This is a genomic window from Pseudomonas shirazica (genome assembly GCF_015168335.1).
Taxonomy (GTDB): Bacteria; Pseudomonadota; Gammaproteobacteria; order Pseudomonadales; family Pseudomonadaceae; genus Aquipseudomonas; species Aquipseudomonas asiatica.
On sequence record NZ_CP063456.1, the window covers coordinates 3823605 to 4279158 of the forward strand.

A 455554-nucleotide genomic window follows, 5' to 3' on the forward strand; every position below is an offset into this window, starting at 1 on the left:
AATCTTCGATCAAAGCACCGCCTTCGGATACGAGCCCAGCACCTTCAGCGCCACAGCCTCCTGGCTGATCTGCTCGAGCACCGCCTTGATCAGCGGGTCGCGGTGGTGGCCGACGAAGTCGATGAAGAACACGTAGGTCCACTTGCCGCTACGCGACGGGCGGGTCTCGATGCGAGTCAGGTCGATGCCGTTCTGGTGGAACGGTACCAGCAGCTCGTGCAAGGCACCCGGCTTGTTGCTCATCGAAACGATGATCGAGGTCTTGTCGTCGCCGGTCGGCGGCACTTCCTGGTTACCGATCATCAGGAAGCGCGTGGAGTTGTCCGGGCGGTCTTCGATCTTCTCGGCCAGGCGAGTCAACCCGTACAGGTTGGCCGCCATGTCGCCGGCGATCGCCGCCGAATTCCACTCGCCCTTGACCCGCTTGGCGGCCTCGGCATTGCTCGACACGGCCACGCGCTCCACGTTCGGGTAGTGCGCGTCCAGCCACTTGCGGCACTGGGCCAACGACTGGGCGTGGGAGTAGATGCGGGTGATGCTGTCGGTCTTGGTGTTCTCGCCCACCAGCAGGTGGTGGTGGATGCGCAGCTCGACCTCGCCGCAAATCACCATGTCGTGCTCGAGGAAGCTGTCCAGGGTGTGGCTGACCGCGCCTTCGGTGGAGTTTTCCACCGGCACCACGCCGAAGTTGACGGCACCGGCCGCCACTTCGCGGAACACTTCGTCGATGGCCGCCATCGGCCGGCTGATCACCGCGTGGCCGAAGTGCTTCATGGCCGCAGCCTGGGTGAAGGTGCCTTCAGGGCCGAGGTAGGCGATTTTCAGCGGCTCTTCCAGGGCCAGGCACGACGACATGATTTCGCGGAACAGCCGCGCCATCTCTTCGTTGTCCAGCGGCCCCTTGTTGCGCTCCATCACGCGCTTGAGCACGGCGGCTTCACGCTCGGGGCGGTAAAACACCGGTTTTTCGCCTTCCGCCAGCGAGGCGGTCTTGACCTTGGCCACTTCCTGGGCGCACCGGGCGCGCTCGCTGATCAGCTCGAGGATCTTCTCGTCGAGGCTGTCGATGCGAACGCGCAACGCCTTCAGTTCGTGCTCGGACATCAGCCGTGCTCCTTCTCGAATTCGGCCATGTAGGCCACCAGAGCTTCGACCGCTTCAAGGCCCAGGGCGTTGTAGATGGAGGCGCGCATGCCGCCTACCGAACGGTGGCCCTTGAGGTTGAGCAGGCCACGGGCATCGGCGCCGGCGAGGAAGGCCTTGTCCAGGCGCTCGTCAGCCAGGCGGAACGGCACGTTCATCCACGAACGGGCGTTGTGGCTGATCGGGTTGGTGTAGAACTCGCTGCTGTCGATGAAGCCGTACAGGCGGTCTTTCTTGGCGCGGTTGCGCTGTTCCATGGCATCGACACCACCCTGCTCTTTCAGCCACTCGAACACCAGGCCCGAGAGGTACCAGGAGTAGGTGGCCGGGGTGTTGTACATCGAGCCGTTGTCGGCCGATACCTTGTAGTCGAGCATGGTCGGGCAGCTGCTGCGGGCGCGGCCCAGCAGGTCTTCGCGCACGATCACCACCACCAGGCCGCTCGGGCCGATGTTCTTCTGCGCGCCGGCGTAGATCAGGCCGTACTGCGACACATCTATCGGGCGCGAGAGGATGTCGGACGACATGTCGACCACCAGTGGCACGTCACCGGTTTCCGGCACCCAGTCGAACTGCAGGCCACCAATGGTCTCGTTGGACGCATAGTGCACGTAGGCAGCGTTCTTGGTCAGCTTCCACTCGTTCTGGCCCGGAATGGCCAGGTAGTCGTAAGGCTTGGCGCTGGCGGCGACGTTGACGTTGCCGAAGCGGCGCCCTTCCTCGATGGCCTTTTTCGACCAGATGCCGGTCTCGATGTAGTCGGCGGTGCCGTTTTCCGGCAGCAGGTTCAGCGGGATTTCGGCGAACTGCTGGCTGGCGCCGCCCTGCAGGAACAGCACCTTGTAGTTGGAGGGGACGGACAGCAGGTCACGCAGGTCCTGCTCGGCCTTTTCGGCGATGGCCACGTAATCGTCGCTACGATGGCTCATTTCCATCACCGACAAGCCCTTGCCACGCCAATCCAGCATCTCGGCCTGGGCGCGCTGCAGAACAGCGTCAGGAAGCGCGGCAGGGCCTGCGCAGAAGTTAAAGGCTCGTTTGCTCACATCCACTCTCGCTCTGCCAAATGGTACAAATTCGTTTCTTGCAGGCCTCGCATCGCTCTTGTAGGAGCAGCCTGCCCCTTCAGGGCCTGCCATTGCCTGCTGTAATCAGTCAAACGGGGCGACCTTGGTCGCCCCGTTCGGGTTTTACGCTTGCTTACTCCTGCGGGGCCTCTTCGGCACCAGCAGCTTCTTCGTTGTCTGGCACTTCGGCCTCGACACCCTCTTCGTCCGCCTCGATCCCATCATCGAGTTCGTCCTCGGAAGGCTCCTGGATACGCTCCAGGCCCACCAGTGTCTCGTCGGCAGCCAGCTTGATCAAGGTCACGCCCTGAGTGTTGCGGCCCAGGCTGGACACCTCGCCAACGCGGGTACGCACCAGCGTGCCCTGGTCGGAGATCAGCATGATCTCCTCACCTTCCTGCACCTGGATGGCACCGATCAGCAGACCGTTGCGCCCCTTGGTGCCCATGGCGATCACACCCTGGCCACCACGGCCGCGACGCGGGAACTTGGACAGCGGAGTGCGCTTGCCGAAGCCACGCTCGGAGGCGGTGAGGATCTGCGCGCCGGATTCCGGGATCAGCATGGAAATGATCTGCTGGCCCTTGCCCAGCTTCATGCCGCGCACGCCACGGGCGTTACGGCCCATCTCGCGCACCACGCTTTCAGCGAAGCGGATCACCTTGCCGGCGTCGGAGAACATCATGACCTCCTTGGCACCATCGGTGATGGCCGCGGCGATCAGGGTGTCACCTTCCTTCAGCTTCAGGGCGATCAGGCCGTTGGAGCGCGGACGGGCGAACTGCACCAGCGGGGTCTTCTTCACGGTACCCGAAGCGGTGGCCATGAAGATGTAGGCGCCGGTCGGCTCGGCCACCCATTCAGGGGTGTCTCCGTCTTCCTCGTCCACTTCCTCGGCCTCGACCACTTCGCCTTCGAGCACGGTGTCTTCCGCGTCCTCCAGCTCTTCGTCGGCGTCAGCGTTCTGCTGCAGGGCCTCGAGGTCGATCTGCAGCATGGCGGTGATGCGCTCACCTTCCTCCAGCGGCAACAGGTTGACCAGCGGGCGGCCTCGGGCGGCGCGGGACGCTTCAGGGATGTCGTAGGTCTTCAGCCAGTACACCTTGCCCTTGCTGGAGAACAGCAGCAGGGTGGCATGGCTGTTGGCAACCAGCAGGTGCTCGACGTAGTCCTCGTCCTTCACCCCGGTAGCCGACTTGCCTTTGCCGCCACGGCGCTGGGCCTGGTAGGCGGACAGCGGCTGGGTCTTGGCGTAGCCGCCGTGGGAGATGGTCACCACACGCTCTTCTTCCGGGATCATGTCGCCGTAGTTGAGGTCGTGGCGCGCATCGAGGATTTCGGTACGACGGGCATCGCCATATTCGGCGCGGATGGCTTCCAGCTCTTCGCGGATCACTTCCATCAGGCGCTCGGCGCTGCTGAGGATGCGGATCAGTTCGCCGATCTGCTCGAGGATTTCCTGATACTCGGCCAGCAGCTTCTCGTGCTCCAGGCCGGTCAGGCGGTGCAGGCGCAGGTCGAGAATGGCCTGGGCCTGTTCCGGCGACAGGTAGTACTTGCCTTCACGCAGGCCGTACTGCTCCGGCAGGTCCTCGGGGCGGCAGGAATCGGCGCCGGCGCGCTCGACCATGACCTGCACGGCACTGGATTCCCAGGCAGTGGAGACCAGGGCTTCCTTGGCTTCGGACGGGGTCGGCGAGGCCTTGATCAGGGCGATGACCGGGTCGATGTTGGACAGCGCGACCGCCTGGCCTTCAAGGATATGGCCGCGTTCGCGGGCCTTGCGCAGCTCGAACACGGTACGACGGGTCACCACTTCACGACGGTGACGCACGAACGCTTCGAGCAGGTCCTTGAGGTTGAGCAGGCGCGGACGCCCGTCGACCAGGGCCACCACGTTGATGCCGAATACGCTCTGCAGCTGGGTTTGCTGGTAGAGGTTGTTGAGCACCACCTCCGGCACCTCGCCGCGACGCAGCTCGATGACGATGCGCATGCCGTCCTTGTCGGACTCGTCGCGCAGCTCGGTGATGCCTTCGATCTTCTTCTCTTTGACCAGCTCGGCGATCTTCTCGATCAGGCGAGCCTTGTTCAGCTGGTACGGCAGCTCGGTAACCACGATCTGCTGGCGGCCACCGACCTTGTCGATGTCTTCGATCTCGGAGCGGGCGCGCATGTAGATGCGACCACGGCCGGTACGATAGGCCTCGATGATGCCCTGGCGGCCGTTGATCAGGCCGGCAGTCGGGAAGTCCGGGCCAGGGATGTGCTGCATCAGCTCATCGATGGTGACTTCGGGGTTGTCGATGAGTGCCAGGCAGCCATCGATGACCTCGCCGAGGTTGTGCGGCGGGATGTTGGTCGCCATGCCCACGGCAATACCGCTGGAACCGTTGACCAGCAGGTTGGGAATACGGGTCGGCATGACCGCCGGGATCTGCTCGGTGCCGTCGTAGTTGGGCACCCAGTCGACGGTTTCCTTGTGCAGGTCGGCCAGCAGCTCGTGGGCCAGCTTGGCCATGCGCACTTCGGTGTATCGCATGGCTGCGGCGTTGTCGCCGTCCACCGAACCGAAGTTGCCCTGGCCGTCGACCAGCAGGTAGCGCAGCGAGAACGGCTGGGCCATACGCACGATGGTGTCGTAGACCGCGATGTCGCCGTGCGGGTGGTACTTACCGATCACGTCACCGACCACACGGGCGGATTTCTTGTACGGCTTGTTCCAGTCGTTGCCCAGTTCGCTCATCGCATAGAGAACGCGACGATGCACGGGCTTCAAGCCGTCACGCGCATCGGGCAGCGCTCGCCCGACAATCACGCTCATCGCGTAGTCGAGGTAAGACTGTCTCAGTTCGTCTTCGATATTGACCGGGAGGATTTCTTTGGCCAGTTCGCCCATGAGAAGCCTGATTCCTTTTTCTGGTGAAACTTCGCAGCTCCATCAAGGGCCGAACGAAGCTCGCCGCCGCAGCGCATAAGGGTGCGACGACTTACGACAAATCAATGAGTTGTGCCATGGATCTGCGCAATGAAGGCCGCCGTGGTGGGCGGTCTTGGAAACTGCCGGATGTTATCACAAAGGCAGGAGCGGTGGGGAGATGTGGCACAAGGGTGCCTGCCGTGAAATTTGTGGTGCCTGGGAGATCGAGCGCCGCCCGCGCGGCGCTTCGCGGGGCAAGTCGGATCGCCGCACCGCCGCTCCCACATTTGTTGCAACGTACCGAACCTGACAGGTCATGGTTGCCAGCCTTGGTGGGCTGGCTGGATTTCTGAGTTGGCATTGCTGCCGCATCACCTGTCTCAAGCCATGCACCTAGGCTGACAACGCCTCTCCCACAGGCATGGCCACGTTGAAACAAATGTGGGAGCGGCGGTGCGGCGATCCGACTTGCCCCGCGAAGCGCCGCGCGGGCGGCGCTCGATCTCACAGGCGCCACATCTCTACCGCCTTACACCCTCAGTGCAGCCGCTTGCGGCAGATCAATTGCGCCAGCTTGGTGGCATCCGGCCGCTCGACGATGCCGCGCTCGGTCACGATCACGTCGATCAGGTCGGCAGGGGTCACGTCGAATACCGGGTTGAACACCTCGACATCCGGCGCCACGCGGGTGCCGCCAATGTCCAGCAACTCGTCGGCAGCGCGCTCTTCCAGCGGGATGTCCTCGCCCGTGGCCAGGTTCAGGTCGATGCTGGTGCTCGGCGCCACCACCATGAAACGTACGCCGTGGTGCATGGCGCTGACCGCCAGCTGGTAGGTGCCGATCTTGCTGGCCACGTCGCCGTTGGCGGCGATGCAGTCCGCGCCCACCACCACCCAGGTGATGCCCTTGCTTTTCATCAGGTGGGCCAGCGCCGAGTCGGCGCACAGGGTCACCGGGATGCCTTCGTTGGCCAGCTCCCAGGCAGTCAGGCGCGAACCATGCAGCCAAGGGCGGGTCTCGCCGGCGTATACACGCTCGACCATGCCCTCCAGGTAACCGGCACGGATCACCCCCAGCGCGGTACCGAAACCACCACAGGCCAGAGCACCGGCGTTGCCATAGGTGAGCAGGATCTGGGCGTTGCCCTGGTGGCGGCGGATCAGCTCGATACCGTGCTGGGCCATGGTCAGGTTGGCCTCGCGATCGCTCTCGTGGATGGCCACCGCCTCGGCCTCCAGTGCCGCCAGCACGTCTTCCTCCGGACGCAGGCGCTGCAGGCGCTCACGCATGCGGTTCAGCGCCCAGAACAGGTTGGCGGCGGTAGGGCGCGCTTCAGCCAGGACAAGGAAGTCTTCCTCCAGGTCCATTTCCCAGTCGCCGCCCTCGGCCAGCCGCTCTTCCAGGGCCAGCACCAGGCCATAGGCCGCGGCAATGCCGATGGCCGAGGCGCCGCGCACGGCCATGTCGCGGATCGCCGCTGCTACCTGCGCGACATTGTCGCAGGCCAGCCAGCACTCTTCCGACGGCAGCAGGCGCTGGTCGAGCAGGTGCAGGACGCCGCCCTGCCAGCGGATCCCGGTCACCTTCTCCGCCGCCAAAAGTCGCTCGCGCATCGCCTCTCCCCGTCGTTCGGATATCAAAAGCCGGCGATTATAGCGACCCTCGGGGCCGAGCGCTCGGGTATACTCCGGCGCAATTTTGCGAAGTTTCAGAGGACTGTTCTAATGAGCAACGTCGACCGCGCCGAAATCGCCAAGTTCGAAGCGCTGGCCCACCGCTGGTGGGACCGCGAAAGCGAGTTCAAGCCGCTGCACGAAATCAACCCGCTGCGCGTCAACTGGATCGACGAGCGCGTCAGCCTCGCCGGCAAGAAGGTGCTGGACGTGGGTTGCGGCGGCGGCATCCTCAGCGAGGCGATGGCCCTGCGCGGCGCCACGGTCACCGGCATCGACATGGGCGAGGCGCCACTGGCGGTGGCCCAGTTGCACCAGCTGGAGTCGGGCGTGCAGGTGGAATACCGGCAGATCACCGCCGAAGCCCTGGCCGAGGAAATGCCCGAACAGTTCGACGTGGTCACCTGCCTGGAAATGCTCGAGCACGTGCCCGACCCGTCTTCGGTCATCCGCGCCTGCTACCGCATGGTCAAGCCTGGCGGCCAGGTGTTCTTCTCCACCATCAACCGCAACCCCAAGGCCTACCTGCTGGCCATCGTCGGCGCCGAGTACATCCTGAAGATGCTGCCGCGCGGCACCCACGACTTCAAGAAGTTCATCCGCCCGTCCGAGCTGGGCGCCTGGAGCCGCGTTGCCGGCCTGCAGGTGAAAGACATCATCGGCCTGACCTACAACCCACTGACCAAGCACTACAAGCTCAGCAGCGACGTCGACGTCAACTACATGGTCCAGACCCTGCGCGAGGAATAAACATGAGTTTGCGAGCAGTACTCTTCGACATGGACGGCACCTTGCTCGACACGGCGCCGGACTTCATCGCCATCTGCCAGGCCATGCTCGCCGAGCGCGGCCTGCCGGCCGTCGATGACAAGCTGATCCGCGACGTGATCTCCGGCGGCGCCCGGGCGATGGTCGCCGCAACCTTCGCCATCAGCCCGGAGGCCGAGGGCTTCGAAGCCCTGCGCCTTGAGTTCCTCGAGCGCTACCAGCGTGACTGCGCGGTGCACAGCAAGCTGTTCGACGGCATGGCCGAGCTGTTGGCCGACATCGAGAAAGGCAACCTGCTGTGGGGTGTGGTCACCAACAAGCCGGTGCGCTTCGCCGAGCCGATCATGCAGCAACTGGGCCTGGCCGAGCGTTCGGCGCTGCTCATCTGCCCGGACCACGTCAAGAACAGCAAGCCCGACCCCGAGCCGCTGATCCTCGCCTGCAAGACCCTCGGCCTGGACCCGGCCAGCGTACTGTTCGTCGGCGACGACCTGCGCGACATCGAGTCTGGCCGCGACGCCGGCACTCGCACGGCAGCGGTGCGCTACGGCTATATTCATCCAGAGGACAACCCCAACAACTGGGGCGCCGATGTGGTGGTGGACCACCCGCTGGAACTGCGCAAGGTGATCGACAGCGCGCTGTGCGGCTGCTGAACCCCGTCTAGACCGCGGCACAGCCCCTGTGGGAGCGGGTTCACCCGCTCCCACAGGGGCTGTGCCGCGCCAACGAACTCGAAGGACCTACCATGTTCGACTACACCGCCCGTCCCGACCTGCTGCAAGGCCGGGTCATCCTGGTTACCGGTGCCGGCCGCGGCATCGGCGCCGCTGCCGCCAAGGCCTACGCGGCGCTGGGCGCTACCGTGCTGCTGCTGGGCAAGACCGAGGCCAACCTCAACGAGGTCTACGACCAGATCGAAGCCGCCGGGCACCCGCAACCGGTGGTGATCCCGTTCAATCTGGAAACCGCCCTGCCCCACCAGTACGACGAACTGGCGGTAATGATCGAAGACCAGTTCGGCCGCCTCGACGGCCTGCTGAACAACGCTTCGATCATCGGCCCGCGTACGCCGCTGGAGCAGCTGTCGGGTGACAACTTCATGCGCGTGATGCACATCAACGTCAATGCCACCTTCATGCTCACCAGCACCCTGCTGCCGCTGCTGAAGCTGTCGGAAGACGCTTCGGTGGTGTTCACCAGCAGCAGCGTCGGGCGCAAGGGCCGGGCCTACTGGGGCGCCTATGGCGTGTCCAAGTTCGCCACCGAGGGCCTGATGCAAACCCTGGCCGATGAACTGGAAGGCGTGGCACCAGTGCGCTCCAACAGCATCAACCCCGGTGCCACGCGCACGGCGATGCGGGCACAAGCCTACCCTAGCGAAAACCCGCAGAACAACCCGCTGCCGGAAGAGATCATGCCGGTATACCTGTACCTGATGGGGCCGGACAGCAAAGGGGTGAATGGGCAGGCGTTCAACGCCCAGTAAGGCTTGGAATTGCCGGGGCTGCTTTGCAGCCCATCGCGGCACAAGGCCGCTCCTACATGGGTATGCGATCCCCTGTAGGAGCGGCCTTGTGTCGCGATGGGCCGCATGGCGGCCCCCGGGCCTACCCCGCTGCCAACACCGGGCGCATGCGCCCTTGCTGGCGCCCTTCCAGCTGCATGCACCGTTCCAGGAACAGGTACATGCAGTCGTAGCTCTTGCAAATCGCCTTGCGCAGTTCATTGCGCAGCCCCAGGGTCGGGTTCTCGCCAGCCAGCGTACAGATGATCTCCAGCGCCTCCCACGGGTGCGCGTCGTCATACTGGGCATGCATCTTCAGCCACTTCATCGCCCGCTTGCGCTGGTCCTCCGGGAAGCCCAGCGCATAGGTGTCGGTGGAGCACACCACCGCCGACCATTCACCGGTCGCACCTTCGATGGCGTAGTTGGTCGCCGCCATGGAAATGGCCAGGTTCTCGGTGGCGCACACGCGCCAGCACCAGTCGTTCAGGCCGTTCAGTTCAGGCGGCACTTCCTGGGCCTGCAGCTCGTGCAGGTGCACGCCATGCGCCTGGCACCAGTTCACCCAATAGTCGGCGTGGTTGAGCTCGACACGGATGTTGCGCATCAGCCAGCGCCGCGCCATGTCTTCGCCCTGGTGCCGGCCATAGCGGGTCTTGGTCAGGTTGTGGGCCATGTACAGCGAGAACTGCTCCACCACCGGCCAGCCACCGATCAGGTACTGGCGAATGGTCGATTGCTTCAACTGGCCATCGCGCAGGCGCGCGTAGAACTCATGCTCGACTACCCGGCGCTTGCTCTCGCGGCAGTCTTCAATCAGTTGCTGGGCCCATTGGGGGTAGCTGGCGGGATCCATCAAAGGCCCGATACGAACGAATGCGTCAATCACTTTCAGCTCCTTGATCCTTGTGATTTCTAGCTAGCGAAACGTGCCAGGTGCCCGCTGCAACAGAGGCCGGGCGGCGATCCGTTGGCGCTGCAGACTGTCACAGGTGAACACCTGAGGGCGTTCGATGAGGTAGCCCTGGGCATAATCCACGCCAATTTCCTGCAAGGCCTGCTCGATCAAGGGTGTTTCGACGAATTCGGCAATGGTGCGCTTGCCCATTACGTGACCGATGTGGTTGATGACCTCGACCATGGCCCGGTTGACCGGGTCGTCGAGCATGTCCTTGACGAAACTCCCGTCGATCTTCAGGTAATCCACGGGCAAATGCTTGAGATAGGCGAACGACGACATGCCGGCGCAGAAATCGTCGAGCGAGAAGCGACAACCCAGCCCCTTCAACTCGTTGATGAAACGGATGGCGCTGCCAAGGTTGGCTATGGCGCTGGTTTCGGTGATTTCGAAACAGATCATCCGTGGCGGAATGGCGTATTCGACGAACAGGCGTTGCAAGTATTCGAGGAACTTGTCATCGCCAATGCTCGACCCCGACAGGTTGATCGCGCAGATCGACAGCGGCCCCTCGCGCCCTTCGTCCAGGCACTGGCGGATGACCAGAAACACATTGCGCACCACCCAGCGGTCCAGCGCGGTCATCAGGCCGTAGCGCTCGGCCGCCGGGATGAAACTGCTGGGCAGGATGGTACGCCCGCTTTCGTCGTGCAGGCGCAGCAGGATCTCGATATGGCCGGGGCCTTCGAAGGTTTTCAGCGGGGCGATTTCCTGGGCGTACAGGCAGAAGCGGTTTTCTTCCAGGGCCACGTGCAAGCGCTGGATCCAGGCCATTTCACCAAAGCGCATGGACAGCTCGCTGTCGTCGGCATGGTACACCTGCACGCGGTTGCGGCCCTTTTCCTTGGCCATGTAGCAAGCCATGTCGGCGGCGCGCAGCGAGGTTTCGAGGGTGCCGGGGGACTGGGCCATGTGCACCAGGCCGACACTGACGGTGGTGACGAACGGCCGCCCTTTCCACACGAAATGCAGGCTCTGCACCAGCTGGCGCAGCTGCTCGGCAATGCGCTCGGCCTGGTCGGGCGGGCAGTTTTCCAGCAGCACGCCGAATTCGTCACCACCCAGCCGGGCCAGGGTATCGCCCTCGCGCAGGCCGGACTGCAGCACGGCGCAGATGTGCCGCAGAAGCTCGTCGCCGGCGGCATGCCCGCAGGTATCGTTGACCAGCTTGAACTGGTCGAGGTCCAGGAACATCAGCGAATGCCGCCCGGCCTGGCGCGCCAGGTCATTGAGCGCCTGCTCCAGGCGGTATTCGAACTCGCGGCGGTTGGCCAGGCCGGTCAGGGCGTCATGGGTCGCCTGCCAGGACAGGTTGGCGATGTACTGGCGCTCCTGGGTCATGTCGTGCAGCACCAGCACGATACCGCTGACCTGGCCGTCATTGACGATCGGCGAGCCGACCAGGTTGACCGACACAGTACTGCCGTCCAGGCGCTGGATCAGCCGGGCATGCTCGGCGCCACCCTTGAGGCTGCCGCTGAGCACCTGCTCGACCAGGCTGCGGCCGTCTTCCTCGGCCTGCTCGTCCACCAGGCTGAACAGCGCCGACAACGGCAGGCCCTGGGCTTGGCCGGCCTGCCAGTGGGTCAGTTGTTCGGCGGCCGGGTTCATGTAGCCGATACTGCCCTCCACATCAGTGGTAATCACCGCATCACCAATGGCCTGCAGGGTAATCTGCGCCCGCTCCTTTTCTTCTTGCAGGGCGCTGGCAAAGGCCTGACGCTGGGCCAGCAGCTTGCTGGAGCGGCGCCAGGCAATGGCAATCAGGAACATCGCGGTCAGCAGGTTGGTGATAAGCAGCACCCGCAGCAGCATGCGCGAGCCTTCGCCCAAGGCATCGCTGAACGCCTTGGCGGCCGGGGTTACCCCTTCGTTGATGGTGACGATGCGCGCCTTCCAGTCGCTTATTGTGCGGGCGTCGACCGAGCCAGCGGCGAAGCTGCTGCGCATTTCCACGGCCAGCATATCCAGCTTGCCCAGGTAGTCGTCGCCGATGTCCCAGTAGTCGATGGCCGTCTGCATGTAGCTTACGTTACGAAAGTTACGGTAGAACCAGATGATCCGCTCGACATCGTCGGGGTGGTTACCGCCTTGCAGCACGGCCTGGCGTGCGGCATCCAGGTCGGGGCTGGGCTGGTCCATCACTTCGCGCAGTTGGTGGTCGCCCTGGGGCACGGTGATGGCCTGGCGATAGCGCTGATAGGTGCTGTCGTCGCGGGTTTCGGCGTACAGGTTGAGGTAGTAGATGGCGTCTTTCTGCGCCTTGGACCACAGGCTTTCGCCCGCGACGTAGGCACGCACGGCCGAGAGCGTATAAAGGCTCAGGCTGCCCAAGGCTACCTGGAAGACCACAACGGCGATGAAGGGCCAGGTGATGCCGAGCAACTTTGGCGCTTCTAGAGTGCGATGTCCCTTCATGGAGTCCCTGTCACAGAGCAGATAAGGCGCAAATCAACCCAGACAAAGCACAGCGTAGGCCATTTGCCATCCTCGCGGTTGGGTTTTTTATGACAGGAAACCCGGGGGTTTTCGCACGGCCTTCCCGGCCCTATCGCCGGCAAGCCAGCTCCCACAGGTACCCCACAACGCTCAGGCCTGTGGTAATCCTGTGGGAGCTGGCTTGCCGGCGATAGGGCTCGCACAGGCAGCCACAAATTCAGCTCTGCTGCAGGTGCCCGTAAAGCTTGGCATACAACCCACCCTCGGCAATCAGCTGCTGGTGGTCGCCATCCTCGGCCACATGCCCGCCGTCGAACACCAGCACCCGGTCGGCCTGTTTCACCGCCGACAGGCGGTGGGCGATGATCAGTGTGGTGCGGCCGCTGAGGAAGCGCGCCAGGGCCTGGTGCAGGTTGTATTCGGTGGCGGCATCCAGGGCCGAGGTGGCTTCGTCGAGGATCACCACCTTGGGTTCGGCCAGCACCATGCGGGCAATGGCCAGGCGCTGGCGCTGGCCACCGGACAAGCGCACGCCAGAGCGCCCCACCACACTGTCCAGGCCCTGCGGCAAGGCGGCGATGGTGGCATCCAGCTGGGCGATGCGCAGTGCCTGCCAACAGGCCTCGTCGCTGCAGTCACGGCCCATGGTCAGGTTGGCGCGCACGGTGTCGTTGAACAACGACGGGTGCTGCAACACCACCGCGACGTTTTCACGCAGGGTTTCCAGGCCGATTTCCTGCAGGCTGGCACCGCCAAAGCGGATGGTGCCGGCCTGGGCGCTGTAAAGCCCCAGCAACAGCTGCACCAGGGTGCTCTTGCCGCCACCGCTGGCGCCGACGATCGCCACCTTCTCGCCCGGGGCGATGGACAGGTCGAGGTGCTCGAGCACCGGCTCGTCGGCATAGGCAAAGCGCAGGTCGCGTACTTCGATACCTACCGTCTCGCGGCCGGCGAACGGGTTGCTGGCCGCCGGGTACTGCGGCTCGTCGGCACGTGCCAGCAGCTCGTTGAGGCGGCTCAATGCGCCGCCGGCGGCGTAGTAGGCGTATTGCAGGTTGAGCAGTTGCTCCACCGGGCCGATCATGAACCACAGGTAGCTGAATACCGCCAGCATCTGGCCGATCGACAGGTCGGAGAACAGCACGGTGAGCATGGCCGCGGCGCGGAAGATATCGATGCCGAACTGGAACAGCAGGCCACTGGCGCGGCCGCTGGCATCGCTTTTCCACTGCGAGTCCACGGCGTAGTCCCGCACTTCGCGGGCGCGCAGGCCAAGGCGACCGAGGAAGTAGCCCTGGCGGTTACCGGCGCGGATTTCCTGAATGGCGTCGAGGGTTTCCGCCAGCGCCTGGGTAAAGCGTGCGGTGCTGTCGTTCTCGAGCTTTTTCAGGTGCTTGACGCGCTTGCCCAACTGCACGGTGAAATAGATCACCAGCGGGTTGAACAGCAATATCAGCATGGCCAGCTGCCAGTGCATCCAGATCAGGATGGCCGCCGTGCCGGTAAGGGTCAGCATGGCAACCAGGAAGCGGCTCAGGGTTTCGCCGACGAACTTGTCGAGGGTGTCCAGGTCGGTGACCAGGTGGGTGGTCACCGTGCCGCTGCCCAGGCTTTCGTACTCCTTCAGCGAGATGCGCTTGAGCCGCTCGATCAGGCGAATGCGTAGGCGGTAGACGATGTCCTTGGCCAGGCCGGCGAACAGCTTGGCCTGGATCACGTTGAACGCCAGGGCGGCCAGGCGCAGGCACAGGGTCAGCAGCAACATCAGGCCGATGTAGCCCGCCGCCACCTGCCAGCTGGACGGCAGCAGGTGGTTCATCCACTTCAACGCGGCATCGCCATGGCCCAGCAGCACTTCATCCACCAGCAGCGGCAACAGCAGCGGGATAGGCACGCTGCAGCAGGCCGCCAATACGGCGATTAGGTTGGCGGACCAGAGGTTTTTCTTGTGATGCAGGGCCAGGCGGCGGATTTCCGCCCAGCTCAATCTATCGGCCACAGTGTGAGGTTTGCCCGGTACCGGGTCGGGTGACCCAGGCACATCAAGCACAGGCGGCCTGCTGCAGCCAGCGGCCGAGCAAGGGTTGCAGGCGCTCCAGCGGCTGATAGCCGTTGGTCAGCAGGGCCAGTTGGCCATTGCGTTCGGCCAGCAAGGTCGGGAAACCGGCGATGCCCAGGTCCTGGGCCCAGCTGAAATCGGCTGCAGTGGCGGCGCGGGTGTCGGCACAGGCGAAGGCCTCGGCGAACACGGTGCGGTCGAAGCCTGCCTGTTCGGCCAGGTCGACCAGATGCGGTGCAATGGTGACGTCCACTCCCTGCTCGTAGAACGAACGCTGGATCAGCGCCAGCAGCGGCCAGACGCGTTCGGCGTCCAGCTCGCGGGCGGTGACCAGGGCACGGCAGGCCGGCTCGGTGTCGTAGACGAAGCCGTCGGGCATGGCCCCCTCGAAGCGGAACGGCTGGCCGGTGGCGTCGGCCACCGCCTGCCAGTGTTCAAGGATGTACTTGCGGGTAGAGCTGTCCAGGGCACTGCCGCCGGTACGCAGCCCGCCTGGCACCAGGCGGGTGGGCACGCCTGCGTCACGCGCCTGGGCGATCAGGGCCGCGGCCACGGGTGCGAAACCCCAGCACCAGGAGCACATCGGGTCCATCACATAGATCAGGCGTGCAGACATGCATCAAGCCTCGGCTTTGTAGTTGTAACCGATCGGGTGCGGCAGGTTGCGGGCCTTGGCCAGCTCGATCTGCTTCTGCCGGTCGATGGCGCTACGCCGGGTCTTCTCGCTCAGGGTGTCCCAGCAGTGCGGGCAGCTGACCCCTGGCGAATAGTGCTCGGACGCGCGCTCCTCTGCGTTGATCGGGTGGCGGCAGGCGTGGCACTGGTCGTACTCGCCTTCGCTCAGGTCATGGCGCACCGTGACGCGGTTGTCGAAGACGAAGCAGTCGCCGTCCCACAGGCTTTCTTCCTGAGGCACTTCCTCGAAGTATTTCAGGATGCCGCCCTTAAGATGATAGACCTCCTCGAAGCCTTCACCGAGCATGTAGCTGGAGGCTTTTTCGCAACGGATACCGCCGGTACAGAACATGGCAACCTTCTTGTGCTTGCTGGGGTCGAAGTTGGCCTTGATGTAGTCGGGGAACTCGCGGAAGGTTTCGGTCTTCGGGTCGATGGCGCCCTTGAAGGTGCCGATGGCCACTTCATAGTCGTTGCGGGTGTCGATCAGCAGTACTTCCGGGTCGCTGATCAGCGCGTTCCAGTCCTTGGGCTCGACGTAGGTGCCGACCGCCTGGTTCGGGTCCACGCCCGGTACGCCGAGGGTTACGATCTCTTTCTTGAGCTTGACCTTGGTGCGGTAGAACGGCTGTTCGTCGCAGTACGATTCCTTGTGGTCGACATCGGCCAGGCGTGGGTCGTTGCGCAGCCAGGCCAGCAGGCCGTCGATGCCTTCGCGGGTGGCCGACACGGTGCCGTTGATGCCCTCGTGGGCCAGCAGCAGGGTGCCCTTGACGTTGTTGTCGAGCATGGTCTTGAGCAGCGGCTCGCGCAGCTCGACGTAGTCTTCCAGGGTGACGAACTTGTACAGCGCCGCGACGACGATGGGTTGGGACATGAAGCAGGATCTCCAGTGGTTGCCCTCGTAAGGGGCGGACCGGGTTTGACAGTGTGACAAAAAAGCGGGGGCGCTTTACGCCCCATTCGCGGCACAAGGCCGCTCCTACAGGGGAATGCACCAGCCGACGGGCTGCGCTATCCCTGTAGGAGCGGCCTTGTGCCGCGAATGGGCCGCAAAGCGGCCCCCGGATTTTGCAGGATTCTACCAGAACAACAGCAAGGTTTCAGTGCCCGCCGCCCGCGCACACCGGCGAGGCCGGTGCAACGCCGACCTTGGCCCACTCTTCGGCGGTGTAGGTGTGGATGGCCAGGGCATGGATCTCGCCCATCAGCTCACCCATGGTGGCGTACACCTTCTGGTGGCGCTTGACGCTGTTCAACCCGGCAAACTGCTCACTGACGATCACTGCCTTGTAGTGGGTCTCCTGACCACGACTGTGCATGTGGCTTTCATTGAGCACTTGCAGGTGTTGCGGCGCCAGGGCGGCCAGCTGCTGTTCGATACGCTGTTGCATGGTCATCGCGGCGTACTCACTTCTTCGCCGGGGCGGCGGCCTTGCCAGCGTTCGGGTCCAGTTCCTTGGTCATGTCATCCAGCAGCTTGTTCACCACCGGCACCGCTGGCTCCAGGCTCTGCTGGGTCAGCTGAGCCGACTGCTGGGTGACCTTGGGCATTTCGCGCAGCACTTTCTTGCCCAGCGGCGATTCGTAGAACTTGACCAGGTCCTTGAGCTCCTGCTCGGTGAAGGTCTGGGTGTACAGGTCGACCATCTTCGGCTTCAGCTTGTTCCAGCCGATGGCGTTGTCCAGCGCGGCGTTGGCCTTGGCCTGGTAGCTTTCCAGCACCGGCTGCTTGGTGGCCGGGGCCTTGGTCTGGGCGAAACGTTGGGCGAACATCTGCTGGACCTGCATGTACACCGGGGTGCCCAGCTTGTCGGCGTTGGCCAGGGTCAGGAATTTCTCGGCAGCAGCGTTGTGGCTGGCGGTGGCAGCGAGTACCTGGCCGCTGGCGCAAGCCAGGGCAACGGCGGCACAAAGGACACGGAGACGGGTCATTGCATTTCCTTCAGAAGAGAGGGAGGCGGGTACCTCAGAGTAGAGCATTCTGCGCCGTGGTGGCGATGTGCTCAAGTGGCACGACGAGCGACTGAACCGCTCGGTCGAATCAGGGCCTAAACTGCGATTTCGAACTACAAGGGAGTGAGTACAGAATGAGCCGTATCGAGACAGACAGCCTGGGCCCGGTCGAAGTTCCTGAGGACGCCTACTGGGGTGCGCAGACCCAGCGTTCGCTGATCAACTTCGCCATTGGCAAGGAACGCATGCCCATCGCGGTGCTGCATGCCCTGGCGCTGATCAAGAAGGCCGCGGCACGCGTCAACGACCGTAACGGCGACTTGCCGGCCGACATCGCCCGGCTGATCGAACAGGCCGCCGACGAAGTGCTGGACGGCGAGCATGACGACCAGTTCCCGCTGGTGGTCTGGCAGACCGGCAGCGGCACCCAGAGCAACATGAACGTGAACGAAGTGATCGCCGGGCGGGCCAATGAGCTGGCCGGCAACGGCCGTGGCGGCAAGGCGCCCGTACACCCCAACGACCACGTCAACCGCTCGCAGAGCTCCAACGACTGCTTCCCCACCGCCATGCATATCGCTGCGGCGCAGGCGGTGCACGACAAGCTGCTGCCGGCCATTGCAGAGCTGTCCTCGGGGCTGGCCGAGCTGTCGGCACGCCACCACAAGCTGGTAAAGACCGGTCGCACGCACATGATGGACGCCACGCCGATCACCTTCGGCCAGGAGGTATCGGCCTTCGTCGCCCAACTCGACTACGCCCAGCGTGCCATCCGCGCCACCCTGCCGGCAGTGTGCGAGCTGGCTCAGGGCGGCACTGCCGTGGGCACCGGGCTCAACGCCCCGCACGGTTTTGCCGAAGCCATCGCCGCCGAGCTGGCGGCGCTGTCCGGCTTGCCGTTCGTCACTGCGCCGAACAAGTTCGCTGCCCTCGCCGGCCACGAGCCACTGACCAGCCTGGCCGGCGCCCTGAAGACCCTGGCCGTGGCCCTGATGAAAATCGCCAATGACCTGCGCCTGCTGGGTTCCGGCCCGCGCGCCGGGTTGGCCGAGGTACGCCTGCCGGCCAACGAGCCGGGCAGCTCGATCATGCCAGGCAAGGTCAACCCTACCCAGTGCGAGGCGCTGTCGATGCTGGCCTGTCAGGTGCTGGGCAACGACGCGGCGATCGGCTTTGCCGCCAGCCAGGGGCATTTGCAACTGAACGTGTTCAAGCCGGTGATCATCCACAACTTGCTGCAGTCGATCGAATTGCTGGCTGACGGCTGCCGCAACTTCCAGCAGCACTGCGTGGCGGGCATCGAGCCGGATGCCGAGCAGATGGCGGCGCACCTGGAACGGGGGCTGATGCTGGTGACGGCGTTGAACCCGCATATTGGCTATGACAAGGCAGCGGAAATTGCCAAGAAGGCCTATGGCGAAGGCAAGACCTTGCGCGAGGCGGCACTGGAATTGAAGTACCTGACCAATGAGCAGTTCGACCAGTGGGTGAGGCCGGAGAACATGCTGGCTCCGGGGGGCAAAGGCTGACAGCTCAGAGACCGCGCTCCCCTGTAGGAGCGGCCTTGTGTCGCGATGGGCTGCGCAGCAGCCCCAGAAATCTCGGCAGCAACATAGATTTCTGGGGCTGCTGCGCAGCCCATCGCGACACAAGGCCGCTCCTACACAGAGCGCGCAACCCTCTTGAACTTGCGGGCGCGCCACCCGGCCACCAGCGAAGGCCCCAGTGCCACCAGCGCCGAGCCCAGCACCACGGTCACCGCCCCCACATAGCCCAGGGCATTGATGTCCTCGGCGTGCACATAATCAGGCCAGACCAACGCCGCCAGTGCCACCGCGACAAAGGTCACCAGCGGGGTCAGCGCCAGCGTGGCACTCACCCGCGACGCCTCCCAGTGCGCCAGCGCCTCGGCGAACGCGCCATAGGCCACCAGGGTGTTCAGGCAACAGGCCAGCAACAGCCAGCCTTGCACCGGGGTCAGCTGCAACGCCTCCAACGGGTGGGCCCAGGGTGTCAGCAGCGCGGCGCAACTGAGGTAGATCACCATCATTACCTGCTGCGAATGCCACACCGTCAGCAACTGCTTCTGGCTGAGCGCATAGAACACCCAGACGCTGGTGGCCAACAGGATGGTCAGCACGCCGGTGGTATAGGTGCCGAGCGATGTCAGCAGCTCTTCCAGGCGCTGGTTGAAAAACAGCCCGAACCCCGCCAGCAGGATCAGCAGGCCCACGCCCTGCCCCAGGCTGAAGCGTTCGCGGAACACGAACACGCTGGCCACCAGCAACAGCACCGGGCCGATCTGCACGACCAGTTGCGCAGTGCCCGGGCTGAGCAGGTTCAGGCCAATCAGGTACAGCACGTAGTTGCCCATCAGGCCAAGCACGGCCACTACCACCAGGCCTTTGCGCTTGGGCGTCAGCTTGCTGAAGGAAGGCAGCCTGCGCTTGGCGGCCAGCCAGGCGAACAGCAGGCCGCCGGAGACCAGCAGGCGGTACCAGGTGACGGTGACCGGGTCGACCACTTGCAGCACCTGCTTGAGCTTGATCGGCAGGATGCCCCAGAGCAACGCCGTCAAAAGTGCCAGGAAAAGGCCATAGCCCCAGCGGCCGGTAATGGTGTGCATAAAATCCTCGATCGAGCCCGTGGTGGGGGTGGTTGAATTCTACGGGCTTGGAGGGCGGGGACGGTGGTGGGTGCCGGGAAAAGAATTCATCAGGCCATTCTTCTGCGGCATGGCTTGGCAGGTGTGCTGCCTGTTCTGGCCCTTTCGCGGGCACGCCCGCTCCCACTGGGACCCCACAAGATTCAGAGTGTGTGCAAATCCTGTGGGAGCGGGCGTGCCCGCGAAGAGGCCAGAACAGGCAACCAACAAGCCTGGCTATTTCTTGTCCCTGGCAAACGCCGCCTCAAGCGCCTGGTTGATGGTGCGCAACACCTTCACCCGCGCCCAGCGCTTGTCGTTGGCCTCCACCAGCGTCCACGGCGCAATCTCGGTGCTGGTGCGGTCGACCATGTCGCCCACCGCCTGGACATAGTCGTCCCACTTGTCGCGGTTGCGCCAGTCATCCTCGGTGATCTTGTAACGCTTGAACGGGATCTGCTCGCGCTCTTCGAAACGCTCCAGCTGGGTCTGCTGGTCGATCGCCAGCCAGAACTTGACCACCACCGTGCCGGCATTCACCAGCTGTTCCTCGAAATCGTTGATCTCGCTGTAGGCACGCATCCAGTCGGCCGGGCTGCAGAAGCCTTCCACACGTTCCACCAGCACCCGGCCATACCAGGAACGGTCGAAGATGGTGAACTTGCCACGCGCCGGAATGTGCCGCCAGAACCGCCACAGGTATGGCTGCGCGCGCTCTTCTTCAGTGGGCGCGGCAATGGGCACGATGCGGTACTGGCGCGGGTCCAGCGCTGCCGCCACGCGGCGGATGGCGCCCCCTTTGCCGGCAGCGTCGTTGCCTTCGAACACCGCCACCAAGGCATGCCGACGCATGTGCTTGTGGCGCAGCAGGCCGGCCAGGCGGGCCTGCTCGGTGACCAGTTGCTCCTGGTAGTCGGACTTGTCCAAGCGCAGGGTCATGTCCAGCGCGCCGAGCAGGCTGCGCTGGTCGATGCTGCGGCCCAGCGGGGCGACGTTGCCCTGGTGCTTGCCTTTGGGATTGTTGTCCAGTGCCGCCTGCAGGCTTTCCAGCAGGATGCGCCCTACCGCCAGGCTGCGGTAGTTCGGATCGACGCCCTCAATGACATGCCATGGCGCGTAGTCGCGGCTGGTGCGGCGCAGCACGCGCTCACCAAAGCGCACGAAACGGTCGTAGGTTTCCGACTGCTGCCAGTCCAGCGGGCTGATCTTCCAGCTGTGCAGCGGGTCGTCCTTGAGCGATTTCAGCCGCGCCTTCATCTGCTTCTTGGACAGGTGGAACCAGAACTTGATGATCAACGCACCTTCGTCGCACAGCATCTCTTCCAGGCGTTCGGCGCCGGTGATGGCCTGGTCGAGCACGGCATCCTTGAACACCCCGTGCACCCGCCCCTGCAGCATCTGGCTGTACCAGTTGCCGAAGAACACGCCCATCCGCCCCTTGGGTGGCAGGGCCCGCCAGTAGCGCCAGGCTGGCGGGCGGGCCAGCTCTTCGTCGGTCTGCTGGTCGAAGGTGAGCACATCGATCATGCGCGGGTCCATCCACTCGTTCAGCAGTTTGACCGTCTCGCCCTTGCCGGCGCCTTCGATACCGTTGATCAGCACGATCACCGGGAAGCGCGCCTGCTGCTTGAGTTCGTACTGGGCTTCGAGCAGGGCCTCGCGCAAAGCGGGTACCTCGGCGTCGTAAGCCTCCTTGTCGATGCTGTGGCCGATTTCTGCGGATTCGAACATGCACTGGCTCCTTCAATGGATAAGCAAGACTAGCGGATTTGAAGGCTTGTGCAGTACTTGTGGGAGCTGGCTTGCCGGCGATAGGGCCGGCACAGCCAGCGCAAAATCCTCAGATGGCATAAAATCCGCCCATCCGCTGCAACCGAGCCAACCATGTCCACCCTCCTCCAGCACGCCCAGATCGACTGGGACGACCAGGGCCGCCCCCATTCGCGGCAATACGACGACGTCTATTTCGCAGTCAACGAAGGCATCGAAGAAACCAGGCACGTGTTTCTCGGGCAAACCCGTCTGGCCGAGCGCTTTGCCAACCTCGCCCCGCACGCCTGCGTGGTGATCGGCGAAACCGGGTTCGGCACCGGCATGAATTTCTACTGCGCCTGGCAACTGTTCGAGCAGCACGCCCATGCCGAGGCCCGCCTGCATTTCGTCAGCGTCGAAAAATACCCCCTCGGCCGCGACGATCTGGCCCGCGCCATACGCCTGTGGCCGGAACTGGCGGCCTACAGCCAGCCCCTGCTGGAGCAGTACGTGGCAGTGCACCCTGGCTTCCAGCAGTTCACCTTCGACAACGGCCGGGTCACCCTCACCCTGCTGATAGGCGACGTACTGGAGCAGCTGCCGCAACTCGATGCGCAGATCGATGTGTGGTTCCTCGACGGCTTCGCGCCGGCCAAGAACCCCGACATGTGGACCCCGGAGCTGTTCGCGCAACTGGCACGGCTGTCACACACGGGCACGGTGCTAGGCACCTTCACCACCACCGGCTGGGTACGCCGCAGCCTGGTCGATGCCGGCTTCGCCATGAAGAAGGTGCCGGGCATCGGCAAGAAATGGGAAGTGATGAGCGGCGCCTATGTCGGCCCTGTGCCCAGCCCCGGTGCGCCATGGTATACGCGCCCGGCTGCCGTTGCGGGGCCGCGTGAAGCGCTGGTGATAGGCGCCGGGCTCGCCGGCAGCACCACCGCCGCCAGCCTGGCACGGCGTGGCTGGCAGGTTACCGTGCTGGAACGCCACGACACGCCGGCTCGGGAAGCTTCGGGTAACCCGCAAGGGGTGCTGTACCTCAAGCTGTCCGCCCATGGCACGGCGTTGTCGCAGATGATCCTCGCCGGTTTCGGCTATACCCGGCGCCAGCTGCAGCGCCTGCAACGTGGCCACGACTGGGATGCCTGCGGCGTGCTGCAACTGGCCTTCGACAACAAGGAAGCCGAACGCCAGGGCAAACTGGCTGGCGCCTTCGAACATGGCCTGCTGCACTCGCTGGAACGTGCAGAAGCCGAAGCCATCGCAGGTGTGGCCTTGCAGGCTGGCGGGCTGTTCTATCCCGAAGGTGGCTGGGTGCACCCGCCGGCGCTGTGCCAGCAGCAGTTGCAGCACCCGGGTATTCGCCTACTGACGCACCAGGAGGTGCTCGAGCTGCGCAAGGTCGACGGGCAGTGGCAAGCCTGGGCTGGCGAACGTTTGCTGGCCAGCGCGCCGGTGGTGGTGCTGGCCGGTGCCGCCGACATACTGCGCTTCGAACCATGCGCGCAGCTGCCGCTCAAGCGCATCCGCGGGCAGATCACCCGCCTGCCGGCCACCCCCAGCAGCCGCGCGCTGCGCACCGTGGTGTGTGCGGAAGGCTATGTAGCGCCGCCGCGCGGCGATGAACACACCTTGGGCGCGAGCTTCGACTTCCACAGCACAGACCTGGCGCCGACGGTAGCCGAGCACCAGGGCAACCTGGCATTGCTGGACGAGATTTCGGTCGACCTTGCCCAGCGCCTGGGCGCCGCCGAACTGGACCCCGGGCAGTTGGAAGGCCGTGCAGCGTTCCGTTGCACCAGCCCGGATTACCTGCCGATCGTCGGGCCGGTGGCGGATGCGCAGGCGTTCGCCCAGGCATATGCAGTGCTGGGCCGGGATGCGCGGCAGGTGCCGGATGTGGCCTGCCCCTGGCTGGATGGGTTGTATGTGAACAGCGGGCACGGCTCGCGCGGGTTGATCACGGCGCCGTTGAGCGGCGAACTGGTGGCGGCGTGGGTATGCGGGGAACCGCTGCCGTTGCCACGGGCGGTGGCGGAGGCGTGCCACCCGAATCGGTTTGCCTTGCGCAGGTTGATTCGTGGGAAGTGATCGGGCCGGGGGCTGCTGCGCAGCCCAATCGCCGGCAAGCCAGCTCCCACAGGGACCGCGTAAGGCCCCAGGCCTGTGGTGAACCTGTGCGGGCGAGCCCGCGAAGGGCTGCGCAGCAGCCCCATATAACAGATCGATCTAAAACTCTCGCAAACCACATGGGTCAGTTCCTTAAGGTGCCCTAATCCGGGGCACCCCCTCCCCAACGGAAAAACCGGTAAGGACCTATGTGCGGATTAGCAGGAGAGTTGCGTTTTACACCCATCGACCAAGCCCCTCGCCCAGCCGACCTGGCTGCGGTAGAGCGCATAACCCACCACCTGGCGCCCCGCGGCCCGGATGCCTGGGGCTTCCATAGCCAAGGCCCGATCGCCCTCGGCCACCGGCGCCTGAAAATCATGGACCTGTCCGACGGCTCTGCCCAGCCGATGGTGGACAACACCCTGGGCCTGTCGCTGGCCTTCAACGGCGCCATCTACAACTTCCCCGAACTGCGCCAGGAGCTGCAAGCCCTGGGCTACAGCTTCTGGTCCGACGGCGACACCGAGGTGTTGCTGAAGGGCTACCACGCCTGGGGCGCGGCCCTGCTGCCCAAGCTCAATGGCATGTTCGCCCTGGCCATCTGGGAACGCGACAACCAGCGCCTGTTCCTCGCCCGCGACCGCCTGGGCGTAAAGCCCTTGTACCTGTCGCGCAACGGCGAGCGCCTGCGCTTCGCCTCGACCCTGCCAGCGCTGCTCAAGGGTGGTGACATCGACCCGATGCTCGACCCGGTGGCACTCAACCACTACCTGAATTTCCACGCCGTGGTGCCGGCGCCACGCACCCTGCTGGCCAACGTGCAAAAGCTGGAACCCGGCACCTGGATGCGCATCGATCGTCATGGCGAAGTGGAACGCCAGACCTGGTGGCAGCTGCACTACGGCGCCAACCCCGATGAACGTGAGCTGGACCTGGAAGGCTGGACCACCCGCGTGCTCGACGCCACCCGCGACGCCGTGGCCATTCGCCAACGGGCAGCAGTGGACGTAGGTGTACTGCTGTCTGGCGGGGTCGATTCCAGCCTGCTGGTCGGCCTGCTGCGCGAAGTGGGCGTGGATGACCTGTCGACCTTCTCCATCGGTTTCGAGGATGCCGGTGGCGAACGCGGCGACGAGTTCCAGTACTCCGACCTGATCGCCAGGCACTACGGCACCCGTCACCACCAGCTGCGCATTGCCGAGCACGAAATCATCGACCAGTTGCCAGCCGCCTTCCGCGCCATGAGCGAACCCATGGTCAGCCATGACTGCATCGCCTTCTACCTGCTGTCGCGGGAAGTGGCCAGGCACTGCAAGGGCGTGCAAAGCGGCCAGGGCGCCGACGAGCTGTTCGCCGGCTACCACTGGTACCCGCAGGTGGACGGCGCAGAGGATGCCTTTACCGCCTACCGCGAAGCCTTCTTCGATCGCAGCCACGCCGAGTACCGCGACACCGTGCAGGCACCCTGGCTGCTGGAAAGCGACGCAGCGGGCGACTTTGTCCGTGAACACTTCGCCCGCCCTGGCGCCCCCGATGCGGTAGACAAGGCGCTACGCCTGGACAGCACGGTGATGCTGGTCGACGACCCGGTCAAACGGGTCGACAACATGACCATGGCCTGGGGCCTGGAGGCGCGCACGCCATTCCTCGACTACCGGCTGGTGGAGCTTTCGGCACGCATTCCGGCACGCTTCAAGCTGCCCGACGGCGGCAAGCAGGTGCTCAAGCAGGCGGCGCGGCGGGTGATCCCGCACGAGGTGATCGACCGCAAGAAGGGCTACTTCCCGGTGCCGGGCCTGAAGCATCTGGAAGGCGCCACCCTCGGCTGGGTACGTGAACTGCTGACCGACCCCAGCCAGGACCGCGGGCTGTTCAACCCGGCCATGCTCGACCGCCTGCTGAGCAACCCGCACGGCCAGCTGACACCGCTACGCGGCTCCAAGCTGTGGCAGCTGGCGGCGCTGAACCTGTGGCTGAGCGAACAAGGAATCTGACCGATGAAAGCCCATGAAATCGCTTACGGTCAGCGCCTGCTGCGCGGCCAGGCGCCGTCCTACGAGCGCCTGCAGGCGCGCCTGGCCGGCGACGGCAGCCAGCCCCACGACCAGCCGCGCGCCGTACATTGCGGCTGGGGCCGGCTGCTGATCGGCCACACCTACCCCAACCCGGCCGACCTGGCCGCCGACCTGCTGGAAGAACGCCCCGGCGAGCGCGATATCGCCCTGTACGTGGCCGCGCCGCAGCAGCTGCTGGCCCAGGCCCCGCAGCAACTGTTCCTCGACCCGTCCGACACCCTGCGCCTGTGGTTCACCGACTACCGCCCGGCGCAGCGGGTGTTCCGCGGCTTTCGCGTGCGCCGGGCGCAGAACCCGGGCGACTGGCAGGCGATCAACACCCTGTACCAGGCGCGCGGCATGTTGCCGGTGGACGCCGAGCTGCTTACGCCTCTGCACTTGGGCGGCCCGGCGTACTGGCTGGCCGAGGACGAAGACAGCGGCGCGGTGATCGGCAGTGTCATGGGCCTGAACCACGCCAAGGCGTTCGACGACCCCGAGCACGGCAGCAGCCTCTGGTGCCTGGCGGTAGACCCGCACTGCACCCGCCCCGGCGTGGGCGAGGTGCTGGTGCGCCATCTGATCGAACACTTCATGAGCCGCGGCCTGGCCTACCTGGACCTGTCGGTGCTGCACGACAACCGCCAGGCCAAGCGCCTTTACCAGAAGCTGGGTTTTCGCAACCTGCCGACCTTCGCGGTCAAGCGCAAGAACGGCATCAACGAACAGCTGTTTCTGGGGCCGGGGCCTCAAGCCGACCTCAACCCCTACGCACGCATCATCGTCGACGAAGCGCTGCGTCGAGGCATTGAGGTACAAGTGGACGATGCCGCTGGCGGCCTGTTCACCCTCAGCCTGGGCGGGCGCCGCATTCGCTGCCGTGAGTCGCTCAGCGACCTGACCAGCGCCGTGACCATGACCCTGTGTCAGGACAAGCGCCTTACCCAACATGCCTTGCACAATGCCGGGCTGCAGGTGCCGGCGCAGCAGCTGGCCGGCAATGCCGACGACAACCTGGCGTTTCTCGAAGAGCATGGCGCGGTGGTGGTCAAGCCGGTCGACGGCGAGCAAGGCCAGGGCGTGGCGGTGAACCTCACCTGCATCGACGACATCACCCAAGCCGTGGCGCATGCCCGCCAGTTCGACAGCCGCGTGTTGCTGGAGAGCTTCCATGCCGGGCATGACCTGCGCATCGTGGTGATCGGCTACGAAGTGGTGGCGGCAGCCATCCGTCACCCAGCGCAAGTGCTGGGCGATGGCAAGCACAGCATCCGCGAGCTGATCGATGCCCAGAGCCGTCGGCGCCAGGCCGCAACCGGTGGCGAAAGCCGCATTCCACTGGACGACGAAACCGAGCGCACCCTGCGCGCGGCGGGCTTTGGCTACGACGACGTGTTGCCCGCCGGCCAGCGCCTGGCCGTGCGACGCACCGCCAACCTGCACACCGGCGGCACCCTGGAAGACGTGACCGAACGCCTGCACCCGGTGCTGGCCGAAGCCGCCGTGCGCGCTGCACGGGCGCTGGAGATCCCGGTGGTGGGGCTGGACTTCATGGTGCGTGATGCCGGGCAACCGGAGTACGTGATCATCGAGGCCAACGAGCGTGCAGGGTTGGCCAACCATGAACCGCAACCGACCGCCGAGCGTTTTATCGATCTGCTGTTTCCGCATAGCCGGCCTTTGGCGTAAAGGCTGATGGCCTCTTCGCGGGCTCGCCCGCTCCCACAGGTCCAGCACAGCCCACGAGACTTGTGGGGTTCCTGTAGGAGCGGGCGTGCCCGCGAGGAGGCCGGCACAGGAGTAAAGGAGCCCCCCAACCATGTCCGACCGACATCCCGAACCCGATCTCGACTACCTCAAGCGCGTGCTGCTGGAGATGCTCGCCATCCCCAGCCCCACCGGCTTCACCGACACCATCGTGCGCTACGTGGCCGAGCGCCTGGACGAACTGGGCATCCCTTTCGAGCTGACCCGCCGCGGCACCATCCGCGCCACCCTCAAGGGCCGGCAAACCTCGCCCGACCGCGCCGTGTCCGCTCACCTGGACACCATCGGCGCCAGCGTGCGCCAGTTGCAGGACAACGGCCGCCTGGCCCTGGCGCCGGTCGGTTGCTGGTCCAGCCGCTTCGCCGAAGGCAGCCGGGTCAGCGTATTCACCGACACCGGCGTATACCGGGGCAGCGTGCTGCCGCTGATGGCCAGCGGGCATGCTTTCAACACCGCCATCGACCAGATGCCGGTCAGCTGGGAGCACGTTGAGGTACGCCTGGACGCCTACTGCGCCACCCGCGCCGACTGCGAGGCGCTGGGTGTAAGCATCGGTGATTTCGTTGCCTTCGACCCGCTGCCCGAATTCACCGAAAGCGGCCACATCAGCGCCCGCCACCTGGACGACAAGGCCGGCGTGGCAGCGCTGCTGGCGGCGCTGAAAGCCGTGGTGGAAAGCGGCCGCCAACCGTTGATCGACTGCCACCCGCTGTTCACCATCACCGAAGAGACCGGCTCGGGAGCGGCTGGCGCCCTGCCCTGGGACGTCAGCGAGTTTGTCGGCATCGACATCGCCCCGGTGGCGCCCGGGCAGGCCTCCAGCGAACATGCAGTGAGCGTGGCCATGCAGGACTCGTCGGGGCCTTACGACTACCACCTGTCCCGGCACCTGCTGAAACTGGCCGGCGACCACGACCTGCCGGTGCGGCGCGATCTGTTCCGCTACTACTTCAGCGATGCCCATTCGGCAGTGACGGCGGGGCACGATATTCGTACCGCGCTGGTAGCCTTTGGTTGCGATGCCACCCATGGCTACGAGCGAACACACATCGACAGCCTGGCGGCGTTGAGCCGCTTGTTGTCGGCGTACCTGCTGAGCCCGCCGGTGTTTGCCAGTGATTCGCAGCCGGCCAATGCGTCGTTGGAGCGCTTCAGCCACCAGCTGGAACATGATGCACAGATGGAGAGCGATACGCGGGTGCCGGCGGTGGATAGCCTGGTTGGCAACAAAGGCTGAGGGCCCTGGGGGCTGCTTTGCAGCCCAATCGCCGGCAAGCCAGCTCCCACAGGATAACCACAGGCCCAGGCTTTGTGCTGTCCCTGTGGGAGCTGGCTTGCCGGCGATTGGGCCGCAACGCGGCCCCAAAATCCCGAATATTTCGCGTAGCATGCCCCCACCAAGACCCTAGGCAACGCCACCATGCTGATCCCCTACGACCAACTGCAAGCCGAAACCCTGACCCGCCTGATCGAGGACTTCGTCACCCGCGACGGTACCGACAACGGCGACGACACCCCGCTGGAAACCCGCGTGCTGCGGGTGCGCCAGGCATTGGCCAAGGGCCAGGCGTTCATCCTTTTCGACCCGGAAAGCCAGCAGTGCCAGTTGCTGGCCAAGCATGATGTGCCCCGCGAGCTGCTCGACTAACAGATCTGACCTCTTCGCGGGCGTGCCCGCGAAGAGGCCGGCACAGGCAACATCAAACCCTGCGGGCCTTGGCCTGCTGCCCTTCCTTGATGCGCTTGTACACCTCGGCCCGATGCACCGGCACTTGCCGCGGTGCATCCACTCCAAAGCGCACCATCCCGTCCCGCGTTTCCACGACCATGATCCGAATGTCATCACCAATCACGATGATCTCTCCCACTTCGCGCCCTATTACCAGCATGCTCCGTTCCTCCAGCGAAAGGGAAAACCGGAGCCTGCCTTGGCGGCATAGGGCTACTCAATAGTTCTACCGTGATTCAGAAGCACCCTACATCTGCCGGTAACTTTCCTTACAGACGAATCATCGCGACTGAGCCTTGGCCCGCATTTTCACCGCCATCTCAGCCATCTCGTCATACAGCCGCTCAGGTGCCTGACGCTTCAGTTGCCAGGCCTGGCGCCCGGCCTCATGGGGCAGGATCAGGAACTCACCAGCGGCAACCTGCCGGTGGATGTATTCGGCGATGTCCGCCGCATTGATCGGCGAGCCTTCAAGCAGCTTGCCAACCTGGGCTTTCATCGCCGGGTTCGGCCCGCGGAACGAGTCCAGCAGGTTGGTCTGGAAGAAAGACGGGCACACCACGTGCACCGCCACTTCCAGTTCGCGTAGCTCGACCAGCAGGCTTTCCGACAGGGCCAGTACGCCGGCCTTGGCCACGTTGTAGTTGCTCATGCCCGGCCCCTGCATCAGCGCAGCCATCGAGGCGATGTTGATGATTCGCCCCTTGCTGCGCTCCAGCAGCGGCAGAAAGGCCTTGCAGCCCTTGACCACACCCATCAGGTTGACCGCGATCTGCCAGTCCCAGTCCTCCAGCGACAGTTCGGCGAAGAACCCGCCCGAAGCGACGCCGGCGTTGTTGACGATCACATCGATACCACCGAACTGCTCGGTGCAGGCCTGGGCCAGGGCGGTGAGCTGGCTGTAGTCGCGCACGTCGCAACGCTGGGCAAAGCCTTCGCCGCCAGCTGCGCGGGCCAGCTCCAGGGTTTCGCGCAGGCCGGCTTCGTTGACATCGGCCAGCGCCAGGCGCCAGCCCTCACGCGCCCAGCGCAGGGCGATCTCGCGACCGAGGCCGGACCCGGCGCCGGTAATCATGATGCGGTTTTGCATGGTGACTGGCCTTGTTCTGATGGGTTGTGCAACCAGTCTAATCAAGGCCTGGTGGGCAGGCAGGGTTCATCAGGGTAGTGAATGGACGGGCATGACTGTGTGGTTAGCCTGCACCGGCTGCTCCTGCAGGGACCGCACACACTTGTAGGAGCAGCCTTGTGCTGCGAAGAGGCCGGTACAAGCCCTACACAAATGGAATCTTTGACACTCACCACCAGTCCTTATTTACAAGAGGCCAGCAGTCCGAGGCCCTTGACCCTCAACCACGCAAGGACTCCGTCATGACAACGATTCTCATCATCATCCTGATCCTTCTGCTGATTGGTGGCTTACCGGTCTTCCCGCACTCGCGCAGCTGGGGCTATGGCCCGTCCGGCATCATCGGCGTGGTGCTGGTAGTTCTGCTGGTTTTGTTGCTGCTAGGCATGATCTAGCGGCGAAAACACAAAAAAACCGCGCCGAAGCGCGGTTTTTCATTGCCGGAAGGATCAGTGCGAAACAGCACCCGAAGCGCCCAGGCCAGTCTGCGAACGCACGAACTGCGGGAAGAACAGCGCACGTTCGTCTTCGGCAGCCTTGGACTTGTCGGTGACCGAGAAGAACCAGATACCGACGAAGGCGATCAGCATCGAGAACAGCGCCGGGTACTCGTACGGGTAGATCGGCTTCTCGTGGCCGAGGATCTGCACCCAGATGGTCGGGCCGAGGATCATCAGCGTCACCGCGCTCACCAGGCCCAGCCAGCCGCCGATCATCGCACCGCGGGTGGTCAGCTTCTTCCAGTACATCGAGAGCAGCAGTACCGGGAAGTTGCAGCTGGCCGCGATGGAGAACGCCAGGCCGACCATGAAGGCGATGTTCTGCTTCTCGAACAGGATACCCAGGCCGATCGCCAGTACGCCCAGGGCGACGGTGGTGATCTTCGACACGCGGATCTCGTCCTTGTCGTTGGCCTTGCCCTTGCGCCATACACTGGCGTACAGGTCGTGGGACACCGCCGAGGCACCGGCCAGGGTCAGGCCGGCGACCACCGCCAGGATGGTGGCGAAGGCAACAGCCGAGATGAAGCCGAGGAACACGCTGCCACCCACGGCGTTGGCCAGGTGCACCGCTGCCATGTTGTTGCCACCCAGCAGGGCGCCAGCGGCGTCCTTGAAGTCCGGGTTGGTGCTGACCAGCAGGATGGCGCCAAAGCCGATAATGAAGGTGAGGATGTAGAAGTAGCCGATGAAGCCGGTGGCGTACAGCACGCTCTTGCGCGCTTCCTTGGCGTCACTGACGGTGAAGAAGCGCATCAGGATGTGCGGCAGGCCGGCGGTACCGAACATCAACGCCAGGCCCAGCGAGAATGCCGAGATCGGGTCCTTGACCAGGCCGCCCGGGCTCATGATCGCCTCGCCCTTGGCGTGCACCTTGATTGCCTCGGAGAACAGGGTGTTGAAGTCGAAGCCAACGTGCTTCATCACCATCAGCGCCATGAAGCTGGCACCGGACAGCAGCAACACGGCCTTGATGATCTGTACCCAGGTAGTGGCCAGCATGCCGCCGAACAGTACATACAGGCACATCAGGATACCCACCAGGATCACCGCCACGTGGTAGTCCAGGCCGAACAGCAGCTCGATCAGCTTGCCGGCACCGACCATCTGCGCGATCAGGTAGAACGCCACCACCACCAGCGAACCGGAGGCCGACAGGGTGCGGATTTCCTTCTGCCCGAGGCGGTACGAGGCCACGTCGGCGAAGGTGTACTTGCCCAGGTTGCGCAGGCGTTCGGCGATCAGGAAGAGGATGATCGGCCAGCCGACCAGGAAGCCGATCGAATAGATCAAGCCATCGTAGCCAGAGGTGAACACAAGTGCAGAAATACCCAGGAACGAGGCGGCCGACATGTAGTCACCGGCAATCGCCAGGCCGTTCTGGAAGCCGGTGATCTTGCCACCGGCGGCGTAGTAGTCCGACGCCGACTTGTTGCGCTTGGAGGCCCAGTAGGTGATACCGAGGGTGAAGGCGACGAAGGCCACGAACATGGCGATCGCGGAGACGTTCAGCGGTTGCTTCTGCACCTCGCCGGTCAGGGCATCGGCGGCCCACACGGCGGGTGCGAAGGCTCCGCAGGCCAGTACGGCCAGGGCTTTGGCGTGGCGAATCATTGTTGCGCCTCCTTCAGGATGGCCTTGTTCAGCTCATCGAATTCGCCGTTGGCGCGGCGTACGTAGATGGCGGTCAGGACGAATGCCGAGACGATCAGGCCGACGCCCAGGGGGATGCCCCAGGTAATCGACGACTCAGGGCTGAGCTTGGTGCCCAGGATCTGAGGACCGTAGGCGATCAGGAGGATGAAGGCGCAGTACAGGCCGAGCATGATCGCCGAGAGAATCCAGGCGAACCGTTCGCGTTTGGTGACCAGCTCCTTGAAGCGGGGGCTGTTTTGTATCGAGAGGTAAATGCTGTCGTTCATTGTTTTTGTCCTAGCAGCACAGATAGGGGTGGAACCCACGACCCTTACTTTATGCGGCTATCGGACGCCAACCAGACGACCTTAGTCTTAGATGCAACGGTGTTTTACGGATCACGCAACAAAACAGCTTGCACATATCCCTGTAGGAGCAGCCTTGTGCTGCGAAGAGGCCGGTACAGGCTGCCCGAATCTTCGCAGCTTGCACCGGCCTCTTCGCAGCACAAGGCTGCTCCTACAACGGAACGGGTGTTACTTGCCCGTCCACTCCTTCACGCGATCAGGGTGCTTGGCCACCCAGTCCTTGGCCGCCGCTTCAGGCTTGGCGCCTTCCTGGATAGCCAGCATCACTTCGCCAATCTCGTCCTTCGACTGCCAGTTGAACTTCTTCAGGAACTCCGCCACTTCCGGGGCCTTGGTGGCCAGTTCCTTGCTGCCGATGCTGTTCACGGTTTCCGCGGCGCCATACACGCCTTTCGGGTCTTCGAGGAACTTCAGCTTCCACTTGGCGAACATCCAGTGCGGTACCCAGCCGGTCACCGCGATCGACTGCTGCTTGGCATAGGCACGGCCCAGTTCCGCAGTCATCGCCGCGCCGGAACTGGCCTGCAGCTTGTAACCGGTCAGGTCGTAGTCCTTGATGGCCTGGTCGGTCTTGAGCATTACGCCAGAGCCGGCGTCGATGCCGACGATCTTCTGCTTGAAGGTGTCATCGGTCTTGAGGTCGGCGATGCTCACCGCCTTGACGTACTCAGGGACGATCAGGCCAATCTTGGCGTCCTTGAAGTTCGGGCCGTAGTCGACCACGTTGTCCTTGTTCTTGGCCCAGTACTCGCCATGGGTTACCGGCAACCAGGCCGACAACATGGCATCGAGCTTGCCGGTGGCCACGCCCTGCCACATGATCCCGGTGGCAACGGCCTGCAACTTCACGTCGTAGCCGAGTTTCTGCTTGATTACTTCGGCAGCCACGTTGGTGGTCGCCACGCTGTCAGCCCAACCATCCACGTAACCAATGCTGACTTCTTTGGCCATTGCCTGTGCCGCGCCCATGGCCAGTACCATGGCAGTGCCCACACCCAGGAAACGTCGCATTTTTGTATTAGCAGCCATCAAAGCATCCCCTCGTCAGGTCTCGGAATTTGCATCATGGTCCTGCAACAATAGTCGACCTGCTCCAGCTACGACCTATATCCGCCCCATATGCGACAGCACTATGCCATTAGCGCCATCGGCCTATGCCGCCCTGCGCGATCCTTGCATGCCAAAAGTTTGGCGCCGGGCTACTATCTACCCTTTTGCGCCTGACGATGGACCGCCCGATGCCCAGTTCTACCCGCCTGCTGCTGCCGTTGTACCTGCTTGCCTGCCTGCTCGCCCTGCTCGGGCTCGGAGGGCTCTGGTACGGGCTTGGCAAGCCGGTGCAACTGCCGGACGCGGCCAGCCCGACGCACAAGCTGCAATGCGCCTCGTATACCCCGTTCGACAAGGACCAGTCGCCCTACGACCAGCCTTTGCGCCTGCGCCCGGCCCGCATGGATGCCGACCTGGCGTTGCTGGCCGAGCGTTTCCAGTGCATCCGTACCTATTCCCAGACCGGTCTTGAAGCAATCCCGGCGCTGGCACGCAAGCATGGCCTGAAAGTGATGCTGGGTGCCTGGGTCAACGCCCACCCGGCCGACACCGAGAAAGAAATCGAGCTACTGATCGCCGCCGCCAATGCCAACCCCGACGTGGTCAGTGCGGTGATCGTCGGCAACGAGACGCTGCTGCGCAAGGAGGTGACCGGCGCACACCTGGCCACGCTGATCGCACGGGTGAAAAGCCAGGTCAAGGTGCCGGTAACCTACGCCGATGTGTGGGAATTCTGGTTGCAGCACCCGCAGGTAGCGCCTGCGGTGGACTTCCTGACTATCCACTTGCTGCCTTACTGGGAAGACGACCCGCGGGGCATCGACGAAGCCCTGGCCCACGTCGCCGATGTGCGCCGGGTGTTCGGCACGCGCTTCGCGCCGAAGGACATTCTGATCGGCGAAACCGGCTGGCCCAGCGAAGGCCGCCAGCGCGAAACCGCACAGCCCAGCCGGGTCAACGAGGCGCGTTTCATTCGCGGGTTCGTGGCCATGGCCGAAAGCAACGGCTGGCACTACAACCTGATCGAGGCGTTCGACCAGCCATGGAAGCGCGCCAATGAAGGGGCGGTTGGTGGTTACTGGGGGCTTTACGATGCCGACCGGCAGGACAAGGGCATACTCGAAGGGCCGGTGAGCAACCTGCCTTACTGGCCGCAGTGGTTGCTGGCCAGTGCCGTGCTGACGGTGGTGATGCTGATGCTTGCCGGGCGCCCCGCCACCCCGGCGGCAACCATGCTGCTGCCGTTGCTGGCAGCGTTTGGGGCAGGCTGCCTGGGGCTCTGGGGCGAGCTGATGCGCACCCATGCGCGTTTTGCCGGGGAGTGGCTGTGGGCGGTGCTGCTGGCAGGACTGAACCTGCTGGTGCTGGCCCATGCCGTGCTGGCCCTGGCACGGCGCGCGGGCTGGCGCGAGCGCCTGTACGCCTGGTTGCAGGCGCGGGCCGGCTGGCTGTTGCTGGCGGCGGGTTTTGCCGCGGCGGTGAGCATGCTGGCGATGGTGTTCGACCCACGCTACCGCAGCTTCCCCAGCGCGGCGTTGGCGTTGCCGGCGCTGGTGTTTGCAGTGTGGCCGGTGCGGGCGCGGCGTGCGGAGGTGGCGTTACTGGCGTTCATCGTCGGTGCCGGGGTGGCGCCGCAGTTGTTTGTGGAAGGGTTGGAGAACCAACAGGCCTGGGGATGGGCAGTGGTCAGTGTGCTGATGACCGCGGCCTTGTGGCGGAGCTTGCGGCTGCGCCCGGCCTGATATCCTTGGGACCGCTTCGCGCTCCATCGCAGGCAAGCCAGCTCCCACAGGAGTTATGCTACCTATGGAATCGGCGCGGTCCCTGTGGGAGCTGGCTTGCCTGGGATGGGCCGCAAAGCGGCCCCTTTCAGCCTTGATCCGGCGACCTGACCAACCGCAACCCCGCCACCACCAGCGCGAACACGGCAATGCTGGCGGTATACAGCACCAGTGCCGGCACCGCGAACACCAACGCCAACACCGCCAGCCACCAGCCGCCACGGCCGGCAATGACCTGCGCCAGCAGCGCCAGCCCCAGTCCGCCCCAGGCCATCACCTGGTGATGAATGCCCAACCCCAGCAACGACCGCACCTCACACTGCCAGTACGCCGCCGGCGCCGTGCACAGCCCCACCCACTGCCCGTCCTCCATCAGTCCATAGCGCACACCATAACTGGCAGCAAGCCAGAGCCCCAGAAACAGCACAAGCAGCGCAGCCGGCAGCGAACGAGACATCCAGCTCTCCAATAGCGGTAATCGAAAGCATCCATGATCGCTTATGCCCAGTTGTAAGGCAAAATCACCTCCCTGCAGCTATGTTGCAGATAACAAGCACACCAGAGACCACCGCACCTGGCAACTTTGCCCGGCCCGTTGTGGTCCTAGCCTGCATACTGCTCGACCTTGCGTTCTTTTGGGGGATTACATGCTTCGATCTTTGCGCCTCGCTGCCTTGCTCGGTGGCCTGCTCATGGCTGTGGCCGCTTCGGCGCGGGATATCGACGCCGCGAGCTATGGTTTTCCCTTGACCAACCCGTTCGAGGCAACCATCGCCACCACGCCACCGGACCAGCGCCCCACCCTGCCCGAAGATGACGAAATCAACCAGTCCGACTACAGCCTCAACCTGCGCCCGGACCGTGAATTCACTCTGCCGGACAATTTCTGGGCGGTGAAAAAGCTCAAGTACCGCCTGGCCCGCCAGGACCGCGAGGCGCCGCTGATCTTCATCATCGCCGGCACCGGTGCGCCCTACACCAGCAGCATCAACGAATACCTGAAGAAGCTGTTCTACCAGGCCGGCTTCCACGTGGTGCAGCTGTCGTCGCCAACCAGTTACGACTTCATGAGCGCCGCCTCGCGCTTCGCCACCCCAGGCGTCAGCCAGGAGGATGCCGAAGACATGTACCGGGTGATGCAGGCCGTGCGCGCCCAGCACCCGCGCCTGCCAATCAGCGAGTTCTACCTCACCGGCTACAGCCTGGGCGCACTCGACGCTGCCTTTGTCAGCCACCTGGACGAAACCCGCCGCAGCTTCAACTTCAAGCGCGTACTGCTGCTGAACCCGCCGGTCAACCTGTACACCTCGATCAACAACCTGGACAAGCTGGTGCAGACCCAGGTCAAGGGCATCGACCGCAGCACCACCTTCTACGAGCTGATGTTGGCCAAGCTGACCCGCTACTTCCAGGAAAAGGGCTACATCGACCTCAATGAGGCCTTGCTGTACGACTTCCAGCAGTCGCGCCAGCACCTGTCCAACGAGCAGATGGCCATGCTGATCGGCACCTCGTTCCGCTTCTCGGCGGCCGACATTGCCTTTACCTCCGACCTGATCAACCGCCGCGGCCTGATCATTCCGCCGAAGTTCCCGATCACCGAGGGCAGCAGCCTCACGCCATTCTTCAAGCGTGCCCTGCAGTGCGACTTCGACTGCTACATGACCGAGCAGGTCATCCCCATGTGGCGCGCCCGTACCGACGGCAACAGCATCCTGCAACTGGTCAACCAGGTCAGCCTGTATGCACTTGAAGATTACCTGAGCAGCAGCGACAAGATCGCCGTGATGCACAACGCCGACGACGTCATCCTCGGCCCTGGCGACATCGGCTTCCTGCGCAAGGTGTTCGGTGAGCGTCTGACCCTTTACCCCCATGGCGGCCATTGCGGCAACCTCAATTACCGCGTCAACAGTGACGCCATGCTGGAGTTCTTCCGTGGTTAACAAACTCCTCTTCGCCACTGCCCTGTTCGCCGCCGGCCACGCCCTGGCTGCCGAAACCGCCCCCCGGGCCAGCGTGGTCGAGGCCGACCCGCAAGTCACCGAAGCGCCACTGGCGCCCGAGACCGATGGTTTCCTCGACCCGCTGCGTGAGCTGAAATTCAACCCGGGGCTGGACCAGCGCGAGTTCGAGCGCTCCACCCTGCAAGCGCTGAACGTGTACGACCCGCTGGAGTCGATCAACCGGCGCGTTTATCACTTCAACTACCGTCTGGACCAATGGGTGCTGCTGCCGATGGTAAGCGGCTACCAATACGTCACCCCGCGCTTCGTGCGCACCGGGGTGACCAACTTCTTCAACAACCTGGGCGACGTGCCGAACCTGTTCAACAGCGTGTTGCAGCTCAAGGCCAAGCGCTCGGCCGAGATCACCGCGCGGCTCATGTTCAACACCATCATCGGCGTGGGTGGGCTCTGGGACCCGGCAACCAAGATGGGCCTGCCGCGGCAAAGTGAAGACTTTGGCCAGACCTTGGGCTTCTATGGCGTACCGGACGGGCCGTACCTGATGCTGCCGGTGCTGGGGCCTTCGAACCTGCGCGATACCACCGGGCTGGTGGTGGACTATGCAGGCGAACAGGCGATCAACTACCTGAACGTGGCCGAAGCCAGCAGCGACCACCCGGAAATCTCCGTGCTACGCGTGGTGGACAAGCGCTACAGCACCAAATTCCGCTATGGCCAGCTCAACTCGCCGTTCGAGTACGAGAAGGTGCGGTACGTTTATACCCAGGCGCGCAAGTTGCAGATAGCCGAGTAGGCCGGCCAGGCCTCTTCGCAGCACAAGGCTGCTCCTACAAGGCGACGCGCTACTCGGTAGGAGCAGCCTTGTGCTGCGAAGAGGCCGACACAAGCAATATCAAATCCCCAGGAACTGACAAAGCTCCCGTTTCTTGGCCAAGGCATCCTTTCGCCCCAGCTCTATCAGCTCGCTGCAGTAACTGGCCTCGAACAGCAAATAGCTCAACACCCCCGCCCCGCTGGTACGCGTCGCCCCCGGCCCACGCAGGAACATGCGCAAAGCCGCCGGCAACTCGCGCCGATGTCGCGCGGCAATCTCGTCCAGCGGCTGGCTGGGCGCCACCACCAGCACGTCGATCGGCGCCAGGCCCAGGCGCCGGGCGTCCAGGTGCGCCGGCAACAGGTGGCTCAGGTGGTTGAGGCGCTGCAGCAGCTCGATGTCGTCTTCCAGGCTGTCAATGAACGTACTGTTGAGCATGTGCCCGCCGATCTGCGCCAGGCTCGGCTGCTGCCCGCTGAACACCCGCTGGGTCGGCAGCGGTGGCGCCGGCCGCTGCGGGTTGCCGCTGACCCCGACCACCAGTACCCGGCTGGCGCCCAGGTGCAGGGCCGGGCTGATCGGTGCCGACTGGCGCACCGCACCATCGCCGAAATATTCATCACCCAGCCGCACCGGGGCGAACAGCAACGGAATGGCCGCGCTGGCCAGCAGATGATCGATGGTCAATGGCGTGGGCATGCCGATACGGCGATGGCGCAACCAGGCTTCGATGGTGCCGCGGCCCTGGTAGAAGGTCACCGCCTGGCCGGACTCGTAGCCAAACGCGGTCACCGCGACGGCGCGCAGTTGCTCGGCGGCCAGGGAGTGGGCGATACCGTCCAGGTTCAGGTGCGCCTGCAGCAAGCCGCGCAATGGGCTGCTGTCCAGGAGCGCCACTGGCGCCGGGCCACCCACGCCCAGCAGGTTGTGGGCGACGAAGCGGCTGGCCTGGCGGACCACACCGGGCCAGTCGCTGCGGATGACCAGGTGGCTGCGGAAGTTCTGCCAGAAGGCGGTGAGCCGTTGTACGGCGTCGCTGAAATGGGTGGCGCCGCTGGCCAGGGTGACGGCGTTGATGGCCCCGGCGGAGGTGCCCACGATGACCGGGAACGGATTGTGCGCGCCGGCGGGCAGCAACTCGGCAATGCCGGCCAGCACGCCCACCTGGTAGGCGGCGCGGGCGCCGCCGCCAGAAAGGATAAGACCGGTTACCGGGGGTGGGGCCATAGGAGTCCTTCCTGGGGTTGATGTGCTGTCAGTGCCGGCCCTTTCGCGGGTGAACCCGCTCCCACAGGTTCTTCACCGGCCTTGAAGGCTGTGCAATACCTGTGGGAGCAGGTTCACCCGCGAAAGGGCCGGCACAGGCAAAACAAAATTCAGCGCTTTTTCTTGTCATACAGCCGCGGCTCCCCTTCGGGTCGCGACTTGAAACGGCGATGCGCCCACAGGTACTGCTCGGGGCATTCGCGCAACACGCTTTCCACCCACTGGTTGATTCGCAGGCAGTCAGCCTCTTCGCTCTCCCCGGGGAAATCCGCCAGCGGCGGGTGGATCACCAGGCGATAGCCGCTGCCATCCTCCAGGCGCTTCTGGGTGAACGGTATCACTTGCGCCTTGCCCAACCGGGCAAACTTGGTGGTAGCGGTCACCGTCGCCGCCGGGATGCCGAACAGCGGCACGAACAGGCTCTGCTTGGCGCCGTAGTCCTGGTCGGGTGCGTACCAGATCGCCCGGCCCGAACGCAGCAGCTTGAGCATGCCGCGCACGTCCTCGCGCTCCACCGCCAGCGAGTCGAGGTTATGCCGCTCGCGGCCGCTGCGCTGGATGAAGTCGAACAGCGGGTTGCCGTGCTCGCGGTACATGCCATCGATGGTGTGATGCTGGCCCAGCAGTGCGGCGCCGATCTCCAGGGTGGTGAAGTGCACCGCCATCAGAATGGCCCCCTGCCCCGCCTGCTGGGCGGCCTGCAGGTGCTCCAGCCCCTCGACATGGGCCAGGCGCGCCAGCCGGGCCTTGGGCCACCACCAGCTCATGGCCATTTCGAAGAAGGCGATACCGGTGGAGGCGAAGTTGGCCTTGAGCAGGCGCTGCCGTTCGTCGACCGACAGCTCCGGGAAGCACAGCTCCAGGTTGCGCGCGGCAATGCGCCGCCGCTCACCGGCAAAGCGGTACATCACCGCTCCCAGCACGGCACCGACTTTCAACAGGACCCGGTACGGCAACTGGACCACCAGCCACAGCAGGCCCAGGCCCAGCCACAGGCCCCAGAAACGTGGGTGAAGGAAATAGGGACGAAAACGCGGGCGTTCCATTGAAGCTTCCGGAAAGACAAAGGCCGCGCATTCTACAACGGATCAGCGCATGTTGCGGGCAACCGGTCTTATCGTTATAAGTCAGGGCACTTTTTTCGCAACAAGCCGTCTATGCAGACCATGAGCCCAAACCACACACCCGACACCGCCTCCGTGTTCCAGCTCAAGGGCAGCATGCTCGCCATTACAGTGCTGGAGCTGGCGCGCAATGACCTTGAAGCCCTCGACCGCCAACTGGCGGCCAAAGTCGCCCAGGCACCGAACTTCTTCAGCAACACGCCACTGGTGCTGGCGCTGGACAAGCTGCCGGCCGACGAGGGGGCAATCGACCTGCCCGGCTTGATGCGGATCTGCCGCCACCACGGCCTGCGTACCCTGGCCATCCGTGCCAACCGCATCGAGGACATCGCCGCCGCCATTGCCATCGACCTGCCGGTGCTACCGCCATCCGGCGCGCGCGAGCGGCCGCTGGAGCCCGAACCCGAGGTGAAGAAGCCAGAGCCAGCCCCTGTCCCGCCACCAATCCTCGAACCCGAGGTGCGCCCGACCCGCATCATCACTGCGCCAGTACGTGGCGGCCAGCAGATCTACGCCCAGGGCGGTGACCTGGTGGTGACCGCTTCGGTCAGCCCGGGGGCGGAACTTCTGGCCGATGGCAACATCCATGTGTACGGCGCCATGCGCGGCCGCGCCCTGGCCGGCATCAAAGGCAATACCAAGGCACGTATCTTCTGTCAGCAGATGACCGCCGAAATGGTCTCCATCGCCGGCCAGTACAAGGTCTGCGAGGACCTGCGCCGCGACCCGCTGTGGGGTACCGGCGTGCAAGTCAGCCTGTCTGGCGACGTGTTGAACATCACCCGTCTTTAACGGATACTTGCCAGCATTTTTAGTGCAACTTTTCTTACCGTTGCCATTTATTTGTATTTTTGCAGGGACGTGTGTCCCGATTATTTTAGGGGTGAAACACCTTGGCCAAGATTATCGTGGTTACTTCCGGCAAGGGGGGTGTGGGCAAGACCACTACCAGCGCCGCCATTGGTACCGGCCTCGCACTGCGTGGCCACAAGACCGTCATCGTCGACTTCGACGTGGGCCTGCGTAACCTCGACCTGATCATGGGCTGCGAACGCCGCGTGGTGTACGACTTCGTCAACGTGGTCAACGGCGAAGCCAACCTGCAACAGGCCCTGATCAAGGACAAGCGCCTCGAGAACCTGTACGTGCTGGCCGCCAGCCAGACCCGTGACAAGGACGCGCTGACCCAGGAAGGCGTGGAAAAGGTCCTGATGGAGCTGAAGAAAGACTTCGACTTCGTCATCTGCGACTCGCCGGCCGGTATCGAGAAAGGCGCCCACCTGGCCATGTACTTTGCCGACGAAGCCGTCGTGGTCACCAACCCCGAGGTATCCTCGGTACGAGACTCCGACCGCATGCTGGGCATCCTGTCGAGCAAGTCGCGCCGCTCCGAGAACGGCGAAGAGCCGATCAAGGAACACCTGCTGATCACCCGCTACCACCCGGAGCGCGTGGAAAAGGGCGAAATGCTGAGCATCGCCGACGTCGAAGAGATCCTGGCGATCAAGCTCAAGGGTGTGATCCCCGAGAGCCAGGCAGTGCTCAAGGCTTCCAACCAGGGTATCCCGGTCATCCTCGACGACCAGAGCGATGCCGGCCAGGCCTATAGCGATACCGTCGACCGTCTGCTGGGCAAAGAAAAGCCCCTGCGGTTCATCGAAGTGCCGAAGCAAGGATTCTTCGCGCGCCTGTTTGGAGGCAAGTAAACCATGAACCTTTTTGACTTCTTTCGTGGCAGACAGAAACAGACCAGCGCGTCGGTAGCGAAAGAGCGTCTACAGATCATCGTGGCGCACGAGCGCGGCCAACGCAGCGAACCGGACTACCTGCCAGCGCTGCAGAAAGAACTGCTGGAAGTGATCCGCAAATATGTGAACATCGGCAACGATGATGTGCATATCGAGCTGGAAAACCAGGGTAGCTGCTCGATTCTGGAGCTGAACATCACCTTGCCGGATCGCTGATTTCGCGACCAGGCCTGGATCATTGGGGCTGCTTTGCAGCCCATCGCCGGCAAGCCAGCTCCCACAGGGTTCGCGCTGTACCTGTGGGAGCTGGCTTGCCGGCGATGGGCCGCAAAGCGGCCCCAGTGTTTTCCCCGATATAACCGAGACCAAGCAATGCCGCTGTCCAACATCCAGATCCTGCACGAAGACGCCGCCATCCTGGTGATCAACAAACCGACCCTGCTGCTGTCGGTACCCGGCCGCGCCGAGGACAACAAGGACTGCCTGATCACTCGCCTGCAGGAAAACGGCTACCCCGACGCGCTGATCGTGCACCGCCTGGACTGGGAAACTTCCGGCATCATCCTGCTGGCCCGGGATGCCGACAGCCATCGTGAGCTGTCGCGCCAGTTCCACGACCGCGAAACCGAAAAGGCCTACACCGCGCTGTGCTGGGGCCAGCCGGCGCTGGACAGCGGCAGCATCGACCTGCCGCTGCGCTACGACCCGCCGACCAAGCCACGGCATGTGGTGGACCACGAGCAGGGCAAGCATGCGCTGACCTTCTGGCGCATCGTCGAGCGCTGCGGTGATTACTGCCGGGTAGAGCTGACACCGATTACCGGGCGTTCGCACCAGTTGCGCGTGCACATGCTGTCGATCGGGCACCCGCTGCTGGGCGACCGGCTGTATGCCAACCCCGAAGCACTGGCTGCCCATGAGCGGTTGTGCCTGCATGCCTCGATGCTGAGCTTTACCCACCCGGTGTCCGGGGAGCGGTTGAAGTTCGAGTGCCCTGCGCCTTTCTGATTTGTGAGTGGCTGTACCGGCCTCTTCGCGGCTGAAGCCGCTCCCACAGGGACCGCACAGCTGTCAAGTTTTTTGCGATCCCTGTGGGAGCGGGCGAGCCCGCGAAGAGGCAGACACAATTTGTCGACCTAATACGCTAAACTCGCGCCACTGCTGTCTGGAGTGAGCTATGCGCGACGCACTGAATTCTGGCCTTATCGACTTCCTCAAGGCCTCCCCCACGCCCTTCCATGCCACCGCCAGCCTGGCCCAGCGCCTGGAAGCTGCCGGCTACCAGCGCCTGGACGAGCGCGACAGCTGGGCCACGGTACCTGGCGGCCGCTACTACGTCACCCGTAACGACTCGTCGATCATCGCCATCAAGCTGGGCAAGCAGGCACCGTTGCTGAACGGTATCCGCATGGTCGGCGCCCACACCGACAGCCCGTGCCTGCGGGTCAAGCCGCAGCCCGAGCTGCAGCGCCAGGGCTTCCTGCAGCTGGGCGTCGAAGTGTATGGCGGCGCCCTGCTGGCGCCATGGTTCGACCGCGACCTGTCGCTGGCCGGCCGGGTCACATATCGCCGTGACGGCAAGGTCGAAAGCCAGCTGATCGACTTCAAGCTGCCGATCGCAGTCATCCCCAACCTGGCAATCCATCTCAACCGCACCGCCAACGAAGGCTGGACCATCAACGCGCAGAACGAGCTGCCGCCGATCCTGGCCCAGGTGGCGGGTGACGAGCGCATCGACTTCCGCGCCCTGCTCACCGAGCAACTGGCCCGCGAGCACGAGCTGATCGCCGACGTGGTGCTGGATTACGAGCTGAGCTTCTACGACACCCAAAACGCCGCGCTGGTCGGCCTGAACGGCGACTTCATCGCCGGCGCGCGCCTGGACAACCTGTTGTCGTGCTATGCCGGCCTGCAGGCACTGCTGGCCGCCGACAGCGACGAGACCTGCGTACTGGTGTGCAACGACCATGAAGAAGTCGGCAGCTGCTCGGCCTGTGGCGCCGACGGGCCGATGCTGGAGCAGACCCTGCAACGCCTGCTGCCGGATGGCGACGCCTACGTGCGCACCATCCAGCGCTCGCTGATGGTGTCGGCCGACAACGCCCACGGCGTGCACCCCAACTACGCCGACAAGCACGACGGCAACCACGGGCCCAAGCTCAACGCCGGGCCGGTAATCAAGGTGAACAACAACCAGCGCTACGCTACCAACAGCGAAACCGCCGGGTTCTTCCGTCACCTGTGCATGGCCGAGGAAGTGCCGGTGCAGAGCTTCGTGGTACGCAGCGACATGGGCTGTGGTTCGACCATCGGGCCGATTGCCGCCAGCCACCTGGGCGTGCGTACGGTGGATATCGGCTTGCCGACCTTTGCCATGCATTCGATTCGCGAACTGTGCGGCAGCCATGACCTGGCGCACCTGGTGAAGGTGCTGAGCGCGTTCTACCGTTGCCGCGAGTTGCCTTGATGCTTTGATGTAGCCAGGCCCGGCCTCTTCGCGGGCTCGCCCGCTCCCACAGGATCATCACAGCATTCAAGGACTGTGCAGTACCTGTGTGGGCATGCCCGCGAAGAGGCCGGGCCTGCTCAAGGTCAATCCCGCTTCGTCTACCACCCGCTATGCTTGTTACATGGCCCCACTGCAAAAGGATTGCTGTCCATGTCCCCGTTCCTGTCCCTGTTCGTGCCGGTGTTTCTGTTCCTGTTGCTGCTGACCATCGGTTTCAGCCTGCGCGAGCGCAATATCGGCGTTGTGATGATGTGGGTCGGCACACTGGGTATCTTCGGCCTCACCTGCTGGAAAATCCTGGAGCAACTGCCGTCGTGAACCTCTACACTCGGTCAATCGTTTGACCTGAGGTAGTTTTGCCAGTGCCTGCTCTCCTGCGTTGCCTGTTCCTGCTGCTGTTCCTGTTTGTCACCCCGTTACAGGCTGCGGGCCTGCCAGGCCTGCTGGGTGGCAGCGCGCCCGCGCAGCCAGAAGCCAGCGAACCGCTGGGCAAGTCGCTGGACGAGGTGATCAAGAACCTGGAAAACGACCAGCAGCGGGCCAAACTCCTGGCCGACCTGAAAAAGCTGCGCGACGCCACCAGGCAATCGCAACCCACCGTCGAACAGGGCGTGCTCGGCCTGATCGGCGGCGCCCTGCATGACTTCGAAAAGCAGTTCAGCGGCGATGCCAGCCCGTTCCATCGCTGGGCCGCGGAAATCGAACAGGCCCAGGCCGAACTGACCGAGTTGATGGTGCCGGTGCACCAGTGGCCGGCCATTCTGTTTGGCTTTGCCGCCGTCATCGCCGTCTGGAGCGTGCTGGCCTACGCCTTCAACTGGGTCGGGCATCGGGTACGCCTGCGTTTTGGCCTGAGCGAGGAACTGCCGCAGCACCCGCGCACCTGGGACCTGGTGCGCTTTGCCCTGCGCAAGCTGGGCCCGTGGCTGGTGGCGCTGGTGTTCACCGTTTACCTGAGCTTCGTGCTGCCGCCGTCGCTGGGCAAGTCACTGGCCATGGTGCTGGCCTACGCACTGGTGGTCGGCACCTGTTTCTCGGCCATCTGCGTGATTGCCTTCTCGCTGCTCGACGGCCCCCACCGCCACCGCGCCCTGTACATCCTGCGCCACCAGGCCTTCCGCCCGCTGTGGCTGATCGGCAGTTTCGCCGCGTTTGGCGAAGCGATGAGCGACCCGCGCCTGATGGTCGCCCTCGGTACCCACCTGGCCCACGCCCTGGCCACCCTGGCCAACGTGATCGCGGCGCTGTGCACCGGGCTGTTCATCCTGCGCTTCCGTCGCCCGATCGCCCACCTGATCCGCAACCAGCCGCTGTCACGGCGCCTGACCCGGCGCACCCTCAGTGACACCATCGAGATCCTCGGCAGCTTCTGGTTCGTGCCGGCACTGATCCTGGTGGCGATTTCGCTGTTCGCTACCTTTATCTCGGCCGGCGACACCAGCACCGCCCTGCGCCAGTCGCTGATGTGCACGGTGCTGGTGGTGGTGTGCATGGTGCTCAACGGCCTGGTGCGCCGCCACGCCGCCAACCCCAAGCGCGCCAGCAAGCGCCAGGCGGTGTACGCCGAACGCCTGCGCAACTTCGGCTACCTGCTGGTGCACCTGTTCATCTGGCTGGTGTTCATCGAACTGGGGCTGCGTGTGTGGGGCCTGTCGATGATCAGCTTCGCCGAAGGCGACGGTCACGACATAAGCGTGCGCCTGCTGGGCCTGGCCGGCACGCTGATCGTCGCCTGGCTGGTGTGGATCCTTGCCGACACCGCCGTGCACCACGCCCTGGTGCGTTCGCGCAGGGGCCTGGCCAACGCCCGTGCGCAAACCATGATGCCGTTGATCCGCAATGTGATGTTCGTGGTCATCTTCATCATCGCGGTGATTGTCGCCCTGGCCAACATGGGCATGAACGTCACCCCGCTGCTGGCGGGTGCCGGTGTGATCGGCCTGGCCATCGGCTTTGGTGCCCAGTCGCTGGTGGCCGACCTGATCACCGGGTTGTTCATCATCATCGAGGACTCGCTGGCCATCGACGACTACGTGGATGTGGGCGGCCACCTGGGCACGGTGGAGGGGCTGACCATCCGTACCGTGCGCCTGCGTGACATCGACGGCATCGTGCATACCATCCCGTTCAGCGAGATCAAGAGCATCAAGAACTACTCGCGCGAGTTCGGCTACGCGATCTTCCGCGTGGCGATCCCGCACAGCATGAACATCGACCAGGCCATCACGCTGATTCGCGAAGTGGGGCAGAAGCTGCGCAACGACCCGCTGATGCGCCGCAACATCTGGTCGCCGCTGGAGCTGCAGGGGGTGGAGAGCTTCGAGTCGGGGTCGGCGATCTTGCGGGCGCGGTTCAAGACTGCGCCTATCAAGCAGTGGGAGGTTTCGCGGGCGTTCAACCTGGCGTTGAAGCGGCAGTTGGATGAGGCGGGGCTGGACCTGGCGACGCCGCGATTGTCGGTGCAGGTGGTCACGGCGGCTGGTGGCACGATGGCAGATGGCAACGCCGTATCGAACTAGGGCCGCTTCGCGCCCCATCGCGACACAAGGCCGCTCCTACAGGAGTACGCGTTTCCCTGTAGGAGCGGCCTTGTGTCGCGATGGGCTGCAAAGCAGCCCCAAAAAACCATGGTCAACCCGCCTGGGCGCGGATGCGGATGGCATCATGCCGCCAATACTCCAGGTCGCAGTCGATCAGGTGCCCATGCTGGTCACTGTTGACCCGGGTGATATGCAACCCGGGGCTTCCCGCCGACACCTTCAAGGCACTGGCCGCCTCCACCGGCAACGCCGTCGGCAAGATCTCGAAGCACACCTGCCCATACTGGATACCGTACACCCGCCCATAAATCTCGGTCAGCGACTGGGCCAGGTCCTGTTCGAGAATCTCCGGGAAGTACCGGGGGTTGAGGTAGTGCTCGGCATACAGCACCGCCCGCCCATCGATCCGCCGCAACCGGCAGATACGTACCACGCTGGACAACGCCGGCAGTTGCAAGCGCGCACAGATGGCCGCCGACGCCGGCTGCAGCCGAGCCGACAAGAGTTCGGTACTGGGCACCCGCCCCTGGTCGCGGACCATGGCATGGAAGTGGCTGCGCTCGATCAGGTCGTAGGTCAGCCGCTCGGGCGCGACGAACCAGCCGCGACGCTCTTCGCGGTAGATCAGCCCCTGGGCTTCCAGCTGCACCAGCGCCTCACGCAGGGTAATGCGCGTGGTATCGAACACCTCGCTGAGCTTGCGCTCGGCCGGCAGCTTGCCGCCCGGCGCCAGCAGGCCGTGCTCTATCTGTTCCTGCAGGGCGTGACAGATGGCTGTTACCGCACGCGGTGGCATCGGCTGCATCAAAGGTTACCTATCTGGACTAGTCCAGCCCCAGAACAGGGCACTTGGAGAATAGTGCAAGCCTAGGCAGGGCTGATGAACATCCTGTGACAAGGCTTTGGCCAAACACTGCCAGAAACGCGCCAAGCCAGCAGAACCGGGGCGGTTCCGTGGTCTACGCTGTAGCTTCAGGGCCTTCACCGGCCCTTCCCTACATCAAACTGTCACGCAAGCAGCCTACCTTGGCTCAAGGTTTGCTGACCTAGACCAACGGTCACCAGACAACGGCTTCACTCATAACAACCATCGCTAAAGGCACCCACCAAGGAGCTTCGGATGAAAAAGTTGTTCATGGCGTCACTGCTCGGTTCGGCCATCGCCCTGTGTACCACGGCCATGGCCGCCGATACCGACCTCAAGGCCCTGGAAGACGCCGCCCGCAAGGAAGGCAACGTCAACAGCGTGGGCATGCCCGATGCCTGGGCCAACTGGAAAGGCACCTGGGAAGACCTGGCCAGCAAGTACGGCCTGAAGCACAGCGACACCGACATGAGCTCGGCCCAGGAAATCGCCAAGTTCGAAGCCGAGAAGGACAACGCCAGCGCCGACATCGGCGACGTGGGTGCCGCCTTCGGCCCGATCGCCGTGAGCAAGGGCGTGAGCCAGCCGTACAAGCCGAGCACCTGGGACCAGGTGCCGACGTGGGCCAAGGACAAGGACGGCCACTGGGCGCTGGCCTATACCGGCACCATCGCCTTCATCATCAACAAGGACCTGGTCAAGGAAGGCGAGCGGCCAACGACCTGGCACGACCTGGAAAAAGGCAAGTACAAGGTTGCCATCGGTGACGTCGGCACCGCAGCCCAGGCCGCCAACGGCGTGCTGGCAGCGGCTATCGCCTACAAGGGTGACGAGACCAACCTGGCACCGGGCCTGCAACTGTTCACCAAGCTGGCCCAGCAGAAGCGCCTGTCGCTGGCCAACCCGACCATCCAGACCCTGGAGAAGGGCGAGGTGGAAGTGGGCGTGGTGTGGGACTTCAACGGCCTGAGCTACCGTGAACAGATCGACCCCAAGCGTTTCGAAGTGCTGATCCCGTCGGATGGCTCGGTGATCTCCGGCTATACCACCATCATCAACAAGTACGCCAAGCACCCGAATGCGGCCAAGCTGACACGTGAATACATCTTCAGCGATGCCGGGCAGATCAACCTGGCCAAAGGGCATGCGCGGCCGATCCGTGCCGAGCACCTGAAGCTGCCGGACGATGTGCAGGCCAAGTTGCTGCCCAACGAACAGTACAGGGCTGCGCAGCCGATCAAGAATGCCGAGGCCTGGGAAGCGAGCTCGAAGAAACTGCCGCAGATGTGGCAGGAGCAGGTGATCATCGAGATGGAATAAGGGGCTATCTTCTGTAGCGCCTGGACTGGCCTCATCGCCGGCAAGCCAGCTCCCACAGGTACCCCACTGGGTTTGAATCCTGTGGTAGACCTGTGGGAGCTGGCTTGCCGGCGATGAAGGCAACGCGGTTTATGACTGGAGCCACCATGCAACACAACGTCATCCTGGTCCTGCTCGACGGCCTCAACTACCAGGTCGCGCATCACGCCATGGGCCACCTGCACGCCTACGTCGAGGCCGACCGTGCCGCGCTGTACCGCGTGGAATGCGAACTGCCGTCGCTGTCGCGGCCGCTGTACGAGTGCATCCTCACCGGTGTACCGCCGATCGACAGCGGCATCGTGCACAACAACGTCAACCGTCTGTCCAACCAGCGCAGCGTGTTCCACTACGCCCGCGAGGCCAACCTGGGCACTGCGGCTGCGGCCTATCACTGGATGAGCGAGCTGTACAACCGCTCGCCATTCGACCCGCAGCGCGACCGCCATACCCACGCACCGAAGCTGCCGATCCAGCACGGGCTGTTCTACTGGGACGACCGTTACCCCGATTCGCACCTGCTGGCCGATGGCGAATACCTGCGCCGCCGCCACGCCCCCAATTTCCTGCTGGTGCACCCGATGAGCATCGACGATGTCGGCCACCACCACGGTCTGGACAGCAGCCAGTACCGCAACGCCGCACGCAGCGCCGACATCCTGCTGGCAGACTACCTGCCAGGCTGGCTCGAAGAGGGCTACCAGGTACTGGTTACCGCCGACCACGGCATGAACAACGACCGCTCGCACAATGGCCTGCTGACCGAGGAGCGCGAAGTGCCGCTGTTCGTCTTCGGCGATGCCTTCAGCCTCGATCCTGCGGCCAAACCGCTGCAGACCGAGTTGTGCGGGACCATCTGCGAGCTGCTCGGCGCGCCGCATGACAAGACCGTCTGCCGGGAGCTGCTGAAGTGACCACACCCAAGAGCAGCAACACCCGTGGCCGCTACCTGGCCCTGCTCTGCCTGCTACCGTTCGCCGTGTTCTTCGTCATCTTTCAGATCGCCCCGCTGGCCTGGGTGGCGATCAACAGCCTGCAATCGGAAGCGGGTTGGGGCGTGGACAACTTCAGCAAGGTATTCGCCTCGAAGTTCTACCTGCAGGCCCTGCAACGCAGCCTGGAAATCAGCTTCTGGTCAAGCCTGTTCGGCATCGTCATCGCCACCCTGGGCGCCTACTCGCTGCGCCAGGTGGACTCGAAGCTGCGCGACTTCGTCAGCGCCTTCGCCAACATGACCAGCAACTTCGCCGGGGTGCCGCTGGCCTTCGCCTTCATCATCCTGCTCGGTTTCAACGGCGCGCTGACCCTGCTGCTGAAGCAGGTCGGCCTGCTGGAGGACTTCAGCATCTATTCCAAGAGCGGGCTGATCCTGGTGTACACCTACTTCCAGATCCCGCTTGGCGTGTTGCTGCTGTACCCCGCGTTCGACGCACTGCGCGAAGACTGGCGCGAGTCGGCCGCACTGCTGGGTGCCAGCCACTGGCAATTCTGGCGGCACATCGGCCTGCCGGTGCTGACCCCGGCACTGCTGGGCACTTTCGTCATCCTGTTGGCCAACGCCCTCGGTGCCTACGCCACCGTGTACGCGCTGACAACCGGCAACTTCAACGTACTGCCGATCCGCATCGCCGGCCTGGTGGCAGGTGACATCAGCCTCGATCCCAACCTGGCCAGCGCCCTGGCGATGGTACTGGTGGGGCTGATGACGCTGGTCACGGTGGTGCACCAATGGCTGCTGAAAAGGAGCTACCATGCGCGCTGACGCCCGTTCCGGCGGCTGGTACCACCGCGCCGTGGTCTACCTGCTGTTCCTCATCCTGCTGCTGCCGCTGGCCGGCACCCTGCTCTACTCGCTGGCCACTAGCTGGTCGGCCAGCCTGCTGCCCAGCGGCCTGACCTTCAAGTGGTACATCGCGCTGTGGAGCGAGCCGCGCTTCCTGGCCGCCTTCGGCCAGTCGCTGCTGGTGTGCGTGGGCGCGCTGCTGCTGTCGGTGGTACTGATCCTGCCGCTGCTGTTCGTGGTGCACTACCACTTCCCGAGGCTCGATGCGCTGATGAACATCCTCATCCTGCTGCCGTTCGCGGTGCCGCCGGTGGTGTCGTCGGTGGGGCTGCTGCAGCTGTATGGCAGCGGGCCCATGGCCATGGTCGGTACACCGTGGATCCTGATCGGCTGCTACTTCACCATCGCCTTGCCGTTCATGTACCGGGCCATTACCAACAACCTGCAGGCGATCAACCTGCGCGACCTGATGGACGCCGCCCAGCTGCTGGGCGCCAGCACCTGGCAGGCGGCGCTGCTGGTGGTGCTGCCGAACCTGCGCAAGGGCCTGATGGTGGCACTGCTACTGTCGTTCTCGTTCCTGTTCGGCGAGTTCGTGTTCGCCAACCTGCTGGTCGGCACCCGCTACGAGACCCTGCAGGTGTACCTGAACAACATGCGCAACAGCAGCGGCCACTTCAACAGCGCGCTGGTGATCTCGTACTTCGCCTTCGTGCTGGTACTGACCTGGGTCGCCAACCGCCTGAACAAGGACAAGACCTGACATGAGCTTCGTCAGCGTACAGAAACTGCAAAAAAGCTACGCCGGCAGCCCGGTGTTCGAGAACATCGACTGCCAAATCGAACGCGGTGAGTTCGTCACCCTGCTTGGCCCGTCCGGTTGCGGCAAGTCCACGCTGCTGCGCTGCATCGCCGGGCTGACCCCGGTGGACAGCGGGCAGATCCTGCTCGACGGCCATGACATCGTACCGCTGAGCCCGCAAAAGCGTGGCATCGGCATGGTGTTTCAAAGCTATGCGCTGTTCCCCAACATGACCGTGGAGCAGAACGTCGCCTTCGGCTTGCGCATGCAGAAGGTCAAGGCCGACGAAAGCCAGGCCCGGGTGCGCGAGGCGCTGGAACTGGTGGAACTGGGCAACTTCGCCGGGCGCTACCCGCACCAGTTGTCCGGCGGCCAGTGCCAGCGCGTTGCCCTGGCCCGCTCGCTGGTCACCCGCCCGCGCCTGCTGCTGCTCGACGAACCGTTGTCAGCGCTGGATGCGCGCATCCGCAAGCACCTGCGCGAGCAGATCCGCGCCATCCAGCGCGAGCTGGGGCTGACCACCATCTTCGTCACCCACGACCAGGAAGAGGCGCTGACCATGTCCGACCGCATCTTCCTGATGAACCAGGGGCGCATCGTCCAGAGCGGCGATGCCGAAACCCTGTACACCGCGCCGGTGGACCTGTTTGCCGCCGGCTTCATCGGCAACTACAACCTGCTCGACGCCGACAGCGCCAGCCGCCTGCTGCAGCGCCCGGTGACCAGCCGCCTGGCGATTCGCCCCGAGTCGATCACCCTGGACAACAACGGTGAACTGGACGCCGAAGTGCGCAGCCACAGCCTGCTGGGCAACGTGATCCGCTACCGGGTGCGGGTGCGCGAGGTGGAACTGGTGGTCGACGTACTCAACCGCTCACCGTCCGACCTGCACGCGGACGGGCAACGGGTAAGCTTGTCGATCGACCCCACGGCGCTACGGGAAGTGGCCTAAGGAGAATCAACACCATGGCACTGGCAATTTTCGATCTGGACGAAACCCTGATCCACGGCGACTGCGCCTCACTGTGGAGCGAGCAGATGGCCCGGCTGGGCTGGGTCGACGGCAAAGCCTTCCTGCGCCGCGACCATGAGTTGATGGAAGCCTATGGCAAGGGCCACCTGCGGATGGAGGACTACATGGCCTTCAGCCTGGAGCCGATTGCCGGGCGCACCCTGGAAGAGGTCGAGCACCTGGTAGCACCGTGGGTCGAAGAGGTGATCGAGCCAATCATCTACGGTGACGCCTGCCGCTGCATTGCCGAGCACCGCAAGCGCGGGGATCGCATCCTGATCATTTCGGCGTCGGGTACGCACCTGGTCGGGCCGATTGCGGCGCGGCTGGGGGTGGACGAATACCTGGCGATCGAACTGGAGGCGGTGAACGGGGTTTATACCGGCAAGACCCACGGGGTGCTGACCTATCGCGAAGGGAAGATCACGCGGTTGCTGGAATGGCTGGACCAGGAGCAGGAGAACCTGGAAGGGGCGACTTTCTATTCCGACTCGCGCAACGATTTGCCGCTGTTGCTGAAGGTGGATCATCCGCATGTGGTGAACCCGGATGCGGTGTTGCGGGAGCATGCCGAGATCAATGGCTGGCCGATTCTGAGCTGGACTTGAGGGCCATGGGGGCGCTTTGCGCCCCTTTCGCGACACAAGGCCGCTCCTACAGGAGATCGCTTTCCCTTGTAGGAGCGGCCTTGTGTCGCGATGGGCTGCAAAGCAGCCCCGGCAATCTCAAGCCAGGCCTGGGTCGATCACCATCACCAGCTTGCCCGACACCTGGTTGGTCTCAAGCTCGGCATACGCCGCCTGGGCAAACTCCACCGGGTAGGTGTCCACCAACTGCGGCGACAGGCGCCCTTCGGCAAACAGCGGCCACACCTGCTGCTGCAACTCGCGCAGCAGTTCGGCCTTGAAGCCGTCATCGCGGTTGCGCAGTGTGGAACCGGTAATCTCCAGGCGCTTGCCCAGTACCTGTGCCAGGTCCAGCTCGAACTTGCGCCCGCCCATCAGGCCGATGATCACCCAGCGCCCGTCACGCGCCAGCAACTTGAGGTTGAGCTCGCCGTAGCTGGCGCCCACCGGGTCGAGAATCACGTCGAACGGGCCGAAACCTTCCAGCGCTTCCAGGTTTTCGTTACGTACCACACCACCGGCGGCGCCCAGCGCCTCGCAGTAGGCCAGGCGGTCCTGGGAACCGACGCTGACCCATACCGGGCTGCCGAACGCCTTGCACAGCTGGATGGCGGCCGAGCCAACGCCACTGGCGCCAGCGTGCACCAGCACCTTCTCGCCAGCTTTCACGCCACCCAGCTGGAAGATGTTCAGCCAAGCAGTGGCATATACCTCCGGCAACGCCGCCGCTTCGTGCAGGCTCAGGCCTTCGGGCACCGGTAGCACGTGGCGGGCATCCACCACCACTTCCTCGGCCATGGCGCCGCTGGCCAGCAGCGCACACACCCGGTCACCCACCCGCCAGCCGGCACCGGCCCCCACTTCCTCGATCACCCCGGCGCACTCCAGGCCCATGTACGGGCTGGCGCCTGGCGGTGGTGGGTACAAACCTTTCATCTGCAGCAGATCGGCGCGGTTCAGCCCCGCAGCAGCCACGCGAATGCGCACTTGACCCGCGTCGCAGGCCGGGCGCTCGGCCTCAACCCAAGCCACATGTCCGTCAACGCCTTGCAATGCCTTCACAGTGCCTCCATAGTTGAATCATATGACCGAGCCTGGGAACGCCAAGTCCCCAGGCTTTTTGCAGTATGCATCCGGTTTTTTGCAACCGGTGAACAGAAAAGACGGCCTACTATGCGTGATCAATTGTCTCCACGTCGAATCAGCATGAAGCATTTCCTCCCAAGCACCGCCCTGGCGCTGATGATCGGCCTGGGCAGCCTCACGCTCGGCGGCAATGCGGCGGCCGCCAACAAATGGGACAGCCTGCAGCCGGACCGCGACGAGATCGTCGCCAGCCTCAACGTGGTGGAATTGCTCAAGCGCCACCACTACAGCAAGCCGCCGCTGGACGACGCCCGTTCGGTCATCATCTATGACAGCTACATCAAGCTGCTGGACCCGGCGCGCAGCTACTTCACCGCTGCCGACATCGCCGAATTCGACAAATGGAAAACGCAATTCGACGATTTCCTCAAGAGCGGCAATCTGGACCCGGGCTTCACCATCTACAAACGCTATCTGGACCGCGTCAAGCAACGTCTGGACTTTGCCCTGGCCGAGCTGAACAAGGGCGTGGACAAGATCGACTTCAACGCCAAGGAAACCTTGCTGATCGACCGCAAGGACGCCCCGTGGATGAAGGACCAGGCCGAGCTCGACGATTTGTGGCGCAAACGCGTCAAGGACGAAGTGCTGCGCCAGAAGATCGCCGGCAAGGAACCCAAGCAGATCCAGGAAACCCTGACCAAGCGCTACAAGAACCAACTGTCGCGCCTGGACCAGACCCGTGCCGAGGACATCTTCCAGGCCTACATCAATACCTTCGCCCAATCCTACGACCCGCACACCAACTACCTGTCGCCGGACAATGCGGAAAACTTCGATATCAACATGAGCCTGTCGCTGGAAGGCATCGGCGCAGTGCTGCAAAGCGACAACGACCAGGTCAAGATCGTGCGTCTGGTGCCGGCAGGCCCGGCGGCCAAGACCAAGCAGGTGGCACCGGCCGACAAGATCATCGGTGTGGCCCAGGGCAACAAGGAGATGGTCGACGTGGTCGGCTGGCGCCTGGACGAAGTGGTCAAGCTGATCCGCGGCCCGAAAGGCTCGGTGGTGCGCCTGGAGATCATTCCTGCCAGCAACGCGCCTAGCGACCAGACCAGCAAGATCGTGTCGATCACCCGCGAGGCGGTGAAGCTCGAGGAGCAGGCAGCGAAGAAGTCGGTGCTCAAGCTCAAGCAGGACGGGCGTGACTACAAGCTGGGCATCATCGAGATCCCGGCCTTCTACCTCGACTTCAAGGCCTATCGCGCCGGTGACCCGGAGTACAAGAGCACCACGCGTGACGTGAAGAAGCTGCTGACCGAGTTGCAGAAAGAAAAAGTCGACGGCGTGGTCATCGACCTGCGCAACAACGGCGGCGGCTCGCTGCAGGAAGCCACCGAGCTGACCAGCCTGTTCATCGAGAAAGGCCCAACCGTGCTGGTGCGCAACAGCGACGGCCGTGTCGACGTGCTGGAAGACGAAAACCCCGGTGCCTTCTACAAGGGCCCATTGGCACTGCTGGTCAACCGCCTGTCGGCCTCGGCTTCGGAGATCTTCGCCGGTGCCATGCAGGACTACCACCGTGCGCTGATCATCGGCGGCCAGACCTTCGGCAAAGGCACCGTGCAGACCATCCAGCCACTCAACCATGGCGAGCTGAAGCTTACCCTGGCCAAGTTCTACCGGGTTTCCGGGCAGAGCACCCAGCATCAGGGCGTGCTGCCGGACATCGACTACCCGTCGATCATCGATACCAAGGAGATCGGCGAGAGCGCCCTGCCCGAGGCCATGCCGTGGGACACCATTCGCCCGGTGGTCAAGCCGGCGGCCGACCCGTTCAAGCCGTTCCTGGCCCAACTCAAGGCACAGCATGAAGCGCGCAGCGACAAGGATGCAGAGTTCACCTACATCCGCGACCGCCTGGCCCTGACCCAGAAGCTGATGAACGAAAAGACCGTCAGCCTCAACGAGCAGGACCGTCGTGCACGCCACGATGCAATCGAGGCCAAGCAGCTGGCACTGGAGAACATCCGCCGCAAGGCCAAGGGTGAAGAGCCGCTGAAGGAGCTGAAGAAAGAGGACGAGGACGCGCTGCCGACCGAGGATGAAAACACCAAACCGGAAGACGATGCCTACCTGTCGGAAACCGGCCGCATCCTTATCGACTACCTGAGTGCAAGCACCAAGGTGGCCAAGAAGTAAGACTGTGGCAATGATGGCAAATTAGCTCTACTTGTCATCAAACAGTCATCGCGCTGTCGTGAAATAGAGGGGCCGGGCGTGGAATCGCCCGGCCCTTTCATTTTCAGGAATACGCCATGACCGTCGCCGAACAGCTCAGTGCCTTGAGTGCCATCCTGGCTCAACGCAGCATCCACAGTCTGTTCCAGCCGATCATGTGCCTGAGCGAGCAACGGGTTTTCGGACATGAGGCGTTAAGTCGCGGGCCGTCCAACAGCCCGCTGCACGCACCGCTGAACCTGTTTACCATCGCCCGCCAGGCCGGCCGCCTAACCGAACTGGAGGCTGCCTGCCGGGAAAGCGCCTGCCGGCGTTTCAGCGAACAGCAGTTGCAGGGCAAACTGTTTCTCAACATCTCGCCAGAATCGCTGCTCGAGCCGCACTACCCGTCCGGGCAGACCCTGAAACTGCTCGGACAGGTCGGCCTGCCGCCTAGCCGGGTGGTAATCGAGCTGACCGAACACACCCCGACTGACGACTTCCAGCTGCTGTCCAACGCCCTGCACCACTACCGGGACATGGGCTTCTCGATTGCCATCGACGATCTGGGAGCGGGTTATTCAAGCCTGCGCCTGTGGTCGGAGCTGCGCCCCGAATATGTGAAAATCGATCGCCACTTCATCGATGGCATCCACCGCGACCCGCTCAAGCGTGAATTTGTCGGTTCGATATTGCAGATTGCCCGAGCGTCGAAGGCGCAGGTAATTGCCGAAGGCATCGAGATGGCGGAGGAGCTGGCGGTGCTGGTAGAAATGGGGGTGGACCTGGTGCAGGGCTATCTGCTGGGGCGGCCGCAGGAGCTGGGGGTGCGCGAAAGCCGGCCACTACCGGCGCTGATGAACGTTCCGCAGGCCGGACAGCCGACGGTGCGGCTCAATGCGACGATTGGGCAGTTGCTGGAGTTGTTTGGCCGACACCGGCACCTGGAGGTATTGGAGGTGGTGGATGCCGATGGCAGGGCTTGCGGATTGATTCACAGGGATGCACTGCCTGTTCCGGCCCTATCGCCGGCAAGCCGGCTCCCACAGGCTCACCACACATCTTGAACCTTGTGCAGTACCTTGTAGGAGCGGGTTTACCCGCGAAGAGGCCGGGACAGGCAACGAATCAGGCCGTTTCGGGATAGCTGTACTCGAACACCCTGACCACCTCGGAGGCATGCCATGAGGCTGCTTCCATGCCGTCGACCGGCCCGGAAAATCGGCCCAACCGTTCAACGCACTCAAAAAACCCGGTACGCGGCAAACGGCTGGCACCCTGACTGATCACCAGCGAGCTGCGCAATGGCTGCTCGGCGCGGGCATCCAGCACCGCCAGATACTCCAGCGCGGCCGTCAGCGTCTGCATGGCCGGGCTGGGCAACTGCAAGCGCTCGATCAGCGCTCGATAGGTCAGCAAGTGACGTTGACGACGGGCCAGGTCAAGCTCGCCCAGCAGGTTATCCCAGTGCTGACGGCTGATCCTGACCTGGCTCATGATGGTTCGCTCCAGCCAGCCACCCCCAGATGCCAGGCCAGAGCACGGCGGATAGCAGCATCCGGCTGGCGTTCACCTGATTCGATCATGGCCAGGTATGCCGGGCTTACCCCGACATTGCGCGCCAACTGCTCAGGGGCAATGCCCTTTGCCTGGCGAATCTGTGCCACTTCGCTGAAGGCCGGCAATGGCGCACTGGCTACATCGCCCTGCGCTTCACTGGCAACTACCTCGGCTGGTGCCTGCCCAGCGGCCTTGAGCAGTGCCTGGTACTGTTCCCAGGGAACGACGGCGTACTCGGGTTGACCGTCCCGGCTGATGACCTGAATACCCATTACAAACCCCTTTAAAAAGGATTACAGCATGTAATCCGTAGGCATAACCCTTATGCCAATTATATTACCAACTCTGGGGTCTGTGCAGTTGCGCTGCGGTTGCGGCCAGTTTCACTGCGTGTTGCGTTCCAACCGCAGCGCTTCGGGGGTGGCCGGCAGCCGCTCGACCACGCGCAGCCGTTCGGGCGCCTGGCTGTCGCGCCAGGCCTTGAAGCGCGCCAGTTCGTCAGCCACGGTCTTCAGTACCCAGCCCAGCACCGCGATGTCATCAAGGAAACCCACGCCCAGCAGCCAGTCGGGGATGGCGTCGATGGGGCTGACGAAATACAGCAGCCCGGCGACGATGGTGACCAGCGCCTTGGGGCTGATGGCACGGTACTCGCCGCGCCACCAGGCCAGGCACAGCGACTGCAGCAGCTTCACGTCTTCACGCAGCTGGCCGATGCGCGGACCTTTGCGAGCTACCGCGAACAGCAAGGCGGGCAACCGGCCGCGGCTGAGCAGGCGCTCGGCCAACGGCAGGAAACGGGCAAAATTCCAGGGTGCGCTCATGGAGCCTCCAGAGGAAAAGGTTATCCACATTTATTGTGGATAACCTTGTGAACAGGGCGATGTTTCTGACCCCAGGTGCCTGCCAGGCAAGGGCCTCGGTCAGATCGGGCGTTTTTTACACAGTCGTTTCACACCGTGGGTGCGTACGCCGCAAACGATTTGCGTCAGAAGCATACTGCTTCTTCACGCTGCATTTCCTCGGACAGTATCAGCAGTTGCAGGTTCGTCCAACTACCCGGCACAAACGAAAACGCCCCGTCAGGACGGGGCGTTTTGCGTGAGCCAGCCAGTGTTACTTGGCAGGCGCTTCGGCCGGGGCTTCAGCAGGAGCTTCCGCTTCCGGCTCGGCGCCCTGCAACTGGGCCGGATCCTTGATGGCGATCAGTTCCAGGTCGAACACCAGAACCGAGTTGGCCGGAATCAGCGGGCTTGGGCTTTGTGCGCCGTAAGCCAGTTCAGCCGGGATGAACAGCTTGTACTTCTCGCCGACGTGCATCAGCTGCAGGCCTTCGACCCAACCCGGGATCACGCCGCTGACCGGCAGGTCGATCGGGCTGCCGCGCTCGACGGAGCTGTCGAACACCTTGCCATCGATCAGCTTGCCTTCGTAGTGGACGGTGACCACATCAGTCGCCTTGGGCTGCGGGCCATCGGCCTTCTTGACCACTTCGTACTGCAGGCCCGAGGCAGTGGTGACCACGCCTGGCTTCTTGGCGTTTTCCTCGAGGAATTTCTTGCCGGCGGAGGCGGCTTCTTCGCTGGCCTTGGCCAGGCGCTCTTCGGCACGCTTCTGCAGCGCAGTGAAGGCTTCTACCAGCTCTTCGTCCTTGATGCGCTGTTCCTTCTTGCCAACGGCGTCTTCGATGCCGAGGGCTACTGCTTTCGAATCAAGGTCTTCCATGCCTTCCTGAGCCAGGCTCTTGCCCATGTTCAGGCCGATACCGTAGGAGGCTTTCTGTGCCGGAGTCTTCAGCTCGGGGCTGCTGGTCTGTTGATCACAGCCAGCCAGTACCAGGCCTACCAGGGCAACCGCAGCCGCCAAACGATGCTGTTTCATGCTATTTCCTTGTTCATGCGCCAAAAGGGCAATCAGGGTAAAGCCGCGAGCTTAGCAGGCGGCCATGACCAATGGCTACCGGCATAGGAGCGGGTTTTGGTAAGGAAGTTCAGTAGTTAAACGCTTATTCATCAAAGGATGTGCAGCCACTGGCCAGTATTGACCTGAAAGCAGGTTTTTTCCTCCGTTACGTGCACGAGCCGCTTGAAGTACCTGTCATTTCTGCCAGTGGTGCCTCTCCACTGCACGGAGCCTAATCGAACCCCGGGCGAGATATGCCCATACGTCAAAACCAGTGAGGTTCGATGGACATGAACAGTGAACTCAAAACCAGAATGCCAATGCCAATGCCAATGCCACCTTCAGCAGCACGTATCACCGATGCATTGCAGCCGGCGCCTGTGGATGTGAGTTACGGAGAAGGCGGCTACAGCCACGTAGAGAGCCATGACCCCCTGCACGGTTCGGTTTGCGCCGACATTTGCGCGAGCCATATCAATTCGCGGCTTTACTATGCTGCCACATATAGATACCGGGCGGCTGACGACTACAATGGCAGCTTTATCCGGCAGCTGGACGAAAAAGGAATAGCCGAGTCCCCCTTCGCCAGCTTCAACGACTACCTCTCCAACCAGACTTTCACGCCAACGCAATTGGTCGAGGATCCAGACAACAAAAAGCTTCTTTGCCTTGGCAGGCTGTCCACCGGTAATAGCTTCACCATGCGCCTGTGGCGATTCGATGCTGATGGTAGCCTGGATCAGGGTTTTGCGAGCAAGGGCTACATTGACAGCGAAGAGTTGATGCTCGGTGCTGGCGCTATCTTGCAGTTGACCTCGCATGCGCACGGATACAAGTTGATTGCCACGAAGGACGGCAGGCCTTTCCTCATCGCGCTCGATGATAAGGGGGAGTTGAAACGTGGTTTTGGTAGCGACGGCTTTGTCGATCTCGACGCAGCGTTGAAGTATCCGCTTTCCACGGGAGCCGGATTCGCACTGGCCGCATTTGGCCAAAACGTCCTTGTAACCATAGTCGCGGTCGATTCTGAACACGACTTTTCCCTGCTGGCCAGCTTCAACGATGTCGGGGTACTCGACACCGGGTTCGCAGATCAAGGCGTCTTCAAAGCCCAGGACGGGACGTATCACTACGGTCTGTCCATCCATGAGCCGGCGATGGTAATCACCCTGCCCGGTGGCCATAGCGATGATTACGTAACAATGTACCCCGAGCTTCTGCGCCTGAGTGCCGATGGCAAGCCGCTGGCAGAATTCAACGGCGGCAAACCTGTACGGTTCGACACGCCGGGTGGCTGGCATTACATGCACGAGGTCAACGGTCGTCTCATGGGATACGGTAGTTTCTACAGCCACAACCGAGCGGTGTGCTACGCCCTTGAAGGTAACCTGGACACCCGATTCGTCTTTCCGGATGGCTTTGGAGAGCTGGGTGTAACCCCCTACATGGATGGTTTCCGCCCGACTATCGAGGCCTCTGTTGCCTTCGTGCCCGATAGCCAACGGTTGTTGGTCGCCGGACGAATATTCCGAGACAACCAGAAAGGTGCCAACGCTGTGATAGCAGCTATTTCCTACCAAGCCGGTCTTGGTGAACGCCCTCAGGGATAACTCCCCTGCCGATACTGCTCCGCCATCTCACGCAACACCTCGCATACCCACTGACCGGGCAGGCTCTGCGGCAAGGCAGCATTGCGACAGATGCCGACCGAGCCGCCCGGCTCGCGCACACCCAGGTCGAGCTCGACCAGCTCGCCCCGGCGCAGGTCGAGCAGCACCGCATCGCGCGGCGCCACCCACACTGCATCGCTGCCCAACAGGTAGCGCCGGCTCAGCGCCAGCGACAGGGTTTCCAGGCGCTGGGCGGGCATCTGGATGCCACATTGCACGAACAGGCTGTCGGCATGCTGGCGGATGGTGGTGCCGGCTGGCGGCAGCACCAGCGGGTAATGTCCAACCTCCCCGCGCTCTAATGGCTTGCTGGCCAGCAGCGGGTGGCCTGGCCGCACCACCAGGCTCATCGACTCGCTGTACAGGTGCTCGAACGACAGGCCCTGAATCTGCGGGCTGTCGGTCATGCGCCCGACCACCAGTTCCAGTTCGCCGAGGCGCAACTGGCCGAGCAGCTGCGCGCTGACCCCGGTGACCACACTGATCACCAGCGCCTCATGCCGCTGGTGCAGGCGGCACAGCACTTCGGGCATGAGCAGGCCTTCGACCGTGGACAGCACACCGATGCGCACCTGCGACGGCGCCCGCGCCTCGCCACGCAGGCTGCTGACGCCATCGCGCAGGGCCTGCACGCTGGGCCCGGCGTAGCGCATGAAACGCGTGCCGGCCGGGGTCAGCTCGACGCCCTGGCGGCTGCGCGCGAACAGGCGCGTTTCCAGCAGGTCTTCGAGTTCCTTAAGGGTCTTGGAGATGGCTGGCTGGCTGATTGCCAGGATGTCGGCAGCCCTGGCCAGGCTGCCCTGCCGGGCAATCTCCAGGAAGCACAGCAGGTGGCGGTACTTGATGCGGGTGTCGAGGTTCATGGGCTCAAGCTTACCGCATTGCTGGGTCTGGTTATGTATATTGCCTGTTCCGGCCTCTTCGCGGGCACGCCCGCTCCCACAGGGATCTCCACAGCTCTCCAGACCTGCGCAGTACCTGTGGGAGCGGGCGTGCCCGCGAAGAGGCCGGTGCAGGCGGCAGATGACTTTCAGGCCACAGCCAACTCCACCGCCTCCCCGTTCAACCGCACCGGCCACACCCGCAGGCGCTGCCCGCTATCCTCCAGGCACTCCCCGCTCTCCAGGCTGAAGTGCTGCTTGTACAACGGCGCCGCCACCACCAGCTCGCCCTGCACACTGCCCACCAGGCCGCGACCGATGATGTTGGCGCCGGACCTCGGGTCGCGGTTGTCCACCGCGTACAGCGGCTGCACCTGCCCCGGCAGGTAGAACAGCGCCACCTGGGCCCCGTCGAGCCAAACCACCACCCCGGAATCAGCCACCAGGTCATCCGCCTGGCACACCGCCTGCCAGTTCTCGTGGGTTTTCACAGCAGCATTGGACAAGTTCATCAGACAGCCTCCTCGACGGTTGGGATCAGGTGCAGTGGCGCAGCAGGCCGGCGCTGTTCGCGTTCGCGCACGAAGTGCACGTCCGGGTCGGCGCGGCGGTCGTTGACGAAAGTACGGAAGCGCTTGAGCTTCTCGGGGTCGTTGAGGGCGTTGGCCCATTCGCATTCATACTGGTCGACCACATGCTGCATCTGCGCCTCCAGCTCGCTGGCCAGGCCCAGGCTGTCGTCGATGATCACCTGCTTCAGGTAGTCCAGCCCACCTTCCAGGTTCTCGCGCCACACCGAGGTGCGCTGCAGTTTGTCAGCGGTGCGGATGTAGAACATCAGCACGCGGTCGATCAGGCGCACCAGGGTTTCGTCGTCGAGGTCGGTGGCGAACAGTTCGGCGTGCCGCGGGCGCATGCCGCCGTTGCCGCATACGTACAGGTTCCAGCCCTTGTCGGTAGCGATCACGCCGATGTCCTTGCTCTGTGCTTCGGCGCATTCGCGGGTGCAGCCGGACACCGCGAACTTGAGCTTGTGCGGGCTGCGCAGGCCTTTGTAGCGGTCTTCCAGGCGCAGGGCCATGCCGACGCTATCCTGCACGCCATAACGGCACCAGGTGCTGCCGACGCACGACTTTACCGTGCGGGTCGACTTGCCGTAGGCGTGGCCGGTTTCGAAGCCGGCCTCGATCAGCTCGCCCCAGATCAGCGGCAGCTCGTGCAACTGGGCGCCGAACAGGTCGATGCGCTGGCCGCCGGTGATCTTGGTGTACAGGTCGTACTTTTTCGCCACCTGGCCGATCACGATGAGCTTGTCGGGGGTGATTTCACCACCGGGGATGCGCGGCACCACCGAGTAGGTGCCATTCTTCTGCATGTTGGCCATGAAGGTGTCGTTGGTGTCCTGCAGCGGCACCAGCGCCGGGTCCATGATCGGCTGGTTCCAGCACGAGGCAAGGATGCTGCCCACCGCCGGCTTGCAGATATCGCAGCCGACATGGCCCTTGCCGTGGCGTTCGAGCAGTTCGTTGAAGGTGCGGATACCCTCTACCCGCACCAGCCCGTACAGCTCCTGACGGGGGTAGGCGAAGTGCTCGCACAGGCTCTTGTCCACCGCCACGCCACGGGCGGTCAGCTCGTGCTCGAACACCTGCTTGAGCAGTGCCGCGCAACCACCACAACCGGTGGCGGCCTTGGTGCAGCCCTTGACTGCGGCAAGGTCGCCGCAGCCGCTGTCTATGGCGGCGCAGACCGCGCCCTTGCTGACGTTGTGGCACGAGCAGATGGTCGCGCTATCGGGCAGCGCATCGGCGCCCAGGGCCGGTGCGCCGCCGCCTTGCGGCAGGATCAGTGCCGCGGGGTCGGCTGGCAGGGCGATGCCGTTCTGGGCGTATTGCAGAAGGGTGTCGTAGTAGCTGTTGTCGCCCACCAGCACCGCACCGAGCACGTGCTTGCCGCTGGCATCCACCACCAGCCGGCGGTAGGCGCTGTTGGCTTCGTCGATGAAGCGGTAGCTGCGTGCGCCCGGGGTGGCGCCATGGGCATCGCCGATGGAGCCGACATCCACGCCCAGCAACTTGAGCTTGGTCGACATGTCGGCACCGGTGAATTCGCCAGCGGCCTCACCCATCAGCAAAGCCGCCAGGTTGCGCGCCATGCTGTAGCCAGGGGCGACCAGGCCGAACACGCTGCCGTTCCACGAGGCGCACTCGCCGATGGCGAAGATGCGTGGGTCGCTGCTGCGGCAATGGTTGTCGATCACCACGCCGCCACGCGCGGCGATGTCCAGGCCACAGGCACGGCCCAGGGCATCCTGCGGGCGGATACCTGCGGAGAACACGATCAGGTCGGTTTCCAGGTGCTCGCCGCCATCGAAGTTCATGCGGTAGCGGTAGTCTTCACCCGCACTGATCGACTGGGTGGCCCGCGACAGATGCACGCCAACACCCAGCGCTTCGATCTGTGCCTTGAGCGCGGCACCGCCCTCGCCGTCCAGCTGCACCGGCATCAGCCGTGGGGCGAACTCCACCACGTGGGCTTCCAGGCCCAGCGACTTGAGGGCGTTGGCTGCTTCCAGGCCAAGCAGGCCACCGCCCACTACCACGCCACGTCGGGCACTGGCTGCGGCAGCGCGGATGGCGTCGAGGTCGTCGAGGGTGCGGTAGACCAGGCGGGCATTGCCGCTGGAACCTTCGATCGGTGGCACGAAGGGATAGGAACCCGTGGCCAGCACCAACTGGTCGTAGCCGTAGCGGCCCTCGGCGGTAACCACTTCGGCGTGCTCACGGTCGATTTCCAGCACCCCTTCACCGAGGTGCAGGTGCACACCGTTGGCGCCGTAGAAGTCCTGCCCGCACAGGGCCAGGGTTTCGGCACAGCTGCCGCCGAAGTACTCGGACAGGTGCACGCGGTCGTAGGCACGCTGGCGCTCTTCGCCGAACACATGCACTTCGAAGCGCTGCAAGCCGCCGCGGCTGACCAGTTGTTCGACGCAATGGTGGCCGACCATGCCGTTGCCGACGATGACCAGTCGCTCTCGTTGCCCGCTGCTCGCTGTTGCCTTCATAAGCCGATCCTCGATCAAAAAAAAAGCGCCTGGAGCCGAAGCTCCAGGCGCCTTTGCCTGTATTCATCACGGTAGGGGGCCCGGGTTGATCGCCGTTGATCAGTGGGCTTTGTTGTAACTGGGATAAAGCAGGGAGTGTGCCAACCCTGTTTCCTGTACCGGCCTCTTCGCGGGCACGCCCGCTCCTACAGGGTTCTCCACGTTTATTCAGACCTGTGCAGTACCTGTAGGAGCGGGCGTGCCCGCGAAGAGGCAAGTACAGCAAATGCACATTCCAAGTGCATCACTCCCCATCTTGGAGCACATCAATACACATCCCGCCGATACCGCTTGGCCCTGCCCAGCGCTTCGACATAAGCCGCAGCCGCCGCTGCATCCATGCTGCCATGCTCGGCGACGATGACCCGCAACGCCGCATCCACATCCTTGGCCATGCGCTGCGCATCGCCACACACATAGAAGTACGCGCCCGCCTCCAGCCACTGCCACAACTGCGCGCCGTGCTCGAGCATGCGCTGCTGCACGTAGACCTTCTCGGCCTGGTCGCGCGAGAACGCTGTGTCCAGGCGCAAGTGCCCTGCAGCCTGCCAGGCCTGTAGCTGCTCCTGGTAATAGAAATCGGTGGCCGCGTACTGCTCGCCAAAGAACAGCCAGTTAGCCCCTTTCGCCCCACGTGCCTCTCGTTCTTCGAGAAAGGCCCTGAACGGCGCAATGCCGGTGCCGGGGCCGACCATGATCACCGGCACGCTGTCGTCCTCGGGCAGGCGAAAGTGCTTCGACACCTGCGGGAAGATGGCAACCTTCAGCGCCTGCGCACGGTCGGCAAGGAAGCTTGAACACACCCCTTTGCGCGCGCCATAGCGCACCGTGGACACGGTCAGGTGCACCTGCTGCGGGTGCGCCAGCGGGCTGGAGCTGATCGAGTACAGGCGCGGCTGCAAGGGCTTGAGCAGCTCCAGCCAGCTGGCCAGCGGCAGTTGCTGGGGGAAGGCGCGCAGCACATCGACCAGTTGCCGCCCCCACAACCAGTCCTGCAGCTCGGCCTTGCACTCGGGCTGCAGCAGGCGATGCAGGTCCGGGGCATTGCCGGCGAAGGCCTGCAGCTGCTGCGTGGTGACCTTGGCGATTTCCAGGTGCGCTTGCAGGGCTTCGGTCAGCGGCATGGCGGGCTGGCCTTTCAGTTCGACCATGGTCTGGCCATCGAGCTGTATCAGCGCCAGCAGCTCGTCGACCAGGGCGGGACAGTTACGCGGCCACACGCCCAGGGCATCACCGGCGGCATAGGTGAAGCCGCTGCCGCTGAGGTCGAACACCAGTTGACGGGTTTCCTTGGTAGCACCCGGGCCGTTCAGCAGGCGGTTTTCCAGCAAGGTGGCAGCCCAGGGTTGCTGCTTGCCATAGGCCGCCACGGGCGCAGGCTCGGTGACCGGTTGCGGTGCAGCAGCGCTGCTTAGCGTGGGCAGCAGCGCATCCAGCCAGGCGGCGAAGGCGTCGTCGAAGTCCGGCTCGCAGTCCACCCGCTGCAGCAGGCGCCGCCCGCCCAGCTCGGCCAGGCGTTGGTCGAGTTTGCGGCCAAAGCCGCAGAACTGGTCGTAACTGGAGTCGCCCAGGGCCAGCACGGCAAAAGGCAGTTCGGCGCAGTGGGCGCCCTCCTCGCCCTGCAAGGCTTGCCAGAATGCCGCTGCGCTGTCGGGCGCGTCACCATCGCCAAAGGTGCTGGCGATCAGCACCACGCTGGCGGCGCCCTGCAGCTGGCGCGGGCTGACCGCTTCCATGCAGCTGAGCTGCACGTCGAGGCCGGCACCGCGCAGGCGCTCGGCACAGCGTTCGGCCAACAGCTCGCCGTTGCCGGTTTGCGAAGCCCACAGCACCTGGTGCCGTGGTGCCATCAACGCCGCATCGGGCAGCACCGCCGGCTGGGCGAACAGCCCGGCCAGCAAGCCATCGACGAACAACCGGCGGTTGGCGGCCAGCGGCGCACTGGCCGGCAGACAGGGCACGCCCTCGGCGCGAGCCTGGTCCAGGCCCAGCAGAAAGCCTTGCAGGTAATGGCGCTCTTCCTCGGCCAGCACCGGAGCTGGCAGGGTGTCCAGGCCAAGCAGACGGGACAGGGTGGCGGTCGGCATGCGGGCAGGCTCCGGATTGGCAGTGTTCAGATCAAGGGCTTCGATGCGCTCACCGGCAATCCGCTCCAGGGTCACGGCACAATGCTTGAACGCCGGCTGCAGCGACAGCGGGTCGACCGCATCGCAGGTCACGGCGTTGATCGCCAGTTGCTCGCCAATCAGGTCGTTCCAGTGGAACGGGGCGAAGCAGTTGCCCGGCATGACCCGGTCGCTGATTCGCGCGGGCAGCACGGCCTGCCCGCGGCGCGAGCGAATGGCCACCTGGTCCTTTTCGGCAATGCCCAGCCGGGCAGCATCGTCGCGGTGGATTTCCACGAAGGGGCCGGGCTCCAGCTTGTTCAGCGCCGCTACCTTGCCGGTCTTGGTCAGGGTGTGCCACTGGTGCTGCACGCGGCCGGTATTCAGCACCATGGGGTAATCGGCATCCGGCAGCTCCGCCGCCGGCAACCAGGGCCGGGCGAAGAAGCGGGCCTTGCCGCTGGCGGTCGGGAAGGCCAACACCGGGCACTCGCCCTGGGCATCGCGCAACAGCGTCTGGCTGCTGCCGTCGTTGCGATAGCGCAGCGGGCTGCGCGGGTTGTCGCGGCCCGGGGCGCAGGGCCACTGGTGCGGCTGCTCGCGCAGTTCGGCATAGCCGATGCCCCGCAGGTCGTAGCCGGTGGTTGGGTTGTGAAAGCGGCGGATCTCCTCGTACACCGCCTCGGCATCGGGGTAGTCAAAGGCGTCGGCATAGCCCATGGCGCAGGCGACCCGGGCGATGATCTGCCAGTCTGGCAGGCTCTGCCCGGGCGGTTCGACGGCACGTGGCATTAGGGTGAGGTTACGCTCGCTGTTGATCATCACGCCCTCGCCTTCGGCCCAAAGTGCAGCCGGTAGCAGGATGTCGGCGTAGCGGTTGGTCTCGGTGTCGAGGAAGGCATCCTGGGTAATTACCAGTTCGGCCTGGCGCAGGCCGTCGATCACCTGCTGGCGGTTGGCGACACTGGCCACCGGGTTGCTGCAGATGACCCAGCAGGCCTTTACCGCGCCGCTTTTCATCTGCTCGAACAGCGCCACCGTGCCCTCGCCGCCTTCGTTGCGCAGGCTGCCCGGGGCCAGTTGCCACTGCTGCTCGACGAAGGCTCGGTCTTGCGCTAGCAGCGCCGAACGCTGACCTGGCAGGCCGGGGCCCATGTAGCCCATCTCGCGGCCGCCCATGGCATTGGGTTGGCCGGTCAGCGAGAACGGACCGCTGCCCGGGCGGCAGATCGCGCCCGTGGCCAGGTGCAGGTTGCAGATCGCATTGGTGTGCCAGGTGCCGTGGATGCTCTGGTTCAGGCCCATGGTCCAGCAGCTCATCCAGTTGCTGGCGCTGCCGATCCATTCGGCGGCCTTGATGATGTCGGCCTCGGCCAGCCCCGTGACGGCTGCCACCCGGTCAGGGGTGTAGTCATCGAGAAAGGCCGGCAGTTCGTCCCAGCCTTCGGTGTGGCGGGCGATGAAGTCGGGGTCGGTGTGGCCGTTACGCAGCAGCAGGTGCAGCAGGCCGTTGAGCAAGGCCATGTCGCTGCCGGGACGCACCTGCAGGAACAGGTCGGCCTTGTCGGCGGTGGCGCTGCGCCGCGGATCGACGACGATCAGCTTGGCCCCCGCCTTGACCCGATCGAGCAGGCGCAGGAACAGGATCGGGTGACAATCGGCCATGTTGGCGCCGATCACCAGGAATACGTCGGCGTGCTCGAAGTCCTGGTAGCTGCCGGGCGGGCCATCGGCACCGAGCGACAGCTTGTAGCCGCTGCCGGCACTGGCCATGCACAGGCGCGAGTTGGACTCGATGTGGCGGGTGCGGATAAAGCCCTTGGCCAGCTTGTTGGCCAGGTACTGCGCCTCCAGCGACATCTGCCCGGACACGTACAGCGCCACGGCGTCGGGGCCGTGCTGGTCGATGATGCCGCGCAGGCGCGCAGCGGCGGCGGCGATGGCCTGGTCGATACCGGTACGCGCTGGCTGCTGGCTGCGCTGCTGGCGCACATAGGCATCCTCCATACGCCCGGCGGCGGTCAGCGGCAGGTGTGCGGTGAGGCCTTTGGTGCACAGGCGGCCGAAGTTGCTGGGGTGCTGCTTGTCGCCGCTGATCTTGCCGACCTTGCCATCGGCGACGCTCATGACGATGCCGCAACCGACGCCGCAGTAGGGGCAGACGCTGCGCACTTCGCTGTTGGCCATGGGCGGGCTCCTGTAGGGAACGCAAAAAGGCGCCGGCTGCCCCTGCTTGCTGGGCAAGCGGGGCAACACGGCGCCTTTGTCGTGAAGTTTTGTGGGCTGTCGACGTTGATAGCCCTGGATGGAGGTGAAACAGCAATTTATGGGCCAGCTGTGCCGCCCCTTTCGCGGGCATGCCCGCTCCCACAGGGATATCGCAAGGCCTGAGGGCGGTGCTGCACCGGTGGGAGCGGGCGTGCCCGCGAAGAGGCCGGTACAGGCTGTGCACCATGCGATGGCAACCCCGCACCCCATGGCGCTATGCTGGGGCACATTCCAGCATGAGCCACTGCCCTCCCCCCATGTCCCAGGTGATTATCAAGACCCCCGCCCAACTCGACCTGATGCGCCGCGCCGGCCAGCTGCTTGCCCAGGTGTTCGCCGACCTCGACAGCTTCATCCGCCCCGGCGTAACCACCATGCAGATCAACGACCGCGCCGAGGCGTTCATCGTCGGCACGCTCAAGGCCCGCCCGGCGAGCAAGGGCCAGTATGGTTTCCCCTATGCGCTCAACACCTCGGTGGACCATGTGGTGTGCCATGGCATGCCCAAGGTCGATGAAGTGCTGAAAGAAGGCTCGATCATCAACGTCGACATCACCCTGGAACAAGGCGGCTATATCGCCGACTCGTCGAAGATGTACAGCATCGGGCCGATCAGCGATGAGGCGCAGCGCCTGGTCGACACCACCTATGACGCGCTATGGAAAGGCATCGAACAGGTACGCCCCGGGGCTACGCTGGGTGATATCGGCCATGCCATCCAGACCCATGCCGAAGCGGCGGGCTACAGCGTCGTACGTGAGTATTGCGGGCATGGCATTGGCCAGCAGATGCATGAAGGGCCCGAGGTGCTGCACATTGGCCAGCGCGGGATGGGCCTGAAGTTGAAGCCGGGGATGGTGTTTACCATCGAACCGATGATCAACCAGGGCGGACGCGGGACGCGCACGCTGAAGGATGGCTGGACGGTGATTACCCGCGACCACAGCTTGTCAGCGCAGTGGGAGCATACCGTGGCGGTGAACGAGGATGGGGTCGAGGTGCTGACCTTACGGGAAGAAGAGCGTCGCCGCTGAGATTGCCGGGGCTGCTTTGCAGCCCATTCGCCGGCAAGCCAGCTCCCACAGGGATAGCGTATGGCTTGAGATCAATGCGGTCGAGGTGGGAGCTGGCTTGCCGGCGATGAGGCCCTGACAGGCAATACAAGATAGTTTTTTGCTCAATGCAGAAACAAAAAAAGCGACCCTAAGGTCGCTTTCTCTGTTACTTCCGGGTGTTCAGTAGGCCCTGGAAGTGGAATATGGCGCAGCGGACGGGACTCGAACCCGCGACCCCCGGCGTGACAGGCCGGTATTCTAACCGACTGAACTACCGCTGCGCTAAACATCGAGTGGTGGGTGATGACGGGATCGAACCGCCGACCCTCTGCTTGTAAGGCAGATGCTCTCCCGGCTGAGCTAATCACCCATGTCTCTCGGTGTGGCGCGCATTCTACGGGCGACTTGGCGCTCTGGCAAGCACTTATCAAACTTTTTGCAGATTTCGCGAAAACACCAAATCGCAGGCACAAAAAAAGCGACCCTGAGGTCGCTTTCTCTGTTACTTCAGGGTGTTCAGTAGGCCCTGGAAGTGAAATATGGCGCAGCGGACGGGACTCGAACCCGCGACCCCCGGCGTGACAGGCCGGTATTCTAACCGACTGAACTACCGCTGCGCTAAACATCGAGTGGTGGGTGATGACGGGATCGAACCGCCGACCCTCTGCTTGTAAGGCAGATGCTCTCCCGGCTGAGCTAATCACCCTTCGTCTCGGTGTGGCGCGCATTCTACGGACGACCCCGTACCCTGGCAAGCACTTTTTTAACTTTTTTCAAAAAAAACCTCAGACCTTTCAAAGACCTAGCGTTGCCACGTGCATCTTTACATTCAGCTACAGCTACTGGCACTCCGACAGGGTTGGCCTGAGAGCACCGCTCGGAGAATAATGCCCGCCTTATGCATTAAGAAGAGATTGCCCCTCATGTGGTTCAAGAACCTGCTGACCTACCGTCTGACCCAGGAAGTCCCGTTCGAGCCTGAAGCGCTGGAAGCGGCCCTGGCCAGCAAGCCGGCCCGCCCCTGCGCCAGCCAGGAGCTGACCACCTATGGTTTCGTCGCGCCATTCGGCAAGGGCGAAGACGCTCCCCTGGTGCATGTCAGCGGCGAGTACCTGCTGATTGCCGCGCGCAAGGAGGAACGCATCCTGCCCAGCAGCGTGGTCAACGACGCGGTGAAGGAAAAGGTCGAAGAGATCGAGACCGAGCAGATGCGCAAGGTCTATAAAAAGGAACGCGACCAGATCAAGGACGAGATAATCCAGGCCTTCCTGCCGCGCGCGTTCATCCGCCGCTCGATGATCTTCGCCGCCATCGCCCCGCGCCTGGGCGTGATCCTGGTCAACTCGGCCAGCGCCAAGCGTGCCGAAGACCTGCTGTCGACCTTGCGTGAAGTGATGGGCTCGCTGCCGGTGCGCCCGGCCACCGTGAAAATCGCCCCGGTTGCCACCATGACCGAGTGGGTCAAGTCGCAGGAAGCTGCCGAAGGCTTCTATGTGCTGGACGAGTGCGAACTGCGCGACACTGCCGAAGACGGCGGCATCGTGCGCTGCAAGCGCCAGGACCTGACCGGCGAGGAAATTCAGCTGCACCTGAGCACTGGCAAGGTGGTCACCCAGCTGGCCCTGGCCTGGCAGGACAAGCTGTCGTTCATTCTGGATGACAAGATGGTGATCAAGCGCCTGAAGTTCGAAGAGCTGCTGCAGGAGCAGGCCGAACAGGATGGTGGCGATGAGGCTGCGCAACAGTTCGATGCCAGCTTCCAGTTGATGATGATGACCTTTGCCGAATTCCTGCCGGTGCTGTTCGAGGCGCTGGGTGGAGAAGAGATTCCGCAAGGGGTCTGACTGGTTTTGAAATGCCGGTGCTGGCCTGGGAGATATCCTCAGACCGTACTGGCCCTTTCGCGGGCTTGCCCGCTCCCACAGGTACACCACAGCTTCTGAGTACTGTGGTGTACCTGTGGGAGCGGGCAAGCCCGCGAAGAGGCCAGTGAAATTCTTGAAGCGATAAAACAAAAAGGAATTGCCCCCCATGCGTGCCCTCGCCACCCTCAGCCGCTTCGTCGGCAATACCTTCGCCCTGTGGGTGCTGGTGTTCGCCGTAATGGCCTTCCTGCAACCGCAATGGTTCATCGCCCTGAAGGTGGCCATCGTGCCGCTGCTGGGCCTGGTGATGTTCGGCATGGGCCTCACCCTCAAGCTCGATGACTTCGCCGCCCTCGCCCGCCAGCCCTGGCGGGTGATGCTGGGGGTGGTCGCGCACTTCGTGATCATGCCGGGCATGGCCTGGCTGCTGTGCCAGCTGTTCCACCTGCCACCAGAAATCGCCGTGGGCGTGATCCTGGTTGGCTGCTGCCCGAGCGGCACGGCATCGAACGTGATGGTCTGGCTGTCACGCGGCGACCTGGCGCTGGCGGTGGCCATCGCTGCGGTCACCACCCTGCTCGCCCCGCTGCTGACCCCGGCGCTGATCTGGTTCCTGGCCTCGGCCTGGCTGCCTGTGTCCTTCATGGACATGTTCTGGTCGATCCTGCAGTTGGTGATGCTGCCGATCGTGCTCGGCGTACTGGCCCAGCGGCTGCTTGGCGCGCGGGTGCAGGCGGCGGTGCAGGTACTGCCGCTGGTGTCGGTGGTGAGTATCGTGATGATCGTGTGCGCGGTGGTGGCGGCCAGCCAGGCGAAGATCGCCGAATCAGGGCTGCTGATCATGGCGGTGGTGATATTGCACAACAGCTTCGGCTACTTGCTGGGGTACCTGACCGGCAGGCTGTGCAAGCTGCCACTGGCACAGCGCAAGTCGCTGGCGCTGGAGGTGGGCATGCAGAACTCCGGGCTGGGCGCAGCACTGGCAGCGGCGCATTTTTCGCCGCTGGCTGCGGTGCCGAGTGCGTTGTTCAGCGTTTGGCACAATATTTCCGGGGCGCTGCTGTCTACCTGGTTCCGGCGTATGGGGGACCCTGTGGCAGAAGCCGAAGGTGGGGAGCTGGCCAGGCATTGAAGTTGCCTGAACTGGCCCCTTCGCGGGTGCTCCCACAGGTACTGCACAGGTCTGAAAATTGTGGAGATCCCTGTAGGAGCGGGTTTACCCGCGAAGAGGCCGGTACAGGCTTGCCCCTAGGGCTGCAGGTGTGCACCATGTATCCACTGTGAGGACGACCTCACGACGCACAGCGTGACCATTCCGGGGACGGCCCCATCATTCACAACGATGGAGACGCACCATGTCCTGGATCATCCTGTTCTTCGCCGGCCTGTTCGAGGTCGGCTGGGCCGTCGGCCTGAAATACACCGACGGCTTCAGCAAACCACTGCCCACCGTCCTCACCGTCGCCGCCATGGCCATCAGCCTAGGCCTGCTGGGCCTGGCCATGAAAGAGTTGCCGCTGGGTACCGCCTATGCCATATGGACCGGCGTCGGCGCCGTCGGCACGGTGATCGCCGGCATCATCCTGTTCGGCGAGTCCATGGCCCTGGTACGCCTGGTTAGCGTGGCGCTGATCATTACCGGCCTGGTCGGCCTGAAAGTCAGCGCCAGCTGACGCCCTCCCCTAGCGCAGGTTGCCGCGCAGGCGGCTGACCTGCTCACGCAAGGCTTCTGGCTGCGCCGCCTCCACCGGGATGGCGGCGCCTGCCACGATGGTCACCCGCGACCACAGGCGCTTGAAAAAGCCCTTGGCCGGGTCACGACTGAAGAAGCTGCCCCACAGCCCCTGCAAGGCCAACGGAATGACCGGCACCGGGGTTTCCTCGAGGATGCGGTTGACGCCGCCCTTGAACACGTCGATTTCGCCATCCCCGGTCAGCTTGCCTTCAGGGAAGATGCATACCAGCTCGCCATCGGCCAGGTACTCGGCAATGCGCGCGAAAGCACGTTCGTAGATGGCCAGGTCTTCGTTGCGCCCGGCAATCGGGATGGCGCCTGCGGTGCGGAACACGAAGTTGAGTACCGGCAAGTTGTAGATCTTGTAGTACATGACGAAGCGGATCGGCCGGCGAATCGCCCCGCCCAGCAGCAGCGCATCGACGAACGACACGTGGTTGCAAACCAGCAGCGCCGCGCCTTCGTCGGGGATGCGTTCGAGGTCGCGGTGCTGCACGCGGTACATCGAATGGCTGAGCAGCCAGATCAGGAAGCGCATGGTGAACTCGGGCACGATCCTGAAGATATAGGCGTTGACCGCGATATTGAGCAGCGACACCACCAGGAACAGTTGCGGGATGGTCAGCTCGGCCAGGCCCAGCAGGATGATGGTGAGCACTGCCGACACCACCATGAACAAGGCATTGAGGATGTTGTTGGCCGCGATCACCCGGGCGCGCTGGTCTTCGGCGGTGCGGGCCTGGATCAGTGCATACAGCGGTACGATGTAGAAGCCGCCGAACACCCCAAGGCCGACGATCGACAGCAGGATCCACCAGGCCTGGCCCATGCCCAACAGCGCCAGCCAGTCGTGCGGGGCCGCCGCAGCCGGCACATCGCCGGAGTGCCACCACCAAAGCAGGCCGAACAGGCTCAGGCCGAACGAGCCGAACGGCACCAGGCCGATTTCCACCTTGCGCCCGCTCAGCCGCTCGCACAGCAGCGAACCCAGGGCGATCCCCACCGAGAACAGGGTCAGCACCAGTGTCACCACCGTGCCATCACCGTGCAGCCAGTCCTTGGCGTAGGCCGGGATCTGCGTGAGGTAGATGGCACCGACAAACCAGAACCACGAGTTGCCGACGATCGAGCGCGACACCGCCGGCGGCTGCCCCAGGCCCATGCGCAGGATCGCCCACGACTGCCTGAAGATGTTCCAGTCCAGCGGCATTTGCGGTGAAGCGGCAGCGGCCCGCGGGATCCAGCGGCTGGCCAGGTAACCGAGCACGGCGGTGCCGACCACGCCACCAGCCACCACGGTGGCATAGCTGTCGGCCGACATCATCACCCCGGCGCCGATCGTGCCGGCGAGGATGGCCAGGAAGGTACCGGTTTCCACCAGCCCGTTGCCGCCGACCAGTTCTTCCTCGCGCAGGGCCTGCGGCAGGATCGAGTACTTCACCGGGCCGAACAGCGCCGAGTGGGTCCCCATGCCGAATAGCGCCACCAGCATCAGCGCCAGGTGGTTGGTGATGAAACCGAGCGCGCCTACCGCCATGATCGCGATCTCGGCCAGCTTGATGGCCCGGATCAGCGCATCCTTGGCGAACTTCTCGCCAAACTGCCCGCCCAGCGCAGAGAACAGGAAGAACGGCAGGATGAACAGCAGGGCGCACAGGTTGACCCAGATCGAACGGTCGCCGTCGCCCAGGCTGAGCTTGAACAGGATCGCCAGGATCAGCGACTGCTTGAACAGGTTGTCGTTGAAGGCACCCAGCGACTGGGTGATGAAAAACGGCAGGAAACGCCGCTTGCCGAGCAAGGTGAATTGCGAGGAGTGACTCATCGTCCTTGGTCCTGAGGGCTTTTCAATTGGAGGCGCGCAGGGCGCGACAAGCCACAAATCTGCATGGGAAATGCACTGACTGGCAAGCGCGGTGATTCTGTAGCAAGCCTGTCCCGGCCTCATCGCCGGCAAGCCGGCTCCCACAGGTACCGCACATGGCTTGAGATCAATGCGGTCGAGGTGGGAGCTGGCTTGCCGGCGATGGGCTGCAGAGCAGCCCCCATTTGTCATATGCTCCGATTCGGCTATTCCACAACAAGGACGTGGCAATGCTCGCCGCCATCAAACGCTACCCGCACACCGTGCGCCTGCTGCTCGGCACTACCTTCACCCTCACCGTCGCCCGTGCCCTTACCCTGCCCTACCTGGTGGTGTACCTGGCTGACAACTTCCAGCTGCCGATCAGCCAGATCGGCCTGCTGATCGGTGGTGCGCTGATCATCGCCTCGCTGCTGAGCCTGTATGGCGGCCACCTTGTGGATACCTTGCGCAACCACACCCTGGTCAGCGCCAGCACCCTGCTGTTTGCCCTGGCTTTCGTCGGCGCGGTCGCCAGCAACTCGGCGCTGCTGTTCTTTATCTGCCTGGTGCTGATCAACCTGGCCCTGGCAGTGGTCGACATCGCTGCCAAGGCGGGCTTCTGCGCATTGCTACCGGTGGAGGCACGGGCCGAAGTGTTCGCCATCAAGTACACCCTCAGCAACGTCGGCTACGCCGCCGGCCCGCTGCTGGGCGTGGCCATGCTGGAGCTGAACGACCATATGCCGTTCATTGCCTCCGCCCTGCTCGGCCTGGGTATGTGCCTGACCTACTGGCGCCTGGGGGACCGCGGCCTGCAGGCCAGTGTGCCGGACAAACCCGGGGTCGGCTTTGGCCAGGTGGCGCTGGGTCTGGCCCGTGACCGACGGCTGATATGCTTCACCCTGGGCGGGGTGCTGAGCGCGGTAGTATTCGGCCAGTTCACTGCCTACCTGTCGCAATACCTGGTGGTAACCAGCAGCCCGGCCGAGGCGGCGCGCCTGATCGGTTACCTGGTGACCACCAACGCGGTGACGGTGATTGCCCTGCAGTACCTGATCGGCCGCCGCATCAGCCGCCAGCGCCTGATGCCCTGGCTGCTGGCCGGCATGGGCCTGTTCATCGCCGGGCTGCTGGGCTTCGCCCTGGCCGGTTCGGCGCTGGCGTGGTGCCTGGCGATGCTGGTGTTCACCCTGGGCGAGATCATCGTGATCCCGGCCGAGTACATGTTCATCGACCTGATCGCGCCGGAGCACTTGCGTGGGGTGTATTACGGCGCGCAGAACCTGTCCAACCTCGGTGCGGCGCTGGGGCCGGTGATGGTGGGGTTTGCCCTGGTACATCTGTGGCCGGGGGCGATCTTCTACCTGCTGGTGTTGTCGGTGATACTGGCGGGGGTGTTTTATTGGCTGGGTACCCGCAGTAACTGATGTTGGCTGTATCGGCCTCTTCGCGAGCAAGCTCGCTCCTACAACCATCGTCTGCGCTGACGAAGCGGCACCTGCGTGCCAGACTGATTGATCGGGACCGCGTTATCTTTTTGCTTCGGAGTCTTCATGTCGTTGTCCAGCGGGCTGATCGCCGTGGTCGCCCTGGCCTATATGGCCATCATGTTCGCCATCGCCTTCTACGGCGACCGCCGCAGCACGCCGTTGCCGCCGAAGCTGCGTGCCTGGGTGTACAGCCTGTCGCTGGCCGTGTACTGCACCAGCTGGACCTTCTTCGGCGCGGTCGGCCAGGCCGCCGAACAGCTCTGGGCATTCCTGCCGATTTACCTGGGCCCGGTGCTGCTGCTGATCTTCGCGCCCTGGGTGCTGCAGAAGATGGTGCTGATCAGCAAGCAACAGAACATCACCTCGATTGCCGACTTCATCGCCGCGCGCTATGGCAAGTCGCAGTCCCTGGCGGTGGTTGTGGCGCTCATCTGCCTGGTCGGCGTGCTGCCGTACATCGCCTTGCAACTCAAGGGCATCGTGCTGGGGGTGAACCTGCTGATCGGCGCCAACGCCGACGCCACCGGCACCCGCGTACAGGACACCGCACTGGTTGTATCCCTGGTGCTGGCACTGTTCGCCATCGTCTTCGGTACCCGCAGCCTGGACGTGACCGAACACCACCGTGGCATGGTCCTGGCGATTGCCTTCGAATCACTGATCAAGCTGCTGGCCTTCCTCGCCGTGGGCATCTTTGTCGTCTTCAACCTGTATGACGGCTTCGACGACCTGTTCAGCCAGGCCCGCCAGTCGATCCACCTTCAGGACTATTGGCAGGAGACCATCAATTGGCCGTCGATGGTGGTGCAGACCGCCGTGGCGATGATGGCGATCATCTGCCTGCCACGGCAATTCCACGTCACCGTGGTGGAGAACATCGAACCCCAGGACATGCGCCTGGCGCGCTGGGTATTCCCGATGTACCTGGCGCTCGCCGCATTGTTTGTGGTGCCGATCGCCCTGGCCGGGCAGATGCTGCTGCCGGGCACGGTGATCTCCGATTCGTTCGTCATCAGCCTTCCTCTGGCCGAGGCACACCCGAGCCTGGCCCTGCTGGCATTCATCGGTGGTGCATCGGCGGCCACGGGCATGGTCATCGTCGAGGCCGTGGCGCTGTCGACCATGGTCTCCAACGACATGCTGCTGCCCTGGCTGCTGCGCCGTACCAACGCCGAGCGGCCGTTCGAGGCATTCCGCCACTGGATGCTCTCTGTACGCCGGGTGACCATCGTGGTGATCCTGCTGCTGGCGTATGTCAGCTACCGCCTGCTGGGCTCCACCGCCAGCCTGGCGACCATCGGCCAGATCGCCTTCGCTGCCGTGACCCAACTGACACCGGCCATGCTTGGTGCGCTGTACTGGAAACAGGCCAACCGCCGCGGTGTGTTCGCCGGCCTGGCCGCAGGTATTTTCCTGTGGTTCTACACCCTGGTGCTGCCGATTGCCGCGCATAGCGTGGGCTGGTCGCTGCAGCTGTTCCCAGGGTTGGCGTGGCTGCACGGCAACCCGCTTGACCTGCCGATCAGCCCACTGACCCAGGGTGTCGTGCTGTCGCTGGCGGGCAACTTCACTCTGTTCGCCTGGGTCTCGGTGCTTTCGCGCACGCGGGTTTCCGAGCATTGGCAGGCCGGCCGCTTCATCGGCCAGCAGACCAGCGCCAGGCCCAGCAGCAAGCCGCTGCTGGCGGTGCAGATCGACGACCTGCTGACCCTGGCCTCGCGCTTCGTTGGTGAAGAACGCGCCCGGCAGAGCTTCATCCGCTTCGCCTACCGCCAGGGCAAGGGCTTCAACCCCAACCAGAACGCCGACGGCGACTGGATCGAACATACCGAACGCCTGCTGGCCGGCGTACTCGGCACCTCGTCGACCCGCGCCGTGGTCAAGGCCGCCATCGAAGGCCGCGACATGCAGCTGGAAGACGTGGTGCGTATCGCCGACGAAGCCAGCGAGGTGCTGCAGTTCAACCGCGCCCTGCTGCAAGGGGCAATCGAGAACATCAACCAGGGCATCAGCGTGGTCGACCAGAACCTGCACCTGGTGGCCTGGAACCGCCGTTACCTGGAACTGTTCAACTACCCCGACGGGCTGATCAGCGTGGGCCGGCCGATCGCCGACATCATCCGCTACAACGCCGAGCGTGGCCTGTGCGGACCGGGCGAGGCGCAGGTGCACGTGGCGCGTCGCCTGCACTGGATGCGTCAGGGCCGTGCGCACTCCTCCGAGCGCTTGTTCCCCAATGGCCGGGTGATCGAGCTGATCGGCAACCCGATGCCGGGCGGCGGTTTCGTCATGAGCTTCACCGACATCACCCCGTTCCGTGAGGCCGAGCAGGCCCTGCGCGATGCCAACGAACGCCTGGAGCAACGGGTGGCGGAACGCACCCAGGAGCTGTCGCAACTGAACCAGGCGTTGTCCGAAGCCAAGAGCCGTGCCGAAGCGGTGAGCCAGTCCAAGACCCGTTTCCTGGCTGCGGTCAGCCATGACCTGATGCAGCCGCTGAACGCGGCCCGGCTGTTCTCCGCCGCCTTGTCGCAACAGGCCGAGGGCATGAATGAAGAGGCCCGGCAGCTGGTGCAGCACATGGACAGTTCGCTGCGCTCGGCCGAAGAGCTGATCAGCGACCTGCTGGACATCTCACGCCTTGAAAACGGCAAGATTACCCCGGATGCCAAACCCTTTGCCCTCAACGAGCTGTTCGACACCCTGGGTGCCGAATTCAAGGTGCTGGCCGCCGAGAAGGGCCTGGAATTTCGCCTGCGCGGCAGCCGCCTGCGGGTGGACAGTGACATGAAGCTGCTGCGCCGGGTGCTGCAGAACTTCCTGACCAACGCCCTGCGCTACGGCAAGAGCCCGATCCTGCTGGGCGCACGGCGCCAGGGTGAACAGTTGTGGCTTGAAGTGTGGGACCGCGGCCCCGGCATCGCCGACGACAAGCTGCAGGTGATCTTCCAGGAGTTCAAGCGCCTGGACAGCCACCAGACCCGCGCCGAGAAGGGCCTGGGCCTGGGCCTGGCGATCGCCGACGGCCTGTGCCGGGTGCTGGGGCACAAGCTGGAAGTGCGCTCGTGGCCGGGCAAGGGCACGGTGTTCCGCGTCAGCGTACCAATTGCCCACCAGGCCGCGCCGGCGCCCGCCGCCCCGGTGGAACAGGGCGGCCAGCCACTGGCCGGGCTGCAGGTACTGTGCGTGGACAACGAAGACAGCATCCTGATTGGCATGAACAGCCTGCTCAGCCGCTGGGGTTGCCAGGTGTGGACCGCGCGCAACCGCGCCGAATGCGAAGCTCTGCTGGCCAAGGGCATGCGCCCGCACCTGGCGCTGGTCGACTACCACCTGGACGACGGCGAAACTGGTACCGGGCTGATGGGCTGGCTACGCGCGCGCCTTGGCGAGCCGGTGCCGGGCGTGGTGATCAGCGCTGACGGCAGCAAGGAAACCATCGCCATGGTGCATGCCTCTGGCCTGGACTACCTGGCCAAGCCGGTCAAGCCGGCGGCCCTGCGTGCCATGCTCAATCGCCATCTGAACCTGGTTCAGTAAGCGCTTCGTCCGGCAACGCCTCATCGGACAGCGCCCGCTCCAGCAGGTCGGCCGGCAGGCTCTTGCTGGCGCGGGCGCCCAGCAGCTTCAGCTGTTCGCTGCGGCTGACCAGGTTGCCGCGCCCTTCACACAGCTTGTTGCGCGCCGCGGCATAGGCCTTGTCCACCTGCTGCAGGCGGCTGCCCAACTCGTCCAGGTCCTGGATGAACAGCACGAACTTGTCGTACAGCCAGCCGGCGCGTTCGGCGATCTCGCGGGCGTTCTGGCCCTGGCGTTCCTGCTTCCACAGGCTGTCGATCACCCGCAAGGTGGCCAGCAAGGTGGTCGGGCTGACGATCACGATCTGCCGGTCGAAGGCTTCCTGGAACAGGTTCGGCTCGGCCTGCAGGGCTGCCGAGAAGGCGGCCTCGATCGGCACGAACAGCAGCACGAAATCCAGGCTGTGCAGGCCTTCGAGGCGGTTGTAGTCCTTGCTCGACAGGCCTTTGACGTGACTGCGCAGCGACTGCACATGCTGCTTGAGCGCAGCCTCGTCGTTGCCGGCGACGAACTGCTGGTAGGCGGTGAGGCTGACCTTGGCATCCACCACTACCTGCTTGTCGCCGGGCAGCATGATCAGAACGTCAGGCTGGAAGCGCTCGCCATCGGCGCTCTTCAAGCTGACCTGGGTCTGGTATTCGCGGCCCTTTTCCAGGCCGGCATGCTCCAACACCCGTTCGAGGATCAACTCACCCCAGTTGCCCTGGGTTTTCTGGCCCTTCAGCGCCTGGGTCAGGTTGGTGGCTTCGTCGGACAGGCGCAGGTTGAGTTGCTGCAGGCGCTCCAGCTCCTTGCCCAGCGAGAAGCGCTCGCGGGCTTCCTGCTGGTAGCTCTCTTCCACGCGTTTTTCGAAAGCCTGGATGCGCTCCTTGAGCGGGTCGAGCAACTGGCCGAGATGCTGCTGGCTGGTCTGGGCGAAGCGCTGCTCGCGCTCGTCGAAGATCTTGGTAGCCATGTCGGCGAACTGGGCGCGCAGGGTGTCGCGGGCTTCCTGCAGGTCTTCCAGGCGCTGCTGGTGGCTTTCCTGCTGCTCGCGCAGTTCGGCGTCCAGGCGTGCGGTCTGGGCCTCCAGGCGACGCAGTTCGGCTTCGCGGTTGGCACGTTCGAGGTTCCAGGCGTGAGCGGCATCACGGGCATTGTCACGGTCGATCTGCAGCAGTTCCAGCTCACGGCCCTGGGCGGCCAGCTGGGTCTGCTTGACGGTGTTGGCTTCGCTGAGATCGCTGATTTCATCGCGGCTGGCGTCCAGTTGCGCCTGCAAGCCGGCCAGGGCCAGCTGGGCAGCATTGAGGCGCTCTTCGAGCAAAGCCTGTTCGCCTTGCCGCGTGCCCTGGCGACGCTGCACCTGCATGACCCAACCCAGGCAAGGTAATGCACCTGCCACCAAGCCCAGCAGAATGCTGGCCAGATCCACTGTCATGCTTACCCCGAATGATCCTGGATGAATGCATCGCAGCTTATCAGCCTGAGCGGTGTGTTGCCTGTTCCGGCCTCTTCGCGGGTAAACCCGCGAAAAGGCCAGTGCTGGCAATACACCTCAGGCATGGAACCACTGCCGCAAAAGCCGCCGTGCTTCCTGCGACCCTTGCCCTGCCGCCAGCTCCAGCCAGTACCGCGCCTGCTCCGGCTCGTTGTGCTGGCACAGCCGTGCATACTCCAGTTGCGCGCGCCGATCACCGGCGCGGGCCGCCTGGCGCAGCAGTTCATGGCCAATACGCCGGTCACGGGCATTGCCGCAATCACGGCACAACATCTGTCCCAGGCGGCTTTGCGCCACTACCACACCCTGACGCGCCGGCTGTTTCAACAGGCGCCCGGCCAAGTGCTTGACCTGCGGCTTGTCACCCAGGCGCGGGTTGTCGAGCAGCCACAAGGCCACTTTGAGGGAGAAACGTTTGGGGGGAGGCGCAGGCGTCGATGCAGCAGGGCTGGCGAGGTGTTTACCGCGAAACTTCATGAGCAACAGGATTGGCAACTCGAAAGGCGCGCCACTCTACCCTTTTTTTTGCGACATGGCCTTCCGATTTCTGCAGGATTGAAAAAATTTTCAATGATCTTTTCTTGACGTTTTCAAGTGGATGACCAACTGGCCTCCTGAAGCATGTAGATTGTCGGACAGTTCACTGTATTGCTGGCACGCCCGTCCTAGAGCAAGCGCCAGGGACAATCCACAGTTCCTGTGGATAACTCGGTGGACAACCCCCTGGCATCCCCCGCAAACCCCTATGAATTGGGGCTTTCGCTCAAACTGACGATTTTTTCACCAGCTAAAAATAGTGTTTTTTTTCATTGACTTAACCGGCCAGTCAAGGCATTGGCGAGGCTGTCATCGCATGCTGCAAGGCAGTTGCAAGCGCTGCTCCAAATGTGAACAAGTGCACCAAAAACCTTCAATTGAATGCACGAAATCGGTACATCAGGCCGGATACGGGGCTTTTGCAGCCCCTTCCCATCAGGGAAAATACGCGCCATACTGCGCGGCTAACCTGTATTAACACAAAGTCCTTGCCAAGCACCTGTATTTTCGCTAAGGTGCGCATCGTTAGTACCAAGCTGAAAGTCAATTCTGGCCTTAAGCGTCCTTGCAGACACACTCCTCCCAAGGGTGACGCTGCTGAAACCAGGACCGGCCCATTCGATGATTCACTCGCCAGCCCTGCGCTGTTCAAGCACGAATCACGTGACAGATTGATCAGGATCCCACCCCGACGGCCTAGAACCTTGGCCCCGGCGTGCTGCCTGTCCTCTGAAGTACCTACCAGTCAGCCCACGCGCCCACCTTTGATTGCGCTCCCTCTGGCTGCCCTGTTCCAGTCAGGTTCGTTCGTCCCTTAATAAAGGCGTCACTGGAACGTTTCTATCATGCACGGATCATAACTCCCGTGTTTAAAGCAGGAACCTCCAACAATATGCAAACTCATCATCAGATTCAGGCTGCCATTGGCACCCTCTCCCAGGCCTTCTCGCCGTTGAAGTGCCTTATCGTTGCCCCTCGCAAAGGCAGCTTCAGCTTCACCCTGGTAGACGAACACGGCGTCGCCTGCCACACCGAACGCCTGTACCCTGAACAGTACAGCCGCAGTGAACCGCTGCAGGCGGTCATCGCTCGAACCCGCCAGTCGCTCACCGCGTGAGCGGCGAATGCTGCGGTATTCAAGCGCTGAATCATCCCATCGCAAGCCTGCCTGAACGTTCGTGGCGTAATTGCCTTAAGGCATATAGCCAAGTACGTCAGGCAGCAATCGATTTAAAAACAGCCCTTTACACCACGATTATCACACTACACTTCAACTCGAGCGGTGCTTGCCGCTTCCGGCGGGCCTGATCACTCACCAGCTGCCAAGCTCCAGCGCCCGTCCGGCCCTTAACTGCTCGAGGGCATCATGGGTATCGCGGCGAATGAATTGTGTCAGTATGTGATCCGACCCACCCTGGTCTACCTGAACCGTCACTGCGCCAGCGCCGAAGCCTTGTTGCTTGGCATCGCCGCCAGCCAGTCGGCCCTGGGGTCGGCCTTGCACGACCGTCGTGGGCACGGTCTGTACCGTATTGGCGAACACCGTCACCAGGCTATCTGGGACGACTATCTTGCCCGTGACCCCGACCTGGCCAGCCTGGTCCGCGGCCTGGCCAGCCAGCACGCCTTCCTCGGCGGCCCGCACCTGGAACTCACCGTCAACCTGCGTTATTCAACCGCGATTGCCTGGATGCTCATCGAAGAGCAGGCCACGCCACTGCCGGCCGCCGATGACCTTCTCGCACTTGCGCGAATCTGGCGACAGATTTTCAACCCCCAAGGTCGCCTGCGCGACTTCACACACGCCTGGCATACCTGCATAGATCAGAGATTGCCGCAGGCATCTTAAGACGCGTCCTACAACGCACCCGGAAAAAAGGGAATTTTGGTCGGATTGTCCTACAAAACCGCTCTATCTCCTGCGATTGAGGCTATAGCGCGGCGCGTGATTTGTTGGTAGCTTTTCGCCCCGGAGATCCCAAGGAGTTTTCTAATAATGAAAAAAGTAATGCTCAAAGCCTCCCTCGGCGTAGCCGTTGCACTTGCTTCCAGCCAACTGCTCGCCGCAGGTTTCGCGCTGAACGAACAAAGCATCAGCGGCATGGGAACCGGGTTTGCGGGACGTTCGTCTTCTGCCGAAGATGCCAGCACGGTGTATGGCAACCCTGCGGGCATGTCTCGCCTCAAGCGCGAACAGGTCACCGTGGGTGGCGCGGCTGTCATTGCCAAAACTGATATTTCGGGTCGTGGTAGCAATTTCGGGGGGGAAACCGATGGCGACATGGTCCCGGTCGTGGGTGTACCCATGGGCTATTACGTCAAACCGATCGATGATCACTGGAGCGTCGGTTTCGGCGTTTACGTGCCATACGGCCTGATCACGGACTACGGCAGCGACGACGCGGCACGCTACTGGGGCAAGAAGAGCAAGGTCGAGGTCGTCACCTTCCAGCCAACCATCAGCTATGCCTTCAACGACAAGGTGTCGATCGGTTTCGGTCCGACCATCAACCGTATCAAGGGTGAACTGGGCTCGAATCTGTCCAGCAAGGCGCTGCTGGGCCCGAACGGGCCGGATGGCGAAATCAAGATCAAGGGCGACGACACCGCGATCGGTTACAACATTGGCGTCCTCGTACAAGCTACAGACCGTACCCGCCTGGGCCTGACCTATCACTCGATGGTCGACTACAAGCTTGAAGGCGACACGCGAGTGTCGTACCCGATTGCAGCCCTCGGCCTGAACGGCAAATTCGACGCCAGCCTGAAAATAAAGACGCCAGAATCGGTGGACTTCTCGATCACCCATGAACTGGATGACCAGTGGACACTCTATGCGGGTAGCACCTGGACTCGCTGGAGCCGCCTGGAGAGCATCGTTGTCAAGAACGAAGCACCGGCGGGCTACCCACTGCAGACCATCACCGAAGAGCAAAACTGGCATGACACCTGGGCACACGCCATTGGTGCTGCCTACAAGGTGAACAAGGAGTGGACCCTGCGTGCAGGCTTCTCCGTCGACCAGTCGCCCACCAACAACCATGATCGCTCGCCACGCATTCCTACCGGCGACCGCAAGGCTGTCAGCTTTGGTGCCGGTTGGAGCCCGAACGACGACATGACCATCGATGTTGCCTACTCGTATCTGTGGGAAGAGGATACCAAGGTGAACAATGTGTCCGGCTCGCCGACACAACAGGCGCTGAAAGGCACCTATCAGGCCAAGTATGAGAACAGCGCTCACGGTATTGGTGCATCCCTTACCTACCGCTTCTGATTCATACGCGTGACATGAAAACCGCCCTCGTGGCGGTTTTTTTACATCTTCACCTGCCAGTCATCGCCCAGGCATTCGCGCAGGTAGTCCATGAACACCTGTACTTTTGCGGTCATGGCAAAGCGGTCGGCCAGGCACAGATAGATATCCATCGGTTCGGTCTGGGCATAGGCCTGGCCGCTATCGCTGTATTCGAACAACGGCACCAGCACCCCGTTATCCAGATGCGGCCTTACGATGAACTCGGCAAGGCGGGTGATGCCGCCATCGTGCAGCGCCATCTGGGTCAGGGCATCGATGTCGTCGCTGATCAGGACACTACCGAACTCTGCCTCGAACCGCAGCCCGTCGCGCATGAACCCCCAACGCAGGAAGCGTCCATCCACCGGGTAGCGGAACACCAGGCAGCGGTGCTCACGCAACGCCTCGGGCGTGGCCGGCACGCCGGCGCTTTGCAGGTAACCGGGCGAGGCACAGCATATGAACGGTATACGGGCGATATGCCGGGCCAGCAACTGGTCTTCGAGTTGCGGGGCAATGCGCAGGCTCACGTCCACATCCTCCCGCGCGTGGTTGACCCGGCGATCAGTCGTTACCAACTCTATCGAAAGCAGTGGGTAGCGGGCACTGAACGCAGGTATCAATGGTGCCAGGACATGGCGACCGAAGGCGGATGTCGAAGCAATGCAGAGCCGTCCTTGGAGTTCACTGTCGGGGGTGGTGACAGCCTGTTCGGCCATGGCCAGATCGCGCTCGATGTGCCTGACGCGTTCGTAATACTGGGTACCGGCGGGTGTCAGCGCCATGCTGCGGGTGGTGCGGCTGAGAAGGCGAACCTGTAAGTGACCTTCCAGGCGTGCCAGGTTCTGGCTGACCGCAGCCGGGCTCAGGCCCAGGTTGCGGGCACCGGCGGCGATACTGCCGGCCTCGACAACCTTGATGAAGCTGCGAATGGCGTTGAGCAGGTCCATGCTGAGCCCTTTGATTCGTAAGAATCTCTTTATAAAGAACTCAATACGACTGGTCTACAACTGTTGCCAGGTGCGTTGCTAACCTGCGTCTCTACTTACTTTTCAGGAGTTCACATGAGCAACTTGTCCCAGGCACGCAGCCGACGCAAATTGCATCCCGCCGCCACGCCTTACGTTTTTGCCTTTTACATGTCGTCGATCATGGCGCTATTGATGTGTTTCGTGATCACGGCAGCGAATGCGGGGGTCAACCCTGAGTACCTTGGCAACGTGCTGAAGGCTTACCAATTGGCAATGCCTGTGGCGTTCGTTTGTGTATTGATGGTCAGGCCGGTGGTGGTGCGGTTGGTGGCGATTACTGTGCATGCAAAGTGAAGTAACCCCAAAGCCCAGGCAAGCCCCCTGCTCTTGCTCTTGCTCTTGCTCTTGCTCTTGCTCTTGCTCTTGCTCTTGCTCTTGCTCTTGCTCTTGCTCTTGCTCTTGCTCTTGCTCTTGCTCTTGCTCTTGCTCTTGCTCTTGCTCTTGCTCTTGCTCTTGCTCTTGCTCTTGCTCTTGCTCTTGCTCTTGCTCTTGATCTTGATCTTGATCTTGATCTTGATCTTGATCTTGATCTTGATCTTGATCTTGATCTTGATCTTGATCTTGATCTTGATCTTGATCTTGATCTTGATCTTGATCTTGATCTTGATCTTGATCTTGATCTTGATCTTGATCTTGATCTTGATCTTGATCTTGATCTTGATCTTGATCTTGATCTTGATCTTGATCTTGATCTTGATCTTGATCTTGATCTTGATCTTGATCTTCGCGACTTCAGGAGGCCGAGCAGAGGTCTTGCGGAGGGAGGTGACGGGCATCCATGCCCGTCACCTCCCTCCGCAGTCCCTTCGCTCGGCCTCCTGAAGTCGCAATCTGCAGCGCCTGCACTATCGCGCACTTAGAAGCAAAAGCCAAAGCAAGAGCAAGAGCAAGAGCAAGAGCTGCTAGGTTATGGCTGGGAGGCAATGGCCTTTTCGATGGCTGCCCGGAATGCTGGATCATCCGGCTTGGTCAGGCTGGAAAAGTTATCAATCACCTTGCCCTTTCGGTCCACCACGTACTTGTAGAAATTCCACTTCGGCGCACTGCTCTGGCTTGCCAGCTCCGCGAACAGCGGTATCGCATCCGCCCCCCGCACCGACTGTGTCTTGGTCATGGTAAAGGTAACGCCATAGTTGGCATAACATACCTTGGCTGTCTTCTCGCTGTCGGCGTCCTCCTGCTTGAAGTCATTGGACGGCACGCCAAGCATTTCCAAGCCTTGCCCGTGATATTCCTTGTAGGTCGCTTCAAGCCCCTCGAACTGCGGCGCGAAACCGCAGTAACTGGCCGTATTCACCACCACCAGGGGCTTGCCGGCAAAGCGCTCGCACAGGTCCACCTGCCCCTTGCCCCGCAACTCTGGCAGGCTGCCCTGCAACAACGCCGGGCAATCAGCAGCCCAGCTCGATGCGCTGGCAAGCAGGGCCAGCACCGGCACCGTCAACCAATGTGCACGCATGACTCTTTTCTCCCGCAAGACAATCCTCGAACTTGCAGGGTAGCGCCTAACAAACACTCATGCCCAGTTGCATCAACGCCATCCCGCCCTTGTGCCAGCCCCACCACACCAGCGCCAGCAACGACAGGGCGGCGAGGGCCAGTAGCCCTCGAGCCAGGTAGCGGTTCATGCGGCCTGGGCCTGCAGGCGGGCAACCGGGCGTTCGCGCACGGGCCAATTGAGGGCGGCAGCCAGCAGGCTGAGCAGGATGGAAATCTGCCAGACCAGGTCGTAGCTGCCGGTGCGGTCATACACCACCCCGCCCAACCAACCGCCCAGGAAGGCACCCAGCTGGTGGAACAGGAAGACGATACCGCCAAGCATGGACAAGTTGCGCACGCCGAATACGGTGGCAACGGTACCGTTGGTCAACGGCACCGTGGACAACCACAGCAGGCCCATCGCGATGCCGAACAGATAAGCACTGAATTCGGTCACCGGCGCCCAGAGGAACAGCACGATCACTACCGCACGCAGCAGGTACAACCCGGTCAGCAGGCGCGGCTTGGACATGCGCCCACCCAGCCAGCCGGCAGTGAAGGTACCGACGATATTGAAAAGGCCTACCAGCGCCAGCACCGTGGTGCCGGTAGTCGCGGCCAGATGCTGGTCGACCAGGTAGGCCGGCAGATGCACGCCAATGAACACCACCTGGAAACCACAAACGAAAAAGCCCAGCGCCAGCAACCAGAAGCCTGAGTGCGAGCAAGCCTCGCGCAAAGCCTGGCTCAGGGTCTGTTCGGCTCCATGAGTGGGCAGAGGCCGGTCGCGCAGCAGGCCGACGAAGGGCACGATCAGCGCCACCATCAGGCCCAGTACCAGCAACGCTGCGGACCAGCCCAGCCACTGGATAAGGCCGAGAGTGCCCGGCAACATTGCGAACTGGCCGAAAGAACCGGCAGCGCTGGCAATGCCCATGGCCATGCTGCGCTTTTCCGCCGGCACGGCACGCCCGACCACGCCGAGGATGACCGAGAACGAGGTGCCGGACAGACCGATACCGATCAGCAAGCCGGCACTCAGCGACAACGACCAGGCCGAGTCGGCCATGCCCATCAACACCAACCCGGCAGCGTAGAGAATACCGCCAATGATCACCACCCGCGCCGCACCCATGCGGTCGGCCAGGGCGCCGGCGAACGGTTGCGCCAGCCCCCAGATCAGGTTCTGCAAGGCAATGGCGAAGGCAAACACCTCACGCCCCCAGCCGAAGTCCGCGCTCATAGGCGCCAGGAACAGGCCGAAGCCGTGCCGCACACCCAGGGATAGCGCCAGGATCAGCGCTGCCCCCACCAATACCCACCCGCTGGTTCGCCACACCGAAGTCATTGTCGTTATCTCCAGCACATCGCAAGGTTTTACGGGTATATACCCGCTTATAGTCGTATCAATTTCAAGCCAGCTGGTTCAGCAAACGGACCAGTTCATCCCGCTGCCCTGCCCCCAGCCGCTCCACCAACTCTGCCTGTGCCTGTTCCCAGGCCGGATGGGCCGCGTGCAGCAACTGGGTACCGGCCTCGGTCAGCAGCACCACGCGGTTGCGTTGGTCGTCACCATCGGCCAAGGCCACCAGCCCTTCAGCCTCCAGCACCCGTAGGTTGCGGCCCAGGGTACTGCGCTCCAGGCCCATGGCCTCCGCCAGGGTGGTGATACTGGGACGATCGAGCCGCTGCAGATGACGCAACAGGGAAAACTGGGCGACATTGACCCCAAAGCTGGCAAGGGCCTCGTCGTAATGCCGGCTCACCCCACGGGCGGCGCGACGCAGATGGGTGCAGATGCATTCACTGGTCAACATGGATACGTGTATATACCCGCATCATGTGTGTTGCAAGAGTTTTCACGACTGTCAGACACCTCAGCCTGGGTTCAGGCGCTTGCGAATCGGCTCGAACTCCACCGTGGCCTTGCGCGCCAGCGGGTCTGGAGCGCCCTGCTCGATTGCCTGCCAATAGCGCCACGGTACCCTGGTCGAGCCCAATTCGTAGTCCATGCCGTCCCAGTTATCTTCACGGAAGCTGTAGAAGGCCCAGTGCAACCGGTGGCGATCCAGCACGCTGAGCACGTCTTCCAGGTATTGCCGGCAGCCCGGCAGCCTGCGCATGCAGCCGAACTCACCCACCACCAGCCGCGAGCGGGGCACGTTCATGGCCGCGGCCCAATCCAGCGGCTGGCGCAGGTATTGCGCCACACGCTGGCCATCCCACTGCTGCGTCTGCCCCGCAAACGGTGCCGGGCCGGGATAGGCGATGGGTTGCTTGCGCGTCATGTTCGGTGCACTGGTCACCAGATAGGGCTCGTACATGTGCACGCTGTACAGCACCCGCTGGTCTTCCAGGGGAGCCGGCCAGTAACCGAAGGCATCAGCGGCGGCGAACCAGCCGGCATCGAGCATGACCGGCGTGTCCGCGTCCTCCTCGCGAATGGCCGCTATCAACTGCCGATACAGAGCCGGCAGATCACGCGCACTGCCCTGCTGCCCTGCATACCACTGCTGCATTTGCCCAGGGTCGGCATGCTCGGCCAGGCCACCGTGCTTCTCCGGGGCGGGCTCGTTGACCAGGTTGTAGGCGGCGATGGCCGGGTGACCTTTCAGCTCATGGGCCAGATCCCGCCAGAAGGCCGCAGCCTGCAACCAGTAGCGTTTGTCCTGCCAGAGGCGGTCGTCGAACTGGCCATGGTTGTTTTGCGACCAGCGCATGCCGGGTAGCGAGAGCGGTGCGATGACCACCTTGAGGCCGGCTTGGTGGGCGCGGTCGAGGGTGGCTCGCAGCGTTGCCAGGTCGGCGGCAGGCAGGCCTTGGTAGGCATCGGCATCGCCGAGGAGGAAATCGCGTTCCGCCGGCTGCCATTTGTCGTAGGACAGCCGCACCCAGGTCGCGCCATAACCGCTCAAGGCGTCGAAGTAGGCTTGGTCAGGTGGCAGCCGGTTGAAGCTGTTGCCACCGTGGCGGGGGGTGTTCCAGAAAGCCATGAGATCGGCTGCCACGGCGGCAGGCCCCATGGCCAACAAAAACGCAGCAAGAATGACATGACGCATGGTGCCGACACTCCTCGACAGTTTGCGGGAGGGGCAAGCATACGCCAGTGAAAAGATGCCGGTTCTTGCTGAGTTTTTCAGGAATTTACCGACACGTTAGGCTCAGAAACGCCCTACAGAAACATCCTGCTTGCGCGGTCACTTGTAGGAGCGGCCTTGTGTCGCGAAAGGGCTGCAAAGCAGCCCCATGACTTCAGCGTTAGTGCATAAATTGCCGGGGCTACTTTGCAGCCCATTCGCGACACAAGGCCGCTCCTACAGGGCCCAGAGCAAGGCTCAGAGGCCCAACGCCAACCCCAGCACCACGGCCAGTTCGAGCAACTCCAGCATTGCACCAGCGGTATCGCCGGTAGTCCCGCCCAGGCGCCGGCACATCAGGTGCCGCAACCAGGCAAACACCGCCAACGCCAGCACCACGATCCACCCGCCCAGGACCAGACAGAAAAGCACACAGCCCAGCAGCACCCAGCCGGCCGCATGCCGGGGCAGGTGCTCGGCCAGCGCCTGCCCCAAACCGCCCTGCCGTACATATGGCGTACTCAGGAACAGCCCGAGCATCGCCGCCCGCCCGATCAACGGTGCCAGTAGCAACTGTGCGCCAATGCCCTGCTCGACCAGCACCCACAAAGCGCAGAACTTCAGCAACAGCACCAGCACCAGGGTGACCACGGCAATCGGCCCGCTACGTGGGTCCTTCATGATCAGCAAGGTGCGTTCGCGGTCACCGAAACCGCCAAGCCAAGCGTCGGCGCTGTCCGCCAGGCCATCCAGGTGCAAGGCGCCACTGAGCAACACCCACAACGTGAGCAGCAGGGCCGCGTGCAGCGACGCAGGCGTGCCCTGCAGCAGGTAGCTGGCCAGCCACAGCAACAGGCCGAACAGCAACCCGACCAGCGGGTAGCAGAGCAGCGAGCGCCCCACCTCGCGCGGCGCCGGCATGCCCGGCAGACTCACCGGCAGGCTGCTGAGAAACTGCAAGGCAATCCACAACGGCAACATGTCAGCGCCCCTCGACCCACTGGCCGTCGTCACCCGGCACCAGTCGCATCAGCGCAGCGTGGCCGACTTCGACCTGCAGCAACTGCGCCCTTGGCAAACCACGGGCACGTGCCAGCAGCAGCCGCATCACACCGCCATGGGTGACCAGCAGCACGCGCTTGCCAGCATGCTGGCGCCCCAGGCGCTCGACAGCGGCCAGCACTCGCTCGGCGAACGCCTCGACTGGCTCGCCATTAGGTGGCGTAAACGCGTAAGGGTCCGCCCAGAAGCGCCCCAGCGCGTCCGCCTGGTCTTCCATGATCTGCGCGGCACTACGGCCCTCCCAGTCGCCAAAATGCAGCTCCTGCAATGCCGCTTCGCGCTGCACAGGCAGGTTCAGCCGCTCGCCCAGTTCCTCGGCAAAACGCGCACAGCGCTGCAGCGGCGAACTGACCAGCACCTCCCACGGGCCGGCTTCGGCCACGGCTTCACGCATCTGCGCCCAGCCCTTGTCGGTCAAGGCATCATCAAGGCTGCCACGCAGGCCGCCCTGTTCGGTTTCGCCATGGCGCAGCAGGTCGAGGATCATGCCGGGCGGTCCGCCACCGCAGCCTCGGCAAAGGTCGCCATCTGCCCGTGCAACGCACAGGCCAGGCGCAACAGCGGCACGGCCAGGGCAGCCCCACTGCCCTCGCCCAGGCGCAGGCCCAGGGCCAGCAACGGCTCGGCCTGCAAGGCGTCGAGCAAGGCTTTGTGCCCAGGCTCTGCGCCTTGGTGGGCAAACACCAGCCAGGCCCGACACTGCGGGTTGAGACGCACCGCCAGCAGCGCGGCGACACTGCAGATGAAGCCGTCCACCAGTACCGCGATACCCGCCTGCGCGCAGCCAATGTAGGCACCGGCCAAGGCCGCGATCTCGAAACCACCGACACAGCCCAGTGCCTGCAATGGATCGTTGGCGCTAAGGCCATGCAGGCTCAACGCACGCTCGATGACCTCGGCCTTGTGCCGCACCCCGGCGTGGTCCAGGCCGGTACCCGGGCCACTTAATTCAGCAGGCGGGCAACCGAGCAACACGCTGGCCAGGGCAGCGGCAGCCGTGGTGTTGCCAATACCCATCTCGCCCCCGATGAACAGCTGCGCGCCCTGTTCGGCGGCGCGCAGGGCACTATCGCGACCGGCCTGCAGGGCGGCCTGCAGCTGGCCCTCGGTCATCGCCGGCTGGCGGGCGAAGTTGGCGGTACCGGCGCCAAGGCGCAGGTGGCGCACGCCAGGCAGTTCCAGGTGGGGGTCGATGGTGCCCAGGTCGACCACTTCCAGACTCGCCTGCAGCTGGCGCGCCAGCACGCTGATTGCCGCGCCACCACCGACGAAGTTGCGCAGCATCTGCCCGGTCACCGCTTGCGGGTAGGCCGAGATGCCTTCCTCGACCACGCCGTGGTCACCGGCAAAAATGCTGATTGCGGCGTTATCCAAGGTCGGCCGTTCACACCCCTGCAGACCGGCCAGCTGAATGGCCAATCCTTCCAGTTGGCCTAGCGAACCGGCAGGTTTGGTCAGCTGTTGCTGACGAGCGCGGGCCTGGTCCATGGCGGCGTTGTCGAGAGGTTGGCAGGCGTCACGCCACCAGGCTTGGGTCATAGTGCAGGTCCTTTGAGCATTAGGGGCAGGCCGGCCACAGTCAGCACCACGCGCTGACAGCGTTCGGCCACGGCCTGGTGCAGCCAGCCGGCCAGGTCGACATAGCGACGAGTCAGCTCGCCCATGGGCACGACGCCCAGGCCGGTTTCGTTACTGACCAGGATGACCGTGCCCGGCAACTGTTCCACGCAGGCCAGCAGCGCATCACGCTCCTCGGCCAGGCGTTGGTCGTCTTCGAGCATCAGCAGGTTGGTCAGCCAGAGGGTCAGGCAATCCACCAGCAGGCAGCGCCCTTCGGCCGCTTCGGCGCGCAGTACCGCGGCCAGGGCCAGGGGTTCCTCGATCAACCCCCAGTCATCAGGGCGACGCTGGCGATGCAGCAGCACGCGTTCGTTCATTTCACCATCCAGCGGCTGGCTGGTGGCGATGTAGGTCACCGGCAGGCCACTGGCGCTGGCCAGCTGTTCGGCCAGGCGGCTCTTGCCCGAGCGGGCGCCGCCGAGGATCAGGTTGAGCATGTCAGGCTACCCCACAGAGCTGGCGCAGGCGCGCGGTGTCCAGGTGCTTTTCCACCAGGTCGGCCAGGCGCTCTATATCGCGTTCGCGCAGGGCCTGGTAATCGACGGCCTGCACATCATCCAGCCCAGCCCAGCGCAGCAGCGCCGCGCACGACTGGCTGCCTTCGAACAGGCCGTGCAGGTAGGTGGCAAGTATCTGGCCATCAGCGCTGACAGCGCCATCGCAACGGCCATCGGCAAGTTGCACGGCTGGCTGCTCCAGAGCAGGCCCCGTGGTGACGCCGGCATGAATTTCATAACCGGCAACCGGGACTGCTTCGAGGTTCAGCGTGCCGGCAACGTTGCGCAGTTGCTTCTCGGCTTCGAGCACCGTGGCGTAATCGAGCAGGCCAAGCCCCGGGCTGGAGCCGGCGACCCCTTCGAGACCAAGCGGGTCATGCACTTCGCGGCCCAGCATCTGCAGGCCGCCGCAGATCCCGATCAGCTTGCCGCCATAGCGCAGGTGCCGGTCGATGGCCTTGTCCCAACCGCGCTCACGCAGTTGCGCCAGGTCGCCGCGCACACTCTTGGAACCCGGCAGGATGATCAGGTCGGCGGCCGGGATCGGCTGGCCCGCGCCGATGAACTGCAGGTCCACCTGGGGGTGCAGGCGCAGCGGGTCAAAGTCGGTGTGGTTACTGATACGCGGCAGTGCCGGGACGATCACCTTGAGCACGCGCTCGGCCTTTGCCCCCTGGCGTGCGTCGATGCCGTCTTCGGCTTCCAGATGCAGATCGGTGACATACGGCAGCACGCCCAGCACCGGCTTGCCGGTGCGCTGCTCCAGCCAATCCAGCCCCGGCTGCAGCAAGGCGATGTCGCCGCGGAAGCGGTTGATGACAAAGCCCTTTACCCGCGCCTGCTCACTGGGCGACAGCAGTTCCAGCGTGCCGACCAGATGGGCGAACACACCACCACGATTGATGTCGGCAACCAGAATCACCGGGCAGTCCACCGCTTCGGCAAAGCCCATGTTGGCGATGTCACCGGCACGCAGGTTGATCTCCGCCGGCGAGCCCGCGCCTTCGACCATGACCACCGGCCAGGCAGCACTCAGACGCAGGTGCGAAGCCAGCACCGCCTGCATGGCGATGGCCTTGTAGTCGTGGTAGGCCACCGCGTTCATGCTGGTGACGGCACGGCCATGGATGATCACCTGGGCGCCGGTGTCGCTGTTGGGCTTGAGCAGCACCGGGTTCATGTCGGTGTGTGGTTGCAGCCGGCAGGCCTGGGCCTGCACCGCCTGGGCCCGGCCGATTTCACCGCCATCGGCGGTCACCGCGCTGTTCAGCGCCATGTTCTGCGGCTTGAACGGCACCACGCCGACGCCCTGGCGCAACAGCCAGCGGCACAGTGCGGTCACCAGCGTGCTCTTGCCGGCGTCGGAGGTGGTGCCTTGCACCATGAGGGTGGTCATGCCGTTTCCTTCTGATAGGCCGCCAGGGCCTGGGCCAGGCGCTGTTCGTCCGCCGCATGGGCAGGCAGCCCAAGGCGTACCGCCGACGGCTGCTCGAACAGCCGCACCAGGATGCCGCGGCGGGCAAGAAAGTCATGCAGTTGCGCAGCGTGCTCGCTGCGCACGTACTGGAACAGGTCGCAACCGCCGCTGGGCGCCAGGCCGGCGCTGCGCAACAGCATAGCCAGCCGCTGGCTGGCGGCAGCGCAGCGTTCGACCTGCACACGCTGGGCGGCGTGGTCGGCCAGGCTGGCCTGGGCCAGCACCCGGGTCGGGCCATTGACGGTCCACGGCCCAAGCAACTCGGCCAGGCGCAGCAGCAGGCTGCGTTCGGCGGCAACGAACCCCAGGCGCACGCCGGCCAGGCCGAAGAACTTGCCGAACGAGCGCAGCACAATCAGCCCCGGGCGCTCGGCACAATCGACCACGCTTTGCGCAGGGGTGTTGTCCATGAACGCTTCATCGACCAGCAGCCAACCACCGCGGGCGGCCAGGCGCGCATGCCAATCCAGCAGGCGTTCACGCGGCACCCGGCGGCCGGTGGGGTTGTTGGGGTTGACCAGCACCAGTACGTCGAGGCTGTCGAGCGTCGCCTCTACCTGCGCTTCGTCCAGCTCCAGCAACTGGTGCCCCGCCCGTTGCCAGGCGTATGGGTGCTCGGCATAGCAAGGCGTCAACACCCCCACCCGGCCGGCTGCGCGCAACAGCGGCAAGGCCTGGATCGCGGCCTGGGAACCGGCCACCGCCAGCAATAGGCGGGCGCCGTAATACGCACGCGCGGCGTCCTCCAGGCCGTCCTCGGTCTCCGGCAGGCGGGCCCAGGCCTCCATGGGGATCTGTGGAATCGGGAAAGGCCATGGCGCAATGCCGCTGGACAGGTCGAGCCACTGCTCGCGGGCGATGCCGTATTGCCGTACCGCCCGCAGCAGGCGGCCTCCGTGTTCAAGCATTGATATAGGCCCCCAGGCAGATCACCAGCAGCCATAGCCATACGCCGCGCTGCACCAGGCCCCAGCCGCGCTCGATGGCGTCGGCGTCGGCCATTGGCCCGTCACCCAGGCGTGGCCGCTCATGCAGCTCGCCGTGGTACACCGCCGGGCCACCGAGTTCCACCCCTAACGCACCAGCACCGGCGGCCATCACCGGCCCGGCATTGGGGCTGTCCCACAGCGGGCCCTGCTTGCGCCAGCAGGCCAGGGCCAGGCGGGTCTTGCCCAGCAGCGCGTAGGTCAACGCCACCAGCCTGGCGGGAATATAGTTGAGCACATCATCGACACGCGCCGCACACCAGCCGAAGCGTTCGAAGCGCTCGTTGCGGTAGCCCCACATGGCATCCAAGGTGTTGCTCAGGCGGTACAGCACCACGCCAGGCGCGCCGGCGACCACGAACCAGAACAGCGCGGCGAATACCGCATCGCTGCCATTTTCCAGCACCGATTCGGTGGCCGCCCGGGCCACCGCAGGCTCGTCAAGTTCGCGGGTTTCGCGGCTGACCAGGTAGCCCACACGGCGCCGCGCTTCTTGCAGGTCACCCTGGCGCAAGGCACTGGCCACTGGTAACACGTGTTCACCCAGGCTGCGCAGCCCGACGGCGCAGTAGAGCGCCAGCACGTCGACCAGCCAGCCGATGTACGGCAGCCAGGACAGAATCAGTGCCACCAGGGTAAGCGGCACCACAGCCAGGAACCATGCGCTCACCCCGTGACTGCGCCAGCCGCGCCCACCGGCATTGAGGCGGCGCTCCAGGTTACTGGCCATGTTGCCAAAGGCCACCAGCGGGTGGCGCCGCTGCGGCTCGCCTAGCAAGGCATCCAGGGCCACCCCGGCCACGGTCAGCAAGGCCACGCTCATTGGCGCTCTCCCCATTGGTTCTCAAAGAGCATTTCACTCAAGGGCCGTTCCTCGGCCCAGTTTTCCAGCACCAGCATTGGTGCCGGATAGAACTCGGTCACCGGCCCCAGGCACAGCACCGCGACCGGCTTGGCCCCACTCGGCATACCCAGCAGCGCCGCCAGCGCCTGCGGGTCGAACAGCGACACCCAACCCATGCCAAGGCCTTCGCCACGGGCTGCCAGCCAAAGGTTCTGGATGGCGCAGGCCAGCGAGGCCAGGTCCATTTCCGGCAGGGTGCGGCGGCCGAAGATGTGCGGCTCGCGGTTGTCCATCAGGGCGGCCACCAGCAGCTCGGCGCAGTCATTGATGCCTTCCACCTTCAGTTTCATGAAGGCATCGGAGCGTTCGCCCAAGGCTTCGGCGGTACGCACCCGCTCTGCTTCCACCAACGCCTGGATGCGCGCACGCAAATCGCGCCGGGTGATGCGGATGAAACGCCAGGGCTGCATCAGCCCGACGCTCGGCGCCTGATGCGCGGCGGCCAACAGGCGCCCCAGCAGTTCCGGGGCTACCTCGCCTCCGGCGAAATGGCGCATGTCACGGCGTTCACCGATGGCCCGATAGATCGCGGCGCGCTCGGCGTCGCTGTAGGCGTATTCGCTCATGGTCGCAACAGCGCCGCCGCCGCATCAGGGTTGGAGGGAAAGTAGAAGTGCACGTAGGAAGCCGTCAGCCGACCCAGACGGTACACCGCTTCGTTGCCGCGCCCGCCGTTGGGGCTCAGGCCACGTGCGATCGGCTCCAGTACGGTACTGGTCAACGAATGGTGATAGGTGTGACCGCGCAGGGTGCCTTCCGGCAGTTCCACCGCCTGCAGGGCCAAGGCAGCCAGGCGCTTCTGCATGGTCGCTTCGCCCGGCAGCAGGCCGAGCAGCTCGGCACGCTCGCCGGCCACGTCGGTCAGGGCATCGAGCAGGTACAGCATGCCGCCGCACTCTGCCAGCAACGGTTTGCCCTGGGCGTGATGGGCACGGATCGCCTCGCTCATTGGCGCGTTGGCAGCCAGGGCGTGGTGGTGCAGTTCGGGATAACCGCCCGGCAGATACAGGCTGTCCACTGCTGGTAGTTCGCGGTCATGCAGCGGCGAGAAAAACTCCAGCTGCGCGCCCAGGTTGCGCAGCAGGTCGAGGTTGGCGCCATAGGTGAAGGCAAAGGCCTCGTCCCGCGCCACGCCAATGCGCACACCGGTCAACGAGGCGACACTGGCTTGCGGCTCGGGTTCGGCAAAGGTCACTGGCGGCGGCAAGGCGGCATCGCAACTGGCGCCAAGCGCTTCGGCAGCGGCATCCAGACGAGCGTCCAGGTCGTTCAGCTCGCTGGCCTGGACCAGCCCCAGGTGGCGGCTGGGCAGCTCTATACCGCGCTCGCGGGACAAGCCGCCATACCAGCGCAGGCCTTCGGTCAGGCTACCTTCCAGCAGTTGCGCGTGGCGCAGGCTGCCCACCCGGTTGGCCAACACACCGGCAAACGGCAGGTCCGCCTGGTAGCGTGCCAGGCCCAGGGCCAAGGCGCCAAAGGTCTGGGCCATGGCCGTGCCGTCGATCACTGCCAGTACCGGCACGCCGAAGTGACGCGCCAGGTCGGCGCTGGACGGCGTGCCGTCGAACAGCCCCATCACCCCTTCGATCAGGATCAGGTCGGCCTCCCCGGCTGCCTCCCACAGAAGGCGGCGGCTTTCCTCGGCGCCGATCATCCACAGGTCGAGCTGGTACACCGGCGCGCCGCTGGCCCGCTCAAGGATCATCGGGTCGAGAAAGTCGGGGCCGCACTTGAACACCCGCACCTTGCGCCCAAGGTTGCGGTGCAGGCGGGCCAGGGCGGCGGTGACGGTGGTCTTGCCCTGACCAGAGGCCGGTGCCGCGATCAGTACCGCAGGGCAATGGCGCGACTGGCTCACAGTTCCACGCCCTTCTGTGCACGGATACCGGCCTGGAACGCGTGCTTGAGCATGCCCATTTCGGTCACGGTGTCGGCCAGCTCGATCATCTCGGGTTTCGCGGCACGGCCAGTGACGATCACATGCTGCATCGGTGGGCGAGCCTGGATGTCGGACAGCACCTGGTCAAGGTCGAGGTAGCCGTGCTTGAGGGCGATGTTCAGTTCATCGAGCACCACGAACTGCACGCTCGGGTCTTGCAGCAACTGGCGCGACACGGCCCAGGCGGCTTCGGCGGCGGCGATGTCGCGCTGGCGATCCTGGGTTTCCCAGGTAAAGCCCTCGCCCATCACGTGGTAGCGCACCTGCTCGGGGAAGCGGCGGAAGAACAGCTCTTCGCCGGTGCTGTTGCGGCCCTTGATGAACTGCACCACACCGCACTGCATGCCATGGCCCAGGGCGCGCGCGAGCATACCGAAGGCCGAGCTGCTCTTGCCCTTGCCGTTGCCGGTAAGCACCAGCAGCAGGCCGCATTCGTTGGGGGAATTGGCGATGCGTTCGTCGATGATCGCCTTCTTGCGCTGCATGCGCGCCAGGTGGCGTTCGTCGCGTTCGGTGGATTCGCTCATCAGGGTTCTCCGCTGGCTGGCGCCACGGCAACGCGCGGCGACAGGTAAAAGGCGGGCAGACGGAGAACGCGCAGGGGCCGTGGCCGTACGCCACGGTGCACCGCGCATCACCCTCCGTGATGCCGTTGGCAGTATCAGGCCGGTCTCCGGGCTTGTGAGCGGGCCTTGGCCCAGGCCTGCGCGCCTTCCCGGGTGCTTGCACCCAGTGGCCCTGCGCGGCCGCGACTCACCTACCGTTGCGGGGGCAGCGCCGGAATCGCGCCATGCTGGCACCCACCGGCTTCCCAGTTTCACCCTGCCCAGTCGGGGCTGGCAGGGCACCTGAAACACGCGCGAAGGTTAGAGGGTTGGACCGGGAGCGTCAATCGAAGCGGGCCGCTTTGCAGCCGAACAGGCACCGCCCGGGTAATGGCCAATTCACCTTGTTGTGCCACACTGAATACAGTGATATCACATAGCCATCACTTTCAGCTGAACGCGATCACAACTACAACAGGAGAGCGCAGCATGCGAGGCCAGATCATCAACAACCCGCGCCTGGAGTTTCTTGCTCCGGTGCTGGAGCGCTGGGGCGACTGTATTGACCGGTTCAACCAGTTTGCTGGCGATGCCGAAGCACCTTACTGGCATGGCGCCGCCGCCAATACGGGGCTGCTTGCCGCAGCGGCCTGGCAAGCCGAACTGGCGGCGCTGCAGCAGTTTGCCGGCAAGAAGCAACGCGACGAAGGTGAACACGAAGGGCGCTGCGACCTGTCGATCAGCAGTGCCGATGAAGCGCTGTACCTCAGTGTCAGTCAGCGCTGGCCAAGAATCGCTCGGCTGGACATGGCCGACGCCCTGCAGCAGACCACTGCCCTGGCGCGCCAGGTGGCCTACCCCAGCCAGTTGAAAGCTGGTGCGCTGTTCATCAGCCCGTGGAAGGCTGGCCAGCATGCCAGCCCCGAGGAACTGCAGGACCTGGTCGACGATCTGCAGAAACATACCGCCTGTGCCATCGCCTGGTACTTCCCGTATGCCTACCGCAAGTTGCACAACGAGCTGGGGCAGTATTTCCCGGGGGTGGCGTTGCTGCTCAAGCAGGCTTGAAGCAACTTCGGCTCGGGCCGGGGCCGGAACTCGTTTCGCAAGCGCGACGTCGCTTCTGTGGGAGCGGGCGTGCCCGCGAAGAATCCAACGCGGTGGCTGGCACCGGCTGCGCCGGTGTTCGCGGGCGCGCCCGCTCCCACAGAGCCCTATTTAAGTCTCCTGTCGTAGTGAAGCGAGCCACCGCAGGTGCCCCACGCCCAGCCTTCATGAGGAGCCAGTTCCGATTACTGGTATTACACGACTGCGGTTTCTGACGATTTTTGCTCTTGCTCTTGCTCTTGCTCTTGCTCTTGCTCTTGCTCTTGATCTTGATCTTGATCTTGATCTTGATCTTCGCGACTTCAGGAGGCCGAGCAGAGGGCTTGCGGAGGGAGGTGACGGGCATGGATGCCCGTCAAGCGCTGAGGCCCCATGGATGGGGCCTGCAGCGCGTACTCCCGGGAGCAAGACCGGCGCGAGGGAACCCCGTAGCGTAGCGGAGGGGCCGGATGATGGGAGCGCAGCGTTTTTTGGTTACTTTTTGTCGCGTTTGACAAAAAGTGACTCGCCGTAAGGGCGAAAAGGTGAGTCAGCGTCGCCATCGTAAATGGACTATCCGCGAGATCAAGACCGGTACTTTTCCGCTCTTCGCTCTTCGCTCTTCGCTCTTCGCTCTTCGCTCTTCGCTTTCAAGCGTGGGCATCAACAACAAGGTCAACATTCATTTTCGAAGGTGGCGCTTAATCACCTTTCCGCCCTTACGGCGGGTCACTTTTTGTCAAACGCGACAAAAAGTAACCAAAAAACGCTGGCTCCCATCATCCGGCCCCTACGCTCCGCTCCGGGGTCCCCTCGCTACGGGCCTGCTCCCGGGAGTACGCGCTGCAGGCCCCATCCATGGGGCCTCAGCGCTTGACGGGCATCCATGCCCGTCACCTCCCTCCGCAGTCCCTCCGCTCGGCCTCCTGAAGTCGCAATCGGCGGCGCCTGAACTATTGCGCGCTTAAAAGCAAAAGCAAAAGCAACGGCAACGGCAACGGCAACGGCAACGGCAACGGCAACGGCAACGGCAACGGCAACGGCAGTTGGATGGTTCCGGGAACCTGGCGAATGTCACCGACCTCTCAATTCATAGGCCCTGTTAGGAGGACGCCGCCCCATGAAACACCTGACGCCTTGGTTATTGGCCGCCAGCCTGACTGCCTGCGGCGAAACCGCCCTGCTGAATGTACTCGACGGCAGTGGCCCAACCCCCCAGCTGCCTGCTCCGGTCAAGACCACCCTCCCCACCGTGAATATCGCCCCGGCAGTGGGTTGGCCCAAGGACGCCAAGCCCGAGGCAGCACCAGGCACTCAGGTGAAAGCGTTCGCCAGCGGGCTCGACCACCCTCGCTGGCTATACCTGCTGCCCAACGGCGACGTCCTGGTGGCCGAAACCAATGCCCCGCCCAAGCCCGAAGATGGCAAGGGCCTGCGCGGCTGGGTCATGAAGAAGGTGATGAAGCGGGCAGGCGCAGGCGTACCCAGCGCAAACCGCATTACCCTGCTACGTGATGCCGACCACGACGGCGTGGCTGAAATCCGCACGACCTTCATCGAAGAGCTCAACTCACCGTTCGGCATGGCCCTGGTCGGCAAGGACCTCTACGTCGCCAACACCGACAGGCTGCTGCGCTTTCACTACGAGCCCGGTGCCATGCAAATTCGCAATGAAGGCCAGCCAGTGGTCGAGTTGCCAGGCGGGCCGCTCAACCACCATTGGACCAAGAACGTGATCGCCAGCCCTGATGGCAAGAAGCTTTTCGTGACGGTCGGCTCCAACAGCAACGTAGGCGAAAACGGTATGGACAAGGAACAGGGGCGCGCCGCGATCTGGGAAGTGGACCCCGCCAGCGGCCAGCACCGCCTGTTCGCCACCGGCCTGCGCAACCCTAACGGCCTGGCCTGGGAGCCACACAGCGGTACGTTGTGGACGGCAGTCAACGAGCGTGACGAGATCGGCAGCGATCTGGTACCGGACTACATCACTTCCGTGAAGGACGGCGGTTTCTATGGCTGGCCCTACAGCTACTACGGCCACCACGTGGACGAGCGCGTGCAACCGCCAGCGCCTGAAAAAGTAGCCCAGGCGCTGGTGCCCGACTACGCCGTAGGCCCACACACGGCATCGCTGGGGCTGGCATTCGCCGAACCGAACGGGCTACCACCGCCCTTCGAACAAGGGGCATTCGTGGGCCAGCACGGGTCGTGGAACCGCAAGCCACACAGTGGCTACAAGGTGATTTTCGTGCCGTTCGACCCATCAGGAAAGCCCTCGGGCAAGCCCGTAGACCTGCTTACCGGTTTTCTGGATGAGCATGGCAAGGCCCAAGGGCGCCCGGTCGGCGTAATCACCGACGGGCGTGGCGGCGTGCTGGTAGCCGATGATGTCGGCAACGTGGTCTGGCGGGTAAGCAAAGCCCCGCCTGTCCTCAGGGGTTCTGCGCCAGATGCCCTTGCGGAATGACGCGCTTGGCCTGCAGGTAAGCCTTGGCCCAGTAGCTGTTGGACAGGTAGTCCAGGCGCACCGTGCCGCCGCTGGAGGGTGCATGCACGAAGCGCCCTTCCCCCACATAAATGCCGGCATGGCTGACCTGCGAGCCGCCACTGGTGGCGAAGAACACCAGGTCGCCGGACTCCAGCGACTTGGCATCCACGGTTGGCGCGCGCATTACGATCATCTCACGCGTCGAACGCGGCAGGCTTATGCCGGCAGCATCACGATAGACGTACTTGATCAGGCCACTGCAATCGAAACCGGAGTCCGGCGTATTGCCACCCCAGCGATAAGGCGTGCCCACCAGGCCGATGGCACGCATCAGCACGTCATCGGCAATCGGCGACGGACTGGGCTGGCTATAGGTTACCTGCGGCTGTACCACAGGGGCCGGCGCAGGCGCACGGCTGGAGCAGGCAGCCAGCAAGGCTGCCAAGGAGAGAAATGCGAAGCGCGCCATCTTTACCATGGCCAGAACATCCTGTCTGAGTCCGCTGGGCCGCAGCCGAAAAGAGTTGAGAAATTAGATTAGACGCTTTCTATAAATGCGCACGGCGGCGAGCTTTTTTCAAAGCATCGCCGCCGCGGCAGGGTACATCATTTTGCTATCAGTTGCGCGCGATATTGGTGGTCGGCGCCATGGCCAAGGCACGCTTGGCTTCGATGAAGGTCTTGCTCCAGTAGCGGTCACCGAGGCTGTCGATGCGCACACCACCGCTGCGGCGGCTGCTGGAGTGAATGAACTGGTTGTCACCCAGGTAGATGCCAGCATGGCTGACGCGGCCGCGACCATTGGTGCTGAAGAACAGCAGGTCACCTGGCTTGAGCTTGTTGCGGGCCACTTTCGGGGCATCGACGTTGATCATTTCACGCGTGGAACGCGGCAGGGTCACACCCGCCTCTTCGCGGAACAGATAGCCGATGAAACCACTGCAGTCGAAGCCGGACTTCTCCGAGGTACCGCCGAAGCGATAGCGAGTGCCGATCAGCGACATGCCGCGCTCGAGAATGCTGTCAGCCAGAGCTGGCAACTGGTAAGGCTTGCTGCTGGAGAAGGTCTCCAGGTCATCTTCGGTAGCCAGCTCTTCCGGCTCGCCGAATACCGACGAGGAGGAGGCTTTGGCCTTGAAGGCCGATTGTGCGGCGATCGGGGAGTGATCCTGGGACTGCAGCTCTGAATGAGAAGCTGGGCCTTGGGCCGCGCAGCCAAAAAGCAGGGTCACGAGTGCGAGTGGCACGAGGGGTGCGAAGCGCTTCAGCATGGGCACGACCGTGTCTGTAATCCTTTAGAAGGGTGAAACTATGCCCTCTATCATGGCCATTTGCAAATTTTATCGAAAAAGATGTGACTTTTTCGTTTTGCCGCTCTGGCCCAGCGTTTTCGGGGTTACCAGCCCAGGGTTTCTTTGAGGAAAGGGATGGTGAGCTTGCGCTGTGCCTGCAACGAGGCCTGATCGAGGCGTTCCAGCAGGTCGAACAACGCGCTCATGCTGCGTGCGCCGCGGGTGAGGATGAAGTGGCCGACTTCGTCGGTAAGGTGCAGGCCACGGCGCGAAGCACGCAGTTGCAGGGCACGCAGCTTGTCTTCATCGGACAGGCCACGCATCTGGAACACCAGGGCCAGGGTCAGCCGCGACTTCAGGTCCGGCAGCTTGATCGGCAGTTCGCGCGGCGATGCCGAGGCGGCCAGCAGCAGGCGCCGGCCGCTGTCACGCAGGCGGTTGAACAGGTGGAACATGGCCTCTTCCCAGTCAGCCTTGCCGGCGATCACGTGCAGGTCGTCGATGCACACCAGTTCGTACTGGGCCAGGTAGTCAAGCAGTTCTACGCCACGATCGAGCAATTGCGCCAGCGGCAGGTAGACGGCTGGTTCGCCGCGTTGCTGAAAGCGGTGGGTGGCGGCCTGTAGCAGGTGGGTCCGGCCAACACCCTGCTTGCCCCACAGGTAGATAAGGCTCTCGGTCCAGCCGGCGTCGGCTTCGCATAGCCGCTCGACGTAGCCCAATGCCGCAGCATTGGCGCCCGGATAGTAGTTGATGAAGGTGGCGTCATCGCGCAGGCGCACACCCAGGGGCAACTGGATCGGTGGTTTCATGCTCGCGGGCGGTCGACAGGACCGCAGGGGGCCTTTGGTGAACAATGTGCAAAGTCTATACCCGCAGCGCGGGGCGCACAATCACGGCAGCAGATAGCACAAGTAAAATCAACGAGTTGCGCTTTTTTTGGCTGTTTTGGGGCTGCTTTGCAGCCCCAATATTCTTAACTGGCCGGCATTAAGGCGGCCCCGGGATCACAACTCCGGGTCGATATCCCCGGCATACATGTCCGATTCCTTGTACAAGTCATGCACATGCCGCAGCAGCACCATGATCACCGCCGCCACCGGCAGCGCCAGCAACACCCCGGTAAAGCCGAACAGCTCACCGCCGGCCAGGATCGCGAAAATCACCGCAACCGGGTGCAGGCCAATGCGGTCACCGACCAGCAGCGGAGTCAGCACCATGCCTTCCAGCGCCTGGCCGACCATGAACACTGCGACGATACCCAGCATCGGGTACAGGTCGCCGCCAAACTGGAACAGGCCAGCCACCAAGGCCGCGCCGATGCCGATGATGAAACCCATGTACGGCACGATGGCAGCCAACCCGGCGAGCATGCCGATCAATAACCCCAGTTCCAGCCCCACCAGCATCAGCCCGGCCGAATAGATGATGCCCAGGGCCACCATCACCATCAATTGCCCGCGCACGAACGCCCCCAGCACCTCATGGCATTCGCCTGCAAGGCCCATCACTTGCGGCTCACGCTGGCGCGGCAGCAGGCCGCGCAGCTTGGCCATCATCAGGTCCCAGTCGCGCAGCAGATAGAAACCCACCACCGGGATCAGCACCATGTTGGCCAGCCAGGCCATCAGCGCCAGGCTCGAGGCAGTGGCATGGGACAGCAGCACACCGACGATATCGGTGGTCTGGCCCATGTGCGTGCCGATGGCGGCCTTGATCTTGTCGAACTTCCAGAAGCCGTCAGCCAGGCCCAGCCGGCTCTGCACCCAGGGCAGCGCCACGTGCTCGAGCCAGTCGAGCATCTGCGGCGCCAGTTCGTACAGGCGCACCAGCTGTTTGGCCAGCAGCGGCACCAGAACCAGCAGCAAGGCCAGCAACAGCAAGGTGAACAGGCCGAACACCACCACCACGCCCCAGGTGCGCGACAGCCCCAGGCGCTCCAGGCGGTCGACCAGCGGGTCGGCCAGATAGGCCAGCAGCACGCCGACCAGGAACGGGGTAAGAATGTTGTGCAGGCTGTAAAGCAGCACGGCGACCAGCAGGGCAACGCCCAGCCAGATCCAACGACGTACGTCGGTCACGGTGTGCTCCCCTTACCAGCGAAAACGCAAACCGTCGAACGGCTTGGGTGCTGGCTGGGCCGGCACTGGTTGCCCGGCCCCGGCAGCGTCTGCCGGAGCTGGAGGGGGCTGCACAGCGGGCGCCTGCTCTACCGGTACTTCCTGCAGCTTGGCCAGGCCAAGCTGGGCACGCAACTGTTCGCGGTTGGCAGTCACGCCGTAGGTCAGGGTGCTGCCTTCGGCCATTTGCAGCCGCGGGCCGTAGGGTTCGAGCACGCGGGCCAGTTCGGCGTAGCGCTGCAGGTTCATCCCCTGCACTTGCACCTGCAACTGGCTGCTGGCCCCCGGGCGGGTGACGTAGCGCGGCGCCAGGCGGCTGCTGAGCGCCAGCATCACGGCGTCGGCCAGCGCTGCCGGGTCGGCACCTTCGGCAGTGCCTTGTTCACGCTGGTCGCCCAGCCAAAGCTGCCATTTGCCCTGCCATTTGCCATCGGCTTCCCGGGCATGCACCGCCAGCAAGGCATCGGCGCCGTAGCGCCCTGAGGCTTCGCGCAGCGCCGCAGGGTCACTGCCTTCGATCTGCTCGGCATTGGCCACCAGTTGCTCCTGCAGGTCGGCCAGCGGCAGGCGCAACGGCAGGCCACGGTGCTGGGCGGCACGACGCAGGGGTTGGGCGCTGGCCTGGCCGTCACCTACCAGGTTGCTGCCTTCGACACTGTCGTTCAGCCACCATCCGAGGATCGAGGGGCGGTTGCTGCCCCACAAGGCCAGGCCGGCCTTGCGCAAGGCCCGCTCGGTACTGCCAGGGTCGAACTCGACCAGCACCGATTCGGGTGGCCCGGCTTCGCTGGCGACCTGGTTGATGATTTGCTGCGGGTCCTTGCGCAAAGCGGCCAATGCCGGGCTTTGCGCCGCCTTGGGGTCGCCGGTCAGGCGCGTTACCAGGGTATCGAGAGCCTGGATGGTAGCCGCGGCACGGGCTTCGGCGCCCTGCCCTGTGACCGGCTCGCGCACCTGGTAAAGGCCGGTGACATTTTCAGCCTGGGCACTGGCCGAGATCAGGGCCAGACAACCGGCTGCCAGAATATTGAAGAGACGCATGGAGGATTCCTGTCCATTTACCGCAATGCCTATACCTTATACACGGGGGCGAAAGGTAACCAGTCGCGAGGATGAAAGATTGGTTGCGGAGATTGCCTGGGAAATGTGATGGGTCTGACAGGTGCTCGCCGCAACAGGTTCAGCGCCTGCGCGTGCATGGCGCGGCCCTTGTGGCGCCTGCGAGATCGAGCGCCGCCCGCGCGGCGCTTCGCGGGACAAGCCCGCTCCCACATCTGTTTCGGGCCAGTAACGCCTGTGCCATTGCACACGACCGCCTTGTTTGCCCGACGCAATATCGAGGTGGACGCCAAGGGGCCGCGCGCCTCTGCCTCAGAAATAATTGGCCCGAAACAAATGTGGGAGCGGGCTTGTCCCGCGAAGCGCCGCGCGGGCGGCGCTCGATCTCACAGGCTCCACACCTCTCGTGTCGTACACCCCCAACTTTTTACCTATTTTCATGCCCTGCCCGTCGGCCTGAGGATGGCCGCTGCCCGGCAACCCTGATAAAATCGCGCGCCTTCACAGACCACTGACGTTTCAGGCAGCCGCCGCTTACCAGCCGGCCTTGGCCGTCATGGTCGTTTTTAAGAATCCCTCCCTCCTAAAGGCCTGGATCAATGAGCAAGCAACCCTCCCTGAGCTACAAGGACGCCGGTGTAGACATCGACGCCGGCGAAGCACTGGTCGAACGCATCAAGGGCGTGGCAAAACGCACCGCACGCCCTGAAGTCATGGGTGGCCTGGGCGGCTTCGGCGCCCTCTGCGAGATCCCGGCCGGCTACAAGCAGCCGGTGCTGGTCTCCGGCACCGACGGCGTCGGCACCAAGCTGCGCCTGGCACTGAACCTGAACAAGCACGACAGCATCGGCCAGGACCTGGTCGCCATGTGCGTCAACGACCTGGTCGTGTGCGGCGCCGAGCCGCTGTTCTTCCTCGACTACTATGCCACCGGCAAACTGAACGTCGACGTGGCCGCCACCGTGGTCACCGGCATCGGTGCCGGTTGCGAACTGGCCGGCTGCTCGCTGGTCGGTGGTGAAACCGCCGAAATGCCTGGCATGTACGAAGGCGAAGACTACGACCTGGCCGGCTTCTGCGTCGGCGTGGTGGAAAAGGCCGAGATCATCGACGGCTCCAAGGTTGCCACCGGCGACGCACTGATCGCCCTGCCGTCCTCGGGCCCGCACTCCAACGGCTACTCGCTGATCCGCAAGATCCTCGAAGTGTCCGCCACCGACATCGAGAACACCCAGCTGGACGGCAAGCCGCTGACCGACCTGCTGATGGCGCCGACCCGCATCTACGTCAAGCCGCTGCTGCAACTGATCAAGAACACCGGCGCGGTCAAGGCCATGGCCCACATCACCGGTGGCGGCCTGCTGGACAACATCCCGCGCGTACTGCCGGCCAACGCCCAGGCGGTCATCGACGTGGCCAGCTGGCAGCGCCCGGCGGTGTTCGACTTCCTGCAGGAAAAAGGCAACGTCGACGAGCATGAAATGCACCGCGTGCTGAACTGCGGCGTCGGCATGGTCATCTGCGTGGCCCAGGACCAGGTAGAAGCAGCCCTGAACGAACTGCGCGCCGCTGGCGAGCAGCCATGGGTGATCGGCCACATCGCCGAAGCCGCCGAAGGCGCTGCCCAGGTCGAGCTGCAAAACCTCAAGGCACACTGATGCCAAGCAAGACCTGCAATGTAGTGGTACTGCTGTCGGGCTCCGGCAGCAACCTGCAAGCCCTGATCGACAGCTGCCAAGGCCAGGACAGCCCGGTGCGCATCCGTGCGGTGGTTTCCAACCGCGCCGATGCCTACGGCCTGCAACGCGCCGCGGCGGCCGGCATCGACAGCGTCGTGCTCGAGCACACCCAGTTCGACGGCCGTGAAGCCTTCGATGCCGCGCTCATGGCGCGCATCGACGGTTTCGCCCCGGACCTGGTGGTGCTGGCCGGTTTCATGCGCATCCTCAGTGGCGACTTCGTGCGCCACTACCAGGGCCGCCTGCTCAACATCCACCCGTCGCTGCTGCCCAAATACAAGGGCCTTCATACCCACCGTCGGGCGCTGGAGGCAGGCGACGCCGAGCACGGCTGCAGCGTACACTTCGTGACTGAGGAACTCGATGGCGGCCCACTGGTCGTACAGGCTGTGGTACCGGTGGCGCCTGACGACACCGTCGAAAGCCTGGCCCAGCGGGTACACCGCCAGGAACACCTGATTTACCCGCTGGCGGTGCGCTGGTTCGCCGAAGGGCGCTTGCGCCTTGGCGAACAGGGTGCATTACTGGATGGCCAGCCCCTGGCGGCCAGCGGTCACTTGATTCGATCCTAGGAGAATTTATGCGTCGCGCCCTGCTCTTGGCTCTCGCCGTGCTCGCCCTGCCCCTCCAGGCAGCTGATCTGAAGCCTTTCTCGGCCAGCTATACCGCAGACTGGAAGCAACTGCCCATGAGCGGCACCGCCGAGCGCAGCCTGGTCAAGAATGCCAACGGTACCTGGGACCTTAATTTCAAGGCTTCCATGATGATCGCCAGCCTGACCGAGCAAAGCACCCTGCGCATGGACAACGACACCCTGCTGCCACAGAAGTACCACTTCGAGCGTGGTGGCCTGGGCAAGGCCAAGAAGGTTGACCTGACTTTCGACTGGAACAGCAAAAAGGTCACCGGCAGCGACCGTGGCGATGCCATCAACCTGCCGCTGAACCGTGGCGTGCTGGACAAGTCGTCCTATCAGCTGGCCCTGCAACATGACGTGGCCGCCGGCAAGAACAGCATGACCTATCAGGTGGTTGACGGTGACGAGATCGACACCTACGACTTCCGCGTGCTGGGCACCGAAAAGGTCACTACCAAGACTGGCCAGGTCGATGCGGTGAAGGTCGAGCGCGTGCGCGACCCAAGCCAGAGCAAGCGCATCACCGAGCTGTGGTTCGCAAAGAACTGGGACTACCTGCTGGTGCAACTGCGCCAGGTCGAGACCGATGGCAAGGAATACGTGATCGTGCTGCAGGACGGCACGGTCGATGGCAAGCCGGTGAAGGGCAACTGAGCCAGCGCTGCCAGCAGCACCCGAAGCCCCGCCTTGTGCGGGGCTTTTTTCTGCCTGCCTTGCAGCGACGCCTGTAGGAGCGGCCTTGTGTCGCTCCTACAAAAGCGCACCTGCCGACCCAAACGCTGATCATGAAACTTGTTTCATGCCGGTTTTATTTACTTAGCCTGCTAACAAACTCTATAAAGAGGCTGTGCGACACAGTGTCGCAGCCAACTGAAGCAGTGGAGTTTAACGATGACAGTCCAAGTAACCGAACGCGACGAATCGAAAATATCCCACGAAGGCCTGGCCGCTGGTGTGCGGATCTGGGATGTGCACCAACAGGGCCAACTGGTGGGGATGTTCCACAACGAACACGAAGCACACCAGTACCGCGCAGAGCTGGAAACTTTGGAGAACCAGCGCGCCACGCAATGACCCATCTTCAAATGAAAAACCCCGCCAAGGCGGGGTTTTTCGTGGTTACCACATCAGATCATCAGGGATCTTGTAGGCCGCGTACGGGTCGTCCTCGTCCGCTTCCTCGACATGGGTGTTCAGCAGCAGGACACGGCCAGGATCGCGTTCCTGGATCTTCAATGCCGCCTCACGAGGGATCACCTCGTAGCCGCCGGCAAACGACACCACGGCCAGCGCACCATTGCTCAGCTTGGTCCGCATCAGGGCATTGACGGCAATGCGCTTGACCTTCTTGTCGTCGACGAAATTGTAGTAGTCCTCGGTGCTCAGCTTCGGCAGGCGAGTCGCTTCGATCAACTGCTTGATCTGCGCGGCGCGGGCCTTCTGCTCGGCTTTTTCCTGCTGCTGGCGGTTCAGTTCCTGGTCACGCTTGGCTTTCTCGGCCATGGCTTCCTTGGCCATGCGCTGCTGGCTGTCGTCCACCTCGACCTGGCCTTTGTGCTCCAGGCGTTTCTGTTTCTTCTCGGCTTTGTTGGCCTGGGAAACCTGTTTCTGGTTGACCAGACCGGCTTTGAGCAGTTGGTCGCGAAGGGAAAGGCTCATGAATGTTCACTCACTTATGCAACAGCTCAGCCGCAGCTGGGCAGGTTCTTTTCCTGACGTTTGGCTTCACCCCAAAGGGCATCCAGTTCATCAAGGTTACAATCTTCGATGGGGCGGCCACTGTCGCGCAATGCCTGTTCGATGAAGCGGAAACGCCGCTCGAACTTGCGATTGGCACGGCGCAGGGCGTGTTCCGGATCATGCTTGAGGTGGCGGGCCAGGTTGACGGCGGCAAACAACAGGTCGCCGATTTCATCCTCGAGCGCATCGGCATCGCCGTCGGCCATGGCCTGCAGTACTTCGTCCAGCTCTTCGCGCACCTTGTCCAGCACCGGCAATGCCGCAGGCCAGTCGAAACCGACCGTGGCCGCGCGCTTTTGCAGTTTGGCTGCCCGCGACAACGCCGGCAATGCCGCTGGTACGTCGTCGAGCAACGACAGCTGTTCAGGCTGGCTCTTTTCCGCGCGCTCTTCAGCCTTGATTTCTTCCCAGCGTGACTTGACCTGGGCCTCGTCCAGGCTGGGGGTGTCCACCGGCGCATACAGCTCGCCGGTGGGGAATACATGCGGGTGACGGCGAATGAGCTTGCGGGTGATGCTGTCGACCACGCCGTCGAACTCGAAACGCCCCTCCTCGCGGGCCAGCTGGCTGTAGTAGACCACCTGGAACAGCAAGTCGCCCAGCTCACCTTGCAGGTGCTCGAAGTCGCCGCGCTCGATGGTGTCGGCAACCTCGTAGGCCTCTTCGATGGTGTGCGGGACGATGCTCGCGTAGTTCTGCTTCAGGTCCCATGGGCAGCCGTACTGCGGGTCGCGCAGGCGGGCCATGAGGTGCAGCAGGTCTTCGAGGGTGTAGGTCATGGTCAGCTATTCCTCGGCGGGGGCTTTGCCCCCGATCGACGGCAAGCAAGCTCCCACCGGTATTGCACAGGACTTGAGGCCTGCGGAGTACCGGTGGGAGCTGGCTTGCCGGCGATGGGCCGCACAGCGGCCCCAATCCAGATTATCAAGGTGTACGATTACGCCGCGTCTCGATGATGTTGGGCAACTGCGAGATCCGCCCCAGCAGGCGCCCCAGCGCATCCAGGCCTGGAATCTCGATGGTCAGCGACATCAGCGCGGTGTTGTCTTCCTTGTTCGAGCGGGTGTTCACCGCCAGCACGTTGATCTTTTCGTTCAGCAGCACTTGCGACACATCGCGCAGCAAGCCCGGGCGGTCGTAGGCACGGATGACGATGTCGACCGGGTAGGTCTGCACCGGGATCGGCCCCCAGCTTACCTGGATCATGCGCTCCGGTTCCTTGCCCGCCAACTGCAGCACCGAAGCGCAGTCCTGGCGGTGGATGCTCACACCGCGGCCCTGAGTGATGTAGCCGACGATGGCGTCGCCCGGCAGCGGCTGGCAGCAGCCGGCCATCTGCGTCAGCAGGTTGCCGACACCCTGGATCTGGATGTCGCCACGCTTGCCGGTACGCGGCCCGGTAGGCTTGCGCGGTACCAGTTCGATCTGCTCGATGCGCTCGGGCTCAAGCAGCTGCTGGGCGGCGTTGACCAGGTGCGCCAGGCGCAGGTCGCCGGCACCGAGCGAGGCGAACATGTCCTCGGCGGTCTTGACGTTGGTCTTCTCGGCCAGGCGCTCGAAATCCACCTGCGGCAGGCCCAGGCGGCTGAGCTCGCGTTCGAGCAAGGTCTTGCCGGCAGCGACGTTCTGGTCGCGTGCCTGCAGCTTGAACCAGTGCACGATCTTGGCCCGCGCCCGCGAGGTAGTGACGTAGCCCAGGTTGGAGTTCAACCAGTCACGGCTAGGATTGCCGTGCTTGCTGGTAATGATCTCGACCTGCTCGCCGGTCTGCAGGCTGTAGTTGAGCGGCACGATGCGCCCGTTGATCTTGGCGCCGCGGCAGTTGTGGCCGATTTCGGTGTGCACGCGGTAGGCGAAGTCCAGCGGCGTGGCACCCTTTGGCAAGTCGATGGCGTGGCCGTCCGGGGTAAACACATAGACCCGGTCCGGCTCGATGTCGACCCGCAGCTGCTCGGCCAGGCCACCGATGTCGCCCAGCTCTTCGTGCCACTCCAGCACCTGGCGCAGCCAGGAGATCTTCTCTTCGTAATGGTTGGAACTGGACTTGACGTCGGTGCCCTTGTAGCGCCAGTGGGCACATACCCCAAGCTCGGCTTCCTCGTGCATGCCGTGGGTACGGATCTGCACTTCCAGCACCTTGCCCTCGGGGCCGATCACCGCGGTGTGCAGCGAGCGATAGCCGTTCTCCTTGGGGTTGGCGATGTAATCGTCGAACTCCTTGGGGATATGCCGCCACAGGGTATGCACGATGCCCAACGCGGTGTAGCAGTCGCGAATTTCCGGCACCAGCACGCGTACCGCGCGCACGTCGTAGATCTGGCTGAATTCCAGGCCTTTGCGCTGCATCTTGCGCCAGATCGAATAGATATGTTTCGCCCGGCCGCTGATGTCGGCCTTGACGCCAGTGGCCAGCAGCTCGTTCTGCAGCTGGTTCATAACCTCGCTGATGAACCGCTCGCGGTCCAACCGGCGCTCGTGCAGCAGCTTGGCGATCTGTTTGTACTGGTCGGGTTCGAGGTAGCGGAAGGAAAGGTCTTCCAACTCCCACTTGATGTGGCCGATACCCAGGCGGTGCGCCAGCGGCGCATAGATATCGAACACCTCGCGCGCGACACGCAGGCGTTTCTCGTCGTCGGCGGCCTTGACCGCACGGATCGCGCAGGTGCGCTCGGCCAGCTTGATGAGCGCCACGCGCACGTCGTCGACCATGGCCACGAGCATCTTGCGCAGGTTCTCGACCTGCGCCTGCGAGCCCAGCACCAGCGATTGGCGCGGGCTGAGGCTGGCGCTGATGGCGGCCATGCGCAGCACACCGTCGATCAGCTTGGACACTACCGGGCCAAAGCGCTGGCTGACCTCGGCCAGGGTCACTTTGCCCTCGCGTACCGAGCGGTAGATGACCGCCGCCACCAGGGAATCCTGGTCGAGCTTGAGGTCGGCTAGGATTTCCGCGATCTCAAGGCCCGCCTGGAAGCTGGACGTACCGTCCGCCCAGGAATGCTTGGCCGGGTTGCCCTTTTTCTCGACTTCATGGGCAAACTCGCAGGCCTCTTTCAGCGCTGCGCGATCCAGTGCCGAATCGACGCTTACCACATGGTCCAACCATGCTTCGAGATTGATACTGCCGTCGGTGTTGACCGGCTGGTGCACTCTCACCTGTACCATCTTTGTTTTACCTTTCCATACAGCACACCACACGGGTGCGCTGGCGATCACCGTGCGGCCACCATTCCATGAAAGCCGCACCAAGGGGCCAGTCAGCTAGCCCGCTTCGAATAACGCCATGGCCTCGACATGCGCCGTCTGAGGAAACATGTCGAGAATCCCGGCCCTTTTTAACCGGTACCCCTGGCCGACCAGCACCTGCGCGTCTCGCGCCAGCGTGGCCGGGTTGCACGATACATAGACCAGCCTTCTGGCCTTGAGGCGGGCGATGCCTTGCACCACCTCGAAAGCACCGTCGCGCGGTGGATCCAAGAGTACCGCAGAAAAGCCCTCGGCGGCCCATCCGGCACCCGCCAAAGGCTGCGATAAATCGGCCTGAAAAAACCGTGCGTTATGCACATTGTTGTTCCGGGCATTGGCCGCGGCCCGATCGACCATGGCCTGCACTCCTTCCACTGCCACTACCTCGCGCGCCTGCCGGGCCAGTGGCAGGGCGAAGTTGCCCAGGCCGCAGAACAGGTCCAGCACACGCTCGTCGGCCTGCGGTGCGAGCCAGGCCAGGGCCTGCTCTATCATCGCCGTGTTGACCTGGGCATTCACCTGCACGAAGTCACCTGGGCGCCAGGCCAGTTCCAGCTGCCAGGGCGCCAAGGCAAAGCCCAACTGCGCGGCCGGGTCCACTGGCGCCGGCTCCCCTTCGCCCTGCAGCCACAACTGGGCATTGGCCTGTTCGCAGAACGCCTGCAGCCTGGCCAGGTCTTCAGCGGGCAACGGCGCGACATGGCGCACCAGCAGCGCCTCGGCAGTACCGCTGAACAGTTCTACATGGCCCAGCGCCTGCGGCTTGCTCAGCGAGCGCAGCACGGTCGGTAAATGGCGCAGAATCGACTGCAAGGGCTGTACCAGCACCGCGCAATCGTCGATGGCAATGACGTCCTGGCTGGCTTCGGCGCGGAAGCCGACCTCCAGTTGCCGCGCCTTTATGTCCCAGCGCACGGCCACGCGGGCGCGACGCCGGTAGCCGAACTCCGGCCCGCTCAGCGGTGCGGCCCATTCCTCGGGCTGCACGCCGGCCACCCGCTGCAGCTGCTCTGCCAGGGTGCGCTGCTTGAGCGCCAACTGCGCTTCGTGCGGCAGGTGCTGCAGGTTGCAGCCTCCGCAACGCTCGTAATACCGGCACGGTGCCTGACGGCGTTCGGTGCTGGCCTGCAGCAGGCGCTCCAGGCGGGCCTCGACCACTTTGCCACGGGCATTGAGCACCCGCGCCTCAACGGCCTCACCGGCCAGGGCGCCGCTGACGAACCAGGTGCGCCCTTCGTGGAAGGCAATGCCCCGGCCGTCACCGGCCAGGCGCTCGATTTCCAGGCGCTGCTTCTTGCCCACCGGGACCTGGGGGCTGCGGTTGCCGCCGGCCGGCTGGAAGCGCAGGCCGCTGTTGCTTTTCTTCTTGGACATTTAGCTCGGGTCGAACAGGCCGGTGGACAGGTAACGGTCGCCGCGGTCGCAGATGATCGCGACCATCGTGGCATTCTCCACCTCGCGGGACAGGCGCAGCATGGCCGCGACTGCACCACCGGAAGACACGCCGCAGAAAATGCCCTCTTCACGGGCAAGGCGGCGGGTGGTTTCCTCTGCTTCCTGCTGCGACATGTCGACCACGCGGTCGACACGGCTGGCGTCGAAGATTTTCGGCAGGTATTCCTCGGGCCAGCGGCGGATGCCCGGAATTGCCGAGCCTTCCATTGGTTGCAGGCCGATGATCTGCACCGCCGGGTTTTGTTCCTTGAGGTACTGCGAGCAGCCCATGATGGTACCGGTGGTACCCATGGAGCTGATGAAATGAGTGATGGTGCCTTGGGTCTGCTGCCAGATCTCGGGGCCGGTGCTGTTGTAGTGGGCGATGGGGTTGTCGCCGTTGGCGAACTGGTCCAGCACCAGGCCGCGGCCTTCGGCCTGCAGCTTCTCGGCCAGGTCACGGGCGCCCTCCATGCCCTCTTCCTTGGTCACCAGGATCAGCTCGGCGCCGTAGGCGGTCATGGCGGCCTTGCGTTCGGCGGTGGAGTTGTCGGGCATGATCAGGATCATCTTGTAGCCCTTGATCGCCGCAGCCATCGCCAGGGCGATGCCGGTGTTGCCGGAGGTGGCTTCGATCAGGGTATCGCCGGGCTTGATCTGGCCGCGCAGTTCGGCGCGGGTGATCATCGACAGTGCCGGGCGGTCCTTCACCGAGCCGGCGGGATTGTTACCTTCGAGCTTGAGCAGGAGGGTGTTGCTGGTTTCGCCAGCAATACGCTGCAGGCGAACCAGGGGCGTATTGCCGACGCAATCGGCGATGGTTGGGTACTGCAAGGTCATGGCGTATTTCACAATCCGGACGGCAGGGGTGCCTATCATACCGGCAAACCCTTCCTGGCCATATCACGCAATCTGTGATGTATATAGCTACAAGCTATATATCGGCGTGTATTGCGATGGGGCGCGCAGCGGCCCCGGCAATATATGCGGCGAAGCTGAAACCTTGGGGCCGCTGCGCGCCCCATCGCGACACAAGGCCGCTCCTACAGGGACCGCGTTAAACTCAAGCGCTGTGGTGAGGCCGGCACATGTAATGGCAAGCGCATCCACAACCGCAGCCCATACTTGCCATTCTGCGCCCACAAGGTGCCACCCTGGCGCTGGATGGCACTGCGGGCGATGCTCAGCCCCAGGCCGAAACCACCATCCCCGGGCCGCGAACCGTCCAGCCGTGAGAACGGTGCAAAGATCCGCTCCAGGTCTTCTTCAGCCACGCCACCGCCTTCGTCTTCCAGCCACAACCGCCAATACCCGCCTTCACGCTGCCCACCGAGGCGCACCACACCCTCGGCCGGCGAGTGACGAATGGCATTGCGCAACATGTTCTCCAGCGCCTGGGCCAGGTAGTTCAGGTTGCCCTGCACCCAGCAGTCCGCCGGCACTTCGCAGCGCAGCCGCGCCGGGGCCCAGCCGCTTTCGTAACTGGCATTCTCGGCCAGCAGCTCCCACAGCGCCTGCACCTCGATCGGCTCAAGGTTCATCGGCGCACGGTCGGCGTCCTGCCAGGCCAGTTGCAGGGTATCCTCGACCAGCTGCTGCATGCAGTCCACCTCCCGTGCCAGGCGTTCACGCAGGCGCTGCAGGTCGGTTTCACCATCGCAGGCCACCCGCAGCCGGCTGAGTGGCGTACGCATTTCGTGAGACAGATCACGCAGCAACTGCTGCTGCATGGCTACCGTGCCCTGCAGCCGCTCGGCCATCTGGTCGAAGGCACGGGCCAGTTCACCCAGCTCGTCATGCCGGGCGATGGTGCGTGAGTCGAGGCGAGCCGACAACTGGTCGGCGCGCCAGGCATTGGCCTGCTCGCGCAATTGGTTCAACGGCACGATCAGCATGCGATAAAGGCCAACGCACAACAGCAGGGTGAACAGACCCGGGATGATGCCGTTGGTGATGATACGCCACAGCATCCGGTACTGGCCGGGGTTGAAGCGCTGCGGCAGTTCGATCACCAACATGCCCTGCTCCGGTGCCCCCGGGAACGGTATGCGCAACCACGGCTGGTCGACACTGCGCCGGCTCATCGGCCAGTCGACACCGCGCAGGCGGGTCAACCGCTGCATGATCTGCGGGTCGAGGCTGGCGCTGTCGAGCGGCCGCAGGTTCAGGTCGAGCACGCCGACCCAGCCGCGTTCGCGCTGGTGCATCGTCGCCACCCAGCGGTCCAGCCCTGCCCGCCCACCACTGCGCCATGCCTGCTCGGCCTCGGCGGCATAGCCACGCAAAGCCTGCCGCGCCGGCTCCGAAAGGAAGGCGTTCTGGGTCTCCATGTGCCGGCCCCAGGTGTAACTGAGGCCGATCATCAGCAGGCAGAAGCCCACCAGCAGGATCGCCAGCTTCCAGAACAGCGAATGGCGGTCGAGCATGGGTTACTCCGCCTCGCTGGCGCTGAGCACGTAGCCCTTGCCCCACACGGTACGGATCTGCCGTTCGTGATAGCCGATGCCCTTGAGCTTGCGGCGTATCTGGCTGACGTGCATGTCCAGGCTGCGGTCATGCCGCGAATAGCCTCGCTGCAGTACTTGCTGGTAAAGGAATGGCTTGCTCAGCACTTCGTCGAGGTTGCGGTTGAGAATGTCGAGCAGGCGGTATTCGCTGGGTGTCAGGCCGGCCAGGCGGCCATCCAGGCGCACGTCGCACAGCGCCTCGTCGTATTGCAACTCGCCACTGCCGTCCTGCACCTGCGGAGTTTGATGGCGCCGCTCGAGGGCCACACGGCGCAGGATAGCCTCGATGCGCACCCGCAGCTCTGCCATGCTGAACGGCTTGGGCAGGTAGTCGTCGGCACCACGCTGGAAGCCGCTGATGCGGTCGGCTTCGGCACCTAGCGCCGACATCAGGATCACCGGCGTGGCGCTGCGCTTGCGCAACTGCGCCAGGGCATCCAGGCCGTTTAGCCCGGGCAGCAGGATGTCCATGAGCACCACGTCGAAAGCATGGCGCCCCGCCGTTTCCAGGCCCTCCAGGCCATTGCGGCACCAGGTCACCTGGAAGCCGCCGCGCTGCAGCTCTTCGTGCAGATAGGCACCGAGGACCGGATCATCCTCGATGGCGAGGATATTGGAGTTGTGAATAGCTACAGGATTCATTGGCAACTGCCATGCATTCTCAATTGCGTGATTATTGAGTATCCAGCGCCTGCCAGGCAACCGCCCTGCGACCAATGCCGCTGCAAGGGCACAAAACACGTACTAAAGAGGTGCAATAGCACGGCAGGCGGAGTAACTTCCCGGCTTGGCCGTCATCGCTTGACGGTGTCCAGGCACATGACAGGAGGCAAGTGTGCTCGATCGCTTGGGAATTCGCAGCCGGGTCCTGCTGCTGGCCCTGCTGCCGGCCGGCCTGATGGCATTGGTGCTGGGTAGCTACTTCACCTGGCTGCAACAGAACGACCTGCGCACCCAGCTGCTGCAACGCGGCAAGATGATCGCCGAGCAACTGGCGCCGTTGGCCGCGCCCGCCATGGCCAAGCTGGCACCGGCACAACTTGAGCGCATTGCCGCACAAACACTGGAGCAGGCCGATGTGCGCGCAGTCGCCTTCCTGGCCCCGGACCGCACGCGCCTGGCCCATGCCGGCCCGAGCATGCTAAACCAGCCGCCCAGCGGCGGCACCGGCACCCAACTGCTGCAACGCAGCGGCAATGACGCCACCCGCTATCTGATGCCAGTGTTCGGCCACCACCGCGACCTGGCCACCGATGCCGTGCCGACCGAAGCCGAACGCCTGCTGGGCTGGGTCGAGATCGAGCTGTCCCACGACGGCACCCTGCTGCGCGGCTACCGCAACCTGTTCACCAGCCTGTTGCTGATTCTCGCCTGCCTGGTGCTCAGCGGCCTGCTGGCACTGCGCATGAGCCGCACCATCAACGACCCGATCAAGCGCATCAAGCATGCGGTCAACCAGCTCAAGGACGGCCACCTCGAGGAGCGCCTGCCGGCCATGGGCAGCCACGAGCTTGACGAGCTGGCGCGCGGCATCAACCGTATGGCCGAAACCTTGCACAACGCCCACGAAGAGCTGCAGCACAGCATCGACCAGGCCACCGAGGACGTACGCCAGAACCTGGAAACCATCGAGATCCAGAACATCGAGCTGGACATGGCGCGCAAGGAAGCCTTGGAGGCCAGCCGCATCAAGTCGGAATTCCTGGCCAACATGAGCCACGAAATCCGCACCCCGCTCAACGGCATCCTCGGTTTCACCCACCTGCTGCAAAAAAGCGAGCTGACACCGCGCCAGCTCGACTACCTGAGCACCATCGAGAAGTCTGCCGACAACCTGCTCGGGATCATCAACGAGATCCTCGACTTCTCCAAGATCGAGGCCGGCAAGCTGGTGCTCGACAGCATCCCCTTCAACCTGCGCGACCTGATCCAGGACACCCTGACCATCCTCGCCCCGGCCGCCCACGCCAAGCAGCTGGAACTGCTCAGCCTGATCTACCGCGATACCCCGTCGTCGCTGATCGGCGACCCGTTGCGGCTCAAGCAGATCCTTACCAACCTGGTCAGCAACGCAATCAAGTTCACCCGCGAGGGCACCATCGTCGTACGCGCCATGCTCGAAGATGAGCACGAGGACAGTGCGCAGCTGCGCATCAGCGTGCAGGACACCGGCATCGGCTTGTCGCCGCAGGATGTGCGTACGCTGTTCCAGGCCTTCAGCCAGGCCGACAACTCGCTGGCCCGCCAGCCTGGCGGCACCGGCCTGGGGCTGGTGATTTCCAAGCGCCTGATCGAACAGATGGGCGGCGAAATCGGCGTCGACAGCACCCCGGGCGAGGGCTCGCAGTTCTGGATCAGCCTCAACCTGCCCAAGGCCCACGATGGTGTCGAGGAGCTGCCGCTGCAACCGCTGCTGGGCCGCCGCGCAGCCATCGTCGATGGCCACGAACTGGCGCGCCAGGCGTTGGAGCACCAGCTGGAAGACTGCGGCCTCAGCGTCAGCCTGTTCGCCTCCTTCGACCAACTGCTGCAGGGCGTGCAAGCCGCCAGCCAGGCCGGCCTGCCGTTCGAGTTCGCCGTGCTCGGGGCCAACCTTGGCAACCTGTCGCCCGAGCAGTTGGGCCATTACCATCAGCAGCTCGAGCGCTACCATTGCCAGTGCGTGGTGCTGTGCCCGACCACCGAGCAGGCGCTGTACCACCCGTACCTGCCCAACGGCCATGGCCAGTTGCTGTCCAAGCCGACCTGCACGCGCAAACTGCGCCGCCTGTTGCTGGAACTGGTACAACCACGCCGCCCGCAGGGCGAGGTGAACAGCATCAACGGCCAGCGTCAGCCGAAGATCCTCTGCGTCGACGACAACCCCGCCAACCTGCTGCTGGTGCAGACCCTGCTCGAAGACCTGGGCGCCGAGGTGCTGGCCGTCGACAACGGCTATGCGGCAGTACAGGCGGTACAGGACGAACCGTTCGACCTGGTGCTGATGGACGTGCAGATGCCCGGCATGGACGGCCGCGCCTGTACCGAGCAGATCCGCCTGTGGGAAAACACCCAAAGTGGCAACCCGTTGCCGATCGTCGCCCTCACCGCCCACGCCATGGCCAACGAGAAACGCGCGTTGCTGCACGGAGGCATGGACGACTACCTGACCAAGCCGATCAGCGAACGGCAGCTGGCCCAGGTGGTAATGAAATGGACCGGCCTGAGCCTGGGTGCGCCAGAGCAGGAACGCCTGGCCGAGCAACTGGCCAACGGTGATGACCTGAAGGTGCTGGACCCTGAGGAAGGCCTGCGCCTGGCCGCCGGCAAAGCGGACCTGGCGGCCGATATGCTGAGCATGCTGCTGAGCTCGCTGGAAGCCGACCGCGAAGCCATACGTGCCGCCCGCGAGGCCGACGACCGCAACCGCCTGATCGAACAGGTGCACCGCCTGAACGGCGCCTCGCGTTATTGCGGCGTACCGCAGTTGCGGGCCGCGTGCCAGCGCAGCGAAACCTTGCTCAAGCAGGAAAACCCGCTGGCACAACTGGCACTGGACGAACTGGATGCGGCGATCAACCGCCTGGCGGCGCAGGCCAGATTGAGCGCCTGACCTCACCGGCCCTATCGCCGGCAAGCCAGCTCCCACAGGAAATCACTGCTCTTGAAGGCTGTGTTGTACCTGTGGGAGCTGGCTTGCCGGCGATAGAGCCGGTCCAGGTCAACACCCCTTTCAACCCGCTGGCTACAATCCCCAGACCACTGCAAAGGAAGCCCCACCATGCGCGCCCTGTTGTTCAGCAGCCAGCACTACGACCAGGAAAGCTTCACCCGTGCCGCCAGCGGCACCACCCTGGACCTGCACTTCCAGCCCGCCCGCCTGACCCTCGACACCGCTGCCCTGGCCGATGGCTACGAGGTGGTCTGCGCCTTCATCAATGACGAGCTCGACGCCCAGGTGCTGCAGCGCCTGGCCGCAGGCGGCACGCGCCTGGTCGCCCTGCGCTCGGCCGGCTACAACCATGTCGACCTGGCCGCCGCCCAGCGCCTGGGCCTGACCGTAGTGCGAGTGCCGGCCTACTCGCCGCACGCCGTGGCCGAACACGCCGTGGCGCTGATCCTGGCCCTGAACCGGCGCCTGCACCGGGCCTACAACCGCACCCGCGAGGGTGACTTCACCCTGCACGGGCTGACCGGCTTCGACCTGCACGGCAAGACCGTCGGCGTGGTCGGTACCGGCCAGATCGGCACAGCCTTTGCTCGCATCATGGCTGGTTTCGGCTGCCAGTTACTGGCTTATGACCCCTACCCCAACCCCGAGTTGCTGGCCTTGGGCGCGCGCTACCTGCCATTGCCCGAGTTGCTGCGCGAATCCCGCGTCATCAGCCTGCACTGCCCGTTGACCGAGCACACCCGGCACCTGATCAATGCACAAAGCCTGGCCCAGTTGCAGCCCGGCGCCATGTTGATCAACACCGGCCGCGGGGCGCTGGTCGACACCCCGGCGCTTATTGATGCGCTGAAGAGCGGCCAGCTCGGCTACCTCGGCCTGGACGTATACGAAGAAGAAGCCCAGCTGTTCTTCGAGGACCGCTCCGACCTGCCGCTGCAGGACGACGTGCTGGCCCGTCTGCTGACCTTCCCCAACGTGATCATCACTGCCCACCAGGCGTTCCTTACCCGCGAGGCACTGGATGCCATCGCCGCGACCACGCTGGACAACATCAACCGCTGGGCGGCAGGCAATCCACAGAATCTGGTGATGGGTTAGTGCTAGGATACGCGGCATTTCTGGAGGACCCATGGTCGAGCACGATTTCCGCTACACCCTTTTCAACCCGCAACATACCCTGATCGAGTGCCGCGCCCTGGTGCCGGGCCGCTACCAGGTCACCGGCAACGGCGGCTCGATGCACAAAGGCGACACCCTGCTGGTCACCCTCAAGGGCAGCAAGGACTTGTCCATGCGCCTGACAGTGGAGAGCGTGCGCCACCTGATCAACCCGCGCGGCCAGTGGGTTGCCGTGGCCAGCGGCCCGGTGTTCAACGAGCTGGAAATCCTCACCTGGCAGGTCGCGTGCGACAGCTGCGACGCCGTGCTGGACTTCGAGTTCGCGGTGGACGCCAAGCTGGGCAAGAAAGCCCGCCAGCCTGCCGCCAGCGCGCGCGTTGCCGAGCTGGGCTGGGCCAGCCGTGGCGAAAAACACTTGTGCCCGCGTTGCCAGGAGAGCGCCGAGTGAAAAATCTGCTGACCGGCGTGCTGATTGCCACCGGCCTGCTCGGCTGCGCCGCAGAACCTTCCAAGCTGCAGCAGGAGCGCAGCTATGTGCTGGAGTGGATTGGCGAACGGCCGCTGATCGACTACAGCCACCTGACCCTGACCTTGGCCAGCGATGGCCGTGCCTATGGCAATGGCGGCTGCAACCACTGGTTCGCGCCATACACACTGGACGGCGAGCACCTCAGCTTCGGCAAGGTCGGCAAGACCCGTAAGCTCTGTGCGCCGGCGTTGATGGAACAGGAAAAACGCTTCCTGCAGGCGCTGGAAACAGTGCAGCGCTGGGATGTGTCGCCTATCGAGCAGATGCGTTTCTGGCCGGCCGAAGGCAAGCCGCTGCGCTTCTGGCCTGAGGAAGGCTGAATATTGCCGGGGCCGCTTTGCGGCCCATCGCGGCACAAGGCCGCTCCTACATGGGATGCGATCTCCTGTAGGAGCGGCCTTGTGTCGCGATGGGCTGCAAAGCAGCCCCAAAATGCATCAGGCGCCCTTCAGCGCCTTGATCTTGGCCTGCAGCCCTTCCAGGGTCTGCTCGCCCATAAGTTGCTCCCGCACCTTGCCCTTGTCATCGATGATGTAGGTCACCGGCAATGCCTCGCTACGTGGCAGGTCATAGCGCTCGGCCGGGTCCTGCGCCAATACGGTGAAAGCGATCCCCAGGGTTTCGGCAGCCTGCTTCAGCTCCTGCCCTTGCAAGCCATCGAAGTTCACCCCCACCACCTTGATACCATCGGCCGCCCACTGCTTGGCTGCCGCGTTCAGTTCAGGGATTTCGGTACGGCACGGCCCGCACCATTCGGCCCAGTAGTTGAGCACCAGCCAGTGCCCGTCGATCTGTTCGGCCTTAACCGTATTACCGTGTTGGTCCACGCCATAATCGGCACCGCAACCACCGAGCAACAGGCTCGCGGTGATGGCCAGTACTGCTGCCAGACGCCTTGCCATGGGTCAATCCTTCTCGAGTTTTAAAGCAAATTGGTCAGTCGCTGCGGTTAGAATAGCCGCCACACCCTGCTGGATGCGACCCGACATGACCGACCTCACGCTCTATCATAACCCGCGCTGCTCGAAATCCCGCGGCGCCCTGGAACTGCTCGAAGCTCGCGGCTTGGCGCCGACCATCGTGCGCTACCTCGAGAACCCGCCCGACGCGGCCACCCTGACGGCTCTGCTCGGCAAGCTGGGCATCGCCCCGCGCCAGCTGCTTCGTACCGGCGAGGACGAGTACAAGGAGCTGAACCTGGCCGACCCGTCGCTTACCGACGCGCAACTGATCGACGCCATGGCCCGGCACCCCAAGCTGATCGAGCGGCCGATCTTCATCGCTGGCGACAAGGCCGTGGTCGGCCGACCACCCGAGAAAGTACTGGAGATCCTGCCGTGAGCGAGCCCTACATCCTGGTGCTGTATTACAGCCGCCATGGTTCGACCAGCGAGATGGCCCGGCACATCGCCCGCGGCATCGAGCTGGCCGGCATGGAAGCCCGCCTGCGCACGGTACCGGCGATTTCCACCGAGTGCGAAGCAGTGGCCCCGGACATCCCGGCCAACGGTGCGCTGTACGCCACCCTGGACGACCTGCGCCACTGCGCCGGCCTGGTACTGGGCAGCCCGACCCGCTTCGGCAACATGGCGGCGCCGCTCAAGTACTTCCTGGATGGCACCAGCAGCCTGTGGCTGGGCGGTGAACTGGTCGGCAAGCCGGCAGGCGTGTTCACCTCTACCGCCAGCCTGCACGGCGGGCAGGAAACCACTCTGCTGTCGATGATGCTGCCGCTGATGCACCACGGCATGCTGGTGATGGGCCTGCCGTACAGCGAATCGGCATTGCTCGAAACCCGTGGCGGCGGCACCCCGTATGGCGCCAGCCATCATGCTGGTGCCGATGGCAAGCGCGAGCTCGACCAGCACGAGATAGCCCTGTGCCGCGCCCTTGGCCAACGCCTGGCGACCACTGCAAAGGCCCTGGAGGCTGCACGTGGCTAAGAAGCCCAAGGTATTGCCGCCGCTTGAGTGGCTGGCGCCTCGCCTGCGCCTGACGCGGGCGCTGAGCCTGGCATTCTTCTTCGGCCTGATCGCCCTGCTGGTGGCGAACAACCTGTGGTTCGCCAACCTGCACGGGGCGCGGGTCGAGGTGATCCTGGCGATCGAACTGGTGCCGTTGCTGCTGTTGCTGCCGGGCATGCTGACAGGCAGCGCCCGGGCACATGCCTGGACCTGCTTCGTGGTGAATATCTATTTCATCAAGGGCGTGCTGGCGGCGTTCGACCCGGCGCGTGCGGTATTTGGCTGGGTTGAAGTACTGGTGAGCCTGGGGCTGTTCATTGCCGGGCTGCTGTATGTGCGCTGGAAGTTCCAGCACGAGCGGCGCATGGCAGGCGAAGGCAGTTGATATCCGGGGGCCGCTTTGCGGCCCAATCGCCGGCAAGCCAGCTCCCACAGGTACAGCGCAAGGCTTGAGACCTGTGCTGTACCTGTGGGAGCTGGCTTGCCGGCGATTGGGCTGCAAAGCAGCCCCAAAATCTCAATGGTTGACGGTATGCGCCAGCATCACCGACAACTGGCACAGCGGCCGCCCACTCTCGGCATGCCACTGGTTGAACGCCTGCTGCACCAAGGCCAGGTCCCGCTGGCTGGTCGGCGGCTTGTCGACCACCTTCTGCGCAATCAACGCCGCAACCATGTCATCGGTAGGGATGAACGTGTCCTTGCCGACCATGCGCAGGAAGCGCGGTGCCGACAACCCGCCCAGCTGGTTGCCGTGTTTGGCCAGGTATTTCCACAAACCGACGATGTCGGTCACCGGCCAGTCGGCGATGAAGGCGCCGAAACTGCCCTTCTCCTTGGCCACGTCAAGAACCATCTGCGCATTGCGCGGCACGCTCTTGAGCTTGCCCAGGTGGCGGATGATGCGCTCGTCGTGCATCAGCCGCTCGAGGTGCTCGGCGCCCATCAATACCACCTTCTCCGGGTCGAAGCCGAAGAACACCTGCTCGAACGCCGGCCACTTGGCATCCACCAGGCTGTGCTTGAGCCCGGCGCGGAACACGCGCAGGGCCAAGGTCGACAGGTAGCGGTCGTCACTGATATCACGCAGTTGTGCGGGTGTGCGCGGCTGCGGCAGGAAGGCCTCCAGGGCCTGGGCCGAGCCGAAGCGGTTCAGGCAGTACTCGTGCAACCACTGGTAATCGCGCATGGGCTCAGATGTTCAGCACGTCAAGGAAACGTGGGGTGGCGTTCTCGTCGATCTTCAGGCTGGTGAAGTCGAACAGGTTGCGGTCGGCCAACTGCGACGGTGCCACGTTCTGCAGGGCGCGGAAGATGCTCTCGGTACGCCCCGGGTGCTTGCGCTCCCACTCCACCAGCATGTCCTTGACCACCTGGCGCTGCAGGTTTTCCTGCGAACCGCACAGGTTGCACGGGATGATCGGGAATTCCTTCATGTCCGAGTAGGCCTGGATATCCTTCTCGCTGCAGTAGGCCAGCGGGCGGATCACCACGTTGCGGCCATCGTCGGCGCGCAGCTTCGGCGGCATGCCCTTGAGCGCACCGTTGAAGAACATGTTGAGGAAGAAGGTTTCGACGATATCGTCGCGGTGGTGCCCCAGCGCCATCTTGGTCGCGCCGATTTCGTCGGCAAAGGTGTACAGGGTGCCACGGCGCAGGCGCGAACACAGCGAGCAGGTGGTCTTGCCCTCGGGGACAAGCTCCTTGACCACCGAATAGGTGTCCTTCTCGACAATGTGGTACTCGACGCCCAGTTCCTTCAGGTAGGCCGGCAGCACATGCTCGGGGAACCCCGGCTGCTTCTGGTCCATGTTCACCGCGACGATCTCGAACTTGATCGGTGCCACCTTCTGCAGGTGCAACAGAACGTCGAGCATGGTGTAGCTGTCCTTGCCGCCGGACAGGCAGACCATGACCTTGTCGCCATCCTCGATCATGTTGTAGTCGGTGATGGCTTCGCCGGCGAGACGACGCAGGCGTTTTTGCAGTTTGTTCTGGTTGACCGAGAGGGTGCCCATAGCGCTTGGATCCGCGAGGTGTGACAAAAGCCGGCTATTTTACGCACAAACGCGGCGGCGCTGTAGGCATTCCGATAAAGACTTCATTGTAATCAACAGCGCGTCTTACAGCGCAATTTGCTCTAAAAAGCACGGTTTATGCGGGTAACGGCTTCCTATACTGCGACATAAGGCCACATTACCGCTTGCTTCGGTGTTCGGGCCTAGGGCCGCTTGCGCTCCATCTGGGGGGCGTTTGGCAACATTGAGAGGAGTGATCGGCATGATTCATCACGTTGTGGGGCTGTTTACCCATCCCGACCAGGAATGGCGGGAAATTCGTGGCGAAGAAGAAACCATCAGCCACATGTACCTGACGCACACCCTGATCCTGGCTGCGATCCCCGCCGTTTCGGCATTCATCGGTACAACCCAGGTCGGCTGGGTGATCGGCGACCGGCCAGCGGTGATGCTGACAATGGAAAGCGCCATCTGGATGAGCATCATGTCGTACCTGGCGATGCTTGCCGGGGTGGCGGTAATGGGGGCGTTCATCCACTGGATGGCCCGTACCTACGATGCCAACCCGTCCATGGCACAGTGCATCGCCTTTGCCACCTACACCGCCACACCGTTGTTCATCGGCGGCCTGGCGGCGCTGTACCCGCACCTGTGGCTGGGCATGCTGATCGGCACGGCCGCCATCTGCTACACGGTGTACCTGTTGTACGTCGGTTTGCCGACGTTCATGAACATACCGTCCGACGAAGGCTTCCTGTTCTCCAGCTCGGTGCTGGCGGTAGGCCTTGTGGTACTGGTGGCGATCATGGCCGCCACGGTGATCATCTGGGGACTGGGCGTGGGGCCCGTCTACACCAACTAGAACAGACTCGACCAACACTGGGGCATCAAACCTGGGGCCGCCGCAAGGCGGCCTCTGGCTGTGCGCTGACCGGTGGCTCGGCAGGTTGCCCGGGGTTGCGGCATAATGTCCGGTCAGGAGAACCACCCCGCCATGCCCGAGCTGCTCAGACAACGCGTCGAAACCTGTTACCAGCAAGCTGAAACCTTCTTCAAACGCCCCTTCCCACGCCCGGAAATCAGCTTCAAGCTGCGCGGGCAAAAAGCCGGCGTCGCCCACCTGCACGAGAACCTGCTGCGCTTCAACCTGCAGCTTTACCGCGAAAACCAGGAAGACTTCCTGCGCCAGACCGTGGCCCATGAGGTGGCGCACCTGGTGGCACACCATCTGTTCGGCGACCGCATCCAGGCCCATGGCGAAGAGTGGCAGCTGATCATGCGCGGGGTGTATGAACTGCCGCCCAACCGTTGCCACAACTACGAAGTGCAAAGGCGCGTGGTGACCCGCTACATCTACCGCTGCCCCTGCCCGCAGAGCGACTTCCCGTTTACCGCGCAGCGGCACAAGCTGGTGCGCCAAGGGCGGCGCTACCTGTGCAAGCGGTGTCGGGAGATATTGGTGTATAGCGGCGAGACGCGCGTGGAATAGATTGGGGTTTGCCTGCACTGGCCTCATCGCCGGCAAGCCAGCTCCCACAGGTTCGGCACAGGTTTCAAATGTTGTGGGACTCCTGTGGGAGCTGGCTTGCCGGCGATAGGGCCGGTACAGGCGATATATGAATCACAGGCACAAGAAAGGCGACCCGGGGGTCGCCTTCTTTTGCATCAGCCTGCGCCTTACTTCTCGACGAAGGCACGCTCGATCAGGTAGTCACCCGGCTCGCGCATGCGCGGGGAGATCTTCAGACCGAAGCTGTCCAGCACTTCGCTGGTTTCGTCGAGCATGCTCGGGCTGCCGCAGATCATCGCGCGGTCGTCCTGCGGGTTGATCGGTGGCAGGCCGATGTCGCTGAACAGCTTGCCGCTGCGCATCAGGTCGGTCAGGCGGCCCTGATTCTCGAACGGTTCACGGGTCACGGTCGGGTAGTAGATCAGCTTGTCGCGAACCGACTCACCGAAGAACTCGTTCTGCGGCAGGTGCTCGGTGATGAACTCGCGGTAGGCCACTTCGTTCACGTAGCGCACGCCGTGCACCAGGATCACTTTCTCGAAGCGCTCGTAGGTTTCCGGGTCCTGGATGACACTCATGAACGGTGCCAGGCCAGTGCCGGTGCTCAGCAGGTACAAGTGCTTGCCCGGGTTCAGGTCGTCGAGTACGAGGGTACCGGTAGGCTTCTTGCTGATGATGATCTCGTCGCCTTCCTTCAGGTGCTGCAGCTGCGAGGTCAGCGGACCGTCCGGCACCTTGATGCTGAAGAACTCCAGATGCTCTTCCCAGTTCGGCGAGGCGATGGAATAGGCGCGCATGAGCGGACGGCCGCTTTCTTGTTGCAGGCCGATCATCACGAACTGACCGTTCTCGAAGCGCAGGCCCGGGTCGCGGGTGCACTTGAAGCTGAACAGGGTGTCGTTCCAGTGGTGCACACTGAGGACACGTTCGTGGTTCATGTTGCTCATTTAATGGGGCTCCTGAAGAAAGACGCGGCGCGCGCAAGACGCGCAGTTGCGCGATAGTTTAGGGGCAGCGACAATATCTGTTAACTGGATTATCAAGATATGTGTTATCGGTTATATCGATATGCGATTTACACTTCGTCAACTGCAAGTCTTCGTTGCCGTGGCCCAGCACCAGAGCGTTTCGCGCGCCGCCAGTGTGCTGGCCTTGTCGCAGTCGGCCGCCAGCACCTCGATCACCGAGCTTGAGCGACAGTCCAGCTGCCAGCTGTTCGACCGCGCCGGCAAGCGCCTGAGCCTCAACGCCCTGGGCCAGCAACTGTTGCCGCAGGCAGTGGCCCTGCTCGACCAGGCCAAGGAAATCGAAGACCTGCTCAACGGCAAGTCCGGTTTCGGCTCGCTGGCAGTCGGCGCCACGCTGACCATCGGCAACTACCTGGCCACCCTGTTGATCGGCAGCTTCATGCAGGTGCACCCGGAAAGCCAGGTGAAGCTGCATGTGCAGAACACTGCGCATATCGTGCAACAGGTGGCGCATTACGAAATTGATCTGGGTCTGATCGAAGGCGATTGCAACCACCCGGACCTGGAAGTGCAGCCCTGGGTCGAGGACGAACTTGTGGTGTTCTGCGCGCCTCAGCATCCGCTGGCCAAACTGGGGCGCGCCGATGTACAGACCTTGTCCCAGGAGGCGTGGATCCTGCGCGAACAGGGCTCAGGCACGCGCCTGACCTTCGACCAGGCCATGCGCCACCACCGCACCAACCTCAACATCCGCCTGGAGCTGGAACACACCGAAGCCATCAAGCGCGCGGTGGAGTCGGGCCTGGGCATCGGCTGCATCTCGCGCCTTGCCCTGCGTGACGCCTTCCGCCGCGGCAGCCTGGTAGCGGTGGAAACCCCGGAGCTGGACCTGATGCGCCAGTTCTACTTCATCTGGCACAAACAGAAGTACCAGACCTCGGCCATGCGCGAATTTCTCGAACTGTGCCGCAACTTCACCGCGGGTTTCACACGCAGTGACGAGATCGTGTTGCCACCGATCGCTTAAAGCAGGATCACACCCCACACCAGCGCCACCATGGTCAGTGCCACCAGCTGCGCGGCGCTGCCCATGTCCTTGGCGTTTTTCGACAGCGGGTGGCGCTCCAGCGAAATGCGGTCGATGGCTGCTTCCACCGCCGAATTGAACAGTTCGACGATCAAGCCCAACAGGCACACGGCGATCATGATCGCCCGCTCCGCACGGCTGACCGGCAGCCAGAAGGCGATCGGGACCAACAGCACGTTGAGCAGCACCAGCTGGCGGAACGCGGCCTCGCCCTTGAAGGCGGCGCGCAGGCCGTCCAGCGAATAGCCGGCGGCGTTGAGGATACGTTTGAGGCCGGTCTGGCCCTTGAATGGCGATGTCATGTGAGTCACTTCACAACGGAAAGGCCAGCAGACTAGACCGGCACGGGTCAAAAAAGCGTGAAGCCACGCGCACTCAGCTGCTGGCAACCGATTCAAGTTGTTGCAGCAACAACGCCGCCTGGGTGCGGGTACGCACACCCAGCTTGCGGAAGATCGCGGTCACGTGGGCCTTGATGGTCGCTTCCGACACGTTCAGCTCATAGGCGATCTGCTTGTTCAGCAAGCCTTCGCAGACCATGGTCAGCACGCGGAACTGCTGCGGCGTGAGGCTGGCAAGGCCTTCGCTGGCGGCCTTGGCCTCGGCCGAGACATCGACCTTTTCGAACGCCTGCGGCGGCCACCAGACCTCGCCGTCGAGCACCTTGCGCACCGCATCCTGGATCACTTCCAGGGTGCTGGACTTGGGAATGAAGCCACTGGCGCCAAATTCGCGGGACTTGACCACCACTGCAGCCTCTTCCTGCGCCGATACCATCACCACGGGGATCTGCGGGTATTGCCCGCGCAGCAGCACCAGCCCGGAAAAACCGTAGGCACCCGGCATGTTCAAGTCCAGCAACACCAGGTCCCAGTTGTCTTTTTCGCTCAGACGGGTTTCCAGTTCGGCAATGCTGGCAACTTCTACCAGGCGTACATCCGGGCCCAGGCCGAGGGTAACGGCCTGGCGCAAGGCGCCACGGAACAGCGGGTGGTCATCGGCAATCAGGATTTCGTAAGTGGCCATCGATCTGGGGATCCTGTTCTGTGTCGGGCACTCGGGTAAGGGTCATTATGAACCAAAGCAGGGGTTGTGCCCCTTGGACTATAGGAAGGTATGCAAACGCTGGTGGGTGTCGTCCTGCTCGTCCAGCGGCAGGCGACGCTTGCCGCTCAGGTAATGCAGGCTGAACACATCCAGGTAGGCGTCCAGCGCCTGCGAGGCCTGGGTATCGCCGGCAAGGTCCAGGCACATGGCCGCGACTTCCGCGGTACAGAAGTGATCATCGCGCTTGGAGCGGCGCAAGCGGTAGCGGGACATCTGCTCGGCCTGCAGGCTCAACACCGGGAAGCGATCAAGGTACGGGCTTTTGCGGAACATCTTGCGCGCTTCGGTCCAGGTGGCATCCAGCAGGATGAACAGCGGACGCTTGCCGGGCTCGCGCACTACCTCGCTGACCACTCGCTCCTGGGCAACGAATTCGCCGGGGAAGACGATGTAGGGCTGCCAACGCGGGTCGTCCAGCAACGCCAGCAAGCGTTCGTCGACCGAAGTGCGCAGCCAGCCGAAAGCCGAGGTGTCCTCGATCAGGTCGGCGATCAGCCAGCCGGTATTGGTAGGCTTCAGTGGCTCGGTGTCATGCATCAGCAGGCACACGCCGGACTCGGCCTGCACCCGCGGCTTCCAGGCGCACAGGCAATGAGTGGCGATGACCCGGCAATCGGGGCAGCGTTCGGCACGTGAACCACGGGCGATAAAGGGCTTGTTGCTGCGAGCCAGGCGTTCGGCGCGCAGGCGCGCTACCGCATGGCTCATGCCGGCAGGCCTCTGGACAGGTTGGGAATGGACACAAGGATGACTCGGAGAAAACTAAGGGCGCCAGTCTACCAGAACAGGGGGCAATTGCTGTGCAGGTGGCGACGCGGTCCTTATAATCGCTGCTTTACCGTACCCCAGCGTCGCGCCTGCGCGATTTTCAGGGAACGCCGTCGACCCGCGCATGTCAAAGCGCCAGTCATCGAACCAGGAGAGATTCATGCTGCGCCGTATCGTCCCCGCCCTGAGCCTGTTGCTCGCCCTGCCCCTGGCAGCCCAGGCGGCTTCCAAGCAGGAATACGACCTGAACAACATGCTGCAGAAGGTTGCCAAAGAGAGCAGTGTCGGCACCCCGCGAGCCATCAACGAGGACATCCTCGACCAGGGTTACACGGTGGAAGGCAAGGCACTGGTCAACCACCTGAGCGTGCGCCAGGACCATGCCGCGCGCATGCAGGCCAACCCCGAACAGGTCCGCAGCCAGCTGGGTGATAGCGTCTGCCGCAACAGCGGTTTCCGTAACCTGATGTCCAAAGGCGCGGTGATGGTCTACCGCTTCACGGTATACAAGACCAACCAGCCGATCATGGACCAGGCGTTCGACAATGCCAGCTGCGTGGCCGGCAACAAGAAGAAGTAAACCAGCTCGGATCGCTACGCCTTCTCGTCTTCACGGGCGCACCAGCGCCCCTCAGCGGCATCAGCGCGCATCTCTGCCAGCAGCGCCTGCAGGTAGCGCGACTGGCATTCCAGCCCCGACAGCCTGCGCCGGCACTCGTTCTCCAGGCTCAGGTGATGCATCTGGGCCGCATTCTCCAGCTGCTGGTAAAGCTGCCGGTCAACTTCGATGATCAAGCGATGCATACCGCCACCTCCTGCATCGACACGTTTCGCTTTACCCAGTTAACCAAACCCGCATCCCCCGTGGCTGCATGCCGACGGGCGGCTGTGTCGAACACCCCCGGCAGGATTGAGCGCAAGGGTCTAGATTGAGGTCAGAGGTATAGGTGCAGAAGGAGACGTTGCATGCCTTACCAATCGAGTGAACTGCTGTTCAGCCATTTCCGCGACAACAACATCGACCTGAGCAACATCGACGCACAACTGCAACTGGTGGCACCGAACAGCCCCAACCTGGCGCTGTACCGCGACATGATGCTGACCATCCTGCGCATGGCCCATGACGACACCGACCGCTGGAGCGCCAAGATCACCCTGCAGGCCCTGCGCGAACTGGACCATTCGTTCCGCACCCTGGAACGCTACAAGGACCGCCGCAAGGTGACCGTGTTCGGCTCGGCGCGCACCCCGCTGGAACACCCGATGTACGCCCTGGCCCGCGAACTGGGCGCAACCCTGGCGCGCTCCGACCTGATGGTAATAACCGGTGCCGGCGGCGGCATCATGGCAGCCGCCCACGAAGGCGCCGGCAGCGACCACAGCCTGGGATTCAACATCACCCTACCCTTCGAACAACACGCCAACCCCACGGTAGATGGCACCGACAAGCTGCTGCCGTTCCATTTCTTCTTCATCCGCAAGCTGTTCTTCGTCAAGGAGGCCGATGGCCTGGTGCTGTGCCCGGGTGGTTTCGGCACTTTGGATGAAGCATTGGAGGTGCTGACCCTGATCCAGACCGGCAAGAGCCCGCTGGTACCGGTGGTGCTGCTGGACTCACCAGGTGGCAGCTTCTGGCGCGACTGCCTGGACTTCATCAGCCGCCAACTGGAGGAAAACCGCTACATCTTGCCCAGCGACCTGAAACTGCTGCGCCTGGTGCACAGCGCTGACGAGGCAGTGGAGGAAATCAACCAGTTCTACAGCAACTACCACTCCAGCCGCTGGCTGAAGAGCCAGTTCGTGATCCGCATGCATCACCCGCTCAGCGAAGCGGCGCTGTATGACATCCAGGAAGGCTTTGCCGATTTGCGTTTGAGTGGCAAGTACCACCAGCAACCTGACAGCAGCGCCGAGCACGAAGTGGGCAACTTCAACCACCTGACCCGCTTGTCATTTGCCTTCAATGGCCGGGATCAGGGCAGGCTGCGCGAGCTGGTGGATTTCATCAACCTGCCGGAGAACTGGGCCAAGCCGCAGCCCATGCATACGACGCAGCGGGCCAGGGAGGCGTTGAAGGTCAGTTGATCGTGACACAGGTCCGCTCCCGCAAAGGACTGCAAAACGGCCCCAGCCCTCAGTAATCGTCGCGATCACGCCCACTGAGCAGCCGGCCGATCATGTCCATGGGGAAACCCCTGTAAGCCAGAAACCGGGTCTGCTGGGCACGGCCGCGGGGATCTTGCGGGCGCTGCCCGGCAAACTTGCGCTGCCATACGTCACGCATGCGCTCGCCCCAGTCCACCTCGCTCTCGCGTAGCGCCTGCTCGATATCAGCACGCGCCAAACCGCGCTGGCCTAGCTCTTCGCGAATACGCGCAGGGCCATAGCCGGAGCTTGAACGGTACCGGATGAAACTTTCGAGGTAGCGGGCTTCGCTAAGCAACCCTTCTTCGGCGAGCCGATCGAGTTCAGGCCCAATCAACTCGTCCGAAGCGCCGCGCTGACGCAACTTGCGCGTCAGCTCGACGCGACCGTGCTCACGTCGCGCAAGCAGGTCCATGGCTGTCCGCCGGATGGCGACGGGGGTGTCGAGTACGGCGGACATGTTCGGCTATCTACCGCGCAATCAATAGCCGGCGTCAGCGTCGGCCATGTCATCGGCATCGGCTTCGGCAGCAGCAGCCTTACCAGCAGCCGCAACAGCACCAGAGGTCAGCAGCTTCTCGCGAATCTGCTTCTCGATCTCGGCACCAATAGCCGGGTTCTCAGCCAAGTACTTGGCAGCGTTTGCCTTGCCTTGACCGATCTTGTTGCCCTGGTAGGCGTACCAGGCACCGGACTTCTCGACCAGGCCTTGGGAAACACCCAGGTCAATGATCTCGCCGTTACGGTAGATACCTTTGCCGTAGAGGATCTGGAACTCGGCCTGACGGAAGGGCGGCGAAACCTTGTTCTTGACGATCTTGACGCGGGTTTCGCTACCGACCACCTCGTCGCCTTCCTTGACCGCACCGGTACGGCGAATATCCAGACGCACCGAGGCGTAGAACTTCAGGGCGTTACCACCAGTGGTGGTTTCCGGGCTGCCGAACATCACACCGATCTTCATACGGATCTGGTTGATGAAGATGACCAGGCAGTTGGCGTTCTTGATGTTACCGGTGATCTTGCGCAGCGCCTGGGACATCAGGCGCGCCTGCAGACCCACGTGCATGTCACCCATTTCGCCTTCGATCTCGGCCTTCGGTACCAGGGCAGCAACGGAGTCGACGATGATCACGTCAACAGCGTTGGAACGCACCAGCATGTCGGTGATTTCCAGGGCCTGTTCGCCGGTGTCCGGCTGCGAAACCAGCAGGTCGTCGACGTTGACGCCCAGCTTGCCGGCGTACTCGGGGTCGAGGGCGTGTTCGGCGTCGACGAAGGCGCAGGTGGCGCCGTTTTTCTGGGCTTCGGCGATGACCGACAGGGTCAGCGTGGTCTTACCCGACGATTCCGGGCCGTAGATCTCGACGATACGGCCTTTTGGCAGGCCGCCGATGCCCAGGGCGATGTCCAGACCCAGCGAGCCGGTGGAGATGGCAGGGATAGCCTGGCGCTCGTGGTCGCCCATGCGCATGACGGCGCCCTTGCCGAATTGGCGTTCGATCTGACCCAGGGCCGCAGCCAAGGCGCGCTTCTTGTTGTCGTCCATTGAAATCCTCACGTGTTCGACTTGGCCCTGACGGCCGGAATACCTGTATAAGTAGCCAGTATTATTCCACAGGCAGGCGCTCGCGCAAACCCCTGTCGTCGATTTACTCGGCACCAAGCTGTAACAAGCCGTCTAACGCGGCGATCACCGTCTGTCGGCGCACCGCCTCGCGGTCGCCGTCAAACTGGCGCCGCTCGCTGAACACATGGTTGCCGTCGCCCCAGGCCAGCCACACGGTGCCCACCGGTTTGCCCGGCGAACCACCGTCCGGCCCGGCCACGCCGCTCACCGCCACGGCAAAGCGCGCGCCGCTGGCGGCCTGGGCGCCGCGGACCATCGCTTCGACCACTTCCTGGCTGACCGCGCCAACCTGGCCGAACAACGCCGCGGGCACTCCCAGCTGACGGGTTTTCTGGGTGTTGGAATAGGTCACGTACCCAGCCTCGAACCAGGCCGAGCTGCCGGGCACGCGGGTGATGGCCTCGGCGATGCCGCCACCGGTGCAGGATTCGGCGGTGGTCACCTGCGCGTGGAAGCGGCGCAGGTGTTCACCCAGGCGGGTGGAAAGCGTGGTGATCGGGTCCATGTCGGGCTCCTTGAAGGCTGCCCTCTACCCTAGCATTTTGGGGATGGGGGTGGAGGATGAGCGTCTGGCGGCGTGCTGGGCACGAGCATGTTCGCCTCTGGATTTTTGGCGCCTGTAAGATCGAGCGCCGCGCGGGCGGCGCTCTATCTCGCAGGCGCCAAACCTCTCAAGGCATGCACCTCAAGCCCACACCAATCAGAAATTCAGCCGAAGCACGGTCCGCCAGATGTTCTTCATCGGTGAACGACGATGCTTGGTCCAGTTGCGCTCCCACCACTCGTCCTCATTGCGCACCACCTGTTCCAGGTCGCTACCGGCCACGGCGGCGGCGTGCTGGCGGAACATCATGGGGAACACGCAGTGCTGGCGGATCCGGTGTTTGACCACCACATCCACCGGGGTGCCATCGTAGGGCGTCTCTGCCAGGATCCGACAGCCCTCGCGCGACAGCACATAGGCATGCAGGGCCACCACCCGCCCGCGGGCGATGAACGGGAACCAGGTCAGCCAGGTTCGCCCCATGGAATAACCCAGGTGCAAGGCCTCGAAGGGCCGTTTCTGCATGAAGCGGTTTACCCAGCGCACCCGCGAAGGCTTGAACTCATACGCCTTGGCATCGTCTTCGAAGATCAGGATTCGATCTAGGCCATTGTCCAGCGCATGACGGGCCAGTTGCTGATGGGACTCGTAGCAACCGCGCTTGGGGTCGCTGTTTTTCTCGACGACATGAAAGTGCACTTCGTTGTCGAGCTGTCGCCCGATGGTTTCGCTGAACAGCGTGCGCCGGTCAGCGCGGGTGTCGAGGGAAATACAAAAAACCGCATCTACATCAAAACGAATTGCGCTCACTGCACTAATCAACCTGTTGCAATAACTTTTTACCGGGCCACGGGCCACCGCGAATGCGTCAGGCAAGCCATCCCTGATGGGCGAAGGCAGGCAATTCTCCATGGAGGCACCATGATGTCAACCTGCCTTCAGCGCATCCCTGTGCACTCGCCGGACTTGCAGGTACAGCCTGCCGGGTAGCCGTGTTAATCTATGCGGCTTGAAAATCCGGTGGGTCTCGGCGTCGTGCATGCAACACAGAACGCCCCAATTTGCCCCACAATATTGAGACCTACTTTCTAAGCCATTGATGAATAAAGCAATTTCCGACTTCTCCGCACACACCCCGATGATGCAGCAGTACTGGAAGCTGAAGAACCAGCACCCGGACCAGCTGATGTTCTACCGCATGGGCGACTTCTACGAGATCTTCTACGAAGATGCGAAAAAAGCCGCAAAACTGCTGGACATCACCCTGACCGCGCGCGGTCAGTCGGCCGGCCAGTCCATCCCCATGTGCGGGATTCCGTTCCATTCGCTGGAAGGCTACCTGGCCAAGCTGGTCAAGCTCGGCGAATCGGTGGTGATCTGCGAGCAGATTGGCGACCCTGCCACCAGCAAGGGCCCGGTGGAACGTCAGGTGGTGCGCATCATCACCCCGGGTACGGTCAGCGACGAGGCCCTGCTCGACGAGCGTCGCGACAACCTGATTGCCGCGCTGCTCGGGGACGAGCGCCTGTTCGGCCTGGCCGTACTGGACATCACCAGTGGCAACTTCAGCGTGCAGGAGATCAAGGGCTGGGAAAACCTGCTGGCCGAGCTCGAGCGCCTCAACCCGGTCGAGCTGTTGATCCCCGACGACTGGCCGCGCGACCTGCCTGCCGAGAAACGACCGGGCGCCCGTCGCCGTGCGCCATGGGACTTCGACCGCGACTCGGCGCGCAAGGCCCTGTGCCAGCAGTTCGCGACCAAGGACCTCAAGGGCTTTGGCTGCGACAAGCTGACCCTGGCCATCGGCGCCGCCGGTTGCCTGCTGATCTACGCCAAGGAAACCCAGCGCACCGCCCTGCCGCACCTGCGCAGCCTGCGCCACGAACGCCTGGACGATACGGTCATTCTCGACGGTGCCAGCCGCCGCAACCTGGAGCTGGACATCAACCTGGCCGGCGGCCGAGACAACACCCTGCAGTCGGTGGTCGACCGCTGCCAGACCGCCATGGCCAGCCGTTTGCTGAGCCGCTGGTTGAACCGCCCGTTGCGCGATCTCAAGGTGCTGCAGGCGCGCCAGGACTCGATCCGTTGCCTGCTCGATGGCTACCGCTTCGAGAAGCTGCAGCCGCAACTCAAGGAAATTGGCGATATCGAGCGGATTCTCGCCCGCATCGGCCTGCGCAACGCCCGCCCACGCGATCTGGCACGCCTGCGCGATGCCCTTGGGGCGCTACCCGAGTTGCAGAATGCCATGGCCGAGCTGGAGGCACCGCACCTGGCGCGCCTGGCCGCCATTACCGGCACCTATCCCGAACTGGCCAGCCTGCTGGAGCGGGCGATCATCGACAACCCGCCGGCGGTGATCCGCGATGGCGGCGTGCTCAAGGCCGGCTATGACAACGAACTGGACGAGCTGCTGGCGATCAGCGAGAACGCCGGCCAGTTCCTGATCGACCTGGAAGCCCGGGAAAAGGCCCGCACCGGCCTGGCCAACCTCAAGGTCGGCTACAACCGAGTGCATGGCTACTTCATCGAACTGCCGACCAAGCAGGCCGAGCAGGCCCCGGGGGACTACATCCGCCGTCAGACCCTAAAGGGCGCCGAGCGCTTCATCACCCCGGAGCTGAAGGCGTTCGAAGACAAGGCGCTGTCGGCCAAGAGCCGCGCCCTGGCCCGCGAAAAGATGCTCTACGATGCCCTGCTGGAAACCCTGATCAGCCACCTGGCACCGCTGCAGGACAGCGCCGCCGCCCTGGCCGAACTGGACGTGCTCAGCAACCTGGCCGAACGTGCACTGAACCTCGACCTGAACTGCCCACGCTTCGTAGACGAGCCGTGCCTGCGCATCGAGCAGGGCCGTCACCCAGTGGTGGAACAGGTACTGACCACACCGTTCGTGGCCAACGACCTGGGCCTGGACAACAGCACGCGCATGCTGATCATCACCGGCCCGAACATGGGCGGTAAGTCCACCTACATGCGCCAGACCGCCCTGATCGTGCTGCTGGCGCATATCGGCAGCTTCGTGCCTGCTGCCAGCTGCGAGCTGTCGCTGGTCGACCGCATCTTCACCCGCATTGGCTCCAGCGACGACCTGGCCGGCGGCCGCTCGACCTTCATGGTCGAGATGAGCGAAACCGCCAACATCTTGCACAATGCCACCGACCGCAGCCTGGTGCTGATGGATGAAGTGGGCCGCGGCACCAGTACTTTCGACGGCCTGTCGCTGGCCTGGGCTGCCGCAGAGCGCCTGGCCCAGCTGCGCGCCTACACGCTGTTCGCCACGCACTACTTCGAACTCACCGTGCTGCCGGAAAGCGAGCCACTGGTGGCCAACGTGCACCTGAACGCCACCGAACACAACGAACGCATCGTATTCCTGCACCACGTGCTGCCTGGTCCTGCCAGCCAGAGCTACGGCCTGGCCGTGGCGCAGCTGGCCGGCGTGCCGACGGCCGTCATCCAGCGTGCCCGTGAACACCTGGCGAGGCTGGAAACCACCAGCCTGCCGCATGAACAACCCCCGGCCCAAAAGGCCAAGGACGTGCCACAGGTCCCGCACCAGAGCGACCTGTTCGCCAGCCTGCCACACCCGGCCATCGAGAAGCTGGGCAAGCTGCAACTGGACGACATGACCCCGCGTCAAGCTATCGAAATGCTATATCAACTAAAGAACCTGTTATAACGGCGCCCACTACAAGCTGGTAGAATCCGCCGCGGTTTGCTGGTGCTGCAGGTTATTAGCCTGGCCTGCAGCCACATACCCGTAAACCGCGCGGCCCTGAGAGGAAGGGCCGCCGCCGTCGCCTGAGGAGAGAATTAGAAATGACCTTCGTCGTCACCGACAACTGCATCAAATGCAAATACACCGACTGCGTGGAAGTCTGTCCGGTGGACTGCTTCTACGAAGGCCCGAACTTCCTGGTCATCCATCCGGACGAGTGCATCGACTGCGCCTTGTGCGAGCCGGAATGCCCAGCGCAAGCCATCTTCTCGGAAGACGAAGTGCCTGCGGGCATGGAAAACTTCATCGAGCTGAACGCCGAACTGGCGGAAATCTGGCCGAACATCACCGAGCGTAAGGACGCCCTGCCGGACGCTGAGGAATGGGATGGCAAGACTGGCAAGATTGCAGATCTGGAGCGCTGATAGCGTCCGGACACTAAAAAGGCCCTTTGGGGCCTTTTTTGTTTTCTGCAGGCAAAAAAAAGGGGCGGTTTGACCCGCCCACATTTTTTCCGTAGTCCCTGCTTGTCCCAAACATCATCCTGATGAAATCGCGTCTTGCGATGTCCCTGGCTTTCCTCCTGAAAGCCTGTGCATGTCCCTGTGCACAGTTCGAATACTAGCGACTTGAGCCTGGCCGGCAACCGCGAAACCTCACAGGGTGTTGCAGGTGACACATTTCCTCACAGCTGAATAAGTCAGGATTTTCAAGAGGTTGGGAAAACGCAGGATCTGGATACGACAATGATTTACTGAAGCGTACATAGAAGGCTTACAGAACAAGTAAGCAAAGGCTTACACGCAATGTTATTGGGGTAGCGCGGTACATAATGTCTTGGGGCTGCTTTGCAGCCCTTTCGCGACACAAGGCCGCTCCCACAGGATAGCGGTACATTCAAAGGCGATGAAATACCTGTGGGAGCGGCCTTGTGTCGCGAAAGGGGCGCAAAGCGCCCCCGCAATTTTGAATGGGACACCTCTGATCGCCACAAACAAAAACGCCCCGAAATCATCGGGGCGCTTTGTGCTACAGGCTTCCGCTACTGGAACAAGGACTCACTGGACAGGCCGTTCTTCTCGAGAATCTCACGCAAACGCTTGAGCCCCTCGACCTGGATCTGCCGCACCCGTTCGCGGGTCAGGCCAATCTCCAGTCCGACATCTTCCAGGGTGCTGCTTTCATGCCCGCGCAAGCCAAAGCGGCGCACCACCACTTCACGCTGCTTGTCGGTCAACTCGCCCAGCCACTGGTCGATGCTCTGCGACAGGTCATCATCCTGCAGCAGTTCGCATGGGTCGGTCGGGCGGTCGTCGGTCAGGGTATCGAGCAGGGTCTTGTCCGAGTCCGGGCCGAGCGACACATCCACCGAAGACACCCGCTCGTTCAGGCCGAGCATGCGCTTGACCTCGGCGACCGGTTTCTCCAGCAGCGTGGCGATTTCTTCTGGCGAGGGTTCGTGGTCCAGTTTCTGGGTCAGCTCGCGCGCAGCGCGCAGGTAGACGTTCAGTTCCTTGACCACGTGGATCGGCAGGCGAATGGTGCGGGTCTGGTTCATGATCGCCCGCTCGATGGTCTGGCGAATCCACCAGGTCGCATAGGTCGAGAACCGGAAACCACGCTCCGGGTCGAACTTCTCGACCGCACGGATCAGCCCAAGGTTGCCCTCCTCGATCAGGTCGAGCAGCGACAGGCCGCGGTTCACGTAACGACGGGCAATTTTTACAACCAGGCGCAGGTTGCTTTCGATCATGCGCTTGCGGCCGGCAGGGTCGCCCTTTTGCGACAGACGCGCAAAGTGCACTTCCTCTTCCGGCGAAAGCAGAGGCGAGAATCCTATCTCGTTGAGATACAACTGGGTGGCATCGAGCGCCCGGCTGTAATCGATGTACTTGTGTTGCTTGAGCGAAGAGCCCGACTTGGCCCTCGTCCGAACCGAAGATACAGCAGGTTCGTCTGACACCACATCCGTTTCCAAAACGATTCCCGTCTCCATCAGAAGCAGGTCATCGTCGATGTCAAACTCCGGCACTTCTTTACTGAGAGCCATTGTTATAGTCCTTTGCTGAGTTCGAACTCAGACTCGAGCGGCACCTATCTCCCTGGCAGCGCTGGAGCCTGTCCCCTCTACATCACAGGAACAGGCCGGGTACAACGGTCAACGACGTGGCAGGAACTGGAGCGGATCGACGGGTTTGCCCTGGCGGCGAATCTCGAAATGCAGCTTCACCCGATCTGTGCCCGTGGACCCCATTTCAGCAATCGACTGCCCTGCCTTGACCTGCTGCCCCTCCCGAACCAACAGCCTGCGGTTATGGCCGTAGGCACTGACGTAGGTATCGCTGTGCTTGATGATGATCAGTTCGCCGTAGCCCCTCAAGCCACTCCCGGCGTACACCACTGCACCATCAGACGCAGCAAAAACAGGCTGTCCCAAATCACCGGCGATATCAATGCCTTTATTCAAACTACCGTTTGAAGCGAATTTTCCAATCAGCACGCCGTTGGCAGGCCAGGTCCAGCCACCTACCGCGCGCTCCGCGGCAGGCACCGTGGCGACCACCGGGGCGCTGCTGGAGGCTGCCGGCGTGGCCGGTTTGCTGGTGTTGCCAGTAGGTGTGCTGGTGCTTCCCACAGGCCGCCGGATGACCGTGGTCTTGCTCGACGACGACGGGCTGGACACCACCGTGGTGCTGCCGGTAGAGCCGCTGCTGAAACGAATCGCTTGCCCCGGGCGAATGGTGTAAGGCGCCGCGATACCGTTGCGCGCAGCCAGCTCCTTGTAGTCCCAGCCATAACGGAAGGCGATGGAGAACAGCGTATCGCCAGGTTTGACGATGTACTGCCCGGTGGTTACTGCCGGGCGCTTGGGCACGGTGTTGTTGCGGTCGACCACCCGCGCGCTGTTGCTGCTGGTGCTCGAGCAACCCACCAGTAGCGCGCCCATGGCCAGTGCAATCACCAGAAGCGTGAAACCCGACCCGTCCTTGCGCTGCCGAATGACTGTGTGACCCACCCGCGCTCCCCTCATGGTGCCGAAAACGATATGAAGACAAGAAATGCAATATTATTGCAATTATAACCAAGCCCGCCCGCATTGGCAGGGTTGGTGAAAGACTGCTGCAAAGCCTTGCAACACGCTGTGCGCTAGCGCTTCACCCCGCCAGATAGACAGGGCGTTGCAGCAAGAATTCGGTGCTGGCGCAAAAATATCGCGCGACTCGAACCAGCAGTGTTCAGGCCAGCGGGCCGTTGAGCAGCGGTACGAAGCGCACGGCCCCCAGCACGCGGCGGGAGAATCCATGCTCCTCGCGCACGATCAGCATCAGCTGCTGGGTTTCGCCGGCTGGCCCCACCGGGATCACCATACGGCCACCGGGCGCCAGCTGGTCGAGCAATGCCTGCGGCACTTCCGGCGCCACGGCGGTGACGATGATGCCGTTGTACGGCGCCAGCGCCGGCCAGCCTTCGCAACCATCCCCCCAGCGGAACACCACGTTGCGCAGGTTCAGTTCCACCAGGCGCTCCTTGGCCCGGTCCTGCAGCACCTTGATGCGTTCCACCGAGAACACCCGCTCGACCAACTGGGCCAGGATTGCCGTCTGGTAGCCCGAGCCGGTGCCGATCTCCAGCACCTTGTCCAGCGGCCCGGCCTCGAGCAGCAGTTCACTCATGTGGGCAACCATGAACGGCTGCGAGATCGTCTGGTTGTGGCCGATCGGCAGCGCGGTGTCTTCGTAGGCGCGATGCGCCAGCGCCTCGTCGACGAACAGGTGGCGCGGGGTACGACGGATGACGTCGAGCACCTTGGTGTTCGAAACGCCCTCCTCGCACAGGCGCTGGATCAGCCGCTCCCGGGTGCGCTGGGAGGTCATGCCGATGCCACGCCGCAGCATATCGTCCTCGCGCATCAGAGCAGGCCCTCCAGCCAACCGTCGAGCTGCTCGAAGGCATCACTGAAGGTGCGGTCGAGCTGCAGCGGAGTGATCGATACATAGCCTTGCATCACCGCATGGAAGTCGGTCCCCGGGCCACCGTCCTCGGCATCCCCGGCGACAGCGATCCAGTAGCCTTCCTTGCCGCGCGGGTTGACCACCTTGGTCGGCGCCGCCGCCCGCGCCCGGTGACCGAGGCGGGTGAGCTGGATACCACGAATGTGCTCCAGCGGCAGGTTGGGGATATTGACGTTGAGCACGGTACGCGGCGGCAAGGCCAGGCGCGACTGAGCCTCGACCAGGCGGCGGGCGATGTGGGCCGCGGTGGGCAGGTTGTCCGGCTGGCGCGACAACAGCGAAAACGCCAGCGAGGTACCGCCGAGGAAACGGCCTTCCAACGCGGCCGCGACCGTGCCCGAATAGAGCACGTCGTCACCCAGGTTGGCACCGAGGTTGATCCCCGACACAACCATGTCCGGCGCCTGTGGCAACAGCCCATTGAGCCCCAGATGCACGCAGTCGGTCGGCGTGCCGTTGAGGCTGATGAAGCCATTGGCCAAGGTCTGCGGGTGCAGTGGCCGGTCCAGCGTCAGCGAACTGCTGGCGCCGCTCTTGTCTTGATCCGGGGCAATAACCACGCACTCGGCGTAATCCACCAGCGCAGCATGCAGCGCGGCGATGCCGGGTGCGGTAACACCGTCGTCGTTCGAAATCAGAATACGCATGAGCTGTCCGTCTGCCCCGCCGACACCAGATCCACGATTTCGCGCACCACCACGGTGGCGAAACATCCGGCCGGAAGGACGAATTCCAGTTGCAGGATATCAGGCTCGGGATAATGCCACGTAAGACCGCCAATAGGGAGCCGCAGAATGCGTCGTTCGTGATCCATGCCCGCCAGGGCCAGCCACTGGCAAAGTGCCGGCTGCCGTGCGGCGATCGCATCCTCTTGTTGCGCAGTACTCCCCGTAGCCGGCGAATCGCCTGCCCCCCACAGCGGGCCGGTCGGATGCAGGTCAAGAATCGCCAGCCGAGGATCGGAACATTCCGACTCCCCAGCAGGAAAGAAGCTACGACTCGTGGTGAACGCCAACAGGTCGCCCACCTGCGCACGCGCCCAGCTGCCGTCGGCAACACGGGCTGCCAGCACCTGGTTGAACAGGTAGCTGCGCCCGGCCGAGAGCAACCGCGAACGCACGTTGCGCTGTTCGGGCAGGGCATTGCGTGCGGCCCAATCAAGAGCGTCGTGAACGTTGCCGCCACCGTGGCCGAAGCGCTGGGTGCCGAAATAATTCGGCACACCGTAATGCTTGAGCTGTTCCAGGCGCGCATCCACCGCTTGGTGATCGGCAGCCAGGGCAGTCAGGCGCAGCGTGAAGCCGTTGGCCGAATGCGCACCGCGCTGCAGCTTGCGCTGGTGGCGCACCTGCTTGAGCACACGCAGGCTGGCATCCTCGGCACGCGACAGGTCCGGGTCGGCCTTGCCGGGCAGGTGCAGGCTGAACCACTGGCGGGTCAGGGCCTGGCGGTCCTTGAGGCCGGCGTAGCTGATCGTGCGCACCGGCACCCCAGCGGCACGGGCCAGCCGGCGGGCCGCCTCCTCGGTGTTCAGGTCACGCTTTTCGACCCACAGCCACAAGTGCTCGCCCTGTCCCGACAGCGGGATGTCCAGCACTTCGTCGACCTGGAAATCTTCGGCCACTGCCTTGAGAACGGCGGTACCCAGTGGTTCGCCCGACGCACGCGGGCCCAACAGTTCCAGTTCGGTCATGCTGGCAGCAGCAGGGCTACCGAATGCACGGCGATGCCCTCCTCGCGGCCGGTGAAGCCGAGCTTCTCGGTGGTGGTAGCCTTGACGTTGACCTGGTCGAGTTCGACCTGCAGGTCTTCGGCGATCAGCTTGCGCATGGTCTCGATGTGCGGGGCCATCTTCGGCGCCTGGGCGACGATGGTGGCGTCGATGTTGCCGACCTTCCAGCCCTTGGCCTGGACGATGCCGACCACATGACGCAGCAGCACCCGGCTGTCGGCGCCCTTGAACTGCGGATCGGTGTCGGGGAAATGTTTGCCGATGTCACCCAGCGCCGCCGCGCCAAGCAAGGCATCGCTCAGGGCGTGCAGCAGCACGTCGCCATCGGAGTGGGCCAGGAGGCCGTATTTGTGGGGGATACGCACCCCGCCCAGGGTAATGAAATCACCGTCGCAGAAACGGTGCACATCGTAGCCGTGGCCAATACGCATAGAAAAACGCCCTGAATGAGTCAGGGCGTGATTCTACCTGCTTTAACCGGTATTGGGGCCGTCGTTGTAGGAGCAGCCTAGTGCTGCGAATGGGCCGCAAAGCGGCCCCGGCAATATCGGCGATAGCGTTAGACCCAGGGTCTGCTTCGCAGCCCATTCGCAGCACAAGGCTGCTCCTACAGGCGATCGCGCAGCTACGCCTCACACCCGCCCCAAGGCCACCGCATGATGACGCAGATGCTCCTCGATGAAGCTGGCGATGAAGTAGTAGCTGTGGTCATAGCCAGGCTGCAGGCGCAGGGTCAGTTCATGCCCCCCTTTGCGTGCCGCCTGCTCCAGCGCTTCAGGCTTGAGCTGCTTTTCGAGGAAGTCGTCACGGTCGCCCTGGTCCACCAGCAACGGCGGGCATTCGCCGGCCGGAGCCTCGGCCAGCAGCACGCTGGCATCCCACTCGCGCCAGCGCGCACGGTCTTCACCCAGGTAGCGGCTGAAGGCTTTCTCGCCCCACGGGCAATCCATCGGGTTGCTGATCGGCGAGAACGCCGACACCGAGCGGTAGCGCCCCGGGTTGCGCAAGGCGCACACCAGCGCGCCATGCCCACCCATGGAGTGGCCACTGATGCTGCGCTCGCCCGAAGCCGGGAAGTGCGCCTCGATCAACGCGGGCAACTCCTCCACCACATAGTCGTGCATGCGGTAGTGCTGGGCCCAGGGCTGCTGAGTGGCATTGAGGTAGAAGCCAGCACCCAGGCCGAAGTCCCAGGCACCGTCCGGGTCGCCCGGCACCTGCTCGCCACGCGGGCTGGTGTCGGGGGCGACGATGATCAACCCAAGCTCCGCGGCTAGGCGCTGGGCGCCGGCCTTCTGCATGAAGTTCTCGTCGGTGCAGGTTAGGCCGCTGAGCCAATACAGCACCGGCAGCTTTTCGCCCTGTTCGGCCTGCGGCGGCAGGTAGACGGCGAACACCATGTCGCAACCCAGCACCTTGGAGTGATGCCGGTAACGCTTGTGCCAGCCGCCGAAGCTCTTCTGGCAGGAGATGTTATCCAGGCTCATGGCAAACCTCAGAAGTGGATGACGCTGCGGATGCTCTTGCCTTCATGCATCAGGTCGAAGGCCTTGTTGATGTCTTCCAGGCCCATGGTGTGGGTGATGAAGGTATCCAGCGGGATCTCGCCCTTCTCGGACATTTCCACGTAGCTCGGCAGCTCGCTGCGACCACGCACGCCACCGAACGCCGAACCACGCCATACACGGCCGGTGACCAGCTGGAACGGACGAGTGGCGATTTCCTGGCCGGCGCCGGCCACGCCGATGATCACCGACTCGCCCCAGCCCTTGTGGCAGCATTCCAGCGCAGCACGCATCAGCTGCACGTTGCCGATGCACTCGAAGGAGAAGTCCACGCCGCCGTCGGTGAGGTCGACGATCACTTCCTGGATCGGGCGGTCGTAGTCTTTCGGGTTGATGCAGTCGGTGGCACCCAGCTGGCGGGCGATTTCGAATTTGGCCGGGTTGATGTCGATGGCAATGATGCGCGACGCCTTGGCCTTGACCGCACCGATCACTGCCGACAGGCCGATGCCGCCCAGGCCGAAGATGGCCACGGTGTCACCCGGCTTGACCTTGGCGGTGTTGAGCACCGCGCCGATACCGGTGGTGACGCCACAACCCAGCAGGCAGACCTTTTCCAGCGGCGCTTCTTTCTGGATCTTGGCCACGGAGATTTCCGGCAGCACGGTGTACTCGGAGAAGGTCGAGGTACCCATGTAGTGGAACAGTTGCTGGCCTTTGTAGGAGAAGCGCGTGGTGCCGTCCGGCATCAGGCCCTTGCCCTGGGTGGCGCGGATGGCCTGGCAAAGGTTGGTCTTGCCCGAGAGGCAGAACTTGCACTTGCCGCATTCCGGGGTGTACAGCGGAATGACGTGGTCACCGACGGCGACCGAGGTGACCCCCTCGCCTACCGCCTCGACGATCGCGCCACCTTCGTGACCGAGGATCGACGGGAAGATGCCCTCCGGGTCGGCGCCCGACAGGGTGTAGGCGTCGGTGTGGCAGACACCGCTGGCGACCACCCGCAGCAGCACTTCACCGGCCTTGGGCATGGCCACGTCGACTTCGACGATTTCCAGGGGTTTCTTGGCTTCGAAAGCTACGGCAGCACGGGACTTGATCATCAAAGGTCTCCAGACAGAGTGTCGATTCAGTCTGGCAGTGTAATTCACCGACTTTTGATGAATAATCAGGCCAGAGACAAAACATTATTGCCATACAGGGATAATCAATGAGCAGCCGCTGGGAAGGCATCGACGAGTTCGTCGCCGTGGCCGAGTCGGGCCAGTTCACCGCGGCCGCAGAGCGCCTGGGGGTTTCCTCGTCGCACATCAGCCGGCAGATCGCCCGGCTGGAGGAACGGCTGCAGACGCGCCTGCTGTACCGCAGCACCCGGCGGGTGACCCTGAGCGAGGCCGGGCAGACATTCCTGCAGCACTGCCAGCGCCTGCAGGATGGCCGCGAGGAAGCTCTACGCGCCATGGGCGATCTGGCCAGCGAGCCCAAGGGGCTGCTGCGCATGACCTGCGCGGTGGCCTACGGCGAGCGTTTCATCGTGCCGCTGGTGACGCGGTTCATGGCGCTTTACCCGCAGCTGCGGGTGGATGTGGAACTGAGCAACCATACCCTCGACCTGGTGCATGAAGGCATGGACCTGGCCATCCGCCTGGGCCGGCTGGCCGACTCACGACTGGTGGCAACCCGCCTGGCACCCCGGCGCATGTACCTGTGCGCTTCGCCGGCCTACCTGGAACGTTATGGTCGGCCGCACAGCCTGTCGGAACTGGCGCGGCACAACTGCCTGGTAGGCAGTTCGGATTTGTGGGCGCTGCAGCAGGACGGCCGCGAGATCAGCCAGCGAGTCCAGGGCAACTGGCGTTGCAACAGCGGGCAGGCGGTGCTGGACGCGGCGCTGCAGGGGATGGGGTTGTGCCAGTTGCCGGATTACTACGTGCTGGAGCACTTGAACAGTGGTGCGCTGGTGTCGTTGCTTGAGGCGCACCAGCCACCGAATACCGCGGTGTGGGCGCTGTATCCGCAGCAGCGGCACCTGTCGCCGAAGGTTCGGCGGCTGGTGGATTACCTGAAAGAAGGGTTGGCGGGGTTGCCGGAGTATCGCTTGAACTGAAACCTTGTGCTGGCTGGTCTGGCCTCTTCGCGGGTAAACCCGCTCCCACAGGTACAGCGCAAACCTGAAGGGATGTGCGATACCTGTGGGAGCGGGTTTACCCGCGAAGAGGCCGGCACAGGGCAAGAAATTCAGCGGCGCCCTGCCCAACGCTGGCGCAACCACTCCAAGTCTTCCGGCCGGGTCACCTTGATGTTGTCGCTGCGCCCTTCGACCAGCCGCGGCGCCTGGCCGGACCACTCGATGGCAGAGGACTCGTCGGTCACCAGCACATCCGACACAAGGCACTCGGCCAGTGCCCGATGCAACGCCCCCAGGCGGAACATCTGCGGCGTATAGGCCTGCCAGATGGTGCTGCGGTCGACGGTAGCGCCCACCCGACCATCGGCATCGGCCCGCTTGAGGGTATCGCGCGCCGGCACCGCCAGCAGGCCACCCACCGGGTCGCCTGCCAGCTCCGACAACAGCTTGTCCAGATCGCTGCGCGCCAGGTTTGGTCGCGCGGCATCATGCACAAGCACCCAGTCGCTGTCCGCCGCCCCTTGAGCATGCAGCATCAGCAATGCATTGAGCACCGAGTCGGCACGCTCGCGGCCACCCGCGGCGCGCTGGATGCGCGGGTCGCTGGCGCAGCGCAGGCGAGGCCAGTACGGGTCATCTTCGGCAATGCTGACCACCACGCCCTTGAGCATCGGGTGGCCAAGAAAACAGTCGAGGCTGTGCTCGAGAATGGTCTGCCCGGCCAGCTCCAGATACTGCTTAGGGCGGTCGGCAGCCATGCGGGCACCTACGCCCGCAGCAGGAATCACAGCCCAGAAGGCCGGTAAGGTTTCGATCATTTCTGTGGCAACTGGAAGAGGGTTTCGCCCTCTTTGACCATCCCCAATTCGTGGCGAGCCCGCTCTTCAACGGTCTCCATGCCTTTTTTCAGCTCCAGCACTTCGGCATCGAGCACGCGGTTGCGCTCGAGCAAGCGCTCGTTTTCGGCATGCTGCTCGGCAATCTGCTGCTTCAGCTCGGTCACTTGCGCCAGGCTGCCATTACCCACCCACAGGCGGTACTGCAGGCCACCCAGCAGCAGGAGCAGGACGAGGAACAACCAATAGGGACTGCGCATCACGTTATCCAGGTTAAAAAGGCTGCCGGGTACTTTTTACTTCGGGGCCTCGAATAGCACGAAGCCTGGCCGAGGCCAGGCTTCGTCGACAGAAACCCGTTGGAATGTAGGAAAGAACAGTACGAACGTTCCTACAACTCCGGCTGCTGTCTTTTTACCATCTCTTGCTTAGCCGCGAAACTCGGCACGACCGCGGTAAACCGCTTTGGCACCCAGTTGCTCTTCGATGCGCAGCAGCTGGTTGTACTTGGAAACGCGGTCGGAACGGCACAGCGAACCAGTCTTGATCTGGCCAGCAGCAGTACCCACGGCCAGGTCGGCAATGGTCGAGTCTTCGGTTTCACCGGAACGGTGCGAAATCACCGCGGTGTAGCCAGCAGCCTTGGCCATCTGGATGGCTTCCAGGGTTTCGGTCAGCGAGCCGATCTGGTTGAACTTGATCAGGATCGAGTTACCGATGCCCTTCTCGATGCCTTCCTTGAGGATCTTGGTGTTGGTCACGAACAGGTCGTCGCCAACCAGCTGCACCTTGGTGCCGATCTTGTCGGTGAGGATCTTCCAGCCAGCCCAGTCGGACTCGTCCAGGCCGTCTTCGATCGAGATGATCGGGAAGCGCTCGGTCAGGCCTTTCAGGTACTCGGCAAAGCCTTCGGCGTCGAACGACTTGCCTTCGCCGGACAGGTTGTACTTGCCGTCTTCGTAGAACTCGGAAGCCGCGCAGTCCAGGGCCAGGGTCACGTCGGTGCCCAGCTTGTAGCCGGCTTTCTCGACAGCTTCGGCGATGGCGCCCAGGGCGTCTTCGTTGGAAGCCAGGTTAGGGGCGAAACCACCTTCGTCACCAACGGCGGTGTTCAGACCACGGGCCTTGAGCACGGCTTTGAGGTGGTGGAAGATTTCGGTACCCATGCGCAGGCCGTCGGAGAAGGTCTTGGCGCCAACCGGCTGTACCATGAACTCCTGGATGTCGACGTTGTTGTCGGCGTGCTCGCCACCGTTGATGATGTTCATCATCGGTACCGGCATCGAGTACTGGCCAGGGGTGCCGTTCAGGTTGGCGATGTGCGCGTACAGCGGCAGGTCCTGGTCCTGGGCAGCGGCCTTGGCGGCAGCCAGGGAAACGGCCAGGATGGCGTTGGCGCCCAGCTTGGCCTTGTTCTCGGTACCGTCCAGCTCGATCATGGCGCGGTCCAGGGCCTTCTGGTCGGCAGGGTCCTTGCCCAGCAGCAGGTCACGGATCGGGCCGTTGATGTTGGCGACGGCCTTCAGCACGCCCTTGCCCAGGTAACGGCTCTTGTCGCCATCACGCAGCTCCAGCGCTTCGCGCGAGCCAGTGGAAGCACCGGACGGCGCGCAAGCGCTGCCGATGATGCCGTTGTCGAGCAGTACATCGGCTTCCACGGTGGGGTTGCCACGCGAATCGAGAACTTCACGACCTTTGATGTCGACGATTTTTGCCATTGTTGTAAGCACTCCAGAATTGACGAAAACAACTTAGCTTAGGAAATTCTTGCCGTTCACCGGGCGGACTTGCAGTGGGCAGGCCGGGTGAAGGGAACCCCTGACCGACTGGTCAGGGGTGGATCGGACGGTACTTTACCCGAGAATTGAGCTTTACGCGGTTTCTACCGTCGGAAAACTTTTCACCAGGTCGTCCAGTTGCTTGAGCTGGGCCAGGAATGGCTCCAGTTTGTCCAGGCGCAGGGCACATGGGCCATCGCACTTGGCGTTGTCCGGATCGGGGTGTGCTTCGAGGAACAGCCCTGCCAGGCCTTGGCTCATGCCGGCCTTGGCCAGGTCGGTGACCTGGGCGCGGCGACCACCGGCGGAATCGGCGCGACCACCCGGCATCTGCAGGGCGTGGGTCACGTCGAAGAACACCGGGTACTCGAACTGCTTCATGATGCCGAAGCCGAGCATGTCCACCACCAGGTTGTTGTAGCCGAAGCTCGAACCACGCTCGCAGAGAATCAACTGGTCGTTACCGGCTTCTTCGCACTTGGTCAGGATGTGTTTCATTTCCTGGGGCGCGAGGAACTGGGCCTTCTTGATGTTGATCACTGCGCCGGTCTTGGCCATGGCCACCACCAGGTCGGTCTGCCGCGACAGGAAGGCCGGCAGCTGGATGATGTCGCACACCTTGGCTACAGGCTCGGCCTGGTAAGGCTCGTGCACGTCGGTGATGACCGGCACGTTGAAGGTGCGCTTGATCTCTTCGAAGATCTTCAGCCCCTCTTCCATGCCCGGGCCACGGTACGAGGTCACCGACGAACGGTTGGCCTTGTCGAAGCTGGCCTTGAACACGTACGGGATACCGAGCTTCTCGGTCACCCGCACGTACTCTTCGCAGACCTTCATTGCCAGGTCACGGGACTCCAGGACGTTCATGCCGCCGAACAGGACGAACGGCTTGTCGTTGGCTATCTCGATGTTACCGACGCGAATGATCTTCTGGGTCATTGATCAGGCCTTGTTCTTCTGAGCCAGGGCTGCCTTGACGAAGCCGCTGAACAGCGGGTGGCCGTCACGCGGGGTCGAGGTGAATTCCGGGTGGAACTGGCAGGCGACGAACCATGGGTGGTCCTTGGACTCCACCACTTCCACCAGCGCGCCGTCTTCAGAGCGGCCGGAAACCACCAGGCCGGCATCGATCAGTTGCGGCAGCAGGTTGTTGTTCACTTCGTAGCGATGGCGGTGACGCTCGGTGATCACGTCCTTGCCGTAGCAATCGTGCACCTTGGAACCGGCCGCCAGCTGGCAGTCCTGTGCGCCCAGACGCATGGTACCGCCCAGGTCGGAGGCTTCGCTGCGGGTTTCGACGGCACCGGTGGCATCGGCCCACTCGGTGATCAGGCCGACTACCGGGTGGCCGCTGTTGCGGTCGAACTCGGTGGAGTTGGCGTCCTTCCAGCCCATCACGTTACGGGCGAATTCGATCACGGCCACCTGCATGCCCAGGCAGATACCCAGGTACGGCACCTTGTTCTCACGGGCGTATTGCACCGCGGTGATCTTGCCTTCCACGCCTCGCAGGCCGAAACCGCCCGGCACCAGGATGGCATCGGCGCCTTCGAGCAGGCTGGTGCCCTGGTTCTCGATGTCTTCCGAGTCGATGTAGCGCAGGTTGACCTTGGTGCGGTTGGTGATGCCGGCGTGGCTCATCGCTTCGATCAGCGACTTGTACGCATCCAGCAGTTCCATGTACTTGCCGACCATGGCGATGGTCACTTCGTGCTCAGGGTTGAGCTTGGCATCGACCACCTTGTCCCACTCGGACAGGTCGGCGCCATTGCACTGCAGGCCGAAACGCTCGACGACGAAATCGTCCAGGCCCTGTGCGTGCAGCACGCCCGGGATCTTGTAGATGGTGTCGACGTCTTCCAGCGAGATCACCGCACGCTCTTCAACGTTGGTGAACAGCGCGATCTTGCGACGCGACGAGGCATCGACCGGGTGGTCGGAGCGGCAGATCAGCACGTCAGGCTGCAGGCCGATGGAGCGCAGCTCCTTGACCGAGTGCTGGGTCGGCTTGGTCTTGGTCTCGCCAGCGGTGGCGATGTACGGGACCAGGGTCAGGTGCATCAGCATGGCGCGCTTGGAGCCCACTTCGACGCGCAGCTGGCGGATGGCTTCGAGGAACGGCTGCGACTCGATGTCACCCACGGTACCGCCGATTTCCACCAGGGCCACGTCGGCATCGCCGGCGCCCTTGATGATGCGACGCTTGATTTCGTCGGTAATGTGCGGGATGACCTGGATGGTCGCGCCCAGGTAGTCACCACGACGTTCCTTGCGCAGTACGTGCTCGTAGATGCGGCCGGTGGTGAAGTTGTTGTTCTGGGTCATGGTGGTGCGGATGAACCGCTCGTAGTGGCCCAGGTCGAGGTCGGTCTCGGCGCCATCGTGGGTGACGAACACTTCACCGTGCTGGAACGGGCTCATGGTGCCCGGATCGACGTTGATGTACGGATCCAGCTTGAGCATGGTGACCTTCAGGCCCCGCGCTTCCAGGATGGCCGCCAGGGAAGCCGAGGCAATGCCTTTCCCCAATGAAGAAACAACACCGCCCGTGACGAATATGTAGCGCGTCATGAAAAACCCTAGAAGTCTGCGTTAAGGCGGCCAGCGCCGCCGGAGAAAGCGAAGGAAGGCCGAAGCCCCCGATCACCTGCGTCAATCACAGTGCATCTCGAAAAACTGCCGCGTCTGTACAGACCAGGGGTATCCCCGGCATGGAGCTCGCTCGTCATTTCCAGAATCAGCCCAGCAAAAAACTGCTTGGTAATCGGCAACTCCTGTGTTTTCGCGGAACCCACAGAAGCTGTATCAAGAAGGGAGGGTAGTCTACCCGAATGTACCCTTCAGCTCAAACCTTGCGCGTTCGTCGGCAACTGCCAGGACAGCTGGCAATCAGCCTGCACCAGCCCGGGCAGGTTGGCCACCGCCAGCAAGCGTTCGCCCTGGTACAGCAGTGGCAGGCGCGGGCGCAGGAAAAGCGGCACCTGCAGTTCGTTTAACAGGCGCTTGAGGTCGCGTCGGCCGCGGCCGGGGACATCCAGCACTTCACCGCCCTGGCGGTAGGCAATACGCAAGCCGTCCAGCGGCGCTGCGCCAACAAGACGCACCCTGCCGTTACCCGGCAACAGCAAAGGCTTGGCGGGATCGGCCCAGGGCAGTTCGCCGACGGGCAGCTGCAGCCAGTCACCACTCAACCACCAGATGCGGCCATGACTGCGCAGCAACTGCCCATCGGCAAGTTGCCAGGCGGGCCGGGCATCGGCCGCGGCATCGCGCAGGTCCGCCCAGCCGGCCCAGTGTCGGGTGTCGGGCAGCCGGGTACGGTGGCTCAGCCAGTACTGCAGGGCATTGCGCTGACGGGCCGGCGACAGCGCCACCAGGGTAGCCAGGTCGAGGGAGTCCAGCCCCGGCCAAGCCAGCGGCGCGCCCTCCCCGGCGAGCGCCAGGTCGTCCTGGGCAAGCTCGTCCAGCAGGCCTTGGGCTTCGCCCAGGTGCTCGGCGGCGCGGGCCAGGTTCTGGCTGGCCTGCGGCCAACGTTGCTGAAGCAGCGGAAACACTTCGCTGCGCAGGTAATTGCGGGCAAATTGTGTGTCAGCGTTTGAGGGATCTTCGATCCAGGCCAGCCCATTGACCTGGGCGTGGTCCTGCAGTTGCTGGCGGGAACAGCCCAGCAATGGCCTGACCAGGCTGCCCTGCCCTAGAGCCCGCTGCCCCGGCATTGCAGCCATGCCACGCAGGCCTGCGCCGCGCAGCAGGCGGAACAGCAGGGTTTCGGCCTGGTCGTCGCGGTGCTGGCCGGTGAACAGGATGTCGCCTGGGCCGAGCGCTTGCCTGAAGGCAGCATAGCGGGCGTCGCGGGCGGCCTGTTCGAGGCTGGCGCCGGGGGTGACCTGGACATGGATGACCTGGAGTTCGATGCCGAGATTGTCGCAGACGGTTTGGCAGTGGGCGGGCCAGGCATCGGCGGCGGGTTGCAGGCCGTGGTGGACGTGGATGGCGCGCAATGGAGGGGATGCGTGATTGCGGGCGTAGTCGGCCAGCAGGTGCAGGAGGACGGTGGAATCGAGGCCGCCGGAGAAGGCGATGTACCAGGCTGGGGCGTTGAGCCAGGGGGTGAGGTTGATCATCGGGGCCTCACATGGCTTGAGATTGCCGGGGGTGCTTTGCACCCCTTTCGCGACACAAGGCCGCTCCTACAGGATTACGCGATCCCCTGTAGGAGCGGCCTTGTGTCGCGAAAGGGCCGCATAGCGGCCCCAGGGTGTCTCAGAGACCGTAGCTCATCAGGCGATCGTAACGGCGGGCCAGCAGCGCGTCATGGTCGAGCTTGCCGAGCATGTCCAGCTGCTGTACCAGGTCGGCACGGATGCTTTCCGACATCTTCGCCGGGTCACGGTGGGCGCCGCCCAGCGGCTCCTGGATGACCTTGTCGACGATGTTCAGGCTCTTCAGGCGCTCGGCGGTGATGCCCATGGCTTCGGCTGCGTCGGCTGCCTTGTCGGCAGTCTTCCACAGGATCGAGGCGCAGCCTTCCGGCGAGATCACCGAGTAGGTGGAGTACTGCAGCATGTTCAACTGGTCGCACACACCGATGGCCAGCGCACCGCCGGAACCACCCTCACCGATCACGGTGGCGATGATCGGGGTTTTCAGGCGCGCCATCACGCGCAGGTTCCAGGCGATGGCCTCGCTCTGGTTGCGCTCTTCGGCGTCGATGCCCGGGTAGGCGCCCGGGGTGTCGATGAAGGTCAGGATCGGCATCTTGAAGCGCTCGGCCATTTCCATCAGGCGGCAGGCCTTGCGGTAGCCTTCAGGGCGCGGCATGCCGAAGTTGCGGCGTACCTTCTCGCGCACTTCGCGGCCCTTCTGGTGACCGATGACCATGACCGGCTTGCCATCCAGGCGCGCGGTACCACCGACGATGGCAGCGTCGTCGGAGAAGTGGCGGTCGCCGTGCAGCTCTTCGAACTCGGTGAAGATGTGCTCCAGGTAGTCCAGGGTGTAAGGACGACGCGGATGACGAGCCAGGCGGGCGATCTGCCAGCTGGTCAGGTTGCCGAAGATGCTTTCGGTCAGGGTGTTGCTCTTGTCTTGCAGACGGGCAATTTCATCGCTGATGTTCAGCGAGTTGTCGTTGCCTACCAGGCGCAGGCCTTCGATCTTGGCTTGCAGGTCGGCAATCGGCTGTTCGAAATCGAGAAAATTCGGGTTCATAGTCATCCGTCTTGGGTCTACGGCCAGGCGGCCGGCCGGTTGATCCGTTTGGCGCCCTACCTTAAGGGATCAGGCGCATTCAGGTCGAGATTAAATTTTTGTCGGTTCAACGATATTGCAGGAAGACGTTCTCACGCCCGAACTGGTCACGCAGCGCCTGAATCAGCCCATCGGCCGGGTCGATAGCCCACTGCTCGCCGAACTGCAGCATGGCCTTGGCGTCGCTGCCGGTGTATTCGAGGGTGATCGGGCAAGCGCCGCGATGGCGGGTAATCAACTCGCCCAGCCACTTCAGCCGGTCGCCCTTGAGCGCTTCGTGTGCCACCTTCAGGCGCAGGCTCTCGGCCAGCTTGGTGCGCGCATCTTCCATGGTCATCACCTGCTTCACCCGCAGGCGCAGGCCACCGGAGAAATCGTCGTTGCTGACCTCGCCTTCGACAACCACCATGGCATCGGTCTGCAGCAAGGACTGTGCCGCCATGAAGGCATCGGCAAACAGCGACGCCTCGATGCGCCCGGAGCGGTCATCCAGGGTGACGAAGCCCATCTTGTCGCCCTTCTTGTTCTTCATCACCCGCAGGGCAATGATCATGCCGGCGATGGTCTGGGTATCGCGTGACGGCTTGAGGTCGATGATGCGCTGGCGGGCGAAGCGGCGGATCTCGGTCTCGTACTCGTCGATCGGGTGGCCGGTGAGGTACAGGCCAAGGGTGTCCTTTTCGCCCTTCAGGCGTTCCTTGAGGGTCAGTTCGCGCACCTTGCGGTGGTTGGCGTAGACGTCGGCATCCGCCTCTTCGAACATGCCGCCGAACAGGTCGACGTGGCCACTGTCAGCTGTGTGGGCGGCCTGCTCGGCAGCCTTGATGGCCTCGCCCAGCGCCGAGAGCAGGGTTGCACGGTTGATATCGATATTGGCGTGGTAGGCCTTGATCTCGTCATGGAAGTGCGGGCCCAGGCGGTCCAGCGCACCACTGCGGATCAGCGCGTCGAGGGTACGCTTGTTGACCCGTTTGAGGTCGATGCGCTCACAGAAGTCGAACAGGTCCTTGAACGGGCCACCCTGGGCGCGGGCCTCGACGATCGCCTCCACCGGGCCCTCGCCGACGCCCTTGATGGCGCCCAGGCCGTAGACGATGCGCCCGTCATTGTTGACGGTGAACTTGAAGTCGGAGAAGTTCACGTCGGGCGCGTCGAGGCGCAGCTTCATGCTGCGCACTTCCTCGACCAGCACCACCACCTTGTCGGTGTTGTGCATATCCGCCGACAACACCGCAGCCATGAACGGCGCCGGGTGGTGGGTTTTCAGCCATGCGGTCTGGTACGAAACCAGGCCATAGGCGGCGGAGTGGGATTTGTTGAAGCCGTAACCGGCGAACTTTTCCACCAGGTCGAAGATGTTACCAGCCAGGTCTGCATCGATATTGTTGTTGGCACAACCTTCAATGAAACCACCGCGCTGTTTGGCCATTTCCTCGGGCTTCTTCTTACCCATCGCACGGCGCAGCATGTCGGCGCCGCCGAGGGTATAGCCAGCCATCACCTGGGCGATCTGCATCACCTGTTCCTGGTACAGGATGATGCCGTAGGTCGGTGCCAGCACCGGCTTCAGGCCTTCGTACTGGTAGTCCGGATGGGGGTAGGCGAGCTCGGCGCGGCCGTGCTTGCGGTTGATGAAGTCGTCCACCATGCCCGACTGCAGCGGGCCTGGGCGGAACAGCGCCACCAGTGCGATAAGGTCTTCCAGGCAGTCGGGCTTGAGCTTCTTGATCAGCTCTTTCATGCCCCGCGATTCAAGCTGGAACACCGCCGTGGTTTCGGCCTTCTGCAACAGCTCGTAGGTCTTGCGGTCGTCCAGTGGGATGAAGTCGATGTTTACATCGGGCAGGTTCTTCTTGGCCTGCTCGCGGTTGATGATCTCCATCGCCCACTTGATGATGGTCAGGGTCCGCAGGCCGAGGAAGTCGAACTTCACCAGGCCGGCGGCCTCGACGTCATCCTTGTCGAACTGGGTTACCAGGCCGCCGCCCTCTTCATCACAGGCGATCGGCGAGAAGTCGGTGAGCTTGGTGGGGGCAATGACCACACCACCGGCGTGCTTGCCGGTACCGCGTGTCACGCCCTCGAGCTTCAGGGCCATGTCCCAGATTTCGCGGGCGTCTTCGTCACCCTTGAGGAAGTCGCGCAGGATCTCTTCCTGCTCGTAGGCCTTTTCCAGGGTCATGCCCACTTCGAACGGGATCATCTTCGACAGGCGGTCGGCCAGGCCGTAGGACTTGCCCTGTACCCGCGCCACGTCTCGCACCACCGCCTTCGCCGCCATGGTACCGAAGGTGATGATCTGGCTGACCGCGTTGCGGCCATAGGCTTCGGCCACATAGTCGATCACCCGGTCACGGCCATCCATGCAGAAGTCGACGTCGAAGTCGGGCATGGAAATACGTTCAGGGTTGAGGAAGCGCTCGAACAGCAGGTCGTAGGCCAGCGGGTCGAGGTCGGTGATCTTCAGTACGTAGGCCACCAGCGAGCCAGCACCCGACCCCCGGCCCGGGCCTACCGGCACACCGTTGTTCTTGGCCCACTTGATGAAGTCCATCACGATCAGGAAGTAACCGGGGAAGCCCATCTGGATGATGATGTCCAGTTCGAACTTCAGGCGGTCCAGGTAAACCTGGCGCTTCTCTTCGTAGTTGGGCGTGGTCTCTTTCGGCCACAGCACTGCCAGGCGCTCTTCCAGGCCTTCGTGGGACACATGCCGCAGGTAGTCATCGATGCCCATGCCATTGGGCGTGGGGAAGTCGGGCAGGAAGTATTTGCCCAGCTGCACCTGGATGTTGCAACGCTTGGCAATCTCGACGGTGTTGGCAATGGCGTCGGGCAGGTCGCTGAACAGTTCGGTCATTTCTTCGGCCGACTTCAGGTACTGCTGGTCGCTGTACATCCTTGGGCGGCGCGGGTCGTCAAGGGTCCAGCCCTCACCGATGCATACGCGGGTTTCGTGAGCATCGAAGTCCGATTGCTTGATGAAACGCACATCGTTGGTTGCCACCAGCGGAGCGCCGAACCTGTCGGCCAAGGCCACGGCGGCGTGCACATATTCCTCGTCGCGGGCGCGGTTGGTGCGCTGCACCTCGACATAGAAGCGCTCGGGGAACATCGCCATCCAGTCCTGCAGCAGGGCCTCGGCTTCATCTTGCCGCCCCGCCAGCAAGGCCATGCCGATGTCACCTTCCTTGCCTGCGGACAGGGCGATCAGGCCCTCGCTGGCCGGGGCGATCCATTCACGCTGAAGGATCACCAGGCCGTTGCGCTGGCCCTCGGTCCAGCCGCGCGAGATCAGCTCGGTGAGGTTGCGGTACCCCTTGGGGTTCATGGCCAGGAAGCAGATACGCGACAGCGGTGCTTCCGGGTCGGCAGCGGCCAGCCACAGGTCGGCGCCGCAGATCGGCTTGATGCCCGCGCCCATGGCAGTCTTGTAGAACTTTACCAGCGAGCACATGTTGCTCTGGTCGGTGATCGCCACTGCCGGCATGTTCATCCCGGCCAGCGCCTTGGCCAGCGGCTTGATCCGCACCAGGCCGTCGACCAGCGAGAATTCGGAGTGGACGCGCAGGTGAACGAAGGGAACCGACATGGAAGATCCTGTAGCAGTGCTGAACGACAAGGGCGGGATTGTAGCGTAAATGGGGATGTTTTTTGGGGCTGCTTCGCAGCCCTTCGCGGGCACGCCCGCTCCCAGAGGAATATCATCGCCCTCGGGAACGGCGCCATACCTGTGGGAGCGGGCGTGCCCGCGAAGGGCCGCAAGGCGGCCCCAGAGGTCAGATCAGGGAGTCGGTGACGCCTTCACGTGCGTCCCACGCAGCCCGCACCGGGGCAAAGGAGCGCCGATGAATGGGCGTAGGCCCCAACCGTGCCAGCGCCTCGAGGTGCACCGGGGTCGGGTACCCCTTGTGCCCACCAATGCCATAACCCGGGTAGATCAGCTCGAATGCGCTCATCTCCCGGTCACGGGTCACCTTGGCCAGGATCGACGCCGCCGCGATGGCCGGCACCTGGCTATCGCCCTTGACTACCGGCGACGCCGGTACGGCCAGTTTCGGGCAGCGGTTACCGTCGATCAGGGCCAGCTTCGGTGTAATGTGCAGGCCTTCCACCGCGCGCTGCATGGCCAGCATGGTCGCATGCAGGATGTTCAGGCGGTCGATTTCCTCGACCTCGGCACGCGCGATGCAGAAGCTCAAGGCCTTTTCGCAGATCTCGTCGAACAGCGCTTCGCGCTTGGCTTCGGTGAGTTTCTTCGAATCGTTCAGGCCGAGGATCGGGCGCGCCGGGTCGAGGATCACCGCCGCGGTCACGACTGCACCGCACAGCGGGCCACGGCCCACTTCGTCGACGCCCGCGACCAGGTCCTCGACCAGGTTGAAGTCCAGTCCAATTTGCATGTCAGCGGTCCTTGAGCAAGGCCAGTACCGCCTCAGCCGCCTGGTTGGAGGCGTCACGGCGAAGGGTGCGGTGAATTTCGTCGAAACTTTCGGTCTGCCGGCTGCCATCGGCTACCAGCGGAGCCAGGGTATTGGCCAGTGCTTCGCTGGTGGCGTCATCCTGCAGCAGCTCGGGTACCAGCGCACGCTGGGCCAGCAGGTTCGGCAATGAAACGTAGGGGCTCTTTACCAGGCGTTTGAGGATCCAGTAGGTCAGGGGCGCCAGGCGATAGGCCACAACCATCGGCCGCTTGTACAGCAGCGCTTCGAGGGTGGCAGTACCCGAGGCGATCAGCACCGCGTCACAGGCCGCCAAAGCCTGGTGCGACTGGCCATCGAGCAGGGTCAGCGGCAGCTTACGCCCTTCGAGCATCTGCTCGATCTGGGCACGCCGCGCGGCATTGGCACAGGGCAGTACGAAACGCACGCCCGGTACCTGCTGGCGCAGCCTTTGGGCAGCATCCAGGAACAGTGCCCCCAGGCGCCCTACTTCGCCGCCCCGGCTACCCGGCATCAACGCCACTACCGGCCCTTCGCCCAGGCCAAGCGCGGCACGCGCCGCAGGACGGTCGGCTTCTAGCGGGATGGTATCGGCCAACGGGTGGCCAACGAAGCGCACTGGCACGCCCTGCTCTTCATAGAACCGCGCCTCGAATGGCAACAGCGTCAGCATCAGGTCGCAGCCTTCGCGAATCTTCAGCACACGCTTCTGCCGCCAGGCCCATACCGACGGGCTGACGTAGTGCACGGTCTTGATCCCGGCCTGACGCAGTTTCAGTTCGATGTTGAGGGTGAAGTCGGGGGCATCGATGCCGATGAACACATCGGGCTTTTCGCCGATCAGGGTCTCGATCAGCAGCTTGCGCCGCTTGAGCAGCTCGCGCAGGCGCCCCAGCACTTCGACCAGGCCCATGACGGCCAGGCGCTCCATGGGGAAATAGGATTGCAGGCCTTCGGCTTCCATCAAGGGACCACCAACGCCGATGAACCGTACATCGGGGTGGCGTGCCTTGATGGCACGCATCAAGCCTGAACCGAGAATATCGCCGCTGGCCTCACCTGCGACCAAGGCTACGCAAAGCTGGGCCATGTCAGCGGGTGATGCCGCGGGCGGAGTTCACGATCGACTGGCGGAACAGATCGACCTCAGGGTGCTTCGCAGCCAGTTCGTCCAGCTCCTTGAGCGCGTCTTCGACGGTCAGGCCCTGGCGATAGACAATCTTGTAGCAACGGCGCAGCACATGGATCACCTCGTCGCTGAAACCCCGGCGGCGCATGCCTTCGAAGTTCATGCTGCGGGCTTCGGCCGGGCTGCCGAACACGGTGACGAAGGCTGGGACATCCTTGCCGATCGCCGTGCCCATGCCGGAAAACGCGTGGGCACCGATATGGCAGTACTGGTGCACCAGGGTGTAACCGGACAGGATCGCCCAATCCCCCACGTGCACATGGCCGGCCAAGGCCGTGTTGTTGACCAGGATGCAGTGGTTGCCGATAACGCTGTCGTGGCCGATGTGGGCATAGGCCATGATCAGGTTATGGTCACCGACGGTGGTTTCCGAACGGTCCTGGACGGTACCGCGGTGAATGGTCACCCCTTCGCGGATCACATTGTGGTCACCGATCACCAGGCGCGTCGGCTCACCCTTGTACTTGAGGTCCGGGGTGTCTTCGCCGATCGAGGAAAACTGAAAGATACGGTTGTGCTTGCCGATGCGGGTCGGCCCTTTGAGCACAACATGCGGGCCGATAACGGTGCCCTCCCCGATCTCCACATCAGGGCCAATGATCGACCAGGGGCCGACCTCGACACCATCGGCCAGCCTGGCCGAGGGGTCGATAATGGCCCGAGGATCAATCGAATTCATAGGGAGCGTTCCGCACAGGTGATTTCTGCCGAGCAAACCGGCTTGCCGTCGACCAGGGCGCGGCACTCGAATTTCCAGATCATGCTCTTGCGGCTGAGGAACTTCGCCTCCAGCACAAGCTGGTCACCCGGCAGTACCGGCTGACGGAAACGCAGCTTGTCGGAGCCGACGAAGTAGTACAGGGTGCCATCGGCCGGTTTGGCGTCGAGCATCTTGAAACCGAGGATACCCGCGGCCTGTGCCATGGCTTCGATGATCAGGACGCCCGGCATGATCGGGTGCGCCGGGAAATGGCCGTTGAAGAACGGCTCGTTGATGCTGACATTCTTGTAGGCACGAATGCTCTGGGCCTCGTAGTCCAGCTCCGTCACGCGGTCCACCAACAGGAACGGGTAACGGTGAGGCAGGTATTCGCGAATCTCGTTGATGTCCATCATTTCGGGGGGGAAGCCTGTAATAAGAATAGGGAGCGCAGGTGCTGACCACACGCTCCTTTTGCAGTCCAAAGAGGAGCCAGCTAGCGACTGTTCACTCTTGCTCAGGGAATGGTATCAGCCTTCTGATGTCGGCTGGCCACCTGAGGTCACGGTATCGACGCGTTTTTCCAGCTGCTGGAGACGCTTGGCCATGTCGTCCAGGTGGCGGATACGCGCGGCGCTCTTGCGCCATTCAGCCAGTGGCTGCATGGCAGTGCCGGAAGAATAGGCACCCGGTTCGGTGATCGAACGGGTCACCATGGTCATCCCGGACACGAAAACGTTATCACAGACATCGATATGACCCACCATGCCGACACCTCCGGCAATGGTGCAATGCTTGCCGATGCGCGTGCTGCCGGAAATCCCGACGCAGGCAGCCATGGCCGTGTGCTCACCGATCTGCACGTTGTGGGCGATCTGGATCTGGTTGTCGAGCTTGACCCCATCAGCGATGCGCGTATCCGACAGTGCCCCGCGATCGACCGCAGTGTTGACACCGATTTCCACGTCGTCGCCGATGGTAACACCACCGATCTGGGCAATTTTGCGCCACACGCCCTTCTCGTTGGCAAAACCGAAGCCTTCACCGCCAATCACGGCACCTGACTGGATGACCACACGCTTGCCGATGGTCACATCATGGTACAGGGTGACCCTCGGGGCCAGCCAGCCGCCCTCACCGATCACGCAACGGGCACCGACCACACAGTGTGCACCCACACTGACATTAGCCGCGATGCGCGCACCGCTTTCGATGACCGCGAACGGCCCGATGCTGGCACTGGCGTCCACCTGCGCGTCCTCGGCCACCACGGCGCTGGGATGAATACCCGCCACAGCCTTGGGTTTGGGGTCGAACAGGTGGGAGATGCGCGCATAGGCCAGATACGGGTCGGCGACGATCAGCGCATTGCCGGCAAAGCCTTCGGCGTCCGCCGCCTTCAGCAGCACCGCAGCCGCCTGGCTGCTATCCAGGAACTTGCGGTACTGCGGGTTGGCGAGGAAGCTCAACTGACCTGGGCCAGCCTCCTGCAAGGTGGCCAGCCCGGTAATCTGCAGCGCCTCGGGCCCCTTGAGAGTGGCGCCGAGGGCCTCGGCCAACTGGCCTAGCATCATGGTCACAGTCATATCAACGGGCTTGGTTCATGCGCTCGATGACCTGGCGGGTGATGTCGTACTGAGGCTTGACATCGATGACCGCGCCACGCTCGAGGACCAGGTCGTAACCACCCTTCTTGATCACTTCCTCGACAGCGCCATCCAGCTTCGGCTTCAGTTGCTTGAGCATGTCGCGGTCAGCAACGGCCTTGGCTTCGTTCAGTTCCTTGGACTGGAACTGGAAGTCACGGGCCTTCTGCTTGAACTCGAGTTCCAGGCGCTCGCGCTCCTGCTGCTGCATCTTGTCGCCGCCCTTGATCAGACGGTCCTGGATGCCCTTGGCGCTGCTTTCCAGGCTTTTCAGCTTGGTCAGTTGCGGGCCGAACTTCTTCTCGGCATCCACCGCGTATTTCTTGGCGGCGTCCGACTCCAGCAGGGCCATCTGATAGTTCAGGACGGCAACCTTCATTTCGGCGAAAGCCGGGGTGGCGACAAGCGCCGCGGCCACTACGGCCAGTTGGGTCAACTTACGCACGATGCACTCCTGGATAAACCGTTGTCATTAAGCGAGGGCCGACCTCAGAAGGTCTGGCCCAGAGAGAATTGGAACACCTGGGTGTCGGCATCGTCCGGCTTCTTGACCGGCATTGCCAGGCTGAAGCTCAGCGGGCCCAGTGCGGTGATCCAGGTCACGCCCAGGCCGACCGAGCTGGCCATACCCGAGAAACCGACCTTCTCGCAATCAGGCTGGTTGCCGCAATTGGTGTCGAACACGTTACCCACATCCCAGAACACGGACGTGCGCAGCGAACGCTGATCCTTGACGAATGGCAGCGGGAACAGCAGCTCCACACCACCTTGTACCAGCACGTTGCCACCAAACGGCAACGGATCCTGGTCCGGGTCGGCGATGGTGCCTGGCTTGCCACCGTTGGCCTCGCCGCGGCTTGGGGTACTGCGTGGGCCCAGGCTGCTGTCCTTGAAGCCACGGACGGAGTTGAAGCCACCCGCGAAATAGTTCTCGTAGAACGGCAGGCCGGAGGTGCTGCCGTAACCATCACCATAGCCCAGCTCGGTGTGCAGGCGCAGGGTGTAGTCGTTGGTAATCGGCTTGAACAGCTGGCCGCGATAGTCGAGCTTGAAGAACGACAGGTCGCTGCCCGGAATGGTGGATTCCAGGGTCAGGCTTTGCGAGTGACCACGGGTCGCCAGCACGCCTTTGTTCAGGGTCGACTCCGACCAGCCGATCGAGGCCTTGAAGTTCAGGAAGCTGTCGCCTTCCTCTTCGAGGAAATCGAAGATCTCGTCAACGGTGTACTTGCCGGTCTTGATCTTGTCCTGCTGCACGCTCAGGCCATAGGTCAGGCGCGAGGTCTCGCTGATCGGGTAGCCGAGGCTGACGCCTGCACCGTAGCTGTCCACCGCGTAGCTGGCCACGTCGACGTCGAGGTCGTCGTAGTCGGTGCTGCGGTAGAAGGCGTTGTAACCCAGGCTCACGCCATCGGCAGTGAAGTAGGGGTCAACGAAGCCGAAGTTGTAGCGGGTCTGGTATTCCGAACGGGTCAGGCCGATGGATACCTTGTTACCGGTACCGAGGAAGTTGCTCTGGCTGATCGAACCACCGAGGATCAGGCCGGCGCTCTGGGCGAAACCGACGCTGGCGGTGATCGAGCCGGAGGCCTGTTCCTCGACGCTGTAGTTGACGTCGACCTGGTCGTCGGTGCCCGGCACCGGCGGGGTCTCGACGTTCACTTCCTTGAAGAAGCCCAGGCGTTCCAGGCGGGTCTTGGACTGGTCGATCAGGTAGGTCGAGGCCCAGCCGCCTTCCATCTGGCGCATTTCGCGACGCAGCACTTCGTCTTCGGTCTTGGTGTTGCCGCGGTAGTTGATGCGGTTGACGTAGGCACGCTTGCCCGGGTCGACCACGAACATGATGTCGACGGTGTGGTCTTCATCGTTCGGCTGCGGCACACCGTTGACGTTGGCGAAGGTGTAGCCTTCGTTACCCAGGCGGCGGGTGATCAGCTCGGAGGTGCTGGTCATCACCTTGCGCGAGAACACCTGGCCAGGCTGCACCAGCAGCAGCGACTTGACCTGATCTTCCGGCACCTTCAGGTCACCGGACAGCTTCACGTCACGGACGGTGTACTTCTCGCCTTCGTTGATATTGACGGTGATGTAGACGTGTTTCTTGTCCGGCGTGATGGACACCTGGGTGGAGGCGATGTCCATGTTGATGTAGCCGCGGTCCAGGTAGTAGGAACGCAGGCGCTCCAGGTCACCGGAGAGCTTTTCGCGGGCGTACTTGTCGTCGTTCTTGAAGAACGACAGCCAGTTGGTGGTCTTCAGCTCGAACAGCTGCGCCAGGGTCTCGTCGTCGAACACGTTGTTGCCAACGATGTTGATGTGCTGAATGGCGGCGACGGTGCCTTCGTTGATCTTGATCTTCAGCGCCACGCGGTTGCGCGGCTGCGGCACCACCTCGGCGTCGACCTCGGCCGAATAGCGGCCCTGGGCCACGTATTGGCGCTGCAGTTCGTTACGCACACCTTCGAGGGTGGCACGCTGGAAGATCTCGCCTTCGGCCAGGCCGGATTGCTTCAGGCCTTTCATCAGGTCTTCGGTGCTGATTGCCTTGTTGCCTTCGATCTCGATGCTCGACACCGACGGGCGTTCGACCACGTTGATGATCAGGACATTGCCATCGCGGTTCAGCTGAATGTCCTGGAAGAAGCCGGTCTTGAACAGGGAACGGGTCGACTCCACCAGTCGGCGGTCATCGGCCTGGTCGCCGACGTTCAGCGGCAAGGCACCGAAGACACTGCCGGCGGAAACCCGCTGCAGGCCGTTGACGCGGATATCGGAGATGGTGAAGGACTCGGCGTGAACTTCAGCGATCATCAGTGCGGACATGACCGCAGTTAGCAGCAGACGTTTCATGAAGTCCTTTTATTCCAACTGGCAATAAACAGCCCGCCGCGACAAGACGGCAGGTTTCGCAATTGAGCGAAGCTTTATAGTCGACCCAGATCGTTGATCAGGGCGAGCAACATCACCCCTATGACCAAACTGATACCGATCTGGACCCCCCAACCTTGCACCCGATCCGACAGCGGACGACCGCGCACCCACTCGACCAGGTAAAACAGCAAATGCCCCCCATCCAGAACCGGGATGGGCAGCAGGTTAAGAACCCCCAGGCTTATGCTCAGGTAGGCCAGGAAATTCAGGAAATCCCCCACGCCGGACTGGGCTGAAGCGCCCGCCACTTTAGCAATGGTTATCGGTCCGCTCAAGTTTTTTACCGAGAGCTCCCCGAACAGCATTTTCTTCAGCGATTCAAGGGTCAGGACGCTCATGTTCCAGGTGCGTGACAAGCCCTCACTCACCGCATCCAGCGGGCCGTAGCTGACTTCGCGAAGCATGTTGGCAGGCCATTCGCCACCTTTTACCCCGGCGCCCAGATAGCCGCCGGCCGCCTTGCCCTCGCCCTTGCGCGCCAGGGTGACCGGGACGTCCAGCGCAGCACCATCGCGCTCGACACGCACAAGAACCTTGGCTTGCGGGCGGGCCCGCACGGCATCGACCACCTGCTGCCATTCGCTCACTGCCACGCCATCGAGGGCCAGCAGCTTGTCACCGGTTTTCAGGCCCGCAGCGGCAGCCGGCCCCTTCGGATCGATCTCGGCCAACACCGGCAAGATCGCCGGGCGCCAAGGGTGCAGCCCAAGGGACTGGATCGGGTCCGGCTCGTCGGCGCCCTTGAGCCAGCTGTCCAGCTTCACCTGCAGCTGGCGCTCGGCGCTGGTGCCCTCTTCACGCACGCCAATCTGCAAGGTGCCGCTCTCGCCCAGGCGGCGAACCAGTTGCAGGTTGACCGCAGACCAACCATTGGTCGGCTTGCCGTCGATGGAGACGATTTCCTGACCTGCGGTCAGGCCTGCCGATGCTGCCAGGCTGCCCGCATCGACCGCGCCGATCACCGGGCGGATCTGCTGGGTACCCAGCATCGCCAGCACCCAGAAGAACAGGATGGCCAGCAGGAAGTTGGCAACCGGGCCCGCCGCGACGATCGCGATGCGCTGGCGCACGGACTTGCGGTTGAACGACTGCTCGATCAGCGCCGGCGGCACGTCCCCCTCGCGCTCGTCGAGCATCTTGACGTAGCCACCCAGCGGGATCGCCGCGACCACAAACTCGGTGCCATGGCGGTCATGCCAGCGCAGCAGCGGCGTGCCGAAGCCCACCGAGAAGCGCAGCACCTTGACACCGCAGCGGCGTGCCACCCAGAAGTGGCCGAATTCATGGAAAGTGACCAGTACACCCAAGGCTACGAGGGTGCCGATAATCATGTAGAGCGCTGTCATATCCATCTCCGAATGATGTTCAGCGGGCTGGCATCATGCCCAGCCCCCTCGTGAACCGTGGCGGGCCTGCATCAGCGACCGTGACGCCTCAGCCACTCACGGGAAAGCTCCCGGGCACGCTGGTCGGCGGCGAACACCGCGTCCAGCGACGGCAGCGGTACGACGGGCTCCTGATCGAGCACCTGTTCGATCATACCCGCGATCTCCGGGAAGCGGATACGCCGCTGGAGAAATGCCTCGACTGCGACCTCGTTTGCCGCATTGAGCACGGCCGGTGCGCTGTTGCCGGCCTCGGCAGCCTGCCGCGCCAGGCGCAGGCAAGGGAAGCGCTGTTCGTCGGGCGCCTGGAAGTCCAGACGGGCGATGCCGAACAGGTCCAGCGGCGCCACCCCGGAATCGATCCGCTCGGGCCAGGCCAGGGCGTTGGCGATGGGTGTGCGCATGTCCGGGTTACCCAACTGCGCCAGCACCGAACCGTCCACATAATCCACCAGGGAGTGGATCACGCTCTGCGGGTGCACCACCACCTCGACCTTGGCCGGTGCAGCATCGAACAACCAGCAGGCTTCGATCAACTCCAGGCCCTTGTTCATCATGCTGGCCGAATCCACGGAAATCTTGCGCCCCATGGACCAGTTGGGGTGCGCGCAGGCCTGTTCCGGGGTGACGTCCAGCAACGCCTCGACGGGCGTCTCACGGAACGGGCCACCGGAGGCGGTGAGCAGGATCCGGCGCACGCCGACGGCACTCAGGCCGCGCGCGTAGTCGCCGGGCATGCACTGGAAGATCGCATTGTGCTCGCTGTCGATCGGCAACAGCACGGCACCACTGCGCCGCACCGCCTCCATGAACAGCGCGCCGGACATCACCAGCGCCTCCTTGTTGGCCAGCAACACCTTCTTGCCCGCCTCGACCGCCGCCAGGGTGGGGCGCAGGCCGGCGGCGCCGACGATGGACGCCATCACCGCGTCCACTTCCGACGCAGAAGCCACCTGGCACAACCCGGCCTCGCCTTCCAGCACCTCGGTGGCGCAACCTGCCGCAACCAGGCTTTCGCGCAGTCGCGCGGCCGCCTCGGCATTCGGTACCACGGCGAATGTCGGCCGATGGCGCACGCACAGCGCAAGCAATTCGTCGATACGCGAATAGCCACTCAGGGCGAACACCTGATAACGGTCGGGATGGCGCGCGATGACATCCAGCGTGCTCAGGCCGATGGAGCCGGTGGCCCCGAGCACGGTAATACGCTGCGGACGGCTCACATCACACCCCATTCGGCGGCCCATAGCAGCACGGCGAAAATCGGGATCGCCGCAGTCAGGCTGTCGATGCGATCGAGTACCCCACCATGGCCAGGCAACAGGTTGCTGCTGTCCTTGATGCCGGAACGGCGCTTGAACATGCTTTCGGTCAGGTCACCGACCACCGAAGACATGACCACCAGGGCTGCACTCAGCAGGCCCAGCAGAATCTGGCCGAAGCCCCAGTCGCGACTGATGCCGACCACCAGGGTAATCACCAGGCTGACCGCCAGGCCGCCATACACGCCTTCCCAGCTTTTGCCAGGGCTCACCTGAGGCGCCAGCTTGCGCTTGCCGAAGGCACGGCCGGAGAAGTACGCGCCAATATCGGCAGCCCACACCAGCACCATGACCGACAGGATCAGCCAGTTACCCAGCGGCCAGTGCTTGAGCAGCACCAGACCCTGCCAGGCCGGCAGCAAAACCAGCAGGCCGATCAGCAACCGGCAGGCTGCACTGGCCCACAGCTCGCTACTACGTGGATAGGTAAGCACCAGCCAGGTGGCCAACCCCCACCAGATCACCGCAGCGCCCAGCACCCAGGGCGCCAGCTCCGGAAGGATGTACAGCAGCATCAGCGCTCCGGCGACGACCACGGCATAGGCGATGCGCAGCGGCTGGGCCATGAGCCCGGCCAGACGCGCCCACTCCCAGGCGCCGAGGGTCACCACGAAGCCGATGAACAGGGCGAAGTCCCCACCGTTGAGCAGGAAGAAGCCACCCAGCGCGATCGGCAGCAGGATCAGCGCGGTAATGATGCGTTGTTTAAGCATTAAGCACGAGCTCCAGCCTCGACCTGCTCGCTGGTCTTACCGAAGCGGCGCTGGCGCGAAGCGAAATCGGCCAGGGCGGTGCGCATGGCCTCGTGTTTGAAGTCCGGCCAGTACAGGTCGGAGAAGTACAGCTCGGCGTAGGCCAGCTGCCACAACAGGAAGTTGCTGATGCGGTGCTCGCCACCGGTGCGGATGCACAGGTCCGGCAGCGGCAGCTCGCCGGTTGCCAGGCAGGTCTGCAGCAGGCCCGGGGTGATGTCTTCCGGGCGCAGGTGCCCGGCTTGCACTTCCCGCGCCAGCCGCTGGGCGGCCTGGGCGATATCCCACTGGCCACCGTAGTTGGCCGCGATCTGCAAGATAAAGCGATTGTTGCCGGCAGTCAGTGCCTCGGCCTCACGCATGGCGGCCTGCAGCTCGGGATGGAAGCGCGAACGGTCACCGATGATACGCAGACTGATGTTGTTCTCGTTGAGGCGTTTGGCCTCGCGGCGCAGGGCCGAGAAGAACAGTTCCATCAGCGCACCGACCTCTTCGGCGGGACGCTGCCAGTTCTCGCTGGAGAAGGCGAACAGGGTCAGCACCTCGACCCCGGATTCGGCACAGACTTCGATGACCGCGCGAACGGCGTCTACACCCGCCTTGTGCCCGGCAACGCCGGGCAACAGGCGCTTTTTCGCCCAGCGGTTGTTGCCATCCATGATGATCGCGACATGACGCGGCACCGAGGACGGCGCCGCTGGCTTGGTCTTTTCCATTAAAAAGCCCCGGCCTTAGACGGCCATCAGGTCCTTTTCCTTGGCTTTGAAGGCTGCATCGACTTCGGCAACGTACTTGTCGGTCAGCTTCTGGATCTCGTCAGCGGCGCGACGCTCTTCGTCTTCGCTGATTTCCTTGTCCTTGGTCAGCTTCTTCAGGTCGGCCAGAGCGTCACGGCGCACATTGCGCACGGCTACCTTGGCATCCTCGGCAACGCCGCTGGCCTGCTTGGTGTAGCCCTTGCGGGTTTCCTCGGTCAGGGCCGGCATCGGCACACGAATGGTGGTGCCGGCGCTGGACGGGTTCAGGCCCAGGTCGGAGGTGAGGATGGCCTTTTCGATGGCAGCACTGAGGTTCTTGTCGTGGGCGACGATCTTCAGGGTGCGGGCATCTTCGACGGTGATCGCGGCCACCTGGTTCAGTGGCATCTCGCTACCCCAGGCAGTGACCTTGACGCTGTCCAGGATGCTTGGGTGGGCGCGACCGGTGCGGATTGCCGCGAGGTTGCGAGCCAGGGCTTCGATAGACTTGCCCATGCGCTCCTGCGCGTCTTTCTTGATGTCGTTGATCATGCTTGGCCTTCCTCGATCAGAGTACCTTCAGCGCCACCCACCACGATGTTCAGCAGGGCGCCAGGCTTGTTCATGTTGAATACCCGCAATGGCATCTTGTGGTCACGGCACAGGCAGATTGCGGTCAGGTCCATCACACCCAGCTTGCGATCCAGGACCTCGTCGTAGGTCAGGTGATCGAACTTCTCGGCATGCGGGTCCTTGAATGGATCGGCAGTGTACACACCATCGACCTTGGTCGCCTTCAGCACCACGTCGGCATCGATTTCGATGGCGCGCAGGCAGGCGGCGGAGTCGGTGGTGAAGAACGGGTTGCCGGTACCGGCGGAGAAAATTACCACATCCCCGGAGTTGAGGTGGCGAATAGCTTTGCGACGATCGTAATGATCGGTGACACCGACCATGGAAATGGCCGACATGACCAGGGCCGGGATGTTCGAGCGCTCCAGCGCGTCGCGCATGGCCAGGCCGTTCATCACGGTAGCCAGCATGCCCATGTGGTCACCGGTGACGCGATCCATGCCGGCTGCGCTGAGCGCGGCGCCGCGGAACAAGTTGCCACCACCGATCACCAGGCCGACCTGGACACCGATCCCTACCAGCTGGCCAACTTCGAGGGCCATGCGATCCAGCACTTTCGGGTCGATCCCGAAGTCTTCCGAGCCCATCAGGGCCTCGCCGCTAAGTTTGAGCAAAATGCGTTTATAGCGAGGTTGGCGACCACTCACCTGCTGAGCCATTGCGAGTCTCTCCTGCGGCGTACTTTTAGAAAATTCGTGCGGGCTGTTTGCAGCCTGCTAACTGTAGCGTGGCACCGCTTCGGTGCCAGCGACGACGGGCCTTATAAACCCTTCGCCGTTTTGACAAAGAGGCTGCGCGCGTGAGCGGGCAGCCTCTTTGGGGCGACAGACGGGGCTGTCTTACTGCTTGGCAGCAGCGACCTGAGCGGCAACTTCAGCAGCGAAGTCGTCGACTGGCTTCTCGATGCCTTCGCCTACCTTGAAGTAGGTGAAGGAAACGATTTCAGCGCCGGCTTTCTTGGCCAGATCGCCAACCTTGACTTCCGGGTTCATGACGAAGGCTTGCTCGACCAGCGAGGCTTCGGCCAGGAACTTCGAGATACGACCTTTGATCATGTTCTCGACGATGTTTTCCGGCTTGCCGGCGATCTTGTCAGCGTTCAGCTGCAGGAAGACGCCCTTCTCGCGCTCGATGGCTTCGGCCGATACTTCCGACGGCAGCAGGAACTCAGGGTTCGAAGCTGCAACGTGCATGGCGATGTTCTTGGCCAGATCGACGTCGCCGCCTTTCAGGACAACGGCAGCGCCGATCTTGTTGCCGTGCAGGTAGGCACCGACAACGTCACCTTCAACGCGCACCAGGCGACGGATGTTGACGTTCTCGCCGCACTTGGCAACCAGGGCTTCACGAGCAGCTTCACGCGAAGCGATCAGCGGAGCAGCGTCGGTCAGCTTCTGGGCGAAGGCTTCTTCGATGCTGTCGGCAACGAAGTTCTTGAAGTCGTCTTGCAGGGCCAGGAAGTCGGTCTGCGAGTTCACTTCCAGCAGGACGGCGGATTTACCGTCGGTCTTGACGGCGATAGCGCCTTCAGCAGCGACGTTGCCAGCCTTTTTGGCGGCCTTGATGGCGCCCGAGGCACGCATGTCGTCAATGGCTTTTTCGATGTCGCCGCCGGCCTTTTCCAGGGCCTTCTTGCAATCCATCATGCCTTCGCCGGTACGCTCGCGCAGTTCTTTGACCAGCGCTGCAGTAATTGCTGCCATTTCAAAATCCTCTTGGAAAGTTTTTCAACCATTCCACCCGTTCGTCACGGGCGTTCAATTCTGCAAATCCACTGTGTTTATCTCAGCGGGCCCATGATGCGGGGCCGATGCTGACAGCAGGATTTCAAGGTGGCAAAAAGGGGGCAGAGCCCCCTTTTTGCGTGCCAAGTCGACGCTAGCGTCTAATTACTCGGCAGCAGGTGCAGCCGCTTCTTCAGCGTAAACTTCGGTGCCGCCGGCAACGTTGTTGCGGCCGCGGATGACTGCGTCAGCCATCGAAGTCATGTACAGCTCGATAGCGCGGATGGCGTCATCGTTACCTGGGATGATGTAGTCAACACCTTCCGGGCTGCTGTTGGTATCGACAACGCCGATTACCGGGATGCCCAGCTTGTTGGCTTCGGTGATCGCGATGCGCTCGTGATCAACGTCGATAACGAACAGAGCGTCTGGCAGACCACCCATGTCCTTGATGCCGCCCAGGCTGCGATCCAGTTTTTCCAGGTCGCGGGAGCGCATCAGGGCTTCTTTCTTGGTCAGCTTGGCGAAAGTGCCGTCTTCGGCCTGGGTTTCCAGGTCGCGCAGGCGCTTGATCGAAGCGCGGATGGTCTTGTAGTTGGTCAGCATGCCGCCCAACCAACGGTGGTCAACGTACGGCGAACCGCAACGAGCAGCTTGCTCGGCGACGATCTTGCCGGCGGAACGCTTGGTGCCGACGAACAGGATCTTGTTCTTGCCCTGGGCCAGGCGCTCTACGAACGACAGAGCGTCGTTGAACATTGGCAGGGTTTTTTCCAGGTTGACGATGTGGATCTTGTTACGCGCGCCGAAAATGTACTTGCCCATTTTCGGGTTCCAGTAACGGGTCTGGTGGCCGAAGTGCACACCGGCCTTCAGCATATCGCGCATGTTGACTTGGGACATGATAGTTCCTTGATAAGTCGGGTTGGGCCTCCACGTATCCCAATGACCAACCCGCGAATTCTGCAACTCGGGGCACCCAGGTCATCGTGTCGACACGTGTGTGGGTTAAGTGCTGACGGGGTCGTCCCCGAAAGCGGCGCATTTTATACCACAGACCGCGACCGAACGGAACCCGGATACCGTTGCGTCCGTCAGCGGTTTTTGCAGCACCCCGGCTTTCGCGCCAGAATGCCAGCTGTAGACAGCAGCATTGCCGCCTTTATCCCGACCGATCGGCGCCCTGCTCTGCTAGAATCCGGCCTTTCCCGTTTGTTCGCGCCGTGCACGGCGCTGTAGAGAGCCTGTAATGACCGTCACCATCAAGACCGCAGAAGACATCGAGAAGATGCGCATCGCCGGCCGTCTGGCCGCCGAGGTGCTGGAAATGATCGAGGAACACGTCAAGCCCGGTGTCACCACCGAAGAGCTGGACCGCCTGTGCCACGACTACATCGTCAACGTCCAGCAGGCCATCCCGGCACCGCTCAACTACAAGGGCTACCCGAAGTCGATCTGCACCTCGATCAACCATGTGGTCTGCCACGGCATCCCCAACGACAAGCCGCTCAAGGACGGTGACACGCTGAACATCGACGTCACCGTGATCAAGGACGGCTACCACGGCGATACCAGCCGCATGTTCCACGTCGGCACCGTGCCGGTATGGGCCGAGCGCCTGTCCAAGGTGACCCAGGAGTGCATGTACAAGGCCATCGAACTGGTCAAGCCGGGCTGCCGACTGGGCGACATCGGCGAAGTGATCCAGAAGCACGCTGAAAAGAACGGTTTCTCGGTGGTACGCGAGTTCTGTGGCCACGGCATCGGCAAGGTGTTCCACGAAGAGCCGCAGATCCTGCACTACGGCCGCGCCGGCACCGGCATGGAGCTGAAGGAAGGCATGACCTTCACCATCGAGCCGATGATCAACCAGGGCAAGGCCGACACCAAGGTGCTGGGCGACGGCTGGACCGCCATCACCAAGGACCGCAAACTCTCGGCCCAGTGGGAGCACACCCTGGTGGTGACCGCGACCGGCTACGAGATCTTCACCCTGCGCAAGGACGACACCATCCCGCGCACCTCGGCCTGACCGCACTCCCACAGGCCACCCTACGACAGGAACGTGACGCGATGCCCCAGGTGGACCCCGAACTGTTCGACCGCGGCCAGTTCCAGGCGGAACTGGCCCTCAAGGCGAGCCCCATCGCCGCCTTCAAGAAAGCCATCCGCCAGGCCGGCGAGGTGCTCGACAAGCGTTTCCGCAGTGGCAGCGAAATCCGCCCACTGATCGAGGCCCGCGCCTGGCTCGTCGACAACATCCTGCAACAGGCCTGGAACCAGTTCGACTGGGGTGACCAGAGCGGCATCGCCCTGGTCGCGGTGGGTGGCTACGGACGCGGCGAGCTGCACCCGCATTCGGACATCGACCTGCTGATCCTGCTGGGTGCTGCCGAACACGAGCAGTACCGCGACGCCATCGAGCGGTTTCTCACCCTGCTTTGGGACATCGGCCTGGAAGTGGGCCAGAGCGTGCGCACCGTCGACGAGTGCGCCGAGCAGGCCCGCGCCGACCTGACGGTCATCACCAACCTGATGGAAAGCCGCACCATCGCCGGCCCCGAGGCGCTGCGCCAACGCATGCTTGAGGTGACCAGCACTGCGCACATGTGGCCGAGCAAGGACTTCTTCCTGGCCAAGCGCGCCGAACTCAAGGCCCGCCATCACAAGTACAACGACACCGAGTACAACCTAGAACCCAACGTGAAAGGTTCACCCGGTGGCCTGCGCGATATCCAGACAGTGCTGTGGGTGGCCCGCCGCCAGTACGGCACCCTCAATCTGCACGCGCTGGCCGGCGAAGGCTTCCTGCTGGAAAGCGAGAACGAACTGCTGGCCTCGTCCCAGGACTTCCTGTGGAGGGTGCGCTACGCCTTGCACATGCTGGCCGGGCGCGCCGAGGATCGCCTGCTGTTCGACCATCAGCGCAGCATCGCAGCGCTGCTGGGCTACAGCGACGACAACCCCAAGCGGGCGATCGAGCAGTTCATGCAGCAGTACTACCGGGTGGTGATGAGCATCAGCCAGCTGTGCGACTTGATCATCCAGCACTTCGAGGAGGTCATCCTCGCCGATGACGACAGCGGCACCACCCAGCCGCTGAATGCGCGCTTCCGCCTGCATGATGGCTATATAGAGGCAGTCAGGCCGAACGTGTTCAGGCGCACACCGTTCGCAATGCTGGAAATCTTCGTGCTGATGGCTCAGCACCCCGAGATCAAGGGCGTACGCGCCGATACGGTGCGGCTGCTGCGCGAACACCGGCACCTGATCGACGACACTTTCCGCACCGATATCCGCAACACCAGCCTGTTCATCGAGCTGTTCAAGTGTGAAATCGGTATACACCGCAACCTGCGGCGGATGAACCGCTACGGCATCCTTGGCCGCTATCTGCCGGAGTTCGGCCTGATCGTCGGGCAGATGCAGCACGACCTGTTCCACATCTATACGGTCGATGCGCACACCCTCAACCTCATCAAGCACCTGCGCAAGCTGCAATACACCCCGGTGTCCGAGAAATTCCCGCTGGCCAGCAAGCTCATGGGCCGCCTGCCCAAGCCCGAGCTGATCTACCTGGCCGGCCTGTACCACGACATCGGCAAGGGCCGCCAGGGCGACCATTCCGAGCTGGGCGCGGTGGATGCGCAGAAGTTCTGCGAGCGCCACCAGTTGCCGGCCTGGGACAGCCGGCTGATCGTCTGGCTGGTGCTGAACCACCTGGTGATGTCGACCACCGCCCAACGCAAGGACCTGTCCGACCCTCAGGTAATCAACGATTTTGCCCTGCACGTGGGCGACGAGACACGCCTGGACTACCTGTACGTGCTGACCGTGGCCGATATCAACGCCACCAACCCCAGCCTGTGGAACTCGTGGCGGGCCAGCCTGCTGCGCCAGCTGTACACCGAGACCAAACGCGCCCTGCGCCGAGGCCTGGAAAACCCGCTGGACCGCGAAGAGCAGATTCGCCAGACCCAATCGGCGGCGCTGGATATCCTGGTGCGCGAAGGCACCGACCCGGACGATGTCGAGCAACTGTGGTCGCAGCTGGGGGATGACTACTTCCTCAAGCACACCGCTGCCGACGTGGCCTGGCACAGTGACGCGATCCTCCAGCAGCCAGCCGATGGCGGGCCGCTGGTGCTGATCAAGGAAACCACCCAGCGCGAGTTCGAGGGTGGCACGCAGATCTTCATCTATGCCCCCGACCAGCACGACTTCTTCGCCGTCACGGTGGCAGCCATGTCGCAGCTGAACCTGAACATTCATGACGCGCGAATCATCACCTCGAGCAGCCAGTTCACCCTCGACACCTACATCGTGCTGGACAACGACGGCGGCTCGATCGGCGACAACCCGCAGCGGGTCAAGCAGATTCGCGACGGCCTGACCGAAGCGCTGCGCAACCCCGAGGACTACCCGACCATCATCCAGCGCCGGGTACCGCGCCAGCTCAAGCACTTCGACTTCCCGCCACAGGTGACCATCCTCAACGATGCCCAGCGGCCGGTGACCATCCTCGAAATCACCGCGCCCGACCGCCCAGGCCTGCTGGCCCGGCTGGGGCGGATCTTCCTGGAGTTCGACCTGTCGCTGCAGAACGCCAAGATCGCCACCCTTGGCGAGCGGGTGGAAGACGTGTTCTTCATCACCGATGCCGACAACCAGCCGCTGTCCGACCCACAGCTGTGCAGCCGACTGCAGGAGGCCATCGTCCAGCAGTTGCAGGCCGGCCAGGCCAGCGATGCCAGCCCCACCCGCGTGACCTTTTAACGACTAGACGATTGACGAGACCTTGCGCCGATGAACCATGCCTTGACCCAGCTTCAGCCCTACCCGTTCGAGAAACTCCGCGCCCTGCTGGGCAGCGTGAAGCCTGCGGCGGACAAGCGCGCCATCGCGCTGTCGATCGGTGAGCCGAAGCACGAATCGCCGGTGTTCGTCGCCCAGGCCATGGCCGACAACCTCGACAAGCTGGCAGTGTACCCAAGCACCATCGGCCTGCCCGCCCTGCGCCAGGCCATTGGCCAGTGGTGCGAGCGGCGCTTCGGCGTACCGGCCGGCTGGCTGGATGCCGACCACCACATCCTGCCGGTCAACGGCACCCGTGAAGCGCTGTTCGCCTTCACCCAGGCCGTGGTCAACCGCGCCGATGACGGCCTGGTGGTCAGCCCCAACCCGTTCTACCAGATCTACGAAGGCGCAGCGCTGCTGGCCGGTGCCACCCCGCACTACCTGCCGTGCCTGGAAAGCAACGGTTTCAACCCCGACTTCGACGCCGTGCCGGCTGAAGTGTGGAAGCGTTGCCAGATCCTGTTCCTGTGCTCGCCGGGCAACCCCACCGGCGCACTGGTGCCGATGGACACCCTGAAGAAGCTGATTGCCCTGGCCGACGAGCACGACTTCGTGATTGCCGCCGACGAGTGCTACAGCGAGTTGTACTTCGACGAGGATGCCCCGCCACCAGGCCTGCTGACCGCCTGTGCGGAACTGGGCCGCAGCGACTTCAAGCGCTGCGTGGTATTCCACAGCCTGTCCAAGCGCTCCAACCTGCCGGGCCTGCGCTCGGGCTTCGTCGCCGGTGACGCCGAGATCATCAAGCCGTTCCTGCTGTACCGTACCTACCACGGCTGCGCCATGCCGGTACAAACCCAGCTGGCCAGTATCGCTGCCTGGCAGGACGAGGCGCATGTGCGTGAAAACCGCGACCAGTACCGCGCCAAGTACGACGCCGTGCTGGATATCCTGCAGCCGGTGCTGGATGTGCAGCGCCCGGATGGCAGCTTCTACCTGTGGGCCAAGGTGCCCGGCAGCGATGCCGAGTTCACCCGCGACCTGTTCGAGGCTCAGCATGTGACGGTGGTACCGGGGTCGTACCTGTCGCGTGAAGTGGATGGCGTGAACCCGGGCGCCGGGCGTGTGCGCATGGCACTGGTTGCACCGCTGGCCGAGTGCATCGAGGCGGCGGAGCGGATTCGCGAATTCCTGCAGAACCGCTGATTCGACAGGGGCCGTACAACTCTCGAGTGTTGTGCAGTACCTGTAGGAGCGGTTTTACCCGCGAACACCGGCACAGCCGGTGCCATGCACCGCGTCGCCTGATTCGCGGGTAAACCCGCTCCCACAGGGCCGCAAAGCGGCCCCTTGGGGTCTACCTGACTGACCCCAGGTTCGCTTCACTCATATCCAGCTCACCCAGCACCTGCCGCACCACTTCATCCCCCACCAGATGCTGGCGATGCAGTTCATACAGCTCCAGCCGCTGGGCCCGCAGCGCCCGCAGGCGCAAACGCCGCTCCAGCAGGTCCATCTGCTCGGCCAGGGCCTTGGCCTCGGCGCTGTTGTTGTAGCTGTCCAGCTCATCGCGGTATTCCGCCATCAAGCGCGCCTTCAACTCGGTCGCCAGGGTCGCCTGCGCGGCATCCTGCGGCGCATTGCTGTCGATCACTTCCTCTGCCTCCAGCGCATGGATCGCCGCCTCGGCCGTGCGTCGCCAGGCCTCCTGCACTTCCTGGTGCAAGCGCTCGTCCGGGCTCTTGGTCACCCCGCGCAGCAACAGCGGCAGCGCGATACAGGCGCTGATCAATGACAACAGGATCACACCGGCCGCAATGAAGATCAGCAGGTCACGCTCCGGGAAGGCCTTGCCTGCTCCCATCAGCAACGGGATCGACATCACGCCGGCCAGGGTGACCGCTCCGCGCACACCGCCCAGGGTCAGCAGCCAGCACGAGCGCGCCGTGGGCACCAGCACCAGCGCCGGCTTGCCGCGCCAGCGGCGTACCACATCGATCAAGCGCCAGATGCTCTGGACCCAGATGAACCGCAGCAAGATCAGCGCCACAAAGATCGCCACCACGTCCAGGCAGCGCCAGGCCAGGGTCGGCCAGACGGTGGGCTCATGGCTGACCACGGCCTTGATGATGTCCGGCAACTGCAGGCCCAGCAGCAGGAAGATCAGGCCGTTGAAAGCGAACTCCAGCAGCGACCATACGCTGCGGTTGAGCAGGCGCGTGCTGGTCTGCCGTGGCAGCAGGTCCAGCCAGCTCTGCATCATGCCGGCGGCCACCGCCGAAAGGATGCCCGATACGCCCAGGCGCTCGGCCAGCACGTAGGCAGCGAAGGGCAGCAGCAACATGAACACCACGTGGGTGGCCGGGTCATCCCAGCCGCGAGCGATCATCCAGGCACGCAGGCGGCCGATCAGCCAGCTCAGGCCCACGCCCACCGCCAGGCCGCCCAAGGCGACCAGCACAAAGCTGAAGCTTGCATCGGTCAGCGAGAACACCCCGGTGATCGCCGCCGCCAGGGCGAACTTGAAGGTCACCAGGCCCGAGGCATCGTTCATCAGGGCCTCGCCCTGGAGCATGTGCATCAGCGGGGTGGGCAGGCGGTCCTGGGTAATGGCCGAAACCGCCACGGCGTCGGTTGGCGACAACACTGCGGCCAGGGCGAAGGCCACGGGCAGCGGGATGCTCGGCAGCAGCCAGTGAATGAAGTAACCGGCCCCAACCACGGTAAACAGCACCAGGCCCACGGCCAGCGCCACCACCGGCCCACGAATGCGCCACAACTCACGCTTGGGAATGCGCCAGCCGTCGGCGAACAGCAACGGTGGCAGGAACAGGAACAGGAACAGCTCGGGGTCCAGTGCCACATGCAGGCCCAGTGTCGGCCAAGCGAGCAAGGCACCAGCGGCGATCTGTACCAGCGGCAAGGGCAGCGGAATCATGCGGCCGACCAGCTTCGACACGCTGACCAGCGTCAGCAGGATGAGGACGGTGTAGGCGGACTGCATCCGGGAAAGCTTCCTTTGTGAACCAGAAACGACAACAGGGCGAAACATCGCCATTGAAACAATATGTTAGCGGCGGTGGGCGATTCGGGGCCGCTGCACAATAGTCGCAAGGGAACCACGAATATGTAACACGATGCGTCTCAAGCGAAAAAATAGACCCGCCGAAGCGGGTCTGGGTAATTCCAAATGTTTACACCGCTTCAAGCCGCTCCAGCATATCCGGGTATTTTTCAACCAACTTGAGCAACATTGCCGCCTGAGGGTTCGGGCTGGCTTTATCCTGCTCCCAGTTCCGGAGCGTTGCTGCCTTCGTCCTGATGCACCTGGCAAATACCTCCTGCGACATACGCAGCCCCTCACGTATGGCGACAATCTCCTGCGGAGTAACCTTGGGTGCATCCAATGCCTTTACATGATGCTGGCGCAGGGTGATCTTCCCCTCGCGCTGCGCTTTCATCTCGTCGATGCCGCTCATCATTTCGGCAAACAAATCACGCTTTTTCATTCATTTGCTCCTCTGCTTGACCGATCGCTTCGTTTTTCGCGCCTCGACTTCCACAGTGATGGCCATAGAGAAAACGTACGCAAGTTGCACATACTTAACAATGGTGCAGGCTTGACCGGGTGTTGCCTTGGAACTGTATGCCTTGAAGTTGAGGTGATGCTGAGATCGAGCGCCGCCCGCGCGGCGCATCGCCGGCAAGCCAGCTCCCACATCTGTTTCGGGCCAGTCTCTTCTGTGAAATTACCGCTGCCCGCCCTGTTTGTTCCCTTCGATATTGAAGGTATCGCTTCTGCTTCTCACCAAAATTCAGTCATGCACTAAGGGTTCGCGCGGCTGAGGTGCAGGAATAACTGGCCCGAAACAGATGTGGGAGCTGGCTTGCCGGCGATGCGCCGCGCGGGCGGCGCTCGGTCTCCGACACACTGCAAGACCCAAGACATGCACACCCGTGGCGCTCACAGGATCGTTCCCGCATAATCCCGCGACTGAAATCGGAAAACGGAGAGATTGGGGCAGCCTGTTATCCCCAATGCACACAATGACCTACACGCTCTACGGCATCAAAGCCTGTGACACCATGAAAAAGGCACGTACCTGGCTCGAAGACCAGGCCATCGCCTACGAATTCCACGACTACAAGGCCCAAGGCATCGACCGTGACAGCCTGAACCGCTGGTGCGAGGAACACGGCTGGGAAGTCATCCTCAACCGTGCCGGCACCACCTTCCGCAAGCTGGACGACGCCAGCAAGGCCGACCTCGACCAGGCCAAGGCCGTCGAGCTGATGCTGGCCCAGCCGTCGATGATCAAGCGCCCGGTGCTCGACCTTGGCGCGCGTACCCTGGTCGGCTTCAAGCCCGACCTGTACGCCGCTGCCCTGGCCTGAGCCCCTACCCTATTTCGCACGAGGTAATCACATGTCCAATACCCTGTTCAGCCTGGCCTTCGGTGTCGGCTCCCAGAACCGCCAGGGCGCCTGGCTGGAAGTGTTCTACGCACAACCACTGCTCAACCCGAGCGCCGAACTGGTCGCTGCAGTAGCCCCTGTTCTCGGTTACCAAGGTGGCAACCAGGCCATCGCCTTCAGCAACGCCCAGGCCGCGCAACTGGCCGAAGCCGTGAAAGGTGTGGATGCCACCCAAGCCGCCCTGCTGACCCGCCTGGCCGAAAGCCACAAGCCGCTGGTCGCCACCCTGCTGGCCGAAGACGCCGCGCTGACCTCGACGCCAGAGGCCTACCTCAAGCTTCACCTGCTGTCGCACCGCCTGGTCAAGCCGCACGGCGTGAGCCTGGCTGGCATCTTCCCGCTGCTGCCGAACGTGGCCTGGACCAACCAGGGCGCGGTCGACCTGGCCGAACTCGCCGAACTGCAACTGGAAGCGCGCCTGAAGGGCGAGCTGCTGGAAGTGTTCTCGGTGGACAAGTTCCCGAAAATGACCGACTACGTGGTCCCGGCCGGCGTGCGTATCGCCGACACTGCCCGCGTGCGCCTGGGCGCCTACATCGGCGAAGGCACCACCATCATGCACGAAGGCTTCGTCAACTTTAACGCTGGCACCGAAGGCCCGGGCATGATCGAGGGCCGCGTTTCCGCTGGCGTATTCGTCGGCAAGGGCTCGGACCTGGGCGGCGGCTGCTCGACCATGGGCACCCTGTCCGGTGGCGGCAACATCGTCATCAAGGTTGGCGAAGGCTGCCTGATCGGCGCCAACGCCGGTATCGGCATTCCGCTGGGCGACCGCAACACCGTCGAAGCCGGCCTGTACATCACCGCCGGTACCAAGGTGAACCTGCTGGACGAGAACAACCAGCTGGTCAAAGTGGTCAAGGCCCGCGACCTGGCCGGCCAGACCGACCTGCTGTTCCGCCGCAACTCGCTGAACGGCGCGGTGGAGTGCAAGACCCACAAGTCGGCCATCGAGCTGAACGAGGCGCTGCACGCGCACAACTGAGAACCTTTCAACCGCTGCCGGAGCGAGCTTGCTCGCGAACAGCGGATTCTCAGCGTTTGAAATGTTAAGATCGGGTCTGGCACCACGCCAGACCCGATTTTCATTCCAGGCCCCGCGACCATGTTCCAGCCCTCCCCCTGGCGTGCCGATTTTCCCGCCATCGCCGCCCTGCAACGGCAGCACCAGACCTACCTGGACAGCGCCGCCACCACCCAGAAGCCGAAAGCCCTGCTCGATGCCCTGAGCCATTACTACGGCCATGGCGCGGCCAACGTGCACCGTGCCCAGCACCTGCCCGGCGCACTGGCGACCCAGGCCTTCGAAACCAGCCGCGACAAGGTTGCCGCCTGGCTCAATGCGCCAGACTCGCGGCAGATCATCTTCACCCACGGTGCCACTTCGGCACTGAACCTGCTGGCCTATGGCCTGGAACACCGCTTCGAGGCCGGTGACGAAATTGCCGTCAGCGCCCTGGAGCACCATGCCAACCTGCTGCCCTGGCAACAGCTGGCGCGTCGACGCAACCTGCGCCTGGTGGTGCTGCCGCTGGATGCCCATGGCCGCATCGACCTGGACCAAGCGCTGCAACTGATCGGCCCGCGCACCCGGGTGCTGGCGGTGAGCCAGCTGTCCAACGTGCTGGGTACCTGGCAGCCGCTGCCGGCGCTGCTGGCCCATGCCCGCTCCCAAGGCGCGCTGACCGTGGTCGACGGTGCCCAGGGCGTGGTGCATGGCCGCCATGATGTGCAGCAGCTTGGCTGCGACTTCTATGTGTTCTCCAGTCACAAGCTGTACGGCCCGGAAGGCGTGGGCGTGCTGTACGGCCGCAGCCAGGCGCTGGAGCTGCTGCACCATTGGCAGTTCGGCGGCGAGATGGTGCAACTGGCCGAGTACCACAACGCCAGCTTCCGCCCGGCGCCGCTGGGGTTCGAGGCTGGCACGCCACCGATCGCCGGGGTGATCGGCCTGGGTGCGACCCTGGACTACCTGGCCAGCTTCGATGCCCAGGCACTAGAAGCCCATGAAACCAGCCTGCACCAGCACCTGCTGCGCGGCCTGGCAGACCGCGATGGTGTGCGCATCCTGGGCACGCCACAGGCGGCCCTTGCCAGTTTCGTCATCGAAGGCGTGCACAACGCCGACATCGCCCACCTGCTGACCGAGCAAGGCATTGCCGTGCGTGCCGGGCACCACTGTGCCATGCCGCTGCTGCAGGGCCTGGGCCTGGAGGGCGCGATCCGCGTGTCATTGGGGCTGTATAACGACAGCGATGACTTGCAGCGTTTCTTCGAGGCGTTGGATCAAGGCCTGGAGCTGTTGCGATGACCTTGCCCGATCAGGCGCGCCAGGCGCTGGAAGCTTTCGAGCAGGGCAAGGGTTGGGAACAGCGTGCGCGGCTGCTGATGCAGTGGGGCGATCGGCTGGAACCGCTGGCTGATACTGAAAAGACCGAGGCCAACCGGGTGCATGGCTGCGAAAGCCTGGTATGGCTGGTGGCCGAGCAGGCCGAGGGTTTGTGGCGGTTCAAGGCCAGCAGCGATGCACGCCTGTTGCGCGGGCTGCTGGCGTTGTTGCTGGTGCGGGTGCAGGGGTTGGCCAGTGAAGAACTTGCCGGGCTCGATCTGCGTGAGTGGTTCACTCAGCTGGGCCTGGAGCGCCAGCTTTCGCCATCGCGCAGCAACGGGCTGCATGCGGTGTTGCAGCGGATGGCAGAGCTGGCGTCCAACCGTTGAATCGGTGCTGGCTTCTTCGCGGGCTCGCCCGCTCCCACAGGACTTTCACCTTTCTTGAGAGAGATGCAGTACCTGTGGGAGATTGCCCAGCCCTTTGGGCTGCGCTTTCGCGCAGAGAACCAATATCGCTCGTCTGACGCGTCCTTTGTAGGAGCAGCCTTGTGCTGCGAAGAGGCCGGTACAGCCAATAGACAGGCTTTGTCAGCCTGGCCTCTTCGCAGCACAAGGCTGCTCCTACAGAACCTCGCCGAACCAATGAGTCATGTGTTGTTCTATGAGAGCGGGCAAGCCCGCGAAGAAGCCCACGCGGTCTATTCAGGCTTGACCCGCTCCGAAGGCCGCCGCGCCCCCGCTACCAGTTTTTCCACCGCCTTGCTCGCCGCCACCATGCCAAAGGTCGCGGTCACCATCATCACCGCGCCAAAGCCACCCGCGCAGTCCAACCGCACGCCCTCGCCCACGAAGCTTTTCTGCAGGCAAACGCTGCCATCGCCCTTGGGGTAGCGCAGCTGTTCACTGGAGAACACGCATGGCACGCCATAGTTGCGGCTGACATTGCGCGAGAAGTTGTAGTCGCGGCGCAGGGTGGAACGCACCCGCGAGGCCAGCGGGTCGTTGAAGGTCTTGTTCAGGTCGGCGATCTGGATCTGTGTCGGGTCGATCTGCCCACCGGCGCCCCCCGTGGTGACGATGGCGATCTTGCGCCGCCGGCACCAGGCAATCAGCGCCGCCTTGGCCATGACGCTGTCGATGCAGTCGATCACACAGTCGAGGTTCTCGGTGATGTACTCGACCATGGTGTCGCGGGTGACGAAGTCAGCGACAGCATGCACCGTACACCCCGGGTTGATCGCCCGCAGGCGCTCGGCCATGACCTCGACCTTGGGCCGCCCCACCTGCCCTTCCAAGGCATGGGCCTGGCGGTTGGTGTTGCTGACGCACACATCGTCAAGGTCGAACAGGGTGATCTCGCCCACGCCACTGCGTGCCAGCGCTTCCGCCGCCCACGAGCCTACCCCGCCAATACCGACCACGGCCACATGGGCCTGGCCCAGACGGTGCAACCCCTGGTCGCCATACAGCCGGGCAACGCCGGCGAAGCGTGGATCTTCTGTGCTCATGTTCATACCCCAAAAAACCGGCGCGCATTATATGCCAGCGGGCCCATGGCCTGCATCGTTAGGAAAGAGACTACCAACCCTGCTTTAATGTCGTATCACTTCGACACATATGGACGACAATGTCTTCACGTAAATTCGGCCTGAACCTGGTCGTGGTCCTGGCCATCGCCGCGTTGTTCACCGGGTTCTGGGCCCTGATCAACCGCCCGGTCTCCGCCCCCGCCTGGCCAGAGCAGATCTCTGGCTTCTCGTATTCACCGTTCCGCCTGGGCGAAAGCCCGCAGAAGGGCCAGTACCCCAGTGACGACGAGATGCGCCAGGACCTGGAACAGTTGAGCAAACTGACCGACAGCATCCGGATCTACACCGTGGAGGGCACCCAGGCGGATATCCCGCGCCTGGCCGAGGAATTCGGCCTACGGGTGACGCTGGGCATCTGGATCAGCCCGGACCTGGAGCGCAACGAACGCGAAATCGCCACGGCCATCCAGCTGGCCAACACCTCACGCAGCGTGGTGCGGGTGGTGGTCGGCAACGAGGCGCTGTTCCGCGAAGAAGTCACCCCGGAAAACCTGATCAAGTACCTGGACCGGGTACGCGCAGCGGTCAAGGTGCCGGTGACCACCAGTGAGCAATGGCACATCTGGAAGGAAAACCCGCAGTTGGCCAAGCACGTCGACCTGATTGCCGCGCACATCCTGCCGTACTGGGAGTTCGTGCCAATGAAGGATTCGGTCGAGTTCGTGCTCGACCGTGCCCGCGAGCTGAAGCACCAGTTCCCGCGCAAACCCCTGCTGCTGTCGGAAGTCGGCTGGCCGAGCAACGGCCGCATGCGCGGCGGCGCCGATGCCACCCAGGCTGACCAGGCCATCTACCTGCGTACCCTGGTCAACACCCTCAACCGCCGTGGTTACAATTACTTCGTCATCGAAGCCTACGACCAGCCGTGGAAGGCCAGCGACGAAGGCTCGGTGGGCGCCTACTGGGGCGTGTACAACGCCGAACGCCAGCAAAAATTCAACTTTGACGGCCCGGTGGTGGCGATACCGCAATGGCGCGCCCTGGCGGTGGCCTCGGTAGTGCTGGCGATGATCGCCCTGATGGTACTTTTCATCGACGGTTCGGCCCTGCGCCAGCGCGGCCGCACCTTCCTGACCTTCATCACCTTCCTGTGCGGGTCGGTGCTGGTATGGATCGCCTACGACTACAGCCAGCAATACAGCACCTGGTTCAGCCTGACCGTAGGCGTGCTGCTTGCCCTCGGCGCGCTGGGCGTGTTCATCGTGCTGCTGACCGAGGCCCACGAACTGGCCGAGGCAGTATGGATACACAAGCGCCGGCGCGAATTCCTGCCGGTGCAGGCCGATAGCGCCTACCGGCCCAAGGTATCGGTGCATGTGCCGTGCTACAACGAGCCGCCGGAGATGGTCAAACAGACCCTCGATGCCCTGGCCGCGCTGGATTACCCAGACTACGAAGTGCTGGTGATCGACAACAACACCAAGGACCCGGCCGTGTGGGAGCCGCTCAAGGCCCATTGCGAGAAGCTCGGCGAGCGCTTCAGGTTCTTCCACGTCGCGCCCCTGGCCGGTTTCAAGGGCGGCGCGCTGAACTACCTGATCCCGCACACCGCCAAAGACGCCGAGGTGATCGCGGTGATCGACTCGGACTACTGCGTCGACCGCAACTGGCTCAAGCACATGGTGCCGCACTTCGCCGACCCGAAGATTGCCGTGGTGCAGTCGCCGCAGGACTACCGCGACCAGCACGAAAGCGCCTTCAAGAAGCTGTGCTACAGCGAGTACAAGGGCTTCTTCCACATCGGCATGGTCACCCGCAACGACCGTGACGCGATCATCCAGCACGGTACCATGACCATGACCCGCCGCAGCGTGCTGGAAGAGCTGGGCTGGGCCGAGTGGTGCATCTGCGAGGACGCCGAACTGGGCTTGCGGGTATTCGAGAAGGGCCTGTCGGCCGCCTATGCCCACAACAGCTACGGCAAGGGCCTGATGCCCGACACCTTCATCGACTTCAAGAAGCAACGCTTCCGCTGGGCCTACGGCGCCATCCAGATCATCAAGCACCACGCCAGCGCCCTGCTGCGCGGCAAGGGCAGCGAGCTGACCCGCGGCCAGCGCTACCACTTCCTGGCCGGCTGGCTGCCGTGGATCGCCGATGGCATGAACATCTTCTTCACCATCGGCGCGCTGCTGTGGTCGGCGGCGATGATCATCGTGCCGCACCGGGTCGACCCGCCGCTGATGATCTTTGCCATTCCGCCGCTGGCACTGTTCTTCTTCAAGGTCGGCAAGATCATCTTCCTCTACCGCCGCGCGGTAGGGGTGAACCTGAAAGATGCCTTTGCTGCGGCGCTGGCCGGGCTGGCACTGTCGCATACCATCGCCAAGGCGGTGCTGTACGGGTTCTTCACCAGCAGCATGCCGTTCTTCCGCACACCGAAAAACGCCGACAGCCACGGGCTGCTGGTGGCGATTTCCGAGGCTCGGGAAGAGCTGTTCATCATGTTGCTGCTGTGGGGCGCCGCGCTGGGCATCTACCTGGTACAGGGGCTGCCGAGTTCGGACATGCGCTTCTGGGTGGCGATGTTGCTGGTGCAATCGTTGCCTTATGTGGCGGCGCTGGTGATGGCGTTCCTGTCTTCGCTGCCCAAGCCTGGGGAAAAGGCCGCCGAGCCGCAGCAGGCCTGAGAATGCCGGGGGCGCTTTGCGCCCCTATCGCGACACAAGGCCGCTCCTACAGGGGATCGCATCCCGTCAGATATGGCGAGATCGCCTGTAGGAGCGGCCTTGTGTCGCGATGGGCCGCAAAGCGGCCCCATTGGCCTGACGGTTTGATATAAGATAACGCCCTCAGATTTCCCCGCCTTGCCTTGCCCCGGAGTTCCCCATGACGGCCCCTGCCGAGCTCTCGCCTACCCTTCAACTGGCCTGCGACCTGATCCGTCGCCCCTCGGTCACCCCCGTCGACGCCGACTGCCAGGCGCAGATGATGAACCGCTTGGGCGCCGTAGGCTTCCAGCTCGAGCCGATGCGCATCGAGGACGTCGACAATTTCTGGGCCACCCACGGCAGCCAGGATGGCCCGGTGCTGTGCTTCGCCGGCCACACCGACGTGGTACCCACCGGCCCGGTGCAGCAATGGCAGCATGAGCCGTTCGAAGCGCTGATCGACGCCGACGGCATGCTCTGCGGTCGTGGCGCCGCCGACATGAAAGGCAGCCTGGCCTCCATGGTGATTGCCAGCGAGCGCTTCGTGCAGGACTACCCGGACCACCGCGGCAAGGTCGCGTTCCTGATCACCAGCGACGAGGAAGGCCCGGCCCACCATGGCACCAAGGCCGTGGTCGAGCGCCTGAAAGCACGCAACGAGCGCCTGGACTGGTGCATCGTCGGCGAACCCTCCAGCACCACCCTGCTGGGTGACGTGGTCAAGAACGGCCGCCGTGGCTCGCTGGGCGCCAAGCTGACCGTGCGCGGCAAGCAGGGCCATGTGGCCTACCCGCACCTGGCGCGCAACCCGATCCACTTGGCCGCTCCGGCCCTGGCGGAACTGGCGGCCGAGCACTGGGACGAAGGCAATGCGTTCTTCCCGCCGACCAGTTTCCAGATCTCCAACCTCAATTCCGGCACCGGCGCCACCAACGTGGTCCCCGGCGAGCTGACCGCCCTGTTCAACTTCCGTTTCTCTACCGAGTCCACCGTCGAAGGCCTGCAGGCGCGGGTGTCGGCGATCCTCGACAAGCATGAGCTGGACTGGTCGATCGACTGGGCGCTGTCGGGCCTGCCGTTCCTTACCGAACCGGGCGAATTGCTGGACGCCGTCTCGGCCAGCATCAAGGGCGTCACCGGCCGCGACACCCAGCCGTCGACCAGCGGCGGTACCTCCGATGGGCGCTTCATCGCCACCATGGGCACCCAGGTGGTCGAGCTCGGCCCGGTCAACGCCACCATCCACCAGGTGGATGAGCGGATCCTGGCCAGCGATCTCGACCTGCTGACCGAAATCTATTACCAGACCCTGGTCCGGTTGCTCGCCTGATGCTCGCCTGCCCTCTTTGCCAGGCGCCGCTGAGCCGGCTCGACAACGGCGTGGTGTGCCCGGCCGGCCACCGCTTCGACCGGGCCCGCCAGGGTTACCTGAACCTGCTGCCGGTGCAGCACAAGAACAGCCGCGACCCGGGTGACAACCAGGCCATGGTCGAAGCCCGCCGCGATTTCCTCGACGCCGGCCACTACGCGCCGGTGGCGCGCCGCCTGGCCGAGCTGGCCGCCGAACGCCAGCCCGAGGCCTGGCTGGACATCGGCTGTGGCGAGGGTTACTACACTGCGCAAATCGCCCAGGCACTGCCGGCTGCCGACGGCTATGCCCTGGACATTTCCCGCGAGGCAGTCAAGCGTGCCTGCCGTCGCGCGCCCGAGGTTACCTGGATGGTCGCCAGCATGGCCCGCGTGCCGCTTGCCGACGCCAGCTGCCAGTTCATCGCCAGCGTATTCAGCCCGCTGGACTGGGACGAGGCCAAGCGCCTGCTCAGCCCGGGCGGCGGCCTGATGCGGGTCGGCCCCACCAGCGGCCACCTGATGGAACTGCGCGAAGTGCTCTACGATGAAGTACGCCCTTACGCCGACGACAAACACTTGGCCCTGGTCCCCGAAGGCATGGCCCATGCCCACAGCGAAACCCTGGAGTTCCGCCTGAGCCTGGCCGCGCCCAAGGCCCGCGCCGACCTGCTGGCCATGACCCCGCACGGCTGGCGTGCCAGTGCCGAAAAGCGTGCCCGGGTGATCGACCAGCCCGAGCCGTTCGAGGTCACGGTTTCCATGCGTTATGACTATTTCGTGCGCCAAGACTGAGCACACCCGGAGCCCTTATGCGCCAACCTGATATCGAGATCTACCTGAAGGACGCCGACGTCGACCACAAGCAGATTGCCGAGTGGCTCGCCCAGGCAATCGGCCCCTGCAGCGAATGGAAGCAGAAAGGCCATACCTTCAAATGCCAGGCCGGTAACATTCCGGTCACCTGGCTACCCAAGGCTGTAGGGAAATGGAACAGCCTGTACCTGGAAAGCGACCAGACGCCGTGGGCCGATGACGTTGCCTGCGCCCGCGCCGCATTTGCCGCACTGGGTGTGGAAGTGCGCTGCGCGCCAGGTGGCTGGGTGGAGGAAGATGGGGAAGAAGATGCCGACCGCTGGGTCCGCATCAGCGCCGACGGTGAAGAGGAAATCACCTGGCGCACCTGAATGCACTGCATTCTTTGTGGGAGCCCGGCTTGCCGGCGATGCAGGCAACACGGTGCCTGGCACCGGCTTCGCCGGTGATCGCCGGCAAGCCAGCTCCCACAGCAAGCCTTACCGCATGAGGCTCAGAGCCCTACTACGTCCTCGGCTTGCAGGCCTTTCTGGCCCTGCACGCAGGCGTACTCCACCCGCTGACCTTCGACCAGGGTACGATGCCCCTCACCGCGGATCGCCCGATAGTGGACGAATACATCCGCACCACCTTCGCGCTGAATGAAGCCATAACCCTTGGCATCGTTGAACCACTTTACATTCCCAGTCTCACGAGACGACATCTGAACTACTCCGGATTTTTATTGTGAAGATCGCCTTGCAGACACAGAGTCCCTCCCTGTGTCGACGCCGCTTGCGCAAATATCTTGCAAGTGGCAGGCCGAGTATATGACACAGAACAAAAAAATTTGATGACCGTCGCGCCGTTCGGCGATTTTTGCTGAACTTGCGCGGATACGGCAGACTAATTGGCTGGATACCCACCTGAAAACCACCCCCAGGGCACACACCCCATGACCCGTTCCCCCCTGCGCCGCCTGATCTTCGGCGCCCTGCGTCGCCTGTTGTACCTGTGGGTGCGCTCCGAGACCATCAACCAGTCTTCCCTCACCCTCAAGCTCGACCGCAGCCGGCCGGTGTTCTATGCCTTGCCCTCGCCCGCGCTCACCGACCTGGTCGTGCTCGACCATGAATGCACCAAGGCGGGCCTGCCGCGCCCGGTGCTGCCGGTGGCGGTTGGCCCGCTGCAGGAACCTGCGGCATTCTTCTACCTCACCCCGGACCCGGACTGGCTCGGCCGCCATGACAAGCGCGGTGCCCCACCCACCCTGGAGCGCCTGGTCGCCGCCGTCAGCCAGCATGCCGAAGAGGATGCGCAGATCATTCCGGTCAGTGTGTTCTGGGGGCAGACCCCGGCAAGTGAATCCAGCCCGTGGAAGTTGCTGTTCGCCGACAGCTGGGCGGTTACCGGGCGCCTGCGTCGGCTGCTGACCGTACTGATCCTCGGGCGCAAGACCCGGGTGCAGTTCTCCGCGCCCATTCACCTGCGCGAACTGGTACAGCACAACAAGGGCCACGAACGCACCGTACGCATGGCCCAGCGCCTGATGCGCGTGCACTTTCGCAACCTGAAGACCGCAGTCATCGGCCCGGACATCTCGCACCGGCGCAACCTGGTCAAAGGCCTGATCCACGCGCCCCAGGTGCGCCAGGCCATCGTCGAAGAGGCGCAGCGCGAAAACCTGCCGCTGGCCAAGGCCGAAGCCCAGGCCCTGCGCTATGGCAACGAGATTGCCTCGGACTACACCTACACCGCGATCCGCTTCCTCGAAGTGGTGCTGAGCTGGTTCTGGAACAAGATCTACGACGGCATCAAGGTCAACCACATCGAGCAGGTGCAAGGCATCGCACCCGGCCACGAAGTGATCTATGTGCCGTGCCACCGCAGCCACATCGACTACCTGCTGCTGTCGTACCTGCTGTTCCGCAACGGCCTGACGCCGCCGCACGTGGCCGCGGGCATCAACCTCAACATGCCGCTGGTGGGTAACCTGCTACGCCGTGGCGGCGCCTTCTTCATGCGCCGCACGTTCAAGGGCAACCCGCTGTACACCGCGGTGTTCAACGAGTACCTGCACACCCTGTACACCAAGGGCTTTCCGGTCGAGTACTTCGTCGAAGGCGGGCGCTCGCGCACCGGGCGCATGCTGCAGCCGCGCACCGGAATGCTGGCCATTACCCTGCGCAGCTTCCTGCGTTCGTCGCGTACGCCGATCGTTTTCGTGCCGGTTTACATCGGCTACGAGCGCGTGCTCGAAGGCCGCACCTACCTGGGCGAGCTGCGCGGTGCCAGCAAGAAGAAAGAGTCGATCTTCGATATCTTCAAGGTGTTCGGCGCGCTCAGGCAGCGCTTTGGCCAGGTGTACGTGAACTTTGGCGAGCCGATCCGCCTGGCCGGTTTCCTCGACCAGCAACAACCCGGCTGGCGTGAACAGGACCACGGCCCGCAGTACCGCCCGGCCTGGCTCAACGCCACCACCACCCGCCTGGGCGAAACCGTTGCCCGCCACCTCAACGAGGCGGCCGCTATCAACCCGGTCAACCTGGTGGCGCTGGCGCTGCTGTCCACCAGCCGCCTGGCCCTGGACGAGCGCGCCCTGACCCGCGTGCTCGACCTGTACCTGGCCTTGCTGCGCCAGGTACCCTACTCGCCGCACACCACCCTGCCCGACGGCGACGGCCAGGCGCTGATCGAGCACGTGCGCGGGATGAACCTGGTGGCCGAGCAGAAGGACGCCCTGGGCCGCATCCTGTACCTGGATGAAGGCAACGCGGTACTGATGACCTATTACCGCAACAACGTGCTGCACATCTTCGCCCTGCCGGCGCTGCTGGCCAGCTTCTTCCTCAGCAGCTCGCGCATGAGCCGCGAACTGCTGGGCCAGTATGTACACGCGCTGTATCCCTACCTGCAGGCCGAACTGTTCCTGCGCTGGACGCCGGAACAACTGGATGCGGTGATCGACCAGTGGCTGGCCGCACTGGTCGAGCAAGGGCTGCTGCGCCAGGACAACGCCATCTACATTCGCCCGGCGCCCAGCTCGCGGCAGTTCGTGGTGCTGACCCTGCTCGCCCGCACCATCACCCAGACCCTGCAGCGTTTCTATATGGCCACCTCGCTGTTGCTCAACAGCGGGCAGAACAGCCTCAGCGCCGAAGAGCTGGAAGACCTGTGCGTGATGATGGCCCAGCGCCTGTCGATCCTGCACGGCCTGAACGCCCCGGAGTTCTTCGACAAGACCCTGTTCCGCCACTTTATCCAGACCTTGGTCGAGCAAGGCGTGCTACATGCTGACGCCCAAGGCAAGCTCGGTTATCGCAACAAGCTCGGCGAGCTGGCCGAAGGCGTGGCCAAGCGCGTGCTGTCTGCGGAACTGCGCCTGTCGATCCGCCAGGTGGCATTGCACCGCGATGAGCCTGCGGAGGTTATACAGCGGTAGCTTTTCAGGCTGCTCTCAGCCCTTGGGAGGGATCAGGATCACGGTGCTCTTCAGCACATCCCTCTCAAGGAGCACCAACATGACTCAAATGAAGACGCTGGACGTTGAAATCGTTTCCTCTGGCGATAACACGCTCGCACCGTCCGGCCTGGTTGAATTGAAGCTGATCGATATTTCGAAGGCAGATGCGCGCTCCATCAGCCTTGCCGAGTTGCGTCTGCGCTGTGGCGGCCTGATGCCGATCAATCTGCCGCTGACGTTTGATACCAGCCTTATCGACCCACGCCGCAGCTATGCCCTCGCCGTGCGCATCGAGATAGACGGCCAACTGCGCTACATCACCACCAGCCGTCACTCGATAGAACCAGCCACGGTATCGGGTACACAACGGGTGACTGTCGACCAGATTGCCACCGAAAACGGTCGCCAGTTCAGCGACAACCTCGCTGAGTGACTGGCGCCTGTACCCATGACCGAACCGAGGAAAACCAACATGCTACCCGCCAACTTCATCGAGATCCGCGGGACCGTGCTTGTCCCGTCGTGCATCCATACAGCTGAAGGCGCACCGCACCTTGGCGTACGCGTACAGTTGGGCACGGATGAGAACAAGATCATCCTGGCCGCCTGGGGGTGCCAGACGCTTGGCGTCGCAATGCCTTTCAACTTGCTGCTGGACCGCAATAGCCTGCCGGAAGGTGCCGAACCAACGCTAGTGGCCAGTTATGGTGTTGGCGTCAATGAAGAGCCAAACGGCTTGAGCCTGTCGATGCCACTTGCAATCAACCAGCCTGAGCCAAACCCTCCCATGGTCCTGAGGATACCCGCCCAGCCTGGCGAGCAAAGTCAGCAGCCCCTGTCGCCCGCGATCATCGAGATGAAGAACATCATCGAGATTCCCGAAGAGTTGCTAAGGCCACAGGCGCTCATGACGTTCGGCCTGTATCGGACCCAGGAAGACGGTTACAGCAACAGAAGCTCCAGCTACATTGCCGGTGCCGCCCTGTGGCCGACACACGGACCTGTGACGCTTACCACGTACCTGGATGGCAACACAGTCAATGACGACGAACCCTTGCATCTGCGCGTGGCCTACTACGACCCACACACCATGACCCCGTACGCCGGGAGAACGCTGCGCGGCCTGACCCTTCCAAGCGTTACCGAACTGGAGGCAATCAGCCTGCGACCGCCGCGCCGTAGCTGAATATTGCGCTTCGCCTTGCTCTCCCCCTCTTTGTCTTTGTCGCATCTTCATCAAGGACCCACCAGAAGAAATCCGCTAAAGTCCCTGGGGTTGGCCACAAGCCAACGCCAAGGACTTCGGAGATACCATGAAAAAGCTCTTTATGCTGTGTTGCGCATCCTTGCTAGCAGCCTGTTCCAGCCACACCCCGTCCAACCAGGCCAGCCTGGATGGCGAAGTCTTCTACCTGCAACGCAGTGCCCTGCCACCGGCCGCCACCCTCAGCGTGGAGCTGCAGGACGTCTCGCTGATGGACGCCCCGGCGGTTACCCTGGCCCGCCAGGCTGGCCCGGTCAAAAGCAACGTACCGCTGCCATTCCACCTCATCTACGACCCGGCCCAGGTCAAGCCAGGCCACCGCTATGCGGTAAGCGCGCGCATCGAGCTGGACGGCAAGCTGCTGTTCATAAACACCGAGCACCACGGTGTCATGCTCGACGGCAGTGACCCTCAGCCCGTGCGGATCAAGGTCGATCCGGTCCGCTGAAACCCGTATTCATCTGTTTACAAGGAAAGCTTCATGATCCGCACTTCCCTGCGCTTCACCACCCTGTGTGCCGGCCTGCTGCTGTCGGCCAGTGCCCTGGCCCTGTCGCTTGGCGATCTGACCCAGAAAGACGCCACTGGCGGCCTGAAGGATGCACTGACCCAAGGCGCACAATTGGCCGTCAAGCAGCTGAGCACCCCGGGCGGCTTCAGCGACAACCCCGACGTGCGCATCGAACTGCCTGGCAACCTGGGCAAGGCCGCCAAGGCGATGAAGATGTTCGGCAAAGGTGAACAGGTCGAGGCCTTGGAAACCAGCATGAACAAGGCCGCCGAGGCTGCCGTGCCGCAGGCCCAGGCGATTCTGGTAGATGCCGTGAAGAACATGAGCGTGACCGATGCCAAGGGCATCCTCGCCGGCGGTGACGACTCGGCCACCCAGTACCTGAACAAGAGCAGCCGCGAGCAGATCCGCGCCAAGTTCCTGCCGATCGTCAAGCAGGCTACCGACAAGGTTGGCCTGGCTCAGCAGTACAACAACTTTGCCGGGCAGGCAGTGGCGTTGGGTGTGGTCGATGCCAAGAGCGCCAGCATCGAGAACTACGTGACTGAAAAGGCACTGGATGGCCTGTTCGAAATGATTGCCAAGCAGGAGCAGAGCATTCGCCAGAACCCGGCTGAAGCGGCTACCAGCCTGGCCAAGAAGGTCTTCGGCGCCCTCTGAATCCCGGTTGTCGCAAATCCTTGTAGGAGCAGCCTTGTGCTGCAAAGAGGCCGGGGCAGCACATGAAAATTCATGTTGCCGTGCCGGCCTCTTCGCAGCACAAGGCTGCTCCTACAGTGCGATGACAGCCGCTAGGCTTTCTTCACCCTGAACCAAGCCGCATACAACGCCGGCAGGAACAGCAGGGTAAGCACGGTGGCCACGATCAACCCGCCCATGATCGCCACCGCCATCGGCCCGTAAAACACACTGCGCGACAACGGGATCATCGCCAGCACCGCCGCCAAAGCAGTCAGCACGATCGGGCGGAAGCGCCTCACCGTGGCTTCGATGATCGCTTGCCAGCGATCCAGCCCCGCCGCGATGTCCTGCTCGATCTGGTCCACCAGGATCACCGAGTTGCGCATGATCATCCCCGCCAGGGCAATGGTGCCAAGCATGGCGACAAAGCCGAACGGCTGGCGGAATACCAGCAGGAACAAGGTCACGCCAATCAGCCCCAGCGGCGCAGTGAGGAACACCATCACCGTGCGCGAGAAGCTGCGCAGCTGGATCATCAGCAAGCTCAGCACCACCACCACGAACAGCGGCATGCCGGCATTCACCGACTTCTGCCCGCGCTCGGAGTCCTCGACCGTGCCGCCCACTTCCAGCAAATATCCATCCGGCAGCTTGGCACGAATGTCACGCAGGGTCGGTTCTATCTGTTTCACCAGCGTCGCCGGCTGCTCCTTGTCGTAGATATCGGCGCGCACGGTCACCGTCGGCAAGCGGTTACGGTGCCAGATGATGCCCTCCTCGAAGCCGTACTCCAGAGTCGCGACCTGCGACAACGCCACGCTCTGGCCATTGTCGGTCGGCAGTGCCAGGCTGCCGAGGTTGCCCAGCTCGCTGCGTTCCTGCCGGGTGCCGCGCAGCAGGATCTCGATCAACTCGTTGTCCTCGCGATACTGGCTGACCGTGGTGCCGGTCAGCGAGCTTTGCAGGAAGCTCGACAGGTGAGCGGTGCTCACGCCCAAGGCGCGGGCGCGGTCCTGGTCGATCTCGAGGAACACCGCCTTGCTCGGCTCTTCCCAGTCCAGGTGCACGTTCACCACATGCGGGTTCTGGCGCACCTTGTCGGCCACTTCACGGGCCAGCGCACGGGCCTTCTCGATGTGCTCGCCAGTCACCCGGAACTGCACCGGGTAACCCACGGGCGGGCCGTTTTCCAGGCGGGTGACCCGGGCACGCAGGTCGGGGAACTGCTGGTCCATGGTGCTGATCAGCCAGCTGCGCAGGCGCTCGCGGTCTTCCATCGACTTGGCCAGTACCACGAACTGGGCGAAGCTGGCCGCCGGCAGCTGCTGGTCCAGTGGCAGGTAGAAACGCGGCGAACCGGTGCCCACGTAGGCCACATAATTGTCGATACCTTCCTGCTGCTTGAGCAACGCCTCCAGTTGCTTGACCCGCTCGGCGGTGTTGGCCAGCGAGGCACCCTCGGCCAGTTTCAGGTCGACCATCAACTCCGGGCGCCCTGAGGCCGGGAAGAACTGCTGGGGCACGAAACGGAACAGCAGGATACTGCCGACAAAGGCGGCAATGGTCAGCAGGATCACCGTCTTGCGCCGCCGCACACACCACTCCACCACACGCCGTACACGCTGGTAGAACGGTGTGGCGTAAGGGTCTGGCGCGTGGCCGTCCTTGCCATGACGGGAGGCATGCAGCTTGGCCAGGTCCGGCAGCAGGCGCTCGCCCAGGTAAGGCACGAATACCACGGCGGCCACCCAGGAGGTCAGCAAGGCAATGGTCACCACCTGAAAAATCGAACGGGTGTACTCGCCCGTACTGGAGGCCGCCGTGGCAATGGGCAGGAAGCCCGCCGCCGTGATCAGGGTGCCGGTGAGCATCGGGAACGCGGTGCTGCTCCAGGCGTAGCTGGCCGCCTTGAGGCGGTCGTAGCCCTGCTCCATCTTGATCGCCATCATCTCCACGGCAATGATCGCATCATCGACCAACAAGCCCAAAGCCAGCACCAGCGCGCCGAGGGAGATCTTGTGCAGGCCGATACCGAAGTAGTGCATGGCGGCGAAGGTCATGGCCAGCACCAACGGGATGGCCAGCGCCACCACCAGCCCCGTGCGCAGGCCCAACGAGAAGAAACTCACCAGCAGCACGATGACCAACGCCTCGACCAGCACCTGGACAAACTCGCCCACGCCGGCCTTGACCGCCGCCGGCTGGTCCGAGACCTTGCGCAGTTCCATGCCGGCCGGCAGGCTGCGTGCCAGGCGCTCGAACTCGCTTTCCAATGCCTTGCCCAGCACCAGGATGTCGCCGCCGTCTTTCATCGAAACCGCCAGGCCAATGGCATCCTCGCCCATGAAGCGCATGCGCGGTGCGGGCGGGTCGTTGAAGCCGCGGTGCACCTCGGCCACATCGCCGATACGGAAGGTGCGTTCAGCTATGCGGATGGGGAACTGGCGGATCTGCTCGACGCTGTCGAAGCGCCCGCTCACCCGCAGTTGCAGGCGCTCGCTGGGCGTTTCGAAGAAACCGGCGGTGCTGACCGCATTCTGCTCCTGCAGGGCCTGCTGCACGGCCTCCAGCGGCACGCCGAGGGTGGCCAGCTTGACGTTGGATAGCTCGATCCAGATTTTCTCGTCCTGCAGCCCGATCAGCTCGACCTTGCCCACGTCCTTGACCCGCTGCAACTGGATCTGGATACGGTCGGCATAGTCCTTGAGCACCGCGTAGTCGAAGCCCTCACCGGTCAGTGCATAGATATTGCCGAAGGTGGTGCCGAACTCGTCATTGAAGAACGGGCCCTGGATCTCCGGCGGCAAGGTGTGGCGGATGTCCGCGACCTTCTTGCGGATCTGGTACCACAGCTCGGGGATGTCCTTGGAATGCAGCGAGTCGCGGGCCATGAAGGTGACCTGCGATTCGCCCGGGCGGGAGAACGAGACGATCCGCTCGTACTCGCCGGTTTCCATCAGCTTTTTTTCGATGCGCTCGGTGACCTGACGCGACACTTCCTCAGCAGTGGCACCGGGCCACAGGGTACGAATGACCATGGCCTTGAAGGTGAACGGCGGGTCCTCACTCTGGCCGAGCTTGGTGTAGGACATGGCGCCAATGGCCGCCAGCAGGATCATCAGGAACAGGACGATCTGGCGGTTGCGCAGCGCCCAGGCAGAAAGGTTGAAACCCATCGGGACTTACTCCTTGGCCGTCAGGTTCACTACGCGGTTGGTACGGTCCACGGGGCGTATCTCCTGGCCCTCGCGCAATACATGGCCACCCGCGGCGACAACCCAGTCGCCGGGGGCGAGGCCTTCGAGCACGGGTACGCTGTCGGCGCCATAGGGCCCCAGGCGCACCACTGCCCGCTCCAGGCGGCTGTCCTTGTTGACCCGCCAGACGTAGGCCTGGCCGTTTTCCGCTGTGACTGCCGACAGGGGCACCGCCAACGGGATCAGCCCTTCGTGGGCGATGAACACCCGGGCGCTCTGGCCCAGCTCCGCCGGGGTGGCGGCTGAGGTAAAGGCGATGCGGGCAGCGAAAGTGCGCGAACGTGGGTCGGCAGCCGGTGACAGCTCGCGGATACGCCCCTGGAAGCGCTCCTGCGGGTGCGACCATAGCTCCACGCTCACCGGCTGGCCCACGGCAAAGCGGGCGAACTGCTGCTCCGGCAGGCCGATGGCGACTTCCCGCTCGCCATCTGCAGCCAGGGTGAACACAGTCTGCCCTGCGCCGACCACCTGGCCCACTTCCACCTGGCGCTTGGCGATCACCCCGGCCTGCGGGGCGCGCAGCACAGCATATTCAGCCTGGTTGCCAGCCACGTCGAACTCGGCCTTGGCCTGTTTCAGCCGGGCCAGGCCGGCACGGTAGAGATTTTCGGCGTTATCGAACTGGGAATGGCTGACCATTTGCCGGTCCAGCAGCTTCTGGTAGCGATCGCGCTCGGCGCGCACCAGCGACAGGTTGGCCTCGGCGGCTGCCAGCTGGGCACGGTTGGCCTCCAGTTGCAGGCGCACATCCTGCGGGTCCAGTTCGGCCAGCGGCTGGTCGGCCTTTACCCGCTGCCCCTCCTCGACCAGGCGCTTGCTGACCTTGCCGCCTATGCGGAAAGCCAGTTCCGGCTCGAAGCGTGCACGCACTTCGCCGGGGTAACTGTCGGCAGCGGCTTCGGCCGGCTGCGGCTGCACCACCAGCGCCGGGCGCGGCGCAGCCGGTGGGGCGGCTTCCTGGCCGCACGCCGCCAGCAACAGCGCGGCAGCGGCAGACAGAGCAATGAACAAGGCATGGCGCAACATGATGAATCCTTTCGCGGAGGGCACATTCAATATTTGTACTGGAGAGTATATTAAGTCAGGCAACGGATGCCGGGAAGAGGTTGCAGCCGAATACGGCCGTGGCTTTTCACCTTCTCCAAGATTATTTTCATCCAGATTGGACTATCGCACCAAAAACGAGCATAGATTTTAGAATCTAAGTAGAAGCAAGATCTGGCGAGCACCCACGCCATGCTTCGTCATACGATTGCCCGACTCACTTACCGAAGCACCTCCGACCGCAACCCATGCCGTTTAGATGCTGCTCTCCGGGATCTTGATGTCTACGGACGCTAGCCAAATCTCACGAATAATCTGAACCGACATATGTGCTTTTCAGGCTATATAGCAATCAATGCAGAGCTCAGGCATATTGCCATCGCATAGCCGCAGCATTGCGAAGGGAATTGGGATGACGGCAGAAATCGCGATCATGAGTCGTACGGCGGTAGTGCTTGCTGCCGACAGCGCCACTACGGTGACCAGCTGGAAAAACGGTGAGCTTGAGAAACGCTATTTCAAAGGCGCCAACAAGCTTTACGAACTCTCCAGGCAAGCACCTGTTGGGCTCATGATTTTCGGCTCTGCGGGGCTACAAACTGTCCCTTGGGAGCTCTACATCAAGTCTTTCCGCGAGGACCTGGGCACCGAGCAATTCGACAAGCTGCAAACCTACTCGGACAGATTTTTCGAGTTCGTGCAGCACAACGACAAGCTTTTTTCGAAGGAAAGCAAGAAGGATGCACTGCTTCGGTTGCTTGGCGGAGCGTCTTACCGACTGCAGTTCATGATTGCTGCTCATCTAGGGCAGAGCGAAATTGAGCTTTTGGCAAAGGTGCCAACCAACGATATCGACGCCGCGCTCACACAAGCGGAAGAGGACGTGGAGAACCTCCGGCTACCTGACCTCCTCACTGAGGCGGACATCGCAAGCGCTACCTCCGAAACCGCAATGGATCTAGAAAACGTTGCGAAGGAAAGCATCGACATTTTCATGCAAGATCCAGGGCGCGCTCACCTTGTACCTCGATTTGTGAGTGCTCTCATCAAGCTGGCCATCAAGCAGTTCTTGGATTACGCATCACTGACCGGCGTCGTGATTGCAGGTTACGGTAAGGAGGAATATTTTCCTGTCCTTGAGGTTTACGACTGCTACGGATTCCTTGGCGAGCGACTCATCTTCAGGAAAAACGAGAACGACTCCAAAGCAATGGACTCTTCAACCCCGGCGGTCATCCAGCCCTTCGCCACGACCCACATGATTGACACCTTCCGCATGGGCGTGTCTCCTGATGTGTTTGAGGCTGTTTACCAATCCTCAAGCATGGCTCTGGAGGAGATGGGGCAAAAAGTTATGATCGCTTGCGGGGCTCAAAATCCCCTTACTCAACAAGAGCTTGAGAAAATTATCGAGCAGACTCGTGCATCTCACGCCGACCGATGGTACGAGCAAATCCGAAACCAGCATGTATTTCCGCTCTCAAATATTATAAATTCGCTTCCCCTTCCAGACATGGCTGGCTTGGCAAGGAGCTTGATTGAGCTAGAGTCACTGAAAGAGCGGGTCACACGCCCCAGCGAATCAGTGTCAGGGCCCATCGACGTAGCAGTGATTAGCAAGCACGATGGGTTCGTGTGGATCGATCGCAAGCATTACTTCAAGCCAGAGCTTAATCCCCGGTTTTTCAAACGAGCAGAATGATGGAGTCCGACATGAGCTTCTCAGCCCCCCGCCCTGTGGAACCAACCGCATCGGTTACCGCAAAAGATGCGTTGCGCCTTGAGAACCAGCAGATCCGTCCAGCGCGTCAAGCCGCAGATGCTAGTCGTTACGACTTGATGATCCGTCAGCTTGACAAGAAACCGAGCACTCGCGAAACGTTACTGGCCTTCACCAACTGCTAAAAAAGCCGCCCTCGGGGCGGTTTTTTTCTTCCTTGCCCTACCTACCTGAGCTAGCCCTTGCTCCCGGGATAAACTGACTACTCCAAGGGGAGCGTTCTAGAGCGCGCCTTGATAGTGGATTAATCTTTCAGCTGATGGACCACGTGAGTGGGCTCAAGATAGTTAGCTTCCTAGCTTTCGTGGCTGTAAGATCAAGGATCATCATCTTGGAGAATTGTATGTCTCGTCTCGCTGAATTCCGCCTGCTCGAACAACAGCTCGCAGCCCAACTGGCCGAGCTCGAAGCGCTGAAAAATGACTCCGCACTGAAGCAGGAAATGGAATTCGAAACAAAGCTACGCAGCTTGCTAAACGAGTACGGCTACGGCCTGCGCCAAGTAGTGCTGATCCTCGATCCGCAAGCGATGGTCTCCGCTGATGTCGCCCCCCAAAACACTCGAAAACCACGCGAAATGAAGGTCTACAAAAACCCTCACAGCGGTGAAGTTGTCGAAACGAAGGGAGGAAATCAAAAGACGCTCAAGGCTTGGAAAAACGAATATGGCGCTGAGGTTGTCGAATCCTGGCTGACCAAGTGATCCCTCCGCTGCCGATAGCAATTTCTCGCATGAACGATGTGCTACCCCTGAGTACTATCCTCTATCGTTCACTAGATGGTGCGAATGCAACAACTGTCAAAGCGGGCCGTCGCCGACCCGCTTGGCAGAAGATCCAATCCACATCTAGAAGTTAGAGGCCTGAGTAAGAGCTTATGGCCAAAGTCTTGCAAGGAGCCGTGAAGTCCAACGCTGATCGGTACGAGGATGTCTGGACACTCATCATCCCGAGCACGGTGTGGAACAGGTTGTCATGGCTCAGAGGTGAACTTGCCTGTGCCTTCAAACAGCTCATGTTGAGCTTTTCGCTTTTCACGAGGGAGTCAGACATCCAGAGCACCAGTGGCACTTTGGTTTGCTCGTCCGGAGCCATCGCATAAGGCAGCCCATGCAGGTAGAGGCCTCCCTCACCCAGTGACTCTCCGTGGTCCGAAACGTACATGAGCGCAGTGTCGAATTTATTGTTCACTGCCAGGATGTCGATTAGCCCAGCTGTAACGTAGTCGGTATAGAGGATTGAGTTGTCGTAGGCATTGACCACCTCCTGCTGCTTACATTTGTCGAGTTCATTGGTCTCGCATACCGGCGCGAATTTCTTGAATTGCGAGGGGTAGCGCTTGTAATAGGCCGGGCCGTGGCTGCCTTTGTAGTGGAGCACCAGGACAGCATCGCCCTCCTGACGCTTGATGAAGTCTTGCATCTCCGCGAGCAGCACCCCGTCCTTACACTCCTCGCTGGTGCAAAGTTGGGGATCCGCGTGAGAGGCAGCCTTGTGGTTGGGAACCCTGTCGCAGACCCCTTTGCACCCCGAGTTGTTGTCAGTCCACATGACACTAATGCCTGCGCGTTGAAGCACATCGAGCAGCCCTTCTCGGCTCTTGGCCAAGCCATCTTTGTACTCGGCCTTACCCACATCCAGGAACATGCATGGCAACGAAACTGCGGTGGCGGTGCCGCAGGAGCTGACGTTGGAGAAGCTGATGACGTTGCGTTTTTCCAGCTCCGGGTTCGTTTCACGGGTGTAGCCATTGAGGGAGAAGTTGGCGGAGCGCGCGGTCTCTCCTACAGCCAGTACCAGCAGCCTAGGTTTACGGGCCGCCCCCTGTCGATTAACTACCGCATCAGTTCCAATGGCCGTCAGCGTTTTAGGTGTGGCCAGCTGGCGCTTCAGGTAACCATGGCCAGCCGCAAACAAGTTGGTGGGTACCAGGATCAGTCGGATCTCCCGATTGTTGCGCAGCAAGGAGGCATATGACTGGTATTGACTCAGCACGATGCCAGACAAGGTCAACAGAGCGAGCGACAGAGCAATGACCCTGCTGACCAAAGCTCTGGCCCAAGGCTTGCGCCGGAGGGGAACCCGGGAGATCAGGTAGACGGGCAACACCCCAACCATTGCGACCCACAGACCGAGCTTCCAATTCAGCAGCTCGGTTGCCTCAGCGACGTCTGTCTCCACAACGTTGGTGAACATTGTGTAATCGATCACGATGCCATAGGCATTCATGAAGTAACTCGCAAAAGCCGCGCTGATCAGTACGAGGCATAGCAAAGGTTTGGTCAGCCGCGCCCATGACAGCAAGCTCAGAACGGTAAACACCCATGCGAATACTATGACTGGGAGGCTAGCCGCTAGCAGCCAGTTCACTTCATCGGTTTTGAATACCAGCTTCCAGAGCACGCTCCAGAGCTCAGCATTCGCGAATAGCAGCAACCAAAGAGTTACCAGCCCAATGAGCAGATTAGTGCTGATGCCTTCCTGTCGGGCAGTGCGAATAGCAAAGATCCATTTACTTAACAGGTTGTGAACAATGGATTTTGAAGGTGTCATTATCGAACTCTGAGAGGCTGCTTATCCATGCGTTAGCTGTGGAGTTAGCGGGAGCTGCTTGGCAAACCATCGACAGATGCTGAGCGATTGCGCAATGTGCGGAGCGCCAGAGGCCTTAGGCCCTAGGCGTTGGAGACGCTTAGAATGTGTGAGGCATAGGGACAAAAGAGAAATAAATCTCGCTGAGCGCATTATTTCCGGCCCCTGATAACGACACGATGACCTCGTGATTACAATGCTGACAGAAATGCAATAACTGCTGTTTTGATTGCCATCGATCAGGCTATGATCAAAATTAGGGCGACACCATCCATTAAGCGCAGAGCACCGCTCGGCTAGATAAATTTAATTTCACAAACAAAACGGTTTCGTTTTGACGTAGGCTAATTTTGAACTTTCACTTTAACTTACAAGTCTTTCTCGCGAGCAGAACATCCTTTTCAACTTTTGCTCGTTAATATGTCACCCATCAATGAGGGGCGAATACCATGAGCTTTTTCAAAAATATCCTGGGCGGGCACCATGGCCGTGGCAACCACGGCGGAGGCAAGCACCACAGCGGAGGACATGGGGCCGAGCAATATGACCGCCATGGCCGGCAGCAGGGCTGCGACGGCGGCAACCAGGTGTATGACGGCGGGCGTCCTGCCACTCCAGCCCCCATCAAAGACCTGCAGGGCTGCAGGCAGTGCCGGACAGCCAATGATCCATCAGCACGCTTTTGTCTAAACTGCGGGACACCACTATCGAGTGGATGCACCGCCTGCGGCTCGTTGCTGAGTGCAGGAGCAAAATTCTGCAGTCAGTGTGGCCAGGCGACGCTCTAACGATCGGCAGACAGAAAGGCCAACGAGACCACAACCCTGCGCAAGGAGAAATACGTGGGTTCAAATCATGACCATGGCAGCGCTGCAGTACGCGAGGGGCATCAGAAGAAGCTAATCATGGCGCTAGCCTTGACCGGCAGCTTCATGATTGCCGAAGTGATTGGTGCTTGGATTACCGGCAGCCTGGCGCTGCTGTCGGACGCATCTCACATGTTCACAGATACTGCCGCCCTAGCGATCTCACTGATTGCACTTCAGATAGCCAAGCGGCCGGCGGATCAGAAAAGAACCTTCGGCTATGCGCGCCTAGAGATTCTGGCTTCGACGTTCAACGCCGTGCTGCTCTTCCTGGTGGCAATGTACATCTTGTACGAGGCCTACCAGCGCTTCTTCATGCCGGCGGAGATCGCTACCGGAGCGATGATGTGGATCGCAATCGCCGGCTTGATCATCAACCTAATCTCGATGCGCCTTCTGGCATCTGCGAGCAACGAGAGCCTTAACGTCAAAGGCGCCTACCTCGAAGTTTGGAGCGACATGCTCGGATCGCTAGGCGTAATCATCGCGGCACTCATCATCCGATTCACCGGCTGGACCTGGGTCGACACGATTGTCGCTGTGGCAATCGGCCTTTGGGTTCTGCCGCGGACGTGGCAGTTGCTTCGCGAAAGCCTGGGGATCCTCATGGAGGGTGTGCCAAGGGGGCTCGACGTTACGGCAATCGAGGCCACCATCCGCGGTGTAGATGGGGTCACGGACGTTCATGACTTGCACGTCTGGGCCGTCAGCAGTGGTAGCAACGTGATGACGTCGCACGTAGTGGTACGGGATTCTGCAGATGGGGATGCTGTGCTGGCGGCCGTCGTGGATGCTGTCAGCGATGCATATGAAATCCATCACTGCACCATTCAGATCGAGCGAGCGACTTTTCATGAAACCGTCGCAGCGCCCACGCACTAGCTTAAACGTGTCACAAATCAGCGTGCCCTATCTACAATCAGTATGACGGCACGCTAGATTTACTTCTCCCAGGGTGCACTGAGATTATGAGCAGCAGCCCTTTCGCGAGCTGGCTGCTGGGGCGAATAGACCCTCTACGATGGTGCAATCGGAGGTTGCTGCACCCAAGCAAACGCTTTCGCAGTTGCTGGCCATCCTGAGCAAGTCCGACCGAATTTTTTGCAGTTTGGCGACTTTACTCTCCACCTCCGACAGATGCTTCCGAACGACCGTTAGGGCCTCTCCGCAGTGGCTATCAGGGTTTTCCGCTAGGGTCATCAGCTCACGAATATCTGCCAAAGAAAAACCCAGTTCTCGATTTTGCCGTATGAAGATTAGACGCGAGAGATGCATCTCACTGTAAATCCTGTGCCCTCCTGCAGACCTCACCGGGAGAGGAAGGAGGCCTACCTTTTCGTAATATCGAATGGTTTCTACGGGGCACCCGCTCGTTCGGGACAGCTCACCAATGCCTGACATGAAGGCTACCTCAATAATTGCTTGAATCTGTAGCAGCTACAGATATTACCCTGCCGCCGGAGAATTGATCCATCGTTGTAAGGACTAGGTGTGGACAGAGAAGCGCTCGAACACAAGCAAATCCCGATCTACTTTGCGGCCGTCGTGCTGGCCGCTATTTTTGGCCTCATGGCCCCAGACGCTGCTCAGGAGTTAAGCCCCCTGATCACGCCATCCATCGCCATTTTGATGTACGCCATGTTCTTGCAGATTCCATTCCTCGATCTGCACGCAGGCCTGAAGAACAAACGCTTCATGGGAGCGTTGCTCACTGCAAATTTCGTTGCCGTGCCTTTACTGGTCTGGGGACTAAGCCTAGGTTTACTGGACCACCCAGCGATAATGGCAGGCGCCCTATTGGTACTCCTCACGCCGTGTATCGACTATGTGGTGGTCTTTACACACATTGGTAAAGGGAATTCAAAACTAACCTTGGCAGCTACTCCAATCCTGCTCTTACTCCAGCTGGTGCTCCTGCCCCTGTACCTAGCCTTGATGTTCGCAGAAAGCTCTGGGGTGGTAATTTCTATCGGGCCCTTTGCTGAAGCATTTTTGCTCTTGATTGTCCTACCACTGGTACTGGCAGTGTTGACAGCTGCCGGCGCCAAAAGCTCACGAACCATTGAGCGGTGGAATAATGCCTGGGCCTGGATGCCCGTCCCTGCTATGACAGGTGTCCTGCTCGTTGTGATCGCCTCGCAGATCTCGCCTGTTGTGCAGGAGTTTGACAGGCTGCTGCCGGTCATACCGGTCTATCTCGCTTTCATGCTTCTCGCCCCGATCCTCGGCGCTTTTGTTGCAAGGACCTTTGGCCTTGATGCTCCTTCAGCGAGATCGGTGGTGTTCAGTAGTGCTACGCGAAATTCGCTGGTTGTATTGCCGCTCGCCTTAGCTCTTCCGGAGGACATTCGCAGCCTGGCAGCCGCAGCGGTTATCACACAGACCTTGATCGAGTTGGTATGTGAATTGATCTACATCAGGCTCATTCCGTTCTTTATTCGATCGAGACGGATGAGTGTCGGCGCCTGATACTGGAACGCGTCAACCGTTTTAAAGCTCGCGGATGGCACCTATTATAGAATAGGTGCCATCCAGCTGGGCGCTCGCCAACTTGTTTTGATGTGAAAACTGATGGTAACGCTAGAGCAGCTCCTAGCTGCAGAAGCGATTATTTATCGGCTATTGACACACTCGCCTTTTACCAAGTAACGAACCATGTGCAGTTCGCCTTTCGAGTCTTCGTAGGTCATCATACTTCTTACATTACCGCAGTACCGCACGCTGGGTGATACATACACCAACTTACCAACATCAAGGTCCATACCGTAGGCATAGTCTTCAAGTTGAGGCATGGGCTTTTTTACGCGCTGAGCATAATCCGCAGTAGCCTCTCTAGCAGAACGTTCAATGCTTTGGTTTATTTCCATGCCGCTTTGTGCATTGGCTGTTAGTGATGTGAAGAGCATAAACAAGGCGATCGCTGATACAGTAGTGTTCATAAGAAGTCCCTTAATAAAAAAGCGCCCGTAGGGGGCGCTAAAATTCACCTACCAAAGGAGCGTATGGTTTACAGGTGAATGCATTGACGAGAACAACTGCCCGCTGCTCTTGCCAAGCCGCTTTGAAATGAGACAATTTCCAAAGCAGCGATGCCTCTTCCGCTGGCCTTAAACTAGCAAAAGAGGCTAACACCAAGATGATCGCGCAATTACAATTTGGATATGTAATGGATTGTAAGGTAATTATTCGAGAGACTACTGAGCCGCCACGTGAACTAAATCGCAGAAAGACGTAGCAGTTTGTGGCTGTGCATGGGGACTGCCTGCGTGGCGCACTCGATCCAAGGCCAGTCCAGTCTCTGCAAGTTAACGACCGAAATACTGCCTGTCCTGGCCGATTCCACCTGTCAGGCGAAGCTGTCATACACCGTCGCAGGCCCCAGAATCCGCTAAGCTCAGAGGTGGAGCCTGCATGACTGTCAGAAATCTTGCGGCTACATTACAAATTTGTAGGATTTCGCCGCGGCCAGCTTCTTCGCGTTAAGATTCAAGCGTCCTCAGGTGACCCCGGCGTATGGACAGAGGTAGCGACTACCACATGCCATACCTTCAGCCGAACTTACGAACAGCCTGCAACCATAATCTTGGCGGATTAGGCCAACTCCTTCCTCACACCTTGAGATAAGTTATGCGCGTTCTAGTTGTGGAAGACGAAATAAAAACTGCCGAATATCTTCAGCAGGGCCTATCCGAAAGCGGGTATGTCGTAGATATCGTGCACAACGGTGTTGATGCCCTGCACTTGTTCAACACTAACGTCTACTCGCTGGTTCTACTAGACGTTAACCTCCCAGGCATCGATGGTTGGGACCTGCTGGAAACCATCAGAAAAACCAGCCGGGTTCGCATCATCATGCTGACCGCCCGCGGGCGCATCAATGACAAGCTCAAGGGCTTGGACGGCGGCGCGGATGACTACCTCGTGAAGCCCTTCGAATTTCCAGAGTTGCTTGCTCGCATCCGCTCGCTGCAGCGCCGTGGCGATGAATTAGTCGAGAAGAGCTCACTGAAAATTGCAGACCTGGAACTCGACTCGGTGCGCCACCGGGTCTTCCGCGGCGGCACTCGCATCGATCTCACTACCAAGGAGTTTGCGCTCCTGCACCTGCTCATGAGCAGAACGGGCGAAGCGCTGACTCGTTCCCAAATCATCTCGTTGGTGTGGGATATGAATTTCGACTGCGACACCAATGTCATCGATGTCGCCATCCGGCGCTTGCGCTCGAAAATCGATGACCCGTTTGAAACCAAGCTCATTCACACGCTTCGTGGCGTTGGGTACGTTTTTGAGGAGCGCGCATGAGGCCATTCAGCCTGGCTGCAAAGCTGGGGTTAAAAGTTGGGTTGATGAGCGCAGCGTTGCTGCTTCTGTTCGCCACCTTCGGCTATATGATGGTAGGCAAGGCTCTGGAAAGAAATGCCAGAGCGGACCTGGAAGTAAAGATGGCGGGGATGGCTCACAACCTGTCCACCATCCCGGACATCTCCGGCGTCAACGCGGATGCGCATCAGCTTGTCGACTTGGTCATGGGCCACAACAACCTGTATGTGAGCATATTCGATACCTCACAGAACCAGACTCCCCTGCTCTCGATTGGCTCGAAACAGGTCAACCTGGAGGTGCACAAGTTTCAGCCGGCGGCCCAGCCCAAAGAGCACGAATGGCGTGATACGCAGGACCGTCCTCTGCTGAGTGCTTCTCGGATCATGCGCTTGGGCGATGGAACAGAGGTCAGCGTCTATATGACCATGGACCAGTCATCCAGTGAGGCGCTACTCGATGCGTTGCTGACCTGGGCCTTGATGATGTCCCCTGTCATCCTCGCGCTGATCCTGGCCATTGGCTGGTGGACTGTGCGCAGAGGCCTGCTGCCTCTGACCAAATTCCTCAAGATCGCGTCGAAGATCTCAACCGAGAGCCTCGACCATCGTCTTCCGACTGATGGGATGCCGGCAGAACTCAAGAAGCTCGCCGACGGCATCAACATCATGCTGGCTCGCCTGGATGATGGAGTTCAGCAGCTCTCGCAGTTTTCTGACGACCTTGCTCACGAACTTCGAGCACCGCTTTCCAACCTGATGGGCAAGGCCCAGGTTGCCTTGACCAGAGAACGATCGCTTTCCGAGTACCGGGAGGTTCTGGAGTCGTGCACAGAAGAACTGGACCGCATGAGCCGCATGGTTTCCGACATGCTGTTCTTGGCCCAGGTCAGTCATCCAGCATCCATGGTGGAGTTCGAACCCGTCTCCTTGGTGGACGAGGTTCAGCGAGTGTGCGATCTCTTCAGCATTTCGGCAGAAGAAGGCGAGATCCAGCTGCAGATCTCTGGCAGTGATGACGTGGTGCGCGGGAACCGCCTGATGGTTCAACGTGCCGTCTCGAATCTGGTCTCGAACGCAATCCGTTACTGCCCTCGCGGCCGCACGGTCTACGTGAAGGTGCAGCATAGTGCGAGCGGTACGACGTTGAGTGTCGGCAACCCCGGCCGCGGTATTGCCAAGGAACACCACGCGCACTTGTTTGAGCGGTTCTACCGAGTGGACAAGAGCCGAGCACGGAGCGAAGGCGGTACGGGTCTTGGCTTGGCCATCGTTCAGTCGATCATGAGCCTGCACCAGGGATCGGCGAGCGTGGAGGTGACCGAAGAAAACTTCACCTGGTTCCACCTTCACTTTCCCGCAGCCCAGCTAATGCAGCCGGCAATGACCGCTGCTTAAACCGCGCAGACCTGAATAGGCCCGTCAATCGACGGGCCTTTTTGTTTGCCTTACTGCATCAGTGCCGGAGGACCACAGGATCCATGGGCGATCGCAGAATCACCGACTTGATGATCTTCTGCTCGTCAGGATTGGCATTCTTCCACAGGTGGGAGAAGTACTGAGCATTCACTTTCTCTTGAGCACTTACGCTGCCGGCGGCATCGATCAGGCGCATTGTCGAGTAGACACAGATCAGCGCCAGAATGAAGAACGCCGTGGCGACCACCATCACATAACGCTTGGCCAGCACCGGTGCACGCTTGAGCTCCTGGATAGAGGCGTCTGCGGCCTTTGTCGCTGCTGTAAGCTCCGAGATCAGTGGCTGGATGGCGGTGTCGACTCCGCGGCATGCCGCAGAATACGCTGATGCAGCGGCGCGCAACGCAACCTCTTCCGCGCTCGACCAAGCCTTCTCCGCCTTTCGCACCTCCTCCTGAATCTGCCGGCCGACAGCGTCCACCTGCTCCACCAGTTCGTTTGACTTCTCCAGAACAGCGCTGGAGGTGCGCGTCTGCGAGGTCAGCTCATCGAGCTGGACAGTGAGTTTTTCAGTGCAGCGGCGAAAGTCACCGATAGCAACTGCCCAGGGCTCTATGTCATTCATGGCTATCTCCTAGGGCGGCCAACAACGCCGCGCCGAATTAACGCGCTAGATATCAAAATTGTAATTTAAGAGAAAAATCTTAGTCGCCCTCGACAGTGCCGAGATAGACATGATCCTTCCAGATTTGAAGATTTAACGCACCCTGTCTGCTGCCAAAATTACGGAATTGTAATTATTGACTCACCTTGTCGTTAGCTTCGCGTTCCTAAACTACAAACCAACAAAGGCCGCTAATCAGGCAGGCCTAGTATGAACCGAGGTTAACAATGAAATTTGTCAAATCTATCGCTATTGGCAGCCTGCTGCTGGGTCTCATGGGTACCGCTTACGCTGAGGGCGGCTTCGAGCGAGCGAAACAGTTCAACGAGAACTTCCGAACCGAACAGGCTCGCCTATGGAGCGATGACTCTTCGGACCAGAACAAACAACAAGTCGCTCAAGAGCAAAAGAAAGAAAGCAAGGATGGTAAGGAACAAGCCGACAATTAATCGGCGGTTAAATAGGACTTCAAATGACGAAAGTAATCGACAAAAAAGCCAGGGTAAAACCTGGCTTTTTTGTGCATGGAATTTAGCCTTCGTTCTTGCGAGGCGTTCCCGCATTGCTTTCTCCGGCCAGACCCTCGGCACCTTGTACGGTACGTTTCCAATGGCACAGCAGGAGCTGGCTGGCGTTCGCTTCGGTGATCGCTGTACAGGCTAAATCAGCGGGCAGACCATCCTTGCTGTCTCGCAAGCGCCTGGACAGATAGAACGAGCCATCCTGCGGCCACTTGGCAGGATCCTTGATGTTCTCGGACTTTCCGCTGCTGTAAAACTCCGACGAGTATGAGCGGCGGCCAGGATAGATCAGGGGAGCGGAATGAGCAGACTGCACATTGAGCCAGGCTTGAACCACATCTCGCTGATTCTGAGGTCGCTCCTCAAGTACCCCGGCGTAAATGATGCCCGCACCGATGATTGGCAGCACCAATGCACTCGCCGCGGCAGCCCATGTAGTCTTCGGGCCAACATCGCTGATCCGTCCGGATAGCAGCAATGCCCAGGCTGGCAGCGCAGGTAGCAGGTAGGTCCACAGAATGTTGCCTGCAAATGTGAAGAAGACCGGTGTCGCCAAGGCCCACAGCCAGAGGTAAGCCTCGAAGCGCTGCATTGATTCACGCTTGCGGATCAGTAATGGTAAGAAAAAGGCCCATGGCAGTAGCGACAGTCCGAGCTGGATCCAGATGGTGCCATATGGCTTGGCATGAGCACTGCCGTATAGGTCGCCCGCCCAGTTACTGACGACATAGCGGCTCCAGTGCTCACCAACGAAGAAGTACTCCATGAAGCCGGGCGTTTTCATCTCGGCCGCGACATACCAAGGCACGGATATACCGAACATGAGTACAAGGCCGCTGATCCAGGGAAGCCTCAGTACCCGTCCCCATTCCTTGTAGATAACGAACCAGGCGAATGCCGGCGCCCCCATAAGCACTAGGGTCAGAGGGCCTTTGGCAAGCAAGCCCAGCCCGAGACCTGCGAACATCAGGTAGGCATCCGCCTTGCTGGCGCACTTCATCCAACGCCAGAAACCGTAGCTGGCCAGCAGAATCGAGAACGACAAAACAGGGTCGGTCAGCACGACACCGCTGGAGACCAGGCCAAGGGTGGTGCTGGAAAAGATAATGGCGGCCCAGATGCCGACGTTACGGGAAATCTGCTGCGTGCCGAGTTTGATGATGATGAAACAGCTTGCCAGGTGCAGCAGCCACGCCGGGAAACGCGCAGCGAACTCGTTAACGCCGAAGACCGTCATGCTCGCGGCCTGGGTCCAGAAGGACAACGGTGGCTTGCCCCAGAACGGTACCCCGTAGTCGAACATGGGCGTGATCCAGTCATTCAACTCGACCATCTTGCGAGCCATTTCAGCGTAGCGAGCCTCCGATGTGTCCATCAGTGGATAGATGCCCAGCCCCACCAAACGCAAGAGCAAAATCGAACCCAGGATCCACCACAGCGTCCGCTCGTTTTTCAGGCTCAGCATTTCTTACCCTCGATCGAAGCCATCGAAGGGTGGAGTGACACGGGATCCGCCTTGCTGCTGTGCTTCAGGAAATAGAGAGGCCGGCGCTTCACTTCCGCGAGTGTCACGCCCAGGTACTCCCCCACCATGGCGACACCGACGCACATGAATGAAGCCATTCCGACGATCAGGTGATGGATGTCGAAACTGCCTGCCACAAGCGACGCAAGCATGTAGCAGATGCTGGAGACGAAAAGACCGAAACTGATGAGGCTGAAAATGCGCAGCGGTTTGCGAGAGAAGCTGACGATGCTTTCGATGGCCAGATTGAACAGGCCAGCTGCATTCCACTTGGTGCTGCCGGCATGGCGAACGGTGCGATTGTAGGGCAGCTCGATGGTACGGAAGCCTACCCAGCCGATCATGCCTTTGAGAATCCTGGAGCGTTCGTCCAGCGCCCGTAGTGCTGCCAGCGGCGCAGGCCCAATCAATCGGAAATCGCTGACATCGGCCGGCATGTCCACCTTCTCCACCAGGCGCTGCATGACCCAGTAGTAAGCCCGGGCACTCATGCGCTTAAACCACGAATCACCGACTCTCAGGTTGCGTTGCATGTTCACCACGTCGTAACCGCGTTGCCAGTGGTCCACCATGGCCGAGATGAGCTCTGGTGGGTCCTGCAGGTCGACATCGATGAAGATCAGCGCACTGCCACGGGCATGGTCTATCCCGGCGCTGAGTGCAGCCTCTTTGCCGAAGTTGCGACTCAGGGACAGACAACGTACAGATGACCCATCCTGATAGTGGCGAAGAATGTCGGCCGTTCGGTCGTTACTGCCATCGTCGATATAGAGGATTTCGCAGGAGACGGGTAAGCGCTTCACGACGCGGGTGATGCGCTGGTGGAACTCGGGGATGGTTTCCTCTTCCTGGAAGCAAGGGACCACGATGGTTAACAAGGGATCAGGGCGCTCGGGAAAGCGATGTAATGTCTGCATGATTGAATGTCCAAAAACGATGTGCAATGAATCCAAGTGCAGTGAGGCTTAAGGTCACTACAAGTTGGGAAATGAGCGGTGACAGATTCGACATGATGAGGAACCACATACCCACGCCATTGCCGAAGTTTGTGGCTAACGCGACCAGTGCAAATCTGACAGGCTGAAACTTACGAGAGCCATCTGACACAAAGCAGAGTGCCCTATTTCCAATAAAGCTTGCGATAGCGCCAACCATGCCTCCACAGATACTGGCCAGCAAAGGAGTAGCTAATTCTGTCGTAACCAGCACTAGGAACACCGCATAATGGATTCCCGTTGCTATGAAGCCGACCCCCAGATAACGAATCAGTAAGCTAATAAGAGGTTGGGTTTTATTTTCCATGCCCGAAGCCTATGGAGGCAAAGGTGAAAAAAAAGTGAATCAAATGTAAATGCGCAATTGGCTAAGTTTAGATTTGCCAAGCAGTTAAGTTGGCGCACTAGGCTAGCACGCTACAATATCAACAGAATTGCTCGAAAATTACGCTTTCGAAATAAAAGCCTTCCGATAACGCATGCATGACCTGAGAATTACAATGTTGACACGATAAGGAAATGCTGGGTGGCATTGAGATAGATTCCCCTAATTAAGGGGGAACCAATGGTTACACAAAATGAAACATATACAAGCAGCGTTGTTCCTTACAGTCCTGACATATTGGATGATCTGCCAATTGATGATCAGCTGGCCGTAGAATTTTTCGCAACAGCACGTTGTGCCAGTTTCAAACAGGCTGCCCGAGGGCTCAATGTGCCAGTGGTAGGCCTTCGGAAACGCTTGGAGAAACTGGAAGAGCACATTGGTGCTCCCGTGTTTGTCTACAAACACAACAAGCTTGCTCTGACCCGCACAGGCGAGAGGGTTAGCCATTACCTGTGCCAGCTCTTCGGCCCAGACGGCCTCGGTAAGGCCGGTGAGAAGGAGGTTCCCAGGCTCACCCTCGCAATTACAGAGCCAGTGCTAAGCGACATCGTGAACCGCGATCTAGTCGCCTACGTGCGTGATCATGCCGAAATGCAGCTGGAAATCCACTCAGAGTGCACAACGCAGATGCTTTCTGAGTGTGAGGTAGATGTGGGTATCGCTTTGGTGAGCCCAGATGATGATGGCGCCTTTGATCGCCATCCTACGTATAGGTTTGAACGGCTTGGCCGGATTGGGCACGCGCTGTTCATTTCCAGCCGCTACTCAAGAAGTGTCACCCTTCCAGTGCAGAGTCTGGATTTGCACAACTTCATGCTCGTTGTCCCTTGGGATGAAGAGATTTTGGCGGGCTCACGAAAGTGGGCATCGATAATGGCTGAGCATCAGGGCGGCACCACTCGGGTAAAGAGCTATAACTTATCCCGTGGCCTTGTCGTAGGGGGCGCGTGTATCGGTGTGCTGCCCGACTACAGTCGAAAGATGGAGAGGAACATTCTGCCGGTGCCGGGCTTTTTGGACGACCTGGAGGAGAAAGATGTCTTTCTTGTTATCAAAACGAAGCTTGTCCGTAATCCGCACGTTCTGGAAATCCGAAGATTGATCAAGAAGAGCTTTTTTGATAAGAAGGACTGGCTTGTTCGGTAACAGTATTGTTAGGTTTCAAATTTTTCCGTTAACACTAGAGAAACACAACTGTCATATTCGCTTGCAATCTAGTCAGAGTGCTTAGAACAAAGGCATCTTGTTACAGCAGGTGACAACCGTGGCCTGCTCCCATCTGCAAGATAAATTTAGGCCGACGCAGGGCGAAATACACCGTCGGTAGCTAAGCACTTAACATACGAGAGGCAAGCAATGATCCGTTCTTCGAACATGCGGGAAAAGCTGTTGGCTGCCGCAATAGTAGGCACATTTTCCTCGCAAGCATTCTCCGGAACAGTAACCACTGACGGGGCTGATCTCGTTCTGAAGACCAAGGGCGGTCTTGAAGTATCGACTACTGACAAGGAATTCAGTTTCAAACTGGGCGGTCGGGTCCAGGCTGATTACGGCCGATTCGATGGCGTTTTCACTAAGAATGGCGATACCGCGGATGCGGCCTACTTCCGTCGAGCCTACATTGAGTTCGGCGGCACCCTGTACCGAGACTGGAAGTACCAGGTCAACTACGACCTCTCCCGCAACACGGGCAACGACTCCGACGGCTACTTCGACGAAGCCAGCTTGACCTACACAGGTTTCAAGCCGGTCCAACTGCGCTTCGGCCGTTTCTATACCGACTTCGGTCTTGAAAAAGCCACCAGTTCGAAGTGGACCACCGCCATGGAGCGGAACCTCTCGTACGACCTGGCGGACTGGATCAACGACAACGCCGGTATGGGTGTTCAAGCCACCAGCACCATCGCTGATATGGCTTATGTCTCCGGTAGTGTTTTCAGCGAAACCAACAACAACTCGGATGGCGACAGCACCAAGCGCTACAACGTACGTGGCGTGTTCGCACCGCTGCACAGTGATGGCAACGTCCTGCACGTCGGTGCTCAGTACGCTTACCGCGACCTCAAAAACAGCGCGGTCGACACCCGGATTCGTTCTCGTCTGGGCGTTCGCGGCGTAGATACCAATGGCGGCGGCGATGCCGGCACCAATGGCAATCGCATGCTGTTTGGCGGTGCTGCTGCACAAGATGGTCTGTGGAAGGACGATTCCGTCTGGGGTCTTGAAGGTGCCTGGGCCACCGGCCCGTTCTCGGTGCAAGCGGAGTACCTCCGCCGCAAGCTGAAAGCTGACCAGGCCAACAATGACCTGAAGGCTTCCGGTTACTACGCCCAGATGGCTTACACACTGACCGGCGAGCCACGTATCTACAAGCTCGACGGTGCGAAGTTCGACACTATCAAACCAGAGAACAAGGAACTGGGGGCCTGGGAAGTCTTCTACCGCTTTGACGATATCAAGGTAGAAGACGGCAACCTGGTTACTGCGGCGGACCAGTCGAACGAGCGCAAGGCCAAGAGCCACACGGTAGGTGTGAACTGGTACGTCAACGAGGCAGTGAAAGTCAGTGCCAACTACATCAACGTGCGTACCGACAATAACGAGAACACCGTGGGCGACGACAGCGGCAATGCCATCGTGACCCGCCTGCAATACGTCTTCTGATTCCTCTCATCAGTCTGACTTGAGAAAGCCGGAAGCGCTCAATGTGCTTCCGGCTTTCGTGTTTCTGACGTGATCAAGCATGGAGCGCCCTCCTCCTACCTCCATTCGCTTACGATGACCTCTCTTGCCAAAGCTCGGCGAATCTGGTGAGATTGCCGCGTCGGGATTTGCATGGTGGCCGTGCAAGCAAATCAAACCTGACTCCTACTCATGATTGAACCTGATTCGACGTCCAGCTTCGCGTCTAACGGCCCTACAAGCGCAGCTACCCCAACGTCGCTCATTAGGGGATAGTCATGTCTGCCAAAAAGCTGCTTCAACCTCTCGCTGCTCAGCTGCACGCCTCATTCTCGGCTTCCGGTCGCCCGTACCCTCACCAGCACATTCACCAGCTGCTCCACGCTGCCATTGGTTCCGTCGCCCCGGAAGTTGCCTCCAAAGACAAACTGCCAATCCAGGTGCGCCGTGATAGCGACAGGCAGTACAACCTCTACGAGACGATCGAGCGAGCGAGCGAAAAAGTGCTTGGGATTGACCGATCTTCAAGCAGTCGGCGTGGCTGAAGAAATCATCGAGGTGCTACGAGCTTCAGGGATCGGCGTGAACCAGGTTCGCCTGCTCCTCGACCCCTCCTTTACTTCGAAGACTCGTAAAAAGGCCTTCAAGGCCCTCTGCAAGAATCTGGATCTGAACGAGCTCGGCGATCGGTTCGTCCCGAAAACGGCGACGCTGGCCATAGCGGCGGGAATGGCACCGCCTCCGAAAAACACGTGGAAAGATCGCTTCGCCCTGGCTGCAGCTTTCCCTCTACGGGGACAGAGCCAACTCGTTGAAATGGTGACCCGAAGCGAGTGCTACTTATGGGTATTTCCGCCGACTGACCATCATGCCACGGCTCCCGCGACTCACGACCGTTTCTTCGGTGAGCAGACCTATCCGAGTGCTGAGATGGGCATGGGTTTCAGCATCATCGATTCCGGCTGGGCCCGTCCCAAGTACTCAATGCTCTCCAAGCAGCCGGAGGAGACCTTCATCCAGTATTCGCTTTCGGCGCCAATGTGGTCCTGGAGCGCACAAACTAACACCTGGCGGCTGGGAAATATCCTTCGCACCCAGATCCTTGACGGGGCTCCTTGGCGTAACGAGCCCTTGAGCGATGTGCTGCCAGGTGGTCTGAAGTCTCTGCCGCGGATTTATGGGTGCACCACCTGCCAGACGCTGTTCGTCGAGAAACACAGCGGCTATTCGGATGTACCCACTCAGTGCCAATGCGGTGATGCGAGCAGCACGGGTGACCAAAACGAGTCACCTGCTCTCAATAGCTGATTTTCCTTACGGTGGCGGGCTATGCCCCCCGTTAGGGATTGGCTATGGGAGCGGGATTCGCTCACCCCAAACCTGAAGGCGCCGCCATCTAACCGAGCGATATGAGCTGAATGCTCGCGGAGTAGATATGCAGAACAGTACCAACAAACAAGACACCCTGGCGGCGATCAATGCACTTGTGGAGATTGCGTATGATCAGGGATTTGCGAACGGACATGGGGTCGGCAATCAAGTCGGTTTCGTAGCCGGTGTCATGAGCCTCAAAGCTGCGTTGGCCTGCGGCTTACGGCACGGCTCACCTGAGTGTGGAAAGGCCCTTGAAAGCCTCAAGCGCATCGGGATCGACGAGTGAGAAAAAATACGGGTCGTGCGCTGATCGCGCACGACCCGTACTTCTACTTCAGGTCATTTCCCTGCTTAGCTTCATGATTGAAGCTCAGGGATCAGGTGCTTCTGCGGTAGGCCAACAACCGCAAGGCGTTGAAGACGACCAGTAGTGTGGAGCCCTCATGGATCGCAACAGCGGCACCAATGCTCAAGCCCATGATGGCAGATGGAACCAAGATGGCCACAATCCCCAGGCTGACGAACAGGTTCTGGCGGATGATCGATCGCGTGTGACGGCTCAGCCCCACCGCAAATGGTAGTTGCCTGATGTCGTCAGCCATAAGCGCGATATCAGCCGTTTCCAGGGCGACATCAGATCCGGCAGCCCCCATTGCGATGCCAACGCTCGAATTGGCCATGGCCGGAGCATCATTCACGCCGTCACCCACCATGGCGACCTTGGCGCTAAGGCGCAGGTTCTTGACGGCCTTGACCTTATCTTCCGGCATCAGGTCTCCCCACGCCTCATCTAAGCCAACTTGTTTGGCCACCGCCTCTGCAACGCGGTTGTGGTCTCCAGAAATCATGACCATGCGGTCGATGCCCATCTCTCTGAGTTTCTGGAGTGCCTCTTTGGCCCCCTCTCGGGGTGTGTCCAATAGCCCGATAGCGCCCAGATCCTTGTCAGCGCGACGTACCACCATGGTTGTGCGGCCCGACTGACGTAGACGCTCTGCTGCCTCCAGGGCAGCCTTGCTCAGTGCGGGAATACCATTGGTACCGAACATCTCGACCTTGCCAATCCAGACGAACTGCCCATCAAGCTCAGCACGCACGCCGCGGCCAATCATGTTGCTCATGTTCTTGGCTTGGATTCGGCGCCGTGTGCCAATCATCTCTTCACCGTCACGCACAATTGCCGCAGCCAGCGGATGGTCGCTCATCGACTCCACAGCAATGGCGACGTTTAGTAGATCCTCGATCTGCGTGCCGCCCACGGGTATTACATCGGTAATGCGTGGGCGCCCTTCGGTCAGGGTACCGGTCTTGTCGAATGCCATGGCATTCAAGGAGCCAAGCTCTTCAAGTGGCGCACCGCCCTTGATCAGCACGCCACCTCGGGCTGCCCTGGCGATGCCGGAGAGAATGGCGCTTGGTGTAGCGATCGCAAGAGCGCAGGGGCTGGCTGCAACCAGAACGGCCATCGCCCGGTAGAACGAGTCACGGAACGGCTCGTCAAGGAAAATGCCGGCAAATAGCAGCCCTACTACCAGCAGCAAAACCAACGGGACGAATATGCGTTGGAAGCGGTCCGTGAATCGCTGGGTCGGTGACTTCCTGACTTCGGCTTCACTGACCATCTTGATGACCCGCGCCAGGGTACTTTCCGTGGAGCGCCGTGTTACCTCAATCTCGATGAGAGTTTCGCCATTGATGGTGCCGGCGAAGACTTTCGAGCTTGCATCGACTGCATCTGGCTTACTACGTGCGAGCTCGGCATCAGCGACAGGTTGCTTGTCCACAGGGACGCTCTCACCGGTCACTGGCGCCTGGTTGATACTTGAGGAGCCCACGACAACAAAGCCATCGGCCGGCAGGCGGTCATTGGGGCGCACGATGACAACGTCACCGGGAACGAGAAGCTCCACCGGCATTTCCATCGTGCCATTTGCTCTGCGTACGATCGCGGTGGCCGGTGCGAGCTTGGACAGTGCCTCAATCGCTTTCTTGGCCCGCCCCATCGCGTAGCTTTCAAGGGAATGCCCCAGACTGAACAGGAACAGCAGCAAAGCCCCCTCCGCCCAGGCGCCAATGCTTGCGGCACCGGCTGCGGCGAGAAGCATCAGCGAGTCGATCTCGAAGCGTTTCTGGCGGATGTTGGTGACTGCTTCCTTAGTGGTGAACCATCCACCGAAGACGTAGGCCGACACGTACATAATCAGGGGCAGTCGATCAATCAGCCCAAGTTTTTCTGCGAGGGCTCCGGCACCCAGGAGAGCACCACAGATCAGCGCGAAAAACAGCTCGGTGTTCATGCCAAAAATGCCGCCATGCTCATGGCTATGACCTTCATGCTCGGCTTGGTCATCAGGGCGTTCAAGCAAACTCTTCATAACTCGTCCCTTCTGGGGTCAAGGCTTCCAATTGCCCTCTGCAGTTGGGAGCCGTCGCGGTTGGTTAGCTAAGACCTATTGCACGGTTTACCCCGGCCCAGGCGTTAACATTTCAAAGCTATGGGGCATCGGGCGTAATAAAAAATGCCAGGCACTGCCTGGCATTTATGAATTCTCTAATTGTTCTGTTCAAATCGGTTACTACTTGTTGTTGATGCATTGCGAATACATCGAGTAACGAACAGTCTTGAGCGTGCCCTGGGAGTCCTCGAAGGTCATCAACCGTGGGTAGACCTGGCAGGTACGGGGGTCCTGCGACTGACGTACGAACTTAGCAACGTCTATCTTCATGCCATATTTGTAATCCTGAATCTCTGGCATTGGCTTGCCATTCTTTTCCGCGTACTTGGCCACTGCGGCCTGGTGTTCCTTGGTGTATTGCAGCTGCTTGCTCTCGGAAAAAGTGTTGGCCTGCGAAGCCATCGAGAAAACAACAAGTGCAGCAGCAATAATTAGCTTTTTCATAAGAACCTCTCAATTTCAAATCTTCTCGGGCGTAACTTTAGCAATGCATAGGCATCACCGGCATGACGAGAAACTTACAATTTTGAAAGGTAAGTGCATCTACCTCATATAAAACAAAAAAGCCCACAACACGTGTTGTGGGCTTCTCATTAGCAGCAGCTATCAGCTAACCACTTCGGCCTCGTCGCCGTCTTCATCCTTGCGGTGTGCCCAGTGATACAGGGCAGGGAGTACCAACAAGGTCAGTGCGGTGGATGACAGGATCCCGCCAATCACCACCGTCGCCAGTGGCCGCTGTACTTCTGCACCGGTACCGGTGGCCAAAGCCATCGGGATGAAGCCCAGGGAAGCTACCAAGGCAGTCATCAGAACAGGTCGCAGACGGGTCAATGCGCCTTCATCGACTGCCTGCCTGAGCGTTCGCCCTTCCTCCCTTAGCCCGCGGATGAAGGCAATCATCACCAGGCCATTCAGTACTGCAACGCCGGACAGTGCAATGAAGCCGACACCTGCCGAGATCGACAAAGGAATGTCCCGCAGCCACAGCGCCACAACACCACCGGTGAGTGCGAATGGAATACCGGTGAAGACCAGCATGCCGTCCTTCAGGTTGTTGAACATCAGGAACAACAAGGTCATGACCAGCAGCAAAGCGACTGGAACAACGATCTGGAGGCGTTTGGCCGCCGACTGCAGCTGCTCGAACTGGCCACCCCAAGTCGTCCAGTAGCCCGCAGGGATTTGCACCTTCTGATCCAGTGAAGCGGTCGCCTCCTCAACGAAGGATCCCAGGTCACGGCCTCGAACGTTGGCGCTGACAATTACCAGACGTTTGCCGTTCTCCCGGCTGATTTGGTTCGGGCCCAGTTGCAGGTCCAGATTGGCGACCTGCGACAGCGGGATGAAACCGATCTGGTTGGCACCCTGAGCCGCATTGGCAGGCACCGGAATCAGCAAACTGGACATCCCCGCTACGTCGGTGCGAACGGTCTCAGGCAGGCGCACTACCATGTCAAACCGACGGTCGCCCTCATACAGCGTGCCGGCCTGGCGACCACCCACGGCGATAGCGATCGAGTTCTGAACATCCGCGATGTTCAGGCCGTAGCGTGCTGCTTTCTCGCGGTCGATGTTGATTGTCAGCACCGGCAGGCCGGATGTCTGCTCAACTTTCACTTCCGACGAGCCCGGTACCGCTTTGAGCGCTGCCGCGATCTTGTTGGCGGTGTTGTTGAGCACGTCCATGTCATCGCCGAAGACCTTCACAGCGACGTCACTACGCACGCCCGAAATCAGCTCGTTGAAACGCAGTTGGATTGGCTGCGACAACTCATAGTTGCTTCCTGGAACACCCGCTGCAGCCTTCTGCACCTCAGCAATCAGCTCATCGCGAGGCTTCTTGGGGTTAGGCCACTGATCCTGAGGCTTGAGCATGATGTAGGCGTCGGAGGCGTTCGGTGGCATCGGGTCAGATGCAATTTCCGCGGTACCCGAGCGTGCGAACATACGTTCGACTTCAGGCACCTGCGCTATTACCGCTTTCTCCAGACGCTGCTGCATTTCGACGGACTGAGTGAGGCTCGTTCCAGGCACGCGCATGGCCTGAAGCGCAAAGTCACCCTCACTCAGGCTTGGGATGAACTCGCTACCCATACGACTTGCCAGTACACCGCTCAGCACGACCAAGGCTACCGCGGCCGAGAAAGCGATGTTCCGATGTCCCAGCACCCATTGAAGAACCGGCTCATAGCGCAGTCGAGCTGTGCGCATGACCACGCCTTCCTCTTCCTTCACCTTGCCAGTGACGAACATGGCAATAGCTGCAGGAACAAAGGTAACGGACAAGACCATTGCACCCAGCAACGCCATCACAACGGTGAAGGCCATCGGGTGGAACATTTTGCCTTCGACGCCGGTGAGGGCGAAGATCGGCAGGTACACCACCATGATGATCAGCTGACCGAAGATCAGCGGCCGGCGAGCCTCTCGCGCCGCGGCAAAGACCTCGTGGAAGCGTTCGGTTTTGGTGAGCATGCGGCCATGCTTATGCTGCGCATGAGCCAGTCGACGGATCGCGTTTTCTACAATAACCACGGCACCGTCGACGATGATGCCGAAGTCGAGTGCCCCCAAACTCATTAAGTTGGCACTGACCTTGTTGTTGAACATGCCTGTGAAGGTGAAAAGCATGGACAGCGGAATCACCATCGCGGTGATCAGGGCAGCACGGATGTTGCCGAGGAACAGGAACAGAATGGCGATTACCAGGATCGCGCCTTCCACCAGGTTCTTCTTCACTGTCGCGATGGCTTTTTCAACCAGGTTGGTACGGTCGTAAACAGTCACAGCCACCACGCCCTTTGGCAGGGTGCGGTTGATGTCCGCCAGTTTGGCGGCGACAGCTTGAGACACGGTACGGCTGTTTTCACCAATCAGCATGAACACGGTACCGAGCACGACTTCGCGGCCGTTCTCAGTAGCAGCACCTGTGCGGAGCTCTTTACCGATGCTGACGTCAGCAACGCTGCTGATGCGAATCGGTGCACCATCCACACTGGTGATCACGATGTTGGCGATGTCTTCGATGTTGCCTACCTGGCCGGGCGCACGGATGAGCAACTGCTCACCATTACGTTCGATGTAGCCGGCGCCGACGTTGGCGTTGTTACTTTCCAACGCTGCGACCAGGTCATTGAGGGTCAGCTTGTAGGTAGCCAAGCGCTTTGGATCCGGCGCAACCAGGAACTGCTTGGCGTAGCCGCCGATGGTATTGATCTCGGCCACACCCGGAACGTTGCGCAATTGAGGCTTGATTATCCAGTCCTGGATCACGCGCAGGTCAGTCGGGGTGTACGGCGTACCGTCCTCTTTGACCGCGCCATCTTCGGCTTCAACGGTCCACAGGAAGATCTCGCCGAGGCCGGTAGATACCGGACCCATGACGGCCTCTACGCCTTCGGGCAGCTGTTCCTTCGCAACCTGCAGCCGCTCGTTGATCAACTGGCGGGCAAAGAAGATGTCAGTGCCATCCTTGAAGATCACGGTGACCTGAGACAGGCCAGAGCGAGACAGGGAACGGGTCTGCTGAAGGCCCGGGAGACCGGCCATGGCCGTTTCAACTGGAAACGTGATCCGTTGTTCGGTTTCCAAAGGCGAATAACCAGGCGCTGCAGTGTTGATCTGCACCTGGACGTTGGTGATATCGGGTACCGCATCGATGGGCAGCTTTTGATAGCTGTAGATACCGATACCCGCCATGATCAGAACAGCGATCATTACTACGATGCGCTGCTCGATGGCGAATCTGATGATACGTTCAAACATGAGAAATCATCCTGTCAGTTCGCATCAGTGACCGTGTTCGGCAGAAGCTTTGCCGAGCTCGGACTTGAGTGTGAAGCTGCCACTGGTTGCTACCTGGGCGCCGGCTTCAATACCGTCGATGACTTCCACGTACCCATTGTCGCGACGACCCAGTTTTACCGGGCGGGTGTCAAACCCATCTGGGGTGCGTACGAATACCGAAGGTTTGTCTTCAACGGTCTGCACTGCATGCTCAGGGACCGCTACGGCAACTCGATCGGTCTGGGAAGTGACCGCAATGTTCACGAACAGGCCTGGACGCCAGGCACCGTTGGGGTTGGTCAAGGTGACGCGGACAGTAGCTGCACGGTTTTGCTCGCCCAGCAGGCTCCCGACATAACCCACCTTCCCTTCGACCTCGACGTTCATGTCAGGCGAAGAGACTTTCACCGCACGACCAGTCGTGACCTTGCCCAGATCTGTAGGCGGGACGGCGAAGGTTGCCCAGACCTGATTCAGGTCGGAAAGGATGAAGGCGTTGGTCGCCTCGCTGACGACTTCGCCAACGGTCAGGTGTTTCTCCACCACCACGGCGTCGAAGGGAGCTCGGAGTTCGTAACGATTACCGCCAACGGAGTTAACCGAAGCACCGATCGCTCCGACCTTCTGCTTGGCGTTGGCCAAGGAGATCTCGGCTTCTTGCAGCGCCTGGCGTGCTTGGAGGTAGTCTTGCTCTGCGGAAATCTTGTCCTGCCACAGCTGCTTCTCACGCTCGAAGGTAACACGCGCCAGTTCGACGCGACGCTGTGCGGCCTGTTGTTCGCTGCGCAGGTCAGAGATCTGCTGGCTGGCGATCACCGCGAGGACCTGACCCTTTTTGACCGTCTCACCCAGGTCGGCTTGGACAGTCTCAACAACGCCAGGAACACGAGGAACCACGTGGGCAGTACGGTCTTCATCGAAGCGAATTTCGCCCGGGAAGCTCACGACTGTACCCAAGTCACGGGGCGCCGCAGCTTCGAGAGCAACGCCGGCTGCCTTGATCTGATCAGCGCTGAGCGTCAGCTTGCCCTCTTCCTCACCGCCCTCTTCGCTGTGGCCTTCTTCACCATGGCCCTCATCACCTTCCTCTTTGGGGGCAGATGCGGCTTTCTTTTCGTCGCCATGGCCATCGTTAGCGCCATGCTCGGCGGTACTGGCGGCCTGCTGTCCGGAACTGTTGTTCCAGGCAAGGCTGCCAAATCCGAGGGCTGCCACAGCGGCTACCGCGAGGGCGATCTTGCGTTTGTTATCCATTGCTACTCCTGCTGATCGTAGGCACCGGCTTGTTCAAGGCTGTGTGCCGAAGAAAATGTTTGGCCCGTTCAGCGAGCGCCGGCAGTTGAGCCGACTTCGCCATAAACCCTTTCCACCTGCGCACGCGCATTGGTCGCCGCTGCCAACGATTCGAGGTATTGGCCACGAGCGACGATCAAGGTGCGCTGGGCATCCAGCACTTCGATGAAGCCGAATTTGCCCATCTCGAAGCCGCGAGTTGCGGTCTCTACGGCTTGCTGGGCTGAGGGCAGAATGGTCTTGTCGTAGGACTCGACCTCCTGCATGGCGGTGGACCACTGGTTCAACGCGGTTTGGGTTTCGGTGCGCAGGCGCAGCTCCACAGCGTTACGCTGGTCTCGGGCCTGATCTGCGCGTCGAGAAGCGGAAAGGATGTTGCCCTGGTTGCGATCGAACAGCGGCAAAGGCATAGACAGGCCCACAGTGTTGACTCGCTCTCGCACAGAGCGGTCGTACTGGCTACCTACGCTGACAGTAAGGTTCGGGATACGCTGAGCTTTCTCTGAGCCGAGCGAGGCATCGCTCTTGTCGATCTGTACCACGGCCTGGCGCATTTCTGCGGTCTGGTCGAGCTTTGCCAGTAGATCTTCAGTACGAGGCGGCAAGCCCGGAGACAGGGTTGGCGATTCGAGTCGATCAAACACGGTGACTGAACTGCCCGTAATTTGAGCGAGCTGTTGGTAAGCGGTTGCTTTCTCCGTTTCGGCGCGTCGAACTTGCAGCTTGGCCTCGGCCAGTTGCACCTGGGCGCGGGTGGCCTCTACCGGGGAGGATTTACCTGCGCGAACACGGCCATCGACGATGCGAAGACCGCGCTCAGTCAGTTCGAGAGATTGCTTGGCCAGGTCGAGACCTGTCTGGGCTCGCAACGCGGCGTAAAAGGCTTGGACGACGTCTGCACGCAGGCCGTTCACGCGACGGTCTAACTCCAGCTGTGCGGCGGTCTGCCCGTATGTGGCGACGTCAACACGAGCCCCCCGCTTACCACCCAACTCCAGGGTCTGGCTGAGAGAGACAGTCGTCTGGCTGGTGTTACGACGGGTGTCTTCCACGTCATACGAAATTGTGGGGTTGGGGATAAGCCCAGCCTGCTTGCGAGCACCATCAGCGATGCCAATCTCTTGCCTGGCGGCAGCCAGGTCAGGGTTTGCATCCATGGCCGTCGAAAGCGCCTGGGGCAAGCTGATGCTTTGGGCAAAAGCTGCAGGTGCCATCAAACCGGAGATGACTGCACAGAGTGCAGCAATCTTCCAGGGCGAGACGGAGGTCTTGGATAAGACATTGCGGTTATACCGGGGCACTTTGATGGTCCTCGTGCACAAACTTCGATAAAGCTTGGCGAGAACGCCGAAACAGCTGCCAAGCCCCACTTGATTAGGTGATGGCACTCTAATGAGCGGTAGCTATCAGAGGGGTGGCTAGAAAATTACAATTTCGTAAGAAAACCCCGTAATGCCCGTAAATACTGGGAAATCCAACTCAGCACCAGGCTTTCGTTACAAACGACGGAGATGGCAAACACGCGGTGGGAAGAGGCGAAATAACGGACAGATGACGAAATTGTAATTGTCCTATCACCCTCCCGTTATCTTCGGCCTGCAAATATGAGCTCGCGCTACGCTAGGCGCGCCGCCGGGTCAGAACAATTAACGACACCCGCGTCGGTAAACATAATAAAAACTGCCGTGAATCAAAGGAGCATCGGATGAAAATCAAAGTACCACTGTATTTGGCGGCAGTTTCTGCGCTGTCTGGAAGCTATGCTATTTCGGCACAAGCTGAAGACAAGCCAGAAGGCTTCATTGAAGGCAGCAGCCTTACAGTGCTGAACCGTAACTTCTACTTCAACCGTGATAACCGCGACAGCACCGCTCCCACTTACAACAGTGGCAAGGGCAATACCAACGGCTACTCCGAAGCCTGGGCGCACGCGATCATCAGCAAATTCAACTCTGGGTTTACCCAGGGCACCGTTGGCTTCGGCGTTGATGCTTTTGCCATGATCGGCCTTAAGCTTGATACCGGTGACGGGCGCAACGGCGGCCGGAGCTCCTTCGACGTACTGCCCGTTGATAACAAGGGCGAAGCTCGCGACGAGTACACCAAGGTCGGTGGCGCAGCTAAAGTCCGCTTGTTCGATACCATCGTGAAAGTGGGTGATGTCTTCCCATCGACCCCAGTCGTTGCATCCGGTGACTCTCGCCTGCTGCCAGAAAGCTTCCGCGGCGTGACCGTTGAGAACACCAGCATCCAAGGTCTTACCCTGCAGGGCGGTCGACTGCACGCCATGAGCCAGCCAGTCTCCAGTAACCTGAACGACAACTTCGTGACCTTCTACGGCGGCCCGGTCAATTCGCCATGGATCGGATACGGTGGTGGTGACTACTCGATCAACGACAACTGGACCGTGAGCGTCTACGCGAGCCAGTTGAAAGACGTCTGGAACCAGTACTACGCCGGTACCAGCTTCGCCTACCCATTGAACGATGATCTGGCGCTGATCGGTGGCTTCAACTACTACAAAGCCGTAGATGAAGGTAAACGACGCTTGGGCGAATTCGACAACAACATCTGGAGTGCCAAGGTCGGCGTACGTTACGGTGCCCACACCCTGGCCCTGTCGCACCAGCGAAACAACGGAGACGACGACTTCGACTACCTGCGTCAGTCGGACTCGATCTTCGTCGATAACTCCATTCAGTACAGCGATTTCAACTCGCCGAAAGAGCGCTCCTGGATGCTGCGCTATGACCTGAACTTCACCAGCTACGGCATTCCGGGCCTGACGTTCATGACTCGCTACGCCCGGGGCTCGGGCGCAGATTACTCGAACGCTAACCAGTTCTACATGCGCACTGACGACAACGGCAACCCACTCACCAATCAGAAGCGTTGGGAGCGTGACGTCGAGGTCAAATACGTCGTGCAAACCGGGCCAGCAAAAGATCTGTCCTTCCGTTTGCGCCAGGCAACCACGCGTGCCACTGCATTTGAATCGGATCTGGATGAAACTCGCGTAATCATCGAGTACCCGCTTTCGATTCTGTAATTCGCTAAACGGACCAGTCTTTCGACGGCTGGTCCAATTAGTAAAACGAGCATTACGAATTCACCTTGAGTGGCTTAAGTGCTCCTTTGGTAAAAGGTGGATATTTGGCGCCCATTGGGCGCCTTTTTTTTGTCTAAAATTCAAGTAAGCGTTCGATTGTACGCACCACATGCCGGTGTAGTTCATGACTACACCAGTGACCAGTCTCCTCGATATGAGCAATCTCGCCGTCATCTGAACGGAATGAAGCCAACACAAAGAAGAAAATAACCCAATACTTCATAAGGTCAAATCACCTGCTGGAGAGACGGCCCGTAACTGTCAAACCCAAACCGCGACAAGATATACCGCCAGACTATCAACTGTATTACCTGGAAATTACAAATCCGTCATTTGAACCCCAAGGCGCTCATTTTGATTTACCATCCATTTCAATAATGCCGGCGCGCGTGCGCGGTTAATTGCTCAGTGATATCGAGACAAAATCCCATGCGAATTCTGGTAATCGAGGATGAAGTAAAAACTGCGGAGTATGTGCGTCAAGGCCTTACAGAATGTGGCTATGTCGTAGATTGCGTCCACACCGGGTCAGATGGATTATTCTTGGCCAAGCAGCATGAGTACGAGCTGATTATCCTAGATATAAACCTGCCAGAGATGGACGGTTGGCAGGTCCTTGAGTTGCTGCGCCGTAAAAATTGCCCTTCCCGTATCATGATGCTGACGGCGAGAAGCCGGCTGGCGGATAAGGTCCGGGGATTGGAGAACGGTGCAGATGACTACCTGATCAAACCATTTGAGTTCCCTGAGCTGCTAGCACGGGTTCGCGCCTTGATGCGTAGGTCTGATCACCCTGCATCCGTAGAGACCATTCGCGTGGCGGACCTAGAGCTTGACCAGAGCCGGCACAGAGCCTTCAGGGACGGCCAGCGCATTGATTTGACGACGAAAGAATTCGCGTTACTGCACTATCTGATGCGCAATACAGGTGTGGTATTGAGCCGCACGCAGATCATCTCCCAAGTGTGGGATATGAACTTTGACTGCGATACAAACGTCGTAGAAGTTTCGATTCGAAGACTTAGAGCCAAGATAGATGACCCATTTGAGACCAAGCTGATACATACGCTTCGAGGCGTAGGGTATGTGCTTGAGAAGCGTTAAACGCCGAACCGTCAAGCACTAAAATATAGATTCAACTTATCCGGAACGGACAAATTTTCTTCGTTGAATATTAGTAATTTCAATCCATCGCACAACCCCCTCACCAAACGTCATGAGGTCACCTTGGCATGAGGTATAGCATAGATTATCGGCAGATTTCAGAGGGCCAATCATACGCCAGAGCTGATTCGCGCTCAGCCGACATTATCTTCAACAGCGATCATGGCCTAGCCCTAATTCCGAGTGTCGGCGATGTCGTTAACATCCCCACTACATCTGTCAAACCGGGGGTCTGCGGCATAGTCAAATCGAGGGTCTTCAATTATCTGCGCGCATCAGAAGAGCTATACTGCCATATCAACATACTCGTTGAAGAGGCCGAAATGAATTTCAGCAACCTGATCACTGAATACATGCACAACCAAGCACGCGCTCAACCACCGTCAAGATAAAATAGAAGGCGACATTTAAGGCTTGCACAATTTAGCCCTGATGAACCATGCATAAAGCGATCACCTCTAATCATGAAGCATCGATTAGTGATAGATCCCAAACTCGATCTTTTGAAGATACTCCTCAACAGCCTGGAAACCCCACCAGTTACCAGCAATATCCAGTGGTACGTGGCCAGCAAGGTATCTGCAAGATTTTCCGAGCCATTGCTCAGCCATTTGCTGACTACCGAAAACTGCTGTTGCGTGCTCTAACACCTGGGCATATTGGAGAGCTGTTGCACTCTGCCGAGCATTGAGCAGAACACCGGGCCCGATTTGCCTACTGCGATTTGAGTGCCCGAGAATCCGATCCAGTACCGACGCAGTCCCGTACAACGGCGAAGATGCGACCATGGCTTTCACTTTAGACAGCGCAAAGCCTGTGCACACGAGTTGGTACAAGGCCAGCGAGCTCAGTGGCGTTGTCTGGAGCCCAATCAAATAGGCTGTGGGCCGACAGTTGGATTCGATCAAACCGACCCTACGAGTGTCAGGATTCATCATGGCTTTCTCACTAGCAGGCTACCCGATAACGTAATACCCCTCGACTCCTCCGCGGAATTCCCACCACCCGCTCAGCGGCGTAGGGTTCCGAACGGCGCATCCGCTTCCACATAGCGCAATGCTGATTGCGCATCTCGCCAACCCACATAGTCCATCAGCGCCTTCACGCTCCACTGATTGCCACTGGCCCAGGTGGCAAACCCTCGACGCAACGAATGGCCGCTGAAACCCACTGCCCCCAGCCCACTGCGCTGCAAAATCCGCCGGAGGATTCGGGACACGCTGTAACTGTGTAGCCCCTCACCCAACCGCCCCCAGCGGTCGACGTTGCGTAGCAATGGACCTTCACACAACCCACTACAACCCAGCCAGTCCTCGTAGGCTTGGACAGGGCAAAGATGATTGAGTGCAGGCACGCTGAGCTGCCGCCCCACGTTAGCGCGATCAGTCTTGCTGCTGGGCAGAAACAATGTCAGCCCCTTCGCCGGTTCGAGCCGGGTGAATTCGATGCGCAAGCGGCACAGCTCGTCGCTACGCAGCGCACGCCAAAAGCCCAGCAACAGTAACAGCCGATCGCGGCAAGCACGCAAACGCAAAGCAGGCTGCTCGCCCTCCTCCTCACTTTTCAGTACCTGGATGCAGGCTTCCAGTTCCTGCAGTTGCAGCGGTTCAGCCTGCTGGACCGGCCGGGTGTGCAATGCCTGGATGCCCCGCAGCACATCGCGCACGGCCAGTGCCTTGGTCGGGTCGACAAAACCATGCTCTTGATGCCAGCGGGCCAACGCCGCCAAGTGCGTACGCAGAGTACCCGGAGAGAAATGTTCGGCATGCGCCGCCAGGTAGCGCGCCACACTGGCGGGACTGGCCGGCAGCAGCCCACCCCATTCCCCTTCGAAATGTTCGATCACCCGCGCATAGCGGCGGCCAGTGCTTTCACGCCGACCCGCCTGGCGATAGCGCTCGGGATCGTTCATGGCCTGCCCTCCATACCGCCGGATACCTCACCGACCGCCCTTTTGACCCTTGGGGTTTGAGAATGCAGGCTTCTCACACCTCAGTATCCGGCCGGTTGAGCGTTCAGAACAGCTCGCTGTACACCTGTAATTTCGTACCGCTCAATCGGTACGAAATAATCGGCTGTAACACCGCGGGAACGGCTGTAACACGCCATCGGCGGCGGCCTTCGCCGAACCCGGACCGACACTCGGGGCGCTCTGGTCTGCGTGCGTTGGGCACAGCGCGAGGAGCGCATCCACTGTTCAGTGTAGTCAAACGTCGCGGCAGTCCCCCGGACAATGCCACCCGCCACACCTGTCCCCGCGCGACCGATGGCCGATTGCATAAGCCGCCGGCTTCTACGCTTAAAGGAACGCTGGCAAACGAGGCAGCCCCATGAAAATCCTAGGACGCGTGGAACAGCACGCCGTGATCGATGTGCGCTGCGATATCTGCGATGCGTCCACCCGGCTGACGAATGGCAACCTGCAGTACGGGACGCTGGAGGCGCAGTGGGGTTATGGGACGGCGCACGACGGCGAACGCTATGAAGTGCACCTGTGCGAGCGCTGCTTCTTTACCACCCTCGCCTACCTCAAACAGGAGCGACGGACCGTGCACCTGTTCGACAGCGACCCCAACTCCAGCGAAGCGGACCTGGGCCTGGTCAGCCGCAACGATTGGTTCCGCGACGGTGGCTGACAGGTGCCCCTAGACTCGCCAGACCACTCGCTTTGTGGGTCGGTATGACCGGCGAGCCCCGCTAAGTTGATCCAGGCCCTAGCGAAGGAGGCCAACTGTCGATGGACGTGCTCGCAGACGCCGCCACCGCCTTGCGGCAGGCGCGCCACGTCGTGGTGCTCAGCGGCGCGGGGATCTCCGCCGAAAGCGGGATTCCCACGTTTCGCGATCAACTGACGGGGCTGTGGGCGCGCCATGATCCGCAGCGCCTGGAAACGGCGAAGGCGTTTCGCGAGAACCCGGCGCTGGTGTGGGGCTGGTACCTGTGGCGACGCCAACAGATGCTGCAGGCCCAGCCGAACGCGGCGCACCGCGCCATCGCCCGCCTGGCCGGCAGCGGACGCCACCTCACGGTGATTACCCAGAACATCGACGACCTGCATGAGCGCGCTGGCAGCCAGGGCGTCGTACACCTGCATGGCAGCCTGATCACACCCAAGTGTTTCGCCTGCCACCGCCCCGCCGAGTCCACTGGCGCTGAGCAGTCCGTTTCCCAGGAAGGTGAACTGGTCGAACCGCCGCGCTGTAGCCACTGTAATGGCCGGCTGCGTCCGGGTGTGGTGTGGTTCGGCGAAGACCTGCCGGCAGGCGCCTGGAAAGCCGCCGCGCAGGCGGCGCGGCAGTGCGACGTGCTGCTGTCGATTGGCACCTCCGGCGTGGTCATGCCGGCCGCCAGTCTGCCGGACCTCGCCCTGGCGGCAGGCGCCTTGGTCATCCACATCAACCCGATCGACGTCAGCATGGACAAGCCCAAGGAACTGATGCTGATCGGAGAGGCAGGGCAAGTTCTGCCCTATCTCGTGGAAGTGGCGCTGGCATAAAAAACTGAATCAAGAATCGCCACGACGATGACAGCATTCACGATGAAGCCATATACAACTGGCACACCTCTTCTTCCTAGACGCCTCGACGGCTCAACGCTCTGGTCAGCACGCTGCAGGTTTGCTCAGCAGTTCCCGGTATGGAGGAGCACCAACAATTACGACCCGCTTCGTCGGTTGAGAGCATGACTCGGCATCCGTCGCGCATACTGGCTACACGACCGGCCTTGTCGGAGTCCAAAAATGGCTCGTACTGGGATAAACAAAGCCTTGGTTCAGCAGGCCCGCGATACCCTGCTCGCCCGCCAAGAGCGGCCGAGTATTGAAGCAATCCGTGCAGAGCTTGGCCACACTGGCTCTAAAAGTACGATTCAGCGCTACCTGAAGGAATTGGCTGAACAGCAACCGACCCCGCCGGCGATTAGCCTCAGCGACGAACTTCAAGCGTACATCGTCAGCCTTGCCCAGCGCCTTGCACTCGAAGCCCAGGAAAGCGTGACAGCTGACCGTGCGCGACTCCAGCGGCAACAGGCGGCTTATGAGCATCAACGTCAGGTGGATGCCGCACGTCAGGACGAACTCTCAAAGAATCATCAGCGACTATTAGAGCAGCATCAGGGCGTACAGGATCAAAACCTCCAACTCGCCGAGCGCTTACAGACCACTGAGGGAGAACGGCAGCGCTTGTTGGCAAGCACTCAATACCAGGAGACGTTACTGGACGAGCGTGCCCAGCATATTGAATCGCTGGAGGAGAAGCACCGGCATGCACGAGAGGCCCTGAGCCATTATCGCGAGAACGCCCAACGGCAGCGCGGAGAGGACACGCAACGATACGAAACGCAGCTTCAAGGATTGCAGCATGAACTACGCGAACGTCAGCAGCAGTTATCACTGAAGCAGGAAGAGTTGAGTCAAGTCTACCGAGAGCTGGAGCGACTCACTCTTGACCAGCAGCATCGCTTGAAAGAGGTCCGCAGCCAAGCTCAGGAGGTCGAACAGCTGCAGAGCGACTTACAGCAATCGCGAGCGCTCTTGGCAAAGCAGGAACACCAGCTTTCCATACTGCGCGAACGCGCCCGCCATTACTTGTTGGATCGACGTCAAGATCAGCGTAACTTGCGGCTGATGATGCATCAAATAACTCATTTACAGTCACTGCTGTCGAGCTTTTCGCAGAGTCAAAAGTCCACTGCCGGGTCTACTAGCGAAATCACCTTGAGTTGATTCAGCATGCCGACTGACATCCGCTCAGCTCCCCCGTGGACATCGGGAAGCGGGCATTCTATTCCATTCAAGCTCACCGGATTCTCCTCCCATACTGTCCACTTGCGCTGCCACTTTTTTTCAAACGCAACAGGCATCGGCACTGGCCATTCTTCGATATTCTTCCCCAAGCAATAATCCAGCGAAGAGCACTCCTTGTCGGACAAGTTCCACACGAGCATCGCCAAACAACCCGCATGGCCGCCCAGCCAACCCCAGCTGTTAAGTTCCTCAATTTGATACAAATAAAGCTGTTGAAAAACTTCCCAACCTGCCCAACCCCTCGGCCAAGGCCTCAAAGACTCCTGAAAATACAGGCTGAGCTGCTCATGTAACTGCGCTCTAATATGACCAAAAGGATATTGAACACCGCACCACGCATACATATAGGTAAAATTTTTAGTTAACAACGAGCGATAAATGCCATAACTGTAATGACCACTAAAAAGAAGAGCCAAGTGGATTGGAAGGCATGGCAGATCAACGCGATCCAGCAACAACTCGCTGAATGTCCCGATTTTACTGTCGAGTCGTTTGCCTCCTACTCTGACTGTGTCGAGGAGCTCATCGCAAGCCCGAGCTGTCATAAGGTTAGACACGGTGCGCCACAAGGGACTGTTATAAAGGTCAGACAGTTCAACACTGAGTCCACACAGATCTGCCAGGACCGACTCTTCAATGTTGGCACCCGCCCGTAAGCGTTCCATCTGCCATCGTTTTTCCCATGGGCACCCTGGATGCTGCTGGCGCCACCAGCTGGCGATGGCACCAGGCGAACGCCGACATCCGATGCATTCTGCGACGGCATGAGTGAAGGTCAACCCGCGAAGCCCGCGAGAGAACGTATCGAGATCTTCGATGCACACGATCTCTACCTCCTAATCCCGCCCCTCCGATGCGCGGTATGAACCAGCTAACAGGCCTTACTGAGACCATCGATTTAGAGCCTTGCGCGGAATGTAGTAAAACTCCAAATGTAAGCTGAAATCGCACACAGACTTGTGAAGCTGTACACACGATAATAGAGACATACGCAATTGTGAAGTCCGTAATAGTTTACATGGCCTAAAGCCATAGCGATTAGGCATGATAATTACTACCTGCTATAACGCCCTGTTCGAGATTTCGCAGTAATGGATTGGGGCGAGAAGATGGTGTACGGCGAGGGCATATAAATGAAGCAGAGAAATCCAATCGATGCGCGGGCCGCAATCCGCACCAAGCTCGACAACGATCATGCTCAGGCGAAAGATCTGCCCCGCCTAGTCACTGGCACCATCACGATCATTGTTGATGAAGGGTACGTGACGACCTGTGTGATGACCCCAGACGTCCCTGAGACGCTAGGCAAAATTGAGTGCATGCCGAACACGGATGATGAGCAAAACGCAGGAACATAAACCTCTTGATTCCAGGTTTATTCATCCGGTTCGCGACATTGCCAAGATGGTGACCTCAATGCAGAAATTGCCCCAGTTTACCGAACCAACCGCTGCGAGCCACTATGGCAAACATCTGGTGTTCTTCCCTTCGAGAAAAAATGGTCGGCAGTTCGCTTGCAACAGCGTTCTAGAAGCTGATTACTGCATTTTGCTGGAGGCAGACCACACGGTTGTGCGTTACATGACTGGCTTGCCTGCAATCAAGCTAGAGGGGCAAAACTCAATCATATCCTATGTACCGGACTTCCTTGTTGAAACCACTGAAGAGTTTTACTACACCGAAGTCAAGCTTGACTTTGACGTCATTTCTTCAGCTTGTAGAGAAAAGCTGTATATGGCGCAACGCAGACTTGAGCTTCTTGGGCACTCGCTGAGATTGGCGGATGCAAAATCAATTCGACAAGGATTCACGCTTCGTAACCTTAAGTTCCTTTACAACCATTCTTTCAATGTAACCAGTGACGAATATGGATTACTGCAAAATGAATTGCTCAACACTCGCTTCCCCACCTCCCTTGGAAGCTTATTGCTTTCGACCAAGGTTAGTTATCGCGCCTATTACAAAGCACTATTTGATCGGAAGCTATCATTCGATGGTTTTTCCCCTCTCACAATGACCAGTATCGTAGGTTTACCTGATTCAGACTAGCGAAGGACATACCCTTAGGGAGGTTATTCAAATGCTTATCGATGACTGCAAAACGGGCAAAATCGATGCTGATGCTGTGATCAAAAATTTTAAAAGGCAGGCGGTCAACTTATATAATCTTGTAAGTATTAGCCTGGTCCGTTCACCAGCAGAACACTCCGCTACAAAGGTTTACGTGGAGCGTTAATTTGTCTCAGCGAACACTGCCCTTAGCCATACTTCGCCCGGCCCGGACAAGAGCGTGGCAAATTAAGACTTCGAGCAAATTTTTGATACCCGAATTGAGACGAGCACTTTTCCTCGCTAATAGTTGGGGTAAGTCATGACAATCTCAGACCCAAAAATTGGGGCACAATACAAGCTGGATGGTCGGATTTACGAGATCATCTCCATTTGTGACGACGATATCGGACTTTGCTCGTTAGCTCACCGCCATCATCGTTATGTGAATCACACTGATTTCGCCAACATGGAAGTGCGAGGAGTGCTGCGGTTACACCAACCCGCCATGACTCACATCAGTCGTGAGGCTAGGTTTTTGTCCCTGTCGACTGATAAACAATTCTTCTGCCGCGAACAGATCCAAATTCTGGAAACCTGCCTAAAGAAATTTGGTGGCACATTGCCGCGGAAAGAAACTAAAAATCTTCTCCGAACACTGGCTGAGTCAGGAAACTTCAGCTCAGTACCTAGTTACTCAACGTTGGCCAAACGTAAAAAAATTTATCTTGCCAATGGCTGTGATCCTTATTCGCTTTTGCCGCAGTCTAGCAAACCACGCCGCAAACACTTCTCTTCGCCAACAGAGGATCATATCAAACACTACATTAACACTGTTTATCTGACTGAGGAGCGCCCGTCGCTAGCTCACACATACCTGCTGCTTAAAGGCCATATCAGGGCAGAAAACAAGCTCCGTCTTAAATCCGGTTCCTTGCCCTTTAGAATACCTTCTTATGCGACGCTCCGTCGCCGAGTGAACGCCCTGGATAAGTTTTTTGTTGCAAGCCGGCGCTATGGCCCTAAAGCAGCGCGCAAGCTGAATAAATTTGGAGGACATCTACATGTCCCAAGTGAATTAGGAGCGATGGTTCACTTCGATACACATCACATGGATGTCTTCGCAATTGATACTGAAGGAAATGTTTTGGGCCGGCCTACGCTATCTGCCCACTTGGAACTAGTGAGTCGAATGTGCGTCGGCTGGGACATCGGCATCGGTGCGCCATGTGCAGAGAAGATGATGCGAGCGACTATGCGTATGCTCGTGAACTACGGTAATCCTGGCACAATCAGCGCCGATCATGGCGTCGAGTGTTTCAACAATTGGGTGCAGAATTCATGCGACTTGCTCGGGATTACCTTGGACTATGTACCAGTAGGCGACTGCGATGCAAAGGCTTTTATGGAGCGTTTTTTTGGCACAGTAAGTAAGGGTTTTACCCATAACCTTCCTGGGACGTGCAAAAGTTCACCGACTGAACGTGGAGATTATCCTTCAGATCAACGAGCATGCCTTACGATTAGTGATCTGCGGGAGGCTTTTGCGATTTGGCTTGAAGCGTACCACGACACAAAGCATAGCGGCATTAATTGCACGCCTCAAAAAAAGTATGAGGAAATGCAGAAAAACTGCTTGCCACTTGAGCGCTTCGATGAACTGGAGCTGAAAAATATGCTCCTAGGAAGTTTGAGGCTTCGGTTGCAAGGTGGGAGAGTGAAGTGGAAAAAATTGCAATGGACCGGACCAGGGCTTCCGGAAATCGCACAACGTCTTAAGAAGCAGCAAAAGGCTATTATTCATTATAACCCCTGTGACTTGGGGCAGGTCTGGGTCGCACATCCGGACACTCCCATGGATTGGCAACCGGCTTACGCTACCCGACCATCTTACCAAGAAGGCCTGACGGTAAGTGAGCATTCTCTTTTGCTGGAGGACCTCAAAGCTCAAAATGCGGAGTTCGATGACACTACAGCCTGCGAGCGACTGTGTGAACTGAGCGAAAAAATCAACGAGAAGAAGAACTCTAATAAAGGGCATAAGCAGACTGAGGCGAAGTCAAAACCTCGTTCAACGCCAAAAAGTAAACTTCCGGCAAAAGCTTCTTCTGGTGATCTCGTTGGGCTCTTAAATGCCCCCGAGGTCAATTTCGAGACTTTCTCAGTCCATACTGGGGATAATCATGAACGTGGAATCGAAAACTAAGCTAGCCGAATTTTCAAAGTTCACCATCGGACACACGGGCTTTCAAAAAGCGATAGAAATTATCCATCAATCATTCGAAGCAACCCGCCTGCGTGGTGAACCCGCCTGTGCTATGTTGCTCGGTGAATCAGGGACTGGCAAAACAAGGATTTGCGATCATGTCATGTCCGAATTTAAACCCCAGAAGACTGTCCATGATGAAGCGGGCATTCAGACGATTCGCCCAGTCGTCTACTGCAGAATTCCAGACAAAGTAACAGTGAAGGGGGTGGTGGTAGCCCTACTTAACGCATTCGAGGCTCACCGATCGTACAGCTCATTCACCTCTTTGGATTACCGACTACAACGCTTACTCGAAACAAATAAGACCGAGTTTATCGTACTTGACGAGTGGCAGCATACTGCAAGAGTAGGCGCGGCGGCTACTCAGAAAAGCATTTGCGATTGGATGAAGGTTCTCTCCGATTTTTTCAAGGGCGGGATCATGTTGTCCGGTACGCCTGAGTTCGAGAAAATTATTGCTCTCCACCCGGGGCTCGATGGACGTTTTCCATATCGGGCTAGGCTGGAACCATTCTCGCTTGCCACGCCAGAAAAGCAAGGGGAATATTTGGGACTGCTATCAGCTTTTAACGCTGAGATTCAAAGCAAAATGGCGTTTTCTGACATGGGTGCCCTCACTGATGAAACGAATGCGCTGGCACTTTATGTCCTCACCAAAGGCAATCTCCGCGCTTTGCGTACCTGGCTGTTCGCAGCTCTTCGCGAGGCTCTAGAGCGTGCAGATGGCAATCTGACGCGTCGGGACTTTTCAATCGCAGCCCAGCTCATTCAGAAGGAGCAACGACTTACGATGGACGATCCGTTCAATCTAAACCTTGCCCACCTGAGAAAGCTGATCATGAGTAATAAACCGAAATGAACAAATTATCATTTATCCCCCTTCCTGGTGAAGATGAAAGCTCCATCAGCTTAATGTATAGGTGCTGCGAGAAAAATGGCTACCGCACACTACTAGACATTAACCGGCAGTTCCACTTAAGGATGCACACTCCAGGAACTTGCCTTTGGAAGGGATGTAGAAGTTACAAGCTGTTGACTGATCAAGATCAGGTCACAGCCGAAGAAGCCGATAAGATAGCCACCGCTTTTTTTGAAATCAAAAGCAATGGCAGAGATACATGTATAGTTTATAAAGGAATAAATTTTTCTGGACATTCGCTGCGTCAAAACCTGGCACTTTGCCTCTCATGCTGTCGATCGGGCATGCTCAATAATATGCACATGTTCAATTGGTCAGACACCTGCCCAATCCATCATGAGCGTTATATCACATCCTGCCCTGCCTGCCTGAAGCCTTTAAACTGGTTGGAACTGCGCGATTACCACTGCACCTGCGGCCACGATCTGCGTATGTCCTCATCAGTAGTGGAAGCAGCTGACCACCATGAACTGATAAGCCAAGCGCTTGCGAGTCATGACAGCCATTTTTTCAATCTTGCGGAAGACTGCATCGCTGCTTTCCAGCACTTCCGTACCACCAATAATAACAGTGTGATCACAAATAGTTGTTTCCAAATCGCCTCCGGTGGGCGGCAAAATTTCTTTGAAGCGATAGGGAAAATTCAGGAACTTTATCCTTCTCTGCATCGCCGTGCCATCCTCACGCCGCTGCTTTGTAGCAAGAATGAATACTTGCGCACGCACGCTATTCAATATTTATACCAAGCCCAGCAAAGTAAGCCTCAAAGTCATGACCCAAATTGTGATTGCTCGAAAATAAACTTCAGATTCGCAGATGCCATCACGCTGACTTGCAGCATTCATAACCGAGCGCAACTGATATCTGAAGGTTTGCTTGAAATCGACCCAACGGCACCGAAATATCGCTGCCTAACTCATAGCGGAAATCTTTGCGAGATGCTTTGGAACATATCAGATGTTCAGTGGGATACGATTGACTGCCTGCCCGATAGCAAACAAGAAGCCAATCTTATAACATTGAACGACGCTTCGTCGCTTCTTGAGATCCCTATTACCTACGTGGCAACCTTCGCTAAAGCCGGGTACTTTAAAAGCCTCAAGCTGCTCACTCACAAGCAGGCTTTAGTTTCAATGCAAGAGGTGCAGCAATTTGCAAACACCTACATCACGGCCGCCCAAATTGCAAAAACCTCTGGTTTAAGCTATCGGCACATCCACTCATTACTAGCATCAAGCCCATGCGAAGTAGTCATGCTACCATTCCGTCTTCAGATAAAAATTTATTACCGCGCCTCAATCCCGGAAAGTCTTACACAATATCTAGACAAGTCGAGTAACTCTTCACTAGAAGCATTAGCTGAATCTGTAATGACCTTCGCTGATGCAGCCGTGCAACTTGACCTTGACGTCAAAGATATGCGACTACTGGCGGACATGGGGATCATTGAAGCAAAATTTTATCGAGGCAAAAGCGACGCCCCAACTCGTAAGTACTGCGTGGGTTCTAGCTTACCCAGCGCGATCACCTGGAGAAGCAACTTTATTAAGCTGCATGATTTAGCCAAAAAAATGAAATGCTCAGCAAAAATGGCACTTAACCTATACATCAAGACCAACTTCGTACCCTACACACAACTCATATCATCCATCTTAGTAACGAAGTCCGACGCCGAGAAAGTTATCGAGCACCACGAAAAATACATTACGCTCCGTGAAGCACACATCTTACACAAGCTGTTTATCAGCGAGCTTGAAGACTTAATTAAACACAAGGTCTTGATACCACTTAGCCGGAGCGACAAGGATTATCTCAATGGACTAATCACCATCCCAAAACAGGAGCTTTTAGACTGGATGGCAACAAAATACACAACAGAGAAAGGTATCCAGAGGATTTGCCGGCAACGAAAAATCCAAACGGATATTTAGGTAAAATCCTCCCCAAACCCTTACCACCGTCCTCAGCCATTAATTCGCGCTTTATCCTACTTACCACATTCTTCTGATACCCTCCCCCACCGGAGGGCGATGCCATTCGGCTGTTTCGGATAAATGTTCACTATATTTAAAATCCTCAAATCTCTCCCCCCGTGCTCCAGTTTTCATGAAATCTCTGATTCGATGAACAAAGGGTCTCTGCCATACTGACCATCGCCCTCGTAAGCTCCTGTTTCGTAAGCATGACGATCCCATTGATCGTGAAAAGCCACGACGGCAGGCGTGCGTTGAACGGCATGTGACCGTGCGCCTTCGGGCTCCCGGCGCCAGGGCCATATAGTCCGATACTCCCAGTCCGCCTAGGAGTATCAGCCGATGCGCAGCTCATGGCGCTTCGCCATAGTGGAGGTCTATTACAGAGGCCTGTGGTCAGGCCTCGACAACCGGCAGTGGTGAGGGCCACGGCCTCGTTCACAGACAGCGCGCCGATCATCACCGCGACCGGTGTGAGCGTGACGCTGGACGAAACGACCTCGTTGCAGACAACAACATCGTGCTGGGCCGGGCTGGCGGGCCAACAGGCGCGATCATCTTCGCGGGCTATATCGAAGAAACCGGATCGCCCGTCAGCGGCGGCAAGATCTGGACGGTGGAATACCAACCGCTGAAGCATCCGGACACGAGCAACTCCGACGACGCGCTCAATCTGCTGAACAAGGTGTTCATCGGCACCAGTCAGGACCTGTTATTCAGCCTGGCCAACGCCCCCTCCGGCCAGAACCTGTTCCTGATGTTCACCACCGCGAACCCGACCGTCGTCAATGACGTAAGATCGAGTACACCACCACACAGGATCACAACCGCGTACTCGTCGAGAACGGGGCCGCCGTCGACCTCAAAGGCCAGACCGGTAGCCCCCAGGCCGTCGGCGCCGATCGTACTGTCCCAGAACCCATATTGCGGCAGGATACTTCCGGTTCCGATCAGGTTGCCGAAGGCATAGGACTCGGGGTACCCGACCCGACCGAAGCCTCGCTACAGATGCTGTCTGCGCCAGTGTTGTCGATCGACTGGACGACGGCGTTCGGATCACCATTGGGCACCAGCGTGTCTCGTTGCCCCGCGCCAGCATCGAACCCGCTGACCTGGTAGAGGAGCTGATCGGTCGACAGGTCGACGTTGAAGGCATCGCGCTGGCCAGTCGTGCCAACCAGGGTGAAGTCGAACGGTGCGTTGTCCGATTCGTTGGCGAACAGGTTGGCGTCGAACGTGCTACTCGCCGAGTCGCCATCTTTGTCCGTCAGCGTCGCACTGAACTGCAATTTGACGTCGTAGGCCAGGTTCTCGGTTTCCTTGATGAACTCGATCACCGGGATCTCCATTGCCGAATCCGGCGGGCAGACGACGACCATCACCCTGGTCGGGGTCGATATCTTCAACAGCGACATCTTCAACGGCAGCGCCTGAAACACTGCGTACGTGAAACCTGCGAGGGTGGCCTGGAAACCACCCTCGCAGCGCAATGCCAGTCAGTTAAGCGAAGTGGAGCCGCTTTGCGGCCCATCGCCGGCAAGCCGGCTCATATAACAAAACATGACTCATTGGTTCGGCGAGGTTCTGTAGGAGCAGCCTTGTGCTGCGAAGAGGCCGGTACTGACAAAGCCTCTCTATTGCTTGTACCGGCCTCTTCGCAGCACAAGGCTGCTCCTACTGTCTCCCATGAAAAACGTTCCATGTCCTCCCCTTGTAAGCCTTTTCCTACAGACCCTTCGGTGGAGTCTAGGCGAACCTTGCCTGCTGCCAGTCCCTCGCGCCGGCAGGCAGCACCTCAAGCCCCCTGTGGATGGGAGCCATGCTCACCCCGTCCCGCCCCTGAAAATCAATGTCTTGGGCTCATCGGGCGCCCCCATGAGGGCACTCCTGCATGCGACGAAAAGTCAACTAATCGACGAATGGCGCGAAGTTACACACGTTAAAATTATCTCGTCAATTTACCGCCACACAGGTTTTCCCCGCAGGCTTTAGCCGGATGGCGCCTGAACCGTTAAGATGGTGTTTCTCCAACCAGATGCAGACCACAATGTCCAACGACGCACCCATCGGCCCGGGCCGGCCCAAGGACCTGGCCAAACGCGAGGCAATTCTCGAAGCAGCCAAAGCCCTTTTCCTCAGCCTCGGTTACGCCAACACCAGCATGGATGCGGTCGCTGCGGCGGCAGGTGTTTCAAAGCTCACCGTATACAGCCACTTCACCGACAAGCAGACGCTTTTCGGCTCGGCGGTCATGGCAACCTGCCAGATCCAGTTGCCCGACCTGCTGTTCGAGTACCCCGACGGTGTGCCGGTAGAAGAGGTACTGCTGACCATTGCCCGTGGTTTCCAGGCGCTGATCAGCAGCGATGAAGCGGTCAAACTGAGCCGCCTGATCATGGCCCAGGGCAGCCTCGACCCGAGCTTTGGCGAGTACTTCTACGAAGCCGGGCCCAAGCGCGTGCTGGCGGGGATGGAAGCTTTGCTGCGCGGGGCGCATGAGCGCGGGCTGCTGCGCATCGAAAACCCGCTGCGAGCTGCCGAACACTTCTTCTGCCTGGTCAAGGGCGCGCCGGATTATCGGTTGCTGCTGGGGTGTGCCGGGCCGCTGGAAGGTGACGAGGCAGAAGCGCATGTGCGCGAGGTGGTGGGGGTATTCTTGCGAGCTTACCTACCCTGAAAGCACCTTCTGGCATACGCGGTCACTTTGTAGAACCCCGTATGCCAGTTACTGCGCCCCAACCGGCGCACTACCTGACATTTTTGCCAGTATCTGACCAGCCCCCCTCCTGACAGACTCTCATGTACTCGTCCGCAATAGAACGCGACCATGTCCATGCAAACACTCAAACTTTTTTACAAGGGCAGCAAACTCTCGACAGTGCACTCAGGCAGTGCTCATTTCACAGTCGTCAGCGCCAACCACCAGAATCTGTGCGAAACGACCAACCAAACCACGCCAACACAGCTTTTGGCCACCGATGCCCAAGCGTCGACAGTTACCGCCCATGCAGGAAGCCAAACGGCCATTGCCTACAGCCCTTATGGCAATGACAGTTTACCGGCCTCTTACCAGGTACTGTCCCGCTTTACCGGGCAAACCTGGCTACCCTCAGCCATCGGTTACCTGCTCGGTAATGGCCATCGCTTGTTCAACGTGGGACTGATGCGCTTTCACAGTGCAGATAGCTTGTCCCCATTCGAAAAAGGGGGAATCAATGCTTACGCTTACTGTACCAATGATCCCATTAACAGATCGGATCCTAGCGGTATGTTTTCGATACTAAAATTCGTGACCGGAGGATACCGCGCAAAAAACATCATTCTTCGCCTGTACGAGAACAACCCCAGTTTGACATCCCGAGAATACAAAATACTTACACGACACTTTGCAGCCCAAAAAGTTAAAGGGATGAAGGAGGCAATATCCCAATCCCCCGAAGTAAGAACAATAGGTAAAAATAGAATCCTCAACGCCACTTCCCAAGAATCCATTTTAACGAGCCTTACGCGTGACGAATTCAATGGCAGAACACGATACGTCGACGCGGCAAAAATCAGCCCTGAAGATGTAACAAAAGGTTTTGAAGAAGTAACAAAAAGATTTGAAGAATTTAAGGCCAAATACAGTAGCAACGGTGCCCCGACCACTTCTACCTTCTACAACAGGCCAGATCAGCCGTCGTCTACGTGGCCCAGAAGAAGGCCACGTTCGAAAAATCTCGATGATTTCACAGGTAATTACATCGACAAGGAAGTAGCAAAAATCCGCATGGACTAGCATTGAGGCCAGACTGACAAGATGATCTCGCAGTTGCGATCAGCCTCTCAACGCTTTCTTCGGATAAATGTCATACCGACTCGACTTGCCCTCCAGGCTATGGCTCGGCTTCGGCCCGTCGATGATCGGCGCCTTGCGCGGCCGCTTCACCACCACCCGGTGGCTGGCCAGCGCCAGGGCGGCTTCGAGCAGGGCCGGGGCATCCAGGTCATCACCGACCAGCGGGCGGAACACACGCATTTCCTTCTTCACCAGCGCACTCTTGTCCCGGTGCGGGAACATCGGGTCGAGGTAGATCACCTGTGGCGCCTCGCCTTCCCAGGCGCGCATGCGCTCGATGGCGTTGCCGGTCAGCAGGCGCATGCGCCCCACGATCGGCCCCACCTCTTCATCCGCACGGGCCCGCGCCAGGCCGTCCTCCAGCAGCGCGGCAATCAGCGGCTGGCGCTCGATCAGGGTCATCTGGCAGCCCAGGCTGGCCAGCACGAACGCGTCCTTGCCCAGCCCGGCAGTGGCATCCAGTACCTGCGGACGCACGCCTTGGGCAATGCCCACCGCCTTGGCGATCATCTGCCCGTTGCCACCACCGAACATGCGCCGGTGCGCGGCCTGGCCTTCGACAAAGTCCACCCGCACCGGCCCCGGGGCCTGCGGGCCCAATTGCTGGATCTGCAAGCCATCAACGCCCACCTGCACGGCGAACCCGGCAGCATCGTCCTGCAGCGGCAGCTCAAGGCGCTCGGCCCACGCAGCAGCTTGCGCCTCGAATTCAGCCGACAACGCCTCGACCCGGATACCTGTGCCCTGCTCTTCCATCATTCACACCTAGAAATTGAACCCAGCCGTTAATGTATCGGCTACTTCGGCCGATACAGGCAATATCCCGCTATTCTGCCAGAGCACAACGCGCGCGACTGCCATGTCAGATACTCTTCCCATCGGCTTGACCTACCTGTCGCCTGTCGGCAACTACAGTCAGCACAACACCCAGGCACTCGGGGGCGTCAGCCACCTGTGGCAGGATTTCTTTGCCCGGGCCATGGCCGAGCAGCAGGAAGAGCCGGTAGACAGCGTCAGCCAGTCGTTCGTGCAATACGACCAGAGCAGTGGCGAGCCGATCGGCGGCGCCCGGGCGCTAGCCCTGATCGACGCCCAGCGTGCCTGCCCGGTGCATGACACCATCGTGGCACCGCCCGAGCCACTGTTCCTGCCCAAGGCAGAACTCGAAGCCAACCTGCTGCCGCCCGCCCCCGAGCCGTTCAGCGCAGTCGAGCTGATCGAGCAGCAGCGCCAGCTCGATATCAGCAACAGCTGGCTACGCCCGGTGGTGATGAGCCAAGGTCACCCGATTGCCGAGCCCGGCCCCGGCCCTGCTCCGCGCTCGCTGTTCCTGCCGATCGCCGAGTTCGAGACCAACCTGCTGGACCCGGCGCCCGAACCGTTCGATGACGCCACCCTGGCCAAGCAACAGAACGACCTGGAGTTCGACATCCACTGGGCACGCCCGGTGGTGCTTAACAACGTGCGCGCCCACGCCTGAACGCGCCCACGCTCAGCGACAGATCTGCCAGCGGCCCATGTCCATATGAAAGTGGTTGTGGTGTGCAGCGTTGTAGTCCGGCCCCAGTACCGTGCTGAAGCTATCACAGGCCGCCCGCTGCACCTGACGAAGGAATTCCGCTTTCTGCCCGCCCGCCTGCCAGTCCCGCGCAAGGACGATGCGCTGGCCGTCCCGCAGGCGAAAGCCACTGATGTCCAGGGCATCGGCCGTGGCGTGCTGGCTCAGCCGGCCCTGCTTGCGGTGGTAGACATTGCGGCAGGCAAAACTGCCCAGGTGGTCGATCTGAACCACCGGCTGCCCCAACACCCGTTGCGCCACAGGCTGCAGCCCATGGTTTTCGAACAGTGCATACGCCACTGCCAACGGACAACTGGCCAGGAAGCTGCCGCCGAGCCGCGCCTGACCACCGTCGATACGCCATACGTTCCGCAATGGGCAGTTGGCAGTAGCCGAACTGTCGGCTTGTGCCCGGTAGCGCAGCTGGCTGGTTTGAAGTGCCAGGCGACACAGCGTCGGGTCATCGCGAAGGCGAGACAACTTGTACGGGGTCAGCAGGTTGGGGGGCTGACGCACGTCGAGCGGCGCCCACGGGTTCCACGCGGCGGGCAGCCGCCAACCCAGGTGCCAGGCCAGCCCCGCAAGCAGCGACAGGCTGGCCAGCAACGCCAGCACGGCCCTCATCAGCGGCGGAACAGGTCGTTGAGTTTGGCGAATGGCAGCGCCTGCTCCCCATAGCCGAAGGTGCCCTCATCGCGAATCTCCAGCGCGGCACGGTGGAAGGCCCCCAACGCGGCACGGGCAAGCGACGAGCCGACGCTGATGCGGCGTACACCCAGGTCCTGCAACTGGTTGACGCTCAGCGGCACGCCCGCCATGCCCATCAGCACATTCACCGGCCGCGGCGCGAGGGCCTGCACCACCGCGCGGATTTCCTCGACAGTCCGCAGCCCTGGCGCGTACAGCACATCAGCACCGGCCTCGGCATAGGCCTGCAGGCGCAGGATGGTGTCGTCCAGGTCCATGCGCCCGTGCAGCAGGTTCTCTGCCCGGGCGCACAGGGTGAACGGGAACGACAGGCTACGCGCTGCCTGCACAGCTGCACGAATGCGCTCCACGGCCAGCCCGGAGTCGTAGATGGGCGCTTCACTGCGGCCACTGGCATCTTCGATGGAACCGCCTACCAGGCCAGCCTCGGCAGCGCGCAGGATGGTCTGGGCACAATCTTCGGGCAGGTCACCAAAGCCGTTCTCCAAGTCGGCAGCCACCGGCAGCGGGGTGGCATCGACGATCTCCCCGGCATTATCAAGGGTATCGTCCAGGCTCAAGGCGCCTTCGGCGTCCGGACGGCCCAGGCTGAAAGCCAGGCCTGCACTGGTGGTGGCCAGCGCCTCGAAGCCCAGGCTGGCCAGCAACTTGGCCGAGCCGGCATCCCACGGGTTGGGGATGACGAAGGCGCTGTCACGCTCGTGCAGGGCCTTGAAGGCTTCGGCTCGCAGGGTTTGCACATCCATGGTTCAACCTCCGGCAGTCAGGGGAAGGTCAGAGTAGCCCCAATTGTTCGACCGCGGGGGTGCGCGGCAATTCCGGCAACGCGGCAAGGCCCGGCAGGCGCTGCATCAGGCGTTGATGAAAGCGCTGGGCCAATGCCGCGGCCAATCGGTTGTCCGAGGTGTGCAGGAAGATGTAGGGGTTGCGGCCTTCCTCGATCCAGGCGGCGACCTTGTCCACCCAGGGGGTAAGAAAGGCCTCGTTGGCCTCCAGCTGCGGGTGGCCGATGAAGCGCACCTGCGGGTGCTGGGTGAAGGCTGCCGGGCGAGGCGGTACTTTGGGCTTCTTCGCCTGCGCATGCAGCACGGCAGGTTCACGAGAGGTGCAGCTGAACAAGGCGCGCGGGTCCAGGCAGATACGCTCCACACCGCGCTCATGCAGCAGGCGGTTGAGCAACCGCTCTTCTTCACCCTTGGCGAAGAAAGCCTGGTTACGCACCTCCACGGCCACCGGCACTCCGACTTCGTCAAGGAAGTGGCAAAGCTCGCCCAGCCGTGCTGGGCTGAACTGGGCCGGCAACTGCAGCCAGTATGGCGCTACGCGCTGGCCCAACGGGGCCATCAGGCGGGTGAAGTCAGAGGCCGGTTCCAGCTGATCACGCAGGTCGCCTTCATGGCTGATGTCCCGGGGGAACTTGGCAGTGAAGCGAAAGTGTTCGGGCATGATCTGCGCCCAGCGCGCAATAGTGCCTGGTGCGGGGCGTGCGTAGAAAGTGGTATTGCCCTCGACGGCGTTGAACACCTGGCTGTAGTAGCCGAGCATTTCACCGCTGTTGGCGTCGGCGGGATACAGGTAGTCGCGCCAGGCGTTTTCGCTCCATGACGGGCAACCGAGAAAATAAGGCAGTGGTGATGGACTCATCCACTAAATGTACAGGTCGAGCCCCAGTACTTCCATGTCCCAGTCGGTAAAACCGGCAGTGCTCAGGTAGCTGGCCAATGCGGTAGCGGTGCGGCGGTCACGGGCGCGGGGGAAGATCATGTCCTGCTGGCGTGCTGGCAGGCCACCACTGCGGCGGCGAGCGGTGGTTTCCTGAGGGGCGGTCTCGACCTCCTCGATCACCTCGGCATCATCGATGGCCTCGTCACGCACAGCTGCCTTGCGCGGCGTGCGCTTGATCGGATAGGACTGTGATGAGAAACCGTCGATACGCATGGCATGAGCACTCAGAACCAATGATGGCAATCTAGCAGCATCAGGGTTCCATCGCTAATGCTCGAGTGATAACTGGACCACAGATCGCGCAAAAGGTTTTAGTGTCATCGGCGATAACCGACGAACAACACTCAGCGCTTCCTGGGTGTCGCTACATTATCGCGCAGGTAGACCGGTTGCGCCTGTTCGGCAACGATCGCCTCGCCGCGTGCCCAGGCAAAGCTGGCCAGGCTGAGGATGTCAAGGGCGTTGGGCAAGGCACTGGCATTGCTGGCGGCCACCTGCACCGCCAGGCGCTCGGCATAGCCCCAACCGGTACCGGCGCCGAACCACTCGCCAGCGCTGCCCACCGGCAGCGCCACCTGCTCGGGCGGCAGCACTGCCTCCTGGCCGACCAGGCGCATTTCACCTTCGGCGGCCTGGTAGCAGCCCCAATACACTTCATCCATGCGCGCATCAATGGCGGCCGCCACTTGCTGTACACCGTGTTCACGCAGCGCGCCCTGGGCCAGTGCGGCCAGGTTGGACACCGGCAAAACCGGGCGCTCCAGTGCGAAGGCCAGGCCCTGGACCACCCCGATGGCAATGCGCACGCCGGTGAAAGCGCCCGGGCCACGGCCAAAGGCGATGGCATCCAGCGCATTCAGCGCCACGCCGGATTCGGCCAGCAGCTGCTTGATCATCGGCAGCAGCTTCTGGGCATGCATGCGCGGGATCACCTCGTAATGGCTGGTTACCTTGCCGTCATGCAGCAGTGCGACGGAACAGGCTTCGGTAGCGGTATCCAGGGCCAGCAGGGTGGTCATCGAACGGGTATCCAGGTACTAGGGGGAAAAGAGCGGCAGTATAGAGCAGCCGCGGCGTTGTGTCCGCAAGGGGCCGCTGTGCGGCCATTGCCCGCTCGGCTGGCGCCGTCCCTGTAGGAGCGGCCTTGTGTCGCGATGGGCCGCAAAGCGGCCCCTGCAATTTTCGCGGCGAAGCTAAGTTTTTTGGGGCCGCTGCGCGCCCCATCGCGACACAAGGCCGCTCCTACAGGGATCGCATGTGGCAACAGGGCCAAAAACGACAACGGCCCGCAAGCGGGCCGTTGTCGAGGTGCGTCAGGCGCTGGATCAGCTCAGGGCTGCCAGGACCTTGGCGGTGATGGCTTCGACCGAGCCGACGCCTTCGATGTGGCTGTACTTCGGCTTGCCGGCATTGGCCGCCGACAGCTTCTGGTAGAAGTCCACCAGCGGCTTGGTCTGGCTGTGGTAAACCGACAGGCGATGGCGAACGGTCTCTTCCTTGTCGTCATCACGCTGGATCAGGTCTTCACCAGTCTCGTCGTCCTTGCCTTCCACTTTCGGCGGGTTGTACTGAATGTGGTAGGTGCGGCCCGAAGCCAGGTGCACGCGGCGGCCAGCCATGCGGCCGACGATTTCCTCGTCGTCCACGGCGATTTCGACCACGGCGTCGATGTCGACACCGGCAGCGACCATGGCTTCGGCTTGCGGGATGGTGCGTGGGAAGCCGTCGAACAGGCAGCCCTTGGCGCAATCAGGCTGGGCGATGCGCTCCTTGACCAGGCTGATGATCAACTCGTCGGAGACCAGCTGGCCGGCATCCATGACTTTCTTCAGTTCCAGGCCCAGCGGGGTACCGGCCTTGACGGCGGCACGCAGCATGTCACCGGTGGAGATCTGGGGGATACCGAACTTTTCGGTGATGAACTTTGCCTGAGTACCTTTACCGGCCCCGGGAGCTCCCAGCAGAATTACGCGCATCTCGTGCTCCTCAAATTTTGTTATGAAATTCAATGGATTCGGCGACCAGGGCCAAGTCCGGAAAATCGGGTATGACCATAAATCGGTCAGAAGGCTGCTCAAGATACACAGCGCCCGGCAGCCAGACAAGCGTCCCAAAGTTGCAGGATTGCGCCACCTACGGCTGGCCTGGCAGGCGGTTGCGCCCGGCGCAACCACCCTCTTCGCCCACTTGCATCCCCCGCACGGCACCTGCCCTGTGCGCCCCGGGCCTACCCTCAGCCGGTGTTGCGCAGGCCGGCTGCAATACCCGCCACAGTCACCAGCAAGGCCTGCTCCAACGGGCTGTCCAGAGCGGCTTCGCGGCTGCGCGAGCGGGCCAGCAACTCGGCCTGCAGGCGGTGCAACGGGTCCAGGTAGGTATTGCGCAGGCTGATGAATTCCAGCGTCTCGGGGCTGTGCGCCAGTAGCACCGGCTGCCCGGTAAGGCCCAGTACCACCTGGCACGACTGCGACAATAGGTCGCGCAGGTGCGCACCCAAAGGCAGCAGGTGCGGTTGCACTAGACGTTCGTCGTAGGCCTCGGCGATCTGCGCATCGGCCTTGGCCAGCACCATCTCGAGCATGTCGATGCGGGTGCGGAAGAACGGCCATTGCTCGCGCATCTGCGCCAGCAGTTCACCCTGGCCACGGGCCAGGGCATTGTTCAATGCCGTTTCCCAACCAAGCCAGGCTGGCAGCATCAGGCGGGTCTGGGTCCAGCCGAAGATCCACGGGATGGCCCGCAGGCTTTCGATGCCACCGGCGCGGCGCTTGGCCGGTCGGCTGCCCAGCGGCAGGCGCCCCAGTTCCTGCTCCGGGGTCGACTGGCGGAAGTACTCGACAAAATCGGGGTTCTCCCGCACCACGCCGCGGTAGGCCTTGACGCCATCGGCGGCAAGCTGGTCCATCACCTCGCGCCAGGCCGGCTGCGGTGGTGGCGGTGGCAACAAGGTGGCTTCCAGCACCGCAGCCAGGTACAGGTTCAGGTTCTGCTCGGCGATACCCGGCAAGCCGAACTTGAAGCGGATCATCTCGCCCTGCTCGGTGGTGCGGAAGCGCCCCGCCACCGAACCCGGTGGCTGCGACAGGATCGCCGCGTGGGCCGGGCCACCGCCGCGGCCCACCGTGCCGCCACGGCCGTGGAACAGCAGCAATTCGACCTGGTGCTCGGCGCAGATGCGCACCAGGTTTTCCTGGGCCCGGTACTGCGCCCAGGCTGCTGCCGTGGTACCAGCGTCCTTGGCCGAGTCGGAATAGCCGATCATCACTTCCTGCGGGCCGCGCAGGTTCGCTCGGTAGCCTGGCAGGCCAAGCAGGCGTTGCATCACCGGGCCAGCATTGTCGAGGTCGGCCAGGGTCTCGAACAGCGGCACCACGCGCATGGGCCGCGTCAGGCCGGCCTCCTTCAACAGCAGCTGCACCGCCAGCACATCCGAGGCGGCACCGGCCATGGAGATCACGTAAGAGCCCAGCGATGCGGCTGGCGCGGCGGCAATTTCCCGGCAGGTGGCAAGCACCTCGGCGGTCTCGGCCTGCGGCTTGAAGTGCGCGGGCAGCAGTGGCCGGCGGTTTTTCAGCTCGGCCTGTAGGAACTCAATGCGCTGCTCTTCATCCCAGTCGGCATAACGCCCCAAGCCCAGGTAGTCGGTAATCTCGCTCAACGCATCACGGTGGCGAGCGGCGTCCTGGCGCACGTCCAGGCGGCCCAGGAACAGGCCAAAGGTCACGGCGCGGCGCAGGCAGTCGAGCAACGGGCCTTCGGCGATCACACCCATGCCGCAGGCGTGCAGGGACTGGTAGCACAGCTCCAGCGGCGCGATCAGGTCGCGGTTGTCCACCAGCACCTCGGCGCTGGCCGGCTGGCTGCTGGTCAATGCCGAATGCGCCCACGCGCGCGTTGCTCGCAGGCGATCGCGCAGTTGCTTGAGCAGGGAGCGGTAGGGTTCGGGACTGTCGCCGACCTGCTCACGCAGCGCATCGTCGGCCTGCTGCATGGACAACTCGGAAGCCAGCGCATCGATGTCGCGCAGGAACAGGTCGGCAGCCATCCAGCGCGCCAGCAGCAGGACTTCGCGGGTGACCGCTGCGGTCACGTTGGGGTTGCCATCACGGTCACCGCCCATCCACGAGGCGAAGCGGATCGGCGCCGCTTCCAGCGGCAGGCGCAGGCCGGTAGCCTCCAGCAGGGCCTTGTCGACCTTGCGCAAGTGGCTGGGGATGGCGTGCCACAGCGAATGCTCGATTACCGCAAAGCCCCACTTGGCTTCGTCCACCGGCGTCGGTCGGGTGCGGCGGATTTCTTCGGTGTGCCAGGCCTCGGCGATCAGCCGGCGCAAGCGCTCGCGCACCTGCTGGCGTTCGCCCGGGGTCAGGTCGCGGTGGTCCTGGGCAGCCAGTTGGCCGGCGATGGCATCGTACTTCTGGATCAGGGTGCGGCGGGCCACTTCGGTGGGGTGCGCAGTGAGCACCAGCTGGATGTCGAGCTTGGCCAATTGCCGGGCCAGGGCATCATTGCTGTGCCCGGCCTGCTTCAGGCGCGCCAGCAGCTCGGGCAGCACCCGGGCCTCGAACGGCTCGGGCTGGTCGGCGTCGCGGCGGCGGATCAACTGGTACTGCTCGGCCATGTTGGCCAGGTTGAGGAACTGGTTGAAGGCCCTGGCCACGGGCAGCAAGTCTTCATCGGCCAGGTCCGCCAGGGTCGAGCTCAGTTGCTCGCCGGCGCTACGGCGGTCGGCCTTGGCACTGTGACGGATGTCCTCGATCTTCTGCAGGAACGCCTCGCCATGCTGCAGGCGAATGGTATCGCCAAGCAGTTCACCCAACACATGGACATCTTCACGCAAACGCACATCGATATCGGTCATTGGCCCTCTCTCCGGCGCGGCTCTGGCGCATTGCATCCCTTTTTCAGCCTTTACGCGATCCCCTGTGGGAGCGCGGTATTCGCTCCAAGAGTGCCCACAGCCAGGCGCCGATGGCAAGCCGTGATCGGCCAAAGCAAACTAAAGTGAAAGCACGACACTCCCATGCATTGCAGCCCTTTCAGGCGTCAACAGAGGTCAGCATGAAAATCCGTGAACTCGCCCAGCACTGGGAACAGAATGCCGCCGGCACCCTCAGCCCCACGGGCCATGTCCTGCATCTGGACCTTGAGTCCGAAGCGCGACTGGCCGCGCTGATCGACATGTACCCCAAGCGCACCGCCGAGGAACTGCTCGGAGAGCTGGTCGCGGCAGCCCTCGAGGAACTGGAGGCCAGCTTCCCCTATGTGCAAGGCCGCCAGGTCATTGCCACCGACGAGGAAGGCGACCCGCTGTACGAGGACATCGGCCCTACTCCGCGCTTTCTGTCACTGTCGCGACAGCATCTGCACGCCCTGAGCAACCCTGGGGCCGATAGCGAATAGCTAATGGGTAGGACGTGGGGTTTGCAGCGCCTGTGAGATCAAGCGCCGCCCGCGCGGCGCTTCGCAGCGCAAGGCTGCTCCTACATCTGCCTCGGGCCAGTCACGCCTGTGCCAGTGCACGCGACCGTCTTGTTCGTACAACGCGATATCGAGCCATGCGCCAAAGCGTTCGCGCACAAACCTCACAGGAATAATTGGCCCGAAACAGATGTAGGAGCAGCCTTGAGCTGCGAAGCGCCGCGGGGGCGGCGCTCGATCTCCCAGACGCCACAAACCCCAGACAGCATCAAATTTTTCTGAACTATCCGAAAAACGCGTCAGTCACAGCCGATAGCCATCACGCTAAAACCCTGCACACCTGCCGTTGTGCACCGTTGAGCTGAAGCGCGCGCACGTGTCAGGGAACGAGCGATGGACTGCTACGGACAATGTCGTAAACAGGAGTGATCCAATGGAACTGACCACCAAGAACACCCGCATCTACAAACCCTCATCCACTCATGTGCGCGGGTTCAAGCTGGCAGCGCTGGCCTTGGGCAGCAGCCTGGTCCTGGCTGGCTGTGCCGGCAACCCGCCCACCGAGCAGTATGCAGTCACCCAGTCCGCCGTGAACTCCGCCGTCAGCGCTGGCGGCACCGAGTTCGCCGCCGTGGAAATGAAAGCGGCCCAGGACAAGTTCAAGCAGGCCGAGATCGCCATGCATGACAAGAAGTACGACGACGCCAGGCGCCTGGCCGAACAGGCCGAGTGGGACGCCCGCCTCGCCGAACGCAAGGCCCAGGCGGCCAAGGCCCAGAAGGCCGTGCAGGATGCCCGCCAGGGCGTTCAGGACGTACGTGAGGAAGGCCTGCGCAGCGCTCAGTGAGCCCTGCCCTGCCCACCTCGGTCTTCGCACACGATCAAAGGATGAACACTATGCGCAACTACGTCATGATTCCCGCCCTGCTGGCCCTGAGCGTCGGCCTTGCCGCCTGCTCGCACGACCCTAACGCCAACCTCGAATCGGCCCGCACCAACTTCTCCTCGCTGCAGAGCGACCCGCAATCGAGCAAGGTTGCGGCGCTGGAGACCAAGGACGCCCAGGACTGGCTGAACAAGGCCGACAAGGCCTACATGGACCGTGAAGACGAGAAGAAGGTCGACCAATTGGCCTACCTGACCAACCAGCGCGTCGAAGTGGCCAAGCAGACCATCGCCCTGCGCACTGCCGAAAGCGAACTGAAGAACGCTTCGGCCCAGCGCGCCCAGGCCAAGCTTGACGCACGCGACGCACAGATCGCCAAGCTGCAGGACAGCCTCAACGCCAAGCAGACCGACCGCGGCACGCTGGTCACCTTCGGAGACGTGCTGTTCGACTTCAACAAGGCCGAACTCAAGAGCAACGCCTACCCGAACGTCACCAAGCTGGCGCAATTCCTCCAGGAAAACCCGGAACGCAAGGTGATCGTCGAGGGTTACACCGACAGCGTCGGCTCGGCCAACTACAACCAGGGCCTGTCGGAGCGCCGCGCCAACAGCGTACGCATGGCACTGGTACGTGCTGGCGTCGACCCAGCGCGCATCGTCGCCCAGGGCTATGGCAAGGAGTACCCGGTAGCGGACAACTCGAGCAATTCGGGGCGTGCGCAGAACCGCCGGGTGGAGGTGACCATCTCCAACGACAACCAGCCGGTGGCACCTCGCTCTGTGAGCCAGGTACAGCAGTAAGGCTGGCTAGCTGAACTGACAAGCCCCGCGATCGAAGCGGGGCTTTCTTTTGCCTGTGCTGGCCCTTTCGCGGCTGAAGCTGCTCCCACAGGGACTGGCGCGGTCCCTGTAGGAGCGGCTTCAGCCGCGAAAGGGCCAGCACAGGCAGCAGAGATAATGGCTCACTGCACCTGCTGCGGCGTTTCCTCGCCCATGCAACGCACAGCGCGCTTGCGGTTGTCCACCAGCACCCCTGTCAGGCCTTTCTGCTGGGTATCGAACAGCACCAACACGCCGTCGACGCACTGGGCCATTTGTGGTGCCGGGTCCAGCGAGACCTTGTAGTCCTCGCCGGGGATGGTCTTGAGCATGGTGAAGTCCTGCAGCAACAGGGCATCTTCGGGCTTGGCGAAATGCAGGTAACCGTAGTACCACAAGGCCCCCACCGTCACGATGATGCTGCCGACACCGGTCAGGATCAGCGGGATGGCGTTGCGTTCTTCACTCATTGCTTGTTCTTCTCGTCAGGGTAATTGGGCACTTCGGCCAGCCGCCGCAGGCCGTTGAAATGGCTGGGGTCGTCAAGAAAACGCAGCATGACCTGGCGCCAGGTCGGGTCGGCGAAGGTCTGCACGTGGCCACCACGGGTCAGTTGCAGCACCCGCGGCGCTGGCGCGTGCTGGTACAGGCGGATGCCGTTGTCCATCGGCACCAGGGTATCGTCGATACTGTGGAAGAACAGCTTGGGCGGGCTGCTCAGTTGTTCGATCGAGCGGATCGCGCTGTCGCCGTCCGGCACCAGCCACGACAGCGGCACCTGCAGCGGCCAGGTCATCCACGAGGTGCTGAGGGCAAAGCGCCCGACCGCACGGTAACTGGCCGGCACACCATCGAACACCAGGGCGTTGAAACGCTGGCGCTGCTCCGGATGGGCCGCCAGGTAGTGAATGGCCATGGCCCCGCCAAGGCTCTGCCCCAGCAGCACCAGCGGCTTGCCCTTGACCTCGGGCGCCTGCTCCAGCCAGGCCATGGCCGCGGCGATGTCCTGGTACACTTCGGGCAGGCTCGGCTCGCCCTGGGACAGGCCATAGCCGCGGTAATCGATCATCAACACCTGGTAGCCCTGCTCCGGCAGCCAGTAGCTGCCGCCCAGGTGCCCAGGCAGGTTGCCGCCATTGCCATGCAGGTGCAGCACCGTGCCCTTGACCTCGACCCCAGCCTTGGCCGGCAACCACCAGCCGTGCAGGCGGATGCCATCAGCAGTGATCAAGGTGACATCGCGGTACTCGAGCCTGGCCCGCTCGGGCGTGAACGGCTGGCCGCGCTCGGGATAGAACAGCAGGCTGCTGCAACCGCCCAGGCCCAGCAGGATCAAACCCAGGGCCAGCAGGCGGCAGCACTCAGAGAATGTTCGCGTAATCGGCTTCAATACGGTCCAGGCTCAGGTGGTTGAGGAAGTTGGAGAAGCACATCCAGGCCGACAGCGCATTGAGGTCGCGGAACTGCTCGGGCAGGTACTTGGGCGGCTCGACCAGGCCTTCCTCGACCAGCTGTCGCAGGGTACGCATGTCTTCCAGGGTGGTCTTGCCACAGAACAGCAACGGGATCTGTTCGAGCTTGCCCTTCTTCACGGCCAACTGAATGTAGTTGTAAACCATGATGAAGCCTTTGAGGTAGGACAAGTCCTTGGTAAATGGCAGGCCATTGGGCACCGACCCGCGGAACACCCGGCTGGCGTTGCTGTAGCTCTGCGCCATCTCGAACCCCTGCTCGCGGAAGAAGTTGTAGATCTGCATGAAATCGGCACCCTCCTCGACCATGTGGATGGCGCGGGTGCGGTTGGTGAGCTTGCGCAGGCGGCTGGGGTAGGAGGCGAAGGCGATCACCTCCATGAGGATGGCCAGGCCTTCCTGGGTCACCGTCGACGAGGGCGGGCCCTTGGCCAGGAAGGTACAGATCGGCTGGTTCAGGCCGTTGAGCGTGGTGCCGACATGCACCAGCCCTTCGTGCACCTCCAGGGCGCGCACGTCACGGGAGTTGAACATGGCGTCGGCACGCACCTTGATGTAGTCGGCCCCGGCCGCGGCATCGGCGACGATACCGTCGGACTCGAACACACGGATGGTCTCTTCGGCCTCGCCAAACACCTTGTTCAGCCGGTGCTGGAGGATTTCCACGGCCTCCTTGGCGGTGAGGTTCTTCGGTTCGTCCTTGAGGTCGCCACGGCCATCGATGTTGTTCAGGTAGTCCGACAGCATCAGGCCGAGGTCGGCCAAGGTCGGATCACCAGCGTGGAAGGCATCCGAGGCAGCGCCGTACAGTTCCTGGGAGATCAGCCCGAAATCCTCGGTGCCACGCGCTTCGAGCATGCGCACCACCATGCGGTATTCGCGGCACATGCGCTTCATGATCTGCCCGACCGGGTTGAACTGGCCGAGCTGGCGAATGATGTCGCGCTCGATGCCCTGAAACTCGGCCTTGACCGCGCTGGAATCGAACGCCAGCGGGCGCGACTGGTAGTAGGCACGGTCGACAGCCGGCGGCTCCTTGCCCTTGGCCTTGAGGAAACCCTGGCGGATGTTGTCGTCCCACTTCACCGCGTCCAGAACCCGGATCGGGGTCTGTGCCGCGACGATGCGGTCGGACAGGGCGCGGATGGTTTGCTGGTATTCGTCCACCGGGGACTCCTTATTGGAACAAAGTGCCAAGCCTTGCTTTGCCTGTACCGGCCTCGGTTCCTGTAGGAGCAGCCTTGTGCTGCGAAGAGGCCATTAGCGGCAACTGAAATGGTTTGCCCTACTGGCCTCTTCGCAGCACAAGGCTGTTCCTACAGGGGACCTGGGCCGGCACAGGTAATTACTTGCCGGAGCGCTGGAACCGCGCCACTTCAACGAACAGGTCGGAGTTGGCCGGGTCGTCCAGGTACGCCAGCACCCGCGCCGACGGGCTGTCGATCAGCACGCCGTCGCCGTTGTCTTCCGGCACTTCGGTGCTGCGCCCGGTCAGCTCCTTCTTGTCCACCGCCTGCTGCACCTGCTCGACATCCAGGTTGTAGACCACCAGTTCCTTGCCATCGACGATATCGAAACCGCCGATCAGGAAATTGCCACCCAGGCGCTTCGGCACGCCAGCCGACAGGTACCAGCGGTTGCCGTGGCGCGACACGGTGAACACGTATTCCTCAGGGGCCTTGCCTTTGGCCGTGGCCACCGCCTTGTAGGCATCACCGCCGCTACGGCTGATCACCAACTTCAGCGGCTCGCCCCAGGCGTCCTTGCTGCTCCACTTGCCGAGCAGGGCCTTGGGCGCCGCCTGGTTGCTAGGCAAGGGCTCGTGGAAGGTCACCAGACAACCGCCCAGCAGCAGGAATGACAGAGTCAACAACACCACACGCCAGGCTTTCATCAGGTTCTCCTTGAAAAGTCGGTCTCGGCTCAGGCCGATGCAAGCACCAGCTGCAGGTATCGGCTAAGCATAGCGAGCATCTGCCCATCGGCTTGCGCGTTCGCATCCTTGAGCAGGCCCTGATATTCCATCTGCTCGATAATCGCCGTCAACATTTGGGCGTCCTGTTCCGGTTGTTGCGAGCCCACCACCTGCAGCAATTGGCGGGTGCCATGCAGCAGGATCTGTTCATGGGCGCACACCAGTTGAGCCAGGCGCGGGCACAGTAGCGCCTCCTGGCGGAAGGCCTGCTCGGCCATCAGAAAATCACGGCGGTTCAGCAACTGTCGCTGCACGTAGTCGGCAGTCATGCGTGCTACCTCGTCAGCCAACCGCGCCCGCGCCTGCGGGCTGCCGTCACCCTGGGCCAGCAACTGGCGCAACACCACCTCGGTATTGGCCCACAGCTTGGCCATATAGGCGGCGCTGCGTTCGACGTACTGGGCAAAGGTATCGGTGAGCAGGTCCTCGATATCCTTGAAGTAGTAGGTGGTGGCCGACAATGGCACACCGGCCTCGGCGGCGACGGCGCGATGGCGCACACCGCGTACGCCATCGCGCACGACAATGCGCATGGCGGCATCGAGGATCAGTTGGCGACGCTGCTCGCTGCCCTGGCGGGCAGTCTTGCGGCCTTGGTATTGCACGCTTTCGGCGACGGCGGTGGCGATGCCGGCGGCGCCCTGGTGAGGCATTGCGGGTGTCACAGGGGGTACCTCATGGTTCAAGTCATCTGCAGCCTGTACCGGCCCTATCGCCGGCAAACCAGCTCCCACAGGTACTGCACAAGTCCTGAAGATTGTGGGAACCCTGTGGGAGCTGGCTTGCCGGCGATAGGGCCGGTACTGACAACATAAAGCTTCAGGCAAGAAAAAGCCGCCTCGAAAGGCGGCTCATTCAATTCACTCAGGCCTGCGGACGCATGTGCGGGAACAGGATCACGTCGCGGATCGACGGCGAGTTGGTCAACAGCATCACCAGGCGGTCGATACCGATACCTTCACCTGCAGTCGGCGGCATGCCGTACTCCAGTGCGCGAACGAAGTCGGCGTCGTAGTGCATGGCTTCGTCGTCACCGGCGTCCTTCTCGGCCACCTGGGCCAGGAAGCGCTCGGCCTGGTCTTCGGCATCGTTGAGCTCGGAGTAGGCGTTGGCGATCTCGCGGCCACCGATGAACAGTTCGAAACGGTCGGTAACAGCCGGGTTGTCGTCGTTGCGACGGGCCAGCGGCGATACTTCGAACGGGTACTCGGTGATGAAGTGCGGCTGCTCCAGCTTGTGCTCGACCAGCTCTTCGAAAATCATCACCTGCAGCTTGCCCAGGCCCTCGTGGCCCAGCACCTTGGCACCGGCCTTTTTGGCGATGTCGCGGGCGCGGTCGACGTCCTGCAGGTCGGCAGCGGTCAGCTCCGGGTTGTACTTGAGGATCGAGTCGAATACCGACAGGCGGGCGAACGGCTCGCCGAAGTGGAACACCTTGTCGCCGTACGGCACGTCGGTAGTGCCCAGTACCAGCTGCGCCAGCTCGCGGAACAGTTCCTCGGTGAGGTCCATGTTGTCGCGGTAGTCGGCGTAGGCCTGGTAGAACTCGAGCATGGTGAATTCAGGGTTGTGACGAGTCGAAACGCCTTCGTTACGGAAGTTGCGGTTGATCTCGAATACCTTCTCGAAGCCACCAACCACCAGGCGCTTGAGGTACAGCTCCGGCGCGATACGCAGGAACATGGCCATGTCCAGGGCGTTGTGGTGGGTTTCGAACGGCTTGGCCGCGGCACCGCCCGGGATGGTTTGCAGCATCGGCGTCTCGACTTCGAGGAAGTCGCGCTCGATGAGGAACTTGCGGATGTGCGAGATCACCTGCGAACGCACACGGAAGGTGTGACGGGTTTCTTCATTGACCATCAGGTCGACGTAACGCTGGCGGTAGCGCTGCTCGGTGTCGGTCAGGCCGTGGTGCTTGTCGGGCAGCGGGCGCAGCGACTTGGTCAGCAGGCGCACGTTGGTCATTTCGACGTACAGATCGCCCTTGCCGGAACGGGCCAGGGTACCTTCGGCGCTGATGATGTCGCCCAGGTCCCAGGTCTTGACCGCGGCCAGGGTTTCTTCCGGCAGGGTCTTGCGGTTGACGTAGACCTGGATACGGCCGGTCATGTCCTGAATGACCATGAACGAGCCGCGGTTGAGCATGATGCGGCCGGCAACCTTGACCGGAATCGCTGCAGCTTCCAGTTCTTCCTTGGTCTTGTCCGCATACTGCTTCTGCAGGTCGTTGCAGTAGCTGTCGCGACGGAAGTCATTGGGGAAGGCATTGCCCTTGGCGCGCTCGGCGGCAAGCTTTTCCTTGCGCAGGGCGATCAGGGCGTTTTCTTCCTGTTGCAGGTCTTGCGCTTCGGTCTTGAGGTCGCTCATTTCGTCATTCTTTCCATCAGGTGTTCGGTGCCCCTTTCGGGCAGGGCACGCGGTACCGGCCCAGGCCAGGTACCGCGGCGGTTGTGTGCGATTTACAGCCCTTGCTTGAGGCTCGCTTCCAGGTACTGGTCGAGGTCGCCGTCCAATACCTTCTGGCAGTCGCTGCGCTCGACACCGGTACGCAGGTCCTTGATACGCGAGTCATCCAGCACGTAGGAGCGGATCTGGTGGCCCCAGCCGATGTCCGACTTGCTGTCTTCCAGCGCCTGCGAGGCGGCGTTGCGCTTCTGCATTTCCAGCTCGTACAACTTGGCCCGCAGCATTTTCATGGCGGTGTCCTTGTTGGCGTGCTGGGAGCGTTCGTTCTGGCAGGCCACCACGGTGTTGGTCGGTACGTGGGTAATACGCACCGCCGAGTCGGTGGTGTTCACGTGCTGACCACCGGCACCGGAGGAACGGTAGGTGTCGATACGCAGGTCGGCCGGGTTGATCTCGATCTCGACCTTGTCGTCGATCTCGGGCGACACGAACACCGCCGAGAACGAGGTGTGGCGACGGGCACCGGAGTCGAACGGGCTCTTGCGCACCAGGCGGTGCACGCCGATCTCGGTGCGCAGCCAGCCGAAGGCGTACTCGCCCTTGATATGCACGGTGGCGCCCTTGATACCGGCGACTTCACCTTCGGAAAGCTCGATGATGGTAGCGTCGAAACCACGCTTGTCGGCCCAGCGCAGGTACATGCGCAGCAGGATGTTGGCCCAGTCCTGCGCCTCGGTACCGCCGGAGCCGGCCTGGATGTCCAGGTAGGCGTTGTTCATGTCCATCTCGCCGCTGAACATGCGACGGAACTCAAGCAGGGCCAGGGACTCTTCCAGGGCTTGCAGCTCGGTCTCGACGTCGCTTACGGCGCCTTCATCCTCTTCCTCGACGGCCATGTCGAGCAGGTCCTTGCAGTCGGACAGGCCATTGGACAGTTTGTCCAGGGTCTCGACGACCTGCGCCAGCATGGCACGCTCGCGGCCCAGGGCCTGGGCGTACTCGGGCTTGTTCCAGACGTTGGGGTCTTCCAGCTCGCGGTTGACTTCGATCAGGCGGTCATGCTTGTGATCGTAGTCAAAGATACCCCCGAATGGACTGGGAACGCTCGGTGAGGTCCTTGATGGTGTTCAGGATCGGTTGGATTTCCATGGGCTGGCTACTCGCACGAATTCGGTGAAAAGCCTGCGAGTATAACCGAGTCCGCCGCAGGGCGGCAGACCCGCCGGGCGCCGAATGGCTGCAATTACCGTGCAGGCCCTGTCAGGCGATGCCAACCTGGTTGCGCCCGCCATTCTTGGCCTGGTACAGGCCTTTGTCCGCAGCCGAGATCAGTTGCCGGCTATGGCTGCCGATGGACGGAGTCTGGGTGGCCAGGCCAATGCTCACGGTCAGATACGAGTCGGGCACCGGCGCGGTGTGCGGGATGCCCAGGCCGAGCACGGTCTGGCGCAGCTTCTCGGCCATCAGGCGTGCCCCACCCGGCGAGGTGTTGGGCAATACCAGGACGAATTCCTCGCCACCATAGCGCGCCGGCAGGTCGGTCGGCCGCGAGCACGAGCCGCGGATCGCTTCGGCCACCTGGCGCAAGGCCTCGTCACCGGCCAGGTGGCCAAAGCTGTCGTTGTAGGCCTTGAAGTAGTCCACGTCGATCATCAGCAGCGACAACTGCTGCTGCTCACGCATGGCCCGGCGCCATTCCAGTTCCAGGTACTCGTCGAAGTGGCGGCGGTTGGACAACCCGGTCAGGCCATCGGAGTTCATCAGCCGCTGCAGCATCAGGTTGGTATCGAGCAGTTGCTGCTGGCTGACACGCAAAGCGCGGTAGGCCTCGTCGCGCTGCAACAGGGTAAGGTAGGAACGCGAGTGATAGCGGATGCGCGCCACCAGCTCGATGGTGTCCGGCAGCTTGACCAGGTAATCGTTGGCCCCGGCAGCAAAGGCTGCGCTCTTGACCAGCGGGTCCTCCTTGGTCGACAGGACGATGATCGGGATATCCTGGGTAGCCGGGTTGTTGCGGTATTCACGCACCAGGGTCAGCCCGTCCAGGCCAGGCATGATCAGGTCCTGCAGGATCACCGTGGGCTTGATGCGCACGGCCTGGGCCACCGCCTGGTGCGGGTCGGCGCAGAAGTGGAAGTCGATGTTCTCTTCATGGGCCAGGCCACGCCGCACCGCCTCGCCGATCATGGCCTGGTCGTCGACCAGCAGCACCATCGCCGAGTTCTCGTTGGGGGTCGTGAAACCTTCGATCGGTAAATCATTCATACCTGTTCACCCGATCACTGCCGGCCTGGCGGCGTGATTCAATACACTTCGTCATTTTGCGAAAAATTCCATCAAGCGCCCGGCTATGCGTTCCAGCGGGCGGATTTCCACTGCGGCATCGATGGCCGCAGCGGCCTTGGGCATCCCGTACACCGCACTGCTGGCCTGGTCCTGGGCAATGGTCAGGAAACCCTGCTGGCGCATCAGCTTCAGGCCCTGGGCACCATCGCGACCCATGCCGGTAAGCAACACACCCACCGCATCGCCGGTCCAATAGCGCGCCACACTCTCGAAGAACACATCGATCGAGGGCCGGTAAATTTCATTGACAGGTTCGGCAGTGTAGGCCAGTTGGCCGTTCTGTAGCAGGCGGATGTGGTGATTGGTGCCGGCCAGCAATACCTGCCCCGGCTGTGGTGGCTCGCCCTCACGGGCCAGGCGCACCGGCAAGCCGGCGGCGCTGCTGAGCCATTCTGCCATGCCCGCGGCAAATACCTGGTCCACATGCTGGACCAGCACGATGGCCGCCGGAAACGCCGCCGGCAGGCCCTTGAGCAGTACTTCGAGGGCCGCCGGGCCGCCAGCGGACGAACCGATCGCAACCAGCCCGCGGTGCTGTGACGCCGCCCGCACGGGTGCGGCGACCGGGCGTGCGGCCGGTGCGCGCTGCTGACCAATCAACCAGCTTATGTTGAGGATCTTGCGCAGCAGTGGCGCTGCCGCTTCACGCGGATCGCCCGCCCCCAGCGCCGGCGTGTCGACCACGTCGAGGGCGCCGTGGCCCATGGCCTCGAATACCCGGTGCACGTTCTGCTTGCGATCGACCGTGACGATGACGATGGCGCAAGGGGTTTCGGCCATGATCCGCCGGGTGGCCTCGACGCCATCCATGACCGGCATGATCAGGTCCATGAGGATCAGGTCTGGCTGCTGCTCGGTGCAGCGCTGCACCGCCTCGGCGCCATTACTGGCCACCCACACCACCTGATGCGCCGGTTCGAGGGCAACCGCCCGGCGCAGCGCCTCGACGGCCATGGGCATGTCGTTGACGATGGCGATCTTCATCCCTGAGCACCTCCGATCAGCTCAACCACAGCATCCAGCAACGCATCGTCATGGAAACTGGCCTTTGCCAAATAGTAGTCGGCGCCGGCATCCAGGCCCCGCCGTCGGTCTTCCTCACGGTCCTTGTAGGACACCACCATCACCGGCAGCGATTGCAGGCGCTGGTCGCGGCGTACCAGGGTGACCAGCTCGATGCCGTCCATGCGCGGCATGTCGATATCAGTGATCAGCAGGTCGAAGTCCTCGCCACGCAAGGCGTTCCAGCCGTCCATGCCATCCACCGCAACGGCCACGTCGTAGCCACGGTTGCCGAGCAGCTTGCGCTGCAGTTCACGCACGGTCAGCGAATCATCGACCACCAGGATGCGCTGGCGCGCCACGCCACGGGTGCCGCTGCTGCCGCGGTCGATGCGTTCCAGGCTGCCGGTGCTGAGCAGCTTCTCCACCGAACGCAGCAGGTCCTCCACATCGACGATCAGCACCACCGAGCCATCGTCGAGCAGGGCGCCGGAAGAGATGTCCTGCACCTTGCCCAGCCGTGGGTCGAGCGGCATCACCACCAGCACCCGCTCGCCCACCAGTCGCTCCACGGCTACCCCGTACAACTGCTCGCGCTCGCGGATCACCACCACGCGCAGGTTGCTCTCCTGCGTTTGCCCGGCCGGGCGATTGAGCAGTTGGCTGGCCGCGACCAGGCCTATGTGCCGGCCTTCGTGCCAGAAATGCTGGCGCCCCTCGATCTGCACGATCTCTTCGGCACTTACTTCGAGCGTGCGTTCGATATGAGCGAGCGGGAAGGCATAGGCCTCGCCACCCACCTCGACCACCAGGCTGCGCACAACCGACAAGGTCAGTGGCACCTGCAAATGGAAACGGCAGCCCTGCCCGGCCAGCTGGGTCAGCTCTATCGAACCGCGCAGCTCCCGGATCATGTGCTGCACCGCATCCAGGCCGACACCGCGCCCGGACACCTCGGTGACTTTGTCGCGCAGGCTGAAACCGGGCAGGAACAGGAATGTCAGCAACTCTTCCTCGCTCATGCGCGCCACCGTGTCAGCGGGCGACAGGGCGCGCTCGACAATGCTGCTGCGCAGGCGTTCGAGGTCGATGCCGGCACCGTCGTCGATCAGTTCCAGGCTGAGCATACCGGCCTGGTGCGAGGCCCGCAGGCGGATCACGCCCTCCTCCGCCTTGCCCGCCAGCAGGCGCCGCTCGGGCAGCTCGATGCCGTGGTCGACCGCGTTGCGCAACAGGTGGGTCAACGGTGCCTCGAGCTTTTCCAGCACATCACGGTCGACCTGGGTCTTTTCCCCTTCCACCAACAGCCGCACCGGCTTGCCCAGCGAACGACCAAGGTCGCGCACCATGCGGCTCTGGCCGGTCAGCACATCGGCAAACGGCCGCATCCGGCAGGCCAGCGCGGTGTCGTAGAGCAGTTGTGCGCGCTGGCTGGCCTGCCAGCCGAACTCGTCCAGGTCGGCAGCCTGCTGCTGCAGGATCTGCTGGGTTTCCGCCAGCAGGCGCTGGGTCTGTGCCAGGGCTTCGAGCACCTCGCTGCTCTGGCCACTGTCCTCCAGTTGCAAGCGCAGGCCATCAAGCGCCTGCATGCCCTGGCCGTGCATGCGCTTGAGGCGCTGCAGGGTGGCCAGGTAAGGCTTGAGCCGCTGGGTTTCCACCAGCGACTTGCTGGACAGGTCGAGCAGGCTGTTGAGGCGGTCGGCGGTGACCCGCAGCACCCGCTCCGTACCTTCGCCGGTGCGCTTGCCGGCCTTGCGACGCGGGGCCAGCTCGGGCTCGGGCTCAGGCTCCAAGGGTTCGACGGGCAGCGGCAAAGGTTCGGCTTGCACGGTTTGCGCCGGCGCTTCCGGCAGCGCTGGCACGGCTGGCGGCGCGGGGGGCAAGGCTGCCGCCCCCGGGTCGAGCAGGTTGGCCATTTGCGCAAGGAACACCGGCAGGGTCGCCTGCGCCCCGGCATCGCCAGGCGTGGCGATGCGCATCAACAGGTCGGTGCCCTGCAACAGGGCATCGATATGCTCGGCGCTCAGCCGCAGGCGACCCTCCTGGGCGGCCACCAGGCAGTCCTCCATGACATGGGCGACGCTGACGCCAGCGTCCACTCCGACGATCCGCGCCGCGCCCTTCAGCGAGTGGGCCGCGCGCATGCAAGCCTCAAGCTGGTCGGCCTGCGTGGGATTACGCTCCAGCGCCATCAGGCCGGCACTGAGCACCTGGGTCTGCGCCTCGGCCTCCAGGCTGAACAGTTCGAGCAACGATGCGTCGCGCATTTGCTCTGGGGTCATGACAGGCTCCGCTGCACGGCAGACAGTAAATGTTGATCGTCCAGCACCCGCACGCTGCGGCCACGCCATTGCAGGACCGCTGCGGTGAAGTGGGAGGCGTCCTGCCCGCTGTTCAGCAGCAGCGGGTCGAGCCGGTGAATGCCGTCGATTTCCTCGACCGCCATCACCACCGGCCCGCCCTCCGCGGCCAGGATCAGCATGCGTGGCATCGCCCGGCCGCCACGTTGCTCGGCAGCGCTGGCCTGCACACCCAGCAAGTCAGCCAGTGACAGGCACGGCACCAGCGCACCACGTACGTTGGCCACCCCCTGCAGCACCCGCGAGCGCTGGTGCGGCAGCGAATGCACCGCCTGCAGCGGGGCAATTTCGGCCAGGCAGGCGGTGGGCAGCGCCAGCCATTCTTCGCCAAGGCGGAACAGCAGCATGGAGCGGCCAGTGTTTTCCTCCACCGGCGCAGCCACGGCGGCCTGGTGGTCCTGCATAAGTGCGTAGCGGTCGAGCAGGCGTGTGGCCGCTGCGGCATATACCTCGCAGTTGCGACAGTGAACATGACGCTCCAGCAATGGGCACTGCTTGTCGCCGTGCACGCCAATGCGGTTCCAGCAGTCATCGACGTGCGTGTCAGCCTCGGCGAGCAATTGCATCGCGGATTCCTTCATCGTTCAGACTCCCGGCCAACACGCGCGGCGCGCTCCTGCAGGCGCCGGGCACCGGCCAGGTCACCCTGGGCTGCCAGCAAGGCAGCCAGGTGTACCAGCGCCTCGGAGTGCTGCGGTTCCAGGTACAGGGCTTTGCGATAGTGGGTCAGAGCCTGCTGCGCATCGCCTTCGGTGTCGCTGAGCAGCCCCAGCCAGTAGTAAACCTGCGCCGAAGGCGCGAACTGGCCCAGGTAGCGCTGGCATTCGGCACGGGCCTGCTCGCTGGCACCGGCGTTGGCAAGCCGGGCAATGCTGGCCAGCAACTCAGTTGCATCCTCACGTTTGTGCTCGCGCGCCGGTGCTGGCTTGGCGGCAAAGGGGAGCACCCGCAATGGGCGCGGCAACGCTGCGCTCGGTAACGGAGAGCCTGGCTTGGCAGGTGCTGGCGACGTGCGACGCAAGGGCTGGACCGGGGGCGTAGCCAGCGCAGCGCTACCGCCCTCCTGGCGCACGTAGGCGAACGACTGGGCAATCCCCAGCGGGCGCATGCCCAACCGCGCCAGCAAGCTGCCTTCGGCGGGGCCGATGAACAGTACGCCCTGTGGATGCAGCAAGCGCTTGAGCACTTCGAACACCCGTTGCTGGGTCGGCACGTCGAAATAGATCAGCAGGTTGCGGCAGAACACGAAGTCGTACAGGCCATCGCGGCTGGCCAGGGCCGGGTCGAGTACGTTGCCCACCTGCAGGCTGACTTGGTCACGCACCCGCTCATGCAGGAGGTGGCCTTCGTCGAGCGCATCGAAGTAACGCTCGCGAAAGCCCAGGTTACTGCCACGGAAGGCATTGCGCCCGTACACGGCCTGCCCGGCCTTGGCCACGGAACTGGGGCTGATGTCCATGCCGTCGATCATGAACGCCCCCGGCGCGATACCGGCATCGAGCAAGGCCATGGCCAACGAATAGGGCTCCTCGCCGGTCGAGCAAGGCAGGCTGAGCAAGCGCAGCGGGCGCGCCCCGGCCAGCTCGGCCAGGCGCTTGTGCGCCAGGCTGGCCAAGGCGGTGAAGGATTCGGGGTAACGGAAGAACCAGGTTTCCGGAACGATGACCGCTTCGATCAACGCCTGTTGCTCATCCGTCGACTGCTGCAGGTGCAGCCAGTAATCATCCAGGTCCGCGGCGTCCACGGCCACGCAACGCTGGCGCAGCGCACGCTCGACCATGGGCGCGCCCACCGACTCCACGTCCAGGCCTATGCGCTCGCGCAAGTAGCGGAAGAAATGCTGTTCGTTCATGTCGGCATCCCTGTCGGATCACCCGCATACAGCAACTCGTGCACGGCATCGGGGAGCAGGTCGTTGACTTCGATGCGCTGCAACAAGCCCTGCTCATCCTGACGCACCGGGCCCAGGTACGGGGCCTCGCCGCTGTCCACGCCATACGGCTGGAACTCGTCGGGGTGGCAACGCAGGGTTTCGGTGGCCTGCTCCAGTATCAGGCCAAGCTGCAGGCCGACTCGGTAGTGCACCAGAACCAGGCGGGTACTGGTGCGCTGCGCTGCCGGCTGGCCGAAGCTCAATGCCGCCAGGTCGACCACCGGTACCAGCAGGCCTCGGTGCGCAAGGATGCCTGCGACCCAGGCAGGTGCCTTGGCGATCGGTTTCAGCGGCTGACGCGGCAGCACCTCGATCACCTCGTGCACGCTCAGGGCAAAGCGTTGCTCCCGAATGCGAAACTGCAGGTACAACGCCCCCTTGGCGTTGCCCGTCCGCGCGGCCCGCGATTGCAAGTCGTTCATCGCGGTCAGACTTTGAAGCGCGACACGCCGCCACGCAGGCCCGCGGCCACCTGGCTCAGCTCATCGATGGCGAAACTGGCCTGGCGCAGCGACTCGACTGTCTGGGTGCTGGCATCGCTGAGCTGGGCCAGCGCCTGGTTGATCTGCTCGGCACCGGTGGCCTGGGCCTGCATGCCTTCGTTGACCATCAGCACGCGCGGCGCCAGGGCCTGCACCTGGTGGATGATCTGGCTGAGCTGTTCGCCCACCTGCTGCACCTCGAACATGCCGCGGCGCACTTCTTCGGAAAACTTGTCCATGCCCATGACCCCGGCCGACACCGCCGACTGGATCTCGCGCACCATCTGCTCGATGTCGTAGGTGGCAACGGCGGTCTGGTCGGCCAGGCGGCGCACTTCGGTGGCCACCACGGCAAAGCCCCGGCCGTACTCGCCGGCCTTTTCCGCTTCGATGGCAGCGTTGAGCGACAGCAGGTTGGTCTGGTCGGCAACCTTGACAATGGTCACCACCATCTGGGTGATGTTGCTGGCCTTTTCGTTGAGGATGCCCAGCTTGGCGTTGACCAGGTCGGCGGCACCCATCACCTGGTGCATGGTTTCTTCCATGCGTGCCAGGCCCTGTTGGCCGGAGCCGGCCAGGCTGGAGGCCTGGTCGGCGGCCGAGGTAACTTCGGTCATGGTGCGCACCAGGTCACGCGAAGTGGCGGCGATTTCCCGCGAGGTGGCGCCGATTTCGGTGGTGGTGGCGGCCGTTTCGGTGGCGGTGGCCTGCTGTTGCTTGGAGGTTGCGGCAATTTCGGTCACCGAGGTGGTCACCTGCACCGACGAACGCTGGGCCTGGGCCACCAGGTTGGCCAGGGCCTCGGCCATTTCGTTGAAGCCGCTTTCGATGGCGCCGAACTCGTCCTTGCGGTCCAGGCTCAGGCGCATGCTCAGGTCGCCGGAGCGCAGTTTGTCGAGGGCATGGACAATGCGTTGCATGGGCGCGGTGATGGCGCGCATCAGCAACAGGCCGCAGATACCGGCGGCGATGATCGCCAGCAGCAGCGAAACCATCATGCTGCCCTTGGCGGTGCTCACGGCGCCGACGATCTCGTTGGTGTCGGTGTCGGCGGCGGCCCGGTTGTGCTCGATCACTTCGTTCAGAAGCTTGCGGCCTTCTACCCAGGCCGGGGTCAGCACATCGGTGATCAACCGCTGGGCTTCGGCATAGTCGTGCTTTCGATAGGCTTCCAGCACCTGCTCGATGATCTTGAGGTAGGCAACCTCCATCTGGATGAAGGCGTCGAACCGCGCCTGGTCGTCATCATCCTGAATGGTGCCCTGGTAGCTGGCCATGTGCTCTTTCAGGCGGTCCTGGAAGCTCTTGAACAGTTCCGCATCGGCCGAGGTGAATTCACGCTGGTTGGACAGGCCTACCAACTGCTGGCTAGCCACGTAACCGTCGACCCAGGCACTGCGGATCATCGAGCTGTAGTAGAGGCCGGGAATGCTGTCGGTCCCCACTGCCTGTTCGGCGGATGCGATGGTCACCAACCGCGAGTAGGCGGCCACGATCATCAGCAGCATGATGGCGATGATCACGGCGAAACTTGCCAGGATCCGTTGGCGCAAGGTCCAGTTCTTCACATTCAGCCCTCAGGAATTCACAACGAGCGGGAAAAATCGCCGAAGTATAGCCCAGGCGCCCAGTGCTCATGCGGCTGAAATGTGGGGTGACCAGGTAACCTTGCCGACAGACCGGTCATTTGTGCCCAACGCCATTGGGGCCGCTGTGCGGCCCATCGCCGGCAAGCCAGGCTCCCACCTCGACCGCATGACCTCAGGTCATGTGTGATCCCTGTGGGACCCGGCTTGCCGGCGATGGGCTGCAACGCAGCCCCCATCACTGGCCGGCGGCAAGCCTTGCCTGGCTTTCCAGCTCCTGGCGCAGGGCCGGGTCCAGGCGCAGCTGGCGGGCCAGTTCGTCCAGGTAGGCGCGCTCCATGAAGTTTTCCTGGTCGACCATCATCACGCTGGCCAGGTACATCTCGGCGGCCATTTCCGGCGTTTGCGCGGCACGGGCCACTTCGGCCGGGTCCAGCGGCTTGTTCAGCTCGGCATGCAGCCAGTGCTGCAACTCGCGGTCGTTGTCCAGGCGGGTGAATTCACCCTCGATCAGCGCACGCTCGCGTTCATCGATATGGCCATCTGACTTAGCCGCCGCCACCAGCGCCCGCAGCACCGCCTGGCTGTGCAGTTCGGCCTGGGCCGGCGGCAGGCGGTCGACGGTCTGCGGCTCGGCGGCGGCCACCTGCTGGCGCGCCTGCCAGTTGCCGTAGGCCTTGTAGGCCAGCACACCGAGCGCGGCCAGGCCGCCATAGGTAAGGGCCTTGCCGCCATACTTGCGGGCCTTCTTGTTGCCCAGCAGCAAGCCCATGGCGCCCGCCGCCAGGGCGCCGCCACCGGCACCGGAAAGCAGGCTGCCAAGGCCGCCGGCACTGGCGCCTGGCTTGCCAGAGCTGCCCTTGCCGGCCTGGCTGGCGAGCAAGTCCTGGCCGGACTTGAGCAACTGGTCGAGCAATCCCCGGGTGTTCATCAAACGGTCTCCACGTTGGCCAAGGGAGCCGTCAGGTTAAGCCCTGCCCGCCCGATCGCCATGGGGGGATTTGCTTCCGGATGTTGCATTGGCTGGCAAAAAGCCAACTAGACTCGATATCGCCAATACCGCGCGTAAACCGCACTACGCCTATAACGCTCGCTTCACGGCTTGCTTGATGACTGCCCCGACCAAAATCTCCAAGAAGAGGGAACACCATGTCAGTGCACAAGACCGCATTGCTCGGCGCAACCGCCTGCGCCGTGCTGGCCAGCGCCAGCCTGCAGGCTGCCGAACCGCCCAAGGCCCTGGGGCCCGGCGAGGGCCGCCTGGACATCGTCGCCTGGCCCGGCTACATCGAGCGCGGTGAAAGCGACAAGGCCTACGACTGGGTGACCGGCTTCGAGAAGGAAACCGGCTGCAAGGTCAGCGTCAAGACCGCCGCCACCTCGGACGAGATGGTCAGCCTGATGACCAAGGGCGGCTATGACCTGGTCACCGCCTCGGGCGATGCCTCGCTGCGGCTGATCGCGGGCAAGCGGGTACAGCCGATCAACACCGACTTGATCCCCAACTGGAAGAACATCGACCCACGGCTGCAGAACGGTGGCTGGTACGTGGTCGACAAGCGGGTCTACGGCACCCCGTACCAATGGGGCCCGAACGTGCTGCTGTACAACACCGACGTGTTCAAACAGGCGCCCACCACCTGGGGTGTGCTGTTCGAGCCGCAGAACCTGCCCGACGGCAAGCCGAACAAGGGCCGCGTGCAGGCCTACGATGGGCCGATCTACATCGCCGATGCGGCGTTGTACCTGAAGACGGCCAAACCGGAGCTGGGCATCCAGGACCCGTACGAGCTGAGCGAAGCGCAGTACAAGGCCGTGCTGGAACTGCTGCGCCAGCAGCAACCGCTGATCCACCGCTACTGGCATGACGCCACGGTGCAGATGAGCGACGTGAAAAACGAAGGCGTGGTTGCCTCCAGCTCCTGGGGCTACATGGTCAACGGCCTGAAGGCCGAGAAGCAGCCCGTGGCCTCGACCATTCCCAAAGAAGGCGCGACCGGCTGGGCCGACACCACCATGCTGCACAGCGAGGCCAAGCACCCCAACTGTGCCTACAAATGGATGGACTGGTCGCTGCAGCCGAAAGTACAAGGTGACGTGGCGGCCTGGTTCGGTTCGTTGCCGGCGGTGCCGGCGGCCTGCACCGGCAACGAGCTGCTGGGGGCCGAGGGCTGCAAGACCAACGGTTTCGACAACTTCGACAAGATCGCCTTCTGGAAAACCCCGCAGGCCCAGGGCGGCAAGTTCGTGCCGTATAGCCGCTGGACCCAGGATTACATTGCGATCATGGGCGGGCGCTGAGGGTTTCTTCACCTGTACCGGCCCTATCGCCGGCAAGCCGGCTCCCACAGGGCCCGCATAGGCCTTGAAGCCTGCACAGTACCTGTGGGAGCTGGCTTGCCGGCGATAGGGCCGGCACTGGCAATACAAGAACAACCGAGTACCGCCTATGCCCCTAGCCGTCCAGTTCACCCAGGTTTCCCGCACCTTCGGCGAGGTCAAGGCCGTCGACCAGGTCAGCATCGACATCATCGATGGCGAATTCTTCTCCATGCTCGGCCCCTCTGGCTCGGGCAAGACCACCTGCCTGCGCCTGATCGCAGGCTTCGAGCAACCCACCAGCGGTTCGATCCGCATCCACGGTGTCGAAGCTGCGGGCGTACCGCCCTACCAGCGCGACGTCAACACCGTATTCCAGGACTACGCCCTGTTCCCGCACATGAACGTACTGGACAACATCGCCTACGGCCTGAAGGTAAAAGGCGTGGCCAAGGCCGAACGCCACAGCCGCGCCGAAGAAGCCCTGGCGATGGTGGCCCTGGCCGGCTATGGCGCGCGAAAGCCGGCGCAGTTGTCCGGTGGCCAGCGCCAGCGCGTGGCCCTGGCCCGCGCGCTGGTCAATCGGCCACGGGTACTGCTGCTGGACGAGCCGCTTGGCGCGCTGGACCTGAAGTTGCGCGAACAGATGCAGGGCGAGCTGAAAAAGCTGCAACGCCAGTTGGGTATCACCTTCATCTTCGTCACCCACGATCAGACTGAGGCGCTGTCGATGTCCGATCGCGTCGCAGTATTCAACCGCGGCCGTATCGAGCAGGTCGACACCCCGCGCAACCTGTACATGCAGCCGGCCACCACCTTCGTCGCCGAATTCGTCGGCACCTCCAACGTTGTGCGCGGCGAACTGGCCACGTTGCTCAATGGCAGCCCGGCGCCCTTCTCCATCCGCCCCGAACACATCCGCCTCGGCGACCCGGCCACAGCCAGCCAGCACGTCCAGGTCAGCGGCCTGCTGCGCGATATCCAGTACCAGGGCAGTGCCACCCGCTACGAGCTGCAGCTGGACGGCGGCCAGCTGCTGGCGGTGAGCCAGGCCAACGACCGCTGGCAGGCGCAGGCACAGGCACAGGCATGGCAAACAGGGCAACGGGTACAGGCGCACTGGCCCCGTGAAGCCATGACAGTGCTGCAGGAAACGGAGGGCCGCTGACATGAGCACGCTGCGCGGCCTGTCCAACCTGCTGTACCGGCGCCCCAACCTGTACCTGGCCCTGCTGCTGATCCCACCGCTGACCTGGTTCGGCGCGATCTACCTGGGCTCGCTGCTGAACCTGCTGTGGCAAGGCTTCTATACCTTCGACGACTTCACCATGGCGGTGACCCCGGACCTGACCCTGGGCAATTTCGCCGCGCTGTTCAACCCGTCGAACTTCGACATCATCCTGCGCACCCTGGGAATGGCGCTGGCGGTGTCGCTGGCCAGCGCGGTGCTGGCCTTCCCCATCGCCTACTACATGGCGCGCTACACCAGCGGCAAGACCAAGGCATTTTTCTACATCGCAGTGATGATGCCGATGTGGGCCAGCTACATCGTCAAGACCTACGCCTGGACCCTGCTGCTGGCCAAGGGCGGCGTGGCCCAGTGGTTCGCCCAGCAACTGCACCTGGATGCCCTGCTGCAAATGGTGCTGACGGTGCCGGGCGTGGGCGGCAGCACGCTGTCGACTTCGCACCTGGGGCGCTTCATGGTGTTCGTGTACATCTGGCTGCCGTTCATGATCCTGCCGATCCAGGCCTCGCTGGAACGCTTGCCGCCGTCGCTGCTGCAAGCCTCGGCAGACCTGGGCGCCAGGCCCGGCCAAACCTTCGTGCAGGTGATCCTGCCGCTGTCGATCCCGGGCATCGCCGCCGGCTCGATCTTCACCTTCTCGCTGACCCTGGGCGACTTCATCGTGCCGCAGCTGATCGGCCCGCCCGGCTATTTCATCGGCAGCATGGTCTATGCCCAGCAAGGGGCGATCGGCAACATGCCGATGGCCGCCGCGTTCACCCTGGTGCCGATCGTGCTGATCGCGGTGTACCTGTCCATCGTCAAGCGACTGGGGGCCTTCGATGCACTCTGAAAAAGCCTCGACCGGGCTGCGCCTGGCGGCCTGGGGCGGATTGCTGTTCCTGCACTTCCCGATCCTGATCATCTTCCTGTACGCCTTCAACACCGAAGACGCGGCATTCAGCTTCCCGCCCAAGGGCTTAACCCTGAAGTGGTTCGCCGTGGCCTTTGCCCGGCCCGATGTGCTGGAAGCGATAAAGCTGTCGCTGCAGGTGGCCTGCCTGGCCACGCTGATCGCCCTGGTGCTCGGCACGCTGGCCTCGGCGGCGCTGTACAGGCGCAGCTTTTTCGGCAAGGAGAGCATTTCGCTGATGCTGATATTGCCTATTGCCCTGCCTGGCATCATTACCGGCATCGCCCTGCTCTCGGCGTTCAAGAGCCTGGGGATCGAGCCCGGCGTGTTCACCATCGTGGTCGGCCACGCCACGTTCTGCGTGGTGATCGTCTACAACAACGTGATCGCCCGCCTGCGGCGCACTTCGCAGAGCCTGATCGAAGCTTCGATGGACCTCGGTGCCGACGGTTGGCAAACCTTCCGCTACATCATCCTGCCCAACCTCGGTTCGGCGCTGCTGGCCGGTGGCATGCTGGCCTTTGCCCTGTCGTTCGACGAAATCATCGTCACCACATTCACTGCCGGCCACGAACGCACCCTGCCGATCTGGCTGCTCAACCAGCTCAGCCGCCCGCGCGACGTGCCGGTGACCAACGTGGTCGCCATGCTGGTGATGCTGGTGACCATGCTGCCGATACTTGGCGCCTATTACCTGACCCGTGGCGGCGAAAGCGTCGCGGGCAGCGGCAAATGACCCTGGAGGAGTCCCCGATGCAAACGCAGATGCTAATCAATGGCCAACTGGTCGCTGGCGAAGGCCCGGCCTGGACCGTGCTCAATCCGGCGCTGGGCAGTGCCCTGGCGCAGATCAACGAAGCCAGCGAGGCCCAGGTGGACAGCGCCGTGCGCGCCGCCGACCAGGCCTTCGACAGCTGGTCGCAAACCAGCCCCAAGGAACGCTCGCAAGCCTTGCTGGCACTGGCCGACGCTATCGAAGCCCATGGCGATGAACTGGCCCGACTGGAATCGCAGAACTGCGGCAAGCCGCTGAGCGCTGCGCTGAATGACGAGATCCCGGCAATTGCCGACGTGTTCCGCTACTTCGCCGGTGCGGCGCGCTGCCTGGGCGGCTCGGCAGCTGGCGAGTACCTGCCGGGCCATACTTCGATGATCCGCCGCGACCCGCTGGGCGTGGTGGCCTCGATCGCGCCGTGGAACTACCCGTTGATGATGCTGGCGTGGAAGATCGCCCCGGCCCTGGCTGCCGGCAACACGGTGGTGATCAAGCCCTCCGAGCTGACCCCGCTGACCGCCCTGCGCCTTGGCGAACTGACCCGGGACCTGCTGCCACCGGGGGTGCTGAACATCCTCTTCGGCCGTGGCCAGACGGTCGGCAACCCGCTGGTCAACCACCCCAAGGTGCGCATGGTGTCGCTGACCGGCTCGATCCCCACCGGTGCTCACATCATCAGCGCCACCGCCGACAGCGTGAAACGCATGCACATGGAACTGGGCGGCAAGGCCCCGGTGCTGGTGTTCGACGATGCCGACATTGATGCCGCCATCGACGGCATCCGTACCTTCGGCTTCTATAACGCCGGCCAGGACTGCACCGCCGCCTGTCGGCTGTACGTGCAGGATGGCATCTACGAGCGTTTCGTCGAACGCCTGGGGGCCGCGGTGGCCAGCCTCAAACCGGGCCTGCAGGAAGCCGAGGACACCGAACTGGGGCCACTGATCAGTGCCCAGCACCGCGACAAGGTCGCAGGGCTGGTGCAACGGGCCATCGCCCAACCGCACATTCGCCTGGTGACCGGTGGCAAGGCGATCGAGGGCGACGGTTTCTTCTTCGAACCGACCGTACTGGCCGACGCCCTGCAGGACGACGAAATCGTGCGTAATGAAGTGTTCGGCCCGGTAGTGTCGGTGACCCGCTTCAACGACGAAGCGCAGGCGCTGGAATGGGCCAACGACTCCAACTACGGCCTGGCCTCATCGGTATGGACCCGCGACACCGGCCGCGCCCACCGCCTGGCGGCGCGCCTGCAGTATGGCTGCACCTGGGTGAACACCCACTTCATGCTGGTCAGCGAAATGCCCCATGGCGGGCAGAAGCATTCGGGGTATGGCAAGGACATGTCGATGTATGGGCTGGAGGACTACACCTGTGTGCGGCATGTGATGATCAAACATTGAGGGTAATGCCTGGGCTGAGACCGGCACCTCAGTCCAGGAGCTTTCCTGCAAAGTAGCCAATAGAACAGGAGTAAGTATCAACGCCTGATTTTGCGCGACCTCTGTGGGAGCGGGTTCACCCGCGAACACCGGCAAAGCCGGTGCCATACACCGAGTCGCCTTCTTCGCGGGCATGCCCCACAGATGCCGCACCGCATTCAAAGGCAGTGCAATACCGTGTAGGAGCGGCCTTGTGTCGCGAAAGGGCCGCAAAGCGGCCCCGGCAATATCAGCGGCGGAGCTGGAAACCTGGGGCCGCTTCGCAGCCCTTTCGCGTTCAAGGCCGCTCCTACAACGACCGCGCAATGCTTGGGTCAGGTCAATCCCGCAGGTCCGACTCGTGAATCGGGTTGGCCCGGCTGGTGGCGCGCTGGTATTGCGCCGGCCAGGTAGCTTTGTTGCCGCCCAGGTCGTCGTCGGCGTGCAGCGGCCAGTACGGGTCGCGCAGCAGTTCGCGGGCGAGGAAGATGATGTCGGCCTGGCCAGTGCGCAGAATGTGCTCGGCCTGGGCCGGTTCGGTGATCATGCCCACGGTGCCGGTGGCGATTTCCGATTCCTTGCGCACACGCTCGGCGAAGCGCGTCTGGTAGCCCGGGCCGGTGGGGATTTCGGCGTTGACCGAGGTGCCGCCGGAGGACACGTCGATCAGGTCGACGCCCAAACCACGCAGGCGGCGGGCCAGTTCGACGGTTTCATCCGGGTTCCAGCCGTCCTCGACCCAGTCGGTCGCCGATACCCGCACGAACAGCGGTAACTCGGCAGGCCAGACCTTGCGCACGGCCTCGACCACCTCCAGGGTCAGGCGGATACGGTTTTCGAAGCAACTGCCGTACTCGTCGCGACGCTGGTTGCTCAGCGGCGACAGGAACTGGTGCAACAGGTAGCCATGGGCGGCGTGGATCTCGACCACCTTGAAACCGGCCTTCAGGGCGCGCTCGGTCGAGGCGACAAAGGCGGCGATCACAGCCTGAATCTCATTGTGGTTCAACTCATGCGGCGTCGTGTGTTGCGGGTCGAAGGCGATTTTCGACGGGCCCACCGGTTGCCAGCCGCCCTCCTCGAGCTTGACGCTGCCTTGCTTGCCCAGCCATGGGCGATAGGTGCTGGCCTTGCGCCCGGCGTGAGCCAGCTGGATGCCGGGCACGCTCCCCTGGGCGGTGATGAAACGGGTGATGCGTTGCAGCGGGGCGATCTGAGCGTCGTCCCACAGGCCGAGGTCTTCAGCGGTGATGCGACCATCCGCGGTCACCGCCACGGCTTCAGTGATTACCAGGCCAGCGCCACCCACGGCGCGGCTGCCTAAATGGACAAGGTGCCAATCATTGGCCAGGCCATCGACGGCGGAATACTGGCACATCGGCGAAACGGCGATGCGGTTGGGCAGGGTCAGCTGACGCAGGGTGTAAGGCTCGAGCAGCAGGCTCATGAGGGCACCTCCCAAGGACTCCAATGGTGATCCGGCCCGGACACTCAATTGCACGTCCCTGGCCCAGGTCCGGTCATAACTTCAGACTAGACCAGAATGGTTGGGGGGGAGGTTCCATGGGATTTGGTAGAGGTTGAACGGCTCTGCGTTACCAGCGCCATGTCTGATCAGAGTTTCAGATATCCCTTACGGCCCAGATCTGGTGAAGCCTAGGCTGAGGAAATAACCTACAAGTCCTGTCGACTCGCGTCTGATTGTTACTGGAATCCCGACTCTCTAGCCTTTGCTGGTCGCTGGCATTCAGCGGCCGGGGGTGGAATCCCGATCAATTACCGAGTAGCTGTCGTCATGGCAGTTGTGCGCGGAAGGCCGCAAAGCCTACCGGGTCTACTCGTAGCCTGGATTCCACACCGCGTACAACTGCCACCCTTCGTGTGGAATCGGAGAGGCGGTCAATCAGCCATTCGCCAGCCCACAGGTACAGCGCAAGCCTTGAGCCCGGCTCAGGCCATGTGGGAGCGGGCGTGCCCGCGAAGAAGGCGACTCGGTGGCTGGCACCGGCTCTGCCGGTGTTCGCGGGCATGCCCGCTCCTACAGGTACGGTGCAAGCCTCAAGCGCGGCGCTGACCCTGTGCGAGCGGGCGTGCCCGCGAAGAAGGCGACTCAGTGGATGGCACCGGCTTCGCCGGTGTTCGCGGGCATGCCCGCTCCCACAGGGATCTTCACCTGGCATCAAGGCCTTGTGCCATACCTACAGAGTTGCGGAAGCCGCAGTACTTGCAGTCAGCGCGGCTCCATGTGGGCAATCATCAACTGCACACTTTCGTTGCCACGGAACTCGTTCACATCCAGCTTGTACGCCAACTCGACCCAACGCACCGTCGGGTTCGGCCACACTTCGCGGTCAATGCCAAAGGCAATGCCGTCCAGCCGCACCGAGCCGCACTCGCTCTTGAGCACCACCTTCAGGTGCCGCTCGCCCACCACGCGTTGCTCCACTAGCTGGAACACGCCATGGAACAGCGGCTCGGGGAAGTGCTGCCCCCAGGGCCCGGCATGGCGCAGGGCCTTGGCCAGGTCGAGGTGGAACTCCTCCACCGCCAGGCTGCCGTCGGACAACAGCCGACCGGTCAGGTCCTCTTCGCGCAGCTGGCGTCGCACTTCTTCATCGAACGCCTCGGCAAATGCCGGGAAATTGGCCTCGGGCAAAGACAACCCCGCCGCCATCGCGTGGCCGCCGAACTTGCTGATCAGTTGCGGGTGGCGCGCCGCCACGGCATCCAGCGCATCGCGAATATGGAACCCCGGCACCGAACGCGCCGACCCTTTGAGCATGCCCTCGCCAGCGTCGGCGAAAGCGATGGTCGGCCGGTGGTAACGCTCCTTCAGGCGCGAAGCCAGAATACCGATTACCCCCTGGTGCCAGTCGGCATCGAACAGGCACAGGCCATATGGCATCGACTCGACAGGCAGGTCCTTGAGCTGGGCCAGGGCCTCGCGCTGCATGCCCTGTTCGATGGACTTGCGGTCCTGGTTCAGGTCGTCCAGCTGCTGGGCCATGTCCTGGGCCAGGGCCGCGTCTTCACACAGCAGGCATTCGATGCCCAGGCTCATGTCGTCCAGGCGCCCGGCAGCGTTCAGCCGCGGGCCGAGGATGAAGCCGAGGTCGGTCGAGGTGATACGCCGGTGATCGCGACGGGCCACTTCAAGAATGGCCTTCAGCCCCGGTCGGGCGCGGCCGGCACGAATGCGTTCGAGGCCCTGGTGCACCAGGATGCGGTTGTTGGCATCCAATGGCACCACGTCGGCGACGCTGCCCAGGGCAACCAGGTCGAGCAATTCGCCGATGTTCGGCTGCGGCTGCGTTTCGTAGCGCCCCAGGCTGCGCAGGCGCGCACGCAGGGCCATCAGCACGTAGAAGATCACCCCTACCCCAGCCAGCGCCTTGCTCGGGAAACTACAGCCCGGCTGGTTGGGGTTGATGATGGCGTCGGCGTCGGGCAACTCCGCGCCCGGCAGGTGGTGGTCGGTGACCAGCACCTTGAGCCCGGCGGCTTTGGCAGCAGCCACACCCTCGACGCTGGAAATGCCGTTGTCCACGGTGATCAGCAGCTGCGGCTGGCGTTGCAGCGCCACCTCGACGATTTCCGGGGTCAGGCCGTAGCCGTATTCGAAGCGGTTGGGCACAAGGTAGTCGACGTGGGCCGCGCCCAGCAGGCGCAGGCCCAGCACGCCGACAGTACTGGCAGTGGCGCCGTCGGCATCGAAGTCGCCGACGATGAGGATGCGCTGGCGCTGGTCGATAGCCTCGACCAGCAGATCCACGCCGGCCTCGATGCCCTTGAGCTGCTGGTACGGCAGCAGGCGCGCGAGGCTTTTGTCCAGCTCGGCCTCGCTCTGCACGCCGCGCGCGGCGTACAGGCGGGTCAGCAAGGGTGGCAGGTTACCCAGGAATGGCAGGGTCGGCGGCAGCGGGCGAGGTTCGATACGCATGGGGTGCTTCAGCCGCGCTCACCAAGCAGCCAGTCCAGCTGCACTTCGTGCTGGCCACGGTCGTCGGTGACGAACAAGGTGCCCTCACTGATCATCACGTCCCACTTGATGGTGCGGGGCATGTCGGTGGAGAGAGTTTCCAGCACCTCCTGCGGCACAGCGGCAATGCTCAGGTTCTTCAGCCCCTTGACCGCGTCTACAACCTTGTTCTGCCATACGCGCAGGCTGCCGTAGGCCAGCAGGCTGGTACGCTCGGTGCGGCGCGAGCACCAGGTCAGTCGGTCGGCGTCCGGCTGGCCTACTTCGATCCAGTGCAGGATGCGATCGTCCAGGCTCTTTTCCCACAGCGCCGCCTCGTCCACGTCGGACAGGCCACGGCCGAACGACAGGTTTTCGTTGTACCAGAGGGCGTAGGCCAGCAAGCGTACGGCCATGCGTTCTTCGGTTTCCGAAGGGTGGCGGGCAATGGTTTGACGGACGTTTTCGTACACGCCGCGGTCGAGGTCGGTCAGGTTCAGTTCGAATTTGTAGGTGGTGGACGGCTGGGCCATGGTCGACGGGCTTCTTGCGCAGAGAAAAAGTGACACAGTCTAACCGATACTGTCCTTCGTTGCCCCGCAGCAGTATCTGCCGCTTCGGACCTATGATAAAACCACGCATCTGCCCAGCTGCCACGGATGCCCCATGACTACGCCCAGCAAACCCCTCGCCGGTCTCAAGGTTGTCGAACTCGGCACCCTCATCGCTGGCCCGTTCGCCTCGCGTATCTGTGCCGAATTCGGCGCCGAGGTGATCAAGGTCGAATCGCCCGATGGCGGCGACCCGTTGCGCAAATGGCGCAAGCTGTACGAGGGCACTTCGCTGTGGTGGTTCGTGCAGGCCCGCAACAAGCAGTCGCTCACCCTCAACCTCAAGCACCCAGAGGGCCGCGAGATTCTAAAACGCCTGCTGGCCGACGCCGACATCCTGATCGAGAACTTCCGCCCGGGCGTGCTGGAAAAACTCGGCCTGGGTTGGGACGTGCTGCACGCGCTCAACCCGCGCCTGGTAATGGTGCGCCTGTCGGGCTTCGGCCAGACCGGGCCGATGAAGGACCAGCCGGGCTTCGGCGCCGTGGGCGAGTCGATGGGCGGCCTGCGCTACATCACCGGCTTCGACGACCGCCCACCGGTGCGCACGGGTATTTCCATCGGTGACTCGATTGCTGCCCTGTGGGGTGTGATCGGTGCACTGATGGCGCTGCGACACCGGGAAGTCAACGGCGGCCAGGGCCAGGTGGTGGACGTGGCCCTGTACGAAGCGATCTTCGCCATGATGGAAAGCATGGTCCCGGAGTTCGATGTGTTCGGCTTTATCCGCGAACGTACCGGCAACATCATGCCAGGCATCACGCCCTCCTCCATTCACACCAGCGCCGACGGCAAGCATGTACAGATCGGCGCCAACGGCGATGCGATCTTCAAGCGCTTCATGCAAGCCATTGGCCGCACCGACCTGGCCGACGACCCGACCCTGGCCACCAACGATGGCCGCGACCTGCGCCGTGACGAGCTGTACGGGGTAATCGACCGCTGGGCCAACAGCCTGCCGCTGGAGCAACTGATACAGGTGCTGAACGCCGCCGAAGTACCGGCCAGCCGCATCTATTCGGCCGAGGACATGTTCAATGACCCGCAGTACCTGGCACGCGAAATGTTCCTGCAGGCCAAGCTGCCGGACGGCAAGCCATTCCGCATGCCGGGGATCGTGCCCAAGCTGTCGGACACCCCCGGCTCTACCGAGTGGGTAGGCCCGGCGCTGGGCGAACACACCGAGGCACTGCTCGGCACCCTGGGCTACGACGCGGCGGCCATCGCCAGCCTGCGCGCAGCAGGCACGGTCTGACCCTGGCGCGGCCCTGGTCCATGCGCGCTGCCCGTTGCCTATGTCACCTGGTCCTGCTGTGCGGGCTGCTGCCTGCACTGCTGCAGCCAGCCAGCGCCAAGGAGCGCATCTTCTGGCTGGTGCGCGACCTGCCGCCGTTCACCATTCTGGAAGGGCCGGAAAAAGGCCAAGGGGTGATCGACCAGTTGCTGCCCCTGCTGATCAGGCAGATGCCCGAGTACGACCACAGCATCCTGCGGGTCAACCGCGCCCGCGGCATCCAGATGCTGCAGGACCCGAAAAGTTTCACCTGCGACCCGACCCTGCTGTGGACGCCGGAACGCGCCGAATATGTGAGGTTTTCCGTGCCTTCCCTGGGCGTGCTCAGTGGCGGCCTGGTGCTGCGCAAGGAAAGCGAGGCGCTGGTGGCGCCTTACCTCGACGGCCAGGAGGTAGACCTGCTCAACCTGCTGAGCAAGACCCCACTGAAGCTGGGTGTTGTCGCCGAGCGCAGCTATGGCACACAGATCGACGCCATCCTGCGCCAGTTGCCCGACACCGCGTTCAGCCGCCACTACGGCAACGACGCCACCGCCAACCTGCTGCAGATGCAACAGCTCGGGCGCCTGCGCATGGTGCTCGGCTACTGGCCCGAGGTGCGCTACCTGGTCGACCTGCAAGGCGGGGCGCTGGCTGACTACCAGTTTCACCCTGTGAAAGGGGTAAACCGCTACCAGTTTCTGCATGTGGGCTGTTCAAACAGCGAGCTGGGGCGTGAAGCCATTGCGCACATCGACCAGCTGCTGCCTGCCCTGCGTCGGGATGTGTTGCCGGGGTTGTATGCACGCTGGCTGGACCCGGCGTTGCAGGAAGACTACCTGGAAGAGAGCAAGCGCTTCTTCGAAGACCACTAGCTGCCCGATCGGCCCCTGTAGGAGCGGCCTTGTGTCGCGATGGGGCGCGTAGTGGCCCCACATTTTCAGCTTCGCCGCAAAGATTGCCGGGGCCGCTTTGCGGCCCATCGCGACACAAGGCCGCTCCTACAAGGACATGTGCCTGCCCCCCAAGAAAAGAAACCCCGGGCGCTGGGGAAACACGCCCGGGGCCAAGCGAAAGCCCTTGGGGGCTTCCCGTGACAGCCTTGCCAGCGCCGGAGCAAAGCACTGGCCAGGCTGCCCCTACAGTGTCTGATAAACCACTCAGGCAAAGGTTCCATGGGGTTGCTGACGCTGCTGCAATGCCGCGATCACACAGGGCTGCAAACGCCCTTCGGCGATCTGCAGGTCACGGTGAAGGCCATCCACCAGGTCGACCAACAGGCGTTGTTCCTGCAACTGGCGTTCGCTCACCGTGCGCCGCAAGGTGATGCCGGCGAGGCGGTCATGAACGGTCAGTTGGCGATTACCCTGGGCATCGGCGACGCCGAGGTGGGTCTGATAGGGGGTCAGGGCTTCGTTGAGCAGTCTGCAGATTCTTTCCATCCGGATCACTCGCTGCGTGGTGGGATATAGAGGAACTGACCAACAGACGCAGCGGAAAGTTCGTTACACCGCGGCTGCTTCAGTGAGCATGCGGGGCGGACGTGACAGTTTGAATACGCCGCCACGGGCGCACCTGCAGTGCCTGCAGAGCTCGCTGCAGGCATGGCATCGACAGTGGCCAGGACAGTTCCGCGAGCACCCACAGGCCCCGGTTTCTGGCCTCTTGGGCAAGGTTGCGGCGCTTGGGGGTAGCCTGGCCGACGAACAGCAAAGCACGAGTTCGGTGCTGCTGTTCGAGCAAGGCAAGGCCGGCCCGGGTTGGCATGGCGTGGTCAAGGATCAGCAGATCGGGGCGGTGATCGGCGTTCAGGCAGGCGTCGAGGTCTGCACTGGTTTCGCTGATGCGCACATGGAACATGCCCTGAGCGTTGAGGGCCTGGTGCAGGAGGATCTGATGGGATGGGCGAGCCTGGTGGATCAACACGTAGGGCTGGTGCATGAGCCGCTCCTGATGGGAGGACCGGCTAATTTAGGCGTTGCGCTGGGCGGCCTGAATAGGATGTTTCTGATGGAGCAGTGGGAAGATTCGGATAATTAGGGCTGCTCCGCAGCCCATCGCCGACAAGCCAGCTCCCACAGGGATTGCACATGACCTTGGGTCTATGCGGTCGGGGTGGGAGCTGGCTTGCCAGCGATGGGCCGTAGTGCGGCCCCGATGCTTACAAAGGCTTGCCGCGGTTACCATGCTGGCTGACAAAGCCCTGCACGGCCTTCAGGTCATTGGCCAGCACCGTGCAACGCTCTTCACGGCTGAACAGGTCGCTGAGGTGCGCTGGCAGCTCCAGCGCCTTGCCAACACCGGCCTTCTCCACCGCTTCCGGGAACTTGACCGGGTGCGCGGTGCCCAGCACCACCATCGGCGTGTCCAGGCTGCGGCGGCACTCGCGGGCGGCCTTGACGCCGATAGCGGTGTGCGGGTCGAGCACTTCGCCGGTAGCGGCGAACACTTCGGCGATGGTTTCGCAGGTCTGCTCGTCGCTCACTGCCAGCGAGTCGAACAGCTTGCGCGCTTCGGTCCAGCGGTCTTGCTCGACGCTGAAGCCGCCACCTTGCTTGAAGTTGGCCATCAGCTCGGCAATGGCGCCGCCGTTGCGGCCGTGCAGGTCGAACAGCAGGCGCTCGAAGTTGGACGAGACCATGATGTCCATCGACGGCGACAGGGTCGCGTGCAAAGTTTCCTTGACGTACTGGTTGCCGCTCATGAAGCGGTGCAGGATGTCGTTGCGGTTGGTGGCGACGATCAGCTGGCTGACCGGCAGGCCCATGTTACGTGCCAGGTAGCCGGCGAAGATGTCGCCGAAGTTGCCGGTCGGCACCGAGAACGCCACGGAACGCGCCGGGCCACCCAGCTGCAGGGCAGCGTGGAAGTAGTAGACGATCTGGGCCATGATCCGCGCCCAGTTGATCGAGTTGACCGCAACCAGGCGGGTGCCCTTGAGGAACGACTGGTCGGCGAAGCTGGCCTTGACCATTTCCTGGCAGTCGTCGAAGTTGCCTTCGATGGCGATGTTGTGGATGTTGTCGCCGAAGATGGTGGTCATTTGCCGGCGCTGCACTTCCGACACGCGCTGGTGCGGGTGCAGGATGAAGATGTCGACGTTGTCGCAACGGCGGCAACCTTCGATGGCGGCGGAACCGGTGTCACCACTGGTGGCGCCGATGATCACCACGCGCTCGTTGCGCTTGGCCAGCACGTGGTCCAGCAGGCGGCCGAGCAGTTGCAGGGCGAAGTCCTTGAACGCCAGGGTCGGGCCGTGGAACAGCTCCAGCACCCACTCGTTGCTGTTCAATTGACGCAGCGGGGCAACCGCGGCGTGGGCGAACTCGCCGTAGGTTTCCTCGAGGATCTTCTTGAAGTCGGCGTCGGCGATGCTGCCTTCGACGAACGGGCGCATCACCCGGAAAGCAAGTTCGTGGTACGGCAGGCCAGCCCACGAGGCGATTTCTTCCTGGGTGAAGCGTGGCAGGTTTTCCGGGACGTACAGGCCGCCGTCGCTGGCCAGGCCAGCCAGCAGGACGTCTTCGAAATTGAGGGCCGGAGCCTGGCCGCGGGTACTGATATAGCGCATGGGTGCAAACCTTCGATACTGGGGCCGGGGCCGCGCTGGCGGCCCCACGGCACTATTGTTAGTTGAGCTGCTCGACGCGAATGCGCACGACCTTGCCGATGACGTCCTGCAGGGCTTCCAGGGCGACGATAGCGTCGTTGATGCGCTGCTCGACCACGCGATGGGTCAGCAGGATCATCGGCACCAGGCCGTCCTGTTCCTCGGCTTCCTTCTGCATGATCGATTCGATGTTGATGCCACGCTCCGAGAGGATGCTGGCCACCTGGGCCAGTACGCCCGGGTGATCCTTGGCCTGGATGCGCAGGTAGTAGGCGCTTTCGCAGGCCTCGATCGGCAGGATCGGGTGGGCCGACAGCGAATCCGGCTGGAAGGCCAGGTGCGGCACGCGGTTTTCCGGGTCGGAGGTCATGGCACGGACCACATCGACCAGATCACCGACCACCGACGAAGCGGTAGGCTCCATGCCGGCACCGGCGCCGTAGTACAGGGTGGAGCCAGCGGCGTCGCCGTTGACCATGACGGCGTTCATCACGCCGTTGACGTTGGCGATCAGGCGGTCGGCCGGGATCAGCGTCGGGTGTACGCGCAGCTCGATACCTTCGGCAGTGCGGCGGGCCACACCCAGGTGCTTGATGCGGTAGCCCAGGGCCTCGGCATAGTTCACGTCAGCAGTGGTCAGCTGGGTGATGCCTTCGGTGTAGGCCTTGTCGAATTGCAGCGGGATGCCGAAAGCGATCGAGGCCAGGATGGTCAGCTTGTGCGCGGCATCGATGCCTTCAACGTCGAAGGTCGGGTCGGCTTCGGCGTAACCCAGCGCCTGGGCTTCGGCCAGCACGTCCGGGAAGGCGCGGCCCTTCTCACGCATTTCGGTGAGGATGAAGTTGCCGGTGCCGTTGATGATGCCGGCCAGCCAGTTGATGTGGTTGGCCGACAGGCCTTCGCGGATGGCCTTGATCACCGGGATGCCACCGGCCACAGCCGCTTCGAAGGCGACGATCACGCCCTTCTCGCGGGCCTTGGCGAAGATTTCGTTGCCGTGCACGGCAATCAGCGCCTTGTTGGCGGTGACCACGTGCTTGCCGTTTTCGATGGCCTTGAGCACCAGTTCGCGGGCCACGGTGTAGCCACCGATCAGCTCGATGACAATGTCGATCTCCGGGTTGCTCGCAACTTCGAACACATCAGCGGTAATGGGGGTACCGGTAATCTGGCAGTTCGGGTTCTGCGAGCGCATGGCAATCTGTGCCACTTCAATACCGCGCCCGGCACGGCGGGCGATCTCCTCGGCGTTGCGCTGAAGTACATTGAAGGTTCCGCCACCGACGGTCCCCAACCCACAGATGCCTACTTTGACCGGTTTCACTGTGAACTCCCCATTGAACGGCCGACACCTATGCCGACCGTGAAACATGCCGTCACCCCATGACGACGGCGTACTGAATTGGATTACTTGGCCAATGCCAGCTTGGCGACCTGCGGTGCCGGCTGGTAGCCCGGAATGACCTGGCCGCTTTCAAGGACGATCGCCGGCGTGCCGTTGACGCCGATCGACTGGCCCAGCTGGAACTGCTTGCTGACCGGGTTGGCGCACTTGGCGGCCTTGATTTCCTCACCCTCGACCATCTTGTCCATCGCCGCACGGCGGTCGCTGGAACACCAGACGGCCTGCAACTGCTGGTCACCCGACGAACCGAGGCCCTGACGCGGGAAGGCGACATAGCGCACTTCGATACCGCGGCGGTTGAGCTCGGGCACCTCGGCGTGCAGCTTGTGGCAGTACGGGCAGGTGGTGTCGGTGAACACGGTGATGTGCGACTTGGTCTCGCCTTTGGCAGGATAAACCACCATCTCGGCGGCTGGAATGCCGTTGATGAGCTTGGCAATGCCCAGGCGCTCGGTCTTCTCGGTGAGGTTGACCGGCTTACCGTCCTGGATCTGGAACAGGTAGCCCTGCATCACGAATTGGCCGTCGCCGCTGGCATACAGCACGCGGCCGCCCTGCAGCTTGACTTCATACAGGCCACTGACCGGGCTGCTGGCCACGCTTTCGACGGGCACTTCCAGCTCGAGGTTCTGCAATGACTTACGGATGGCCTGCTCGGCAGCGGTATTGCTGTCGGTTGCCGCGGCAACGGCAAAGGTACTGGCCAGCGCCAACGCGGCGGCGGCGAAAAACTGGGTCACGCGCATGGGAACTCCTGAAGGCGGACAGGGGCCGGAGGGCGCCACCTGCGGAAAATACGCGGTGACCGTGCGGCCCTTGGTGCAAACCGCTCAAGCCTACCACATCACACCGCCAGTGAAGGGCCTTGCAAGGACCAGTCGGCGGAACATGAAAAACATTCATCCACGCGGGTGGTGCTGGGCATGCAATTGCTGCAGGCGGGCCTTGGCGACATGGGTGTAGATCTGCGTGGTCGAAAGGTCACTATGGCCCAGCAGCATCTGCACCACGCGAAGGTCGGCACCATGGTTGAGCAGATGAGTAGCGAAGGCATGGCGCAGGGTATGCGGCGACAGCGGTTTGTCGATACCGGCGACCCGCGCATGATGCTTGATGCGATGCCAGAAGGTCTGGCGGGTCATCTGCTCGCCACGCTGGCTGGGGAACAAGACATCGCTGGGGCGGCCATTGAGCAGTTCGGCGCGGCCATCGCGCAGGTAGCGTTGCAACCAAAGCACCGCCTCTTCGCCCATGGGCACCAGGCGCTCCTTGCTGCCCTTGCCCATCACCCGCAGCACGCCCTGGCGCAGGTTGACCTGATCGAGGGCCAGGCTGACCAGTTCGGTGACCCGCAGGCCGCAGGCGTAGAGGACTTCGAGCATGGCGCGGTCACGCTGGCCAATGGCTTCGCTCAGGTCCGGGGCCTGCAGCAAGGCTTCGACGTCGGCTTCGGACAACGACTTGGGCAGCGGCTTGCCCAGTTGCGGCATGTCGACTTGCAGGGTCGGGTCGATGGCCACCAGCTTTTCCCGCAGCAGGTAGCGGAAGAAACCGCGCAGGCCGGACAGGAAGCGTGCCGTGGAGCGCGGCTTGTAGCCTTGGTCGAGGCGCCAGGCCAGGTGGTCGAGAATCAGGTCGCGACCGGCATCGGGCAAGCTGACGCCGTGTTCCTGCAACCAGCCGTTGAACAGGGCCAGGTCGCTGCGGTAGGACATGCGGGTGTTGTCGGACAGGCCCTTTTCAAGCCACAGGGCGTCGAGGAACTGGTCGATCAGGGGGTGGTCTAGGGCGGGCATTCGGGGCTGCTGGGTGTTGGAGGTGGGGCTAGTGTTTCACAGCAGCTGACAAGTTGTCGTGCCCAATCAGGGGCTTGGGCAGCTGACGCGGGCCTTGTAGGAGCGGCCTTGTGTCGCGATGGGCTGCACAGCAGCCCCAGGATTCCAAGGGCTGTACCATCTTGGGGCTGCTGTGCAGCCCATCGCGACACAAGGCCGCTCCTACAGGGGCCGCGTCAGGCCCAGGATGGGCTCAGGCCTGGGGCAAAACCGGCACCGGCCGCTTGTCCTCGTCGATGGCGACGAAGCTGAACACCCCGTGAATCGCTCGCTCGCGCCCATCCAGGTACATGTTCTCGACGAACACATCCACCTGCACCTGCAAGCTGGTATTACCCACCTTGATGACCGACCCCACCAACTCCACGATCGAGCCCGCCGGGATCGGGTGCTTGAAGTCGATGCGGTCAGTGGACACGGTCACCAGTGGCAGGCGGCAGAAGCGCGTGGCAGCAATGAACGACACTTCGTCCATCCAGGCCAGGGCGGTGCCGCCGAACAGGGTGTTGTGGTGGTTGGTGGTGTTGGGGAACACCGCCTTGGTCACGCGGGTCACCGACAGTTCGGTGCGGCGCAGGATTTCCTGCTCTCGGGTAGTCATGGCAATCACATCTTCGGGGGTCAAAACGCAAAAAAGCAGCCCGAAGGCTGCTTTTTTCTCGCTAGGCGGCCTCGGCCACCGGGCAAACTGCACTCAGGACAGTTTTTCCTTGATGCGAGCGGCTTTGCCGGACAGGTCGCGCAGGTAGTACAGCTTGGCTTTACGCACGTCACCACGACGTTTCACGGCCAGGCTGTCGATTTGCGGGCTGTAGGTCTGGAAGGTACGCTCTACGCCAACGCCGCTGGAGATCTTGCGCACGGTGAAGGCGCTGTTCAGACCGCGGTTACGCTTGGCGATAACGACGCCTTCGAACGCCTGCAGACGGGAACGCTCACCTTCCTTCACTTTAACCTGAACGACAACGGTGTCGCCTGGTGCGAAGGTCGGGATTTCCTTGCTCATCTGCTCGGCTTCGAGCTGCTGGATGATCTTGTTGGTCATGCTGTGCTCCTAAGATGGATACGTGATCCACCATCGATACGTTTAACTATCGTCCCGCTCGCGGAGATATTCCTCGAGCAGCTTCTTCTCTTCTCCAGAAAGCGAGCGACTTTCCAGAAGATCGGCGCGTCGTTCGAAGGTCCTACCAAGGGACTGCTTCATTCTCCAACGCCGGATGTGTGCATGGTTGCCACTTAGCAACACGTCGGGAACACGCTGATCCGCATACACCTCAGGTCGGGTGTAGTGCGGGCAATCGAGCAGACCGTCGGTGAAGGAATCTTCTTCCGCCGAGTCCACATGCCCTAAAGCTCCGGGCAGCAGCCGTGTAACCGCATCGATCAGTACCATGGCCGGCAGCTCGCCACCGGAAAGCACATAGTCGCCAATCGACCACTCCTCATCGACATGAGCCTCGATAAAGCGCTCGTCGATGCCTTCATAACGACCGGCGATCAGGATCAACGATTCCTGTTCGGCCAGGCCTTTGACCGCCTGCTGAGTCAGCTTGCGGCCTTGTGGCGAAAGGTAGATCACCCTCGCCGCTGCTCCGGTCGCTTGCCTGGCGCTAACCAGGGCATCTTCCAGAGGCTTGATTTTCATCACCATGCCCGGACCACCGCCAAACGGCCGATCATCCACCGTGTGGTGACGATCTGTGGTGTAGTCCCGCGGGTTCCAGCAAGTCACCTGAAGCAACCCCTGTTTCACCGCGCGGCTGGTAATGCCGTACTCCGTGATGGCCGAGAACATCTCGGGGAACAACGTGATGACGTCTACGCGAAGGTTACCCATCGTTTAGAAGTCCGCGTCCCATTCAACCCGCATCACGCCTGCTTCCAGGTCGATATCGAGCACGCATTGCGCCGTATAGGGCAACAGACGCTCGCGATCATCCAGGCTGCCTGCGCAGGGCTTGACCACCATTACATCGTTCGCACCGGTCTCCAACAGGTGATCGACCTTGCCGAACAGTTGTTCGTCCTGGTTGATGACCTTCAGGCCGACCAACTGGTACCAGTAGTACTCGTCAGCAGCCAGGTTGGGCAGAAGGCTCCGCGGAATGCAGATTTCGTAACCGCTCAGAAGACGGGCTTCATCGCGATCATCGAGGCCTTTCAGCTTCACGACCAGGCCCTTCTGGGAGCCACGACCGTTGACCAGCTCGACCTGCTTTACCTTGCCTTCGTGCCGAAGCGTCCAGCGCGGATAATCCAACAGGTTTTCAATCGGATCGGTAAAGGAATACACCTTCACCTCGCCGCGAACGCCGTGAACCGAAAAAATCTTGCCAACGACGATGAGGTCGTCAGCCTTTTCTGGCGTCGCGTTCATACTACTCAGGCAGCAGCCTTGGCAGCGTCCTTCAGCAGCTGAGCAACGCGCTCAGACGGCTGTGCACCCTGGCTCAGCCAGTAGTTGACGCGCTCTTGGTTGACCGACAGCTTGACTTCGGCGCCAGCAGCGATCGGGTTGAAGAAACCTACGCGCTCAACGAAACGGCCGTCACGGGCGTTACGCGAGTTGGTCACGGTCAGGTGGTAGAATGGGCGCTTTTTCGAGCCGCCACGGGCCAGACGAATGGTTACCATGTGAACATCGTTCCTATAGTCGGTGCTGCAGTTGATACAGCAGCTGGTACTGCAAATCTGAATGCCAAATAGGCACACGGGTGCCCAAAAGGCCGCATATTCTCGGGGAATACACGGACATTTGCAAATGACTTTTTCGGCAAGGCCCTGCCCTGCCGTCCAGATCTGCCGGTTGAGCCGCGAAATCCGCGGCCATTGCCCCGCCACGACGGGGGTTCTGGACGCCTGCCGGACAAACGGCAGGCCCCCGGAATAGGGGTTACAGCTTCGGCATGCCGCCGCCCGGCAGCATCCCGCCAAGGCCGCGCATCATCTTGGCCATGCCGCCCTTGGCGGAGAATTTCTTCATCATCTTCTGCATTTGCTTGTGCTGCTTGATCAGGCGGCCGACGTCCTGCACCTGGGTGCCGGAACCGATGGCAATGCGGCGCTTGCGCGAGCCGCTGATCAGCTCCGGATCACGGCGCTCGGCCGGGGTCATGGAGTTGATGATCGCTTCCATCTGCTTGAACTGCTTCTCGGCGGCGCCCTGGGCGTTGCCCATCTGCGACAGGTTGACCCCGCCGATGCTCGGCAGCTTGTCCATCAGGCCGCCGAGGCCGCCCATGTTCTTCATCTGCTGCAGCTGGTCACGGAAGTCTTCGAGATCGAAGCCCTTGCCCTTCTTCAGCTTCTTGGCCAGCTTGTCGGCCTTGGCCTTGTCGATGTTCTGCTCGGCCTGCTCGATCAGGCTGAGCACGTCACCCATGCCGAGGATGCGCGAGGCGACGCGGTCGGGGTGGAACGGTTCGAGGGCTTCGGTCTTCTCGCCCATACCGATGAACTTGATCGGCTTGCCGGTGATGGCACGCACCGACAGCGCGGCACCGCCACGGGCGTCACCGTCGACCTTGGTCAGCACCACGCCGGTCAGCGGCAGCGCCTCGCCAAAGGCCTTGGCGGTGTTGGCCGCGTCCTGGCCGGTCATGGCGTCGACCACGAACAGGGTCTCGATCGGCTTGACCGCGGCATGCAGAGCCTTGATCTCGTCCATCATGTCGGCGTCGATGTGCAGACGGCCGGCGGTGTCGACGATGACCACGTCGATGAACTTCAGCTTGGCTTCGCGGATGGCCGCTTCAGCGATGGCCACCGGCTTCTGGCTGATGTCGGACGGGAAGAAGGTGACGCCGATGTCGTTGGCCAGGGTTTCCAGCTGCTTGATCGCCGCCGGGCGGTAGACGTCGGCGGACACCACCATCACGCTCTTTTTCTTGCGCTCCTTGAGGAAGCGCGCCAGCTTGCCGGCGGTGGTGGTCTTACCGGCACCCTGCAAGCCGGCCATCAACACCACGGCTGGCGGAGCGGCGTTCAGTGCGAGGTCTTCGTTGGCCGCGCCCATCAGGCTTTCCAGCTCGGCCTGGACGATCTTCACGAACGCCTGGCCCGGGGTCAGGCTGCGCGACACTTCGGTGCCGACTGCACGGTCCTTGACGCTGTTGACGAAATCCTTGACCACCGGCAGGGCAACGTCGGCCTCGAGCAGGGCCATGCGCACTTCGCGCAGCGTGTCCTTGATGTTGTCTTCGGTCAGCTTGGCCTTGCCGGTGACATGGCGCAGCGTCTGTGACAGGCGGTCGGTCAGGTTTTCGAACATGGTGATCCTTTCAGGCCCAGTAAAAGCCGAGGTTTGTCAGGCGCCCAGGGGGGAATGCATACCCGCCGGGCACAGCAAGGCGGCGATTATAGCGAAGTGCGGCGGCGGCGCACACCTTGCTGGCGGCCGGGTAGATATTCGGTGGCTGTGCCGGCCTCTTCGCGGGTGAACCTGCTCCCACAGGAACATCACCATCCTGAAGAGCGGCGCGATCCCTGTGGGAGCGGGCGCGCCCGCGAATGCCGCACCGCAGTCTGCCAGTCTTCCTAGACCAGCGCGATCTATGCCAAACTCCGTCTCTTTAAGGCTCGCCAACCAGGACTTATGTTCTCCTCACCCAGCCTCATCCCCAACCTGATCGCCGCCGGCCTATATATAGCAGCGGCCATCTACCAGGGCTCTTACCTTGCCCAGAACCGCAAGGCCGACAAGCGCCTGCTTGCCCTGCTGGGTGCCTTCGCGGTACTCGCCCAGGCCGGTGCGCTGTTCTTCCAGCTGATCACCCCGCTGGGCCTGAGCCTGGACTTCTTCAGTGCCGCCAGCCTGATCGCCGTGGCCGTCATCGCCCTGACCCTGCTGGCCTGCTTGCGCATACCCGTGGAAAACCTGCTGGTGCTGCTGTTCCCGCTGGGCGCGGTGACCGCGCTGCTGGCCCAGTTCGCGCCCCCCGGCACGGTGCCGCTGGTCAACGAAGAGCCGGGCATCCTCGCGCATATCCTGCTGTCGATCCTGGCCTATGGGCTGTTCACCATTGCGGTGTTCCAGGCCCTGCTGTTGCTGCTGCAAGACCGCCAACTGAAGAACAAGCACCCATCCGGGCTGATCCGCAACTTCCCGCCGCTGCAAACCATGGAAAGCCTGCTGTTCGGCTTCCTCTGGGCTGGCTGGTGCCTGCTGTCGCTGTCGCTGATCTCCGGCTGGCTGTTCCTCGACAACCTGTTCGCCCAGCATCTGGTACACAAGACTCTGCTGGCCTGTATCGCCTGGGTGGTGTTCAGCGTGCTGCTGTGGGGCCGTACCCGCCTGGGCTGGCGTGGCCACAAGGCCATCCGCTGGACGCTGGCCGGTTTCTGCCTGCTGATGCTGGCCTATTTCGGCAGCAAGCTGGTTCGCGAATTCATCCTGCATATCTGACGGCCGCCCATGGATACCCTGCCGTACGCACCGCTATTCGGCACCCTGGCACTGGCGCTGTTGTGGTCGGCGCTATTCACCGCGGTGGATGCCGCCCGCCTGCAACTCAATGGCGCGCTGCGTGTCGGCGACGACGGCCAGCCCGTGCTGCCGGCCCAGGCCCTGGTGCTGTGCGCCAGCCTGGGCAAGCTGCTGGTGCTGGGCCTGGCCTGCCTGCTCGGCCAGCGCCATAGCGGCGAGCACGGCTTCTGGCTGGCCGGGTTGGCCGCCACCCTCGTCCTGCTGGTGTTTGCCGAATACCTGCCGCGGCGCCTGGCCCGGCGCAACCCGCAAGCGTTCGTCAGCCTCGGCACCAGCCTGCTGAAAGTACCCCTCGCCCTGCTGCAACCGCTGGCCTGCCTGCTGGATGGCATTGCCAAGCTGATCCTGCGTCCGTTCCGTGTACAACCCACGGCCGTGGCCCTGCACCCGCAGGAAGCCGACGAGTTCGACGAGGATGAGGAACACGAAGCACCGCGCCACGGCCTGCTCGACGGCCTGCAGTCACTGGACAAGATGACCGTCAACGACATCCTGGTACCGCGCAACGAAGTGGACGGCATCAGCCTCGACGAGCCGATCGAGCGCATCATCGAGCAACTGATCGTCAGCCGCCACACCCGCCTGCCGGTGTACCACAGCGACATCAACCAGGTTGAAGCAATCCTCAATACCAAGCTGATCAGCCACCTGCTGCCCAAGGCCGAGCTGACCCTGGAGATGCTGCTCGGCGCCTGCTACGAGCCCTATTTCGTGCCCGAGAGCACGCCCCTGCAAATGCAGCTGCTGAACTTCCACAAGCAGCAGCGCCGCCTGGGCGTGGTGGTGGACGAGTACGGCGAAGTGCTGGGCATCGTTACCCTGGAAGACATCCTCGAAGAGATCGTTGGCGAGTTCGAGGATGAACACAGCCTGGACAACCCCCACGTGCACCCGCAGCCCGATGGCACCTTCGTCATCGACGGCACCGCTTCGCTGCGCGAGATCAACCGCAGCCTGGGCTGGCACCTGCCCTGCGACGGCGGGCCGAAGACCCTCAACGGGCTGGTCACCGAAGCGCTGGAAAGCATCCCGGAAAGCGCCGTTTGCCTGAAGATCGGCCGCTATCGCCTGGAAATCCTCGAAACAGAGGACAATTGTGCCAGCAAGGTACTGGTGTGGACCGTGACCCGATAGCTATACTCGGGTCACGCTTACCCAGCCCCGCCGTCCCGCCTGCTACCCGCACCCGGCGCTCCACGGCCAGTCCGCTCCACTGACACGCCCCGCGGTCCTGCTTCAACACCCCGAACAGTGCCCGCCCCCGCCCCTATCCCCCTTGGGCTATCGTCAGTCGGGCGCACACAACAACAAAACGCTCCGGCGCCCGCGCCACCGTGCCTGCCCTTTTGCATTGCACGCCGCGGGGCTTATCCCAATGGAGCCGGACCAGACTGTCAGGGACCTATTCAATGACAACCAGCAGCACCTATGCCGAAGCGCCTGCCGCGCCGGTCAACTCGCCCGCGCGGGTAGCCACTGCCAGCTTCATCGGCACCGCCATCGAGTTCTACGATTTCTACGTCTACGCCACTGCCGCCGCCTTGGTGATCGGCCCGGTGTTCTTCCCGTCCGGGTCGGGCACCGCGCAGATGCTGGCGGCCTTCCTCACCTTCGGTATCGCCTTCCTGGCGCGCCCGCTGGGTTCGGCACTGTTCGGCCACTTTGGCGACCGTATCGGCCGCAAGTCGACCCTGGTCGCCTCGCTGCTGCTGATGGGCGTGTCCACCACGGCCATCGGCGTGCTGCCGGGCTACGACAGCATTGGTGTCTGGGCGCCGATCATCCTCTGCCTGCTGCGCTTTGGCCAAGGCCTGGGCCTGGGTGGCGAATGGGGTGGCGCGGCCTTGCTGGCCACCGAGAACGCGCCCGAAGGCAAGCGCGCCTGGTTCGGCATGTTCCCGCAGCTGGGCCCGTCGATCGGCTTTTTGGCCGCCAACGGCCTGTTCCTGACCCTGGCCCTGGTGCTCAGCGACGAGCAGTTCCGCGAGTGGGGCTGGCGCATTCCGTTCCTGCTCAGCGCCGCGCTGGTACTGGTGGGCCTGTATGTGCGCCTGAAGCTGGAAGAAAGCCCGGTGTTCGCCAAGGCCGTCGCCCGCCACGAGCGGGTGAAAATGCCGGTGGTCGACCTGTTTTCCAGATACTGGCTGCCGACCCTGCTGGGCGCAGCGGCGATGGTGGTGTGCTACGCGCTGTTCTACATCTCCACGGTGTTCTCGCTGAGTTATGGCGTGACCACGCTGGGCTACAGCCGCGAGACGTTCCTTGGCCTGCTGTGCTTCGCGGTGGTGTTCATGGCCCTGGCCACACCACTGTCGGCCTGGCTCAGCGACCGCTACGGGCGCAAACCAGTGCTGATCGTCGGCGGCCTGCTGGCGGTGGCCTCGGGCTTTACCATGGAGCCGCTGCTGACTTCGGGGTCGACCGCAGGCGTGGCGCTGTTCCTGGCCATCGAACTGTTCCTGATGGGCGTGACCTTTGCGCCGATGGGGGCACTGCTGCCTGAACTGTTCCCGACCCACGTGCGTTATACCGGCGCTTCGGCGGCCTATAACCTGGGCGGCATCGTCGGCGCCTCGGCGGCACCGTTCTTTGCCCAGAAGCTGGTGAGCATGGGTGGGTTGAGCTGGGTGGGGGGTTATGTTTCGGTGGCGGCGGTGATCAGCTTGATTGCCGTGCTGTGCCTGAAAGAGACCCGCAATACGCAGCTGTAAGTAAATGGGGCCGCGTTGCAGCCCCAATCGGATCAGAACTCGACCTTGACCGCCTGCGAAGCACGGGTCGCCTTGGCACGCGCCGCTTCGACCGATTCGTCACGCGCCAGACACACGCCCATGCGGCGGGTACCGTTGATTTCCGGCTTGCCGAACAGGCGAATGGCGGTATCCGGCTCGCTCAGCGCCGCACCCAGGTTGGCAAAGCTGGTCTGCTGCGACTGCCCCTCGGGCAAGATCACCGCCGAAGCCGAAGGGCCGAACTGGCGCACAACCGGAATTGGCAGGCCAAGAATGGCGCGGGCATGCAGGGCAAACTGCGACAGGTCCTGGGAAATCAGGGTCACCAGGCCGGTGTCATGCGGGCGCGGCGAGACTTCGCTGAACCACACCTGGTCGCCCTTCACGAACAGTTCCACGCCAAACAGGCCACGACCGCCCAGGGCATCGGTGACCGCCTTGGCCACCCGCTGCGACTCGGCCAGCGCCTTCGGGCTCATGGCCTGCGGCTGCCACGATTCCTGGTAGTCACCCTTCTCCTGGCGGTGGCCGACTGGCTCGAGGAAGGTGGTGCCACCGACGTGGCGCACGGTCAGCAGGGTGATTTCGTATTCGAAGTCGATGAAGCCCTCGACGATGACCCGGCCTTTGCCGGCGCGGCCGCCTTCCTGGGCGTACGCCCACGACTTCTGCAGGTCGGCATCGCTGCGCAGCAGGCTCTGGCCCTTGCCCGACGAGCTCATCACCGGCTTGACCACGCACGGGTAGCCGACATCGGCCACGGCCTTGGCGTAGTCTTCATAGGTGTCGGCGAAGTGGTACGGCGAGGTCGGCAGGTCCAGCTCTTCGGCGGCCAGGCGGCGGATGCCTTCACGGTTCATGGTGAGCTGGGTGGCGCGGGCGGTCGGCACCACGTTGAAACCTTCGTTTTCCAGCTCGACCAAGGTGGCGGTGGCGATGGCCTCGATTTCAGGGACGATGTAGTGCGGCTTCTCGGCCTCGATCACCGCGCGCAGGGCCACGCCATCGAGCATGTTGACCACGTGGCTGCGGTGCGCCACCTGCATCGCCGGGGCATTGGCGTAGCGGTCGACGGCGATCACTTCGACGCCCAGGCGCTGCAGCTCGATCACCACTTCCTTGCCCAGCTCGCCACAGCCGCAGAGCAGTACACGGGTCGCAGTGGGCGACAAGGGGGTTCCGATACGGGTCATTTCAGGTCCTCGAAGGCGTCCGGGGCCGCACCAGGCTTGGCGCCGCCCGCTGAAAAAGGACCGCTATTCTACACCATCAACCCGCCACGGCGGCCCGTCGGGCGCGAAATGCCATGGCCAGCCACACGGCGGTGACACCGGCGAATTTCGAGGCCATGGCGGTGCCGATCACGGCTGGGGTCAGGGCACCGATCATGCCGAAGAAGATGAAGGTGTCGACCGGGATGCTCAGCGCCGAGCTCAGCCACAGGCGGTCGCGCAGCGGTCGGCGGGTGATGCTGAACACCAGCCAGTCGATCAGTTCGGAAATGAAGAAGGCGGTGGCGCTGGCCAGGGCGATGGCCGGTTCCGAGGTGACGTAGGACAGCACCAGCGCCGCCAGCATGGCGACCAGGGCGCCATGGCCGAAGCGGGTTTGCACCATGTCGCGCAGGATGAACACCAGGCCGCCCCAGGCGGACCAGATGATGTCCAGGTGCGGCGCGCTGGAGAAGGCGTAGTTGATCAGCACTACGCTGCTGATGTAGGCAATCAGATAGAACATGGCGGGTAGTCTGTGGGCAAGCGGCACAGATTACCGCTGGCTGGTTCGCGGGTAAACCCGCTCCCACAGGGGCGGGCGAGCGAAGAGGCCATAACTACAAACGAACACCTTTTGCCTTGCTGGCCTCTTCGCAGCACAAGGCTGCTCCTACAGGGGGGCGCGTCAGCCTACAGGATGAGGCCAGCCTCCACGGCCCTTTCATGGCAACGCTTGAGCACAGCCCGGCGCTCGTCGTTGTCCATCCGCCCCCAGCGGCTGATTTCCGCCACGCTTCGCTGGCAACCGGTGCAGATATCCTGCTCGTCCAGTGCACAGATGCTCACGCACGGCGAGGCCACCGGCCGCTCCACTACATCACTCATCATCAACCACCAACTCCCGTGCATAACGCTGGGCATTGTGCACGTAATGCGCGGCACTGGCTTCAAGCATGCGTTTCTGCTGTTCGGTCAGCTCGCGCACCACCTTGCCCGGCGAACCCATCACCAGCGAACCGTCGGGGATCTCCTTGCCTTCTGCAATCAGCGCATTGGCGCCAATGATGCAATGCTTGCCGATACGCGCGCCATTGAGGATGACCGCGTTGATACCGACCAGGCTGTAGTCGCCCACCGTGCAACCATGCAGCATGGCGTTGTGGCCAACGGTCACGCCCTTGCCCAGGGTCAGCGGCGAGCCCATGTCAGTGTGCATCACCGTGCCATCCTGCACGTTGCTGCCTTCGCCAATGTCGATCAGCTCGTTGTCCCCGCGCAGCACCGCGCCAAACCACACGCTGGCATCGGCCTGCAGGCGCACCTTGCCAATCAGCGTGGCGTTGGGTGCGGCCCAACTGGTGGGGTGGCTCTCGACCCGCAGGTCGCCCAGGCGGTATTTCATGCTTGCTCCTCAGGCTGCAACGCAGACGACGGGGTTGGCCCCGCTCAGTTTTCGATGTAACGCTCCGGGGGCTGGTGCAGGCTGATGCCGGCATCGAACAGCAGGTTGACCAGTTCGACGATCATGATCGCCGACAACCCCCAGATCTTGTATTCGCCATAGCGATAGCTGGGCACATACCAGCTGCGCCCCTGGTAATCGATACGATGGGTATGGTCGCGCGGGTCCTGGCGGAAGAATTCCAGCGGCACGGTGAATACTGCCGCGATCTCGGCATCATTGGCACGGTATTCGACAAAATCGGGGATGAGCCCGACGAATGGCGTCACTTTCAGGCCGTGCAGCGAAATCAGCGGGCTGAGCGGGCCGATCACTTCCACCAGGCCTGGTGGCAGGCCGATTTCTTCTTCGGCTTCACGTAGCGCGGTGAACACCAGGTCCGGGTCTTCCGGGTCGCGGCGGCCACCGGGAAAAGCCACTTCGCCGCCGTGGGTGGACAGGCCCTTGGCGCGCAGGGTCAGGACCAGCTCGGGCGCTTCGCTGCGGGTAATGGGCAAGAGGACCGCCGCTTCGGGGAACCGCCGGTCGGTTTCCAGTGATGCGGGTTGGTGGTTGCTCATTCGGCGAAGTAGCTCGTCCAGCATTGCGCACGCTCATATCCAAGGCCTGCCTTGCATGATGCACCAAAGGCGCGAAGCACCCAAGCCCCGTGCGCTTGCGACGGCACGGCCGGCGCGCCAAGATAGCCCGGAGCAAAAGGAACGACACATGAAATTCTGCAGCGCGTGCGGCCAGCCGGTCACTCAGCGGATCCCCGAGGGCGACAGCCGCCTGCGGTATGTCTGCGAGGTTTGCCAGACCATCCACTACCAGAACCCCAACATCGTCGCCGGCGTTTTGCCGACCTGGGGCAGCCAGGTGTTGCTGTGCCGGCGCGCCATCGAGCCACGCCGCGGCTTCTGGACCCTGCCCGCCGGTTTCATGGAAAACGGCGAAACCCTGGACCAGGCCGCCCGTCGCGAAACCGTCGAGGAGGCCTGCGCCCGGGTCGGCAGCATGAGCCTGTACCAGCTGTTCGACCTGCCACACATCAACCAGGTGCACGTGTTCTTCCGCGCCGAGCTTGCGGACCTCGATTTCGCTGTCGGTGTCGAAAGCCTGGAGGTGCGGCTGTTCGAGGAACATGAGATTCCGTGGGGCGAGCTGGCTTTCCGCACCGTCACTCGCACACTAGAATGCTACTATCGCGATCGCATCAGGCAGCACTACCCCATAGGCCATGAATACCTGCCGCCGATGAACGTCTCGCCCACCACCTAGAAGCCTTCAGGGATACCGTTACATGCGCTGGTTGCTTGCCCTTTTCTGCCTTTGCGTTACCTCGGTGTCCCAGGCGGCCTTCACCGAGACCATCATCCGCAAGCCCCAGCCGGCAGTGCAAACCCCGTCGCCTTCGCAGCAGGCCATGCAACCGCTGATCGACAAGGTGCTGGTGATCAAGTCCGAGCGCCGTCTGCAACTGATCAGCCGTGGCGAACCGCTGAAAACCTACCGCATCTCGCTGGGCAAGCAGCCAAAAGGCGCCAAGGAGCGCGAAGGCGACAAGAAAACCCCCGAGGGCCTTTACTGGCTGGACTGGCGCAAGCAAAGCGACCGTTTCAACCTGGCCATACACATCAACTACCCGAACATCAACGATGCGGCCCGTGCCACTCGTGAAGGGGTGAGTGCCGGCAGCATGATCATGATCCATGGCACGCCGATCAACGACGAGTATCCGGAGTGGTACTTCCATACCCTGGACTGGACGGATGGGTGTATTGCCATGCGTAACCGCGACATGCAGGAAGTGTGGGACCTGGTGCGGGATGGCACGTTGATCGAAATTCGGCCCTGATAGCGGGCCTTTCAACTGATGCTGTAGGAAGCTTCCCACCATCAGGCAAGAACGCGCCCTACAAGCGCTTAGGCCGGGTACTGCATCCAGGCGAACCCCTTAATTTTTAGCATCCACGCAGACGAGTACGAAATCCGTACATCATTTGCGGGGTGCTTCAATGCCGTTCCACATTCATCGCGCCACCTGCTGGGCGCTCACCTGCTGCCTGTCAGGTTTGCTGGCCGCACCACAGGCGTTGGCCGACGACCCGGCCAGCCAGCAACTGCGCGATCAGCAGCGCGGGCTGCGACAGCTGGAACAGCAACAGCGGCTGGAACGCTGGCAGCGCCAACCCGCCCCTGCCGAAAGCCACGACGCCACCGCCCCCCTCCCCCAGGACCAGCGCTGCTGGGCCATCACTGGCGTACGCGTGGCCGGCAACCGCGAGCTTTCCGACTCGGCGCTAACGCCAACCCTCCGCAGGTTCATTACCCCGTGCATGGGCATCGCGGAAATCAACGGGCTGCTGAAAGCCATCACCCAGCGCTATGTGCAAGCCGGATACCCGACCAGCCGGCCCTACCTGCAGCAACCTCCACAAGACGGCGCACCGCTGAACCTGGTCATCGTCGAGGGGTTCGTCGAGTCCATCGAAATGGCCGGCCCCGAGTTGCCCCTGTCCCTCCCCGGCGCCTTTCCCGGCCTGCTCGGGCAGCCACTGTTCCTGCCAGCCCTGGAGCAAGGCCTCGACCAGCTCAACCGGCTGCGCGCTTATGACCTGTCCGCAGAGTTGCTGCCCGGCGAACTGCAGGGCGGCACCCGGGTTGTCGTGCAGCCGCGCAAGGTGGCCTCGCGCGGGCACCTGGACAGCCGCTTCGACAACCGCGGCAGCGACCTGACCGGGCGTCATCGCCTGAACCTCGGCTTCGGCCTGGACAGCCCACTGGGCCTCAATGATGACCTGCGCCTGTCACTGAACGGCACGGTGCTCGATGCGCCCGGGCAAAGCCAAGGCATCTCGCTGTACTACAGCATCCCCTACGGCGCCTGGACCTTCGCGCTCAGCGCCAGCGAGCTGCGCTACGAGGCGCCGCTCCCCCACAGCCGCCAGGTAGCCGACGGCAGCAGCAGCTACAAGGGCCTGAGCGTCGAGCGGGTGCTGTGGCGCAACCAGCAAGGCATGCTCAGCGCCAGCGCCCGGCTGGACCGCAAGCAGATGGTCAACCGCAGCGCGGGCGCGGTGATCGTCCAGCAGAGCCCCACCCTGGTCTCCTTGGAAGCGGGTATCAACCTGCTGTGGCTCCAGGGCGGCCTGTGGAATGGCTACCTCGGTGTCGCCCAGGGCATCGATGCCTTCGGCGCCGACCGCTCACCGCTGGGAGCGGAACGCCTGCGCCCGGATTTTCGCAAGTACCGAGCCAACCTGCTGCACCTGCGCCAAGGCCCGGCCAGCCACCCATGGCGCTGGCAGAGCGAACTGGCTCTGCAGTACAGCAGTGACCCGCTACCCGCCGTCGAGCAGTTGCTGGCCAGCGACGATTCGGCCGTGCGCGGGTTTCGCCTGCGTACCTACTCAGGTGCCAGCAGCGCCGTCTGGCGCAACACCGTCAGTCAGCCGCTGCCGGAGCGCTGGACGGCTCCCCTGCAGGTACGCCCCTACATCGGCCTGGACCTGGGCTGGACCCGCACTGCCGAAGGCAAGCCTTCACAGCGCCTCGCCGGGGCCACTGCCGGTGCCGAACTGAGCCTGCCCGGCAGCCACCTGCGCCTGGGCTACCAACGGGCGCTGTATGCCAGCGACCTGCCCCGCCCGCTGCTGGAACCCGGCTTCTGGGTAGTGGAACTGGCCCTGACCATCTGATTCACCCACAACAAAGAGAACGAGAACATGCAAACACTCTCGCAGTCACCGTATTCCCGCCCGGATATCTTGCGCTGGGCCATCTTCCTCGGACTGCTCGGGCCCGGCGCCGCACTGGCCCAGGGCGGCCTGGCAGCAACCAGCGGCCCCGGCGGTACACCGGTCATCAACGACGGCCACGGCGTCCCGGTCATCGATATTGTCGCGCCAAACGCCAACGGGCTGTCACACAACCAGTTCCTCGACTACAACGTCGACCGTTCAGGGCTGGTGCTGAACAATGCCACCCAGGCCGGGCAGTCGGAACTGGCCGGTGCCCTGGCGGCCAACCCGCAATTCCAGGGCCAGGCCGCCTCGACCATCCTCAACGAGGTGGTCAGCCGCAACGCCTCGCTGATCGAAGGGCCGCAGGAAATCTTCGGCCGCCCGGCCGACTACATACTGGCCAACCCCAATGGCATCACCCTCAACGGCGGCAGTTTCATCAACACCACACGCGCCGGCTTCGTGGTGGGTACCCCCGAGTTCGAGGGCCAGCAACTGAAGTACCTCGACACGCTCAACGCCAGCGGTACCCTGCAAGTGCTCGAGGGCGGCCAGCGAAACCCCAACGGCGCCCTCGAGCTGATTGCCCCGCGCGTGGACAGCAAAGGACTGCTGATGGCGCGCAACTCCATCGATATCACAGTGGGTCGCAACCGTATCGACAGCAGCAGCGGCGAAATTGTCGAGCACCTGCCCGGCACCCCTTCCAGCATCGATGCCAGCCTGTTCGGTGCCATGCGCGCCGGGCGCATTCGCGTGGTGAGCACCGCAGAAGGTGCTGGTGTGCGTGTGGGGGCATCGCAGCTGCTTGGCATCGACGGGGTCGACATCCAGTCGGCCGGCGCCCTGCAGGTCAGCGGCAAGGCCGACAGCCCCGTCGAACTGCACAGCGAACAGGGCGATCTGCGGCTGACCGCTGCCGATGACCTGACACTCGAAACCGTCGATGGGCAGGCTCGGCGAATCGAGGCCAAGGCGGGCAAGAAGCTCACGCTGGATGCCACAACCCGCGAGAACATCGAGCGCGACAGCGACAGCTGGAACAAGAAGTTCCTGTTCGTCACCCGCGAAACCTACAACCGCGAAACTACCACCACCCAGCAGCAGCAACAGGGCAGCCGCTTGCAAGGCAAGGACAGCGTGCTGCTGCAATCCGCTGACGACATGCGCCTGGTGGCTGCCAAGGTGGATGCTGGCAATGAGCTGACCCTCGACAGCGGCGCCAACCTGGCCATCGCTGCGGGCATCGACAGCCAACACACCGAAGAGCAGGTTCGCCACCGCAAGGACTTGTGGCGCGGTGACAGTGATACCGAACAGTACAAGGAAACCGCACAAGGCAGTGCGCTCCAGGCCCAGCGTATGACGCTCAAGGCCAAGAATACTGTCGATGTGAAGGGGAGCAGCCTGCACAGCCGCGGCGACATGGCGATCGAAGCCAAGGAGGCAAACATCGCTACCACCGCCCTGCAGCAGCGCGGTACCCGGCGCGACTATCGCGGCGACCTGGTATCCGGCACCTTCTTTGGCGACCGCAAGGGTAACGACAGCGAAGGCCAGGCCGTTGCCGGCAGCAGTGTCACGGCGGATGGCAAGCTTACCGTGACAGCTGACCAGGTAGCCATCAAGGGCAGTACCGTGTTCGGCAAGGAGGACTCGGTGCTCTACAGCACAAAAGGTGCACTGGCCATCGAAGCCGACCATGGTCGAACCACCTCTACCGACCGTACCAGCGACAGCAAGCTGTTCGGCCTGATTGGCAGCGACCGCGAGAACACCGAGCGTACGCAACAGGTGCTTACCAGCGACGTCAGCTCGGCCACCAATTTGCGCCTGGCCAGCGCCGAGGAAATGCGCATCCAGGGCGCCAAGGTCGTAGCGGGCGAGCACCTGCAGGTAGAGGCCAAGGGCGACCTGCTGATTACCAGCGCGCAAGCGGTTGACGAGCGCGAAACCCGTAACCAGCAACGTGGGTTCACTGCCAGCGCCAAGCAGACCCAGGAGGCCGAGGATGGCAAGCCCGAGTCCCGCCAGTATTCGGCCGGCATTGCCTATGACGTCGCCACCACCAGCAGCAGGCAACGCACCACCAGCCAGGTCGCCAGTGAGCTCGAGGGCGCCTCGGTGAGCCTTGGCAGCAGGGCCCACCTGCAAGTCAACGGTTCCACGGTGAAAGCCGCCGCAGGCGACCTCGATGTGCAGGCCCAAAAGGTGACCCTGGGGGCAACCCGCAATGACCACGACACCACCACCAGCACCACCCAGAGTGGCGGCGGCTTGACGGTGACCGGCGGCATCGACCGGCTGGGCAGCTTGTTCGAAGGCCATCACAACCGCCAGGTGCAGACTGAACGCGACAGCAAGGCGCAACGCAGCACATTGCAGGCCAGCGGCGACCTGAAGCTCAAAGGCGATGAACTGGTCACCGAGGCCGCACGCGTCAAGGCTGGCAACACTCTGCAGGTAACGGCCAAACGCATCGACAACCGCGCGGTGCAGGATATCGAGGAACGTGAACAAAGCCGTGACGACTGGTCGGGCAGCCTCGGCGCCAGTGTCGAGTATCGCGACCTTACCCGCCCCATCGAACGCCTGGTGCTGGGCGAAGAAGCCGCACGCTTCCAGCAAGCCTCCCCCGAAGACGCCATGGCGCCACCCAGCGTTGGCGCCGACATGACCGTGGAGCACATCAAGCGCCTGGAAAACCAGCGCCGCGGCTTTGCCCAGGTGAGCGAGTTGTCCGGGGCCGAGGTCGAAGTCAAGGCCGACAACATCACCGACCAGGGCACCGCCTGGCGCGCCAACGCCGGCAAGCTGCAGATCGAGGCCCGACAACACCAGATGCAGGCGGCCGAGAACACCCAGGAAAATACCGTGCAACGCCTGGCCTACGGCGGCGATGTTCGCCTGGACACCAGCACCGGCGAAGACCTGAATGTACGCGCTGCCGGCAAAGGCGGCTCGCTGGACAAAAAGGACAGCACCAGCAGCGCCGTACCCGGCAGCCTGTATGGGCAACAGGGCATCCAGGTGCAACTGGGCAGCTCAGGCCATTATGAAGGGACGCGCATCGATGGCGGTGAAGGCAGCGTGGTCATGAGCAGTGCCGGTTCGCTGACATTGCCCCAGGCAACCGACCAGGTCGAACAGCAGTCACGCCAGCTCGACGGCAATGCCTGGGCCAAGGTCGGCAACCGCCCGGGCAGCACCGGCGTCTATGGCCGGGGCTACCTCGACCACGGCCAGAGCCAGAGCACACAGCGCAAGGCCCAGGTGGCGCAGATCGACGCCAAGGGCCAGGTACATCTGAGCAGTGGCGGCGACCTGTTGCTCGAAGGCACCCGCATTGGCAGCCGTGAGGCCAAGACCGGCGACATTCAACTGCAAAGCGGCGGCCGGCTGCAGGTCAAGGCGGCCAGCGATACCCAGAACGCTACCGGCGCCAAGATGGGCGGCGGCGTGGAGCTGGCGGTCAAGGCTGGCGACACCAAGGGCGGTGCCATCGGAGGCCACTTCAGCCACGGCAAGCAGGATGAAGAGGCACGCCAGGCGGTGAATGCCCTGTTCGCAAGCAACGGCACAGTGACCCTGGGCAGCAGCGCCCGCGAGAATGTCGCCCTGCACCTTGAGGGCCTGCAGGCTTCGGCCGAACAAATAACCCTCGACGCATCGAATGGGGGCATGCTGGTGGAAGCGTCATCCAGCCAGGAGCGACGTGACAACCTCGACATCACCGCCGGGGCCGGCTTCGACATGGCCAAGGGCGCGCTCGATACTCGCGGCCTGCATGGCCGCGTCAAAGTGGAGCTCGACAAGCGCGACAACCTCACCTGGAATGCCAGCGACCTGCGCGCCGAGCGCATCGACTTGCAAAGCCGCGGCGATACCCGCCTCGAAGGCACCACCGTGGAAGCTGGGCATATCAAGGGAATGATCGATGGCGACCTGCGTATCGCCAGCCGCAAGGACAGCGTCGATACCCTGAGCGTGAAAGGTGATGCCCGCCTGAGCCAGGAGAAAAACCCGCGAGGCTACGTCAACGCGGCCACTTCGGTGGCAGGGCCACTGGGGAGCAAGGTGAATGAAAAAGCTGGCTCCGCCCTGAGCAAGGCAGACCCGGGGCTCTCGCCCACCTTCAGCCTCGACGTGTCGCACGCGCAGCGCGACAGCGTAGGCCAGCAGGCCACGCTCAAAGGTAGCGACGGCATCGACCTGCAGGTTGGTGGCAACGCTCACCTGGTGGGGGCACGCATGCAGTCGGCCAAAGGCGATGTGGTACTCGACGCCAACTCGGTTAGCCGGGAAACACTGAGCGGTAACGACTATCGCCGGGATGTGTCGATCGATGCGTCCAACTCACCGGTGGACCTGGGCACGGCGGTGGCCGAGCTGGCCAAGGGCAAGGGTGCGGCGGATGGGGAAAATGCACTGGACCTGGGGTTGTTGAGGACCAGTGGGCACAATCGCAGTGAGCAGTGGGCTTCGAGTGTGCAGGGCAAGAAAAACTGAGGCAGGCGCCGCGCTGGAGGGCACGGGCTTCGCCCGTGTTCGCGGGTAAACCCGCTCTCATGGAACTCATTGGTTCAGTGAGTTTTTGTAGGAGCAGCCTTGTGCTGCGAAGAGGTTGGTACTGACAAAGCCTGATTATTGCTCGTACCGGCCTCTTCGCAGCACAAGGCTGCTCCTACAAAGGACGGGTCGGAGTCGATTGGATAAGTTGTAGGAGCCGAGCCAGCTTGCCGGCGATAACACCTGTCTACCAGCGCAAATCCCGCTGCCCTGCCAGCGCCTGCGGCCCAAGCCACTGCACGCCACGCAGCAAAGGCGTCAGCGCCGCTTCTGGCTGCAACTCCACCACCACTTGCGCCCGTCGCGCTGGCAGGTCAGCATCCACGGCCAACAGATGCTGCCCCGGCTGCGCCAACTGCCCGCGCAGGTGCCAGCCGCTGCGGCAGTCCATTTCCAGCCAGCCCTGCCCCAGGCCCAGTGACCAGGGCTCGCTCAAGGCAAGGTCGGTTACCGCGATGCGGCCTTCGCTGGCACGGCATTGCCGCCCTGCTCCCTGCACCCGCAACGCGCCTTGCCACTGGCCGGCCAAGCGGAAATCCGTCGTCACCGTCGCCTGGGCCCCCATGGCCGTCGCCTCCAGCCGCCAACGCCATGGCCAGCCTTCGGCGCGCAACTGCCAGGCCTGGCCCTGGAAGCCGAGCTGCGCGTTCGCCTGCATGCGCCAGGGCTGCACCACCCAACGCAATGGCCCGACCGGCCCCAGTTGCTGCGCCTGGCCTTGCCACAGGCTGCCGCTGACCTCACGCGCTGGCAGGCCTATCCCGCGCACCACCCAGCTGGCCGGCAGTTCCACCAGCAATGTCACGGTGAATACCAACAGCACCCACGCCACACTTCTTCGGCTCATGGCCGCACCACCAGGTCGAAGCGCAATCTCTTTTCATGCTGTTCCAGCCCCCACTGCAATGGCTGTACGCCTTCTGCACGCAGGGTCTGCAACCAGCCTTGCAGCACTCGCTCGTCGGCCACCTGCCCACGCAGTTGCCAGGTCTTGCCCTGCGCATCGACCTCGGCCAGTTCGATCTGCCGCGCCTGGGCCGACTGGCGTAGCCGCTCCAGGCTCACCCCCGGGCCGCCTTGAAGGCTGGCGGCCTGTTCGGCCAGCCCGCGCCACTGGCTGAGCTCGAGCCATTGCGCAAGGCCTGCGCGCAGGGCCAGGAAAGCCAGCAAAACAGCAATCAGTAGCCAGGCGAACTTCAAACGGTGACGCTGTATCCAGTTCCGGTTCATGAGGCGGCTCCCAGGTCGAACATCACTTGGCCGTCCTGCACCTGAACGGAGGCCCCGGCAGCTGTCGCCATGTCGCTCCATGGCGGCGTACTGCCGTCACCCTCCAGCCGCAGGTGCCAACGCTGGCCGTCGAAACGTACCGCTTGCAAGTGCCAGCCGGGATGGTCACGCAGCCATGTCTGCAGCGCCGCCTGCAAGTCTTCAAGCTGTCGTGTACGCAGTTGCTGTTGTAGTTCACTTTCGCGCAGGCGCTTGAGGGCCTGCGCGGCGTGCCGGGGGCTGGCCTGCTCACCGGTCACGGCGATGACCTGGCTGCGCCAGAGTTGCGCCTGGGCCCACTGCTTGTTCAACCACAGCCCGCCCCAGACGGCAGCCAGTACCAGGCAGGCCGCGAGCAGCCGTTGCTGTGGCCGGGAAACCACCGGCAGCGAACGCACCTTGCGGGTACGCTCGAACAGGCCTGGCAATAAATCGAGCGGTGCCAGCGTACTGGGCCAGTCTCCGCTCAGCGAAACCTTTTGCAGCTCCGCCCACGGCTGCCGTGGCACCTCGCCCAGTGCATCCGGCCAGGCCAGCCAGTGCTCCTGCCTGTCTTCGGCCAGCCCTTTGTACAAATACATGCCGGGTGTGCGCTGCCATTGCCAGGCATGTCCCGCCTCGGGGGGCGGCAGCAGCTGTAGTTCTGCCCAGCAACGTGCCACCTGCAAGCCCCATTCGGCGCACTGCCCGCGCCAGTCCTCCAGTTGCTGACGAGCCACTACCAGTAACCGAAGATGGCCGGGCTCGCGGGCCAGGCAGGCGCATGTCACCTCGTCGACTGCCTGCAGCAAGCGGTCTTCGAGCAACAGCGGCCATTCTTCACGCTTGAGCCCCGGCGGTGCCGGCACGCGGAAGTAGCTGCAGGTCTCGGCAGGCAGGATCAACGCAACACGGGCTTGCAGGTTCGCCGGGGGCTCGCCCTGCCCATGGCGTTGCACAAGGCCGCCCTCGGCCAGCGCCCAGTGCCAGACAACGCCCGGTCGCAGCAACAGCCACGACTGGGCCGGGCTGCGCCGCCGCCATTCAAACTTCATGAGCGCCCCCACGGGAGGGCGAATGTGCAGACATAAGGTGCTCCGTCACGCTGCAGTTCCAGACGCACGCCACGGCCGGGGTGCGCAGGTTGGTCGGAAGGCCAGGCCAGCCAGCGGCCGCCCTGGTAATAAAGAACATTCATGGCGCTGACCCGGTCGAGCCGCTCGCGCTGGACCCAGCGTGGGGCGGCGGCGGCATAGAGATCGGCCGAGCTTTCCAGCAGCAGGCGCTGCTCACGCGCCTCGAAGCGCAGGCGCTGGCGCTGCAGGCGCGAGCCGCCTTCGGCTTCCGGCATGCCGGTGATGGCGACCCAGAGCAACTGGTTGCTTGCCGGTTGCCAGTCCAGCCAGCGGCTGGCCAAGGGCAGGCGCTGGTCGTAGACACGGCGCATTACCGGGCTGTCGAAGCGACGCTCCAGGGCCAGGCAGAAATCCAATACCGAGGTTTCCTGGTTGGTGACCTGCAGGCGTTCGCGAACCTTGAGCCAGCCGTTGACCAGGGCGGCGAGCATGATGCCGAGCACGGCGGTAAGTGCCAGGGCTACCATCAGCTCGATCAGGGTAAGGCCGGCCTGGCGGTGCCTCGTGGGTAGACATCTGCGCGGGGGGTTGAACTGAGCATCTGTGGGAGCGGGTTCACCCGCGAACACCGGCGAAGCCGGTGCCATGCACCGCGGTGCCTGCTTCGCGGGTAAACCCGCTCCTACAGGGACCGCGCACGCTTCACGATCTCTGTAACTCATGGCCGCTCCAGAAACACGGTGTACTGGCCTAGCGGCAGGCGCTGGTCGCGGTCGGCGAACAACAGCAGCTCGCCACGGCGCAGGTCGCGTACGCCGGTGCGGCGCAGTTGCAGTTGCCAGTGGCAGCGCTGGCCGCCCTGGCTCAGTTCACCGCCAACCTGGTTTTCAGTTGGCCAGTACTGCTCGACGGCAAAGCGGGTTTGCAGTTCTCGCGCGCATAGCAGGCCAAGGCGGTGTTGCTGCAGGTTGTCCTGCACCGCCAGGCGCTGGCGCAAAACCTGGCTGGTGATCACCGCCAGCACCGCGGCAATCGCCAGGGCCACGGTTACCTCCAGCAGGGTGAAGCCACGCTGATGCCGCTTCATGGGGCGACCACCACCTGCATGCGGCCATCGCGGCTCCAGGCCCATTGCTGGCTGCCATCGGCCCAACGCCAGCGCACCTTGCCTGGTTGCGCCCAGCCATGTGGGGTGAACAACAGGCGCGGCTGCGGGCTGGCCGGCCAGTCCGGGCGCAGCCCCTTGGGCCAGTCACCAAGGGCGACTGCCTCGACCACCCAGCCATTACCCTCGCGCCGGACGAACTCCGGACGCTGGCCATTCCAGCGCAGCCCGCGCAGCTGCCCGGCATGCCGGGCCAGCGCGGCCTGCGACCGGGCCTCGCTCGCCAGCCGTTGCAGCGCCTGGTCGACACTGGCCTGGCTGTTGCCGAACCCGGCCACCGCCAATCCGGTCATCAGCCCGGCGATGGCCAGCACCACCAGCAATTCGATCAGGCTGAAGCCCCGCTGACGACGCACCCGTTACAGTTCCCAGTTACCCAGGTCGGCATCCTGGCCTTCGCCGCCCGGCAGCCCGTCGGCACCCAGCGAGTACACGTCGACCCGGCCATGTTCGCCGGGCATGCGGTACTGGTAAGGGGTGCCCCATGGGTCTTCCGGCAGGCGGCGCACGTAGCCGTCGCTGCGCCAGGCCCGTGGCAGCGGCTCCTGGGCCGGCTTTTTCACCAGCGCGGCCAGGCCCTGCTCGCTACTGGGGAAGCGCAGGTTGTCCAGGCGGTACATGTCCAGCGCTTGCTCCAGGGTGGCCAGGTCGGCCATCACCTTCTGCTTCATGGCCTTGTCCTGGTTGCCCAGCACGCTGGGCGCGACCACGGCGATGAGCAGGCCGATGATGAAGATCACCACCATGATTTCCATGAGGGTGAAACCGCGCTGGCGGTTACGTCGATGCTGCATGGCAGTACTCCTTGTCGTCACAGTTGCAGGCCCTGGTTGAGTTGCATGATCGGCAACAGCACCGCCAGCACGATGAACAGCACCACGGCGCCCATCACCAGGATCATCAGGGGTTCGAACAGCGCCATGGCGGTATCGACCTGGCGGGCGAAGCCGCGCTCCTGGTCATCGGCCACGCGCTCGAGCATGTCGGCCAGGGTGCCGCTGGCCTCGCCGCTGCCGACCATGTTCACCAGCAGCGGCGGGAACTGCTGGCAGGCATCCAGCGCGCGATGCAGGCTGGTGCCGCCCTGAACTTGCTGGCGCACCTGCTCCATGGCCAGGCGGATACGGCGGTTGCCGACGGTTTCGGTGGCCACTTGCAGGGCTTCGAGCAGGGCCACGCCACTGCCGCTGAGGATTGCCAGGCTGCGTGCCAGGCGCGCGCTTTCCAGCACCTGCAGCAGGTTGCCTATATGTGGCAGGCGTAGCAGCAGCTGGTCACGGCGCAGGCACCAGTGCGGCTTGCGCAGCAACCAGCCGCCGAGCGCGCCAAGCAACAGGGCCAGCGCCAAAAGCCAGGGCCCGGCCTGCACCAGCCCTTGGCTCAGGCCGATCAGCAACGAGGTAATGAGCGGCAGGCTTTGCCCGGCATGGGCGAATTGTTCGGTGAGCTTGGGTACGACGAAGGTCATCAGGCCTACCACCACGGCAAGCGACACCCCCATCAACACGGTGGGGTAGATCAGCGCGGTACGTGCCTTGTGCTGCTGTCGTTGAACCTGCTCCAGGTGGTCAGCGAGGCGGGTCAGCACCTGGGCCAGGCGACCGGACCGCTCGCCGGCCTCGACCAGCGCGCAGTACAGGCCGGTAAACGGTGCCCCCTGACGTGCCAGGCTGCGAGCCAGCCCCAGGCCTTCGGCCAACGAGCCGCGCAAGGCCACCAGCACACTGTGCAAGGCGGGCTGGCGCAGTTGCCGTTCCAGGGTAGCCAGGGCGTCGACCAGAGGGATACCGGCACCGGTCAGGGTGGCCAGCTGACGAGTCAGTTCGCATAGCTGGACGCGGCTCAGGCGCTGGCGCCGGGGTTGCCGGGTGCCGGCTTCGTGACGCTGCAAGCGGCGGGCGAACAGGCCCTGCTCACGCAACAACTGGCGGGCATGACGTTCGCTGTCGGCCTGCAAGCTGGCCTTGTGGGTCTTGCCGGCGAGGTCGACGGCCTGGTAGCGATAGGTCGGCATGGCTCAGCCCTGCACCACGCGTAGTACTTCGGCCAGGCTGGTCTCGCCACGGGCCAGGCAGTCACTGGCCATCGCCACCAGGCTCTGCCGGCGCTCGGCCAGGTAGTCCTGCATGGCCAGTTCGCTGGCGCCGTCGTACAACAGGCCGATCAGCCCGGCATCCAGCTCGATGAACTCATACAGGCCCAGGCGCCCGACATACCCGCTGCCCTGGCACTGCTCGCAGCCCACCGCGTGGTAGCTGCTGCCCAGCGCCGCCAGCTCGGGCCACAGGTCGCGTTCCGCCGGCTGCAGCGGGTGCGCCACGGCGCAACTGCACAAGCGCCGCACCAGGCGCTGGGCCAGTACGCCGCGCAGGCACGAGGCAATCAGGAACGGTTCGATGCCCATGTCGCGCAGGCGGGTCACCGCGCCCACCGCACTGTTGGTGTGCAGCGTGGACAACACCAGGTGGCCGGTGAGGCTGGCCTGCACGGCGATCTGCGCGGTCTCCTGGTCACGGATTTCGCCGAGCATGATCACGTCCGGGTCCTGGCGCAGGATGGCGCGCAGGCCGCTGGCAAAGGTCAGCCCGGCACGCGGGTTGATGGCAGTCTGGCCGATGCCGGCGATAGCGTATTCCACCGGGTCCTCGACCGTGAGGATGTTGCGGCTGCCGTCGTTGAGGCTGTTGAGGCTGGCATACAGGGTCGTGGTCTTGCCCGAACCGGTCGGCCCCGTGGACAGCACTATGCCGTTGGGCCGTGCCAGGCAACTGCGCAGGCCCTGCAACACCGCCGCCGGCATGCCCAGGTTGCCCAGCGCCAGCAGGTTGGCCTGCTTGTCGAGCACGCGCATCACCACCCGTTCGCCGTGGATGCCGGGCAGGGTCGAGACCCGCACATCCACTTCGCGCCCCGCCGCACGCAGGGTGATACGGCCATCCTGGGGCTGGCGCTTTTCGGCGATGTCCAGACGGGCCATGACCTTGATCCGCGACACCAGCATGGCCGACAACGCACGCGGTGGGCGCAACACTTCGCGCAGGTGGCCATCGACACGCAAGCGCACCACCAGGCTCTGCTCGAAGGTTTCTATGTGAATGTCCGAGGCACGCAGGCGCAGGGCCTGGCCGAACAGGCCGTTGATCAGGCGGATTACCGGGGCTTCGTCGTCGCTTTCCAGCAGGTCCTCGATGCGCGGCATTTCGCTCATCAGGCTGTCCAGGTCGACCTGGTCGCCGATGCCTTCGATCAGCGCCTCGGTGGCGGCATCGCCGGCCTGGTACAGCTGGCCGAGGCGTTCGTCGAACAGTGCAGGCTCCAGGTATTCGAGCAGGCTGGGCTGGCCGTGCACGCGCAGCAGCTCTTGCAATTGGGCGCTGTCGGCGTCGTGCCGCAACCATAGCTGCCAGCCCTGCTCCGCAGGGGCCATGGCCACCCCGCTCTGCCGTGCCTGGCGATAAGGCAGCATCACCAGTCACCGCCTTCCAGCCGTGCGCGGCTGGAGGGGAACACCTGCAACAGCGGCGTAGCGTTTTGCGCATCCGCCAGGTCGGGCAACTGCAGCGGCGTGGTCTGCTGCAAGGTGCGGTACTTGTCTTCGCTGAGCCCGGCCAGGCTCGGCCCGTCACGCAGGATGCGCGGGCGGATGAACACCATCAGGTTCTGCTTGGTGTTCTTCGTGGCGTCGGAGCGGAACAGCCGGCCCAGGTAAGGGATATCGCCAAGCAGCGGCACACGCTGGTCGCTGGTGCTCAGTTCGTCGCTGATCAGGCCGCCGAGGATCACCAGGCCGTTGTCCTCGACCATGACCTTGGTCTTGATCTCGCGCTTGTTGGTGATCACGTCGCTGGCAGCCGTGGTGTCGGCAATCGACGACACTTCCTGGACGATGTCCAGGCGCACGCTGTTGTCGATGTTGATCTGCGGCTTGATGCGCAGCTTCACCCCGACTTCCTTGCGCTCGATGGTCTGGTACGGGTTGGCGTTGTTCTGCGTCACCGATCCGGTGACGAAGGGCACTTCCTGGCCGACCAGGATCGACGCCTCGGCGTTGTCCAGGGTCAGCAGGGTGGGCGTGGACAGCAGGTTGAAGCCGCTCTTGCCCTTCAGCGCGTTGACCAGCATGGCGAAGTTGAAGCCGCCGCCGAAATGGCCGATACCCGCCATGGCGCCGGTGGTGCTGGACAGCAAATCGCCAAGGGCCTCGTTGTCGCCGCTGGCAGCGGCCCCTGCGATGCTGGCGATGTTTACCCCGTTGCTACCGAAGTTGACGATGCCGGCACCGAACTTCTCGTCAGCGAACAGCCACTGCACGCCCAGCTCCTGGGCGCTGCTGTCGGACACCTCGGCGATGATCGCTTCCACCACTACCTGGGCACGGCGGATGTCCAGCTGCTCGACGATGGCGCGGTAAGCGGCCAGCTCGCTGTCGGGGCCGACCATGACCACGGCGTTGGTGCCTTCTTCGTATTCCAGGCGGATGCCCGCCCCCCCGGCGACAGGCACTACGGGCCTTTCCTTGCCCTCTGCTTCGCCCGCACCTTCAGAGGGCGCCATGCCTTCCTGGCTGAGCCCACGCAACACCTTGACCACTTCGCCAGCATTGGCATGGCGCAGGTAGATGACCTGGGTACTGCCACTGCCTGGTGCGTCCTGGGGGCGGTCAAGCTGGCGCAGCAAGCTGGCGATACGTTCCAGGTTGCTGCGCCAGTCGGTAACTACCAACTGGTGCGCCGCCGGATAAGGTGTGATCACACCGACCCGTGGGTCGATCAGGGGCTTGAGAATGCCCAGCACCTGCTCGCTGGCGGCGTTACGCACATTGAATACCCGCGTAGCCACACTGTCGCTGCCTTCCCCCTGCTGCCCTCCCGCCTCCACCGGCACAGGCTCCAGGCGAGCGGCCTGGTCGGGAACGATCTTCACGCTGCCATTGGGCAGGTCGACAGTGGCGTAGCCCTGGGCGCGCAGCTGGGCCAGAAAGATGTCGTAGATGGCATCGGCGTCGTGCAGGTCGACGGTGCGCACGGTGACCTTGCCCTTGACCCGGGGGTCGACGATGAAGGTGGTGCCGGTGATGCGCGACACGCTGTCGATGAACTCGCCCAGTTCGGTGTCGACGAAGTTCACCTCGTACATCGGCGTACCGTTGTCGTCGAACACCGGCTCTTCAGCACAGGCCATGGACAGGGCCAGGCTCAGTGCGGCCGCCACGCAATATCTAACAGGCATCGTTCATCCTTGCCGCTTGAAGCCGGTCACGGCGGGGCGTGGCGGCCAGGGCAGGCGTTCACGCCGCCCCTGGTTGTTGAAAATCAGGCCATCGCTGTCGATGTCCTGCAGCACGATCCCTGGCGCCAGGCGCTGGCCGCGGGCCAAGGTGCGCACCTGTTCGCCATAGCGCAGCACCACCACGCTGGAGGCCAGCGGCTGGGCCTTGAGGCCACCCAGGTATTGCAACGGCAGGCGGGTGATGGCGATGGCACCGTCGTTGACGGGTACCTGCCAATGGCCGACCATCAAGCCAGGCAGCGGCTTGTCGGGCGCGGCGGGCGCAGTGGCCGGTTGCGGCTGGCGGCCCAGTTGCAGCACGCACTGGGCCGCCAGCCAGCCGACCAGGGTCAGGCCAGCGCCAGTCAGCAGGCGCGAGGCGAGCATCACGAGGCCAGTTGCCTTGGGTGCCAGCCCGGGTGCCCCTGCACGTAGCGCACTTCGGGCAGTTGCAGCGGCGCCAGTTGCCAGTCGCTTGCCTGGCGGGCGAGCCAGGCTTCGACCCGTTGCCACAGCGGCTCGCCGGCCTGGTTTTCGAATTGCAGGCCAAAGGTGCGGCACAGGCCCTGCACCGGCTCCAGGCCACTGATGCGCTTGCCTTGCGGGCTGTAGCTGACACGCCAGGCCTGGCCCTGCCAGCGCGGCAGGTCCTGGCTGTTGTCCAGCAGCAGCGGGTCGCCGAACAGTTGCTCCGCGGCGTTTTCCAGCACTTGTTCGACCTGCCGGGCCGGAGCTTCGACCACCGGTGCCGGGTAGCCACCGGTGAGGCTGATCAGGTGTTCGCGGGTAATGGCCGCCCCGGCGGGCAGCGGATAGTCGTAACGCAGGCCCGGCAGCAACACCGGCATGCTGCTGTCGTCGGCCAGGGCCTGATGCAGCAGGCGGTCCCAGCTGCCGCCTCGGGTATCGCGGCGCCACAGCGCCTGGGGTGCGCGGGCCAGCGGTTGGTCGAGCCAGGCTGCGTGGCCGGCGCGCTGCTGGCGCAATTCTGCCTGCAATGCCCCGATACGCTGCTGCGCGGCGGGTGCCAGCTGGTGCTCAAAGGCTGGGAAGAAACGCCCGTCGAACTGCCACAGCCCGGCCACGCGCTGGCAGCGCAGGCGGAAGGCGCCGCTGCCCCGGCAACCGGCGAACAGCACCGGCACGCGGCGGCCACTGGCCTGGCTAACCTCGACCGGCGCCGGCCACAGGTCCTGGCCGCGGGCGCACAGCAACACGTCGATCTGCGGCACCCGCTCGGCCAGCCACAGGCCCGGCCCGGTACCGACATCGGCCATGGCTACCACCAGGTCAGCATCGCGCCGCGCCTGTTCGAACACCGGCTGCAATGATTGGTACCACTGTTTAAGAGAGGCTTTCTGGTCTTGGGCGTAGGGGTCGGTCACGCCGACCACAGCAATACGTGCACCGCCACGTTCGAAGACGCGCAAGGCTTCCAGGCCCAAAGCCCGGCGTTGTGTGTCTGCCAGCCCGGCGCCCAGGGTAACGGTGCCAGCCTGGCGATACAGCGCCGGGCTGCGCTGTGGCCACAGCACGCGCTCGTCACTGCTGACCCGCGCTTCGCTGCCCAGCAGCTGGCTGCCCTGCAGGCCGCTTTCGCCCTGGGTCAGGTAGGCCAGGCCACTGCCATTCCAGCCCTGGCCGTTTTCCAGGGTCAGGCTGTTGCCCGCCCCAGCCTCGCCGCGCAGTTGCTCGAGCAACGCCGCCAGCACCGCATAGCCGCCCAGCTGGGCAGATGCAGCCTGGCTGGCATCGAGCAATGGTGCCAGTTGCGGGTAGGCGATGCTGGCACTGCTGCCGGTCATCCATGGGGCGCGGCCCAGGTGGCTGACCGGCCCAAGGCGGGTGGCCGGCACCACGGCCTGGCCAGGCTGGCGGGCATCGAGGGTGTCGGCCACGTACAGCAGGTCGAAGCTGGCATTGCCGCCCTGCTGCCCAGGAAGGGCGGAGCAGGCGCCGAGCAACGGTGCCAAGGCACCGATACCCATCCAGCTGATCACTTCGCGCCTGTGCACACTGCTTGCCATCGAACCCGCCATCCTTATCCATGTTCATTCAGGGCCCCGGATGTTGCGGCGTTGGCATTACAGTTTGATGGCAGAAATCCGACAGCCATTCCAAATTGATCTGTAGAGCACGCTTCTAAGAGCGAGTTGTTTTAAAACCCCTTTAACATTTCTGCCAATGAATCATCATATTTGCGCACTAAAGTCGCGGTTCCTCCAACTCAGCCAACATAAGGACACCCTGATGAGTCGAGATACCGGCGACAACCTGGACCGGAACCAAAGCGGCAACCTGCCGATGGCCAGCGTTATGGACGCCTACCTGAGCCGCCGCAGCGTGATGCGTGGCAGCCTGGGCGCCGCCATCGCCATGATTGCCGGTACCGGCCTGACAGGCTGCTTCGACGGTGGTGGTTCCGATCACGATGATCCGGTCACCGAGCCACCCGTGACTGAGCCGGAAGTGCCGAAACTGGCACTGGGCTTCCAGTCCATTCCGGGCTCGCGCACCGACGCCTGCGTGGTAGCCGCCGGTTACAGCGCCTATGTGCTGGCGCCCTGGGGCACGCCGATCAACAGCAACGGCAACCCGTGGAAATCCGACGGCAGCAACACCTCGACCGACCAGGCCAACGCCATGGGCATGCACCATGACGGCATGCACTTCTTCCCCATCAACGGCAGCTCCGAAGACGGCCTGCTGGCGATCAACTTCGAGTACATCGACACCGCCGCCCTGCACCCGGCCGGCCCGACCACCGATGTGAACGGCAAGCGCCCGGTCGAGGAAGTGCGCAAGGAAATCAACGCCCATGGTGCCGGCGTGGTGCGCCTGCAGAAAATCGGCGGCCGCTGGCAGGTGGTCGACAACGACCCGCTCAACCGCCGTTTCACAACCGCCTCGCGCATGGAAATAACCGGCCCCCTGCGCGGCACTGATCACGTGAAGACCAAGTATTCGCCGGACGGCACCCACTGCCGCGGCACCAACAACAACTGCGGCAACGGCTACACCCCCTGGGGTACCTACTTGACCTGTGAAGAGAACTGGCCAGGCATCTTCGTCAACAAAGGTACCCGCCCTGAAGACCAGCGCCGCATTGGCGTGGGCACCTCCAGCGGCCAGTACAAGTGGGAAACCGCAGCCGGTGACAGCAGCGAAGTGGCCGACGAATTCGCTCGTTTCGACGTCACCGTCAAAGGCGCCAGCGCCACCGACGACTACCGCAACGAAGCCAGCACCTACGGCTACATCGTCGAGATCGATCCGTACAACAGCGCCACACTGGCCACCAAGCGCACCGCGCTGGGCCGTTTCCGCCACGAAGGTTGCTGCCCGGGCCTGGCGGTCGCGGGCAAACCGCTGGTGTGGTACATGGGCGACGATTCGAACAACGAGTACCTGTACAAGTGGGTGTCCACCGCTGTGTGGGACGCCGCCGACGCCAACCCCGCCGACCGCCTGGCCACCGGCGCCAAGTACCTCGACCAGGGCAAGCTGTACGTGGCACGCTTCAATGCCGACGGCACTGGCGTATGGCTGCTGCTGGACGTGGGCACTGCGACCACTGGCGGCAGCACCTTGGGTGCGCTGTATGGCGACCTGCCGGGCATCATCCTCAACACCCGTGGTGCTGGCGATGCGGTGGGCGCAACGCCGATGGACCGCCCGGAATGGACCACGGTCAACCCGCTGAACGGCGACGTGTACCTGACCCTGACCAACAACAGCGCGCGCACCCCGGAGAAGGTCGATGCAGCCAACCCGCGCGGCCCGAACCGTCACGGCCACATCATCCGCTGGCACGACAGCGACGACCAGCTGAGCTTCACCTGGGACATCTTCGTGTTCGGCGCCAACGCTGCCGGTACGGCCGACATCAACCGCTCCGGCCTGACCGAACTGAACCAGTTCGCCAGCCCGGACGGCATGAGTTTCGATAGCCGTGGCGTGTTGTGGTTCGAGACCGACAACGGCGAGAGCACCGTGACCGACTACACCAACGACCAGCTGCTGGCAGTGATCCCCACCAATCTGGTGGATGCCAGCGGCAAGCAGGTGCCGGTGAACGCGCAGAACCAGGTGGACCTGCGCCGCTTCTTCGTCGGGCCGAATGGCTGCGAGGTGACCGGCATTACCTTTACCCCGGACAACAAGACGCTGTTCGTCAACATCCAGCACCCGGAGAACTGGCCGTATACCGACAAGGCCACCGATGCCACCCCGGCAGGTGCCACGGTAAGGCCGCGGGCTGCGACCGTGGTGATCCAGCGTATCGATGGCGGAGAGATCGGCACCGCCTGATTGATCTGCGCACGGGGGCCGCTTTTGCGGCCCTATCGCGACACAAGGCCGCTCCTACAAGGGATCGCATTCCCCTGTAAGAGCGGCCTTGTGTCGCGATGGGCTGCAAAGCAGCCCCGGAAAAATCATCCGTTACATTTCTACTCGGGACCGCATGCCCAGTAGCAGTGTATTCAAACCACCTGATAAATCTGCCAGTAGACATCCGCAAGCTTGTGAAAAATACTTTTACCACTTGTAACCCTTTGGAACACACACATGCGTTCAGCAACGCCCCAATCAAAACGGAAAAAATTCTTTTCCCAAGATAACCAATTGACTTGTGAAGCAAGTGACAGCCCACGTCGCCTATTGTGGGCCAATGGCATTACACTAGCGGAACTAGACACCTCGAAAAAAGCCAGCCAAATTCTGCAATCCGACAATGCAAACACTGCTTTGCGCAGTATTCCAGAAGGTTTGCCACAAAACTATTCGCCCTATGGATTTCTCCAAACAACTCCATTCATCTTGTCGCATTCAGCGGGCAGCGACTCGATACAATGCTGCAATGTTATGCACTTGGCAATGGACGCCGATTCTATAGTCCCAGATCAAGACGATTTCTCCAGAGTGATAATCAATCTCCGTTCCGTAAAGGTGGACCTAATGGATACAGCTATTGCCAGAACGACCCCATCAATCGGCATGACCCAAATGGACAATGGTGGCAATGGTTGAAGCGGGGAGTAAATTGGCTGGCCGGTAAGCTTCCAACATATTCTGTAGATAGACCACAGTTACGCACCGGAAACCAAACCTTACAAAGCCCCAACGTTAATATAAGAATTCATACCACTGAACAAGCACCATCACCGGATTCATTTCACGTTTCACTAAATATCCGTGACATCGAGTTTGCCGCGAGAATAGGAAACAGAGTCATTAATAGTGCCACAGTACTAGAACCATTGTCTAATGCGGCCGTCAGACAGTTAAACCATGCAGCCGCTGGACTTGCAGTGGCCTATACTACCGACCGTGTAACGAATAGTATTTTTGGCGAACCCAATACGGCTCTCGCTGTAACCGCCGAGCTCGGAACTCTAGCTTATCTCGATAGACGCCTAATCAGTGATACTGCATCAGCCATTCGAAATGTATATTTCCGATAGCACCATAATGCTTCAACCGCCATTGAATTAGCTTTTGCAATCCAAGGGTGCTGTCGAGCAAATTGGAGCAGCGCCGTGGTCTTGTGACGCGCCTCTTCCAAGGATGTATTGCTCAGCGAAAAATAGTTCCGCGACATGGGCCACGGAAAGGCTTCAGGCTGTGACTGTGGTGATCCAGCGTACTGATGGCGGCGAGATTGGGACTGTCTGACCGTTCTGGGCATAGGGGCCGCTTTGCGGCCCTATCGCGACACAAGGCCGCTCCTACAAGGGATCGCATTCCCCTGTAGGAGCGGCCTTGTGTCGCGATGGGCTGCAAAGCAGCCCCGGCAATCTCAAGCCCTACCACACCATCGGCTCGCGGCTGCGCACCCGCACCTGCTGCGCCGGTACCCGGGCATGCCATTGCACCACCCCCAGCGCCTCCACCTGGAACTCACTGCGTATCACCCGCCCCTCCTCCGCGAACGACAGCTGCAACAGGAAATACCCGCTGTTCAGCAGCAGCCCTTCGCTCAAGCGCTCGAAGGTTTCGTCATCCACCGCCCCCAGGGCCTGGCGTAGCGCAGTTGCATCCACATACCCCGACGCCGGCCGGCCGCTGATGATGCGGCTGAGCAACGAGCGTGGATAACGCCCTTCATACAGCGCCTCCAGCAACGGCAGATGCTCCAGCCCCAGGGCATTGGCATTCAGCCGCCAGCCGGTGGTCTGCGGCAAGGCGCACAGCATCGGGTAACGGCCCTGGCGGCTGGCGTCCGGCTCCAGTAGCAGATTCAGCTCGCTGGTATCGAGCATCGGCTGGTTGGCAGCCAGGCGTGGTGGTTGCTGGCGCAGGTACTGGGCGCTCTCGGCGCCCTGCAGGCGGGCATCGCTGTCGGCATCCAGCCAGTCGGCCAGGGCATCGACCAGGCGCTCGGCAGCCATGTCGTCGCCCAGCAGGTAGCGCAACTGGCGCGCAGCACGCTCGCCGTCAGCACCGAGCAGCGCATTGACGTTGAAACAGGTGTGCTGGTCGCGCACCCGCAACTGCGCCTGGCCGGCGCCAAAATCGTAGTTCAACGGCTGCCCGCGCAAGGCCTGCCAGAACAGTGGGCTAAGCCGCCAGCTGGGGTCACGCAGGGCCTGCTCGGCATAGGCCAGGCCGGCCTGCTCCATCGCGCGCGCCTGCACCCGCTGGTGCAACAGACGCACATCATCGACCTGGCGTCGGCCATCTTCCACCAGCCAGGCCATGCCCGCCGCCAGCATCGCCAGCACAACCATCACCATCAGCAGGGCCGCGCCCTGCTGTTGCCTGCCACCCATCCTTGCCTGCCCCTGTCGCCGAATAAAGACGCCAGTCAACACGCCCGGTGTTGCAGGTAGATGGCAGTGACCGTTCGTCATGTGTACGTCATCTGCGCGAGGCAGGATTGTCTTTCCTTTTCATGACCTTACAGGAGTGGTCGCAATGGGTGGCATTGGAATCTGGCAACTGGTGATCGTACTGCTGATCGTATTCCTGCTGTTTGGTACCAAGCGCCTCAAGGGCCTGGGCAGCGATATGGGCGAGGCGATCCAGGGTTTTCGCAAGTCCATGGGCGGTGACACTGACGCCACTCCCCCAGCGCAAACGCAGGTGCAGCAACAGTGCCCGTTGACCGGTCAGGGTACGCAGCAACCGCAAGCAGACCGTCAGCCCTGATGTTCGAGGTAGGCTTCAGCGAGTTGCTGCTGGTCGGCATCGTCGCACTATTGGTTTTAGGCCCGGAGCGCCTGCCGGTGGCTGCACGCACCCTCGGGCGCGGCCTGGGCCAGGCGCGCAGGGCCATGCACGCCTTGCGCAGGCAGGTGGAGCGGGAGATCGAACTGCCCGCTGTCGAGCTACCCACTCTCGACAGTGCGCCTTTGCAGCGCCTGGAACAGGAGATCCGCCAAGGCATCAGCCTGAAAGCGGAGCCGGCCAATGATGCGGCCACGGTCGCTCCCCCCAAGGAAAACCTTTCATGAGCATTGCCATGGACCCGGCGGCGAGCATGCCGCTGACCGAACACCTGCGCGACCTGCGCAAACGCCTGATGCGTTGCCTGGCGCTGGTGGCGCTGGCGTTCGCCGGCCTGTTCCCCTTTGCCCAGACGCTGTATACGCTGATTTCCGAGCCGTTGCGGCGCTTCTTGCCGGAAGGCGCGAGCATGATCGCCACCAGCGTCACTTCGCCGTTCCTGACGCCGTTCAAGCTGACTGCGATGTGCGCAGTGTTTATCGCCATGCCACTACTGCTGCACCAGGCCTGGGGCTTTCTGGCGCCGGGGCTGTACCGCCGTGAACGGCGCATTGCCCTGCCGTTGCTGGTATCGAGCATCGTGCTGTTCTACGCCGGCATGGCCTTCGCCTTCTTCCTGGTGTTCCCGATGATGTTCGGCTTCTTTGCCAGCGTGACACCGGAGGGGGTGGCGATGATGACTGATATCAGCCAGTACCTGGACTTCATCCTTGCGCTGTTTCTGGCGTTCGGGCTGGCGTTCGAGATCCCGGTGGCGACGTTTATCGTGGTCTGGGTGGGGTTGGCCGATGTAGCTACATTGCGGCGCAGCAGGCCCTACGTGATCGTCGGCTGCTTTGTGGTGGGGATGATCCTGACGCCGCCGGATGTGTTTTCACAGACGATGCTGGCGGTGCCGATGTGGGTGCTGTTCGAGGTGGGGTTGCTGGCTTGTGGGTGGTTGAAGCGGCCTGGGCAGGGCAAGGAGATTGTGGCTGGATTGTAGGGCCCTATCGCCGGCAAGCCAGCTCCCACAGAGATATCACAGGTTCTGATGACTGCGATATTCCTGTAGGAGCGGGCTTGCCCGCGAATAGCCTTGATGCGGTCTAGAACTCGGCGAGCCGCCAGACTTCGTAGGCTGGCGTCTCGTACGGGTGGCTCTGCTTGAGTGCAGCGACGACCTGGGCAATCAGGTCGTCAGCCACCACCAGCTCCACCTTCCACTCTTCCACCACCTCGACCTGGCCGGTTTGCCCGAGGAACGGCTGGCTGCCGTCCAGCGGGCGGAACTGGCCCTGGCCCAGCGTCTGCCAGGCGCAGTGGTCATAGTCACCGATGCGCCCGCCACCAGCGGCGAACACAGCGGCCTTGACCACTTCGACGTGGCTGGCGGGGACAAAGAAGGCGAGCTTGTACACGCCTTAGTTCACCCACACCCGTGCGTTACGGAACATACGCATCAGCGCGGCATCTTCCTGCCACTCATCCGGGCGCCAGGAGTTCTGCACGGCACGGAACACACGCTCCGGGTGCGGCATCATGATGGTCACGCGGCCGTCGCGGCTGGTGAGGCCGGTGATACCACGCGGCGAGCCGTTCGGGTTGGCCGGGTAGGCTTCGGTGACCTTGCCATGGTTGTCAACGTAGCGCAGGGCCACGCAACCGGACAGGTCGGCTGCCAGTAGTGCTTCTTCGCTGGCGAACTCCGCATGGCCTTCACCGTGGGCGATGGCGATCGGCATGCGCGAACCGGCCATGCCCTGCAGGAAGATCGAGTTGGACTTCTGCACTTCGACCATGGCCACACGCGCCTCGAACTGCTCCGAGCGGTTGCGCACGAAGTGCGGCCAGTGCTCGGTGCCCGGGATCAGTTCGTGCAGGTTGGACATCATCTGGCAACCGTTGCACACGCCCAGGGCGAAGCTGTCGGTGCGCTCGAAGAAGGCCTGGAAGGCGTCACGGGCGCGGCTGTTGAACAGCGCCGACTTGGCCCAGCCTTCACCGGCACCCAGCACGTCACCGTAGGAGAAGCCACCGCAGGCGACCAGGCCCTTGAAGGCTTCGAAGTCGACACGGCCGGCGAGGATGTCGCTCATGTGCACGTCGATGGCGGCGAAGCCGGCGCGGTCGAAGGCGGCTGCCATCTCGACCTGGCCGTTGACGCCCTGCTCGCGCAGGATGGCCACTTGCGGACGCACGCCCTTCTTGATGTACGGCGCGGCGATGTCGTCGTTGACGTCGAAGCCCAGCTTGACCGACAGGCCCGGGTTGTCTTCCTCGAGCAGCAGGTCGAATTCCTGGTCGGCGCAGTCGGCGTTGTCGCGCAGGCGCTGGATCTGGTAGCTGGTCTCGGCCCACTGGCGCTGCAGCATGCGGCGGTCGTCGTCGAACAGCACTTCGCCGTTCAGGCTGATGGACACTTCACCGTTGTTGACCGGCTTGCCGATCACCGCGACGCAGCCTTCACCCAGGCCAGCGGCGCTGAACTGTGCAAGTACGTCCGGGGTGGCATCCTGGCGAACCTGGATGACCGCGCCCAGTTCTTCGTTGAAGAGGATAGCCGGCACGTCGCCTTTGCTGTCGGTCAGCGGGTCAAGGTGCAGGTCGAGGCCGCAGTGGCCGGCGAAGGCCATTTCCAGCACGGTGGTGACCAGGCCGCCGTCGGAACGGTCATGGTAGGCCAGCAGGTGACCATCTTCGTTCAGGCCCTGGATCACGGCGAAGAACGCCTTCAGGTCTTCGGCATCGTCGACGTCCGGTGCCTGGGCAGCGATCTTGCCGTAGGTCTGTGCCAGGATCGAAGCGCCCATGCGGTTCTTGCCGCGGCCCAGGTCGATCAGGATCAGGTCGGTCTCGCCCTTGTCCATGCGCAGTTGCGGGGTCAGGGTCTTGCGGATGTCGGTGACCGGGGCGAAGCCGGTGATGATCAGCGACATTGGCGAGGTAACGCTCTTCTCTACGCCCTCGTCGCTCCACTTGGTCTTCATCGACATCGAGTCTTTGCCGACCGGAATGGTAATGCCCAGCTCCGGGCACAGCTCCATGCCGACAGCCTTGACGGTGTCGTACAGGCGGGCGTCTTCACCTGGGTGGCCGGCGGCAGACATCCAGTTGGCCGACAGTTTGATGTCGGACAGCTTCTCGATGCGCGAGGCAGCCAGGTTGGTCAGTGTCTCGCCAATTGCCATGCGGCCGGACGCCGGGGCATCCAGCAGCGCCAGCGGGGTACGCTCGCCCATGGCCATGGCTTCACCGGTGTATACGTCGAAGCTGGTGGCGGTGACGGCGCAGTCGGCCACCGGTACCTGCCACGGGCCGACCATCTGGTCACGAGCTACCAGGCCGGTGATGGTGCGGTCGCCGATGGTGATCAGGAAGCTCTTGCTGGCCACGGCCGGGTGGCTGAGAACGCGCTGAACGGCGTTGTCCAGGTCCAGCTTGCTCGGGTCGAAGTCATCGCCCAGCTCGGCTTCGCGGGTAACCGAACGGTGCATGCGTGGCGGCTTGCCCAGCAGTACGTCGAGCGGCATGTCTACCGGCGTGTTGCCGAAATGGCTGTCGCTTACGGTCAGGTGCTTCTCTTCAGTCGCTTCACCCACTACGGCAAACGGGCAACGCTCACGCTCGCAGATTGCCTTGAAGCGCTCGAAGTCGACGGCGCTGACGGCCAGCACGTAACGCTCTTGCGATTCGTTGCTCCAGATTTCGTGCGGGGCCATGCCCGGCTCGTCGTTGGGCACGTTGCGCAGTTCGAAGCGGCCACCACGGCCACCGTCGTTGACCAGTTCTGGGAAGGCGTTGGAGATACCACCGGCGCCGACGTCGTGGATGAAGGCGATCGGGTTGTTGTCGCCCAGCTGCCAGCAGCGGTCGATGACCTCCTGGCAACGGCGCTCCATTTCCGGGTTTTCGCGCTGTACCGAAGCGAAGTCGAGGTCAGCCGAGCTGGCACCGGTCGCCACCGACGAAGCGGCGCCGCCGCCCAGACCGATCAGCATGGCCGGGCCGCCGAGCACGATCAGCTTGGCGCCGACAGTGATCTCGCCTTTCTGCACGTGGTCTTCACGGATGTTGCCCATGCCACCGGCCAGCATGATCGGCTTGTGGTAGCCGCGCACTTCTTCACCGTGCGGGGTGTTGATGGCCTGCTCGAAGGTACGGAAGTAGCCGGTCAGGGCCGGGCGACCGAATTCGTTGTTGAACGCAGCGCCACCCAGTGGGCCTTCGATCATGATGTCGAGGGCGTCGACGATGCGCTCAGGCTTGCCGTAGGCCTGCTCCCACGGCTGCTCGAAGCCCGGGATACGCAGGTTGGACACGGTGAAGCCGGTCAGGCCAGCCTTGGGCTTGGCGCCACGGCCGGTCGCGCCTTCGTCGCGGATTTCGCCGCCGGAGCCGGTGGAGGCGCCGGAGAACGGGGCGATGGCGGTCGGGTGGTTGTGCGTCTCGACCTTCATCAGGATGTGCACCGGCTCCTGCACCGCGCCGTACTGGCGGGTTTCAGGGTTCGGGAAGAAACGGCCGGCAACGTTGCCGACGATCACCGAGGCGTTGTCCTTGTACGCAGACAGCACACCTTCGTTGTGCATCTGGTAGGTGTTCTTGATCATGCCGAACAGGCTCTTTTCCTGAGCCTGGCCGTCGATGTCCCAACTGGCGTTGAAGATCTTGTGGCGGCAGTGCTCGGAGTTGGCCTGGGCGAACATCATCAGTTCGATGTCGTTCGGGTTGCGCTTGAGGCCCTGGAAGGCGTTGACCAGATAGTCGATCTCGTCTTCGGCCAGGGCCAGGCCCAGGTCGATGTTGGCCTTGGCCAGGGCATCACGGCCGCCGCCGAGGATGTCCACCGAGGTCATCGGCTTGGGCTGGGCATGGCTGAACAGGTCAGCGGCCTGCTCCAGCTGGCCGAGCACGCGCTGGGTCATGCGGTCGTGCAGCTCGGCCGCGATCAGTTCGGCGTCGGCTTCGCTCAGGTTGCCGGCAACGTAGTAGGCGATACCGCGCTCCAGGCGCTGGATCGACTGCAGGCCGCAGTTGTGAGCGATGTCGCTGGCCTTGCTGGCCCACGGCGAAATGGTGCCCAGGCGCGGCACGACCAGGAACAGGCGGCCGCTCGGCTCCTGTACCGGCACGCTCGGGCCGTACTTGAGCAGACGGCCCAGCACCTGCTGCTGGTCGGCGGTCAGCTCGCCGTCGACATCGGCGAAATGGGCAAATTCGGCATACAAACCAGTAACAGCGGGGACTTTCTGGCTCAGTTGCTCGAGTAATTTACCGTGGCGAAAGGCAGAAAGGGCAGGAGCGCCGCGCAGGATCAACATCGTCGGGACAGCCTCAGGAAGGGGTGTGCTTAGAGGCCGTGCATTCTAGCCTAATTCGAAGGGTTTCGGCACCCGCTCTAAGCCACGGCTGCCGGGCGGCGGAACCGGACTTGCGGGTCAGAATTCAGGGGGCCTACCTTTAGAGATTTAGCGCCTGTGAAATCGAGCGCCGCCCACGCGGCGCTTCGCAGCACAAGGCTGCTCCTACATCTGTTTCGGGCCAATTATTCCTGGGGGAGTGGCGCGCGGCCCCTTGGCGTCCACCTCGGCAGCGTGTCGGAAAATCAAGGCAGTCGCGCGCATTGGCGCAGGCGTTACTGGCCCGAAACAGATGTAGGAGCAGCCTTGTGCTGCGAAGCGCCGCGCGGGCGGCGCTCGACCTCCCAGGCGCTGAACCTCCAAAGGCAAGCCCCCAAAGCACAGAACCCGCTACCAGACAAGCTAACAGTTGTCGAGATATGGTTGGGCCAGTCCTTTGCGTATACTGCAACCTATGTTCGCCCACACTGCTTTGCGCCAGCGTTGCGCCAGATGGCTTTTCGCAACCGGACTCTTTCTGCTGCTCGGTGCCTGCGTTGAAAAACCCAGCACCCTCGAGCGCGTGAAGGAGGATGGCGTGCTGCGCGTGATCACCCGCAACAGCCCGGCCACCTACTTCCAGGACCGCAACGGCGAAACCGGCTTCGAATACGAGTTGGTCCAGCATTTCGCCGAAGATCTGGGCGTGAAGCTGCAGATCGAGACCGCCGACAACCTCGACGAGCTGTATGACAGCCTCGGCAAGCCCTCCGGCCCGGTGCTGGCAGCGGCCGGCCTGGTCACCAGCGAACGGCGCAAGGCCCAGGTCAGGTACTCCCACCCTTATCTGGAAGTGACCCCACAGGTCATCTACCGCAACGGTCGCACGCGCCCCACCAACGCCAAGGGCCTGGTCGGAAAGAAGATCATGGTGCTCAAGGGCAGCAGCCATGCCGACCAGCTGGCCGAGCTGAAAAAGCAGTACCCGGGCCTGGAATACGAGGAATCCGACGCCGTCGAGGTGGTCGACCTGCTGCGCATGGTCGATGAAGGCCAGATCGACCTGACCCTGGTCGACTCCAACGAGCTGGCGATGAACCAGGTGTACTTCCCCAACGTGCGGGTTGCCTTCGACCTGGGCGACACCCGCGACCAGCGCTGGGCGGTGGCGGCCGGTGAAGACAACAGCCTGCTCAACGAGGTCAACGAGTTCCTCGACAAGGCGCAGAAGAACGGCACCCTGCAACGCCTGAAGGACCGCTACTACGGCCATGTCGACGTCCTGGGCTATGTGGGTGCCTACACTTTCGCCCAGCACCTGCAGCAGCGCCTGCCCAAGTACGAGAAGCACTTCAAGAGCTACGCCAAGGTCGAGCAGGTGGACTGGCGCCTGCTGGCCGCCATCGGCTACCAGGAATCGATGTGGCAGCCCGAGGTCACCTCCAAGACCGGCGTGCGCGGCCTGATGATGCTGACCCAGCGCACCGCCCAGGCCATGGGCGTGTCCAACCGCCTGGACCCGAAGCAGAGCATCCAGGGCGGCGCCAAGTACTTCATGAAGATCAAGGAAGAGCTCGACGACAGCATCCAGGAACCGGACCGCACCTGGTTCGCCCTGGCTGCCTACAACGTCGGCAGCGGCCACCTGGAAGACGCCCGCACCCTGGCCAAGCGCGAAAAGCTCAACCCGAACAAGTGGCTGGACGTGAAGAAGATGCTGCCGCGGCTGTCGCAGAAGCAGTGGTATCGGCAGACCAAATACGGCTATGCACGTGGCGGCGAGCCGGTGCATTTCGTGGCCAACATCCGTCGCTACTACGACATCCTCACCTGGGTGACCCAGCCGCAGCTCGAAGGCCAGGTGGCCGAGGGCAGCCTGCATGTGCCCGGGGTGAACAAGGACAAGCCGGCGGAGCAGTCGCCGCCGATGTAGCCTGTCAGGGCCCTATCGCCGGCAAGCCAGCTCCCACAGGCTCACCACTGCCCCCAAGGCCTGCAGATATCCTGTGGGAGCTGGCTTGTCGGCGATAGGGCACTGACAGGTTACCCCTTGGCTCGGCGAGCCTTGAAGAAGTCACTGAGGATCTGCCCGCACTCCTCCGCCAGCACCCCCCCCTCCACCATCACCCGGTGGTTCAGGAAACCCTGCCCGAAGAACTGCCCCTGGCTCTGCACGATCCCCGCCTTGGGCTCCAGCGCGCCGAATACCACCCGCATCACCCGCGAATGCACGATCAACCCCGCACACATGCTGCACGGTTCCAGGGTCACATACAGGGTGCTGCCGGGTAGCCGGTAGTTACTGGCGGATTTCGCCGCCGCGCGAATGGCCACCATCTCGGCGTGCGCACTGGGGTCACTGTCGATGATCGGCCGGTTGAAGCCCTGCCCGATCACCTGCCCATGCTGCACCACTACCGCGCCCACCGGCACCTCGCCCATGGCCGCACCTTCGGCGGCCAGGGCCAGGGCCAGACGCATGAATTCCTGATCGCGACTGCGATCGATGATCTGCGGGCGCATCAGACCACCGCGATCGCGGCCATCAGGCCGGTTTCCATGTGGTCGATGACGTGGCAATGGAACATCCAGGTGCCCGGGTTATCCGCCACCAGCGCCACCTGGGCGCGCTCGTTCTTGCCCAGCAGGTAGGTATCGGTGAACCACGGCTCCTTGATGTCATGACGGTTGGAGCCGATCACCTTGAAGCTCATGCCGTGCAGGTGGATCGGGTGCTGGTACTGGGTCATGTTCTTCAGCTCGAAGATGTAGCTCTTGCCCTTCTGCAACGTGGCAATGGGGCGCTCGGCGCAGGTCTTGTCGGTGATGTCCCAGGCCTGGCCGTTGATCTGCCACATGCTCGACGGCTTATCCTGGTCCGTAGTGACCGAGACTTTCGCCGCCCACTCGAAATTGAAGTTGAGCTTTTCGGCATTCTCCAGGTCCGGCTCGGCGATCGGGTTGGGCGGTAGCGCCGGCGGCCAGTCACTTGGCGCGTCGTTGCTGGCAACCGAACGCAGGGTACCCAGGCGCACGAAACCGTCGCGCAGGGAGATCTCCTCCCCCGCCTCGGGAATACGGACAGCCAGGCAGATACGCATGCCTGGGCCGAGCCAGTAGTCATCGTCCAATGGGCGCGGGGTTACCGGATTGCCGTCCAGAGCATAGATTTTTGCCTCGCAGTTGCCCTTGAGGTTGATGCGGTAGGTCCAGGTGTTGTCCAGGTTAAGCAGACGCACCCGCACAACCTGGCCGGCTGGCAACTCGGTGACCGAATCGGCCTGGCCATTGATGGTGATCAGGCGCCCGGCGGTGCCGTTGCGCGCCGCCTCACGCGGGATGCTGAACGGCAACCAGGCGCCCTGCTCGTCCACGTGCCAGTTCTTCAGGCTGAGCGTGCGTTCATGCTGGAAGCCGGTCGGCTCGCGCTCCTCGACGATCAGCGGGCCGACCAGGCCACGGCCCAGCTCTTCGGAACTGCTGACATGCGGGTGGTACCAGTAGCTGCCGGCGTCCGGCACACGGAATTTGTAGTCGAAGTACTCGCCCGGCTTGACTGGCAGCTGCGACACATAGGGCACGCCGTCCATTTCCAGCGGCAGGCGGATACCGTGCCAGTGGATGGTGGTTTCGACCGGCAGGTGGTTGATGAAGCGCACCCGCAGCCAGGTGCCCTGGCGCACACGCAACTCGGTGCCTGGCGCCGAAGGGCCGAAGGCCCAGGCCTCGGTCTTGAAGCCCGTCACCAGCTCGACGTCCAGGGGAGCAGCGATCAGCTCGTAGTCATGCCCGGCGTTGTCGTCCTCGACCTTGCCCAGCCAGTAACGTGCCGCGCCACCGGCGCCCAGGCCAACCACAACCAGGCCGGTCAGGCCCTTGAGCATTTGTCGACGGGTGAAGGACATCGGTGCGGGTACCTCGCGTTCTGCGCAATCAAGCTGCCAGCACGGCTGGCGATGAAGGGCGAATACGATACACCTGCAAATGGGAAATATTAAGTGAAGTATCCAGCCATCGTTTGCTTTGGCCACCCTATTGGCCATTCGGCAGACTTAACGGAACTGACCGACAAGCATGAGATCAAATTGACACCATTGCCAGAGGCACCTCAGATGAGAAAATGCCTCGCAATGCAATCGGCAGCTCGATTGGCGACTGGCTTGACCGTCAGCGTGGTGCATGGGAAAGAATCGCCTGCCGCCCGCACACTCACCTGCCTTCTCTAAAGGAATGCAATGGTAAATGGACTTATCAACTCACGTCCCTAGCTGGGGCGACATCGAACGCAACCTGGACCAAAAATTCAGCGCCCTCAATCAAAGCGTCAGCAGCGGCTTGCGCAATGTCCATGACAGCTGGGACGGCTTCACCCGTCGCGTAAGCGATGGCGCCAGCCAGGCTTATGGCGCTGTAGGCGGACACCGGATAGACAATGTCCGGCAGGCGATGGCTTTGTCCTATCCCATGATGCAGTCAAATCTGTCGCGCAAATGGGCGTCCATCAATATCGACCAGATTTTGCCCGTACTGCTCAAGCTCGTGCAGGAAGTGGTGATGATTCTCGGCGGCAGCGTCGCGCTAGGCGGCGCTATCGGCGGCGCCGTGGGTTCTCTAGCCTTTGGCGTCGGTGCGGCACCTGGGGTGGTCGCAGGCAGCGGTATCGGCCTGCAGGTCGGCAACCTGATCCTGATGGCGCTGGGCCTGGCCGCCATCGCGGAGTATTTCTATCAAGGGCTTCCCGCGTGCCTGGCCTCCATGCAAGAGGGGCTTGCTACCGCGTGGACTGCCGAAGACGGCTTGAAACCCTCCGGTCTCGACCCTTCGGGCGGCTCGGCGGCGCTGGTTCAAGAGCGTACCGAACACGCTGCAAGGCAACTGGCCCGTGGGCAAGAGCAGCTGGTGATGCTTTTGCTGATGGCAATTGTGACCTACCTGACCCGCGGGCAGATGAAAGCCGGCGTGATGAGCAGCGTGGAAAGCATCGCCAGCCGTAGTGCCAAGCTTCAAGCCGAAATCTCCAACAAACAGTTGGCCACCTGGCTGGCGAAGAACGAAAGCAGGCTGCTGGCTGAACCTGAGTTGCAGATGAAGGCCGCGACACCGCTGCAGAAAGCAGAGCCAGAGCTGCCGCCAGCAAAGCAAGCCACTGAAAAAAGCATTGCAGCGGCGCCCAAGAAGCTCATGAGCCTGCGAGAGGCAGTGGGCAAGGACATGGCAGAGCGATGGATTGCCGAAGGCCGCGCCCGGGCAGATTTTCGGGCCCCGGAGCTTTCGAAACTGCTCAGCGACGATCAAATAGGCGCACTTTACGGTTACTCTACCAACGATGTGTACAAGGCGTATAACCTGGCGATGCGCCAAGGCACAGCCACGCCTGAAATCATGGCTTTTGCCGAGCATGCAACCGAAGGTCTGGCACGCTTGCCTCGCTACGTTGGCGCTGAAACCTACCGTGGAACGGATCTGCCACTGGATGTGCTCAATCGCATGCAAATGGGCGCAGTGGAGACCGACATGGCATTCTTCAGCTCATCCGCGACAACACCATTCGCGGGCAATACCCAGATGGTCGTACGCGGCGTATCCGGCAAGGACATCAGTTTCCTGACGCAAATTCCCGAGGCGGAAGTACTGTACCCGCCGGGTACTTCTTTCAGGGTACTGAACCGGATTGAGCAAGGCCCCACGACTCATCTCTTATTAGAAGAAGTTCTATGATCGACCTGCACAGCCCTACCCTTGAAGTTACCGAGTATGCCTACCGGTACAACCACTTGCTACCAGCGCCCACCCCACGCGAGTCCGCAGGCCGTGCCTACGTGCACCCGCAATGGCAAGAATCGCGCGTTTGCACATTAACCCCCGAACAATCGCTCGACCGAGCCAAAGGTGCGTTGCTGGGTTTGGCCATTGGCGATGCCGTAGGCACCACCCTGGAGTTCCTGCCTCGCGATAAAGCACACGTCGATGACATGGTCGGCGGCGGGCCGTTCAGGCTCAAGCCAGGTGAGTGGACCGATGATACGAGCATGGCGCTTTGCCTGGCGGACTCGTACCTGGCTTGCATGCGATTCGACCATGCAGATTATCTCGAGCGACTGTGCAGGTGGTACAAGCGAGGGGAAAACAGCGCAAACGGTGTCTGTTTCGACATCGGCAATGCTACACGCCTTGCCTTGGAAGGGTGGCTACGCCATGGCCTGGACTGGATAGGCAACACAGAGCCGAATACGGCCGGCAATGGCTCCATCATCCGGCTCGCCCCCACCGCCATATTCAGGCGCCACATGCTGCCATCCACGTGGCGCGAAGCCCAAAGCCAGAGTCGGGCCACCCATCGGGCGCCCGAAGCAGTGAGTGGCTGCGAACTGCTGGGCGCGCAGCTGCACCTCGCCCTGAACGGCGCCGACAAGGATGAAATGTGCCGCCCGATGGTCCGCCCGCTGCAGCCCCGCGCCACCATCATCAACGCTGGCGAATACAAGGAAAAAAGCCGCGACCAGATCCGCTCCTCAGGGTATGTCATCGACACCTTGGAAGCTGCGCTATGGGCGGTTTGGAATACCGACAATTTCAGAGACGCAGTGCTACTGGCGGCAAACCTGGCAGACGACGCCGACAGCGTGGCAGCCGTGGCTGGGCAGCTGGCCGGAGCGTTGTACGGGGTATCCGGCATGCCCGAGGAATGGGTAAAGACAGTGGCGTGGTCTGAACACATCCAGGACCTCGCCCAAGCGTTGCACGACCAGGCGCCTGAAAACGACCCGTTCTATTCGCTGTGATGATGCGCCCGTCGGGGCAGACAGCTGAATGATAAAGGCCCAGGCCTCGGTCTTGAACCTCGGCACCAGCTCGACGTCAAGCGGCGCGGCGATCAGTTCGTAGTCATGCCCGGCGTTATCGTCCTCGACCTTGCCCAGCCAGTAGCGGGCCGCGCCTCCGGCGCCCAGGCCAACCACAACCAGGCCGGTCGGGCCCTTGAGCATTTATCGACGGGTGAAGGACATCGGTGCGGGTACCTCGCGTTCTGCGCAATCAGTCTGCCAGCAGGGGCTGGCGATGAAGGGCGAATACGATACACCTGCATTTGCGAAAGATTAAGTGAAGTCTTGTCGCGCGACCGGTTATCTGCCCCGACACCTGTGGCAACCTGCTCCCCCCGGTACCCAACTAACGCCCAGAGGCTGACTTGCCCGATTCAGGGTGGGCTGCTTAAGTTCAACAGACGGGGTGCACAGGTGCTGGCCTTCTGCCCGCCTATCGCTTCAGACAAGACGCCTGCTCTGTGAATGCGAAGGTTTGACACCATGTGGCACAGGAATTCATTACTGTATTTTTCGCTGCTGCTCACTTCAGGCCTTCTTCTGGCACCGAAGATCATCCTGATCGAGTTTTTCTCCTATCGATGGGTGGAGACCGGTGTTCTCGATATTGCCCTGTACTTGCTTCAAGACGTGCTGCTGGTGGTCGCCTTCTTTGTGATTGCTACCACCACCATTACCAGAAACAAATTCAATTTTTATCTGTTAAGCATCGCCTCAGGCGCCTTGCTGCTGTTCCTGCTGGTGGATATGCGAGTTCGGGAGCTATGGCTGAAGCCACTGGACTGGCAACTGATACGCTACAGCCTGCAGAACGCAAGCAACCTGACCTCCGGAGCCGAGGTGTTCCTCACCCAAGCCGCCGGGTTCGGGCACACATTCAGGTTCATTGTCTTTGTGCTTTTTCTTGCCTACCTGGTGACCTGGTCTTTCGCTGGGCTGGCAACCTACATCGCTTATAAAGAACAGCGCACGGCCCCAATAAAGAAAAGACAACACCTCTGGGCGTCGCTGCTGGTGATAGGCGCCCTGCTCATCGGCTCCATCCATGCCAAAGACGCACGCTATTACCTGAACGAAAATATTGTCGTCAGCCCGCTGGTCACAACACTCAGAAGCACGACTCCCTTGAATGCAGCTCCGCATAGACCGCCGCTGCCATTCGAACAACCCGCCTACCCGCTAACCAGCGTCAACGACATCCGAAAACTTCAATCTCATGCCACACCAGACTTCAAGAACCTGGTCTTCATCATTCTGGAGTCGGTGCGCTGGAACAGCGTTTTTGCGCCCGACATCAAAACCGCCGAGAGGTATCCCACCTTCGATAAGCTCTCTCGGGAGGGCATGCTCTTCAAAACGTACGTATCAGTGCCTCACTCGTCCAAAGGCTACCACGCGATCCTGACGGGGCTGCACGCCTACCCAGATATTGAAATCAAAGAGGCCATGTACCTGCTACAACCCAGCGTCATCCATGAGCTGAAAAACAGGAAAGACATGGAAGCCGTCGCATTCAGCTCGCTGTACCTGCAATTCGAAAACATGGAGGGTTTCCTGAAGTCCATCGGCGTATCGAATGCCTATGCAGTTTCGGAGATCACCCATGCCGAAAATCGCTCACAACACGCCAGTAGCTTCGGAGAGAGTGATGAACAGCTGTTTTCATCCAGCATCTCTTACCTGGAGAAGATAAAAAAGAATGGCCAGGGTTTCATCGCACTCTACTTCCCAAGCGCAGCCCACTACCCCTACCAATGCAGCCAAGGGCCCCCATTACTGAGCGAGCTGGAAAAGTATGAAGACTGCATAGCCAGAACAGACAGCGTACTGGGTGAAATGCTGACATCATTCGACAAGCAAGGCCTTCTGGACTCGACATTATTCGTGCTCGTGGGTGACCACGGTGAGTCGTTTGGTGAGCACGGTCTCTTCATTCACAACGCTTCCATGCACGAAGAAGAAGTGACCGTACCCCTGATTTTCTGGGCCAAGGAAAAGTCACTGCCCAAACCCGCCACAACGACCAGTCACCAGATCGATGTTGCGCCCACGGTCGCCGACTTCTTTGGCGTGACCGAGTCGCCCCTGTCTGTCCAAGGCATCAGCTTGTTGAGGGAACATGGCAAACGCACATTCTTCATGTCCACGTTCTTTGACCAACTGGCGTCAGCCTTGGTGGAGCACCCTTACAAATACATATACGAATTCAGTTCGGACACCCTGACCAAATACAATATCGAGAATGACCCGCAGGAAAAGCACCCGCAGCGCGTGGAGGGCGATGAGTTCGTCGCGGTGAAGAGCAGGTTGCTTTCCTATAATGTCTACCAGAAAGCGCTATTTGCCAAAAAGCCAAAAGAATAAGCAAATCTGAATGAGCAAGAACCAGAAAGCCCGCAATTATGCAGGCTTTCTGGTGTATCCGTGCCTACGGGTACCAGCCTGAGCTGGCTACCCGATCATTCCCACTCTATTATCAATAGCAATGCAAAACTGAATAAAAAAGGCTCAAAGATCATGGTATTCACGAACGAAACCATTAAAAATACCATGATCGCACAGCCTACTTCCGAGGCTTTAAGCTGCTGGAACCTAAGTGCTTCAAGTCAACGTTTGTTGACAGCTGACGGAGCAGGACAGATAGCTCAGCCCTGTCGCCCCCCTTACAGACATCGACAAGTAATTCAATGACATACAACGGATCACGCTGATACAGCTCCGCCATAGCTTCATCGTGGCTGCGATCTTTCATCTCCTACCTCTGCGCTTGTGCTCGAGTCAGCCAATTGGCTCCTATGGTCCTCCCTGATCACCCAGCTATCAAGACCCGCAGGCGTCTCAGCATCTCACCCATCGCACGAAAAAACATGTCCTGCGTACAGATAGCCCAGCCTAACCGTGGTTTCCCATACCCGCCCCTAGATAGCCCTTCCGCCACACCCACCCTATGGAGATGCCGTAACCGGAAGGTCTGATGCCTCCTAGCTTCTTTAGTGGTGCCAAATTGATATGATCGAGCCCCTAACGGCCTCTTAGAGGAAGCGGCCGAAGAGATCCAAATGCAGACGACCTGAATTCTAGGGATAGGAGTCGCCCATGTTGAACCAAGAAGCAAAAAAGATAATCGATAAAGAAATAATCCCGAAAATGGAGACCGGGGACTTAACACTATTCTTGGGTGCAGATGTATTCGCTGGGACACCCTCCATTAATGGCAAAGGAATTCCGTCAAACGACGAACTCATAAAGAGAATCTTTGACGCAGCAGGATATCCTCCAGAAGAAGCGCTGCAAACCGATTTCCCTACTGCCTTCAGTGCCGGCCAAGATGACATCATCAATTTCGATAATTTTTTAAAATCAAACTATACGGCTAGCTCTGTACATACTTGGCAGGCGGACATCTTCAAGTTATGGTGGAAAACTATTTTCACCACAAGCATTGACAACATAGCAAATGAAGCCGTAGCTCAAAACAAGAAAGCATCACTGAGTTATCCCAACTACAAACTATACAATTACTCTGACAATGAACCTGTTCATGGATTACCCACCTCGCCCCCAATCGTTTACCTACACGGCACAATCACCGAAATCTCATCCGGCATATTGATTGACGGAATCAGCTACGGAGTCACCTCTTCTAAACAGAGCGAATGGCTGGCAAAATGCGCGCTCAATATTGAATATGGCAACTGCCTGTTTATTGGTTCGAAATTCAAAGGATCGGCTATCGATACGGCTATCCGTTCAAGAAATTCAACCGACAGTTTTAACAGCAAGGAGCCAAGCTGGGTAGTCGCAGAAAGTTTTACGAAAATCGAGCAAAACCACTACATCAAGAAGGGAATAACGCCAGTAGTAGCTGACGCTGACGAATTCTTTTCTTACTTGAAGTCTCAAACAACCCATTTATCGCCAGAAAAATTCTTAAAGCGTAAGGCCCCTTACTTAGTAGACAGCGGCAACCGCTCCAGCGGATGGTTTTCCGAAAACTTCGAGCACGTCTCTACAGAAATCACCCTAGCAGGCAAACAGAGCGGCCCATTTTCAAGATTTTACATGGGCGACTTACCAGGATGGTTCTATGTATCACACAATGTTCCAGCAATACTCCCGGCACACAAAGCAATTGTTTCCGAAGTTAACACCTTCTTAATAAGTGACTCAAAATGCCGACTTATCGCTGTTACCGGTCCATTAGGCTCAGGAAAAACCACTGCTTGTATGATGGCAGCAGCTGAGCTCTCCGCCAACCACCTTAACGTGCATTATTTTAACGGTTTGAATGGAATAGAAATCGAGCACCTCTGGAACACCATAAAAGACACCCGAGGGTTATTCTGCCTAGTAGTAGATGCTGCATATGAGCATTTTTACGCTATAAATGCAGTATTTGACAGAATCATGGACAGGCCGACTTCGTGCAGACTATGCGTCATTGTTGAGGAACGAACACGCCAATTCGAGAGAAACAAACATCATTTCATGTCCAGCCAACAGGACAACATTCGCCAAATCAAAGTAGAAAGCCTTAACCTAGCTAGCGCCACTAAACTTTACGACAAGTCATTCAAGCTAGGTATTCGATTCGAAAAACTAGCAGGAAAAACAAGAAGAGAGTCAATAAAGGAAATTATTGATTTTGACAAAGGATACAAGGGAGACCTACTTGCAACATTGTACGACCTCTCGTCTCGAAAGTCATACCGAGATAAGCTTGCAGAGGAATATCATGAAATTGACACCCAAGAAGCACGCGAAGTTTATCAAACAGTGGCACTAGTAACTGCTGCACGTCTTCCTCTGCCACTAAACTTCATTGCTGAGAGTCATAAGATATCCGTATCAAACCTAGACAGAATAATTTCAGATGGTTTAAGAGATAAAATCCATACTCATGGAGTAGCACGCGGTGTTTCTGCGCGGCATCATTCGATCGCGGAATACCACCTCTCTTACAACATCCCGCCGCAAGAGATCAAAACCAGGCTTATAGACTTGATGACCTGCCTGGCGCCTAAATTCACAATCGAAGACATCAAGCATCATCCCTTAAGCTACAAAATATATCGCTCTACGCTTTCCTTCCACTATTTAACCGAAACGCTATTTAGAGGCAGAAAGAACTACTCCCACATACACGAAATTTATTCAAACTGCCAAGATTTATTTGCAAGTGACGGCGTATTTTGGCTCCAATATGGGCGTTTCCTAGAGAAGGACGGTGATATAGATGGGGCAATCCACTGTTTTAGAAAAGGCTTGGGGCTATATGATTCATTCCAAGTCCGCCATGCTCTAGGGCAGACACTTTTGAAAAAATATATTAAGTCCAATTGTATAGAGCGGGATCTGTACGAAGAAGGGACCGACATACTCCTACGAGAGATCGAGACGCGCGGGCTCCACGATGTTTACCCATACACCTCACTCGGACAGTGCTTAATCCAGATTGTACAGATCGATTCTTCGGACTCGGAAGCATTGGGCATGTTAAAAACGGTAGTAAACAGAGGTTTAAAACACCATCAGGCCGACCACGTATTTATGAATATTGTGAAACGATACATAAAATTCGACTCACACACCAGTCAAAATTGAACGAATTACTCACGGGCAACCGCAAGCAATCAGTTGCCCCTTTAAAAAATTAAACATATTGGTCCTAGATTACACGACACGGATAGCACCATGATACTTATTCATATATTCATAGCAGAACATAAAGCTCTACATAGACTTAACGTTCCGCTCAATGGTAGCTTTCGTTGCAGCTACAATAATGACTTTTTGCACCTCAGCAAACCTGAAGACACCGCCAAGTACTACCATAATCGTTATTGCTCTGCTTTGATCGGCCCTAATGGAGTCGGAAAAAGTAGTATCCTTGATGTTCTGGAGACACTACACGGCGATAGTGACTCAAGCGCAATCATAATTTTTTTTGACAATAAAGCGCAAAAATATCACATATGCCCTATAAACATCTCAACTTCTGCCCTTAAAGAGATAGACTGCGACAAAGAATACAGCCTTGTAACTAACAATGCTAAATTTCTGTCAGAGAATAATATAAATTTCGTTAAAATTAACTCAGCCTCTTCAATTGGAGACACTTTGAATTTCAAAAAAACGAAGAGCCTTCCGAACATTCACAATCTCACCATATCCGAAAACATTAAAAATAACTCCAGCCAGCGTAAATATTTCGAGAAACTGCTAGAGTATTTCAGAGACTCTTTCGAAAGAGAGGAGTTTATGGAGGAGATTGCGTTTGAGTTCGTTTTCTCTAGCTCGCCCTCCAATATTGCTAAACGAGCTCTCGAGGCAGTAGGTTCAGATAAAAAATTTATAGAGAAGTGGTTCACTTATGAACATCAGTACGAGCTATTAGACAGTGAAATCTCCCATGGCTTAGTATTTCAGAAACTAATTGATCTAAACTTACTCTCCATATGCAGTGCTCTGGCTAAAGCTTCGACCGTCGAAGGATGGGCTCTCCCGGGACTGCTCTTTGAGCTTGACAAAACGTCTAATGAAAGCCCAATCGGGATGAGCACTTCTAACCGGCTAAAAAAAGCTATCAGTGACTTAGAAAATTCTGATTGGCCAGACTTCGTTCAAGTCTCGATAACCTCAGACAAAAGCGAAGAAACACTTTATAAGAATAAAATAAACTTTGGAAAACTCCAAATCTTACTCGAAAAGTATCTAGATACTTTTGATGAAATAGCAACAATTTTAGTTGACTATTGCTATGACGGCGAACGGCTGAACTTAAAAAGCGTCAAGACTGATTACTATGATGCAATACAGGATTTGACGACTGCGATTAATCGCCTGCCTTCGAATATTGCCAGCAATATCAACTGGGGGTGGCGAGGAATAAGTAGTGGCGAGTTAGCTAAAACCCACATTTTTTCCGAAAGCTACCACCATCTGAAATCAACGGATCCAGAATCAAATACCATTTTCGTGTTTGACGAAGCGGATCTATATTTACACCCAGAGTGGCAACGAACATTTATCCACGAAATGCTTTCACATTTGCGCTTAATAGAAGCTAGTCGCAATATTAAAACTTCACAGATAGTCATTTGCACGCATTCTCCAATAATTATAAGCGACTTCCTTCCTGAGGATATCGTTTCATTAACAAAAAATGAATGCGGCGAGATAGTAACAACAAGCTCATATGGATTTGGCAATAGCATCACAGATATATATCTAAAAGGGATGCACCTAACATCTACATTTGGCGAACACGCGCGTCGTAAAATCGAGTTTCTTCTGAGGAAAGCGGAACAGAGCGCGCTAAACGCAGATGATAAAGAGTTAATTTCCAGAATCCCAAACCCGAACACAAGAAACTTCTTCCTATATCATGATAAAGATCAATAAGACTTTCTCATCTCCTTTCAAAGAAAAATACATCCAGTATGCCTTGGATGTAGTTCTCTGGCCTAACATATCAAGGCTTATTGATACAGTTCCTGACACACATCGAATATTAGCCAAGAAAACATTCAACAAGCGTTATCTTGAGAGTTTGCTTAGAAGTCAGCCGTCGTCATTTGAGAGCATCATCCAAAGACTCTACACACTATTTCCATATATGGCGGAGCGGTATTGCTATTGCTACCTGTTAAAAGAAATTGATATCGCAACAAATGTTATCAGTATGACTACAGATTCCCCTGACGACAGAGTTGCGTTTGACAAGCTCGTAAACCGAACTATCCAAGAGCTCAAAAGATTGACCTCTAGGTACCGGCTATATCTAACGCCTTTCATAATTAGCGAACTTGAATCAAACATCCCTCGGCATAAGAAAAAAAAATATTTGTGCAGATTAGAAAATGCACGGCGCGGGCACTCTCAGCTAACTGAACGTGACCGACAGCTTTTCCCAGACTGGGTTAACAAATTTTCCAACTGCTTCGACTATGATACGGTTTCAAAAGAACTTGGCCAATCCCTCACAGAACAGCTAGAAATGACGGTTTGCCCCTACTGCGGCCTGGAGTCAATACAAACATATAGTTCAATATCAATTCGACCTGACCTTGATCATTTCTATCCAAGAACCCGATTTCCTTTCCTTGCCATCTCACTTTACAACTTAATCCCCGCCGGTTCCATCTGCAATCAAAAACATAAAAGAAACCACTCCATGCTTGGTCATATGCACCCGCATATCGAAGGACTGGACGACGACCCTATGTTTCAGTTTGGCTTCCTTCCGGATGGAGATATACGCAATACTTTTTGCCTTGACATTATCAAACAAAATAGCCACTCAAAAAATAAAAACTTAATGCTTTTTAAGATAAAAGGGATGTACAGCGATAACGAGGACCTTCGAGAATGGTACTGTAGCACTTACGAGCTTCGTGAGTTCCTCAAGGAAAAGGGAGAAGAATTAAGTAGCATTGATTTTAAATCACCACTATATAGAAGTGTGGTTGATATACGAAGACCAAATACAAAAGTGTCCGCGCAGAAATTCAAAATAGAAGCTTTAAATGAACTTTTTGAGCAACGTCTGCGCGTTATAAGTCAGCCAGCGCCATGAAGTACAAAGCCAGCCAAAATTAAGCAGTTTAATTAAACTAATTGATGGCAATTACGCGCATCAACCAACTTTCTCTCTGGTCACTTTCAATGCCAATCTGATACATTATGTATACCGTATCGGATTGGCGCGCTTCTCTTCGCGCTAGAGTTTTCAACAGCCTCGCGACCCGTCCGAAGTCACCATTGACCTTGGCCAGATCGACGACGGCGGTCGGGTCTACGACCTACCGTATTGGCGTATTCAATCCGACCGCGCTCAGGAGTGCCGATTGAGACCTGCCTGCTTGCGTGGCTCGCTCTATAAGCTTGGCGCGTTGGTGCTCGGTCACAAATACCTTGATGTACCGTGGCCGTGTGCCGTAGGTCGTCGATTTCTTCTCTGTGATGTGCCTATCACCCATGCCGCAGCAACAGTTAGGCGGCGCTGCTCCGCGCTTTTCCTTTGATGCCGCCTACAAATGCTTTTATCTAGTCGCGGCAGCGATGGTAAGCCTCGCAAGACGCCGTCGAACAGCAGGTGAGTAAGGGGGAGGTGTTGGGGGAACAAGCGCAGCTTGTGGACCCACAATACACATCTTGCCGTCCGAATAAACGCAGTTCAAAGAAATTTAAGACAACTTCGATTCCTTACAGCATTACACCGCCAAAAACCTTCTCAAACTCAAGCTTTTATACCTGAGTTGCCTTGAGTTGCGTTGAATTTCGCTAAATTGCACTAAATTGCCTTAATTAAACACTGTCACATGCAATTAAGAACGCAGACCAAGGGCGCCTCCCCTCCGTTGATTTCGGTACATTTTCGGGACTTTCCAAACGAGTGAAGGCGGATAGAAAGCTATCCGCATATTTATAACCTCTGCATATCAGTGAATAATCAAAACTCGAGCGTCACAGATGAGGAATTCGATATGGAGCTGGAACCAGGAAAACCCTTGACTTATGCTTCCCGAAAATCAGGTCGAAACGTAAGGCTTGCTATCGCGCTGGCAAGTACATTCGTCGGAGTGGGTATCTACACTGCCCCCTCCCCTGCTTACGCCATCTATTGCGCAAACTGCTCGACGTTTTATCAACAGATGTTTGAGTATGCCGAACAGGTCAACACAGCACTAAATACGGCAGAGCAACTTCAAACTCAGATACAGCAGTACCAAAACATGGTCACACAAGGCACTGGGCTACCCAACTCGATGTTTGGGAGCATCGCTGCCGACCTTAAAAGCGTGGTCAATATTTATCAACGTTCGCAGGCGCTGGGCCGTCAAATTGAAAACATGGATGCACAGTTCAATGCTGCGTTTCCAGGCTTCGAATCCTACCTTCAACAAGTGGCAAACTCGGCAGAAGCTCCGATACGGGATCGTTATAAAGAATGGTCGGAGCAAGGCCGCGACAACGCCAAAGCAGCAATGGAAGCTGCGAACCTCAACACCAGCACTTTCCAGTCGGAAGACGCCCTACTCAACCGCATGGTGGCACGCTCACAAAGCGCCGCAGGACGGATGCAAGCCATTCAGGCGGGTAACGAAATAGCCTCGCAGAACGTGCAGCAACTGCAAAAGCTACGCGATCTGGTAGCCACGCAAATCAATATGCAGGGCAATTACATAGCTCAGCAGGGCGACCGAAAAGCCGCTAGCGAAGCGGCCGAGCAGCAATTTGAATCGCGTGAAAGTAAACGCGGCGGTGTGAAGGGGTACTGAGGATGGTTATCTCGAAATGGCTAATGACCCTCATTTGCGCCGGGGTCGCGATATTGGGCTCAGTTGTCACTGTGGTCATTCAAAGCGATACCGACTGCGCTGTGGCGTCTGAGCAGCAGAGGAAGCAGCATGACACAGATGCTGCTTTTGAGGCACGTCCTAACTCTCGCGGCGGCGTTAAAGGGTACTGATTATGGAGCGTCGCCTGCTGTTGTTTATTGCCCTAGCAAGCATGCTCTTGGCCGGAAATACGATGGCTGCAACAGACCTGTCCCATGCCGACACCTCGGTTCAGGGCCTTCTAGATCTTGTTTTGCAGCAGTCTCACCAGTGGTCAGGAAAGCTGTACGACTACGCCATAAGATTATTTTGGCTGCTCGCCACCATCCAGTTCATCTGGACGTTTATGCCTCTGGTCATGAAACAAGCTGATTTGGGCGAGATAGTCGGAGAGCTGCTGCGCTTCATCATGGTGATCGGTTTCTTCCTGGCGGTAATGACCTACTCCGTGGAATGGTCGACAGCCATTGTTGACAGCTTCCGCGATGCGGCCGCATCGGCAAGTGGTCTTGGCCGAGCGTTAGAACCCGGCGATATGCTCGCGGTAGCCCTGGACTTCGGCCGCACTATGGTGAAGGGCATTTCAGTGTTCTCTCCGGGCAAAGGAGTTCTGATCGCAGTATGCGCGGTACTGGTCTTGGCGTGCTTCGCCTTTATCGCAGCGTTTATGTTTGTGACGCTCGTAGAGGCCTACATAATCATCAACGCGTCAGTGCTGTTCTACGGTTTTGGCGGCTCGCAATGGACACGCGATTTCGCGATTGCGCCCATGCGGTTCACCGTGGCAATCGGCGCGAAGTTGTTCGTCTTGACTCTGATCGTCGGGCTAATCGTACAGTCGGCCAAAGAATGGTTAGCTGCCTACACCAACGACGAAGCCTCATTGATGACAATGGTCGGTTTAGCCTTAGTGTGCTGCTACCTTACGAAGACGATTCCTGACCTAATCGGCGGCATGATTAGCGGCACATCAATGGGCGGCGGCTCGGCCATTGGTGGGATGGCAGTGGCTGGTGCTGCCGGGGCGGCAGCTGCTGCGGCCACTATCGCCACGGCTGGGGCTGCCGCTCCTGCAGCTGGTGCTCTCGGTGCTTCTGGGACTGGCGTTGCCGCCGGAGCCAGTGGGGCTGGCGGCGATCTGGCCACCTCGATCAACTCCAGCTTTGCCGGTGCGCCTGCGGCGAGCGCCTCCAGTGGCGGTGCAACCGCTGGCATCGGTGCGAACACGGGCGGACAAGCAGCAGCCAAAGGAGCAGCGGCGTCCGGTGCTCGAGTAGGCGGCAGCGCGACCCCACAACAAATGGCGAGCAGCGCTAAGCAGGCCACCGAGCAGGCTGGAAAAAACGCCCAGGGCAGCAATGACAGAGACCAACAAGCGACACAGCAAGGGAGCGTCGTCAGTTCCGGCAGCGCACTTTCCCAAGCAGCCAATGGCGGAGCGAAGGCACTCGGGGTGATGGCCTCAATGGCCGTGCCGGGCATGGAAAACGCGCACTCTTTTTCTCTTGGTGCCGGCTCTTCATCACCAGCTTCTGATGAGTCCAATACCACCGTTCAGCCCCAAAGCGGAGATGCTGCAGAAGCAGCGTCCAACCTTATCCGTCCGGCCTCTGAAAGCAATTCCACCCCCGGCCAACTGACATCGCTAAATGTGCCAGGAATGGCCTCAAGCAACGACCAACCGGAGAAACAACCATGATGGCAATTTTGAAGTTCGCAGGATTCGCCGTGTTCGCATCAACCTCCGCAATCGCCTTGTGGGCGCTCGGTAAGTGGCTACGGAGCAAAGGCCATGGACCATTGCTCGATAGGCTGGATCAACAATGGACTGCTTTGCAGCTTCGGTTAAGTCCATTTGCCATGTCAGCTTCCTATCGGATGTTTTGCGGAGCACAAGCCTTGAATCGCCTACCACTGCTAGGAAGTAAAAATAGTGTCGCGTTGAACCAGCAAGTTCTGACAGCTATACGAGTTGCGCAGGAGGCTCAGAGACGGGAGGATCACGGCAATCGCTGACCACACAGAACCCCGCTTGAATGCGGGGTTTCTTTTTTTCGACCTCCCCAATATGAAGGGGCTCCGATTCACCACCACCTAGTAATACGCACGGACCTGTCTCAGCGCGCCCTATCAACTGCTGCGAGCCATCAAACTGCCCTCGGCACTGGAGGCTTATGTAGCGCGAACACCTCGATCAGCGGGCATCGGATTCACAGAGATACAGAGCGCCCCCATACCAGCAGAGCAGGTACTGACGGCCCAGATCAAAAGCTCAGAGGCTTCGCCATTAGTAATACGGACGGATGTGGGACACCCGTCGAGGCTTTGCCATTAGTAATACGCACGGGTTCTACCCCACGGACTTGGTACACCCATCGTCGCCAACCTGAATCAGGGTGAACGGGTCGCCATCAAAGGCACGGAGGCTTCGCCATTAGTAATACGGACGGACATGGGACGCTTGGCTTAGCTCCCTAGATAACGACCTACGGCCGACTTGCTCACCCCCATCTGGGCAGCTATATCCCTAACGCTCAATCCCCTGGTTCTTAGCGCTTGGGCTTGAGCACGGCGCCCCTCTGCGGCTTTCAGGAAGGCTTCGCGGCTGACGGCACCGGCGGCTCGCCTACGTGCCTCCTGCCGCGCCCTATCACGCTCTAGCGTTATCTCAGAGCTGATGATGGTTTTAAGCTGCCGCTGCTCATCTGTGGATATCCCAAACAGGTTTATCAACGTGTCATTTTTGGGCGTATATAGCGGCGGGTAGTCCTTGCCCGCGAAGCTGACACGTTCGCCTGATTCAAAAGCCTTAGCCTTGCTGAACAGAGTCATGAGCTCCTTGGAACGGCTGTTCCACTGCGGATCGAGTTCGCGGGCCAGCGCTGCGGCTTCGTGGTACATCTGCTTGCTGTTGGTCGCCCCGGACAGCAGCAGGAAGTTGAGCCGCCAGAATAGGTGCTGCATCCGGCTGCCTTCTCCGACGCCGCCGCGCAGCTCGACCAGCTTGCGCAGGTCTTCGAGGCGATCCCAAGCAAGCTGTCGGCCTGAGAATCCGCGCAGATTGTCGGCTTTGTTTCCGGGCACCAAAAGGAAAGGCTTTTTCTTGGTGCGGGTCTCGGCCTGTTCCTGCCGTTGCTGCTCGATAGTCCAGCGGGCCGCCGGTAGCAGTGTCTCGGCCAGATACTCGAAGTTATAGCGGATTGGCTGGCCATCGGTTCCCGTCTGGACGTGAACCACGCGGCAGACCTCACCGCTCTTGCTGTTGACCGTCTCTACGGTACGCAGCACGCGGCTAGCGTCCTTGGCCATAGAGTCGGCGCCGACGTGGGCTAGGCGATCCACAAGGTAGCGTTGGCAGGCGTTCCAGCGGGGTAAGGCTTGGCGAGGTATCGTGCCCTCAAGCAGCCATTTGGCTTGTATACCTCGGCCGCTGTAGATCAGTATCGAAGGCGCTGGCAACCCTGTGTCGGAACAGAAGAACAGCACCGAGGCGGCCAGCTCGTCGGGCTTACGGCTGGCCAGCGCGGGCACGCGGTAGGTATCTAGGTCAGCGAACAGCAGCCCCAGCCGCAACAGATTGACGACACGCCGATTGGGCCGGATGAACTCAGCCTGCGAAATCCAAGTGTCAATCTTTTTGTCCAACAGATTGAGCACCTTTGGCATGTCGGCCAAGCGATGAGAGGACTGCCGCTTCCCACCACGAGAATCGATGAGCAATGAGAAAAATCCGCTCCTAGTACTATCGTGATACATCTGCGCCTCGTCCCCGGGACTGAACAGCGCAAGCTGCGGGATAGCACCCGGCACCGCTTAGACCGCCCTTCCCGGCCTACGAGCTGGGCCTCCCTCCTTGCATGTGTCTATCCACTGTTCAACCTCAGCTAAATCCCAGACGACCTTGCGGCTACTCAACGCAATTCGGCGCGGGAACTTGCCCTTCATCTCAAAGTTATAGATCGTGCGCTCACACAGCGGAATCATCGTCAGGAGCGTCTTTTTGTCGATGAGTTTTCTATTCAATGTATGCATTGCTAGGCCCTACCAGTCACTGCGAATGAGTGCCTGATCGTGCCTTTGGATGCCTATTGCTTCGACGGAATGATTGGCTAAAATGGTTGACATGAAGAAACAATCAACCATAGCCATTTGGGAAGGGTGTGACGCCACCGTTTCAGAGGCCATAGAACAGTTCGGTAACCGCTGGAGCGCCTACTCCACGGCCTCGAAACGTTATCCAATCGCGAGGCTGGTAGAGGAACTCATCGACCCGGCCGTCGCGGCGTACACCGAAGAAATTTCTGCGCGCTACCGAGGGCATATTCCCGGAGCCGGCACAGGTGTGGCGTTCAGTGCGATCATGAAACTGGTGGGGTTTCCCGCCATGATCCGCTTGCAGCGGCAACTGCTACGTGCCTTTGTATTGACCCACGATCAACAGTCGAAGAAAGATCGCTGCTTTATTGCGACGCTCGAGACGCTGATCGAATTGGTGATGGCATGTAAGCGCAAGAAACCGTCCTCTGAAGACGTAGGCGGCTTAAACAACCAGCGTTTGAAAGGCTTTTGTAGGTTCTGTGGCAGTCAAGCCGAGCTAGCATTCTTCGCTACTGGTGAGGGTCAGCGCGACCCCGACGAGCACCTACGTCTGAGCAATCTTTACTGCGCATCGCATCGTCCAAAGACGCATGATGGCAGCTGGAATCCTGCGTACAGGCAAGCAAAGAGGGCTATAGCGCAGTTTGATCTTGAACTGGCGAGATTGAGCAGACAGTGCGCTATACGAGCGAAGCCTCAGGCGAAATCAGGTGACGAGCTTGTCGATTCATATTTCTTCCAGTACATGCTCAGCCTTACGGTACAGGTAGCCGATGAACCTGAGCTCAGAAATATCGCTCGCCTCATGGTCGACACACGGTTCTCTGACCGAAAGAAGCAGATAGTTGTGCTCCAGAAACTCGGTTTCAACCAGTCAGAAATTGCGCGCAGGCTGCAGATCGAGCGCCAGGCCGTATCCAAGGCTCTCCGCTCAATTCCTGATTGTTTTCGACTTCCAAAAGCGTGAGTGCTGAATCGGCGCAAATTGCTTTCATGTACCAAGTGGTGAGGCATAGGCCTGTGTGAGCACTTCCTGGGAGCAAGGTGTTGACATCACCAATGTTGATGATAAATAATTTTTTGGCCTGGGGAGGCACCCTGCTGCGATGGGAAACAACCCTCAAGTCTCTATCTTGATTTTTCGCCTTTTCCGGCCAAGCAAGCAGCATGCAAATACCGAAGTATCGGTGTGGGCCAATGGAGAAAAATCATGTCTGCTGCAACCGACTGCTATAACGACCTCAAGCACCTGTCCTATCAATTTAAAGACGATGGCATGACCCATTGCCAACGACTAGATCATATTTGCCGCACGCTAGGGTTTAACAACCGCCATCATTTCGAACAGAAAATTGCCGAACTCCCTGACGCTCAGATCGGCAAGTTCTCAACGAAGCTAATGCGGCAGGCTTGCGCTAGGGTCCTACCCAAGCCCAACGTGGCCTACTATGAGTTCATCTCCCAGCATCGCCGCCGTATGCGCTTTTACAGCTCCTGGGCAGGCTGGGACAAGCGCGGTCAAGAGGTTCGCATTCCAAGGGGGCTGGATGGGTCCTACACAGTCCCACGACTACGTGAGCAGTTGGATGCGCCTGTATATGTGATCGAAACTGATCGCCAATTGGTAGCATGGAGAAATAACTGGTACGGCATGGCTTACGTGCCTAAGGCGCTTGCAAGGGAACATATGAAGGAAGCGTTTGCGCGTATTGAATCGGTGGTTAAAGGCCCTCGAAATGAAGCCTATGGGCTGGAAGAGGATTTCAGCGATAACTATGCGACGTGGTACCCGGTTGGTCGGTAACTAGGCTCTTGGGGCTGCGATGCAGCCCCATTTAGACCTAGGCCTAAATGACAAAAATCTAGCTGAACGAATTTGCCCAATTACGGAAGCCCGTCGTTAGTTTTCCTAGGTTTCTTAAGCGTCCATTCATCAATCATATCCGCCCAATCCTGCAACATCGCTCGACGCTGATCGCGGTACTCGGCCTTGTTGTAAACGGCGCGCACGCCTTTCTGCTCGTGCGCGAGGCACTTCTCGATCCAATCGGAGTTGTAGCCCGCCTCATGCAACAGCGTGCTAGCCGTGCGGCGTAGGTCGTGGGGACCGAATTTACCTAGAGGCACACCTTCCTTTTGAGCAAGACGATAGGTCAGCGTCAGTACCTGGTTGATCGTGGCTGCACTCATTGGCAAATCGGAGTCATAGCGTGACGGCAGAACGTACTCAGAACCTCCGGCCAAGGTTTTCAACGCGATGAAGAAATCCAAAGCTTGCCGGGACAGAAACACCAGATGGGGATTTCGGCGCTTCATCCGCTCTTTGGGGATTGTCCATAGCGCTTCACTGAAGTTGATCTCGCTCCATGTCGCGTTGGTCAGTTCGCTCTTGCGCACCATTGTCAGCAGTAGGAGTTTGGCCGCTGCGCGAACCGAAGTCGCAGTGCCGATTCTGTCCATGTACTGGTACATCAGCGCAATTTCATCGGGCGTCAACGCACGGTCGCGCGGCTCAAATTTCGCGATGCTGGCAGGCCGTACCAGATCGGCAGGGTTTTCAACCTTCTGGCCACGCTCAACGGCCCAACGGAAGACTTGCAGCACGATCTCCCGTGAATGGACGGCGGTTGCAGGCGCACCCCGCTCCACTATGGCGTCCGTCAGCGCTCGCAGATCCTCGTGAGTGATTTCAACCAGCTTCTGATTACCAAACTTCGGCTTCAGCTCGCGCTCGTAGACTGATCGACGCATGTCTCGCGTCGAGTCCGCCATCTGGTAACCGCGCAGCCATTTTTCAGCCCAAGCGTCAAAAGTCTCAGCACCCTTCGTGCGCGCCTTCGCACGCGCTTTTTCCTTAGCTGGAGACTTCCCTGCGGCGACCATCTTCTTCGCCTCCCCTAGCCGCTCGCGAGCCTCTGCCAGAGTGATCCCCCCTAAGCCATAACGACCGAAGGTAATCGTCTCCTGCCGGCCGTTGATGGAGTAGTTGTAGCGAAAGGAGATTGAGCCGGCTGGTGTGACGGCCACGTACAAACCATCACGGTCAATCACCTTGTAGAGCTTTTCCTGGGGCTTGAGATTTCGAAGCTTGGTATCGGTGAGCATGGCTTCCACTATTTCCATGAAAAAATACCATGCTCTGAAAAGCGCGGAAAAATGAGGTCCATCCCCAGTAAAACCGGGCCTTTAGGCCAACTCGATACCATGCCAACACTGAGGCAAAGGACATGGTATTGAGCGTCATGCATGGCATTAGATGCAGTCAATACCCCGTACCATGCCACACAAATACCGTGCTTGGCGATGCAGAACGCTACCCGAATTTGCCAGACCCAAAAAGCCAAAAGCCCGCAATTACGCGGGCTTCAGGGCATTTTTTGCTAGATCGTGCCGGGCTGTGCCGGACGCGGGATCATTCCCACTCGATAGTCGCTGGCGGCTTGCTCGACACGTCGTAGGTAACGCGCGAGATACCGTCGATTTCGTTGATGATACGGCCGCTGACGGTTTCCAGCAGCTCGTACGGCAGGTGCGCCCAGCGCGCGGTCATGAAGTCCACGGTCTCGACGGCACGCAGGGCCACGACCCAGGCGTAGCGACGGCCGTCGCCGACGACGCCTACCGACTTGACCGGCTGGAACACCACGAATGCCTGGCTGGTCTTGTGGTACCAGTCGGCCTTGCGCAGCTCTTCGATGAAGATGTGGTCGGCGCGACGCAGGATGTCGGCGTATTCCTTCTTCACTTCACCAAGGATACGCACGCCCAGGCCCGGGCCCGGGAACGGGTGGCGGTAGACCATGTCGTACGGCAGGCCCAGCTCCAGGCCGATCTTGCGCACTTCGTCCTTGAACAGTTCACGCAGCGGCTCGACCAGCTTGAGGTTCATTTCCTCCGGCAGGCCACCGACGTTGTGGTGCGACTTGATCACGTGGGCCTTGCCGCTCTTGGCGCCCGCCGACTCGATCACGTCCGGGTAGATGGTGCCTTGGGCGAGGAACTGGATGTTTTCCAGCTTGCTGGCTTCGGCATCGAACACGTCGATGAAGGTGCGGCCGATGATCTTGCGCTTCTTCTCCGGGTCGGCCTCGCCGGCCAGGTTGTCGAGGAACTGCTTTTCAGCGTCGGCGCGGATGACCTTGACGCCCATGTTCTCCTTGAACATGGCCATCACCTGGTCGCCTTCGTGCAGGCGCAGCAGGCCGTTGTCCACGAATACGCAGGTCAGCTGGTCGCCGATGGCGCGGTGCAGCAGTGCGGCAACGACGGAGCTGTCGACGCCGCCGGACAGGCCCAGCAGGACGTTGGCCGAACCGACCTGCTCACGCACCTGGGCAATGGCGTCTTCGACGATGTTGGACGGAGTCCACAGGGCTTCACAGCCGCAGATGTCCTGCACGAAGCGGGACAGGATGCGACCGCCCTGCTTGGTGTGGGTCACTTCCGGGTGGAACTGCACGCCGTAGTAGCCGCGCGCGTCGTCGAACATGCCAGCGATCGGGCAGCTCGGGGTGCTGGCCAGCACGTGGAAGTTGCCCGGCATCTGGGTGACCTTGTCGCCGTGGCTCATCCACACGTCCAGGCCCAGCAAGCCGTCGGCGTCGATGTGGTCTTCGATGCCGTCGAGCAGGCGGCTCTTGCCAACCACGTCCACGCGGGCATAACCGAATTCACGCAGGTCGGAACCTTCGACCTTGCCGCCCATCTGCTCGGCCATGGTCTGCATGCCGTAGCAGATGCCCAGCACTGGTACGTTCAGGTCGAACACCGCCTGCGGGGCGCGCGGGCTGTTGGCTTCGTGGACCGACTCGGGGCCGCCGGCGAGGATGATGCCGCGCGGGTTGAATTCGCGGATCGCTTCATCGTCCATGTCGAACGGATGCAGCTCGCAGTACACGCCGATTTCGCGCACGCGGCGGGCGATCAGCTGGGTGTACTGGGAACCGAAATCGAGGATCAGGATGCGGTGAGCGTGAATGTCGAGGGCCATGACTCAATCTCGTCAGTGGAAATCGGAAACGACGCGGGGCTGTCATGACAGCCCCGCTTTCTGTTGTAGCTGGAAGCCTCAGCCTACGCGGTAGTTAGGGGCTTCTTTGGTGATCTGCACGTCATGCACGTGGGACTCGGCCATGCCGGCACCGGTGATGCGCACGAATTCCGGCTTGGTGCGCATCTCTTCGATGGTTGCGCTGCCGGTGTAGCCCATGGACGAACGCAGGCCGCCCATCAGCTGGTGGATGATCGCGGCCAGCGCGCCCTTGTAGGGAACACGGCCTTCGATGCCTTCCGGTACCAGCTTCTCGGCGCCGGCCGAGGAGTCCTGGAAGTAGCGGTCGGACGAGCCTTGCGCCTGTGCCATGGCACCCAGCGAGCCCATGCCGCGGTAGGCCTTGTAGGAACGGCCCTGGAACAGCTCGACTTCACCCGGAGCCTCTTCGGTACCGGCGAACATCGAACCCATCATCACGCAGGAAGCGCCGGCAACGATGGCCTTGGACAGGTCACCCGAGAAGCGGATGCCGCCGTCGGCGATCAGTGGCACGCCAGTGCCTTCCAGTGCAGCGGCAACGTTGGCGATGGCGCTGATTTGCGGCACGCCTACGCCAGCAACGATACGGGTGGTGCAGATCGAGCCTGGGCCGATACCGACCTTGACCGCGTCAGCGCCAGCTTCGGCCAGAGCCTTGGCGGCAGCGCCGGTGGCGATGTTGCCGCCGATCACCTGCACTTGCGGGTAGGTTTCCTTGACCCAGCGAACGCGATCGATCACACCTTTGGAGTGACCGTGGGCGGTATCGACCACAACCACGTCAACGCCAGCAGCCACCAGGGCGGCAACACGCTCGCCGGTGTCCTTGCCGGTGCCGACCGCGGCGCCGACGCGCAGGCGACCCTGGTCGTCCTTGCTGGCCAGCGGGTAGGCCTTGGCCTTTTCGATGTCCTTGACGGTCATCATGCCCTTGAGGTTGAACTTGTCGTCAACGATCAGGACTTTTTCCAGGCGGTGCTTGTGCAGCAGCTCGCGGACTTCGTTCTTGTCGGCGCCTTCGCGGACGGTGACCAGACGCTCTTTCGGGGTCATCACGTCGCGGACCTTGGCGTCCAGGCGGCTTTCGAAGCGCACGTCACGGGAGGTGACGATGCCGACCAGGTCGCCGTTCGCCAGCACCGGAACGCCGGAGATGTTGTTCAGGCGGGTCAGGTCGAACAGGTCGCGCACGGTGGCGTCGGCGTCGATGGTGATCGGGTCCTTGACCACGCCAGCCTCGAACTTCTTGACCTTGCGGACTTCGCTGGCCTGCTGTTCGATGGTCATGTTCTTGTGGATGATGCCGATGCCGCCTTCCTGGGCCATGGCAATGGCCAGGCGCGCTTCGGTCACGGTATCCATGGCAGCGGATACCAGCGGAATGTTCAGCTCGATGCCACGGGTCAAACGGGTCTTGAGACTGACTTCATTAGGCAGTACCTCGGAATAGCCAGGTACAAGGAGGATATCGTCGAAGGTCAGGGCTTCTTGGCTGATACGCAGCATCGCGGGGGCTCCCGGGCGGGAAAAATGGAAGCGCGCCATTATACTCATGCACGGCGCGCCGCTCAATGCAAAATAAGGGCCTTCGGTCAGCCTTGTGGCAGTTTTACCTGTACCACGGCCACCGGCTGGTCGAGCCAGTCGGCGAAGCTGTCGAGGAAGGCCTGGGTGAACCCGGCCTCGCCCCAGTTGTTGAAGATGAACCCCAGGTTGGAAAAGGCACATGGCTGCAGGTAAATGAAGCCATTGATGTCATCTTCGAAGCCGCACAACGGGCAGGTGAAGTTGTCGCTAACTGCCGGCATCCATTCTTCCAGGCTTTCGAACAGCGGCTCACCCACCTCGCGCCGGCACTCGGGGCAACCGGCCTCTTCGAGGAAACCTTCGGTAGGGGTATAGATGCAGCGCTTGAGCATCACCTCCAGGCCGTTGACCTGTTCGCCGAAGGGCAGTTTTTCCGGATGCAGGGCCACTTTGCGGGCACCTTCGGCCAGGGCATGGCCCATGCGGTTGCCGGTGCGGCCACAGGTGGTCAGCTGTTCCTCGACGACTTTCTCGCGCACCAGCCAGCGCAGGATGGCGCGGGCACGGGCTTCGTGCACCGGGACGGTAGAAAGCTTGGGAACGATGATGCTCTGGGTGTTCATGAACGGGGCAAGCCTGAAAAACTGCGGTGATAGCGCAATTCTACCGCCTGCTCAGGCGCTCAGGTAGCGACCGATCAGCGCCAGGCCGCTGGCCAGCACCAGCCAGGTGACCAGGCGCACGAAGGCTTCGCGAGACAGCCGATGGGTAAGCCTGCGCCCTGCCCAGAGGCCGACGAGCATGACCGGCAACAGGCAGGCGGCGAGCAACAGCAGGCTCTGGTCGGCATAGACGCCTGCGATAAGGAACAGCGTCAGCCGCACCACCGTACTGCAACTGATCAGCGCGCTCTGGGTAGCGCGCACCTGCTCCTTCACCTCCAGCCGCGCGCTCAGGTACAGCGCATAAAGGAAGCCGCCGCTGCCGAACAAGGCGCCGAACAGCCCGCCTGCCGTGCCCATCGGCATTGCCCAGAAACCCGACAGACTGGCCGGCCGTACCTTCACCGCCAGCCCGTACAGGGCATACGCCGTGACGAACAGCCCCATCAGCAGCAGCAACAAGTCTGACTTCAGCTGTAGCAGGAATACCACACCCAGCGCGCAGCCAATGGCCATGAACGGCAGCAGCCGCAGCAGTTCGCCGCGCACGACATCGCGGCGCGAGGGCAGCAGGTTGCCGAAGGCGGCGACGAAGTCCAGTAGCACCAGCAGCGGAATGATCCGCGACAGCGGCATGAAGTGGATCAGCACTGGGCCGGCCACCAGCGCGGTGCCGAAACCGGCGATGCCGAAGACGATGTAGGCAGCGCCGACACCAAGCAGGATAGGCAGCCAGTCGAGGCCGGAAAACGACAGTTGGGCGAGCATGGCAGCAGTTCCTGGGAAGACAGGCAAAGGTTAGCCAGCCATGAGCCATGCCGACTAATATGCCTTTGTCGCCACACTCATCTCGAAAAGGCATGACATGACGTCAATCCGCCAACTGCGTTACTTCGTGGAAATCGCCGAATGCGGCAGCTTCAGCGCTGCCGCCGAGCGGCTGTACATCGCCCAGTCGGCGCTGAGCCGGCAGATCAAGGAACTGGAGCAGCAACTGGGCACGCCGCTGTTCGAACGCACCGCGCGCCTGCCGCGCCTGACACTGGCTGGCCAGGCCTTCCTGGAACGGGCGCGGCGCTTGCTGGCCGACCTGGCGCAGGCCGAGCGTGTAACCCGCGACATTGGCGAAGGGCTGCAGGGCAGTCTGCGCCTGAACCACTCCAGTACAGTGCCGCTGACCGGCCCGCTGCTGGCTCGCCTGGGCGGTTACTTGCGCGACAACCCAGGGGTTACGCTGGAAATTGCCCAGCAGTCGTCGGAGGCGCAGTTGGAGGATATCGCTGCCGGGCGGTTGGATATCGGCCTGCTGCGCTTGCCTGTACTGCGCCAGTATGAAGGGGTGGTGCTGCATGAACTGTTCAGCGAACCCCTGCTGCTGGCGGTCGCCGCCGGGCATCTCTTGGCCCGCGCGCCCCAGGTGAGACTGGAACAACTGCGGGAAGAGCGCTTCATTTCCATTCCGCACCGGGACCGTGGCGGGCTGAGCTACCTGTCGGCCTCGATGTGCATGGAGGCAGGCTTTTTCCCGCGCGCAGCGCAGGTGCTGTCGCGCAAGACCACCCAGTTGCAGTTGATTCAGGCGGGGTTTGGGGTGGCGTTGTTGCCGGAATGCATGCGTGAGATTGCGCCAGCCTCAGTCAGCTTCGTGGCACTGGAAGGAGGGTGTGAGAGTACTGTGGCGATGGCTTGCAGGCGTGACGCAGGTTCGATGGTGCGCCAGTTCGTGACGGCGATGCAGGCCTGAAAGGCCCCATCGCCGGCAAGCCGGCTCCCACAGGGACAGCATGAGGCCCAAGCCAGCGCGATACCTGTGGGAGCCGGCTTGCCGGCGATAGGGCCAGGACAGACAACCGGGGCCGATGTCCTTTATGATGCCCGCCATGATCAGAGACCCTTTCGAACGACTCGGCCTGGACCGCGAGGTCCTTACCGTCAGCCAACTCAACGGCCGCGCTCGCGTGCTGCTGGAAGACGTGTTCCGCAGCGTGTGGGTGGAAGGCGAGATTTCCAACCTCGCCCGCCCGGCGTCCGGCCACATGTACTTCACCCTCAAGGACAGCGGCGCACAGGTGCGCTGCGCGCTGTTCCGGCAGAACGCCACGCGGGTGCGCCAGGCCCTGCGCGACGGCCTGGCGGTGCGGGTACGCGGCAAGGTTTCGTTGTTCGAAGGGCGTGGCGACTATCAGCTGATTCTCGACACCGTCGAGCCGGCCGGCGATGGCGCCCTGCGCCTGGCCTTCGAGGCATTGAAAGAGAAGCTCGGTGCCGAGGGGCTGTTCAGCGCCGAACGCAAGCAGCCGCTGCCGGCCCACCCGCAGCGCATCGGCATCATTACGTCGCCCACCGGCGCAGTGATCCGCGACATCATCAGTGTGTTCGGTCGCCGCGCCCCGCAAGTGGAACTGAACCTGATCCCCACCGCAGTGCAGGGCCGCGAAGCCATTGCACAGATCGTGCGCGCGATCCGCCTGGCCGATAGCCTGGGGTTCGATGCACTGATCCTGGCCCGGGGCGGCGGCTCGCTTGAAGACTTGTGGTGCTTCAACGAAGAAGCGGTGGCGCGGGCCGTGGCCGCCTGTGTCACGCCGATTGTCAGCGCCGTGGGCCATGAGACCGATGTCTCGATCAGCGACTTCGTCGCCGACGTGCGCGCGCCTACACCGTCTGCCGCCGCCGAGCTGCTGGCCCCCGACAACAGTGGCCTGCAGCAACGCCTGGATGGCCTGCAACGGCGCCTGCTGCTGCGCATGCAGAACCGCCTGACCCACGACCGCCTGCGCCTGGAGTCGCTGACCCGGCGTCTGCGCCACCCGGGCGAGCGCCTGCGCCAGCAGGCCCAGCGCCTGGACGACCTGGACATGCGCTTGCGCCGCGCGTTCATGCTCAACCTCAACCAGCGCCACGAGCGCCTGGCACGCCTGGATACCCGCCTCGCCGCGCAGCACCCGGGGCGTACCCTGAAACTGCTGGGCCAACGCCTGGACAGCCTGGCCGAGCGCCTGCCACGGGCCATGCGCGAGGTGCTCAAGGACCGCCGCCAGCGCTTCCAGGCCCAGTTGCAGACGCTGCAGGTGGTCAGCCCGCTGGCCACCCTCGCCCGCGGCTACAGCATCCTGCTGGACGAACAGGGCCAGGCCATCCGCAGCGCCGAACAGACCCGCAATGGCCAGCGTCTGACCGCCCGCCTGAACGAAGGCGAGCTGTTGGTGCGGGTCGAAGACAACCACCTGACCCCGGTCACCCTCTCACTTCTGGACTGACACATGCCCCGCCTGCTCGCGCCCCTGCTTGCCCTTTCCCTCCTGCTGCTGGCCGGCGGCGCCCAGGCCAGCTACATCACCCGCACGCTGAACAAGCCGGTACCCGGCGGCGTGGCGGTGGTCGACCTCGGCCCCGCCGCCAGCGCGCCCAGCGCCCGCTTCGACGGCAAACCGGTGCTGGTGGTGAAAGAGCAGGACAACTGGCTGGCCATCGTCGGCATCCCGCTGACCCAGAAGCCCGGCACCGCGATGCTGAGCCAGGGCGGCCGCACCCTGCCCTTCACGGTCGGTAGCAAGAAATACCCCGAGCAGCGCATCACCCTGAAGAACACCCGCCAGGTCAACCCGAACCCGGCCGACCTCAAGCGCATCGATCGTGAGCTGGCCGAGCAGATCAAGGCATACCGCAGCTTCAGCCCGACCCTGCCCAGCAACCTGATTCTCGACAAGCCGGTCAGTGGCCCGCTGTCGAGCAAGTTCGGCGTGCGCCGTTTCTTCAATGGCGAAGAACGCAACCCGCATGCCGGGCTGGACTTCGCGGTACCGGCCGGCACGCCGATCAAGACCCCGGCCAATGGCAAGGTGATCCTGGTGGGCGATTACTTCTTCAATGGCCGTACGGTGTTCGTCGACCACGGGCAGGGCTTTATCAGCATGTTCTGCCATATGTCGAAGATCGATGTGCAGGTGGGGCAGCAGCTGCGCCGGGGCGAGGTGGTCGGGCGCGTGGGCTCGACCGGGCGGGCTACCGGGCCACACATGCACTGGAACGTCAGCCTGAACGATGCACGGGTGGATCCGGCGATTTTCATTGGCGCGTTCCAGCCCTGAGATCGCGGCGCCTGCTTCGCGGGCATGCCCGCTCCCACAGGTCCCGTGCAGGATTCGAGGCCTGTGGTAATCCTGTGGGAGCTGGCTTGCCGGCGATGAGGCCAGAGCAGGTAAACTCGCTTCCAAGGTGTTGCGCCATCGAAAAATACTGCGCAAAAATCGAGAAGCACTCAGAAAATTGCAGCGATAAAATCTCGCCTTTCAGCTTTTTTTAAGCATTCCTCTCAATTTTTTCTGAACGCTTGCCATCACCCACCCCACTGGTTAGGGTTGAAGGCATGAAAACCTACAGCACCCTCATCCTGCTCCGACAACATCGCAGCCTCTGCCTGGTCAGCGCCCGACTACCAGGCTGAATCGCGTCGCCTCGCCTTTTATCTCGTTATCGCTCGGCAGGCCCGATCTCGGCCGCACACAAAAGGATTGCTTCCATGACCATGCTCAAAGACCCTTCGAAGAAATACCGCGCTTTCCCGACCATCGACCTGCCTGACCGTACCTGGCCGTCGAAGACCATCACCGCCGCGCCAATCTGGTGCAGCTCCGACCTGCGTGATGGCAACCAGTCGCTGATCGAGCCAATGGATTCGGAGAAGAAACTGCGCTTCTGGAAGACCCTGGTGCAGGTTGGCGTGAAGGAAATCGAAACCTCGTTCCCGTCCGCCTCGCAGACCGATTTCGACTTCGTGCGCATGCTGATCGAAGACGGCCACATCCCGGACGACACCACCATCCAGGTGCTCACCCAGGCCCGTGAAGACCTCATCGCCCGCACCTTCGAGTCGCTGCGCGGGGCGAAGAAGGCCATCGTCCACCTGTACAACGCCACCAGCCCGTCGTTCCGCCGCATTGTCTTCAACCAGGACAAGCAAGGCGTGAAGGACATCGCGGTGAACGCAGCCAAGCTGTTCGTCAAGTACGCCGCCCAGCAGCCGGAAACCCAGTGGACCTTCCAGTACTCGCCGGAAACCTTCAGCGCCACCGAGATGGAGTTCGCCAAGGAAGTCTGCGACGCGGTCATCGAGGTGTGGAACCCTACCCCCGAGCACAAGATCATCCTCAACCTGCCGGCCACCGTGGAAGTGTCCACCCCGAACATCTACGCCGACCAGATCGAGTGGTTCTGCCGTAATGTCAGCCGTCGCGACAGCGTGATCATCAGCCTGCACTGCCACAACGACCGTGGTACCGGCATTGCCGCCACCGAACTGGGCCTGATGGCCGGTGCCGATCGTGCCGAAGGCTGCCTGTTCGGCAACGGCGAGCGTACCGGTAACGTCGACCTGGTGACCCTGGCGCTGAACCTCTACACCCAGGGCATCGACCCGCTGCTGGACTTCTCCGACATCGACGGCGTGCGCAAGGTGGTCGAAGAGTGCAACCAGCTGCCGGTGCACCCACGCCACCCGTACGTGGGCGACCTGGTCCACACCGCGTTCTCCGGCTCGCACCAGGACGCCATCCGCAAGGGCTTCGCCAAGCAGCAGGAAGGCGAACTGTGGGAAGTACCTTACTTGCCGATCGACCCGGCCGACATCGGTCGCAGCTACGAGGCGGTGATCCGCGTCAACAGCCAGTCGGGCAAAGGCGGCATCACCTACCTGCTCGAGCAGGAATACGGCATCAGCCTGCCGCGCCGCATGCAGATCGAATTCAGCCAGGTAGTACAGGGCGAAACCGACCGCCTGGGCCTGGAAATGACCGCCCAGCAGATCTACAGCCTGCTGCACAAGGAATACCTGCAGGCCAACTCCCCGTATGCGCTGGTCAGCCACCGTCTGCAGGAAGAGAACGGCCACAGCGCCGTGGAAGTGGAAGTCGCCGGTGAAGGCGAAACCACCCTGCACTGGCGCGGCAAGGGCAACGGTGCACTGGAAGCACTGGTGGCCGGCCTGCCGATTGCCGTGGAGATCATGGACTACAACGAGCATGCCATTGGCGCCGGCACCAATGCCAAGGCCGCGGCCTATATCGAACTGCGCGTGGCCGGTGGCCGCCCGGTGCATGGTGTGGGTATCGATGAAAACATCACCACGGCCAGCTTCAAGGCATTGTTCAGCGCGCTGAACCGCTCGCTGAGCCAGCAGGAAGCCAAGGCGGCCTGAGCCATACCGCATGAATGAGAAAGCCCGCATCGTTTGATGCGGGCTTTTTTGTTGGCCTGTGCCGGCCTCTTCGCAGCACAAGGCTGCTCCTACATGGGGCAGCGCAAGGTCCGGATGCTATGCAGTTCCTTGTAGGAGCAGCCTTGTGCTGCGAAGAGGCCGGCACAGGCACTGCAAGAATTTCAGGCAAAAAAAGGGGCGCCGACCAAGCGCCCCACAAGCCGTAAAGCACACAACAAATTCAGTTGGCGTCCAGCAGCGCCATCGCCTCCGCGCTGCACGCTTCGATCCGCGCCCAGTCGCCGTTCTTGATCCAGCTGCTGTCGAGCATCCAGGTACCACCCACGCACATCACATTGGGCAGCGCCATGTAGTTGCGCACGTTGGCCGGGTTCACACCGCCCGTAGGGCAGAAACGAATATCGCCGAACGGGCCGCCAAAGGCCTTGATCGCCGCTACCCCGCCGCTGATCTCCGCCGGGAACAGCTTGAAGCGGCGGTAGCCCAGGGCGTAGCCCATCATGATTTCGGACGGCGTGCTGATGCCTGGCAGCAGCGGGATCTCGCTGTCCACACCAGCTTCGAGAATGTCTTGGGTAATGCCTGGCGTAACGACGAATTGCGCACCCGCAGCTTCAACCGCGGCGAACATGCCACGATCGAGCACGGTGCCGGCACCGACACAAAGCTCCGGGCGCTGCTCGCGCAACACCTGGATGGCCTTCAGGCCATATTGCGAGCGCAAGGTCACTTCCAGGGTACGGATACCGCCGGCGGCCAGGGCGTCAGCCAACGGCAGGATGTCTTCCTCACGGGCGATGGTGATCACCGGCAGGATGCGCGCCTCTTTGCAAATGGCGTCGATCCGTGCGGCTTTGTCGGCCATCGAGAGCTTGGGCTGTGGGCGTTCGAGGGTGGTCATGACTGTGGATCCTTGGCTCATGGGCACCAGTAGATGTCCAGGGGGGCGTGAAGAAAAGCGCGTATCGGCATTTCGGAAAGGTCGGTGCCAGCCAGCGCGGCGCGCAGGGTAGCGAGTTTGCCCTGCCCTTGTACGGACAGCGCGGTAAAGGCGGAACTGGCCAGCAGCGAGCGGGTCATCGAAAGGCGCTGGCGCGGCACGCTCGGTGCCAGCAAAGGCAGGCAGCGGCGTGGGTTGGCCAGGTCGAGGCCTGCTTCCAGGTTGGGGCTGGCGGGGAACAGCGAAGCTGTATGGCCATCATCCCCCATGCCCAGCACCAGTACGTCAATTGGCGGCAGCTCGGCCAAGGCCTGATCGGCCTTGCCTGCAGCGGCATCAAGGTTCTCCGCCTGCTGGTAAAGACCAACGAAGCGGGCCTTGGCCGCCGCGCCCTTGAACAGGTGGCGCGCCAGCAGGCCGGCGTTGCTGTCGGCATGCTCCACCGGCACCCAGCGCTCATCGGCCAGGCTGACGGTGACCTTGGCCCAGTCGAGGTTTTCGCTGGCCAGCTTCTCGAGGAACGGCACCGGGCTGCGGCCGCCGGATAGCACCACGCAGGCCTGGCCCTTGGCGGCAATGGCTGCGCGCAGGCGCTCGGCCACGTCATGGGCCTGGGCTGCGGCCAGAGCCTTGGCATCCGCCAGCTCATGTACCGTCACAGTCGCTGGCAGTTTCAGTTCAGATATCCCCATACCACGCCCTCCCATCGCGTGTGATCAGTGCAATCGAGCTCATCGGCCCCCAGGAGCCTGCGGCGTACGGTTTGGGCGCATCGCCTGCGTTACGCCAGCCAGCAATCAGCTGGTCGCACCACTTCCAGGCATACTCGATTTCATCCTTGCGCACGAACAGGTTCTGGTTACCGCGCATCACTTCGAGCAACAGCCGCTCGTAGGCATCCGGGATCCTTGCACTGCGCCAGGTATCGGAGAAATTCAGCTGCAACGGGCCGCTGCGCAGTTGCATGCCTTTATCCAGGCCCTGCTCCTTGGTCATCACCCGTAAAGAAATGCCTTCGTCCGGTTGCAGGCGGATGATCAGCTTGTTACCGATCTGCAAACGCTGTTCCGGAGCGAAGATGTAGTGCGGCGTTTCCTTGAAGTGGATGACGATCTGCGACAGTTTCTGCGGCATGCGCTTGCCGGTACGCAGGTAGAACGGCACCCCCGACCAGCGCCAGTTGCGGATGTCAGCACGCAGGGCGACGAAGGTTTCGGTGTCGCTCTGGGCGTTGGCGTTGTCTTCTTCCAGGTAACCGGGCACCGGCTTGCCATCGCTGTAGCCGGCGATGTACTGGCCGCGCACCACACGGGTGCTCAGCCCTTCACCGGTGATCGGTGCCAGGGCCTTGAGTACCTTGACCTTCTCGTCACGGATGGCGTCGGCCGACAGTTCGCTGGGCGGGTCCATGGCGATCAGGCACAGCAGCTGCAGCAGGTGGTTCTGGATCATGTCGCGCAGCTGGCCGGCCTTGTCGAAGTAGCCCCAGCGGCCTTCGATACCGACCTTCTCGGCGACGGTGATCTCCACATGGGAGATGGAATTCTGGTTCCACTGGGTTTCGAACAGGCTGTTGGCGAAACGCAGGGCGATCAGGTTCTGCACCGTTTCCTTGCCCAAGTAGTGGTCGATGCGGTAGACCCGGCTCTCTGGGAAGAACCGAGCCACAGCATCATTGACCCGGCGCGACGACTCCAGGTCGTGGCCAATGGGCTTCTCCAGCACCACTCGGGTGCGTGCGGCCAGCCCGGCCTTGTCGAGGTTTTCGCAGATGGCCCCGTACACCGCCGCAGCGGTGGCGAAGTAGGCAATCAGCGGCAGCTCGCCCGGCAACTGCTCGGCCAGGGCCTGATAGCCCTCGGGCTGGAGGAAATCCAGGTGCTGGTAGCTCAGCCTGGCGAGGAAACGGCCCAGCGCGGCGGGCTCGATATCGGCCTCGGGCACATGCCGGCGCAGGTGCGCCTCGATGCTGTCCAGGTGGCCCTGCGCGCTACCGGCCTCGCGGGCCAGCGCCAGCAGGCGGGTTTCCGGGTGCAGCAGGTTGGCCCGGTCGAGCTGATAGAGGGCAGGAAACAGCTTGCGCAATGCCAGGTCGCCTAGGGCGCCAAACAGGGCAAAGGTGCAAGGTTCGACACTGATCGCAGCCATGATGTTGGTTCTTTCCTAAAGTTGGTCTAGGAATACCGCTTTCACATACGGTTTTCAAGGGATAATGTAGTAAAAACCACAACATTACACACAAGTGTTACAGACAAGTGGTACGTCAACCGCGCCGACAGTACGATAGACGACCGTGCAAAAAGCCTGCTGCTCCAACAGCCGGCTGTCTTCCCGACCCAAGGACACACCCATGGACCGCGTGCGAAACCTCCTGGAACAGATCCAGGGCCGCCTCGACGAGCTGAACAAGGCCGAACGCAAAGTCGCCGAAGTCATCCTGCTCAATCCGCAACAAGCCACCCGTTTCAGCATCGCTGCGCTGGCCCAGGCGGCCAAGGTCAGCGAACCGACCGTCAACCGCTTCTGCCGCTCGTTCGGCGTCAGCGGCTACCCCGAGCTCAAGCTGCAGCTGGCGCAGAGCCTGGCCAGCGGCGCCGCCTACGTCAGCCGCGCGGTGGAGGCTGACGATGACCCGGCAGCCTACACCCAGAAGATCTTCGCCAGTGCCATCGCCTCGCTCGACAGCGCCTGCCAGCAGCTCGACCCGCAACAGGTCAGCCGTGCCGTGGACATGATGATCCAGGCCCGGCAGATCCACTTCTTCGGCCTGGGCGCCTCGGCCCCGGTGGCGCTGGACGCCCAGCACAAGTTCTTCCGCTTCAACCTGGCAGTATCGGCCCACGCCGACGTGCTGATGCAGCGCATGCTGGCCTCGGTGGCGCACACCGGCGACCTGTTCGTCATCATCTCCTACACCGGGCGCACCCGCGAACTGGTCGAGGTGGCCCGCCTGGCCCGGGAAAACGGCGCCTCGGTACTGGGCCTGACCGCTGCCGGTTCGCCACTGGCCAATGCCTGCAGCCTGAGCCTGCACATTCCGCTGCCCGAAGACACCGACATCTACATGCCGATGACCTCGCGGATCATCCAGCTGACCGTGCTCGATGTGCTGGCCACCGGCATGACCCTGCGGCGCGGCGTGGACTTCCAGCCGCACCTGCGCAAGATCAAGGAAAGCCTCAACGCCAGCCGCTACCCGATCGAGGACGACGAGCTCAACTGAGCCGGTGGGCCTGCAGGCGCAGGTGGGCACGCTGCCCCGGCGCCAGGCTCAGGCCCTCGCCACTGCCGCTGGCGGCCTCGACACAGACGAAGCGCTGGCATTCACGCCCGGTCACGCCCATCAGCGGGCGGTTGCCCGGGTGCCACACCACCGTGTCGTCGCTGTCACCGGTATCGATGCACAGCTCGCGCTGCCAGGCCGGGTCCTGCAATTGCACCCGCGGCGTGCCGGGGTAGACCTTCTGGCAACCGCCCTTGAGCTTCAGCGCGCCATCTTCACGGCAGGCCTGGCGGTTCAGGCGGTCGTAGCCTTCGATATCCTCCAACCCGGACAGCGCTATCTCGGACACGTCACTGATGCGCCAGTAGGCCAGCAGGGCATGGCTCAGCTGACAGGGTTCGCTGTCCTGGTGCTCGGTGCTCAGGCTCAGCTCCATGCGGCTACCCAGCCGGGCATGCAGGTCGACCTGCCAGTCGCACAGGTCCAGCCGCCATTTCAGGGTTACGCCCTCCTCGTCCTCGCGGCTGTCCACCAGCTTCCAGTCGAGCAGGCGCGCCCAGCCATGGGCGGGCCACAAGTCCTCGCTGGGGTGGCGTCCATACCATGGCCAGCACACCGGCACGCCACCGCGGATCGCCCCCACCTGCGGCCACTGCTCGGCGCACCACAGCCAGGGCCGTTCACCCGCTGGTTGAAAATGCAGCAGTTGCGCACCCTGGCGGCTGAACACCGCCTGGCAACGGGGATGGTCGATGATCAGCACATCGCGCTGCTGGTAACGCTCCCACTCGAATGTCGGCCGGGGCCGCTGCGAGGTGAAGAAGCGATGGAGCGGATGTTCGGGCATGGTTCAGAGCTCTTGTTGTTTGAGATAGCGCTGTCTCGGCCTATCCCCGACAACCACTGAAGACCAGTGGTTGCCGGGTACCGAAGTGGATTGGCGTAAATTTACAACAATTGCTCTCAGAATGACGACTGAATCTTCAAACCTGCGACCAGCGCGTTATCCACCTCATCCACGCCGCCGGGGCTCTTGATGTACTGCAGGTTGGGCCGCACGGTCAGCCAGTTGGTGACGTGGAAGCCGTAGTAGAGCTCGGCGTTGTACTCGGTACGCTGCAACGGCACGAAGCCTGGGTTGTCGTAATCGCTGATGCCGTTCTGGGCGTTGAGCAGTTCGGCGCGTTTCTTCACATCGTCATTCACATGAATGCGCGCCACGCCGAAGCCGATATCGTCCTTGGGCCGGGCGTCGAATGCGCCTTTGTAGACCAAGCCCACTTGCTGATAGTTGTCGACGACGTTGGTGGCCTTGTCGTGCACGGTGAAGTTGGCGAACAGGCTCAGGCCACGGTTTACATCGCCGCCATGGGCAGTGACCTGCTGCTGTGCCACCACCCACCAGCCATGCTTGCTGGAGTGCGACTTGAAGGCCTCGCCCGTCAGCGCCTGCGGGTTGCCGTTGACGTCATCGAACACATCGTCGGCCTTGGCCGTGCTGTAGTAGTAACCCAGGCGGTACTCGCCCGGCAGGCCGTTGACCTTGGGTGACCACACCGCTTCCACCGGCAGGATCGCGCCTTTGGTGCCGCTGCCACTGAGCTTGAAGCCGTTGCCGGTTTCCAGGTTGGAAGGGTTCTGCTCGAAGGCACCGACCTGAACGAAGAATTCCGGAGTGATGTTGTATTTTACCCGCAGCGCCCACTGGCTGACCGGCCAGTTGTACCAGATGCCGCCAACCCAGTTGCCCACCTGCGAGCCGCAGAAGGCCAGGTTCTGGAAGTCGCAGGGGAAACTGTTGAAGTCCTCGCCCTCGCCGAAGCGGCCGAATTTCACGTCCAGCGCACCGTCGAAGTACTTCTGCTTGACCCACATCTGGGTCAGGCGCCAAGTCTGGCCGCGGCCCCACACTTCCTGCACCGAGCTGAACTGTCCGGCGCGCGGGTCGCTGATGCGGTCGTTGGACAGGTTGCGGCCGCTGCGCTCGGTGATCGCCAGCTTGAACTCGGCGTCGTGCCAGCCAAAGATTTTCTGCAGGTCCAGGTGCGCGCCGAGGGCGAACTGGTCGCTGTAGCGCGCAGTCTTGTCGTCGTTGTATCCACCGTGCAGGTTACCGGCAACCTCGCCGACGTAATCGAGGGTGAAGTCATAGCCCTTTTCCAGCAACTCGGTGCGGGTGCCGCCCCAGTCGCCGGTCATCCACTTCGATTCGCTGGAGAAAGCTTCGGCAGCCTGAACGCTGCTGCCAACAGCCATCGCCAGTGGCGCGAGCAAGGCCAGCGAGCCCAATGTCCTGATGCGTTTGCGCTGTTCCATCCCTTTGCGTCCTCTTTTTCTTATTTGATGGTGTAGACGAGTTATCGGCCCTTGAAGTGCGCCACGTTGTCTTTCATGGTTGCAGCAGTGGTGGCCAGGTGCAGGCGCTCGCCGCTGGCGGCGTCGAACAGCAGCACCCGGGCTGGGTCGAATTGCAGGTTCAGGTTATCGCCGACCCGGCACGCCACATCCGGCGCCAGGCGGCAGCAGACCTTGGTCTGGTTGAGGGTGACGAATACCAGCAGGTCTGGCCCGGTGGGCTCGGTCACCTGCACCTCGGCGCGAATGCCGGGCAGGCCATTGCCCTCGGCTGCGCCCAGGGCAATCTGCTCGGGGCGGATGCCGAGGATCACCTCGCGGCCATCCATCTCGTCCGCGGCCATTCCCAAGGGCAGCTCGCAACGCGCCTGGCCGCTGTCGAGCACGGCCAGCAGGCGCCCGTCCTGTTGCGTGAGGCGCACCGGGATGAAATTCATCGGCGGCGAGCCGATGAAGCTGGCGACGAACTGGTTGGCCGGATCGTTGTAGATTTGCTGCGGGGTGCCGAACTGCTGGATGATGCCGTCCTTCATCACCGCCACCTTGTCGCCCAGGGTCATGGCCTCGATCTGGTCATGGGTGACGTACACGGTGGTGGTCTTCAGGCGCTGGTGCATCAGTTTCATTTCGGTGCGCATCTCGACGCGCAACTTGGCATCGAGGTTGGACAACGGTTCATCGAACAGGTAGATCTTCGGCCGCCGTGCCAGCGCCCGGCCCATGGCCACGCGCTGTTGCTGACCACCGGACAGCTGCGCCGGCTTGCGCGCCAGCAGGTGCTCGATCTGCAACAGCTTGGCCACCCGCGCCACTTCCTCGTCGATTGCAGCTTGCGGCAGCTTGCGGATCTTCAGGCCGAACTCGATGTTCTCGCGCACGCTCATGGTCGGGTACAGCGCGTAGGACTGGAACACCATGGCGATGTCGCGGTCCTTGGGGCTCATGCCGCTGACGTCCTGCTGGTCGATGAGTATCGCGCCGCCGGTGATCTGCTCCAGCCCGGCGATGCAGTTCATCAAGGTCGACTTGCCGCAGCCCGAGGGGCCGACCAGGATCAGGAACTCGCCATCCTTGATCGACAGCTGGATGTCCTTGAGGGTGTCCGGCAAACCGCTGCCGTAGGTCTTGTTCACATTGCGAAGTTCGAGCGTTGCCATGACTTACCCCTTTACCGCGCCAGCAGTCAGCCCGCGGACGAAATATTTGCCTGCCACCACGTAGACCAGCAGGGTTGGCAGGCCGGCGATCATCGCCGCCGCCATGTCGACGTTGTATTCCTTGGCCCCGGTGCTGGTATTGACCAGGTTGTTCAGGGCCACGGTAATCGGTTGCGAATCGCCGCTGGAGAACACCACCCCGAACAGGAAGTCGTTCCAGATCTGGGTGAACTGCCAGATCAGGCAGACCATGATGATCGGCGTGGACATCGGCAGGATGATGCGGCGGAAGATGGTGAAGAACCCGGCACCGTCCAGACGCGCGGCCTTGACCAGCGCATCGGGGATGCTTACGTAGAAGTTGCGGAAGAACAGCGTGGTGAAGGCCAGGCCGTAGACCACGTGCACCAGCACCAGGCCGGTCGTGGTGCTGGCCAGGCCGAGCTTGCCGAGGGTGAACGAGGCCGGCAGCAGTACGGTCTGGAACGGCAGGAAGCAGCCGAACAGCAGCAGGCCGAAGAACAGCTGTGAACCGCGGAAGCGCCACATCGACAGCACATAGCCGTTCAGCGCGCCGATGGCGGTGGAGATCAGCACCGCTGGCACGGTGATCATGATCGAATTCCAGAAGTAACCGCTGACCGTGCTCCAGGCCTTGACCCAACCGATGCCGGTAAATACTGCCGGCCAGCTCAGCAGGTTGCCGGTGCTGATGTCTTCCGGGGTCTTGAAGCTGGTCAGCAGCATCACCACCAACGGTACCAGGTACAGCAGCACCGCCAGCAACAGCACCGCGTGGATGGCGATGCGGCTCGGGCTCAGCACCGCTTTGTCGAGAGGGCTATGCATGGCGTTTGCTCCGCAGCTCCGAGTACAGGTAAGGCACGAGGATCGCCAGGATCGCCCCGAGCATCAGGATGGCGCTGGCCGAGCCCATGCCCATCTGGCCGCGGCTGAAGGTGAACGAATACATGAACATCGCCGGCAGGTCGGACGAGTAGCCTGGGCCGCCGGCAGTCATCGCCGCCACCAGGTCGAAGCTCTTGATGGCAATGTGCGCGAGGATCATCAGCGAGCTGAAGAACACCGGGCGCAGGCTGGGCAGTACCACGCGCCAGTAGATGCGCGGCAGGCTGGCGCCGTCGATCTGCGCGGCACGGATGATCGACGGGTCGACGCCACGCAGGCCGGCAAGGAACATTGCCATGATGAAACCCGAGGCCTGCCACACGGCGGCGATCACCAGGCAGTACACCACCCGGTCGGGATCAATCAGCCAGTCCAGGCGAAAGCCCTCCCAGCCCCAGTCACGCAGCAGCTTGTCCAGGCCCATGCCGGGGTTGAGCAGCCACTTCCAGGCGGTACCGGTGACGATCATCGACAGCGCCATGGGGTACAGGTAGATGGTGCGGATGAAACCTTCGCGACGGATGCGCTGGTCCAGCAAGACCGCCAGCACTACGCCGATGACCAGGCTGATGGCGATGAACAGGCCGCCGAACAGCACCAGGTTCTTGCTTGCCACCCACCAGCGGTCGTTGTCGAACAGCCGGGCGTATTGCGCCAGGCCGGCCCATTTGTAGGTAGGCAGGAAGGTCGAGGTGGTGAAGGACAGAACGAAGGTCCAGAGGATGTAGCCGTAGAAGCCCACCAGGATGATGAACATGCTAGGCGCCAGCACCAGCTTGGGCAGCCAGCGCTGTAGCGCGTCCAGGGGTGAGGCCCGCAGTTGGGCGGTTGCTGTGGTCATGGTTCACCTCAAAGGCGCCGCACTCCCCTGTAGGAGCGGCCTTGTGTCGCGATGGGCTGCGCAGCAGCCCCAAAGGACTCAAGGTCGATTACCTACCTTAAAGATCGAGTGCGCAGGTTATGGGGCTGCTGCGCAGCCCATCGCGACACAAGGCCGCTCCTACAACGGAATCGCGTCAGCTTTACTGGGCAGACTTGATCGCCGCCGCCAGCTTCTTCGCCGCATCGGCCGGGTCGGCCTTGGGGTCGTTGATGTAGTTGGTCACCACATCGAAGAACGCGCCCTGCACGGCCAGCGTGGTGGCCATGTTGTGCGCCATGCTCGGCTGCAGGCCGCCATTTTTGGCATCGGCCAGGAAGTCCTTGGCAGAGGTCTGCGCGCAGGCGTCGAAGCCATACTTGCCCATGTCGGCCAGCATGTCGTTGCGCACCGGGATCGAGCCCTTGTTGCTGCTGAAGACCTTCTGGAAGTCCTCACCCAGCACCTTGCGGGCAATGTCCTGCTGGCCGGCAGACGTGCCGGCGTCGTTCTGCTTGAACACCACCAGCGAGTCGATGTTGTACAGGAAGGCCTTTTCGGTGCCGGGGAACGGCACGCACTGGTAGTCCTTGCCGGCGGTCTTCTTCGCCAGGGTCCATTCGCTCTTGGCCCAGTCGCCCATGATCTGCATGCCGGCCTTGCCGTTGATGACCTTGGCCGCTTCCAGGTTCCAGTCCTGGCCTTTGCCATCCGGGTCCATGTAGGTGGCGACCTTTTTCAGTTCGGTCAGCGCCTTGACCATCTCCGGGCCGGTCAGGGCCGCGCTGTCGAGGTCGACCAGGGCCTTCTTGTAGCCATCGGCCCCCATCACCGCCAGCACCACGCTTTCGAACACGGTGCTGTCCTGCCACGGCTGGCCGCCATGGGCGAGCGGGATGAAGCCGGCGGCCTTGAGCTTGTCGGCGGCGGCATAGAATTCGTCGAGGGTGGCTGGCGCCTTGTCGATCCCGGCCTTCTTGAAGACGTCGGGATTGATCCACAGCCAGTTGATGCGGTGGATGTTCACCGGGACGGCGACATAGTCACCGCCGTACTTGACGGTGTCCGCGACTTTCTTGTCGAGCAGTGAGTCCCACTTTTCTTCCTTGGCCACATCCTTGAGCACATCGGCGTCGAGCAGGCCGGTGGCAGCCCAGTCCTGGATGTCCGGGCCCTTGATCTGCGCGACACCCGGCGGGTTGCCGGCCACGGCGCGGCTCTTGAGCACGGTCATGGCGGTGGCACCACCACCACCGGCGACGGCGCCGTCCTTCCAGGTGAAGCCATCCTTTTCAACCTGGGCCTTGAGCACATCGACCGCCGCTTTTTCACCACCGGAGGTCCACCAGTGCACGACCTCGACACTGCCTTTGGCATCGGCAGCCAAGGCACTCAGCGGGAACAAGGAGGCCAGTGAGATTGCGGCAGCGAGACGGAGCGTGGAATTCATCGAAGCACCTTTCTTGTTGTTATGCCGTGCAAGTCGATCGCTTGCGTTGCATGAAGTCTAAACAGCGTGCTCGCCTCGCCAGGTAACGAAGCGATGCGCGAATGTCATCGTTTGGTTACATTGCCGGCCAGGCTGCTGGCCAGGCTGGGTGCCAGTGGCAAGCCCGGCAGCAGCAGCGCCTGGTAGGCATGGTAGAGGTCGGGTTTGCCTGGCCAGATGGTCGCAGCGGGCTGGTTGTGTGCATCGAGCTCGTGGTGCCAGCTGCCAGCGCCATGGTCGATGAAATGGTTGGCGATGAAGTCCCAGCAACGGCGGTACCACTGTTCGTAGTGCGCCTCGCCCGTGCGCAGCAACAGGGCCGCGGCGGCGGCGCAGGCTTCGGCATGCACCCAGTGCAGGCGTGCGCGCACCACCGGGCGATCGGCCCAGTCCAGGGTGTAGACGAAACCAGGTGTGCCATCGACGCTCCAGGCCTGCCGGCAGGCTGTGTCGAATAATGCGCGGGCGCAGTCTGGCAGCCACTGCGGGGCTTGCAGGCCGGACCGTTCCAGGCTGGCCTCCAGGTGCAGCAGCAACCGCGCCCACTCCAGGGCATGCCCGGGCGTGGAGCCATAAGGCCGGAAGTGGTCTGCCGGGTGCGCCTGGTTGTAGTGCGGCAGCGGCTGCCAGAGGGCGTCGAAATGCTCGATGACCCGGTAGCCGTTGGCGGCGGCATGGGTATGGATGATGCGTTCGGCGATGCGCAAGGCGCGTTGCAGCCACAGGTTGTCGCCAGTTACGTCTGCCAGGGCCAGGAAGGCCTCGACCGCATGCATGTTGCTGTTGGCGCCACGGTACTGCTCGGGCAACTGCCAGGCGCGGGAGAAGGCTTCCCGCAGGGCACCCTCCTCTTCGCTCCAGAAATGCGCTTCGAGCACCTGCACCGCGTCTGCCAGCAGGGCTGGTGCACCACCAGCACCTGCCATCACAGCCGAGCAGGCGGCCAGGGCGACAAAGGCATGCAGGTAAGCCGCCTTGCCGCTGTCGTCATGGCCACCGGGGTGGGCGAACCAGCCGCCGTAGGTGGCATCCTGCAGCGCACCACGCAGGGCGGCCACACCGTGTTCGGCATAGGCCAGGTAGCCGGGCACCCCCTGCAGGTGGGCCAGGGCAAAGCAGTGGGTCATGCGGGTGGTGATCAGGGTTTCGGCGCGGGCACCGGGGGCAAGCAGGCCTGCGGCGTCGAGGCTACCGAAGCCATCGGGCAGTTTCGAAGCCGTGGCGAAGGCCAGCAGGCGTTGCCCTTCTGCCATGCGCCAGGCGTTGTGGGCCGGGGCATCGAGCCAGCGGGTGGAAGCCAGGTTGGAGGTGCTCATGGGCCAGCTTGATCCTTGCCAGTCGTCTGCGAATTCTAGTGAGCGGGCCTGGATGGGAATGTCACCAAGGAGGGTGGATTTGTCACCAGTCAGTGACATTTGTGTTGCCTGTGCCGGCCTCTTCGTGGGTAAACCCGCTCCTACAGGTTTTTGCGTTAGCCTCGGAGTCTGCATGGACCTGTGAGGTCTTTGTGGGAGCGGGTTTACCCGCGAAGGGGCCGGTAGACGCAATACAACCCTTCAGTCCATGCCCCGCGGCAGATACAAGGTCACCCGCAACCCGCCCTCACGCAGGTTCAGCAAGCTCACCTCCCCGCCATGGCTATGGGCAATGTTGCGCGCAATCCCCAACCCCAGCCCGTACCCCTGTTGCTGCCCGGCCAGACGGAAGTGCGGCTCGAACACCTGCTCCAGCTGCTGCTGCGGCACCCCCGGCCCCTGGTCATCCACCTGCAGGACAAAACCCTCGGCATTGTCGATGATGCGCAACCGTGCCCGCTCGCCGTACTTGATGGCATTGTCGATCAGGTTGCCGATGCAGCGCCGCAACGCCAGCGGCTTGCCCGGGTACGGCGCCAGCGCCCGGCCTTCGAGCGTTATGCGGCCATCGCCCAGGTAAGGCTCGGCCAGGATTTCCAGCACCTGGTTGAGGTCGACCGGCTCGATGTTCTCGTGGATGTCGGTGTCCTTCACGCACTGCAACGCGCCTTTGACCAGCAGTTCCAGCTCGTCCAGATCCTGGCTGAACTTGGCCTGCAGGCGCTCGTCCTCCAGCAGCTCGACGCGCAGGCGCAAGCGGGTGATCGGCGTGCGCAGGTCGTGGGAAATGGCACTGAACAGCTGGCTGCGCTCGGTCAGGTATCGGCTGATGCGCTCGCGCATGCTGTTGAACGCACGCCCCACCTCGACCACCTCGCTGCCACCGCCTTCGGCCACCGGCGCCACATCGGCGCCCAGCGACATTTCCCGTGCAGCCCGCGCCAGGCGCTTGAGCGGCCAGCTTTGCCAGTGCACCAGCAAGCCGATGAACAACAGCAGCAAGGCCGTGGTCAACACGATGAAGCCGATCTGCTGACGCGGCAGGCGCTCGGCCTCCAGGCTGGTGTAGGGCTCGGGCAGCAGCGAGGCGATGTACAGCCACTCACCCTCGCCCAGGCGGATCTGGGTTACCAGCACCGGCGGGTTGAGTGGCTCCAGGGTCAGCGAGTAATGCGCCCAGGAGCGTGGCAGTTCGTCGAGCTTCAGGCCGCTGTTGAAGATACGCAGGTCGTCCGGCCCGACGAACTCCACGGAAATTTCCATCTGCGAACCCAGGCGCTCATGCAGCACTTGCTGGAACACATCGATCACCGCCTGCTTGCGTGGGGTAACGGGCAGTAGCGGCATGTCCAGCGGCTTGGCGTTGAGGGACACGAAAAAGCGCGTGCCGCCCATGCTGCGCAGCTGGTCGAGGACCATCGGCCGGTACGCCACCGGCAACGAGCGGAAGTAGCTGACACTGGCACTCATCGAATGAGCCAGGCTGCTGGCGCTTGCACGCAGGCCCTGCAACTGGCTGGCGCGCAATTGGGCAACCCAGATGATGCTCGACAACCCCTGGGCCAGCAGCACTACCAGCAGGGTCAGCAGCAGCATGCGCCCCAGTAGCGAACGCGGCAGCAGACGCCAGCGCCGCTCAGGGCGCATTGCAGACATGGGCAGCCAACAGGTAACCGCTGCCGCGTACGGTGCGGATCAGCCTGGGTGGTTTGTCGGTATCGCGCAGGCGCTGGCGCAGGCGGCTGACCGCCATGTCGACGATGCGGTCCAGTGGCATCGGCTCGCGACCACGGGTGGCGTTGCCGATGGTGTCGCGGTCGAGGATCTGCTGTGGGTGGTCGAGGAACAGCTTGAGCAGGGCGAAGTCGGCGCCGGAGAGAATCACTTCCTCACCGTCGCGATGGAACAGGCGGTGGCTGACCGTGTCCAGGCGCCAGTCGTCGAAGGCCAGCACCGCACTGCCCGGCGCCGCCTGGCCGAACTCGGCGCGGCGCAGCAGAGCCTTGATCCGCGCTTGCAGTTCGCGGGGGCTGAATGGCTTGCCCAGGTAGTCGTCGGCGCCCAGCTCCAGGCCGATGACCCGGTCGGTTTCGTCGGAGCTGGCGGTGAGCATGATGATCGGTACCCGTGCCTGTCGCGGGTGCTGGCGTACCCAGCGGCACAAGCTGAAGCCGTCTTCGTCGGGCAGCATGACATCGAGGATGACCAGGTCGCAGGGGGTGGTTTCCAGCGCGCGGCGAAAGCCCTTGCCGTCGGCTTCGGCATGCACCTGGAAGCCGGAGCGGCTCAGGTAGGTTTGCAGCAGTTCGCGGATTTCCTGGTCGTCGTCGACCATCAGGATCGATTTGCCGGCAGTGCTCAAGGTGGTCCTTCCTCTTGTTGATTGCAGGTCTTTTTGCCTGCTGTCGGGTGTTGCTTTCTGGGGCTGCCTTGCAGCCCATCGCGACACAAGCCGCTCCTACAGAATGGCGCGGCCCCGTGTAGGAGCGGCCTTGTGTCGCGATGGGCCGCACAGCGGCCCCCTGCTACCTATCGGTTATCCAGCGCCTGCTGCAAAGCCACCCCGGCCCCCAGCAACCCGGAAAACTCCGCCGTCACCAGCCAAACCGGCACACCAGCGAAATAGCCACTCATGCAGCCCTTGTCGGAAAAACTCGCGGCAAACCCGCTGCGCACGAACAGCTCGGCAAAGCGCGGGATCACGCCGCCGACAATATAGACCCCACCCCGTGCGCCCAGCGTCAGAACATTGTTACCAGCGACTCGGCCGAGGAACCGGCAGAACTGCTCGATCACCGCCAGCGCCCGCGGCTCGCCGCCGAGCGCGGCATCGGTGATCTGTGCCGGGGTCTTGTGTCGGGGTGTGTCGCCGTCCAGCGAGCAAATTGCCTGGTACAGGCGCAGCAGGCCACCGCCACTGAGCACGGTCTCGGCGCTGACATGGCCGATCTGCCCGTGAATCTGTTGGTGAATCGCCGCTTCGCGGGCATTGCCCACCGGCAGGTCGACGTGCCCGCCCTCTCCCGGCAAGGCATGCCAGTGCTGTTCGCCCAGGCGCAATAGCGCGCCAACGCCCAGCCCGGTACCCGGGCCAATGACCAATGCCGGCCGAGACAGGTCCGCCTGGCCTGGGCACACTTCGCGGAACTCGCCGGGGCGCAGGCGGGTCATGCCCAGCGCCATGGCGGTAAAATCGTTGATCAGCAGCAGCCGCTCGACCTGCAATGTCTGGCAGAAGGCCACGCGGCTGAGGCGCCAGTGGTTGTTGGTGAAGCGGAACTCATCGCCATCGACCGGACCGGCCACCGCCAGGCAGGCAGCAGTCACGCCGCCGCGGGGAATGCCCAAGCCTTCAAGGTAAGCCTCGATGGCCTGTTCCGGGCTGGTGTAGTCCTCGGTGGCAAAGACCTTCACTTCATCCAGCTGGTTGTCACGCCACAACGCAAAACGGGCATTGGTGCCGCCGATGTCGCCAACCAGCAGGTCCTTCATTTGAGGTTCTCCAGGGCCGAGGTGAACGCACTGGCGCCCTGCTCTGCCGGGCTGAACGCCATGCGCATGAAGCCGAACAGCTCGCGCCCGCAGCCCAGGTCGTTGCCCTGTGGCGCTGGCGGCAGGTCGCGGCTGGCCAGTTCTTCGGCCGACACCATTACCCGCAGCGTGCCTTCGACACCATCGACCCGCACAATATCACCATCGCGCACCCGTGCCAGCGGGCCGCCGTCATAAGCCTCGGGGCAAACGTGAATGGCCGCCGGGATCTTGCCCGAGGCACCGGACATGCGACCGTCGGTGACCAGTGCCACCTTGAAGCCACGGTCCTGCAGCACACCGAGGAACGGTGTGAGCTTGTGCAGCTCCGGCATGCCGTTGCAGCGCGGGCCCTGGAAGCGCACCACGGCGACGAAGTCACGCTCCAGCTCGCCGGCCTTGAACGCATCGGCCAGCGACTGCTGGTCGTGGAACACCCGCGCCGGGGCCTCGACCACCTGGTGCTCGGGGGCAACAGCGGACACCTTCATCACGCCGCGGCCGAGGTTGCCCTCCATCACCCGCAGCCCGCCTTCGGCCGAGAACGGCCGCGCGACCGGGCGCAGGATGCTTTCGTCCAGGCTGTGCTGCGGCCCTTCGCGCCACACCAGCCTGCCGTTGTCGAGGAACGGCTCCTGGGTGTAGCGGCGCAGGCCATGGCCGGCCACGGTGTTGACATCTTCGTGCAGCAGCCCGGCATCGAGCAGCTCGCGGATCAGGAAGGCCATGCCGCCCGCGGCCTGGAAGTGGTTGATGTCGGCCTTGCCGTTGGGGTAGACGTGGGACAGGGTCGGTACCACCTCGGACAGGTCAGCCATGTCCTGCCAGGTCAGCTGGATACCCGCAGCCTGGGCAATCGCCGGGATGTGCAGGGTATGGTTGGTCGAGCCGCCGGTGGCATGCAGGGCGACGATGGAGTTGACCAACGCCTTCTCGTCGACGATTTCACCCAGCGGCATGAAGCTGCCGCTGGCCTTGGTCATGCGCGTGACCTGCTGCGCGGCCTCGGCGGTGAGCGCGTCGCGCAGCGGTGTGTACGGGTTGACGAACGAGGCGCCCGGCAGGTGCAGGCCCATCACCTCCATCACCAACTGGTTGGTATTGGCAGTGCCGTAGAAGGTGCAGGTGCCAGGACTGTGGTAGGACTTCATCTCCGACTCCAGCAGCTCTTCGCGGCTGGCCTTGCCTTCGGCGTAGCGCTGGCGCACATCGGCCTTCTGCTTGTTGGAAATGCCGGAGACCATCGGCCCGCCCGGAACGAAGATGGTCGGCAGGTGGCCGAAGCGCAGCGCCCCCATCATCAGGCCGGGAACGATCTTGTCGCAGATGCCCAGCATCAGCGCGGCATCGAACATGTTGTGCGACAGGGCCACGGCAGTGGACATGGCGATCACTTCGCGGCTGGCGATGGCCAGCTCCATGCCCGGCTCGCCCTGAGTCACGCCATCGCACATGGCTGGCACGCCACCGGCGAACTGGCCGACCGAGCCGACTTCACGCAAGGCCTGCTTGATCTGCTCGGGGAAGTGCTGATACGGCTGGTGCGCCGAAAGCATGTCGTTGTAGGCCGAGACAATGGCCACGTTGGCCGCGTTCATCAGGCGCAGGGTCTGCTTGTCGTCGCTGCCGCAACCGGCCACGCCATGGGCGAAGTTGGCGCACTGCAGGCTGGCACGCATGGGGCCGTCACTGGCCGCGCCGCGAATCAGTTGCAGGTAGCGTTCGCGGGTGGCACGGCTACGTTCGACCAGCCGCTGGGTGACCTCAAGGATGCGCGGATGCATGTACTGGACTCCAGGCTAATTGTAAGGGCGGTTTGCCGGGCATTTCCCCTCCAAACGATTGCGGCCTAGGCTCAAGGTAGAGGAGCCCGCTGCATCGGTGGAGGCACGTCGCCCAACCACTCGTTGTATGTTTAAACAAAATACTGCCACTAAAAAGGCTTGTTTTCTATCGGCAGGTGAATAATCTTGTAATTCCAACAACAAAACCGTTTCAGTGAAGCTCCTTTGTGCCACAGCTTTCACTCGGACTGCCAGAGGTACTGCCATGACCCTACGCATCGCCATCAATGGATTCGGCCGCATCGGGCGCAACGTCCTGCGCGCACTGTATACCCAAGGCTACCGCCAGGACCTGCAGGTCGTCGCCATCAACGACCTGGGCGACAGCGCCATGAATGCCCACCTGCTCAAGTACGACAGCGTGCACGGCACCTTCGACGCCAGCGTCGAGGCCGACCACGAAAGCCTCACGGTCAACGGTGACCGTATCGCGGTCAGTGCCATCCGCAACCCGGCCGAACTGCCCTGGAAGGCCGAGGCGATCGACGTGGTGTTCGAATGCACCGGGCTGTTCACCGAGCGTGCCAAGGCCGCCGCCCACCTGGCTGCGGGGGCTGGCAAGGTGATTGTCTCGGCACCGGCCAAAGGCGCCGATGCCACCGTGGTGTACGGGGTCAACCATGACATCCTGCGGGCCTCGCACCAGATCATCTCCAATGCCTCCTGCACTACCAACTGCCTGGCACCGATTGCCCAGGTGCTGCACCGCGAGTTCGGCATCGACCAGGGCCTGATGACTACCATCCATGCCTATACCAACGATCAGGTGCTGACCGATGTGTACCACGGCGATCCGTACCGTGCGCGCTCGGCGACCCAGTCGATGATCCCGAGCAAGACCGGCGCTGCCGAGGCCGTGGGCCTGGTGCTGCCGGAGCTGGCCGGCAAGCTGACCGGCATGGCGGTACGGGTGCCGGTGATCAACGTGTCGCTGGTGGACCTCACTGTCAATCTCAAGCGCGAGGCCACGGCCGAACAGGTCAACCAGCTGTTCCTCGAGGCCAGCAAGCATTCCAGGGTATTGGGCTACAACGCCTTGCCGCTGGTTTCCTGCGATTTCAACCACAACCCGCTGTCGTCGATCTTCGATGCCAACCATACCCGGGCAAACGGGCGCATGCTCAAGGTGCTGGCCTGGTATGACAACGAGTGGGGGTTCTCCAACCGCATGCTGGATAACTGCCTGGCGTTGTGCCGCGCCCGCTGAGCTTCGGCACGCTCCCTGTAGGAGCGGCCTTGTGTCGCGATGGGCTGCGCAGCAGCCCCCTGCAATCTGTGCCAAGGCCAAAATGCTGGGACTGCTGCGCAGCCCATCGCGACACAACGCCGCTCCTACACGGGACCGCGCAAGGCTGGGACTCACAATCTTTACCTTTTCCTAACATTTCCAGGCTTGACCTTCGAGATGGATGATAAGCATTATCATTAACCTTTCGTCGGCCAGGTCCCCCAGTGAGTCAGTCCCGGTTCAACTCTGTCTTCCTCGTCCAGCGCCTTACCCTGCTGCGCACCCTGCAGCGCATGGTGGGCAACCCCAATACGGCCGAGGACCTGTTGCAGGAAACCTACCTGCGGGTGTCCCGCGCGCTCGGTGAGCGGCCCATCGAACACATCGAGCCGTTCGTGTTCCAGACCGCGCGCAACCTGGCCCTCGACCACCTGCGCGCACGCCGGGTGCAATCGCGCATGCTGGTCGACGACGTGCCCGACGAGGTCCTGCACAGCGTGGCCGCACCGGCCACCAGCAGCGAGGATGCGGCCCATGCCGAGCAGTTGCTCAGGCACCTGAGCATCAGCCTCAACCAGTTGAGCGAACGCCAGCAGCGCATCTTCATCCTCAGCCGCCTGCATGGCGCCACCTACCTGGAAATCGCCGAACAACTGAATGTTTCGCCCAGCACGGTACAGAAGGAACTGAAACTGATCATGGCGATCTGCATGGGTGTCGCCGACCGCCTCAAGTGAGGCAACGCAAAGCCCTTGCCACACCCCGCCTCAGCCTTGATCATTCGCAAAAAACCATTCAAGGATTCACCGTGACCGACAGCCCTGCCCCTCGCCCGTCACCCGCCGGGCCCAGCGCCCGTGCTCGTGCCATGGACGAGGCGCTGGACTGGCTGGTGCGCCTGCAATGCGCCGATGCCGACGACACACAGGCCTTCGAAGCCTGGCTGAGCGCAGCGCCGGAAAATGCCGAGGCCTATGTGGAGGCAGAAGCCCTGTGGAACGGCGCGCCGCTGCACCAGGTGGCCGTGCAGATGCATCGGCAACAGCGCCGCTCGTGGCGCGGGCGCCTGCGCAGCCACTGGAAACCCCTGGCCACGGCAGCGCTGCTGCTGGTCGGGCTGTTCACCCTCGGCAACCTGCCCATGCGCCTGCAGGCCGACCACCTGACAGTGGTGGGAGAACGCCAGCGCCTGCAGCTGGAAGATGGGGCGAAAGTGCTGCTCAACACCAATTCGGCATTTGCCAGCGAGCAGCGTGATGGTCGCCAGGTCGCCCGCCTATTGCAGGGTGAGGCCTATTTTCAGGTCCCCGAGGGCGCGCTGCTACCACTGGAAGTGCAGGCCGGGCCGTTGCGCGCGCAGGTGCGCGACACCGACTTTGCCGTGCGCTACCTCGACGGCGAGGCACAGGTGCGGGTGCAGCGCGGCGATGTCGACCTGCAGGGGGCCCGCGACCAGCGCATCCGCCTGAGCGCCGGCGACAGCATCAGCGTCGGCCCCAAGGGGTTCGGCCAGCGCCAGCGCCCCGACATGCACAAGGACCTGGCCTGGGTCGACGGCCGCCTGGTGTTCGAGAACTGCCCGCTGAGCCAGGTGCTGGCCGAGGTGCAGCGCTACTACCCGGGCTGGATCATCAACCGCAATGCGCAGCTGGAAGACATGGCGGTCACCGGCAACTACCGCCTCGACCAGCCGCTGGAAACCCTGCGTGCACTGGCCCACATCACCGCGGCACAGCTGCATGAGTACCCGGCGCTGGTTATCCTGAACTGATCTTTTGCCTGTCTCGGCCTCATCGCCGGCAAGCCAGCTCCCACCCCGACCGCATTGGCCTCAAGCAATGCGATGTCCCTGTGGGAGATTACCCAGCCCTTTTGGGCTGCGCTGTCGCGCAGAGAACAAATATCGCTCGTCTGACGCGGCCTTTGTAGGAGCAGCCTTGTGCTGCGAAGAGGCCGGTACAAGCAACAGACAGGCTTTGTCAGTACCGGCCTCTTCGCAGCACAAGGCTGCTCCTACAGAACCTCGCCGAACCAATGAGTCATGTGTTGTTCTATGAGAGCTGGCTTGCCGGCGATGAGGCCCGTGCAGGCAGCACATGATCATGGTCCCCTGAATTTATTTTTACGCAGTCACGCTACCCCGCCCGTCTCGTTATAGCCAATGCAACTGATTCTCGTTTGAAAACGAGGACAGCCATCACCTATAACAGTCCGCGCGTCAGGGAGCGCTTCCGATGTCCACAGGTCCTACCCGCCCCTCCACCCTTCCTCGCCATGGAGGGCAACTGTCCCTCCTGAGCCTTTCCCTACTGAACCTGGCCCTGCTCGCCAGTGGCGCCATCAGCCTGCCGGCGCTGGCCGCCGAGCCGGCACAGGCCAGCAGCCCGCGCATGGGCGACTACCGCTTCAGCATCGGCCAGCAGCCGCTGGTTACGGCCATCAATGCTTTCAGCCAGGTCACCGGCTGGCAGGTCGGCTTCAGCGCCGAACTGGCCGACGGCGTGGCATCGCCAGGGGTGCAGGGTTCGCTACCACCGGAAGCCGCGCTCAAGCGCCTGCTGCACGGCACCGGCCTGGGCTTTCGCAAGATCAGCAACGGCAATGTGGTGCTCGAACGCCAGGCCAGCGCCAATGTGATTGCCCTGCAGCAGGTGACAGTCAGCGCCACCCGCAGCGCCCAGGACGTCAGCCAGGTGCCGAGCACCGTCAGCGTGCAGACCCGCGAGCAACTGGACCGGCAGAACGTGAACAACATCCAGGACCTGGTGCGCTACGAACCGGGTGTGTCGGTAGCCGGCACCGGCCAGCGCAGCGGCCTGAACGGCTACAACATCCGTGGTATCGATGGCGAGCGCATCCTCACCCAGGTGGACGGCGTGTCGATCCCCGACAGTTTCTTCTTCGGCCCCTACGCCCAGACCCAGCGCAACTACGTTGACCCGGAGATCGTCAAGCGTGTGGAAATCCTCCGCGGCCCGGCCTCGGTGCTGTATGGCAGCAACGCCATCGGCGGGGCGGTGAGCTACTTCACCCTAGACCCGGACGACATCATCAAGCCTGGCAAGGACGCCGGTGCCCGCCTGAAGACCGGCTACAGCTCGGCCGACGAAAGCTGGCTGACCTCGGCCACCGTCGCCGGCCGCCAAGGCGACTTCGACGGCCTGTTGCACCTGAGCCAGCGCAACGGTCACGAAACCGAGACCCACGGCGGCCACAGCGGTGACGGCCTGGCGCGTACCGAAGCCAACCCGATGGACGTGCGCACCACAAACGTGCTGGCCAAGCTGGGCTGGAACTACGCCGACGAAGCGCGCCTGGGCTTCACCTACGAGCGCTACAAGGATGACCGCGACCAGAACATCCTCAGTGCGGTGGGCGGGCCTTTCATTCCTGGCTTTGGTGCCTCGGGGTACTACAAGGCGCGCAATGGCAACGACACCATCACCCGCGAACGCTTTGGCATCAACCATGAGTTCGGCCTGGATTCGCTGATCGCCGACCATGTGAAGTGGAGCCTGAACTACCAGATCGCCAAGACCGACCAGCACACCGAGGAAGTCTACGCACCGCCTGGCCGTCAGGTACTGCGTACCCGAGACACCCTGTACAAGGACCGCCAGTGGGTATTCGACGCCCAGCTGGACAAGGCCTTCAGCCTCGGCGCCACCGACCACCTGTTGACGTACGGCACCACCCTCAAGCACGAGAAGGTCACCGGTTCCCGCAGCGGCACCGGTACCTGCCTGGCCGTTGGTTCAGGCTGTTCTGCCGCTGGCGCCGAGCGCCCGGCAGACGGCCAGGCCCTGGTCAGCGACTTCCCGGACCCGACGGTGAACACCTACAGCCTGTTCGTGCAGGATGAAATCCGCTGGAACAACTGGACCTTCATGCCTGGTGCCCGTTACGACTACACGCGCATGGAGCCCAGGTTCACCGAGGAATTCCTGCGTGGCCTGGAGTCCAGCGGTACCGCACCTACCTCCCAGGACGACTCGGACAAGAAGTGGCACCGCGTCTCGCCCAAGTTCGGCCTGACCTACGCCTTCAGCGACAACTACACCTGGTATGGCCAGTACGCCGAAGGTTTCCGCACCCCGACCGCCAAATCCATGTACGGGAAGTTTGAGAACATCGAGCAAGGCTACCGCGTCGAAGGCAACCCGGGGCTCGAACCCGAAAAGAGCAAAAGCTATGAAACCGGCCTGCGTGGCAACTTCGACGCCGGTAATTTCGACGTGGCGGTGTTCTACAACAAGTACCGCGACTTCATCGACGAAGATGCCGTACAAAGCGCCAACCTGGAGCAGACCTTCAAGGCCAACAACATCAAGCACGCCACCATCAAGGGTACCGAGGTCAAGGGCCGCCTGAACCTCGACCACTTCGGTGCGCCGCAGGGCCTGTATACCCAGGGCTCGATCGCCTACACCTATGGCCGAAACGATGACACCGGCGAGCCACTGAACAGCGTCAACCCGCTCAAGGGCGTGTTCGGCCTGGGTTACGAACAACAACACTACGGCGGCCTGCTGAGCTGGACATTGGTCAAGCGCAAGACCCGCGTCGACGACAGCACCTTCTACTCGCCCGACGGCTCGAGCTCCAAGTTCCGCACCCCGGGCTACGGGGTGCTGGACCTGACCGGTTACTACAAGGTCACCGACGACGTGACCATCAACGCCGGCCTGTACAACCTCACCGACAAGAAGTACTGGCAGTGGGATTCGGTACGCAGCTACGACGGCCAGGGTGAAGCGGCCGTGACTCAGCCGGCCAACATCGACCGCCTGACCATGCCGGGGCGCAACTTCGGCATCAATGTGGTTTGGGATATCTGACCCCTTGCGTCTGTACCGGCCTCTTCGCGGGCTCGCCCGCTCCCACAGATACTGCGCAAGCCTTGGGCCTGCGATGGACCTGTGGGAGCGGGCAAGCCCGCGAAGAGGCCAGTACAGGCAACACGAAAACCCGATTTTTTTACTGTCCCAGCCCCGCTGTTTCGTCTTGTCTCTAGACGCCCCCTTTTCCAAGGACTGCCCCATGACCGACCGCCCAGCCCTGCGCTCCCAGCGCCTCAACCAGATCACCCACGCCCCCCACGCCGAACTGGATGCCCTGGTCAAAGCCCACGCGCCCTTCGACAGCCGCGAAAGCTTCGCCCGCTTCGTGGTCGCCCAGTACCTGTTCCAGGCCGAGCTGCAGGCCCTGTACAACGACCCGCAACTGATCGCCATCATCCCCGACCTGGCCGAGCGCTGCCGTGCCGAACAGGCCCGCCTGGACCTCGCCGACCTCGACACCGAAGTACCGCCAGCCGTACCGGGGGCCCTGCGCAACCCGAGCCTGGGCGAGGCAATGGGCTGGATCTTCGTCTCCGAAGGCTCCAAACTGGGCGCTGCGTTTCTGATCAAGCGTGCCGTGGCCCTGGAACTGTCCGAAACTTTCGGTGCCCGACACCTGGGCGAACCGGCCGGTGGCCGTGCCGAAGGCTGGAAACAGTTCACCCGCATTCTTGATGGCCTGGCCCTGTCGGCCGAAGAGGAAGCCGCTGCCGAACGCGGCGCAGTTGCTGCCTTCGAGCGCTTCACCAAGCTGCTCAAGCATGCCTATGCTGCAGATGCCGCGCTGGTTTGACACGCCATACCCCGGCCACCCTACCGGTGGCCGAACCGCTTCCATGCAGTGAGACCATGACCCGACCCGCCCGTTCGAAACTCGCCCGCCTGCTGTATGCGACCTTGGCTTACGTGAGCCTGGGCGTGGGCCTGGTCGCGATCGTCATTCCCGGCCTGCCGACCACCGAATTCATCCTGCTGGCTGCCTGGGCGGCCACACGCAGTTCGCCGCGCCTGTCTGCCTGGCTGGAAAACCACCGGTTGTTCGGGCCGATCCTGCACAACTGGCGCAATGGCAAGGTGATCCAGCGCCGGGCCAAGGTCAGCGCGACCCTCAGCATGCTGCTGTGCGCGGGCCTGATGCTGACGTTCCTGGAACACCGCTGGCCGGTGTTCCTGGCCATTGCCGGCATGACCCTGGGCAACCTGTGGATCTGGTCCCGCCCCGAGCACGCCCCCTGCCCTGCCCCGTCACAAGCTCAGCAGCCCTGAGTACAGGGCATAGGCCGCCAGCGCGGCACCTGCCAGCACGGCAGCGAAAATCAGCTTTTCCCAAGTGGTGAACAAGGTTTTACCCTGCTCATGCTTGGCCCTGGCGAACAGGATCACGCCCGGCGCGTACAGCAGCGCCGACAGCAGCAGGTACTTCAGCCCGCCGGCGTACAACAGCCACACGGCATATACCAGGGCAACCAGCGCCACCAGCAGGTCCTTGCGGCGCAGGGCCGGCTGCTCGTCGTAGGTTTCTGCACGTACCGCCAGCAGCACGGCGTAGGCCGCCGACCACAGGTAGGGCACAAGAATCATCGACGAGGCCAGGTAGATCAGGCTGGTATAGGTACCGGCGGAAAACAGCGTGATCAGCAGGAAGCCCTGGATCATGCAGTTGGTCAGCCACAGGGCGTTGGCCGGTACATGGTTGGCGTTTTCCTTGGCCAGGAAACGCGGCATGGTCTTGTCCCGCGCCGTGGCGTAGAGGATCTCGGCACACAGCAACGCCCACGACAGCAGCGCGCCAAGCAGCGAAACCGCCAGGCCGATACTGATCAGCAAGGCACCCCATGGCCCGACGATATGCTCCAGCACCGAAGCCAGTGACGGGTTCTGCAGCCCGGCCAGTTGCGGCTGGGTCATCACCCCCAGCGACAGCACGTTGACCAGCACCAGCAGCGCCAATACCCCCAGGAAACCGATCACCGTGGCCTTGCCCACATCCGAGCGGCGCTGGGCGCGCCCGGAATACACGCTGGCGCCCTCGATACCGATGAACACGAACACGGTGACCAGCATCATGTTGCGCACCTGCTCCAGCACGCTGCCGAACTGCGGGTTGCTCAGGCCCCAGATGTCACGTGTGAAGATATCGGCGCGGAAGGCGAACGCCGCGATCACCACGAAAATCAGCAACGGTACCACCTTGGCCACGGTGGTCACCTGGTTGATGAATGCTGCTTCCTTGATGCCGCGCAGCACCAGGAAATGCACCGCCCAGAGCAGCAGCGAAGCGCAGCCGATGGCGATTGGCGTGTTGCCCTCGCCGAACACCGGGAAGTAGAAACCCAGGGTGCTGAACAGCAGCACGAAGTAGCCGACGTTGCCCAGCCAGGCACTGATCCAGTAGCCCCAGGCCGAGGAAAAACCCATGTACTCGCCAAAGCCGGCCTTGGCGTAGGCGTACACTCCCGAGTCCAGCTCCGGCTTGCGGTTGGCCAGGGTCTGAAATACGAAAGCCAGGGCCAACATGCCGACTGCGGTGATACCCCAACCGATCAGCACAGCCCCCACATCGGCACGCGCCGCCATGTTCTGCGGCAACGAGAAGATCCCGCCTCCAATCATCGAGCCGACCACCAATGCGATCAGCGCGCCCAGGCGCAGCTTCTGTCCCGGTTCGCTCATGAGCCTTCCTTTTTTTGCGCACTGTCATGGGCTTGAAACAGCCATGCGGTCCATATAAGTGTTGCTACTTATAATGATCCTGACCAATGAAGCTATAGCACTAATAACTGCTTTGTCTATGCCAGCTTTTGAGTAAAACCTAGCAGCTCCGGAGCAACTAGAAAAGAATCCGATAAAACTCGAAATTCTTGTGAAAAATTTGCGAAAGCGGCAAAAACGGCTAGCGTCAAGCATCGCAGGCTGAACAGAGCGTTTGCTCTAGATGGACATGGAGGTGCCAGCATGCAAGGCCTGCGGCATAAGTTGTCGGCACTCTCCAGGAGCTTCGTGAAGGAATTTTCCTACTTCACGTCGCCATGAACTGACCCAAGTCAGCGAATGGCAGCGGCGTCGGATTTACTCTGTCGTCAACTTTCTCCTGGCAGGAGTTGTTAAATGTCTGATTCATCCGGAAAACTAAAGCTCGGCGCGTTAGTTGCACTTGTCGTCGGTTCGATGATTGGTGGCGGGATCTTCTCGCTGCCGCAAAACATGGCTGCCAGCGCAGGGGTTGGTGCTGTACTGATCGGCTGGGCGATCACCGCGGTCGGCATGCTGACCCTGGCGTTCGTGTTCCAGACCCTGGCCAACCGCAAGCCTGACCTGGATGGCGGGGTGTATGCCTACGCCAAGGCCGGTTTTGGCGACTACATGGGCTTCTCCTCGGCCTGGGGCTACTGGATCAGTGCCTGGCTGGGCAACGTCGGCTACTTCGTGCTGCTGTTCAGTACCCTGGGCTACTTCTTCCCGATCTTCGGCGAAGGCAACACCCCGGCCGCCATCATCGGCGCATCAGTGCTGCTGTGGGCCGTGCATTTCCTGGTGCTGCGCGGCATCAAGGAAGCAGCATTCATCAACCTGATCACCACCGTGGCCAAGGTGGTACCGCTGCTGCTGTTCGCCCTGATCTGCCTGTTCGCCTTCAAGCTCGACATCTTCACCGCCGACATCTGGGCGGTAGGTACGCCAGAGCTGGGCAGCGTGATGAACCAGGTGCGCAACATGATGCTGGTCACCGTGTGGGTGTTCATCGGCATCGAGGGTGCGAGCATCTTCTCGTCGCGGGCGGAAAAACGCTCTGACGTGGGCAAGGCCACGGTCATCGGCTTCGTCACCGTGCTGCTGTTCCTGGTGCTGGTCAACGTGCTGTCGCTGGGCATCATGACCCAACCAGAACTGGCCAAGCTGCAGAACCCGTCGATGGCTGCCGTACTGGAGCATGTGGTCGGCCACTGGGGCGCGGTACTGATCAGCGTCGGCCTGATCATCTCGCTGCTCGGGGCCCTGCTGTCGTGGGTGCTGCTGTGCGCCGAGATCATGTTCGCCGCCGCCAAGGACCATACCATGCCGGAGTTCCTGCGCCGCGAGAACGCCAACCAGGTACCGGCCAACGCCCTGTGGCTGACCAACGCCATGGTGCAGATCTTCCTGGTGATCACGCTGTTCTCCAGCAGTACCTACCTGTCGCTGATCTACCTGGCCACCTCGATGATCCTGGTGCCCTACCTGTGGTCGGCCGCCTATGCCTTCCTGCTGGCTCTGCGTAGCGAAACCTACGAGCAGGCCCTGGCCGAACGGCAGAAGGACCTGGTGATCGGTGGTATCGCCCTGTTGTACGCCGTCTGGCTGCTGTACGCCGGTGGCGTGAAATACCTGCTGCTCTCGGCCCTGCTCTACGCACCTGGCGCAATCCTGTTCGCCAAGGCCAAGCGTGAGGTTGGCCAACCTGTCTTCACCAACGTGGAAAAACTGATCTTCGCAGCCGTGGTCATCGGTGCCCTGGTGGCAGCCTTTGGCCTGTACGACGGCTTCCTGACCCTTTGACCCACGTCTTCGTTCAACTGGAGGAATGAAATCATGTCCGCTGAAAAACAGAAGTACGGTGTCCACTCCGAAGCCGGCAAACTGCGCAAAGTGATGGTTTGCTCGCCGGGCCTCGCGCACAAGCGCCTGACGCCGAGCAACTGTGACGAGCTGCTGTTCGACGACGTGATCTGGGTCGACCAGGCCAAGCGTGACCATTTCGACTTTGTCACCAAGATGCGCGAGCGTGGCGTGGATGTGCTGGAGATGCACAACCTGCTGACCGACATCGTCCAGCAACCCGAAGCACTGAAGTGGATCCTCGATCGCAAGATCACCTCCGACACTGTCGGCGTCGGCCTGACCAACGAAGTGAGAAGCTGGCTCGAAGGCCTCGAGCCACGCCATCTGGCCGAGTTCCTGATCGGCGGCGTGGCAGGCCAGGACTTGCCGGAAAGCGAAGGCGCCAGCGTGGTCAAGATGTACAACGACTACCTGGGCCACTCCAGCTTCATCCTGCCACCGTTGCCCAACACCCAGTTCACCCGCGACACCACCTGCTGGATCTATGGCGGCGTCACGCTCAACCCGATGTACTGGCCGGCGCGCCGCCAGGAAACCCTGTTGACCACCGCCATCTACAAGTTCCACAAGGAGTTCACCGGCGCCGACTTCCAGGTGTGGTACGGCGACCCGGACAAGGACCACGGCAACGCTACCCTCGAAGGCGGTGACGTGATGCCGATCGGCAAAGGCATCGTGCTGATCGGCATGGGCGAGCGCACCTCGCGCCAGGCCATCGGCCAGTTGGCGCAAAACCTGTTCGCCAAGGGCGCGGTGGAAAAAGTCATCGTCGCCGGCCTGCCGAAATCCCGTGCTGCCATGCACCTGGACACCGTGTTCAGCTTCTGCGACCGCGACCTGGTCACGGTCTTCCCGGAAGTGGTGAAAGAGATCGTGCCGTTCATCATCCGCCCGGACGAAAGCAAGCCTTACGGCATGGACGTGCGCCGCGAGAACAAGTCGTTCATCGAGGTGGTGGGCGAGCAGCTTGGGGTCAAGCTGCGCGTGGTCGAAACCGGTGGCAACAGCTTTGCCGCCGAGCGCGAACAGTGGGATGACGGCAACAACGTGGTGGCCATGGAACCGGGCGTGGTCATTGGCTACGACCGCAACACCTACACCAATACCCTGCTACGCAAGGCCGGGATCGAGGTCATCACCATCAGTGCCGGCGAACTGGGCCGGGGCCGGGGCGGCGGCCACTGCATGACCTGCCCGATCGTGCGCGACCCGATCGACTACTAACGACCATTACCCCCGGCCGCCCTCATAAAGCGGCGGCCGGTGCGTTCACCAAACTCAAGGAGAAAAGTCATGGCGTTCAATATTCACAACCGCAACCTGCTCAGCCTGGAACACCACACCACCCGTGAGCTGCGCTACCTGCTGGACCTTTCCCGCGACCTCAAGCGCGCCAAGTACACCGGTACCGAGCAGCAGCACCTGAAAGGCAACAACATCGCGCTGATCTTCGAAAAAACCTCTACCCGTACCCGCTGCGCCTTCGAAGTGGCCGCCTATGACCAGGGGGCCAATGTCACCTACATCGACCCGACCTCCTCGCAGATCGGCCACAAGGAAAGCATGAAGGACACTGCCCGCGTGCTCGGGCGCATGTACGACGCCATCGAGTACCGGGGCTTCAAGCAGGAAATCGTCGAAGAGCTGGCCAAGTTCGCCGGCGTTCCGGTGTTCAACGGCCTGACCGACGAATACCACCCAACCCAGATGATTGCCGACGTGCTGACCATGCGCGAGCACAGCGACAAGCCGCTGCACGACATCAGCTACGCCTACCTGGGCGACGCCCGCAACAACATGGGCAACTCGCTGCTGCTGATCGGCGCCAAGCTTGGCATGGACGTACGCATCGCCGCGCCCAAGGCGCTGTGGCCGCATGACGACCTGGTCGAACGTTGCCACAAGTACGCCGAGGAAAGCGGCGCACGCATCACTCTCACCGAAGACCCGGTTGCCGCGGTCAAGGGTGTGGACTTCGTGCACACCGACGTGTGGGTATCGATGGGTGAGCCGATCGAAGCCTGGGGTGAGCGCATCAAGCTGCTCAAGCCGTATCAGGTGAATGCACAGCTGATGAAGTCCACCGGCAACCCGCGGACCAAGTTCATGCACTGCCTGCCGGCGTTCCACAACTCCGAAACCAAGGTAGGCAAGCAGATCGCCGAACAGTACCCGGACCTGGCCAACGGTATCGAAGTGACCGACGACGTCTTCGAGTCGCCGGCCTGCATCGCCTTCGAGCAGGCGGAAAACCGCATGCACACGATCAAGGCGATCCTGGTGTCGACACTGGCTGACCTCTGACAACCACCTCGATCCTGTGGGAGCTGGCTTGCCGGCGATACAGGCAACTCGGTGCATGGCACCGGCTTCGCCGGTGATCGCCGGCAAGCCAGCTCCCACAATGGATCGAGGCGCTCACCCTATATCCGCAAAGGACATTCCCCATGCGTATCGTTGTTGCATTGGGCGGCAACGCCCTGCTGCGTCGCGGCGAGCCCATGACCGCTGACAACCAGCGCGCCAATATTCGCACCGCCACCGAACAGATCGCCAAGATCCACCCAGGCAACGAACTGGTCATTGCCCACGGCAACGGCCCGCAAGTTGGCCTGCTGTCGCTGCAGGGCCTGTCCTACAAGCCCGACGAGGCCTACCCGCTGGACGTGCTTGGGGCCGAGACCGAGGGCATGATCGGCTACATGATCGAACAGGAACTGGGCAACTTGCTGGCCTTCGAAGTGCCGTTCGCCACCCTGCTGACCCAGGTCGAAGTGGACGCCAACGACCCCGCCTTCAAGGACCCGACCAAGTTCATCGGCCCGGTCTATGGCAAGGAAGAGGCCGAGCGCCTGGCCAAGGAAAAGGGTTGGGTGGTCAAGGCCGACGGCGACAAGTACCGCCGAGTGGTGGCCAGCCCGAAACCCAAACGCATCTTCGAGATCCGCCCGATCAAGTGGCTGCTGGAAAAGAGCAGCATCGTGATTTGCGCCGGCGGCGGCGGCATCCCCACCATGTACGATGAGAACCGCAAGCTCAAGGGCATCGAGGCGGTGATCGACAAGGACCTGTGCTCGGCCCTGCTGGCAGAGCAGCTGGACGCCGACCTACTGATCATTGCCACCGACGTCGATGCGGCCTATGTTGACTGGGGCAAGCCCACACAAAAGGCCATTGCCCAGGCCCACCCCGACGAACTCGAACGCCTTGGCTTCGCCGCCGGCTCCATGGGGCCGAAGGTGCAGGCCGCCTGCGACTTTGCCCGCAACACCGGCAAAGTGGCAGTGATCAGTTCGCTGGAGAACATCGAAGACATCGTCAAAGGCACCGCCGGCACGCGCGTTTCCACCGCGAAGCCGGGGATCAGCTACCGTTGAATGCAGTAGGCGGGCGCCAGCGTCCGCCATTTTCGACCTTCCAAAGGAGCTTGCCATGGCCCAGTACCAACCCGGTCATGTACACATCGAGCGCACCGCGCTGAACCAGAATGACCACAGCTATGACCTGAACATCGAATACGAGGCAGTGTCGGACCCCAAGGAAGGTAGAGGCATCCAGTTCAAGATGCATGGCAGCATCGAAGGCAAGCCAGTGGAAGAAAAGTTCTTCCTGGCCAAGGACCAGGTATTGCCCAGCTTCCTCATGCAGTTGAGCCGAAGGGCGCAGTCGTACCTGAAGCCACCGAAGAAGTTCGAGAGCCTGAGCTCGCCGCACAAGCTTTATGACCATATGTTCGCGGACATTCGCGAAAAGCTGGATGTGAAATCGGGCGATCCGATCAAGCCTGAACATCTGGAGTGATTTCAGGATCCGGGGGCTGCTTTGCAGCCCATCGCGACACAAGGCCGCTCCTACAGGGTGTGGCGCTGTACCTGTAGGAGCGGCCTTGTGTCGCGATGGGCCGCAAAGCGGCCCCGACAATGTTGAGGCATACTACCGCCCTCCCCCAGCCACAACCGCACCCTCCCCATGCGCATCCACGTCAGCTTCATCGACCGCGTCGGCATCACCCAGGAAGTCCTCGCCCTGCTCGGTGCCCGCAACCTCAATCTGGACGCCGTGGAGATGGTCCCGCCGAACGTCTACATCGACGCCCCTACCCTCAGCCCCGCCGTGCTCGAAGAACTGCACGACGCGCTGTTCGAGGTACATGGCGTGCAATCGGTGGACGTGGTCGACATCCTCCCTGGCCAACGCCGGCACCTGCAGCTCGATGCCCTGCTGGCTGCGATGAGCGACCCGGTGCTGGCCGTGGACAGTGCCGGCAAGGTGCTGCTGGCCAACCCGGCGCTGATCGAACTGTGCGGCCGCGAATCGGCCGGGCGCTCGGTGGGTGAGCTGTTCGGCGACCCGGCGCTGCTGCAGGCCCTGCTGGACAACAACTTCCACCTGCCCATGCGCGAGATGCAGCTCAACGGCCAGAGCCTGTTGCTGGACGCCATGCCGATCACCAACGCCGGTGGCCTGCTGACGCTGTACCCGCCTACGCGCATGGGCGAACGCCTGTCGGCCCTGCACCACGACCATGCCGAAGGCTTCGATGCCTTGCTCGGCGAGTCACCGGCCATCCGCACCCTCAAGGCCCGCGCCCTGCGCGTGGCGGCGCTCGATGCACCGCTGCTGGTGCATGGCGAAACCGGCACCGGCAAAGAACTGGTAGCCCGCGCCTGCCACGCCATCAGCAGCCGCCACGCGGCACCATTCCTGGCGCTGAACTGTGCTGCGCTGCCCGAGAGCCTGGCCGAAAGCGAACTGTTCGGCTACGCCCCCGGGGCCTTCACCGGCGCACAACGGGGCGGCAAGCCCGGGCTGATGGAGCTGGCCAACCAGGGCACGGTATTCCTCGATGAAATCGGCGAGATGTCGCCATACCTGCAGGCCAAGCTGCTGCGCTTTCTCAGCGATGGCAGCTTCCGCCGGGTGGGTGGTGACCGCGAAGTGAAGGTGGATGTACGCATCATCAGCGCCACCCACCGCGACCTGGAGCGCATGGTCGCCGAAGGCAGCTTCCGCGAAGACCTGTTCTACCGCCTGAACGTGCTCAATCTGCAAGTGCCACCGCTGCGCGACCGTGGCCAGGACATCCTGATGCTGGCGCATTTCTTCATGCAGCAGGCCTGCACGCAGATCCAGCGTCCACCCTGCAGGCTGACCCCGGCCACCCATTCGGCGCTACTGGCCAACCCTTGGCCGGGCAATGTGCGCCAGCTGCAGAACGTGATATTCCGCGCCGCAGCCATCTGCGAGGGCAACCTGGTGGATATTGGTGACCTGGACATCGCCGGCACCTCGGTGGCCCGTGGTCAGGACGGCGAAGTGGCCAGCCTGGAACAGGCCGTGAGTGATTTCGAGCGCGAACTGCTGCAACGCCTGTACGCCAGCTACCCATCCACGCGGCAACTGGCCGGGCGCTTGCAAACTTCACATACCGCCATTGCGCAGCGCCTGCGCAAATATGGAATACCGAGCAAAGCCTGATACCTGTCAGATAGCGTCAACGGGGCTGCTACGCAGCCCATCGCAGGCAAGCCAGCCCTTTTGGGCTGCGCTGTCGCGCAGAGAACAAATATCGCTCGATTGAAGCGTCCTTTGTAGGAGCAGCCTTGTGCTGCGAAGAGGCCGGTACAAGCAATAGACAGGCTTTGTCAGTACCGGCCTCTTCGCAGCACAAGGCTGCTCCTACAGTACCTCGCTGAACCAATGAGTCATGTGTTGTGCCATGTGAGAGCTGGCTTGCCTGCGATGGGCCGCAAAGCGGCCCCTGATAGTTATTGTAATAACCCGGTTGTTATTCAGGCTTTTCCTACGCCAGTGAAAGATACTCTCCCACGTATGCCTCGTAGAATGGTGACAGTGTATTCCCACCTGTCACCCCACTTGTCCGCCCCATAGCGGGAAGTGGTCCGCTACTGGATATAACGAGAGCACCTGATGTTTGAAATCGATTTTTACGGGACGCTTGTAGCCGCCTCTTTGGTACTGTTATTGGGGCGCGGCCTGGTCGCGCGTATTGGTTTCCTGCGCACTTACAATATTCCGGAACCTGTCGCTGGCGGCCTGGTAGTGGCCTTGGCGTTCCTGGCGTTGCGCAGTTTCGATATCCACGTGCAATTCGATACTTCACTGCAAACTCCTCTGATGCTGGCATTCTTCGCCACCATCGGTTTGAGTGCGGACTTCGCCAGCCTGAAAAAAGGTGGCCGCGTGGTTACCGTGTTCCTGCTGGTGGTGACCGGCTTGTTGCTGGTCCAGAACGCCATGGGTATCGGCCTGGCAACGGCGCTGGGCCTCGACCCGCTGATGGGCCTGCTGGCCGGCTCTATTACCTTGTCCGGCGGTCACGGTACAGGCGCCGCGTGGGGGGCCACTTTCACCGAAAAGTTCGGTCTGGCGTCGGCCTCCGAACTGGCAATGGCATCAGCTACCTTCGGCCTGGTACTGGGTGGCCTGATTGGTGGCCCGGTCGCCCGGTTGCTGATCAGACGGGTAACGACACCTGGTATCGAAGAACCAGCACCACAACTGCCCAAGGGTTTCGAACAACCAGACAAAGAACGCTTGATCACGCCGTTTTCATTTATCGAAACATTGGCGCTGATCGCTGTCAGTTTGCTCGCAGGCTCGTTACTTAACGGTATGCTGAAAGGCACTGCGTTTGAACTGCCTACGTTCGTTTGCGTGTTGTTTGTGGGCGTGGTGTTGCGAAACGGCCTTTCGGCGCTCGGCTTTTATCAAGTCTTCGAACGGGAAGTCTCGGTATTGGGCAATGTGAGTTTGTCGTTATTCCTGGCCATTGCCTTGATGTCGCTCAAGTTGTGGGACCTTTCAGCGCTGGCATTACCATTCTTTGCATTGCTCGCCGCACAGACATTGGTCATGGCACTGTTCGCGATATTCGTCACGTTCCGGGTCATGGGCCGCAACTATGATGCAGCGGTACTGGCTGCCGGGCACTGTGGTTTCGGCCTGGGTGCAACGCCAACGGCAATCGCCAACATGCAAGCGGTGACCCAGCGCTACGGAGCCTCGCGCATTGCCTTCCTGGTGGTGCCGATGGTGGGGGCGTTCTTCATCGACATCATCAATGTCATCGTGATCAAGCTGTATCTGGCGTTGCCGTTCTTTTGAGCCAGACGCTGAACGCTCAGCCGGTATGTTGCTGCGCCAGGTCCTGCCCAGAATCCGTAGACAGGGCCTGGTGCAGCATTTCCTCCAGGATCGAGAAAAAGCACTTTATGTGAGGCTGCTTCAATGCCTGTGGCCGGGTCACCATGTAGACCTCCAAATCTGGAAGGGGAAGGTCGACGAACAACTCGATCAAATCCTTGGCCAGAATCCGGGGCAGTACCGCCACCCCCATGCCTCGTCTCACCGATTCGAGCTGTGCGCTGAACGAGGTCACGCGGATCGGCGCACGTTCCAGCCCCCCCGCCTTTGCCGCACGTACTTGCGGCAACACGTCCAGCGGCGGAAGCAGGCCGATATTGACCGCCGTCGCAGGGGTAACCCCCGGAAAACGGTGCAGGTAACCAGCAGCGGCGAACACACCATAGCCAAGCCGGCCTATCGGCCGATAAATCAGTGAGGGCTCACCCAGGTGGGCCGTGCGCACGGCAATGTCCGCCACACCCCGGACGATCTTGTGGAAGTCGGCGGTCACGGTCAACTCCACCGAGCACCCCGGGTGTAGTCCGGTGAAGCGATTGGCCGCCTCCAGTACGCAAGTCGAGAAGCCTTCCCCTGCGCTCACCTGCACAGTGCCAGAGAGTTCGCAAGGCAGCTCGGCTGCGCCAGCAGGCGTCTGGCGCCGTAGCCCAGCTTCTGCTGCCTGGGCCACTTCGACCAGCGATTGACCGCGCGAGGTCAGCCTGCATCCCTCTACGCCCCGCTCGACGAGCGGCTCGCCCAATGCAGCCTCAAGCTGGGTCAGGCGACGCGAAACGGTCGATGGTGCAATACCCAGCAACTCGCCAGCGCGAAGAAAGCTGCCACGCCGCGATACGGCCAATAGCAGCCGAAGATCGTCCCAGTTTTCCTGCAATGCCATATGTGCTGGCCTCTCCCTGGTCTGCAAATTCGCAAACCCACTATGCAGTAGGCGCTGTTTTTCGACAGCAAGCGCGGGAGTATACCTTGGGCCCCTCTGAACAAATGGAATGGATTGCATGATGACTAGCCCCAAGGACTATGCCCAACGCGCCGCCAATGCCTTTAACCAGCGTGATGTGCAAGGGCTGCTGGCACTGGTCGACGAAGACTTCGTGTACCTGGACGGCATGACGACCCAAACCGGGCACGAAGCCATGCGCGCGCGGGAGATGGCGCTGTTCAGCGCACTCCCTGATGCCCAGGTGGCCCTGACCCCATTCATGGTCTCGGACGATCGGCTGGCAATGACCGCCGTCCTGACCGGCACCTTCACTGCCCCGCTGCTGCTGCCAGCAGGCGTGATCGTTCCGGCCCATGGGCGTCGGATTTGCGTGCATTATGCGGCGCACTTCACCTTCAGAAATGGCCTGGCCATCCGTGAAGTGGTGTTTTTCGACAGTGCCATGTTGAAGCCATCTGCCGAACAGAGCGAGGGTTGAGCCATGCGCAATGTGTTCGTTACCGGAGCAACCGGCTTGCTGGGCAACAACCTGGTCCGTGAACTGGTCGCTCATGGCTACACGGTCAAAGGGCTGGTGCGGTCAAGAGCAAAGGGGGAACAACAGTTCGCTGATCTGCCCGAAGTAGAGCTGGTCGAAGGCGACATGGCCGATGTCGACGCTTTCGCGGCGTCGCTGCGCGGCTGCGATACGGTGTTCCATACTGCAGCGTTCTTTCGTGACAACTACAAAGGCGGTAGCCACTGGCAAGCACTCGAGCAGATCAACGTGACCGGTACCCGCCACCTGTTGGAGCAAGCCTACCTGGCCGGCATCCGGCGGTTTATCCATACCTCGTCCATTGCAGTGCTCGACGGGGCACCAGGCACGTCGATCGATGAGACATGCCTGCGGGCCGAAGCAGATGCAGATGACTACTACCGCAGCAAGCTCCTCGCCGACCGCGTCGTGACTGAGTTTCTCGATGCCTGCCCCGACATGCACGCCTGCATGGTGCTCCCCGGCTGGATGTGGGGCCCTGGCGACATCGGCCCTACGTCAGCCGGGCAACTGGTCAACGATGTCGTGCGCGGCAAATTGCCTGGCTTGATCCCGGGTAGTTTCTCGGTGGTCGACGCCCGCGATGTAGCGTTGGCGCAGATTGCCGCAGCCACACAAGGACGAAGCGGCGAACGCTACCTGGCGGCCGGGCGACATATGACCATGGCTGAACTGGTACCAATAGTAGGCCGTCTGGCCGGCGTACGAACGCCCGCGCGGCATTTACCGTTGCCGTTGTTATTCTGCCTGGCCGCAGTACAGGAAATGTATTCACGGCTCACCGGCCAGCCCATCCTGCTGAGCTTGGCCACGCTGCGCCTGCTGGTACGCGAAAAGGATCGTACGCGTTTCAACCACAGCAAAAGCGAGCACGCGCTTGGCCTGAGCTTTCGGGCGCTGGAGCTGACAATCGCCGATACGGTGGCGTGGTATCGTGACCACGGCTGGTTTGAACAACATAGCGCGCCCACCAGGACCAGGACCAGGACCAGGACCAGGACCAGGACCAGGACCAGGACCAGGAAGTAGTTACACCATGACCGCAAAAATACTCGCACAATGTCGAAACGGTCAGCGGTGCCAGGCTGGCACCCCGCAGGCAATACCGTATCGATTTAAATACACCGTATTCAAATCGATACACACACATTCAGATACGGCAGTGCAAGGGTTTGATCCCCAAACCCTTTTCCATCCCCCTCCCGCTGTAGCGTTTTCATTCCACAAGAATGACAAACTGAATACGTAAAACAATTAACATATTGATTTAAAAGGTTTTTTAACGATTGGCCGCATTTTTGCTAAGGGAATCCCAACCCCAAGAGCGCGGAGCCACCGCGCCTAACGCCCTGCTTCCCGAGGATTCCCCATGAGCGAGTTGCGTTTCACTGAAGATCACGAATGGCTGCGCGTCGAAGCCGATGGCAGCGTTACCGTGGGCATCACCGCCTACGCCCAGAACGCCCTTGGCGATGTGGTCTACGTGCAACTGCCAGAGCTGCAGCAGTACGACAAAGGCGCCGAAGCCTCCACCGTGGAATCGGTGAAAGCCGCCAGCGGCGTGTACATGCCCCTGGCCGGTGAAGTGGTCGCCGTCAACGAAGCCCTCAACGACAGCCCCGAGCTGGTCAACGAAGACCCGCTGGGAGACGGCTGGTTCTTCCGCTTCAACCCGGCCGACATGAGCGAAGTCACCGCCCTGCTCGACCAAGACGCCTACGACCGCCTGATCAAAGCCAACGACGACGCCTGAGGAACCCCGCCATGACCATCAACCTCGGCACCGCCAACGAATTCATCGCCCGCCACATCGGCCCGCGCGCCGCTGACGAGCAGGCCATGCTGGCCGCCCTCGGCTTCGACTCGCTGGAAGCCATGACCGCAGCGGTCATCCCTGACAGCATCAAGGGCACCAGCGTGCTCGGCTCGCACGACGGGCAGAGCGAAGCCGACGCGCTTGCCGCGCTCAAGGCCATCGCCGGCAAGAACCAGCTGTTCAAGAGCTACATCGGCCAGGGCTACTACAACACCCACACCCCGGCGCCGATCCTGCGCAACCTGCTGGAAAACCCGGCCTGGTACACCGCCTATACCCCGTACCAGCCAGAAATTTCCCAGGGCCGCCTGGAAGCGCTGCTGAACTTCCAGACCCTGATCAGCGACCTGACCGGCCTGCCGATCGCCAACGCCTCCCTGCTCGACGAAGCCACAGCTGCGGCCGAGGCCATGACCTTCTGCAAGCGCCTGTCGAAGAACAAGGCCAGCCACGCCTTCTTCGCCTCCGTGCACTGCCACCCGCAAACCCTCGACGTGCTGCGCACCCGTGCCGAGCCGCTGGGTATCGAGATCGTGGTCGGCGACGAACGCGAGCTGGGCGATGTCAGCGCCTTCTTCGGCGCCCTGCTGCAGTACCCGGCCAGCAACGGTGAAGTGTTCGACTACCGCGAAGTGGTCGAGCGCTTCCACGCCGCCAACGCCCTGGTCGCCGTGGCCGCCGACCTGCTGGCCCTGACCCTGCTGACCCCGCCGGGCGAGTTCGGTGCCGACGTGGCCATCGGCAGCGCCCAGCGCTTCGGTGTGCCGCTGGGCTTTGGTGGCCCGCACGCGGCCTACTTCTCCACCCGTGACGCATTCAAGCGCGACATGCCAGGCCGCCTGGTCGGCGTGTCGATCGACCGCTTCGGCAAGACCGCCCTGCGCCTGGCCATGCAGACCCGCGAACAGCACATCCGCCGCGAAAAGGCCACCAGCAACATCTGCACCGCCCAGGTGCTGCTGGCCAACATCGCCAGCATGTTCGCCGTGTACCACGGCCCGGCCGGCCTCAAGCGCATCGCCGAACGTACCCATGCCCTGACCGCGATCCTGGCCGCCGGCCTGAAGACGCTGGGCGTGCAGGTAGTGGGCGCCAGCGCCTTCGACACCCTGACCCTGGCCACCGGCAGCGCCACTGCCAGCCTGCATGACAAGGCCCGCGCCCAGGGCATCAACCTGCGCCAGATCGACGCCGCCCACGTGGGCCTGTCGCTGGACGAAACCACTAGCCAGGCCGATGTCGAGACCCTGTGGCAACTGATCGGTGGCGACCAGGCCCAGCCGGACTTCAACGCGCTGGCCGCCAGCACCGGCTCGCTGCTGCCTGCCGCCCTGCTGCGCCAGTCGGCCATCCTCTCGCACCCGGTATTCAACCGCTACCACAGCGAAACCGAGCTGATGCGCTACCTGCGCCGCCTTGCCGACAAGGACCTGGCGCTGGATCGCAGCATGATCCCGCTGGGCTCGTGCACCATGAAGCTGAACGCCGCCAGCGAAATGATCCCGGTCACCTGGGCCGAGTTCGGCAACCTGCACCCGTTCGCCCCCGCCGAGCAGAGCCAGGGCTACCTGCAGATGACCACCGAGCTGGAAGCCATGCTCTGCGCCGCCACCGGCTACGACGCCGTGTCGCTGCAGCCCAACGCCGGTTCCCAAGGTGAGTATGCAGGCCTGCTGGCCATTCGCGCCTACCACCGCAGCCGTGGCGAAGGCCACCGCGACATCTGCCTGATCCCGTCGTCGGCCCATGGCACCAACCCGGCAACCGCGCACATGGCCGGCATGCGCGTGGTGGTCACCGCCTGTGATGCCCGCGGCAACGTCGATGTCGAGGACCTGCGCGCCAAGGCCATCGAGCACCGCGAGCGCCTGGCCGCGATCATGATCACCTACCCGTCGACCCACGGCGTGTTCGAGGAAGCGATCGGCGAAATCTGCGCGATCATCCACGACAACGGTGGCCAGGTGTACATCGACGGCGCCAACATGAACGCCATGGTCGGCCTGTGCGCCCCAGGCAAGTTCGGCGGCGACGTTTCCCACCTGAACCTGCACAAGACCTTCTGCATCCCGCACGGCGGTGGCGGCCCGGGCGTCGGCCCGATCGGCGTCAAGTCGCACCTGGCGCCGTTCCTGCCCGGCCACGCGCAGCTGGAAAACACCGAGGGCGCGGTTTGTGCCGCGCCGTTCGGCAGCGCCAGCATCCTGCCGATCACCTGGATGTATATCCGCATGATGGGCGGTGCCGGCCTCAAGCGTGCCTCGCAGATGGCAATCCTCAACGCCAACTACATCGCCCGTCGCCTGGAAGAGCACTATCCTGTTCTCTATACCGGCGGCAACGGCCTGGTGGCGCACGAGTGCATCCTCGACCTGCGCCCGCTGAAGGACACCAGCGGTATCAGCGTCGACGACGTGGCCAAGCGCCTGATCGACTTTGGCTTCCACGCCCCGACCATGTCCTTCCCGGTGGCGGGCACGCTGATGATCGAACCGACCGAAAGCGAGTCCAAGGAAGAACTGGACCGCTTCTGCGACGCGATGATCCAGATCCGAGAAGAAATTCGCGCGGTCGAGAACGGTAGCCTGGACAAGGACGACAACCCGCTGAAGAACGCCCCGCACACTGCGGCCGAACTGGTTGGCGAATGGGCCCATGGCTACAGCCGCGAGCAGGCGGTGTACCCGCTGCCAAGCCTGGTGGAAGGCAAGTACTGGCCGCCGGTCGGCCGGGTCGACAACGTATTCGGCGACCGCAACCTGGTGTGCGCCTGCCCGTCGATCGAGAGCTATCAGGACGCCTGACCCGGCGCTCTGGCCTCATCGCCGGCAAGCCAGCTCCCACAGGGGCCTCACCGCACCCAAGGCTGGAGCAATACCTGTGAGAGCTGGCTTGCCAGCCCTAAAGGGCTCACCTGTTTTCCAAGGCTGGTGCAGTACCTGTGGGAGCTGGCTTGCCGGCGATCGAGTGCGCAGCACTCGCCTTACCTTTCGGAGGGAATGAGCAATGTCTTTGAGCGTCTTCGACCTGTTCAAGATCGGCATCGGCCCCTCCAGCTCGCACACGGTCGGCCCGATGCGCGCCGCCGCGCGTTTCGCCGAAGGGCTGCGTCGTGATGGCCTGCTCGCCCGCACGGTTAGCGTCAAGGCCGAGCTGTACGGCTCGCTCGGCGCCACCGGCAAGGGCCACGGCAGCGACAAGGCCGTGCTGCTGGGCCTTGAAGGCGAACACCCCGATGTCATCGACACCGACACCATCCCTGCCCGCCTGCAGGCCATCCGCGACAGCGGTCGGCTGAACCTGCTCGGCGAGCACAGCATCGCGTTCATCGAAAAGCAGCACCTGGCGATGATCCGCAAGCCGCTGGACTACCACCCCAACGGCATGATCTTCCGCGCCTTCGACGAGGCCGGCTTGCAAATCCGCAGCCGCGAGTACTACTCGGTGGGCGGCGGTTTCGTGGTCGACCAGGACGCTGCCGGCCACGACCGCATCGTCGAGGACAGCACACCGCTGACCTACCCGTTCAAGACCGCCAAGGAGCTGCTCGGCCATTGCACCGGGCAAAACCTGTCGATCAGCCAGGTAATGCTGGCCAACGAGGCGGCTTGGCGCCCCGAGGCGGAAACCCGTGCCGGGCTGCTGCGCATCTGGCAGGTGATGCAGGACTGCGTCGAAGCCGGTTGCCAGCATGAAGGCATCCTGCCGGGCGGGCTCAAGGTCAAGCGCCGGGCGCCGGCGTTGTACCGCCAACTGAGCCGCAATCCCGAGGCCAGCCTGCGCGATGCCCTGTCGGTGCTCGACTGGGTCAACCTCTATGCCCTGGCAGTGAACGAGGAAAACGCCTACGGCGGGCGTGTGGTCACTGCGCCGACCAACGGCGCGGCGGGCATTGTCCCGGCGGTGCTGCATTACTACATGCGCTTCGTACCGGGAGCCAACGAGGACGGGGTGGTGCGGTTTCTGCTCACCGCCGCGGCCATCGGCATCCTGTACAAGGAAAACGCCTCCATTTCCGGTGCCGAAGTAGGCTGCCAGGGCGAGGTTGGCGTGGCCTGTTCGATGGCCGCCGGCGCGCTGTGCGAGGTGATGGGCGGCACCGTGCAACAGGTGGAAAACGCTGCCGAAATCGGCATGGAACACAACCTGGGCCTGACCTGCGACCCGATTGGCGGGCTGGTCCAGGTGCCTTGCATCGAGCGCAACGCCATGGGCTCGGTGAAGGCGATCAACGCGGTGCGCATGGCCTTGCGCGGCGACGGGCAGCACTACGTGTCGCTCGACAAGGTCATCCGCACCATGCGCCAGACCGGCGCCGACATGAAAAGCAAATACAAAGAGACCGCCCGTGGCGGCCTGGCCGTCAACATCATCGAATGTTGACCCGACAACAACAGCAAGGAGTCACCGATGTCCGAAACACTGCTCAAGACCCCACTGCACGCCCTGCACCTGGAACTGGGTGCGCGCATGGTGCCGTTCGCCGGCTATGACATGCCGGTGCAGTACCCGTTGGGCGTGCTCAAGGAACACCTGCACACACGCGAGCAGGCCGGCCTGTTCGATGTCTCGCACATGGGCCAGATCACCCTGCGCGGCAGCGATGCCGCCAAGGCACTGGAAAGCCTGGTGCCGGTGGATATCATCGACCTGCCGGTGGGCATGCAGCGCTATGCCATGTTCACCAATGAGCAAGGCGGCATCCTCGACGACCTGATGGTCGCCAACCTGGGCGACGACACGCTGTTCCTGGTGGTCAACGCCGCCTGCAAGGACCAGGACCTGGCCCACCTGCAAGCGCACATCGGCAGCCGTTGCGAGGTGCAGCCGCTGTTCGAGCAGCGCGCCCTGCTGGCCTTGCAAGGCCCGGCGGCAGTCAAGGTGCTGGAACGCCTGGCCCCGGAAGTGGCCGGCATGACCTTCATGCAGTTCCGCCCGGTGAAACTGCTGGGTGAAGACTGCTTCGTCAGCCGCTCAGGCTACACCGGCGAAGACGGCTACGAAATTTCGGTACCGGTGCATGCCGCCGAAGCCCTGGCCCGCCGCCTGCTGGCAGAGCCCGAAGTACAACCGATCGGCCTGGGTGCGCGTGACTCGCTGCGCCTGGAAGCCGGCCTGTGCCTGTATGGCCACGACATGAACACCGAGACCACGCCGGTGGAAGCCAGCCTGCTGTGGGCCATTTCCAAGGTTCGCCGTGCCGATGGCGCGCGTGCCGCCGGCTTCCCGGGTGCCGAGGCCATATTCGCCCATCAGCGCGAGGGCGTGTCGAGCAAACGTGTGGGCCTGTTGCCGCAGGAACGTACGCCAGTACGCGAAGGCGCGGATATTGTCGATGCAAACGATAAACCTGTAGGCAAAGTTTGCAGCGGCGGCTTTGGCCCGACACTCGGTGCACCTGTAGCAATGGGTTATATCGATAGTGAACATACCGCTATCGACACCCCACTGTTTGCCGTGGTGCGTGGCAAGAAGGTTGCCTTGAAAGTCAGCAAAATGCCTTTCGTGGCACAACGTTACTACCGGGGCTGAAGCCGCTTTGTGAAGGTTGCGGACAGGTTCGACATATTCGTTTTCGAACCTGTCCAATAACTTTTGAACATGGCGCCAGGCCAGGCGCCATGCCGTTTCCGACAAATCGGTCGGTTATCGGCAAACGGCCGATTTTCCATACGACCAAGGGCTTGTTTTTCGCTCGGGAGTTGGCGTAGAGTCACTGCACTGTGTTTGCATGGGTCGCAACAGTTCGTGACCTGGGCCAGTAGCCGCAATCTGCTACAACCCGTTCGACGTCTCTTACTTTCCTGCAACCCAGCCCAGTAATCTTTTGCTTCCTTTATTGCAAAAGAAACTGTCATCAAAATTCAAGCTTCATAGGAAATAAGACAATGGCTGAGCGTCAGAACGGTACCGTCAAGTGGTTCAATGACGAAAAAGGTTACGGCTTCATCACCCCAGAAAGCGGTCCGGATCTGTTCGTGCACTTCCGCGCTATCGAAGGTAACGGCTTCAAGAGCCTGAAAGAAGGCCAGAAGGTCACCTTCGAAGCAGTCCAGGGCCAGAAAGGCATGCAGGCTGACAAAGTTCAGGTCGCCGGCTAAGCCGAACCCGACTTCGAGAAAAGCCCCTGCCAAGTGCAGGGGCTTTTTTTTGCCCGTAGAATAGCGGCTTCGTCTTCTGGAGCCGTTTTGCATGTCCAAGCCTCTGCTCACACCCCAGGGTGATTTTCCTCCGGTCGGCCTGGGCCGACGCCTGGCGGCGATGTTCTACGACTTCCTGCTGTGCACGGCGCTGCTGATCGTGACCGCAGGTGCCTACAAGATGATCCAGATGGCGATCATCGGCGAAGCCCGCATGCGTGAATTGACCGAGGCTGGCGCACTGGACGGCGACCCGCTGCTGTCGACGGTGCTGCTGTTCGTCCTGTTCGGTTTCTTTGCCAAGTTCTGGACCCATGGCGGGCAGACCCTGGGCATGCAGGTGTGGGGCGTGCGGGTGCAGAACGCCGATGGCACGGCCATCAGCCTGTGGCAGGCGCTGCTGCGCTTCGTGGTGTCGATTGCTTCGTGGCTGTGCCTGGGGCTGGGTTTTTTCTGGGCGTTGATCGACAAGCGCCAGCGGGGCTGGCATGACATCTATTCGGAAAGCCAGCTGGTGCGGGTGCCTAAGCAGAAGAGATAAGTACAAGCTTCAGGGCAACCAATGTACCTGTAGGAGCAGCCTTGTGCTGCGAAGAGGCCATCACTGGCAACGAGAGTGTTTTGCCAGACCGGCCCTTTCGCAGCACAAGGCTGCTCCTACAAGTTCGCCGCAAGCCTACAGCTATTGGTCAAGCAGCAAAAAGCCGACCCTGAGGTCGGCTTTTTTGTACAGCTCAGGCCATCAACCTGCCCGGCGCAACAACCACACGCCGGCCAGCGCACAGATGCCTGCCGGGATCACCACCGCCAGCAGCGGCGGGAAGCCGAACACCTGGCTCGAAGGCCCCAGCAGGTCCTGGGCGATGCGGAACACAAAGCCCACCAGTACACCGGTGAACACGCGCTGGCCAAGGGTTACCGAACGCAGCGGGCCGAAGATGAAGGAAATGGCCATCAGCACCAGCGCCGCGGTCACCATCGGCTGCAATACCTTGGTCCAGAACGCCAGCCAGTAACGGGCATTGTTCAGGCCCTGGTCGGACAGGTAGTGGATGTAGTCCCACAGCCCGGTGATGGACAGCGACTCCGGCGCGAGGATCACAGTATTGAGCAGTTGCGGCGTGAGCGAAACGTCCCAGCGCTCCTGTGGCGCGGTCACCACTTCGGTGTGGTCGCCACGGAAGAAGGTGGTGCGCACGTCGCTGAGCATCCAGTGGTCGTCCTGGTACTGTGCACGGCGGGCGAAGCTCGAGGTGACGATCTTGCGCTCGCTGTCGAAGCGGTAACGGGTCACACCCAGCAGCAGGCCGTTAGGCTGCACGGCGTTGATGTGCACGTACTCCTCGCCCTGGCGGTGCCACATGCCGCGCTTGGAGCTTTGCGCCTCACCACCGCCCTGGGCCAGGGAACGGTCGGCCTGGGCCTTGTTCTCGGTCACCGGCGCCACGTACTCGCCGATCAGCAGGCCCACCAGCATCAGTACCAGCATCGGCTTCATCACCGCCCAGACGATGCGCCCGATGGAAACCCCGGCAGCACGCATGATGGTCAGTTCGCTGCTGCTGGCCAGGCTGCCCAGGCCGATCAGGCAGCCGATCAAGGCGGCCATCGGCAGCATTTCGTACAGCCGCCGCGGTGCGGTCAGCAGGACGAAGTTGCCCGCCTCCATCACCGTGTAGGTGTCACTCAGGTCGCTCATCTCGTCGATGAAGGCAAACAGCGAAGCCAGGCCGAGGATGATCCCCAGCACGGCGAGGATGGCCAGCAGCACGCTCTGGCCGATGTAGCGGTCGAGCTTACCCATGGGCCACCTCCGCACGACGGGCGGCGCGCTTGAGGCGCAGCGGCTCCCAGTACATCAGGCCCAGGCCGATCAGCAGGAACAGGCCGTGGACCCACCACATGCCCAGGGCGATCGGCAGTTTGCCCTTCTCGAGGGCGCCGCGTACGGAAATCAGCATTGTCAGGTAGGCCATGTACAGAAGAATTGCCGGCAGCAGCTTGAGGAAGCGGCCCTGGCGCGGGTTGACCCGGGACAGCGGCACCGCCAGCATGGTGACGATGAACACCAGGATCGGCAGCGACAGCCGCCATTGCAGCTCGGCGCGCTCACGCAGGCCCTTCTTGCCGATCAGCTCGGAAGTGGGGATGGCTTCGCGATCGGTCACTTCCTCGGCGACTTCCGGCTTGGGCAGCAGCACGCCGTAGGTGTCGTACTTGATTGCACGGTAATCGGCCTGGCCCGGGTTGCCGTCGTAACGGTAGCCGTTTTCCAGCACCAGGTAGCGGTTGCCGTCGGCCTGGATTTCCTGGTGGCCTTTTTCGGCAACCAGCACCGACGGGGCGCGGTCCTTGGTCTTGTCCTGGTTGAAGCGCTTCTCGGAAATGAACACCCCGGCCAGGTTGATGCGGTCGTCCGACAGCTCTTCGGTGTAAGTCACCCGCGAGCCGTCGCGCAGGGTCTGGAAGCGGCCCGGCACCAGGGTGTCGAACTCGGTCAGGGCATCCTGCTGGGCGATGATCTGCTGCACCTGGGCCACGCCCAGCGGTGCCAGGCTCAGGCTAAGCCAGGCCACCAGCAGGGCGACCAGGGCGGCCGGCGCCATGGTCAGGCCCAGCAGGCGCTGCTGGCTCATGCCGGTGGCCGACAGCACGGTCATCTCGCTTTCCAGGTACAGGCGCCCGTACGCCAGGAGAATGCCGAGGAACAGCCCCAGAGGCAGGATCAGCTGCAGGAAGCCCGGCAGACGGAAGCCCATGATCAGGAACAGCACGCTCGGGTCGAGCACACCCTGGGCAGCCTGGGCCAGGTACTTGATGAAGCGCCCGCTCATGATGATCACCAGCAGCACGGCGCTGACGGCGCTCAAGGTCACCAGGACCTCGCGGGACAGATAACGAAAGACGATCAAACCAGACACTCCTGGGTTGTCAGGGCGGACTGCCAATCAATGGCGCCAGACAATGACTTAGTACAGCCAAGACCAATGCCGGTTCGCCAAAGGCGAACCTCCATGTAAAGTGCGCGCATTATCCTGTGATTGACCGCCCCTGTCACTTCGCCGCGCATGAAGGCGCATAACGGGGTTGTCAGCACGCTTCCCGCAGGCTCAAACTGGCAGCTTTTCCGCTGGCGCGCGACGACGCGGCCAGGCCCGTCCAGAGCGCTGGAATACACAGCGCCGACTGTATCGATCATTCGGGGATCCTGACATGGAACTGGTTGTAAAAAGCGTAGCTGCTGCATCCGTAAAAACCGCCACCCTGGTCCTCCCGGTAGGTGAAAACCGCAAGCTCGGCGCCGTGGCCAAGGCCGTCGACCAGGCCAGCGAAGGCGCCATCAGTGCCGTGCTCAAGCGTGGCGACCTGGCCGGCAAGCCGGGCCAGACCCTGCTCCTGCAGAACCTCGCGGGCCTGAAGGCCGAGCGCGTGCTGCTGGTGGGCAGCGGCAAGGACGAAGCCCTGGGCGACCGCGCCTGGCGCAAACTGGTCGCCAGCGTCGCCGGCGTGCTCAAGGGCCTGAACGGCGCTGACGCAGTGCTGGCCCTGGACGACATCGCGGTCAGCAACCGTGATGCCCACTACGGCAAGTACCGCCTGCTGGCCGAAACCCTGCTCGACGGCGAATACGTGTTCGATCGCTTCAAGAGCCAGAAGGCCGAGCCGCGCGCACTGAAGAAGGTCACCCTGCTGGCCGACAAGGCCGGCCAGGCCGAGGTCGAACGTGCCGTCAAGCATGCCAGTGCCATCGCCACCGGCATGGCCTTCACGCGCGACCTGGGCAACCTGCCGCCCAACCTGTGCCACCCAAGCTTCCTGGCCGAACAGGCCAAGGACCTGGCCAAGGCGCACAAGGCGCTGAAGGTCGAAGTGCTGGACGAGAAGAAGATCAAGGACCTGGGCATGGGCGCGTTCTACGCCGTCGGCCAGGGCAGCGACCAGCCGCCACGCCTGATCGTGCTCAACTACCAGGGCGGCAAGAAGGCGGACAAGCCGTTCGTGCTGGTGGGCAAGGGCATTACCTTCGACACCGGCGGCATCAGCCTGAAGCCTGGTGCCGGCATGGACGAAATGAAGTACGACATGTGCGGTGCCGCCAGCGTGCTCGGCACCCTGCGTGCGGTGCTCGAGCTGCAGCTGCCGGTCAACCTGGTGTGCCTGCTGGCCTGCGCCGAGAACATGCCGAGCGGCGGCGCCACCCGTCCGGGTGACATCGTCACCACCATGAGCGGGCAGACCGTGGAAATCCTCAACACCGACGCCGAAGGCCGCCTGGTGCTGTGCGACACCCTGACCTACGCCGAGCGCTTCAAACCGCAGGCAGTCATCGACATCGCTACCCTGACCGGTGCCTGCATCGTCGCCCTGGGCAGCCACACCACTGGCCTGATGGGCAACAACGACGACCTGGTCGGCCAGTTGCTCGACGCCGGCAAGCGCGCCGACGACCGTGCCTGGCAGCTGCCGCTGTTCGATGAGTACCAGGAGCAGCTGGACAGCCCGTTCGCCGACATGGGCAACATCGGCGGGCCGAAGGCCGGCACCATCACCGCCGGCTGCTTCCTGTCGCGCTTTGCCAAGGCCTACGACTGGGCGCACATGGACATCGCCGGCACCGCCTGGGTCAGCGGCGGCAAGGACAAGGGCGCCACTGGCCGCCCTGTACCCCTGCTGACCCAGTACCTGCTGGACCGCGCCGGCGCCTGACGCCATTGAGCCGGTGGCGCCCCGCGCGCCACCGGCCGGCGATACCACCATGAGCAAAGTCGATTTCTACATCCTGCCCACCGACTCGCTGTCGGCGCGGCTCGATTTCGCCTGCAAGCTGTGCGAAAAGGCCTGGCGCCTTGGCCACCGGGTCTACCTGCATTGCCAGGACGCCGAGCAGCGCAGCGAGCTGGACCAACGCCTGTGGCGCTTCAAGGGCGAGGCCTTCGTGCCCCACGACCTCGCGGAGGTACATGCCGATGCCAGCGTGGCATTGGGCCTGGCCGCCGACAGTGCGGGCGACCACCACGACCTGTTGATCAACCTGGGCACCGGCGTACCGGCCTTCGTCGGCCAGTTCGAGCGAGTGGCCGAAATCGTCGTTGAAGAGCCTGGCATCCGCCAATCGGCCCGTGAACGATTCCGTTTCTACCGTGAACAGGGCTATGCTCTGCAAGACCACCGCTTACAGCGACTTTGACGACGATGGACAAGCCCTCCCCCCTGCCCGATTCCGCCCATCTGCTCGATGACCTCGAGTCGATACGCCAGCTGCTTGGCGACGCCGACCTGCAACCGCCGCTGCTGACCGAGACGGTGGAGCAGATCCCGTTGCTGCTGGAAGAAGCGCCCGGCAACCATGTGCCTGCGGCCGAACCGATAGCTGCCGAACCCGAAGACGACCCGCAGACCCGCCGCCAGGACACACTCCTGCACCTGGAAAGCGAACTGCGTGCGGCGGCGCAGATGATCATGCAGGACGTGATCAACGACTTTACCCCCCACATCGAGAACGAGATCAAGCGCCGGCTGGATGCGCGGATCGAGCGGTTGATCAAGCGTTCCGAGTAAAACCGAAATTCGGCGGTGCCTTCTTCGCGGGTTTACCCGCGAATAGGCCGTCCCTGCCTGCCAGATAGCAGCAGCTTGTCGCCTGCGGCCCCTAGCTTGGTTATACTTCCCGGCTTTCCCGAATAAATGCACAGGGTCCCGCCGCGCATGGATAAGACCTACCAGCCGCACGCCATCGAAACTTCCTGGTACAACACCTGGGAGTCCGAGAACTATTTCGCCCCACAAGGTGCAGGCGAGTCCTACACCATCATGATCCCGCCGCCGAACGTGACCGGCAGCCTGCACATGGGCCACGGGTTCAACAACGCGATCATGGACGCCCTGATCCGTTTCCGCCGCATGCAAGGCCGCGACACCCTGTGGCAGCCAGGCACCGACCACGCCGGTATCGCCACCCAGATGCTGGTCGAGCGCCAGCTTGAGGCCAAGGGCCAGAACCGGCATGACCTGGGCCGCGAAAAGTTCCTGGAAAAGGTCTGGGAATGGAAGGACCAGTCCGGTGGCAACATCAGCCGTCAGATCCGCCGCCTGGGCTCGTCGGTCGATTGGAGCCGCGAGCGGTTCACCATGGACGACGGCCTGTCCGAAGCGGTCAAGGAAGCCTTCGTGCGCCTGCATGAAGACGGCCTGATCTACCGTGGCAAGCGCCTGGTCAACTGGGACACCAAGCTGCACACGGCCATCTCCGACCTCGAAGTGGAAAACCACGACGAGAAGGGCCACCTGTGGAACCTGCGCTACCCACTGGCCGATGGCGCCAAGACCGCCGAAGGCAAGGACTACCTGGTCGTCGCCACCACCCGTCCGGAAACCCTGCTGGGTGACGCGGCCGTGGCGGTCAACCCGAACGACGAGCGCTACCAGGCACTGATCGGCAAGTTCGTCGAACTGCCGCTGGTCGGCCGCCGCATCCCGATCATCGCCGACGACTACTGCGACCCAGAGTTCGGTACCGGCTGCGTGAAGATCACCCCGGCCCACGACTTCAACGACTACGAAGTCGGCAAACGCCACAACCTGCCGCTGCTGAACATCTTCGACAAGAATGCCTTCGTGCTGGCCAGCGCGCAGGCCTTCAACCTCGACGGCAGCGTCAACGAGCAGGTGGACACCCGCCTGCCGGCCCAGTACGCCAACCTCGACCGCTTCGTCGCACGCAAGCAGATCGTCGCCGACCTGGATGCCCAGGGCTTGCTGGTGAGCATCGACGACCACGCGCTGAAAGTGCCGAAGGGCGACCGTTCGGGCACCGTCATCGAGCCGTGGCTGACCGACCAGTGGTACGTTTCCACCAAGCCGCTGGCAGAACCTGCCATCGCCGCAGTGGAAGATGGCCGCATCCAGTTCGTGCCCAAGCAGTACGAGAACATGTACTTCTCCTGGATGCGTGACATCCAGGACTGGTGCATCAGCCGCCAGCTGTGGTGGGGCCACCGCATCCCGGCATGGTACGACGAGGCCGGCCAGGTCTATGTCGGCCGCAACGAGGAAGAAGTGCGCGCCAAGCACAACCTGGGCGCCGACGTGGTCCTGCGCCAGGACGACGACGTACTCGACACCTGGTTCAGTTCGGGCCTGTGGACCTTCTCTACCCTGGGCTGGCCGGAACAGACCGAGTTCCTCAAGAAATTCCACTCCACCGACGTGCTGGTGACCGGCTTCGACATCATCTTCTTCTGGGTTGCGCGCATGATCATGCTGACCATGCACCTGATCAAGAACGAGGATGGCACCCCGCAGGTACCGTTCAAGACCGTGTACGTGCACGGCCTGGTACGTGACGGCCAGGGCCAGAAGATGTCCAAGTCCAAGGGCAACGTGCTGGACCCGCTGGACATCGTCGACGGCATCACCCTCGACGCCCTGCTGGAAAAACGCACCAGCGGCATGATGCAGCCCAAGCTTGCCGAGAAGATCGCCAAGCAGACCAAGGCCGAGTTCCCCGAAGGTATCGCCAGCTACGGCACCGACGCCCTGCGCTTCACCTTCTGCTCGTTGGCCTCCACCGGCCGCGACATCAAGTTCGACATGGGCCGCGTCGAAGGCTACCGCAACTTCTGCAACAAGATCTGGAACGCCGCCCGCTACGTGCTGGACAAGGGCGAGGACTGCGGCCAGAACGGCGAGGCCTACGAGCTGTCGCTGGCCGACCGCTGGATCATCTCGCAGCTGCAGCGTACCGAAGCCGAAGTGACCCGCCAGTTGGAGCAATTCCGCTTCGACCTGGCCAGCCAGGCGCTGTACGAGTTCATCTGGAACCAGTACTGCGACTGGTACCTGGAGCTGTCCAAGCCGGTGCTGTGGGACGAGAACGCCCCGGTCGAGCGCGCCCGTGGCACCCGCCGCACCCTGGTGCGCGTGCTGGAAGTGGCGCTGCGCCTGGCGCACCCGTTCATGCCGTTCATCACCGAAGAAATCTGGCAGCGCATCGCGCCGCTGGCCGGCATCGAAGGCAAGACCATCATGCTGCAGCCATGGCCGGTGGCCAATGAAAGCCGCATCGATGCTGCCGCCGAAGGCGATATCGAGTGGCTCAAGGAGCTGATGGTCGGCCTGCGCAACATCCGCGCCGAAATGAACATCGGCCCGGGCAAGCCGCTGCCGCTGTTCCTGAAGAACGCCAACGCCGACGACCAGCGTCGCCTGCAGGAAAACGAAGCCCTGCTGAAGAAGCTGGCCAAGGTCGAATCGTTTACCGTACTGGGCGATGCCGACGAAGCGCCGCTGTCGGCCACCGCCCTGGTCGGTGACCTGCAAGTGCTGGTGCCAATGGCCGGCCTGATCGACAAGGATGCCGAGCTGGCGCGCCTGAACAAGGAAATCCAGCGCCTGCAGGGTGAAGTGGCACGCGTGGGTGGCAAGCTGTCCAACGCCGCCTTCGTCGACAAGGCACCACCTGCCGTGATCGAGAAGGAACGCGCCAAGCTGGCCGAGTCCGAACAGGCCCTGGCCAACTTCACCGAGCAGCATGCGCGGATTGCAGCGCTTTAATCACTAGAGAAAAGCTGGGGCCGCTTTGCGGCCCTTTCGCGACACAAGGCCGCTCCTACAGGGACGGCGCCGGTCTGAAGGGCGCCGCTATCCTGTAGGAGCGGCCTTGTGTCGCGAAAGGGCTGCAAAGCAGCCCCAGGCTCTATCTGCCACCGCTCGTATAGGGCTGGACACTGCCATGACCCCGAACAAACCCACCCTGCACCCGCGCAACCGCCACCAGGGCCGCTACGACTTCCCCAGCCTGATCAAGGCCCACCCTGACCTGGCGCGCTTCACCATCACCAACCCCCACGGCAAACCCAGCATCGACTTCGCCAACCCCGAGGCCGTACGGGTGTTCAACCGTGCTCTGCTGAAGGCCCAGTACGGCATCCAGCACTGGGATATCCCCGCCGACTACCTGTGCCCGCCGATTCCTGGCCGCGCCGACTACATCCACGTCGCCGCCGACCTGCTGGCCGATGACAATGCCGGCGAGATTCCCAAGGGCGCCCAGGTGCGTGCGCTGGACATCGGCGTGGGGGCCAACTGCATCTACCCGTTGCTGGGCCACAGCGACTACCGCTGGCGCTTCCTTGGCTCGGACATCGACCCCGTGGCCCTGGCTTCGGCCAAGGCCATCGTCCAGGCCAACGGCCTGGGCAAGGCCATCACCCTGCGCCAACAGGCCAACCGTGCGCACATCCTCAGCGGCCTGCTGCAGGAGGGCGAACGCTTCGACCTGACCCTGTGCAACCCACCCTTCCATGCCTCACGCGACGAAGCCACCCGTGGTAGCCAGCGCAAGTGGAAGAACCTCGGCAAGCAGGACCCCAAGCGCAAGCTGCCGGTGCTCAACTTCGGTGGCCAGAACAACGAACTGTGGTGCGAGGGCGGCGAGATCCGCTTTGTCAGCCAACTGGTCAGTGAAAGCGTGCAGTACGCCGAACGGGTACTGTGGTTCACCAGCCTGGTGTCCAAGGCCAGCAACTTGCCGGGGATCGAGGCTGCGCTCAGGAAAGCGGGCGCCAAGGCCGTGCGCATCAGTGAAATGGGCCAGGGGCAGAAGCAAAGCCGCATGGTCGCCTGGAGCTTCCACGACGACGAGGCGCGCCAGGCCTGGCACGCCGGGCGTAAAACCCAGGCATGAAAAAACCGCGTCCGGGCAAGCCGGGCGCGGTTTCGTCAAAGCTTCAACAATTACTTGTTGATGGCGTCGGTCAGCACTTTGGCCGGAACGAACTTGACGACTTTCTTGGCAGCGATTTCGATGGCAGCGCCAGTCGAAGGGTTGCGGCCGGTACGGGCAGGACGCTCAGCGACTTTCAGTTTGCCGATACCTGGCAGAGTGATTTCAGCGCCGTTTTCCAGCTGGTCGGCAACGATCTGGCCCAGTTGCTCCAGAGCGTTCTTGGCGGTGGCTTTGGGCGCGGCGATCGATTCGGCGATGTCGGCAATCAGTTGGTCTTTGGTCAATGCCATGGTGGTGTTCCTTCCCTATCAAATTCGATGGTTATGCAGCGGACTACGACGTTATCGGGCCAGCCCCTGAAAGTGGAGGGCCGCGCCAATCGCGTATGTAGATACGCAAATCGACGTTTGGTTCGACACGACGACAGCACGCTGCCAGCAATGCGCCACACAAGGGGCGCAAGACCGCGCAAAGCTACCACAGGAGCAGATAAATATCCGCTGCACGCTTCGATTTAATGCAGGTTTTTCGGGGGTTTTAGCCTAAAACGCACAAAATTGAACAAAAAACGAACAACCGGCATTTCTGCCAACATCCGGCCACTGCATCACCTGGTGTCTAGGGTAAACTGGACAACTTTTGCAGCTCGCCGAGAATTCCATGCCAATCCGTCATTGCATCGTTCACCTGATCGACAAAAAGCCCGATGGCAGCCCCGCCGTGCTGCATGCCCGCGATTCCGAACTGGCTGCCTCCGACGCCATCGAAAACCTTCTGGCCGACCTCAATGACAGCTACAACGCCAAGCAAGGCAAGGCCTGGGGCTTTTTCCACGGCGAGTCCGGCGCCTACCCGCTGAGCGGCTGGCTGAAGCAGTACCTGGACGAAGAAAAGGACTTTACCTCCTTCAGCCGTGTGGCCGTGGAGCACCTGCAAAAGCTGATGGAAGAGTCCAACCTGTCCACCGGCGGCCACATCCTGTTTGCCCACTACCAGCAAGGCATGACCGAATACCTGGCGATCGCCCTTCTGCACCACAGCGAAGGTGTGGCAGTGAACGCCGAGCTTGATGTGACGCCTTCGCGGCACCTCGACCTTGGCCAGCTGCACCTGGCGGCGCGCATCAACCTGTCGGAGTGGAAGAACAACCAGAACTCCAAACAGTACATTTCGTTCATCAAGGGCAAGAATGGCAAGAAGGTCTCGGACTACTTCCGTGACTTCATCGGCTGCCAGGAGGGCGTCGACGGCCCGGGCGAAACCCGCACCCTGCTCAAGGCCTTCAGCGACTTCGTCGAGAGCGAAGACCTGCCGGAAGAGTCCGCCCGCGAAAAAACCCAGACCCTGGTCGAGTACGCCACTACCCAGACCAAGCTCGGCGAACCGGTCACGCTGGAGGAGCTGTCCAGCCTGATCGACGAGGATCGGCCCAAGGCGTTCTACGACCACATCCGCAACAAGGACTACGGTCTGTCGCCGGAAATCCCTGCGGACAAGCGCACCCTCAACCAGTTCCGCCGCTTCACCGGCCGTGCCGAGGGGTTGTCGATCAGCTTCGAAGCGCACCTGCTGGGGGACAAGGTCGAGTATGACGAAGCGGCAGGGACCTTGATCATCAAGGGCCTTCCGACCACCTTGGTGGATCAGTTGAAGCGGCGCAAGGACTGATGACCCCGGGGCTGCTGCGCAGCCCATCGCCGGCAAGCCAGCTCCCACAGGTACTGCACAGGCCTGAGGTCTATGCAGTCGAAGTGGGAGCTGGCTTGCCGGCGATGGGGCGCGAAGCGGCCCTAATTAGCAGCCACTACTGCGCCATAGGAGGCCACCAACGCCTCCTTCGCCGACTTGCGCAGCCGCTTCACCAGCCGCTCCTGGCGTAACGCCTCGCCCTTGTCCGGCCATTGCTCCACATACACCAGCGCCTGGGCCGGGCTGGTCTTGAAGTAACGCGCGCCCTGCCCTTTCTGGTGCGCCAGAAAGCGCCGCTGCGGGTCATCGCTGATACCGCAATACAGCGATCCATTGGCAGCCCTTACCAAGTAGACATACCAGGGTTTGCTGGCGGCAATTTCAACGGGGTCACTCACCCTGGGCCTGCTGGAATGCTCGCAATCCTTTGAACGCCTGCTGGCGTACCTTGTTCTGCACCAGCGGCGACCAGCCCAGCAGCATGCCAGGCACACCCAGCGCCTGCCGCGACCAACGCCACAAGTCGAAGTGGTCATCGTGCTGGCAGATCAAACCGTCACGGATCACGAAACGCGCCTGGATATCATTGACCACGATGCGGCCGGTCTGGCTGAAAAGGTAGGTGGCCACCCAATGTGCGGCGCCCGTGCGTTCATCGGCGCGGACGTTGTCGAAGGTCAGGGTGAAGTCCTTGGCCCGGCTGGTGAGCATTCGCCACATGTCGCCTGCATCCTTGCCACGCAAGGTGCCGAAGACCGGGTCGCTGAAGACGATATCGTCGCTGTAGCAGGCGACCATGGCCTCGGCGTCCAGGCGCTGGAAGGCCTGGTAGAAGCGGGTGATCAGGTCGCGGTTGGCGTCGCTCATGTGGGCTGGTCCGTCCTGGGGATGAAAGCAGCACGATAATCTGCCCCGGTTGCTTATGCCAGTACCGGCCCTTTCGCGGATACATCACGGCTTCAAGCTATGTGCGATCCCTGTAGGAGCGGGTTTACCCGCGAAAGGGCCAGCACTGCCAATATCAGCTTCAGACTTTCTCGCTGCTCACCTGCACATGCAAAGCCCGCCCAGCCCCCAGGCCGAACACGATGGCCCCCGCCCCCAGCACGGCAAAAATCCACCCCACTGCCACCCAGCCCCCGGTCAGGTCATGTACCAGCCCCACCGCAAACGGCCCCATCGACGCCAGGGTATAACCCACCCCCTGCGCCATGCTCGACAGGTTCGCCGCGACATGGGCATCCTTCGAGCGCAGCACGATCAAGGTCAGCGCCAGGGCAAAGGTACCGCCCTGCCCCAGGCCCAGCACAACCGCCCAGCCCCACAGCCCGGAAAGCGGCGCATACAGGCAACCGAACAGGCCGGTCAGGGTAATCAGCATGACCAGCACGATGGCCAGGCGCTGGTCCTTGCCGCGAGTGGCCAGCCAGGGCGCACTGAGCGAACTGACCAGCTGCACGATTACCGACCCCGACAGCACCAGCCCCGCCTCGGTCGGGCTCAGGCCGCGACCGATCAGGATCGATGGCAACCAGCCAAAGACGATATAGGCCAGTGACGACTGCAGGCCCATGTACAGGGTCACCTGCCAGGCCAGCGGGTCCCGCCATAGCCCACGCACGCGATAAGCCACCTTGTGCAGGCCATGACCCTGGCGGGCCTGCGGCAGCCATACCAGCATGGCCAGCAGGGCCGGCAGCATCCAGAAGCCAAGCCCCAGCGCCCATCTGTCATTGAAGTGCTGGGCCAGAGGCACCGTGGCGCCTGCAGCCATGGCGGCGCCCAGGCACAGCGCCATGGTGTATACGCCGGTCAAGGTGCCAGCGTGTTGCGGGAAATCGCGCTTGACGATGCCCGGCAACAGCACGCCAATGATGCCGATACTGGCCCCGGCCATCAGGCTGCCGAGGAACACCCCGGTGGCCCCCAGGCTACTGCGCACGACGATGCCAAGCGCCAGGGTGGCGAGGATGCCGAGGATCACCCGCTCGCTGCCAAAACGCCTCGCCAGCACCGGCGCCAAGGGAGCGAACAGGCCCAGGCACAGCACTGGCAAGGTGGTCAGCAAACCGGCCTGCGAGGCATTCAGCCCCAAGCCTTCGGACACCTGGCCCAGCACCGGCGCCATGCTCGACAATGCCGGGCGCAGGTTCAATGCCACCAGCACCAGACCGAGCAACAACAGCCAAGGCCGCTGTATCTGTACCGGCTGCTGTTGGACCTGCTCGTCGTCAGCCTCGGCGTCGATCAGCAACTCATCGAGGTCCCGCTCGCTCGGTGGGGTGTTACGGGTGATGGAATCAGCCATGGCCTTCTCGGAGTCAGGATTCGATAAGGGTACGGCTCAGGCGCTTGGCCTGCTCCGCATCGCGTTGCTCGATTGCGGCAAGGATCTGCCCATGCAGGTCGAACGTGGCCTGGCAGCGCGGCACGGTTGCCATGTTGTGCTGCAGCGCGGCAGCCACCACCCCGGAAAAGTATCGGTACAGCTCACTCAAGGCCGGGTTATGGGCGGCATCGACCAGCCGCTGGTGAAACACCAGGTCGCAGGCCACATAGGCATCGATATCACCGTGAAAATGCCCGGCACTGTTGGCCAGGGCATCACGAAGCGCCTGAAGATCGGCGTCGGTTCGGCGCAGCGCGGCCAGGCCGATGGCCTCGGCTTCAAGGATGTGCCGGGTCTCACGGGCCTGCTCGGGCGTGCAGCGTGACATCGCCTGCACCGCCTGTAGCGGGTCCTGGGCCGTGCGCAGGTAGCTGCCATCCCCCTGGCGAATCTCCACCAGGCCACTGAACGCCAGCACACGCATGGCCTCGCGTACGGTGTTGCGGCTTATGCCCAACTGCAGGGCCAGTTCCGGCTCGGTCGGCAAACGCTGGCCAACCTGCCAGTCGCCCAGCACGATGCGTTCGCGCATGCGCTCGACGGCCAGTTCGACCAGGGAGCGCTTGGTCAATTCGGTACTCATGCAACTCAACCAATCATCCGATGAATTGGCGCAGCATACCGGTGGACAAAGTGTTTGTCATTGAAGAGAGCAGCGATTAAAAACCTGGCGCGATTTTTTGTAGGAGCGGCCTTGTGTCGCGAAAGGGCCGCAAAGCGGCCCCTGGATTTCAGCGCAGATGCAAAAACTGCTGGGGCCGCTTTGCGGCCCTTTCGCGACACAAGGCCGCTCCTACAAGGACCGCGCAGGGCAGTGGATGGCGTCAAGTCAACGCATCGAGCAGCGCCTGGTTCATCTCTGGCGTACCGATGGTGATGCGCAGGAACTGGGCAATACGCGGCTGCTTGAAGTGGCGCACAATCACCCCCTGCTCGCGCAGGCGTGCAGCCAACTCACCGGCATCGTGCTGCGGGTGGCGGGCGAAGATGAAGTTGGCCGCCGACGGCAGCACTTCGAAGCCCTTGGCCCGCAGTTGCCCGACCAATACCTCGCGGCTGTCGATCACCTTGCGGCAGGTTTCTTCGAAGTACTCGCGGTCCTCGAACGCCACCGCTGCGCCGACGATCGCGGCACGGTCCAGCGGGTAGGAGTTGAAGCTGTTCTTGATCCGCTCCAGCGCTTCGATCAGGTCCGGGTGGCCAACCGCCAGGCCAACCCGCAGCCCCGCCAGCGAGCGCGACTTCGACAGGGTCTGGGTGACCAGCAGGTTGTCGTAGCGGTCCACCAGGCTGATCGCCGTTTCGCCACCGAAGTCGATGTAGGCTTCATCCACCACCACCACCGAATCACGGTTGGCTTGCAGCAACTGCTCCACCGCCTGCAGCGGCATCAGGCAGCCGGTCGGCGCATTGGGGTTGGGGAAGATGATGCCGGCGTTGGGCTTGTTGTAGTCCTCGATGCGAATCTGGAACTGCTCGTCCAAAGCCACCTGCTCGAAGGCGATACCGTAAAGACCGCAGTAGACCGGGTAGAAGCTGTAGCTGATGTCCGGGAACAGCAGCGGTGCGTCGTGCTGGAACAGCCCGTGGAAGATGTGCGCCAGTACCTCGTCCGAGCCGTTGCCGACGAACACTTGTGCCGGGGTCACGCCGTAGTACTCGGCCACCGCCTGCTTCAGCCGGTCACCATTCGGGTCCGGGTACAGGCGCAGGTTGTCGTTCAGCTCGCCGCGCATGGCCTCCAGCGCCTTGGGCGACGGGCCGTAGGGGTTTTCGTTGGTGTTCAGCTTGACCAGGCGGGCCAGCTTGGGCTGTTCGCCCGGCACGTAAGGCACCAGGTCCTTGACGAAGGGGCTCCAGAATCGACTCATGCTCAGTTCCCCTTCTCTTGGGTCAGAATGCGGTATTCAGCGCTACGGGCGTGGGCGGTAAGCGACTCGCCACGGGCCAGGACCGAGGCGGTGTGGCCCAGCTCGGACGCGCCCTGCTCGGAGCAGAAAATGATCGACGAACGCTTCTGGAAGTCATACACCCCCAGCGGCGACGAGAAACGCGCGGTACCGGAGGTCGGCAGCACGTGGTTGGGCCCTGCGCAGTAGTCGCCCAGCGCTTCGCTGGTGTGGCGGCCCATGAAGATCGCGCCAGCGTGGCGGATGTGCGGCAGCCAGGCCTGCGGGTCGGCGACCGACAGCTCCAGGTGCTCCGGGGCAATGCGGTTGGCCACTTCCATGGCCTGTTGCATGTCACGCACCTGGATCAGCGCGCCACGGCCATTGATCGACTTCTCGATGATCTCGGCACGTTCCATGGTCGGCAGCAACTTGTCGATGCTGGCGGCAACGCGGTCGAGGAAGGCGGCGTCCGGGCTGACCAGGATGGCCTGGGCATCTTCATCGTGCTCGGCCTGGGAGAACAGGTCCATGGCGATCCAGTCCGGGTCGGTCTGGCCGTCGCATACCACGAGGATTTCCGACGGGCCGGCGATCATGTCGATACCCACCTGGCCAAACACGTGGCGCTTGGCGGTGGCGACGTAGATGTTGCCCGGGCCGACGATCTTGTCCACCTGCGGCACGCTTTCGGTACCGTAGGCCAGCGCGGCGACAGCCTGGGCGCCGCCGACGGTGAACACACGGTCGACACCGGCGATGCAGGCAGCCGCCAGCACCAGTTCGTTGACCTCGCCACGCGGGGTCGGCACCACCATCACCACTTCGGCTACGCCGGCGACCTTGGCCGGGATGGCGTTCATCAGCACCGACGACGGGTACGACGCCTTGCCACCCGGCACATACAGGCCGGCGCGGTCCAGCGGGGTGACCTTCTGGCCGAGCACGGTGCCGTCGGCCTCAGTGTACTGCCAGGAGTCCTGCTTCTGCCGCTCGTGGTACATGCGCACACGGTTGGCGGCCTTCTCCAGGGCTTCGCGCTGGGCCGGGGTAATGCGGGTCAGCGCCAGCTCCAGGCGCTCGCGACCGAGGATCAGGTCATCGATGGACTTGGCATCGACACCATCGAAACGCTGGGTGAATTCCACCAGTGCCGCATCGCCGCGCTCGCGCACGGCCTTGATGATGTCGAGCACGCGCTGGTTGACCGCGTCATCGGACACACTTTCCCAGCTCAGCAGATGATCCAGATGTCGGGCGAAATCCGGATCAGCAGCGTTGAGACGGGCAATTGCAGTGGACACGGTCATGGCGAGGGCCTCGATTATTGGCGAATGCTCAGGCGCCCTAGGCTACCAGTCCATCCGCGCGGGCACCCGAGAAAAATGGCTATGACGCGGATAGACGGGCGCGGCAGCGAAGGCCGCGCGCAGTCGGTAGAGAGTCAGCCGCGGTGTCGCGATTCGACCGCTCCGCGCAGCGTGTCGATCAGGCTCTGGATACGGGCGTGCTGCATTTTCATGGAGGCCTTGTTGACCACCAGGCGCGAGCTGATCGTGGCGATCAGTTCCTGGGGCTCCAGGCCGTTGGCACGCAGGGTGTTGCCGGTGTCGACCACGTCGATGATCTTGTCGGCGAGGTTGATCAACGGAGCCAGTTCCATCGAGCCGTACAGCTTGATGATGTCGACCTGGCGGCCCTGTTCGGCGTAGTAGCGCTTGGCTACGTTGACGAACTTGGTAGCCACGCGCAGACGGCCCTTGGGCTCGGGTGCGCCGACCACGCCAGCGGTCATCAGCTTGCAACGGGCAATCTGCAGGTCCAGGGGCTCGTAAAGGCCCTGGCCGCCGTACTCCATCAGCACATCCTTGCCGGCCACACCCAGGTCGGCGGCACCATGCTCGACATAGGTCGGCACGTCGGTCGCACGCACGATCAGCAGGCGCACATCGTCCTGCGTGGTGGGGATGATCAGTTTGCGGCTCTTGTCCGGGTTCTCGGTCGGCACGATACCGGCCTCGGCCAGCAACGGCAGGGTATCGTCGAGAATACGGCCTTTGGAAAGCGCGATGGTCAACATTGGAACGTCGGTCCTTAAGCGGCTACTGCCGGCCGGGCGTCGAGCCCGACCGCATTCAATTCGTTAGGCACATCCTGCGAAAGCGGGCAAATCCCACCCCCACAGGATGCACCAGGCAGACGACTAGCCCGGTACGCGACGGATCTTCGCGCCCAGCATCTGCAGTTTTTCTTCGATGCACTCGTAACCACGGTCGATGTGGTAGATGCGATCGATCAGGGTATCGCCTTCGGCTACCAGCGCCGACAGCACCAGGCTGGCGGAAGCACGCAGGTCGGTGGCCATTACCGGGGCACCCTTCAGCGCCTTGACGCCAGTGACGATGGCAGTGTTGCCTTCGACCTGGATCTGCGCGCCCATGCGGTGCATTTCGTAGACGTGCATGAAGCGGTTTTCGAAGATCGTCTCGATCACTGCACCGGTGCCTTCGGCAATGGCGTTGAGCGAGATGAACTGCGCCTGCATGTCGGTCGGGAACGCCGGGTACGGGGCGGTACGCAGGTTGACGGCTTTCGGCCGTTTGCCGTGCATGTCCAGCTCGATCCAGTCTTCGCCAGTGTTGATGTCGGCGCCGGCTTCCTTGAGTTTTTCCAGTACGGCTTCAAGGATGGTCGGGTCGGTGTCCTTGACCTTGACGCGGCCGCCGGTCACGGCAGCGGCAACCAGGTAGGTACCGGTCTCGATACGGTCCGGCATCACGCGGTAGTTGGCCGAGTGCAGGCGCTCGACGCCATCGATGACGATGGTGTCGGTACCAGCGCCCTGGACCTTGCCGCCCATGGCGTTGATGAAGTTGGCCAGGTCGACCACTTCCGGCTCGCGGGCGGCGTTCTGCAGTACGCTGCGGCCCTTGGCCAGGGCAGCGGCCATCATGATGTTCTCGGTACCGGTCACGCTGACGGTGTCGAAGAAGAAGTGCGCACCGCGCAGGCCACCCTCAGGTGCCTTGGCCTTGATGTAGCCGCCTTCGACTTCGATCTTCGCGCCCATGGCCTCGAGGCCACGGATGTGCAGGTCGACCGGGCGCGAACCAATGGCGCAACCGCCAGGCAGGGCCACTTCGGCCTCGCCGAAACGGGCAACCATCGGGCCCAGCACCAGAATCGAGGCGCGCATGGTCTTGACCAGCTCGTAAGGTGCAACCAGTGTCTTGATGGTGCGAGGGTCAATCTCGACCGCCAGCTTTTCGTCGATCACCGGCTCGATGCCCATGCGGCCGAAGAGCTCGATCATGGTGGTGATGTCGTGCAGGTGCGGCAGGTTGCCCACGGTGACCGGGCCGTCGGCCAGCAGGGTCGCCGCCAGAATTGGCAAGGCTGCGTTCTTCGCGCCCGAAATGCGGATCTCGCCATCAAGGCAAGCGCCGCCAGTAATAATCAGTTTGTCCATTGGAATCTCGCCGCCACGTTGGCTCAGGTGCGCTCAGCCCAGGCTGCGCTGCTGAAAAATTTCATGGTTACCGCATGGATGCTGCCATTGGCGATCCACGGATTCAGGTGAGCATAGATCGCCTGCTGGCGTTTGACCGGGCTCAGGCCAGCCAACTCGTCGCTGATCACGTTCAACTGGAAGTTGCAGCCTTCGCCTTCAACTTCGACCCGGGAACCCGGCAATTTCTCTTCAAGGAAGCTTTTAACTTCTACGGCCTGCATGCTCAACCTCAATCGGCGCCCGATGCGCACGGGTCGGCCATCATACAAAAAAGCCCCTCGCCTGCGAAGCCCAACGAGGGCTTCGCTGACCGAGGGGCCATCATCCGTGCCGGGCCATCAGGTTGCCAGCACTTCATCGAGGTCATAGACCTCGGCAATTTCCCGCATGTCGTCTGGCATGCTGCGCACCTGGCAACCCTTGCCTGCGGCCTGGGCATCGCGCATGAAGGCCAGCAGCAACGACAGGCCGACACTGGTGGAACGCTGCACTGCCGAACAATCGAGCACCAGCTGCGCCTCGCGGCAGGCCGCGATCAGCGCCTTGCCCTGCTTGCGCAGGACCGGCCCGCTGCGGTAGTCCAGCACGCCGGCCAGGCGCAGCACGCCCGGCTCGGCCATGCTTACACCGGCCTCACTCATTTGACGGTCTTCTCCGGGGAGTTGTCGGCGGCCTGCTTGGCCTTGGCCACTTCACCGGCCCAGCCGTCGATGGTCTTGTCCAGGTCGTTGCCATTGCGCTGCATGGCGTCGGCGAACTGGTCGCGGAACAGCTTGCCGATGTTGATGCCGTTGACGATCACGTTGCGCACCTTCCACTCGCCACCGATGTTTTCCAGGGTGTACTGCACTGGATACACGGCACCGTTGTTGCCGGTGACCTTCATGCCAACGCTGGCGCGCTTGCCGTCATCAGCCTTGGCCGGGTCGACGGTGATGCCCTGGTTGTTGTACTCGAGCAGGGCATTGCCATAGAACTGCATCAGGCTGCGCTTGAAGTTTTCCTGGAAGCGCTGCATCTGCTCGGGGGTGGCCTTGCGCGAGTACTTGACGGTCATGATGCTCTTGGAAATACCGTCAGCGTCCACCACCGGGCCGAGGATGCGGTTCAGCGCATCGTAGAAGGCATTGGGGTTGGACTTGTACTGTTCCTTGTTGGCCTTGAGGTCGCCCAGCAGTTCAGTGGTGGTGCCCTGAACCACATCGTGTGGCGTCTGCGCAGCCACGGTCAGCAGGGGGAAGGCTGCCAGCAGGACCAGCAGGCCACGTCGCAGGATGGAAATCATGGAAACTCCTTAATTAGCCGGTTGCGCTTCTTTCGGTTCCTTGCCAACGGAGTTGAGCAGGAACTTGCCAATCAGATCTTCCAGCACCAGTGCCGACTGGGTGTCGTGGATGGTCCCGCCGTCCTTGAGCACCTGGTCCTCACCGCCCACGCTGATGCCGATGTACTTCTCGCCAAGCAACCCGGCGGTCAGGATCGAGGCAGTGGAGTCGGTCGGCAGGTTGTCCACCGACTTGTCCAGCTGCAGCGTCACCCGACCGGTGTAGGAGTCGCGGTCCAGATCGATGGCGGTAACCTTGCCGATGGTCACACCGGCCATGGTCACTTTAGCTCTGACCGTCAAACCGGCGATATTGTCGAAGTAGGCATAAACTTTATAGGTATCGCTGCTCGGGCTGGCCGACAGCCCGCTGACACGCAGGGCCAGCAGCAGCAGCGCCAGGATCCCGGCCAGGAGGAACAGGCCGACACCGATTTCCAGGGTGCGGTTTTGCATCAGAAATCTCCAAACATCAAGGCGGTCAGAATAAAGTCCAGACCCAGCACTGCCAACGAGGCATAGACCACGGTCTTGGTGGTGGCACGGCTGATCCCTTCTGAGGTGGGCTCACAGTCGTACCCCTGGAATACGGCGATCCAGGTCGTGACGAAGGCAAATACCAGGCTCTTGATCAGCCCGTTGAGCACGTCGTCGGTGAACGAAACACTGTTCTGCATGTTGGCCCAGAACGAGCCCTCGTAGACGCCCAGCCAGTCCACCGCCACCCACGATCCACCCCAGATGCCGACCACGCTGAAAATCAGCGCCAGCAACGGCAGCGAGATGAAACCGGCCCACAGGCGCGGCGCGACGATGTACTTGAGCGGGTCGACGCCGATCATTTCAAGGCTCGACAACTGCTCGGTGGACTTCATGTTGCCGATTTCTGCGGTCAGCGCCGAACCGGCACGGCCGGCGAACAGCAACGCCGTTACCACCGGGCCGAGCTCACGCAGCAGGGTCAGGGCGACCATCTGCCCCACCGCCTGCTCCGAGCCGTACTTGGTCAGGATGCTGAAGCCCTGCAGCGCCAGCACCATGCCGATGAACACCCCGGACACAACGATGATCGCCAGCGACAGCACGCCCACCGAGTACAGCTGCTTGGTCAGCAGCTGGAAGCCGCCGCCGATGCCGCCACGGCCGATCAGCGCATGGAACAGGAACAGGCAGGAGCGCCCCAGCACCGCCAATACGTCGATGGCCGAGCGCCCCAGCAGGCGGACACGTTCGAGTAAGGATTTTCTGCGCATCAACGCGCTCCCAGCAGGTCGGCGCGGTAGTCAGGCGCAGGAAAATGGAAAGGCACCGGGCCGTCCGGGTCGCCCTTCATGAACTGGCGAATCCGCGGGTTGTCCGAGCCCATCAGCTCGTCAGGCGTCCCCTGGCCCAGCACCTGGCCATCACCTACGACATAGATGTAGTCGGCGATGCTGGCGGTTTCCGCCAGGTCGTGGGAAACGACGATGCTGGTGATACCCAAGGCATCGTTGAGCAGGCGGATCAGACGCACCAATACACCCATGGCGATCGGGTCCTGGCCGACGAACGGTTCGTCGTACATGAGAATCTGCGGGTCCAGTGCAATCGCACGGGCCAACGCCACACGGCGCTTCATGCCACCGGACAGCTCGTCGGGCATCAGGTCGATGGCACCGCGCAGCCCCACGGCCTGCAGCTTCATCAGCACGATATCGCGGATCATCTCGTCCGAAAGCTGGGTGTGCACGCGCAGCGGAAACGCGACGTTCTCGAACACATCGAGATCGGTGAACAGCGCGCCGCTCTGGAACAGCACCCCCATTTGCTTGCGGGCGTCGAACAGGTCGCTGCGCGACAACGTCGGCAGGTTCTGCCCGGCAACCCAGACCTCACCGCTGGAGGGGCGCAACTGCGCGCCCATCAGGCGGAGCAACGTGGTCTTGCCGCAACCCGATGGCCCCATGATACCGGTGACCTTGCCGCGCGGGATGCGAATGTCGACGTTGCTGAAAATGCTGCGCGAACCACGTTTGAAGGTAACCCCCTTCAACTCGACCGCGTAGGCGCTATCCACACTCATCTAGACTCCTTGCTGGTGCAGCCTCGTCCTAATGGACGTCGGCCTCCATCTGGAAGGCACAAGCGCCCCTGGCAGGCCGAATAGCGGCGAACTATAGCACCGCTGACAGCGCCGCCCCAAGGTCGGCTAGCGAGTCGTTCAGCCCTGCGACAGGCTGGCGAGACATTCACCACGGCAATCGAAAGCGTGAGGGTTTCTTTCATTGCAGCTATAATCGCCGCCTTTTCATCAGGCATTGCTTTTTCGACATGAGCCAATCCAGCGAGCTGATCCAATCCGCCCAACGCACCCTGCGCCTGGAACTCGAGGCCGTAGAGGCCCTGCTGGCGCGCATCGACGACAATTTCGTCAAGGCCTGCGAACTGATCCTGGCCAGCAAGGGCCGGGTCGTCGTGGTCGGCATGGGCAAGTCCGGGCACATCGGCAACAAGATCGCCGCCACCCTGGCCAGCACCGGCACACCGGCATTTTTCGTGCACCCGGCCGAAGCCAGCCATGGCGACATGGGCATGATCACCCGCGATGATGTCATCCTTGCCCTGTCGAATTCCGGCAGCACCGCCGAAATCGTCACCCTGCTGCCGCTGATCAAGCGCCTGGGCATCAAGCTGATCAGTCTGACCGGCAACCCGGACTCGCCCCTGGCCCAGGCTGCCGAGGTCAACCTCGACGCCCGCGTCGAACAAGAGGCCTGCCCGCTGAACCTGGCCCCCACCTCCTCCACCACCGCATCGCTGGTGCTGGGCGACGCGCTGGCCATTGCCCTGCTCGAAGCCCGCGGCTTCACCGCCGAGGACTTTGCCTTCTCGCACCCGGGTGGTGCACTGGGCCGCCGCCTGCTGCTCAAGGTGGAGAACGTGATGCACGCCGGCGACGAACTGCCCCAGGTGCCCCGCGGCACCCTGCTCAAGGACGCACTCCTTGAAATGTCCCGCAAAGGCCTGGGCATGACCGTGATCGTCGAAGCCGACGGCAAGCTGGCCGGGATCTTCACCGACGGCGACCTGCGCCGCAGCCTGGACCGCAACATCGACGTCCACACCACCCTGATCGATCAGGTCATGACCGTGCACGGCAAGACGGCCCGCGCCGAAATGCTCGCGGCCGAGGCCCTGAAGATCATGGAAGACCACAAGATCGGCGCTCTGGTGGTGGTGGACCGCGAGGACCGCCCCACCGGCGCCCTGAACATGCACGACCTGCTGCGCGCCGGCGTGATGTAAAGGAGCGATGGAATGAACCAGGACCTCATGCAACGCGGCAAGGAAATCAAGCTGGCAGTGTTCGACGTGGACGGCGTGCTCACCGACGGGCGTCTGTACTTCCTCGAGGACGGCAGCGAGTTCAAGACCTTCAACACCCTCGACGGCCAGGGCATCAAGATGCTCATGGCCTCGGGCGTGACCACCGCGATCATCAGCGGGCGCAAGACCCCGGTGGTCGAGCGCCGGGCGAAGAACCTCGGCATCCCGCACCTGTACCAGGGCCGCGAGGACAAACTGGTGGTGCTGGACGGCCTGCTCGCCGAACTGGGCCTGAGCTATGCTCAAGTGGCCTACCTTGGCGACGACCTGCCCGACCTGCCGGTGATCCGCCGGGTCGCACTGGGCATGGCGGTGGCCAACGCCGCGCCGTTCGTTCGCCAGCACGCCCATGGCGTGACCCAGGCACGTGGCGGCGAAGGTGCGGCCCGTGAATTCTGCGAACTGATCATGCAGGCCCAGGGCACCCTGGACGCTGCCAACGCCAACTACCTGTAAGGCTGCCCATGTTCAGCAAGAAAGCCCGCAACATTGCGCTGCTCGCGGTGATCGCCGCCCTGCTGGTGGCGATCGGCTACTGGAATGTCAGCCCGGAAAGCTTCCTCGACAAGCCTGTGGCCCAGGTCGACGAAAGCGCCATCGACTACTACGCAGTCAACGCCCACAGCGTGCAGTTCCTGCCCGACGGCAAGCTGCAGTACGAAATGACCGCTGACAAGGTCGAACACCTGAAAGCCAGCGAAATCACCCTGCTGACCACGCCGGACCTGCACCTGTACCGCGGTACCGAATACCCGTGGCACGTACAGAGCACCCGCGCCGAGGTCAACCCGGACGGCAGCGAAGTCGAACTGATCGACAACGTACGGGTCGCCCGCACCGACGAAAAGCAGCGTGAAATGATCATTACCAGCTCACGCATGACCGTGTTCCCGCAGAAGCAATATGCGCAGACCGAGCAAGCCGTTAGAATCGACGGCGCCGGTGGCACAACTACGGGCAAAGGAATGAAAGCGTATTTGAAAGAAGGCAAGATGGACTTGCTCTCTAACGTAAGAGGACAGTATGAGGCTCGTTAAAACCCTCCCCCTTTTGCTCAGCCTGAGCGCAGCACTGGGAAGCGCGAGCGCCCTCGCCCTGCCGAATGACCGTGACCAGCCTATCCGCATCCAGGCCGATAACGCCCACCTGGACGACAAGCAGGGCGTGGCCACCTACACCGGCGACGTGATCATCACCCAGGGTTCGATGATGATCAAAGGCAACACCGTGACCATCACCCGTTCCGCCTCCGGCGACATCGACGTGGTGACCTCGGTGGGCAACCTGGCCTACTTCGAGCAGCAGCAGAGCGCAGCCAAGCCGGACAAGATGAAAGGCTGGGCGGTGACCATCCAGTACCAGTCGCAGAAGGACATGGTGATACTCACCGACCGCGCCAAGGTCGAGAACGAAGGCAACACCACCGAAGGCGAGAAGATCGTCTACAACACCCAGACCCAGGTGGCGACCGCCGGTCGTGGTGGCAACGTGACCTCGCCGCGTCAGCGTATCGACATGGTGATCCAGCCCAAGAAGAAGGCCGAGTAAATGGCAACCCTCAAAGCCCAGCACCTGGCCAAGAGCTACAAGGGGCGGCAAGTCGTACGTGACGTCAGCCTGTCTATCGACAGCGGCCAGATCGTCGGCCTGCTCGGCCCCAACGGCGCCGGCAAGACCACCTGCTTCTACATGATCGTCGGCCTGGTCCAGGCAGATCAGGGGCGCGTGCTGATCGACAACCTCGATGTCAGCCACCAGCCCATGCACGGTCGCGCCCGCGCGGGCATCGGCTATCTGCCGCAGGAAGCCTCGATCTTCCGCAAGCTGTCGGTGGCCGACAACATCATGGCCATCCTCGAGACCCGCAAGGAACTCGACCGCGACGGCCGGCGCAAAGAGCTGGAAAGCCTGCTGCAGGAATTCCACATCAGCCACATTCGCGACAACCTCGGCATGAGCCTGTCCGGTGGTGAGCGCCGCCGCGTGGAAATTGCCCGCGCACTGGCGACCGCACCCAAGTTCATCCTGCTGGACGAACCGTTTGCCGGTGTCGACCCGATTTCGGTCGGCGACATCAAGCAGATCATCCATCACCTCAAGGCCAAGGGCATCGGTGTACTGATCACCGACCACAACGTGCGTGAGACCCTGGATATCTGCGAAACCGCCTATATCGTCAATGATGGCCGACTGATCGCCGAAGGCGACGCCGAAACCATCCTGGCCAACGACCTGGTCAAAGAAGTTTACCTGGGCCACGAGTTCCGGCTCTGAGCCCGGCACGCGCCTGGAGTACTGGCAAATCGCCCTGGAACCTGGGGTAAAGTGTTACGGTACTCTAGGCAAACGCTACAATTTAAGGCATAAAACTTGCTTGATCTGGCGCCCCGGCGCCCTCGTGTAGTGGATGGCGCATGCGCGCCGGCGAACAAGGTATTAAGCCCCAGCCATGAAACCATCGCTCGTCCTAAAAATGGGCCAGCAACTGACGATGACACCGCAGTTGCAACAGGCCATCCGCCTGCTCCAGCTCTCCACCCTGGACCTCCAACAGGAAATCCAGGAAGCGCTGGAGTCGAACCCGATGCTCGAACGTCAGGAAGACGGCGACGACTTCGACAACAGCGACCCGATGGCGGACAACGCCGAGAACAAGCCGGCCGCCGAAGTCCAGGACAACAGCTTCCAGGAAAGCACCACCAGTGCCGACACCCTGGAAGACGGTGAATGGAGCGAGCGCATCCCCAACGAACTGCCGGTCGACACCGCCTGGGAAGACATCTACCAGACCAGTGCCAGCAGCTTGCCGAGCAACGACGACGACGAGTGGGACTTCACCACCCGCACATCGGCCGGCGAAAGCCTGCAAAGCCACCTGCTGTGGCAACTGAACCTGGCTCCGATGTCCGACACCGACCGCCTGATCGCCGTCACCCTGATCGACAGCATCAACGGCCAGGGCTACCTGGAAGACACCCTCGAGGAGATCTGCGCCGGTTTCGATCCGGAGCTGGATATCGAGCTGGACGAGGTCGAAGCGGTTCTGCACCGCATCCAGCAGTTCGAGCCAGCAGGCGTTGCCGCCCGCACCCTTGGCGAATGCCTGTTGCTGCAATTGCGTCAGCTGCCCGCCAGCACCCCGTGGATGACGGAAGCCAAGCGCCTGGTCACCGACTTCATCGACCTGCTCGGCAGCCGTGATTACAGCCAGCTGATGCGTCGCATGAAAATCAAGGAAGACGAGCTGCGCCAGGTCATCGAGCTGGTACAAAGCCTCAACCCGCGCCCCGGCTCGCAGATCGAGTCCAGCGAGCCCGAGTATGTGGTGCCCGACGTCATCGTGCGCAAGGACAGCGACCGCTGGCTGGTGGAGCTGAACCAGGAGGCCATTCCGCGCCTGCGCGTCAACCCGCAGTACGCCGGTTTTGTGCGCCGGGCCGACACCAGCGCCGACAACACCTTCATGCGCAACCAGCTGCAGGAAGCGCGCTGGTTCATCAAGAGCCTGCAAAGCCGCAACGAAACCCTGATGAAGGTGGCCACGCAGATCGTCGAGCACCAGCGCGGCTTCCTCGACCACGGCGACGAAGCGATGAAGCCGTTGGTACTGCATGACATTGCCGAAGCGGTGGGCATGCACGAGTCGACCATTTCGCGGGTAACCACGCAGAAATACATGCACACCCCGCGTGGCATCTACGAACTGAAATACTTTTTCTCCAGCCACGTCAGCACCTCCGAAGGCGGAGAATGCTCGTCTACGGCGATCCGCGCGATCATCAAGAAACTGGTTGCGGCGGAAAATCAGAAAAAGCCATTGAGTGACAGCAAGATCGCTGGTTTACTGGAGGCACAAGGCATCCAGGTAGCCCGTCGCACCGTCGCCAAATACCGCGAGTCCCTCGGCATCGCACCGTCGAGCGAGCGCAAGCGACTGATGTAGCCCCTGAGATGTGCCACAGCGTTTGTGGGGCAGGTGCAAGACCTGCCTCTTTATGCACGGGCAACAAAGGAGAAGCTGTATGCAAGTCAATATCAGTGGACAGCATGTAGAAGTCACCCAGCCACTGCGCGATTATGTGCTTGAAAAGCTCGCTCGCGTGGAAAGTCACTTCGACAAGATCACCAACGTGCAGGTCATCATGAAAGTCGAGAAGCTGCAGCAAAAGGTCGAGGCGACCTTGCAGATTCCCGGCGGCGAAGTGGTTGCCAACGCCGAACACGAAGACATGTATGCAGCGATCGACGCCTTGGCCGACAAGCTCGACCGCCAACTGAAAAAACACAAGGAAAAACAGCAAAGCCTGCTGCAAGGTGCAGCTGCCCGCTGATCCCCCTCATCCATGATCCGACTTGAAACCATCCTGACCCCCGGCCGTTCCCTCGTGAACGTGCCGGGCGGCAGCAAGAAGCGCGCCCTGGAAAAGGTCGCCACCGTCATCGCCGAACAAGTGCCCGAACTGGAGATGCAAGACGTCTTCGAAAAACTGGTCGCCCGGGAAAAACTCGGTTCGACCGGTTTCGGCAACGGCATCGCCATCCCGCACTGCCGGCTTGAAGGATGTTCCGCTCCGGTCAGCGCCCTGCTGCACCTGGAAGCGCCTATCGACTACGACGCCATCGATGGCGCGCCGGTGGACCTGCTGTTCGTCCTGCTGGTGCCAGAAGCCGCCACCGATGCCCATCTGGAATTGCTGCGCCAGATTGCCAGCATGCTCGATCGCAAGGAGGTCCGTGATCGCCTGCGTGCGGCCACCAGCAGCGAGGCCCTGTTCCAGGTTGTCCTGGACGTACAGAACGAGCACTGAACATGCGCCTGATCATCGTCAGCGGCCGGTCCGGCTCCGGCAAGAGCACCGCCCTCGATGTCCTGGAAGACAACGGTTTCTACTGCATTGACAACCTGCCCGCCGGGCTGCTGCCGCAACTGGCGGAAAATGCGCTGATCAACACCGAGTTGCAGCAACCCAAGGTCGCCGTGTCGATCGACGCGCGCAACTTGCCCAGCCACCTGACGCGTTTCCCCGAGTTGCTCGAAGAAGCCCGCGCCCGGCATATCCAGTGCGACGTGCTGTACCTGGATGCCGACGAAGACGTACTGCTCAAGCGTTTCTCGGAAACCCGCCGACGCCACCCGCTGACCAACGCCAACCGCTCGCTCGCGGAAGCGATCCGGGTGGAAAGCGAATTGCTGGGGCCGATTGCAGACCTGGCCGACCTGAAGATCGACACCACCAGCCTGAACCTGTACCAGCTGCGTGATTCGATCAAGCTGCGCCTGCTCAACCAGCCCGAGCCTGGCACCGCGTTCCTGGTCGAGTCGTTCGGTTTCAAGCGAGGAATGCCGGTCGATGCCGACCTGGTGTTCGATGTGCGCTGCCTGCCCAACCCTTACTGGAAGCCCGAGCTGCGTGAGCACTCCGGCCTCGACCAACCGGTGATCGACTACCTGGCCGCACAGCCGGATGTCGAAGAGATGTTCAACGACATTTCCAGCTACCTGCTCAAGTGGCTGCCCCGCTTCGCTGCCAGCAACCGTGCCTACGTCACCATTGCCATTGGCTGCACCGGCGGCCACCACCGCTCGGTGTACATCACCGAACGCCTTGGCCAGTTGTTGCAGCAATCCCTGAAAAACGTCCAGGTCCGCCACCGCGACCTCTAGCCCAAGGATCCGCCCCACGATGCCCGCCCGTGAAATCACCATCATCAACAAGCTGGGTCTGCATGCCCGGGCGGCAGCCAAGTTCGTCGGCGTTGCCGGCCGCTTCCCCTGCCAGGTCAGGGTTGGCCGTGCGCCGGACAAGCTGGTGGATGGCAAGAGCATCATGGCGGTGATGATGCTGGCGGCCGGCAAAGGCACCCAGGTGCACCTGCATACCGAAGGCGAGCAGGACGACGATGCCATGGCAGCGCTGGTCGAACTGATCAACAATTATTTCGACGAAGGCGAATAAAGTTCGCAGGCCCGCACGGTCCGTGTGGGAACAGCTTTTTTGCACAAAAAAGCCTTTAGGAGATTGCCCAGTCCTTTTGGCTGCGCTGTCGCGTAGAGAACTGAATCCGCAAGCGGTACGCGTACCCTGTGGGAGCGGCTTTAGCCGCGAAGAATCCAACGCGGTGCATGGCACCGGCTGCGCCGATGTTCGCGGCTAAAGCCGCTCCCACAGCGAAGCCGGTGAACACCCCATCATCCGGCGCAAACCGATGAACATCCCCAAGCGGGCCAGGCCAGGTCCAACCAGGCGAAGCCGCGCGCCAATAGCAACGCAGTGCCTGCCAGCAACAGCAAAGTCCCGAGCGCCAGGCGAAACAGGCGAAACAGGCGCACGCGGCTGACAGACATCATCTGGGAGCGCATACCGGGGAGACTCACTTCAGGGTTTCGAGGTAGCGGCGCTCCACTTCCGCCCAGTCAATGACGTTGTAGAAGGCACCGATGTATTCCGGACGACGGTTCTGGTACTTCAGGTAGTAGGCATGCTCCCACACGTCCAGGCCGAGGATCGGCGTGTTGCCGTGCATCAGCGGGCTGTCCTGGTTGCCGCTGCTTTCCACTACCAGGGTTTTCTGCGGGGTCACGCTGAGCCAGGCCCAGCCACTGCCGAAGCGGGTCAGCGCAGCCTTGGTGAAGGCCTCCTTGAAGGCATCGAAGCCGCCCAGTTGGGCGTCGATGGCCTGCGCCAGAGCGCCCTGCGGCTCTCCCCCGCCGTGCGGCGACATCACGGTCCAGAACAGGCTGTGGTTGGCGTGCCCGCCGCCATGGTTGGTCACCGCACCACGCAGGTCTTCCGGCAGTTGCCCGACCGCGCCGAGCAGTTTTTCCACCGGCCACTCAGCCCACTCGGTGCCTTCGATGGCGGCGTTGAGGCCAGTGACGTAGGTCTGGTGGTGCTTGGTGTGGTGGATTTCCATGGTCTGCGCGTCGATGTGCGGTTCCAGCGCAGCGTAAGCGTAAGGCAGTGCAGGCAAGGTATGGGGCATATCAGTGAATTCCGTAGGCATGGGTTGGGCGATGACCAACGCGGCCACCGCTGACGCTTGGGCCGTGACTCAGTGTCAGATACCACCGGCGGTGAGTTTTTCCGGGTCCAGTAGCGCTTCCAGCTGGTCACGCGACAGGTCGGTGTGTTCCAGCGCCACGTCGATGATCGGACGGCCTTGCTTGTAAGCGGTCTTGGCGATTTCGGCGGCCTTGAGGTAGCCGATGATCGGGTTCAGCGCCGTGACCAGAATCGGGTTGCGTGCCAGGGCTTCCTTGAGCTTGCTTTCGTTGACCTTGAAACTGGCGATGGCCTTGTCGGCCAGCAGGCGGCTAACGTTGGCCATCAGTTCGATGCTCTCCAGCAGGTTGCGGGCGATCACCGGCAGCATCACGTTCAGCTCGAAGTTGCCGGACTGGCCAGCGATGGCGATGGTGGCGTCATTGCCGATCACTTGGGCGGCGACCATGGCGGTGGCCTCTGGAATCACCGGGTTGACCTTGCCAGGCATGATAGAAGAGCCCGGCTGCAGGCCTTGCAGCTCGATTTCGCCCAGCCCGGCCAGCGGGCCAGAGTTCATCCAGCGCAGGTCGTTGGCAATCTTCATCAACGCCACGGCGGCAGTCTTGAGCTGGCCGGACAGGGCCACTGCGGTGTCCTGCGAGCCGATCAGGGCGAACAGGTTCTGCCCGGGGGTGAACTCGACCTGGGTCAGGCCGCTGAGGTGGCGGGCGAAACCAGCAGCGAATTGCGGGTGGGCGTTGATGCCGGTACCCACGGCCGTGCCACCCTGGGCCAGCGCCTGCAGGCTAGGCAGGGTCGCTTCGATGTGTGCCTTGGCGCCATTGATCTGTGCCGCCCAGCCATCCAGCACCTGGCTCATGCGCACCGGCATGGCGTCCATCAGGTGGGTGCGGCCGGTCTTCACGTACTGATGCACCTGTGCCGACTTGGCCTCGATCACCTGTACCAGGTGCGCCATGGCGGGCAGTAGCTGCTCGTGCAAGGCCAGGGCGGCGCTGACGTGAATCGTGGTCGGGATGATGTCGTTGCTGCTCTGGCCGCAGTTGACGTGGTCGTTGGCGTTGACGGCCTCACCCAGCACGCGACTGGCCAGTGTGGCGATCACCTCGTTGGCGTTCATGTTCGAGCTGGTTCCAGAGCCTGTCTGGAACACATCCACCGGGAAATGCTGGATGAAGTCACGCGCCAGGAGTTGCTCGACTGCCGTTACGATGGCCTGGCCTTGCGCGGTCGACAACTGTTCCAGTTCGACGTTGGCCTTGGCCGCGGCAGCCTTGGCCAGCAGTAGTGCACGAATGAACTGGGCCGGCATGCGCTGGCCGCTGATCGGGAAATTGTCGACCGCGCGTTGGGTCTGGGCACCGTACAGGGCCTGGGCCGGCACCTGCAGTTCGCCCATGCTGTCACGCTCGATACGGGTATCACTCATCATCAAATCCTTGCATCAGTTCATCGGGAGAAATCGACGGCAGCAGGCGGCAATTGGCCAACTGCAGGGCGTAGGGCTGCCAGCGCTGGCTCTGTGCCTCGCGGTCGAGGTTGCGCAGGTCCAGCAATGGGCGCCAGGCCTGGTCCAGGCACAGGCAGCGCCAATGCCAGGGCAGCATGCGGTCGCAGGCGGTATCCAGCAGCAGGCGGAAGGAGGTCAGCGCCACCGTCCATGGCGAAGTCTCGGTGCAGCACACCAGGTAACGGCCTTCAGCCAGGTAATGCTCGATCAGGCGCGGTTCGTCGGGCTCGAGCGCACAGCGGATGCGTCGGCTGAGCCAGCGCCAGTTTTCCAGGTAGGGCAGTTCGCGGAGGACGGGTTTCATGAACATCATCGCCGGGTTACTGGATAATGATATTAATTATTAAATGATAAATAGAATCACTTCAATAGGAAGCTGATGGAACAAAAAACCCGGCGCGGGGGCCGGGTCTTTGGTTTCATTGAAAATTCTGTAGTGCCTGCACCGGCCTCTTCGCGGGTAAAACCGCTCCCACAGGAATCGCATAAGGCTCAGTCTTGTGCAGTACCTGTAGGAGCGGGTTTACCCGCGAAGAGGGCGGTAAAGGCTGTGGATCAGCTACCAGCCACAGTCATCCGCTCGATCAGCACCGAACCGGTGTGAATGTTGCTGCGGGTCTCAAGATCGCTGCCGATCGCGACAATCTGCTGGAACATGTCCTTCATGTTCCCGGCAATGGTCACTTCCTGCACCGCGTGCTGAATCTCGCCATTCTCGACCCAGAAGCCCGCCGCGCCACGGGAATAATCACCCGTCACCATGTTCAGGCCATGCCCCATCAACTCGGTCACCAGCAGCCCTCGGCCCATGCGCCGGATCAGCGCCGCCTGGTCTTCGACCCCATGGCTGACGAACAGGTTGTGCACGCCGCCGGCATTGGCCGTGCTTGGCAAACCCAGCTTGCGCCCGGAATAGGTACCCAGCAGGTACGACACCAGCTCACCCTTGTCGACGAACGGCTTGGAATAGGTAGCCAGGCCATCGCCGTCGAATGCGGCACTGCCCAGTGCCCGCGGAATGTGCGGGCGCTCGTCGAGGGTCAGCCAGGTGGGGAACAGGCGCTGGCCGATGGTCCCCTCCAGGAATGACGACTTGCGGTACAGGTTGCCGCCGGAGATGGCCGACAGGAAACTGCCGAACAGGCCACCGGCCAGCTCGGCCGAGAACAGCACCGGCACCTCGCAGGTCGGCACCGGCCGCGCCCCCAGACGGCTGGCTGCACGCTGGGCAGCGCGCATGCCGATGCTACGCGGGTCGGCCAGCAGGTTGCCCTGCCGGTTCACGTCGTACCAGTAGTCACGCTGCATCTGGCCGTCGCCTTCGGCGATCATCACACAGCTCAGGCTGTGCCGGGTCGAGGCGTAGCCACCGATGAAACCATGGCTGTTGCCATACACGCGGCAACCCTGGTGGGTATTGAGGGTGGTACCGTCGGCATTGAGGATACGCGGGTCGGCGTCGAACGCCGCCGCTTCGCAGGCCAGGGCCATCTCGATGGCCTTCTCTGGCTCGAGGTTCCAGTCGTGGTACAGGTCCAGGTCCGGGATATCGCGGGCCATCAACGCTGCGTCGGCCAGGCCGGAACATTCGTCCTCGGAGGTATGCCTGGCAATCGCCAAGGCCGCGGCGACGGTTTCGCGGATCGCTTCCGGGCCACTGGCCGAGGTGCTGGCCGAGCCTTTGCGCTGGCCCACATAGAGGGTGATGCCAAAGCCCTGGTCGCGGTTGAACTCGACCGTCTCGACCTCTCGCTGACGTACCGTGGTGGACAGGCCCTGCTCCAGCGACACCGCCACTTCGCAGGCGCTGGCCCCCTGGCGGCGCGCCTCGGCGATGATCGCCTCGACCTGCTCCTGCAATGCTGGCAGGTCCTTCGGACCTACGCTCTGGACTGCACTCATGGTTCTCTCCACTCAAATTCTGCGTTCGGCGAGGGTCATTCTACGACCGGGCCGGACAAGCGGCCCCCGACTGGTTATCATGGCGGCGATTTCTAGCGGACTGCCACCATGGTTGATTCAAACGACGACGCCTTCGACGGCGAAAAAAGCAAAACCCAGATCAAGCGCGAGCTGCATGCGCTGGTCGAACTCGGCGAGCGCCTTACCACGCTCAAGGCCGATACCCTGGCTCGCCTGCCGTTGACCGACGAGCTGCGCAAGGCCCTGGCCGAAGCCAGCAAGCACACCGCTCACGGTGCCCGCAAACGCCACATGTCGTTTGTCGGCAAGCTGATGCGCGTGCAGGACCTGGATGCCATCCACGCTCTGCTCGAACAGATGGACAGCTCGACCCGCCAGTACAATGAGCGCTTCCACAGCCTGGAGCGCTGGCGCGACCGGTTGATCGACGGTAACGACGAAGACCTCGAACGCTTCGTCAACGAATACCCCGACACCGACCGCCAGCAGCTGCGCTCGCTGGTACGCCATGCCCAGCACGAGAAGGCCCGGAACAAGCCGCCTGCCGCCGCGCGCAAGGTGTTCAAGTACATCCGCGATCTCGACGAGCTGCAGCGCGGATTGCGCTGATCGCCATGGGGCCGCTTTGCGGCCCATTCGCAGCACAAGGCGGCTCCTACAGAAATACGCGATCCCTGTAGGAGCAGCCTTGTGCTGCGAATGGACCGCAAAGCGGTCCCTGAAGCCATCACGCCCCTGTACCGCCCACGGTGATCGCATCCAGCTTCAAGGTCGGCTGCCCGACCCCCACCGGCACCGACTGCCCGTCCTTGCCGCAAGTCCCTACCCCGCTGTCCAG

The 455554-nt window shown here is 62.2% G+C and carries 414 protein-coding genes, 4 tRNA genes, 3 pseudogenes and 1 riboswitch (1 of these 422 running past the window's edge); of the genes and pseudogenes, 181 read left to right on the forward strand and 240 right to left on the reverse strand.

Going from position 1 to position 455554, the window contains the following annotated elements; translation table 11 throughout:
- Window positions 1-9: 9 nt before the first annotated feature.
- The 4 genes from pheA to mtnA form a co-directional block, all read right to left on the reverse strand.
- Window positions 10-1104, reverse strand: coding sequence for a prephenate dehydratase (gene pheA / locus IMX18_RS17665; protein WP_013971453.1), 1095 nt, complete (start codon window positions 1102-1104; stop codon window positions 10-12).
- Window positions 1104-2189 carry a 3-phosphoserine/phosphohydroxythreonine transaminase gene (serC, locus tag IMX18_RS17670; RefSeq protein ID WP_015269304.1) on the reverse strand — a complete coding sequence of 362 codons (1086 nt, stop codon included), beginning with the start codon at window positions 2187-2189 and terminating at the stop codon, window positions 1104-1106. The genes pheA and serC overlap by 1 nt, the downstream gene beginning before the upstream one ends.
- A gap of 154 nt (window positions 2190-2343) precedes the next feature.
- Window positions 2344-5109, reverse strand: a complete 2766-nt coding sequence (gene gyrA / locus IMX18_RS17675; protein ID WP_015269303.1) for a DNA gyrase subunit A — start codon at window positions 5107-5109, stop codon at window positions 2344-2346.
- A gap of 558 nt (window positions 5110-5667) precedes the next feature.
- A complete protein-coding gene (mtnA, locus tag IMX18_RS17680; RefSeq protein WP_015269302.1) occupies window positions 5668-6744 on the reverse strand; it encodes an S-methyl-5-thioribose-1-phosphate isomerase in 1077 nt (358 codons plus the stop codon).
- Between the two features lie 111 nt (window positions 6745-6855).
- On the opposite strand from mtnA, the gene ubiG reads away from it, so the two are divergent.
- From ubiG to IMX18_RS17695, 3 genes are all read left to right on the forward strand, one after another.
- Window positions 6856-7554 (forward strand): bifunctional 2-polyprenyl-6-hydroxyphenol methylase/3-demethylubiquinol 3-O-methyltransferase UbiG, encoded by a 699-nt coding sequence (gene ubiG / locus IMX18_RS17685; RefSeq protein ID WP_003260863.1) that lies wholly within the window; start codon window positions 6856-6858, stop codon window positions 7552-7554.
- Window positions 7555-7556: 2 nt separating this feature from the next.
- Window positions 7557-8228, forward strand: coding sequence for an N-acetylmuramic acid 6-phosphate phosphatase MupP (mupP, locus tag IMX18_RS17690; RefSeq protein ID WP_015269301.1), 672 nt, complete (start codon window positions 7557-7559; stop codon window positions 8226-8228).
- A 92-nt stretch (window positions 8229-8320) separates the two neighbouring features.
- Complete coding sequence (locus IMX18_RS17695) at window positions 8321-9061, forward strand: YciK family oxidoreductase (protein ID WP_015269300.1); 741 nt, start codon at window positions 8321-8323, stop codon at window positions 9059-9061.
- A 121-nt stretch (window positions 9062-9182) separates the two neighbouring features.
- On the opposite strand, the gene IMX18_RS17700 is transcribed toward IMX18_RS17695, so the two are convergent.
- From IMX18_RS17700 to IMX18_RS17730, 7 genes are all read right to left on the reverse strand, one after another.
- On the reverse strand, window positions 9183-9968 hold the full coding sequence (locus IMX18_RS17700; RefSeq protein ID WP_015269299.1) for an iron-containing redox enzyme family protein: 786 nt from the start codon (window positions 9966-9968) through the stop codon (window positions 9183-9185).
- 30 nt (window positions 9969-9998) lie between these two features.
- Complete coding sequence (locus tag IMX18_RS17705) at window positions 9999-12455, reverse strand: EAL domain-containing protein (protein WP_085721642.1); 2457 nt, start codon at window positions 12453-12455, stop codon at window positions 9999-10001.
- Between the two features lie 238 nt (window positions 12456-12693).
- Entirely contained in the window at window positions 12694-14526 is a 1833-nt protein-coding gene (locus IMX18_RS17710; RefSeq protein WP_015269297.1) for an ABC transporter ATP-binding protein, read from the reverse strand.
- Window positions 14519-15151: a DsbA family protein gene (locus tag IMX18_RS17715; RefSeq protein WP_015269296.1), complete on the reverse strand. Its 633-nt coding sequence runs from the start codon at window positions 15149-15151 to the stop codon at window positions 14519-14521. The genes IMX18_RS17710 and IMX18_RS17715 overlap by 8 nt, the downstream gene beginning before the upstream one ends.
- Before the next feature lie 3 nt (window positions 15152-15154).
- Window positions 15155-16087, reverse strand: a complete 933-nt coding sequence (gene trhO, locus IMX18_RS17720) for an oxygen-dependent tRNA uridine(34) hydroxylase TrhO (RefSeq protein WP_013971443.1) — start codon at window positions 16085-16087, stop codon at window positions 15155-15157.
- A 226-nt stretch (window positions 16088-16313) separates the two neighbouring features.
- A complete protein-coding gene (locus tag IMX18_RS17725; RefSeq protein WP_003252644.1) occupies window positions 16314-16610 on the reverse strand; it encodes a BolA family protein in 297 nt (98 codons plus the stop codon).
- Window positions 16611-16620: 10 nt separating this feature from the next.
- Window positions 16621-17145, reverse strand: coding sequence for a DUF2059 domain-containing protein (locus IMX18_RS17730; protein ID WP_003259051.1), 525 nt, complete (start codon window positions 17143-17145; stop codon window positions 16621-16623).
- A gap of 155 nt (window positions 17146-17300) precedes the next feature.
- On the opposite strand from IMX18_RS17730, the gene IMX18_RS17735 reads away from it, so the two are divergent.
- Window positions 17301-18695 (forward strand): class II fumarate hydratase, encoded by a 1395-nt coding sequence (locus IMX18_RS17735; RefSeq protein WP_015269295.1) that lies wholly within the window; start codon window positions 17301-17303, stop codon window positions 18693-18695.
- A gap of 131 nt (window positions 18696-18826) precedes the next feature.
- Here the strand turns inward: IMX18_RS17735 and IMX18_RS17740 are convergent, their stop codons facing one another.
- Both IMX18_RS17740 and pap read right to left on the reverse strand, forming a co-directional pair.
- Window positions 18827-19792, reverse strand: a complete 966-nt coding sequence (locus IMX18_RS17740; protein ID WP_102085112.1) for a DMT family transporter — start codon at window positions 19790-19792, stop codon at window positions 18827-18829.
- 255 nt (window positions 19793-20047) lie between these two features.
- A complete protein-coding gene (gene pap, locus IMX18_RS17745) occupies window positions 20048-21541 on the reverse strand; it encodes a polyphosphate:AMP phosphotransferase (protein ID WP_015269293.1) in 1494 nt (497 codons plus the stop codon).
- A gap of 153 nt (window positions 21542-21694) precedes the next feature.
- Between pap and mnmC the strand changes: the two genes are divergently transcribed.
- The 5 genes from mnmC to IMX18_RS17770 all read left to right on the forward strand — a co-directional run bounded on the left by mnmC (window position 21695) and on the right by IMX18_RS17770 (window position 29149).
- Entirely contained in the window at window positions 21695-23659 is a 1965-nt protein-coding gene (mnmC, locus tag IMX18_RS17750; RefSeq protein ID WP_217190910.1) for a bifunctional tRNA (5-methylaminomethyl-2-thiouridine)(34)-methyltransferase MnmC2/FAD-dependent 5-carboxymethylaminomethyl-2-thiouridine(34) oxidoreductase MnmC1, read from the forward strand.
- Between the two features lie 227 nt (window positions 23660-23886).
- Window positions 23887-25674, forward strand: coding sequence for an N-acetylglutaminylglutamine amidotransferase (locus IMX18_RS17755; RefSeq protein ID WP_015269291.1), 1788 nt, complete (start codon window positions 23887-23889; stop codon window positions 25672-25674).
- Between the two features lie 3 nt (window positions 25675-25677).
- The gene (gene ngg / locus IMX18_RS17760; RefSeq protein WP_054573481.1) at window positions 25678-27423 is read left to right on the forward strand and encodes an N-acetylglutaminylglutamine synthetase; all 1746 of its coding nucleotides are present in this window, start codon (window positions 25678-25680) and stop codon (window positions 27421-27423) included.
- A 130-nt stretch (window positions 27424-27553) separates the two neighbouring features.
- Window positions 27554-28738: an osmoprotectant NAGGN system M42 family peptidase gene (locus tag IMX18_RS17765; RefSeq protein WP_085617662.1), complete on the forward strand. Its 1185-nt coding sequence runs from the start codon at window positions 27554-27556 to the stop codon at window positions 28736-28738.
- A gap of 183 nt (window positions 28739-28921) precedes the next feature.
- Complete coding sequence (locus IMX18_RS17770) at window positions 28922-29149, forward strand: YheU family protein (protein WP_013971435.1); 228 nt, start codon at window positions 28922-28924, stop codon at window positions 29147-29149.
- A gap of 52 nt (window positions 29150-29201) precedes the next feature.
- Here the strand turns inward: IMX18_RS17770 and csrA are convergent, their stop codons facing one another.
- Both csrA and IMX18_RS17780 read right to left on the reverse strand, forming a co-directional pair.
- The gene (csrA, locus tag IMX18_RS17775; protein ID WP_003259056.1) at window positions 29202-29390 is read right to left on the reverse strand and encodes a carbon storage regulator CsrA; all 189 of its coding nucleotides are present in this window, start codon (window positions 29388-29390) and stop codon (window positions 29202-29204) included.
- A gap of 120 nt (window positions 29391-29510) precedes the next feature.
- On the reverse strand, window positions 29511-30320 hold the full coding sequence (locus IMX18_RS17780) for an SDR family oxidoreductase (RefSeq protein ID WP_100413208.1): 810 nt from the start codon (window positions 30318-30320) through the stop codon (window positions 29511-29513).
- A 281-nt stretch (window positions 30321-30601) separates the two neighbouring features.
- Between IMX18_RS17780 and IMX18_RS17785 the strand changes: the two genes are divergently transcribed.
- The gene (locus tag IMX18_RS17785) at window positions 30602-30754 is read left to right on the forward strand and encodes a DUF3309 family protein (RefSeq protein WP_013971433.1); all 153 of its coding nucleotides are present in this window, start codon (window positions 30602-30604) and stop codon (window positions 30752-30754) included.
- A gap of 54 nt (window positions 30755-30808) precedes the next feature.
- On the opposite strand, the gene IMX18_RS17790 is transcribed toward IMX18_RS17785, so the two are convergent.
- The 3 genes from IMX18_RS17790 to IMX18_RS17800 all read right to left on the reverse strand — a co-directional run bounded on the left by IMX18_RS17790 (window position 30809) and on the right by IMX18_RS17800 (window position 33891).
- Window positions 30809-32473 (reverse strand): cation acetate symporter, encoded by a 1665-nt coding sequence (locus IMX18_RS17790; protein ID WP_013971432.1) that lies wholly within the window; start codon window positions 32471-32473, stop codon window positions 30809-30811.
- On the reverse strand, window positions 32470-32781 hold the full coding sequence (locus tag IMX18_RS17795; protein ID WP_003260090.1) for a DUF485 domain-containing protein: 312 nt from the start codon (window positions 32779-32781) through the stop codon (window positions 32470-32472). The genes IMX18_RS17790 and IMX18_RS17795 overlap by 4 nt, the downstream gene beginning before the upstream one ends.
- 249 nt (window positions 32782-33030) lie before the next feature.
- Window positions 33031-33891, reverse strand: coding sequence for a glycine betaine ABC transporter substrate-binding protein (locus IMX18_RS17800; RefSeq protein WP_054573879.1), 861 nt, complete (start codon window positions 33889-33891; stop codon window positions 33031-33033).
- A gap of 197 nt (window positions 33892-34088) precedes the next feature.
- On the opposite strand from IMX18_RS17800, the gene IMX18_RS17805 reads away from it, so the two are divergent.
- Window positions 34089-35654 (forward strand): glycoside hydrolase family 17 protein, encoded by a 1566-nt coding sequence (locus IMX18_RS17805; RefSeq protein ID WP_191471919.1) that lies wholly within the window; start codon window positions 34089-34091, stop codon window positions 35652-35654.
- Between the two features lie 127 nt (window positions 35655-35781).
- Here IMX18_RS17805 and IMX18_RS17810 read toward each other — a convergent pair whose 3' ends face one another.
- On the reverse strand, window positions 35782-36150 hold the full coding sequence (locus IMX18_RS17810) for a hypothetical protein (protein WP_191471920.1): 369 nt from the start codon (window positions 36148-36150) through the stop codon (window positions 35782-35784).
- 190 nt (window positions 36151-36340) lie between these two features.
- Between IMX18_RS17810 and IMX18_RS17815 the strand changes: the two genes are divergently transcribed.
- Both IMX18_RS17815 and IMX18_RS17820 read left to right on the forward strand, forming a co-directional pair.
- Complete coding sequence (locus IMX18_RS17815) at window positions 36341-37639, forward strand: hypothetical protein (protein ID WP_003260096.1); 1299 nt, start codon at window positions 36341-36343, stop codon at window positions 37637-37639.
- A gap of 73 nt (window positions 37640-37712) precedes the next feature.
- On the forward strand, window positions 37713-38456 hold the full coding sequence (locus IMX18_RS17820) for an MlaA family lipoprotein (protein WP_043936071.1): 744 nt from the start codon (window positions 37713-37715) through the stop codon (window positions 38454-38456).
- A 99-nt stretch (window positions 38457-38555) separates the two neighbouring features.
- Here IMX18_RS17820 and IMX18_RS17825 read toward each other — a convergent pair whose 3' ends face one another.
- Window positions 38556-39704 (reverse strand): patatin-like phospholipase family protein, encoded by a 1149-nt coding sequence (locus tag IMX18_RS17825; RefSeq protein ID WP_013971426.1) that lies wholly within the window; start codon window positions 39702-39704, stop codon window positions 38556-38558.
- A gap of 149 nt (window positions 39705-39853) precedes the next feature.
- Window positions 39854-40789, reverse strand: coding sequence for a lipid A biosynthesis lauroyl acyltransferase (locus IMX18_RS17830; protein ID WP_217190912.1), 936 nt, complete (start codon window positions 40787-40789; stop codon window positions 39854-39856).
- Window positions 40790-40900: 111 nt separating this feature from the next.
- Between IMX18_RS17830 and minC the strand changes: the two genes are divergently transcribed.
- The 7 genes from minC to IMX18_RS17865 all read left to right on the forward strand — a co-directional run bounded on the left by minC (window position 40901) and on the right by IMX18_RS17865 (window position 47643).
- Window positions 40901-41659, forward strand: coding sequence for a septum site-determining protein MinC (gene minC / locus IMX18_RS17835; protein WP_023660587.1), 759 nt, complete (start codon window positions 40901-40903; stop codon window positions 41657-41659).
- A 101-nt stretch (window positions 41660-41760) separates the two neighbouring features.
- The gene (gene minD / locus IMX18_RS17840) at window positions 41761-42573 is read left to right on the forward strand and encodes a septum site-determining protein MinD (protein WP_013971423.1); all 813 of its coding nucleotides are present in this window, start codon (window positions 41761-41763) and stop codon (window positions 42571-42573) included.
- Between the two features lie 3 nt (window positions 42574-42576).
- Window positions 42577-42831 carry a cell division topological specificity factor MinE gene (gene minE / locus IMX18_RS17845; protein WP_003252572.1) on the forward strand — a complete coding sequence of 85 codons (255 nt, stop codon included), beginning with the start codon at window positions 42577-42579 and terminating at the stop codon, window positions 42829-42831.
- A 156-nt stretch (window positions 42832-42987) separates the two neighbouring features.
- Window positions 42988-43623: an RluA family pseudouridine synthase gene (locus IMX18_RS17850; protein ID WP_011532730.1), complete on the forward strand. Its 636-nt coding sequence runs from the start codon at window positions 42988-42990 to the stop codon at window positions 43621-43623.
- A 169-nt stretch (window positions 43624-43792) separates the two neighbouring features.
- Window positions 43793-45082 carry a M18 family aminopeptidase gene (locus IMX18_RS17855; protein WP_015269280.1) on the forward strand — a complete coding sequence of 430 codons (1290 nt, stop codon included), beginning with the start codon at window positions 43793-43795 and terminating at the stop codon, window positions 45080-45082.
- A 192-nt stretch (window positions 45083-45274) separates the two neighbouring features.
- The gene (locus IMX18_RS17860) at window positions 45275-45442 is read left to right on the forward strand and encodes a hypothetical protein (RefSeq protein ID WP_003260099.1); all 168 of its coding nucleotides are present in this window, start codon (window positions 45275-45277) and stop codon (window positions 45440-45442) included.
- A 44-nt stretch (window positions 45443-45486) separates the two neighbouring features.
- Entirely contained in the window at window positions 45487-47643 is a 2157-nt protein-coding gene (locus IMX18_RS17865) for a mechanosensitive ion channel family protein (RefSeq protein ID WP_015269279.1), read from the forward strand.
- Window positions 47644-47755: 112 nt separating this feature from the next.
- On the opposite strand, the gene phnR is transcribed toward IMX18_RS17865, so the two are convergent.
- The gene (gene phnR, locus IMX18_RS17870; RefSeq protein ID WP_054573875.1) at window positions 47756-48469 is read right to left on the reverse strand and encodes a phosphonate utilization transcriptional regulator PhnR; all 714 of its coding nucleotides are present in this window, start codon (window positions 48467-48469) and stop codon (window positions 47756-47758) included.
- A 315-nt stretch (window positions 48470-48784) separates the two neighbouring features.
- Between phnR and IMX18_RS17875 the strand changes: the two genes are divergently transcribed.
- The 6 genes from IMX18_RS17875 (at window position 48785) to IMX18_RS17900 (ending at window position 54093) form a co-directional block, all read left to right on the forward strand.
- Window positions 48785-49849, forward strand: coding sequence for an ABC transporter substrate-binding protein (locus IMX18_RS17875; RefSeq protein ID WP_015269277.1), 1065 nt, complete (start codon window positions 48785-48787; stop codon window positions 49847-49849).
- Window positions 49850-49995: 146 nt separating this feature from the next.
- Window positions 49996-50802, forward strand: coding sequence for an alkaline phosphatase family protein (locus IMX18_RS17880; protein WP_013971416.1), 807 nt, complete (start codon window positions 49996-49998; stop codon window positions 50800-50802).
- Complete coding sequence (locus IMX18_RS17885) at window positions 50799-51650, forward strand: ABC transporter permease (protein WP_039614575.1); 852 nt, start codon at window positions 50799-50801, stop codon at window positions 51648-51650. The genes IMX18_RS17880 and IMX18_RS17885 overlap by 4 nt, the downstream gene beginning before the upstream one ends.
- On the forward strand, window positions 51640-52434 hold the full coding sequence (locus IMX18_RS17890; RefSeq protein WP_013971414.1) for an ABC transporter permease: 795 nt from the start codon (window positions 51640-51642) through the stop codon (window positions 52432-52434). Before IMX18_RS17885 ends, IMX18_RS17890 begins: the two co-directional genes overlap by 11 nt.
- 1 nt (window position 52435) lies before the next feature.
- The gene (locus tag IMX18_RS17895) at window positions 52436-53425 is read left to right on the forward strand and encodes an ABC transporter ATP-binding protein (protein ID WP_217190915.1); all 990 of its coding nucleotides are present in this window, start codon (window positions 52436-52438) and stop codon (window positions 53423-53425) included.
- Between the two features lie 14 nt (window positions 53426-53439).
- Window positions 53440-54093, forward strand: a complete 654-nt coding sequence (locus IMX18_RS17900) for an HAD family hydrolase (protein WP_015269274.1) — start codon at window positions 53440-53442, stop codon at window positions 54091-54093.
- Window positions 54094-54210: 117 nt separating this feature from the next.
- Here the strand turns inward: IMX18_RS17900 and IMX18_RS17905 are convergent, their stop codons facing one another.
- Entirely contained in the window at window positions 54211-55173 is a 963-nt protein-coding gene (locus tag IMX18_RS17905) for an NAD(P)H-quinone oxidoreductase (RefSeq protein ID WP_100413204.1), read from the reverse strand.
- Window positions 55174-55317: 144 nt separating this feature from the next.
- Here IMX18_RS17905 and IMX18_RS17910 point away from each other — a divergent pair, with 144 nt between their 5' ends.
- Both IMX18_RS17910 and IMX18_RS17915 read left to right on the forward strand, forming a co-directional pair.
- Window positions 55318-57399, forward strand: a complete 2082-nt coding sequence (locus IMX18_RS17910; protein WP_013971410.1) for a carboxy terminal-processing peptidase — start codon at window positions 55318-55320, stop codon at window positions 57397-57399.
- A gap of 116 nt (window positions 57400-57515) precedes the next feature.
- Complete coding sequence (locus IMX18_RS17915) at window positions 57516-58484, forward strand: EAL domain-containing protein (protein ID WP_061303092.1); 969 nt, start codon at window positions 57516-57518, stop codon at window positions 58482-58484.
- 61 nt (window positions 58485-58545) lie between these two features.
- Here the strand turns inward: IMX18_RS17915 and IMX18_RS17920 are convergent, their stop codons facing one another.
- The 4 genes from IMX18_RS17920 to bamJ all read right to left on the reverse strand — a co-directional run bounded on the left by IMX18_RS17920 (window position 58546) and on the right by bamJ (window position 60858).
- Window positions 58546-58914, reverse strand: coding sequence for a hypothetical protein (locus IMX18_RS17920; protein ID WP_013971408.1), 369 nt, complete (start codon window positions 58912-58914; stop codon window positions 58546-58548).
- A complete protein-coding gene (locus tag IMX18_RS17925; RefSeq protein WP_015269271.1) occupies window positions 58911-59249 on the reverse strand; it encodes a helix-turn-helix domain-containing protein in 339 nt (112 codons plus the stop codon). Before IMX18_RS17925 ends, IMX18_RS17920 begins: the two co-directional genes overlap by 4 nt.
- Window positions 59250-59360: 111 nt before the next feature.
- Window positions 59361-59801: a YkvA family protein gene (locus tag IMX18_RS17930; RefSeq protein ID WP_015269270.1), complete on the reverse strand. Its 441-nt coding sequence runs from the start codon at window positions 59799-59801 to the stop codon at window positions 59361-59363.
- Between the two features lie 292 nt (window positions 59802-60093).
- Window positions 60094-60858 (reverse strand): BamJ family beta-barrel-assembly machinery protein, encoded by a 765-nt coding sequence (bamJ, locus tag IMX18_RS17935; protein ID WP_003257347.1) that lies wholly within the window; start codon window positions 60856-60858, stop codon window positions 60094-60096.
- Window positions 60859-61169: 311 nt separating this feature from the next.
- Here bamJ and IMX18_RS17940 point away from each other — a divergent pair, with 311 nt between their 5' ends.
- On the forward strand, window positions 61170-62489 hold the full coding sequence (locus IMX18_RS17940) for a hypothetical protein (RefSeq protein ID WP_137108969.1): 1320 nt from the start codon (window positions 61170-61172) through the stop codon (window positions 62487-62489).
- Here IMX18_RS17940 and pcaQ read toward each other — a convergent pair.
- The 4 genes from pcaQ to IMX18_RS17960 form a co-directional block, all read right to left on the reverse strand.
- Complete coding sequence (gene pcaQ / locus IMX18_RS17945; RefSeq protein ID WP_015269268.1) at window positions 62480-63412, reverse strand: pca operon transcription factor PcaQ; 933 nt, start codon at window positions 63410-63412, stop codon at window positions 62480-62482. The two genes, IMX18_RS17940 and pcaQ, sit on opposite strands and share 10 nt — an antisense overlap.
- A 167-nt stretch (window positions 63413-63579) precedes the next feature.
- Entirely contained in the window at window positions 63580-63942 is a 363-nt protein-coding gene (nirD, locus tag IMX18_RS17950) for a nitrite reductase small subunit NirD (RefSeq protein ID WP_015269267.1), read from the reverse strand.
- Window positions 63942-66494, reverse strand: a complete 2553-nt coding sequence (gene nirB / locus IMX18_RS17955; RefSeq protein WP_217190916.1) for a nitrite reductase large subunit NirB — start codon at window positions 66492-66494, stop codon at window positions 63942-63944. Before nirB ends, nirD begins: the two co-directional genes overlap by 1 nt.
- A 305-nt stretch (window positions 66495-66799) precedes the next feature.
- Window positions 66800-70825 carry a bifunctional nitrate reductase/sulfite reductase flavoprotein subunit alpha gene (locus IMX18_RS17960; protein ID WP_102085111.1) on the reverse strand — a complete coding sequence of 1342 codons (4026 nt, stop codon included), beginning with the start codon at window positions 70823-70825 and terminating at the stop codon, window positions 66800-66802.
- 266 nt (window positions 70826-71091) lie between these two features.
- Here IMX18_RS17960 and map (IMX18_RS17965) point away from each other — a divergent pair, with 266 nt between their 5' ends.
- Complete coding sequence (map, locus tag IMX18_RS17965; protein ID WP_080604847.1) at window positions 71092-71940, forward strand: type I methionyl aminopeptidase; 849 nt, start codon at window positions 71092-71094, stop codon at window positions 71938-71940.
- Between the two features lie 225 nt (window positions 71941-72165).
- Here map (IMX18_RS17965) and IMX18_RS17970 read toward each other — a convergent pair.
- From IMX18_RS17970 to IMX18_RS17985, 4 genes are all read right to left on the reverse strand, one after another.
- Window positions 72166-72242 (reverse strand) — tRNA-Asp (locus tag IMX18_RS17970).
- A 13-nt stretch (window positions 72243-72255) separates the two neighbouring features.
- Window positions 72256-72331: transfer RNA gene (locus tag IMX18_RS17975), tRNA-Val, on the reverse strand.
- 170 nt (window positions 72332-72501) lie between these two features.
- Window positions 72502-72578: transfer RNA gene (locus tag IMX18_RS17980), tRNA-Asp, on the reverse strand.
- Between the two features lie 13 nt (window positions 72579-72591).
- Window positions 72592-72667, reverse strand: a tRNA-Val gene (locus tag IMX18_RS17985).
- A 217-nt stretch (window positions 72668-72884) separates the two neighbouring features.
- Here IMX18_RS17985 and rdgC point away from each other — a divergent pair.
- From rdgC to sugE, 3 genes are all read left to right on the forward strand, one after another.
- Window positions 72885-73805 carry a recombination-associated protein RdgC gene (rdgC, locus tag IMX18_RS17990; protein WP_013971401.1) on the forward strand — a complete coding sequence of 307 codons (921 nt, stop codon included), beginning with the start codon at window positions 72885-72887 and terminating at the stop codon, window positions 73803-73805.
- A 187-nt stretch (window positions 73806-73992) separates the two neighbouring features.
- A complete protein-coding gene (locus IMX18_RS17995) occupies window positions 73993-74958 on the forward strand; it encodes a bile acid:sodium symporter family protein (RefSeq protein ID WP_015269263.1) in 966 nt (321 codons plus the stop codon).
- A gap of 223 nt (window positions 74959-75181) precedes the next feature.
- Entirely contained in the window at window positions 75182-75499 is a 318-nt protein-coding gene (gene sugE / locus IMX18_RS18000; protein ID WP_009686221.1) for a quaternary ammonium compound efflux SMR transporter SugE, read from the forward strand.
- Window positions 75500-75508: 9 nt separating this feature from the next.
- Here sugE and IMX18_RS18005 read toward each other — a convergent pair whose 3' ends face one another.
- A complete protein-coding gene (locus tag IMX18_RS18005) occupies window positions 75509-77386 on the reverse strand; it encodes an MFS transporter (protein ID WP_015269262.1) in 1878 nt (625 codons plus the stop codon).
- 269 nt (window positions 77387-77655) lie between these two features.
- Between IMX18_RS18005 and IMX18_RS18010 the strand changes: the two genes are divergently transcribed.
- Together IMX18_RS18010 and IMX18_RS18015 are read left to right on the forward strand one after the other, a co-directional pair.
- A complete protein-coding gene (locus tag IMX18_RS18010; protein ID WP_015269261.1) occupies window positions 77656-78834 on the forward strand; it encodes an MFS transporter in 1179 nt (392 codons plus the stop codon).
- A 126-nt stretch (window positions 78835-78960) separates the two neighbouring features.
- The gene (locus tag IMX18_RS18015; RefSeq protein WP_054572789.1) at window positions 78961-82437 is read left to right on the forward strand and encodes a hybrid sensor histidine kinase/response regulator; all 3477 of its coding nucleotides are present in this window, start codon (window positions 78961-78963) and stop codon (window positions 82435-82437) included.
- On the opposite strand, the gene IMX18_RS18020 is transcribed toward IMX18_RS18015, so the two are convergent.
- Together IMX18_RS18020 and IMX18_RS18025 are read right to left on the reverse strand one after the other, a co-directional pair.
- Window positions 82409-83782: a DNA recombination protein RmuC gene (locus IMX18_RS18020; protein WP_161551463.1), complete on the reverse strand. Its 1374-nt coding sequence runs from the start codon at window positions 83780-83782 to the stop codon at window positions 82409-82411. The genes IMX18_RS18015 and IMX18_RS18020 overlap by 29 nt on opposite strands.
- Window positions 83783-84013: 231 nt before the next feature.
- Entirely contained in the window at window positions 84014-84433 is a 420-nt protein-coding gene (locus tag IMX18_RS18025; protein WP_024086418.1) for a tetratricopeptide repeat protein, read from the reverse strand.
- A gap of 952 nt (window positions 84434-85385) precedes the next feature.
- Between IMX18_RS18025 and IMX18_RS18030 the strand changes: the two genes are divergently transcribed.
- The 3 genes from IMX18_RS18030 to IMX18_RS18040 all read left to right on the forward strand — a co-directional run bounded on the left by IMX18_RS18030 (window position 85386) and on the right by IMX18_RS18040 (window position 87770).
- On the forward strand, window positions 85386-85610 hold the full coding sequence (locus IMX18_RS18030; protein WP_003257337.1) for a hypothetical protein: 225 nt from the start codon (window positions 85386-85388) through the stop codon (window positions 85608-85610).
- A 249-nt stretch (window positions 85611-85859) separates the two neighbouring features.
- Window positions 85860-86342 (forward strand): hypothetical protein, encoded by a 483-nt coding sequence (locus IMX18_RS18035; protein ID WP_003257336.1) that lies wholly within the window; start codon window positions 85860-85862, stop codon window positions 86340-86342.
- Between the two features lie 147 nt (window positions 86343-86489).
- Window positions 86490-87770 (forward strand): OmpP1/FadL family transporter, encoded by a 1281-nt coding sequence (locus IMX18_RS18040; protein ID WP_013971392.1) that lies wholly within the window; start codon window positions 86490-86492, stop codon window positions 87768-87770.
- A gap of 41 nt (window positions 87771-87811) precedes the next feature.
- Here the strand turns inward: IMX18_RS18040 and IMX18_RS18045 are convergent, their stop codons facing one another.
- Entirely contained in the window at window positions 87812-88741 is a 930-nt protein-coding gene (locus IMX18_RS18045; RefSeq protein WP_217190918.1) for a LysR family transcriptional regulator, read from the reverse strand.
- A gap of 114 nt (window positions 88742-88855) precedes the next feature.
- On the opposite strand from IMX18_RS18045, the gene IMX18_RS18050 reads away from it, so the two are divergent.
- Window positions 88856-89116: a DUF2798 domain-containing protein gene (locus IMX18_RS18050; RefSeq protein WP_061303109.1), complete on the forward strand. Its 261-nt coding sequence runs from the start codon at window positions 88856-88858 to the stop codon at window positions 89114-89116.
- Here the strand turns inward: IMX18_RS18050 and IMX18_RS18055 are convergent.
- The 16 genes from IMX18_RS18055 to cobO all read right to left on the reverse strand — a co-directional run bounded on the left by IMX18_RS18055 (window position 89023) and on the right by cobO (window position 102390).
- Complete coding sequence (locus tag IMX18_RS18055) at window positions 89023-89598, reverse strand: hypothetical protein (RefSeq protein ID WP_223175425.1); 576 nt, start codon at window positions 89596-89598, stop codon at window positions 89023-89025. The two genes, IMX18_RS18050 and IMX18_RS18055, sit on opposite strands and share 94 nt — an antisense overlap.
- 131 nt (window positions 89599-89729) lie before the next feature.
- Entirely contained in the window at window positions 89730-90281 is a 552-nt protein-coding gene (locus IMX18_RS18060; protein WP_015269254.1) for a glutathione peroxidase, read from the reverse strand.
- Window positions 90282-90327: 46 nt separating this feature from the next.
- Window positions 90328-90450, reverse strand: coding sequence for a hypothetical protein (locus IMX18_RS28240; protein WP_013971388.1), 123 nt, complete (start codon window positions 90448-90450; stop codon window positions 90328-90330).
- Window positions 90447-91649, reverse strand: a complete 1203-nt coding sequence (locus IMX18_RS18065) for an MFS transporter (RefSeq protein ID WP_015269253.1) — start codon at window positions 91647-91649, stop codon at window positions 90447-90449. Before IMX18_RS18065 ends, IMX18_RS28240 begins: the two co-directional genes overlap by 4 nt.
- 64 nt (window positions 91650-91713) lie before the next feature.
- Window positions 91714-92118, reverse strand: coding sequence for a MarR family winged helix-turn-helix transcriptional regulator (locus IMX18_RS18070; RefSeq protein WP_013971386.1), 405 nt, complete (start codon window positions 92116-92118; stop codon window positions 91714-91716).
- Between the two features lie 60 nt (window positions 92119-92178).
- Window positions 92179-93294 carry a glycoside hydrolase family 5 protein gene (locus IMX18_RS18075; protein WP_173896067.1) on the reverse strand — a complete coding sequence of 372 codons (1116 nt, stop codon included), beginning with the start codon at window positions 93292-93294 and terminating at the stop codon, window positions 92179-92181.
- Window positions 93295-93636: 342 nt separating this feature from the next.
- A complete protein-coding gene (locus tag IMX18_RS18080) occupies window positions 93637-94359 on the reverse strand; it encodes an adenosylcobinamide-GDP ribazoletransferase (protein ID WP_015269251.1) in 723 nt (240 codons plus the stop codon).
- A 1-nt stretch (window position 94360) separates the two neighbouring features.
- Window positions 94361-94927, reverse strand: coding sequence for a histidine phosphatase family protein (locus IMX18_RS18085; protein WP_015269250.1), 567 nt, complete (start codon window positions 94925-94927; stop codon window positions 94361-94363).
- Window positions 94924-95979 carry a nicotinate-nucleotide--dimethylbenzimidazole phosphoribosyltransferase gene (gene cobT / locus IMX18_RS18090; protein WP_015269249.1) on the reverse strand — a complete coding sequence of 352 codons (1056 nt, stop codon included), beginning with the start codon at window positions 95977-95979 and terminating at the stop codon, window positions 94924-94926. The genes IMX18_RS18085 and cobT overlap by 4 nt, the downstream gene beginning before the upstream one ends.
- Window positions 95976-96497 (reverse strand): bifunctional adenosylcobinamide kinase/adenosylcobinamide-phosphate guanylyltransferase, encoded by a 522-nt coding sequence (gene cobU, locus IMX18_RS18095; RefSeq protein ID WP_100414148.1) that lies wholly within the window; start codon window positions 96495-96497, stop codon window positions 95976-95978. The genes cobT and cobU overlap by 4 nt, the downstream gene beginning before the upstream one ends.
- A 1-nt stretch (window position 96498) precedes the next feature.
- On the reverse strand, window positions 96499-97953 hold the full coding sequence (locus IMX18_RS18100; RefSeq protein ID WP_100414149.1) for a cobyric acid synthase: 1455 nt from the start codon (window positions 97951-97953) through the stop codon (window positions 96499-96501).
- A complete protein-coding gene (gene cobD, locus IMX18_RS18105) occupies window positions 97950-98942 on the reverse strand; it encodes a threonine-phosphate decarboxylase CobD (RefSeq protein WP_217190062.1) in 993 nt (330 codons plus the stop codon). The genes IMX18_RS18100 and cobD overlap by 4 nt, the downstream gene beginning before the upstream one ends.
- Window positions 98935-99843 carry an adenosylcobinamide-phosphate synthase CbiB gene (gene cbiB / locus IMX18_RS18110; protein ID WP_015269245.1) on the reverse strand — a complete coding sequence of 303 codons (909 nt, stop codon included), beginning with the start codon at window positions 99841-99843 and terminating at the stop codon, window positions 98935-98937. The genes cobD and cbiB overlap by 8 nt, the downstream gene beginning before the upstream one ends.
- Window positions 99840-100490 (reverse strand): 5,6-dimethylbenzimidazole synthase, encoded by a 651-nt coding sequence (bluB, locus tag IMX18_RS18115; protein ID WP_015269244.1) that lies wholly within the window; start codon window positions 100488-100490, stop codon window positions 99840-99842. Before bluB ends, cbiB begins: the two co-directional genes overlap by 4 nt.
- Window positions 100487-101782 carry a cobyrinic acid a,c-diamide synthase CobB gene (locus IMX18_RS18120; protein WP_015269243.1) on the reverse strand — a complete coding sequence of 432 codons (1296 nt, stop codon included), beginning with the start codon at window positions 101780-101782 and terminating at the stop codon, window positions 100487-100489. Before IMX18_RS18120 ends, bluB begins: the two co-directional genes overlap by 4 nt.
- Complete coding sequence (gene cobO, locus IMX18_RS18125) at window positions 101779-102390, reverse strand: cob(I)yrinic acid a,c-diamide adenosyltransferase (RefSeq protein WP_013971375.1); 612 nt, start codon at window positions 102388-102390, stop codon at window positions 101779-101781. Before cobO ends, IMX18_RS18120 begins: the two co-directional genes overlap by 4 nt.
- Before the next feature lie 120 nt (window positions 102391-102510).
- Window positions 102511-102730, reverse strand: a riboswitch (cobalamin riboswitch).
- A gap of 167 nt (window positions 102731-102897) precedes the next feature.
- Here cobO and IMX18_RS18130 point away from each other — a divergent pair.
- Both IMX18_RS18130 and IMX18_RS18135 read left to right on the forward strand, forming a co-directional pair.
- Window positions 102898-103476 carry a hypothetical protein gene (locus tag IMX18_RS18130; RefSeq protein WP_015269242.1) on the forward strand — a complete coding sequence of 193 codons (579 nt, stop codon included), beginning with the start codon at window positions 102898-102900 and terminating at the stop codon, window positions 103474-103476.
- A 1138-nt stretch (window positions 103477-104614) separates the two neighbouring features.
- Window positions 104615-105961: a PQQ-dependent sugar dehydrogenase gene (locus IMX18_RS18135; RefSeq protein ID WP_217190061.1), complete on the forward strand. Its 1347-nt coding sequence runs from the start codon at window positions 104615-104617 to the stop codon at window positions 105959-105961.
- Here IMX18_RS18135 and IMX18_RS18140 read toward each other — a convergent pair.
- The 5 genes from IMX18_RS18140 to IMX18_RS18160 all read right to left on the reverse strand — a co-directional run bounded on the left by IMX18_RS18140 (window position 105927) and on the right by IMX18_RS18160 (window position 110435).
- The gene (locus IMX18_RS18140) at window positions 105927-106460 is read right to left on the reverse strand and encodes a C40 family peptidase (protein WP_217190060.1); all 534 of its coding nucleotides are present in this window, start codon (window positions 106458-106460) and stop codon (window positions 105927-105929) included. The genes IMX18_RS18135 and IMX18_RS18140 overlap by 35 nt on opposite strands.
- Window positions 106461-106599: 139 nt before the next feature.
- Window positions 106600-107253: a C40 family peptidase gene (locus tag IMX18_RS18145; protein ID WP_015269239.1), complete on the reverse strand. Its 654-nt coding sequence runs from the start codon at window positions 107251-107253 to the stop codon at window positions 106600-106602.
- A 125-nt stretch (window positions 107254-107378) separates the two neighbouring features.
- Window positions 107379-108086 (reverse strand): DnaA regulatory inactivator Hda, encoded by a 708-nt coding sequence (hda, locus tag IMX18_RS18150; RefSeq protein ID WP_015269238.1) that lies wholly within the window; start codon window positions 108084-108086, stop codon window positions 107379-107381.
- Window positions 108087-108281: 195 nt separating this feature from the next.
- Entirely contained in the window at window positions 108282-109355 is a 1074-nt protein-coding gene (locus tag IMX18_RS18155) for an AI-2E family transporter (protein WP_015269237.1), read from the reverse strand.
- Between the two features lie 12 nt (window positions 109356-109367).
- A complete protein-coding gene (locus IMX18_RS18160) occupies window positions 109368-110435 on the reverse strand; it encodes a DUF2066 domain-containing protein (RefSeq protein ID WP_015269236.1) in 1068 nt (355 codons plus the stop codon).
- Window positions 110436-111052: 617 nt separating this feature from the next.
- Between IMX18_RS18160 and purM the strand changes: the two genes are divergently transcribed.
- From purM to IMX18_RS18180, 4 genes are all read left to right on the forward strand, one after another.
- Window positions 111053-112111: a phosphoribosylformylglycinamidine cyclo-ligase gene (gene purM / locus IMX18_RS18165; RefSeq protein WP_013971366.1), complete on the forward strand. Its 1059-nt coding sequence runs from the start codon at window positions 111053-111055 to the stop codon at window positions 112109-112111.
- The gene (gene purN / locus IMX18_RS18170; protein WP_015269235.1) at window positions 112111-112764 is read left to right on the forward strand and encodes a phosphoribosylglycinamide formyltransferase; all 654 of its coding nucleotides are present in this window, start codon (window positions 112111-112113) and stop codon (window positions 112762-112764) included. The genes purM and purN overlap by 1 nt, the downstream gene beginning before the upstream one ends.
- Before the next feature lie 8 nt (window positions 112765-112772).
- The gene (locus IMX18_RS18175; protein ID WP_217190059.1) at window positions 112773-113483 is read left to right on the forward strand and encodes a DUF3108 domain-containing protein; all 711 of its coding nucleotides are present in this window, start codon (window positions 112773-112775) and stop codon (window positions 113481-113483) included.
- 237 nt (window positions 113484-113720) lie between these two features.
- The gene (locus IMX18_RS18180; protein ID WP_015269233.1) at window positions 113721-113903 is read left to right on the forward strand and encodes a hypothetical protein; all 183 of its coding nucleotides are present in this window, start codon (window positions 113721-113723) and stop codon (window positions 113901-113903) included.
- Between the two features lie 45 nt (window positions 113904-113948).
- Here IMX18_RS18180 and IMX18_RS18185 read toward each other — a convergent pair whose 3' ends face one another.
- The 7 genes from IMX18_RS18185 to IMX18_RS18215 all read right to left on the reverse strand — a co-directional run bounded on the left by IMX18_RS18185 (window position 113949) and on the right by IMX18_RS18215 (window position 122398).
- Window positions 113949-114488 carry a DUF2058 domain-containing protein gene (locus tag IMX18_RS18185; RefSeq protein ID WP_013971362.1) on the reverse strand — a complete coding sequence of 180 codons (540 nt, stop codon included), beginning with the start codon at window positions 114486-114488 and terminating at the stop codon, window positions 113949-113951.
- 26 nt (window positions 114489-114514) lie between these two features.
- On the reverse strand, window positions 114515-115348 hold the full coding sequence (mazG, locus tag IMX18_RS18190; RefSeq protein ID WP_015269232.1) for a nucleoside triphosphate pyrophosphohydrolase: 834 nt from the start codon (window positions 115346-115348) through the stop codon (window positions 114515-114517).
- A gap of 145 nt (window positions 115349-115493) precedes the next feature.
- Window positions 115494-117734, reverse strand: a complete 2241-nt coding sequence (relA, locus tag IMX18_RS18195) for a GTP diphosphokinase (protein ID WP_015269231.1) — start codon at window positions 117732-117734, stop codon at window positions 115494-115496.
- A gap of 96 nt (window positions 117735-117830) precedes the next feature.
- Complete coding sequence (gene rlmD, locus IMX18_RS18200; protein ID WP_015269230.1) at window positions 117831-119189, reverse strand: 23S rRNA (uracil(1939)-C(5))-methyltransferase RlmD; 1359 nt, start codon at window positions 119187-119189, stop codon at window positions 117831-117833.
- Window positions 119190-120089 (reverse strand): cysteine synthase CysM, encoded by a 900-nt coding sequence (gene cysM / locus IMX18_RS18205; protein ID WP_043936067.1) that lies wholly within the window; start codon window positions 120087-120089, stop codon window positions 119190-119192.
- 203 nt (window positions 120090-120292) lie between these two features.
- The gene (locus IMX18_RS18210; RefSeq protein WP_015269228.1) at window positions 120293-121675 is read right to left on the reverse strand and encodes a sensor histidine kinase; all 1383 of its coding nucleotides are present in this window, start codon (window positions 121673-121675) and stop codon (window positions 120293-120295) included.
- Between the two features lie 3 nt (window positions 121676-121678).
- Window positions 121679-122398, reverse strand: a complete 720-nt coding sequence (locus tag IMX18_RS18215; protein ID WP_015269227.1) for a response regulator transcription factor — start codon at window positions 122396-122398, stop codon at window positions 121679-121681.
- A 193-nt stretch (window positions 122399-122591) separates the two neighbouring features.
- Here IMX18_RS18215 and IMX18_RS18220 point away from each other — a divergent pair, with 193 nt between their 5' ends.
- The 4 genes from IMX18_RS18220 (at window position 122592) to IMX18_RS18235 (ending at window position 127376) form a co-directional block, all read left to right on the forward strand.
- Window positions 122592-125348: a response regulator gene (locus IMX18_RS18220; protein WP_015269226.1), complete on the forward strand. Its 2757-nt coding sequence runs from the start codon at window positions 122592-122594 to the stop codon at window positions 125346-125348.
- 168 nt (window positions 125349-125516) lie between these two features.
- Window positions 125517-126506 carry a 2-hydroxyacid dehydrogenase gene (locus IMX18_RS18225; RefSeq protein ID WP_054573182.1) on the forward strand — a complete coding sequence of 330 codons (990 nt, stop codon included), beginning with the start codon at window positions 125517-125519 and terminating at the stop codon, window positions 126504-126506.
- A 31-nt stretch (window positions 126507-126537) separates the two neighbouring features.
- Window positions 126538-126975, forward strand: a complete 438-nt coding sequence (locus tag IMX18_RS18230) for a hypothetical protein (protein ID WP_004375491.1) — start codon at window positions 126538-126540, stop codon at window positions 126973-126975.
- Window positions 126972-127376 (forward strand): META domain-containing protein, encoded by a 405-nt coding sequence (locus IMX18_RS18235; protein WP_004375489.1) that lies wholly within the window; start codon window positions 126972-126974, stop codon window positions 127374-127376. The genes IMX18_RS18230 and IMX18_RS18235 overlap by 4 nt, the downstream gene beginning before the upstream one ends.
- A gap of 117 nt (window positions 127377-127493) precedes the next feature.
- Here the strand turns inward: IMX18_RS18235 and IMX18_RS18240 are convergent, their stop codons facing one another.
- On the reverse strand, window positions 127494-127958 hold the full coding sequence (locus IMX18_RS18240) for a TlpA disulfide reductase family protein (protein ID WP_015269224.1): 465 nt from the start codon (window positions 127956-127958) through the stop codon (window positions 127494-127496).
- A gap of 85 nt (window positions 127959-128043) precedes the next feature.
- Between IMX18_RS18240 and arsC the strand changes: the two genes are divergently transcribed.
- The 3 genes from arsC to IMX18_RS18255 are packed head-to-tail and all read left to right on the forward strand — an operon-like array spanning window position 128044 to window position 129405.
- Complete coding sequence (arsC, locus tag IMX18_RS18245; protein ID WP_015269223.1) at window positions 128044-128397, forward strand: arsenate reductase (glutaredoxin); 354 nt, start codon at window positions 128044-128046, stop codon at window positions 128395-128397.
- Window positions 128394-128999 carry an NAD(P)H:quinone oxidoreductase gene (wrbA, locus tag IMX18_RS18250; RefSeq protein ID WP_015269222.1) on the forward strand — a complete coding sequence of 202 codons (606 nt, stop codon included), beginning with the start codon at window positions 128394-128396 and terminating at the stop codon, window positions 128997-128999. Before arsC ends, wrbA begins: the two co-directional genes overlap by 4 nt.
- The gene (locus IMX18_RS18255; RefSeq protein WP_015269221.1) at window positions 128992-129405 is read left to right on the forward strand and encodes a DUF2069 domain-containing protein; all 414 of its coding nucleotides are present in this window, start codon (window positions 128992-128994) and stop codon (window positions 129403-129405) included. The genes wrbA and IMX18_RS18255 overlap by 8 nt, the downstream gene beginning before the upstream one ends.
- Window positions 129406-129537: 132 nt before the next feature.
- Here the strand turns inward: IMX18_RS18255 and IMX18_RS18260 are convergent, their stop codons facing one another.
- On the reverse strand, window positions 129538-130209 hold the full coding sequence (locus IMX18_RS18260) for a DNA-3-methyladenine glycosylase I (protein ID WP_085720702.1): 672 nt from the start codon (window positions 130207-130209) through the stop codon (window positions 129538-129540).
- 4 nt (window positions 130210-130213) lie between these two features.
- Window positions 130214-131038 (reverse strand): tRNA 2-thiocytidine(32) synthetase TtcA, encoded by an 825-nt coding sequence (gene ttcA / locus IMX18_RS18265; RefSeq protein WP_012270926.1) that lies wholly within the window; start codon window positions 131036-131038, stop codon window positions 130214-130216.
- A gap of 262 nt (window positions 131039-131300) precedes the next feature.
- Here ttcA and IMX18_RS18270 point away from each other — a divergent pair, with 262 nt between their 5' ends.
- Window positions 131301-131900 carry a Yip1 family protein gene (locus IMX18_RS18270; RefSeq protein ID WP_003252385.1) on the forward strand — a complete coding sequence of 200 codons (600 nt, stop codon included), beginning with the start codon at window positions 131301-131303 and terminating at the stop codon, window positions 131898-131900.
- Between the two features lie 132 nt (window positions 131901-132032).
- Window positions 132033-132527: a SprT family zinc-dependent metalloprotease gene (locus tag IMX18_RS18275; protein ID WP_013971347.1), complete on the forward strand. Its 495-nt coding sequence runs from the start codon at window positions 132033-132035 to the stop codon at window positions 132525-132527.
- A 188-nt stretch (window positions 132528-132715) separates the two neighbouring features.
- Here IMX18_RS18275 and fpr read toward each other — a convergent pair whose 3' ends face one another.
- Window positions 132716-133495, reverse strand: coding sequence for a ferredoxin-NADP reductase (fpr, locus tag IMX18_RS18280; RefSeq protein WP_004375483.1), 780 nt, complete (start codon window positions 133493-133495; stop codon window positions 132716-132718).
- A 121-nt stretch (window positions 133496-133616) separates the two neighbouring features.
- Here fpr and finR point away from each other — a divergent pair, with 121 nt between their 5' ends.
- The gene (finR, locus tag IMX18_RS18285) at window positions 133617-134543 is read left to right on the forward strand and encodes a LysR family transcriptional regulator FinR (RefSeq protein ID WP_004375481.1); all 927 of its coding nucleotides are present in this window, start codon (window positions 133617-133619) and stop codon (window positions 134541-134543) included.
- Here the strand turns inward: finR and IMX18_RS18290 are convergent.
- The 3 genes from IMX18_RS18290 to IMX18_RS18300 all read right to left on the reverse strand — a co-directional run bounded on the left by IMX18_RS18290 (window position 134540) and on the right by IMX18_RS18300 (window position 136418).
- The gene (locus tag IMX18_RS18290) at window positions 134540-134905 is read right to left on the reverse strand and encodes a diacylglycerol kinase (protein WP_015269218.1); all 366 of its coding nucleotides are present in this window, start codon (window positions 134903-134905) and stop codon (window positions 134540-134542) included. The genes finR and IMX18_RS18290 overlap by 4 nt on opposite strands.
- 73 nt (window positions 134906-134978) lie before the next feature.
- Window positions 134979-135629: a response regulator transcription factor ErdR gene (gene erdR / locus IMX18_RS18295; protein ID WP_015269217.1), complete on the reverse strand. Its 651-nt coding sequence runs from the start codon at window positions 135627-135629 to the stop codon at window positions 134979-134981.
- 78 nt (window positions 135630-135707) lie between these two features.
- Window positions 135708-136418, reverse strand: a complete 711-nt coding sequence (locus IMX18_RS18300) for a tRNA-uridine aminocarboxypropyltransferase (protein WP_013971344.1) — start codon at window positions 136416-136418, stop codon at window positions 135708-135710.
- A gap of 220 nt (window positions 136419-136638) precedes the next feature.
- Between IMX18_RS18300 and IMX18_RS18305 the strand changes: the two genes are divergently transcribed.
- Entirely contained in the window at window positions 136639-137058 is a 420-nt protein-coding gene (locus IMX18_RS18305; RefSeq protein WP_013971343.1) for a quorum-sensing-regulated virulence factor family protein, read from the forward strand.
- A gap of 14 nt (window positions 137059-137072) precedes the next feature.
- Here IMX18_RS18305 and IMX18_RS18310 read toward each other — a convergent pair whose 3' ends face one another.
- A complete protein-coding gene (locus IMX18_RS18310; RefSeq protein WP_004375471.1) occupies window positions 137073-137282 on the reverse strand; it encodes a hypothetical protein in 210 nt (69 codons plus the stop codon).
- Between the two features lie 162 nt (window positions 137283-137444).
- Between IMX18_RS18310 and IMX18_RS18315 the strand changes: the two genes are divergently transcribed.
- Window positions 137445-138563, forward strand: coding sequence for an LOG family protein (locus tag IMX18_RS18315; RefSeq protein WP_015269216.1), 1119 nt, complete (start codon window positions 137445-137447; stop codon window positions 138561-138563).
- A 49-nt stretch (window positions 138564-138612) separates the two neighbouring features.
- Here the strand turns inward: IMX18_RS18315 and recX are convergent, their stop codons facing one another.
- From recX to IMX18_RS18335, 4 genes are all read right to left on the reverse strand, one after another.
- Window positions 138613-139083 carry a recombination regulator RecX gene (gene recX, locus IMX18_RS18320; protein WP_015269215.1) on the reverse strand — a complete coding sequence of 157 codons (471 nt, stop codon included), beginning with the start codon at window positions 139081-139083 and terminating at the stop codon, window positions 138613-138615.
- A gap of 21 nt (window positions 139084-139104) precedes the next feature.
- Entirely contained in the window at window positions 139105-140172 is a 1068-nt protein-coding gene (gene recA, locus IMX18_RS18325; protein ID WP_015269214.1) for a recombinase RecA, read from the reverse strand.
- A gap of 103 nt (window positions 140173-140275) precedes the next feature.
- Window positions 140276-140758 (reverse strand): CinA family protein, encoded by a 483-nt coding sequence (locus IMX18_RS18330; RefSeq protein ID WP_137137978.1) that lies wholly within the window; start codon window positions 140756-140758, stop codon window positions 140276-140278.
- Between the two features lie 195 nt (window positions 140759-140953).
- Window positions 140954-141607 (reverse strand): glycosyltransferase family 25 protein, encoded by a 654-nt coding sequence (locus tag IMX18_RS18335; protein WP_015269212.1) that lies wholly within the window; start codon window positions 141605-141607, stop codon window positions 140954-140956.
- A 301-nt stretch (window positions 141608-141908) separates the two neighbouring features.
- On the opposite strand from IMX18_RS18335, the gene mutS reads away from it, so the two are divergent.
- Together mutS and fdxA are read left to right on the forward strand one after the other, a co-directional pair.
- On the forward strand, window positions 141909-144482 hold the full coding sequence (gene mutS / locus IMX18_RS18340; protein ID WP_043936065.1) for a DNA mismatch repair protein MutS: 2574 nt from the start codon (window positions 141909-141911) through the stop codon (window positions 144480-144482).
- A 140-nt stretch (window positions 144483-144622) separates the two neighbouring features.
- On the forward strand, window positions 144623-144946 hold the full coding sequence (gene fdxA / locus IMX18_RS18345; protein ID WP_004375459.1) for a ferredoxin FdxA: 324 nt from the start codon (window positions 144623-144625) through the stop codon (window positions 144944-144946).
- 617 nt (window positions 144947-145563) lie between these two features.
- On the opposite strand, the gene rpoS is transcribed toward fdxA, so the two are convergent.
- The 8 genes from rpoS to IMX18_RS18385 all read right to left on the reverse strand — a co-directional run bounded on the left by rpoS (window position 145564) and on the right by IMX18_RS18385 (window position 152874).
- On the reverse strand, window positions 145564-146571 hold the full coding sequence (gene rpoS, locus IMX18_RS18350; RefSeq protein ID WP_013971277.1) for an RNA polymerase sigma factor RpoS: 1008 nt from the start codon (window positions 146569-146571) through the stop codon (window positions 145564-145566).
- Between the two features lie 108 nt (window positions 146572-146679).
- The gene (locus IMX18_RS18355; RefSeq protein WP_061303132.1) at window positions 146680-147537 is read right to left on the reverse strand and encodes a peptidoglycan DD-metalloendopeptidase family protein; all 858 of its coding nucleotides are present in this window, start codon (window positions 147535-147537) and stop codon (window positions 146680-146682) included.
- A 220-nt stretch (window positions 147538-147757) separates the two neighbouring features.
- Window positions 147758-148396 (reverse strand): protein-L-isoaspartate(D-aspartate) O-methyltransferase, encoded by a 639-nt coding sequence (locus tag IMX18_RS18360; protein WP_015269209.1) that lies wholly within the window; start codon window positions 148394-148396, stop codon window positions 147758-147760.
- Window positions 148397-148431: 35 nt separating this feature from the next.
- Window positions 148432-149181 (reverse strand): 5'/3'-nucleotidase SurE, encoded by a 750-nt coding sequence (gene surE, locus IMX18_RS18365; RefSeq protein WP_013971274.1) that lies wholly within the window; start codon window positions 149179-149181, stop codon window positions 148432-148434.
- Entirely contained in the window at window positions 149169-150227 is a 1059-nt protein-coding gene (gene truD, locus IMX18_RS18370; RefSeq protein ID WP_015269208.1) for a tRNA pseudouridine(13) synthase TruD, read from the reverse strand. The genes surE and truD overlap by 13 nt, the downstream gene beginning before the upstream one ends.
- A complete protein-coding gene (gene ispF, locus IMX18_RS18375) occupies window positions 150224-150697 on the reverse strand; it encodes a 2-C-methyl-D-erythritol 2,4-cyclodiphosphate synthase (RefSeq protein ID WP_015269207.1) in 474 nt (157 codons plus the stop codon). The genes truD and ispF overlap by 4 nt, the downstream gene beginning before the upstream one ends.
- 201 nt (window positions 150698-150898) lie before the next feature.
- Window positions 150899-151753, reverse strand: a complete 855-nt coding sequence (fghA, locus tag IMX18_RS18380; protein ID WP_054573190.1) for an S-formylglutathione hydrolase — start codon at window positions 151751-151753, stop codon at window positions 150899-150901.
- A gap of 8 nt (window positions 151754-151761) precedes the next feature.
- Window positions 151762-152874 (reverse strand): S-(hydroxymethyl)glutathione dehydrogenase/class III alcohol dehydrogenase, encoded by a 1113-nt coding sequence (locus tag IMX18_RS18385; RefSeq protein ID WP_016712915.1) that lies wholly within the window; start codon window positions 152872-152874, stop codon window positions 151762-151764.
- Between the two features lie 107 nt (window positions 152875-152981).
- Here IMX18_RS18385 and IMX18_RS18390 point away from each other — a divergent pair, with 107 nt between their 5' ends.
- Entirely contained in the window at window positions 152982-153878 is an 897-nt protein-coding gene (locus IMX18_RS18390; protein WP_015269205.1) for a LysR substrate-binding domain-containing protein, read from the forward strand.
- Window positions 153879-154009: 131 nt separating this feature from the next.
- Here the strand turns inward: IMX18_RS18390 and ispD are convergent, their stop codons facing one another.
- The 23 genes from ispD to rpsB all read right to left on the reverse strand — a co-directional run bounded on the left by ispD (window position 154010) and on the right by rpsB (window position 180127).
- The gene (ispD, locus tag IMX18_RS18395; RefSeq protein ID WP_015269204.1) at window positions 154010-154717 is read right to left on the reverse strand and encodes a 2-C-methyl-D-erythritol 4-phosphate cytidylyltransferase; all 708 of its coding nucleotides are present in this window, start codon (window positions 154715-154717) and stop codon (window positions 154010-154012) included.
- Window positions 154714-154995: a cell division protein FtsB gene (gene ftsB / locus IMX18_RS18400; RefSeq protein WP_004375443.1), complete on the reverse strand. Its 282-nt coding sequence runs from the start codon at window positions 154993-154995 to the stop codon at window positions 154714-154716. Before ftsB ends, ispD begins: the two co-directional genes overlap by 4 nt.
- A gap of 168 nt (window positions 154996-155163) precedes the next feature.
- Window positions 155164-156453 (reverse strand): phosphopyruvate hydratase, encoded by a 1290-nt coding sequence (eno, locus tag IMX18_RS18405; protein ID WP_015269203.1) that lies wholly within the window; start codon window positions 156451-156453, stop codon window positions 155164-155166.
- A gap of 153 nt (window positions 156454-156606) precedes the next feature.
- Window positions 156607-157452 (reverse strand): 3-deoxy-8-phosphooctulonate synthase, encoded by an 846-nt coding sequence (kdsA, locus tag IMX18_RS18410; protein WP_025337985.1) that lies wholly within the window; start codon window positions 157450-157452, stop codon window positions 156607-156609.
- A gap of 3 nt (window positions 157453-157455) precedes the next feature.
- A complete protein-coding gene (locus IMX18_RS18415; RefSeq protein WP_004375437.1) occupies window positions 157456-159084 on the reverse strand; it encodes a CTP synthase in 1629 nt (542 codons plus the stop codon).
- A 269-nt stretch (window positions 159085-159353) separates the two neighbouring features.
- Window positions 159354-160637, reverse strand: coding sequence for a tRNA lysidine(34) synthetase TilS (gene tilS, locus IMX18_RS18420; RefSeq protein ID WP_100412977.1), 1284 nt, complete (start codon window positions 160635-160637; stop codon window positions 159354-159356).
- A gap of 139 nt (window positions 160638-160776) precedes the next feature.
- Complete coding sequence (gene accA / locus IMX18_RS18425) at window positions 160777-161724, reverse strand: acetyl-CoA carboxylase carboxyl transferase subunit alpha (RefSeq protein WP_015269200.1); 948 nt, start codon at window positions 161722-161724, stop codon at window positions 160777-160779.
- 106 nt (window positions 161725-161830) lie between these two features.
- Window positions 161831-165355, reverse strand: a complete 3525-nt coding sequence (gene dnaE, locus IMX18_RS18430; RefSeq protein WP_013971262.1) for a DNA polymerase III subunit alpha — start codon at window positions 165353-165355, stop codon at window positions 161831-161833.
- 187 nt (window positions 165356-165542) lie between these two features.
- Entirely contained in the window at window positions 165543-166166 is a 624-nt protein-coding gene (gene rnhB / locus IMX18_RS18435) for a ribonuclease HII (protein ID WP_013971261.1), read from the reverse strand.
- Between the two features lies 1 nt (window position 166167).
- On the reverse strand, window positions 166168-167295 hold the full coding sequence (gene lpxB / locus IMX18_RS18440; RefSeq protein WP_061551307.1) for a lipid-A-disaccharide synthase: 1128 nt from the start codon (window positions 167293-167295) through the stop codon (window positions 166168-166170).
- Between the two features lies 1 nt (window position 167296).
- A complete protein-coding gene (lpxA, locus tag IMX18_RS18445; RefSeq protein WP_015269198.1) occupies window positions 167297-168073 on the reverse strand; it encodes an acyl-ACP--UDP-N-acetylglucosamine O-acyltransferase in 777 nt (258 codons plus the stop codon).
- On the reverse strand, window positions 168070-168510 hold the full coding sequence (fabZ, locus tag IMX18_RS18450; RefSeq protein WP_004375427.1) for a 3-hydroxyacyl-ACP dehydratase FabZ: 441 nt from the start codon (window positions 168508-168510) through the stop codon (window positions 168070-168072). The genes lpxA and fabZ overlap by 4 nt, the downstream gene beginning before the upstream one ends.
- A 114-nt stretch (window positions 168511-168624) precedes the next feature.
- The gene (lpxD, locus tag IMX18_RS18455) at window positions 168625-169680 is read right to left on the reverse strand and encodes a UDP-3-O-(3-hydroxymyristoyl)glucosamine N-acyltransferase (RefSeq protein WP_217190058.1); all 1056 of its coding nucleotides are present in this window, start codon (window positions 169678-169680) and stop codon (window positions 168625-168627) included.
- 1 nt (window position 169681) lies between these two features.
- Complete coding sequence (locus IMX18_RS18460; protein ID WP_015269197.1) at window positions 169682-170185, reverse strand: OmpH/Skp family outer membrane protein; 504 nt, start codon at window positions 170183-170185, stop codon at window positions 169682-169684.
- Between the two features lie 44 nt (window positions 170186-170229).
- Complete coding sequence (gene bamA / locus IMX18_RS18465) at window positions 170230-172590, reverse strand: outer membrane protein assembly factor BamA (protein ID WP_013971256.1); 2361 nt, start codon at window positions 172588-172590, stop codon at window positions 170230-170232.
- Window positions 172591-172664: 74 nt separating this feature from the next.
- The gene (gene rseP / locus IMX18_RS18470; protein WP_054573193.1) at window positions 172665-174017 is read right to left on the reverse strand and encodes an RIP metalloprotease RseP; all 1353 of its coding nucleotides are present in this window, start codon (window positions 174015-174017) and stop codon (window positions 172665-172667) included.
- A 71-nt stretch (window positions 174018-174088) separates the two neighbouring features.
- Window positions 174089-175279, reverse strand: a complete 1191-nt coding sequence (gene ispC, locus IMX18_RS18475) for a 1-deoxy-D-xylulose-5-phosphate reductoisomerase (RefSeq protein WP_100412974.1) — start codon at window positions 175277-175279, stop codon at window positions 174089-174091.
- Window positions 175276-176091 (reverse strand): phosphatidate cytidylyltransferase, encoded by an 816-nt coding sequence (locus tag IMX18_RS18480; RefSeq protein ID WP_013971253.1) that lies wholly within the window; start codon window positions 176089-176091, stop codon window positions 175276-175278. The genes ispC and IMX18_RS18480 overlap by 4 nt, the downstream gene beginning before the upstream one ends.
- Window positions 176091-176846: a polyprenyl diphosphate synthase gene (gene uppS / locus IMX18_RS18485; protein ID WP_013971252.1), complete on the reverse strand. Its 756-nt coding sequence runs from the start codon at window positions 176844-176846 to the stop codon at window positions 176091-176093. The genes IMX18_RS18480 and uppS overlap by 1 nt, the downstream gene beginning before the upstream one ends.
- A gap of 15 nt (window positions 176847-176861) precedes the next feature.
- On the reverse strand, window positions 176862-177419 hold the full coding sequence (frr, locus tag IMX18_RS18490) for a ribosome recycling factor (protein ID WP_004375414.1): 558 nt from the start codon (window positions 177417-177419) through the stop codon (window positions 176862-176864).
- Window positions 177416-178159: a UMP kinase gene (gene pyrH, locus IMX18_RS18495; protein WP_003252294.1), complete on the reverse strand. Its 744-nt coding sequence runs from the start codon at window positions 178157-178159 to the stop codon at window positions 177416-177418. Before pyrH ends, frr begins: the two co-directional genes overlap by 4 nt.
- A gap of 180 nt (window positions 178160-178339) precedes the next feature.
- On the reverse strand, window positions 178340-179203 hold the full coding sequence (tsf, locus tag IMX18_RS18500) for a translation elongation factor Ts (protein ID WP_015269193.1): 864 nt from the start codon (window positions 179201-179203) through the stop codon (window positions 178340-178342).
- A gap of 186 nt (window positions 179204-179389) precedes the next feature.
- Window positions 179390-180127 carry a 30S ribosomal protein S2 gene (gene rpsB, locus IMX18_RS18505; RefSeq protein WP_003252287.1) on the reverse strand — a complete coding sequence of 246 codons (738 nt, stop codon included), beginning with the start codon at window positions 180125-180127 and terminating at the stop codon, window positions 179390-179392.
- A gap of 346 nt (window positions 180128-180473) precedes the next feature.
- On the opposite strand from rpsB, the gene map (IMX18_RS18510) reads away from it, so the two are divergent.
- The 3 genes from map (IMX18_RS18510) to dapC are packed head-to-tail and all read left to right on the forward strand — an operon-like array spanning window position 180474 to window position 185227.
- The gene (map, locus tag IMX18_RS18510) at window positions 180474-181256 is read left to right on the forward strand and encodes a type I methionyl aminopeptidase (protein WP_004375406.1); all 783 of its coding nucleotides are present in this window, start codon (window positions 180474-180476) and stop codon (window positions 181254-181256) included.
- Window positions 181257-181297: 41 nt separating this feature from the next.
- Complete coding sequence (locus IMX18_RS18515) at window positions 181298-184000, forward strand: [protein-PII] uridylyltransferase (protein WP_054573194.1); 2703 nt, start codon at window positions 181298-181300, stop codon at window positions 183998-184000.
- Between the two features lie 30 nt (window positions 184001-184030).
- On the forward strand, window positions 184031-185227 hold the full coding sequence (dapC, locus tag IMX18_RS18520) for a succinyldiaminopimelate transaminase (protein WP_015269191.1): 1197 nt from the start codon (window positions 184031-184033) through the stop codon (window positions 185225-185227).
- 151 nt (window positions 185228-185378) lie between these two features.
- Here dapC and IMX18_RS18525 read toward each other — a convergent pair whose 3' ends face one another.
- Window positions 185379-187025, reverse strand: a complete 1647-nt coding sequence (locus IMX18_RS18525) for a Na+/H+ antiporter (protein WP_015269190.1) — start codon at window positions 187023-187025, stop codon at window positions 185379-185381.
- A gap of 190 nt (window positions 187026-187215) precedes the next feature.
- Window positions 187216-187530, reverse strand: coding sequence for a helix-turn-helix domain-containing protein (locus tag IMX18_RS18530; RefSeq protein WP_015269189.1), 315 nt, complete (start codon window positions 187528-187530; stop codon window positions 187216-187218).
- 538 nt (window positions 187531-188068) lie between these two features.
- Between IMX18_RS18530 and IMX18_RS18535 the strand changes: the two genes are divergently transcribed.
- The 4 genes from IMX18_RS18535 to IMX18_RS18550 all read left to right on the forward strand — a co-directional run bounded on the left by IMX18_RS18535 (window position 188069) and on the right by IMX18_RS18550 (window position 191215).
- On the forward strand, window positions 188069-188416 hold the full coding sequence (locus IMX18_RS18535) for an ArsC family reductase (protein WP_013971246.1): 348 nt from the start codon (window positions 188069-188071) through the stop codon (window positions 188414-188416).
- 31 nt (window positions 188417-188447) lie between these two features.
- Window positions 188448-189482 carry a 2,3,4,5-tetrahydropyridine-2,6-dicarboxylate N-succinyltransferase gene (gene dapD / locus IMX18_RS18540; RefSeq protein WP_013971245.1) on the forward strand — a complete coding sequence of 345 codons (1035 nt, stop codon included), beginning with the start codon at window positions 188448-188450 and terminating at the stop codon, window positions 189480-189482.
- A 120-nt stretch (window positions 189483-189602) separates the two neighbouring features.
- Window positions 189603-190808, forward strand: coding sequence for a cysteine desulfurase (locus tag IMX18_RS18545; protein WP_015269188.1), 1206 nt, complete (start codon window positions 189603-189605; stop codon window positions 190806-190808).
- On the forward strand, window positions 190805-191215 hold the full coding sequence (locus IMX18_RS18550) for a SufE family protein (RefSeq protein WP_013971243.1): 411 nt from the start codon (window positions 190805-190807) through the stop codon (window positions 191213-191215). Before IMX18_RS18545 ends, IMX18_RS18550 begins: the two co-directional genes overlap by 4 nt.
- A 311-nt stretch (window positions 191216-191526) precedes the next feature.
- On the opposite strand, the gene tcdA is transcribed toward IMX18_RS18550, so the two are convergent.
- Window positions 191527-192336: a tRNA cyclic N6-threonylcarbamoyladenosine(37) synthase TcdA gene (gene tcdA / locus IMX18_RS18555; protein ID WP_161551231.1), complete on the reverse strand. Its 810-nt coding sequence runs from the start codon at window positions 192334-192336 to the stop codon at window positions 191527-191529.
- A gap of 119 nt (window positions 192337-192455) precedes the next feature.
- Between tcdA and IMX18_RS18560 the strand changes: the two genes are divergently transcribed.
- From IMX18_RS18560 to IMX18_RS18575, 4 genes are all read left to right on the forward strand, one after another.
- Window positions 192456-195047, forward strand: coding sequence for a glycosyltransferase (locus IMX18_RS18560; protein ID WP_061550985.1), 2592 nt, complete (start codon window positions 192456-192458; stop codon window positions 195045-195047).
- 199 nt (window positions 195048-195246) lie between these two features.
- Window positions 195247-196398, forward strand: coding sequence for a succinyl-diaminopimelate desuccinylase (gene dapE / locus IMX18_RS18565; RefSeq protein WP_013971240.1), 1152 nt, complete (start codon window positions 195247-195249; stop codon window positions 196396-196398).
- Window positions 196398-197210, forward strand: coding sequence for a putative RNA methyltransferase (locus IMX18_RS18570; RefSeq protein ID WP_015269184.1), 813 nt, complete (start codon window positions 196398-196400; stop codon window positions 197208-197210). The genes dapE and IMX18_RS18570 overlap by 1 nt, the downstream gene beginning before the upstream one ends.
- A 17-nt stretch (window positions 197211-197227) precedes the next feature.
- Window positions 197228-197602 (forward strand): hypothetical protein, encoded by a 375-nt coding sequence (locus IMX18_RS18575; protein ID WP_003257701.1) that lies wholly within the window; start codon window positions 197228-197230, stop codon window positions 197600-197602.
- A gap of 122 nt (window positions 197603-197724) precedes the next feature.
- Here the strand turns inward: IMX18_RS18575 and IMX18_RS18580 are convergent, their stop codons facing one another.
- Entirely contained in the window at window positions 197725-197934 is a 210-nt protein-coding gene (locus IMX18_RS18580) for a cold-shock protein (protein ID WP_003252255.1), read from the reverse strand.
- 231 nt (window positions 197935-198165) lie between these two features.
- Between IMX18_RS18580 and plsB the strand changes: the two genes are divergently transcribed.
- The 5 genes from plsB (at window position 198166) to IMX18_RS18605 (ending at window position 203108) form a co-directional block, all read left to right on the forward strand.
- Window positions 198166-200652, forward strand: coding sequence for a glycerol-3-phosphate 1-O-acyltransferase PlsB (gene plsB / locus IMX18_RS18585; protein WP_217190057.1), 2487 nt, complete (start codon window positions 198166-198168; stop codon window positions 200650-200652).
- Between the two features lie 79 nt (window positions 200653-200731).
- Window positions 200732-201106 (forward strand): YbaY family lipoprotein, encoded by a 375-nt coding sequence (locus IMX18_RS18590; protein ID WP_100412972.1) that lies wholly within the window; start codon window positions 200732-200734, stop codon window positions 201104-201106.
- Between the two features lie 39 nt (window positions 201107-201145).
- Window positions 201146-201859: a hypothetical protein gene (locus IMX18_RS18595; RefSeq protein ID WP_015269181.1), complete on the forward strand. Its 714-nt coding sequence runs from the start codon at window positions 201146-201148 to the stop codon at window positions 201857-201859.
- A gap of 127 nt (window positions 201860-201986) precedes the next feature.
- Complete coding sequence (locus tag IMX18_RS18600; protein WP_217190056.1) at window positions 201987-202385, forward strand: YbaY family lipoprotein; 399 nt, start codon at window positions 201987-201989, stop codon at window positions 202383-202385.
- Between the two features lie 33 nt (window positions 202386-202418).
- Window positions 202419-203108: a DUF4197 domain-containing protein gene (locus IMX18_RS18605; protein ID WP_015269179.1), complete on the forward strand. Its 690-nt coding sequence runs from the start codon at window positions 202419-202421 to the stop codon at window positions 203106-203108.
- Window positions 203109-203239: 131 nt separating this feature from the next.
- On the opposite strand, the gene IMX18_RS18610 is transcribed toward IMX18_RS18605, so the two are convergent.
- Complete coding sequence (locus tag IMX18_RS18610; RefSeq protein ID WP_015269178.1) at window positions 203240-206305, reverse strand: efflux RND transporter permease subunit; 3066 nt, start codon at window positions 206303-206305, stop codon at window positions 203240-203242.
- 6 nt (window positions 206306-206311) lie between these two features.
- Window positions 206312-207412 (reverse strand): efflux RND transporter periplasmic adaptor subunit, encoded by a 1101-nt coding sequence (locus IMX18_RS18615; RefSeq protein ID WP_015269177.1) that lies wholly within the window; start codon window positions 207410-207412, stop codon window positions 206312-206314.
- 430 nt (window positions 207413-207842) lie between these two features.
- On the opposite strand from IMX18_RS18615, the gene IMX18_RS18620 reads away from it, so the two are divergent.
- The 3 genes from IMX18_RS18620 (at window position 207843) to IMX18_RS18630 (ending at window position 209913) form a co-directional block, all read left to right on the forward strand.
- A complete protein-coding gene (locus IMX18_RS18620) occupies window positions 207843-209132 on the forward strand; it encodes a hypothetical protein (protein ID WP_137163159.1) in 1290 nt (429 codons plus the stop codon).
- An 11-nt stretch (window positions 209133-209143) separates the two neighbouring features.
- Window positions 209144-209335, forward strand: a complete 192-nt coding sequence (locus tag IMX18_RS18625) for a hypothetical protein (protein WP_137163158.1) — start codon at window positions 209144-209146, stop codon at window positions 209333-209335.
- 218 nt (window positions 209336-209553) lie between these two features.
- A complete protein-coding gene (locus IMX18_RS18630; protein WP_137163157.1) occupies window positions 209554-209913 on the forward strand; it encodes a histone-like nucleoid-structuring protein, MvaT/MvaU family in 360 nt (119 codons plus the stop codon).
- 151 nt (window positions 209914-210064) lie between these two features.
- On the opposite strand, the gene IMX18_RS18635 is transcribed toward IMX18_RS18630, so the two are convergent.
- A complete protein-coding gene (locus IMX18_RS18635) occupies window positions 210065-211762 on the reverse strand; it encodes a phosphoethanolamine transferase (protein WP_137163156.1) in 1698 nt (565 codons plus the stop codon).
- A 488-nt stretch (window positions 211763-212250) separates the two neighbouring features.
- Between IMX18_RS18635 and IMX18_RS18640 the strand changes: the two genes are divergently transcribed.
- Window positions 212251-212589: a zinc ribbon domain-containing protein gene (locus IMX18_RS18640; protein ID WP_080604714.1), complete on the forward strand. Its 339-nt coding sequence runs from the start codon at window positions 212251-212253 to the stop codon at window positions 212587-212589.
- 54 nt (window positions 212590-212643) lie between these two features.
- Window positions 212644-213549 carry a cation diffusion facilitator family transporter gene (locus tag IMX18_RS18645; RefSeq protein ID WP_137163155.1) on the forward strand — a complete coding sequence of 302 codons (906 nt, stop codon included), beginning with the start codon at window positions 212644-212646 and terminating at the stop codon, window positions 213547-213549.
- 84 nt (window positions 213550-213633) lie between these two features.
- Here IMX18_RS18645 and IMX18_RS28555 read toward each other — a convergent pair whose 3' ends face one another.
- Window positions 213634-214068, reverse strand: a complete 435-nt coding sequence (locus IMX18_RS28555) for a MerR family transcriptional regulator (protein WP_137163154.1) — start codon at window positions 214066-214068, stop codon at window positions 213634-213636.
- A 90-nt stretch (window positions 214069-214158) separates the two neighbouring features.
- On the opposite strand from IMX18_RS28555, the gene IMX18_RS18655 reads away from it, so the two are divergent.
- A complete protein-coding gene (locus IMX18_RS18655; RefSeq protein WP_137163153.1) occupies window positions 214159-215136 on the forward strand; it encodes an arsenic resistance protein in 978 nt (325 codons plus the stop codon).
- A 143-nt stretch (window positions 215137-215279) separates the two neighbouring features.
- Here IMX18_RS18655 and IMX18_RS18660 read toward each other — a convergent pair whose 3' ends face one another.
- Window positions 215280-215606 (reverse strand): DUF2790 domain-containing protein, encoded by a 327-nt coding sequence (locus tag IMX18_RS18660; protein WP_137163152.1) that lies wholly within the window; start codon window positions 215604-215606, stop codon window positions 215280-215282.
- A 688-nt stretch (window positions 215607-216294) separates the two neighbouring features.
- Here IMX18_RS18660 and IMX18_RS18665 point away from each other — a divergent pair.
- Both IMX18_RS18665 and IMX18_RS18670 read left to right on the forward strand, forming a co-directional pair.
- Entirely contained in the window at window positions 216295-216969 is a 675-nt protein-coding gene (locus tag IMX18_RS18665; RefSeq protein ID WP_003253457.1) for a heavy metal response regulator transcription factor, read from the forward strand.
- Window positions 216966-218384 (forward strand): heavy metal sensor histidine kinase, encoded by a 1419-nt coding sequence (locus IMX18_RS18670; protein WP_137163151.1) that lies wholly within the window; start codon window positions 216966-216968, stop codon window positions 218382-218384. The genes IMX18_RS18665 and IMX18_RS18670 overlap by 4 nt, the downstream gene beginning before the upstream one ends.
- 58 nt (window positions 218385-218442) lie before the next feature.
- On the opposite strand, the gene IMX18_RS18675 is transcribed toward IMX18_RS18670, so the two are convergent.
- Window positions 218443-219030 (reverse strand): hypothetical protein, encoded by a 588-nt coding sequence (locus tag IMX18_RS18675; protein ID WP_217190055.1) that lies wholly within the window; start codon window positions 219028-219030, stop codon window positions 218443-218445.
- Window positions 219031-219296: 266 nt separating this feature from the next.
- Here IMX18_RS18675 and IMX18_RS18680 point away from each other — a divergent pair, with 266 nt between their 5' ends.
- Entirely contained in the window at window positions 219297-219518 is a 222-nt protein-coding gene (locus tag IMX18_RS18680) for a hypothetical protein (protein ID WP_003253450.1), read from the forward strand.
- 82 nt (window positions 219519-219600) lie between these two features.
- On the opposite strand, the gene IMX18_RS18685 is transcribed toward IMX18_RS18680, so the two are convergent.
- Genes IMX18_RS18685 through IMX18_RS18695 form a run of 3 tightly spaced genes read right to left on the reverse strand, consistent with a single transcriptional unit; the run spans window position 219601 to window position 222417 of the window.
- On the reverse strand, window positions 219601-221055 hold the full coding sequence (locus IMX18_RS18685) for an ArnT family glycosyltransferase (protein ID WP_137163149.1): 1455 nt from the start codon (window positions 221053-221055) through the stop codon (window positions 219601-219603).
- On the reverse strand, window positions 221049-222032 hold the full coding sequence (locus IMX18_RS18690; RefSeq protein WP_003253446.1) for a glycosyltransferase family 2 protein: 984 nt from the start codon (window positions 222030-222032) through the stop codon (window positions 221049-221051). The genes IMX18_RS18685 and IMX18_RS18690 overlap by 7 nt, the downstream gene beginning before the upstream one ends.
- Window positions 221998-222417, reverse strand: coding sequence for a GtrA family protein (locus tag IMX18_RS18695; RefSeq protein WP_137163148.1), 420 nt, complete (start codon window positions 222415-222417; stop codon window positions 221998-222000). The genes IMX18_RS18690 and IMX18_RS18695 overlap by 35 nt, the downstream gene beginning before the upstream one ends.
- A 258-nt stretch (window positions 222418-222675) precedes the next feature.
- Between IMX18_RS18695 and IMX18_RS18700 the strand changes: the two genes are divergently transcribed.
- From IMX18_RS18700 to IMX18_RS18715, 5 genes are all read left to right on the forward strand, one after another.
- Window positions 222676-223644, forward strand: a complete 969-nt coding sequence (locus IMX18_RS18700) for a LysR family transcriptional regulator (protein ID WP_137163147.1) — start codon at window positions 222676-222678, stop codon at window positions 223642-223644.
- A 228-nt stretch (window positions 223645-223872) separates the two neighbouring features.
- Complete coding sequence (locus IMX18_RS18705; protein WP_411829475.1) at window positions 223873-225162, forward strand: OprO/OprP family phosphate-selective porin; 1290 nt, start codon at window positions 223873-223875, stop codon at window positions 225160-225162.
- 296 nt (window positions 225163-225458) lie between these two features.
- On the forward strand, window positions 225459-225725 hold the full coding sequence (locus tag IMX18_RS28620) for a hypothetical protein (protein WP_225903906.1): 267 nt from the start codon (window positions 225459-225461) through the stop codon (window positions 225723-225725).
- Window positions 225718-226488, forward strand: coding sequence for a hypothetical protein (locus IMX18_RS18710; protein WP_225903907.1), 771 nt, complete (start codon window positions 225718-225720; stop codon window positions 226486-226488). The genes IMX18_RS28620 and IMX18_RS18710 overlap by 8 nt, the downstream gene beginning before the upstream one ends.
- 127 nt (window positions 226489-226615) lie before the next feature.
- Window positions 226616-226840: a hypothetical protein gene (locus IMX18_RS18715; protein ID WP_004576058.1), complete on the forward strand. Its 225-nt coding sequence runs from the start codon at window positions 226616-226618 to the stop codon at window positions 226838-226840.
- Between the two features lie 91 nt (window positions 226841-226931).
- Here IMX18_RS18715 and IMX18_RS18720 read toward each other — a convergent pair whose 3' ends face one another.
- The 5 genes from IMX18_RS18720 to IMX18_RS18740 all read right to left on the reverse strand — a co-directional run bounded on the left by IMX18_RS18720 (window position 226932) and on the right by IMX18_RS18740 (window position 235393).
- Window positions 226932-228929, reverse strand: a complete 1998-nt coding sequence (locus IMX18_RS18720; RefSeq protein WP_137163144.1) for a heavy metal translocating P-type ATPase — start codon at window positions 228927-228929, stop codon at window positions 226932-226934.
- Window positions 228930-229130: 201 nt separating this feature from the next.
- Window positions 229131-229454 (reverse strand): DUF2790 domain-containing protein, encoded by a 324-nt coding sequence (locus IMX18_RS18725; protein WP_137163143.1) that lies wholly within the window; start codon window positions 229452-229454, stop codon window positions 229131-229133.
- Between the two features lie 162 nt (window positions 229455-229616).
- Window positions 229617-232778 carry a CusA/CzcA family heavy metal efflux RND transporter gene (locus IMX18_RS18730; protein ID WP_137163142.1) on the reverse strand — a complete coding sequence of 1054 codons (3162 nt, stop codon included), beginning with the start codon at window positions 232776-232778 and terminating at the stop codon, window positions 229617-229619.
- A 24-nt stretch (window positions 232779-232802) separates the two neighbouring features.
- Window positions 232803-234053, reverse strand: a complete 1251-nt coding sequence (locus tag IMX18_RS18735; RefSeq protein ID WP_137163141.1) for an efflux RND transporter periplasmic adaptor subunit — start codon at window positions 234051-234053, stop codon at window positions 232803-232805.
- A 68-nt stretch (window positions 234054-234121) separates the two neighbouring features.
- The gene (locus IMX18_RS18740; protein ID WP_137163140.1) at window positions 234122-235393 is read right to left on the reverse strand and encodes a TolC family protein; all 1272 of its coding nucleotides are present in this window, start codon (window positions 235391-235393) and stop codon (window positions 234122-234124) included.
- A gap of 404 nt (window positions 235394-235797) precedes the next feature.
- Between IMX18_RS18740 and IMX18_RS18745 the strand changes: the two genes are divergently transcribed.
- Both IMX18_RS18745 and IMX18_RS18750 read left to right on the forward strand, forming a co-directional pair.
- A complete protein-coding gene (locus IMX18_RS18745; protein ID WP_137163139.1) occupies window positions 235798-237141 on the forward strand; it encodes an OprD family porin in 1344 nt (447 codons plus the stop codon).
- 489 nt (window positions 237142-237630) lie between these two features.
- On the forward strand, window positions 237631-238305 hold the full coding sequence (locus IMX18_RS18750; RefSeq protein ID WP_137163138.1) for a heavy metal response regulator transcription factor: 675 nt from the start codon (window positions 237631-237633) through the stop codon (window positions 238303-238305).
- Window positions 238306-238841: 536 nt separating this feature from the next.
- Here the strand turns inward: IMX18_RS18750 and IMX18_RS28295 are convergent.
- Together IMX18_RS28295 and IMX18_RS18760 are read right to left on the reverse strand one after the other, a co-directional pair.
- Window positions 238842-239303 carry an MbcA/ParS/Xre antitoxin family protein gene (locus IMX18_RS28295; RefSeq protein WP_137163136.1) on the reverse strand — a complete coding sequence of 154 codons (462 nt, stop codon included), beginning with the start codon at window positions 239301-239303 and terminating at the stop codon, window positions 238842-238844.
- Between the two features lie 71 nt (window positions 239304-239374).
- Window positions 239375-240277, reverse strand: a complete 903-nt coding sequence (locus IMX18_RS18760; RefSeq protein WP_137163135.1) for a site-specific integrase — start codon at window positions 240275-240277, stop codon at window positions 239375-239377.
- A gap of 418 nt (window positions 240278-240695) precedes the next feature.
- Here IMX18_RS18760 and IMX18_RS18765 point away from each other — a divergent pair, with 418 nt between their 5' ends.
- From IMX18_RS18765 to IMX18_RS18775, 3 genes are all read left to right on the forward strand, one after another.
- The gene (locus IMX18_RS18765) at window positions 240696-241001 is read left to right on the forward strand and encodes a hypothetical protein (RefSeq protein WP_137163134.1); all 306 of its coding nucleotides are present in this window, start codon (window positions 240696-240698) and stop codon (window positions 240999-241001) included.
- Window positions 241002-241102: 101 nt separating this feature from the next.
- Window positions 241103-241861: an SIR2 family NAD-dependent protein deacylase gene (locus IMX18_RS18770; protein ID WP_137163133.1), complete on the forward strand. Its 759-nt coding sequence runs from the start codon at window positions 241103-241105 to the stop codon at window positions 241859-241861.
- 243 nt (window positions 241862-242104) lie between these two features.
- Window positions 242105-243088 carry a DNA-binding protein gene (locus tag IMX18_RS18775; RefSeq protein WP_137163132.1) on the forward strand — a complete coding sequence of 328 codons (984 nt, stop codon included), beginning with the start codon at window positions 242105-242107 and terminating at the stop codon, window positions 243086-243088.
- Here IMX18_RS18775 and IMX18_RS18780 read toward each other — a convergent pair.
- Entirely contained in the window at window positions 243043-243993 is a 951-nt protein-coding gene (locus IMX18_RS18780) for a hypothetical protein (RefSeq protein WP_137163131.1), read from the reverse strand. The two genes, IMX18_RS18775 and IMX18_RS18780, sit on opposite strands and share 46 nt — an antisense overlap.
- Before the next feature lie 309 nt (window positions 243994-244302).
- On the opposite strand from IMX18_RS18780, the gene IMX18_RS18785 reads away from it, so the two are divergent.
- The 6 genes and pseudogenes from IMX18_RS18785 to IMX18_RS18810 form a co-directional block, all read left to right on the forward strand.
- The gene (locus IMX18_RS18785; protein WP_137163130.1) at window positions 244303-244527 is read left to right on the forward strand and encodes a hypothetical protein; all 225 of its coding nucleotides are present in this window, start codon (window positions 244303-244305) and stop codon (window positions 244525-244527) included.
- Window positions 244505-245218, forward strand: a complete 714-nt coding sequence (locus IMX18_RS18790) for a PDDEXK family nuclease (RefSeq protein ID WP_137163129.1) — start codon at window positions 244505-244507, stop codon at window positions 245216-245218. Before IMX18_RS18785 ends, IMX18_RS18790 begins: the two co-directional genes overlap by 23 nt.
- 322 nt (window positions 245219-245540) lie before the next feature.
- A complete protein-coding gene (locus tag IMX18_RS18795) occupies window positions 245541-247424 on the forward strand; it encodes a DNA-binding domain-containing protein (RefSeq protein ID WP_217190054.1) in 1884 nt (627 codons plus the stop codon).
- Window positions 247402-248346: a TniB family NTP-binding protein gene (locus IMX18_RS18800; RefSeq protein ID WP_170978815.1), complete on the forward strand. Its 945-nt coding sequence runs from the start codon at window positions 247402-247404 to the stop codon at window positions 248344-248346. Before IMX18_RS18795 ends, IMX18_RS18800 begins: the two co-directional genes overlap by 23 nt.
- Window positions 248347-248519: 173 nt before the next feature.
- Window positions 248520-250337 (forward strand): hypothetical protein, encoded by a 1818-nt coding sequence (locus IMX18_RS18805; RefSeq protein WP_137163126.1) that lies wholly within the window; start codon window positions 248520-248522, stop codon window positions 250335-250337.
- 550 nt (window positions 250338-250887) lie between these two features.
- Window positions 250888-251172 (forward strand): annotated as a pseudogene (locus IMX18_RS18810) (DUF5801 repeats-in-toxin domain-containing protein); the annotation flags it as partial.
- A 157-nt stretch (window positions 251173-251329) separates the two neighbouring features.
- Here the strand turns inward: IMX18_RS18810 and IMX18_RS18815 are convergent.
- Window positions 251330-251728 (reverse strand): annotated as a pseudogene (locus IMX18_RS18815) (hypothetical protein); the annotation flags it as partial.
- 686 nt (window positions 251729-252414) lie between these two features.
- Here IMX18_RS18815 and IMX18_RS18820 point away from each other — a divergent pair.
- Together IMX18_RS18820 and IMX18_RS18825 are read left to right on the forward strand one after the other, a co-directional pair.
- Entirely contained in the window at window positions 252415-253056 is a 642-nt protein-coding gene (locus IMX18_RS18820) for a TetR/AcrR family transcriptional regulator (protein WP_015269174.1), read from the forward strand.
- 150 nt (window positions 253057-253206) lie between these two features.
- Entirely contained in the window at window positions 253207-254157 is a 951-nt protein-coding gene (locus IMX18_RS18825) for an RHS repeat-associated core domain-containing protein (RefSeq protein ID WP_081013998.1), read from the forward strand.
- Between the two features lie 39 nt (window positions 254158-254196).
- Here the strand turns inward: IMX18_RS18825 and IMX18_RS18830 are convergent, their stop codons facing one another.
- Window positions 254197-254973, reverse strand: coding sequence for a class I SAM-dependent methyltransferase (locus IMX18_RS18830; RefSeq protein WP_015269172.1), 777 nt, complete (start codon window positions 254971-254973; stop codon window positions 254197-254199).
- A gap of 103 nt (window positions 254974-255076) precedes the next feature.
- Here IMX18_RS18830 and IMX18_RS18835 point away from each other — a divergent pair, with 103 nt between their 5' ends.
- Window positions 255077-255697, forward strand: coding sequence for a hypothetical protein (locus IMX18_RS18835; protein ID WP_039612814.1), 621 nt, complete (start codon window positions 255077-255079; stop codon window positions 255695-255697).
- A 12-nt stretch (window positions 255698-255709) separates the two neighbouring features.
- On the opposite strand, the gene IMX18_RS18840 is transcribed toward IMX18_RS18835, so the two are convergent.
- The 7 genes from IMX18_RS18840 to ppc form a co-directional block, all read right to left on the reverse strand.
- Window positions 255710-256399, reverse strand: coding sequence for an extensin-like domain-containing protein (locus IMX18_RS18840; RefSeq protein WP_015269170.1), 690 nt, complete (start codon window positions 256397-256399; stop codon window positions 255710-255712).
- Complete coding sequence (locus IMX18_RS18845) at window positions 256399-257229, reverse strand: isocitrate lyase/PEP mutase family protein (protein ID WP_015269169.1); 831 nt, start codon at window positions 257227-257229, stop codon at window positions 256399-256401. Before IMX18_RS18845 ends, IMX18_RS18840 begins: the two co-directional genes overlap by 1 nt.
- A 28-nt stretch (window positions 257230-257257) precedes the next feature.
- Window positions 257258-258127, reverse strand: coding sequence for a DUF72 domain-containing protein (locus tag IMX18_RS18850; RefSeq protein WP_015269168.1), 870 nt, complete (start codon window positions 258125-258127; stop codon window positions 257258-257260).
- Window positions 258128-258130: 3 nt separating this feature from the next.
- Window positions 258131-258421 (reverse strand): hypothetical protein, encoded by a 291-nt coding sequence (locus tag IMX18_RS18855; protein ID WP_003259832.1) that lies wholly within the window; start codon window positions 258419-258421, stop codon window positions 258131-258133.
- A 131-nt stretch (window positions 258422-258552) separates the two neighbouring features.
- Window positions 258553-259227, reverse strand: a complete 675-nt coding sequence (tsaB, locus tag IMX18_RS18860) for a tRNA (adenosine(37)-N6)-threonylcarbamoyltransferase complex dimerization subunit type 1 TsaB (protein WP_096009946.1) — start codon at window positions 259225-259227, stop codon at window positions 258553-258555.
- Between the two features lie 306 nt (window positions 259228-259533).
- Window positions 259534-260184, reverse strand: coding sequence for an adenylate kinase (gene adk, locus IMX18_RS18865; protein WP_003259830.1), 651 nt, complete (start codon window positions 260182-260184; stop codon window positions 259534-259536).
- 257 nt (window positions 260185-260441) lie between these two features.
- Window positions 260442-263069: a phosphoenolpyruvate carboxylase gene (gene ppc / locus IMX18_RS18870; RefSeq protein ID WP_015269166.1), complete on the reverse strand. Its 2628-nt coding sequence runs from the start codon at window positions 263067-263069 to the stop codon at window positions 260442-260444.
- 200 nt (window positions 263070-263269) lie between these two features.
- Here ppc and IMX18_RS18875 point away from each other — a divergent pair, with 200 nt between their 5' ends.
- The 3 genes from IMX18_RS18875 to lptF (IMX18_RS18885) all read left to right on the forward strand — a co-directional run bounded on the left by IMX18_RS18875 (window position 263270) and on the right by lptF (IMX18_RS18885) (window position 265318).
- Window positions 263270-263611: a pilin assembly protein gene (locus IMX18_RS18875; protein WP_025337943.1), complete on the forward strand. Its 342-nt coding sequence runs from the start codon at window positions 263270-263272 to the stop codon at window positions 263609-263611.
- 451 nt (window positions 263612-264062) lie between these two features.
- Window positions 264063-264476, forward strand: coding sequence for a DUF4398 domain-containing protein (locus IMX18_RS18880; protein ID WP_003258911.1), 414 nt, complete (start codon window positions 264063-264065; stop codon window positions 264474-264476).
- A 50-nt stretch (window positions 264477-264526) separates the two neighbouring features.
- Entirely contained in the window at window positions 264527-265318 is a 792-nt protein-coding gene (lptF, locus tag IMX18_RS18885) for a lipotoxin F family OmpA-related lipoprotein LptF (RefSeq protein ID WP_015269164.1), read from the forward strand.
- A gap of 161 nt (window positions 265319-265479) precedes the next feature.
- On the opposite strand, the gene IMX18_RS18890 is transcribed toward lptF (IMX18_RS18885), so the two are convergent.
- The 15 genes from IMX18_RS18890 to IMX18_RS18960 form a co-directional block, all read right to left on the reverse strand.
- Window positions 265480-265806 carry a PA3694 family proteiin gene (locus IMX18_RS18890; protein WP_013971221.1) on the reverse strand — a complete coding sequence of 109 codons (327 nt, stop codon included), beginning with the start codon at window positions 265804-265806 and terminating at the stop codon, window positions 265480-265482.
- Window positions 265803-266726 carry an alpha/beta hydrolase gene (locus IMX18_RS18895; protein WP_054573217.1) on the reverse strand — a complete coding sequence of 308 codons (924 nt, stop codon included), beginning with the start codon at window positions 266724-266726 and terminating at the stop codon, window positions 265803-265805. Before IMX18_RS18895 ends, IMX18_RS18890 begins: the two co-directional genes overlap by 4 nt.
- Window positions 266698-267975, reverse strand: a complete 1278-nt coding sequence (locus tag IMX18_RS18900) for a flavohemoglobin expression-modulating QEGLA motif protein (protein ID WP_013971219.1) — start codon at window positions 267973-267975, stop codon at window positions 266698-266700. The genes IMX18_RS18895 and IMX18_RS18900 overlap by 29 nt, the downstream gene beginning before the upstream one ends.
- A 178-nt stretch (window positions 267976-268153) precedes the next feature.
- Window positions 268154-268702, reverse strand: a complete 549-nt coding sequence (locus tag IMX18_RS18905; protein WP_003258915.1) for a hypothetical protein — start codon at window positions 268700-268702, stop codon at window positions 268154-268156.
- Window positions 268703-268731: 29 nt separating this feature from the next.
- Window positions 268732-269436 carry a TetR/AcrR family transcriptional regulator gene (locus IMX18_RS18910; protein ID WP_015269162.1) on the reverse strand — a complete coding sequence of 235 codons (705 nt, stop codon included), beginning with the start codon at window positions 269434-269436 and terminating at the stop codon, window positions 268732-268734.
- Between the two features lie 211 nt (window positions 269437-269647).
- A complete protein-coding gene (gene lysS / locus IMX18_RS18915; protein WP_013971217.1) occupies window positions 269648-271150 on the reverse strand; it encodes a lysine--tRNA ligase in 1503 nt (500 codons plus the stop codon).
- A gap of 92 nt (window positions 271151-271242) precedes the next feature.
- Window positions 271243-272338 (reverse strand): peptide chain release factor 2 gene (gene prfB / locus IMX18_RS18920; protein ID WP_096009945.1). Its coding sequence is split into 2 segments (ribosomal slippage): window positions 271243-272265 and window positions 272267-272338, totalling 1095 coding nucleotides; the frame shifts between segments, so codons are not numbered across the junction.
- A 111-nt stretch (window positions 272339-272449) separates the two neighbouring features.
- A complete protein-coding gene (gene wspR / locus IMX18_RS18925; protein ID WP_015269160.1) occupies window positions 272450-273454 on the reverse strand; it encodes a Wsp signal transduction system regulator diguanylate cyclase WspR in 1005 nt (334 codons plus the stop codon).
- Between the two features lie 51 nt (window positions 273455-273505).
- On the reverse strand, window positions 273506-274519 hold the full coding sequence (gene wspF / locus IMX18_RS18930) for a Wsp signal transduction system protein-glutamate methylesterase WspF (RefSeq protein WP_013971215.1): 1014 nt from the start codon (window positions 274517-274519) through the stop codon (window positions 273506-273508).
- A complete protein-coding gene (locus tag IMX18_RS18935) occupies window positions 274516-276819 on the reverse strand; it encodes a hybrid sensor histidine kinase/response regulator (RefSeq protein ID WP_054573214.1) in 2304 nt (767 codons plus the stop codon). Before IMX18_RS18935 ends, wspF begins: the two co-directional genes overlap by 4 nt.
- Window positions 276816-277478, reverse strand: coding sequence for a chemotaxis protein CheW (locus tag IMX18_RS18940; RefSeq protein WP_013971213.1), 663 nt, complete (start codon window positions 277476-277478; stop codon window positions 276816-276818). The genes IMX18_RS18935 and IMX18_RS18940 overlap by 4 nt, the downstream gene beginning before the upstream one ends.
- The gene (locus IMX18_RS18945) at window positions 277475-278749 is read right to left on the reverse strand and encodes a CheR family methyltransferase (protein WP_015269157.1); all 1275 of its coding nucleotides are present in this window, start codon (window positions 278747-278749) and stop codon (window positions 277475-277477) included. Before IMX18_RS18945 ends, IMX18_RS18940 begins: the two co-directional genes overlap by 4 nt.
- Entirely contained in the window at window positions 278746-279252 is a 507-nt protein-coding gene (locus tag IMX18_RS18950) for a chemotaxis protein CheW (protein ID WP_015269156.1), read from the reverse strand. Before IMX18_RS18950 ends, IMX18_RS18945 begins: the two co-directional genes overlap by 4 nt.
- A gap of 5 nt (window positions 279253-279257) precedes the next feature.
- Window positions 279258-280880: a methyl-accepting chemotaxis protein gene (locus tag IMX18_RS18955; RefSeq protein WP_015269155.1), complete on the reverse strand. Its 1623-nt coding sequence runs from the start codon at window positions 280878-280880 to the stop codon at window positions 279258-279260.
- A 256-nt stretch (window positions 280881-281136) separates the two neighbouring features.
- Window positions 281137-281829: a tellurite resistance TerB family protein gene (locus tag IMX18_RS18960; protein ID WP_015269154.1), complete on the reverse strand. Its 693-nt coding sequence runs from the start codon at window positions 281827-281829 to the stop codon at window positions 281137-281139.
- A 218-nt stretch (window positions 281830-282047) separates the two neighbouring features.
- Between IMX18_RS18960 and ydcS the strand changes: the two genes are divergently transcribed.
- The 5 genes from ydcS (at window position 282048) to IMX18_RS18985 (ending at window position 287536) form a co-directional block, all read left to right on the forward strand.
- On the forward strand, window positions 282048-283199 hold the full coding sequence (gene ydcS / locus IMX18_RS18965) for a putative ABC transporter substrate-binding protein YdcS (protein ID WP_039612798.1): 1152 nt from the start codon (window positions 282048-282050) through the stop codon (window positions 283197-283199).
- A 148-nt stretch (window positions 283200-283347) separates the two neighbouring features.
- On the forward strand, window positions 283348-284385 hold the full coding sequence (locus IMX18_RS18970; protein WP_015269152.1) for an ABC transporter ATP-binding protein: 1038 nt from the start codon (window positions 283348-283350) through the stop codon (window positions 284383-284385).
- A gap of 1 nt (window position 284386) precedes the next feature.
- The gene (locus IMX18_RS18975; RefSeq protein ID WP_015269151.1) at window positions 284387-285298 is read left to right on the forward strand and encodes an ABC transporter permease; all 912 of its coding nucleotides are present in this window, start codon (window positions 284387-284389) and stop codon (window positions 285296-285298) included.
- Window positions 285288-286094 carry an ABC transporter permease gene (locus IMX18_RS18980; RefSeq protein ID WP_015269150.1) on the forward strand — a complete coding sequence of 269 codons (807 nt, stop codon included), beginning with the start codon at window positions 285288-285290 and terminating at the stop codon, window positions 286092-286094. The genes IMX18_RS18975 and IMX18_RS18980 overlap by 11 nt, the downstream gene beginning before the upstream one ends.
- Before the next feature lie 17 nt (window positions 286095-286111).
- Window positions 286112-287536 carry a gamma-aminobutyraldehyde dehydrogenase gene (locus tag IMX18_RS18985; RefSeq protein WP_015269149.1) on the forward strand — a complete coding sequence of 475 codons (1425 nt, stop codon included), beginning with the start codon at window positions 286112-286114 and terminating at the stop codon, window positions 287534-287536.
- 358 nt (window positions 287537-287894) lie between these two features.
- Here IMX18_RS18985 and IMX18_RS18990 read toward each other — a convergent pair whose 3' ends face one another.
- From IMX18_RS18990 to IMX18_RS19000, 3 genes are all read right to left on the reverse strand, one after another.
- The gene (locus IMX18_RS18990) at window positions 287895-289001 is read right to left on the reverse strand and encodes an NADH:flavin oxidoreductase/NADH oxidase (protein WP_015269148.1); all 1107 of its coding nucleotides are present in this window, start codon (window positions 288999-289001) and stop codon (window positions 287895-287897) included.
- Between the two features lie 783 nt (window positions 289002-289784).
- Window positions 289785-291494 (reverse strand): single-stranded-DNA-specific exonuclease RecJ, encoded by a 1710-nt coding sequence (recJ, locus tag IMX18_RS18995; RefSeq protein WP_015269147.1) that lies wholly within the window; start codon window positions 291492-291494, stop codon window positions 289785-289787.
- 8 nt (window positions 291495-291502) lie between these two features.
- On the reverse strand, window positions 291503-292045 hold the full coding sequence (locus IMX18_RS19000; RefSeq protein WP_217190053.1) for a YaeQ family protein: 543 nt from the start codon (window positions 292043-292045) through the stop codon (window positions 291503-291505).
- A gap of 133 nt (window positions 292046-292178) precedes the next feature.
- Here IMX18_RS19000 and IMX18_RS19005 point away from each other — a divergent pair, with 133 nt between their 5' ends.
- Together IMX18_RS19005 and IMX18_RS19010 are read left to right on the forward strand one after the other, a co-directional pair.
- Window positions 292179-293378 carry a CaiB/BaiF CoA transferase family protein gene (locus tag IMX18_RS19005; RefSeq protein WP_015269145.1) on the forward strand — a complete coding sequence of 400 codons (1200 nt, stop codon included), beginning with the start codon at window positions 292179-292181 and terminating at the stop codon, window positions 293376-293378.
- A 20-nt stretch (window positions 293379-293398) separates the two neighbouring features.
- Complete coding sequence (locus IMX18_RS19010) at window positions 293399-294271, forward strand: TIGR02285 family protein (RefSeq protein WP_054573210.1); 873 nt, start codon at window positions 293399-293401, stop codon at window positions 294269-294271.
- 285 nt (window positions 294272-294556) lie between these two features.
- Here the strand turns inward: IMX18_RS19010 and IMX18_RS19015 are convergent, their stop codons facing one another.
- From IMX18_RS19015 to ffh, 12 genes are all read right to left on the reverse strand, one after another.
- On the reverse strand, window positions 294557-294838 hold the full coding sequence (locus IMX18_RS19015; protein ID WP_015269143.1) for a DUF3509 domain-containing protein: 282 nt from the start codon (window positions 294836-294838) through the stop codon (window positions 294557-294559).
- Window positions 294839-294917: 79 nt separating this feature from the next.
- Window positions 294918-295337, reverse strand: coding sequence for a response regulator (locus tag IMX18_RS19020; protein WP_039612791.1), 420 nt, complete (start codon window positions 295335-295337; stop codon window positions 294918-294920).
- A gap of 220 nt (window positions 295338-295557) precedes the next feature.
- Window positions 295558-296967, reverse strand: coding sequence for a threonine synthase (gene thrC / locus IMX18_RS19025; RefSeq protein WP_010952565.1), 1410 nt, complete (start codon window positions 296965-296967; stop codon window positions 295558-295560).
- Window positions 296968-297025: 58 nt separating this feature from the next.
- On the reverse strand, window positions 297026-298330 hold the full coding sequence (locus tag IMX18_RS19030) for a homoserine dehydrogenase (protein WP_003259434.1): 1305 nt from the start codon (window positions 298328-298330) through the stop codon (window positions 297026-297028).
- 83 nt (window positions 298331-298413) lie between these two features.
- Window positions 298414-299157 carry a DsbC family protein gene (locus IMX18_RS19035; protein WP_054573208.1) on the reverse strand — a complete coding sequence of 248 codons (744 nt, stop codon included), beginning with the start codon at window positions 299155-299157 and terminating at the stop codon, window positions 298414-298416.
- Between the two features lie 153 nt (window positions 299158-299310).
- The gene (xerD, locus tag IMX18_RS19040; protein ID WP_015269141.1) at window positions 299311-300207 is read right to left on the reverse strand and encodes a site-specific tyrosine recombinase XerD; all 897 of its coding nucleotides are present in this window, start codon (window positions 300205-300207) and stop codon (window positions 299311-299313) included.
- 232 nt (window positions 300208-300439) lie between these two features.
- Window positions 300440-300847 carry an acyl-CoA thioesterase gene (locus IMX18_RS19045; protein ID WP_096009939.1) on the reverse strand — a complete coding sequence of 136 codons (408 nt, stop codon included), beginning with the start codon at window positions 300845-300847 and terminating at the stop codon, window positions 300440-300442.
- A 93-nt stretch (window positions 300848-300940) separates the two neighbouring features.
- Window positions 300941-301291, reverse strand: coding sequence for a 50S ribosomal protein L19 (gene rplS, locus IMX18_RS19050; RefSeq protein ID WP_003252148.1), 351 nt, complete (start codon window positions 301289-301291; stop codon window positions 300941-300943).
- 42 nt (window positions 301292-301333) lie between these two features.
- Window positions 301334-302086 carry a tRNA (guanosine(37)-N1)-methyltransferase TrmD gene (gene trmD / locus IMX18_RS19055; RefSeq protein WP_096009938.1) on the reverse strand — a complete coding sequence of 251 codons (753 nt, stop codon included), beginning with the start codon at window positions 302084-302086 and terminating at the stop codon, window positions 301334-301336.
- Window positions 302087-302089: 3 nt separating this feature from the next.
- A complete protein-coding gene (rimM, locus tag IMX18_RS19060) occupies window positions 302090-302626 on the reverse strand; it encodes a ribosome maturation factor RimM (protein ID WP_025337913.1) in 537 nt (178 codons plus the stop codon).
- A gap of 5 nt (window positions 302627-302631) precedes the next feature.
- A complete protein-coding gene (gene rpsP, locus IMX18_RS19065) occupies window positions 302632-302883 on the reverse strand; it encodes a 30S ribosomal protein S16 (protein ID WP_003259424.1) in 252 nt (83 codons plus the stop codon).
- A 259-nt stretch (window positions 302884-303142) separates the two neighbouring features.
- Window positions 303143-304519, reverse strand: a complete 1377-nt coding sequence (gene ffh / locus IMX18_RS19070; RefSeq protein ID WP_013971189.1) for a signal recognition particle protein — start codon at window positions 304517-304519, stop codon at window positions 303143-303145.
- A gap of 324 nt (window positions 304520-304843) precedes the next feature.
- Between ffh and IMX18_RS19075 the strand changes: the two genes are divergently transcribed.
- From IMX18_RS19075 to IMX18_RS19085, 3 genes are all read left to right on the forward strand, one after another.
- Complete coding sequence (locus IMX18_RS19075; protein ID WP_013971188.1) at window positions 304844-305653, forward strand: cytochrome C assembly family protein; 810 nt, start codon at window positions 304844-304846, stop codon at window positions 305651-305653.
- A 9-nt stretch (window positions 305654-305662) separates the two neighbouring features.
- Window positions 305663-306868 carry a transporter associated domain-containing protein gene (locus IMX18_RS19080; RefSeq protein WP_217190052.1) on the forward strand — a complete coding sequence of 402 codons (1206 nt, stop codon included), beginning with the start codon at window positions 305663-305665 and terminating at the stop codon, window positions 306866-306868.
- Window positions 306869-307143: 275 nt separating this feature from the next.
- Entirely contained in the window at window positions 307144-308445 is a 1302-nt protein-coding gene (locus tag IMX18_RS19085; RefSeq protein ID WP_054573205.1) for an MFS transporter, read from the forward strand.
- Window positions 308446-308477: 32 nt separating this feature from the next.
- Here IMX18_RS19085 and purT read toward each other — a convergent pair whose 3' ends face one another.
- The 5 genes from purT to IMX18_RS19110 all read right to left on the reverse strand — a co-directional run bounded on the left by purT (window position 308478) and on the right by IMX18_RS19110 (window position 311726).
- The gene (purT, locus tag IMX18_RS19090) at window positions 308478-309659 is read right to left on the reverse strand and encodes a formate-dependent phosphoribosylglycinamide formyltransferase (RefSeq protein WP_013971185.1); all 1182 of its coding nucleotides are present in this window, start codon (window positions 309657-309659) and stop codon (window positions 308478-308480) included.
- Window positions 309660-309735: 76 nt separating this feature from the next.
- Window positions 309736-310203 carry a 7-cyano-7-deazaguanine/7-aminomethyl-7-deazaguanine transporter gene (locus IMX18_RS19095; protein WP_003252131.1) on the reverse strand — a complete coding sequence of 156 codons (468 nt, stop codon included), beginning with the start codon at window positions 310201-310203 and terminating at the stop codon, window positions 309736-309738.
- 167 nt (window positions 310204-310370) lie between these two features.
- Window positions 310371-310568, reverse strand: a complete 198-nt coding sequence (locus IMX18_RS19100; RefSeq protein ID WP_043935378.1) for a DUF1289 domain-containing protein — start codon at window positions 310566-310568, stop codon at window positions 310371-310373.
- On the reverse strand, window positions 310558-311082 hold the full coding sequence (locus IMX18_RS19105; protein WP_015269134.1) for a gamma carbonic anhydrase family protein: 525 nt from the start codon (window positions 311080-311082) through the stop codon (window positions 310558-310560). The genes IMX18_RS19100 and IMX18_RS19105 overlap by 11 nt, the downstream gene beginning before the upstream one ends.
- Window positions 311083-311126: 44 nt before the next feature.
- Window positions 311127-311726, reverse strand: a complete 600-nt coding sequence (locus IMX18_RS19110) for a CoA pyrophosphatase (RefSeq protein ID WP_003252125.1) — start codon at window positions 311724-311726, stop codon at window positions 311127-311129.
- 124 nt (window positions 311727-311850) lie between these two features.
- Here IMX18_RS19110 and IMX18_RS19115 point away from each other — a divergent pair, with 124 nt between their 5' ends.
- The 4 genes from IMX18_RS19115 (at window position 311851) to IMX18_RS19130 (ending at window position 319376) form a co-directional block, all read left to right on the forward strand.
- Complete coding sequence (locus tag IMX18_RS19115; protein WP_061303194.1) at window positions 311851-312402, forward strand: NUDIX hydrolase; 552 nt, start codon at window positions 311851-311853, stop codon at window positions 312400-312402.
- Between the two features lie 22 nt (window positions 312403-312424).
- On the forward strand, window positions 312425-312979 hold the full coding sequence (locus IMX18_RS19120; protein WP_013971179.1) for a L,D-transpeptidase family protein: 555 nt from the start codon (window positions 312425-312427) through the stop codon (window positions 312977-312979).
- Window positions 312980-313139: 160 nt separating this feature from the next.
- Window positions 313140-314822 (forward strand): ShlB/FhaC/HecB family hemolysin secretion/activation protein, encoded by a 1683-nt coding sequence (locus IMX18_RS19125; protein ID WP_217190051.1) that lies wholly within the window; start codon window positions 313140-313142, stop codon window positions 314820-314822.
- A 27-nt stretch (window positions 314823-314849) separates the two neighbouring features.
- The gene (locus IMX18_RS19130; RefSeq protein ID WP_217190050.1) at window positions 314850-319376 is read left to right on the forward strand and encodes a hemagglutinin repeat-containing protein; all 4527 of its coding nucleotides are present in this window, start codon (window positions 314850-314852) and stop codon (window positions 319374-319376) included.
- Between the two features lie 247 nt (window positions 319377-319623).
- Here the strand turns inward: IMX18_RS19130 and IMX18_RS19135 are convergent, their stop codons facing one another.
- The 12 genes from IMX18_RS19135 to IMX18_RS19190 form a co-directional block, all read right to left on the reverse strand.
- Entirely contained in the window at window positions 319624-320283 is a 660-nt protein-coding gene (locus tag IMX18_RS19135; protein ID WP_100412964.1) for a general secretion pathway protein GspN, read from the reverse strand.
- Window positions 320280-320666 (reverse strand): type II secretion system protein GspM, encoded by a 387-nt coding sequence (gene gspM / locus IMX18_RS19140; protein WP_100412963.1) that lies wholly within the window; start codon window positions 320664-320666, stop codon window positions 320280-320282. Before gspM ends, IMX18_RS19135 begins: the two co-directional genes overlap by 4 nt.
- Window positions 320663-321739 carry a type II secretion system protein GspL gene (gene gspL / locus IMX18_RS19145; protein WP_100412962.1) on the reverse strand — a complete coding sequence of 359 codons (1077 nt, stop codon included), beginning with the start codon at window positions 321737-321739 and terminating at the stop codon, window positions 320663-320665. Before gspL ends, gspM begins: the two co-directional genes overlap by 4 nt.
- Window positions 321736-322287, reverse strand: coding sequence for a hypothetical protein (locus IMX18_RS19150; protein WP_043935375.1), 552 nt, complete (start codon window positions 322285-322287; stop codon window positions 321736-321738). The genes gspL and IMX18_RS19150 overlap by 4 nt, the downstream gene beginning before the upstream one ends.
- A gap of 191 nt (window positions 322288-322478) precedes the next feature.
- The gene (locus tag IMX18_RS19155) at window positions 322479-322847 is read right to left on the reverse strand and encodes a type II secretion system protein GspI (protein ID WP_054573199.1); all 369 of its coding nucleotides are present in this window, start codon (window positions 322845-322847) and stop codon (window positions 322479-322481) included.
- Entirely contained in the window at window positions 322844-323281 is a 438-nt protein-coding gene (gene gspH / locus IMX18_RS19160) for a type II secretion system minor pseudopilin GspH (protein WP_015269125.1), read from the reverse strand. The genes IMX18_RS19155 and gspH overlap by 4 nt, the downstream gene beginning before the upstream one ends.
- A 3-nt stretch (window positions 323282-323284) precedes the next feature.
- Window positions 323285-323719 (reverse strand): type II secretion system major pseudopilin GspG, encoded by a 435-nt coding sequence (gene gspG / locus IMX18_RS19165; protein WP_013971171.1) that lies wholly within the window; start codon window positions 323717-323719, stop codon window positions 323285-323287.
- Between the two features lie 17 nt (window positions 323720-323736).
- Window positions 323737-324939 carry a type II secretion system inner membrane protein GspF gene (gene gspF / locus IMX18_RS19170; protein ID WP_061551021.1) on the reverse strand — a complete coding sequence of 401 codons (1203 nt, stop codon included), beginning with the start codon at window positions 324937-324939 and terminating at the stop codon, window positions 323737-323739.
- Window positions 324940-324942: 3 nt separating this feature from the next.
- Window positions 324943-326391 carry a GspE/PulE family protein gene (locus IMX18_RS19175; protein WP_054573198.1) on the reverse strand — a complete coding sequence of 483 codons (1449 nt, stop codon included), beginning with the start codon at window positions 326389-326391 and terminating at the stop codon, window positions 324943-324945.
- A complete protein-coding gene (gene gspD / locus IMX18_RS19180; protein WP_173585793.1) occupies window positions 326391-328154 on the reverse strand; it encodes a type II secretion system secretin GspD in 1764 nt (587 codons plus the stop codon). Before gspD ends, IMX18_RS19175 begins: the two co-directional genes overlap by 1 nt.
- Window positions 328155-328157: 3 nt before the next feature.
- Window positions 328158-328583, reverse strand: coding sequence for a pilus assembly protein PilZ (locus IMX18_RS19185; protein WP_170976270.1), 426 nt, complete (start codon window positions 328581-328583; stop codon window positions 328158-328160).
- A complete protein-coding gene (locus tag IMX18_RS19190) occupies window positions 328580-330220 on the reverse strand; it encodes a bifunctional UDP-sugar hydrolase/5'-nucleotidase (protein WP_054573197.1) in 1641 nt (546 codons plus the stop codon). The genes IMX18_RS19185 and IMX18_RS19190 overlap by 4 nt, the downstream gene beginning before the upstream one ends.
- Before the next feature lie 223 nt (window positions 330221-330443).
- Here IMX18_RS19190 and IMX18_RS19195 point away from each other — a divergent pair, with 223 nt between their 5' ends.
- Together IMX18_RS19195 and IMX18_RS19200 are read left to right on the forward strand one after the other, a co-directional pair.
- On the forward strand, window positions 330444-332504 hold the full coding sequence (locus IMX18_RS19195; protein WP_015269119.1) for a PhoX family protein: 2061 nt from the start codon (window positions 330444-330446) through the stop codon (window positions 332502-332504).
- Window positions 332505-333046: 542 nt separating this feature from the next.
- The gene (locus IMX18_RS19200) at window positions 333047-333658 is read left to right on the forward strand and encodes an RHS repeat-associated core domain-containing protein (RefSeq protein ID WP_232880415.1); all 612 of its coding nucleotides are present in this window, start codon (window positions 333047-333049) and stop codon (window positions 333656-333658) included.
- A 342-nt stretch (window positions 333659-334000) separates the two neighbouring features.
- On the opposite strand, the gene gspK is transcribed toward IMX18_RS19200, so the two are convergent.
- Window positions 334001-334966, reverse strand: coding sequence for a type II secretion system minor pseudopilin GspK (gspK, locus tag IMX18_RS19205; protein ID WP_015269118.1), 966 nt, complete (start codon window positions 334964-334966; stop codon window positions 334001-334003).
- 145 nt (window positions 334967-335111) lie between these two features.
- Between gspK and tatA the strand changes: the two genes are divergently transcribed.
- From tatA to tatC, 3 genes are read left to right on the forward strand one after another with little or no spacing between them, the layout of a single operon-like run.
- On the forward strand, window positions 335112-335345 hold the full coding sequence (gene tatA, locus IMX18_RS19210; RefSeq protein ID WP_015269117.1) for a twin-arginine translocase TatA/TatE family subunit: 234 nt from the start codon (window positions 335112-335114) through the stop codon (window positions 335343-335345).
- Window positions 335345-335650 (forward strand): Sec-independent protein translocase protein TatB, encoded by a 306-nt coding sequence (tatB, locus tag IMX18_RS19215; protein WP_015269116.1) that lies wholly within the window; start codon window positions 335345-335347, stop codon window positions 335648-335650. Before tatA ends, tatB begins: the two co-directional genes overlap by 1 nt.
- A complete protein-coding gene (gene tatC, locus IMX18_RS19220) occupies window positions 335647-336408 on the forward strand; it encodes a twin-arginine translocase subunit TatC (protein ID WP_054573196.1) in 762 nt (253 codons plus the stop codon). Before tatB ends, tatC begins: the two co-directional genes overlap by 4 nt.
- A 103-nt stretch (window positions 336409-336511) precedes the next feature.
- On the opposite strand, the gene IMX18_RS19225 is transcribed toward tatC, so the two are convergent.
- Together IMX18_RS19225 and purL are read right to left on the reverse strand one after the other, a co-directional pair.
- Window positions 336512-336823: a YqfO family protein gene (locus IMX18_RS19225; RefSeq protein WP_015269114.1), complete on the reverse strand. Its 312-nt coding sequence runs from the start codon at window positions 336821-336823 to the stop codon at window positions 336512-336514.
- Between the two features lie 3 nt (window positions 336824-336826).
- A complete protein-coding gene (gene purL, locus IMX18_RS19230; RefSeq protein ID WP_015269113.1) occupies window positions 336827-340726 on the reverse strand; it encodes a phosphoribosylformylglycinamidine synthase in 3900 nt (1299 codons plus the stop codon).
- 493 nt (window positions 340727-341219) lie between these two features.
- Here purL and mltF point away from each other — a divergent pair, with 493 nt between their 5' ends.
- Window positions 341220-342677: a membrane-bound lytic murein transglycosylase MltF gene (gene mltF, locus IMX18_RS19235; protein ID WP_015269112.1), complete on the forward strand. Its 1458-nt coding sequence runs from the start codon at window positions 341220-341222 to the stop codon at window positions 342675-342677.
- A gap of 110 nt (window positions 342678-342787) precedes the next feature.
- Here mltF and tadA read toward each other — a convergent pair whose 3' ends face one another.
- Together tadA and IMX18_RS19245 are read right to left on the reverse strand one after the other, a co-directional pair.
- The gene (gene tadA, locus IMX18_RS19240; RefSeq protein ID WP_015269111.1) at window positions 342788-343267 is read right to left on the reverse strand and encodes a tRNA adenosine(34) deaminase TadA; all 480 of its coding nucleotides are present in this window, start codon (window positions 343265-343267) and stop codon (window positions 342788-342790) included.
- The gene (locus tag IMX18_RS19245) at window positions 343267-344649 is read right to left on the reverse strand and encodes a multicopper oxidase family protein (RefSeq protein WP_217190049.1); all 1383 of its coding nucleotides are present in this window, start codon (window positions 344647-344649) and stop codon (window positions 343267-343269) included. The genes tadA and IMX18_RS19245 overlap by 1 nt, the downstream gene beginning before the upstream one ends.
- A gap of 337 nt (window positions 344650-344986) precedes the next feature.
- Here IMX18_RS19245 and IMX18_RS19250 point away from each other — a divergent pair, with 337 nt between their 5' ends.
- Together IMX18_RS19250 and tri1 are read left to right on the forward strand one after the other, a co-directional pair.
- On the forward strand, window positions 344987-346462 hold the full coding sequence (locus IMX18_RS19250; RefSeq protein ID WP_015269109.1) for a DUF6861 domain-containing protein: 1476 nt from the start codon (window positions 344987-344989) through the stop codon (window positions 346460-346462).
- Entirely contained in the window at window positions 346459-347526 is a 1068-nt protein-coding gene (gene tri1 / locus IMX18_RS19255; protein ID WP_015269108.1) for an ADP-ribosylarginine hydrolase Tri1, read from the forward strand. The genes IMX18_RS19250 and tri1 overlap by 4 nt, the downstream gene beginning before the upstream one ends.
- A 33-nt stretch (window positions 347527-347559) precedes the next feature.
- On the opposite strand, the pseudogene IMX18_RS19260 reads toward tri1, so the two are convergent.
- A pseudogene (locus tag IMX18_RS19260) lies at window positions 347560-347730 on the reverse strand (multicopper oxidase family protein); the annotation flags it as partial.
- Between the two features lie 321 nt (window positions 347731-348051).
- Here IMX18_RS19260 and IMX18_RS19265 point away from each other — a divergent pair.
- The 4 genes from IMX18_RS19265 (at window position 348052) to IMX18_RS19280 (ending at window position 356146) form a co-directional block, all read left to right on the forward strand.
- Window positions 348052-349932, forward strand: coding sequence for an LTA synthase family protein (locus IMX18_RS19265; protein WP_217190048.1), 1881 nt, complete (start codon window positions 348052-348054; stop codon window positions 349930-349932).
- 732 nt (window positions 349933-350664) lie between these two features.
- Window positions 350665-353172 carry a P-loop NTPase gene (locus IMX18_RS19270; RefSeq protein ID WP_217190047.1) on the forward strand — a complete coding sequence of 836 codons (2508 nt, stop codon included), beginning with the start codon at window positions 350665-350667 and terminating at the stop codon, window positions 353170-353172.
- Between the two features lie 90 nt (window positions 353173-353262).
- Window positions 353263-354972, forward strand: a complete 1710-nt coding sequence (locus IMX18_RS19275) for an AAA family ATPase (RefSeq protein ID WP_217190046.1) — start codon at window positions 353263-353265, stop codon at window positions 354970-354972.
- The gene (locus IMX18_RS19280; protein ID WP_217190045.1) at window positions 354956-356146 is read left to right on the forward strand and encodes a hypothetical protein; all 1191 of its coding nucleotides are present in this window, start codon (window positions 354956-354958) and stop codon (window positions 356144-356146) included. Before IMX18_RS19275 ends, IMX18_RS19280 begins: the two co-directional genes overlap by 17 nt.
- Window positions 356147-356372: 226 nt before the next feature.
- On the opposite strand, the gene IMX18_RS28560 is transcribed toward IMX18_RS19280, so the two are convergent.
- Window positions 356373-356549: a plasmid mobilization protein gene (locus IMX18_RS28560; protein WP_411829469.1), complete on the reverse strand. Its 177-nt coding sequence runs from the start codon at window positions 356547-356549 to the stop codon at window positions 356373-356375.
- Window positions 356550-357056: 507 nt separating this feature from the next.
- Between IMX18_RS28560 and trbJ the strand changes: the two genes are divergently transcribed.
- From trbJ to IMX18_RS28110, 3 genes are all read left to right on the forward strand, one after another.
- Entirely contained in the window at window positions 357057-357851 is a 795-nt protein-coding gene (trbJ, locus tag IMX18_RS19285; RefSeq protein ID WP_217190044.1) for a P-type conjugative transfer protein TrbJ, read from the forward strand.
- A gap of 193 nt (window positions 357852-358044) precedes the next feature.
- On the forward strand, window positions 358045-359610 hold the full coding sequence (trbL, locus tag IMX18_RS19290) for a P-type conjugative transfer protein TrbL (protein ID WP_217190043.1): 1566 nt from the start codon (window positions 358045-358047) through the stop codon (window positions 359608-359610).
- Complete coding sequence (locus IMX18_RS28110) at window positions 359607-359927, forward strand: hypothetical protein (protein ID WP_225903909.1); 321 nt, start codon at window positions 359607-359609, stop codon at window positions 359925-359927. Before trbL ends, IMX18_RS28110 begins: the two co-directional genes overlap by 4 nt.
- Window positions 359928-360377: 450 nt before the next feature.
- On the opposite strand, the gene IMX18_RS19295 is transcribed toward IMX18_RS28110, so the two are convergent.
- Together IMX18_RS19295 and IMX18_RS19300 are read right to left on the reverse strand one after the other, a co-directional pair.
- Window positions 360378-361667, reverse strand: a complete 1290-nt coding sequence (locus IMX18_RS19295) for a replication protein (protein ID WP_225903910.1) — start codon at window positions 361665-361667, stop codon at window positions 360378-360380.
- 57 nt (window positions 361668-361724) lie between these two features.
- Window positions 361725-361943 carry a helix-turn-helix transcriptional regulator gene (locus IMX18_RS19300; RefSeq protein WP_055135788.1) on the reverse strand — a complete coding sequence of 73 codons (219 nt, stop codon included), beginning with the start codon at window positions 361941-361943 and terminating at the stop codon, window positions 361725-361727.
- A gap of 82 nt (window positions 361944-362025) precedes the next feature.
- On the opposite strand from IMX18_RS19300, the gene IMX18_RS19305 reads away from it, so the two are divergent.
- Together IMX18_RS19305 and IMX18_RS19310 are read left to right on the forward strand one after the other, a co-directional pair.
- Complete coding sequence (locus IMX18_RS19305; protein WP_223175412.1) at window positions 362026-362976, forward strand: LuxR family transcriptional regulator; 951 nt, start codon at window positions 362026-362028, stop codon at window positions 362974-362976.
- Between the two features lie 243 nt (window positions 362977-363219).
- Window positions 363220-363813 carry a hypothetical protein gene (locus IMX18_RS19310; protein WP_117182682.1) on the forward strand — a complete coding sequence of 198 codons (594 nt, stop codon included), beginning with the start codon at window positions 363220-363222 and terminating at the stop codon, window positions 363811-363813.
- Between the two features lie 80 nt (window positions 363814-363893).
- Here the strand turns inward: IMX18_RS19310 and IMX18_RS19315 are convergent, their stop codons facing one another.
- From IMX18_RS19315 to IMX18_RS19335, 5 genes are all read right to left on the reverse strand, one after another.
- The gene (locus IMX18_RS19315) at window positions 363894-365114 is read right to left on the reverse strand and encodes a tyrosine-type recombinase/integrase (protein ID WP_217190064.1); all 1221 of its coding nucleotides are present in this window, start codon (window positions 365112-365114) and stop codon (window positions 363894-363896) included.
- 307 nt (window positions 365115-365421) lie between these two features.
- Entirely contained in the window at window positions 365422-366999 is a 1578-nt protein-coding gene (guaA, locus tag IMX18_RS19320; RefSeq protein ID WP_015269106.1) for a glutamine-hydrolyzing GMP synthase, read from the reverse strand.
- A 78-nt stretch (window positions 367000-367077) separates the two neighbouring features.
- Entirely contained in the window at window positions 367078-368547 is a 1470-nt protein-coding gene (guaB, locus tag IMX18_RS19325; RefSeq protein WP_013971138.1) for an IMP dehydrogenase, read from the reverse strand.
- Between the two features lie 86 nt (window positions 368548-368633).
- Window positions 368634-369191: a hypothetical protein gene (locus IMX18_RS19330; RefSeq protein ID WP_003257977.1), complete on the reverse strand. Its 558-nt coding sequence runs from the start codon at window positions 369189-369191 to the stop codon at window positions 368634-368636.
- Between the two features lie 51 nt (window positions 369192-369242).
- Window positions 369243-369998, reverse strand: coding sequence for a sulfite exporter TauE/SafE family protein (locus IMX18_RS19335; RefSeq protein WP_013971137.1), 756 nt, complete (start codon window positions 369996-369998; stop codon window positions 369243-369245).
- A gap of 97 nt (window positions 369999-370095) precedes the next feature.
- Between IMX18_RS19335 and IMX18_RS19340 the strand changes: the two genes are divergently transcribed.
- The 4 genes from IMX18_RS19340 to leuA all read left to right on the forward strand — a co-directional run bounded on the left by IMX18_RS19340 (window position 370096) and on the right by leuA (window position 375426).
- Complete coding sequence (locus IMX18_RS19340; protein WP_191471948.1) at window positions 370096-370974, forward strand: LysR family transcriptional regulator; 879 nt, start codon at window positions 370096-370098, stop codon at window positions 370972-370974.
- A 136-nt stretch (window positions 370975-371110) separates the two neighbouring features.
- The gene (gene xseA / locus IMX18_RS19345) at window positions 371111-372490 is read left to right on the forward strand and encodes an exodeoxyribonuclease VII large subunit (protein WP_061303230.1); all 1380 of its coding nucleotides are present in this window, start codon (window positions 371111-371113) and stop codon (window positions 372488-372490) included.
- A 3-nt stretch (window positions 372491-372493) separates the two neighbouring features.
- Window positions 372494-373321, forward strand: coding sequence for a M23 family metallopeptidase (locus IMX18_RS19350; RefSeq protein ID WP_015269103.1), 828 nt, complete (start codon window positions 372494-372496; stop codon window positions 373319-373321).
- A 431-nt stretch (window positions 373322-373752) separates the two neighbouring features.
- Window positions 373753-375426 (forward strand): 2-isopropylmalate synthase, encoded by a 1674-nt coding sequence (gene leuA, locus IMX18_RS19355; protein WP_217190041.1) that lies wholly within the window; start codon window positions 373753-373755, stop codon window positions 375424-375426.
- 241 nt (window positions 375427-375667) lie between these two features.
- Here leuA and IMX18_RS19360 read toward each other — a convergent pair whose 3' ends face one another.
- The 3 genes from IMX18_RS19360 to zwf are packed head-to-tail and all read right to left on the reverse strand — an operon-like array spanning window position 375668 to window position 378535.
- The gene (locus IMX18_RS19360) at window positions 375668-376348 is read right to left on the reverse strand and encodes a bifunctional 4-hydroxy-2-oxoglutarate aldolase/2-dehydro-3-deoxy-phosphogluconate aldolase (protein WP_015269102.1); all 681 of its coding nucleotides are present in this window, start codon (window positions 376346-376348) and stop codon (window positions 375668-375670) included.
- Between the two features lie 17 nt (window positions 376349-376365).
- Window positions 376366-377079 (reverse strand): 6-phosphogluconolactonase, encoded by a 714-nt coding sequence (gene pgl / locus IMX18_RS19365; protein ID WP_015269101.1) that lies wholly within the window; start codon window positions 377077-377079, stop codon window positions 376366-376368.
- A complete protein-coding gene (gene zwf / locus IMX18_RS19370; RefSeq protein ID WP_015269100.1) occupies window positions 377066-378535 on the reverse strand; it encodes a glucose-6-phosphate dehydrogenase in 1470 nt (489 codons plus the stop codon). The genes pgl and zwf overlap by 14 nt, the downstream gene beginning before the upstream one ends.
- A gap of 211 nt (window positions 378536-378746) precedes the next feature.
- Here zwf and hexR point away from each other — a divergent pair, with 211 nt between their 5' ends.
- Window positions 378747-379610 (forward strand): DNA-binding transcriptional regulator HexR, encoded by an 864-nt coding sequence (gene hexR / locus IMX18_RS19375; protein ID WP_169774905.1) that lies wholly within the window; start codon window positions 378747-378749, stop codon window positions 379608-379610.
- Here hexR and IMX18_RS19380 read toward each other — a convergent pair.
- From IMX18_RS19380 to edd, 11 genes are all read right to left on the reverse strand, one after another.
- Window positions 379603-380457 (reverse strand): D-hexose-6-phosphate mutarotase, encoded by an 855-nt coding sequence (locus tag IMX18_RS19380; protein ID WP_013971129.1) that lies wholly within the window; start codon window positions 380455-380457, stop codon window positions 379603-379605. The two genes, hexR and IMX18_RS19380, sit on opposite strands and share 8 nt — an antisense overlap.
- Window positions 380458-380573: 116 nt before the next feature.
- Window positions 380574-381866 carry a carbohydrate porin gene (locus IMX18_RS19385; RefSeq protein ID WP_225903945.1) on the reverse strand — a complete coding sequence of 431 codons (1293 nt, stop codon included), beginning with the start codon at window positions 381864-381866 and terminating at the stop codon, window positions 380574-380576.
- Window positions 381867-381967: 101 nt separating this feature from the next.
- Window positions 381968-383122 (reverse strand): ABC transporter ATP-binding protein, encoded by a 1155-nt coding sequence (locus IMX18_RS19390; RefSeq protein WP_013971127.1) that lies wholly within the window; start codon window positions 383120-383122, stop codon window positions 381968-381970.
- A 3-nt stretch (window positions 383123-383125) separates the two neighbouring features.
- Window positions 383126-383971, reverse strand: a complete 846-nt coding sequence (locus IMX18_RS19395) for a carbohydrate ABC transporter permease (RefSeq protein ID WP_003257967.1) — start codon at window positions 383969-383971, stop codon at window positions 383126-383128.
- On the reverse strand, window positions 383964-384872 hold the full coding sequence (locus IMX18_RS19400; protein ID WP_217190040.1) for a carbohydrate ABC transporter permease: 909 nt from the start codon (window positions 384870-384872) through the stop codon (window positions 383964-383966). The genes IMX18_RS19395 and IMX18_RS19400 overlap by 8 nt, the downstream gene beginning before the upstream one ends.
- A gap of 181 nt (window positions 384873-385053) precedes the next feature.
- Complete coding sequence (locus IMX18_RS19405; RefSeq protein ID WP_217190039.1) at window positions 385054-386340, reverse strand: ABC transporter substrate-binding protein; 1287 nt, start codon at window positions 386338-386340, stop codon at window positions 385054-385056.
- A 104-nt stretch (window positions 386341-386444) separates the two neighbouring features.
- Entirely contained in the window at window positions 386445-387695 is a 1251-nt protein-coding gene (locus IMX18_RS19410) for a D-mannose isomerase (protein WP_015269096.1), read from the reverse strand.
- A 240-nt stretch (window positions 387696-387935) separates the two neighbouring features.
- The gene (locus IMX18_RS19415) at window positions 387936-389390 is read right to left on the reverse strand and encodes an ATP-binding protein (protein ID WP_043935373.1); all 1455 of its coding nucleotides are present in this window, start codon (window positions 389388-389390) and stop codon (window positions 387936-387938) included.
- Complete coding sequence (gene gltR / locus IMX18_RS19420) at window positions 389371-390096, reverse strand: two-component system response regulator GltR (protein WP_003257963.1); 726 nt, start codon at window positions 390094-390096, stop codon at window positions 389371-389373. Before gltR ends, IMX18_RS19415 begins: the two co-directional genes overlap by 20 nt.
- Before the next feature lie 167 nt (window positions 390097-390263).
- Window positions 390264-391226: a glucokinase gene (locus IMX18_RS19425; RefSeq protein ID WP_015269094.1), complete on the reverse strand. Its 963-nt coding sequence runs from the start codon at window positions 391224-391226 to the stop codon at window positions 390264-390266.
- Window positions 391223-393049 carry a phosphogluconate dehydratase gene (edd, locus tag IMX18_RS19430; RefSeq protein ID WP_054573361.1) on the reverse strand — a complete coding sequence of 609 codons (1827 nt, stop codon included), beginning with the start codon at window positions 393047-393049 and terminating at the stop codon, window positions 391223-391225. Before edd ends, IMX18_RS19425 begins: the two co-directional genes overlap by 4 nt.
- A 265-nt stretch (window positions 393050-393314) precedes the next feature.
- Between edd and gap the strand changes: the two genes are divergently transcribed.
- The 6 genes from gap (at window position 393315) to IMX18_RS19460 (ending at window position 400444) form a co-directional block, all read left to right on the forward strand.
- On the forward strand, window positions 393315-394316 hold the full coding sequence (gene gap / locus IMX18_RS19435; protein WP_015269092.1) for a type I glyceraldehyde-3-phosphate dehydrogenase: 1002 nt from the start codon (window positions 393315-393317) through the stop codon (window positions 394314-394316).
- Window positions 394317-394561: 245 nt separating this feature from the next.
- A complete protein-coding gene (locus IMX18_RS19440; protein WP_015269091.1) occupies window positions 394562-395074 on the forward strand; it encodes an RNA polymerase sigma factor in 513 nt (170 codons plus the stop codon).
- 71 nt (window positions 395075-395145) lie between these two features.
- Window positions 395146-396108 carry a FecR family protein gene (locus tag IMX18_RS19445; protein ID WP_054573362.1) on the forward strand — a complete coding sequence of 321 codons (963 nt, stop codon included), beginning with the start codon at window positions 395146-395148 and terminating at the stop codon, window positions 396106-396108.
- A 463-nt stretch (window positions 396109-396571) separates the two neighbouring features.
- Window positions 396572-399175: a TonB-dependent receptor gene (locus IMX18_RS19450; RefSeq protein ID WP_217190038.1), complete on the forward strand. Its 2604-nt coding sequence runs from the start codon at window positions 396572-396574 to the stop codon at window positions 399173-399175.
- A 202-nt stretch (window positions 399176-399377) separates the two neighbouring features.
- On the forward strand, window positions 399378-399971 hold the full coding sequence (locus tag IMX18_RS19455) for a biliverdin-producing heme oxygenase (protein WP_015269088.1): 594 nt from the start codon (window positions 399378-399380) through the stop codon (window positions 399969-399971).
- Window positions 399972-400027: 56 nt separating this feature from the next.
- A complete protein-coding gene (locus IMX18_RS19460; RefSeq protein ID WP_013971115.1) occupies window positions 400028-400444 on the forward strand; it encodes a YbaN family protein in 417 nt (138 codons plus the stop codon).
- Here IMX18_RS19460 and arcD (IMX18_RS19465) read toward each other — a convergent pair.
- Complete coding sequence (arcD, locus tag IMX18_RS19465; RefSeq protein WP_013971114.1) at window positions 400424-401851, reverse strand: arginine-ornithine antiporter; 1428 nt, start codon at window positions 401849-401851, stop codon at window positions 400424-400426. The two genes, IMX18_RS19460 and arcD (IMX18_RS19465), sit on opposite strands and share 21 nt — an antisense overlap.
- A gap of 435 nt (window positions 401852-402286) precedes the next feature.
- Here arcD (IMX18_RS19465) and arcD (IMX18_RS19470) point away from each other — a divergent pair, with 435 nt between their 5' ends.
- The 7 genes from arcD (IMX18_RS19470) to gltS all read left to right on the forward strand — a co-directional run bounded on the left by arcD (IMX18_RS19470) (window position 402287) and on the right by gltS (window position 410905).
- The gene (arcD, locus tag IMX18_RS19470) at window positions 402287-403714 is read left to right on the forward strand and encodes an arginine-ornithine antiporter (protein ID WP_015269087.1); all 1428 of its coding nucleotides are present in this window, start codon (window positions 402287-402289) and stop codon (window positions 403712-403714) included.
- 33 nt (window positions 403715-403747) lie between these two features.
- Window positions 403748-405001: an arginine deiminase gene (gene arcA, locus IMX18_RS19475; protein ID WP_003257954.1), complete on the forward strand. Its 1254-nt coding sequence runs from the start codon at window positions 403748-403750 to the stop codon at window positions 404999-405001.
- 69 nt (window positions 405002-405070) lie between these two features.
- Complete coding sequence (locus IMX18_RS19480) at window positions 405071-406081, forward strand: ornithine carbamoyltransferase (protein ID WP_013971112.1); 1011 nt, start codon at window positions 405071-405073, stop codon at window positions 406079-406081.
- A 143-nt stretch (window positions 406082-406224) separates the two neighbouring features.
- The gene (gene arcC / locus IMX18_RS19485; protein ID WP_003257953.1) at window positions 406225-407154 is read left to right on the forward strand and encodes a carbamate kinase; all 930 of its coding nucleotides are present in this window, start codon (window positions 406225-406227) and stop codon (window positions 407152-407154) included.
- A gap of 55 nt (window positions 407155-407209) precedes the next feature.
- Window positions 407210-407578: a DUF5064 family protein gene (locus tag IMX18_RS19490; RefSeq protein WP_013971111.1), complete on the forward strand. Its 369-nt coding sequence runs from the start codon at window positions 407210-407212 to the stop codon at window positions 407576-407578.
- Window positions 407579-407746: 168 nt separating this feature from the next.
- Complete coding sequence (locus IMX18_RS19495; RefSeq protein ID WP_015269086.1) at window positions 407747-409255, forward strand: sigma-54-dependent transcriptional regulator; 1509 nt, start codon at window positions 407747-407749, stop codon at window positions 409253-409255.
- A gap of 453 nt (window positions 409256-409708) precedes the next feature.
- A complete protein-coding gene (gene gltS / locus IMX18_RS19500) occupies window positions 409709-410905 on the forward strand; it encodes a sodium/glutamate symporter (RefSeq protein WP_217190037.1) in 1197 nt (398 codons plus the stop codon).
- A gap of 16 nt (window positions 410906-410921) precedes the next feature.
- Here gltS and IMX18_RS19505 read toward each other — a convergent pair whose 3' ends face one another.
- A complete protein-coding gene (locus IMX18_RS19505; protein WP_023661115.1) occupies window positions 410922-411824 on the reverse strand; it encodes a LysR family transcriptional regulator in 903 nt (300 codons plus the stop codon).
- A gap of 118 nt (window positions 411825-411942) precedes the next feature.
- On the opposite strand from IMX18_RS19505, the gene IMX18_RS19510 reads away from it, so the two are divergent.
- The 8 genes from IMX18_RS19510 (at window position 411943) to IMX18_RS19545 (ending at window position 420922) form a co-directional block, all read left to right on the forward strand.
- Complete coding sequence (locus IMX18_RS19510; RefSeq protein ID WP_217190036.1) at window positions 411943-412365, forward strand: ester cyclase; 423 nt, start codon at window positions 411943-411945, stop codon at window positions 412363-412365.
- 3 nt (window positions 412366-412368) lie between these two features.
- The gene (locus IMX18_RS19515; RefSeq protein ID WP_217190035.1) at window positions 412369-413454 is read left to right on the forward strand and encodes an SDR family oxidoreductase; all 1086 of its coding nucleotides are present in this window, start codon (window positions 412369-412371) and stop codon (window positions 413452-413454) included.
- Between the two features lie 340 nt (window positions 413455-413794).
- A complete protein-coding gene (gene gcvH / locus IMX18_RS19520) occupies window positions 413795-414178 on the forward strand; it encodes a glycine cleavage system protein GcvH (RefSeq protein WP_015269081.1) in 384 nt (127 codons plus the stop codon).
- Window positions 414179-414189: 11 nt separating this feature from the next.
- A complete protein-coding gene (gene gcvP / locus IMX18_RS19525; protein WP_015269080.1) occupies window positions 414190-417045 on the forward strand; it encodes an aminomethyl-transferring glycine dehydrogenase in 2856 nt (951 codons plus the stop codon).
- Window positions 417046-417247: 202 nt separating this feature from the next.
- Complete coding sequence (locus tag IMX18_RS19530) at window positions 417248-418624, forward strand: L-serine ammonia-lyase (RefSeq protein WP_015269079.1); 1377 nt, start codon at window positions 417248-417250, stop codon at window positions 418622-418624.
- A gap of 27 nt (window positions 418625-418651) precedes the next feature.
- Window positions 418652-419773: a glycine cleavage system aminomethyltransferase GcvT gene (gene gcvT / locus IMX18_RS19535; RefSeq protein ID WP_061303252.1), complete on the forward strand. Its 1122-nt coding sequence runs from the start codon at window positions 418652-418654 to the stop codon at window positions 419771-419773.
- Between the two features lie 356 nt (window positions 419774-420129).
- Window positions 420130-420342: a cold-shock protein gene (locus IMX18_RS19540; protein ID WP_003257941.1), complete on the forward strand. Its 213-nt coding sequence runs from the start codon at window positions 420130-420132 to the stop codon at window positions 420340-420342.
- 91 nt (window positions 420343-420433) lie between these two features.
- On the forward strand, window positions 420434-420922 hold the full coding sequence (locus IMX18_RS19545; protein ID WP_015269077.1) for an RDD family protein: 489 nt from the start codon (window positions 420434-420436) through the stop codon (window positions 420920-420922).
- 201 nt (window positions 420923-421123) lie between these two features.
- On the opposite strand, the gene lptG is transcribed toward IMX18_RS19545, so the two are convergent.
- The 3 genes from lptG to IMX18_RS19560 are packed head-to-tail and all read right to left on the reverse strand — an operon-like array spanning window position 421124 to window position 423580.
- Complete coding sequence (lptG, locus tag IMX18_RS19550; RefSeq protein WP_015269076.1) at window positions 421124-422185, reverse strand: LPS export ABC transporter permease LptG; 1062 nt, start codon at window positions 422183-422185, stop codon at window positions 421124-421126.
- Window positions 422178-423293, reverse strand: a complete 1116-nt coding sequence (lptF, locus tag IMX18_RS19555; RefSeq protein WP_015269075.1) for an LPS export ABC transporter permease LptF — start codon at window positions 423291-423293, stop codon at window positions 422178-422180. The genes lptG and lptF (IMX18_RS19555) overlap by 8 nt, the downstream gene beginning before the upstream one ends.
- Window positions 423290-423580 carry a hypothetical protein gene (locus tag IMX18_RS19560; protein WP_015269074.1) on the reverse strand — a complete coding sequence of 97 codons (291 nt, stop codon included), beginning with the start codon at window positions 423578-423580 and terminating at the stop codon, window positions 423290-423292. The genes lptF (IMX18_RS19555) and IMX18_RS19560 overlap by 4 nt, the downstream gene beginning before the upstream one ends.
- Window positions 423581-423594: 14 nt before the next feature.
- Between IMX18_RS19560 and IMX18_RS19565 the strand changes: the two genes are divergently transcribed.
- From IMX18_RS19565 to rlmF, 5 genes are all read left to right on the forward strand, one after another.
- The gene (locus IMX18_RS19565) at window positions 423595-425088 is read left to right on the forward strand and encodes a leucyl aminopeptidase (RefSeq protein WP_015269073.1); all 1494 of its coding nucleotides are present in this window, start codon (window positions 423595-423597) and stop codon (window positions 425086-425088) included.
- Between the two features lie 49 nt (window positions 425089-425137).
- A complete protein-coding gene (locus tag IMX18_RS19570) occupies window positions 425138-425569 on the forward strand; it encodes a DNA polymerase III subunit chi (protein ID WP_015269072.1) in 432 nt (143 codons plus the stop codon).
- 5 nt (window positions 425570-425574) lie between these two features.
- Entirely contained in the window at window positions 425575-425940 is a 366-nt protein-coding gene (locus IMX18_RS19575; RefSeq protein WP_015269071.1) for a hypothetical protein, read from the forward strand.
- A 147-nt stretch (window positions 425941-426087) separates the two neighbouring features.
- Window positions 426088-428934 carry a valine--tRNA ligase gene (locus tag IMX18_RS19580; protein WP_013971095.1) on the forward strand — a complete coding sequence of 949 codons (2847 nt, stop codon included), beginning with the start codon at window positions 426088-426090 and terminating at the stop codon, window positions 428932-428934.
- Between the two features lie 178 nt (window positions 428935-429112).
- Entirely contained in the window at window positions 429113-430066 is a 954-nt protein-coding gene (gene rlmF / locus IMX18_RS19585) for a 23S rRNA (adenine(1618)-N(6))-methyltransferase RlmF (RefSeq protein ID WP_015269069.1), read from the forward strand.
- 50 nt (window positions 430067-430116) lie between these two features.
- Here rlmF and IMX18_RS19590 read toward each other — a convergent pair whose 3' ends face one another.
- Entirely contained in the window at window positions 430117-430398 is a 282-nt protein-coding gene (locus tag IMX18_RS19590; protein ID WP_003257928.1) for an HU family DNA-binding protein, read from the reverse strand.
- Window positions 430399-430768: 370 nt separating this feature from the next.
- On the opposite strand from IMX18_RS19590, the gene yejK reads away from it, so the two are divergent.
- Complete coding sequence (gene yejK, locus IMX18_RS19595) at window positions 430769-431776, forward strand: nucleoid-associated protein YejK (protein ID WP_013971093.1); 1008 nt, start codon at window positions 430769-430771, stop codon at window positions 431774-431776.
- 122 nt (window positions 431777-431898) lie between these two features.
- Here yejK and IMX18_RS19600 read toward each other — a convergent pair whose 3' ends face one another.
- From IMX18_RS19600 to IMX18_RS19665, 14 genes are all read right to left on the reverse strand, one after another.
- Entirely contained in the window at window positions 431899-432195 is a 297-nt protein-coding gene (locus IMX18_RS19600; protein WP_054573144.1) for a GIY-YIG nuclease family protein, read from the reverse strand.
- Window positions 432188-432664, reverse strand: coding sequence for a nuclear transport factor 2 family protein (locus tag IMX18_RS19605; RefSeq protein WP_015269068.1), 477 nt, complete (start codon window positions 432662-432664; stop codon window positions 432188-432190). Before IMX18_RS19605 ends, IMX18_RS19600 begins: the two co-directional genes overlap by 8 nt.
- Before the next feature lie 160 nt (window positions 432665-432824).
- Window positions 432825-434105: a CynX/NimT family MFS transporter gene (locus IMX18_RS19610; protein ID WP_102084429.1), complete on the reverse strand. Its 1281-nt coding sequence runs from the start codon at window positions 434103-434105 to the stop codon at window positions 432825-432827.
- A 13-nt stretch (window positions 434106-434118) separates the two neighbouring features.
- Entirely contained in the window at window positions 434119-434769 is a 651-nt protein-coding gene (locus IMX18_RS19615; protein WP_025337831.1) for a FadR/GntR family transcriptional regulator, read from the reverse strand.
- Window positions 434770-435010: 241 nt separating this feature from the next.
- Entirely contained in the window at window positions 435011-436057 is a 1047-nt protein-coding gene (gene hisC, locus IMX18_RS19620; RefSeq protein ID WP_015269066.1) for a histidinol-phosphate transaminase, read from the reverse strand.
- Between the two features lie 2 nt (window positions 436058-436059).
- Window positions 436060-437385 carry a histidinol dehydrogenase gene (hisD, locus tag IMX18_RS19625; RefSeq protein ID WP_013971086.1) on the reverse strand — a complete coding sequence of 442 codons (1326 nt, stop codon included), beginning with the start codon at window positions 437383-437385 and terminating at the stop codon, window positions 436060-436062.
- A gap of 134 nt (window positions 437386-437519) precedes the next feature.
- Window positions 437520-438155 (reverse strand): ATP phosphoribosyltransferase, encoded by a 636-nt coding sequence (gene hisG, locus IMX18_RS19630; RefSeq protein WP_003257924.1) that lies wholly within the window; start codon window positions 438153-438155, stop codon window positions 437520-437522.
- A gap of 123 nt (window positions 438156-438278) precedes the next feature.
- Entirely contained in the window at window positions 438279-439544 is a 1266-nt protein-coding gene (gene murA, locus IMX18_RS19635) for a UDP-N-acetylglucosamine 1-carboxyvinyltransferase (RefSeq protein WP_013971085.1), read from the reverse strand.
- A gap of 23 nt (window positions 439545-439567) precedes the next feature.
- On the reverse strand, window positions 439568-439807 hold the full coding sequence (locus tag IMX18_RS19640) for a BolA family protein (RefSeq protein WP_003255121.1): 240 nt from the start codon (window positions 439805-439807) through the stop codon (window positions 439568-439570).
- A 117-nt stretch (window positions 439808-439924) separates the two neighbouring features.
- Complete coding sequence (locus tag IMX18_RS19645; protein WP_015269065.1) at window positions 439925-440227, reverse strand: STAS domain-containing protein; 303 nt, start codon at window positions 440225-440227, stop codon at window positions 439925-439927.
- Window positions 440224-440871: an MlaC/ttg2D family ABC transporter substrate-binding protein gene (locus IMX18_RS19650; protein WP_003257922.1), complete on the reverse strand. Its 648-nt coding sequence runs from the start codon at window positions 440869-440871 to the stop codon at window positions 440224-440226. Before IMX18_RS19650 ends, IMX18_RS19645 begins: the two co-directional genes overlap by 4 nt.
- Window positions 440872-440880: 9 nt before the next feature.
- Window positions 440881-441366 carry an outer membrane lipid asymmetry maintenance protein MlaD gene (gene mlaD, locus IMX18_RS19655; RefSeq protein WP_003257921.1) on the reverse strand — a complete coding sequence of 162 codons (486 nt, stop codon included), beginning with the start codon at window positions 441364-441366 and terminating at the stop codon, window positions 440881-440883.
- Complete coding sequence (mlaE, locus tag IMX18_RS19660) at window positions 441366-442163, reverse strand: lipid asymmetry maintenance ABC transporter permease subunit MlaE (RefSeq protein ID WP_013971083.1); 798 nt, start codon at window positions 442161-442163, stop codon at window positions 441366-441368. The genes mlaD and mlaE overlap by 1 nt, the downstream gene beginning before the upstream one ends.
- Complete coding sequence (locus IMX18_RS19665) at window positions 442163-442972, reverse strand: ATP-binding cassette domain-containing protein (protein WP_012270662.1); 810 nt, start codon at window positions 442970-442972, stop codon at window positions 442163-442165. Before IMX18_RS19665 ends, mlaE begins: the two co-directional genes overlap by 1 nt.
- A 248-nt stretch (window positions 442973-443220) precedes the next feature.
- On the opposite strand from IMX18_RS19665, the gene IMX18_RS19670 reads away from it, so the two are divergent.
- From IMX18_RS19670 to IMX18_RS19715, 10 genes are all read left to right on the forward strand, one after another.
- Window positions 443221-444195 (forward strand): KpsF/GutQ family sugar-phosphate isomerase, encoded by a 975-nt coding sequence (locus tag IMX18_RS19670; RefSeq protein WP_003257920.1) that lies wholly within the window; start codon window positions 443221-443223, stop codon window positions 444193-444195.
- 12 nt (window positions 444196-444207) lie between these two features.
- Entirely contained in the window at window positions 444208-444732 is a 525-nt protein-coding gene (locus tag IMX18_RS19675; RefSeq protein ID WP_015269064.1) for a KdsC family phosphatase, read from the forward strand.
- Between the two features lie 8 nt (window positions 444733-444740).
- Entirely contained in the window at window positions 444741-445313 is a 573-nt protein-coding gene (gene lptC / locus IMX18_RS19680; RefSeq protein WP_003257918.1) for an LPS export ABC transporter periplasmic protein LptC, read from the forward strand.
- Window positions 445300-445824 (forward strand): lipopolysaccharide transport periplasmic protein LptA, encoded by a 525-nt coding sequence (lptA, locus tag IMX18_RS19685; RefSeq protein ID WP_015269063.1) that lies wholly within the window; start codon window positions 445300-445302, stop codon window positions 445822-445824. The genes lptC and lptA overlap by 14 nt, the downstream gene beginning before the upstream one ends.
- The gene (gene lptB, locus IMX18_RS19690) at window positions 445825-446550 is read left to right on the forward strand and encodes an LPS export ABC transporter ATP-binding protein (RefSeq protein WP_015269062.1); all 726 of its coding nucleotides are present in this window, start codon (window positions 445825-445827) and stop codon (window positions 446548-446550) included. It begins immediately after the preceding gene.
- A gap of 175 nt (window positions 446551-446725) precedes the next feature.
- Window positions 446726-448219, forward strand: coding sequence for an RNA polymerase factor sigma-54 (locus IMX18_RS19695; protein ID WP_054573146.1), 1494 nt, complete (start codon window positions 446726-446728; stop codon window positions 448217-448219).
- 79 nt (window positions 448220-448298) lie between these two features.
- Window positions 448299-448607 carry a ribosome hibernation-promoting factor, HPF/YfiA family gene (hpf, locus tag IMX18_RS19700; RefSeq protein WP_003255135.1) on the forward strand — a complete coding sequence of 103 codons (309 nt, stop codon included), beginning with the start codon at window positions 448299-448301 and terminating at the stop codon, window positions 448605-448607.
- Window positions 448608-448619: 12 nt separating this feature from the next.
- Window positions 448620-449084 (forward strand): PTS IIA-like nitrogen regulatory protein PtsN, encoded by a 465-nt coding sequence (gene ptsN, locus IMX18_RS19705; protein WP_015269060.1) that lies wholly within the window; start codon window positions 448620-448622, stop codon window positions 449082-449084.
- A gap of 2 nt (window positions 449085-449086) precedes the next feature.
- On the forward strand, window positions 449087-449941 hold the full coding sequence (rapZ, locus tag IMX18_RS19710) for an RNase adapter RapZ (RefSeq protein ID WP_013971076.1): 855 nt from the start codon (window positions 449087-449089) through the stop codon (window positions 449939-449941).
- A gap of 19 nt (window positions 449942-449960) precedes the next feature.
- The gene (locus IMX18_RS19715; RefSeq protein ID WP_013971075.1) at window positions 449961-450233 is read left to right on the forward strand and encodes an HPr family phosphocarrier protein; all 273 of its coding nucleotides are present in this window, start codon (window positions 449961-449963) and stop codon (window positions 450231-450233) included.
- Between the two features lie 415 nt (window positions 450234-450648).
- Here the strand turns inward: IMX18_RS19715 and IMX18_RS19725 are convergent, their stop codons facing one another.
- The 4 genes from IMX18_RS19725 to pmbA all read right to left on the reverse strand — a co-directional run bounded on the left by IMX18_RS19725 (window position 450649) and on the right by pmbA (window position 454695).
- A complete protein-coding gene (locus tag IMX18_RS19725) occupies window positions 450649-451260 on the reverse strand; it encodes a superoxide dismutase (RefSeq protein ID WP_054573147.1) in 612 nt (203 codons plus the stop codon).
- Between the two features lie 75 nt (window positions 451261-451335).
- Window positions 451336-452712, reverse strand: coding sequence for a class II fumarate hydratase (locus IMX18_RS19730; RefSeq protein WP_217190034.1), 1377 nt, complete (start codon window positions 452710-452712; stop codon window positions 451336-451338).
- Window positions 452705-453106 (reverse strand): FagA protein, encoded by a 402-nt coding sequence (locus IMX18_RS19735; RefSeq protein ID WP_080604845.1) that lies wholly within the window; start codon window positions 453104-453106, stop codon window positions 452705-452707. Before IMX18_RS19735 ends, IMX18_RS19730 begins: the two co-directional genes overlap by 8 nt.
- 242 nt (window positions 453107-453348) lie before the next feature.
- Window positions 453349-454695 carry a metalloprotease PmbA gene (gene pmbA, locus IMX18_RS19740; protein WP_015269056.1) on the reverse strand — a complete coding sequence of 449 codons (1347 nt, stop codon included), beginning with the start codon at window positions 454693-454695 and terminating at the stop codon, window positions 453349-453351.
- A 108-nt stretch (window positions 454696-454803) separates the two neighbouring features.
- Between pmbA and yjgA the strand changes: the two genes are divergently transcribed.
- Complete coding sequence (gene yjgA, locus IMX18_RS19745) at window positions 454804-455325, forward strand: ribosome biogenesis factor YjgA (RefSeq protein ID WP_003255152.1); 522 nt, start codon at window positions 454804-454806, stop codon at window positions 455323-455325.
- Between the two features lie 118 nt (window positions 455326-455443).
- Here yjgA and tldD read toward each other — a convergent pair whose 3' ends face one another.
- Window positions 455444-455554 carry the 3' end of a metalloprotease TldD gene (gene tldD / locus IMX18_RS19750; RefSeq protein WP_054573148.1) on the reverse strand. The gene runs 1329 nt beyond the window's last position, so the window shows 111 of its 1440 coding nt (coding positions 1330-1440); the start codon falls outside the window, past its right edge — the gene reads right to left on this strand; the stop codon is at window positions 455444-455446.

Excerpts from the sequence above, each read along its gene's own strand:
- IMX18_RS19540 (WP_003257941.1), top strand. The coding sequence starts at position 420,130 with ATGGCTGAGCGTCAGAACGGTACCGTCAAGTGGTTCAATGACGAAAAA.
- lpxA (WP_015269198.1), bottom strand. The coding sequence starts at position 168,073 with ATGAATTCGATTGATCCTCGGGCCATTATCGACCCCTCGGCCAGGCTG.
- purN (WP_015269235.1), top strand. The coding sequence starts at position 112,111 with ATGCCAAGCAAGACCTGCAATGTAGTGGTACTGCTGTCGGGCTCCGGC.
- tsaB (WP_096009946.1), bottom strand. The coding sequence starts at position 259,227 with ATGACCACCCTGCTGGCCCTGGATACCGCTACCGAAGCCTGTTCCGTC.
- sugE (WP_009686221.1), top strand. The coding sequence starts at position 75,182 with ATGTCCTGGATCATCCTGTTCTTCGCCGGCCTGTTCGAGGTCGGCTGG.
- lptG (WP_015269076.1), bottom strand. The coding sequence starts at position 422,185 with ATGGGTAAGCTCGACCGCTACATCGGCCAGAGCGTGCTGCTGGCCATC.
- IMX18_RS18705 (WP_411829475.1), top strand. The coding sequence starts at position 223,873 with ATGCGGGAAAAGCTGTTGGCTGCCGCAATAGTAGGCACATTTTCCTCG.
- hisD (WP_013971086.1), bottom strand. The coding sequence starts at position 437,385 with ATGACCGTGTCCACTGCAATTGCCCGTCTCAACGCTGCTGATCCGGAT.
- IMX18_RS17805 (WP_191471919.1), top strand. The coding sequence starts at position 34,089 with ATGGACCGCCCGATGCCCAGTTCTACCCGCCTGCTGCTGCCGTTGTAC.
- IMX18_RS17785 (WP_013971433.1), top strand. The coding sequence starts at position 30,602 with ATGACAACGATTCTCATCATCATCCTGATCCTTCTGCTGATTGGTGGC.
- IMX18_RS18910 (WP_015269162.1), bottom strand. The coding sequence starts at position 269,436 with ATGCCTCACCAGGGCGCCGCCGGCATCGCCACCGCCGTCGCCGAAAGC.
- recJ (WP_015269147.1), bottom strand. The coding sequence starts at position 291,494 with ATGCGTATCGAACCTCGCCCGCTGCCGCCGACCCTGCCATTCCTGGGT.
- IMX18_RS18790 (WP_137163129.1), top strand. The coding sequence starts at position 244,505 with ATGAGCAAAACGCAGGAACATAAACCTCTTGATTCCAGGTTTATTCAT.
- hda (WP_015269238.1), bottom strand. The coding sequence starts at position 108,086 with ATGAAACCACCGATCCAGTTGCCCCTGGGTGTGCGCCTGCGCGATGAC.
- tatC (WP_054573196.1), top strand. The coding sequence starts at position 335,647 with ATGAGCATTGCCATGGACCCGGCGGCGAGCATGCCGCTGACCGAACAC.
- IMX18_RS18590 (WP_100412972.1), top strand. The coding sequence starts at position 200,732 with ATGACTCAAATGAAGACGCTGGACGTTGAAATCGTTTCCTCTGGCGAT.
- IMX18_RS18055 (WP_223175425.1), bottom strand. The coding sequence starts at position 89,598 with ATGCCCGTCACCTCCCTCCGCAAGACCTCTGCTCGGCCTCCTGAAGTC.
- edd (WP_054573361.1), bottom strand. The coding sequence starts at position 393,049 with ATGCATCCGCGCATCCTTGAGGTCACCCAGCGGCTGGTCGAACGTAGC.
- IMX18_RS18845 (WP_015269169.1), bottom strand. The coding sequence starts at position 257,229 with ATGGATGTGCAAACCCTGCGAGCCGAAGCCTTCAAGGCCCTGCACGAG.
- cobO (WP_013971375.1), bottom strand. The coding sequence starts at position 102,390 with ATGAGCGAATCCACCGAACGCGACGAACGCCACCTGGCGCGCATGCAG.
- IMX18_RS18070 (WP_013971386.1), bottom strand. The coding sequence starts at position 92,118 with ATGTTGACCAGTGAATGCATCTGCACCCATCTGCGTCGCGCCGCCCGT.
- IMX18_RS19295 (WP_225903910.1), bottom strand. The coding sequence starts at position 361,667 with ATGTATCACGATAGTACTAGGAGCGGATTTTTCTCATTGCTCATCGAT.
- IMX18_RS18670 (WP_137163151.1), top strand. The coding sequence starts at position 216,966 with ATGAGGCCATTCAGCCTGGCTGCAAAGCTGGGGTTAAAAGTTGGGTTG.
- IMX18_RS17995 (WP_015269263.1), top strand. The coding sequence starts at position 73,993 with ATGCGTGCCCTCGCCACCCTCAGCCGCTTCGTCGGCAATACCTTCGCC.
- IMX18_RS18215 (WP_015269227.1), bottom strand. The coding sequence starts at position 122,398 with ATGAATCCTGTAGCTATTCACAACTCCAATATCCTCGCCATCGAGGAT.
- IMX18_RS18890 (WP_013971221.1), bottom strand. The coding sequence starts at position 265,806 with ATGAGTGAAGAACGCAACGCCATCCCGCTGATCCTGACCGGTGTCGGC.
- IMX18_RS19135 (WP_100412964.1), bottom strand. The coding sequence starts at position 320,283 with ATGAGCCGAAGAAGTGTGGCGTGGGTGCTGTTGGTATTCACCGTGACA.
- IMX18_RS19305 (WP_223175412.1), top strand. The coding sequence starts at position 362,026 with ATGGTTGACATGAAGAAACAATCAACCATAGCCATTTGGGAAGGGTGT.
- rimM (WP_025337913.1), bottom strand. The coding sequence starts at position 302,626 with ATGAACGCGACGCCAGAAAAGGCTGACGACCTCATCGTCGTTGGCAAG.
- IMX18_RS18685 (WP_137163149.1), bottom strand. The coding sequence starts at position 221,055 with ATGCTGAGCCTGAAAAACGAGCGGACGCTGTGGTGGATCCTGGGTTCG.
- IMX18_RS17895 (WP_217190915.1), top strand. The coding sequence starts at position 52,436 with ATGAGCTTCGTCAGCGTACAGAAACTGCAAAAAAGCTACGCCGGCAGC.
- mazG (WP_015269232.1), bottom strand. The coding sequence starts at position 115,348 with ATGACCTACACCCTCGAAGACCTGCTGCACCTCATGGCCCGCCTGCGC.
- IMX18_RS19005 (WP_015269145.1), top strand. The coding sequence starts at position 292,179 with ATGACTACGCCCAGCAAACCCCTCGCCGGTCTCAAGGTTGTCGAACTC.
- IMX18_RS18970 (WP_015269152.1), top strand. The coding sequence starts at position 283,348 with ATGCCCCTAGCCGTCCAGTTCACCCAGGTTTCCCGCACCTTCGGCGAG.
- dapC (WP_015269191.1), top strand. The coding sequence starts at position 184,031 with ATGAACCATGCCTTGACCCAGCTTCAGCCCTACCCGTTCGAGAAACTC.
- erdR (WP_015269217.1), bottom strand. The coding sequence starts at position 135,629 with ATGGCCACTTACGAAATCCTGATTGCCGATGACCACCCGCTGTTCCGT.
- IMX18_RS17815 (WP_003260096.1), top strand. The coding sequence starts at position 36,341 with ATGCTTCGATCTTTGCGCCTCGCTGCCTTGCTCGGTGGCCTGCTCATG.
- IMX18_RS17755 (WP_015269291.1), top strand. The coding sequence starts at position 23,887 with ATGTGCGGATTAGCAGGAGAGTTGCGTTTTACACCCATCGACCAAGCC.
- hpf (WP_003255135.1), top strand. The coding sequence starts at position 448,299 with ATGCAAGTCAATATCAGTGGACAGCATGTAGAAGTCACCCAGCCACTG.
- dapE (WP_013971240.1), top strand. The coding sequence starts at position 195,247 with ATGACGGCCCCTGCCGAGCTCTCGCCTACCCTTCAACTGGCCTGCGAC.
- IMX18_RS17740 (WP_102085112.1), bottom strand. The coding sequence starts at position 19,792 with ATGCACACCATTACCGGCCGCTGGGGCTATGGCCTTTTCCTGGCACTT.
- IMX18_RS19480 (WP_013971112.1), top strand. The coding sequence starts at position 405,071 with ATGGCGTTCAATATTCACAACCGCAACCTGCTCAGCCTGGAACACCAC.
- IMX18_RS19265 (WP_217190048.1), top strand. The coding sequence starts at position 348,052 with ATGTGGCACAGGAATTCATTACTGTATTTTTCGCTGCTGCTCACTTCA.
- IMX18_RS19715 (WP_013971075.1), top strand. The coding sequence starts at position 449,961 with ATGCCCGCCCGTGAAATCACCATCATCAACAAGCTGGGTCTGCATGCC.
- IMX18_RS17715 (WP_015269296.1), bottom strand. The coding sequence starts at position 15,151 with ATGTCTGCACGCCTGATCTATGTGATGGACCCGATGTGCTCCTGGTGC.
- xseA (WP_061303230.1), top strand. The coding sequence starts at position 371,111 with ATGATCAGAGACCCTTTCGAACGACTCGGCCTGGACCGCGAGGTCCTT.
- IMX18_RS18225 (WP_054573182.1), top strand. The coding sequence starts at position 125,517 with ATGCGCGCCCTGTTGTTCAGCAGCCAGCACTACGACCAGGAAAGCTTC.
- IMX18_RS19605 (WP_015269068.1), bottom strand. The coding sequence starts at position 432,664 with ATGAGCGACGCCAACCGCGACCTGATCACCCGCTTCTACCAGGCCTTC.
- IMX18_RS19010 (WP_054573210.1), top strand. The coding sequence starts at position 293,399 with ATGCGCGCTGCCCGTTGCCTATGTCACCTGGTCCTGCTGTGCGGGCTG.
- kdsA (WP_025337985.1), bottom strand. The coding sequence starts at position 157,452 with ATGACCCAGAAGATCATTCGCGTCGGTAACATCGAGATAGCCAACGAC.
- IMX18_RS19575 (WP_015269071.1), top strand. The coding sequence starts at position 425,575 with ATGGACAAGCCCTCCCCCCTGCCCGATTCCGCCCATCTGCTCGATGAC.
- IMX18_RS18905 (WP_003258915.1), bottom strand. The coding sequence starts at position 268,702 with ATGAAAGCCTGGCGTGTGGTGTTGTTGACTCTGTCATTCCTGCTGCTG.
- hisC (WP_015269066.1), bottom strand. The coding sequence starts at position 436,057 with ATGAGTCGATTCTGGAGCCCCTTCGTCAAGGACCTGGTGCCTTACGTG.
- IMX18_RS19110 (WP_003252125.1), bottom strand. The coding sequence starts at position 311,726 with ATGCTGGACGAGCTACTTCGCCGAATGAGCAACCACCAACCCGCATCA.
- IMX18_RS18515 (WP_054573194.1), top strand. The coding sequence starts at position 181,298 with ATGCCCCAGGTGGACCCCGAACTGTTCGACCGCGGCCAGTTCCAGGCG.
- rlmD (WP_015269230.1), bottom strand. The coding sequence starts at position 119,189 with ATGTCCAAGAAGAAAAGCAACAGCGGCCTGCGCTTCCAGCCGGCCGGC.
- IMX18_RS18130 (WP_015269242.1), top strand. The coding sequence starts at position 102,898 with ATGCGAGGCCAGATCATCAACAACCCGCGCCTGGAGTTTCTTGCTCCG.
- IMX18_RS17830 (WP_217190912.1), bottom strand. The coding sequence starts at position 40,789 with ATGGAACGCCCGCGTTTTCGTCCCTATTTCCTTCACCCACGTTTCTGG.
- IMX18_RS19195 (WP_015269119.1), top strand. The coding sequence starts at position 330,444 with ATGAGTCGAGATACCGGCGACAACCTGGACCGGAACCAAAGCGGCAAC.
- IMX18_RS18185 (WP_013971362.1), bottom strand. The coding sequence starts at position 114,488 with ATGAGCCTTTCCCTTCGCGACCAACTGCTCAAAGCCGGTCTGGTCAAC.
- rplS (WP_003252148.1), bottom strand. The coding sequence starts at position 301,291 with ATGACCAACAAGATCATCCAGCAGCTCGAAGCCGAGCAGATGAGCAAG.
- IMX18_RS19190 (WP_054573197.1), bottom strand. The coding sequence starts at position 330,220 with ATGGCAAGCAGTGTGCACAGGCGCGAAGTGATCAGCTGGATGGGTATC.
- IMX18_RS17825 (WP_013971426.1), bottom strand. The coding sequence starts at position 39,704 with ATGGCCCCACCCCCGGTAACCGGTCTTATCCTTTCTGGCGGCGGCGCC.
- purL (WP_015269113.1), bottom strand. The coding sequence starts at position 340,726 with ATGTTGATCCTGCGCGGCGCTCCTGCCCTTTCTGCCTTTCGCCACGGT.
- IMX18_RS18610 (WP_015269178.1), bottom strand. The coding sequence starts at position 206,305 with ATGGGTTTCAACCTTTCTGCCTGGGCGCTGCGCAACCGCCAGATCGTC.
- frr (WP_004375414.1), bottom strand. The coding sequence starts at position 177,419 with ATGATCAACGACATCAAGAAAGACGCGCAGGAGCGCATGGGCAAGTCT.
- IMX18_RS19640 (WP_003255121.1), bottom strand. The coding sequence starts at position 439,807 with ATGCAGGCCGTAGAAGTTAAAAGCTTCCTTGAAGAGAAATTGCCGGGT.
- IMX18_RS19270 (WP_217190047.1), top strand. The coding sequence starts at position 350,665 with ATGTTGAACCAAGAAGCAAAAAAGATAATCGATAAAGAAATAATCCCG.
- IMX18_RS17695 (WP_015269300.1), top strand. The coding sequence starts at position 8,321 with ATGTTCGACTACACCGCCCGTCCCGACCTGCTGCAAGGCCGGGTCATC.
- IMX18_RS17735 (WP_015269295.1), top strand. The coding sequence starts at position 17,301 with ATGAGCCGTATCGAGACAGACAGCCTGGGCCCGGTCGAAGTTCCTGAG.
- IMX18_RS17875 (WP_015269277.1), top strand. The coding sequence starts at position 48,785 with ATGAAAAAGTTGTTCATGGCGTCACTGCTCGGTTCGGCCATCGCCCTG.
- IMX18_RS19100 (WP_043935378.1), bottom strand. The coding sequence starts at position 310,568 with ATGATGAGTGATGTAGTGGAGCGGCCGGTGGCCTCGCCGTGCGTGAGC.
- yjgA (WP_003255152.1), top strand. The coding sequence starts at position 454,804 with ATGGTTGATTCAAACGACGACGCCTTCGACGGCGAAAAAAGCAAAACC.
- rdgC (WP_013971401.1), top strand. The coding sequence starts at position 72,885 with ATGTGGTTCAAGAACCTGCTGACCTACCGTCTGACCCAGGAAGTCCCG.
- dapD (WP_013971245.1), top strand. The coding sequence starts at position 188,448 with ATGTCCAATACCCTGTTCAGCCTGGCCTTCGGTGTCGGCTCCCAGAAC.
- gltS (WP_217190037.1), top strand. The coding sequence starts at position 409,709 with ATGTTTGAAATCGATTTTTACGGGACGCTTGTAGCCGCCTCTTTGGTA.
- IMX18_RS19495 (WP_015269086.1), top strand. The coding sequence starts at position 407,747 with ATGCGCATCCACGTCAGCTTCATCGACCGCGTCGGCATCACCCAGGAA.
- IMX18_RS18175 (WP_217190059.1), top strand. The coding sequence starts at position 112,773 with ATGCGTCGCGCCCTGCTCTTGGCTCTCGCCGTGCTCGCCCTGCCCCTC.
- IMX18_RS18830 (WP_015269172.1), bottom strand. The coding sequence starts at position 254,973 with ATGGAAGAGCAGGGCACAGGTATCCGGGTCGAGGCGTTGTCGGCTGAA.
- zwf (WP_015269100.1), bottom strand. The coding sequence starts at position 378,535 with ATGGCTGCGATCAGTGTCGAACCTTGCACCTTTGCCCTGTTTGGCGCC.
- IMX18_RS18305 (WP_013971343.1), top strand. The coding sequence starts at position 136,639 with ATGCTGCGCCGTATCGTCCCCGCCCTGAGCCTGTTGCTCGCCCTGCCC.
- trmD (WP_096009938.1), bottom strand. The coding sequence starts at position 302,086 with ATGGGTAACCTTCGCGTAGACGTCATCACGTTGTTCCCCGAGATGTTC.
- IMX18_RS28110 (WP_225903909.1), top strand. The coding sequence starts at position 359,607 with ATGATGGCAATTTTGAAGTTCGCAGGATTCGCCGTGTTCGCATCAACC.
- ydcS (WP_039612798.1), top strand. The coding sequence starts at position 282,048 with ATGTCAGTGCACAAGACCGCATTGCTCGGCGCAACCGCCTGCGCCGTG.
- IMX18_RS17960 (WP_102085111.1), bottom strand. The coding sequence starts at position 70,825 with ATGGCCAACAGCGAAGTGCGCAGCGTCTGCCCCTACTGCGGCGTCGGT.
- IMX18_RS19085 (WP_054573205.1), top strand. The coding sequence starts at position 307,144 with ATGACAACCAGCAGCACCTATGCCGAAGCGCCTGCCGCGCCGGTCAAC.
- IMX18_RS19675 (WP_015269064.1), top strand. The coding sequence starts at position 444,208 with ATGAACCAGGACCTCATGCAACGCGGCAAGGAAATCAAGCTGGCAGTG.
- wspF (WP_013971215.1), bottom strand. The coding sequence starts at position 274,519 with ATGAAGATCGCCATCGTCAACGACATGCCCATGGCCGTCGAGGCGCTG.
- lpxB (WP_061551307.1), bottom strand. The coding sequence starts at position 167,295 with ATGGCCCAGCTTTGCGTAGCCTTGGTCGCAGGTGAGGCCAGCGGCGAT.
- IMX18_RS18990 (WP_015269148.1), bottom strand. The coding sequence starts at position 289,001 with ATGAGCCTGCTGCTCGAGCCTTACACCCTGCGTCAGCTGACCCTGCCC.
- IMX18_RS18665 (WP_003253457.1), top strand. The coding sequence starts at position 216,295 with ATGCGCGTTCTAGTTGTGGAAGACGAAATAAAAACTGCCGAATATCTT.
- IMX18_RS19250 (WP_015269109.1), top strand. The coding sequence starts at position 344,987 with ATGGACTTATCAACTCACGTCCCTAGCTGGGGCGACATCGAACGCAAC.
- IMX18_RS18075 (WP_173896067.1), bottom strand. The coding sequence starts at position 93,294 with ATGGCTTTCTGGAACACCCCCCGCCACGGTGGCAACAGCTTCAACCGG.
- IMX18_RS18875 (WP_025337943.1), top strand. The coding sequence starts at position 263,270 with ATGAAAATCCGTGAACTCGCCCAGCACTGGGAACAGAATGCCGCCGGC.
- IMX18_RS19380 (WP_013971129.1), bottom strand. The coding sequence starts at position 380,457 with ATGCCCGAACATCCGCTCCATCGCTTCTTCACCTCGCAGCGGCCCCGG.
- IMX18_RS18005 (WP_015269262.1), bottom strand. The coding sequence starts at position 77,386 with ATGAGTCACTCCTCGCAATTCACCTTGCTCGGCAAGCGGCGTTTCCTG.
- mlaE (WP_013971083.1), bottom strand. The coding sequence starts at position 442,163 with ATGCGCAGAAAATCCTTACTCGAACGTGTCCGCCTGCTGGGGCGCTCG.
- recX (WP_015269215.1), bottom strand. The coding sequence starts at position 139,083 with ATGTCCGCCGTACTCGACACCCCCGTCGCCATCCGGCGGACAGCCATG.
- trbJ (WP_217190044.1), top strand. The coding sequence starts at position 357,057 with ATGGAGCTGGAACCAGGAAAACCCTTGACTTATGCTTCCCGAAAATCA.
- IMX18_RS19330 (WP_003257977.1), bottom strand. The coding sequence starts at position 369,191 with ATGAACACCCAGAGCATCATCGTTCCCAAGCTTTCTACCGTCCCGGTG.
- IMX18_RS18045 (WP_217190918.1), bottom strand. The coding sequence starts at position 88,741 with ATGGACCTGCTCAACGCCATTCGCAGCTTCATCAAGGTTGTCGAGGCC.
- rlmF (WP_015269069.1), top strand. The coding sequence starts at position 429,113 with ATGACCCCGAACAAACCCACCCTGCACCCGCGCAACCGCCACCAGGGC.
- mupP (WP_015269301.1), top strand. The coding sequence starts at position 7,557 with ATGAGTTTGCGAGCAGTACTCTTCGACATGGACGGCACCTTGCTCGAC.
- IMX18_RS18855 (WP_003259832.1), bottom strand. The coding sequence starts at position 258,421 with ATGCGTATCGACGGTTTCTCATCACAGTCCTATCCGATCAAGCGCACG.
- IMX18_RS19560 (WP_015269074.1), bottom strand. The coding sequence starts at position 423,580 with ATGATCGATACAGTCGGCGCTGTGTATTCCAGCGCTCTGGACGGGCCT.
- IMX18_RS18525 (WP_015269190.1), bottom strand. The coding sequence starts at position 187,025 with ATGCAGTCCGCCTACACCGTCCTCATCCTGCTGACGCTGGTCAGCGTG.
- IMX18_RS18480 (WP_013971253.1), bottom strand. The coding sequence starts at position 176,091 with ATGCTTAAACAACGCATCATTACCGCGCTGATCCTGCTGCCGATCGCG.
- pmbA (WP_015269056.1), bottom strand. The coding sequence starts at position 454,695 with ATGAGTGCAGTCCAGAGCGTAGGTCCGAAGGACCTGCCAGCATTGCAG.
- IMX18_RS18850 (WP_015269168.1), bottom strand. The coding sequence starts at position 258,127 with ATGAGTCCATCACCACTGCCTTATTTTCTCGGTTGCCCGTCATGGAGC.
- IMX18_RS17915 (WP_061303092.1), top strand. The coding sequence starts at position 57,516 with ATGACCGTCGCCGAACAGCTCAGTGCCTTGAGTGCCATCCTGGCTCAA.
- guaB (WP_013971138.1), bottom strand. The coding sequence starts at position 368,547 with ATGCTGCGTATCAGCCAAGAAGCCCTGACCTTCGACGATATCCTCCTT.
- IMX18_RS17810 (WP_191471920.1), bottom strand. The coding sequence starts at position 36,150 with ATGTCTCGTTCGCTGCCGGCTGCGCTGCTTGTGCTGTTTCTGGGGCTC.
- IMX18_RS19455 (WP_015269088.1), top strand. The coding sequence starts at position 399,378 with ATGACCGACCGCCCAGCCCTGCGCTCCCAGCGCCTCAACCAGATCACC.
- IMX18_RS18560 (WP_061550985.1), top strand. The coding sequence starts at position 192,456 with ATGTCTTCACGTAAATTCGGCCTGAACCTGGTCGTGGTCCTGGCCATC.
- rpsB (WP_003252287.1), bottom strand. The coding sequence starts at position 180,127 with ATGTCCCAAGTCAACATGCGCGATATGCTGAAGGCCGGTGTGCACTTC.
- IMX18_RS18600 (WP_217190056.1), top strand. The coding sequence starts at position 201,987 with ATGAAAAAGCTCTTTATGCTGTGTTGCGCATCCTTGCTAGCAGCCTGT.
- IMX18_RS19450 (WP_217190038.1), top strand. The coding sequence starts at position 396,572 with ATGTCCACAGGTCCTACCCGCCCCTCCACCCTTCCTCGCCATGGAGGG.
- thrC (WP_010952565.1), bottom strand. The coding sequence starts at position 296,967 with ATGCGCTATATCAGTACCCGCGGCCAGGCTCCGGCCCTCAATTTCGAA.
- IMX18_RS18275 (WP_013971347.1), top strand. The coding sequence starts at position 132,033 with ATGCCCGAGCTGCTCAGACAACGCGTCGAAACCTGTTACCAGCAAGCT.
- IMX18_RS19150 (WP_043935375.1), bottom strand. The coding sequence starts at position 322,287 with ATGGTAGCCCTGGCACTTACCGCCGTGCTCGGCATCATGCTCGCCGCC.
- IMX18_RS18025 (WP_024086418.1), bottom strand. The coding sequence starts at position 84,433 with ATGAAGTTTCGCGGTAAACACCTCGCCAGCCCTGCTGCATCGACGCCT.
- trbL (WP_217190043.1), top strand. The coding sequence starts at position 358,045 with ATGGAGCGTCGCCTGCTGTTGTTTATTGCCCTAGCAAGCATGCTCTTG.
- IMX18_RS19505 (WP_023661115.1), bottom strand. The coding sequence starts at position 411,824 with ATGGCATTGCAGGAAAACTGGGACGATCTTCGGCTGCTATTGGCCGTA.
- IMX18_RS18260 (WP_085720702.1), bottom strand. The coding sequence starts at position 130,209 with ATGCGCGATTACCAGTGGTTGCACGAGTACTGCCTGAACCGCTTCGGC.
- IMX18_RS18605 (WP_015269179.1), top strand. The coding sequence starts at position 202,419 with ATGATCCGCACTTCCCTGCGCTTCACCACCCTGTGTGCCGGCCTGCTG.
- recA (WP_015269214.1), bottom strand. The coding sequence starts at position 140,172 with ATGGACGACAACAAGAAGCGCGCCTTGGCTGCGGCCCTGGGTCAGATC.
- minC (WP_023660587.1), top strand. The coding sequence starts at position 40,901 with ATGCAGACCATGAGCCCAAACCACACACCCGACACCGCCTCCGTGTTC.
- rapZ (WP_013971076.1), top strand. The coding sequence starts at position 449,087 with ATGCGCCTGATCATCGTCAGCGGCCGGTCCGGCTCCGGCAAGAGCACC.
- IMX18_RS17930 (WP_015269270.1), bottom strand. The coding sequence starts at position 59,801 with ATGAGCGCACCCTGGAATTTTGCCCGTTTCCTGCCGTTGGCCGAGCGC.
- IMX18_RS18675 (WP_217190055.1), bottom strand. The coding sequence starts at position 219,030 with ATGAATGACATAGAGCCCTGGGCAGTTGCTATCGGTGACTTTCGCCGC.
- IMX18_RS19545 (WP_015269077.1), top strand. The coding sequence starts at position 420,434 with ATGTCCAAGCCTCTGCTCACACCCCAGGGTGATTTTCCTCCGGTCGGC.
- IMX18_RS17855 (WP_015269280.1), top strand. The coding sequence starts at position 43,793 with ATGCGCGACGCACTGAATTCTGGCCTTATCGACTTCCTCAAGGCCTCC.
- surE (WP_013971274.1), bottom strand. The coding sequence starts at position 149,181 with ATGCGTATTCTGATTTCGAACGACGACGGTGTTACCGCACCCGGCATC.
- IMX18_RS28555 (WP_137163154.1), bottom strand. The coding sequence starts at position 214,068 with ATGTCAGGCATTGGTGAGCTGTCCCGAACGAGCGGGTGCCCCGTAGAA.
- gspL (WP_100412962.1), bottom strand. The coding sequence starts at position 321,739 with ATGAAGTTTGAATGGCGGCGGCGCAGCCCGGCCCAGTCGTGGCTGTTG.
- IMX18_RS17780 (WP_100413208.1), bottom strand. The coding sequence starts at position 30,320 with ATGCAAAACCGCATCATGATTACCGGCGCCGGGTCCGGCCTCGGTCGC.
- mltF (WP_015269112.1), top strand. The coding sequence starts at position 341,220 with ATGTTCGCCCACACTGCTTTGCGCCAGCGTTGCGCCAGATGGCTTTTC.
- IMX18_RS19120 (WP_013971179.1), top strand. The coding sequence starts at position 312,425 with ATGCGCTGGTTGCTTGCCCTTTTCTGCCTTTGCGTTACCTCGGTGTCC.
- wspR (WP_015269160.1), bottom strand. The coding sequence starts at position 273,454 with ATGAATGATTTACCGATCGAAGGTTTCACGACCCCCAACGAGAACTCG.
- IMX18_RS18085 (WP_015269250.1), bottom strand. The coding sequence starts at position 94,927 with ATGATCCTCGACCTGCTGCGCCATGGCGAAACCGAACAGGGCGGCCTG.
- IMX18_RS18800 (WP_170978815.1), top strand. The coding sequence starts at position 247,402 with ATGAACGTGGAATCGAAAACTAAGCTAGCCGAATTTTCAAAGTTCACC.
- IMX18_RS18575 (WP_003257701.1), top strand. The coding sequence starts at position 197,228 with ATGCGCCAACCTGATATCGAGATCTACCTGAAGGACGCCGACGTCGAC.
- IMX18_RS18300 (WP_013971344.1), bottom strand. The coding sequence starts at position 136,418 with ATGAGCCATGCGGTAGCGCGCCTGCGCGCCGAACGCCTGGCTCGCAGC.
- IMX18_RS18010 (WP_015269261.1), top strand. The coding sequence starts at position 77,656 with ATGCTCGCCGCCATCAAACGCTACCCGCACACCGTGCGCCTGCTGCTC.
- pgl (WP_015269101.1), bottom strand. The coding sequence starts at position 377,079 with ATGGGGATATCTGAACTGAAACTGCCAGCGACTGTGACGGTACATGAG.
- IMX18_RS18950 (WP_015269156.1), bottom strand. The coding sequence starts at position 279,252 with ATGAACGACTTGCAATCGCGGGCCGCGCGGACGGGCAACGCCAAGGGG.
- IMX18_RS28295 (WP_137163136.1), bottom strand. The coding sequence starts at position 239,303 with ATGATGAATCCTGACACTCGTAGGGTCGGTTTGATCGAATCCAACTGT.
- lpxD (WP_217190058.1), bottom strand. The coding sequence starts at position 169,680 with ATGACTGTGACCATGATGCTAGGCCAGTTGGCCGAGGCCCTCGGCGCC.
- IMX18_RS28620 (WP_225903906.1), top strand. The coding sequence starts at position 225,459 with ATGTCTGCCAAAAAGCTGCTTCAACCTCTCGCTGCTCAGCTGCACGCC.
- IMX18_RS18690 (WP_003253446.1), bottom strand. The coding sequence starts at position 222,032 with ATGCAGACATTACATCGCTTTCCCGAGCGCCCTGATCCCTTGTTAACC.
- tsf (WP_015269193.1), bottom strand. The coding sequence starts at position 179,203 with ATGGCAGCAATTACTGCAGCGCTGGTCAAAGAACTGCGCGAGCGTACC.
- accA (WP_015269200.1), bottom strand. The coding sequence starts at position 161,724 with ATGAACCCGAATTTTCTCGATTTCGAACAGCCGATTGCCGACCTGCAA.
- IMX18_RS17920 (WP_013971408.1), bottom strand. The coding sequence starts at position 58,914 with ATGAGCCAGGTCAGGATCAGCCGTCAGCACTGGGATAACCTGCTGGGC.
- IMX18_RS19665 (WP_012270662.1), bottom strand. The coding sequence starts at position 442,972 with ATGAGTGTGGATAGCGCCTACGCGGTCGAGTTGAAGGGGGTTACCTTC.
- arsC (WP_015269223.1), top strand. The coding sequence starts at position 128,044 with ATGACCGACCTCACGCTCTATCATAACCCGCGCTGCTCGAAATCCCGC.
- IMX18_RS17900 (WP_015269274.1), top strand. The coding sequence starts at position 53,440 with ATGGCACTGGCAATTTTCGATCTGGACGAAACCCTGATCCACGGCGAC.
- IMX18_RS19080 (WP_217190052.1), top strand. The coding sequence starts at position 305,663 with ATGGATACCCTGCCGTACGCACCGCTATTCGGCACCCTGGCACTGGCG.
- rpsP (WP_003259424.1), bottom strand. The coding sequence starts at position 302,883 with ATGGTAACCATTCGTCTGGCCCGTGGCGGCTCGAAAAAGCGCCCATTC.
- IMX18_RS18615 (WP_015269177.1), bottom strand. The coding sequence starts at position 207,412 with ATGTTGCGCCATGCCTTGTTCATTGCTCTGTCTGCCGCTGCCGCGCTG.
- IMX18_RS19280 (WP_217190045.1), top strand. The coding sequence starts at position 354,956 with ATGATAAAGATCAATAAGACTTTCTCATCTCCTTTCAAAGAAAAATAC.
- IMX18_RS19725 (WP_054573147.1), bottom strand. The coding sequence starts at position 451,260 with ATGCCCCATACCTTGCCTGCACTGCCTTACGCTTACGCTGCGCTGGAA.
- gap (WP_015269092.1), top strand. The coding sequence starts at position 393,315 with ATGACCCTACGCATCGCCATCAATGGATTCGGCCGCATCGGGCGCAAC.
- IMX18_RS18535 (WP_013971246.1), top strand. The coding sequence starts at position 188,069 with ATGACCTACACGCTCTACGGCATCAAAGCCTGTGACACCATGAAAAAG.
- IMX18_RS19340 (WP_191471948.1), top strand. The coding sequence starts at position 370,096 with ATGACGTCAATCCGCCAACTGCGTTACTTCGTGGAAATCGCCGAATGC.
- IMX18_RS18030 (WP_003257337.1), top strand. The coding sequence starts at position 85,386 with ATGCAAACTCATCATCAGATTCAGGCTGCCATTGGCACCCTCTCCCAG.
- IMX18_RS18660 (WP_137163152.1), bottom strand. The coding sequence starts at position 215,606 with ATGAACACTACTGTATCAGCGATCGCCTTGTTTATGCTCTTCACATCA.
- IMX18_RS18770 (WP_137163133.1), top strand. The coding sequence starts at position 241,103 with ATGGACGTGCTCGCAGACGCCGCCACCGCCTTGCGGCAGGCGCGCCAC.
- fdxA (WP_004375459.1), top strand. The coding sequence starts at position 144,623 with ATGACCTTCGTCGTCACCGACAACTGCATCAAATGCAAATACACCGAC.
- IMX18_RS19095 (WP_003252131.1), bottom strand. The coding sequence starts at position 310,203 with ATGTTCTATCTGATTGCCTACATCAGCAGCGTAGTGCTGATCAACTAC.
- phnR (WP_054573875.1), bottom strand. The coding sequence starts at position 48,469 with ATGCAGCCGATGCCACCGCGTGCGGTAACAGCCATCTGTCACGCCCTG.
- rpoS (WP_013971277.1), bottom strand. The coding sequence starts at position 146,571 with ATGGCTCTCAGTAAAGAAGTGCCGGAGTTTGACATCGACGATGACCTG.
- IMX18_RS19035 (WP_054573208.1), bottom strand. The coding sequence starts at position 299,157 with ATGCGCGTGACCCAGTTTTTCGCCGCCGCCGCGTTGGCGCTGGCCAGT.
- IMX18_RS17730 (WP_003259051.1), bottom strand. The coding sequence starts at position 17,145 with ATGACCCGTCTCCGTGTCCTTTGTGCCGCCGTTGCCCTGGCTTGCGCC.
- gyrA (WP_015269303.1), bottom strand. The coding sequence starts at position 5,109 with ATGGGCGAACTGGCCAAAGAAATCCTCCCGGTCAATATCGAAGACGAA.
- IMX18_RS19200 (WP_232880415.1), top strand. The coding sequence starts at position 333,047 with ATGCTGCAATGTTATGCACTTGGCAATGGACGCCGATTCTATAGTCCC.
- IMX18_RS18730 (WP_137163142.1), bottom strand. The coding sequence starts at position 232,778 with ATGTTTGAACGTATCATCAGATTCGCCATCGAGCAGCGCATCGTAGTA.
- IMX18_RS18230 (WP_004375491.1), top strand. The coding sequence starts at position 126,538 with ATGGTCGAGCACGATTTCCGCTACACCCTTTTCAACCCGCAACATACC.
- IMX18_RS18980 (WP_015269150.1), top strand. The coding sequence starts at position 285,288 with ATGCACTCTGAAAAAGCCTCGACCGGGCTGCGCCTGGCGGCCTGGGGC.
- arcD (WP_013971114.1), bottom strand. The coding sequence starts at position 401,851 with ATGAGCGAACCGGGACAGAAGCTGCGCCTGGGCGCGCTGATCGCATTG.
- IMX18_RS18080 (WP_015269251.1), bottom strand. The coding sequence starts at position 94,359 with ATGTTGCCGTTGTGGATTGCCTTGCAGTTTCTCAGCAGCCTGCCGGTG.
- IMX18_RS18835 (WP_039612814.1), top strand. The coding sequence starts at position 255,077 with ATGTCAGATACTCTTCCCATCGGCTTGACCTACCTGTCGCCTGTCGGC.
- IMX18_RS19400 (WP_217190040.1), bottom strand. The coding sequence starts at position 384,872 with ATGACCACAGCAACCGCCCAACTGCGGGCCTCACCCCTGGACGCGCTA.
- gcvT (WP_061303252.1), top strand. The coding sequence starts at position 418,652 with ATGTCCGAAACACTGCTCAAGACCCCACTGCACGCCCTGCACCTGGAA.
- IMX18_RS19360 (WP_015269102.1), bottom strand. The coding sequence starts at position 376,348 with ATGACCACCCTCGAACGCCCACAGCCCAAGCTCTCGATGGCCGACAAA.
- IMX18_RS17880 (WP_013971416.1), top strand. The coding sequence starts at position 49,996 with ATGCAACACAACGTCATCCTGGTCCTGCTCGACGGCCTCAACTACCAG.
- tri1 (WP_015269108.1), top strand. The coding sequence starts at position 346,459 with ATGATCGACCTGCACAGCCCTACCCTTGAAGTTACCGAGTATGCCTAC.
- IMX18_RS18735 (WP_137163141.1), bottom strand. The coding sequence starts at position 234,053 with ATGGATAACAAACGCAAGATCGCCCTCGCGGTAGCCGCTGTGGCAGCC.
- IMX18_RS18145 (WP_015269239.1), bottom strand. The coding sequence starts at position 107,253 with ATGCTGAAGCGCTTCGCACCCCTCGTGCCACTCGCACTCGTGACCCTG.
- IMX18_RS18160 (WP_015269236.1), bottom strand. The coding sequence starts at position 110,435 with ATGCGTCTCTTCAATATTCTGGCAGCCGGTTGTCTGGCCCTGATCTCG.
- lysS (WP_013971217.1), bottom strand. The coding sequence starts at position 271,150 with ATGAGCGACCTCAAGACCGAAGCGCAAGACCTGCAACAGGAAGAAAAC.
- ngg (WP_054573481.1), top strand. The coding sequence starts at position 25,678 with ATGAAAGCCCATGAAATCGCTTACGGTCAGCGCCTGCTGCGCGGCCAG.
- gspG (WP_013971171.1), bottom strand. The coding sequence starts at position 323,719 with ATGCAGCATCGACGTAACCGCCAGCGCGGTTTCACCCTCATGGAAATC.
- pcaQ (WP_015269268.1), bottom strand. The coding sequence starts at position 63,412 with ATGAACCTCGACACCCGCATCAAGTACCGCCACCTGCTGTGCTTCCTG.
- IMX18_RS18880 (WP_003258911.1), top strand. The coding sequence starts at position 264,063 with ATGGAACTGACCACCAAGAACACCCGCATCTACAAACCCTCATCCACT.
- IMX18_RS19405 (WP_217190039.1), bottom strand. The coding sequence starts at position 386,340 with ATGAATTCCACGCTCCGTCTCGCTGCCGCAATCTCACTGGCCTCCTTG.
- lptC (WP_003257918.1), top strand. The coding sequence starts at position 444,741 with ATGTTCAGCAAGAAAGCCCGCAACATTGCGCTGCTCGCGGTGATCGCC.
- IMX18_RS18945 (WP_015269157.1), bottom strand. The coding sequence starts at position 278,749 with ATGAACGAACAGCATTTCTTCCGCTACTTGCGCGAGCGCATAGGCCTG.
- IMX18_RS18390 (WP_015269205.1), top strand. The coding sequence starts at position 152,982 with ATGAGCAGCCGCTGGGAAGGCATCGACGAGTTCGTCGCCGTGGCCGAG.
- gspD (WP_173585793.1), bottom strand. The coding sequence starts at position 328,154 with ATGCCTGTTAGATATTGCGTGGCGGCCGCACTGAGCCTGGCCCTGTCC.
- tilS (WP_100412977.1), bottom strand. The coding sequence starts at position 160,637 with ATGATCAACCTCACCCCCTGGCTCAACGCCCCAGCCTGGTACATCGCC.
- IMX18_RS28560 (WP_411829469.1), bottom strand. The coding sequence starts at position 356,549 with ATGGGTGATAGGCACATCACAGAGAAGAAATCGACGACCTACGGCACA.
- IMX18_RS19105 (WP_015269134.1), bottom strand. The coding sequence starts at position 311,082 with ATGAAATACCGCCTGGGCGACCTGCGGGTCGAGAGCCACCCCACCAGT.
- IMX18_RS18310 (WP_004375471.1), bottom strand. The coding sequence starts at position 137,282 with ATGCATCGCTTGATCATCGAAGTTGACCGGCAGCTTTACCAGCAGCTG.
- IMX18_RS19565 (WP_015269073.1), top strand. The coding sequence starts at position 423,595 with ATGGAACTGGTTGTAAAAAGCGTAGCTGCTGCATCCGTAAAAACCGCC.
- IMX18_RS17910 (WP_013971410.1), top strand. The coding sequence starts at position 55,318 with ATGAAGCATTTCCTCCCAAGCACCGCCCTGGCGCTGATGATCGGCCTG.
- IMX18_RS18050 (WP_061303109.1), top strand. The coding sequence starts at position 88,856 with ATGAGCAACTTGTCCCAGGCACGCAGCCGACGCAAATTGCATCCCGCC.
- IMX18_RS19515 (WP_217190035.1), top strand. The coding sequence starts at position 412,369 with ATGCGCAATGTGTTCGTTACCGGAGCAACCGGCTTGCTGGGCAACAAC.
- IMX18_RS19315 (WP_217190064.1), bottom strand. The coding sequence starts at position 365,114 with ATGCTCACCGATACCAAGCTTCGAAATCTCAAGCCCCAGGAAAAGCTC.
- leuA (WP_217190041.1), top strand. The coding sequence starts at position 373,753 with ATGACCATGCTCAAAGACCCTTCGAAGAAATACCGCGCTTTCCCGACC.
- IMX18_RS18545 (WP_015269188.1), top strand. The coding sequence starts at position 189,603 with ATGTTCCAGCCCTCCCCCTGGCGTGCCGATTTTCCCGCCATCGCCGCC.
- IMX18_RS18695 (WP_137163148.1), bottom strand. The coding sequence starts at position 222,417 with ATGGAAAATAAAACCCAACCTCTTATTAGCTTACTGATTCGTTATCTG.
- IMX18_RS18750 (WP_137163138.1), top strand. The coding sequence starts at position 237,631 with ATGCGAATTCTGGTAATCGAGGATGAAGTAAAAACTGCGGAGTATGTG.
- relA (WP_015269231.1), bottom strand. The coding sequence starts at position 117,734 with ATGGTACAGGTGAGAGTGCACCAGCCGGTCAACACCGACGGCAGTATC.
- IMX18_RS18135 (WP_217190061.1), top strand. The coding sequence starts at position 104,615 with ATGAAACACCTGACGCCTTGGTTATTGGCCGCCAGCCTGACTGCCTGC.
- IMX18_RS19460 (WP_013971115.1), top strand. The coding sequence starts at position 400,028 with ATGACCCGACCCGCCCGTTCGAAACTCGCCCGCCTGCTGTATGCGACC.
- IMX18_RS19395 (WP_003257967.1), bottom strand. The coding sequence starts at position 383,971 with ATGCATAGCCCTCTCGACAAAGCGGTGCTGAGCCCGAGCCGCATCGCC.
- IMX18_RS18330 (WP_137137978.1), bottom strand. The coding sequence starts at position 140,758 with ATGGACCCGATCACCACGCTTTCCACCCGCCTGGGTGAACACCTGCGC.
- cobU (WP_100414148.1), bottom strand. The coding sequence starts at position 96,497 with ATGCTCAACCTGATCCTCGGCGGCGCCCGCTCGGGCAAGAGCCGCCTG.
- bluB (WP_015269244.1), bottom strand. The coding sequence starts at position 100,490 with ATGAGCGAATACGCCTACAGCGACGCCGAGCGCGCCGCGATCTATCGG.
- bamA (WP_013971256.1), bottom strand. The coding sequence starts at position 172,590 with ATGAAACGTCTGCTGCTAACTGCGGTCATGTCCGCACTGATGATCGCT.
- IMX18_RS17860 (WP_003260099.1), top strand. The coding sequence starts at position 45,275 with ATGTCCCCGTTCCTGTCCCTGTTCGTGCCGGTGTTTCTGTTCCTGTTG.
- IMX18_RS18725 (WP_137163143.1), bottom strand. The coding sequence starts at position 229,454 with ATGAAAAAGCTAATTATTGCTGCTGCACTTGTTGTTTTCTCGATGGCT.
- IMX18_RS19130 (WP_217190050.1), top strand. The coding sequence starts at position 314,850 with ATGCAAACACTCTCGCAGTCACCGTATTCCCGCCCGGATATCTTGCGC.
- IMX18_RS19335 (WP_013971137.1), bottom strand. The coding sequence starts at position 369,998 with ATGCTCGCCCAACTGTCGTTTTCCGGCCTCGACTGGCTGCCTATCCTG.
- IMX18_RS18940 (WP_013971213.1), bottom strand. The coding sequence starts at position 277,478 with ATGAAGGAATCCGCGATGCAATTGCTCGCCGAGGCTGACACGCACGTC.
- ispD (WP_015269204.1), bottom strand. The coding sequence starts at position 154,717 with ATGATCGAAACCTTACCGGCCTTCTGGGCTGTGATTCCTGCTGCGGGC.
- map (WP_004375406.1), top strand. The coding sequence starts at position 180,474 with ATGACCGTCACCATCAAGACCGCAGAAGACATCGAGAAGATGCGCATC.
- ffh (WP_013971189.1), bottom strand. The coding sequence starts at position 304,519 with ATGTTCGAAAACCTGACCGACCGCCTGTCACAGACGCTGCGCCATGTC.
- minE (WP_003252572.1), top strand. The coding sequence starts at position 42,577 with ATGAACCTTTTTGACTTCTTTCGTGGCAGACAGAAACAGACCAGCGCG.
- pyrH (WP_003252294.1), bottom strand. The coding sequence starts at position 178,159 with ATGGCTCAGCAGGTGAGTGGTCGCCAACCTCGCTATAAACGCATTTTG.
- purM (WP_013971366.1), top strand. The coding sequence starts at position 111,053 with ATGAGCAAGCAACCCTCCCTGAGCTACAAGGACGCCGGTGTAGACATC.
- dnaE (WP_013971262.1), bottom strand. The coding sequence starts at position 165,355 with ATGTCGGTTCCCTTCGTTCACCTGCGCGTCCACTCCGAATTCTCGCTG.
- IMX18_RS19115 (WP_061303194.1), top strand. The coding sequence starts at position 311,851 with ATGAAATTCTGCAGCGCGTGCGGCCAGCCGGTCACTCAGCGGATCCCC.
- hisG (WP_003257924.1), bottom strand. The coding sequence starts at position 438,155 with ATGTTGACCATCGCGCTTTCCAAAGGCCGTATTCTCGACGATACCCTG.
- IMX18_RS18760 (WP_137163135.1), bottom strand. The coding sequence starts at position 240,277 with ATGAACGATCCCGAGCGCTATCGCCAGGCGGGTCGGCGTGAAAGCACT.
- IMX18_RS19730 (WP_217190034.1), bottom strand. The coding sequence starts at position 452,712 with ATGAGTGATACCCGTATCGAGCGTGACAGCATGGGCGAACTGCAGGTG.
- IMX18_RS28240 (WP_013971388.1), bottom strand. The coding sequence starts at position 90,450 with ATGAACCGCTACCTGGCTCGAGGGCTACTGGCCCTCGCCGCCCTGTCG.
- IMX18_RS18140 (WP_217190060.1), bottom strand. The coding sequence starts at position 106,460 with ATGGTAAAGATGGCGCGCTTCGCATTTCTCTCCTTGGCAGCCTTGCTG.
- arcD (WP_015269087.1), top strand. The coding sequence starts at position 402,287 with ATGTCTGATTCATCCGGAAAACTAAAGCTCGGCGCGTTAGTTGCACTT.
- IMX18_RS19645 (WP_015269065.1), bottom strand. The coding sequence starts at position 440,227 with ATGAGTGAGGCCGGTGTAAGCATGGCCGAGCCGGGCGTGCTGCGCCTG.
- IMX18_RS19490 (WP_013971111.1), top strand. The coding sequence starts at position 407,210 with ATGGCCCAGTACCAACCCGGTCATGTACACATCGAGCGCACCGCGCTG.
- eno (WP_015269203.1), bottom strand. The coding sequence starts at position 156,453 with ATGGCAAAAATCGTCGACATCAAAGGTCGTGAAGTTCTCGATTCGCGT.
- purT (WP_013971185.1), bottom strand. The coding sequence starts at position 309,659 with ATGACCCGTATCGGAACCCCCTTGTCGCCCACTGCGACCCGTGTACTG.
- IMX18_RS19155 (WP_054573199.1), bottom strand. The coding sequence starts at position 322,847 with ATGAAGCGGCATCAGCGTGGCTTCACCCTGCTGGAGGTAACCGTGGCC.
- lptA (WP_015269063.1), top strand. The coding sequence starts at position 445,300 with ATGAGGCTCGTTAAAACCCTCCCCCTTTTGCTCAGCCTGAGCGCAGCA.
- IMX18_RS17725 (WP_003252644.1), bottom strand. The coding sequence starts at position 16,610 with ATGACCATGCAACAGCGTATCGAACAGCAGCTGGCCGCCCTGGCGCCG.
- IMX18_RS19310 (WP_117182682.1), top strand. The coding sequence starts at position 363,220 with ATGTCTGCTGCAACCGACTGCTATAACGACCTCAAGCACCTGTCCTAT.
- ispF (WP_015269207.1), bottom strand. The coding sequence starts at position 150,697 with ATGCGTATTGGCCACGGCTACGATGTGCACCGTTTCTGCGACGGTGAT.
- cobT (WP_015269249.1), bottom strand. The coding sequence starts at position 95,979 with ATGACCCAAGCCTGGTGGCGTGACGCCTGCCAACCTCTCGACAACGCC.
- IMX18_RS19410 (WP_015269096.1), bottom strand. The coding sequence starts at position 387,695 with ATGAGCACCTCCAACCTGGCTTCCACCCGCTGGCTCGATGCCCCGGCC.
- IMX18_RS19245 (WP_217190049.1), bottom strand. The coding sequence starts at position 344,649 with ATGTCCTTCACCCGTCGACAAATGCTCAAGGGCCTGACCGGCCTGGTT.
- IMX18_RS19590 (WP_003257928.1), bottom strand. The coding sequence starts at position 430,398 with ATGGCATTGACCAAAGACCAACTGATTGCCGACATCGCCGAATCGATC.
- IMX18_RS18620 (WP_137163159.1), top strand. The coding sequence starts at position 207,843 with ATGACGGCAGAAATCGCGATCATGAGTCGTACGGCGGTAGTGCTTGCT.
- cbiB (WP_015269245.1), bottom strand. The coding sequence starts at position 99,843 with ATGAGCGTGGCCTTGCTGACCGTGGCCGGGGTGGCCCTGGATGCCTTG.
- gspM (WP_100412963.1), bottom strand. The coding sequence starts at position 320,666 with ATGAACCGGAACTGGATACAGCGTCACCGTTTGAAGTTCGCCTGGCTA.
- IMX18_RS19570 (WP_015269072.1), top strand. The coding sequence starts at position 425,138 with ATGAGCAAAGTCGATTTCTACATCCTGCCCACCGACTCGCTGTCGGCG.
- cysM (WP_043936067.1), bottom strand. The coding sequence starts at position 120,089 with ATGACCTTGCAGTACCCAACCATCGCCGATTGCGTCGGCAATACGCCC.
- IMX18_RS18825 (WP_081013998.1), top strand. The coding sequence starts at position 253,207 with ATGTCCATGCAAACACTCAAACTTTTTTACAAGGGCAGCAAACTCTCG.
- IMX18_RS19275 (WP_217190046.1), top strand. The coding sequence starts at position 353,263 with ATGATACTTATTCATATATTCATAGCAGAACATAAAGCTCTACATAGA.
- bamJ (WP_003257347.1), bottom strand. The coding sequence starts at position 60,858 with ATGAAACAGCATCGTTTGGCGGCTGCGGTTGCCCTGGTAGGCCTGGTA.
- IMX18_RS19350 (WP_015269103.1), top strand. The coding sequence starts at position 372,494 with ATGCCCCGCCTGCTCGCGCCCCTGCTTGCCCTTTCCCTCCTGCTGCTG.
- pap (WP_015269293.1), bottom strand. The coding sequence starts at position 21,541 with ATGTTCGAATCCGCAGAAATCGGCCACAGCATCGACAAGGAGGCTTAC.
- rnhB (WP_013971261.1), bottom strand. The coding sequence starts at position 166,166 with ATGCAAATTGGACTGGACTTCAACCTGGTCGAGGACCTGGTCGCGGGC.
- ftsB (WP_004375443.1), bottom strand. The coding sequence starts at position 154,995 with ATGCGCAGTCCCTATTGGTTGTTCCTCGTCCTGCTCCTGCTGCTGGGT.
- IMX18_RS19390 (WP_013971127.1), bottom strand. The coding sequence starts at position 383,122 with ATGGCAACGCTCGAACTTCGCAATGTGAACAAGACCTACGGCAGCGGT.
- tatB (WP_015269116.1), top strand. The coding sequence starts at position 335,345 with ATGTTCGAGGTAGGCTTCAGCGAGTTGCTGCTGGTCGGCATCGTCGCA.
- csrA (WP_003259056.1), bottom strand. The coding sequence starts at position 29,390 with ATGCTGGTAATAGGGCGCGAAGTGGGAGAGATCATCGTGATTGGTGAT.
- IMX18_RS17790 (WP_013971432.1), bottom strand. The coding sequence starts at position 32,473 with ATGATTCGCCACGCCAAAGCCCTGGCCGTACTGGCCTGCGGAGCCTTC.
- IMX18_RS19015 (WP_015269143.1), bottom strand. The coding sequence starts at position 294,838 with ATGGAAAGAATCTGCAGACTGCTCAACGAAGCCCTGACCCCCTATCAG.
- map (WP_080604847.1), top strand. The coding sequence starts at position 71,092 with ATGCGATGGCAACCCCGCACCCCATGGCGCTATGCTGGGGCACATTCC.
- uppS (WP_013971252.1), bottom strand. The coding sequence starts at position 176,846 with ATGGAAAAGACCAAGCCAGCGGCGCCGTCCTCGGTGCCGCGTCATGTC.
- IMX18_RS18595 (WP_015269181.1), top strand. The coding sequence starts at position 201,146 with ATGCTACCCGCCAACTTCATCGAGATCCGCGGGACCGTGCTTGTCCCG.
- IMX18_RS18270 (WP_003252385.1), top strand. The coding sequence starts at position 131,301 with ATGATTCATCACGTTGTGGGGCTGTTTACCCATCCCGACCAGGAATGG.
- gspF (WP_061551021.1), bottom strand. The coding sequence starts at position 324,939 with ATGCCGACCTATCGCTACCAGGCCGTCGACCTCGCCGGCAAGACCCAC.
- IMX18_RS18720 (WP_137163144.1), bottom strand. The coding sequence starts at position 228,929 with ATGAAGAGTTTGCTTGAACGCCCTGATGACCAAGCCGAGCATGAAGGT.
- IMX18_RS19580 (WP_013971095.1), top strand. The coding sequence starts at position 426,088 with ATGGATAAGACCTACCAGCCGCACGCCATCGAAACTTCCTGGTACAAC.
- IMX18_RS18040 (WP_013971392.1), top strand. The coding sequence starts at position 86,490 with ATGAAAAAAGTAATGCTCAAAGCCTCCCTCGGCGTAGCCGTTGCACTT.
- IMX18_RS18795 (WP_217190054.1), top strand. The coding sequence starts at position 245,541 with ATGACAATCTCAGACCCAAAAATTGGGGCACAATACAAGCTGGATGGT.
- nirB (WP_217190916.1), bottom strand. The coding sequence starts at position 66,494 with ATGAAGGCAACAGCGAGCAGCGGGCAACGAGAGCGACTGGTCATCGTC.
- IMX18_RS19020 (WP_039612791.1), bottom strand. The coding sequence starts at position 295,337 with ATGCACCAGCCCTACGTGTTGATCCACCAGGCTCGCCCATCCCATCAG.
- IMX18_RS18580 (WP_003252255.1), bottom strand. The coding sequence starts at position 197,934 with ATGTCGTCTCGTGAGACTGGGAATGTAAAGTGGTTCAACGATGCCAAG.
- IMX18_RS18530 (WP_015269189.1), bottom strand. The coding sequence starts at position 187,530 with ATGAAAAAGCGTGATTTGTTTGCCGAAATGATGAGCGGCATCGACGAG.
- IMX18_RS18100 (WP_100414149.1), bottom strand. The coding sequence starts at position 97,953 with ATGACCACCCTCATGGTGCAAGGCACCACCTCCGACGCCGGCAAGAGC.
- IMX18_RS18635 (WP_137163156.1), bottom strand. The coding sequence starts at position 211,762 with ATGACACCTTCAAAATCCATTGTTCACAACCTGTTAAGTAAATGGATC.
- IMX18_RS18625 (WP_137163158.1), top strand. The coding sequence starts at position 209,144 with ATGAGCTTCTCAGCCCCCCGCCCTGTGGAACCAACCGCATCGGTTACC.
- IMX18_RS18360 (WP_015269209.1), bottom strand. The coding sequence starts at position 148,396 with ATGACCTCCCAGCGCACCCGGGAGCGGCTGATCCAGCGCCTGTGCGAG.
- IMX18_RS18315 (WP_015269216.1), top strand. The coding sequence starts at position 137,445 with ATGCCTTACCAATCGAGTGAACTGCTGTTCAGCCATTTCCGCGACAAC.
- tatA (WP_015269117.1), top strand. The coding sequence starts at position 335,112 with ATGGGTGGCATTGGAATCTGGCAACTGGTGATCGTACTGCTGATCGTA.
- IMX18_RS19415 (WP_043935373.1), bottom strand. The coding sequence starts at position 389,390 with ATGTCTGCAATGCGCCCTGAGCGGCGCTGGCGTCTGCTGCCGCGTTCG.
- lptB (WP_015269062.1), top strand. The coding sequence starts at position 445,825 with ATGGCAACCCTCAAAGCCCAGCACCTGGCCAAGAGCTACAAGGGGCGG.
- arcA (WP_003257954.1), top strand. The coding sequence starts at position 403,748 with ATGTCCGCTGAAAAACAGAAGTACGGTGTCCACTCCGAAGCCGGCAAA.
- IMX18_RS18745 (WP_137163139.1), top strand. The coding sequence starts at position 235,798 with ATGAAAATCAAAGTACCACTGTATTTGGCGGCAGTTTCTGCGCTGTCT.
- arcC (WP_003257953.1), top strand. The coding sequence starts at position 406,225 with ATGCGTATCGTTGTTGCATTGGGCGGCAACGCCCTGCTGCGTCGCGGC.
- murA (WP_013971085.1), bottom strand. The coding sequence starts at position 439,544 with ATGGACAAACTGATTATTACTGGCGGCGCTTGCCTTGATGGCGAGATC.
- IMX18_RS19670 (WP_003257920.1), top strand. The coding sequence starts at position 443,221 with ATGAGCCAATCCAGCGAGCTGATCCAATCCGCCCAACGCACCCTGCGC.
- IMX18_RS17770 (WP_013971435.1), top strand. The coding sequence starts at position 28,922 with ATGCTGATCCCCTACGACCAACTGCAAGCCGAAACCCTGACCCGCCTG.
- yejK (WP_013971093.1), top strand. The coding sequence starts at position 430,769 with ATGCCAATCCGTCATTGCATCGTTCACCTGATCGACAAAAAGCCCGAT.
- guaA (WP_015269106.1), bottom strand. The coding sequence starts at position 366,999 with ATGGCCCTCGACATTCACGCTCACCGCATCCTGATCCTCGATTTCGGT.
- IMX18_RS19175 (WP_054573198.1), bottom strand. The coding sequence starts at position 326,391 with ATGCTGCCTTATCGCCAGGCACGGCAGAGCGGGGTGGCCATGGCCCCT.
- IMX18_RS19695 (WP_054573146.1), top strand. The coding sequence starts at position 446,726 with ATGAAACCATCGCTCGTCCTAAAAATGGGCCAGCAACTGACGATGACA.
- IMX18_RS19510 (WP_217190036.1), top strand. The coding sequence starts at position 411,943 with ATGATGACTAGCCCCAAGGACTATGCCCAACGCGCCGCCAATGCCTTT.
- IMX18_RS18065 (WP_015269253.1), bottom strand. The coding sequence starts at position 91,649 with ATGACTTCGGTGTGGCGAACCAGCGGGTGGGTATTGGTGGGGGCAGCG.
- IMX18_RS19075 (WP_013971188.1), top strand. The coding sequence starts at position 304,844 with ATGTTCTCCTCACCCAGCCTCATCCCCAACCTGATCGCCGCCGGCCTA.
- IMX18_RS18700 (WP_137163147.1), top strand. The coding sequence starts at position 222,676 with ATGGTTACACAAAATGAAACATATACAAGCAGCGTTGTTCCTTACAGT.
- IMX18_RS17800 (WP_054573879.1), bottom strand. The coding sequence starts at position 33,891 with ATGGCTGCTAATACAAAAATGCGACGTTTCCTGGGTGTGGGCACTGCC.
- mtnA (WP_015269302.1), bottom strand. The coding sequence starts at position 6,744 with ATGCGCGAGCGACTTTTGGCGGCGGAGAAGGTGACCGGGATCCGCTGG.
- IMX18_RS18985 (WP_015269149.1), top strand. The coding sequence starts at position 286,112 with ATGCAAACGCAGATGCTAATCAATGGCCAACTGGTCGCTGGCGAAGGC.
- IMX18_RS18935 (WP_054573214.1), bottom strand. The coding sequence starts at position 276,819 with ATGACCCCAGAGCAAATGCGCGACGCATCGTTGCTCGAACTGTTCAGC.
- IMX18_RS18680 (WP_003253450.1), top strand. The coding sequence starts at position 219,297 with ATGAAATTTGTCAAATCTATCGCTATTGGCAGCCTGCTGCTGGGTCTC.
- IMX18_RS19530 (WP_015269079.1), top strand. The coding sequence starts at position 417,248 with ATGTCTTTGAGCGTCTTCGACCTGTTCAAGATCGGCATCGGCCCCTCC.
- IMX18_RS18385 (WP_016712915.1), bottom strand. The coding sequence starts at position 152,874 with ATGATCAAGTCCCGTGCTGCCGTAGCTTTCGAAGCCAAGAAACCCCTG.
- IMX18_RS17890 (WP_013971414.1), top strand. The coding sequence starts at position 51,640 with ATGCGCGCTGACGCCCGTTCCGGCGGCTGGTACCACCGCGCCGTGGTC.
- IMX18_RS18640 (WP_080604714.1), top strand. The coding sequence starts at position 212,251 with ATGAGCTTTTTCAAAAATATCCTGGGCGGGCACCATGGCCGTGGCAAC.
- plsB (WP_217190057.1), top strand. The coding sequence starts at position 198,166 with ATGACCCGTTCCCCCCTGCGCCGCCTGATCTTCGGCGCCCTGCGTCGC.
- IMX18_RS18775 (WP_137163132.1), top strand. The coding sequence starts at position 242,105 with ATGGCTCGTACTGGGATAAACAAAGCCTTGGTTCAGCAGGCCCGCGAT.
- IMX18_RS19610 (WP_102084429.1), bottom strand. The coding sequence starts at position 434,105 with ATGGCTGATTCCATCACCCGTAACACCCCACCGAGCGAGCGGGACCTC.
- adk (WP_003259830.1), bottom strand. The coding sequence starts at position 260,184 with ATGCGCGTAATTCTGCTGGGAGCTCCCGGGGCCGGTAAAGGTACTCAG.
- IMX18_RS18060 (WP_015269254.1), bottom strand. The coding sequence starts at position 90,281 with ATGCGTGCACATTGGTTGACGGTGCCGGTGCTGGCCCTGCTTGCCAGC.
- IMX18_RS18975 (WP_015269151.1), top strand. The coding sequence starts at position 284,387 with ATGAGCACGCTGCGCGGCCTGTCCAACCTGCTGTACCGGCGCCCCAAC.
- IMX18_RS18290 (WP_015269218.1), bottom strand. The coding sequence starts at position 134,905 with ATGACATCGCCATTCAAGGGCCAGACCGGCCTCAAACGTATCCTCAAC.
- IMX18_RS17765 (WP_085617662.1), top strand. The coding sequence starts at position 27,554 with ATGTCCGACCGACATCCCGAACCCGATCTCGACTACCTCAAGCGCGTG.
- IMX18_RS19735 (WP_080604845.1), bottom strand. The coding sequence starts at position 453,106 with ATGATGTTCATGAAACCCGTCCTCCGCGAACTGCCCTACCTGGAAAAC.
- gspK (WP_015269118.1), bottom strand. The coding sequence starts at position 334,966 with ATGGGTGGCAGGCAACAGCAGGGCGCGGCCCTGCTGATGGTGATGGTT.
- IMX18_RS17795 (WP_003260090.1), bottom strand. The coding sequence starts at position 32,781 with ATGAACGACAGCATTTACCTCTCGATACAAAACAGCCCCCGCTTCAAG.
- IMX18_RS18035 (WP_003257336.1), top strand. The coding sequence starts at position 85,860 with ATGGGTATCGCGGCGAATGAATTGTGTCAGTATGTGATCCGACCCACC.
- IMX18_RS19045 (WP_096009939.1), bottom strand. The coding sequence starts at position 300,847 with ATGACTACCCGAGAGCAGGAAATCCTGCGCCGCACCGAACTGTCGGTG.
- ttcA (WP_012270926.1), bottom strand. The coding sequence starts at position 131,038 with ATGGGCACCCTCTCGGTCAACCAGAACAAACTGCAAAAACGCCTGCGT.
- IMX18_RS17940 (WP_137108969.1), top strand. The coding sequence starts at position 61,170 with ATGAACAGTGAACTCAAAACCAGAATGCCAATGCCAATGCCAATGCCA.
- IMX18_RS19615 (WP_025337831.1), bottom strand. The coding sequence starts at position 434,769 with ATGAGTACCGAATTGACCAAGCGCTCCCTGGTCGAACTGGCCGTCGAG.
- IMX18_RS19425 (WP_015269094.1), bottom strand. The coding sequence starts at position 391,226 with ATGAAGGACCTGCTGGTTGGCGACATCGGCGGCACCAATGCCCGTTTT.
- IMX18_RS18240 (WP_015269224.1), bottom strand. The coding sequence starts at position 127,958 with ATGGCAAGGCGTCTGGCAGCAGTACTGGCCATCACCGCGAGCCTGTTG.
- cobD (WP_217190062.1), bottom strand. The coding sequence starts at position 98,942 with ATGCTTGAACACGGAGGCCGCCTGCTGCGGGCGGTACGGCAATACGGC.
- fpr (WP_004375483.1), bottom strand. The coding sequence starts at position 133,495 with ATGAGCAACATGAACCACGAACGTGTCCTCAGTGTGCACCACTGGAAC.
- IMX18_RS18785 (WP_137163130.1), top strand. The coding sequence starts at position 244,303 with ATGAAGCAGAGAAATCCAATCGATGCGCGGGCCGCAATCCGCACCAAG.
- ppc (WP_015269166.1), bottom strand. The coding sequence starts at position 263,069 with ATGACCGATATCGATGTGCGTTTGCGTGAAGATGTCCATGTGTTGGGT.
- IMX18_RS18765 (WP_137163134.1), top strand. The coding sequence starts at position 240,696 with ATGAAAATCCTAGGACGCGTGGAACAGCACGCCGTGATCGATGTGCGC.
- mnmC (WP_217190910.1), top strand. The coding sequence starts at position 21,695 with ATGTCCACCCTCCTCCAGCACGCCCAGATCGACTGGGACGACCAGGGC.
- IMX18_RS18630 (WP_137163157.1), top strand. The coding sequence starts at position 209,554 with ATGTCTCGTCTCGCTGAATTCCGCCTGCTCGAACAACAGCTCGCAGCC.
- IMX18_RS17925 (WP_015269271.1), bottom strand. The coding sequence starts at position 59,249 with ATGGGTATTCAGGTCATCAGCCGGGACGGTCAACCCGAGTACGCCGTC.
- IMX18_RS19385 (WP_225903945.1), bottom strand. The coding sequence starts at position 381,866 with ATGGCTGTTGGCAGCAGCGTTCAGGCTGCCGAAGCTTTCTCCAGCGAA.
- finR (WP_004375481.1), top strand. The coding sequence starts at position 133,617 with ATGCGATTTACACTTCGTCAACTGCAAGTCTTCGTTGCCGTGGCCCAG.
- IMX18_RS19300 (WP_055135788.1), bottom strand. The coding sequence starts at position 361,943 with ATGCATACATTGAATAGAAAACTCATCGACAAAAAGACGCTCCTGACG.
- IMX18_RS18715 (WP_004576058.1), top strand. The coding sequence starts at position 226,616 with ATGCAGAACAGTACCAACAAACAAGACACCCTGGCGGCGATCAATGCA.
- ubiG (WP_003260863.1), top strand. The coding sequence starts at position 6,856 with ATGAGCAACGTCGACCGCGCCGAAATCGCCAAGTTCGAAGCGCTGGCC.
- IMX18_RS19000 (WP_217190053.1), bottom strand. The coding sequence starts at position 292,045 with ATGGCCCAGCCGTCCACCACCTACAAATTCGAACTGAACCTGACCGAC.
- IMX18_RS18415 (WP_004375437.1), bottom strand. The coding sequence starts at position 159,084 with ATGACGCGCTACATATTCGTCACGGGCGGTGTTGTTTCTTCATTGGGG.
- IMX18_RS18550 (WP_013971243.1), top strand. The coding sequence starts at position 190,805 with ATGACCTTGCCCGATCAGGCGCGCCAGGCGCTGGAAGCTTTCGAGCAG.
- xerD (WP_015269141.1), bottom strand. The coding sequence starts at position 300,207 with ATGCCCGCCCTAGACCACCCCCTGATCGACCAGTTCCTCGACGCCCTG.
- gcvP (WP_015269080.1), top strand. The coding sequence starts at position 414,190 with ATGACCATCAACCTCGGCACCGCCAACGAATTCATCGCCCGCCACATC.
- IMX18_RS17705 (WP_085721642.1), bottom strand. The coding sequence starts at position 12,455 with ATGAAGGGACATCGCACTCTAGAAGCGCCAAAGTTGCTCGGCATCACC.
- IMX18_RS18570 (WP_015269184.1), top strand. The coding sequence starts at position 196,398 with ATGCTCGCCTGCCCTCTTTGCCAGGCGCCGCTGAGCCGGCTCGACAAC.
- truD (WP_015269208.1), bottom strand. The coding sequence starts at position 150,227 with ATGACCGAACTGGAACTGTTGGGCCCGCGTGCGTCGGGCGAACCACTG.
- IMX18_RS18210 (WP_015269228.1), bottom strand. The coding sequence starts at position 121,675 with ATGCTCGACCGCCATTCGCTGTTCTGGAAGCTGGCGATCCTGCTGGTG.
- IMX18_RS17850 (WP_011532730.1), top strand. The coding sequence starts at position 42,988 with ATGCCGCTGTCCAACATCCAGATCCTGCACGAAGACGCCGCCATCCTG.
- nirD (WP_015269267.1), bottom strand. The coding sequence starts at position 63,942 with ATGAACTTGTCCAATGCTGCTGTGAAAACCCACGAGAACTGGCAGGCG.
- tcdA (WP_161551231.1), bottom strand. The coding sequence starts at position 192,336 with ATGAGCACAGAAGATCCACGCTTCGCCGGCGTTGCCCGGCTGTATGGC.
- fabZ (WP_004375427.1), bottom strand. The coding sequence starts at position 168,510 with ATGATGGACATCAACGAGATTCGCGAATACCTGCCTCACCGTTACCCG.
- IMX18_RS19125 (WP_217190051.1), top strand. The coding sequence starts at position 313,140 with ATGCCGTTCCACATTCATCGCGCCACCTGCTGGGCGCTCACCTGCTGC.
- pheA (WP_013971453.1), bottom strand. The coding sequence starts at position 1,104 with ATGTCCGAGCACGAACTGAAGGCGTTGCGCGTTCGCATCGACAGCCTC.
- ptsN (WP_015269060.1), top strand. The coding sequence starts at position 448,620 with ATGATCCGACTTGAAACCATCCTGACCCCCGGCCGTTCCCTCGTGAAC.
- rseP (WP_054573193.1), bottom strand. The coding sequence starts at position 174,017 with ATGACAGCGCTCTACATGATTATCGGCACCCTCGTAGCCTTGGGTGTA.
- mlaD (WP_003257921.1), bottom strand. The coding sequence starts at position 441,366 with ATGCAAAACCGCACCCTGGAAATCGGTGTCGGCCTGTTCCTCCTGGCC.
- tadA (WP_015269111.1), bottom strand. The coding sequence starts at position 343,267 with ATGCGCCCGCAGATCATCGATCGCAGTCGCGATCAGGAATTCATGCGT.
- fghA (WP_054573190.1), bottom strand. The coding sequence starts at position 151,753 with ATGAGCCTGGATAACATCTCCTGCCAGAAGAGCTTCGGCGGCTGGCAC.
- IMX18_RS19650 (WP_003257922.1), bottom strand. The coding sequence starts at position 440,871 with ATGATTTCCATCCTGCGACGTGGCCTGCTGGTCCTGCTGGCAGCCTTC.
- IMX18_RS18960 (WP_015269154.1), bottom strand. The coding sequence starts at position 281,829 with ATGAACACCCGGGGATTGCTCGACCAGTTGCTCAAGTCCGGCCAGGAC.
- IMX18_RS18180 (WP_015269233.1), top strand. The coding sequence starts at position 113,721 with ATGACAGTCCAAGTAACCGAACGCGACGAATCGAAAATATCCCACGAA.
- IMX18_RS18820 (WP_015269174.1), top strand. The coding sequence starts at position 252,415 with ATGCAGACCACAATGTCCAACGACGCACCCATCGGCCCGGGCCGGCCC.
- gcvH (WP_015269081.1), top strand. The coding sequence starts at position 413,795 with ATGAGCGAGTTGCGTTTCACTGAAGATCACGAATGGCTGCGCGTCGAA.
- IMX18_RS18840 (WP_015269170.1), bottom strand. The coding sequence starts at position 256,399 with ATGAGGGCCGTGCTGGCGTTGCTGGCCAGCCTGTCGCTGCTTGCGGGG.
- trhO (WP_013971443.1), bottom strand. The coding sequence starts at position 16,087 with ATGTCCCAACCCATCGTCGTCGCGGCGCTGTACAAGTTCGTCACCCTG.
- lptF (WP_015269164.1), top strand. The coding sequence starts at position 264,527 with ATGCGCAACTACGTCATGATTCCCGCCCTGCTGGCCCTGAGCGTCGGC.
- IMX18_RS18015 (WP_054572789.1), top strand. The coding sequence starts at position 78,961 with ATGTCGTTGTCCAGCGGGCTGATCGCCGTGGTCGCCCTGGCCTATATG.